This window comes from Duganella guangzhouensis (genome assembly GCF_009674535.1).
GTDB classification, from domain to species: Bacteria; Pseudomonadota; Gammaproteobacteria; order Burkholderiales; family Burkholderiaceae_D; genus Rugamonas; species Rugamonas guangzhouensis.
Window position 1 is genome coordinate 57,672 of record NZ_WKJK01000004.1, and the last position, 403,191, is coordinate 460,862.

The 403,191-nt window shown below is 61.9% G+C and carries 361 protein-coding genes, 4 tRNA genes, 4 pseudogenes and 1 riboswitch (1 of these 370 cut by a window edge); of the genes and pseudogenes, 191 read left to right on the forward strand and 178 right to left on the reverse strand.

Annotated features, from left to right (window positions below):
- The 6 genes in view from GJ699_RS08880 to GJ699_RS08905 are tightly spaced (at most 51 nt apart) and all read left to right on the forward strand, a layout consistent with a single transcriptional unit that may run on beyond the window.
- On the forward strand, positions 1-320 hold the final stretch of the coding sequence (locus GJ699_RS08880) for a branched-chain amino acid ABC transporter permease (protein ID WP_154375240.1). It extends 739 nt beyond the left edge of the window; 320 of the gene's 1,059 nt are visible here — the last part of the coding sequence; its start codon lies off the left edge, out of view; it ends in the stop codon at positions 318-320.
- Between the two features lie 15 nt (positions 321-335).
- Entirely contained in the window at positions 336-1,634 is a 1,299-nt protein-coding gene (locus GJ699_RS08885) for an ABC transporter substrate-binding protein (protein WP_154375241.1), read from the forward strand.
- Positions 1,631-2,431 carry an ABC transporter ATP-binding protein gene (locus GJ699_RS08890; protein ID WP_154375243.1) on the forward strand — a complete coding sequence of 267 codons (801 nt, stop codon included), beginning with the start codon at positions 1,631-1,633 and terminating at the stop codon, positions 2,429-2,431. Before GJ699_RS08885 ends, GJ699_RS08890 begins: the two co-directional genes overlap by 4 nt.
- 8 nt (positions 2,432-2,439) lie before the next feature.
- Positions 2,440-2,790 (forward strand): MmcQ/YjbR family DNA-binding protein, encoded by a 351-nt coding sequence (locus tag GJ699_RS08895; RefSeq protein ID WP_154375245.1) that lies wholly within the window; start codon positions 2,440-2,442, stop codon positions 2,788-2,790.
- Between the two features lie 2 nt (positions 2,791-2,792).
- On the forward strand, positions 2,793-4,058 hold the full coding sequence (locus GJ699_RS08900; protein WP_154375246.1) for a phenylacetate--CoA ligase family protein: 1,266 nt from the start codon (positions 2,793-2,795) through the stop codon (positions 4,056-4,058).
- A gap of 51 nt (positions 4,059-4,109) precedes the next feature.
- Positions 4,110-4,679, forward strand: a complete 570-nt coding sequence (locus GJ699_RS08905; protein WP_154375248.1) for a hypoxanthine-guanine phosphoribosyltransferase — start codon at positions 4,110-4,112, stop codon at positions 4,677-4,679.
- Here the strand turns inward: GJ699_RS08905 and GJ699_RS08910 are convergent.
- A complete protein-coding gene (locus GJ699_RS08910) occupies positions 4,676-5,869 on the reverse strand; it encodes a tetratricopeptide repeat protein (RefSeq protein ID WP_154375250.1) in 1,194 nt (397 codons plus the stop codon). The two genes, GJ699_RS08905 and GJ699_RS08910, sit on opposite strands and share 4 nt — an antisense overlap.
- Positions 5,870-5,943: 74 nt before the next feature.
- Here GJ699_RS08910 and GJ699_RS08915 point away from each other — a divergent pair, with 74 nt between their 5' ends.
- Together GJ699_RS08915 and GJ699_RS08920 are read left to right on the forward strand one after the other, a co-directional pair.
- On the forward strand, positions 5,944-7,047 hold the full coding sequence (locus GJ699_RS08915) for a helix-turn-helix transcriptional regulator (protein WP_229262026.1): 1,104 nt from the start codon (positions 5,944-5,946) through the stop codon (positions 7,045-7,047).
- 77 nt (positions 7,048-7,124) lie between these two features.
- The gene (locus GJ699_RS08920; RefSeq protein WP_154375252.1) at positions 7,125-8,588 is read left to right on the forward strand and encodes an amidohydrolase family protein; all 1,464 of its coding nucleotides are present in this window, start codon (positions 7,125-7,127) and stop codon (positions 8,586-8,588) included.
- A 6-nt stretch (positions 8,589-8,594) separates the two neighbouring features.
- Here the strand turns inward: GJ699_RS08920 and GJ699_RS08925 are convergent, their stop codons facing one another.
- The 3 genes from GJ699_RS08925 to GJ699_RS08935 form a co-directional block, all read right to left on the reverse strand.
- Positions 8,595-9,548: an NAD(P)H-dependent flavin oxidoreductase gene (locus GJ699_RS08925; RefSeq protein ID WP_154375254.1), complete on the reverse strand. Its 954-nt coding sequence runs from the start codon at positions 9,546-9,548 to the stop codon at positions 8,595-8,597.
- A gap of 91 nt (positions 9,549-9,639) precedes the next feature.
- Complete coding sequence (locus GJ699_RS08930) at positions 9,640-10,548, reverse strand: MBL fold metallo-hydrolase (protein WP_154375256.1); 909 nt, start codon at positions 10,546-10,548, stop codon at positions 9,640-9,642.
- Positions 10,545-10,757, reverse strand: a complete 213-nt coding sequence (locus tag GJ699_RS08935) for a DUF1289 domain-containing protein (RefSeq protein WP_154375258.1) — start codon at positions 10,755-10,757, stop codon at positions 10,545-10,547. The genes GJ699_RS08930 and GJ699_RS08935 overlap by 4 nt, the downstream gene beginning before the upstream one ends.
- A gap of 89 nt (positions 10,758-10,846) precedes the next feature.
- Between GJ699_RS08935 and GJ699_RS08940 the strand changes: the two genes are divergently transcribed.
- Entirely contained in the window at positions 10,847-11,236 is a 390-nt protein-coding gene (locus GJ699_RS08940) for a ribbon-helix-helix domain-containing protein (RefSeq protein ID WP_229262027.1), read from the forward strand.
- A gap of 11 nt (positions 11,237-11,247) precedes the next feature.
- On the forward strand, positions 11,248-12,387 hold the full coding sequence (locus tag GJ699_RS08945; RefSeq protein WP_154375262.1) for an extracellular catalytic domain type 1 short-chain-length polyhydroxyalkanoate depolymerase: 1,140 nt from the start codon (positions 11,248-11,250) through the stop codon (positions 12,385-12,387).
- Here the strand turns inward: GJ699_RS08945 and GJ699_RS08950 are convergent.
- A complete protein-coding gene (locus tag GJ699_RS08950) occupies positions 12,380-13,072 on the reverse strand; it encodes a hypothetical protein (RefSeq protein WP_154375264.1) in 693 nt (230 codons plus the stop codon). The two genes, GJ699_RS08945 and GJ699_RS08950, sit on opposite strands and share 8 nt — an antisense overlap.
- A 66-nt stretch (positions 13,073-13,138) precedes the next feature.
- The gene (locus tag GJ699_RS08955; RefSeq protein ID WP_154375266.1) at positions 13,139-13,339 is read right to left on the reverse strand and encodes a cysteine-rich CWC family protein; all 201 of its coding nucleotides are present in this window, start codon (positions 13,337-13,339) and stop codon (positions 13,139-13,141) included.
- Between the two features lie 174 nt (positions 13,340-13,513).
- Here GJ699_RS08955 and argB point away from each other — a divergent pair, with 174 nt between their 5' ends.
- Positions 13,514-14,407, forward strand: coding sequence for an acetylglutamate kinase (gene argB / locus GJ699_RS08960; protein WP_154358068.1), 894 nt, complete (start codon positions 13,514-13,516; stop codon positions 14,405-14,407).
- 52 nt (positions 14,408-14,459) lie between these two features.
- Positions 14,460-14,534, forward strand: a tRNA-Thr gene (locus GJ699_RS08965).
- A gap of 25 nt (positions 14,535-14,559) precedes the next feature.
- Here the strand turns inward: GJ699_RS08965 and GJ699_RS08970 are convergent.
- A complete protein-coding gene (locus tag GJ699_RS08970; RefSeq protein WP_229262028.1) occupies positions 14,560-15,420 on the reverse strand; it encodes a TraB/GumN family protein in 861 nt (286 codons plus the stop codon).
- A gap of 37 nt (positions 15,421-15,457) precedes the next feature.
- Between GJ699_RS08970 and GJ699_RS08975 the strand changes: the two genes are divergently transcribed.
- The 3 genes from GJ699_RS08975 to pabB are packed head-to-tail and all read left to right on the forward strand — an operon-like array spanning position 15,458 to position 18,658.
- Positions 15,458-16,210 carry an HAD-IA family hydrolase gene (locus tag GJ699_RS08975; protein ID WP_154375270.1) on the forward strand — a complete coding sequence of 251 codons (753 nt, stop codon included), beginning with the start codon at positions 15,458-15,460 and terminating at the stop codon, positions 16,208-16,210.
- 28 nt (positions 16,211-16,238) lie between these two features.
- A complete protein-coding gene (gene slmA / locus GJ699_RS08980) occupies positions 16,239-16,814 on the forward strand; it encodes a nucleoid occlusion factor SlmA (protein ID WP_154375272.1) in 576 nt (191 codons plus the stop codon).
- On the forward strand, positions 16,814-18,658 hold the full coding sequence (gene pabB / locus GJ699_RS08985) for an aminodeoxychorismate synthase component I (protein ID WP_154375274.1): 1,845 nt from the start codon (positions 16,814-16,816) through the stop codon (positions 18,656-18,658). The genes slmA and pabB overlap by 1 nt, the downstream gene beginning before the upstream one ends.
- On the opposite strand, the gene GJ699_RS08990 is transcribed toward pabB, so the two are convergent.
- Both GJ699_RS08990 and ftrA read right to left on the reverse strand, forming a co-directional pair.
- Positions 18,645-19,004, reverse strand: coding sequence for a DUF1428 domain-containing protein (locus GJ699_RS08990; protein WP_154375276.1), 360 nt, complete (start codon positions 19,002-19,004; stop codon positions 18,645-18,647). The genes pabB and GJ699_RS08990 overlap by 14 nt on opposite strands.
- 25 nt (positions 19,005-19,029) lie before the next feature.
- Positions 19,030-19,983: a transcriptional regulator FtrA gene (ftrA, locus tag GJ699_RS08995; RefSeq protein ID WP_154375278.1), complete on the reverse strand. Its 954-nt coding sequence runs from the start codon at positions 19,981-19,983 to the stop codon at positions 19,030-19,032.
- 96 nt (positions 19,984-20,079) lie between these two features.
- Between ftrA and GJ699_RS09000 the strand changes: the two genes are divergently transcribed.
- Positions 20,080-20,472, forward strand: a complete 393-nt coding sequence (locus tag GJ699_RS09000; protein WP_154375279.1) for a rhodanese-like domain-containing protein — start codon at positions 20,080-20,082, stop codon at positions 20,470-20,472.
- Here the strand turns inward: GJ699_RS09000 and GJ699_RS09005 are convergent.
- Entirely contained in the window at positions 20,469-21,071 is a 603-nt protein-coding gene (locus GJ699_RS09005; RefSeq protein ID WP_154375281.1) for a glutathione peroxidase, read from the reverse strand. The two genes, GJ699_RS09000 and GJ699_RS09005, sit on opposite strands and share 4 nt — an antisense overlap.
- Positions 21,072-21,203: 132 nt before the next feature.
- On the opposite strand from GJ699_RS09005, the gene GJ699_RS09010 reads away from it, so the two are divergent.
- Complete coding sequence (locus GJ699_RS09010) at positions 21,204-22,250, forward strand: extracellular catalytic domain type 2 short-chain-length polyhydroxyalkanoate depolymerase (RefSeq protein ID WP_229262029.1); 1,047 nt, start codon at positions 21,204-21,206, stop codon at positions 22,248-22,250.
- Here the strand turns inward: GJ699_RS09010 and gabD are convergent.
- Genes gabD through GJ699_RS09030 form a run of 4 tightly spaced genes read right to left on the reverse strand, consistent with a single transcriptional unit; the run spans position 22,222 to position 27,663 of the window.
- Positions 22,222-23,676, reverse strand: a complete 1,455-nt coding sequence (gene gabD, locus GJ699_RS09015; RefSeq protein ID WP_154375283.1) for an NADP-dependent succinate-semialdehyde dehydrogenase — start codon at positions 23,674-23,676, stop codon at positions 22,222-22,224. The genes GJ699_RS09010 and gabD overlap by 29 nt on opposite strands.
- A 10-nt stretch (positions 23,677-23,686) precedes the next feature.
- On the reverse strand, positions 23,687-24,529 hold the full coding sequence (locus tag GJ699_RS09020) for a PPK2 family polyphosphate kinase (protein WP_154375285.1): 843 nt from the start codon (positions 24,527-24,529) through the stop codon (positions 23,687-23,689).
- 12 nt (positions 24,530-24,541) lie between these two features.
- The gene (locus GJ699_RS09025) at positions 24,542-26,152 is read right to left on the reverse strand and encodes an NAD(P)-binding protein (RefSeq protein WP_154375288.1); all 1,611 of its coding nucleotides are present in this window, start codon (positions 26,150-26,152) and stop codon (positions 24,542-24,544) included.
- Positions 26,152-27,663, reverse strand: coding sequence for a polyamine aminopropyltransferase (locus GJ699_RS09030; protein ID WP_154375290.1), 1,512 nt, complete (start codon positions 27,661-27,663; stop codon positions 26,152-26,154). The genes GJ699_RS09025 and GJ699_RS09030 overlap by 1 nt, the downstream gene beginning before the upstream one ends.
- A gap of 51 nt (positions 27,664-27,714) precedes the next feature.
- Between GJ699_RS09030 and GJ699_RS09035 the strand changes: the two genes are divergently transcribed.
- From GJ699_RS09035 to GJ699_RS09060, 7 genes are all read left to right on the forward strand, one after another.
- A complete protein-coding gene (locus GJ699_RS09035; RefSeq protein WP_371867507.1) occupies positions 27,715-28,101 on the forward strand; it encodes a DUF350 domain-containing protein in 387 nt (128 codons plus the stop codon).
- An 18-nt stretch (positions 28,102-28,119) separates the two neighbouring features.
- Positions 28,120-29,145, forward strand: a complete 1,026-nt coding sequence (locus GJ699_RS09040; RefSeq protein WP_154375292.1) for an SPFH domain-containing protein — start codon at positions 28,120-28,122, stop codon at positions 29,143-29,145.
- Positions 29,146-29,149: 4 nt separating this feature from the next.
- A complete protein-coding gene (locus GJ699_RS09045; protein ID WP_371867508.1) occupies positions 29,150-30,619 on the forward strand; it encodes a DUF4178 domain-containing protein in 1,470 nt (489 codons plus the stop codon).
- Positions 30,616-30,792: a hypothetical protein gene (locus GJ699_RS34155; RefSeq protein WP_195763504.1), complete on the forward strand. Its 177-nt coding sequence runs from the start codon at positions 30,616-30,618 to the stop codon at positions 30,790-30,792. Before GJ699_RS09045 ends, GJ699_RS34155 begins: the two co-directional genes overlap by 4 nt.
- A 125-nt stretch (positions 30,793-30,917) precedes the next feature.
- Positions 30,918-31,256: an adenosylmethionine decarboxylase gene (gene speD / locus GJ699_RS09050; protein ID WP_371867524.1), complete on the forward strand. Its 339-nt coding sequence runs from the start codon at positions 30,918-30,920 to the stop codon at positions 31,254-31,256.
- Positions 31,253-31,999, forward strand: coding sequence for a molybdate ABC transporter substrate-binding protein (locus GJ699_RS09055; protein ID WP_154375293.1), 747 nt, complete (start codon positions 31,253-31,255; stop codon positions 31,997-31,999). The genes speD and GJ699_RS09055 overlap by 4 nt, the downstream gene beginning before the upstream one ends.
- Before the next feature lie 16 nt (positions 32,000-32,015).
- Positions 32,016-32,381, forward strand: a complete 366-nt coding sequence (locus GJ699_RS09060) for a VOC family protein (protein WP_154375295.1) — start codon at positions 32,016-32,018, stop codon at positions 32,379-32,381.
- 7 nt (positions 32,382-32,388) lie between these two features.
- On the opposite strand, the gene GJ699_RS09065 is transcribed toward GJ699_RS09060, so the two are convergent.
- Entirely contained in the window at positions 32,389-33,018 is a 630-nt protein-coding gene (locus GJ699_RS09065) for a glutathione S-transferase family protein (protein WP_154375298.1), read from the reverse strand.
- 144 nt (positions 33,019-33,162) lie between these two features.
- On the opposite strand from GJ699_RS09065, the gene GJ699_RS09070 reads away from it, so the two are divergent.
- The 5 genes from GJ699_RS09070 to GJ699_RS09090 all read left to right on the forward strand — a co-directional run bounded on the left by GJ699_RS09070 (position 33,163) and on the right by GJ699_RS09090 (position 36,150).
- Positions 33,163-33,912: an AraC family transcriptional regulator gene (locus GJ699_RS09070; RefSeq protein ID WP_308495509.1), complete on the forward strand. Its 750-nt coding sequence runs from the start codon at positions 33,163-33,165 to the stop codon at positions 33,910-33,912.
- Between the two features lie 46 nt (positions 33,913-33,958).
- A complete protein-coding gene (locus GJ699_RS09075) occupies positions 33,959-34,525 on the forward strand; it encodes a DUF433 domain-containing protein (protein ID WP_195763505.1) in 567 nt (188 codons plus the stop codon).
- A 63-nt stretch (positions 34,526-34,588) separates the two neighbouring features.
- Complete coding sequence (locus GJ699_RS09080) at positions 34,589-35,434, forward strand: nucleoside/nucleotide kinase family protein (RefSeq protein WP_154375303.1); 846 nt, start codon at positions 34,589-34,591, stop codon at positions 35,432-35,434.
- Complete coding sequence (locus GJ699_RS09085) at positions 35,407-35,919, forward strand: deaminase (RefSeq protein WP_154375305.1); 513 nt, start codon at positions 35,407-35,409, stop codon at positions 35,917-35,919. Before GJ699_RS09080 ends, GJ699_RS09085 begins: the two co-directional genes overlap by 28 nt.
- A gap of 36 nt (positions 35,920-35,955) precedes the next feature.
- Positions 35,956-36,150, forward strand: coding sequence for a hypothetical protein (locus tag GJ699_RS09090; protein ID WP_154375307.1), 195 nt, complete (start codon positions 35,956-35,958; stop codon positions 36,148-36,150).
- A 63-nt stretch (positions 36,151-36,213) separates the two neighbouring features.
- On the opposite strand, the gene GJ699_RS09095 is transcribed toward GJ699_RS09090, so the two are convergent.
- From GJ699_RS09095 to GJ699_RS09165, 15 genes are all read right to left on the reverse strand, one after another.
- Positions 36,214-36,636, reverse strand: a complete 423-nt coding sequence (locus tag GJ699_RS09095; protein ID WP_154375308.1) for a F0F1 ATP synthase subunit epsilon — start codon at positions 36,634-36,636, stop codon at positions 36,214-36,216.
- A gap of 58 nt (positions 36,637-36,694) precedes the next feature.
- The gene (atpD, locus tag GJ699_RS09100; protein ID WP_090188654.1) at positions 36,695-38,095 is read right to left on the reverse strand and encodes a F0F1 ATP synthase subunit beta; all 1,401 of its coding nucleotides are present in this window, start codon (positions 38,093-38,095) and stop codon (positions 36,695-36,697) included.
- Between the two features lie 30 nt (positions 38,096-38,125).
- Complete coding sequence (gene atpG, locus GJ699_RS09105; protein ID WP_154375310.1) at positions 38,126-39,001, reverse strand: F0F1 ATP synthase subunit gamma; 876 nt, start codon at positions 38,999-39,001, stop codon at positions 38,126-38,128.
- 61 nt (positions 39,002-39,062) lie between these two features.
- Positions 39,063-40,604, reverse strand: coding sequence for a F0F1 ATP synthase subunit alpha (gene atpA / locus GJ699_RS09110; RefSeq protein ID WP_154375312.1), 1,542 nt, complete (start codon positions 40,602-40,604; stop codon positions 39,063-39,065).
- A gap of 77 nt (positions 40,605-40,681) precedes the next feature.
- Positions 40,682-41,227, reverse strand: a complete 546-nt coding sequence (locus GJ699_RS09115; RefSeq protein ID WP_154375314.1) for a F0F1 ATP synthase subunit delta — start codon at positions 41,225-41,227, stop codon at positions 40,682-40,684.
- Positions 41,228-41,229: 2 nt separating this feature from the next.
- Positions 41,230-41,700, reverse strand: a complete 471-nt coding sequence (locus GJ699_RS09120; protein WP_154375316.1) for a F0F1 ATP synthase subunit B — start codon at positions 41,698-41,700, stop codon at positions 41,230-41,232.
- Positions 41,701-41,742: 42 nt separating this feature from the next.
- The gene (atpE, locus tag GJ699_RS09125) at positions 41,743-42,021 is read right to left on the reverse strand and encodes a F0F1 ATP synthase subunit C (RefSeq protein WP_154375318.1); all 279 of its coding nucleotides are present in this window, start codon (positions 42,019-42,021) and stop codon (positions 41,743-41,745) included.
- 59 nt (positions 42,022-42,080) lie between these two features.
- On the reverse strand, positions 42,081-42,875 hold the full coding sequence (gene atpB, locus GJ699_RS09130; protein WP_154375320.1) for a F0F1 ATP synthase subunit A: 795 nt from the start codon (positions 42,873-42,875) through the stop codon (positions 42,081-42,083).
- Between the two features lie 22 nt (positions 42,876-42,897).
- Entirely contained in the window at positions 42,898-43,263 is a 366-nt protein-coding gene (locus GJ699_RS09135) for an ATP synthase subunit I (protein WP_371867509.1), read from the reverse strand.
- A gap of 187 nt (positions 43,264-43,450) precedes the next feature.
- Positions 43,451-45,571, reverse strand: coding sequence for a cellulase family glycosylhydrolase (locus tag GJ699_RS09140; RefSeq protein WP_154375325.1), 2,121 nt, complete (start codon positions 45,569-45,571; stop codon positions 43,451-43,453).
- 79 nt (positions 45,572-45,650) lie between these two features.
- Positions 45,651-46,520, reverse strand: a complete 870-nt coding sequence (locus GJ699_RS09145) for a ParB/RepB/Spo0J family partition protein (protein WP_154375327.1) — start codon at positions 46,518-46,520, stop codon at positions 45,651-45,653.
- An 8-nt stretch (positions 46,521-46,528) separates the two neighbouring features.
- Complete coding sequence (locus GJ699_RS09150) at positions 46,529-47,299, reverse strand: ParA family protein (protein ID WP_154375329.1); 771 nt, start codon at positions 47,297-47,299, stop codon at positions 46,529-46,531.
- A 102-nt stretch (positions 47,300-47,401) separates the two neighbouring features.
- Positions 47,402-48,052: a 16S rRNA (guanine(527)-N(7))-methyltransferase RsmG gene (gene rsmG, locus GJ699_RS09155; RefSeq protein ID WP_154375331.1), complete on the reverse strand. Its 651-nt coding sequence runs from the start codon at positions 48,050-48,052 to the stop codon at positions 47,402-47,404.
- Complete coding sequence (gene mnmG, locus GJ699_RS09160) at positions 48,049-49,974, reverse strand: tRNA uridine-5-carboxymethylaminomethyl(34) synthesis enzyme MnmG (protein WP_154375333.1); 1,926 nt, start codon at positions 49,972-49,974, stop codon at positions 48,049-48,051. The genes rsmG and mnmG overlap by 4 nt, the downstream gene beginning before the upstream one ends.
- 157 nt (positions 49,975-50,131) lie before the next feature.
- Positions 50,132-50,896, reverse strand: a complete 765-nt coding sequence (locus GJ699_RS09165; protein WP_154375336.1) for a sulfite exporter TauE/SafE family protein — start codon at positions 50,894-50,896, stop codon at positions 50,132-50,134.
- Positions 50,897-51,019: 123 nt separating this feature from the next.
- On the opposite strand from GJ699_RS09165, the gene GJ699_RS09170 reads away from it, so the two are divergent.
- On the forward strand, positions 51,020-52,186 hold the full coding sequence (locus GJ699_RS09170; protein WP_154375338.1) for an iron-containing alcohol dehydrogenase: 1,167 nt from the start codon (positions 51,020-51,022) through the stop codon (positions 52,184-52,186).
- A gap of 2 nt (positions 52,187-52,188) precedes the next feature.
- Here the strand turns inward: GJ699_RS09170 and GJ699_RS09175 are convergent, their stop codons facing one another.
- From GJ699_RS09175 to GJ699_RS09210, 8 genes are all read right to left on the reverse strand, one after another.
- A complete protein-coding gene (locus GJ699_RS09175; protein ID WP_154375340.1) occupies positions 52,189-54,249 on the reverse strand; it encodes a 3-hydroxybutyrate oligomer hydrolase family protein in 2,061 nt (686 codons plus the stop codon).
- A 7-nt stretch (positions 54,250-54,256) separates the two neighbouring features.
- Positions 54,257-55,231, reverse strand: a complete 975-nt coding sequence (locus tag GJ699_RS09180) for a branched-chain amino acid ABC transporter permease (protein WP_154375342.1) — start codon at positions 55,229-55,231, stop codon at positions 54,257-54,259.
- The gene (locus tag GJ699_RS09185; protein ID WP_154375344.1) at positions 55,231-56,115 is read right to left on the reverse strand and encodes a branched-chain amino acid ABC transporter permease; all 885 of its coding nucleotides are present in this window, start codon (positions 56,113-56,115) and stop codon (positions 55,231-55,233) included. Before GJ699_RS09185 ends, GJ699_RS09180 begins: the two co-directional genes overlap by 1 nt.
- Before the next feature lie 59 nt (positions 56,116-56,174).
- Positions 56,175-57,371, reverse strand: a complete 1,197-nt coding sequence (locus GJ699_RS09190) for an ABC transporter substrate-binding protein (protein ID WP_154375346.1) — start codon at positions 57,369-57,371, stop codon at positions 56,175-56,177.
- Between the two features lie 21 nt (positions 57,372-57,392).
- Entirely contained in the window at positions 57,393-58,100 is a 708-nt protein-coding gene (locus GJ699_RS09195; protein WP_154375349.1) for an ABC transporter ATP-binding protein, read from the reverse strand.
- Positions 58,100-58,870 (reverse strand): ABC transporter ATP-binding protein, encoded by a 771-nt coding sequence (locus GJ699_RS09200; protein ID WP_154375351.1) that lies wholly within the window; start codon positions 58,868-58,870, stop codon positions 58,100-58,102. Before GJ699_RS09200 ends, GJ699_RS09195 begins: the two co-directional genes overlap by 1 nt.
- A gap of 106 nt (positions 58,871-58,976) precedes the next feature.
- A complete protein-coding gene (locus tag GJ699_RS09205; RefSeq protein ID WP_154375353.1) occupies positions 58,977-60,587 on the reverse strand; it encodes a GMC family oxidoreductase in 1,611 nt (536 codons plus the stop codon).
- 17 nt (positions 60,588-60,604) lie between these two features.
- Entirely contained in the window at positions 60,605-61,654 is a 1,050-nt protein-coding gene (locus GJ699_RS09210) for an NAD(P)H-dependent flavin oxidoreductase (protein ID WP_229262030.1), read from the reverse strand.
- Between the two features lie 365 nt (positions 61,655-62,019).
- Between GJ699_RS09210 and GJ699_RS09215 the strand changes: the two genes are divergently transcribed.
- Entirely contained in the window at positions 62,020-64,689 is a 2,670-nt protein-coding gene (locus GJ699_RS09215) for a bifunctional diguanylate cyclase/phosphodiesterase (RefSeq protein WP_229262031.1), read from the forward strand.
- Between the two features lie 376 nt (positions 64,690-65,065).
- Entirely contained in the window at positions 65,066-65,752 is a 687-nt protein-coding gene (locus GJ699_RS09220; protein WP_154375355.1) for a 5'-methylthioadenosine/adenosylhomocysteine nucleosidase, read from the forward strand.
- Positions 65,753-65,874: 122 nt separating this feature from the next.
- On the opposite strand, the gene putA is transcribed toward GJ699_RS09220, so the two are convergent.
- Positions 65,875-69,528 carry a trifunctional transcriptional regulator/proline dehydrogenase/L-glutamate gamma-semialdehyde dehydrogenase gene (gene putA / locus GJ699_RS09225; protein WP_154375356.1) on the reverse strand — a complete coding sequence of 1,218 codons (3,654 nt, stop codon included), beginning with the start codon at positions 69,526-69,528 and terminating at the stop codon, positions 65,875-65,877.
- 211 nt (positions 69,529-69,739) lie between these two features.
- On the opposite strand from putA, the gene GJ699_RS09230 reads away from it, so the two are divergent.
- Together GJ699_RS09230 and GJ699_RS09235 are read left to right on the forward strand one after the other, a co-directional pair.
- Positions 69,740-70,195 carry an Lrp/AsnC ligand binding domain-containing protein gene (locus GJ699_RS09230; protein WP_008443393.1) on the forward strand — a complete coding sequence of 152 codons (456 nt, stop codon included), beginning with the start codon at positions 69,740-69,742 and terminating at the stop codon, positions 70,193-70,195.
- Positions 70,196-70,256: 61 nt separating this feature from the next.
- On the forward strand, positions 70,257-71,810 hold the full coding sequence (locus tag GJ699_RS09235) for a methyl-accepting chemotaxis protein (protein ID WP_154375358.1): 1,554 nt from the start codon (positions 70,257-70,259) through the stop codon (positions 71,808-71,810).
- 15 nt (positions 71,811-71,825) lie between these two features.
- Here GJ699_RS09235 and GJ699_RS09240 read toward each other — a convergent pair whose 3' ends face one another.
- Positions 71,826-72,809: a LysR family transcriptional regulator gene (locus GJ699_RS09240; protein ID WP_154375360.1), complete on the reverse strand. Its 984-nt coding sequence runs from the start codon at positions 72,807-72,809 to the stop codon at positions 71,826-71,828.
- Positions 72,810-72,991: 182 nt separating this feature from the next.
- Here GJ699_RS09240 and GJ699_RS09245 point away from each other — a divergent pair, with 182 nt between their 5' ends.
- Positions 72,992-73,159, forward strand: a complete 168-nt coding sequence (locus GJ699_RS09245) for a hypothetical protein (protein ID WP_154375362.1) — start codon at positions 72,992-72,994, stop codon at positions 73,157-73,159.
- Positions 73,160-73,174: 15 nt separating this feature from the next.
- On the opposite strand, the gene GJ699_RS09250 is transcribed toward GJ699_RS09245, so the two are convergent.
- The 5 genes from GJ699_RS09250 to GJ699_RS09270 all read right to left on the reverse strand — a co-directional run bounded on the left by GJ699_RS09250 (position 73,175) and on the right by GJ699_RS09270 (position 76,313).
- A complete protein-coding gene (locus GJ699_RS09250) occupies positions 73,175-73,759 on the reverse strand; it encodes a chalcone isomerase family protein (RefSeq protein WP_154375364.1) in 585 nt (194 codons plus the stop codon).
- 90 nt (positions 73,760-73,849) lie between these two features.
- Positions 73,850-74,104, reverse strand: a complete 255-nt coding sequence (locus tag GJ699_RS09255) for a YfhL family 4Fe-4S dicluster ferredoxin (protein ID WP_154375366.1) — start codon at positions 74,102-74,104, stop codon at positions 73,850-73,852.
- Positions 74,105-74,116: 12 nt separating this feature from the next.
- A complete protein-coding gene (gene coaD, locus GJ699_RS09260; protein WP_154375368.1) occupies positions 74,117-74,608 on the reverse strand; it encodes a pantetheine-phosphate adenylyltransferase in 492 nt (163 codons plus the stop codon).
- A 108-nt stretch (positions 74,609-74,716) separates the two neighbouring features.
- Complete coding sequence (gene rsmD, locus GJ699_RS09265) at positions 74,717-75,364, reverse strand: 16S rRNA (guanine(966)-N(2))-methyltransferase RsmD (protein WP_154375370.1); 648 nt, start codon at positions 75,362-75,364, stop codon at positions 74,717-74,719.
- 52 nt (positions 75,365-75,416) lie between these two features.
- Positions 75,417-76,313: a DUF6279 family lipoprotein gene (locus GJ699_RS09270; protein ID WP_229262032.1), complete on the reverse strand. Its 897-nt coding sequence runs from the start codon at positions 76,311-76,313 to the stop codon at positions 75,417-75,419.
- 26 nt (positions 76,314-76,339) lie between these two features.
- Here GJ699_RS09270 and glmU point away from each other — a divergent pair, with 26 nt between their 5' ends.
- The 3 genes from glmU (at position 76,340) to GJ699_RS09285 (ending at position 80,850) form a co-directional block, all read left to right on the forward strand.
- Positions 76,340-77,704, forward strand: a complete 1,365-nt coding sequence (gene glmU, locus GJ699_RS09275; protein ID WP_154375372.1) for a bifunctional UDP-N-acetylglucosamine diphosphorylase/glucosamine-1-phosphate N-acetyltransferase GlmU — start codon at positions 76,340-76,342, stop codon at positions 77,702-77,704.
- Positions 77,705-78,096: 392 nt separating this feature from the next.
- Positions 78,097-78,609, forward strand: coding sequence for a sigma-70 family RNA polymerase sigma factor (locus tag GJ699_RS09280; RefSeq protein WP_154375902.1), 513 nt, complete (start codon positions 78,097-78,099; stop codon positions 78,607-78,609).
- Positions 78,610-78,675: 66 nt separating this feature from the next.
- Positions 78,676-80,850, forward strand: coding sequence for a TonB-dependent siderophore receptor (locus tag GJ699_RS09285; protein WP_154375374.1), 2,175 nt, complete (start codon positions 78,676-78,678; stop codon positions 80,848-80,850).
- A gap of 145 nt (positions 80,851-80,995) precedes the next feature.
- On the opposite strand, the gene GJ699_RS09290 is transcribed toward GJ699_RS09285, so the two are convergent.
- Positions 80,996-81,448 carry an Lrp/AsnC family transcriptional regulator gene (locus GJ699_RS09290; RefSeq protein WP_154375376.1) on the reverse strand — a complete coding sequence of 151 codons (453 nt, stop codon included), beginning with the start codon at positions 81,446-81,448 and terminating at the stop codon, positions 80,996-80,998.
- A 132-nt stretch (positions 81,449-81,580) separates the two neighbouring features.
- Between GJ699_RS09290 and glmS the strand changes: the two genes are divergently transcribed.
- The 4 genes and pseudogenes from glmS (at position 81,581) to GJ699_RS09305 (ending at position 90,126) form a co-directional block, all read left to right on the forward strand.
- Positions 81,581-83,410 (forward strand): glutamine--fructose-6-phosphate transaminase (isomerizing), encoded by a 1,830-nt coding sequence (gene glmS / locus GJ699_RS09295; RefSeq protein WP_154375378.1) that lies wholly within the window; start codon positions 81,581-81,583, stop codon positions 83,408-83,410.
- Positions 83,411-84,449: 1,039 nt separating this feature from the next.
- A pseudogene (locus GJ699_RS34500) lies at positions 84,450-84,779 on the forward strand (hypothetical protein); the annotation flags it as partial.
- An 843-nt stretch (positions 84,780-85,622) separates the two neighbouring features.
- Complete coding sequence (locus tag GJ699_RS09300) at positions 85,623-89,006, forward strand: ATP-binding protein (RefSeq protein ID WP_154375380.1); 3,384 nt, start codon at positions 85,623-85,625, stop codon at positions 89,004-89,006.
- A gap of 13 nt (positions 89,007-89,019) precedes the next feature.
- The gene (locus GJ699_RS09305) at positions 89,020-90,126 is read left to right on the forward strand and encodes a response regulator (protein ID WP_154375382.1); all 1,107 of its coding nucleotides are present in this window, start codon (positions 89,020-89,022) and stop codon (positions 90,124-90,126) included.
- A 166-nt stretch (positions 90,127-90,292) separates the two neighbouring features.
- On the opposite strand, the gene GJ699_RS35300 is transcribed toward GJ699_RS09305, so the two are convergent.
- The 5 genes from GJ699_RS35300 to istA all read right to left on the reverse strand — a co-directional run bounded on the left by GJ699_RS35300 (position 90,293) and on the right by istA (position 96,259).
- Positions 90,293-91,663, reverse strand: coding sequence for a type II restriction endonuclease (locus GJ699_RS35300; protein ID WP_371867510.1), 1,371 nt, complete (start codon positions 91,661-91,663; stop codon positions 90,293-90,295).
- A 259-nt stretch (positions 91,664-91,922) separates the two neighbouring features.
- A complete protein-coding gene (locus GJ699_RS09315) occupies positions 91,923-92,384 on the reverse strand; it encodes a very short patch repair endonuclease (protein ID WP_154375384.1) in 462 nt (153 codons plus the stop codon).
- A 3-nt stretch (positions 92,385-92,387) separates the two neighbouring features.
- On the reverse strand, positions 92,388-93,764 hold the full coding sequence (dcm, locus tag GJ699_RS09320) for a DNA (cytosine-5-)-methyltransferase (RefSeq protein WP_154375386.1): 1,377 nt from the start codon (positions 93,762-93,764) through the stop codon (positions 92,388-92,390).
- A gap of 211 nt (positions 93,765-93,975) precedes the next feature.
- Positions 93,976-94,740 (reverse strand): IS21-like element helper ATPase IstB, encoded by a 765-nt coding sequence (istB, locus tag GJ699_RS09325; protein WP_154375388.1) that lies wholly within the window; start codon positions 94,738-94,740, stop codon positions 93,976-93,978.
- Positions 94,730-96,259, reverse strand: coding sequence for an IS21 family transposase (gene istA / locus GJ699_RS09330; RefSeq protein WP_371867511.1), 1,530 nt, complete (start codon positions 96,257-96,259; stop codon positions 94,730-94,732). The genes istB and istA overlap by 11 nt, the downstream gene beginning before the upstream one ends.
- Before the next feature lie 882 nt (positions 96,260-97,141).
- On the opposite strand from istA, the gene GJ699_RS09335 reads away from it, so the two are divergent.
- Positions 97,142-97,495, forward strand: a complete 354-nt coding sequence (locus tag GJ699_RS09335; protein WP_195763506.1) for a helix-turn-helix domain-containing protein — start codon at positions 97,142-97,144, stop codon at positions 97,493-97,495.
- A gap of 26 nt (positions 97,496-97,521) precedes the next feature.
- Here the strand turns inward: GJ699_RS09335 and GJ699_RS09340 are convergent, their stop codons facing one another.
- The 6 genes from GJ699_RS09340 to GJ699_RS09365 form a co-directional block, all read right to left on the reverse strand.
- Positions 97,522-98,763, reverse strand: a complete 1,242-nt coding sequence (locus GJ699_RS09340; RefSeq protein ID WP_154375392.1) for a TniQ family protein — start codon at positions 98,761-98,763, stop codon at positions 97,522-97,524.
- 20 nt (positions 98,764-98,783) lie between these two features.
- Entirely contained in the window at positions 98,784-100,580 is a 1,797-nt protein-coding gene (locus GJ699_RS09345; RefSeq protein ID WP_195763507.1) for a TnsD family Tn7-like transposition protein, read from the reverse strand.
- Between the two features lie 80 nt (positions 100,581-100,660).
- The gene (locus GJ699_RS09350) at positions 100,661-101,770 is read right to left on the reverse strand and encodes an ATP-binding protein (protein WP_229262033.1); all 1,110 of its coding nucleotides are present in this window, start codon (positions 101,768-101,770) and stop codon (positions 100,661-100,663) included.
- Positions 101,771-101,931: 161 nt separating this feature from the next.
- Positions 101,932-104,154 carry a TnsB C-terminal domain-containing protein gene (locus tag GJ699_RS09355; protein ID WP_154375398.1) on the reverse strand — a complete coding sequence of 741 codons (2,223 nt, stop codon included), beginning with the start codon at positions 104,152-104,154 and terminating at the stop codon, positions 101,932-101,934.
- Complete coding sequence (locus tag GJ699_RS09360; protein WP_154375400.1) at positions 104,142-105,041, reverse strand: TnsA endonuclease N-terminal domain-containing protein; 900 nt, start codon at positions 105,039-105,041, stop codon at positions 104,142-104,144. Before GJ699_RS09360 ends, GJ699_RS09355 begins: the two co-directional genes overlap by 13 nt.
- A 305-nt stretch (positions 105,042-105,346) precedes the next feature.
- The gene (locus GJ699_RS09365; RefSeq protein ID WP_154375402.1) at positions 105,347-105,559 is read right to left on the reverse strand and encodes a DNA-binding protein; all 213 of its coding nucleotides are present in this window, start codon (positions 105,557-105,559) and stop codon (positions 105,347-105,349) included.
- 713 nt (positions 105,560-106,272) lie between these two features.
- On the opposite strand from GJ699_RS09365, the gene GJ699_RS09370 reads away from it, so the two are divergent.
- Complete coding sequence (locus GJ699_RS09370; RefSeq protein ID WP_154375404.1) at positions 106,273-107,028, forward strand: hypothetical protein; 756 nt, start codon at positions 106,273-106,275, stop codon at positions 107,026-107,028.
- Between the two features lie 196 nt (positions 107,029-107,224).
- Here GJ699_RS09370 and GJ699_RS09375 read toward each other — a convergent pair whose 3' ends face one another.
- The 3 genes from GJ699_RS09375 to GJ699_RS09385 all read right to left on the reverse strand — a co-directional run bounded on the left by GJ699_RS09375 (position 107,225) and on the right by GJ699_RS09385 (position 110,988).
- Positions 107,225-109,096 (reverse strand): pentapeptide repeat-containing protein, encoded by a 1,872-nt coding sequence (locus GJ699_RS09375; RefSeq protein WP_154375406.1) that lies wholly within the window; start codon positions 109,094-109,096, stop codon positions 107,225-107,227.
- Between the two features lie 502 nt (positions 109,097-109,598).
- Positions 109,599-110,279: a type 1 glutamine amidotransferase domain-containing protein gene (locus tag GJ699_RS09380; protein ID WP_154375409.1), complete on the reverse strand. Its 681-nt coding sequence runs from the start codon at positions 110,277-110,279 to the stop codon at positions 109,599-109,601.
- 100 nt (positions 110,280-110,379) lie between these two features.
- The gene (locus GJ699_RS09385) at positions 110,380-110,988 is read right to left on the reverse strand and encodes a TetR/AcrR family transcriptional regulator (protein ID WP_154375410.1); all 609 of its coding nucleotides are present in this window, start codon (positions 110,986-110,988) and stop codon (positions 110,380-110,382) included.
- Positions 110,989-111,145: 157 nt separating this feature from the next.
- Between GJ699_RS09385 and GJ699_RS09390 the strand changes: the two genes are divergently transcribed.
- From GJ699_RS09390 to GJ699_RS09400, 3 genes are all read left to right on the forward strand, one after another.
- Positions 111,146-113,575, forward strand: coding sequence for a TonB-dependent siderophore receptor (locus GJ699_RS09390; RefSeq protein WP_229262034.1), 2,430 nt, complete (start codon positions 111,146-111,148; stop codon positions 113,573-113,575).
- A gap of 91 nt (positions 113,576-113,666) precedes the next feature.
- Entirely contained in the window at positions 113,667-114,182 is a 516-nt protein-coding gene (locus GJ699_RS09395; RefSeq protein ID WP_443093237.1) for a sigma-70 family RNA polymerase sigma factor, read from the forward strand.
- Entirely contained in the window at positions 114,179-115,141 is a 963-nt protein-coding gene (locus GJ699_RS09400; RefSeq protein ID WP_154375414.1) for a FecR domain-containing protein, read from the forward strand. The genes GJ699_RS09395 and GJ699_RS09400 overlap by 4 nt, the downstream gene beginning before the upstream one ends.
- On the opposite strand, the gene GJ699_RS09405 is transcribed toward GJ699_RS09400, so the two are convergent.
- Positions 115,134-117,245 carry a TonB-dependent siderophore receptor gene (locus tag GJ699_RS09405; protein ID WP_154375416.1) on the reverse strand — a complete coding sequence of 704 codons (2,112 nt, stop codon included), beginning with the start codon at positions 117,243-117,245 and terminating at the stop codon, positions 115,134-115,136. The two genes, GJ699_RS09400 and GJ699_RS09405, sit on opposite strands and share 8 nt — an antisense overlap.
- Before the next feature lie 51 nt (positions 117,246-117,296).
- Complete coding sequence (locus tag GJ699_RS09410) at positions 117,297-118,013, reverse strand: hypothetical protein (protein WP_154375418.1); 717 nt, start codon at positions 118,011-118,013, stop codon at positions 117,297-117,299.
- A gap of 322 nt (positions 118,014-118,335) precedes the next feature.
- Between GJ699_RS09410 and infA the strand changes: the two genes are divergently transcribed.
- Entirely contained in the window at positions 118,336-118,602 is a 267-nt protein-coding gene (gene infA / locus GJ699_RS09415) for a translation initiation factor IF-1 (protein WP_154375420.1), read from the forward strand.
- A gap of 33 nt (positions 118,603-118,635) precedes the next feature.
- Here the strand turns inward: infA and GJ699_RS09420 are convergent, their stop codons facing one another.
- Positions 118,636-121,386, reverse strand: coding sequence for a M16 family metallopeptidase (locus GJ699_RS09420; protein ID WP_154375422.1), 2,751 nt, complete (start codon positions 121,384-121,386; stop codon positions 118,636-118,638).
- A gap of 221 nt (positions 121,387-121,607) precedes the next feature.
- On the opposite strand from GJ699_RS09420, the gene GJ699_RS09425 reads away from it, so the two are divergent.
- Both GJ699_RS09425 and GJ699_RS09430 read left to right on the forward strand, forming a co-directional pair.
- Positions 121,608-122,552, forward strand: a complete 945-nt coding sequence (locus GJ699_RS09425; RefSeq protein WP_154375424.1) for a dihydrodipicolinate synthase family protein — start codon at positions 121,608-121,610, stop codon at positions 122,550-122,552.
- A 64-nt stretch (positions 122,553-122,616) separates the two neighbouring features.
- The gene (locus GJ699_RS09430; RefSeq protein WP_154375426.1) at positions 122,617-123,303 is read left to right on the forward strand and encodes a GntR family transcriptional regulator; all 687 of its coding nucleotides are present in this window, start codon (positions 122,617-122,619) and stop codon (positions 123,301-123,303) included.
- A 4-nt stretch (positions 123,304-123,307) separates the two neighbouring features.
- Here the strand turns inward: GJ699_RS09430 and GJ699_RS09435 are convergent, their stop codons facing one another.
- Positions 123,308-123,946, reverse strand: a complete 639-nt coding sequence (locus tag GJ699_RS09435; protein WP_154375428.1) for a TIGR02466 family protein — start codon at positions 123,944-123,946, stop codon at positions 123,308-123,310.
- 161 nt (positions 123,947-124,107) lie between these two features.
- Between GJ699_RS09435 and GJ699_RS09440 the strand changes: the two genes are divergently transcribed.
- Together GJ699_RS09440 and GJ699_RS09445 are read left to right on the forward strand one after the other, a co-directional pair.
- Positions 124,108-124,884: a substrate-binding periplasmic protein gene (locus GJ699_RS09440; RefSeq protein ID WP_154375430.1), complete on the forward strand. Its 777-nt coding sequence runs from the start codon at positions 124,108-124,110 to the stop codon at positions 124,882-124,884.
- The gene (locus tag GJ699_RS09445; protein WP_154375432.1) at positions 124,881-125,972 is read left to right on the forward strand and encodes a calcium:cation antiporter; all 1,092 of its coding nucleotides are present in this window, start codon (positions 124,881-124,883) and stop codon (positions 125,970-125,972) included. The genes GJ699_RS09440 and GJ699_RS09445 overlap by 4 nt, the downstream gene beginning before the upstream one ends.
- A gap of 3 nt (positions 125,973-125,975) precedes the next feature.
- On the opposite strand, the gene GJ699_RS09450 is transcribed toward GJ699_RS09445, so the two are convergent.
- Positions 125,976-126,209, reverse strand: coding sequence for a hypothetical protein (locus GJ699_RS09450; RefSeq protein WP_154375434.1), 234 nt, complete (start codon positions 126,207-126,209; stop codon positions 125,976-125,978).
- Positions 126,206-126,523, reverse strand: coding sequence for a hypothetical protein (locus GJ699_RS09455; protein WP_154375436.1), 318 nt, complete (start codon positions 126,521-126,523; stop codon positions 126,206-126,208). The genes GJ699_RS09450 and GJ699_RS09455 overlap by 4 nt, the downstream gene beginning before the upstream one ends.
- Positions 126,524-126,708: 185 nt before the next feature.
- Between GJ699_RS09455 and GJ699_RS09460 the strand changes: the two genes are divergently transcribed.
- A complete protein-coding gene (locus tag GJ699_RS09460) occupies positions 126,709-127,752 on the forward strand; it encodes an SLAC1 anion channel family protein (RefSeq protein ID WP_229262035.1) in 1,044 nt (347 codons plus the stop codon).
- An 85-nt stretch (positions 127,753-127,837) separates the two neighbouring features.
- The gene (locus GJ699_RS09465) at positions 127,838-129,592 is read left to right on the forward strand and encodes a tannase/feruloyl esterase family alpha/beta hydrolase (RefSeq protein ID WP_154375438.1); all 1,755 of its coding nucleotides are present in this window, start codon (positions 127,838-127,840) and stop codon (positions 129,590-129,592) included.
- 6 nt (positions 129,593-129,598) lie between these two features.
- Here the strand turns inward: GJ699_RS09465 and GJ699_RS09470 are convergent, their stop codons facing one another.
- From GJ699_RS09470 to GJ699_RS09485, 4 genes are all read right to left on the reverse strand, one after another.
- Positions 129,599-130,279 carry a Fe2+-dependent dioxygenase gene (locus GJ699_RS09470; protein WP_154375440.1) on the reverse strand — a complete coding sequence of 227 codons (681 nt, stop codon included), beginning with the start codon at positions 130,277-130,279 and terminating at the stop codon, positions 129,599-129,601.
- An 85-nt stretch (positions 130,280-130,364) separates the two neighbouring features.
- Positions 130,365-132,647, reverse strand: a complete 2,283-nt coding sequence (locus tag GJ699_RS09475; RefSeq protein WP_154375442.1) for a catecholate siderophore receptor Fiu — start codon at positions 132,645-132,647, stop codon at positions 130,365-130,367.
- Between the two features lie 201 nt (positions 132,648-132,848).
- Positions 132,849-136,451: a response regulator gene (locus GJ699_RS09480; RefSeq protein WP_154375444.1), complete on the reverse strand. Its 3,603-nt coding sequence runs from the start codon at positions 136,449-136,451 to the stop codon at positions 132,849-132,851.
- Between the two features lie 91 nt (positions 136,452-136,542).
- On the reverse strand, positions 136,543-137,295 hold the full coding sequence (locus GJ699_RS09485) for an alpha/beta fold hydrolase (RefSeq protein WP_154375446.1): 753 nt from the start codon (positions 137,293-137,295) through the stop codon (positions 136,543-136,545).
- Between the two features lie 178 nt (positions 137,296-137,473).
- Between GJ699_RS09485 and fnr the strand changes: the two genes are divergently transcribed.
- Positions 137,474-138,232, forward strand: coding sequence for a fumarate/nitrate reduction transcriptional regulator Fnr (gene fnr, locus GJ699_RS09490; RefSeq protein WP_154375448.1), 759 nt, complete (start codon positions 137,474-137,476; stop codon positions 138,230-138,232).
- Here the strand turns inward: fnr and GJ699_RS09495 are convergent.
- From GJ699_RS09495 to GJ699_RS09550, 12 genes are all read right to left on the reverse strand, one after another.
- Positions 138,229-138,726, reverse strand: coding sequence for a FixH family protein (locus GJ699_RS09495; RefSeq protein ID WP_154375451.1), 498 nt, complete (start codon positions 138,724-138,726; stop codon positions 138,229-138,231). The two genes, fnr and GJ699_RS09495, sit on opposite strands and share 4 nt — an antisense overlap.
- A gap of 10 nt (positions 138,727-138,736) precedes the next feature.
- Positions 138,737-140,122, reverse strand: coding sequence for a cytochrome c oxidase accessory protein CcoG (gene ccoG, locus GJ699_RS09500; protein WP_154375453.1), 1,386 nt, complete (start codon positions 140,120-140,122; stop codon positions 138,737-138,739).
- Positions 140,119-141,072 carry a cytochrome-c oxidase, cbb3-type subunit III gene (gene ccoP, locus GJ699_RS09505; RefSeq protein ID WP_154375455.1) on the reverse strand — a complete coding sequence of 318 codons (954 nt, stop codon included), beginning with the start codon at positions 141,070-141,072 and terminating at the stop codon, positions 140,119-140,121. The genes ccoG and ccoP overlap by 4 nt, the downstream gene beginning before the upstream one ends.
- Positions 141,065-141,226, reverse strand: a complete 162-nt coding sequence (locus GJ699_RS09510) for a cbb3-type cytochrome oxidase subunit 3 (RefSeq protein ID WP_154375457.1) — start codon at positions 141,224-141,226, stop codon at positions 141,065-141,067. The genes ccoP and GJ699_RS09510 overlap by 8 nt, the downstream gene beginning before the upstream one ends.
- Before the next feature lies 1 nt (position 141,227).
- Complete coding sequence (ccoO, locus tag GJ699_RS09515; protein WP_154375459.1) at positions 141,228-141,842, reverse strand: cytochrome-c oxidase, cbb3-type subunit II; 615 nt, start codon at positions 141,840-141,842, stop codon at positions 141,228-141,230.
- A gap of 13 nt (positions 141,843-141,855) precedes the next feature.
- The gene (gene ccoN / locus GJ699_RS09520; protein ID WP_154375461.1) at positions 141,856-143,274 is read right to left on the reverse strand and encodes a cytochrome-c oxidase, cbb3-type subunit I; all 1,419 of its coding nucleotides are present in this window, start codon (positions 143,272-143,274) and stop codon (positions 141,856-141,858) included.
- Between the two features lie 76 nt (positions 143,275-143,350).
- Positions 143,351-143,527, reverse strand: a complete 177-nt coding sequence (gene ccoS, locus GJ699_RS09525) for a cbb3-type cytochrome oxidase assembly protein CcoS (protein ID WP_154375463.1) — start codon at positions 143,525-143,527, stop codon at positions 143,351-143,353.
- Positions 143,527-145,986 carry a heavy metal translocating P-type ATPase gene (locus GJ699_RS09530; RefSeq protein ID WP_154375465.1) on the reverse strand — a complete coding sequence of 820 codons (2,460 nt, stop codon included), beginning with the start codon at positions 145,984-145,986 and terminating at the stop codon, positions 143,527-143,529. Before GJ699_RS09530 ends, ccoS begins: the two co-directional genes overlap by 1 nt.
- Positions 145,965-146,741 carry a sulfite exporter TauE/SafE family protein gene (locus GJ699_RS09535; RefSeq protein ID WP_154375468.1) on the reverse strand — a complete coding sequence of 259 codons (777 nt, stop codon included), beginning with the start codon at positions 146,739-146,741 and terminating at the stop codon, positions 145,965-145,967. The genes GJ699_RS09530 and GJ699_RS09535 overlap by 22 nt, the downstream gene beginning before the upstream one ends.
- Positions 146,742-146,748: 7 nt before the next feature.
- Complete coding sequence (gene hemN, locus GJ699_RS09540) at positions 146,749-148,161, reverse strand: oxygen-independent coproporphyrinogen III oxidase (protein WP_154375470.1); 1,413 nt, start codon at positions 148,159-148,161, stop codon at positions 146,749-146,751.
- 2 nt (positions 148,162-148,163) lie between these two features.
- Entirely contained in the window at positions 148,164-149,798 is a 1,635-nt protein-coding gene (locus GJ699_RS09545) for a methyl-accepting chemotaxis protein (RefSeq protein WP_154375472.1), read from the reverse strand.
- Between the two features lie 226 nt (positions 149,799-150,024).
- A complete protein-coding gene (locus GJ699_RS09550) occupies positions 150,025-150,954 on the reverse strand; it encodes a DUF808 domain-containing protein (protein WP_154375473.1) in 930 nt (309 codons plus the stop codon).
- A 101-nt stretch (positions 150,955-151,055) separates the two neighbouring features.
- On the opposite strand from GJ699_RS09550, the gene GJ699_RS09555 reads away from it, so the two are divergent.
- Both GJ699_RS09555 and GJ699_RS09560 read left to right on the forward strand, forming a co-directional pair.
- Positions 151,056-151,694, forward strand: a complete 639-nt coding sequence (locus tag GJ699_RS09555) for a LysE family transporter (protein ID WP_154375475.1) — start codon at positions 151,056-151,058, stop codon at positions 151,692-151,694.
- Positions 151,695-151,775: 81 nt separating this feature from the next.
- On the forward strand, positions 151,776-153,650 hold the full coding sequence (locus tag GJ699_RS09560; RefSeq protein ID WP_154375477.1) for a FecR family protein: 1,875 nt from the start codon (positions 151,776-151,778) through the stop codon (positions 153,648-153,650).
- A 95-nt stretch (positions 153,651-153,745) separates the two neighbouring features.
- On the opposite strand, the gene GJ699_RS09565 is transcribed toward GJ699_RS09560, so the two are convergent.
- Positions 153,746-154,207 (reverse strand): phage regulatory CII family protein, encoded by a 462-nt coding sequence (locus tag GJ699_RS09565; RefSeq protein WP_229262036.1) that lies wholly within the window; start codon positions 154,205-154,207, stop codon positions 153,746-153,748.
- Here GJ699_RS09565 and GJ699_RS34510 point away from each other — a divergent pair.
- From GJ699_RS34510 to GJ699_RS09585, 5 genes are all read left to right on the forward strand, one after another.
- Positions 154,196-154,489 carry a hypothetical protein gene (locus GJ699_RS34510; RefSeq protein WP_229262037.1) on the forward strand — a complete coding sequence of 98 codons (294 nt, stop codon included), beginning with the start codon at positions 154,196-154,198 and terminating at the stop codon, positions 154,487-154,489. The two genes, GJ699_RS09565 and GJ699_RS34510, sit on opposite strands and share 12 nt — an antisense overlap.
- Positions 154,458-155,087, forward strand: coding sequence for a hypothetical protein (locus GJ699_RS09570; RefSeq protein ID WP_371867512.1), 630 nt, complete (start codon positions 154,458-154,460; stop codon positions 155,085-155,087). The genes GJ699_RS34510 and GJ699_RS09570 overlap by 32 nt, the downstream gene beginning before the upstream one ends.
- Before the next feature lies 1 nt (position 155,088).
- On the forward strand, positions 155,089-155,865 hold the full coding sequence (locus tag GJ699_RS09575) for a DUF2491 family protein (RefSeq protein ID WP_154375483.1): 777 nt from the start codon (positions 155,089-155,091) through the stop codon (positions 155,863-155,865).
- 28 nt (positions 155,866-155,893) lie between these two features.
- Positions 155,894-156,682 (forward strand): hypothetical protein, encoded by a 789-nt coding sequence (locus GJ699_RS09580; RefSeq protein ID WP_154375486.1) that lies wholly within the window; start codon positions 155,894-155,896, stop codon positions 156,680-156,682.
- A 67-nt stretch (positions 156,683-156,749) separates the two neighbouring features.
- Positions 156,750-157,025, forward strand: a complete 276-nt coding sequence (locus tag GJ699_RS09585) for a DUF493 family protein (RefSeq protein WP_154375487.1) — start codon at positions 156,750-156,752, stop codon at positions 157,023-157,025.
- Here the strand turns inward: GJ699_RS09585 and gcvA are convergent, their stop codons facing one another.
- Complete coding sequence (gcvA, locus tag GJ699_RS09590; RefSeq protein ID WP_154375496.1) at positions 157,026-157,919, reverse strand: transcriptional regulator GcvA; 894 nt, start codon at positions 157,917-157,919, stop codon at positions 157,026-157,028.
- 111 nt (positions 157,920-158,030) lie between these two features.
- Here gcvA and yfcF point away from each other — a divergent pair, with 111 nt between their 5' ends.
- The 10 genes from yfcF (at position 158,031) to GJ699_RS09640 (ending at position 164,368) form a co-directional block, all read left to right on the forward strand.
- Positions 158,031-158,657 (forward strand): glutathione transferase, encoded by a 627-nt coding sequence (yfcF, locus tag GJ699_RS09595; RefSeq protein ID WP_154375498.1) that lies wholly within the window; start codon positions 158,031-158,033, stop codon positions 158,655-158,657.
- A 28-nt stretch (positions 158,658-158,685) separates the two neighbouring features.
- Positions 158,686-159,345, forward strand: a complete 660-nt coding sequence (gene lipB, locus GJ699_RS09600; protein WP_154375500.1) for a lipoyl(octanoyl) transferase LipB — start codon at positions 158,686-158,688, stop codon at positions 159,343-159,345.
- An 8-nt stretch (positions 159,346-159,353) separates the two neighbouring features.
- Complete coding sequence (gene lipA / locus GJ699_RS09605) at positions 159,354-160,328, forward strand: lipoyl synthase (RefSeq protein WP_154375502.1); 975 nt, start codon at positions 159,354-159,356, stop codon at positions 160,326-160,328.
- 91 nt (positions 160,329-160,419) lie between these two features.
- Positions 160,420-160,653, forward strand: a complete 234-nt coding sequence (locus tag GJ699_RS09610; RefSeq protein WP_154375504.1) for a type II toxin-antitoxin system Phd/YefM family antitoxin — start codon at positions 160,420-160,422, stop codon at positions 160,651-160,653.
- Positions 160,653-161,030, forward strand: a complete 378-nt coding sequence (locus GJ699_RS09615) for a type II toxin-antitoxin system VapC family toxin (RefSeq protein ID WP_371867513.1) — start codon at positions 160,653-160,655, stop codon at positions 161,028-161,030. Before GJ699_RS09610 ends, GJ699_RS09615 begins: the two co-directional genes overlap by 1 nt.
- A 92-nt stretch (positions 161,031-161,122) precedes the next feature.
- Complete coding sequence (locus GJ699_RS09620) at positions 161,123-161,779, forward strand: peroxiredoxin (RefSeq protein WP_154375506.1); 657 nt, start codon at positions 161,123-161,125, stop codon at positions 161,777-161,779.
- Positions 161,780-161,847: 68 nt separating this feature from the next.
- Positions 161,848-162,510 (forward strand): uracil-DNA glycosylase, encoded by a 663-nt coding sequence (locus tag GJ699_RS09625; protein ID WP_154375508.1) that lies wholly within the window; start codon positions 161,848-161,850, stop codon positions 162,508-162,510.
- A gap of 3 nt (positions 162,511-162,513) precedes the next feature.
- On the forward strand, positions 162,514-162,936 hold the full coding sequence (locus GJ699_RS09630) for a PaaI family thioesterase (RefSeq protein WP_154375510.1): 423 nt from the start codon (positions 162,514-162,516) through the stop codon (positions 162,934-162,936).
- Positions 162,937-163,003: 67 nt separating this feature from the next.
- Positions 163,004-163,477: a group I truncated hemoglobin gene (locus GJ699_RS09635; protein WP_154375512.1), complete on the forward strand. Its 474-nt coding sequence runs from the start codon at positions 163,004-163,006 to the stop codon at positions 163,475-163,477.
- Between the two features lie 18 nt (positions 163,478-163,495).
- Positions 163,496-164,368, forward strand: coding sequence for a DUF3034 family protein (locus GJ699_RS09640; protein ID WP_154375514.1), 873 nt, complete (start codon positions 163,496-163,498; stop codon positions 164,366-164,368).
- Here GJ699_RS09640 and cynS read toward each other — a convergent pair.
- The 6 genes from cynS to GJ699_RS09670 form a co-directional block, all read right to left on the reverse strand.
- Positions 164,365-164,808: a cyanase gene (gene cynS, locus GJ699_RS09645; RefSeq protein WP_154375516.1), complete on the reverse strand. Its 444-nt coding sequence runs from the start codon at positions 164,806-164,808 to the stop codon at positions 164,365-164,367. The two genes, GJ699_RS09640 and cynS, sit on opposite strands and share 4 nt — an antisense overlap.
- 63 nt (positions 164,809-164,871) lie before the next feature.
- Positions 164,872-165,384, reverse strand: coding sequence for a peroxiredoxin family protein (locus GJ699_RS09650; RefSeq protein ID WP_154375518.1), 513 nt, complete (start codon positions 165,382-165,384; stop codon positions 164,872-164,874).
- The gene (locus GJ699_RS09655; protein WP_195763508.1) at positions 165,381-166,043 is read right to left on the reverse strand and encodes a BON domain-containing protein; all 663 of its coding nucleotides are present in this window, start codon (positions 166,041-166,043) and stop codon (positions 165,381-165,383) included. Before GJ699_RS09655 ends, GJ699_RS09650 begins: the two co-directional genes overlap by 4 nt.
- Positions 166,036-166,632 (reverse strand): phosphoheptose isomerase, encoded by a 597-nt coding sequence (locus GJ699_RS09660; RefSeq protein ID WP_092280884.1) that lies wholly within the window; start codon positions 166,630-166,632, stop codon positions 166,036-166,038. The genes GJ699_RS09655 and GJ699_RS09660 overlap by 8 nt, the downstream gene beginning before the upstream one ends.
- Positions 166,633-166,689: 57 nt before the next feature.
- Positions 166,690-167,040, reverse strand: coding sequence for a YraN family protein (locus tag GJ699_RS09665; protein ID WP_154375520.1), 351 nt, complete (start codon positions 167,038-167,040; stop codon positions 166,690-166,692).
- A 7-nt stretch (positions 167,041-167,047) separates the two neighbouring features.
- The gene (locus tag GJ699_RS09670) at positions 167,048-168,322 is read right to left on the reverse strand and encodes a penicillin-binding protein activator (RefSeq protein WP_371867514.1); all 1,275 of its coding nucleotides are present in this window, start codon (positions 168,320-168,322) and stop codon (positions 167,048-167,050) included.
- 142 nt (positions 168,323-168,464) lie between these two features.
- Here GJ699_RS09670 and rsmI point away from each other — a divergent pair, with 142 nt between their 5' ends.
- Positions 168,465-169,367, forward strand: coding sequence for a 16S rRNA (cytidine(1402)-2'-O)-methyltransferase (gene rsmI / locus GJ699_RS09675; protein ID WP_154375523.1), 903 nt, complete (start codon positions 168,465-168,467; stop codon positions 169,365-169,367).
- Here rsmI and GJ699_RS09680 read toward each other — a convergent pair.
- Complete coding sequence (locus GJ699_RS09680) at positions 169,364-169,963, reverse strand: hypothetical protein (RefSeq protein ID WP_154375525.1); 600 nt, start codon at positions 169,961-169,963, stop codon at positions 169,364-169,366. The genes rsmI and GJ699_RS09680 overlap by 4 nt on opposite strands.
- A 74-nt stretch (positions 169,964-170,037) precedes the next feature.
- Between GJ699_RS09680 and GJ699_RS09685 the strand changes: the two genes are divergently transcribed.
- Positions 170,038-170,114 (forward strand) — tRNA-Pro (locus GJ699_RS09685).
- A gap of 64 nt (positions 170,115-170,178) precedes the next feature.
- Here GJ699_RS09685 and GJ699_RS09690 read toward each other — a convergent pair.
- From GJ699_RS09690 to GJ699_RS09735, 10 genes are all read right to left on the reverse strand, one after another.
- The gene (locus GJ699_RS09690) at positions 170,179-171,087 is read right to left on the reverse strand and encodes a hydroxymethylglutaryl-CoA lyase (protein WP_154375527.1); all 909 of its coding nucleotides are present in this window, start codon (positions 171,085-171,087) and stop codon (positions 170,179-170,181) included.
- 1 nt (position 171,088) lies between these two features.
- Positions 171,089-172,021, reverse strand: a complete 933-nt coding sequence (locus GJ699_RS09695; protein ID WP_154375529.1) for a 2-hydroxyacid dehydrogenase — start codon at positions 172,019-172,021, stop codon at positions 171,089-171,091.
- A 10-nt stretch (positions 172,022-172,031) separates the two neighbouring features.
- A complete protein-coding gene (locus GJ699_RS09700) occupies positions 172,032-174,098 on the reverse strand; it encodes an acetyl-CoA carboxylase biotin carboxylase subunit (RefSeq protein ID WP_154375531.1) in 2,067 nt (688 codons plus the stop codon).
- Between the two features lie 68 nt (positions 174,099-174,166).
- Positions 174,167-175,213, reverse strand: coding sequence for a biotin synthase BioB (gene bioB / locus GJ699_RS09705; RefSeq protein ID WP_154375533.1), 1,047 nt, complete (start codon positions 175,211-175,213; stop codon positions 174,167-174,169).
- Positions 175,214-175,230: 17 nt separating this feature from the next.
- Positions 175,231-176,013: a dethiobiotin synthase gene (bioD, locus tag GJ699_RS09710; RefSeq protein WP_154375535.1), complete on the reverse strand. Its 783-nt coding sequence runs from the start codon at positions 176,011-176,013 to the stop codon at positions 175,231-175,233.
- A gap of 1 nt (position 176,014) precedes the next feature.
- Positions 176,015-177,199 (reverse strand): 8-amino-7-oxononanoate synthase, encoded by a 1,185-nt coding sequence (gene bioF, locus GJ699_RS09715; RefSeq protein WP_154375538.1) that lies wholly within the window; start codon positions 177,197-177,199, stop codon positions 176,015-176,017.
- Positions 177,200-177,201: 2 nt separating this feature from the next.
- Positions 177,202-178,530 (reverse strand): adenosylmethionine--8-amino-7-oxononanoate transaminase, encoded by a 1,329-nt coding sequence (gene bioA, locus GJ699_RS09720; RefSeq protein WP_154375540.1) that lies wholly within the window; start codon positions 178,528-178,530, stop codon positions 177,202-177,204.
- A 10-nt stretch (positions 178,531-178,540) separates the two neighbouring features.
- A complete protein-coding gene (locus tag GJ699_RS09725; RefSeq protein WP_154375541.1) occupies positions 178,541-179,326 on the reverse strand; it encodes an enoyl-CoA hydratase/isomerase family protein in 786 nt (261 codons plus the stop codon).
- 9 nt (positions 179,327-179,335) lie between these two features.
- Positions 179,336-180,943, reverse strand: a complete 1,608-nt coding sequence (locus GJ699_RS09730; RefSeq protein ID WP_154375543.1) for a carboxyl transferase domain-containing protein — start codon at positions 180,941-180,943, stop codon at positions 179,336-179,338.
- A 20-nt stretch (positions 180,944-180,963) separates the two neighbouring features.
- On the reverse strand, positions 180,964-181,401 hold the full coding sequence (locus GJ699_RS09735; RefSeq protein WP_154375545.1) for a YchJ family protein: 438 nt from the start codon (positions 181,399-181,401) through the stop codon (positions 180,964-180,966).
- A 169-nt stretch (positions 181,402-181,570) separates the two neighbouring features.
- Here GJ699_RS09735 and GJ699_RS09740 point away from each other — a divergent pair, with 169 nt between their 5' ends.
- From GJ699_RS09740 to GJ699_RS09770, 7 genes are all read left to right on the forward strand, one after another.
- On the forward strand, positions 181,571-182,311 hold the full coding sequence (locus tag GJ699_RS09740) for a GntR family transcriptional regulator (protein WP_154375547.1): 741 nt from the start codon (positions 181,571-181,573) through the stop codon (positions 182,309-182,311).
- Positions 182,312-182,316: 5 nt separating this feature from the next.
- Positions 182,317-183,195: an N-acetylmuramic acid 6-phosphate etherase gene (murQ, locus tag GJ699_RS09745; RefSeq protein WP_154375549.1), complete on the forward strand. Its 879-nt coding sequence runs from the start codon at positions 182,317-182,319 to the stop codon at positions 183,193-183,195.
- Positions 183,196-183,295: 100 nt separating this feature from the next.
- Positions 183,296-184,552: an MFS transporter gene (locus GJ699_RS09750; RefSeq protein ID WP_154375551.1), complete on the forward strand. Its 1,257-nt coding sequence runs from the start codon at positions 183,296-183,298 to the stop codon at positions 184,550-184,552.
- 33 nt (positions 184,553-184,585) lie between these two features.
- Positions 184,586-186,262, forward strand: a complete 1,677-nt coding sequence (locus tag GJ699_RS09755) for a glycoside hydrolase family 10-like protein (protein ID WP_371867515.1) — start codon at positions 184,586-184,588, stop codon at positions 186,260-186,262.
- 2 nt (positions 186,263-186,264) lie between these two features.
- A complete protein-coding gene (locus tag GJ699_RS09760; RefSeq protein WP_154375916.1) occupies positions 186,265-187,164 on the forward strand; it encodes an N-acetylglucosamine kinase in 900 nt (299 codons plus the stop codon).
- A gap of 18 nt (positions 187,165-187,182) precedes the next feature.
- A complete protein-coding gene (locus tag GJ699_RS09765) occupies positions 187,183-188,043 on the forward strand; it encodes an N-acetylmuramoyl-L-alanine amidase (protein WP_154375553.1) in 861 nt (286 codons plus the stop codon).
- Between the two features lie 4 nt (positions 188,044-188,047).
- A complete protein-coding gene (locus tag GJ699_RS09770; RefSeq protein WP_154375555.1) occupies positions 188,048-188,662 on the forward strand; it encodes a M15 family metallopeptidase in 615 nt (204 codons plus the stop codon).
- On the opposite strand, the gene ampC is transcribed toward GJ699_RS09770, so the two are convergent.
- The 4 genes and pseudogenes from ampC to GJ699_RS09785 form a co-directional block, all read right to left on the reverse strand.
- On the reverse strand, positions 188,659-189,801 hold the full coding sequence (gene ampC / locus GJ699_RS09775; protein WP_229262039.1) for a class C beta-lactamase: 1,143 nt from the start codon (positions 189,799-189,801) through the stop codon (positions 188,659-188,661). The genes GJ699_RS09770 and ampC overlap by 4 nt on opposite strands.
- Before the next feature lie 23 nt (positions 189,802-189,824).
- On the reverse strand, positions 189,825-190,622 hold the full coding sequence (gene blaOXA / locus GJ699_RS34515; RefSeq protein ID WP_229262053.1) for a class D beta-lactamase: 798 nt from the start codon (positions 190,620-190,622) through the stop codon (positions 189,825-189,827).
- A gap of 66 nt (positions 190,623-190,688) precedes the next feature.
- Positions 190,689-191,576: pseudogene (locus tag GJ699_RS34520) on the reverse strand (M56 family metallopeptidase); the annotation flags it as partial.
- Between the two features lie 69 nt (positions 191,577-191,645).
- The gene (locus GJ699_RS09785) at positions 191,646-192,623 is read right to left on the reverse strand and encodes an aldo/keto reductase (protein ID WP_154375559.1); all 978 of its coding nucleotides are present in this window, start codon (positions 192,621-192,623) and stop codon (positions 191,646-191,648) included.
- A gap of 104 nt (positions 192,624-192,727) precedes the next feature.
- On the opposite strand from GJ699_RS09785, the gene GJ699_RS09790 reads away from it, so the two are divergent.
- On the forward strand, positions 192,728-193,627 hold the full coding sequence (locus GJ699_RS09790) for a LysR family transcriptional regulator (protein WP_229262040.1): 900 nt from the start codon (positions 192,728-192,730) through the stop codon (positions 193,625-193,627).
- On the opposite strand, the gene dacB is transcribed toward GJ699_RS09790, so the two are convergent.
- Positions 193,587-195,161, reverse strand: coding sequence for a D-alanyl-D-alanine carboxypeptidase/D-alanyl-D-alanine endopeptidase (gene dacB / locus GJ699_RS09795; protein ID WP_154375561.1), 1,575 nt, complete (start codon positions 195,159-195,161; stop codon positions 193,587-193,589). The two genes, GJ699_RS09790 and dacB, sit on opposite strands and share 41 nt — an antisense overlap.
- Complete coding sequence (locus tag GJ699_RS09800; protein WP_154375563.1) at positions 195,145-196,383, reverse strand: spore maturation protein; 1,239 nt, start codon at positions 196,381-196,383, stop codon at positions 195,145-195,147. The genes dacB and GJ699_RS09800 overlap by 17 nt, the downstream gene beginning before the upstream one ends.
- 98 nt (positions 196,384-196,481) lie before the next feature.
- Here GJ699_RS09800 and GJ699_RS09805 point away from each other — a divergent pair, with 98 nt between their 5' ends.
- From GJ699_RS09805 to GJ699_RS09840, 8 genes are all read left to right on the forward strand, one after another.
- Entirely contained in the window at positions 196,482-198,179 is a 1,698-nt protein-coding gene (locus GJ699_RS09805; RefSeq protein WP_154375565.1) for an ABC transporter substrate-binding protein, read from the forward strand.
- 20 nt (positions 198,180-198,199) lie between these two features.
- On the forward strand, positions 198,200-199,117 hold the full coding sequence (locus tag GJ699_RS09810; RefSeq protein WP_154375567.1) for a YihY/virulence factor BrkB family protein: 918 nt from the start codon (positions 198,200-198,202) through the stop codon (positions 199,115-199,117).
- Between the two features lie 373 nt (positions 199,118-199,490).
- Positions 199,491-199,745 (forward strand): hypothetical protein, encoded by a 255-nt coding sequence (locus GJ699_RS09815; RefSeq protein WP_154375569.1) that lies wholly within the window; start codon positions 199,491-199,493, stop codon positions 199,743-199,745.
- A 60-nt stretch (positions 199,746-199,805) separates the two neighbouring features.
- Positions 199,806-200,105 (forward strand): ArsR/SmtB family transcription factor, encoded by a 300-nt coding sequence (locus tag GJ699_RS09820; protein ID WP_154375571.1) that lies wholly within the window; start codon positions 199,806-199,808, stop codon positions 200,103-200,105.
- Positions 200,102-200,563 carry an arsenate reductase ArsC gene (locus GJ699_RS09825; protein WP_154375573.1) on the forward strand — a complete coding sequence of 154 codons (462 nt, stop codon included), beginning with the start codon at positions 200,102-200,104 and terminating at the stop codon, positions 200,561-200,563. Before GJ699_RS09820 ends, GJ699_RS09825 begins: the two co-directional genes overlap by 4 nt.
- Complete coding sequence (locus GJ699_RS09830) at positions 200,557-201,843, forward strand: arsenic transporter (protein WP_154375575.1); 1,287 nt, start codon at positions 200,557-200,559, stop codon at positions 201,841-201,843. The genes GJ699_RS09825 and GJ699_RS09830 overlap by 7 nt, the downstream gene beginning before the upstream one ends.
- Positions 201,840-202,757: a signal peptidase I gene (gene lepB / locus GJ699_RS09835; protein ID WP_154375577.1), complete on the forward strand. Its 918-nt coding sequence runs from the start codon at positions 201,840-201,842 to the stop codon at positions 202,755-202,757. Before GJ699_RS09830 ends, lepB begins: the two co-directional genes overlap by 4 nt.
- A 10-nt stretch (positions 202,758-202,767) precedes the next feature.
- The gene (locus GJ699_RS09840) at positions 202,768-203,343 is read left to right on the forward strand and encodes a flavin reductase family protein (protein WP_154375579.1); all 576 of its coding nucleotides are present in this window, start codon (positions 202,768-202,770) and stop codon (positions 203,341-203,343) included.
- A gap of 5 nt (positions 203,344-203,348) precedes the next feature.
- On the opposite strand, the gene GJ699_RS09845 is transcribed toward GJ699_RS09840, so the two are convergent.
- The 6 genes from GJ699_RS09845 to GJ699_RS09870 form a co-directional block, all read right to left on the reverse strand.
- Positions 203,349-204,476 (reverse strand): acyl-CoA dehydrogenase family protein, encoded by a 1,128-nt coding sequence (locus tag GJ699_RS09845; protein WP_154375581.1) that lies wholly within the window; start codon positions 204,474-204,476, stop codon positions 203,349-203,351.
- 18 nt (positions 204,477-204,494) lie between these two features.
- On the reverse strand, positions 204,495-205,163 hold the full coding sequence (locus tag GJ699_RS09850) for an SDR family oxidoreductase (protein WP_154375583.1): 669 nt from the start codon (positions 205,161-205,163) through the stop codon (positions 204,495-204,497).
- On the reverse strand, positions 205,164-206,363 hold the full coding sequence (locus GJ699_RS09855) for an acetyl-CoA C-acyltransferase (RefSeq protein WP_154375585.1): 1,200 nt from the start codon (positions 206,361-206,363) through the stop codon (positions 205,164-205,166).
- Positions 206,356-208,176 (reverse strand): bifunctional isocitrate dehydrogenase kinase/phosphatase, encoded by a 1,821-nt coding sequence (gene aceK / locus GJ699_RS09860; protein ID WP_154375922.1) that lies wholly within the window; start codon positions 208,174-208,176, stop codon positions 206,356-206,358. The genes GJ699_RS09855 and aceK overlap by 8 nt, the downstream gene beginning before the upstream one ends.
- A 102-nt stretch (positions 208,177-208,278) precedes the next feature.
- Positions 208,279-209,463: an isovaleryl-CoA dehydrogenase gene (locus GJ699_RS09865; RefSeq protein WP_154375587.1), complete on the reverse strand. Its 1,185-nt coding sequence runs from the start codon at positions 209,461-209,463 to the stop codon at positions 208,279-208,281.
- A gap of 66 nt (positions 209,464-209,529) precedes the next feature.
- The gene (locus tag GJ699_RS09870; RefSeq protein ID WP_154375589.1) at positions 209,530-209,925 is read right to left on the reverse strand and encodes a MerR family transcriptional regulator; all 396 of its coding nucleotides are present in this window, start codon (positions 209,923-209,925) and stop codon (positions 209,530-209,532) included.
- Between the two features lie 303 nt (positions 209,926-210,228).
- Here GJ699_RS09870 and GJ699_RS09875 point away from each other — a divergent pair, with 303 nt between their 5' ends.
- Both GJ699_RS09875 and GJ699_RS34160 read left to right on the forward strand, forming a co-directional pair.
- Positions 210,229-210,636 (forward strand): hypothetical protein, encoded by a 408-nt coding sequence (locus tag GJ699_RS09875; RefSeq protein ID WP_195763509.1) that lies wholly within the window; start codon positions 210,229-210,231, stop codon positions 210,634-210,636.
- A 229-nt stretch (positions 210,637-210,865) separates the two neighbouring features.
- Positions 210,866-211,036 (forward strand): hypothetical protein, encoded by a 171-nt coding sequence (locus GJ699_RS34160; protein ID WP_195763510.1) that lies wholly within the window; start codon positions 210,866-210,868, stop codon positions 211,034-211,036.
- A gap of 4 nt (positions 211,037-211,040) precedes the next feature.
- Here GJ699_RS34160 and GJ699_RS09880 read toward each other — a convergent pair whose 3' ends face one another.
- Together GJ699_RS09880 and grxD are read right to left on the reverse strand one after the other, a co-directional pair.
- Positions 211,041-211,634 (reverse strand): UbiX family flavin prenyltransferase, encoded by a 594-nt coding sequence (locus GJ699_RS09880; RefSeq protein ID WP_154375591.1) that lies wholly within the window; start codon positions 211,632-211,634, stop codon positions 211,041-211,043.
- The gene (gene grxD, locus GJ699_RS09885; RefSeq protein ID WP_154375593.1) at positions 211,627-211,941 is read right to left on the reverse strand and encodes a Grx4 family monothiol glutaredoxin; all 315 of its coding nucleotides are present in this window, start codon (positions 211,939-211,941) and stop codon (positions 211,627-211,629) included. The genes GJ699_RS09880 and grxD overlap by 8 nt, the downstream gene beginning before the upstream one ends.
- Positions 211,942-212,068: 127 nt before the next feature.
- On the opposite strand from grxD, the gene GJ699_RS09890 reads away from it, so the two are divergent.
- The gene (locus GJ699_RS09890) at positions 212,069-212,401 is read left to right on the forward strand and encodes a PadR family transcriptional regulator (protein WP_154375595.1); all 333 of its coding nucleotides are present in this window, start codon (positions 212,069-212,071) and stop codon (positions 212,399-212,401) included.
- Positions 212,398-212,907, forward strand: a complete 510-nt coding sequence (locus GJ699_RS09895; protein WP_154375598.1) for a DUF2812 domain-containing protein — start codon at positions 212,398-212,400, stop codon at positions 212,905-212,907. Before GJ699_RS09890 ends, GJ699_RS09895 begins: the two co-directional genes overlap by 4 nt.
- 16 nt (positions 212,908-212,923) lie before the next feature.
- On the opposite strand, the gene GJ699_RS09900 is transcribed toward GJ699_RS09895, so the two are convergent.
- Positions 212,924-215,272 (reverse strand): Tex family protein, encoded by a 2,349-nt coding sequence (locus GJ699_RS09900; RefSeq protein WP_154375600.1) that lies wholly within the window; start codon positions 215,270-215,272, stop codon positions 212,924-212,926.
- Positions 215,273-215,478: 206 nt separating this feature from the next.
- Here GJ699_RS09900 and GJ699_RS09905 point away from each other — a divergent pair, with 206 nt between their 5' ends.
- From GJ699_RS09905 to GJ699_RS09930, 6 genes are all read left to right on the forward strand, one after another.
- On the forward strand, positions 215,479-218,607 hold the full coding sequence (locus tag GJ699_RS09905; protein ID WP_154375602.1) for a DEAD/DEAH box helicase: 3,129 nt from the start codon (positions 215,479-215,481) through the stop codon (positions 218,605-218,607).
- Positions 218,608-218,610: 3 nt separating this feature from the next.
- Positions 218,611-219,750, forward strand: a complete 1,140-nt coding sequence (locus GJ699_RS09910; protein ID WP_154375604.1) for a PAS domain-containing sensor histidine kinase — start codon at positions 218,611-218,613, stop codon at positions 219,748-219,750.
- Between the two features lie 50 nt (positions 219,751-219,800).
- Complete coding sequence (locus GJ699_RS09915; RefSeq protein ID WP_154375606.1) at positions 219,801-220,481, forward strand: response regulator transcription factor; 681 nt, start codon at positions 219,801-219,803, stop codon at positions 220,479-220,481.
- Positions 220,482-220,545: 64 nt separating this feature from the next.
- On the forward strand, positions 220,546-221,247 hold the full coding sequence (locus GJ699_RS09920; protein WP_154375608.1) for an REP-associated tyrosine transposase: 702 nt from the start codon (positions 220,546-220,548) through the stop codon (positions 221,245-221,247).
- A 137-nt stretch (positions 221,248-221,384) separates the two neighbouring features.
- Positions 221,385-226,109, forward strand: a complete 4,725-nt coding sequence (locus tag GJ699_RS09925; RefSeq protein WP_154375611.1) for a glutamate synthase-related protein — start codon at positions 221,385-221,387, stop codon at positions 226,107-226,109.
- Between the two features lie 33 nt (positions 226,110-226,142).
- The gene (locus GJ699_RS09930; RefSeq protein ID WP_371867516.1) at positions 226,143-227,606 is read left to right on the forward strand and encodes a glutamate synthase subunit beta; all 1,464 of its coding nucleotides are present in this window, start codon (positions 226,143-226,145) and stop codon (positions 227,604-227,606) included.
- An 18-nt stretch (positions 227,607-227,624) separates the two neighbouring features.
- Here GJ699_RS09930 and GJ699_RS09935 read toward each other — a convergent pair whose 3' ends face one another.
- Genes GJ699_RS09935 through GJ699_RS09945 form a run of 3 tightly spaced genes read right to left on the reverse strand, consistent with a single transcriptional unit; the run spans position 227,625 to position 231,785 of the window.
- A complete protein-coding gene (locus tag GJ699_RS09935) occupies positions 227,625-229,253 on the reverse strand; it encodes a DHA2 family efflux MFS transporter permease subunit (protein WP_154375613.1) in 1,629 nt (542 codons plus the stop codon).
- The gene (locus tag GJ699_RS09940; protein ID WP_229262041.1) at positions 229,250-230,341 is read right to left on the reverse strand and encodes an HlyD family secretion protein; all 1,092 of its coding nucleotides are present in this window, start codon (positions 230,339-230,341) and stop codon (positions 229,250-229,252) included. The genes GJ699_RS09935 and GJ699_RS09940 overlap by 4 nt, the downstream gene beginning before the upstream one ends.
- Positions 230,334-231,785, reverse strand: a complete 1,452-nt coding sequence (locus GJ699_RS09945) for an efflux transporter outer membrane subunit (RefSeq protein ID WP_154375617.1) — start codon at positions 231,783-231,785, stop codon at positions 230,334-230,336. The genes GJ699_RS09940 and GJ699_RS09945 overlap by 8 nt, the downstream gene beginning before the upstream one ends.
- 84 nt (positions 231,786-231,869) lie before the next feature.
- Between GJ699_RS09945 and GJ699_RS09950 the strand changes: the two genes are divergently transcribed.
- From GJ699_RS09950 to tatC, 25 genes are all read left to right on the forward strand, one after another.
- Positions 231,870-232,643: an AraC family transcriptional regulator gene (locus GJ699_RS09950; RefSeq protein ID WP_154375619.1), complete on the forward strand. Its 774-nt coding sequence runs from the start codon at positions 231,870-231,872 to the stop codon at positions 232,641-232,643.
- Between the two features lie 184 nt (positions 232,644-232,827).
- On the forward strand, positions 232,828-233,631 hold the full coding sequence (locus tag GJ699_RS09955) for an ABC transporter ATP-binding protein (protein ID WP_371867517.1): 804 nt from the start codon (positions 232,828-232,830) through the stop codon (positions 233,629-233,631).
- Positions 233,628-234,413, forward strand: coding sequence for a lipid asymmetry maintenance ABC transporter permease subunit MlaE (gene mlaE / locus GJ699_RS09960; RefSeq protein WP_154375622.1), 786 nt, complete (start codon positions 233,628-233,630; stop codon positions 234,411-234,413). The genes GJ699_RS09955 and mlaE overlap by 4 nt, the downstream gene beginning before the upstream one ends.
- Before the next feature lie 39 nt (positions 234,414-234,452).
- Positions 234,453-234,923: an outer membrane lipid asymmetry maintenance protein MlaD gene (gene mlaD, locus GJ699_RS09965; protein ID WP_154375623.1), complete on the forward strand. Its 471-nt coding sequence runs from the start codon at positions 234,453-234,455 to the stop codon at positions 234,921-234,923.
- Positions 234,920-235,720, forward strand: coding sequence for an MlaA family lipoprotein (locus GJ699_RS09970; RefSeq protein ID WP_154375624.1), 801 nt, complete (start codon positions 234,920-234,922; stop codon positions 235,718-235,720). Before mlaD ends, GJ699_RS09970 begins: the two co-directional genes overlap by 4 nt.
- Before the next feature lie 31 nt (positions 235,721-235,751).
- A complete protein-coding gene (locus tag GJ699_RS09975; RefSeq protein WP_154375625.1) occupies positions 235,752-236,393 on the forward strand; it encodes an MlaC/ttg2D family ABC transporter substrate-binding protein in 642 nt (213 codons plus the stop codon).
- Positions 236,394-236,402: 9 nt separating this feature from the next.
- Complete coding sequence (locus GJ699_RS09980) at positions 236,403-236,825, forward strand: STAS domain-containing protein (protein WP_154375626.1); 423 nt, start codon at positions 236,403-236,405, stop codon at positions 236,823-236,825.
- Between the two features lie 160 nt (positions 236,826-236,985).
- On the forward strand, positions 236,986-237,900 hold the full coding sequence (locus GJ699_RS09985) for an ABC transporter ATP-binding protein (protein ID WP_154375627.1): 915 nt from the start codon (positions 236,986-236,988) through the stop codon (positions 237,898-237,900).
- Positions 237,897-238,664, forward strand: coding sequence for an ABC transporter permease (locus GJ699_RS09990; RefSeq protein WP_154375628.1), 768 nt, complete (start codon positions 237,897-237,899; stop codon positions 238,662-238,664). Before GJ699_RS09985 ends, GJ699_RS09990 begins: the two co-directional genes overlap by 4 nt.
- 14 nt (positions 238,665-238,678) lie before the next feature.
- Positions 238,679-238,915: a BolA family protein gene (locus tag GJ699_RS09995; protein WP_154375630.1), complete on the forward strand. Its 237-nt coding sequence runs from the start codon at positions 238,679-238,681 to the stop codon at positions 238,913-238,915.
- 2 nt (positions 238,916-238,917) lie between these two features.
- Entirely contained in the window at positions 238,918-240,168 is a 1,251-nt protein-coding gene (murA, locus tag GJ699_RS10000) for a UDP-N-acetylglucosamine 1-carboxyvinyltransferase (RefSeq protein WP_154375632.1), read from the forward strand.
- 4 nt (positions 240,169-240,172) lie between these two features.
- Entirely contained in the window at positions 240,173-240,838 is a 666-nt protein-coding gene (gene hisG, locus GJ699_RS10005) for an ATP phosphoribosyltransferase (RefSeq protein ID WP_154375634.1), read from the forward strand.
- A 5-nt stretch (positions 240,839-240,843) separates the two neighbouring features.
- Positions 240,844-242,151 carry a histidinol dehydrogenase gene (gene hisD, locus GJ699_RS10010; RefSeq protein ID WP_154375636.1) on the forward strand — a complete coding sequence of 436 codons (1,308 nt, stop codon included), beginning with the start codon at positions 240,844-240,846 and terminating at the stop codon, positions 242,149-242,151.
- Complete coding sequence (locus tag GJ699_RS10015) at positions 242,148-242,969, forward strand: DNA-methyltransferase (RefSeq protein ID WP_154375639.1); 822 nt, start codon at positions 242,148-242,150, stop codon at positions 242,967-242,969. The genes hisD and GJ699_RS10015 overlap by 4 nt, the downstream gene beginning before the upstream one ends.
- A 12-nt stretch (positions 242,970-242,981) precedes the next feature.
- Positions 242,982-244,076 carry a histidinol-phosphate transaminase gene (hisC, locus tag GJ699_RS10020; protein WP_154375641.1) on the forward strand — a complete coding sequence of 365 codons (1,095 nt, stop codon included), beginning with the start codon at positions 242,982-242,984 and terminating at the stop codon, positions 244,074-244,076.
- Positions 244,077-244,094: 18 nt separating this feature from the next.
- Complete coding sequence (hisB, locus tag GJ699_RS10025) at positions 244,095-244,685, forward strand: imidazoleglycerol-phosphate dehydratase HisB (RefSeq protein WP_090190670.1); 591 nt, start codon at positions 244,095-244,097, stop codon at positions 244,683-244,685.
- 6 nt (positions 244,686-244,691) lie between these two features.
- Positions 244,692-245,330 carry an imidazole glycerol phosphate synthase subunit HisH gene (gene hisH, locus GJ699_RS10030; RefSeq protein ID WP_154375643.1) on the forward strand — a complete coding sequence of 213 codons (639 nt, stop codon included), beginning with the start codon at positions 244,692-244,694 and terminating at the stop codon, positions 245,328-245,330.
- Between the two features lie 29 nt (positions 245,331-245,359).
- Complete coding sequence (hisA, locus tag GJ699_RS10035; protein ID WP_154375645.1) at positions 245,360-246,148, forward strand: 1-(5-phosphoribosyl)-5-[(5-phosphoribosylamino)methylideneamino]imidazole-4-carboxamide isomerase; 789 nt, start codon at positions 245,360-245,362, stop codon at positions 246,146-246,148.
- Positions 246,149-246,152: 4 nt separating this feature from the next.
- A complete protein-coding gene (gene hisF / locus GJ699_RS10040; RefSeq protein ID WP_154375647.1) occupies positions 246,153-246,914 on the forward strand; it encodes an imidazole glycerol phosphate synthase subunit HisF in 762 nt (253 codons plus the stop codon).
- A gap of 12 nt (positions 246,915-246,926) precedes the next feature.
- Positions 246,927-247,355, forward strand: a complete 429-nt coding sequence (gene hisI, locus GJ699_RS10045; RefSeq protein ID WP_154375649.1) for a phosphoribosyl-AMP cyclohydrolase — start codon at positions 246,927-246,929, stop codon at positions 247,353-247,355.
- Positions 247,352-247,690, forward strand: coding sequence for a phosphoribosyl-ATP diphosphatase (locus GJ699_RS10050; RefSeq protein WP_154375651.1), 339 nt, complete (start codon positions 247,352-247,354; stop codon positions 247,688-247,690). Before hisI ends, GJ699_RS10050 begins: the two co-directional genes overlap by 4 nt.
- Before the next feature lie 11 nt (positions 247,691-247,701).
- Positions 247,702-248,070, forward strand: a complete 369-nt coding sequence (locus GJ699_RS10055) for a histidine triad nucleotide-binding protein (protein WP_371867518.1) — start codon at positions 247,702-247,704, stop codon at positions 248,068-248,070.
- A 105-nt stretch (positions 248,071-248,175) separates the two neighbouring features.
- Entirely contained in the window at positions 248,176-248,379 is a 204-nt protein-coding gene (gene tatA / locus GJ699_RS10060; RefSeq protein ID WP_154375928.1) for a Sec-independent protein translocase subunit TatA, read from the forward strand.
- A gap of 25 nt (positions 248,380-248,404) precedes the next feature.
- Positions 248,405-248,914, forward strand: a complete 510-nt coding sequence (tatB, locus tag GJ699_RS10065) for a Sec-independent protein translocase protein TatB (RefSeq protein ID WP_154375653.1) — start codon at positions 248,405-248,407, stop codon at positions 248,912-248,914.
- Positions 248,915-249,670 carry a twin-arginine translocase subunit TatC gene (gene tatC / locus GJ699_RS10070; RefSeq protein ID WP_154375655.1) on the forward strand — a complete coding sequence of 252 codons (756 nt, stop codon included), beginning with the start codon at positions 248,915-248,917 and terminating at the stop codon, positions 249,668-249,670.
- 12 nt (positions 249,671-249,682) lie between these two features.
- Here the strand turns inward: tatC and GJ699_RS10075 are convergent, their stop codons facing one another.
- From GJ699_RS10075 to GJ699_RS10090, 4 genes are all read right to left on the reverse strand, one after another.
- The gene (locus GJ699_RS10075) at positions 249,683-250,141 is read right to left on the reverse strand and encodes a CCDC90 family protein (RefSeq protein WP_154375657.1); all 459 of its coding nucleotides are present in this window, start codon (positions 250,139-250,141) and stop codon (positions 249,683-249,685) included.
- Positions 250,142-250,238: 97 nt separating this feature from the next.
- The gene (locus tag GJ699_RS10080; RefSeq protein ID WP_154375930.1) at positions 250,239-252,134 is read right to left on the reverse strand and encodes a DUF885 domain-containing protein; all 1,896 of its coding nucleotides are present in this window, start codon (positions 252,132-252,134) and stop codon (positions 250,239-250,241) included.
- 118 nt (positions 252,135-252,252) lie between these two features.
- Positions 252,253-256,410: a DEAD/DEAH box helicase gene (locus GJ699_RS10085; RefSeq protein ID WP_154375659.1), complete on the reverse strand. Its 4,158-nt coding sequence runs from the start codon at positions 256,408-256,410 to the stop codon at positions 252,253-252,255.
- On the reverse strand, positions 256,407-258,323 hold the full coding sequence (locus GJ699_RS10090; protein ID WP_154375661.1) for a S9 family peptidase: 1,917 nt from the start codon (positions 258,321-258,323) through the stop codon (positions 256,407-256,409). Before GJ699_RS10090 ends, GJ699_RS10085 begins: the two co-directional genes overlap by 4 nt.
- Positions 258,324-258,449: 126 nt before the next feature.
- On the opposite strand from GJ699_RS10090, the gene hemE reads away from it, so the two are divergent.
- Together hemE and GJ699_RS10100 are read left to right on the forward strand one after the other, a co-directional pair.
- Positions 258,450-259,535, forward strand: coding sequence for a uroporphyrinogen decarboxylase (gene hemE / locus GJ699_RS10095; protein WP_154375663.1), 1,086 nt, complete (start codon positions 258,450-258,452; stop codon positions 259,533-259,535).
- A gap of 737 nt (positions 259,536-260,272) precedes the next feature.
- On the forward strand, positions 260,273-262,279 hold the full coding sequence (locus GJ699_RS10100; RefSeq protein WP_154375665.1) for a primosomal protein N': 2,007 nt from the start codon (positions 260,273-260,275) through the stop codon (positions 262,277-262,279).
- On the opposite strand, the gene GJ699_RS10105 is transcribed toward GJ699_RS10100, so the two are convergent.
- A complete protein-coding gene (locus GJ699_RS10105; RefSeq protein ID WP_154375667.1) occupies positions 262,276-263,166 on the reverse strand; it encodes an ArgP/LysG family DNA-binding transcriptional regulator in 891 nt (296 codons plus the stop codon). The genes GJ699_RS10100 and GJ699_RS10105 overlap by 4 nt on opposite strands.
- A gap of 97 nt (positions 263,167-263,263) precedes the next feature.
- Here GJ699_RS10105 and GJ699_RS10110 point away from each other — a divergent pair, with 97 nt between their 5' ends.
- On the forward strand, positions 263,264-264,706 hold the full coding sequence (locus GJ699_RS10110) for a dihydrolipoyl dehydrogenase (RefSeq protein WP_154375669.1): 1,443 nt from the start codon (positions 263,264-263,266) through the stop codon (positions 264,704-264,706).
- A gap of 132 nt (positions 264,707-264,838) precedes the next feature.
- The gene (locus GJ699_RS10115; protein WP_154375932.1) at positions 264,839-265,930 is read left to right on the forward strand and encodes an HD-GYP domain-containing protein; all 1,092 of its coding nucleotides are present in this window, start codon (positions 264,839-264,841) and stop codon (positions 265,928-265,930) included.
- Positions 265,931-265,948: 18 nt separating this feature from the next.
- On the opposite strand, the gene GJ699_RS10120 is transcribed toward GJ699_RS10115, so the two are convergent.
- Positions 265,949-266,431, reverse strand: coding sequence for an SRPBCC family protein (locus GJ699_RS10120; protein ID WP_154375671.1), 483 nt, complete (start codon positions 266,429-266,431; stop codon positions 265,949-265,951).
- Positions 266,432-266,550: 119 nt separating this feature from the next.
- Here GJ699_RS10120 and GJ699_RS10125 point away from each other — a divergent pair, with 119 nt between their 5' ends.
- The 4 genes from GJ699_RS10125 to GJ699_RS10140 all read left to right on the forward strand — a co-directional run bounded on the left by GJ699_RS10125 (position 266,551) and on the right by GJ699_RS10140 (position 269,443).
- Positions 266,551-268,629 carry a UvrD-helicase domain-containing protein gene (locus GJ699_RS10125; protein ID WP_154375673.1) on the forward strand — a complete coding sequence of 693 codons (2,079 nt, stop codon included), beginning with the start codon at positions 266,551-266,553 and terminating at the stop codon, positions 268,627-268,629.
- Entirely contained in the window at positions 268,626-268,835 is a 210-nt protein-coding gene (locus tag GJ699_RS10130; protein WP_154375675.1) for a SlyX family protein, read from the forward strand. Before GJ699_RS10125 ends, GJ699_RS10130 begins: the two co-directional genes overlap by 4 nt.
- Before the next feature lie 72 nt (positions 268,836-268,907).
- On the forward strand, positions 268,908-269,186 hold the full coding sequence (locus GJ699_RS10135) for a type II toxin-antitoxin system RelE/ParE family toxin (RefSeq protein ID WP_371867519.1): 279 nt from the start codon (positions 268,908-268,910) through the stop codon (positions 269,184-269,186).
- Complete coding sequence (locus GJ699_RS10140; protein ID WP_154375677.1) at positions 269,186-269,443, forward strand: HigA family addiction module antitoxin; 258 nt, start codon at positions 269,186-269,188, stop codon at positions 269,441-269,443. The genes GJ699_RS10135 and GJ699_RS10140 overlap by 1 nt, the downstream gene beginning before the upstream one ends.
- Here the strand turns inward: GJ699_RS10140 and GJ699_RS10145 are convergent.
- Positions 269,440-269,907, reverse strand: a complete 468-nt coding sequence (locus tag GJ699_RS10145) for a heme-degrading domain-containing protein (RefSeq protein WP_154375679.1) — start codon at positions 269,905-269,907, stop codon at positions 269,440-269,442. The two genes, GJ699_RS10140 and GJ699_RS10145, sit on opposite strands and share 4 nt — an antisense overlap.
- A 91-nt stretch (positions 269,908-269,998) precedes the next feature.
- Here GJ699_RS10145 and GJ699_RS10150 point away from each other — a divergent pair, with 91 nt between their 5' ends.
- The 6 genes from GJ699_RS10150 to GJ699_RS10175 all read left to right on the forward strand — a co-directional run bounded on the left by GJ699_RS10150 (position 269,999) and on the right by GJ699_RS10175 (position 274,243).
- Complete coding sequence (locus GJ699_RS10150; protein ID WP_154375681.1) at positions 269,999-271,177, forward strand: GGDEF domain-containing protein; 1,179 nt, start codon at positions 269,999-270,001, stop codon at positions 271,175-271,177.
- 52 nt (positions 271,178-271,229) lie between these two features.
- Positions 271,230-271,679: an SRPBCC family protein gene (locus tag GJ699_RS10155; protein ID WP_154375683.1), complete on the forward strand. Its 450-nt coding sequence runs from the start codon at positions 271,230-271,232 to the stop codon at positions 271,677-271,679.
- A gap of 69 nt (positions 271,680-271,748) precedes the next feature.
- A complete protein-coding gene (locus GJ699_RS10160) occupies positions 271,749-271,982 on the forward strand; it encodes a type II toxin-antitoxin system Phd/YefM family antitoxin (RefSeq protein WP_154375685.1) in 234 nt (77 codons plus the stop codon).
- Positions 271,983-271,984: 2 nt separating this feature from the next.
- A complete protein-coding gene (locus tag GJ699_RS10165) occupies positions 271,985-272,404 on the forward strand; it encodes a type II toxin-antitoxin system VapC family toxin (RefSeq protein ID WP_154375687.1) in 420 nt (139 codons plus the stop codon).
- Positions 272,405-272,505: 101 nt separating this feature from the next.
- Positions 272,506-273,063, forward strand: a complete 558-nt coding sequence (locus GJ699_RS10170; RefSeq protein WP_154375689.1) for a TMEM175 family protein — start codon at positions 272,506-272,508, stop codon at positions 273,061-273,063.
- Between the two features lie 109 nt (positions 273,064-273,172).
- Complete coding sequence (locus GJ699_RS10175) at positions 273,173-274,243, forward strand: NF038122 family metalloprotease (RefSeq protein WP_154375691.1); 1,071 nt, start codon at positions 273,173-273,175, stop codon at positions 274,241-274,243.
- Here the strand turns inward: GJ699_RS10175 and GJ699_RS10180 are convergent.
- The 22 genes from GJ699_RS10180 to GJ699_RS10285 all read right to left on the reverse strand — a co-directional run bounded on the left by GJ699_RS10180 (position 274,220) and on the right by GJ699_RS10285 (position 291,914).
- Positions 274,220-274,939 (reverse strand): DUF6630 family protein, encoded by a 720-nt coding sequence (locus GJ699_RS10180; protein ID WP_154375693.1) that lies wholly within the window; start codon positions 274,937-274,939, stop codon positions 274,220-274,222. The two genes, GJ699_RS10175 and GJ699_RS10180, sit on opposite strands and share 24 nt — an antisense overlap.
- 9 nt (positions 274,940-274,948) lie before the next feature.
- A complete protein-coding gene (locus GJ699_RS34525; protein WP_154375694.1) occupies positions 274,949-275,095 on the reverse strand; it encodes a hypothetical protein in 147 nt (48 codons plus the stop codon).
- A gap of 7 nt (positions 275,096-275,102) precedes the next feature.
- Positions 275,103-275,525 (reverse strand): hypothetical protein, encoded by a 423-nt coding sequence (locus tag GJ699_RS10190; protein ID WP_154375695.1) that lies wholly within the window; start codon positions 275,523-275,525, stop codon positions 275,103-275,105.
- Positions 275,526-275,533: 8 nt separating this feature from the next.
- Complete coding sequence (locus GJ699_RS10195) at positions 275,534-276,001, reverse strand: hypothetical protein (RefSeq protein ID WP_154375696.1); 468 nt, start codon at positions 275,999-276,001, stop codon at positions 275,534-275,536.
- A gap of 11 nt (positions 276,002-276,012) precedes the next feature.
- Complete coding sequence (locus GJ699_RS10200; RefSeq protein WP_154375697.1) at positions 276,013-276,570, reverse strand: hypothetical protein; 558 nt, start codon at positions 276,568-276,570, stop codon at positions 276,013-276,015.
- Positions 276,567-276,773, reverse strand: coding sequence for a hypothetical protein (locus GJ699_RS10205; protein WP_154375698.1), 207 nt, complete (start codon positions 276,771-276,773; stop codon positions 276,567-276,569). The genes GJ699_RS10200 and GJ699_RS10205 overlap by 4 nt, the downstream gene beginning before the upstream one ends.
- Before the next feature lie 9 nt (positions 276,774-276,782).
- Entirely contained in the window at positions 276,783-277,370 is a 588-nt protein-coding gene (locus GJ699_RS10210; protein WP_154375699.1) for a DUF1444 domain-containing protein, read from the reverse strand.
- Between the two features lie 16 nt (positions 277,371-277,386).
- Positions 277,387-278,682, reverse strand: a complete 1,296-nt coding sequence (locus GJ699_RS35135; RefSeq protein WP_308495512.1) for a DUF6630 family protein — start codon at positions 278,680-278,682, stop codon at positions 277,387-277,389.
- Entirely contained in the window at positions 278,679-280,295 is a 1,617-nt protein-coding gene (locus GJ699_RS10220) for a polymorphic toxin-type HINT domain-containing protein (protein WP_154375702.1), read from the reverse strand. The genes GJ699_RS35135 and GJ699_RS10220 overlap by 4 nt, the downstream gene beginning before the upstream one ends.
- Positions 280,286-281,122 carry a TadE family protein gene (locus GJ699_RS10225; RefSeq protein ID WP_154375704.1) on the reverse strand — a complete coding sequence of 279 codons (837 nt, stop codon included), beginning with the start codon at positions 281,120-281,122 and terminating at the stop codon, positions 280,286-280,288. Before GJ699_RS10225 ends, GJ699_RS10220 begins: the two co-directional genes overlap by 10 nt.
- Positions 281,119-281,457: a DUF192 domain-containing protein gene (locus tag GJ699_RS10230; RefSeq protein ID WP_154375706.1), complete on the reverse strand. Its 339-nt coding sequence runs from the start codon at positions 281,455-281,457 to the stop codon at positions 281,119-281,121. The genes GJ699_RS10225 and GJ699_RS10230 overlap by 4 nt, the downstream gene beginning before the upstream one ends.
- Positions 281,458-281,466: 9 nt before the next feature.
- Positions 281,467-282,354, reverse strand: a complete 888-nt coding sequence (locus GJ699_RS10235; protein WP_154375710.1) for a type II secretion system F family protein — start codon at positions 282,352-282,354, stop codon at positions 281,467-281,469.
- Positions 282,355-282,358: 4 nt separating this feature from the next.
- Positions 282,359-283,210, reverse strand: a complete 852-nt coding sequence (locus GJ699_RS10240; protein ID WP_154375712.1) for a type II secretion system F family protein — start codon at positions 283,208-283,210, stop codon at positions 282,359-282,361.
- Positions 283,210-284,913: a TadA family conjugal transfer-associated ATPase gene (locus GJ699_RS10245; protein ID WP_154375714.1), complete on the reverse strand. Its 1,704-nt coding sequence runs from the start codon at positions 284,911-284,913 to the stop codon at positions 283,210-283,212. Before GJ699_RS10245 ends, GJ699_RS10240 begins: the two co-directional genes overlap by 1 nt.
- Positions 284,910-286,385, reverse strand: a complete 1,476-nt coding sequence (locus GJ699_RS10250) for a type II and III secretion system protein family protein (protein WP_154375716.1) — start codon at positions 286,383-286,385, stop codon at positions 284,910-284,912. The genes GJ699_RS10245 and GJ699_RS10250 overlap by 4 nt, the downstream gene beginning before the upstream one ends.
- 21 nt (positions 286,386-286,406) lie before the next feature.
- A complete protein-coding gene (cpaB, locus tag GJ699_RS10255; RefSeq protein ID WP_154375718.1) occupies positions 286,407-287,498 on the reverse strand; it encodes a Flp pilus assembly protein CpaB in 1,092 nt (363 codons plus the stop codon).
- 3 nt (positions 287,499-287,501) lie between these two features.
- On the reverse strand, positions 287,502-287,678 hold the full coding sequence (locus GJ699_RS10260) for a hypothetical protein (protein ID WP_154375720.1): 177 nt from the start codon (positions 287,676-287,678) through the stop codon (positions 287,502-287,504).
- The gene (locus tag GJ699_RS10265; RefSeq protein ID WP_154375722.1) at positions 287,675-288,373 is read right to left on the reverse strand and encodes a hypothetical protein; all 699 of its coding nucleotides are present in this window, start codon (positions 288,371-288,373) and stop codon (positions 287,675-287,677) included. Before GJ699_RS10265 ends, GJ699_RS10260 begins: the two co-directional genes overlap by 4 nt.
- Before the next feature lie 12 nt (positions 288,374-288,385).
- Complete coding sequence (locus GJ699_RS10270) at positions 288,386-289,180, reverse strand: hypothetical protein (protein ID WP_154375724.1); 795 nt, start codon at positions 289,178-289,180, stop codon at positions 288,386-288,388.
- 19 nt (positions 289,181-289,199) lie between these two features.
- The gene (locus GJ699_RS10275; protein ID WP_154375726.1) at positions 289,200-290,033 is read right to left on the reverse strand and encodes a TadE family protein; all 834 of its coding nucleotides are present in this window, start codon (positions 290,031-290,033) and stop codon (positions 289,200-289,202) included.
- Positions 290,030-291,538 (reverse strand): Tad domain-containing protein, encoded by a 1,509-nt coding sequence (locus GJ699_RS10280; protein ID WP_154375728.1) that lies wholly within the window; start codon positions 291,536-291,538, stop codon positions 290,030-290,032. The genes GJ699_RS10275 and GJ699_RS10280 overlap by 4 nt, the downstream gene beginning before the upstream one ends.
- A gap of 118 nt (positions 291,539-291,656) precedes the next feature.
- The gene (locus GJ699_RS10285; RefSeq protein WP_154375730.1) at positions 291,657-291,914 is read right to left on the reverse strand and encodes a Flp family type IVb pilin; all 258 of its coding nucleotides are present in this window, start codon (positions 291,912-291,914) and stop codon (positions 291,657-291,659) included.
- Positions 291,915-292,484: 570 nt separating this feature from the next.
- Between GJ699_RS10285 and GJ699_RS10290 the strand changes: the two genes are divergently transcribed.
- From GJ699_RS10290 to ahpF, 8 genes are all read left to right on the forward strand, one after another.
- Complete coding sequence (locus tag GJ699_RS10290) at positions 292,485-294,617, forward strand: M3 family metallopeptidase (protein ID WP_371867520.1); 2,133 nt, start codon at positions 292,485-292,487, stop codon at positions 294,615-294,617.
- 17 nt (positions 294,618-294,634) lie between these two features.
- Entirely contained in the window at positions 294,635-296,761 is a 2,127-nt protein-coding gene (locus GJ699_RS10295; RefSeq protein ID WP_154375732.1) for a M3 family metallopeptidase, read from the forward strand.
- Between the two features lie 167 nt (positions 296,762-296,928).
- Positions 296,929-297,204, forward strand: coding sequence for a DUF4404 family protein (locus tag GJ699_RS10300; protein WP_154375734.1), 276 nt, complete (start codon positions 296,929-296,931; stop codon positions 297,202-297,204).
- Positions 297,205-297,418: 214 nt separating this feature from the next.
- The gene (locus tag GJ699_RS10305) at positions 297,419-299,812 is read left to right on the forward strand and encodes a YgiQ family radical SAM protein (protein WP_154375736.1); all 2,394 of its coding nucleotides are present in this window, start codon (positions 297,419-297,421) and stop codon (positions 299,810-299,812) included.
- Between the two features lie 205 nt (positions 299,813-300,017).
- Positions 300,018-301,457 (forward strand): RCC1 domain-containing protein, encoded by a 1,440-nt coding sequence (locus GJ699_RS10310; RefSeq protein ID WP_154375738.1) that lies wholly within the window; start codon positions 300,018-300,020, stop codon positions 301,455-301,457.
- A 142-nt stretch (positions 301,458-301,599) separates the two neighbouring features.
- Positions 301,600-304,404, forward strand: a complete 2,805-nt coding sequence (locus tag GJ699_RS10315; protein WP_371867521.1) for an EAL domain-containing protein — start codon at positions 301,600-301,602, stop codon at positions 304,402-304,404.
- A gap of 86 nt (positions 304,405-304,490) precedes the next feature.
- Positions 304,491-305,054 (forward strand): alkyl hydroperoxide reductase subunit C, encoded by a 564-nt coding sequence (gene ahpC / locus GJ699_RS10320; RefSeq protein WP_154375740.1) that lies wholly within the window; start codon positions 304,491-304,493, stop codon positions 305,052-305,054.
- Positions 305,055-305,150: 96 nt separating this feature from the next.
- The gene (gene ahpF / locus GJ699_RS10325) at positions 305,151-306,749 is read left to right on the forward strand and encodes an alkyl hydroperoxide reductase subunit F (RefSeq protein WP_154375742.1); all 1,599 of its coding nucleotides are present in this window, start codon (positions 305,151-305,153) and stop codon (positions 306,747-306,749) included.
- Positions 306,750-306,945: 196 nt separating this feature from the next.
- Here ahpF and GJ699_RS10330 read toward each other — a convergent pair whose 3' ends face one another.
- The 5 genes from GJ699_RS10330 to GJ699_RS10350 form a co-directional block, all read right to left on the reverse strand.
- A complete protein-coding gene (locus tag GJ699_RS10330; protein ID WP_154375744.1) occupies positions 306,946-307,140 on the reverse strand; it encodes a hypothetical protein in 195 nt (64 codons plus the stop codon).
- 79 nt (positions 307,141-307,219) lie between these two features.
- Positions 307,220-308,347: an AI-2E family transporter gene (locus tag GJ699_RS10335; RefSeq protein ID WP_154375746.1), complete on the reverse strand. Its 1,128-nt coding sequence runs from the start codon at positions 308,345-308,347 to the stop codon at positions 307,220-307,222.
- Positions 308,344-308,826, reverse strand: a complete 483-nt coding sequence (locus GJ699_RS10340) for a cyclic nucleotide-binding domain-containing protein (protein WP_154375748.1) — start codon at positions 308,824-308,826, stop codon at positions 308,344-308,346. Before GJ699_RS10340 ends, GJ699_RS10335 begins: the two co-directional genes overlap by 4 nt.
- 80 nt (positions 308,827-308,906) lie before the next feature.
- Positions 308,907-309,509 carry an ABC transporter ATP-binding protein gene (locus tag GJ699_RS10345; RefSeq protein WP_154375750.1) on the reverse strand — a complete coding sequence of 201 codons (603 nt, stop codon included), beginning with the start codon at positions 309,507-309,509 and terminating at the stop codon, positions 308,907-308,909.
- Entirely contained in the window at positions 309,500-310,591 is a 1,092-nt protein-coding gene (locus GJ699_RS10350; RefSeq protein ID WP_154375752.1) for a hypothetical protein, read from the reverse strand. The genes GJ699_RS10345 and GJ699_RS10350 overlap by 10 nt, the downstream gene beginning before the upstream one ends.
- 67 nt (positions 310,592-310,658) lie before the next feature.
- Here GJ699_RS10350 and GJ699_RS10355 point away from each other — a divergent pair, with 67 nt between their 5' ends.
- On the forward strand, positions 310,659-311,708 hold the full coding sequence (locus GJ699_RS10355; protein ID WP_154375754.1) for a Fic family protein: 1,050 nt from the start codon (positions 310,659-310,661) through the stop codon (positions 311,706-311,708).
- Between the two features lie 48 nt (positions 311,709-311,756).
- On the opposite strand, the gene GJ699_RS10360 is transcribed toward GJ699_RS10355, so the two are convergent.
- Positions 311,757-311,833: transfer RNA gene (locus tag GJ699_RS10360), tRNA-Asp, on the reverse strand.
- 22 nt (positions 311,834-311,855) lie between these two features.
- A tRNA-Val gene (locus GJ699_RS10365) sits at positions 311,856-311,931 on the reverse strand.
- Between the two features lie 189 nt (positions 311,932-312,120).
- On the opposite strand from GJ699_RS10365, the pseudogene GJ699_RS10370 reads away from it, so the two are divergent.
- Positions 312,121-312,834 (forward strand): annotated as a pseudogene (locus GJ699_RS10370) (MFS transporter); the annotation flags it as partial.
- Here the strand turns inward: GJ699_RS10370 and GJ699_RS10375 are convergent.
- Positions 312,831-313,664, reverse strand: coding sequence for a substrate-binding periplasmic protein (locus GJ699_RS10375; RefSeq protein ID WP_154375755.1), 834 nt, complete (start codon positions 313,662-313,664; stop codon positions 312,831-312,833). The pseudogene GJ699_RS10370 and the gene GJ699_RS10375 sit on opposite strands and share 4 nt — an antisense overlap.
- A gap of 81 nt (positions 313,665-313,745) precedes the next feature.
- Here GJ699_RS10375 and dinB point away from each other — a divergent pair, with 81 nt between their 5' ends.
- From dinB to GJ699_RS10390, 3 genes are all read left to right on the forward strand, one after another.
- Positions 313,746-314,894: a DNA polymerase IV gene (dinB, locus tag GJ699_RS10380; RefSeq protein WP_154375757.1), complete on the forward strand. Its 1,149-nt coding sequence runs from the start codon at positions 313,746-313,748 to the stop codon at positions 314,892-314,894.
- A gap of 73 nt (positions 314,895-314,967) precedes the next feature.
- Positions 314,968-315,864 (forward strand): recombination-associated protein RdgC, encoded by an 897-nt coding sequence (locus GJ699_RS10385; RefSeq protein ID WP_154375759.1) that lies wholly within the window; start codon positions 314,968-314,970, stop codon positions 315,862-315,864.
- A gap of 151 nt (positions 315,865-316,015) precedes the next feature.
- Positions 316,016-322,765, forward strand: coding sequence for an SPM autocatalytic domain-containing protein (locus GJ699_RS10390; protein WP_154375762.1), 6,750 nt, complete (start codon positions 316,016-316,018; stop codon positions 322,763-322,765).
- Positions 322,766-322,863: 98 nt separating this feature from the next.
- On the opposite strand, the gene GJ699_RS10395 is transcribed toward GJ699_RS10390, so the two are convergent.
- Positions 322,864-323,349 carry an asparaginase domain-containing protein gene (locus GJ699_RS10395; RefSeq protein WP_154375764.1) on the reverse strand — a complete coding sequence of 162 codons (486 nt, stop codon included), beginning with the start codon at positions 323,347-323,349 and terminating at the stop codon, positions 322,864-322,866.
- A 120-nt stretch (positions 323,350-323,469) separates the two neighbouring features.
- Between GJ699_RS10395 and GJ699_RS10400 the strand changes: the two genes are divergently transcribed.
- Positions 323,470-324,237, forward strand: a complete 768-nt coding sequence (locus tag GJ699_RS10400) for an L-asparaginase (protein WP_154375766.1) — start codon at positions 323,470-323,472, stop codon at positions 324,235-324,237.
- On the opposite strand, the gene GJ699_RS10405 is transcribed toward GJ699_RS10400, so the two are convergent.
- Positions 324,234-325,229 carry a D-2-hydroxyacid dehydrogenase family protein gene (locus GJ699_RS10405; RefSeq protein ID WP_154375768.1) on the reverse strand — a complete coding sequence of 332 codons (996 nt, stop codon included), beginning with the start codon at positions 325,227-325,229 and terminating at the stop codon, positions 324,234-324,236. The genes GJ699_RS10400 and GJ699_RS10405 overlap by 4 nt on opposite strands.
- 282 nt (positions 325,230-325,511) lie before the next feature.
- Between GJ699_RS10405 and GJ699_RS10410 the strand changes: the two genes are divergently transcribed.
- The 3 genes from GJ699_RS10410 (at position 325,512) to GJ699_RS10420 (ending at position 329,189) form a co-directional block, all read left to right on the forward strand.
- Positions 325,512-327,377 carry a phosphoenolpyruvate carboxykinase (GTP) gene (locus GJ699_RS10410; RefSeq protein ID WP_154375770.1) on the forward strand — a complete coding sequence of 622 codons (1,866 nt, stop codon included), beginning with the start codon at positions 325,512-325,514 and terminating at the stop codon, positions 327,375-327,377.
- A 190-nt stretch (positions 327,378-327,567) separates the two neighbouring features.
- Entirely contained in the window at positions 327,568-328,461 is an 894-nt protein-coding gene (locus GJ699_RS10415; protein WP_195763511.1) for a hypothetical protein, read from the forward strand.
- Positions 328,462-328,571: 110 nt separating this feature from the next.
- Entirely contained in the window at positions 328,572-329,189 is a 618-nt protein-coding gene (locus GJ699_RS10420) for a TetR/AcrR family transcriptional regulator (protein WP_154375774.1), read from the forward strand.
- 160 nt (positions 329,190-329,349) lie between these two features.
- Here GJ699_RS10420 and GJ699_RS10425 read toward each other — a convergent pair whose 3' ends face one another.
- Positions 329,350-330,783: an aldehyde dehydrogenase family protein gene (locus tag GJ699_RS10425; protein WP_154375776.1), complete on the reverse strand. Its 1,434-nt coding sequence runs from the start codon at positions 330,781-330,783 to the stop codon at positions 329,350-329,352.
- 193 nt (positions 330,784-330,976) lie between these two features.
- Here GJ699_RS10425 and GJ699_RS10430 point away from each other — a divergent pair, with 193 nt between their 5' ends.
- The gene (locus GJ699_RS10430) at positions 330,977-332,761 is read left to right on the forward strand and encodes a DUF885 domain-containing protein (RefSeq protein ID WP_154375778.1); all 1,785 of its coding nucleotides are present in this window, start codon (positions 330,977-330,979) and stop codon (positions 332,759-332,761) included.
- A gap of 43 nt (positions 332,762-332,804) precedes the next feature.
- On the forward strand, positions 332,805-333,719 hold the full coding sequence (locus GJ699_RS10435; protein WP_229262044.1) for a DUF1028 domain-containing protein: 915 nt from the start codon (positions 332,805-332,807) through the stop codon (positions 333,717-333,719).
- Here the strand turns inward: GJ699_RS10435 and GJ699_RS10440 are convergent.
- From GJ699_RS10440 to uvrA, 3 genes are read right to left on the reverse strand one after another with little or no spacing between them, the layout of a single operon-like run.
- Positions 333,699-334,589, reverse strand: coding sequence for a hypothetical protein (locus GJ699_RS10440; protein WP_154375782.1), 891 nt, complete (start codon positions 334,587-334,589; stop codon positions 333,699-333,701). The genes GJ699_RS10435 and GJ699_RS10440 overlap by 21 nt on opposite strands.
- Entirely contained in the window at positions 334,586-335,488 is a 903-nt protein-coding gene (locus GJ699_RS10445; RefSeq protein WP_154375784.1) for an AraC family transcriptional regulator, read from the reverse strand. Before GJ699_RS10445 ends, GJ699_RS10440 begins: the two co-directional genes overlap by 4 nt.
- 3 nt (positions 335,489-335,491) lie before the next feature.
- The gene (gene uvrA / locus GJ699_RS10450; protein WP_154375786.1) at positions 335,492-338,341 is read right to left on the reverse strand and encodes an excinuclease ABC subunit UvrA; all 2,850 of its coding nucleotides are present in this window, start codon (positions 338,339-338,341) and stop codon (positions 335,492-335,494) included.
- Positions 338,342-338,498: 157 nt separating this feature from the next.
- Positions 338,499-338,707: riboswitch (cobalamin riboswitch) on the forward strand.
- A gap of 131 nt (positions 338,708-338,838) precedes the next feature.
- On the opposite strand from uvrA, the gene GJ699_RS10455 reads away from it, so the two are divergent.
- From GJ699_RS10455 to GJ699_RS10530, 16 genes are all read left to right on the forward strand, one after another.
- Positions 338,839-339,513 carry an energy-coupling factor ABC transporter permease gene (locus GJ699_RS10455; protein ID WP_154375788.1) on the forward strand — a complete coding sequence of 225 codons (675 nt, stop codon included), beginning with the start codon at positions 338,839-338,841 and terminating at the stop codon, positions 339,511-339,513.
- Positions 339,510-339,848, forward strand: a complete 339-nt coding sequence (locus GJ699_RS10460; protein ID WP_154375790.1) for an energy-coupling factor ABC transporter substrate-binding protein — start codon at positions 339,510-339,512, stop codon at positions 339,846-339,848. The genes GJ699_RS10455 and GJ699_RS10460 overlap by 4 nt, the downstream gene beginning before the upstream one ends.
- A complete protein-coding gene (cbiQ, locus tag GJ699_RS10465; protein WP_195763512.1) occupies positions 339,838-340,572 on the forward strand; it encodes a cobalt ECF transporter T component CbiQ in 735 nt (244 codons plus the stop codon). The genes GJ699_RS10460 and cbiQ overlap by 11 nt, the downstream gene beginning before the upstream one ends.
- Complete coding sequence (locus GJ699_RS10470) at positions 340,569-341,426, forward strand: energy-coupling factor ABC transporter ATP-binding protein (protein WP_154375794.1); 858 nt, start codon at positions 340,569-340,571, stop codon at positions 341,424-341,426. The genes cbiQ and GJ699_RS10470 overlap by 4 nt, the downstream gene beginning before the upstream one ends.
- Entirely contained in the window at positions 341,423-342,208 is a 786-nt protein-coding gene (cobM, locus tag GJ699_RS10475) for a precorrin-4 C(11)-methyltransferase (protein WP_154375795.1), read from the forward strand. Before GJ699_RS10470 ends, cobM begins: the two co-directional genes overlap by 4 nt.
- Positions 342,205-343,161: a sirohydrochlorin chelatase gene (locus tag GJ699_RS10480; RefSeq protein ID WP_154375797.1), complete on the forward strand. Its 957-nt coding sequence runs from the start codon at positions 342,205-342,207 to the stop codon at positions 343,159-343,161. The genes cobM and GJ699_RS10480 overlap by 4 nt, the downstream gene beginning before the upstream one ends.
- Positions 343,158-343,835, forward strand: coding sequence for a precorrin-8X methylmutase (locus tag GJ699_RS10485; RefSeq protein WP_154375799.1), 678 nt, complete (start codon positions 343,158-343,160; stop codon positions 343,833-343,835). The genes GJ699_RS10480 and GJ699_RS10485 overlap by 4 nt, the downstream gene beginning before the upstream one ends.
- Positions 343,832-345,022, forward strand: coding sequence for a cobalt-precorrin-5B (C(1))-methyltransferase (locus tag GJ699_RS10490; protein ID WP_154375801.1), 1,191 nt, complete (start codon positions 343,832-343,834; stop codon positions 345,020-345,022). Before GJ699_RS10485 ends, GJ699_RS10490 begins: the two co-directional genes overlap by 4 nt.
- Positions 345,023-345,024: 2 nt before the next feature.
- Positions 345,025-346,329, forward strand: a complete 1,305-nt coding sequence (cbiE, locus tag GJ699_RS10495) for a precorrin-6y C5,15-methyltransferase (decarboxylating) subunit CbiE (RefSeq protein ID WP_154375803.1) — start codon at positions 345,025-345,027, stop codon at positions 346,327-346,329.
- A complete protein-coding gene (gene cobI / locus GJ699_RS10500) occupies positions 346,322-347,119 on the forward strand; it encodes a precorrin-2 C(20)-methyltransferase (protein WP_154375805.1) in 798 nt (265 codons plus the stop codon). Before cbiE ends, cobI begins: the two co-directional genes overlap by 8 nt.
- A complete protein-coding gene (locus GJ699_RS10505; RefSeq protein WP_154375807.1) occupies positions 347,116-347,874 on the forward strand; it encodes a cobalamin biosynthesis central domain-containing protein in 759 nt (252 codons plus the stop codon). The genes cobI and GJ699_RS10505 overlap by 4 nt, the downstream gene beginning before the upstream one ends.
- A complete protein-coding gene (locus GJ699_RS10510) occupies positions 347,871-348,275 on the forward strand; it encodes a cobalamin biosynthesis protein (RefSeq protein WP_371867522.1) in 405 nt (134 codons plus the stop codon). The genes GJ699_RS10505 and GJ699_RS10510 overlap by 4 nt, the downstream gene beginning before the upstream one ends.
- Positions 348,272-349,249: a precorrin-3B C(17)-methyltransferase gene (cobJ, locus tag GJ699_RS10515; RefSeq protein ID WP_154375809.1), complete on the forward strand. Its 978-nt coding sequence runs from the start codon at positions 348,272-348,274 to the stop codon at positions 349,247-349,249. Before GJ699_RS10510 ends, cobJ begins: the two co-directional genes overlap by 4 nt.
- Positions 349,246-349,593 carry a (2Fe-2S) ferredoxin domain-containing protein gene (locus GJ699_RS10520; RefSeq protein WP_154375811.1) on the forward strand — a complete coding sequence of 116 codons (348 nt, stop codon included), beginning with the start codon at positions 349,246-349,248 and terminating at the stop codon, positions 349,591-349,593. The genes cobJ and GJ699_RS10520 overlap by 4 nt, the downstream gene beginning before the upstream one ends.
- Before the next feature lie 92 nt (positions 349,594-349,685).
- Complete coding sequence (gene ssb / locus GJ699_RS10525; protein WP_154375813.1) at positions 349,686-350,234, forward strand: single-stranded DNA-binding protein; 549 nt, start codon at positions 349,686-349,688, stop codon at positions 350,232-350,234.
- Positions 350,235-350,354: 120 nt separating this feature from the next.
- Positions 350,355-350,534 (forward strand): ATP-binding protein, encoded by a 180-nt coding sequence (locus GJ699_RS10530; RefSeq protein WP_371867527.1) that lies wholly within the window; start codon positions 350,355-350,357, stop codon positions 350,532-350,534.
- On the opposite strand, the gene GJ699_RS10535 is transcribed toward GJ699_RS10530, so the two are convergent.
- On the reverse strand, positions 350,514-350,912 hold the full coding sequence (locus GJ699_RS10535; protein WP_154375817.1) for a response regulator: 399 nt from the start codon (positions 350,910-350,912) through the stop codon (positions 350,514-350,516). The genes GJ699_RS10530 and GJ699_RS10535 overlap by 21 nt on opposite strands.
- A 390-nt stretch (positions 350,913-351,302) precedes the next feature.
- Between GJ699_RS10535 and GJ699_RS10540 the strand changes: the two genes are divergently transcribed.
- The 9 genes and pseudogenes from GJ699_RS10540 (at position 351,303) to GJ699_RS10580 (ending at position 362,391) form a co-directional block, all read left to right on the forward strand.
- Positions 351,303-353,447 (forward strand): S53 family peptidase, encoded by a 2,145-nt coding sequence (locus tag GJ699_RS10540; RefSeq protein ID WP_154375819.1) that lies wholly within the window; start codon positions 351,303-351,305, stop codon positions 353,445-353,447.
- A 286-nt stretch (positions 353,448-353,733) separates the two neighbouring features.
- On the forward strand, positions 353,734-354,408 hold the full coding sequence (locus GJ699_RS10545; RefSeq protein ID WP_229262045.1) for a gluconate 2-dehydrogenase subunit 3 family protein: 675 nt from the start codon (positions 353,734-353,736) through the stop codon (positions 354,406-354,408).
- Between the two features lie 13 nt (positions 354,409-354,421).
- Complete coding sequence (locus tag GJ699_RS10550) at positions 354,422-356,194, forward strand: GMC family oxidoreductase (RefSeq protein ID WP_154375823.1); 1,773 nt, start codon at positions 354,422-354,424, stop codon at positions 356,192-356,194.
- The gene (locus tag GJ699_RS10555) at positions 356,191-357,438 is read left to right on the forward strand and encodes a cytochrome c (RefSeq protein WP_229262046.1); all 1,248 of its coding nucleotides are present in this window, start codon (positions 356,191-356,193) and stop codon (positions 357,436-357,438) included. The genes GJ699_RS10550 and GJ699_RS10555 overlap by 4 nt, the downstream gene beginning before the upstream one ends.
- A gap of 197 nt (positions 357,439-357,635) precedes the next feature.
- Positions 357,636-358,100: a rhodanese-like domain-containing protein gene (locus GJ699_RS10560; RefSeq protein WP_154375825.1), complete on the forward strand. Its 465-nt coding sequence runs from the start codon at positions 357,636-357,638 to the stop codon at positions 358,098-358,100.
- Between the two features lie 4 nt (positions 358,101-358,104).
- Positions 358,105-359,028 carry a serine O-acetyltransferase EpsC gene (gene epsC / locus GJ699_RS10565; protein ID WP_154375827.1) on the forward strand — a complete coding sequence of 308 codons (924 nt, stop codon included), beginning with the start codon at positions 358,105-358,107 and terminating at the stop codon, positions 359,026-359,028.
- Positions 359,025-359,305: pseudogene (locus GJ699_RS10570) on the forward strand (helix-turn-helix domain-containing protein). The gene epsC and the pseudogene GJ699_RS10570 overlap by 4 nt, the downstream one beginning before the upstream one ends.
- Before the next feature lie 69 nt (positions 359,306-359,374).
- The gene (locus GJ699_RS10575; protein WP_154375831.1) at positions 359,375-360,307 is read left to right on the forward strand and encodes a family 2A encapsulin nanocompartment shell protein; all 933 of its coding nucleotides are present in this window, start codon (positions 359,375-359,377) and stop codon (positions 360,305-360,307) included.
- Positions 360,308-360,315: 8 nt separating this feature from the next.
- Complete coding sequence (locus GJ699_RS10580) at positions 360,316-362,391, forward strand: family 2A encapsulin nanocompartment cargo protein cysteine desulfurase (RefSeq protein ID WP_371867523.1); 2,076 nt, start codon at positions 360,316-360,318, stop codon at positions 362,389-362,391.
- A 91-nt stretch (positions 362,392-362,482) separates the two neighbouring features.
- Here GJ699_RS10580 and GJ699_RS10585 read toward each other — a convergent pair whose 3' ends face one another.
- The 6 genes from GJ699_RS10585 to acpA all read right to left on the reverse strand — a co-directional run bounded on the left by GJ699_RS10585 (position 362,483) and on the right by acpA (position 371,533).
- The gene (locus tag GJ699_RS10585) at positions 362,483-363,061 is read right to left on the reverse strand and encodes a hypothetical protein (RefSeq protein ID WP_154375833.1); all 579 of its coding nucleotides are present in this window, start codon (positions 363,059-363,061) and stop codon (positions 362,483-362,485) included.
- An 8-nt stretch (positions 363,062-363,069) separates the two neighbouring features.
- Positions 363,070-363,951, reverse strand: a complete 882-nt coding sequence (locus GJ699_RS10590; RefSeq protein ID WP_154375835.1) for a LysR family transcriptional regulator — start codon at positions 363,949-363,951, stop codon at positions 363,070-363,072.
- A 9-nt stretch (positions 363,952-363,960) separates the two neighbouring features.
- Positions 363,961-364,965: a YeiH family protein gene (locus tag GJ699_RS10595; protein ID WP_154375837.1), complete on the reverse strand. Its 1,005-nt coding sequence runs from the start codon at positions 364,963-364,965 to the stop codon at positions 363,961-363,963.
- Positions 364,966-365,121: 156 nt separating this feature from the next.
- Positions 365,122-367,068 (reverse strand): acid phosphatase, encoded by a 1,947-nt coding sequence (locus GJ699_RS10600; protein ID WP_154375840.1) that lies wholly within the window; start codon positions 367,066-367,068, stop codon positions 365,122-365,124.
- Between the two features lie 133 nt (positions 367,069-367,201).
- On the reverse strand, positions 367,202-369,250 hold the full coding sequence (locus GJ699_RS10605) for a glycoside hydrolase family 97 protein (protein WP_154375842.1): 2,049 nt from the start codon (positions 369,248-369,250) through the stop codon (positions 367,202-367,204).
- Positions 369,251-369,391: 141 nt separating this feature from the next.
- Positions 369,392-371,533 carry an acid phosphatase gene (gene acpA, locus GJ699_RS10610; RefSeq protein ID WP_154375844.1) on the reverse strand — a complete coding sequence of 714 codons (2,142 nt, stop codon included), beginning with the start codon at positions 371,531-371,533 and terminating at the stop codon, positions 369,392-369,394.
- Between the two features lie 149 nt (positions 371,534-371,682).
- Here acpA and GJ699_RS10615 point away from each other — a divergent pair, with 149 nt between their 5' ends.
- Both GJ699_RS10615 and GJ699_RS10620 read left to right on the forward strand, forming a co-directional pair.
- The gene (locus tag GJ699_RS10615) at positions 371,683-372,918 is read left to right on the forward strand and encodes a cytochrome-c peroxidase (RefSeq protein WP_154375846.1); all 1,236 of its coding nucleotides are present in this window, start codon (positions 371,683-371,685) and stop codon (positions 372,916-372,918) included.
- 46 nt (positions 372,919-372,964) lie between these two features.
- Positions 372,965-375,568, forward strand: coding sequence for a polysaccharide deacetylase family protein (locus GJ699_RS10620; RefSeq protein WP_154375848.1), 2,604 nt, complete (start codon positions 372,965-372,967; stop codon positions 375,566-375,568).
- A gap of 96 nt (positions 375,569-375,664) precedes the next feature.
- On the opposite strand, the gene GJ699_RS10625 is transcribed toward GJ699_RS10620, so the two are convergent.
- Complete coding sequence (locus GJ699_RS10625; protein WP_154375850.1) at positions 375,665-376,261, reverse strand: DJ-1/PfpI family protein; 597 nt, start codon at positions 376,259-376,261, stop codon at positions 375,665-375,667.
- 84 nt (positions 376,262-376,345) lie between these two features.
- Here GJ699_RS10625 and GJ699_RS10630 point away from each other — a divergent pair, with 84 nt between their 5' ends.
- The 6 genes from GJ699_RS10630 (at position 376,346) to GJ699_RS10655 (ending at position 395,741) form a co-directional block, all read left to right on the forward strand.
- Positions 376,346-377,323 carry a GlxA family transcriptional regulator gene (locus GJ699_RS10630; RefSeq protein WP_154375852.1) on the forward strand — a complete coding sequence of 326 codons (978 nt, stop codon included), beginning with the start codon at positions 376,346-376,348 and terminating at the stop codon, positions 377,321-377,323.
- Between the two features lie 8 nt (positions 377,324-377,331).
- On the forward strand, positions 377,332-377,721 hold the full coding sequence (locus GJ699_RS10635) for a hypothetical protein (protein WP_154375854.1): 390 nt from the start codon (positions 377,332-377,334) through the stop codon (positions 377,719-377,721).
- Between the two features lie 657 nt (positions 377,722-378,378).
- The gene (locus GJ699_RS10640) at positions 378,379-391,272 is read left to right on the forward strand and encodes an SPM autocatalytic domain-containing protein (protein WP_154375856.1); all 12,894 of its coding nucleotides are present in this window, start codon (positions 378,379-378,381) and stop codon (positions 391,270-391,272) included.
- A gap of 185 nt (positions 391,273-391,457) precedes the next feature.
- Positions 391,458-393,605: a peptidase domain-containing ABC transporter gene (locus GJ699_RS10645; protein ID WP_154375858.1), complete on the forward strand. Its 2,148-nt coding sequence runs from the start codon at positions 391,458-391,460 to the stop codon at positions 393,603-393,605.
- Positions 393,578-394,939 (forward strand): HlyD family type I secretion periplasmic adaptor subunit, encoded by a 1,362-nt coding sequence (locus GJ699_RS10650; RefSeq protein WP_154375860.1) that lies wholly within the window; start codon positions 393,578-393,580, stop codon positions 394,937-394,939. The genes GJ699_RS10645 and GJ699_RS10650 overlap by 28 nt, the downstream gene beginning before the upstream one ends.
- A 16-nt stretch (positions 394,940-394,955) precedes the next feature.
- On the forward strand, positions 394,956-395,741 hold the full coding sequence (locus GJ699_RS10655) for a glycosyltransferase family 2 protein (RefSeq protein ID WP_154375862.1): 786 nt from the start codon (positions 394,956-394,958) through the stop codon (positions 395,739-395,741).
- 61 nt (positions 395,742-395,802) lie between these two features.
- Here GJ699_RS10655 and GJ699_RS10660 read toward each other — a convergent pair whose 3' ends face one another.
- The 8 genes from GJ699_RS10660 to GJ699_RS10695 all read right to left on the reverse strand — a co-directional run.
- Positions 395,803-396,705: an NAD-dependent epimerase/dehydratase family protein gene (locus tag GJ699_RS10660; protein ID WP_154375864.1), complete on the reverse strand. Its 903-nt coding sequence runs from the start codon at positions 396,703-396,705 to the stop codon at positions 395,803-395,805.
- Positions 396,702-397,265: a dTDP-4-dehydrorhamnose 3,5-epimerase gene (gene rfbC / locus GJ699_RS10665; RefSeq protein ID WP_154375866.1), complete on the reverse strand. Its 564-nt coding sequence runs from the start codon at positions 397,263-397,265 to the stop codon at positions 396,702-396,704. Before rfbC ends, GJ699_RS10660 begins: the two co-directional genes overlap by 4 nt.
- A gap of 6 nt (positions 397,266-397,271) precedes the next feature.
- Positions 397,272-398,051: a hypothetical protein gene (locus tag GJ699_RS10670; protein ID WP_154375868.1), complete on the reverse strand. Its 780-nt coding sequence runs from the start codon at positions 398,049-398,051 to the stop codon at positions 397,272-397,274.
- Positions 398,051-398,650, reverse strand: a complete 600-nt coding sequence (locus tag GJ699_RS10675; RefSeq protein WP_154375870.1) for a hypothetical protein — start codon at positions 398,648-398,650, stop codon at positions 398,051-398,053. The genes GJ699_RS10670 and GJ699_RS10675 overlap by 1 nt, the downstream gene beginning before the upstream one ends.
- Positions 398,651-398,654: 4 nt before the next feature.
- The gene (gene rfbH / locus GJ699_RS10680) at positions 398,655-399,980 is read right to left on the reverse strand and encodes a lipopolysaccharide biosynthesis protein RfbH (RefSeq protein WP_154375872.1); all 1,326 of its coding nucleotides are present in this window, start codon (positions 399,978-399,980) and stop codon (positions 398,655-398,657) included.
- A 10-nt stretch (positions 399,981-399,990) separates the two neighbouring features.
- Positions 399,991-401,076: a CDP-glucose 4,6-dehydratase gene (gene rfbG, locus GJ699_RS10685; RefSeq protein ID WP_154375946.1), complete on the reverse strand. Its 1,086-nt coding sequence runs from the start codon at positions 401,074-401,076 to the stop codon at positions 399,991-399,993.
- The gene (gene rfbF, locus GJ699_RS10690; RefSeq protein ID WP_154375874.1) at positions 401,073-401,846 is read right to left on the reverse strand and encodes a glucose-1-phosphate cytidylyltransferase; all 774 of its coding nucleotides are present in this window, start codon (positions 401,844-401,846) and stop codon (positions 401,073-401,075) included. Before rfbF ends, rfbG begins: the two co-directional genes overlap by 4 nt.
- Positions 401,847-401,937: 91 nt before the next feature.
- The coding region (locus GJ699_RS10695; RefSeq protein WP_154375876.1) for an O-linked N-acetylglucosamine transferase family protein at positions 401,938-403,191 on the reverse strand (1,254 nt) is incomplete at its 5' end.

The window sequence follows — 403,191 nt, forward strand, 5'->3', positions numbered from 1 at the left end:
ATGCGTACGCTTATCTCGGCACGGTGGAGCCGGAGGCGTACAACCTCGATCTGTCGTTCCGCATCCTGTTCATGATTATCATCGGCGGCGTCGGCTCGGTGCTGGGTTCCTTCCTCGGCGCCGCCTTCATCGTTCTGCTGCCGGTGCTGCTGAACGTGATCGCGCACAGCCTGGCCTTGCCCACCAACGTCGCCTCGAATCTGGAGCTGATGGTGTTTGGCGCGCTGATTATATTTTTCCTGATCGTCGAGCCGCATGGCCTGGCGCGTCTGTGGCAGATAGGTAAAGAGAAGTTACGTCTGTGGCCCTTCCCTCATTAAAACAGGAGACACACCATGAAACGCCTTGCACTCCTCATCGCCTGCATCACACTGGTCGGCGCGGCCATCGCGCAACCTGCGGAACAGTATGTCGCCCTGCCCTCATATCGCGTCGGCCCTTATGCGGCGGGCGGTTCCGGCTTCTACGGCGGCATCATCGACTACTTCAATCTGGTCAACCTGTCGGGCGGCGTGAATGGTGTGAAGATCTCGTGGGAAGAATGCGAAACCGAATACAACCCCTCGCGCGGCGTGGAATGCTACGAGCGTCTGAAGACCCGCAACGGCGGCGCCACGCTGGTTGAACCGCTGTCCACCGGCGTCGCCTACGGCATTCTGGACCGGCTGGCGGTGGATAAAATTCCGATGACGATGATAGGCTACGGCCGCTCGGATGCCGCCAACGGCAAGGTCTTCCCCTACGTTTTCCCGCTGATTACCAGCTACTGGAATCAAGCCGCCGCCATGATCAAATACCTCGGCGACAAGGAAGGTGGCATGGACAAGCTGAAAGGCAAAAAGATCGTTCACCTGTACCACGACTCCGCGTTCGGCAAGGAGCCCTTGCCAGTGCTGGAGGCGCTGGCCAAACAATATGGCTTTGAGCTGATCAAGATCCCGGTCACGCCACCAGGCAGCGAGCAGCAATCGCAGTGGTTACAGATTCGCCAGGCGCGCCCCGATCATGTGATCCTGTGGGGCTGGGGCTCGATGAACGCGGTGGCCATCAAAACCGCGCAGCGCAACGGCTTCCCGCGCGAGAAAATTCTCGGCGTGTGGTGGGCCGGTTCGGAAGAAGATACCGTACCTACAGGCGATGCGGCCAAGGGCTACAGCGCGATGACCTTCAACACACCGGGCAATTATCCGGTGCTGGACGAAATCCGCAAGAAGCTCTACGACGCTGGCAAGGGCAATCTTGCCGATGCTTCGCGCGTCGGCAGCGTGTACCACATGCGCGGCGTCAGCGCGGCCGTCCTGTGGGTGGAGGCGATGCGCACCGCGCAGGAAAAGTACGGCAAGGGCAAGCGCGTCAGCGGCGAGCAGCTGCGCTGGGGTTTGGAGAATCTGAATGTGGACGAGGCGCGGCAGAAAGCCATCGGCGCCTTTGGCATGCTGCCGGTGGTGAAGACCAGCTGCGACGATCATGAAGGCTCTGGCGCGGTGAAAGTCCAGCAGTGGGACGGCAAGAAGTGGAATGCGGTCACGCCCAACTGGATCGTCGGCGACAAAGCGTTGACGCGCAAGCTGCTGGAGGAAAGCTCGGCGGCCTACGCGGCCGAGAAGAAAATCACGCCAGCGTGCCTGAAATGAGCTATCTGTCTGTGAATAACGTCGAAGTTATCTACGACCACGTGATCCTGGTGCTGAAAGGCGTGTCGCTGCAAGTCCCGCAAGGGAAAATCGTCGCTCTGCTGGGCGCCAATGGCGCCGGCAAGTCGACCACGCTGAAGACCATCTCCACACTGCTGCGCGGCGAACGGGGCGACGTCACCAAAGGCGAGGTCCAGTTCAAGGGCGAACGCATCGACCAGCTAACGCCGAATGAGCTGGTCAAACGCGGCCTGTCGCAAGTGATGGAAGGCCGCCACTGCTTCAGCCACCTGACCATCGAGGAAAACCTGCTGACCGGCGCCTACACCCGCAACGACTCGCGCGCGGAACTGAAGGCATCGCTGGAAAAGGTCTACCACTACTTCCCGCGCCTGAAGGAGCGGCGCGCCAGCCAGGCTGGCTACACCTCCGGTGGCGAACAACAGATGTGCGCCATCGGCCGCGCGCTGATGGCCAGGCCGTCGATGATACTGCTGGACGAGCCGTCGATGGGTATTGCGCCGCAAATCGTCGAAGAGATCTTCGGCATCGTCAAGGACTTGAACAGCAAGGAAAATGTGTCCTTTCTGCTGGCCGAGCAAAACACCAGCATCGCATTGCGCTACGCCGATTTCGGCTACATCCTTGAAAACGGCCGCGTGGTGATGGAAGGCGCGGCCGATGAACTATCCTGTAACGAAGACGTCAAAGAGTTCTACCTCGGCGTCTCCGCAGCGGGGCGCAAGAGCTTCCGCGACATGAAATTCTACCGGCGCCGCAAGCGCTGGCTGGCATAAGGAACCGAATGAACCTCAACAAAGCCAAGGCTTACTGCCGCACCCTGCCGGGCGCCACCGAAGACATCAAATGGGAGAGCAACCTGGTGTTCTCGGTCGGCGAAAAAATGTTCGCCGTCACCAGCGCCGATGGCAGCGAACGCGGTATCAGCTTCAAGGTCGACGACGACCGCTTCCTGGAACTGACCGACCGTCCCGGCATCATTCCCGCGCCGTATCTGGCACGCGCCAAATGGGTCTACATCGAAAATCCGAAAGCCGTCAGCGACGCCGAAGTGCAGCAGCTGCTGAAACGCTCGCACGAACTGGTATTCGCCAAACTGACCAAAAAGCTGCAACGCGAAATACAAGGATCATGACCATGTCCCACACCCTGGACAGCCTGGAAACACGACCGCCCGAACAACGCGAACGCGAACTGATGATGCGCCTGCCGCAGTTGGTGGCGCGCGCCAAGGCCGCTGCCGGCTGGTCGCGCATCCTCAAGGACGTCAACCCGGCCGATGTCAACAGCCGCGCCGCGCTGGCCACGCTGCCGGTGACGCGCAAGTCGGAGCTGCACGCGCTGCAATCGCAACAAACGCCGTTCGGCGGCTTGAATACCACGCCGGTGGGCCAACTGGCGCGGGTCTACATGTCGCCCGGTCCCATCTTCGATCCGGAGGGACGCGGCGCCGACTGGTGGCGTTTCGCGCGCCCGATGTACGCCGCCGGCGTGCGTGCCGGCGGCCTGCTGCAGAACTGCTTTTCCTACCACTTCACGCCGGCCGCCTTCATGGTGGAAGGTGGCGCCGCGCGCATCGGCTGCACGGTGATCCCGGCCGGCAGCGGCCAGACCGAGATGCAGGTGCAGGCCATCGCCACGCTGCGGCCGGACACCTACGTCGGCACACCATCCTTTTTGAAGATCATCATCGAGAAGGCACAGGAGCTGGGCGCGGATGTCAGCAGCATCCGGCGCGCGCTGGTCAGCGCCGAGGCGCTGCCGGAATCGCTGCGCGGCTGGTTTGCCGAGCATGGCGTGGCGCAGGTGCTGCAGGTGTATGCCTCCGCCGACATCGGCAGCATCGCCTACGAAACCCGTACTGGCGACACGCGCGATGCCGGCATGGTGCTGGATGAAGACCTGATCCTGGAAATCGTCCGCCCAGGCAGCGGCGACACGGTGGCGCCGGGAGAGGTGGGCGAGGTGGTGGTCACGCTGTTCAATCCCGACTATCCGCTGATCCGCTTTGCCACCGGCGACCTGTCGGCCATTCTGACCGATGCGCCGCCCTCGCCCTGCGGCCGCACCAACACCCGCATCAAAGGCTGGCTGGGACGCGCCGACCAAACCACCAAGGTGCGCGGCATGTTCGTGCATCCGTCGCAGGTGCATGACATCGCGCGCCGCCATCCGGAAATCCTCAAGGCGCGGCTGGTGGTGTCGGGCCAGATCGCGCAGGAGGCGATGACGCTGCATTGCGAGGTGGCCGATCCGGTCAAGGCGCAGGCCAGCGCCAGCGAAGCCGCCATCGTCGAATCGATCCGCAAGCTGACCAAGCTGCGTGGCGAGGTGTTGTTTGTAGCGCCAGGCAGCCTGCCCAACGACGGCAAGGTGATCGCGGACGTGCGCGACTACCAGTAATTGGGGGATAATAGCGGTCTTCCCGTTTGTTTTTAACAGAACTACAAGATCATGCAAGACTTCCACCACAACCGCGCCCGCGCGCTGATGAAAAGCGCCGAAGAACTCTACACCAAACAGGACGTCGACACTGCCGTCACCGCGATGGCCGATACGCTGAACGCCCGCTTCAACCACCCGGACAGCGAGGAATTCCCGCTGGTGCTGGGCGTGATGGGCGGCGCCGTGGTCTTCACCGGCAACCTGCTGCCGCAACTGAACTTCCCGCTCGAATTCGACTACATCCACGTCAGCCGTTATGGCGACGAGGACAAGGGCGGCGAGGTAGTGTGGAAAGTGGTGCCGCGTTCGAACGTCAGCGGCCGCACCGTAATCGTGTTGGACGATATCCTCGACGAAGGCGAAACCCTGGCCCACGTCAAACAACGCCTGCTGGACATGGGCGCCAAGGAAGTGGTCCTGGCAGTGTTCTGCGATAAGGCGATCGGCAAGACCAAGCCGGTGCAGGCGGACATCGTCGGCATCACCATTCCGAACCGCTTCGTGGTCGGTTTCGGCATGGATGCTTACGGCTACTGGCGCAACCTGCCGGGCCTGTGGGCGATCAACACCGAGAACTAAGGGCGCAACTGCCAGCGGTCGATGAACTGACGCACGCCGTCGGGATTGGCCGCCTTCCACGCCTCGAACTCGGGGCGCCAGGATTCCTTGTACTGCAATAGCAGCAGCGCCGGCTCCAGCTGATCGGCCTTGGCCAGCGTTTGTAGCGTTTTCAGTGCCGGGTCCTTCAACTCGCCACTGCCCTTGGCGATCGCATCATCCACCGCCTTGAAGGCCAGGCGCCACGCCGCCAATTCGGTGGCGAATGGACCGTCCTTCGGTTTGCCGTCGCTGGCCGGTTGCTGATTGAGCGCCTCGGCGGTCGCCAGCAGCATCCACAGCGTGCCATCCGCGCTCTTGCTCATATCCGGCGTATTCAGTGAAGGATCGACCGTGATGTTGATCTTTTTGCTTGCCGGGTCCAGCTCACCGCGCGACTTGCGCGTCAGATTCAGCGGCGTCAGAGGGAAACCACTCAGGGTGCGGATCTGATTCAGCTTGACCCAGTTGGGCAACTGGCTCGGTTGCGCGGCGATGCCGCCCATCAGCGCGCCGCTGGCGGGGCCGGGCTTGTCCTGTCCCATCAGCGCGTCGGCCAGGAAGCGCCAGCCCTGCGCATTCAATGGCTCCACTTCCACGCCCTTGCGGAAACGCTGCTCCGCCTCGGCATATTTTTTCTGCACGAAGTAGCAGTCGCCGGCATAGATCCAGGCGGTGGAAAACTGCGGGTCCAGCGCGGCGGCACGCTCGTACTGCACCAGCGCCTCGTCCAGCTTGCGCTGGTTGAACAGCAGCTCGCCCTCATGCAGGGCGGCGGCCGCTTCCGGCGTCGGCTGGTGCAGCAACAGCGGCTTGCTGTCGCCCAGCAGGCGCAGCACTTCCTGCGCCACCGGATCGTCGCCATGCTTTTGCAGCGCCTGCCGCGCCGCCGCTTCCGCCTGCTGACGCAGCTTGGCCGAAGTCTCGCCCTGCGTATGTTCGGCCCCCACCAGAAACGCCCGCGCCAGACCCGACAGCGGCAACGACGAGCCGGGATCGACCTTGGAGGCCGCGATAAACTGTTTGAACGCCTCGCTCAGCTTACCTTCCAGCACCAGCTGATTGGCTTGATTGAACAGCTTCAAACCTTCCGGACTCATGCTGTCCAGACCCTGCGCACTTCCATAGCTGCACACCAGGGCCAGCAACAGCGCGGCAATTTTCTTCATCATCGGTCCCGTGTTTTCAGAGACTTCATATTAACTTAAAAGCAATTGCCATGCGAGACGGGAGATGGCAGGATTGCATGATGGTTAACGCGATCTTTTCATGGCTGTTCCTGGCGGCGATTGCCCAGGCGATTTTGCTCAGTGTGGCGCTGTTGAATCCGCGCCAGCCGGAGATGCGCACCGCCAACCGATTGCTGTCGGCACTGCTGCTGATTTTTTCCGCCATCCTCGGCCATGCCTGGCTGGGACTGAACCATTTGTATCGCGACTATCCGCATAGCGCGCTGGCTATCGTCACGCTGGGGCTGGCCGTAGGGCCGCTGCTGTATCTGTACCTGCGCGCCATGTTGTCCGATCAAGCGCTGGGACGACGCGCCTGGCTGCATTTTCTGCCATTCGGACTCGCCACGCTGGCAATGACGCCGTTCTACCTGCAATCCGCAGCAGCCAAACTGGCCTGGATGCGCGCCTGGCACGGCTGGCCCTGGTATCTGGCGCTGGCGGCGGTGGCCAAACTGGTCATCCTGTTTTTCTACCTGCGCGCCAGCTACCGGCTGGTGCAGCGGGTGCCGGCCGACTCGGCTCTGGTACTGGACTTGCGCCGGCTGATGCGCATTTGGCTGTTCAGTGCCGCCGTCAGCGTGCTGGCGGTCGCCATGGCCGCGACCGATGCCGACTGGCCGCTGCCGGTGGAAGCCGTCGACGGCGGCGCCCTGATGCTGTTCGTGTTTGCCACCGCCTACACCGCCATGCGTCTGCCGCTGGGCTACCGGCCGCCTGCTCTGCCACCGCCCAAGCCGCGTTATGCCGACAAACCGCTGTCCACCAGCGACCGCGACGCCTTCCTGGCCCGCCTCATCACCTGCATGGAACAGGAGCAGCCCTACCGCAACGGCGAACTCAAGCTGGAAGACCTGGCGACACAGGTGGCCATGACGCCGCATGAACTGTCCCAGCTGATCAACCAGCACTGCGGCGGGAATTTCGCCGATTTTCTGAACCGCTACCGCGTCGAAGCGCTGAAAAGTGCCCTGCACGACCCGCAGCAATCCAGCGCCAGCATCCTCGATTTGGCATTAAACGCAGGATTTAACAGTAAAAGCGCGATGAACCGGACATTTAAAAAACACACCGGCGTGACGCCGGGTGAGTTTCGCGAACAGGCCAAAAGCGCCGCGTAGCGGGTGCCAAATCATCATTTGCGACGCCAAACCCGTTGGGCGCAGCAACACTGGGCCATCTCAACACGGAGCCCGACATGAAAATCACCACCCTGTTCATAAGTCTGTTGTTATGCACACCCGCCCTGAGCGCGCCCACCTGGATCACCAACGTCAAACTGGTTTCACCGGAAAAACTGGAACACATCGTCACCGGCAGCGTGCTGATTGATGGTGAACGCATCGTCCGCGTCGAGCGCGGCGGCAAGGCTAAGGCACCGGCCGGCGCGCACCGCGTGGACGGACACGGCTACTACCTGACGCCCGGCCTGATCGACTCCCACGTCCATCTGTACGCCGTGCCCGGCATGAGTTTCGAGCAATCCGAACACATGACGGCGATGGCAAACGCCTATTTCGCGCAAATGCCGCGTTCCTACCTCTACTACGGCTATACCACCGTGATCGACCTGGCCGCCGGCAGCCGCGAATTCATCGACCGGATCAAGGCCATGCCGCAGCATCCGGACATTTACGACTGCGGCTCGCCACTGGTGTACGCCAACGGTTACCCAATGTCCTTCATCGCGCCGGAGAAGCGCTTCAAGATGTTTTCCAACTTCATCTACGATCCGGCACAAAAGGATGCCATTCCAGCCGAGTTCAAGCCGGAAGACTATACGCCGGCCAAAGGGGTGGCGCGGGTCAAGGCCGACCACGCGATCTGCCTGAAAACCCACTACGAGCGCGGCTTTGGCAACCAGCGCAACCTGCCGGTGATGAGTCCGGAAACCTACCGCGAGGTGCGTCGCCTGGCCGGCGAGGCTGGACTGGTGATGGTCACCCACGGCAATTCGCTGGAATCGCAGACCTTTGCCGTGAACGGCGGCGTCAAAGTGCTGGCGCATGGCATGTGGCACTGGGGTGCATACAACAACGCCGCCGAACTCCCTGCGGAAATCCGTCAACTACTCGATAAAATCGTCGAACGTCGGATAGGCTACCAGCCGACCATGCAGGTGCTGTACGGTCTGCGGGCCTACGTCGATCCGGATTATCTGAACACGCCGGCGCTGGCCAAGCTGCTGCCGCCAGCGATGCTGGCATGGCTGAAGACGCCCGAAGGCAGCTGGTTCAAGGAAGAAGTGGCGGAAGCCGGCGAAACCGACGAAGCCGTGCGCCAGGGTATGGAAGCGCCGCTGCGCCGCCAGCGTCAGGTGGTGGCCTATTTGGCCAGCAAAAACGCCAACATCCTGTTCGGCACCGACACGCCATCATCTCCCACCTACGGCAACGTTCCCGGCCTGAACGGCTATCTGGAAATGCAACACCTGCACGATGCCGGCATGTCGCTGGCGCAGATTTTCCAAGCAGCCACCATCAACAATGCCCACGCCTTTCATCTGGACCGCGAGGTTGGCACCATCGAACCGGGCAAGCTGGCCAATCTGGTGCTGATGAAAGCATCGCCGCTGCAGGACGTGCACGCCTACGACAGCGTGCACACCGTGTGGGTGCGCGGCAAACCAGCACTGCGCGACAGTCTGGCGGTGGGCAACTGATCTGGATTACAAGGCCAGGCGGGCGCGGGCGGCGTCGTATTCGCGCTTCAGGCGCTCGACCATTTCGCCGGCCGATGGAATGTCGTCCATCAGACCCACGCCTTGGCCTGCGCCCCAGATGTCGCGCCAGGCTTTGGCGCTGCCGGAACCGAAGTTCATCGCGCTCTTGTCGGCCTGTGGCAGCGCGTCCGGGTCCAGGCCGGCGGCCACGATCGATTTTTTCAGGTAATTGCCATGAACGCCGGTGAACAGATTCGAATACACGATATCGGCCGCCGTCGATTCAACGATCGCTTCACGATAACCATCGCTGACGTTGGATTCCTTGGTCGCCAGCCAGCGCGAGCCGATGTAGGCGAAGTCGGCGCCCATGGCCTGTGCGGCCAGAATCGCATCGCCGGTCGCGATCGAACCGGACAGCGCGATCGGGCCTTTGAAGAACTTGCGCACCTCGCCCACCAGCGCAAACGGCGACAGCGTGCCGGCATGGCCGCCGGCGCCGCTGGCCACCAGGATCAGGCCGTCCACGCCGGCTTCCAGCGCTTTTTGCGCGTGACGGATGGACACCACATCATGCAGCACGATGCCGCCATAGCTGTGGATGGCGTCCAGCATTTCTTTCGGCGGCGCGCGCAGCGAGGAGATGATGATAGGAATCTGGTGCTTCACGCACACCTCGACGTCATGCGCGAGGCGGTCGTTGGATTGATGCACGATCTGATTGACCGCGATCGGGCCCACACGCTTGTCCGGATTGGCAGCCTGGAAATCGGCCAGTTCTTTCTGCAAATCGGTCAACCACACATCCAGCAGCTCGGCCGGACGCGCGTTCAGCGCCGGGAAGGAGCCGACGATGCCGGCCTTGCACTGCGCCGCCACCAACGCCGGTCCACTGGCGATAAACATCGGGGAAGCGATGACGGGAAGTGAGAGATTTTGCAGGACTGCAGGCAGGGTCATGGCGAGCTCGCTGACGGTAGTTGATCGGGTCGGACGATTATAGATCGAAAATAGTACGATCGTGCCTAAAACTAGGGCATATCCTCTACAATTACACGTTAAGTAGGTACTCACCCTCAACGCGTGCCGCAGCACTACGTACCAGCTGGCTGGCCGCCCACTGCCCCAGCGCCTCCGGCGTTTGCTTCAGATAATTGTGATTGGCGGCGGCAAACACCGGCATCGAGGTCAGCAGTGTCGGCACGTCGGCCAGCGGGATGCGCTGGCGCTCCAGCAACAGAAATTTGAGCAACACTTTCAACGCGTTTTGCGCGTTGCGTACCGGATCGGCGGCCAGGTAGTCCAACCGCGAGCGGGCACGCGCCAGGGCGCCGGCGATGTCGCTGAACGGCGCGCCGTGGCCGGGAATCACCATCCGCACCTCCAGACCGGCGATCAGGTCCAGTGTGGCGCGTTCTTCGGCAAAGCCGGACTTTCCATCCAGTTCGGGGAAGATGACGCCAAAGCCGTTTTCCCACAGCGCGTCGGCCGACACCAGCACCTTTTCCTGCGGACAGTAAAAAATCAGCGCATGCGGATCATGACCGGGCGCGGCCAATGCCTGCCATTCCATGTCGGCCAGCTTCAGCACGTCGCCCGGCGCGATGGTGGCGTCGAAGCTGAAGCGGTCGCAGCGCTGGCCGGTGGCCTTGAAACTGAGCGCTTCCACGTCCCAGTGCCGCACCTTGTCGGCCTCGGCCACCGGAATCGAGGTCTGGCAGCCAAAATGGGCCTGCAGGATGGCATTGCCGCCGCAGTGGTCGGAATGCAAATGGGTGTTGAGAATCTGGTCCAGATGACGGCCGTGCAGCACGTGCCGCACCAGATCCAGCGTCTGTGGCGCGTGACTGACATAGCCGGTATCGATAATCGCGGTATCGTGCCGGCCTAGCAGCATGATGTTGTTGGATGACAGCCAACCCCGTTCCAACACCCGTATCGAATCCGGCAGCGCGTTCATTCTTCCTCGTCGAAGTGGATAGTCTCGCGGCGGTGCGCCAGCTGCGACCAGACGATGCGCTTGAAATCATCGTCGGCCTTGCCCCAGGCCACGATTTCTTCCAGGGTGCGCAGGCAGCCCATGCAGTAACGCCGCTCCAGGTCCATTTTGCACAGGCTGACACAGGGCGACGGCACCGGCGAGGCGATTATGTTGGTTGCTTCACTCATGGCTACATTATATGCCCTTGCGTCGCTTGACTTGCAGCCATTCAGGCCTAAACTACCATCCAGGTAGATGGTGAATGGATGGAGAAATCATGGCAGCCGAATCGGAAAAAATCACCATCAATCTGGGGCCCATCGATTTAGGACAGGTTGACTTGCTGGTGCAAGAAGGGTTTTACTCAAACCGTACCGATCTGATACGCACAGCGATCCGGAATCAACTGAACCAGCACGCGGACGTGGTCAAGCAAACCGTTGCGCGCAAGAGCCTGGTATTCGGGATACAACATTATTCGCGCGCCGATCTGGAGACATTACAAGCTGCGGGACAGCGCTTGCAAATTCAGGTGCTGGGGTTGGCCAGCATTGCCAGCGATGTCTCGGTGGAGCTGGCGCTCGCCACCATCGAATCTATTTTTGTACTCGGTTCGCTGCACGCCAGCGCCGTCATCAAGACGGCACTGGCACCACGCATCCACTAAAGGAAGCCTCCATGAAACTCAATATCTTGCAGCAGATGCGCGACGCCGCGCAGCACTTTCTGAACAAAAACGTGCCTAAGCCGGTCATGCGCGATATCAATCCGCCGCCGGCAAACGTCGCGCCTCCAACCCCGGCCCCAACTCCAGCTCCGAGCCTGTCACCGAGTCATAATCCGGCGACCCATCCAACCGAGTTTGCGCAGGACATACTGAACCGGATGGGGATCAACGTCGATCTTCAGGCCAATCTGGAGCGCGCCATCGACATCGGCTCGGTACTGCATCCTGCTCCGGCACATCCGCTACCGGATGGCGCACAGTTCCTCAGCGGCAGTTATACCAATCAAGCCGGCGCGCGCAATTACAAGCTGTATATTCCGGCCAGCTATCACGGCCAGGCCATGCCGTTGCTGGTGATGCTGCACGGCTGTACGCAAAATCCCGATGATTTCGCGGCCGGCACGCAAATGAACCTGCTGGCGGAAGAAATGGCATGTTTTGTGGTGTATCCAGAGCAGAATATGCAGGCCAACCACTCCAAGTGCTGGAACTGGTTCAACGCGATCGATCAGCAGCGCGGCCAGGGCGAGCCGTCCATCATTGCCGGCATTGCGCGCCAGGTGATCGACGAGTATCCGGTCAATGAGCGCCAGGTGTATGTGGCGGGCTTGTCGGCTGGTGGGGCGATGGCGGTGATTGTCGGCACGCTGTATCCGGAATTGTTTGCGGCGGTGGGCGTGCATTCGGGCTTGCCGTTTGCGTCGGCGCAGGATTTGCCGTCGGCGCTGACGGCAATGAAGCGTGGCGTGCATCAGCCGCGCAAGGCGGGCGATGGTTCGCAACCGATTATTGTGTTTCATGGTGACAGCGATACCACCGTGAATCCGCTGAATGGCGAGCAGGTGATCGCGCAGCGCTTGCATCATCATCGCGCCGCTCGGCCACAGGTGCAATCGGGCGCGGTGCCGAATGGGTATCGCTATACGCAGACCACGCACACCAAGGCCGATGGTTCGCCGCTGGGCGAGCATTGGGTGGTGCATGGGGCGGGCCATGCCTGGTCGGGCGGCAGCGCGCTCGGCACTTACACCGACGCCAAAGGGCCGGACGCCAGCCGCGAAATGCTGCGCTTCTTCCGCACCGTCAGCTGAGAAATAGCCGGCCGGCGATGCCGAGGATGGCAATGGTATTCGTTACCAGCAGCCCGATCAGCCAGTTCATGTCGCGCCGATGCCGCTCGTCCATCCGGTCCATCCGGTCCAGAGAATACTGCTGCAGCTGATCCATTCTTTGGAGCGACATCCGTTGGCATTCGTCCATCCGGTCCATCGACGACTGCTGCAGCTGGTCTATCCTTTGCAGCGACGCCCGGTGGAATTCGTCTATGCTGTTCTGCGCCGTCTGCTGCCGGGCATCCATCCTGCCCAGCGCAATCTCGTGCAACTGGGCTGTGGTCTGCTGCTGCTTGTCCATCCTCTCCAACATGGTCTGCTGCTGCTTGTCCATCCGCTCCATCATGATCTGCTGCTGCTGGTCCATCCACTGCTGTTGCTTATCCATCCGCTCCATTGCTTTCTGGTGCAGAAGGTCCATTCGATCGATGGACTGTCGATGCAAATCATCGACGTGGTCACGTAGGCCATCTATGCGCTGGTCGACATGGTCGCGCAGGCCGTCTATGCGCGCCAGCGTGGATTGGTGGTGCTCTTCCTCCTTGCGCTGCATGGATGGAAGCAGGGTGGTGACATTATCCATGGTGGTCTCCAGCCGTACGATGCGTGCCAGATGACCATCTTGGGTAGCGCCATTTTGCTTGTCAAGCGAGGTGGGGTTCATGGTGCGCGCTCCGGTCCGTTATTTCAGCCATTGTCTGGCTGCGAACCGGCCCGCGTTTGAGGCAGCTCAATCGTGCGGCGGCGACGTAACGTTCTGGGTGATGTGCTGTTTCAGACAGTCAGGACACCAGCAGCCGACATCCGTCGCGGCAGGCACCGCCACCACCGGCGGCAAATAGGTACACCAGCACGGCGCCGCCGGCGTTGCCGGATCGGCATCCCGCATGGCGCAGGAAAATGGCGCCCCGCAGCGCGTACAGATGCTCATGGCCTCAGCCCGTTAATTCGAAGACAATCATAAGCCCAGCCTAATGGAGCTGCCGGGAAAATACAACCAGATGGCCCTATAATGCGTGCTTGACTGCCGCACAGGCGGTAAAATTGCGCCCAAAATCTCTTTACCGGACTCGCCATGACCCAACTGACCAACCTGAACTTAGGCATGAATGACGATTTGACCGCGGTGGCTCCGCAGATCAAGGCGCAGATTCTGGCTGAGGCCCTTCCCTACATCCGCAACTACCACGGCAAAACCATCGTCATCAAATACGGCGGCAACGCCATGACCGACGAACGCCTGAAACACGGCTTCGCGCGCGATGTCATTTTGCTCAAACTGGTTGGCATGAACCCGGTGGTGGTGCACGGCGGCGGTCCGCAAATCGACAACGCACTGAAAAAAATCGGCAAGCAAGGCACGTTCGTGCAGGGCATGCGCATCACCGACGAAGAAACCATGGAAGTGGTGGAATGGGTGCTGGGCGGCGAAGTCCAGCAAGATATCGTGATGTTGATTAATCACTACGGCGGCCAGGCAGTCGGCCTGACCGGCAAGGACGGCGGCCTGATCCGCGCCCGCAAAATGGCCATGCCGGACAAGGACAACCCAGGCCAGACGCTGGACATCGGCTTCGTCGGCGAAATCGAAGCGATCAACCCGGCCGTGGTCAAAGCGCTGCAGGACGACGCCTTCATTCCGATCATCTCGCCAATCGGCTTCGGCCAGGACGGCCAGGCGTACAACATCAACGCCGACGTGGTGGCCGGCAAGATCGCCGAAATCCTGAAAGCCGAAAAGCTGATCATGATGACCAACATCGCCGGCGTGCAGGACAAGCAGGGCAATCTGGTGACCGACCTGTCGGCGCGCGAGATCGACGAGATGTTCGCCGACGGTACGATTTCGGGCGGCATGCTGCCTAAAATTTCATCAGCGCTGGACGCCGCCAAGTCCGGCGTCAACACCGTGCACATCATCGATGGCCGAATTGAGCATTCTTTGTTGCTGGAAGTCTTGACCGAACAAGCTTTTGGCACTATGATCCGGTCTCACTGAAAAAACGGCGGTCTCGCCGAATATCGGTGAAACCGCCACATTTTCAGGCAATGCCCTTTTAGCTCAGTGGTAGAGCACTCCCTTGGTAAGGGAGAGGCCACGTGTTCAATCCACGTAAAGGGCACCACTCCTCAGCAGCACCCTCCCCCGTTTCAGTAAATTCGCTCGACACTGGCACCGCGCTTGCGCAGCTGTTCAGGCACGCTGTATTGGCCGACCAGATGCAGAATGCCGATCGCCGCCACACTGTTGTTTTCACGCGCCATCAACTTCAGCATGCTGTCCGCCAGCGCCGGATTGCGGCCCTCCAGCAGCACCTTTTGCACAAAGCGGCCGGAAAAACTATCGTCCTGCTCCGCCTTCAATGCCAGCGCCTCCAATGCGCTGCTGTCGGCATTGCGCCACGCCTCCGCGATTTCGCGCGCCTGATCGGCCTGTTCCTTGTCCTCGATGCTGGCGATAGCCTCCTGCAGGAAGGTCAGCTGCTCGGCCGGCGTCATCTTGTCGAACAGCGCCATCTGGCTGTCGGCCGATTCCAGTTCCACCACCTTGCGGCCGGCGTCGTGCGCCTGTTTGGCCAGATGCGCATCCACCGCCAGCGAAGCGTCATACCCCTGGGCCGCGAACTCGCTCACCGTCAGCAGGCTGGCCAGCAACCACGGCTTCATGGTCGCCACCGTCTCCGGTTCGATGTTGTACTGCCTGAGCAAGCGATCCAGCCGCTGACGCCAGGCCGGCGACAGCGCCGACGCCCCCTTGGCGCTGATGCCATGCTGCTGCACCGCGCGCGACAGCTTTTGCGGATCGCCCAACGGATCGATCTCCAGCGCCAGCACCGGCGCGGACTTCAGCAAACCGCCGATGCGCGGCTCCAGCGGATAAAACGCTTTCGAGCCGACGTGGATGGTGCCGAACAGGTACAGCGTATGCCCGCCCTGCTGCACCTTGAACAATGCGCCGCGATTCGGCGCCGCGCCCTGCTCGGCGGCGTGGCCGGAACCGAAGACAAACAAGAACAAACTGCAGAACAACACTATAATCTGGCGGCGCATGGTTTCCTTTGCTGATAGAGATGACGTGAATATTACCCGCTCCACACCCGTATGGCTGTTCGATCTCGATAACACGCTGCATAACGCGTCGCACGCCATCTTCCCCGCCATCATGGCCGGCATGAACCGCTACCTGGCGCGCCTGCTGGGCGACGGCGTCACGCCCGCCAGCGACGACGTGGTCAACGCCACCCGCACCATGTACTGGCAACGCTACGGCGCCACCACGCTGGGCGTGGTCAAGCACCACGGCGTCAGCGCCGCGCACTTTCTCGATGAGACCCATCGCTTCGACGATCTGCAAGCGATGATCCGCGCCGAGCGCGGGCTGCGCCAGCTGCTGCGCCGCCTGCCCGGCCGCAAAATCCTGCTGACCAACGCGCCGCACCGCTATTCGACCCAGGTGCTGCGCCATCTGGGTCTGCATCGTCACTTCAACCATCATGTGGCGGTGGAGGCGATGACGGTGCATCGGCAGATGCGTCCCAAGCCCTCCAAGCTGCTGCTGCGCCGGTTGATGCGGCGCCACCAGCTGGCGCCATCGCGCTGCATCCTGGTCGAAGACACGCTGGTCAATCTGCGCGCCGCGCGCGAGCTGGGCATGCGCACCGCCTGGATCACGCAATACCTGACCATCGGCGACAGCGCCGGCCTGGCGCATCCGCAAAAACGACTGATTCGCCCCGCTTACGTCGATGTCAAAGTAAAATCTGTCAGGAACCTGCCAGCGCGCCTGCATCATCTGCGCTGACCACACACTTTTTAACCCGCGAGATCATATGGCAAGCACACCGCCAGGCCAGCGCCGTTTGCAAATCCTGCAGGCGCTGGCGGAGATGCTGGAACAGCCCAAGGGCGACAAGATCACCACCGCTGCGCTGGCGCGCAAGCTGGAGTTTTCCGAGGCCGCGCTGTACCGGCATTTCGCCAGCAAGGCGCAGATGTTCGAAGGACTGATCGAGTTCATCGAATCGTCGGTGTTCGGCCTGATTAACCAGATCGCCGAGCGCCAGACCGACGGCCTGGCGCAAGCGCGCGACATCGCCGCCATGCTGCTCAACTTCGCGGTGCAGAATCCGGGCATGACGCGGGTGCTGATCGGCGATGCGCTGGTCAACGAGGACGATCGCCTGCAACAGCGCATGAACCAGTTCTATGATCGCGTCGAGCTGGCGCTGAAACAAGCACTGCGCCTCGCCGCCAGCGAAGGTCAGGCGCACGAAGCCGACAGCGCCGCGCGCGCCGCCATGCTGACCAGCTTTGTCATCGGCCGTTGGCACCGTTATGCCAAGAGCGGCTTCAAGCTTCATCCAACGCAGGACGGCGCGCTGCACATCACGCTATTGCTATCGTAATGACGACGGAAGTATTCGCGCTGCTGGACGACGCCAGCCCGGAAGGCCAACAGGCCGGCGGCCGTTCGCGCCTGTACACCGGCCACACCGGCACGCTGCGCTGCGACCACATCGCGCAATGGCCGCAATTGCTGGCGCAGATGCAGGCGGCGCTGGCGCGCGGCGAATACGCGGTCAGCGTGTGCAGCTATGAATTGGGGGAGGCACTGATGGCGCTGATGGCGCTGAGCGATGCGCCACCAAGCGCTCCCCTGGCGCAGATCCTGCTGTTCCGCGACTGCGCCCATCTCAGCGCGCAGGAAGTCGGCGACTGGCTGGCCGCCCGCTCGTTCCCGATCGAACGCCCGGCCGGCATCGCCAACGTCCACCCGAACATCACGCAGGAAGCGTTTAACGGGGCGCTGGCGCGCATTCACGACTACATCGCGGCTGGCGACACCTACCAGGTCAATTACACCTTCAGGCTGCGTTTTGACGCGTTTGGCGGCATCCACGCTTTGTACGCGCGCCTGCGCGGCCGCCAACCGGTGCCCTACGGCGCGCTGATCGCGTTGGACGACGGCAGCGCCGTGCTGTCGCTGTCGCCGGAGCTGTTCGTGCGCCACGCCAGCGGCGTGCTGACCGCGCGGCCGATGAAAGGCACCGCCCCCGCCGCGCCGGCGGCACAGCAAGCGGAAAACATCCAGCGCGCCACCAACCTGGCCAGCGATCCGAAAAACCGCGCCGAAAACCTGATGATCGTCGACCTGCTGCGCAACGACATCGCGCGCGTGGCCGCCACCGGCAGCGTCGAGGTGCCGGCGCTGTTCGAAGTGCAGCGCTACAGCAGCGTGCTGCAGATGACCTCCACCATCACCGCGCAGCTGCGCGACGACGCCACGCTGGCCGACATCTTCGCCGCGCTGTATCCGTGCGGCTCGATCACCGGCGCACCCAAGCGCCGCACCATGGAAATCATCCGCGAGCTGGAGCCGGACCCGCGCGGCATCTACACCGGCGCCATCGGCTGGTTCGATCCGGTCGTCAGCGGCGTCGGTGATTTCTGCCTGTCGGTACCGATCCGCACCCTGACCTTGCAGCCACCAGGTGACGACGGCGTGCGCCGTGGCGAAATGGGCGTCGGCGCCGGCATCGTGTTCGACAGCGACGCCGGCGAGGAATACGCCGAGTGCCAGCTGAAAGCGCGCTTCCTCACCGGCCTGCACCACGACTTCGACCTGTTCGAAACCATGTACGCCACCTCGGCCGGCGGCGTGCGCCATCGCGCGCGCCACCTGCAACGGCTGGCCGCATCGGCCGCCTACTTCGGCTTCCCCTGGGATGCGAAAGCGGCCGAGGCGTATCTCGACACCGCCTGCCACATGCTGGAGCCGCAGCACGCCGCCTACCGTTTGCGGCTGGCGCTCAGTGCCAGCGGCGCCTTCTCGGTGCAGCACGCGCCGCTGGCGCCGTTGAACGAACCGGTACGCGTGCTGCTGGCCGACGACGCCACCATCAGCGGCGACCTGTTCCTGCGCCACAAAACCAGCATCCGCGCCCGCTATGACGCCGCCTGGCGCGAGGCCGAAGCGCATGGTGCCTTCGATACCCTGTTCTTCAACGAACGCGGCGAATTGACCGAAGGTGGCCGCAGCAACGTGTTCGCGCGTATCGACGGCCGCTGGTTGACGCCACCGCTAAGCAGCGGCCTGCTGCCGGGCGTGATGCGCGGCGTGCTGCTGGACGATCCGGACTGGAACGCCAGCGAAGCCGTCATCACCCGCGCCATGCTGGAGCGCGCCGACGACATCGTCCTCTGCAACGCGCTGCGCGGCGCCATGCGCGCCACCATCACTGGTCGATAATCATCTCGAAGCCGCCGTAGATCATGCGCTTGGCGTCGAACGGCATGTTGGCGGGGTCCATGTAGGCGGCGACGCGCGGGTCGTGCATGACCTTGTCGTTGATCTCGTCGCGGCGGGCGCGCGATTCGAAGATGATCCAGGAGAAGATCACCACCTCGTCCTGCTGCAGCATCACCGCTTGCGGGAAGGAGGTCAGTTTGCCGGGCGGGACATCGTCGCCCACGTTCTCGCGGAACTCCAGCGCACCGTGCTCCTTCCATACCGCCGCGCATTCCAGCGCCATTTGCTTGTACGCGTCCAGCTTGTCCTTCGGGACTGCAATCACGAATCCGTCTACGTAGGGCATGATCGTCTCCTCGCTTGAGAGTCGCTCAGCGTAGCACGAAGCGCTTTCGGTAAGCGCCTGGTGTGGTGGCGGTCAGACGGCGAAAGTGATGGCGCAGCGATTCCTCAGAACCGAAGCCGGCCTGCTCGGCGATCTGCGCCAGCGGCACGTCCGGCTGTTCCAGCATCTCCTTGACGATGGCCACGCGCTCGCGGATCAGCCATTCGATGGGACCGAGGCCGGTGGCCTGCTGAAACTGGCGCTGCAGCGTGCGCGGACTCATGGCGGCGCGTTCGGCCATGCTGGCCACGCTGTGCGGCTGCGCCGGATGGCCTCGCAGCCAGTCCATCAATTTGGACAAGCGCCCCTGCTCGCCCTGTGCCATGGGACGCGGCAGAAACTGCGCCTGACCGCCTTCGCGATGCGGCGCCACCACCAGCCGCTGCGCCACCTGGTTGCCGATCTTGGCGCCATGATCGCGCCGCACCAGATGCAGCAGCATATCGAGTCCGGCAGCAGAACCGGCGGCGGTGATAACCTGGCCGTTATCCACATACAGATGATCCGGCTGCACTTCTATCAAAGGATAACGCCGCGCCAGCCGCTCGGCGTAGCGCCAGTGGGTGGTGGCGCGCTGGCCATCCAGCACACCGGCGGCGGCCAGCACGAACACGCCGGAACAGATCGAACACAGACGCGCGCCGCGCGCATGCGCCTCGCGTATCCACGCCAGCAATTGTGGCGGCGGCGTTTCGTCGGCATCGCGCCAGCCGGGAATGATGATGGTGTCGGCGCGCGCCAGCAGCTCCGGCGCATATGGCGCCTGCACGGTGATGCCGCCAGCGGCGCGGATCGGCCCCTGTTCCACCGCGCACACCGCAAATTCGTACCAATCGACGCCCAGTTCCGGACGCTCCAGCGCAAACAGCTCGACCGTGCAGCCGAATTCGAAAGTACACAGCCGGTCGTAGGCCAGCGCCACCACAAGATGTTTTTTCATGGCGCGATCTTACCGCAGAATGGCATATGCGCCACTTCTGGCCACGGCTTGGCGGCCGCACAATGACGTCATCGCCCATCAAAAAAGGAGAACACCATGTCCCTGGTTGCCGCCATCCCCGCCGCCGACAGCGCCGCCGCGCTGGCCCACTTTGAAGCCAGCTTCCGCTACGAAACCGACTGTTGGGACGTGCACGACGCCATCAGCAGCGACCAGCAGGACTTTGTGCTGCTGGACGTGCGCGGCACCGAAAAATACGCGGCCGGCCACGTGCCTGGCGCGCTGGATCTGGCGCACCGCAAGATCATCGGTTCGAAAATCGCCGAATTCCCGGCGCAGACGTTGTTCGTGGTGTATTGCGCCGGACCGCACTGCAATGGCGCGGCCCGTGCCGCCGTGCGGCTGGCGCAGTTGGGCCGACCGGTCAAGCTGATGACCGGCGGCGTAACGGGTTGGCTGGATGAGGGCTTTGAACTGGCGCGGGATTAAGAACCCAGCGCCTTTTCCACCGCCGTCACCAGCTGCTTGTCGGTCGGAGTGACCTTGCTGCCGAAGTTGTTCACCACATTGCCCTGGCGGTCGATCAGGTATTTGTGGAAGTTCCAGGCCGGCGCCTTGCCGGTGATTTTGATCAGGTTCACGTACAGCGGATTCGGCTCTTTGCCGGACACCACCGACTTGGCAAACATCGGGAACTTGACGCCGTAGGTGTTGTAGCAGAAATCAGCGATTTCCTTGCTGCTGCCCGGCTCCTGCTGACCGAAGTCGTTGGACGGGAAGCCCAGCACCACCAGGCCTTTGCTGGCGTACTTGGCGTACAAGGCTTCCAGCCCTTCGTACTGATTGGTGAAGCCGCAATAACTGGCGGTGTTCACCACCAGCACCACCTTGCCCGAATACTGGCACAGATCCTGAGGCGTATCGTCCTGCAGACGCTTGAAGGTCTGCTTGAGGATGGCCGGGCAGCTGCCCGGTGCGGCGGTTGCCGCTGCGGCAGGGGCGGCGGCGGGCGTCTGCGCCAGGGCCGGCGCACTGGCCAGCGCTGTCAGCGAAGTTGCGATGCACAGCTGAACAAAGGTCTTGATCATGATGGTCGGCCGGAAAGAATAGAAAAAAATCATTCTAGTCCAATTTAGTTCCCCCCGCACGATAGACCTGGATTAAGCAAAATCCACACTGCCGGCCTATCGTCATTTTCTAGTCGCGACGGGGAGGCCGCCATGCGTATTTTGATGATTCTGCTGCTGTGGATAAGCGCCGCGCAGGCGCAGGTGGTGTCCTTGCCGGAGATGCATGCCGGCCAGGTCAGCGTCTCCGGCCTGTCCTCCGGCGCCTATATGGCGGTGCAGTTTGAAGTGGCGTATTCGCGTTCGGTGGTCGGCGCCGGCGTGATCGCCGGCGGGCCGTACTTCTGCGCCCAGGGCAGCGTGTTCACCGCCACCACCAGTTGCAGCTGCACCAGCGATCTGTTCACCTGCCGCGTACGCAGCGGCGGCACGCGCGTGCCGGACCTGATCGCCATCACCGACTGGTTCGCCGCGCTGCAAACCATCGATCCCACCAGCGCGCTGGCCGGCCACCGCATCTGGATGTTGTCCGGCACGCTGGATACAGTGGTGCCGCAAGCGGTGATGAACGACCTGCAAACCTACTACCGCCACTACGTCGACGCCAACCGCATCGCCTACAAGCGCAACCTGGCGGCCGAACACGCGATGCCGACCGACAGCTACGGCAACAACTGCTCGGAATTGGGCTCGCCCTACATCAACAACTGCAATTACGACGCCGCCGGCGAGCTGCTGAACTGGATCTACGGCCCGCTGGCCGCGCGCAACAGCGGTACGCTGGGCGGCCGCTTCCTCGCCTTCGACCAGTCGGAATTCATCGCCGCTCCGTTCTGGCACGGCATGGCGGACTACGGCTATGTCTACATCCCGGCCGCCTGCGACAGCAGCGGCGGCGCGATGTGCAAACTACATGTGGTGTTTCATGGCTGCCTGCAGGCGCCGGCAAACATCGGCACCACCTTTGTGCGCCGCGCCGGCTACAACGCCTGGGCCGACAGCAACCGGCTGATTATCCTTTATCCACAGGCTGCCGCCACCTACACCAATCCCAACGCGTGCTGGGACTGGTTCGCCTACGACGACACCCGCTACGCCCAGAAAGCCGGGCGCCAGATGGTCGCCATCAAGCGCATGGTGGAGCGGTTGACCGGCACCACCAGCGTCGCCCTCATATGCCGCCGAGGCAGATGTACTTGATGACCAGGTAGTCCTCGATGCCATGATGCGAACCCTCGCGCCCCAGGCCGGACTGCTTGACGCCGCCGAACGGCGCCACTTCGTTGGAAATCAACCCGGTGTTGACACCCACCATGCCGCTCTCCAGTCCCTCGGCCACGCGCCAGATGCGGCCAACGTCACGCGAATAGAAGTAGCTGGCCAGGCCGAATTCGGTGCCGTTGGCCAGCGCCAGCGCTTCCTCGTCGGTCTTGAAGCGGAACAGTGGCGCCAGCGGGCCGAAGGTCTCTTCCTTCGCCACCAGCATGTCGGCACTGATATCGGCAATCACGGTCGGCTGGAAGAAGCTGTGGCCGAGCGCGTGGCGCTGTCCGCCCAGCAGCACGCGGCCGCCCTTGGCCACCGCATCGGCCACGTGCTGCTCAACCTTCTTCACCGCCTTCTCGTCGATCAGCGGCCCTTGCGTGACACCGGCTTCCACGCCGTTGCCAACTTTGAGTTTATCCACAGCCGCCACCAGCTTTTGCGCGAACGCGTCGTACACGCCGTCTTGCACGTAAATGCGGTTGGCGCAGACGCAGGTCTGGCCGGCGTTGCGGTACTTGGACGCGATGGCGCCCTCCACCGCCGCATCCAGATCGGCATCGTCAAACACGATGAAGGGCGCGTTGCCGCCCAGTTCCAGCGACAGCTTCTTGATGGTGGGCGCGCTCTGCTCCATCAGCAGCCGGCCCACCGCCGTCGAGCCGGTGAAGGTCAGCTTGCGCACGATGGGGTTGGAGGTCATCTCGCCGCCGATCTCCTTCGGCGTGCCGGTCACCACGCTGAACACGCCCGGCGGCACGCCGGCGCGCTCCGCCAATACCGCCAGCGCCAGCGCGCAGTACGGCGTGGCCTCGGCCGGCTTCAGCACCATCGGACAACCGGCCGCCAACGCGGGGCCGGCTTTGCGCGTGATCATGGCAATCGGGAAGTTCCATGGCGTGATGGCGGCACAGACGCCAATCGGCTCCTTGGTGACCAGAATGCGGCGGTCCGGCCATGGCGACGCCAGCGTCTCGCCGGCCACGCGCTTGGCTTCCTCCCCAAACCATTCGATGAACGAAGCTCCATACGCCACCTCGCCGCGCGACTCGGCCAGCGGCTTGCCCTGCTCCGCCGTCATCAACTGCGCCAGGTCTTCGGTGTTTTCCAGGATCAGGTCATTCCACTTGCGCAGGATGATGGCGCGCTCCCTGGCGGTCTTCTTGCGCCAGGCCGGCCAGGCGGCGTTGGCGGCATCGATGGCGCGCCGCGTTTCGGCGGCGCCCATCAGCGGCACGGTGCCCAGCTGTTCGCCAGTGGCCGGATTGGTCACGGCCAGCGTGGCGCCGTTATCGGCGTCGCTCCACTGGCCATTGAGGTACGCCTGCTGGCGCAGCAGGCTCGGGTCTTTCAGTTGCAGCATAAGGGTCTCCTTATTCCACGGTGAATGACGACAGATCCGGATGTGGTGGGGGATATTGCAGCTCCATGCCTTCCAGCGTCTCCAGCAGCAGGCTGGCGATCACCAGATTGCGATGGGTCTTGGAATTGGCCGGCACCACATACCATGGCGCGTGCGGCGCATCGGTCTCACGGATGGCTTTCTCGTAGGCGCGCTGGTAGTCGTCCCATTTTGCACGTTGCGTGATGTCTTCCGGGTTGAATTTCCACTGCTTGTCCGGATCGTCCAGCCGCTCCTGCAGGCGCTCGCGCTGCTCCTCCTTCGAGATGTGCAGGAACACCTTGATGATCACCGTGCCCGTCTCCGCCAGCATGCGTTCGAAGTCGCGGATTTGCGCGTAGCGGCGCTGGCACTCCTCGTCATCGATCATGCCCTGCACTTTGGTGATCAGCACATCCTCGTAATGACTACGGTTGAAGATCGCGATCTCGCCATTGATCGGCACATGCTGATGTACGCGCCACAGATAATCGTGCGCCAGCTCGGCATCGGTCGGCGCCTTGAAGCCCACCGCGCGCAAGCCCATCGGGCTGATGCCGCTGAACAGCGCGCGCACCGTGCCGTCCTTGCCGGCAGTGTCGGTGCCCTGCAGGATCAGCAGCACCTTCTGCTTGCGCTGCGCGTACAGCTTGTCCTGCAGCGCGGCGATGCGATCGATCAGCGCGGCGGTGCGCTCACGGTCCAGTGTCTTGGCGCGCGACTTGCCGAGTTTGGGGTTGGCGGCGCGGGTCGAGAACGTATCGTCGTCCGCGTCCTGGTCGCGCAACTTGAATTTTTTGGGGGCGCGGAAGCGCTGGCGGGCGTTGTGTGTCATGGAATCAGGATATCACTTCGCTGCCAGCTCTGCCGCCCGGTAGCCCCACCACGCCGCCTCCTCGAACACCGAAAAGCCGGACAAGTCAGCATGCGCAAACAGAATCGGGCCGTCCACCTGACGCAGCGCGCGCATGCCCGCATTGTTGCGGAAGCCCGGCCACGGCACCGCCATCGCATGGCCGCGCAGCGTGATATCGACCCGCTCGACGCAGGAGGCGAATTGCGCGCCATAAGCGGTGTGCATATCGGCGCCGGCCAGCGCCAGCAGCTCTTCGGGTTTGGCGCTGGCCATCCAGTGGCGCGCCGTGCTGGCCTTGCGGTCGGACAGCGCGACGTAGGCGCTGAATACGGTTTTTTCAGGCGGCCGCACGCGGATGTCCTGGTGGGTGGACACCACAAAGCCCAATCCCGGTTCGCTGTACACCACGTTATCCCACGACAGCGGCTGGCTAGGAAGTTCGTCCGGGAAGCGCTTGAGCAGGAAGTTCGCCACCATCCACGGCGCGTATTCGGGCGCATGGCGCGCCGGATCGAAGCCATAGTCCGCGATGTTTTCCACCACCCGCGCCGCCACGTAAGTCGGCATGGCGCAAATCGCTTTGCGCGCGCGCACCAGATAGCTGGTGGCTTTGCCGCCTTCCAGCTTGAAGCAAAGCGCCTCGACACCATCGGCGGTCTTTTTCAGCGACACCGCCGTACCGGCCACGCGCTTGACCGCCGCCGCCTGCTCCATGCCACGCGCCAGCGGTTGCAGGCCGCCGGGCCAGGTCAGCCAGGCGCCGTTGCCGGCGTTGGCGGCCTGGCCCCAACGGCTACAGTAGTAGTGCAGACCGGCCCACGCCGAGACTTTGTCATAGCGCGTGCCGTAATCGTCGCGGCAGCAGTAATTCAGATACCAGTGCAGCGTAGGCGACTTGTAGCCCTGCTGATCCATCCACTGCTTGAGCGAGATGCGGTCCAGCGCCTGCCATTCCGGATCTTCCGACGACAGCACGGTCGGGAACACGAACACGCGGCGGCCATCGGCGCCACGCGTCTGGCGCAAACGGTCCACTTCCGCGAAAAAGCGCTTGTGTTCCACCAGCTCCCACTGCGGCACGCCGTCGGTGGGAATGAAGCCATCCTGCCAGTGGCCGTTGAACAGCAGCCGTTCCTCCGGCGCGTGCAGGATGAAGCGCTCGTCGTAATACGGCTTCTCGGCAAAGGGGTCTTTCTGGATGATGCCAAGGTCCGCCAGGATCTCGCGCACATGCGTCGACTCGGGCGACGGCAGCGGCAGATAGTGGGCGCCGGTCGGATATTCGTACTCGCCAAACGCGCCGCCGGCGGCGTTACCGTGCGGCTGCGGACCGTCGATCATCAGCACCTCGGTCTTGCCCAGCTTTTTCAGCTTCCACGCGGCGGTGAGGCCGGCGATGCCGGAACCGAGGATGACGACATCGGTGTGGATAACTTGCGCTGGCGGCGGAATCGCGCGGCGGTCGCGCAGGAAGTGGCCCTCATCGCGGCCGACGTAGTTCACGGTCGGCGTGATTTCCTGCCAGCGCTGGAACGCCAGTCCGCTACCGGCGGCGGCCAGGCCGGAAGCGCCGGCCCACACCAGAAAGGATCGGCGCAGCATCAGCGTATCACCCGGCGCCAGTCCTGCTCGAATTCGTGCACGAGCGACTGGGTGTTGAGGCGATTCGGCTCCATCGCCATCGGCTTCATATCGGGCGGGAAGATGAACATCTCGCGCGTGGTATCGGCGTTCAGATAACGCATCGGCAGTCGGTAGCTGGAAGGCGGCGCGTACTGCGCCTGAGGCGTCGCCAGGATGAAGCCCCACTCACCAAACGATGGCACGTAGGCGTGATAGGGATAGGTCTTCAGGCCGACTTCGCGCAGCGTGGCGTCGATGGTCCAGTAAGCGTGCGGCGCGAAAAACGGCGACGTCGATTGCACCACCATCAGCCCATTCGCCGCCAGATGCTTGCGCACCATGCCGTAGAATGGCACCGAATACAGCTTGCCCAGCGCGAAGCTGGACGGATCGGGGAAGTCGACGATGACGGCGTCGAACATATCGTCGTTATGCTGCAGCCAGATCGCCGCGTCGGCGTTCACCACCTGCACCCGTTTGTCGCTGAACGAGCCGTGATTCAGCTTGACCAGCTCCTCGCGCCGCGTGAAGGCGCCGGTCATGGCCGGGTCCAGATCGACCAGCGTCACATGTTCGATATTCGGGTAGCGCAGGATCTCGCGCAACGCCAGGCCATCGCCGCCGCCCAGCACCAGCACCCGCTTCGCCCAGGGCAGCGGTTGCAGCACTGGATGCACCAGCGCTTCGTGATAGCGGTACTCGTCGCGCGACGAGAATTGCAGGTTGCCGTTGATGTACAGGCGCAGATCGTCCTTCCAGCGCGTGATCACCAGCCGCTGATACGGCGTGGTGGTGGCAAATACAATCTCGTCACCGAACAAGCCATGCTCGCCCCAGGAAGTCAGTTTGTCGGCAAAGGCAAAGCCGAACACCAGCGCGCACATCACGGTGCAGGCGCGCAGCAAACGGCCGCTGACGTTTTTCAGCTCTGTGGAAAACGCCTTGATTGTCCACAGGGCGACGCCGACATTCAGCATGCCGAACAAAAAGCCGGTGCGCACCAGTCCCAGATACGGCGCCAGCACCAGCGGGAACAGCAGCGACACCGCCAGCGCACCCAGGTAGTCGAAGGTCAGCACCTTGCTGACCAGTTCATTGAAGGCGGTCTGGCGTGCGTTCAGCGCGCGCATCACCAGCGGCACCTCCATGCCGACGAAGGCGCCGATCAAAAACACCATCACATACAACAGGGTGCGGAACGGCGCCGCCATCCACGAGAAAGTCATGAACAACACCGCCGCCGATACGCCGCCGACCAGCCCCACCGCGAGTTCGATGTCGACAAAGCGCGCCAGCACGTCTTCGTCCTTCACGTATTTGGAGAAGTGCGCGCCAACGCCCATGGCAAACAGGTAGCATCCGATAATCGTGGAGAACTGCAGCACCGAGTCGCCCAGCAGATAGCTGGACAGCGCGCCGGCGATCAGCTCATACGCCAGCCCGCATGACGCCACCACGAACACGGACAGGATCAGAATCTTTTTGGTCATTTCTACTCGTTTGCATTATTATCAAGTAAATACTTTACCCGAAGGTGCGCCGTGCCCGCCATCCTAAATTACCTGATCCACCTGCTGGTTGCCGCCGTGCTGCTGGCGGTGTTCTTCAAAGCCTACACCTGGATGACGCCCTTCGACGAGATCAAACTGATCCGGCTCGGTAACTACGCCGCATCGCTATCGCTGGGCGGGGCGCTGATAGGTTTTTCCATCACCATCGGTTCGGCGCTGATGCATACTGCCGATTACCGCGAGTTCGCGGCCTGGGCCTTCGGCGCGATGGTGGTGCAGATGCTGGCCTATGCCATCACCACCCGCGTGCTGAACATGTCCAAGGACCAGATCGAGGCCAACAACGCGGCGTTCGGCGGGCTGCTGGGTGCCATCTCCATTTCCATCGGCGTGATCAACGGCGCCTGCATTTCCTAATTTCGAGCGAGGACCATCATGGGTATCGGCAGCTTTATCAAGAAGCAGTTTATCGATGTACTGCAGTGGAACGAGGACACCGACGGCGTGCTGGCCTGGCGCTATCCGATGGCCGACCAGGAGATCCAGAACGGCGGCCAGCTGGTGGTGCGCGAATCGCAGGTGGCGCTGTTCGTCAACGAGGGCCAGATCGCCGACGTGTTCGGCCCCGGCACCCACACGCTGACCACGCAAACCCTGCCGGTGCTGACCAACCTGAAAAACTGGGACAAGCTGTTTGCCTCGCCGTTCAAGTCGGATGTGTACTTCTTCAGCACCCGCGTGCAGACCGGCCGCAAATGGGGCACGCCGCAGCCGATCACCATCCGCGACAAGGACTTCGACATGGTGCGGGTGCGCGCCTTCGGCATGTACTCCTACCGCATCACCAATCCGCGCTCCTTCTTCACCGAAATCAGCGGCACCCGCGAGACCTATACCCGCGATGAGGTGGAAGACCAGCTGCGCGGCATTCTGATGGCCAGCATGGCTAGCTCGCTGGGCGCGTCGCAAGTGCCCTTCCTCGACATGGCGGCCAATCAGGCGCTGATGGCGCAACAGGTCAAGGGCGACCTGACCACCGCGTTTGCGCGCTACGGCGTCGCGCTGGATGAATTCAACGTGGCCAGCGTCAGCCTGCCGGAAGAACTGCAGGCGGCGCTGGACGAGCGTATCTCGGCCGGCATGAAGGGCGGCATGAGCGCGGACAAGCTGGCCGGCTACACCAAATTCCAGGTCGCGAACGCGATCCCGCTGGCGGCACAGAATGAAGGCGGCCTGGCCGGCATCGGCGCGGGTCTGGGTGCAGGCATGACGGTGGGGCAGGCGATCGGCCAGGCCATGGGGTCGACCATGGCGCCGGCTACTGCTGCTCCGGCCGCACCGGCCGAGGACTCGATCGAAGCCCGCCTGGGAAAACTCAAGGGGCTGCTGGACAAGGGCTTGATCTCGGCCGCCGACTACGACAGCACCAAGGCCGAACTGCTGAAAAAACTGATCGGCTAAGCACGTGCAAATCGTTTCCTGTCCCAGCTGCGGCGCGGAAGTCAAATTCCGCTCGCACGCCTCGGTCATGGCTGTCTGCGAATACTGCAGCACGCGGGTGCTGAAGGAAGGCGACGCGGTCAAGGATCTGGGCAAGATCTCGTCGGTGCTGGAGGATTATTCACCGATCCAGATCGGCACTGCCGGAGTGCTGGGCGGGCGGCCGTTCACGGTGGTCGGCCGCATCCAGCTGCGTTATTCGGCCGGCATGTGGAACGAGTGGTATCTGCTGTTCGACGACGGTAAAACCTCTTGGCTGGGCGATTCGTCCGGCATGTACACCATCACCGCCGAATACGCTGGCGAGGCGCAGCTGCCAGCGTTTGAACAGCTGCTGCCGGGGCGGAATTACCCGATCAACGATTCGCCCTACACGGCGGCCGAAATCCGCGTTGCCGATTGTGTCGGTGGCCAAGGCGAGCTGCCGTTCAAGGTGGGCGACGGCTATCAGGCGCGGGTGGCGGACTTCCGCCGTGGCGTCGAATTTATCACGCTGGATTACTCGGACGGTCCGCAGCCAGTGATCTACACCGGTCTGTCGGTCACGCTTGAGAGCCTGCAATGCCAGCTGCTGCGCGACGATGACACCATCCAGCGCGCGGCCGGCCGCTATCGCGGCAAGCTGGATGCGCTGGATTGTCCATCGTGCGGCAGTCCGATCAAATACCTGCCCGGCATCACTGCCAACCTGGTGTGCCCGGCCTGCGCCACCCAGATCGACGCCGCCAGCCCGAAAGCGCAAGTGGTGGCCGTCGGCGAGCGCGTGGCCGCCGTGCCGCTGTCGCTGGAGCTGGGCGCGACCGCTAAAATCAACAACCAAGACTTCACCATCATCGGCATGATGCGGCGCGCCGACGACGAGGGCGCGCAGTGGAACGAATACCTGATGTACGGCCCGCGCGCCGGCTTTTCGTGGCTGGTGGAGACCGATGACGGCTGGTCCGGCGCCAACGTGCTGTCCGAGTGGCCGCAGTGGTACGCGCCCGGTTCCGCCAGCGTGACTGTGGATAAGGTGAAATTTGAGCGGCTTTACGACTACGGCGCGCAGGTGACCTACGCGGTGGGCGCCTTCAACTGGCGGGTGGCGGTGGGCGATCGCACGCGGGTGGAGGAATTCCAGGCCGGCCAGCTGCGGCTGGCGTCGGAAACCACGCGCGAGGAAATGACCTGGTCACGCTCGGCGCCGGTGTCGGCCGACCAGCTGAAGCTGTGGTTTGGCGAGGCGTTCAAAGGACGCGTCAAGGCGCCGTCGCGCGGTCAGCCGCTGGTCAACAACCGTTATCGCAGCACCGCCAAGTACATCATCTGGTTCATGCTGGCGCTGAATGCGATACCGCTGCTGACCAACTTCTCCGGCACCTGGTTCCTGAGCGCGATCGGCGCGCTGGCGCTGTATCTGCCGGCGACCTTCCTGGATAACCTCGACAAGTCATGAGCAGATTTTTCATCTACGCCATCATCGTGGTGCTGACCACCGTCAGCACCAGCTGGACGCGCATGCTGAGCGGCGGCGCGGGCCGCGGCTACACCGGCAGCAGCTGGAGCTCGCACACCGGTGGTGGTGGCGGCGCCTGGGGCAGCGGCTCCGGCGGCGGAGGCCACAAGTGAAGCGCGACATCGCCGCCCAGCTCCCGCCAGCGCCACCTGCGCCGACGACCGCGTCAGCACTCGCCGTCAGCGCGCCGCACCACGTCGTCGCCCAAGCTCAGGCCCACGCCCCCGCCGGCACCCACGTGCTGGCCGACCTGAACGGCATCGACGCGGCCCGCCTCAGCGACAGCGCTTTCCTGGAGACGCTTTTACGCGAAGCCGCCACCAGCGCCGGCGCGCAAATACTGTTCAGCCACTTCCACGGCTTCGGCGACGGCCAGGGCGTGACCGGCGTGGTGCTGCTGGCCGAATCCCACATCACCATCCACACCTGGCCCGAATGCGGCTTCGCCGCCGCCGACATCTTCATGTGCGGCAGTGCGCAGCCGGAGTTAGCGCTCGCTCTCATCGCAAAAGCCTTGCAGCCGAACGCCACCCGCATACAATCACTACATCGTTCATCCACTGGAGTGACTGCATGATCCTGCGCCATAGCGCCGCCGCCGTATTGATGCTGACCGCGCTGAGCGCGGCGCAAGCGGCCGACATCACCGTATTCGGCACCGTCGCCGCCAAGTCGGCGCTGGAGCAAATCGCCCCGGCGTTCGAAGCCGCCAGCGGCCACAAGGTCAAGCTGCGCATCGCCACCACCGGCGAACTTAAAGCCGAGATCGACAAGGGCGCCACCTTCGACGTCGCCTTCCTCACCGCCGCCGCGCTGGACGAGTTGATCCAGCAAGGCAAACTGGATGGCGCCGGCAAGGTGGTGGTGGCGCGCACCGGCGTCGGCGTGACTGTGGCCAAGGACGCGCCCAAACCCGCCATCGGCAACGCCGCCGAATTCCGCCGCACGGTGCTGGCGGCACGCTCGGTCACCTACTCGGCGCAGGGCGCGACCGGGCCGACCATCAAAAAGATCTTCGAACAGCTGGGCATTACCGATGCCATGAACGCCAAGACCGTCATCATCAGCAAAATCACCGCGCCGCAGGCGGTGGCGGCCGGCCAGGCGGAAATGGGCTTCACCCAGATCAGTGAAATCCTCGATACGCCGGAAGCGCAGCTGGCCGGGCCGCTGCCGCCGGAATTGCAGGTGTATTCAACCTTCTCCGCCGCGCCATCCGCCACCACGGCAGAGCGCGCGGCGGCGCAAGCTTTCGTCAACGCCCTGGCCCAGCCGGCCGCCAAAGCCATCCTCAAGGCGCGCGGGCTGGAGCCGCAATAACTGAAAGGACGCCGTCATGCCACTGTCTCAACTGGGCCAGATCGCCCTGCCCGTTACCAGCGCCGACCGCGCCGAGCAGTTCTACGGCGAAGCGCTGGGCTTGCCCAAGCTGTTCCGCTACGGCGAGCTGGTGTTCTTCAACTGCGGCGGCGTGCGCCTGATGCTGGAGGGCGGCAAGGAGCAGATCGATGCCGGCACCGGCGTCTGCCACTACTTCAAGGTCGACGCCATTGAAGCGGTGGCGGCCGAGCTGCAGGCCAAGGGGGTGACCTTCGAGCGCGAACCGCACCTGATCGCCAAAATGCCGGACCACGAACTGTGGATGGGCTTCTTCCGCGATCCGGACGGCCACCTGCTGGCGCTGATGGAAGAGAAGCGCTGACGCCGTTTCAAGCCGCCGCCTGCTCAACGGCCAGCGCCGCATCCTTGTCGGCGGCGGCGATCGCGGCCGGGCGGTTTTTGACCCGCGCCACGTAATCGTCAATCACCTGCAGCTTGGGCAGCAGGCCGAACATGCCCATCCAGCCGAACGACGTCGCCCACAGCACATCCAGCGCGCTGAACTGCTCACCCAACAGATACGGGCCTTTGGACAGCTGCTCGATCAGCGTATTGAACATGGTGTCGAAGTCGCCGTAGTGGCAGGCGGCTTTGTCGGCCGGCTTGTTCTTCATCCACTGGTCGACGATGGCCGGCTCGAAGCAACTGCCGTAAAACGCCATCCAGCGCAGATACGGGCCACGCAGCGGATCGCCCAGCGGCGGCGCCAGATGCGCTTGCGGGAACAGGTCAGCCAGATACAGGTAGATCGCCACCTGTTCGGTGACGATGGCTTCGCCATGGCGGATCGCCGGCACCTTGCCCATCGGGTTGACGGCCAGATAGGCGGCCTCGCGGTTCTCGCCCTTCTTCATATTCATCACATGCAGCTCGTAGGGCGCGTGCAACTCCTCCAGCAGGTGCAGCACGCCGCTGGAGCGGGAATACGGGCAGTGATACAAGGTCAGTTGCTGGTTCATGCGTTTCTCCTGTGTGGTGGTGAAAAACTCACGATAACGCTTGCTAGAATGAGGGTCTTGTAAAAACGCGAAGGCTTTATGACAACGCTGCACAGTGTACCGCGTCCGACCCGTGGGGTGGTCAATCCGGGCGCTGGCGAAAAGATGTTTCGACTCGAGCGCTATCTGCCCGAGGCGGACCTAGCGCCGTTTGTCGAACACTTCTGGCTGGTGGCGTGGTCGCTGCCGGACGGCGTCGTGCACGTGCAGCGCACCCTGCCCCGCCACGCCATCCACGTCGTGTTTGACGCCGGCCGCACAGCGGTGTTCGGCGTTATGACCGGTTCGTTTGAATACACGCTGCAGGGTGCCGGGCGGGTGCTGGGCATCAGCTTCCGACCAGGCGCGTTTCGCGCCTTCCTGCGGGCCGAGGTGCAGTCGATCACCGATCGCCAGCTGCCCTTGTCCGCCGTGTTTGACTGCGACGACGTCGAGGCCGAGCGCAGCGTGCTGAAGGCGGCCGACGACGCTGGCATGGTGGCCGCCGCCAGCGCCCTACTGCGCCGCGCGTTGCCGGCACCGGATCCAGTGGTGGAACACATCGCCGCCATACTGCAAGCAATCGAAAGCAACGCCGACATCACCCAAGTGCAGCAACTGGCCGATCAAGTCGGCATCAGCGTGCGCAAGCTGCAGATGCTATTCAAGGACTACATCGGCGCCAGCCCCAAGTGGATCATCCGCCGCAAGCGCCTGCTGGACGCCGCCGACCTGCTGGCCAAAGGCAGCGCCATCGACCTCGCCAGCCTGGCGCAACAACTGGGCTACTATGACCAATCCCACTTCACCACCGACTTCGAAAAACTGGTCGGCAAACCACCCGCCGACTACCGCCGCAGCTGCCAAGGGAACTAATCCAACACGGCACTGTCAAATGGGTTTGACTCTGCACGGGTTCGATATGTCGACCGACAAAGCCATGCCGCTGAGCGATGAAGAGCTCGCCGCTTTCGAAACCACTCGCGACATACACGCGGAATTACAGCAAACACTCGACGACCTCGCGGCAGACCGCAGCAGCGTCGTCTACTCCCCGTTGATCGCCGCACGTAAAGTTGCCGGGGTTACGCAGCAAGAATTTGCGGACTTCATAGGCGTCTCTGCCGAGACTCTGGAAGATTGGGAGCAGCGGCGTCAACAGCCGTCCAAAAGTGCACTAATGATGCTGGCGATCGCCATGAGCAAACCAGAGGTCGTTCAATCCGGCATTCCCTGTTTAGACAGGAAAATCATACAGGTGGATTACGAAATTATGGGCGGGAGTCCTGTATTTACCGGCACTCGTGTACCACTATCCTGTCTTTTCTCCTATCTGGGGTCAGGAGCATCCATTGATACGTTTCTGGACGAATATCCAAGCGTCCCAAGAGAATCTGCAGCATTGGTGATAGCGATGGCCGGACAAATTATCTGCGGCTATGCACAGCTCATTTCATCAACAGATAACAACAGGCAGGATGTTATCTAGATGACATTTTCCATTGAGAATTGTATGCTGACAAAATCGCAGGCTTCTGGGGAGCGCTGAGTTATGAACGTCGCAGCCAAGGTGGGTGGGAAGCAGTTCACGTTGCTGGAGGAAGCTCCGACAGATGCCGCCGAGGAGCTCCGCTCCTTACATACTCCCGAATTAGTGATTGCGCTATGCGGCCCCATCGGCTCTCCACTCCACGAGGTAGCGGCTAGTACGGAAGAGATGCTGACCTCAAAGTTTGGCTATACCAAAGTCGAAATTATCCGGCTGAGTGATTTCATTTCGACTTATGCCAGCAAGCGCCGCACTCCTATTGCTGGAAGTGGCGTCGACAGGTTCAAAGACCTCATAAAACTCGGCAACGACATGCGGGATGCTCACGGCAAAGAAATATTAGCCAAGCTCGCGATCAGCAGGATCGCCACAACTCGCGCAGCATTGGCTGAAGAGCAGACAAGCGACGCTAACGAGGGAAAGATTCCACAGCTTAAGGCTGTAACCCGGCCGCTCCGGGTTGCTCATATCATCGACTCCATCAAGAACCAAAGCGAGCTAGAAATTTTGCGACTTGTTTACGGCGAGTTGCTCTACACAGTCGGCGTATACACGCCCGTGTCATCACGAGAAGCGACACTCAAAAAACAAATGTCGGATGTAGACGTGTCCGAGCTGATTGATCGCGACTCCGGCGAAGAAAAAGAAAGCGGACAGACAGTGCGGCAGACCTTTCCCTTTTCTGATTATTTTTTACGTCTTGAAAGTCGCACTACCTCTGAAATTGAAGAACGGGTGGAGCGCTTTCTTACTTTGGTACTCGCAAGTAAGCCGCTAACACCCAGTGTGCATGAGATGGCAATGTATGCGGCAGCGGCCTGGTGGAAGCAAGCAAAGTTGAAAGCGTGACCAGGCATCTTCGACAGAGCACCGGTTTAAAAGATCTGATCGAATTTTCACGCGCGATCCATGCTGAAATGCACGCCATCTTAAGAGCACTCCCGCTTGGTGGCGAACAGATAAAAGGCGGGCGCATCTACGTTACGACTTATCCTTGCCACTCATGCGCGCGTCACATCATCGCGGCCGGCATCAAGGACGTCTACTTCATCGAACCTTATCGGAAATCGCTCGCTGTCAAATTGCACGATGATGCGATGACCGAAGATGAGACGGAGCAAGGAAAAGTAATTCTGCGTCAGTATGATGGCGTGGCACCGCGCCGATTCCTTGCGCTCTACAAGACCAACACGGACAGGAAGAAGAACGGCAAGCTGATTCGGGCCAATCCACAACTCACCAAACCCGCTGTCAAATTCTCACTGGAGGCGATTCCGCGCCTGGAAGCCATGGTGGTTGAACGATTGGATTTGGACCAGTTTTCAACACGCTAGGGCTTATAATCCTAATTCTGGAGCAGGAGATATCTCATGAAAACGTACGGTGAAAATTCAACGCAAATGGATCTCTTCCCGGATGCCGCTCTCAGCCTCAGTCAAGAATCCATTCCATCACAAAACAAGCCTGTCGCTCCTGTATTTGTCTTGCAGGAGCATCGCTTGAACAAGCAAGTCAGCGACGATAAACGACTTACGCGTAAAGTGCTGGCGCTACTTGAGCTGTAAATCCAACCGCAATAAAAAAAGGCAGCCGAAGCTGCCTTTTTTGCTGATGTTGCTGTGCGTTGCTTAGTGCTTGGCGCGCAGCTTGGCGATCGCTGCCAGCTGGCCGATGGCCGCTGCCAGTTCGGCTTGCGCTTTCGCGTAGTCGATGCCCGAGCTGTTGTTGGCCAGCGCTTCTTCGGCACGTTTCTTGGCCGCGGCCGCTTTGGCCTCGTCCAGATCCTTGCCGCGAATCGCGGTGTCGGCCAGCACCGTCACCGCGCCTGGCTGCACTTCCAGCAGGCCGCCGGCGACGAAGACGAACTCTTCTTCAGCTTGGCCTGGAACCTGGATGCGCACCGCGCCCGGACGAATGCGGGTAATCAGCGGCGTGTGCTTCGGGTAGATACCCAGCTCGCCCTGCTCACCCGGCAACGCGACGAATTCGGCGTCGCCAGAGTAGATCAACTCCTCTGCCGAAACCACGTCAACGTGAATAGTGTTTGCCATGTGTGTCCTATCGGGTGGAACGCCCCCACCTTGCGGCGGGGGCGAACAACGCAACTAATTAGTTGAGTTTTTTGGCTTTTTCGATGGCTTCTTCGATCGTGCCGACCATGTAGAACGCTTGCTCTGGCAGGTGATCCAGTTCGCCCGAGGCGATCATCTTGAAGCCCTTGATGGTGTCTTTCAGCGACACGTATTTACCAGGCGCGCCGGTGAACACTTCAGCCACGTGGAACGGCTGCGACAGGAAACGCTGCATCTTACGTGCGCGCGCCACCAGCAGTTTGTCTTCCGGTGCCAGCTCGTCCATACCCAGAATCGCGATGATGTCACGCAGTTCTTTGTAGCGCTGCAGGGTGCCTTGAACAGCACGCGCGGTGTCGTAGTGTTCTTGGCCAACCACCAGCGGGTCCAGCTGACGCGAGGTCGAATCCAGTGGGTCCACCGCAGGGTAGATACCCAGCGAGGCGATGTCACGCGACAGAACGACGGTCGAATCCAAGTGACCGAAGGTGGTCGCTGGCGACGGGTCGGTCAAGTCATCCGCTGGCACGTACACGGCCTGGATCGAGGTGATCGAACCGGTTTTGGTCGAGGTGATACGCTCTTGCAGACGGCCCATTTCTTCGGCCAGAGTCGGCTGGTAACCCACTGCGGAAGGCATACGGCCCAGCAGTGCGGACACTTCGGTACCGGCCAGGGTGAAGCGGTAGATGTTGTCGACGAAGAACAGAACGTCTTTGCCTTCATCACGGAACGCTTCCGCCATGGTCAGACCGGTCAGCGCCACGCGCAGACGGTTGCCTGGTGGTTCATTCATCTGACCGTAGACCATCGCCACTTTCGAGTTCTCTGGGTTTTCCAGATCAACCACTTTAGCGTCAGCCATTTCGTGGTAGAAGTCGTTACCTTCACGGGTACGCTCACCCACACCGGCGAACACGGACAGACCCGAGTGCGCTTTAGCGATGTTGTTGATCAGTTCCATCATGTTCACGGTCTTGCCGACGCCGGCGCCACCGAACAGACCGACTTTACCGCCTTTAGCGAACGGGCACACCAGGTCAATAACTTTAATACCGGTTTCCAGCAGATCCTGCGATGGCGACAGTTCGTCGTATGCAGGTGGAGCACGGTGGATCGAAGCGATCTGGTCGTGAGCGACCGGACCGCATTCGTCGATTGGGTTACCCAGCACGTCCATAATACGACCCAGGGTCGCTTTGCCCACTGGCACCATGATTGGTTTGCCGGTGTTCTGGATTTGCATGCCGCGACGCAGACCGTCGGACGAACCCAGAGCGATGGTACGGACGATGCCGTCACCCAGTTGTTGTTGCACTTCCAGCGTCAGCTCGGAGCCTTCCATCTTCAAGGCATCAAATACCTTGGGCATCGCGTTGCGTGGAAACTCAACGTCAACCACCGCGCCGATACACTGAACGATTTTGCCATCAGCCATGTTCGTTCCTTCAAATATAGTTAAATTCGTTTAAACCGCTGCCGCACCGGCGACGATTTCGGAGAGTTCTTTGGTAATCGCAGCTTGGCGGGTTTTGTTGTAGATCAGTTTCAATTCACCGATCACACTACCTGCGTTGTCGCTTGCCGCCTTCATCGCCACCATCCGCGCCGATTGCTCGGACGCCAGGTTTTCCGCTACCGACTGGTACACCAGCGCTTCTACATAGCGCTCCAGCAGTTCATCGATGACCGTTGCCGCGTCTGGCTCGTAGATGTAATCCCAGTTGTGATTACCTGCGTCAGCCTGTTTCTTCGCGGCAGGCAGTGGCAGCAATTGCTCAACCACTGGCTCTTGTTTCATCGTGTTGATGAACTTGGTGTAGCACAGGTAAACCGCATCCACCTCGCCGTTCTGGAACTTTTCCAGCATGACTTTGACGGGGCCAATCAGTTTTTCCAGGTGCGGGGTGTCGCCGATCTGGGTGACTTGCGCCACCACCGGAACGCCAACGCGATTCAGGAAACCCAAACCTTTATTACCAATCGCCACGGCGGCAATCTTGTTGCCGGCCGCTTCCAGCTCGCGCGATTTGTTCGTCACCAGACGCAGCACGTTGGTGTTCATGCCGCCGCACAGACCCTTGTCGGTCGTGACCACGATGAAACCAACCGCCTTCGCCGACTCCTTGGCTTCATCGGCCAGGAACGGGTGCGTGTACTCTGGATTCGCGTTCGCCAGATTTGCAGCGATGTTACGAACCTTCTCACTGTAGGGACGGGCGGCGCGCATGCGATCCTGCGCTTTGCGCATTTTCGATGCGGCGACCATTTCCATCGCCTTGGTGATCTTCTTCGTATTTTCTACGCTCTTGATCTTGCCACGTATCTCTTTGCCTACTGCCATGAGTCCTTACTCCTTCTGCGCTGAAGGCGCTCCAGGTTCAAAACCGGAGCGCCAAGCTAACTTAAAATGCGCCGGATTTCTTGAAGTCGGCGATGGCAGCGGACAGGGCGGCTTCGCCGTCTTTGTCCAGTTGCTTCGACGATTCAATTTTCGACAGCAGGTCAGCTTGTTTGGTCTTCAGGTACGCATGCAGGCCGGCTTCGAACGACAGTACTTTCTTCACTTCGACGTCGTCCAGGTAGCCCTTGTTCACTGCGAACAGCGAAGCGGCCATCAGCGAGATCGACAGAGGCGAGTACTGCTTCTGTTTCAGCAGTTCGGTCACGCGGGCACCGCGGTCCAGCTGCTTGCGGGTCGACTCGTCCAGGTCCGAAGCGAACTGCGCGAACGCAGCCAGTTCACGGTACTGTGCCAAGTCGGTACGGATACCGCCCGACAGGTTTTTGATGACCTTGGTCTGAGCGGCACCACCGACGCGCGACACCGAGATACCGGCGTTGATCGCAGGACGGATACCAGCGTTGAACAGCGAGGTTTCCAGGAAGATCTGGCCGTCGGTAATCGAAATCACGTTGGTTGGCACGAAGGCCGACACGTCACCCGCTTGGGTTTCGATGATCGGCAGCGCGGTCAGCGAACCGGTTTTACCTTTGACTTCACCTTTGGTGAAGGCTTCGACGTAGTCGGCGTTCACGCGCGCGGCGCGTTCCAGCAGACGGCTGTGCAGGTAGAACACGTCACCTGGGTAGGCTTCGCGGCCTGGTGGGCGGCGCAGCAGCAGCGAGATCTGACGGTAAGCAACCGCTTGTTTCGACAGGTCATCGTAGACGATCAGGGCGTCTTCACCGCGGTCGCGGAAGTATTCGCCCATGGTGCAACCCGAGTAGGCCGAAATGTACTGCATCGCAGCCGATTCCGATGCCGAGGCGGCCACAACGATGGTGTACTCCAGCGCGCCGTGCTCTTCCAGCGAGCGCACGATGTTCTTGATGGTCGAAGCTTTTTGGCCGATTGCAACGTAGATGCAAGTCATGCCCTGGCCTTTTTGGTTGATGATCGCATCAACCGCAACTGCCGATTTACCGGTTTGACGGTCGCCAATGATCAGCTCACGCTGGCCACGGCCAATTGGTACCATCGCGTCGATCGATTTCAGACCGGTCTGCATCGGCTGCGACACCGACTCACGGGCGATCACGCCTGGCGCGATCTTTTCGATCGGCGAGGTCAGCGCGGTGTTGACCGGGCCTTTGCCGTCGATCGGTTGACCCAGCGCGTTGACCACGCGGCCACGCAGTTCCGGGCCGACTGGCACTTCCAGAATACGACCGGTGGTTTTGACCGTGTCGCCTTCCGAGATGTGCTCGTAAGCACCCAGAATCACGGAACCGACCGAGTCACGCTCCAGATTCATGGCCAGGCCGAAGGTGTTGCCTGGGAATTCCAGCATCTCGCCTTGCATCACGTCCGACAGGCCGTGGATACGGACGATACCGTCGGCAACGGAAATAACCGTGCCTTGGTTACGTACTTCAGCGCCACCATCAAGGCCTTCGATACGGCTCTTGATCAGCTCGCTGATTTCAGATGGGTTGAGTTGCATACTAACTAACTCCTAAATAGGGTTTCTCTCAGCTTGCGCGAGATGAAGAATCTGTTCTAAGGTCGCCGAGGGTGAGCTCAGGCGACCAGTGCAACACGCATTTGCTGCAGCTTGGCGCGGACCGAAGTGTCCAGCACTTCATCGCCGACCACCACGCGCACGCCACCGATCAGCGCTGGATCCACGGTCACGACCGGGTTCAGCTTGCAGCTGAATTTCTTCTCCAGCGTCGCGACCAGTTCGCTGACCTGAGCGCTGCTCAGATCGAAGGCACTGGTGATGGCGGCGTCCGCGGCACCTTCCTGGGCGTTTTTCAACGCCTGGAATTGTGCGCCGATTTCCGGCAGCAGACTGATACGGCCATTCTCAACCAGCATGGACAGGAAGTTATCGGCTTCCTTGTTCAGCGGCGATTTCACCAGGGCCTTGAAGGCGGCGACGATATCGCTGGCCGACGCTTTCGGGTTGCGGGCAAATGCTTGTACCTCGGGGTGGGCGCCGATCTGGGCCAGTTCGGCCACCAGTTCGGACCACGCCGCGAGGTTGAACGATTCCTTACCTGCTTGGGCTACGCGGAACAGAGCTTCCGCGTAGGGACGGGCGACGGTTGCGTTTTCTGCCATGATTACAGCTCGACAGACAGGCGCGACAACAGATCGGCGTGGGCCGAGGCGTTGACTTCGCGCTTGAGGATTTGCTCGGCGCCCTTCACAGCCAGGTCAGCCACCTGAGCGCGCAGCGCTTCGCGCGCCGTGGCCAGTTGCTGCTCGGCTTCGGCCTTGGCTTGCGCAATGATGCGGTTCGCTTCGGCTTGTGCATTCGCTTTGATTTCCTCCGCTACCAGTTGCGCACGCTTTTCAGCGTCGGCAACGCGTTGCGAAGCTTCTTCGCGTGCACCCGACAGCGCTTCAGCGGCGCGCTTTTCAGCGGCTACCATAGCTTGCTGGCCTTGGTCGGCAGCGGCCAGACCATCGGCGATGCGCTTGGCACGCTCATCCAGCGCTGCGTTCAGCGATGGAAATACGAACTTCATCGACACCCAGACCAGCACCGCGAAGGTGATCATCTGGCCGATGAGAGACATATTGATGTCCATACCTTTGCTCCTAACTAAAAGTTTCTCCTAGGGTGGAGCAGATTACTGAGCAGCGGCCAGAACAGCGGCCAGGAATGGGTTGCTGAAGGTGTACAGCAGAGCAACACCAACGCCGATCATCGAGATCGCATCCAGCAGACCAGCGATAACGAACAGTTTGGTTTGCAGTTGTGGCATCAGTTCTGGTTGACGAGCCGAAGCTTCCAGGAATTTACCGCCCAGAATGGCGAAACCCAGAGCGGTACCGATAGCGGCCAGGCCGATGATGATAGCGGCTGCCAGAACGGTCATGCTTTGTACTTGTGCGATCAGAGCTTGCATTGAAATTTCTCCTAAGATTTAAAAAAGACTACAGATACTAAAAAATTAAAAACGAATTATTAGTGCTTCTCAACCGCAATGGCCAGATACACAACCGTCAGCGCCATGAAGACAAACGCTTGCAGGGTCACCACCAGAATGTGGAAGATCACCCACGGACCACCGAGCAGCCACTGTGCCCACCATGGCAGCAGAGCGATCAGAATGAACAGCAGTTCGCCGGCATACATATTGCCGAACAAACGCAGCGACAGCGACAGTGGCTTGGCCAGCAACTCGATCATCTGGAAGACGAAGTTGATCGGCGCCAGCACGATGGCCATGAAGCCATGCGCGTGGAACGGCGCGGTCAGCAGCTCTTTACCCCAGCCGCCGAGACCTTTGGCTTTGATCGAGAAACCAATAATGCACAGCATGACGCCGAAGGACATGCCGAAAGTGTGGTTGACGTCGGCGGTCGGCACGACGCGCAGTTTGTGGACGCCAGCGAAGGACAGCAGTTTAGGCAGCAGGTCGACTGGCAGGAAGTCCATGGCGTTCATCAGCCAGACCCAGCAGAAGATGGTGATGGCCAGCGGCGCGATCACTTTGCTCTTGGCGTGGAACGCCGAATTGACCACGTCGTTGACCAGTTCCATCACGGCTTCGACGAAGTTTTGCAGCTTGCCCGGCACGCCGGCGGTGGCGCGGCGCGAAGCCAGCCAGAACACGCCGAGGAAAACCGCGCCCAGAATGGCCGAAACCCAGAACGTGTCCAGGTTATACATGCCATCCGCCGATTTCAGGTGGCTCAAGTGGTGCTGAATGTACTCGATATTAGTGGGCGCTTCGTGCCCGACATGTTCAGTGGTCATAAAAAATATAAGATTTTGGTGATTAAATTGCGAGCAATGCCAACCAATACGCCAGGGTTGCCACCGCGAATCCTAAGATCAGCCATAACCATGAGGCCGACTGAAACAACGCTAGTGCCACCACAAACAGCACTACCGTGATAAAAATCTTTGTCACTTCCGCGCGGATATGCGCACGAAAAGCTTTTTTGGCGTCATTTGTTCCGCCCGCAACAATCATCGCGTACATCAGGCTCCCGATGACTGCGATTGCTCCGCCGTAGGCGGCCGACCAAGCTTTGAGTACTCCGCCGAGATTCCAGGCGAGCAAGGCGAATCCAGTGGCGATGGCGAACTGGAGGGCGACAATGCGGAACACCGGCTTCGAGATGCTCGTCGAATTACTCACTGCGAGCCTCCTTAAAAACCGATTAAACCCCAAAAGACGCGTGATTATATGTGTCTTTCATGTATCACGTCAAACATGCTGCACCGCAGCAGAGCATTTAGTGCACGAATGAGACGCTTTTAGAAACATTTCCGGGCGCTTTGCACCAACTTGTTGCGAGTTGGGAAATTGGCCAATGAGCAAAATTTCAGCGCCCGCACAGGGTATCGACGGCGCTGTCGAGACGGCCGCGCTGCAGACCGAGGTCGGTGCTGGCGTCGACCGGCGTCATCAGGGCGCGGCCGGTGGCGACCGCGAGGTTGCCGGCGTAGCAGTCGCGCCGTTCCGGGGTGTTCAGGCTGGCGCTGAAGGCCGAGGCCAGCGCCGCCTTCTTGCCGATGGCGGCGGCGTCCAGCCGGCCCTGGTCGCTGGAGCCGCTGAGACCACCGGCGAGAATGGCGGCAACCGCGCGGTCTTTGCCGACGCCGTAGTAACTGATGTTATCTGTCCAGTATCGGAGGCCATCGTCGTCCGGCGCGCGGTTAAACAGCTGGCGATAGATCTGCCGCACATAATCGGCCGGCTGATCCGGATTGTAGATTTCGTGGAACGAGCTGCTGGCGTACAAGCTGTCCAGCAGTGTGCGCAGCGATGGCTCGGTGGCATAGGCCGCGTCCAGCGCAGCCACACTCGGCTGCAGAATTTGACCGCGATAGCGCATGTCCTCGGCCAGCGTCGCCAGCTGCGCGGAAAAGTTTTCCAGCGCGCCGGGATCGGCCGGGTAGCCCAGATAGGCCAGATACAGTTGCTGCACCACCGGATACCAGACCCGGCGCTGCACCAGCAGCGCCGCCGGCTTCAGCTCACCGTCGGGACGCATCACCGAAAATCCCTGCTGGTTAACGCCGGATGACAGCGACCACAGGATGAAGCCGCGATCGGCCACGGTCAGCCCGTTGAGGAACAACTGATAATAAGCGGCGTTGAAATCATCGTCCGGGTCCGGACTGCCGAACTCACCGATGACCAGCGGCATGGCAGCACCCAGCTCGCGGCTCATCTCGCGCAACGAGGCCGCCTGCACATAGTTGATCTGGTTGCGGCTTTCCGGATCGCGGCTGTTGGTGGCCACGTACAGATGCGGGCTGGCGAAGGAAGAAATGTCTTTCCAGTATTTCAACAGCGGAATCTGGTGCTCGCCCACCGTGGTCGGATGCAGCGCATCCTGGCTGCGCACCAGGTTGTACATCGAATCGACCGCTTGCAGCACCGAGGCGTAATCTTCATTCCGATGCAGGCAATCGAAGGCCAGCGCGTTCCACATCGGCTCGTTCAAAATGTCCCAAGCCAGAAGCGCCTGGTGGGACTTGAACGCCTTGATGAAACTGTCGGCGCTGTCGCGCACGTCGAGGAAGCTCTTTTTCCAGTAACAGGGGGCGTCGTATTTGGTATAGCCGTCCAGCACCAGAATCACTTTCAGCTGGGCGGCGGCGGCCTTGTCCATGATTACCTGGACCTTGGCGATCACCTGCTGGTTCAGCAACGCGCGGTCGCCCTGCTCGCCCCACTCTGGTTTATCCGGATCGGCGCAGACGTGGCGGTATTCAGGGCTGTTGGGGATCCAATCGGCCGGGCGGCCGGGATTGCGCGGCGGCAGTATCACCGGCATGCGCAACACATTCAGCCCCATCGCCACCGCGTTGCCGATGATGGCGTCGGCCTGCTCAGCATCCGGCAGCCAGGCGGTGTGATCGCACAGGCGGTTGTCTTCGTAGGTTTGCATCAGCACGTTGGCGCCACGGAAGCTGGCGGCGTTGAACGCGGCGGCGTCGACCGCGACCGGCGGCGCGATCGGCGGCACGGCGGAACGCAGGTCCGGCGCGTCGAACAGCTCCACCTGGGTATTCACGCCCAGGCTCAGCCAGGCCACCGATTCCTGCAGCAAGCCCCATTGGAAGTCGCAGTTTTGCAGCTGCGGACGAGGACTCGGCCGGCAATACCTAGAGTCGGTTATCGCCACGTCAAAAGTGAAGGTATACAAACCGTTGGGTGGCACCGCCACGCCGGCAGGCAATTCAACCCGTCCCGTGCCCCAGCGACGGTTGTCAATCGGATTGACGGCGCCCAGCCGGTACTGGCTGGCGCCGGTCCAGGTGGTGTCGCCGGTATTTTTATAGGTGACGGAAACGCTATACGTTTTCCCCAACTGCATGGTGTTGGGGACGCTCTGCGAAATGAAGGTGGCACCGGGCGCGGCTAACGCCGCAGCGTGCAGGAACCACGCAGCGGCGCCTGCACATAGTGCTCTCGACAGTGAACTGATAGGCATTCATTTTTTCCGTATGAAAATCTTGCCAAATCAGTATACTATAAATTACAACTATTTCCCAGATGTAAGTAGCAAAAAATCAATCCCGCAGGCGGGCCAGCACGCCGTCGAGAATGTCGAGGTCGGCAAAGTCGATAATCATCTGGCCACGGCCCTTGGTGCCCATCTTGAACACCACCGGCGTCGCCAGACGGTCGGACAGTTCTTCCTCCAGGCGCAGGATGTCGCCCGACTTCTCCTTCAGGCGCGCTTCCTTCGGCGATGCCTTCAGCTCTTCCAGCGTTTTGTTCACCAGCTTTTCGGTTTCGCGCACCGACAGCCGTTTGGCCACCACGGTATTCGCCAGATTGATCTGGGTGGCGGCATCGACCGCCAGCAGCGCGCGCGCGTGGCCCATGTCGATATCGCCGGCCATCAGCATGGTCTGCACCGGTCCGGCCAGATTCATCAGGCGCAGCAGGTTGGACACCGCGCTGCGTGAACGGCCGACGGCAGTGGCCGCCTGTTCGTGGGTGAAGCTGAACTCGCTGATCAGGCGGTGGATGCCCTGCGCCTCTTCCAGCGGATTCAGATCTTCACGCTGCATGTTTTCGATCAGCGCCATCGCGGCGGCGGCCTGGTCGTCCACATCGCGCACCAAAACCGGGAGCACTTCCAGGCCAGCAATTTGCGCAGCGCGGAAACGGCGTTCGCCAGCGATGATCTCGTATTTGTCCTTGCCGACCGGACGCACCAGGATCGGTTGCATGATGCCCTGGCTCTTGATCGACGCCGCCAGCTCCTGCAGGCCGCCCTCGTCCATGCGGGTACGCGGCTGGTATTTGCCGGCCTGCATCTGCGTGACCTTCAGTTCGGACGGGGTATTGGCGTCCGGGGTGGTGATGTCGCTGTCGCCGCCAAGCAGCGCGTCCAGGCCGCGGCCCAGGCCTTTGAATTTTTTGGTTGCCATGTTCTGCCTTACATTTTCTTGATGCGCTTGACCATCTCGGCGCCGAAGGCGATGTACGCCTGCGCGCCCTTGGAGGTCGGATCGAAGGTGACGCCCGGCACGCCATACGACGGCGCCTCGGCCAGACGCACGTTGCGCGGGATGATGGTCTTGAACACCTTGTCGCCAAAGTGCTGCTCCAGCTGCGCCGACACCTGTTGCGACAGCGTCATGCGCGGATCGAACATCACGCGCAGCAGACCGATGATCTTCAGGTCCGGATTCAGATTGGCGTGCACCTTCTTGATGGTGTTGACCAGATCGGACAAGCCTTCCAGCGCGTAGTACTCACACTGCATCGGGATGATGACGCCGTGCGCGGCGCACAGGCCGTTCAGCGTCAGCATCGACAGCGCCGGCGGGCAATCGATCAGGATGAAGTCGTATTCCTTGTCCACGGCGGCCAGCGCTTCCTTCAGGCGGCGTTCGCGGTTGTCCAGCTCCACCATCTCCACTTCGGCGCCGGCCAGTTCGCGGTTGGACGGCAGCACGTCGAAGTGACCCGGCTCGGAACGCTGACGCGCGGTCGCCACGTCGGACGTGCCCAGCATCACCTCATAGGTCGATGCCGCCAGCCCTGCCTTGTTGATGCCCGCGCCCATGGTGGCGTTGCCTTGCGGGTCCAGGTCGACCAGCAGCACGCGCTGGTCCAGTTTTGCCAGACCGGCGGCGAGGTTCACGGTGGTGGTGGTTTTACCTACGCCGCCCTTTTGATTTGCTACGCAAAAAATTTTTGCCATGTATTTCTTATCTGTGTTGATGCTTTTGATTTATACGGTATAAACGATATAAACGATTTATACTGTTTATACGGTATAAAACATTTATATCGTATAAATCGTTTATACAGTTTCTGCTTTAATGAAAACCAGATGACGTTCCGCTTCCAGCCCCGGCACCGCCAAAGGCTGTAATTTCGTCTCTTGCCATGGGGCTGGCAGCCGCTCGCGCTCCTCTGCCGGCGCCGTGCCTTTCAGGGCGATGAATTGCCCGCCCTCCGCCAGCAGGTGTCCGGACCAGTTGACGAAGTCGGACAGGTCCGCGAAAGCGCGCGAGGTGATGACGTCGAATTTCGTCTTCACTTCCAGTTCCTGCACCTTCTTGGTGTACACCGTTACATTGGCCAGTTCCAGCTCCGCCTTCACCTGGTTGAGGAAGGCGGTTTTCTTGTGCACCGTGTCGATCATCGACACTTTCATGTCCGGACGGCTGATGGCCAGCACCATGCCCGGCAATCCGCCCCCTGCTCCCACGTCCAGCACGTTGTGCGCGTCCTTGAAGGCCGCCACCGCCGCCAGCGAATCCAGCAGGTGCAGCTTCACCATTTCCATCGGATCACGCACCGAGGTCAGGTTGTACACCGCATTCCATTTGTTCAGCAGGGCCAGGTAGTCCAGCAGTTTTTCTACCTGCGCCTCGCTCAGCTCCAGTTGCAGCTGGGTGATGCCATTCTTCAAAACATCCGCGACTGCGTTGCGGTTAAACACCTTCATGCTGCCTCATCTTTCTGAACGAAACCACCGAAACCGGCTTTCTTCAGATGCACCAGCAGCAGCGAAATCGCGGCCGGCGTCACACCCGAAATGCGCGATGCCTGGCCCAGCGTTTCCGGGCGCTGCGCGTGCAACTTCTGACGCACTTCCACCGACAGCGCGGTGATGTCCAGGTAGTTGTAGTTCTCCGGCAGCTTGAGGTTTTCGTAGTGTTCGTGGCGTTCCACTTCACGCGTCTGACGGTCGATATAGCCCGAATATTTGAGCTGGATTTCGATCTGTTCTTTCACCGCTTCATCGGTTTCGCCAGGACCGGCCAGCTCGCGGCCGTCCGCGCCTTTCAGCGTCATCAGCTTGTCGTAGACCACGCCTGGACGGCGCAGCAAATCGGCCAGCGAGTACTCGCGCTCGATGGCCTGGCCGATCACACGTTCCGATTCGGCCGCTTCCAGAATGCGCGGATTTACCCACGTGGAACGCAGGCGCTCCAGCTCTTTCGCCACCGCTTCACGCTTGCGGTCGAAGGATTCCCACTGCGCGTCGCCGACCACGCCCAGCTTGCGGCCGATCTCGGTCAGGCGCATGTCGGCGTTGTCTTCACGCAGGCTCAGGCGGTACTCGGCGCGGCTGGTGAACATGCGGTACGGCTCCATCACGCCTTGCGTGACGAGGTCATCCACCATCACGCCCAGATAGGCTTCCGAGCGGCCCGGAGTCCAGGCTTCGCGGCCCTGGGTTTGCAGCGCGGCGTTGACGCCGGCCAGCAAGCCCTGCGCGGCGGCTTCTTCGTAACCGGTGGTGCCGTTGATCTGGCCAGCAAAGAACAGGCCGTTGATGGTCTTGGTTTCCAGCGACGCTTTCAGGCCGCGCGGGTCGAAATAGTCATACTCGATGGCATAGCCAGGACGCAGGATGTGGGCGTTTTCCAGACCCTTCATCGAACGCACCAGCTCGATCTGCACATCGAATGGCAGGCTGGTGGAGATACCGTTTGGATAGAACTCGTGCGTGGTCAGGCCTTCCGGTTCGAGGAAAATCTGGTGCGATTCCTTGGACGAGAAACGGTGAATCTTGTCCTCGATCGACGGGCAGTAACGCGGGCCGACGCCTTCGATCACGCCGGTGTACATCGGGCTGCGGTCCAGGCCACCACGAATGATGTCGTGGGTTTTCTGGTTGGTGTGGGTAACCCAGCACGGCATTTGCTGCGGGTGCATGGCGGTGTTGCCCATCACCGAGAACACTGGCACCGGATCGAGGTCGCCCGGCTGCTCGGTCATCTGCGAGAAATCAATGCTGCGGCCGTCGATGCGCGGCGGCGTGCCGGTCTTCAGACGGCCTTGCGGCAGCTTCAGTTCTTTCAGGCGCGCCGACAGCGAGACGGCTGGCGGATCACCGGCACGGCCGCCCGAGTAGTTGTTCAGGCCAACGTGGATCTTCCCGTCGAGGAAAGTGCCTGCGGTCAGCACCACGGCCGGTGCCAGGAACTTCAGGCCGATCTGGGTGACGGCGCCGACCACGCGGTCGCCCTCCACCATCAGGTCGTCAACCGCCTGCTGGAACAGCCACAGGTTGGGCTGGTTTTCCAGGCGCGAGCGGATAGCGGCTTTGTACAGAATACGGTCGGCCTGGGCACGGGTGGCGCGCACGGCTGGGCCTTTGGAGGAATTCAGAATGCGGAACTGAATGCCGGATTCGTCGGTGGCGATCGCCATGGCGCCGCCAAGCGCATCGACTTCCTTGACCAGATGGCCTTTGCCGATACCGCCGATGGATGGGTTGCACGACATCTGGCCCAGCGTCTCAATGTTGTGGGTGAGCAGCAAAGTCTTCTGGCCCATACGGGCGGAAGCGAGGGCAGCCTCGGTACCGGCGTGACCACCGCCGACAACGATGACGTCGAATTTCGTAGGGAATAGCATGGTGGAAAATTTAAAGCGAAGGGGATCAAGTACAAATTATAGAGTTTTTTTGGTGCTGCGACTTTTTTAAGCAAAAATATAGTTATTCTGTTCCACGTGAAACAATGAAAAAAGGACACCTCAGTGCCCTTTTTTCATTGTTTCACGTGGAACAGTGTCACCACCGCAACCATGCATCGTAGCCAGTTTTGAGGATCAGCACCGAGACCACCACCAGGAACAGTTTGCGCACGAAGCCGCTACCGTGCTTCATCGCCATGCGGGAACCGATCAGCGAGCCGGCGATCTGGCACACCGCCATGGTCAGGCCCAGCTGCCAGATCAGGTGGCCGCTGTAGCCGAACCACAGCAGGCCGGCAAAGTTACACGCAACGTTGACGATCTTGGCCACGGCCGATGCGCCCAGGAAGTCGAAGCCGAAAACGCGCACAAACAGAAACACCAGGAAGCTGCCGGTGCCGGGACCGAAGAAGCCGTCGTAGAAACCGATGGCGGCGCCGACCACCAGCGCCAGCGACTGCTCCTTGGCACCGGAGTGGATGGGTGCGTGCACGCTGCCGAAGTCTTTCTTGGCGAAGGTGTAGATCGCCACCAGTAGCAACACGATCGGCAGCGCGAGGCGCATGAAGTCGGCCGATACGTGGGTGACAGTGTAGGCGCCGAGGAAGGCGAAAATCAGGGCCGCCATTGCCGCCGGCGTCGCCACCGACCAGGCGATCGCGACCCGGCGCGCGTAGCTGACCGCAGCCACGCTGGTGCCAAAGATGCTGGCCAGTTTGTTGGTGCCGATCAAGGTGGCCGGCGCCATGTTGGGAAATACCGTGAACATGGTCGGCAGCTGGATCAACCCTCCTCCGCCTACCACCGCATCCACCAGACCCGCGCCAAAGGCGGCGATACCCAACACCATAAAATCAACCATGACCGCGACTTCCCTAACGTGCAAAGGCTCCATTGTACGGAAGAAATCTGCACGTGCTTATGCGCATGCTGCATGGCTTGGGGTAAGCTAGTCGCAGAAATCCCCTACTGATCGGACGCCGTCATGACAGATTTCCCTGCCTTTGCTTTCAGCACCGTGGCCCATATCGTCGCCGAGTTGGGCGCGGCCGCACGGCTCGGCGAGCACATCGTCCAGCGCTTTCCCGAGGCCCGGCGCGCGCTACTGGTGACCGATCCCGGCTTCCTGAACACCGGCCTGGCGGGGGCGCCGGCAGCGAGTCTGCGCGCGACCGGACTGGCTGTGGAAACCTATTCACAGGTGGTGGCGGATCCGCCCGAGGCGGTAGTGTTGCAGGCGGTGGAGGCGGCACGGACGTTCGGGGCCGACATCGTGATCGGCCTCGGCGGCGGCAGTTCGATGGATGTGGCCAAGCTGATCGCCGTGCTGGCGGCCAGCGATCAGCCCCTGAGCGCGATCTACGGCATCGGCAATGTGAAGGGTGCGCGACTGCCGCTGGTGCAGATTCCGACCACCGCTGGCACCGGTTCAGAGGTCACCAACATCGCGATTGTCACCACCGGCGCTACCACAAAGATGGGCGTGGTGGCACCGCAACTCTATGCCGATCTGGCATTGCTGGACGCGGAACTGACGCTGGGCCTGCCGCCAGCGGTCACCGCCGCCACCGGCATCGACGCCATGGTGCACGCGATCGAAGCCTATACCAGCAAGCATAAAAAGAATCCGTTGTCGGACATGCTGGCGCGCAAAGCGCTGCAGTTGTTGTCGACCAATTTGATTACGGTGTGCGAGAACGGCAAGAATCTGGGAGCGCGCCAGGCCATGCTGCTGGGGGCGATGCTGGCCGGACAGGCGTTTGCCAATGCGCCGGTGGCGGCGGTGCATGCGCTGGCTTATCCGATTGGCGGAGTGTTTCACGTGCCACATGGGCTGTCGAATTCGTTGGTGCTGCCGCATGTGCTGCGCTTCAATGCACCGGCGGCGGCGGGCTTGTATGCCGAGCTGGCGGAGATTGTCGTGCCGGCGGCCAGCGGTTCGGTCGAGGCGCGGGCCGAGGCGCTTGCTGTTGCTATGCAGCAAATTGCGATCGTTACCGGGATTGAGCGCACGCTGCAGCAGGTCGGCATCACCGAGGCGGATCTGGATAGGCTGGCGGATGACGCCATGCTGCAGACCCGGCTGCTCGGCAACAATCCCCGCGTCGTCACCCGCGACGATGCGCGGGCGATCTACACAGCCGCCCTGTAGCGTCAGTCGGGCACCGCCACCGTGGTGCCACTGACGGTAATCGTGTCGGACGAGGCCGGGGACGTAACAAACGCCGGCACGTTAGCGGCCGTGATGGCGGTGGAGTTGTCCGCCCTCGTTACCGTCCGCACCACCTGCGACGGCGGCAGCGCCGCCGAACTGCGCAGATTGGCCAGCATCGCATCCAGCGCGCGGAACAGGTACACATGCAGCGGCACGATATTGGCTGGCAGTGCATTCGCGAAGGAATCGAAGTGGTTGGCGTTGGTCACCTCGATGTAGCGCAACTTGCTGGCACTGCCCTCCGCCGCCGCGTTCAACCCCACGTACGAGCGCGAAGCAAAGTTCACCGGGATCAGCGTATCGCTGCGGCCGTGGACGATGATGGCCGGCTTGCCGTGCAAATTGCCAGTCGCCGCCACCTCCGTCATGCCAGCTTTCACGCGCGCGCTTTGCGCCGCCAGCGTGCCGGTCAGTGCCGCGCCGGTGACCGGATCAACGCCGGTCGCCAGCGAGCGCAGGCACAGGAATGCATCCAGCGATTGGTCAGCCAGCCCAGTGCTGGGCGACACGCCGAGGTTGTAAGCCTTGGCCCCACCCACCGCATCCTCGTACACCACGCTGCCGATAATGCCGTTTTGCGTCGCAAAGCTGATCGCTTTCTGCGCGGCGCTGAAGGCCACCGGCGCGCCGCTGGCGTCGGTCGGCGCGAAGCTCAGGCCACAGATTTTGTCGGTCACGGCGAACTTGCCGTAAGCGTAGGCATAGGTAACCGCCACCAGCACATTGGTGCCCGCGTGCGCGGCCTGCAGCACATCGGAATCGGCCAGCCAGCCGTAGGCGTGCAGACGCGCCTTGGCGTCGGCCTGCTGCGCGGCCAGATCACCGCCGCTCAGCAATCCTTTGGCCACCAGCGCCGTGCAACGTCCCGGCGCGGCCGAGGTTGAAGCGATGCATGGCTGGTAGAGCGCGGCAAAGGTGGAGTAATCAAACAGCGGCTTGCCCTGCCCCGTCACCGCCGCCGCGCCCTGCCTGACCGTGTAGCCGCTGGCCGTTTTAGGCTGAATCTGCGGCTCGCTCGCCGCCACGCCGGAGATCAGACCTTCGCTGTCCTGCTCCGCCGCCAGCAAGGCCGAGCCGGCACCGTTGGAAATGCTGGAAGCGATCGTGATCGTATTCTTGGGCATGAACGTCACCAGGTGGCTCTTGTTATCGCGTGCCAGCGCGCCGTACTTTTCGTTCAGTACGTAGTAGGCAAACGCCACCGAGCGCAGCGTCATCTTGCCCCAGTCCTGTTCCGGATTCTGCTGCGAATGGGCGTGCTTGAACGCGACGCGGCCCGGATAGGCGGCAGCAAACGCGGCGCGCTCGGCATCGCTCAGCGCCGGCGCGAAGTTGGCGTTCTTGCCGGCCGCAGCGCGCGACGAACGCGCGCCGTTTTGCAGATTCACGCTGTCATCGTCAAAGGCATACAAGCCGGTGCCGCTGCCCTTGTCGTTGTAGGCCACGGCGCAATTGTTCTTCAGCCCCCACTCACCGGCGCTGCCGATGGCACCGTAAATGCCGCGCGAGCCACTGGAGGTGCCGGTGACGATGCAGGGATTTTTCACGTCAAACCCGGCCGGCACCTGCACCATCAACGTCACGTTCTGGCTGCCGCTGCCATCGTCGGCATAGGCAATGTATTCGGTGCCAGCGACCTTGCCTTCACCGGTGCCGGCCACGCCCTTGGCGTCCACATTCGGCCCGTACAGCGTGCCGTAGCCGCTGTTGGCGGCGATATCCAGCACGGCGCGGTAATTGGCGTAGATGGCGTTGCGGCGCAGCTCGGCGGCGGTGGGATTGCTGGCATCGGCATAGGCCGGGGCGGCGGCCGCCAATCCGGTCTTGCCCAGGCCGGCGGTCAGCAAATCGTCGCTGACGCCGTCGTAGGAGGTACTGCTGATGGTGCCGAGATAACTCGGCCGGATATTCAAGTTCTCTGCTTCGTCATGCCGGTGGTGCGAGCCACAGGCGGCGAATGCGCAGCTGGCCAGCACCAGCACAACGGTTTTGATTTGCATAGCGTCCTCACACTGGTTTCCTCTTTCCGGCCAGGGCAATGAACTCGCCGATGATTCCGCGCCGGAACAACAGCACACAAATAATGAAGATCAGGCCAACCACCATGTTGACCGCTTCGCCTATGGTGTTAAACCACTCGATGCCGGTGAGCTGGGCCAGCAGCGTGCCCCAGTCGCCCAGCTTGTTTTCAAGCGCGATGATGATGATCGCCCCCAGCATTGGCCCGGCCAGCGTGCCCATGCCGCCGACCAAAGTCATCAGGATAACCAGCCCGGACATGGTCCAATGGACATCGGTCAAGGTTTCAAAGCCCAGCACCAAAGTTTTGGTGGCGCCGGCCAGACCGGCAATCGCAGCCGACAACACGAAGGCCAGCAGCTTGTACTTGTCGACGTCGTAGCCCAGCGAAATGGCGCGCGGCTCGTTTTCCTTGATCGCCTTCAGCACCTGCCCGAACGGCGAATGGACGGTGCGCACGATCAGCGCGAACGCCAGCACGCAAATGCCCAGCACCACAAAGTACAAAGTGGTGTCGTTGGCCAAGTCGACCGTGCCCAGCAGCTTTCCACGTGGAACGCCCTGCAAGCCATCTTCACCACCGGTGAACTCCCCTGCACGCAACGCGCCGAAATACACCATCTGGGCCAGCGCCAGCGTGATCATCGAAAAGTAAATGCCCTGGCGGCGGATCGCCAGCGCGCCCATCACCAGCCCGACCAGCGCCGCGCCGGCCACGCCGGCCAGCAGTCCGAGTTCGGTCGGCAGTCCCCACACCTTGAGCGCGTTACCGGCCACGTAGCCAGCCACACCAAAAAACGCCGCATGGCCGAACGACAGCAGACCGGTAAACCCGATCAGCAAGTTGAAGGCACAGGCAAACAAGGCAAAGCACAGCAGCTTGGACAGGAACACCGGGTAGCCAACAAACGGTGCCGCTAAAGCGATCGCCAGCGCGATCAGATAGCCGATTTTCTTGTTCATTATTTTTCCTTGCCGAACAGACCAGCGGGCCGCAGCAACAGCACCACCACCATCACCAGAAACACCACGGTGGACGAAAACTCCGGGTAAAACACCTTGGTCAGCCCCTCGATGACGCCCAACCCCAGCCCGGTCAGGATCGAGCCCAGGATCGACCCCATGCCACCGATCACCACAACGGCGAATACGACGATAATCAGGTTCTGACCCATCAGGGGCTGCACCTGGATGATTGGGGCCGCCAAAACGCCTGCAAAGCCCGCCAAAGCGACGCCGAAGCCGTAGGTCAAGGTCACCATCAGCGGCACGTTGATGCCGAAGGCTTCCACCAGCTTTGGATTCTCGGTACCGGCGCGCAGATAAGCGCCGAGTTTGGTCTTCTCGATCACGAACCAGGTCGACAGGCACACCGCCAACGAAGCCAGCACCACCCAGGCGCGGTAATTCGGCATCACCATGAAGCCAAGGTCAGTGGCGCCGGCCAACGCTTCCGGCACCTGGAACGGCTGGCCGGAGACGCCGTAGAACGAGCGGAACACGCCTTCCACCAGCAGCGTGATGCCAAACGTCAGCAGCAGCCCGTACAGATGGTCCAACTTGTACAAATGGCGCAGCATGGTCTTTTCGATGATGATGCCGAACACCCCCACCACCAGCGGCGCCAGGATCAACACCAGCCAGTAGTTCAGCCCGAAGTATTCGATGCCCATCCACGCCAGGAAGGCGCCCATCATGTACAACGCGCCGTGGGAAAAGTTAATCACATTGAGCAGGCCAAAGATCACCGCCAGGCCGAGCGACAGCATCGCGTAGAACGAGCCGTTGACCAGACCCAGCAGCAGCTGACTCATAATCATGGGCAAGGGATAGCCGAAGATTTCCATGGGAATCCTCAAGTTAAAGCTCCCGACCGAGGGTGGGCGGGAGCGGTGGACAACTCAGATTATTTCCACAGGCTGCACTTGGTTTCCGCCTTGGTGGCGTAGGCCTGATCGCCCGGTATGGTGGCCACCACCTTGTAGTAGTCCCACGGGTATTTCGATTCCGACGGCTTCTTCACTTCCATCAGATACATATCGTGCACAAAGCGGCCGTCCGGACGAATCACGCCGTTCTTGGCGAACATATCGTTGATCTTGTTCGCTTTCAGATAGGCGATCACCTTGTCCGAATCGTCAGTACTGACCGCCTTCACCGCTTTCAGATAATTGCTGGCGGCCGAGTAATCGGCGGCCTGCAGCATCGATGGTTCCTTCTTCATTTTCTCGAAGTAACGCTTGGACCAGGCGCGGGTTTCCGGATTGGCGTCCCAGTACCAGCCGTCGGTGAGATACATGCCCTGAGTCAGGTTCAAGCCCAGCGAGTGCACGTCGTTGATGAAGATCAGTAGACCGGCCAGCTTCATCTTCTTGGCGATGCCAAACTCGTTGGCGGCCTTGATTGAATTGATCGCATCGCCGCCGGCATTCGCCAGGCCCAGGATCTGCGCGCCCGACGATTGCGCCTGCAACAGGAAAGACGAAAAGTCCGACGCCGACAGCGGATGCTTGACCGCGCCCAGCACCTTGCCGCCAGCCGCCTTCACCACCTCCGAAGTATCCTTTTCCAGCGACTGACCGAACGCATAATCGGCGGTCAGGAAATACCAGCTCTTGCCGCCCTGCTTGACAATGGCGCCGCCGGTGCCACGCGCCAGCGCGATGGTGTCGTAGGCGTAGTGCACGGTGTAGGGCGTGCACTCCTCGTTGGTCAAACGGGCCGAGCCGGCGCCGATCGAAATGAACACTTTTTTCTTTTCCGCAGCCACCTTGGCCATCGCCAGATTGGCGCCGGAATTGGTGCCGCCGATCAGAATGTCGACGCCCTGCTGGTCAAACCATTCGCGCGCCTTGGAGGCGGCGATGTCGGCCTTGTTCTGGTGATCGGCCGAGACGAATTCGATTTTCTTGCCGTCGATGTTGCCGCCAGCATCGGCAATCGCCATCTTGATGGCCTCGGCACCGCCGGCGCCATCGATATCGGTGTACAGGCCAGACATGTCGGTGATGAAACCAATCTTGACTGTGTTGCCGGAAATCTGAGCCTGCGCCGACAACGAGGCGCAAGCGGCTACTGCGAGGGTGATGGCTTTGATTTTCATTTTTCGTCTCCCTACCAAGGTTTAAACACCCAATAGCTCGGTCAACACCGGCATCTTGGCGCTCAACTCCGATGCAACAAAGGTCTCCACAATTTGCCCGTGTTCCATCACATAAAAACGGTCGGCCAGCGGCGCGGCAAACCGGAAATTCTGTTCCACCATGACGATGGTGTAGCCCTTGGATTTGAGCGTGGTAATCATGCGCGCCAGCCCCTGCACGATGACCGGCGCCAACCCCTCGGAGATTTCATCCAGCAGCAGCAGGCGCGCGCCGGTGCGCAGAATGCGCGCCACCGCCAGCATCTGCTGCTCGCCACCCGACAGCCGCGTGCCCTGGCTGTTGCGGCGCTCCTGCAGGTTGGGAAACATGGCATAGATTTCCGCCACCGACATGCCCTTGTCGACGCCGTTCAGATGCGGCGGCAGCATCAAGTTTTCCTCCGTCGACAGCGAGGAAAAAATGCCGCGCTCCTCGGGGCAATAGCCAATACCGAGGTGAGCGATTTTATGCGTCTGCAGCCCGATCGCCTCGGTGCCGTTGACCTTGATCGAGCCCTTGCGCGCGCCGGTCAGGCCCATGATGGCGCGCAGCGTGGTGGTGCGGCCGGCGCCGTTGCGGCCCAGCAGCGTCACCACCTCGCCCGGCCGCACCGTCATGTTGACGTTGTGCAGAATGTGCGATTCGCCGTACCAGGCTTGCAAATTGCTGATTTCCAGTGCGGCCGTCATCAGTGCGCTCCTTCCAGCACTTTGGCTTCCGTGCCCATGTACGCTTCCATCACTTGCGGATTGGTCGACACCTCGGCGTAGCTGCCCTCCGCCAACATGGCGCCACGCTGCAACACCGAGATTTTGTCGCAGATGCCGGACACCACTTTCATGTTGTGCTCGACCATCAATATGGTGCGGCCGGCCGAGACTTTTTTGATCAGCTCGGTTACACGGTGAACATCCTCGTGACCCATGCCCTGGGTCGGCTCATCCAGCAGCATCAGCTCCGGCTCCATCGCCAGCGTGGTGGCGATTTCCAGCGCGCGCTTGCGGCCGTAAGGCATATCGACAGTGATGGTGTCGGCAAATTCAGTCAGGTCGACCTCGGCTAACAGCTGCATCGCACGTTCGTTGAGACGGTCCAAAGCGCGCTCGCTCTGCCAGAAAAAAAAACTGGTGCCGAGCTGGCGCTGCAAGCCTATGCGCACATTTTGCAACACCGTCAGGTGCGGAAACACGGCGGAAATCTGGAAGGAACGGATCACGCCCATGCGGGCGATCTGAGCTGGCCTGGCGGCGGTGATGTCGTTACCGTTGAACAGGATCTGACCGGAGGTGGGTACCAGGAACTTGGTCAGCAAATTGAAACATGTGGTTTTACCCGCCCCGTTGGGACCGATCAGCGCATGGATATGGCCACGCTGTACTTTGAGATTCACATCATTGACCGCAGTGAAGCCTTTGAATTCCTTGGTCAAGTGCTTTGTTTCCAAGATAACGTCGGACATCCTGTCTCCCTGTTATTCTTTTCAAAGTACTAAAATTTTCTAGATCATACACAGTAACAAATTAGCTAACAATACAGTAGAAATACGACGATTTTTTGATCTACATTCAAGTGGCGCGGATTAGTTCAGCCGCCTTTTCCGCGATCATGATCGTAGGAGAATTGGTGTTGCCGGAAGTGATAAAGGGCATGACGGACGCATCCACCACCCGCAAACCAGCTATGCCGCGCACCCGCAACGTGCTATCCACCACCGCCGTCGGATCGTCGGCGCGTCCCATTTTGCAGGTGCCGACCGGATGGAAAATTGTGGTGCCGATCGCACTAGCGGCCTGCGCCAGTTCCTCTTCGGTTCGATAGTGACTGCCGGGTTTGTACTCCTCCGGCGCATACTTTTGCAGCGCCGGCGCGGCCACAATGTTGCGTGTCAGCGTCAGCGCTTCAGCCGCCACTTTGCGGTCTTCCGCCGTGCTCAGATACATCGGCGCGATTTGCGGCGGTGCATACGGATCGGCGCTGGCGATGCGCACCTGGCCGCGTGACGTCGGCCGCAAGTTGCAAACGCTGGCGGTGAACGCAGGGAAAGTGTGCAAAGGATCGCCGAATTTCTCCAGCGACAGCGGCTGCACATGGTATTGCAGATTCGGCGTGCGTTCGCTGGCGCTGGAACGCGCAAACAACCCCAGCTGCGACGGCGCCATCGACATCGGCCCGCTCTGAAATAACGCATACTCCAGGCCGATGCGCAGCTTGCCGAACCAATTGCCGGCCAGCGTGTTCAGCGTACGGGCGTTGCCGCGGACTTTGTACACCATGCGCAGCTGCAAATGATCCTGCAGATTTTCACCGACGCCGGGCAGGTCGACCAGCGGCTGTATGCCGAGCTCGCGCAATCGCGCCGCCGGACCGATACCCGAGCATTGCAAAATCTGCGGACTGCCAACGGCGCCTGCCGCCAGCAAGGTTTCCTTGTGCGCGTGCGCGCTGTAGCGAGTGCCGCCGCCGGTAAAAATCACGCCCTTGCACACGCCCGCTTCGATCAGCAAACGTTCCACGTGACACCCGGTCATGATGGTCAAATTCGGCCGGCGCGACACTGGCTTGAGAAAGGCTTTGGCCGTGTTCCAGCGGATGCCGCGTTTCTGATTCACCTCGAAATAACTGCTGCCGGCGTTGTCGCCGCGGTTGAAATCGTCGACCTTGGCGATGCCAACCTGCTCCGCCGCGTCACGAAACGCATCCAGTATCTGCCAGGACAAACGCTGTTTTTCCACCCGCCACAAACCGCCGGCGCCGTGGAATTCCGACGTACCGCCGTGATAATCCTCGCTCTTTTTAAACAGCGGCAACACAGACTCCCAGCGCCAGCTATCGTCACCGGTGAGGGCGGCCCAGCGATCGTAATCACCGGCCTGGCCGCGCATGTAAATCATGCCATTGATGGAAGAACTGCCACCCAGTACTTTGCCGCGCGGGTACAACAGACTGCGGCCGCCGAGGCCGGGATCGGCTTCGGTGCGGAATTTCCAGTCCGTGCGGGGATTATCGATGCAATGCAAATAGCCGACCGGGATATGTATCCACAGATAATCGTCGCGGCCGCCGGCTTCGATCAGCAGCACTTCCGCATTCGGGTCGGCACTGAGCCGGTTGGCCAATACGCAGCCTGCCGAGCCTGCGCCTATGATGATGTAATCGTAGCTGCCTGCTGATTCCAAACGGCCTCCTCCAAGTTCTACGTCGCGCTGATCTCCGTCAGCAAAGTCTCCACCAGTTTCGCCGCCGCCATCGGCCGCGCGCGGGCCACGCCAACGCCACACCATAAAGACATCAGTTCAGTCTCGTCACGCTTGGCGGCTTCGGAACGGATAAGCGAAGTTAATGCATTTTGAATAGGATATAGCGGCAATTGACGTTCGTTAGCAGCTAATGTCTGCATGAAGCGATTTTCTAGCCCGCGCGCATAACGGCCGGAAAAAGTGCGCGTCAGCCGGGTCGGATGGTCGCCGGCCGTCAACAAACGCTGTTTGTACGCCGGGTGAATGCCCGATTCATCATTGACCAGAAACGCCGTTCCCATCTGCACCGCCTGGGCGCCGGCCCGCAACGCGCGTTTGATGTCGGCGCCGTCCATGATGCCACCGGCGGCAATCACCGGAATATTCACCGCTGCCACCACCTGCGGCAACAGCTCAAAAGTCTTGAGTTGCGCATTTTCCTGGGCGCCAATGAACGTGCCGCGATGGCCGCCCGACTCGATGCCGGACGCAATCACCGCATCGGCGCCACGACTTTCCCAGGCCAGCGCTTCGTCCACATGGGTAATTGTGCCGATCACAAAAATGCCGGCCTCATGCAAACGGTCGATCTGCTCCACGCTGAGGATGCCGAAAGTAAAACTTGCCACCGCCGGCCGCAGCGCGACCAAGGTTTCAAACTGGGCGGAAAAATCTTCGCACCACTTGGCTGGCGTCGGCAATTCACTCCAGCCCAACTCGGACCAGACCGGTTTCAGCCATTCCTTGGCCTGCGCTACCTCTTCCGGCGAAGGATTCGGCGTCTGCTGAACAAAAAAATTCAGGCAAAAAGGCCGCTCGGTGAGGGCACGGATCTGCGCAGTCTGCTCGCGGATGGTCTCGGGCGACAACAAAGAACAAGCCAGCGAGCCCAGCGCGCCGGCATTCGACACCGCAGCCACCTGTGCCGGCGTGTTATTTCCTCCGGCCATAGGTCCCTGGATGATGGGATGCGGAAAAACAGACGCCAAAGTCATCAATTCCCCCATGTTTACACCTGTGGATAAGCATATGGATATCCACAGGTGCCAAATGTGAGTAAACAACCGCGTTTTGGGGACACGTTTTTTTATCCCAAAACAGTTCTTCGCTCATACAAGGTTTACGCGCCCGCTTATGCAGTCCGTAAACGCCTGATTCTAATCCAAATTGAACACTTATCCACAGAAAGGTGTCGGTGTTAACAACTATCACTATTTTTATATCTACATCTTTAGGGTAAACCATAAAACCACAGGCGGCTCATCGAAACCCGATATACTGAATTGCCAAACAAACAGCTCTAGCCGGAGTCCTTTTGTCCTCGACGTACAAAAAAACCCGGTCGCCTGCGTATTTGCGGTTTCGGCGACGTTTGCTGACCGGCCTTTTTCTGATGGCCTCGCTTGCCATTGCTGTCGTTGTCAGCCAATTTCATGCCTCCTACGTAGAACGCGAACTTGCCGTTCAAACCCAAACCGAGCATTACGTGAAAGCGATGGAAGCTCACGTGATTTACTCGATCCAGTCGGTCGACCTGTCGCTGATCGGCTTTGCCAACGCCATCAAAGTACTGCCCGCCAAACAGAGCCAGTCAGCCGGAACCATGGCCGACCTGTTGTCCTGGAAAGGTTCCAGCTTTAACAGCGATTACTGGATTACATTCGTTGACCCCAAAGGCAACGCGATCGCCACCTCCACTGGCGACAAAGTACTGGGTGCTTCCTATGCCGATCGTGACTATTTCAAGGTTCATGTTCGCAATACTTATCCCGGCAAACTCTTCATCGGCGAACCAGCAGTCGGAAAAGTCAGCAAAAAACGGCTGTTTTTTCTAAGCCGCCGTGTTGAAAGCGCCAAAGGCGAGTTCCTTGGCGTGGTGGTCGCGCCACTGAATGTCGATCGCTACATCAACGTGTTTCAAAATTCGCGTTTTGATTCAGATATTTCGATCTCGCTGGTACATGGAGGCGGCAAAGTCATCGCCCGTGTGCCCAATTCTGATCAAGCGTTTGCTCGCGACCTGAGTTCCACCGCCCTGTTCGACAATGTCCGGCGCACGTCCACCGGTACCTACAAAACCGTCAGCGTGATCGACAAGCTGAGCCGGGTTTTCAGCTATCGCGTAATCGATGGACTGCCGTTGATCATCGTGGTCGGCAGCAATGACGACGAAACGGCTCGCCTGCTGCAGCAAAATTACGTCACCGCTGGCTGCGGATTGACTGCATTGCTGTTGCTCATGTGGATCGCCGGCATATTTTCGCTGCGCACATACACCCGACAGGAAGAACGCGAAATCCGCTATCGCACGCTGTACAGCGCCAGCCGTGAAATGGAACGTCAGCTGCTGGACAACGAAGAACAGCGCAAAAAAAACGAAGAATCGATGAAACAGGCCGCGTTGCTGTTCCAGAACAGCGGCGAAGGCATGATGGTGACCGACGCCCGTGGCCAGATCCTCACCGTGAACCCGGCGTTTTCACTGCTCAGCGGCTACAAGGAAAAAGAACTGGTTGGCCACCGCGCATATGACCTGGCATCCAGCCGCAACGACAAGGAATTTTTCGACCGCATTTTCGAATGCGTCAGCAAAACCGGCTACTGGAAGGGTGAGATCTGGCAGAAAAGCAAGGATGGCGAGGAATATCTGGTCTCCATGCTGATCAACACCGTGCATGACGACGAAGGAAATCCCTTCCGCTACGTCGCTTTGCTGAGCGACATCACGCAAAAGAAAGCGTCCGAAGAACTAATCTGGCGCCAGGCTAACTTCGACGCCCTGACCGGACTGCCCAATCGGCGCATGTTCAACGAACATCTGCGGCTGGAAATGAAAAAAACCGACCGCTCGCACCTACCGATGGCGCTGATTTTTGTCGATCTGGACCACTTCAAGGAAGTCAACGATACGCTTGGCCACGATAAAGGCGATATGTTGCTTAAAGAAGTGGCAAGCCGGCTGTCCGCCAGCGTGCGCAGCACCGATATTGTCTCCCGTTTGGGTGGTGACGAATTCACCGTCATCCTCAGCGAGCTGCACAATGCCGCCGACGTGGTCCGCACCGCGCAAGACATCCTGCGCAAAATGAGCACGCCGTTCCACCTGGGCGAGCATATTGCCCATATTTCCAGCAGCATCGGCATCACGCTGTATCCGGAAGACGGCAGAGATGCTGAAACTTTAATCAAAAATGCCGATCAGGCGATGTACACGGCCAAGGAACAAGGCCGCAACCGCTTCAATTATTTCGCCCCGTTCATGCAGGAAGCCACGCACACGCGCATGACCCTGGTCAGCGAACTGCGCGAAGCCCTTCAGCGCGACCAATTGCGCGTTCTGTACCAGCCAATTATCGACCTCAGCAATGGCGCGATCGTCAAAGCGGAAGCGCTGGTGCGCTGGCAACATCCATCACGCGGATTGCTGGCCCCGGCCGAATTCATCGGCCTGGCGGAAAGCAGCGGCATGATCAAGGGCATAGGCGACTGGGTGTTCCAGCAAGCAGCGCGCGAAGTGCTGAAATTACAGGCAATCAGTTCGCCGAGTTTCCAGATCAGCGTCAATAAATCGGCCTGGCAGTTCCGCGACGATGGCAGCAACTACCAGCTGTGGCTGGATTTCCTGCGTCAGCTCAAACTCAGCCCCCGCAGCATCATCATCGAAGTGACCGAAAACCTGCTGCTGGAGTCCGACCGCATGCTGGCGCTGCAGCACGCTCACATGCAGATTGCGATTGACGATTTTGGCGCCGGCAATTGTCCGGTGTCGGTGCTGAAGCAGTTTGGAGTCGATTACCTCAAGATTGCGCCGGGTTTTGTAGCGGCCAAAGGCGATGGATTGCAAATTTCCGAAGCCATTATCGCCATGGCGCACAAACTGGGCATCCAAGTCGTCGCCGAAGGGATAGAAACTCAGCAGCAATTGGCGGCCATGACCGCCGCCGGATGCGATTTTGGGCAGGGATACCTGCTTTCCAAGCCCATTTCAGGCGAAGAATTGGAAAAACAACTACAAAAACAGTATGCCCCTGTGGGTAAGTGACTGGATATCCACAGGATGAGTTGTGATCAAGCACTACCTTTGACCACAGGCCGATATTTTATCCAGAATTTGTTCCCGAGCTGATACAGCGTTTATGCAGCACGTTGTTTACGCCGTAAACAAATGATTTGTAAACGTATACACGAGTTATCCACAGCAAATTACACGTTTACTACTACCACTATGTTTATATAAACCTTTTGTAAACTACTAAAACCGCGACTGCGTCGCTCGCGCCGGCGGAATAGGACGCCTATTCGTCATCAGAAAGCCATCTACACAGCAAAAAACGCCTTAAAATTCACTTTTTTTCGCTACGCGCTGTGGAAAAAGCTTCGGTTAACCACAGACTGCGAACCAAATTTGAAGGAAAAATATGCGTTTAGGCATCATCAGCGCGTTGGCTGAAGAACAGCAGGGGCTGATAGAAGCCCTTCAGAGCCCCGCCAGGCACTTTTACGGCATGCGTGAGTACACGAGCGGAAAACTGTGGGAAATCGACGCTGTGTGCGTTTTATCGCGTATAGGCAAGGTTGCCGCAGCAATGACAGCCGCCATCCTTGTGGAGAAGTTCGGAGTTACGCACATCGTCTTCACCGGCGTTGCCGGAAGCGGGGATAAAAACGTCCAGGTTGGGGATATTGTCGTGGCCGACAGCTTGATCCAGCACGACTTCGACGCCAGCCCGCTGTTTCCCAGATTTGAAATCCCGCTGACGGGGCTATCCAGCTTCGCCACCGACGTTGCATTGACAGAAAGACTGGCTGACGCTGCTGGGCAAATTACGCGCGTACATCGTGGTCTGATCGCCAGCGGCGACCAATTCATCGGCAAATTAACGCAAATTCAGGCGTTAAAAGCCGCGTTGCCCGAATTATTAGCAGTAGAAATGGAAGGCGCAGCGGTGGCGCAGGTGTGTTTCGAGTTGGGAATACCGTTTGCCGTCATCAGAACCATCTCAGACAACGCCAACGACGACGCGGCGGTGGATTTCATGCACTTCATCAAAACCGTCGCCTCGCGCTACGCTTTCGACGTGATCCGCAATTTCTGCAGACAATAAACACCCAGGGTCAATCCTCCCAATCCAACACGAGCTCGACAATTTTGTAGTTGAGTCCGTGTGTGATTGGGAGGATTGACCCCGGATACAAAAAAGCCGGGAACTGGTCCCGGCTTTGTTTTTTACGCTACTTGCAGCGTCATCAGGCTGGCGTTGCCGCCGGCGGCGGTCGTATTCACGCACAGGGCGCGTTCTGCGAGCAATCGCCACAGGGGGATGCTGTTGTCCTCGTTGGTGCTGATTAAGCCCACCAGGGCGCCGCTACGGGCCGCCAGCGTGCTGTGCAAGCTCTTGGCCATCATCGATTCCACCAGTGCGATCTGGAATTCGCAGCTTTCCAGGCCGGTGACGGTCTGGATGCGGTCTTTCACCGCCGCCGGCAAGTCGGCTGGCAACAATGCGGCGCTGGTGGCGTTCAGCAGTGCGATGTTGCCGGTGGCCAGGGTGGCGGCGATCTGGTTCAGCAGGCCTTCCAGGGTACCGGCCACGCAGGCGACGGCGCCACGGGCCACCAGCGCCAGCGTGTTGCGTTCGCCGGTCGGGCCTGGCAGCGTGGTCTGCGTCCCCAGCAGCGTCGAGCGGCTGTATTGCTCGGCCAGGCTGGCCGCGCGTTGCTGCCCGTTCTGCTTGGCCCAGACTATCAGCGCATCCAGGGCTGGCGTGGCCTGGCGTTCGTGCACCGGCTGGGTGATGGCGCCGCGTTGCAGGCGTTTCAGGTACAGCGGACCGCCGGCTTTGGGACCGGTGCCGGATTTGCCTTCGCCGCCAAACGGTTGTACGCCCACCACCGCGCCGACGATGTTGCGATTGATGTAGATGTTGCCGACGTGGGCGCTTTGCGCCACGTAGTCGATGGTTTCATCGATGCGCGAATGGACGCCCAAGGTCAGGCCGAAGCCGCTGGCGTTGATTTGTTCGATCACTTTCGGCAGCTCGGCGCGCTGGTAGCGGATGACGTGCATCACCGGGCCGAACACTTCCTGCGTCAGTTCGGCCAGCGAGCGGATTTCCAGCACGGTCGGCGGCACGAAGGTGCCGGCCTTGGCGACCTCCGCCGGCAGCTCCAGCGAGTAGTGGTCGACCGCCGTCGCTTTCATCTTGTTGATGTGGGCCAGCAGGTTTTGCTGCGCTTCGGCATCGATCACCGGGCCGATATCGGTCACCAGGCGGTCCGGCGAGCCGACTTTCAGCTCTTGCATTGCGCCTTTCAGCATTTTGATGGTCTTGTCGGCGATATCTTCCTGCAGGAACAGCACGCGCAGCGCCGAGCAGCGCTGGCCGGCGCTGTCGAAAGCCGACGAAATCGCATCCTGCACCACTTGCTCAGGCAGCGCCGACGAATCGACGATCATGGCGTTCTGGCCGCCGGTTTCGGCGATCAGCGGGATGTCGGCGTTTTCGGCCGCGGCGCGCTTGGCCAGCGTGCGGTTGATCAGCTGCGCCACTTCGGTCGAGCCGGTGAAGATCACGCCTTTGACGCGGCTGTCGGCGGTCAGTGCCGCGCCCACCACTTCGCCGCGACCCGGCAGGAATTGCAGCGCGGCGCGCGGGATGCCGGCTTCATGCAGCAGTTCAACCGCGCGGTGCGCGATCAGCGGCGTTTGCTCAGCCGGCTTGGCCAGCACCACGTTGCCGGCGGCCAGACTGGCGGCCACCTGGCCGGTGAAGATCGCCAGCGGGAAGTTCCACGGGCTGATGCAGGTTACCGGACCCAGCGCCAGCGTGTTGGCGTTGCCGCGTACTTCGCCGGCGTAGTAGCGCAGGAAGTCGACCGCTTCGCGCAGTTCGGCGATCGCGTTCGGCAGCGATTTACCGGCCTCGCGGATGGCCAGCGTCATCAGTTCCATCGCGTTGGCTTCGAACAGGTCGGCGGCGCGCAGCAGTGCGGCGGCGCGCACCGTCGGTTCGGCGGTTTGCCAGTCCATGGCGTAGCTGCTGGCGCTGGCCAGCGCGGTTTCGACGTCGATGGCGCTGGCTTCCACCAGTTGGCCGACCACGTCGCTGCGCTGCGCCGGATTGGTGATGTCCTGCACCGGTTGGCCGGCGCTCAGTTCGCCCGCCAGCAGCGGCGCGGCGTGCCAGTTACGCGGCGAGGCCAGCGCTTCAGCGATGTCGCGCAGGGTGTTTTCGTTGGCCAGGTCGAAGCCGGCCGAGTTTTTACGCTCGGCGCCAAACATGTCCAGCGGCAGTGCGATGCCGGGATGCGGCAGACCGCCCTGCTCGCGCGCGGCCGCCACCGGGTCGCGCAGCAGCGAGTCGATCGGGATCGCTTCGTCGACGATCTGGTTGACGAACGACGAGTTGGCGCCGTTTTCCAGCAGACGGCGCACCAGGTAGGCCAGCAGCGTTTCGTGGGTGCCGACCGGCGCGTAGATGCGGCACGGCTTGTCCAGGTTGTCCTCGCCGACCACCTGGTCGTACAGCGACTCACCCATGCCGTGCAGGCACTGGAATTCGTAGTCGGTGATGCCGTCGCGCTTGGCCCAGGTGTAGATGGTGGACAGCGTTTGCGCGTTGTGGGTGGCAAATTGCGGATAAATCAGCCCTTGCGCGGCCAGCAGTTTCTGCGCGCACAGCAGGTAGGAGACGTCGGTGTAGACCTTGCGGGTGTAGACCGGGTAGCCGCTCATGCCGTCCACTTGGGCACGCTTGATTTCGGCATCCCAATACGCGCCCTTGACCAGACGCACCATGAATTTGCGGCCGCTGCGCTTGGACAGGTCGACCAGGTAGTCGATCACGAACGGGCAGCGTTTCTGGTAAGCCTGCACCACAAAGCCGATGCCTTCGAAACCGGCCAGCGCCTCGTCGTGCGCCAGCGCTTCCATCAGGTCCAGCGACAGTTCCAGGCGATCGGCCTCTTCCGCATCGATGTTGAGGCCGATGTTGTAGTGCTTTGCCAGCAGCACCAGCGCACGTACGCGCGGCAGCAGCTCATCCATCACGCGGGCGCGCTGGGCACGGCTGTAGCGCGGGTGCAGCGCCGACAATTTGACCGAAATGCCGGGACCGTTGCGGATGCCGCGGCCGTTCGACGCTTTGCCGATCGCGTGGATGGCGTTTTCGTACGAGGCGTAGTAATTGCTGGCGTCGGCTTCCGTCAGCGCGGCCTCGCCCAGCATGTCGTAGGAATAACGGTAGCCGCGCGCCTCGTTGCTTTGGCCGTTCTTGAGGGCTTCCTCGATGGTCTGGCCGGTGACGAACTGGTTGCCCAGCATGCGCATCGCCAGGTCCACGCCCTTGCGGATCAGCGGTTTACCGCCTTTGGCGATCAGCTTGGTCAGCGCCGAGCCGAGGCCGGTTTCGCTGTTGGTGCCGACCAGCTTGCCGGTGATCAGCAGACCCCAGGTGGCGGCGTTGACGAACAGCGACGGCGATTCACCCAGGTGTTTGCGCCAGTCGCCTTTGCTGATTTTGTCGGCAATCAGGCGGTCGGCGGTGGCAGTGTCGGGAATACGCAACAGTGCTTCAGCCAGACACATCAGTGCCACACCCTCGTCCGAGGACAGCGAAAACTCGTGCATCAGCGCATCCACACCGGACGCGCGGGTGCGCTGCACGCGCACCTGGCTGACCAGTTTATGGGCCAATTGCTGAGCTTGCTGGAGGCTGGCGGCATCGTGGTTTTTCAGCTGCTCGAGCAGCCACTGAACGGCACTGATTTCATCCTTGCGATAGGCTGCCGTCACTGCGGCGCGCAGGGGAATCGGGTCGCGCAGGATTTCTGCCTGCAGGGCGGCGAACGGGGTGAAACCGGAAGAATTTACTGCTTGCATGAAGAACTCTCAGAATAGGAATTTTGGCCAGTTCAGTTACAAAAACACGCCCGGTCAGCGAGGCTGGCGAGCGTGATTTTCGGTGAACTGCTAATGATTCGATTGTAGAGGGTATTCTTCTGGATTAATTCTGGTAATGCAGGGGGCTAGCAATAGATTGTTTTTAGTGAGACAATTTAACCAAATAATATTTATTTGGGAGTTCCCGGAAATGTTAGACAAGATCAGCAAAAAAATCTTGATGGAATTGCAGAGCGATGGCCGTATCTCCAATGTGGAGTTGGCCGCGCGGGTAAATCTGTCACCCGCCGCTTGCCTGGAGCGCGTGCGCAAGTTGCACGAGTCCGGGTATATCATGGGCTACACCGCCCAACTGAACCCGCAGCTGCTCGATGTGTCCCTGCTGGTCTTCATCGAGGTGGTGCTGGACCGCACCACGCCTGAAGTGTTTGACGCCTTCAAGCACAGCGTTCAGGTGATCCCGGAAGTGCTGGAGTGCCACATGGTCGCCGGTGGCTTCGACTATCTGGTCAAAGCCCGCGTCAAGGACATGGCAGCCTACCGCGAATTCCTGGGTAAAACCCTGCTCCAGAAAGGTGTGCGCGAAACCCACACTTACGCTGTCATGGAAGAAGTTAAGAATACCACCAAGTTGCCCATAAAATAGCATCACAGAAATAAATTAGTGGAGCCGCCCGAGGCGCCTGTTGTGAGAAACGGGGAGACAGATGAAGCTTTTGCAGCATAAGTTGGTGCAACGTGGATTGTGGATTTTGGGAGCAACAGCAGGCGCTACATGCCTCGCTTACTTGTTTGACCTGATGGGTGCGCCACAAATAGTGGCGGCGGCGGTAGCTGGTTTCAGCGCTGCGGCGCTGACCTGGTGGGCCGCGCGGCAAGGCGGCGACGAAGGCGGCGTGCGGCATTTTGCCCACACTGTGGGAGAAGAAATCGACGCCATCATGATCGGCGCGGCGGAAACCTCGTATTTCGTCGACTCGGTCAAAAAGAAAATCGAGCTGGATGTCGGCACCGCCGGCACCATCGTCCACAGTTCCAGCCAGAACGCGGAAACCACCGAGCGCATCGCCGCCAATGCCGAGCGCGCCGCCAAGATCGCGGCCCAGGTGCGCGGCGAAACCATGGCAGGCCGCAGCGAGGCCGACAGCGGCCTGCAACGCATCCGCACCGCGCGCGAAGACGCGCAGACCGCCGCCGCCGTGATGACGGCGCTGCAAACCAATTCCCGCAAAATCTATGGCTTTACCGAGGCCATCAGCGAAATTTCAGCGCGCACCAACCTGCTGGCGCTGAATGCCGCCATCGAAGCCGCGCGCGCCGGTGAACAGGGGCGCGGTTTTGCCGTGGTCGCCAGCGAAGTGCGTCAGCTGGCGCTGCGCACCAAGGAAGCCACCGACGAGATCAGCACCATGGTGCGCGAGATTAACCAGCAAGCCGAAACCGCCGCCAGCGGCATGAACTCGCTGGCGGTCAAGGTCAGCGAAGCCGCCGGCAATGTGGAAACGGTTCACGGCCTATTGGGCAATATCGAGCGCTCGTCGGGCGTATCGGAAGATGAGATCGGCCAGATCGCGCGCGCCTCGCGCGAGCATGTCGCCACCACCGAGGAGATCGCGCACGCGATCGCCAGCATTCGCGATAGCCTGTTGTCCACTGAGAAGGAATTGCCGCGCGCGGCCGCCTCGGCCATGGCGCTGGCGGAACGGGCGGAAATCATCACCGGCGCGCTGGGCGCATCGGATATCGTCACCTCGCACGATGACATTCGCGAGGCGGCGCAGCGGGCGGCGGCGGAAGTCGGCCGCCTCTTCGAGCGTGCGCTGGCCAGCGGTCAGATTTCAGCGCAGGCGCTGTGGGATCGCACTTACACGCCGATTCCGAATACCGATCCGCCCAAGCACAAGACCAAGTTTGACGATTTCACCGACCGCGTGCTGCCGTCGCTGCAGGAAGGCTTGCTGCAGGCGATGCCGCAGCTGGCTTACGCCGGCGCTGTGGATAACAACGGCTATTTCCCCACCCATAACAAGAAATTTTCCCAGCCGCTGACCGGCAACTACGACATCGACATCGTCAATAACCGCACCAAGCGGATTTTCAGCGATCGCACCGGCAAGCGCTGCGGCTCGAACACGCGGCCTTTCCTGCTACAGACGTATAAACGGGATACCGGCGAGGTGATGCACGACTTGTCCGCGCCGATCTATGTGAATGGCAAGCACTGGGGCGGTTTCCGCATCGGCTACCGCTCCAGCCACTAGCACGTCATTCCGGCGTTAGCGCGCCGAGGCAGGCGCCTGGGTTGGCACTGGCGCATTGGGGATGGTGCGCTGTTGGGTCTGGGTATTCATTTTTTCCAGATGGCTGCGCAGCCACTTGTGGGCCGGGCTGCGCGCGTCACGCTCGTGCCACAGCATGTCCAGGTGGACCGCCGGCAGCTGGAACGGCAATTCCTTGTGCGCCAGCGCGTCGGTCATGCCGGTGGCGGCGATCAGGTGGCGTGGCAGCACCGTCACCAGGTCGGAGTTGGCCACCACCCGGCCGGCGGTGAAGAACTGATTCACCGTCAGCAGAATGCGGCGTTCGCGCTGCAGCTGCGCCAGCGCCTCGTCGACCAGGCCGTGGGCGCGGCCGGAGAAGCTCACCAGCAGGTGATTCGCTTCGCAATAGTTATCCAGCGTCAGCTCAACCTTGGCCAGCGGATGGTCGCGCCGCATCACGCACACGTATTTACCCGAATACAAACGTTCGTGGCGGATCGGCGAACCGGTTTCGTACGACAGCTGAGCCGCCACACCAGGGAAGAAGCCAACCGCCAAGTCGATATCGCCGCGCAACAGCATTGGCCGCGGTTCGCGCGTGGTCAGCGGCACCATGCGCACATTGATGCCCGGCGCCTCGCTCTCGATCGAACGCATCAGCGAAGGCAACCACATGGCGGCGGTGGCGTCGGCCATCGCCATCCGGAAAGTGGCGTGGGCGGCCGAGACGTCAAAGGTTTCCGGCGCCACCGCCGCTTCCAGGCTGGCCAGCGCGCTGCGCACCGACGGCCACAAGGATTCGGCGCGCGGGGTCGGCTTGACGCCGTAGGCGGTGCGGATCAGTAATTCATCGCCCAGACTCTCGCGCAGACGCTTGATGGCGTTGGAAACGGCCGGCTGTGTCATGGCCAGGTGGCCGGCGGCGCGGGTCAGATTTTGCTCTGTCATCACGGCGTCGAACACGCGCAGCAGGTTCAGGTCCAGCGTCAAAAAGCTCATGGCGGCTCAGGGGGAGTAAATGGTTGGGAGAAATAACGATAGCACAGTCCATTCACCAAACACATAATTGTTATCGGGAACCGAAATTGGATACTTATGTTGCGCCGCACTATAGTTACACTGATTCTAAAGCTACAGCTACACCTATGTCTATCTATCTTTCTTTAGTACAAGATTTTTCTTTGCTAGCCGCCATCAAGCTGGCGCTGCTGGTCGCGCTGGGTGCTGGTTTGTTAATGTTGTTCAAGCCGCTACTGCTGGGTTGCGCGCGCGCGGCGGTGCTGGTGGTCAAGCCCAAGCAGAGTCGCGAACAGCGCCTGCAGCGCCGCCAACTGGCGACGCATGCCTGATACCGCGTTGCAGCATCACTTTTCGCCAAGCAAAGCCGGCTTCAAGGAACTGTCGACCGGCTTATCACCCAGCCAGATGCGCAACACCGCGTTATAGAACGCCTGGTCCGGCATCAACTCCCCTAATTTCTTCCCATTCAGATAGCACTGGGTACCCTCGTTCGGGGTCCAGTCCAGCGACAGCTGGTCGCCTTTTTTCAGCGCCGGCGTCTGCGCGAACACTTCACCGAACTTCATGATTTGCGGCAGGATCTTGGTGCGCTCTTCCTTGGCGGTGTTGGCGTTCAAGCCGTCCATGAAGGCTTTGCCGAAATCGTCCGAGCTGACCTCGCGCAGCATGGTGATGGCGACGCGGCGCGGACCTGGCACCGCCAGCACGTCTGGCACCGTGGTTTTCTTGTCGCTCAGATAGAGGCCGGCCGCATAGACTTTGAAGATGACCTTGGTGCGCACGCCGGCGCCGTTCAGCTTGAGCTGCTGGCCGGCCAGGGTGATGGTGTCGTCGAATTTGACGCCGGCCACGTCGACCGCGGCAAAGGCGGGCAGCGCCGCCATCAGGGCGGCGGCGGCCAGGGTACGCAGGATGGTTCTACGATTCATGAATGTCTCCGGGGGTGAGGTGATCCGACTATACCACCCGGGAAAGACGCTGCGGCACATTTGGCCGCACGGTCATGCTTTTTTGGCCGCTCAGGTCTTGGCGGCCTGCAGCAGCTCGAACTTGGCGAACAGCTGGTCCTTGGTTTCGCGGTGTTCCGGATGGAAGGGAATGCAGCTGACCGGGCACACTTGCTGGCACTGCGGCTCGTCGAAGTGGCCGACGCACTCGGTGCATTTGTCCGGATTGATTTCGTAAATTTCCGCGCCCATGTAGATCGCGTCGTTCGGGCACTCGGGCTCGCAAACGTCGCAATTGATACAGTCGTCGGTAATCATTAAGGCCATGGCAAAACTCGCTTAGACGGTCCGGGTAGCGGCAATCTTTTTCTGCAGCCACCGGTCGACCGATGGGAACACAAACTTGGACACATCCCCGCCCAGCATGGCGATTTCGCGCACGATGGTGCCGGAGATGAATTGATACTGATCGGACGGCGTCAGGAACATGGTTTCGACGTCCGGCAACAGGTAGCGGTTCATGCCCGCCATCTGGAACTCGTATTCAAAGTCGGACACGGCGCGCAGGCCGCGGACGATGACGCGCGCGTCATGCGCGCGCACAAAATCTTTCAGCAGGCCGGAGAAGCTCTCCACCCGCACATTCGGATAATGGCCCAGCACTTCATTGGCAATTTCCAGCCGTTCATCCAGCGAGAAGAAGGGTTTCTTGTTCTGGCTGTCGGCCACGCCGACCACGAGAGTGTCGAACAGACCCGATGCGCGTCGCACCAGATCTTCGTGACCACGGGTCAACGGATCGAAAGTTCCTGGATAAACAGCTACTACCATTGCGGCTCTCCTGCAGTGCACCAATATAGAACGCGCATTATGCCTGAAAAACGCCGTTGCCTTAAAAATGCCTTAATTTGGGGCGGTTTTAGCGGCAAATACGGCCGTTTAAGCTTTGTATTTTAATAAATGATAGAACACCATGCCGGCTTTGTCAGCCCGGATAATTTCCCATGGCGCCAGCCATTCCGGCGCCTCGCCGTCGGCGAATTCCAGCGCCAGTCCGGACTCGGCATAGACCATGCCGCCCGCTTTCAGCAGCTTGGCGCACAGCGGCAGCGTGCGTTCCAAAAAGCTTTGCTGGTAAGGCGGATCGAGGAAGATCAGGTCGAACTGCTGGCCGCGCGTGACGGCCGATTGCGCGCTGGCGACGGCGTCGCCGCGCATGATCTGCACATTGTCGGCTTTCAGCTTGGTCTTGATTTCTTCCAGCTGGCGGATGACTTGGGTGTTGCTATCGATCAGCGTCACCGATTGCGCGCCACGGCTGGCGGCTTCGAAGCCCAGCGCGCCGCTGCCGGCAAACAGATCCAGCACCTGCAGCTTGGCCCAGTTGGCGTCGCACTGGTGGTTGATCCAGTTAAAGACGGTCTCGCGCACGCGATCCGGCGTCGGCCGCAGGCCCAGCGCGCTCAGTACTGGCAACGGCGTGCGCTTCCATTGGCCGCCGATGATGCGCACCTGGTTGGCGTGCTGCGGACCGTGGACCGGAACTTTGGCGGGTTTGGCTGGCTTGCTGGATGGCTTCTTCGGCATGTGGCGATGACCTAAGTCTTTGATTCAACTGGGCATCATACCACAGAGCCACCTAGCGCTGGTCGGCCGCCAGACTGCGGAAGTCGTCGATCCAGCCCTGCATGCGCTTCTGCGCGTGCGCTTTCTGGGCTGGCGTGGTGAGCTGGATCACGGTCAGCACCAGTTTGGTGTTGGCCTCCTCGTAGCTGTCGAAGAAGGCTTTGCGTTCGGAATTTTCCAGCCGGTTGAAACCGTCCTTGATCAGCCCCTGAATCAGCGTCACGGTCGCCTCTTTGCTCAGCTTTTCGCTTTGTACCTTGCGTGCGGCGGCCAGGATGTTTTTCTGACGGCGCATGCGCTCGTCCAGCCAGATCTCGTTGTTCAGCGGACGGGCGTCGGACGCCTTGCGGATCAGCGCTTCCTGCTCGGAGGTGAAATTGCCGAACCACAGCTCAAATTGCTCCATCGATTTCTTGAAGCGGAAACGCTGCTGCGTCTCGGCATCGCCGCGCATGTTTTTCTTGCGGAACTCAGCGTTATTGGCGGCAAACTTGCGCTCCAGCGCGGCGATCTGATCCGGCTGCAGTGAGCGCGCCAGCTCGGCCAGCTCCGGCGCCGCCTTCAGCAGCAGCGTCTCGGTACGCTTCTTGATTTCGTCGAAGTCGGCTTCCAGATCGGCCTGGCTCGGCCCGGCGGCCAGCTGGCGCTGGGCGGTTTGCAGGATTTGCGCGTAATCCTGCAGCTGGGTCTTGCGGTGCCATTGGAACAGCTTGTCGATATCGTCCTTGACCCAATCCTTTTGATCCGCGTTCAAGTCGATATAACCGTTGATCCACCAGTACAGCAAGGTGTCGCCGTTGTTATAAGCCAGGCGCAGCGAACTGCAGGCCGCCAGCAGGGTCATGAGAACGATCAGGAACAGGCCGTACAGCGTCCGGCGGCCCGTCAGGGGCATGTTAGACTTTTGCATTTACACACTCTCTCGATTTGGCACCTATGAACGTCGTTATCCTCGCCGCTGGCATGGGCAAGCGCATGCAGTCCGCGCTGCCGAAAGTTTTACATCCACTGGCGGGTAAGCCGCTGTTGCAACACGTGCTGGATACTGCGCGCAACCTATCCGCCGGCCGATTATGCGTAATTTACGGCCATGGCGGCGCAGCCGTCCAGGACTTGCTGGCCAAGCAGCCGGAGGCGGTCGCCACCGCCTTCCAGGAACAGCAACTGGGTACCGGCCACGCGGTGCAACAGGCGTTGCCGGCATTGGACGACAACGTCCCCACCCTGATTCTGTACGGCGACGTGCCGCTGACCAGCGCCAGCTCGCTGCAAGCGCTGATCGATGCCGCAGGCAATGACAAGCTGGGCATCCTGACCGTGGTACAGGATGATCCTACCGGACTGGGCCGAATTGTCCGTGAGAATGGCCACATAGTGCGCATCGTCGAGCAAAAAGACGCGAACGAGGCCGAACGTGCGATTAAAGAGATTAACAGCGGCATCATGGTCGCTCCTACCCTCAAGCTGAAGCAATGGCTGGGCGCGATTAAAAACGACAACGCGCAGGGCGAGTACTACCTGACCGACATCGTCGCGCTGGCCGTGGCCGATGGCGTGCCGGTGGTGTCGGCGCAGCCGGCGGCGGTGTGGGAAGTGGCTGGCGTCAACAGCAAGGTGCAGTTGGCCGAGCTGGAACGCATCCACCAGCGCAACATCGCCAACCGCCTGCTGGAACAGGGCGTGACGCTGCTGGACCCGGCCCGCATCGACGTCCGTGGCGAACTGATCTGCGGTCGCGATGTCACCATCGACGTCGGCTGCGTGTTTGAAGGCAAGGTCGAGCTGGGCGACGGCGTGCACATTGCCGCCCACAGCGTGCTGGTCAACGCCCGCATCCTGGCTGGCGCGCAGATCAAGCCGTTCTGCCACATCGAAGAAGCGGTGGTGGGCGAAGCGTCGCTGATCGGTCCGTATGCCCGCCTGCGTCCCGGCACCGTGCTAGCCGAGGATGTGCATGTGGGTAACTTCGTCGAAATCAAAAACGGCCAGGTGGCCGCGCACAGCAAGGCCAACCACCTGGCTTACATCGGCGACGCCACCATCGGCTCGCGCGTCAACGTCGGTGCCGGTGTTATCACCTGCAATTACGATGGCGCCAACAAATTCCGCACCGTGATCGAAGACGACGCCTTCATCGGCAGCGACAGCCAGCTGGTGGCGCCGGTTACCGTCGGCAAGGGCGCGACGATCGGCGCCGGCACCACGCTGACCAAGGATGCGCCGGCCGGCAAGCTGACGGTGTCGCGTCCGCGCCAGGTCACCATCGAAAACTGGACCCGTCCGGTCAAGATCAAAAAATAAGCGGAAACTTTGCGGTTTTCCACAACGGCGCCTGCGGGCGCCGTTTTCATTTGTGGATAAACTTGTGCGTAAAGCCTGAGTAAGGGCAGGAAAACAGGTGGGTAACCATGGCTACTTTTCCAAAGCGAGGTTTACAGTGCTGGCTTTCTTTCTGTTAGCCATCACGCAGCCCGCTTTTTCAGCAAATGTGCATAACTTTGTGGGTAAGCACTTGAGCAAGTGCTGGATAAGCGCCGGATAACCGCCTAATAACTTTTTTCACGGAAATATCGCTGTGTATAAACCTGTGGAAATTGGCTGGAAATCCAGCGGATAAGCATGGGATAAATTGGACGTGCGTCGCTGGAATTGTGATTATGCTAAAATGAGAATAATTCTCATTCCAATATTTGCTGCCTGTGCACTCCACCGCGCCCCGCTCCGATGTCGGCCATTTGTACGCAGAGCACCACAGCTGGCTGCTGGGCTGGTTGCGGCGCAAGGCCAATGGCGCCGACTATGCGGCCGATCTGGCGCAGGAAACCTTCATCCGCTTGCTGAGTCAGCCGGAGCAATGCTGCGCTGAGCTACGCGAGCCGCGCGCCTATCTGGCCACCGTGGCCCATCGTTTGCTGATCAACTACGCCGAGCGGCAGTCGCTGGAGCGCGCCTATCTGGAAGTGCTGGCCCAGCTGCCGCCCTGCCAGACGCCATCGCCGGAACAGCGGCTGCTGATCCTGGAATCGCTGCATGAAATTGACCGCATGCTGGACGGCCTGCCGCCCAAGGCGCGCGAAGCCTTTTTGCTGTCGCAGCTGGAAGGGCTGGGTTACAGCGATATCGGCCTGCGGCTGGGCGTGACCGTGCGCACCGTCAAACGCTATATGGCGGCGGCGTTCATGCAGTGTTTGCTGGCATTGGCATAAACCCTGTCCCCTTTTTGTGATTCGCCGGTCTTACTTGGTATTAATCACAACAAAAGGGAATGGAAGATGCATCACAAGCTGCACATCACCGCACTCGCGCTGGCGCTGAGCGCCGCCTATCCGGCCATGGCCGCCGATGCCAATGAAGACCCGGAAATCGCCAAAGTCGAAGTCAAAGGCCAGAACAACAGCGACGATTCTTACCTGGCGGGCTCCGCCCACACCTCGACCCGGATGGAAATGTCGATCCGCGACACGCCGCAATCGGTCAGCGTGGTGACCCGCGCTATGCTCGACGACCTCGGCCTGACCCGCCTGGACGAAGCGCTGGGCCTGACCACCGGCGTCATGATCGGCCAGCTGGACAGCGAACGCACCAGCTTCTATGCGCGCGGCTTTTCCATCACCAACATCCAGGTCGACGGCATGCCGCAGGGCTCCAACTCGCCGCTGTCCGACACCATCCTCTATGATCGGATTGAAATCGTGCGCGGTGCCACCGGCCTGATGGGCGGCACCGGCGACCCATCGGCCACCGTCAACATGGTGCGCAAGCGACCAGGCAAAACGCTGAAAGGCAGCGCCAGCGTCATCTTCAAGCGCTGGGACGACCGCCGCGCCGAAGCCGATCTGAGCTCGCCGCTGAACAGCGATGGCAGCATCCGTGGCCGCGTCGCCATCGCCCATGAAGACCGCGATTCCTACATGGACATGTACCACGAGCGCAAAACCGTGGGCATGGCCATCGTCGAAGCCGATCTGACGCCACGCACGCTGCTGAGCGCCGGCATCGACTTCCAGCGCAACAAGCCGACCGGCGCCACCTGGGGCGCCGTGCCCTACTGGAACGCCGACGGCACACTGGCCAATCTGCCGCGCAACTTCACCCTGACCACACCGTGGAGCACCTGGTCCAACAAGCAGCAGACCGCCTTCCTCTCGGTCGACCAGCGCTTCGGCGCCGGGTGGAAATTGCACGCCGCCTACGCCCGTACCGACAGCCGCAACAACACCACTGTCGCCAACGGCGGCGCCGGCCATCCAGACCCCGCCACCGGCACCGGCATGCGCTTGTGGACCGGCGTGTGGGGCGAAGGCAAATCGGTGGACGACAATTACGACGTCTACGTCACCGGCCCGTTCAGCTTGCTGGGCCGCCAGCACACGCTGATCGCCGGCTGGAACGGCGGCAAGTCGGTCAGCAGCAGCCAGAACGGCACTGCCACCATTCTGTACTCGTCGACGATACCGGATTACCGCAACTGGACCGGCGATATCCCGATGCCGACCTTCACGCCGGACGGCACCCACTCGGAGACCGAAGTCAAACTGGGCGGCGCCTACGTGGCCGGCCGCTTCAGCATCACCGAACCGCTGACGGTGATCGTCGGCGCGCGCCTGAGCAACTACCGCACCGAAAACTCCGAATACGACGCCAGCGGCAAATTCACCAGCAGCAGCGATTTGCAGGAAACCAAAAACGAAACCACGCCCTATGCCGGCGTGGTCTTCGACCTGAATCACCAGCTGTCGCTGTACGCCAGCTACACCACGCTGTTCTCGCCGCAGACCGCCAAGGACCGTAACAACAACCTGCTGAAACCGGAAACCGGCACCAATAGCGAGGCCGGCATCAAGGGCGAATTCCTGGACAAGAAGCTCAACGCCTCGGCCGCCGTGTTCCGCACCTTGAAGAAAAACCTGGCCCAGCTGGATCGCGGCGTGCCGGCCGGCTTCCTGCTGCCGGATGGCAGCATGGCTTACGTAGCGAATGGCGACGGCATCACCGCGCGCGGAATCGAGTTCGACGTCTCCGGCCAGATCGCGCCCGAGTGGAACGTCAGCGGCGGCTATACCTGGCTGCAGGTGAAGGAAGCCGATGGCTCGCGTGGCGAACCGGCCCAGCCGCGCAATCTGCTGCGTTTGTCGACTTCGTACAACCTGAACAGCGTGGTGCCGGGCCTCAAAGTTGGCGGCAGCATGCAGGCGCAGAGCTCGATCTACAGCATCTCCTGGTACGGCCGTCCGACCGCGCCCGCCAGCGAGGAATCGCGCATCACCCAGAGTGGCTACGCTTTGTTCAATGTGTTTGCCGGCTATGACATCAACCGTAACCTGCGTGCTCAATTGAACATCAGCAACCTGACCGACAAGAAGTACTACCGCAACATTGGCTTCTACGACGGCGTATTCTGGGGCGAACCACGCAATGTTAGCTTGACGCTGACCGCGAAGTTCTAAAAACGCTTGTGGATAAAGTTGTGATTAACCATGCGAATAAACTGAGGAAAAGACTTGTATAAAGCCTTAGTAAGCGCTGTATAAGCCATGTATAAGACTGGGAATAAGCTGTGGCTACCCTGGTGATATCCGTGTATAACTTTGTTCACAGCGCCACGCGCGTTTCGAACTTGCTGCGGAAAGTGGAGAAATATGCCTTCACATTCCGCACATTCGCATGGCTGGCAAACAGGCGGTGCGCCAGCGCGTGATACGCCGGCATATCCGCCACCTGCACCACCAGCACAAAATCCGGCCCCGGCGCCACGCGGTAGCATTGCAGCACCGCCGCCTCGTTGGCGACCAGCGCCTCAAACTCCGTCATGCGCTCGGCGGCCTGGATATCTAAGGAGATTTCCACAAGCGCCGTCAGGCTGGGGCCGACCTTCTCCGGCGCCACGATGGCCACCTGGCGCTGAATCACGCCCGACTCCCTCAGTTGCTTGACGCGCCGCAAACAAGTCGGCGGCGACACATGCACCGCAGCGGCGAGCTCGGCATTGGTTTGAGAAGCATCAATCTGCAGCGCATTCAGAATGCGACGATCTATTTCATCCATGGCTTTATATTGAAATAAAATTTCAAGTGGTCGGTATGGTGAAATTTTATTCCAAATTATCGATCAACTAGAAAGCATATTTCACGATGGCTGCTCTACGATGCATCCATCACTTAAATGAAGAGGTTCCCCATGTGCGGCATTGTCGGCGCGGTAGCGCAACGCAACATCACTCCCATCCTGCTGGAAGGCTTGAAGCGGCTGGAATATCGCGGCTACGACTCCTGCGGCGTCGCCCTGCATGTGGATGGTCAGCTGCAACGCTCGCGCAGCACCTCGCGCGTGGCCGACCTCGAACATCAGATCGAAGAAGCGCATCTGAAAGGCTTTACCGGCATCGCCCACACCCGCTGGGCCACGCACGGCGCGCCGGCCTCGCACAACGCCCACCCGCACTTTTCGCCATCGACCGACAACGCCCGCATCGCCCTGGTTCACAACGGCATCATTGAAAACCACGACGAACTGCGCGTCGAACTGACCGCGCTCGGCTACGTGTTCCAGAGCCAGACCGACACCGAAGTGATCGCCCACCTGGTCGACCACATGTACAACGGCGACCTGTTCGACACCGTGCAGCACGCCGTCAAACGCCTGACCGGCGCCTACGCCATCGCCGTGTTCAGCCGCGAAGAACCGCACCGCGTGGTGGCCGCGCGCCAGGGCTCGCCGCTGATCGTCGGCCTGGGCAACGGCGAAAACTTCGTCGCCTCCGACGCCATGGCGCTGGCCGGCACCACCGACCAGATCATCTACCTGGAAGAAGGCGACGTGGTTGACCTGCAACTGGGGCGCGTCTGGATCGTCGACAGCAACGGCAAACAAGTGCAGCGCGACGTCAAAACCGTGCAGGCGCACACCGGCGCCGCCGAGCTGGGCCCATACCGCCACTACATGCAGAAAGAAATCTTCGAACAGCCGCGCGTGATCGGCGACACGCTGGAAGGCGTCACCGGAATCATGCCCGAGCTGTTTGGCGACGGCGCCTACAACGTCTTCAAACAGATCGACCGCGTGCTGATTCTGGCCTGCGGCACCAGCTACTACTCCGGCCTGACCGCCAAGTACTGGATCGAATCGGTGGCCAAGATCCCGGTCAACGTCGAAATCGCCTCCGAATACCGCTACCGCGACAGCGTGCCGCACCCGAACACGCTGGTGGTTACCATCTCGCAGAGCGGCGAAACCGCCGACACCCTGGCCGGGCTGAAGCACGCGCGCAGCCTCGGCATGGAACACACGCTGACCATCTGCAACGTCGCCACCAGCGCCATGGTGCGCGAATGCAAACTGGCCTACATCACCCGCGCCGGCGTGGAAGTCGGCGTAGCCTCGACCAAAGCCTTCACCACCCAGCTGGCCGCGCTGTTCCTGCTGACGCTGTCGCTGGCACAGGTCAACGGCCGTCTGACCGACGCCGAAGAAGCCAATCACCTGAAAGCCATGCGCCATTTGCCGGTGGCGATTTCGGCCGTGCTGGCGCTGGAACCGCAGATCATCGCCTGGGCCGAAGACTTCGCGCGCAAGGAAAACGCACTGTTCCTCGGCCGCGGCATGCACTACCCGATCGCGCTGGAAGGCGCGCTGAAGCTGAAAGAGATTTCCTACATCCACGCCGAAGCCTATCCAGCGGGCGAACTGAAGCACGGCCCGCTGGCGTTGGTAACCGAAGAGATGCCGGTGGTGACGGTGGCGCCGAACGACACGCTGATCGAAAAGCTGAAATCCAATATGCAGGAAGTGCGCGCGCGCGGTGGCCAGCTGTACGTGTTTGCCGACGTCGACTCGCGCATCACCTCGGGCGAAGGCGTGCACGTGATCCGTCTGCCGGAACACTACGGCCTGCTGTCACCGATCCTGCACGTGGTCTCGCTGCAGCTGCTGGCCTACCACTCGGCCGTCGCGCGCGGCACCGACGTCGATAAGCCGCGCAATCTGGCCAAGTCGGTGACAGTGGAATAAATAAATCAGGCGATTTGCTTGATATTCCATGCAATTAAAGTCGTAAATTGCTCATTAGAGTCGTAAATTGCTCATTAAAGTCGTAAATTGCTGATTCTGATGATTTGAGAGAAAAAGTCTGTCTTAACAGAAAAAGTCTGTCACAAATCGTGATGATTGAGAAGTCTCGTAAAGGGACCCAAAGGGGGCGCTGGCGGCTTATAGGACGATTTAGTCTGATGACAGTTCTTCAGGCGCCTGACTGCTTTAGGTGTATCATTGGTTGGAATTAGGGGAGCTTGAGATCGTCGGACAATAGCGAGGGCAATATGGAAAATGAACGAGGTGTCGAAGGACAGAATCAATGTCCGACTATTGAACAAGATCCATCTGGCTCTTCGGATTCTGCGCCAACTGTGCATGTTATACAGGCTTGTCGCTCGGCGGAGGAACTTGAGGCGGAATTCCTCCGAGACATTGCTCGATTTGGATATTGTGAGAACATCACGGAATACGACATTTCTTGACGTTCGCGATCGGCAGTGAGCCCCCTGTTCGTTTGCTCGCGGAATTGCCCCATTCCAATTGACCCGCCTTCCACTGCCTGGCAAACGCTGCCACGCGGTCGTATGACTTTTCATATCCGAGTTCTTTCAGTTCCAGATGGAGCTGCTCCAAATTGCGCCGCTGCTTACGAGGCTTTGTAGTCTCGGCCTCTAGCCAGCCTGATAGCTGTACCGAGTATTTATCCAAGCCGCTAGACGATCGCCGCTCCGCATAGAAGGGCTCAGTTGTTTCCGATCGCAGATAGCGTCAAACGGTGTTGCGCGAGATGCCGAGTCGTCGGGCAATCTCTCGTATGAGGATCTGGTCACGAAGGTGCCAGCGTCGAATTATTCCTAGCAATGCCACGTCGATCACTCCGATCTCCTGCCGAAAGGACATGGGGAATTGTGCTACCAACGTGGGTCAGATTCCGTTGCAAATTCGTGGGCAAGGTGGGTCACCCATTAGCCGTCCACTGTCACACCATGATAGTTTGTCCCTGTGGTCGCTCTCCATGGGGGCGGCAACAGGTAACTTCGCAGACGGAGTCGTCGGATATCCGAGACCAGGTCCCCTGCGAGAGATAGCCAGACGCCTGCGCATCTCTAGAAACACTGTCCGACGCTATCTGCGCGCAGAAATCACCGAGCCGGCCTACGCCGTGCGGCACTCACGCAGCGCGATCGACAAATATGCGTTCCAACTTTCAGCCATGCTCAAGACCGAGGCAGCTCGCTCCAGGAAGCAGCGACGCACCTTAAAGCAGATCCACGAGGACCCAAAGGAATTGGGTTTTGAGGGGTCTTACGACCGGGTTGCGGCTTTCGCGAGGGTATGGAGGGAGGGGCAAACTGAGCGGGTCAATCCGTCAAGCAAACGAACACATCACCGTCAGCAAGCAGATTTGCCTCGACTGGTTCAGGATGTTCGTTTGCATTTAGACTTGACCCGGTGGGTCAGGTTTCAGTGCAACTTAACACGTGACGGACTTTACGCTGCAAAAAGCAGAAATAAAAGTGCAAAAGAATCAGAGAGTTAGGTCTGAATGCTTTGACGGACTTTATTCTCTTGAATCAGCGGGTGTTGACTGGAGCAAATAAAGTTGGTCGGGCTCGATTAGGTCGAAAGCGCAGATGTCTGCAGTCCTCTACACAAAATATTTCCGGAGTGAAATAGAGCTCTAGGATAGAGCATTAGTCGGACGCTAGATTTGTTCGACGCTGCTCGAAACTTGTGATAATTAGTGATTTTTTCTTTGTTGCAATCTGTTACTCTTAGAGCACCGTCTAGCTATTCGCATTTTGAGATTAATGTTGAGAGAAAACAGCATCCTTCCCCAAAAAAAAGTAAGCAGAGCAGCAGGGATACCTAGTGTTGCCAGTATCTCGTCTTGTAGAAAAGGACAAGAGCGTTGCTTGAAGATGCATCCAAAGCACTAGCAAAGGAGTTGGGTTTCAGCAATGAAGGGTGCAATTTTATTCTGCCGGTAGCTCAATTCCTTTGTTTGAGAACCGAGTGTCCTAGCCGCGCATTAGGCTTCTACTTTCAGTCCATGCGGTGGGAGGGCAAGCTAGTTGCACCAAAATTCAGAAATTCGCTGGAGTTTTGCAGGCCAACATGCAAACAATGGCGACATTTGATAAATCTTCCCACTTCTCTTCTCAACCGTACCCACTAAACTCATGCTATGGCTTTGAATTGTTTAGATAAATCCAATGAGTGGGATGCCCCATTCTTCAAGGTGTTGGCCAACAATGATACAGGAGCCGCGCCGGGCCACCAAGGCGGCGTTGTTATTCCTGAGGCGCTTCGGCAGTATTTCCCGCAACTTAAAGGGATGATTACACCCAGCCATCCGACAATAGACCAGCGGATGAATGCTGATCTTTTTGCAGAAAATGAATTTCTGGCGTCGGTTCTTACTCGCTATCAGTATCAGACTTGGGGAGGGGCTCGTAGCCCGGAGTCGCGCCTCACAGACCAACTGGGACCCTTGCGAAATCTCGCAAAGGGAGGCGATGTATTGATCATGCAGCGACACACTGATGACCCCTCGCGTGTGAAATTGACTCTCGTGAGAAAGTCGTCACAGTTCTACCTGTTACTTGCCGAGTTGATCGGAACTCGGCGGTGGGGGATACTTCGGCTCTCGAAGCCCCTCAGTGTAGAAAGCATCAGTAGCGAAGTTGCGCAATCGGTAGCGGATGAGGAAGTGCCCTCAGCCAAGGAGCTTGTCGCGAATGGCGTGCCTTACTGGGCTGCCATTGCATTTGTTGCGCGCTGTGCGAGGCGTTTCTTAGAGTGTTATGAAAATGATTCAGCAGAGCCAAGCGCTCAGCGGGCAACTGTTTCACAAGCAGTCGCGTTGGCAGAACTTAGAGCTGGGCTAGGTGGTGACCCTAGCGTAATGGATGCAATAGAGTTAGACGGACAGTATTTTGATATTTATGATATTTCCGCTATTGCGACCGCTTTAGGGGCCAACGAAAATGCGGCGGACAACACTTATGCCGATTTACACGAGGACCCTAATATTGAACGTCCTATTGCTCGTATTTTCACGGCCATTTGCTTAGCTCATTTAGCATTCCGTTGCGCGTTTGCTAATGAGCTTGAAGGGGAGCCTTACTCTGAACCTATTAGCTTCGCCGAGGGTATGCGCCTAGCAATTGAATGGTCGCTTTGGGGGGAACGTGAGGTTAATGACTCACTGGTTCGCGACTTTATGCAATTAAAGGAGCAAATTACCCGTCATATGATTGGAGACCAAAGCTCGTTTCCTCGAACTTTGTTTGGAAAACTTTGGCCTAACGGGCGACCAGCAGAATGGCCACCCATTGAGCTTTCCTTCCGGCCGCGGGCTCGCATTATTCGTACTATTGGCGATCGGCTGGTTAGCGGTCCTGAGGCGGCAGTCATAGAGCTTGTCAAGAATAGCTACGATGCTGACGCAAGCTTTGTACGAATTACCTTTTTCCCTGACCTAATTCCAAACCAAGGCGCTATTCTATTTGAGGATGATGGTCACGGGATGACGTTAGAGGACATTGAGCAGAAGTGGATGGAGCCTGCGACAAGTGATAAACGTGATCGAAAGCATACTGCTCGTGGGCGCCGTCTCTTAGGCTCTAAAGGCATAGGCCGTTTCGCTGCATCAAGGCTTGGTCGATTTTTGGAGTTAGTTTCCACCGCTAAGGTAATTGCAGGCGATACAGATTCTACGCAGCTAGCTTTATCTCCTAAACTTACTTCAACGCGGATACCTGAACTCGACTGGGATGCTTTCGAAGAAGCCAAATATCTTGATAGTGTTAGGTTTCCTGTGGAATCACTCGTGCCAAAGGAAGGAACCGGAACTCAGCTACGAATATCGTCATTACGAGATGAGTGGCCCGCACAAAGGGTTATTAAGTTGCACGACGAGCTACGAAAGCTTGTTTCGCCAGTAGCTCCTGTTGGGGCAAATGACTTTAGAATTTTTCTGGATCTGTCACAGTGCACCCTTGAAAATTCATCGTTCGACGGAGCAGCATTGCTTCGCACGGACAAAGGTACAAATCCGCCACTTAATGCCGCCAACGATCCTTACGAAGTAAAACCATATCCACTTCTCGATGCATGTGACTATGCCATAGACGGTGTTTTTGATGAGGGCGGATGTTTTGAGGGGGCGATTACGATATTACGGGGTGGGCTAGAGCCTGAGAAAGTCCGTTTAGTAGTACCTCTTCGAAGAGAGGACGGCGAAGAGCCTTGCGGTGTTGTACTTGTTCGTTTGCATGTATTCGACAGAGAGTCCTCTGCTATCCGAAGTACTGCAGCGAAAGCAGGGTTTGGCGAAATCGGGATTCGCGAAGCACGAAAGCTGCTGGACAATATTGCTGGTGTGGCGATCTATCGCGAAGGTTTTCGGATTCGCCCTTATGGAGATGGAGAAAATGATTGGTTGACGCTTGATGCGAAGCGAGTGCAAAACCCTACTATTAAAATTGGACGAAATCAAATAGCAGGAATTATTTCTCTAGACGACGAGAAAGAATCTCAACTAATTGAGCGCAGTAGCCGGGAAGGTTTAGAGGAAAACGGAAGTTTTCGTCGCTTGAGAACATTGGTTTCAGCTCTCCTGGCGGAAATTGTTGAACCAAAGCGACGGCAGTTTCGCATTAGTGCTGGCTTGGACGCCCGCCCAGAAAGTAGCTTTCGTGATATTTACGATCGCGTCCAAATGGGATGGTCCAAACTCCTAGTTGCGAAAATTCCGGAAGCTGATCGTGCGGCTGCTGAAGAATTGATTGCAAAGGAGTCCGATAGGCTCACTCAATATGTTAAGCGGCTCGAAGATCGTCAGGCACAGTTAGAGGCGCGGGTAACCCTTGGCCTAATCATTGGTGAGGTTATGCACCAAGGAAATACTCCATTATCGTTTCTAGAAAATGAGACGGCACGGCTTAGAAGGTGGTGGCCGACTTTACTCGACTCATCCACCAAATCTCATGAAAGACTCGCAGAAGTGCCGAGAATTCTAAATGGGATGGATGCAAGTGGTGAAAAGCTAAGGGTATTATTTAACGCTTTGAATCCCTTGTCAGGCGCCCGCCGAGGTGCTCCTAAGAAATATGATATACGGGATGTGATAGAAAAAACGCTATATCTCTTCAAAAGTAAAGTTGAGAAGGTAGGAATCCGAATCGTATTCGAAACTGATAATTTTGAGGATCTAGTAATTGGATATCATGATGATTTGTCAACCGCTATAACCAATCTTGTTGACAACGCGGTTTATTGGCTTGAATACCATAATATTCCTGATCCAACATTAAAAATTTCAGCTGAAATCTCCGAAGAGCGTTGCAATATAGTTGTTTCCGATAATGGCGCTGGCATTCCGGTAGAATTCGCAGATCAACTCTTTGACATCGGATTCACCCTAAAACCGAATGGAACTGGCTTAGGCCTAAGTATTGCGAAAGAAGCTATATTTCGCAGTAACGGAGAACTAGAACTACTCGCTACAAGTCAAGGTACTGCCTTTAAAATATCGTTGCCGTTGGCAAAAAAAAGTGATAGCTGATCATGGAGAGTGTATGAAAGAATGTTTGATTTTAATAGTTGAGGATGATCCCGAAGCTATTGATTCGTGGCGAAGAGACATAACAGAGTTTAATGATGAACAACCGGCGGATACTCTTCAATATGAAGCTATTTATGCTACCACTCGCCAAGAAGCACTAAAAGTTCTTAACCGAACTAGAATCAATTGCGCGGTCGTAGACCTTCGACTTCCCCCAGCACCTGGTGGTGATAACTCGACAGCGATTCCGCTTGGTAATGATATTTTAGAAAAAGTCCTAATCGAAACTGGCGTGCCCGCTGTCGTCTATAGTGCCCATGCAGCTGAGGCCAGCGAAGCAGTCAAAGCCTCCAATATCCAAATTCGTTCAAAAAAAGGCAATGGTGGGATCGAGATCCTGAAGTATCTGACTGGCCATGAAGGTCTTATGATAGCGATGGAAATCACTCGTAAGAAAATAGCCGTTGAAAGCGCCAAAATATTTAATGATTCTATATGGAAGAGATGGGAGACAACATGGAATTCCATGGGCGATCGGGCCATGTTGGGAGGCATGATAACGCGTCAGATTGCATCACATGTTGCTGATCGGTTAAGCCTACCACCGTCAAATCACCACCCAGACGAATTCTATATTATCCCTCCACTATTTTCTGAACGCCTAGATACTGGGGATTTGATTACTCAAGATGGACACGTGTATGTAGTTGTGACGCCGCGCTGCAATATGGCAAATGAGCCTCAGCCAAAACATCTTATGCTGGCATTATGCCATCCAATGACAGGGGAATGGGCAGAACTGAAAGAAGGATTTAATGCAGGTATCGACAGCAAACGAGGAAAGAGCGCGGCAGTAAAGTTACGTAATTTTGCAATTCAAAATCATTCTACAAGTACTCACTTTATTCCGCCGTGCGGTGAAAAAGGGCCTTGGCTTGTAGATTTTAAAGAAACTAAAGGAGTTTTGTCTGAAACCGCTCCTGAGTTGCTTAAAGATAGATTTGCATCTATTTCTACGCACTTTGTTCCTAATTTGGTTCAACGCTATGCATCCTATTTAGGGCGAATAGGCCAGCCGGATTTGGACTGGAATATTTTGCGCGAACATATTTGCAAATAATTTCCTCAAAAGGAACTGCTATTAATGTATGGCAGTTCCTGTGGAGTATTTTTTTTTAGGAATTAGCTAACGGCAACTTCGTAATTAGCCCGTCTAGAAAATCTGGTTGAGCTTTAGTACGTAGGTGTAAGCCGGGCACATTCCCTTGAATTCCGGAAAATTACATTTATTCACATTGCCATGCAACCATTCTTTTGCATAGGAGTTCTGTTTCGAAAAATGATTTAAATGAGATCACATTGCTCTGGGATTTATATACCGTCGTGTCTGACTTCTTGAGCGATTCTGGCACCACGAGAACAATTCCTTGCCGCTCCATATCCTTGATTGCATTTTCAGCAATTCCTTCATCAACCGTAGCAAGGAAGAGGTCACAGTTTCTTATTTCTCCTTGAACTTGCTTCCACCTCTCCCGCAGCGTTGTTTTTGCACTAAGTACAAGGGCACCAGTTCTGTCGCGCAGTGGGTCCATGTATGCGGTAAACGATGGTAAAACAAAATCTGGTCGCTTCTTCGCGTCTGCTATAACTTGAACTTCATGTGGGATACCGCCGTCTGTAAGCAGGCGTTCAATGTGTAATTCAAACGAAGCGCCCGCTCGGGATTTACGAGTTTGGGCCGCAGAAAGGAGAATTCCATCAATTTGGTAGAATTCGGTGACGATATTCATCAGTACTTGATTGATGCTAACTGCTTCTGGATCTGTTCCAAGAAGGAGTTTGACTAACTCCATCGATCGACGGCGTATTTCAAATGATTTGAAAATTTCGTATTCAAGCCCTCTGCTAATGTCGAGCACCGCGTCACCTGGAGCAGTCATCTTGAAAGGATTGAAATCGAAATTTCCATGAAGCGATTGGTATTCCTCTTGAGCGAGGCGTGCCATTTCCCGCGGCTTAGGTATAGAAAAGTGAGACTCCGCAAAGGCACTGATTTGACCGGCATGAAATGCAGAAAGGGCCTGTCCTATAAACTCAAACAGTTTTTCTTGCTGTGATAGCATTACGCGTTGAGGTTCGAAAATTCCAGAACAAAACTTTGGAGGGAGATCGAACAGATCCTCAAGGTATCGATATGCAGAGGATGATGAGTCTACAGTAGTGGCGGTGTATTCGGCATCGGCCGCGCGCCCCGTCTTCGCAATCAGAAGAAAAGACGCAGGATTTAGCCCTGTGAATGCTTCATGAGGAACTCTTGTTAGGTGAGTTTCTTCGCCTTTGCTGCGCCAGTTAACGAGTCTGGCTTCTTTTACAGTCGGGTAGCTGAGTGCCGGCCAGTGGATCTTAAAAAAAGCCTCGAAGATTGGCTTTTTACCCGGTTTAACTGGAGTGGAGGTCAGTGGCGGAAAAAATCCGCTGTCTCTTTCAGACTTGAAAATGTAAACACCATCCTGATGCTTGTCTGGATCTTCTGTCCATTGCCAATCGTTAAGAGCAAGTTTCTTGAGAAAAATGCTATCTGCACGCTTCGTCAATCTTATGACGAGCTCTGCAGCGTCATCAATGACATCATCTTGAAATAGGTTACCAGTAGTCACACATCACTTTCTATAGAATCTGCGCTGCGGGGCGCATAAATTTCTACTGCAGTTCTGACGATACAGGCTACTAAGCAATATTTCAACCACAAATGTGTGTTAACTAGGCAACTATTAGTCGAGGCGTTTTCGGAGATGGAATAGGCGCCTGAAATATATATGTCCTAGTCCGGGCTCGCTTACGCAAGCCGGATATTTGTCGCCTACCGAGTCGATAATGAAACGCGACACGGCCGAAGAATGTCGGCTCGGCCTGTCGCTAACGGTGTCGTATACATAAGCTGGCTGCGTCAGTGCTGTCTTGTGTGATCAATCCTGTCAAGTGGTTCAAAAGCGCTCCTTCATCCCACTTTAGTCGCCCCCTAAGAGCGCACTCCCATACGCAAATGACGCGCCAGCCTGCGCTTCGCAGCGCGAGAACATTACGTTGATCCCGCTGTTGGTTTGCGCGGATTTTTGTCAACCAGAATTCTCGCCGAGTCTGAGGAAGGGTGAAGAGATGGCAATCATGTCCATGCCAGAAGCAACCCTGCACGAAGATGACGGTGCGATGTTTCGGCAGCACTATATCGGGTTTGCCTGGCAGGCTACTGACGTGCAGGCGGTAGCGGAATCCCCGCGAAAACAGTAGCTTTCTGAGCAGTACTTCAGGGCGGGTGTTTTTGCCCCGGATCGCTTGCATATTTCTACTACGGCGTTCCGGGGTATGGACGTCGGTCATTGTTTAGGCCGCTAATTTTCTTCTTTGTTCCTGTAAGCGCTTCGCTTGGAGAATTCGGCTTTTCATCAGTTTTGCTACTGCTGCAAAAACCCCTACAACAACAGAATTGCCAAACTGCTTATAGGCTTGAGTATCTGACACAGGAATCTTGAAATTAGATTCGCCCGGGCGATCGTAGCCCATCAGTCGCGAACACTCAGATGGGGTCAGGCGGCGCGGCCGGTTCTTGATGTTCTTCTTGTGGTCGAAATCAAGATCCGATTTAAAGCCTCGATCGATCAGAATTTCAGAACCATCCTTGTGGTAGCGGGCGGATAGCGTGCGCGTCACCTCATTAGGATTGTCCGGCTTTACTAGGCCGTACCCAAAGCCATTTCCCTTGGCCTTGTGCTTGATAGAGTAGTTGAAAAGATAGCGCCAAAGATTTTCCGTAAGGATGTATTTCGGATCAATTTCTTGTTCATCTTCTAGAATATCCGTCAGCGTAGGCCTAGCAGGTGGGTAGTGGTGACTGACATCTTTCAATGTGAAGCCATCATGAATATTCAGGTCCTTCCGGAAACCAACTAGCACGATACGCTCACGGTGTTGGGGAACAAAGTGGCTGCCATCAATGATCTTGTAGTCGGTTGTACCGACTTGTTCCGAATCTGCTACCCAGTAGCCCAGTTCGTCGAGCGCCTTCATGATAGTGCGGAAGGTATTGCCTTTGTCGTGACTCTTGAGATTCTTTACGTTTTCCAGTACAAACGCAGCCGGCTGTTTGGCGGCAATAATGCGGGCTACGTCAAAGAAAAGTGTACCTTGGGTCTCATCTTCGAACCCGTGCTTCCGCCCCAATGAGTTTTTCTTCGAAACACCAGCGATGGAAAATGGCTGACATGGAAAACCGGCTAGCAGCACATCGTGATCTGGCACCCCCTGTTCGTTGATGTACTTATATGCTTCAGCTTCGCTTTTTTCCGGCCTGTTACTCCACGTTACTTTGCGAATGTCATCGTTGAACGCGTGATAGTTTGGGTCAGAATAGTGATTTGCCTTGTAAGTGCGTACCGCGAAAGGGTTCCATTCGCTCGTGAAAACACACCGTCCCCCGATTTCCTCAAAGCCACGTCGAATACCACCGATGCCCGCGAATAGGTCGATAAAATCAAAATCGTAATGCGGGTGCGACGCTGGTGGCTTTGGCAGCAGCGTTTGAAGATGCTCATATTCGTGATGACTAAGCCGAGGACTGGCCTTTCCACTCAGCCAGCGATTAATTTTTTCCCGGCTCCACGAGTCGGGCGACTCTATATTTAGGTACTCAGCGATATATTTTTGATCATAAATTTCGAGAACTTTTTTTAGAAGCTTCAGTCCGTCGTCGTCTGGTGCCATGGTTTGTTGCTTTCTGGGTCAAATGTGTGATGTATTATCACTCATTTGACCCAGAATCGCAAAGCTAGTTGATACGGAACTGTGGTTTTATACAGTATTTTTGTGAAGTCAGCAAAGGGGGTTGTTTGATTGCACTCGATCCTGACCCACGACTTGCATCCAAATCTGACCCCCTATCACTTTTTCAGTAGGTCAGTAGGTTAGTGGGTAGCTAGTTTTTGCCGTCCTCCTTTCCAGTAATTTGCGTTGAGCTATTTTTGAAGCGGTAACTCTCGTTACCGGTTTCTAAGATGTGGCAGTGATGAGTCAGTCTATCGAGAAGCGCTGTCGTCATCTTGGCGTCCCCAAACACTGCTCCCCATTCCGAGAAACCCAAGTTGGTGGTGATGATCAGGCTCGTCTTCTCGTAGAGCTTGCTGATGAGGTGAAAAAGCAAAGCTCCGCCAGTTTGGCTGAAGGGCAGATAGCCAAGCTCATCCAAGATCACCAAATCGGTGTGAAGCAGCCTTACCGCGAGCTGGCCGGTACGTCCCTGCTGCTTTTCCAGCTCCAGCGCATTGACCAGCTCAACCGTCGAGAAAAAACGTACCCTGCAATCGTGATGTTCGAGCGCTTGAGTTCCCAGCGCCGTTGCCAGATGGGTTTTCCCCGTGCCAGGACCTCCGACCAGAACGACATTGTGAGCCGAGCGCAGGAAGTCGCAGCGATGTAGTTGCTGAACCAGGTTAGCATCGACTTCGCTGCAAGCGAAGTCAAACCCGTTCAAATCACGATAGGCAGGAAATTTAGCAACTTTCATTTGATAAGCTAATGAGCGTACTTCGCGTTCGGCAGCTTCGGCCTTAAGCAGACCGGCGAGGACCGGCAGGGCCGCTTGGTAGGCCGGCGAGTCCTGAGCTGCCAAATCAGCGAGCGCCTGCGACATACCCCAAAGCTTCAGGGACTTGAATTGCTCTTGCATTGCGTCATGCTGCATCTTGTATGCTCCGATTTCTGAGTTGATCATAGCGGCCGACGTCGGCCTTCGGCTCGACTTTCAGGCTTAAGGCCTGAGGGGCATCGATCTTTGGTGGCGGAGCCGTGTCCAGCAGTCGGCTAAGCATATTGAGGATGATCTGCTTCGACGGTGCCCCTGCGTCTAGTGCCTGCTTTACCGCTGCCAGTACGACTTTCTCGTCATGGAACATGACCAAGGCTAGGATCTCCACCATTTCCCGATCGCCGCCTGGGCGCTTTAATAGCAGCGCCTGAAGACGTTTAAACTCATCGGGAAATTCCCGGAATGGAGCGCCGTTTCGTAATGCGCCCGGCTTGCGTTGGAGTACAGCCAGATAGTGGCGCCAGTTGAAGATAGTCCGGCCGGGTTGGCCATGGTCCCGAGTAATTTCGCGCGGGTGTTCTGCGATGGTTTTGCCTTCGGCTACGAACACAAGCCGATCGCAATAAACCCTGACGCTGACGGGCCGGTTTGCGAACGATGCCGGCACGCTGTAGCGATTGCGTTCGAACGTGACTAGGCAAGTTGGCGACACACGCTTTGTATGTTCTACGAAGCCGTCGAAGGGACGGCCATTACGCATCAGGTGCGGCCGTTCGACTTCCCATGCATCCCAAACGGTGATGTCGGCCTCTGGATGTTTGACCTGCTTCCAGAGGCTGAAGCATTCGTTCGTGAGCCAAGCATTTAATTCATCCAGAGATTTCATTGGTGGAACCTTTTGCCAGATACGGTGGCGGCTGTCCCGGACATTCTTCTCGATTTGGCCTTTCTCCCAGCCCGATGCAGGATTGCAAAACTCAGCATCAAAGAGGTAGTGGCCTACCATCGCCTCGAAGCGAGCATTGACGTCACGATCCTTGCCTGTGCGCACCTTATCCACAGCTGTTTTCATGTTGTCGTAGATACCGCGACGCGGGACCCCACCAAATGCGTTGAAGGCGTGTTCGTGCGCGTCAAACAACATCTCATGCGTCTGGATTAAATAGGCGCGGAGGTAGAAGGCCCGGCTGTGACTTAGCTTAAAGTGGGCTACTTGGAGTTTGGTTCGTTCGCCATTGATGACAGCCCAATCCTCGCTCCAATCGAACTGAAAAGCCTCACCTGGCGCGAAGGCCATAGGGATATATGTTCGTTTGCTTGACGGATTGACCCGCTCAGTTTGACCCTCCCTCCATACCCTCGCGAACGCCGCAACCCGGTCGTAAGACCCCTCAAAACCCAATTCCTTTAGGTCCTCGTGGATCTGCTTTAAGGTGCGTCGCTGCTTCCTGGAGCGAGCTGCCTCGGTCTTGAGCATGGCTGAAAGTTGGAACGCATATTTGTCGATCGCGCTGCGTGAGCGCCGCACGGCGTAGGCCGGCTCGGTGATTTCTGCGCGCAGATAGCGTCGGACAGTGTTTCTAGAGATGCGCAGGCGTCTGGCTATCTCTCGAAGGGGGACCTGGTCTCGGATATGCCAGCGTCGAATAATGCTTAGTAGTGCCACGTCGATCACTCCAATTCCCCACTCAACTTGTTGAGCAGGATTGTGTCTTAAACGTGGGTCAGATTCAGTTGCAAATTACTGGGTAAAGTGGGTCAGATTTCGCTGCAAATCAACACGGGTCAATTTGCATGCAAATGAACCCATCTAAATTCCGAATCTCGCTAGAAAACAAGAACTTGCGAAATACAGATTGCACCATCACCTGAAGAACAGGAAGGGCAAGCGAAGCGGTCAACTTGACCCACATGCAAACGCGATCCCAAAGACCACCTGGACGTACGCCATGGCTATTGCTGCTCAAGAGCTAGATGGACTGCGCTCGCGCTCTCGTGATCCGTCATTGCGACCTCGATCGGGAAAAGTCAGGTACTTCAAGCACAAATCCTCATGTCTTGATGTCAAAAACTCTAATGCTAAATTAAAAGGCACTAATTGCTCGGCCAGGAGCACGGCGGCGAAATAGACGCCATGCGACCGAACAAGGTCGCGAGCAGCAAAGCACTTTAGGATGTCGGGAGTTCGCATTAGCTCACTCTACGGGGTTGCATGATACGCGTTTTGATTTTTCTCAAGCGTCAGCAATTAGTGTTGAATACTCTTAGAGTCGTGAGCCTCCATAATGGGGCCCGAAGTTGAGCGAACCTTGCGTGGCGTCGCGATTAGGCGTCGCAACTACTTCCTCATGAGCGCCGATAGCGGTGGTAAACGTCTTGTCGACATCTATTCGCCAATCAGCAAGGCTTAACTAAACGGTGGCGACCCCGAAGCTGACGTATATCGCCACTCACATTCGTGAGACGCAAAAATGTGGTCAAACCACATAACGTGATGTTACGAAATTTGACCATTTGTTCCATCATCCATGTAATTCATCTAAGGATATGGACAATTATGGCTGCCTCTTTTCGACATGAAAAATATGCAAAACAAATTGGAAATGCGTTGACCGCGCAACGTATGAACAAAAATCTAACTCAAGGGCAGCTTGCTACGCAGCTAGGGGTAGAACAAGAAACTATTTCACGCTTTGAGCGAGGAGCTACGTTACCTCCTTTGAGCCGCCTCTTGGATTTAGTTGAAATTTTTGATATCTCGATGCATGAATTTATCTGCCAGTGCGCCGTGAGTCCAGCTGATCATACTGCGGCCTTAGCCTTAAAACTTAGTGCGCTAAGCGAAGACGACCGTTCTTGGGTATATGGTTGGGTTATAGATATTTGTGCAAGACTTGCTGTTCCTGATTAAAGTAGTGAAGACGAAATTAATGAATTTCATTGCCTAATTTCATTTAGCGCGAGATTAATATTAATTCCAGCCTGACGAATTAAATCTTCAACGGCATCTATTGGTACACGGCCAAGCTTAGCACTTTCTTTTAAAGATTTTCCATCACAAAAGAACGATCGCATTGCAATAAGAGTTGATGAACCATCTTCATCAATCAAATTAGGAAGACCAAGCGTTTTTAGGTGAGAAGACATCAAAGGAGGGGCTGCAAGACTATTGCTATACATTTCATGATGTTTTCCTTTTGCTTGAATATAACGTCGCTGAAGATCTGCACGAGTTCTATCTCTTCCTTGCCCTTTCATTTTTTTAAAACTTATATCCTTTGAGTTAATGCTTTTTAATGCATCTTCTGCTGAAAAAAATATAGCTGCTGCAATCAATAAATAGGATGCGACGGGACTAGGGGATTTGGTAAAACTTAAAATTCCGTCGATTCTGTAAAAAATAGAGCCTGGACTTTTTGTTGATAAATCAGGAATTATAGAGTTTAGCCAAACATGTGGATATGTCTTTACCAAATAGTCGCTGATTAAAGGCGAATTTGAGGGGCCGCAGTGGGTACGATATCCCATACATGATATTTTACTCCTCAAAGCGGTCATACTGCGAATATGTGAAATGGGCGCCGAATTAGACATCAATGCTCGACCAATTTTCAGAAAACGGCTTATAGCATCATTGTTCCTAGCAGAGGTTGCCAAATCTTCCGATATTCTTATCGCGGATTTTATGATTTGCAAGGGAGAAAATAAAAAATGACCATTATCATTGGTATAGAAAAGCGTTTCATTATGGATATCGCAAACCATTACGCCTGGTAGCTGGTGAGTTCGTCGCCAATAAGACATTCCTTCATTTAGTAAATCTTTTTCAATACATTTTTCACAAAGAAATACTCCATCACGCGCCAAGCGAATTCCGGATATAAATAGCATATCTTTGTTTTTCGGACATCCATGCTCAACCATCGGGAGGTAAGATGTAATTGATCGGCGATATGGTAATGTTGAGTGAGTTCGCACAAATTCTTGTAATTCCATTCCACTCGCTAAAGCGAGTAGTTCGATGGCGGGTAATTGTCTTCGTGTTTTATCAGGAAAACCCGCCCACCTTGCAATCAAATTTAGTAGCTCAACCTCATTTCGTTGGCCATTTATTCGCATTAACCGACCTAAATAAGATCGGTCCAGCTCATCGTCGAGGGGTATAAGTCGAATCAGCAACGCTAGTTCCTTTCATTGGATTAAGTAGGATCAAGATCTATCCTGAGTTGCTTGGCCTGACCATCGGATGCCTGATCATTCGACGGCTTTGCCTTGCCCCCCAAAGCCCTGTCTATCGCAACTGCAGTGCGAGGTAACCGATGAAGCGCCGACAGTTTTGCTCGTAGCTCAGGGATTTCCTGATACAAATGCCACAGTCTCAGTGACCTGTTTCCGAGCCTAGGAGCCAATTTAAGAATAGCGTTAGCGATTGCAGAACTGAGGGCTGTGTCCCGCTCATCCCATGGAGCACGCAGAACTCGGGATGATTCAGGGTGAGATCGTGGATTGGAGTTCTCGGAAAGCCAATGCCTATCATTTCGATAAAGCCAAGCGTACAAGGCAGGTTCAAGTTTGCGAATAAATTTCACGCCCAAGCCGGCATTCTCTGATATCAAATTTGCCCAGCGTTTTCGAGCCGAATTCAAAGCTGATTCCAAGCGGATTTTTTTCCAAGCGGCGTGGAGGCCAACCTCCGTCCGTAATACATGCGTGACCGTGCCTACTGAAATTTGATAGCGAGCTGCAGCTTCGGCTTTATCTATCCCCAGTTGCAGCTCTTCGATCAAAAATGCTCGACGTGTTGGCATGAGTTTTTTTGGGCGTCGGTCGCACTTAATGCCGAGCTTAGTGGCCCATGCCATGCCGGTGGCTACATCTATACCAACCTTTTTCGCCGCCCCGCTTACAGACAATTGATCTTGTTGAATTGCAGCTGAAAATTCTGCTTTTCGGCTATCCTCTTTCGTTTCTGATGCCGATGCCGTGTATTGCAGCGTGGTATTTGAGATGCTCGGCGACATGCCAGCGCGGCATGCTTCAAGAAATTTTTTGTAGTCACCAAACAGCCAGTCAATCATGATGAGGTGGCGCAAAGGATGAGTACCGGCGCGAGGATGGCGAAGATACCTTGATAGTTGCGAGTAAGCCTGATCAGGATTGCCCGGCAGAGCTGCGAATTCATGCACCATTCGAAATGGTCTGACGTGCGCTTCGAATTCTGCGGCTATTTTTGATAGAGGTAAGCGCTCATTCGAGAGCAACAAGTTACGTCGGCGTAGCTCTGCCTGGTAGAGGATATGCAGGTAAGACAGATCCATTCGTACAATCTCTTTAGATCCCATGACATCGCTAGTGAGAAGAGCTAGACGAGTAAGATTTTTCATCAATTCGTTTATTGCCACTGGCGCCAGCTGCGGCGCTGGCAACAAATTGTCTGCTTTGGGCAGATGCCAGAGGAAGCGCTCGACGCCATTTGATTTTACTTTTGACTCCAAAAGAAATTGCCCGTGTTTTGCACAGACCCAGATACCAGGAAACTGGTGCTCGATGTGCCAATATGACCACCCTGTTGTGGCGAGATCTTCAGCCATGCATCGTCGGCATGCTTTCAACGGATGATGTGCACGAAACCTGCTAGTCAGAATTCCTAGGCGGTACTTCAGTCCCGTGACTGTTGTGCTGCGCATTGCTGATACAGCTGCTAGCTCATCTTCGGAATTTATAAATTTCGAGTAGTAGCACAGCAGCGTACGCTGTGTGCAAATTTCAGATGCAGTGCCAAATAGTCCTTCAGTACGATGGCAGAATTCGTCGATCCCTGCCGGCAGGTCATGCTGATAGCCTCTACGGGAGTGGCCGAATAGTGCCATACTGGTTGCATCATTGGATCTGCTGCCACTGAAATAATGGTACCGGCTGACTAGGCTAAATAAAGTCTCATCCCCTATCCATGTAAGCAGCGGGCTCTCGGAAAATAGATGTGGTGTGCTGGCCATGTCCACTCCAGAAAAATTCGACGAATTGAGGCTCTTATTTAAATGACGATGCTGTTGTTCTCTGTTACTGATAGCGTGCATCAGGTGCGTCTCACGTCGTTCCAAAACGTCGACCAGAATCCATCTTCTCGAGGCATTAAGTCTTCGAAGTTTCGCATTATTTTCGGGTCTTGAGAGCGCAACGACGCGATGGCGGGCATTAATGGAGATAAATATGTGTGCGCCGCTTTTTTGAAATCCTCTGGGCTGAGATCGTCGTTCTTCCTCCGCTCAAAGGCAACCCGGTGTGCGGCAATCCATAGTGCAATGACGACTCGTGGAATTCCTGCAGTCAGCTCAATGATCAGGTTCCCAAAGTTTTCGGAATGGGGAATCGTTTTCTTCGCATACTGGTATCGGCATAAAGCCGGAAAGAAGATTTTGTGGAATTCCCGATCATTACCTCCAGAAAATTGAGCGAATGGGTGATACCCCTGTGCTACGAATCGCTGGGTCGTGGCAATACGCTTAGTCATGGCGCCGACTCCATCGGGAGTGCCGGAAAGCAGCAAAGCGATTTGCGAGGTGTTTGTAAAGTTCAGGATCGACTTCAACAGAGAATCTTCCACGATACTGAGTTCTAATCCCTGCTCAGATTTTTTTGCAGCACGACGCCGCTCAAGTGTAGGGATCTTAAAAAAATTTTGAATTTCATCAAGATGAAGGATGCCCAAGAAATGAGACGAAGCGACCTGCCTCCATTCATCCAGCATCTTCATTCCGTCATTTCGCTTTCTTTGTAACGTTGCGCTAAATCGGGAGCTGTTCATGGCCTGATCAAAACTCATCATCAGGTTTGCTGCGAGGTCACCGGATTTCCCGCTTGCTGGGACGTCGGTCGATAAGTACACTAGTTGATGCAGCCCTGCCGCCATATGGCGAAAGCGCTCGTGATAGATAACTTGACTTGGATAGGTTGCAAAACTGCGCAGCACGGCTTGCGTTTTTCCCGTGCCAGAAAATCCTGTCACCATGGCCGCACCCGCAGGCGCTGGGAGCAGCTTACTCGCCTTGGTTTCGCCGCCTATTGACTTCCAGGTTTCCGCTGATTCTGGATTCCGGTAGCGATAGCTTTGGCGTATCATGAGATCGATTGTCTGGTGCAACCGCGCACCTTCCTGTGAGGGAATGTGCAGGTCGCGAAGTGCCATTAAATGGTGCAGACGAATATGTACTGGTATGTCAGCTACGTTCTCTGGCGGGAGCGGCAAATATGTTAAGGCCGCTAATGTGTCCGGGCCCGACAGTATCGGTCCGAGTCCCGGAATTAGTACATTGCCTGCGTATGGATCGTTTGAGTAAAGTGGATTCATCAAGTTGCCCCTCTAGTAGCCTTGGCAATAACGTCTCGCATCATTCGGACGTAAGCCTCGTCGGATTCGTCTGACGAAGTGTCTGGAGTTTTCGGTTGAGCGGTAGTATCGCTGTGCTGCTGTTGCTCCATTGTGCGTGACTCAGCGATAGGCGGACTTTCACCGTCGTATTTATCAACTGCGTTTTGCGTTTGCTCCTTCGCGCCAGCGACAAGTTTGGCGACCCGTTGAGCCGCCGCGAGCTTCAATAAAGTGGTCGCATGTTCGATGTCAGCTTTGCTTGCATTGCGATACATGAAGGCGTCCAATACTTCGTCCAGAGTCTGCTCCTTTGATGCTCTTGCCTGTTCGGATAAACGTAGGTCCAGCAATCCACTTTTACCCATATTGGGCGTCCAGATGCGTGACACAGAGCCGGGAAAATGGTGGGCCTCGATATTCCAGCCGCCGAAGTTTCTTGCATAAGCGGTCCATTGTGCTTCACTGACTGCGTCGGATTCATACGTTAGGCCACAGAAGTTAACTCCTGAGCGAGTTACGCGTGCTGTGTTTTGCGGAAGAAGTGTTGTGATAAGATCTGATTGACTGAAAGCTCTACGCGTACCGATTCCGACCTCGTGTCCCCACCGCCAAAGACCAGCTGGTGTCGGCGTTACGCCGGCAGCGATCATATGTGGATCGAGCCGTTGAGAACGATCAGCTGTCAGGTTGTATTCTGCAAAAATGATCTGGAGGTATTCGACGTATTCTCGGATTGTGAATACCGCCTCGTGCGGGTTAAAGCGTCGCAGTTCGAATTCTTTTTTTCGGGCATCTATTGCACCTGGAACCCAGTGATATTGCTTGTCTTTTTTGATGCGATGAAGGACCTCCACTAACCCTTTAAGATCGGGGCGGTAAGGTGGGGTGTAACTCATTAAAAGTTTCAACTGGAAGCTCGTCAGCTTTGCCGCAAGCGACAGATATTCACCACGATCGGTCAACACAACCACAGGTAGTGTCGGGGTTGGGAAGAGGCTTTGCATTGGCTCGTACTGCCAGAGATCAGCTACGAGTAGTGGATCTGCTGCGGCGGAAAATAAGCCCAGCTTCGCCATGTCCCAGCTGGGGCCGGCTAGGCAGACATAGAAGCCAACGACCGCCGTGGACCAGTAATCGACGATTACGTAAACGATTGGCCGGCCGATAATCCATGCCCTATTGATACTGGATCTCAGATAAACATCACCGATTGTCGAATCCATCCCCCAAGTGTGGCCAGGCCCTGGAACCCTCTTCCAATTCTTAAACAGCAAGCCCCTGAGGCTACGTGCAAAATGTCCTGCAGTCGTGCTTTCAAATAGGCTCTTTAAACGTGGCACATCCGTCATTAGAACCCGCCGTACCTGATCGAGGTTCGGATACTCGCCTTGAGTTGGTTCACCTGGAACAAGAACCCCATTTTCATCTTTAAAGCGCGTTACGAAATGCGAGTTGATGATTTGGGTATACCGATCTGGAAACTTCGGCTTCGGACATGCGATTTTCTTGTCAGCCATCATAATTCGCGCGCGCCAGTCCGTACTCATACCCGGTTGAGATGGCGGGAGATTTTGACCAGTGGCTCTGGCGGTGCGTTGCCTATCTGTTTTCCTACCAGCTTTTTGACGGCCATTCACATCACATGGCCTATGCTTCCCTGGGGCGCCGCAACGATTTATGCGAGGCATCAGACTCTCTGCAGTAAAGCCATACCTGCACATTAAAGACCATAGTTTGTAGACTGTTGGGGCAGCGAGGGCGCCGACGTTTACAACTGCCTTAACGAGCGAGCCAATATTTCCAGAGATCAGGATGCTGCTTCGCAGTTGATCGAAATCGAGGAATGGAGCCATGGCGCTCACTCGCTCTTCGTAAAGTTTCTTACTGGCTTCAGAGATGTTGAACTGATCTCGCTCAAGCTCGATGGGCACAAGCAACTTTGCGCTTTCAAGAGAAAGTAAATCCTCGCGATTCGCCCAAAGCAATGTCCCCACTAACGGTAGCGGTGGTGGTTTCTTAGAGCGCGTAGACGTAGACGTAGACTTAGCGCGGCCGCGGCGTTCTGGCTGGTCAGGAGGTGGAGGCGATAATCTCACCAGGGATGTCTTGCCAATGGATGGAAAGTCAAATACCACTCTGAAGACCCCGACCAACTCAGAACTGGTAATTTGAATTAATTGATTGTGTATTAGAACGCCCATGCTGACCTCCTCGACTCGACGGGGTTCAATGCACGAAACAGCGACGGTTCCAACAAATGTAATGGCAGATGGGGCCTCCAGCCTCGCCGCAAGTCCACTGGCATCAACCCCGACCAAACGGTCTGCCAGAAGGCACGTTGCGCCACGTCCATGTCCTGAAACTCCTGGACGAGGATACTGAGTGCGGTAGTGAGTGACTTTCCGGAGAGCTTGTGGATATTCGCCGTTACGAATTGGATTTGCATGTCATCGCATTTTTCGCCCAACGCCCATCCGAAAGTATTCATCAGCGTGTCTGCTGCGAGCTCCACATACAAATCAGGGGTGATGAGGATCCACTCGGCGCCTCGTGCCATCCAATATGCACGTTCAATCGACAGCAACTGCTTTGTGCGTTCGTCGATAATTGCATCTTTTGTCTTAACAGCAACGGCAAGTAGTTGCTTCCCTGCGGGCCTATCCAGGGTTACCAAGAAATCAGTCGTCATCACCCAAAGAGCAGAGCGCCCTTCCCCGCGCACTAGCGGATGGGCTATCGCAAGTTCGTTGGCGATATCGACAGTTCCCGCATAGAGCTCAGTCGTGCGGCGGCCGGCTTCATACGCGCATAGCTCATGTGAAGACTGGTCTGTGCAGAGCGGAAATTGGTCACGTATATCAATGACGTCGCTGACCATTGTGCAGAAGTAGAAAACTATGTGCTCTATTGTGCTTAGCAATTCCACATGACGCCCGCCCCACACTGGGCAGTGGGAAGTCCCCTTGCTTGACGGATCACTTCTACTGACCTGATGCCATGGTACGTAGTCACCATAGACGCCTTTACCTCGTCCCAGCCGTTTAAAGCGCTCCAGCAGACCTGGCGTAAATCGTTTTTGTGTTCGCATGTTGGCGCTCCTTCAGCACAACGGCAAAACACATGAGCTTTTGTTGCTCAATGAAGCGGATGCATCTGGTTTGTGGCAGACAGTTGACTGACACTTGGATGAGGACATCTGATACATGATTTCTTCCCTTATTTCGATCGAATAGGCGTGCCGGTGCCTTGCTGGTGAGAGCACTAGACAAAAACGAACAAAAAGGGGATTGACGCGCCAGGAACCGACGCGTAAATTTCTGCTGTGGGCAGAAGTAAGCAATCCCCAAGCGCTGCCGGTCTGCAAACCGGTGGCGCTTTTTTACTTACAGAGGGTCAGTCCATTTTTTTCTCCTCCAAGTGTTCAGCCTCTTGAATCTTGGCCTGTAGCGCCATTGCAATCTCATATGACTTGCCGCGTACGCATTTACGACGACCGCTCAGCACTGCATAGACCAGAGCCGGGCTAAACCCGTTGTTCACCGCCCAATCAACGATGGTCACACCGGCAAGGCGGAAGTAATTTTTGGCAGATTGGTCAAGTGTCATTGGGGGGCGGTGAAGTGGTCGTGGTGTGGCGCGCCGCAGCCATTTTCGGCACGCCGGTCAAATTTTGATCCAAACTTTAGACAAACGCAAGAACATTGTTTTCTACAATAACTGCAACGCTAAATTAAATTTAGTGTTGCAGTTATTGTAGATCTCAACTTCAGCACCTGTTAGGAGGCTCCTTTGGCTCGGACTAACCTAGTACGAAGGGCGAGGTCTACAGAGCTCTCTTATGTGGAGTGGCGACCATTCAGAGGCTTGGATAAGTACTCGGTGCAGCTATCGGGCTGGCACAAGCCGAGACTACATGCCACTAAGCAGCGGCGCAACTTGAAGCAGCTCCATCTGAACCTGAAAGAACTCGGCTACGAAGGGTCATACAACCGCGCGGTGGCGCTCGCAAGGAAGTGGAAGGCGGGTCAATTGGAATTGGCCAATTCTGCGAGTAAACGAACAGAGTTGCAAATACCATAACCTAGCTCGCGAGTTGAGCTCAAAGATGACATTCCCGCTGCAAAATGAGTTCATCAGTATTCGTCGTAACATTCTTCATCCATCTATTTCTGCGCTCCTTATCTGTGGGATACGCATCAAGTGCACACCAACTGGTGCTTGCGCCGCAGTAGACAAGATTTGATCGCGCAACCTTTCTTTTGGGAAATTCGCCCATAACTTGTGTTATGCCAATTTTGGCAAATTACTAAGGGCCACTTATGCTTCCAAATGACTTGCAAGGCGTCGATATTAACAACGCAACCGATCTAATTCTGCAATCAGAGATCAATAAGGTTATGTTGATTGTTGAAAAGGCCACCTCGACGCCCGTTCCTCGTTCAGCGCTAAATGATGAGCACTCTGGGAAATGGAAAAAGGTCGTTGACTTCGTAGAGACACATAAAAAAAAGATGATATGGGCGGGCATCGCATTTTGTCTCTTGTTGGGAGTCATGATGTTGCTCAAGGACTATCTACCGCGATCGACCCTGTTTCCCATGGCTCTGGCCTTAGGAATACTGGCAGAGATATGTGGCGTTACGATCTTACTATCCGAAGTTTTGATCTCCATACCAACTTTTTACCAACTCACGAAGGCTCCTTTCGGATTTTTCTTTATACAGCTTCGCGCGTCAACTACCTTCGATTTGCAAATGGTCTCGGATCTCGCGCAGTGTGATCCAGCTGCGGTTCGCTATGTCGCTAAACATTACCAATATCATCGTATGGGATTAGAAAAGCGGGGAGGAACTCTTTCGGGAAGTATCGATAAACTCGGTCTGTTTCCAGCATTGGGCGCGGTACTTCTGCTCTGGAACCAGCTGTCGATCTCACCGACGGGGAGTTGGGCGGTTATGCTTGTGCCGATGATCATCCTCTTCCATTTCATGAATCTATACTCCTTCAGCCTACAACAACGAATGGATCGCGTTATTGCCGGCCTTGAGTTTAGTGTGGCATCGACGAAGGCATAGACCTCATAATTGGAGCGAACAAGAATGACCTGTTGATTTGTACCTAATTTCCATCCACTTCAAGGGCATGATTTGCATTCTGCATTAACGCATGTCTTTGCGCGAACGGCCGTATCCGAGGCGACACGATGTGCAATCTAAGGGTTAAACGTAACGGGTCAATTTAGGTCGCAATTCAACAGCAACGGTACAGGTCTTACTGCTGAGGTTTGGAATGCTGCAGCGCCCTCGCGTCGCGTACCAGTGCCGTGTCGGCGATTTCAAACGAGCCGTCGGGAAGTGACTTCAGTACGCCGAGTTGCTGCAACCGTTCCAGAGTGTTGGCGCAGGCAAAATCCTGCTGCGCTTGCGTGCGGTATGACGCTTTGGCAGCCGAGGGGTGCCAAAGTCTGAGGCTGCCGCGTTCGCACAGGCGCTCACGGCTCAGGGCACCGTGCTCCGGTACGGACTGCAGCAAGGCCGCGACGAACTCTTCGTGCGAGTCGAAGCGCATCAGCGCATCGGAGAACAGCAGCGCGGGCTTTGCTGAGATAACCTTGCGTTCAATTGCTTCGCTCATGTAGGAGTAACTCAACTTCCCGGCTGCCAGTACCTGGGCTGCCGTCAGATCGTGGCTCTCATTCAGGGAAACTCCGACCAGGCTGGCGCCGTCGAATCGGGCATTTTTCAGATACACATAGCGTAAATCCAGATCGGAGACCGTCGCGCCATCGAGGCGGGCGTTCTCGAACCGGGCATGCTCGATAGGGGCCGGACCGTTCAATGTGACCCCGCGCATGCTTGCATCGTTGAACGTCGCGCCGCTCAGGTCCGCGCCACTCAGGTCCGCGCCGTCCAGGCGCGCCTTGCTGAAATCGGCATTGCGCAGAAATGCTTTGTTAAGAAGTGCATCGGTGAGGACGGCCGATGAAAACTTAGCGCCCTCCAGGTGCGCCCATTGCAGGTCGATGGGCGTAACGGGCGTTTTCGCCCCATCGGCTGCGCGTTCGCCGACCAGGTTCTGGTGGCTCAGGTCCAGCGACAGTCCCTCGCCTTTATTGGACAGCCAGACCAGATGGAAAATGCAGCTACTGGCCACCAACACGATTCCGACGAGCATGGGAGCCACGGGTAAGCGCCGCTGCGACGCTAGTAATACCGCAACGTAGCTGCCGTACAGATGGAGCGCGATTACCAACCCGATCAAGGCCGTGGTGGCGCCACTGTGGTCGTGCACAAGCGCGCTGACGAAGATGCAGACGATGGTGTGGAACAACAGCCCGGAAGCGGCGAGGAGCGAGCGTGCCGCGCGGTGCGGTGGCGTCCACCCCCATCGCCGCTCCAGCATGGCGGCGATCGGCGCCGCGAGCAGCAAGGCAAGCGATAGAGGCAAAACGAACGGAATCAGGTATATCACGACGACGGCCAGCTCCCACGCCGGGGTTAGCGCGCCGACGAGGGCGAGCGCGGCCAACACTAGGGATAGCGGCCGCGTCGCGAGCTTGCGTCGCAAATCGCGCAACGACAGGTCGAGCACCTGGATAAAAAATCCCAGCGCTACAGCGCAGCCGAGCGGTGGCAGCAATGCCAGCAGGTAGGTCAGCACGGGCGCATGAGTGCGGGCGTAGCTGATGGCAAAGATCGCCAACATCAACGGCAGGGACAGATAGGCACTGGTCACGGTCAGCGCTATCCCCAGGCGGTCGCCGAAACGCTTGGGTATCTTCCGGTTCAGCAATAAGAGCGCGCGCACCAGGAGCCATGGGTAAACTCGCTGTTCGAGTGTGGTGGGATCGGCGACCTGCATCAGCAGATGCTTCAGTTCGATGATATGCAATTGCAGATGCGTGAACGACAGCATCACCAGCGCGGGGCACAGAAAATAGAACAGGCTCAGTTGGATGTTGGCATCGACGATCGGCAGCCGTACCGTGCCGTTCAGCACCAACTCCCGATCCGATGCACCGATTACTGTGATCGCGGCATAGGAAATCAAGCCGAGGTAAACATACAGCATCTGGCGCGTGTTTTTCGCGCTTTCGTCGATAGTGGCGAACAGGCATTCATCCGTGAGTCCAGCGGTCGCCATCGTTCTTCCTTAGTGGCTGCAGGTGAGCAGCAGGCATCGTAGCACCGAGCGTCCGCGCCAAGAGTAGTGTGTGGCGCCCCCGCAACAGCGGTTGAAGGAGCTCTAAAATGTTCTCAAATACACCGCGTTGCCGCCACCGATACGCAACGTCGCCTCCTGGACCTCGTCGCTGACGGCGGTGGCGATGCTGCGCCGGCTGAAGCTGGCGCCAGTCGTGAGCCGGCCGGCAAACTCCAGTTCATGCCGGCCGGGGCTAGACGTAGCTCGACGCTGCTGTTACCTTCGTAGCGCCGCAGCGTGCCATCGACTGTGATTTCCAGCAAACGCTCCGAAAGCTGATTAATGCCCAAGATTCGTTCTTGCAGCTATGCGATCGAATTTACGACTTTATTAAGCAAATCCTGCAAAAATTGCAGCTTGCAGTAGTACTAATTTACGACTTTAGCCAGTCCTCGTGCCACGGCAAGATCAATTTTTGCCCCTGACTAATTTACGACTATATTCAGAAGGAATACTTGAGCAGCAGCGCTGCGGCGGCCGACGACGAGGCCGGGTTCTGGCCGGTGATCAGCAAACCGTCGCTGACCACGTACGAGGCCCAGTCTGCACCTTGCGAATACACGCCGCCGTTGGCTTTCAGTACGTCCTCGACCAGGAACGGCACCACATTGGTCAGTCCGACCGCTTCCTCTTCGGTATTGGTGAAGCCGGTGACTTGCTTGCCCTCGACCAGCGGCCGGCCAGCCGGCGTCTTGACGTGACGCAGCACACCAGGTGCGTGGCAGACCAACGCCACTGGCTTGTTGGCGGCGAGGAAGGACTCGATCAGCGTGATGGAGTTTTTATCTTCAGCCAAATCCCACAGCGGGCCGTGGCCGCCTGGGTAAAACACGGTGTCGAAGTCGGCCTGGTTGATGGCATCCAGGCGCACGGTGGTGGCCAGTTGCGCGGTGGCTGCGGCGTCGTTTTCGAAGCGGCGCGTCAGGTCGGTCTGGAACGACGGCTCATTGCTTTTCGGATCCAGCGGTGGTTGACCGCCCAGTGGCGAGGCCAGCACGACTTCCACGCCGGCATCCTTGAAGGTGTAATACGGCGCTGCCAGCTCTTCCAGCCAGAAGCCGGTTTTGCGGCCGGTGTTGCCCAATTTGTCGTGCGAGGTCAGAACCATCAAAACTTTTTTCATGATATTTCTCCAAAGGTAAGTACTACATTAATATATTAGACTGGTCGTCTAGTAAGTGAGTCAAAAAAGCACTTCAACGGAAATGCTTGTCCACCCTTCCTTAAACAGCAGAAAGATGCAGAATCTGGCGCGTGGTCCTCATCGCCGTATCGAACGGCTCGATGTTGCGCTCTATCTTGACCATCACACTGGTGCCCAGCCATAACTGATACAGGCTTTGCGCGGTGCTGGCGGCGTCGGAATCGATGCTCAGCGAACCCTCGGCCACGCCGGTTTCTAGCGCTGCCGCCAGGCGGCTGACGATGCCTGACGTGCCGCGCTTGATCGACAGCCGCATGGCTTCCGACAAGTCCGCCACCTCGGCCGCCATCTTGACCGCCAGGCATTTGCCCTGGCAATCGAAGAACGACTGGGTTTGCTGCCAGACCTCGAAGTAAGCGATCACACGCTGCGCCATGGTCATGTCTGGTTGCGCCAACGCGGCATCCAGTTCCGCCAGATAGTCATCGAAATAACTGTCGAGCAACGCTTCGCCGAACGCATCCTTTGAACCGAAATAATGGTAGAACGATCCCTTGGGCACCCCGGCGCCGCTCAGGATTTCATTCAGCCCGACAGCCGAGAAGCCCTTTCCGGCCATCAGGCGTTGGCCCGTGGCGAGAATATTCGCTCGTACGTCGCTGGTTTCGGAGGTGTGTGTCGTGTTCATGGACTTCAATATAAACGCAATTAGACTAGTCGTCTAGTAAAATCGTAAAAATATTTCAGCTGTTGATTTCGCCATCGCGAGCAGCCTAGAGTTCCCTTTTTGAGCGCTGGCGTGTCAGAGGCTGGTAATCATCAACTGGCACGAAATGGATCTCAGCATGTCCGCATCAGGTTTTCCTGCTTTACGTCCTTTAGCGCTCACGCTTGGCTTGCTGCTGGCAGGTGCCGCTGCGGCGCAAACGCCGACGCAGCGCTTCGATATTGCGCCCGGCCCACTTGGATCTGTATTACGCCAGTTTGCGGATCAGGCCAATATTCTGCTGTCGTCGGATGCCCGGCTGGTCCAGGATAAAACCAGCGCGGGCTTGCATCTGGTGGCCACCCCATCGCAAGGCCTGGCGCAGCTATTGAGCGGCAGCGGTTTAACCGCAGTGGCTCAGGCCGACGGCAGCTTTGTACTCCGTCCGGCAGCACCTGCAAAGGTCGACGCGCCCCCCAAGACCGTGACCGCCATCGAGTCGCTGCCGATGGCGGAAGTGGTGGTACTAGGCGAACGTTCGACCCAGCCAGACGGTAGCTACCGGCCAGTGCCCAGTAAATCCGCGTTGCATTCCGACATGAGCACGCTGGATGCGCCCCAGGTGCTGAACGTGGTTGCGGCCCAGGTGATTAGCGATCAGCGGCCGCGTAATCTGGATGATGCGCTTGCTAACGTTAGCGGCATTACTCAAGGTAATACCTTGGCCAGCACCCAGGACACCATCATGAAGCGAGGTTTTGGCGGTAATCGCGATGGATCGATCATGCACAACGGCATGCCGCTGGTGCAGGGGCGTGGCATGAATGCGGCGGCCGAGAGTGTCGAGGTGTTGAAGGGGCCGGCCTCGCTGTTGTACGGCATCATGGACCCTGGCGGCGTGATCAATGTCGTGAGTAAAAAGCCGCTGCAGGAACAGATCACCAGCTTGTCGCTGCTGGGCTCAACTTATGGTCGAGGCAAGAATGGCGGCGGCATAACGCTCGACAGCACCGGTCCGCTCGCCGAGACCGGCCTGAACTATCGTGTCATCGTCGATCATCTCAACGAAGACTATTGGCGCAACTTCGGCCGCCATCGAGAGACCTTGTTCGCGCCGTCGCTGGCCTGGTACGGCAAGGATACCCAGCTGCTGCTGTCCTATGAGCATCGGCAGTTCCTTTACCCTTTCGACCGTGGCACCGCACTGGATCCACGTACCAACGCCCCGCTGGACATCCCGATCACGCGTCGCCTGGACGAACCCTTTAATGAAATGGACGGCCGCTCCGACCTTGCCCAACTCACGCTGGACCGGCAGTTGAACCAGTATTGGAAGGCCCATCTTGGCGTCAGCTACAATCGTGAGACCTACGATGCCAATCAGTTGCGCGTCAACGGCATCAACGTTGCCACCAGCACGCTGGTGCGCAGCAACGATGCCACGCATGGTGCGATCTCGACCGACAGCTACGGCTTGTTCTACCTGCAAGGCGCGCTGGACCTGGCGGGCTTGCACCACGAGATGCAAATCGGCAGTGATATCGAATACCGCCGCATCTTTCGCGCTGACTTGTTGCGACAGGCCACCACCAGCATTTTCTCTTACCTGAATCCGGTGTACGGCACCGAGTCGCCATCGGCAACTGTTTCCGCAAGCGATAGCGACCAAAGCGACCAGCTGCATGATCGCTCGATATTCGCGCAAGACAGTATTTACCTGACCGAGCGCTGGATTGTCTCGGTCGGCGGGCGTTATCAGGAGTATCGCCAGATCGCCGGGAGAGGCCGCCCATTCTCAGCCAACACCAATACCGACAGTTCGAAATGGCTACCTAAAGTGGGCCTGGTGCACAAGGTGACGCCGATCTGGTCCTTATACGCCAGCTACACCGAGTCACTCAAGCCAGCCTCCACCATCGCACCGCTGAGCACCGGCGTGGTGATCGATTCCGCCGTGCTGCCGGAGCAGGCTAGAACCTGGGAGGCCGGCGCCAAATTTGCCGATCCCGCCGGCTTTTCGGGCAGCGTGGCGCTATTCAATATCGACAAGCAGAACGTGCTGGTCTCGCAATTCAACGATGTTACGAAGCTGACGGATTGGCGCGCCGCTGGCGCAGCGCGTTCGCGTGGACTGGAGGCCGATATTTCCGGCCGCCTCAGTCAGAACTGGAATCTCATCGGTGGCGTTGCCTACACCGATGCCGTCACCACCCGCGATCCGCTCTATCGGGGCTTCCGCTTATGGAACGTCGCACGCCAGACCGCTGCGCTGTCGGTGGCGTATGACGCCGGCAAGGTGTTTGGAGGCGACAAACTGCGCGGCGGCCTCGGCGCCCACTATGTTGGCAAGCGTGCCGGCGATTCGGCCAACAGCTTCATCCTGCCGGCCTATACCGTGGCCGATGCGTTTGCCACTTACGACACGCGCATCGGCGGCCGCAACGTGCGCTTCCAGCTGAATGTGAAGAACCTGTTCGACCGGCATTACTATCCATCCAGCGTGAATAAGTACTTCGTGTCGGTCGGCGACAGCCGACAGGTTTCCTTATTGACCACGCTGGACTTTTAAGCGTGCGTACTTTTTAGGCAAACGGGTTATTTACAGGTGCGGTGGTTTTGTGTGAGAATGATTATCATTTCCTTCCAGTCTCCGAGTCGCTGTGTTGATCGCCCGCCACCCTGTCCACAAGGATGCCTTTTCTGAAGTCTATCGGGAGCACCACGGCTGGCTGTTTCATTGGCTGTGGCGCAAGCTTGGCTGCCGCAGCGGCGCCGCCGACTTAACCCAGGATACTTTCGTTCGCGTCTTGTCGGCCGATACCGCAGCGGACTTACGCGAACCACGCGCCTATTTGAGCAGGGTGGCCAGCAACTTGCTGGCCAATCACTGGCGTCACGTGGCGCTGGAACGCGAATATCTGGCCGCGTTAGCGGCGCAGCCCGAGTTGCTGGCACCATCGCCGGAAGAGCAGGCCACCATGATGGACACTTTGCGCCGGCTCGACGATATGTTGCGCGGCCTGTCCGATAAAGCGCGCCAGGTGTTTCTGCTGTCGCAGCTGGAAGGAATGCCGTACGCGGCGATCGCATCCCAAATGAGTATTTCCGAGCGTATGGTCAAAAAATATATGGCACAGGCCATGTTCCAGTGTGCCTTGATGGCCGACGCGCCATGACCCAGTCGCGCCAACAGCATGCCGCGCTACGGCAGGCCGCTGAATGGTTTGCCAAGTTGCAGGCAGAGGATGTGGCGGCATTCGAACGCGCGCAATGGCAGCAGTGGATCAACGCCGCGCCGGAGCACAGGCTGGCCTGGGAGAAGATCCAGGCGGTGAGCCGTGAATTCGCCATCCTTCCTGCCAAGCCCGCATTGGCCGCACTCAATCAACCACAAGCTCGCCGCTCGGCGGTAAAGAAACTGTTAGTGCTGGCGTCGACCGTAGCGCTGGGTACTGCCGTGATGCGGCGCGAAAGCCGCGACTACCTGCTGGCGATGACGGCGGGCGAACGCACCGCAGTTGGCGAGATGCGGCAACTCGCGCTGGCGGATGGTTCGGTGTTGTGGATGAATACCGACAGCGCGCTCGACATTGATTTCGCGCCAGGCCTGCGCCGCGTCGTACTGCAGCGGGGCGAAATCCTCATGCGCAGCGGCCATCGTCCTGTGCCAGAGTCCGGACCGCTGGTGGTTGATTTACCAGGTAGTCGTCTGACCGCTTTGGGGACGCGCTTTCGCGTGCATCGCGATAACTCCAGCTCGCTTTTAGCGGTGTACGAAGGAAAGGTCAGCATCGACCAGGTGAATGGCGGATCTCGAATAGTGGAGGCCGGCACGCAACTGCAATTTAACCCCGACTGGATCGGTGACGCCAAACCAACGGATGAGCAGCAAAGCGCCTGGATCCGCAAGCGCCTTAGTGTGGACCGCATGCGGCTGGACGATTTCATCGCCACTTTGGCCCGCTATCGCAAGGGCCATCTTGGCTGCAATCCCGACATTGGCGATTTGCTGCTCACTGGCAGCTATCCGTTGGATGATACTGATCGCATTCTGGCCGCACTGGAGAAATCTCTACCAGTGCGGGTAGACCGATTGATGCCTTGGTGGGTGACCTTGGAACCAGTCTCTACATAGCCAGCTTTGCGGTCAGGAGAAACGTCCGCGGGCTGCCGAAAGTGATCAGTGTCGCGGCCGGCGTCGTGCCCTGGATGTATTCCTTGTCGAACAGGTTCTTGATACTAAAGTTCACACTCCAGGCACCTGCCTCATATCCGGCATTCGCGTCGAACACGGTGTGTTCGGCCAGAGCGACATAGTTGACACCCCGTTGTGCCGTGCGAGCACTCTGGAAGCGCGCATTCGCGCCCGCGTTCCAACCCATTTTGTTGGGGCTGAAATAGTATCGGGTGAATAATCCAACCGAATTCTTAGGAACAAGATTGATCCGCTTGCCGATATCGCTCGTGGTCAGGCTCTCGGTCGTCTTCGCGAACGGAATGTAACTATAGGACGCGGACATATTCCATTGCTTGGTCAGCGAGGCCGCGACTTCAGCTTCGAAACCTTTGGTGACCTGTTCGCCAGTCTGCACCGAGTAACCCAGGGTGGCATCGCTTTCCGTGACGTTTTGGCGCGTCAGATCATAGGCTGAGACATAGCCCTGCAAGCGTTGCTCATACCCTTGGAACTTCATGCCGACTTCGGTCTGTTTGCCGGTTTCGGGCTTTAACAAGGTGCCATTGGCGCCCAGATCGGTTCCCGGCATGAACGACGTCGCATAGCTGGCATACGGCGCGAAGGCATCGTTGATGCGGTACATCAGCGAGGCATTGCCGGTGAAGGCCGTATTCGAGTTGATCGCATCGGCGCCGCCCAGCAGATGCTGCACCTTCACCCGCGCCCAGTCCTGGCGGCCGGACAAGCCAACGATCCAGCGATTGTCGATCTTGATCGTATTGCGCAGGTACAGGCCGATATCTTGCGTGTAGGTCACGTCGCGAGATGGCGTTCCCAGCTTGATCGACGTGATGCCATACACCAGCGTGTCGGCGTTGAGTGCATTCACACTGTCAACGCGCTGATAGTAATCGCTGCGTTCCCGCATCGTGTCGAGACCGGTGACGATGTCGTACTTGACCCGGCCGAAATCGAAACTGCGTTGGAAGTAATTGTCCATCGCTACATTCAGATCCTGCTTGTCCTGGTTGTTGATTTGTCGCGCGACGAGGGGGAACTTGGCCGCGCCGGCGGCAAACACCGAGTTGGTCCAGCTGCTGCCGCTGGTAACGGTCAGGTTTTGTTTAAAGGTCCAGCCGTCGCTGAAATAGTGCGTGTAGTTGCTGCCCAAGCGGTAGACGTCAACCTTGTATGGCCGATCCGGCTCACCGACAAAGATGCTGCGCCCATATTTCTCCGACCAGTTCAGCGGAACCCCCTGGTTGCGGATGTACTCGCGGTGCTGGTAGCTGGCAATCACCGACAGCTCATTGCTGGCATTCAGATCGAAGTTGTATGACCCTGCCACGTACTGGCTCTTGAAGTACACATGGTCGGTTGGGTCATTCTGATCGGACACATGCGCCACCAGGCGATACGCGCCTTTGCTACTGCCCTTGGGGGCAACGTTCAGATCGATGGTGGCGTCTTTCTGATCATAGCTACCGTAGCTCAGACCAGCGTTGAAGAAGCTGTCCGCTTGCGGGCGCTTGGTGGTCAGATTGACCAGACCGCCAGGCAGCGCCATGCCAAAGCCGACCGAGGTCGGGCCTTTGACGACCTCGATGGAACTCAGGCCAAAGATATCCTCGGCGCGCAGCACGTTGGTGGAATTTTGCGTCCGCAGTCCATCGACATACGTCTGTGCCGAGGAAATCTGCCCGCGAATCATAAAGTCATCCCAGCCGCGTCGGCCATAGGCGCCGCTGGTGACGCCGGCCACGCCATCCAGCGCCTCCGCGACCGATTTGGCCTGCCGTTCCTCGATCTGCTGCCCGGTGACCACGGTGACCGACTGCGCTGTCTCGAATAAAGAGGCATCCGATCGCAACACGCTCGGGGCGGTGCGTGCCGTGTAGTCGTGTTCGTTGTCCTGTTTTTTCTCCCCCAGGACCTGGATGCGAGGGAGTACCGAGTCTGCCTGATCGTTGCTTTGCGCCCGTGCTGACATCGGCAAGGCGGCCGACATCAACGAGATGCCAAGAAGCACGTGCGTCCGGCGTTGGGATAATTTGTTAGTCATTGCGAGTTCCATCTGTTGTTACCGAGAATAGTGAATAAGAATGTGGTGGAGTTAGTGCGATCCCATCGCCCAATCAACGGCGGCGTCGAACAGCTTGAGTCCGGAAGGGGAAAGATTGGTGAAGGTTTCGTTATCGAGGAAAAACATGACCCGACGCGCGGGGGCCAGCGACTCGTAGTCCATGGTGGCGCCCTTTTCATAGCCGAAAATGACGGCTTTATCCGGCTGGCCATATACCGTAGCGATGGTGGCGGCACCTAGACCGGGTTTGCCCCAGTTCATTGCAGCAGGCTTTTCGTAGACATTGAGCACGCCGGCCGGCAGCCCCGCTGCCAATGGATGCGGCGCATTGACCAGCCATACGTAGCGTTCTTTTTCCACCTTGCCGAAATCGGTGTCGGCACGCTTGGCGGTCATGCCCAGGTCGTCGAGCAGGTCGCTTTCCCAGGTGAGCATGGGCGCGGTCACGTTACGATATGCGCCCAGCAGATCGCGCGATCGAACCGTGGAGGAGAGGATGACCAGGTCGGTGTCCAGCGCGGCATCGATCGGATCGTATTGGCTGTGCACGGTGACGGCATAGCCGCGTGATGCCAGGTGTTGCTGTATCTTTTGATCGATAGGCAGGCTCTTGCCTTCCATGCGCACGACCAGCAGCACTTTCTTGAGGCCGGCAGAAGGGACGGTTTGGCTCTCGCCGGCAAACGCATTGCTCAGCAGGATCAGGGGAATGAGTAGCAGGGAGGAGAGGAACTTGAGTGGTTTCATGTGTTTTTCGCAATCTGAATGACGCAAGGAAGAAAATCTTCCTCGATGGTCCCTTTGACACATCAGAATTAAAAAAGGGAACCTGTCAGACCGACAACGAGATTAGGCGATTCGTGCAATTTCCTATACACTGCCGCTTCCACTTCAGTACTTTGTCACCGTCCTGTTTCTTTCCTGTCCCGGCCGCCTGGCCGCTTCTGTCCGATCCTCGACCACTGGCTCTCTACTTGAGAACTGGGTTTGTTCGTCTACAAAAAAGGATTAGCACATGAATACACGCACTGGAACGCTCCAATTTTTACTGGCACGGGAGGCGTAAGCGATGGCTAAAGAAGATCTGATTGAAATGTCTGGCGTGGTTCAGGAAGTACTGCCGGACAGCCGCTACCGCGTCGAACTGGAAAATGGCCATCTGCTGATCGCGTACGCGGCCGGCCGGATGAAAAAGAATTTCATCCGCATCCTGGCCGGCGATCGCGTCACGCTGGAATTGTCGGCGTATGACCTGAGCAAGGGCCGCATCACCTTCCGCCACCTCGATACGCCCAAACAGGCGAAGCCACGCCGGACCTTCCGGCCCAGCCGCTGATAGCCAGCGCGGCACGGCTCGCGCCGCGCCTCGTTATGGCAGCAAGTTGCCGTCGCTGTCGATCTTGCGCACCTCGCCCAGATTGAGCTCGCGCACGCCGGCTTCGATCTTGCTCAGGTCGCCCACCACCAGCCACGTCAGCTGGCCGGGGGCGATCACCTTGGCGGCCAGTGCGTTGGCCTGTTCAGGCGTCAGCGCCATCACGCTGTCGGTGAAGGTGTTGTAGTAGTTTTCCGGCAGCTTGTATTGCAGGATGTTGCTGTAGGCGCCAGACAACTGGCCGGCCGTTTCAAACGAGCCCGGCAGTGCAAGCGTTTCGTTGGTTTGCGCATTCTTCAGTTCCGCCGCAGAGATCGGCTTGGCGCCGGCGATGGCGGCATATTCCTTGACCAGTTCCTGCAGCGATTCGCGCGTCTTGTCGGTCTGCACCGGCGAGCTGCTCAGATACAAACGCTGACCAATCGCCGGCAGCAGCCGCGCGTTGACACCATACGACCAGTGCTTGTCTTCCCGCAGATTCATATTGATGCGCGAGCTGAAGGTGCCACCAAAGATGTTGTTCACCACTTGCAGCGGCAAGGACTCCGGCGAGTTGCGCGGCGGCGCCAGTTGCGCGCCGTAGATCACGCTTTGCAGCGCGCCCGGCTTGTCCATCAGGTAGACCACTGGCTTTTCCGGTGGCCGCACGACGGCGATGGTTTTCTTCGGCACCTCGCCGGCCTTCCAGCCGCCCAGCGCTTTTTCCAGCAGCGGCGTGATTTCCGCCAGCGTGGTGTCGCCCACCACCAGCAGGGTGGCGTTGTTGGGCTTGAACCAGGTTTGGTGATATTTGACCAGGTCGTCGCGCGTCAGGCCGGCGACGGCCGTTTCGGTGCCCGCGTTGGGTAGCGCATAGGCGTGGTCCTTGCCATACACCAGGGAAGGGATGACGCGGTAGCCCATGGTGCTCGGATTGGTCTTTTCGCGCTGGATCAGCGCCAGCTGATCTTGCTTCATCCGGTCCAGCTCATGTTGCGCGAACGCCGGGTGCAGCAGCACGTCGGCGTAGACGTCCAGCGCTTTCGGCAAGGTCGCCTTGAGCGCGTTGACCTGGATGAACGCGCCATCGATGTTGCTGCTGGCGGCGTAGTCGGCGCCCAGTGATTCAAACTCCTCGGCAATCCGGGGCGCGGTGCGGGTGGTGGTGCCCTCTTCCAGCATGCGCAGCACCACGCCGGCCAGGCCGGCCTTGTCCGGCGTATCGGACGAATAACCGGCATCGACCAGCATCGACACATTGACCACCGGCGCGGCGTGACGCTCGGCCAGCACGACTTTCAAGCCGTTCGACAAGGTGGCTTGCTGCATCGCCGGCAGCTTCAGCGATTCCGGATGGCCCAGCGCCGGTTCCTTGCTGCGGTCCAGCTTGGCCGTGGCGGACAGATCGGTCGGGTACGGCTGTACTTCCAGCACGTAGTCGCCGTCGGACAGCCACTGCTGCATGATTTGTTTGATCTGCGCCGGCGTCGCCGCTTTGACCGTTTTCAGATAATCCTTGTAGCAATCGGGATTGCCGGTAAAGGTCTGGCACGCGGCCAGCACATCGCTCTTGCCGCCAAAGCCGCCCACGCGTTCGACGATGCGGGTATAGCTGGCCAGGATGGCGGTCTTGGCGTTCTCCAGTTCGGCGGTGGTCGGGCCCGATTTCATCAGCGCGCGCATTTCCTCATCGGCGCCCTGCTCCAGCTTGCGCATGTCGACGCCGGGACGCGCGGTCAGCTCGACATAGAACTGGCTGCCGATTTCCGCCGTGGCCTGCGCGGCCTCGGCGCCTGTGGCCAGCTGATCCTTGTAGACCAGGCGTTTATAGAAGCGCGAGGTCTTGCCGCCGCCGAGAATCTTGGCGGTCAGGTCCAGCAAGGCGTCGGCTTGCGTTTGTCCGCGCGGCGTATTCCACACCCGGTACAGGCGCGCTTGCGGCACGCGGTCCTGCACGGTCTGGCGATGGGTGCCAGTGCGCTTGGCGATCCATTCCGCTTGCTTGGCCAGCGGCGGGCCGGCCGGGATCTCGCCATAATATTGTTCGACCTTTTGCCGCGCCTGCTCCGGCGTGATGTCGCCGGCCAGCACCAGCGTGACGTTGTTAGGGCCGTAATTGGTCTTGAACCATTCCTGCACGTCGCTCATCGAAGCGGCATCCAGATCTTTCATCGAACCGATCACCGTCCACGAATAGGGATGGCCGGCCGGATAGGTGTTCTCGGTGATCAGCTGATACGCCACGCCGTACGGCCGATTCTCACCCTGACGCTTTTCGTTCTGCACCACGCCGCGCTGCAGATCGAGTTTTTTCTGGTCCAGCACGCCAAGCAGATGGCCCATGCGGTCGCTCTCGGCAAACAGCAGATAGTCCAGCATCGAGGTCGGCACGTTTTGGAAATAGTTGGTGCGGTCGGTGTTGGTGGTGCCGTTCAGACCGGTCGCACCGATGCGCTCCATCGCTTGCAGATAGGTGTGATTGAAATTGTCGCTGCCGCTGAACATCAGGTGTTCGAACAGATGGGCGAAGCCGGTCTTGCCGGGCTTTTCATTTTTCGAGCCGACGTGATACCAGGTGTTGACCGCCACCACCGGTGTCTTGTGGTCTTCGTGCACCAGCACCGTCAAGCCGTTCTTCAGCACGAACTTGGTGTATGGAATGTCCGGAATGGCGATTTCCGATTTTGCGGCGGCGTGCACCGAAACGTTGAAGGACAACAGGGCAATCGAAGCCGCGAGCGCGGTGCGGCGGAAGAACATGGTCATGCGGTATCTCCTCTGTGTGCGATGGCGATCATGCATTCTATTGTTTATTAAGCAAAGTTGGGGATTTTCGTTGCTTATTATTTTTCGGACGTCAGATTCATCAAGGTGACAGAGTTGATTTCTTTTAAATCATGTACTTAGCATCGATTGGAATTTTATATTGTATAAAATATGCAGTCGAAGTATGATGCTCGCATCTCCCCACCACACAAGGAAACACCATGAGCGACAACATTTTCACCGGCACTATTCCGGCCCTGATGACGCCTTGCAAGGCAGACCGCACCCCTGACTTCGACGCGCTGGTCAAAAAAGGCCGTGAGCTGATCGACGCCGGTATGAGCGCCGTGGTGTACTGCGGTTCGATGGGCGACTGGCCGCTGCTGACCGAAGCGCAACGCCAGGAAGGCGTGGCCCGTCTGGTCGCCGCAGGCATCCCGACCATCGTCGGCACCGGCGCCGTCAATTCGAAGGAAGCGGTGTCGCACGCCGCCCACGCCGCCAAGGTTGGCGCGCATGGCCTGATGGTGATTCCACGCGTGCTGTCGCGCGGTTCGTCGGCCACGGCGCAGAAGGCGCACTTCTCGGCCATCCTGGAAGCCGCGCCGAAGCTGCCGGCGGTGATTTACAACAGCCCGTACTACGGCTTCGCCACCCGCGCCGACCTGTTCTTCGCGCTGCGCGCCAAGCACCCTAACCTGATCGGCTTCAAGGAATTCGGCGGCGGCGCCGACTTGCGCTACGCGGCGGAAAACATCACCAGCCAGGACAGCGACGTCACGCTGATGGTGGGCGTGGATACCCAGGTGTTCCACGGCTTCGTCAACTGCGGCGCCACCGGCGCCATCACCGGCATCGGCAATGCGCTGCCGCGTGAAGTGCTGCAACTGGTGGCGCTGTGCCGCAAGGCCGCCGCTGGCGATGTCACCGCGCGCCGTCAGGCCCGCGAACTGGAAGCCGCGCTGGCTGTGCTGTCGTCGTTCGACGAAGGCACCGACCTGGTGCTGTTCTACAAACACTTGATGGTGCTGAACGGCGACCTGGAATACACGCTGCACTTCAATGAAACCGATGCGCTGAGCGACGCCCAGCGCAACTACGCGGAAACCCAGTACTCGCTGTTCCGCAACTGGTACGCCCAGTGGTCGAAGGAAGTGGCGGCCTAAGCGTCAACCCAGCCGCCCCCAGGCGGGGCGGTATAATCTGCGCTCTTCATTTTTATCGCTCGCAATGAATTCTCCGAAAGCGCCTGGTTTTGCAGTAAGGACGGTGGCCGAGCAGGCTGCGGATGCCTTGCGTCACAAGATCATGTCCGGCGAGCTGGCGGAAGGTTCATCGCTGCGTCAGGATGCGCTGGCGGCCGAGTTCGGCATTAGCCGGATTCCGCTGCGCGAGGCGCTGGTGCAGCTGGAGGGCGAGGGACTGGTGAGGATCATCCCGCACAAGGGTGCGGTGGTGTCCGAGCTGTCGATCGATGAAATCAGCGAGCTGTTCATGTTGCGCGGCTTGCTGGAGCCGCTGTTGTTGAAGAAGTCGGCGCCGCGCCTGACGGCCGCCGATTTCGCCGAACTGGATACCATTCTGGCCGAGTACAAGCAGGAGCTGCATGCCCAGCACAGCACGCGCTGGGGCGAGCTCAACACGCGCCTGCACGATGTGCTGCTGTCGCGCGCCGATCAGCCGCGCACCATGGCCATCGTGGCCACGTTGCTGCAGCAGACTGATCGCTACACGCGTTTGCAATTATCCCTGAGTGCTGAAAGCTGCCGTCAGGCCGAGGAAGAGCACGAGGAGCTGGTGCGCCTGTGCCGCAGCGGCGAAGTGAAGGCCGCCGCCGCCCTGCTCAAGCGTCATATCGAGCACGCTTGCACCGACCTGGAACGATTCATTCTGGCGCGTCGCCGCGCCAAATCCTGATCCTTTAACCCGGCGTACCGAAGTTAAACGCGACCGATACCCGTGGCCGTGGGCCGTGGAAGGGATCGACCGCGTGCAACAGCCACGACGGAAACACCACCAGCATGCCCGGCGAGGGCCGGATCGATTCGATATAACCAGCCGTCAAACAGCCTTCGATGCGGAAGCGCAGCAGCGGGTCGTGCATGGCCGGCAGCACGCCGCGCGGGTCCTGGAAGAACAGTTCGCCGCCATCGTCCGGGCCGGCATCGCCATCGTCCACGTAGTACACCGCCGACCAGTACGCACCCGGATGGCCGTGCAGCGCATTGCTGGTGCCGGGCGGATTGACGTTGACCCAGGAATTGACCCGCCAGTTGAGATTGGCTTCGGCCAGGCCGTTCGGGGTTTGCAGCGCGGTGGCGGAATTGACCACCTGCGTCACCTCGCGCAGCAGCGTCTGCACGGCCGGCAGCTCCAGGGTGTGGAAATTGTCGGCCGATTGCCAACCGCCCAGATTGCTGTGGCGGCGTCCCTGCTCTTCCTGCGCGAGCGGCAGGAAATGCGCCAGCAGCTCGGCGTTGATGGCGTCGGCGTCTTCCAGCCGGGTGAGCAGCACCGGGGTGCTGAACAGTTTGCGGACCTGTATTTCCGTGGTTGCCATCGCGCTGCCTTATTCTGTGGTTCAGATCTGTGAAGATTGTTTGCTTGGTGTCAACTAAGTGTCAAGCGAGTTGACACATTGTACGCGGTAAAAAATTGTAAAGGCGGCCGCGATGGGGGCGTAAAATCGGCAGGGTATTCGGTGCTCGACTGGGAGGCTGCTTGAAAACGGCGGTGCGCGTCTTGATGCTGGTGGTGTCGCTGTGGCTGTCCGGTGGGATGCCGGCCTGGTCGCAGACGGTGCAACTGGCCAGCTATGATTATCCACCTTACATGCTGGGCGGCACTTTGCCCGGCAGTCCGGGGCCGGTGGTGCAGGTGGTGCGCGAGGCGTTTCGCCGTGCCGGCATTCCGATTGAGATCACGTTTTATCCGTTTCAGCGCGCCAAGCGGCTGGTCGAGGTCGGTGAAGTGGGCGGCATCTTCACGCTCAAGGTCACGCCGGAGCGCGAGCGGCAATTCATGTTTTCGCATGAACCCTTGCTGCAGCAGGAATACGTGTTCTATGCGCAGGCCGACAGCCCGCTGGTGTTCAGCGGCGATCTGCACAAATTGCCGAATGTGGTGATGGGGCTGGTCACCGCCACTTCCTACGGCAACCGCTTCGACGAGTTCAGCAAGACTTTGCCGGCGACGCAAAAGGATTATTCCAACAGCCACGAAGCCAATTTCCGCAAGCTGATCGCCGGCCGCATTCCCTTGATTATCTGCAGCCGCCAGGTGGGTGATGCCATTCTGCGGCGGCTGGAGGCGACGCACAAGATCAAGGTGATCGGCCCGCCGGTCGAGGTCGCCAACAGCTACCTGATGTTCAATCCCTCGGTGGTGGCGCCGGCCACCATCATCGAGTTCGACAATCAGCTGCATGCGATGCGCAAGGATGGTACGTTCCAGCGTATATTTGACAACTATTTCTACTCCATGAGGAAGCCGCCTTGAAAATTCCGCCATCGCTGCCGGTCTGGTCCATTGTCGCCCCCGTGATTGCCTGGCTGCTGATTGCCGGCGATGCCTACGGGCCGATTGCCCACCTGGCGGCCGGCTGGCGCGCCGCATTGCTGGCCGCAGGATTGATGGGCGGTGTGCTGGCGGCGGTGTTTCATGCGGAAGTGGTGGCGCATCGCATCGGCGAGCCCTATGGCACGCTGGTGCTGGCGCTGGCCGTCACGGCGATCGAGGTGGCGCTGATCGTGTCGTTGATGATTGCCGGCGGCGAGGCCACCAGTGGTCTGGCGCGCGATACCGTGTTTGCGGCGGTGATGATCATCCTCAACGGCATGCTGGGCATCTGCCTGCTGGCCGGCGCCGGACGGCATGGCGAGCAGAGTTTTCAATTGCAGGGCGTGTCCACCGCGCTGGCGACGCTGGCGGCGATTTCGGTGCTGACCATGGTGCTGCCGAATTACACCACCACTGCGGCGGGCGCGGCTTACAGTCCGAGCCAGCTGTCCTTCATCGCGCTGGTGTCGCTGGTGCTGTACGGGACGTTTGTGCTGGTGCAGACGGTGCGGCATCGCGATTACTTCCTGCCCGAGCAGGGGGGCGACGATGAGCACGCACCGCCACCGCCGTTGCGCATGACGCTGTTCAGCGGCGGGCTGCTTCTGGTGTGCCTGGGTGGCGTGGTGCTGCTGGCCAAGCTGTTGTCGCCACCGCTGGAGGCGGCGGTGCTGGCGCTGGGTTTGCCGCATGCGCTGGTCGGCATCATCATCGCGGCGGTGGTGCTGTTGCCGGAAGGACTGGCGGCGTTTCACGCGGCGCGCGCGAATCGCTTGCAGACCAGCCTCAACCTGGCGCTCGGTTCGGCGCTGGCCAGCATCGGTCTGACGATACCGGCGGTGGCCTGCGTCACGCTGTTCAGCGGCGGCACGCTGGCGCTGGGGATCGACATCAAATCGACGGTGCTGTTGTTGCTGTCGCTGCTGGTGGCCACGCTGTCGCTGGGCACTGGACGCACCACCATCATGCAGGGTATGGTGCACCTGGTGATTTTCGCCGTCTACCTGTTCACCGCCATCGTGCCGTGAGAATCAGATGGTTGGATGCTGGAGGATTTCTCGGATTTTTTCGTTCAAAATTTTCTCGCGTTCTTCGCGCGTGGCCTGCCGGTTGAGCAGGATTTTTACCAGGTTGCCCTGGCTGTCCGATAGCGTAAAAACGTCGGTGTCGTCAGGTGCTTTGGTGCGGCGATCAATCAGCCAATGGAAAGCCGCCATCACGGCACCCATGCCGAGCAAAATAAAAAGCTGATCCAGATCTTTCATATCCGCTCCTTCCATTCGTTCAGCAAAAACACGGTGACGTACAGTGTAACGCTGATCCAAAATTTCTGATCCACGTTACCGCCTATCCACCCAACTGGCCACTGGCCGCCGATGCTGAGATACACCGTCGCGAGCCACAAAAAAGTGCCGAGAAACAGCATGACCACACCTATCTGCCTTATCGTTTCGTCCGAATGCAGCGCGGCGCCATTAAACATGGGCCTGCGCTTTGGCGAGATCACAGGAAGAAGCATGCCCAAGGCAGTTCCCGCCAAGCTGGACGGGAAGAAGTCATTCGCCTCGGGATTGTGCATAACAGTTCGCATGAAGTATTCAGCCACCCACATGGGGGCTGGTAATAGGTAAATGCACATGCGGTACCAAGTTTTCATACTGAGCATTGTGCGCGGGCGGAAGGAACACGGCCGGACGATTTGCAGTTCGTTTGGTCTAGCTCAAATCATTGATCTGTGTTGGGTTGAGACGCTGGAGCAAGAGAATGCTCCTTTGGGGGATGTTGTCGCTGCGCGTGGCGCTGGAGAATGGCTCATCCTTCTTTTATGGGCTGGGCATCATGGAAACCAACAACACCACGCTTTCTTATCTGCCGGTGGGTATCTTCGGCGCTGTCATGGGGCTGACCGGGCTGGCGGTGGCCTGGCGGCTGGCGCATCTGCATTTCGGCGTGCCGCTGTGGATCAGTCAGGCGATCGGCGTGGCTGCCATCGCCGTGTTTGTGGCGCTGATGCTGGCCTATGGCGTCAAGGCATACGCCGGCTGGGACGCGGTGCGCGCGGAGTTCCAGCATCCGATCGCCTCCAATCTGTTCGGCACGCCGATGATCAGCCTGCTGTTGCTGCCGCTGGTGCTGGCCGATTACAGCCTGGCGCTGGCACGCCTGTCGTGGCTGCTCGGCGCGGTCGGCATGACCACGCTGGCCTGGGTGATCGTGCTGCGCTGGTTGACGCTGCGTCAGACCGCCACCCACATCGCGCCGGCGTGGATCGTGCCGGTGGTCGGCATGCTGGATGTGCCGCTGGCCGTGCCCGCGCTGCAATGGCAGGGCTTGCACGAGGTGATGGTGTTCGGGCTCGCGGTCGGCCTGTTCTTTGCCGTGCCGCTGTTCACGCTGATCTTCCAGCGGCTGGCGCTGGAAGAAGCGCTGCCGGCACCGCTGCAACCATCGCTGCTGATCCTGGTGGCGCCATTCGCGGTCGGCTTCAGCGCTTACGTCACCACCACCGGCCACATCGACCTGTTCGCGCAAGCGCTATACATGCTGATGCTGTTCGTGCTGGCTGTGCTGCTGGGCCGGCTGCGTCATCTGCCGCAGTGCTCGCCATTCCGGGTGTCGTGGTGGGCTGCCAGCTTCCCGCTGGCAGCCTCGGCCGGCGCCGCGATCCGTTATGCCGGCCAAGCCGCCAATCCGGTCGCGGACGCCATCGCGCTGCTGCTCTTGGCCATCGCCAGCGTGACAATCGTTGCATTTTTGGCACAAACTTTGGGCGGCGTGGCGCGTGGCCGGTTGAAGGCGCTGGCTTAGTGTAAAGCAGGGTTAAGGCCGCGTCGGTGGCGCTATCTGCCGTGCTAGCATGGCCCGGTCATTTTTCAGGGCTATCTCCTATCTCATGCGAACTATCAAGCAACTATTGGCTCTGCTGAGCCTGGTATTCATGCTGGACGCCAGTGCCGCCAGCACCGACGTGGTCAAGGCCGTCGCCAGCTGCGGCGACCTGGCTAGCGTCGACATCAGCGATGTCGGCGGCCAGGGCAGCAAGATCACCAAGGCCGACACCATCACCCGCAACGGCAGGCAAGTGTGCAGCGTGGAAGGCACGATGGCGCCAACCATCGGCTTCAAGATCACGCTGCCGCTCGACAGCTGGACCCAGCGCTACCTGCAAGTCGGCTGCGGCGGCCTGTGCGGCCGGGTCTCCACCGAGGCCGGCGCGGCCGAGGGCTGCAAGCCGCTCAAGGATGAGGGCTTCGTGGTGGCCGGCACCGATATGGGTCACTCCGGCATGTCCAGCGAGTTCGGCAACGATCCGCAGAAACGCGAGGACTTCGCCTACCGCGCCGAGCACCTGACCGCCGTGCTGAGCAAGAAGCTGATCAAGGTGTTTTACGGTCGTCCGCAATCGTACGCCTACTTCACCGGCTGCTCCGACGGCGGCCGCGAGGCGCTGATGGAAGCGCAGCGCTATCCGGACGATTTCGACGGCATCATCGCCGGCGCCGCCGCGCTCAACTTCCTGACCCAGAACGCGGTCTACCACGCCTGGCAGGCGGTATCGAACACCGGCGCCGACGGCAAGCCGGTGCTGATCGCCTCGCGCCTGTCTATCCTGCACAACGCGGTGCTGAAGCAGTGCGGCGCGGTGGATGGCGTGATTGCCGATCCGCGCAGCTGCAAGGTCGATGTCGCCGCGCTGCAATGCAAAGCCGACGACACCAGCAATTGCCTGACCGCCGCCGAAGTCAGCACCGTGCGCCGCCTGTACGACGGCCCGCGCGATCCGGTCAGCGGCAAGCGCCTGACCATCGGCGGTCCGCTGCCGGGTTCGGAACTGGCGTGGCAAGGCGTGTTTGTCCCCAACAGCAAGGAGGCCGGCATTTTCAGCTCGATGGTGTCGCTGCAGGTGCTGCAGAACCTGGCTTATCCGACCAATCCGCCGGCCGGCTTCAAACTGTCGCAGGTGGAATTCACCGAAGCCAGCTTCAATAAACTGCGCGCCATGCATCCGCTGTATGACGCCACCAATCCTGACCTGAGCGCGTTTGCCAAGGCCGGCCGCAAGCTGATCCTGTGGCATGGCCTGAGCGATCAGCACATCTCGCCGCTGAACACGATTGCCTACCATCACGCGCTGGAGCAGTTCATGGGCCAGCAGCAGACCGCCGCGTTTGAGCGCATGTTCCTGTTCCCCGGTATGGAGCACTGCGGTGGTGGCGTGGGCGTGACCGCGATCGATCTGCTGACGCCGATGCTGGAGTGGGTTGAGCACGGCAAAGCGCCGGAAGAAATCATCGCCCACACCGCCGCGCCGCGCAAAGGACCAGGCTCGTTTGGCGCGCCGACCGACCGGCCGCAAGCCGGCGCGGGTAGCCCACCAGGTGGCCCGCAAGGTGGTCCGCCACCGGGGGGCATGCCGCCAGGCGGAATGCCATCGGGCGGTATGCCACCAGGCGGGCCGATGGGCGAGGCGCCGGGCGCGCCAGCCGTGGCCAAGGTGCAGCAATCGCGTCCGGTGTACGCTTACCCTTATCTGGCGGTGTACAACGGTAGCGGCGACAAGAACGCCGCCGCCAGCTACAGCCGCAGCCAGCAGCCGGCGCGCTACGAGATTCCGGACTGGATCGGCGCCGACTTCTTCAAGCCCTGAGTGGCGTCAGACCTCACTCCACTGCCGCAGCAGGTTGTGGTAGTGGCCGGTGAGGCCGACCAGTTCCGGGCAGTCGCCCAGCCGCGCGCGCAGGCTCTGGATGTTCTGGTCCAGTTCCAGCAGCAGGCTGCGGCGCATGTCGTCGCGCACCATGCTCTGGCTCCAGAAGAATGAGCAGACACGGGCGCCGCGCGTCACCGGCTCCACGCGGTGGATGCTGGTCGATGGATACAAAATCAAATCCCCTGCCGGCAGTTTGACTTCATGCTCGCCATACTGGTCGGTGACGATCAGCTCGCCGCCGTCATACTCGTCCGGCTCGCTCAGGAACAGCGTGCTGGAAACGTCGGTGCGGACCCAGTCGCTGCCGCCGGGCTGACGCCGCAGCGCGCCGTCGACGTGTGCGCCGTAGTGCTCGCCGCCGGCATAGCTGTTGAACAGCGGCGGCACGATGCGCAGCGGCAGCGCGGCCGAGAAGAACAGCGGGTTGTTACCCAGCGCGCGCAGCACGATCTGGCCCAGCTCCACCGCCAGCGGCGAGCCTTCCGGCAGCTGACGGTTTTGCTTGACCTTGGCGCCCTGGTCGCCCACGGTGGCGCGGCCGTCAATCCATTGCGATTCGTCCAGCCGGCGTCGCATCTCGGCCACTTGTTCCTGGCTCAGTACGCCAGGTATGTGCAACATCATGGTGTAACTCCTTACAACGAAAAAACCCCGCCGTTACAGGAACGGCGGGGTCAGCAACACGGAATCGGGTACCGGTGCTAAGAACTTAGAACTTGAAGTTGGCGGTCACGCTACCCCAACGCGGCGCGCCTGGCGTGTAACGATAACCCGATTTGTTGATCGCTTGCACGTATTCTTTGTCGAACAGATTGTAAACGTTGATGCGCAGGTCGACGTGCTTGTTGATCGGGTACGACGCCATGCCGTCGAATACCCAGTACGAATCGGCGTAGGCCGGGGTGCCGATAGCGCCGTCGGTGCCGCGTGCCAGCTTGTCGCTGAAGCGGGCGCCGCCGCCCACTTGCAGGCCGAACGGCAGGGTGTACGACGACCACAGCGTGAACGCTTGCTTAGGCGTGTAGGTCAGTTGGTTGTCGCCGCCGGCGGTCACCACTTTGCCCGATTCGACGCTGGTCGACTGATGGGTGTAGCCGGCGCTGACCAGCCACTTCGGCAGGATCTCGCCGGTTACGCCCAGCTCGATACCTTGCACGCGTTTTTTGCCGGTCTGGTAGTACAGCAGGTCCACTGGATCTTGCTCGACTTCGTTCTTGACTTCGGTGCGGAACAGGGCGCCGGTGACCGACAGTTTCTGGTCCAGCAGATCCCACTTGGTGCCCACTTCGTAGTTGGTGGTCACTTGTGGATCAAACTTCGGATTGGCGGCGCTGCTGGCGGTGGTGCTCAGGGTGAAGTTGGTGCCGCCAGGAGGCGCTTTCGAGTTGGCCACCAGCGCGTACACGCTGCTGTTGGTGGTTGGCTTGTACAGCGCCGACAGTTTGCCGGTCCACAGATTGTCGCTGTTGGTCAGGTTGGTGGCGACGGCCGTGGTGGCGGCGATCGAGGTCCAATCCAGGTTGTAGTGATCCAGGCGCACGCCGCCGTTGAAGATCCACTTGTCGCCCACCTTGACGGTGTCGAACACGTAGGCGCTGATGGTGTCCAGCTGGCCCTGGGTGCGGGCGCCGCTGCGGGCATAGGTGAAGCTGGTGGCGTCGTTGACGTTCGGGTAGTACAGGCTGGCGGTTGGCAGCGTGGTGCTGTTGGTCAGCGCCACGGTGTAGTTGGTCTGCTTCTCGCTGGTCAGCTCAACGCCGCCCACCACGGTTTGCTTGACGGCGCCGGTGACGAAGTCCTTGGTCAGCGTGGTCTGGTTGGTCAGGATCTGGTTTTCCTGGTCCTTGAAGTTCGGGTTGCTGCGCTTGGTGGTCCAGGTGGTGACGTCGGCGTTGCTGGTGTTACCCAGGTTGGCGGCCGTGATCATGAACGAGGTCAGCAGGTAGTTTTCCTTGGTCTTGCCGTAGCGGCTGATGTTGCTCAGCTTGGCGCCGCCGGCGAAGTCGTGCTCGACCTTGACGGTGGCCATGTCGGCGGTCACGCTGTCATGGTCTTGCGAGGTGCCGTAGAAGTTGCTGGAGCTGACGCGTGGCGCGCTGCCCAGTGCCGACACGTTGACGGTGGCGGTGCTGGCTGGCGCGGTGTAGCCCGGCAGGCCGATGGTCGGCACGCCGCCATCCGGAATATTGTCTTGCTTGACGTGCAGGTAGCTCAGTACCACGCGGGTCGGGCTGTTCAGGCCGAAGGCCAGCGATGGCGCCACGCCCCAGCGTTTGTTCTTGACCACGTCACGGCCAGGCACGCCGCTGTCCTGATCCAGCAGGTTCAGGCGGAAGGCGGTGCCGCTGTCGGCGTCGATCACTTGGTTCAGGTCGGCGGTGGCGCGCTTCTGGTCGCTGCTGCCGTAGGTGATCGAGCCCAGGTAGGCGTTTTCCAGCGACGGCTGTTTCGACACCAGGTTGATCGAGCCGGTCGGCGACGAACGGCCGTTGTCGGAACCGGCCGGGCCTTTCAGCACTTCCACCTGTTCGATGTTGAACACGTCACGCGAGATCGAGCCGACATCGCGCACGCCGTCGACGAAGATGCTGCCGGAGGCATCGAAGCCGCGCATGTAGATGGCGTCGCCGGTGCTGGTCGAGCCGTTCTCGCCCAGGAAGAAGGCGCCCACGCCCGGGGTGTTGCGCAGCGCTTCGGCCAGGGTGGTGGCGCCTTGCTGTTCGATCAGCTCTTTCTTGACCACGGTCAGGGTCTGGGCGGTGTCCACCAGTTTTTCGGTGTACTTGGCCGACGATGCGCGTTCAGCCTTGAAATCATTTTCGCGCGAGCCGTTGACTTGTACTTCCTGCAGGGTTTGCGGCTTGGCCTGGTCGGCGGCGTCCGGCGCGGCGGCGTCGACGGCATGCGCGGCTACCGGCAGCAGCATCGCGGCCAGCGCGGCACTCATGTGTTGGTTAAAGCGCGTCTGCGCATGTTTGCGACTCTTGATCATAGTGCGTCTTTCCGTGGGTGAGAGCCGGCTGGCTGCGCTGAAACATGCTCATGTCGCGTCTGGCTTGCCGTGATGAGGTGTAAAAATGAGTGAGATTGTAGCAACAGAACGTGAGAACGTAAATGCGAATCGTTATCAATATTGTTTCGATGTTGATACAATAATGAAATTGTTGCGAAAATGCCGAAGGGGGAGAAAGGCTCAGGCGGTGCTGCGGTCGAGCCAGGCGCGGGCGTGTTGCAGGGTTTGTTCCAGCTCGGCGCTGACGCGCTGGTAGTGGCTCTCCAGCTCATCCTCGCGCTGGTCATGGATGGCTTCCTCGGCCTCCAGCGTGGCCTGGATCAGGCGCCGCGCGCCCAGCACGCCGACCGCGCCGCGCAGGCTGTGGAAGTTGCGCGCGGCGTCGCGCCAGCGGCCTTCGCGCAGCGCGGCGCCGGCCTGCTCCAGCGGCTCGCGGCCGCTGTCGATGGCGCTGCGCACCATCTTGGCCATGGCGGCGCGGCCCTTGGCATCCTTGCCCATTACCCGCGTCAGGCCGTCCATATTGAAAATGGCGGCCTCGCCGGTGGGCATCGGTGACGGCACCAGCTTGGGCGTCGGCGCCGGCGCCGGCGGCGCTTCGGCCAGCGCCACCGCCAGCAGTGGCGCGATTACCGGAGCTGATGCAGGCGCCGACACCGGAGCCGATGCGGCGGCGGCCATCGCGGCCAACAAATCGTCCTCGGCCGAGGGCGGCGGCGGCGGCGCAAGCGGGATGTGGCGCGGCAGATGGCGCCGCAGCACCGCCAGCATCTCGTCGACCTCGATCGGCTTGGGGATGAAATCGGTGATGCCGGCTTCGACGCTGCGGTCGCGTTCGGACTCCAGCACGCCGGCCGTCATGGCGATGATCGGCAGCGTCAACTTCAGATCCTGGCGCAGCAGGCGGGTGGCGGTAAAGCCATCCATCACCGGCATTTGCATGTCCATCAGCACCATGTCGTAGTCGCCGCCATGCTGGCGCAGCTGCTCCACCGCCTGGCGGCCATCGGCGACGATGTCCAGCGTGGCGCCGGCGTGTTCCAGGATGCCACGCGCCACCGCCTGGTTCAGCAGATTGTCTTCCACCAGCAGGAAATGGATGTCGGTCAGGCTGCCGACGATGCCCTGCTCGGCCGCCGCCTGCGGATCGCCCTCGCCCTGGCTGACCAGCGCCTGGTGCAGCGCGTCGAACAGGCTGGAGCTGGTGATCGGCTTGACCAGCACCACATCGGCCTCCGGCGCATGCGAGATTTCCTCGATGCGGTCGCGCGCGAACGCGTTCAGCATCACCACGATCGGCTGTGGCTGGCCCTGGGCCGCGCTGCGGATTTCCTTGGCCGTGGCCAGCCCGTCCATGCCCGGCATGTGCCAGTCGGCCAGCACCACATCGTATGGCTGCTGGTGGTCGATGCTCTGGCGGTAGCGCCGCAGCGCGGCCTCGCCCGAATCGACCTCGTCCGCCTGCCAGCCCCAGGCGCGGATCAGCCGCGCCACCAGTTCGCGGCTGGTGCGGTTATCGTCCGCCACCAGCAGCCGCAGCTGGCCCAGCGCCGGCTTGCGCCGCTCGTCGCTCTGGTCGGCCTGAATTTCAAACGGCAGGCTGAACCAGAAGGTGGCGCCCTGCCCCGGCCGGCTGTTGACGGCGATTTGCCCGCCCATCAGCTCGATCAGGCGCTTGGTGATGGCCAACCCCAGGCCGGTGCCGCCAAAGCGCCGTGTGATGCTCTGGTCGCCCTGCGAGAAGGCATGGAACAGCTGGTTCATCTGGCTTTCGGTCATGCCGATGCCGGTGTCGCGCACCTCGAAGCGCAGCAGCGCGCCGCCGGCGTCGCGCGCGCTCAGCTGTACGCTGACCACCACCTCGCCCTGCTCGGTAAATTTGATGGCGTTGCCGGCCAGGTTGACCAGGATTTGCTGCAGCCGCATCGAGTCGCCGCGCAGCCGGTTCGGAATGGCGGCGTCGACGCTGATGGCCAGCTCCAGTTCCTTGTCGCCGGCGTTCATGGTCATCATCGTGGCCAGCGCGTCCATCACATCGTTCAGTGCGAAGTCGACCGGCGCCAGGTCCAGCTTGCGCGCCTCGATCTTGGAAAAATCCAGCACATCGTTGAGGATGCCCAGCAGCGACTGGCCGGACACCCGCACCATGTTCAGATACTTGCGTTGCTGCGCGCTCAGCTGCGTGTTGCCGAGCAGGTAGACCATGCCCAGCACCGCGTTCATCGGGGTGCGGATTTCGTGGCTCATATTGGCGACGAAATCGCTTTTCGCGCGGTTGGCGGCCTCGGCGCGGTCGCGCTCGCGTTCCAGCTCCAGCGCGCGCGCTTCCAGCTCCTGGCGCAGCCGGTTGCGCTCGGTGATGTCGGAAATCACCGCCAGCACCTTGGTGCCCTGGTCGGTGCGCACCGCGCTCAGGTTGATCTCGACCGGGAATTCGCTGCCGTCGCGGCGCCGGCCATAGGTCGGGCTGCCATTGCCCATGCGCACCGGCTCGGCGCTGAGGCGATCGGCAAAGAAGCGGTTGCGGTGTGCCGCGTGCGGCGTCCGCAAGCGTTCCGGCATCAGGGTTTCCAGCGGCGCGCCCAACACCTCGTCGCGCTCGTAGCCGAAGCAGCGCTCGGCCTCGCGGTTAAAGGTTTCGATGCGGCCATCCACGCTCACCACCACGATGGCGTTGGGGGCGAATTCGATCAGGCTTTGCAGGCGGGCGTCGGCCGCCAGACGGTCATGCATCAGTTCGTTGAAGGCGGCGGTCAGCTGGCCAACCTCGTCGCGCGCGTGCACCGGCAGCGGCGTGAAGCGGCCGGGATCGGCGCGCAGCGCGACGATTGCCTTGCGCAGCTTGTTCAGCGGCGACATTAGCCGCACTGTGAGCATGCTGGTCAACAAGGCCGTCAGCAGTGCCGCCACGCCGCTCCAGATCAGCAGGCGCCGCACCACGCCATTGAACGGTTCGAACGCTTCGTCAAACGGCAGCGAGGTGGCCAGCAGCCAGTCGACCGATTTCAGCTGCTTGTAGCTGTTCAGCGTGGGCCGGCCGTCACCCATGCCCAGCAGCGAGCCCTCAAAGCCTTCTTCCAGCGCGCGCGTGGTGGCCGGGTTGGCGTTGGACTGGCGTGGCTGCAGCAGCCGGCTGATGTCCGGGTGCAGCACGTAGACCGGGTTGTCGTTGCGCGTCAGCGCGAAGTAATAGCCGCTCTGGCCGACCTTGGCGGTGCGCAGATGGCCCAGCAGATTGTCCTTGTAAAGCCGCAGCACGCCGATCAGCACGCATGCCACTTCGCCTTTGTCGTCCAGCACCGGCGCCACCATCTGCACCACCGGCTGCTTGTTGCCGCGACCAATGATGGGTTCGCTGATCAGCGGTTTGCGGGTCCGCATCACGTTCTTGAAATAGGCGCGGTCGGCGGCCTGAATGCCGACCCGGCCCGGCACCACCGGCAAATCGGCAATCACCTGGCCCTGCGGGTTGAGCACCAGCAGATCGTCGAACAGCGACAGCACGGCGCGGTTCTGGTAATAGTCGCGCAGCTGGTCGGTGGAGGAAGCCAGCCCGGGTGGCTGGTTGCGCGCGGATAGCGCGATGATATCCAGCAGCATGGTCAGCTTGTCGTCCAGCTCCTGCGCGGTGCGGTTGATCAGCGCGGTCTGCTGGGTGAACAGCACGCGCGTGTAATCGTCCTGCATGCGGCGGGTTTGCACCAGCGTCACCAGCCCTATCATCAGGACCGAGGTGATGCTGGTGGCGAGCGCGACTTTAGCCTTGATGCTCAGTGGCTTCATATCATCCTTGGACGTAGCACTTTGACAGGATTCTCCTATCAAAGTGCTACGTTGGCAAGAAACATGAAGCCGCCTGTGTGCGGCGTGTCGCTCAGTTGCGCGCCGCCGCCAGAATCACCGCCGCCACTTTGGCCGGTTGCGACACCATCGGCACGTGGCTGGTTGGCAGCGTGGTGGTGGTGGCGTTGATTTTCTTGGCGAAGGCCTGTTCCAGTTCCGGCGCGATCATGCGGTCTTTGCTGGAGACGATGTAGTAGTTGGCCTTGGTTTTCCAGGCCGCCACCGTGGTTGCTTCGCCGAAGGCCTTGGCGGCGATCGGTCCCTGGGTGGCGGCGATCAGTGCGCTGGTGGCGGGATCGACGTCCTGGGCGAAGTTTTTCGCCACCGAGTCGGCTGGCAGCCACAGGTAGCCGCTGGCGTCGGCCTGCAGCGTGGCGATGCCTGGCGGCACCGCGTAATCCTTGCCGAGGTTGGCGGTGACCTCGCCTTCCGACGGCGCGAACGCCGCCACATAGACCAGCGCCTTGACCTTGTCGCCGGCGCCGGCCTGGGTGATCACGGTGCCGCCCCAGGAGTGGCCGACCAGCACCACCTTGCCGCTTTGCGCGTCGATCACGCGCTGGGTGGCGGCGACGTCGTCGGCCAGCGAGGTCAGCGGGTTTTGCACCGCCACCACTTTGTAGCCCTGCTTTTGCAGGATGGGGATCACTTTGTCCCAGCTGGAACCGTCGGCGAAGGCGCCGTGCACCAGCACGATGGTGGTGTCCTTGGCCGGGGTGGCGGCGTGGGCGAAGCCGGTGACGGTAGAGGCCAGCAGGGCGGCGGCGATGAGTGTGCGTTTCATGGTGATTCTCCTTTGATAGTTGGCGATTTGATCGCATTCGATGTGTCGATGGAGTGATAGTAGTACGCAATTCAATCGTATGCAACAGATTTTTGAAAAAATTTTCGCGGGCTCGAATACTTGATCGGCTGACTGCGATATAGCAGCGCGCTGGCGTGCGATGGGCTACACTAGCCGCATGATACGAGAACTTCCCGCGCTGGTGATTCCCGGCGCCACGATCGACATCCTCAAGGCCAGCTGTGCTTCGTGCAGCATGCACCAGCTGTGTTTGCCTATGGGGCTGGATAACAACGACATGGAGCGGCTGGATCAGATCATTGGCCGTCGCCGCAAGGTGGCGCGTGGCGCCACCTTGTTTCGCATCGGCGATACCTTCCAGAATCTGTACGCGATCCGGCTCGGCCATTTCAAGACTTACCAGGTCAACCGCGAAGGCGCGGAGCAGATCACCGGTTTCCAGATGGCCGGCGAGTTGCTGGGCATGGATGCCATCAGCGCCGACCAGCACCATTGCACCGCGGTCGCGCTGGAAGACAGCGAGGTTTGCGAGATTCCATTTGCCACGCTGCAGACGCTGCTGGCGGAAATGCCGACGCTGTTGCGCCATTTCCATCGCATGATGAGTCAGGAAATCACGCGCGAGCAAAGCGTGATGCTGTTGCTGGGGAATATGCAGGCGACCCAGCGTTTTGCTGCCTTCCTGGTCAACCTGTCGTCGCGCTACGAGGCGCGCGGCTATTCGCCCAACACCTTCCAGCTGCGCATGTCGCGCGAAGAGATCGGCAATTACCTGGGCTTGACCATCGAGAGCATCTCGCGGTTGCTGTCCAAGTTCAAGAAAGAAGGTCTGCTGCGCGTCAGCAACCGCGAGATCGAATTGCTTGATCCGCGTTTGCTGAAAGCGATTACCGCCGGTACCGAAACCTGCGGTTAATCCGGTAGCAGCGCCACCTCGCGCTGCTTCGGCCAGACCCAGGCGCCGGCCAGGCGCCAATCGCGTTTCTGCCCCTCCACCAGCACCACCCAGCGGCTACGCTCCAGCATCGGCAGGCGCGCGCTGAAGCTGCCATCGGCGGCCGGCACCACGATCAGCTTGAGATCTTTTTCCGGCAGCGTCGCGTGCGACAGGCTCAGCATCAGCGGCCCGATGTCGGCGCGGTTGATGCGGCCGGTCAGCAGGCCGCTGGCGGCGTCATAGCCCAGCGTTACCGACAAGCCCATCTGCGCCGCCACGCGGTCGCGCCGCAAATCCTGGTTGATGGCTTTGCCCTGCTTGTAGTAATCGCCCACCACCACCGCGTCCGGGGTTTGCACCGCCAGCCAGGCGGCGTAGCCGGTGGCGACCATGATGGTGGCCGGGCCGGCCATCAGCAGCCATGGCCAGCGGTGTTTCCACCAGGGGGCGACAGGCATCGTCAGTGTGTTCATGTTTGCTCCTTTAGCGCGGCACGATGAATACCGCGGATTCCTTCACATGCAGCGACGCGTCGTCGACTGCGGTCAGCGTCACGGCGATCTTGTTGGATCCGGCATGGCCGGCGCCGTGCGCCACGCGCAGGCGGATCGGATGGGCGCGGGTTTCGGTGGCATCCATCTGCACCTCAGCCGGGCCGACCACGGCCAGCGTGTCGATGCCGCTGACCTCGATGCGGTAGCGGTGCGCTTGCTCGGAGGTGTTCATGATTTGCAGCCGGTAGACGTTTTCGATCATGCCATCTTCCACTTCGCGGCCCATAGAGCCACGGTCGCGGATCACGTCCAGCTTGAGCGGCGTGCGCAGGTATAGCGCGGTACAGGCCGCCACCACGATCAAGCCCAGCACGGCGCTGTAGATCTTCACCCGTGGCCGCATGGCGCGGCGGCGGATTTCGGTTGGCGTCAGATGATCTTCCATCGCGCGCTCGGTGCTGTAGCGGATCAGGCCGCGTGGTTGCGCGGTCTTGTCCATCACCGTGTTGCAGGCGTCGACGCAGGCGGCGCAGCCGATGCATTCGTATTGCAGACCGTTGCGGATGTCGATCCCGGTCGGACACACCTGCACGCACAGCGAGCAGTCGATGCACGAGCCGCCATTGCCGTTTTTGTTTTTCGACAGCGGACCGCGTGGCTCGCCGCGCGCGGCGTCGTAGGTGATGATCAGGGTGTCGCGATCAAACATCGAACTCTGGAAGCGGGCGTAGGGGCACATGTACTTGCACACCTGCTCGCGCATCCAGCCGGCGTTGCCGTAAGTGGCGAAGCCGTAGAACAGCACCCAGAACCATTCCCACGGACCAAAGCTGAGATGCACCACCTCGCCCATCAGCTGGGTGATCGGGGTGAAGTAGCCGACAAAGGTAAAGCCGGTCCACAGTGCCAGCAAGCCCCAGGTCAGATGCTTGCCGCCCTTGCGGGCGAATTTGCGCAGCGACATTGGCTGACGGTCGAGCGCGATGCGGGCGCTGCGCCGGCCCTCAAACTGGCGTTCTATCCACAGGAAAATTTCGGTGTACACCGTTTGCGGACAGGCGAAGCCGCACCACACCCGTCCCGCGATCGCCGTCGCCAGGAATAGCAAATAAGCGGAGATGATCAGCAGCACCGCCAGGTAAATGAAGTCTTGCGGCCACAGGACCAGGCCAAAGATGTAGAACTTGCGCGTGCCCAGATCGAACAGCAGCGCCTGGCGGCCGTTCCACTGCAGCCACGGCGTGCAGTAGAACGCCAGCTGGGTCAGCCAGACAAAGATCCAGCGCAGGCGCGCGTATTTGCCTTCGATCTCGCGCGGATAAATTTCCTCGCGCGCCGCATACATCTTGATGACTTGTTCCTGTGGGGCGTTCATTTTTCAGCTACCGGTGGGTCGGCTGCGGGCGCGGGTTGATTGACATCGTTCGACAAGCTCCACACATAGGCCGCCAGCACATGCACCTTGGCGTCGCCGAGGAAGTCGGCAAACGCCGGCATGGTCGCGGTACGGCCCTTGTTGATGGTTTCCTTGATGGTGTCGACGCTGCCGCCGAACAGCCAGATCTTGTCGGTCAGATTGGGCGCGCCCAGCACCTGGTTGCCCTTGGCGTCGGCGCCGTGACAGGCCATGCAGGCGGCGAACTTCTCTTTGCCGAACACGGCCTTGATCGGGTCGTGGGTCGAGTCGGACAGGCTCAGCACGTAGTGGGCGACGTTTTCCACATCCTTGTCGCCACCGACTGCCGCACCCATCGGCGGCATGGCGCCGGTGCGGCCGTGCAGGATGGTTTCCTTGATGGTTTCCGGCGCGCCGCCGAACAGCCAGTCCTTGTCGGTCAGATTGGGGAAACCCTTGTTGCCGCGCGCGTCGGAGCCATGGCACTGCGCGCAATAGGTCAGGAACAGCCGTTCACCGATTGCGTGTGCTTTCGGATCGGCCGCCACCGCGCGCAGATCCTGTTTCTGGAACTGGGCGAACAGCGGGCCATACTCGGCCTCGGCCTGCTTCAGCTCTTGCTGATACTGGCCGCTGGATTTCCAGCCGAATTTGCCGGCGTAGCTGCCCAGGCCGGGATACAGGAACAGATAGGCCAGGCCGAACACGATGGTCAGGTAGAACAGCCACATCCACCAGCGCGGCATCGGCGTGTTCAGCTCGGTTAAATCTTCATCCCAGACGTGGCCGGTGGTGTCGGTCTTGCCGTCGGCGGTCTTGGCCAGCTTGACTCTCGATTGCGAGTACAGCAGCACGCCGCAGCCGACGATGCCCAGCAGCGTCAGGACCACGATGTACCAGTCCCAGAAGCCATTGGTGAAATCAGCCATGGTGGGTCTCCTCGTCATCGGCAAACGGCAAAGCGGCCGCGCTGGCGAAATCGGCGTCCTTGTGGTGCACATAAGCCCACCACAGGATGCCGCCGAAGGTGATGAACGAAACCACCGTCATCACACTGCTGGCGTTGTTCAACAGGATATCCATGCTAGTTCCTCGTCTTGATCAGGGTGCCCAAGCCTTGCAGATAGGCGATCAGGGCGTCTTCTTCGGTCTTGTCCTTGAGCTCTTCCGGCGCGGCGGCGATTTCGGCGTCGCTGTACGGCACGCCGATGCGGCGTAGCGCGCGCATCTTCGGCTGCACTTCGGCCGGCACCAGCGCGGTCTTCGCCAGCCATGGGTAGTTCGGCATATTCGATTCCGGCACCACGTCGCGCGGATTGTTCAAGTGGGTGCGGTGCCATTCGTCGGAATAGCGGCCGCCCACGCGCGCCAGGTCGGGACCAGTGCGCTTGGAACCCCACTGGAACGGGTGGTCGTAGACGAACTCGCCGGCCACCGAGTAGTGGCCATAGCGCTCGGTCTCGGCGCGCAGCGGACGGATCATCTGCGAGTGGCAGTTGTAGCAGCCTTCGCGCACATAGATGTCGCGGCCGGTCAGGCGCAGCGGCGAATACGGTTTCAGGCCCGCCACCGGCTCGGTGGTGGATTTCTGGAAGAACAGCGGCACGATCTCGACGGCGCCGCCGACGCTGACCACCAGCGTCACCAGCGCAATCAGCAGCCAGGGATTTTTCTCTATCCATTCATGTGTAAATTTCATCTGCAGCTCCGTATCAGGCGTGCGCGGCGTTGACGGCCGGGATCACGGCCACCGCGGTCTTGGTGTTACGCAGGGTCATCCAGGTGTTGTAAGCCATCACGCACATGCCGCTCAGGTAGAGCAGGCCGCCCATCACCCGCACCACGTAGTACGGATAGGTGGCTTTGACGCTCTCGGCAAAGGTGAAGGTCAGCGTGCCGTCCGGATTGACCGCGCGCCACATCAGACCCTGCATCACACCGGCGATCCACATGGCGGCGATGTACAGCACCACGCCGATGGTGGCGACCCAGAAGTGCAGGTCGATCAGCTTGGTCGAATACATTTTCTGTTCACCGGCCAGGCGCGGGATGATGTAGTAGATCGAACCCATGGTGATGAAGCCAACCCAGCCCAGGGCGCCGCCGTGCACGTGGGCGATGGTCCAGTCGGTGTAGTGCGACAGCGAGTTGATGGTCTTGATCGACATCATCGGACCTTCGAAGGTGGCGATGCCGTAGAACGACAGCGAAACGATCATGAATTTCAGGATCGGGTCGGTGCGCAGCTTGTGCCAGGCGCCCGACAGCGTCATCATGCCGTTGATCATGCCGCCCCAGCTAGGCGCCAGCAGCACCAGCGAGAACACCATGCCGACCGACTGAGTCCAGTCCGGCAGCGCGGTGTAGTGCAGGTGGTGCGGACCGGCCCACATATAGGTGAAGATCAGCGCCCAGAAGTGCACGATCGACAGGCGATACGAATACACCGGGCGCTCGGCCTGTTTCGGAATGAAGTAGTACACCATGCCCAGGTAGCCGGCGGTCAGGATGAAGCCCACCGCGTTGTGGCCGTACCACCACTGGATCATGGCGTCCTGCACGCCGGCGTACACCGAGTAGGACTTGAACAGCGAGGCCGGCATCGACATGCCGTTCACCACGTGCAGAATCGTCACGGCGATGATGTAGGCGGCGAAGAACCAGTTGGCGACGTAGATGTGTTTGACGCGGCGCTTGATGATGGTGCCGAAGAACACCACCGCGTACGACACCCATACCAGCGCGATCAGGATGGTGATCGGCCATTCGAGTTCGGCGTATTCCTTGCCACGGGTGAAGCCCATCGGCAGCGTCACCACCGCGCTCAGAATCACCGCTTGCCAGCCCCAGAAGGTGAAAGCGGCCAGCTTGTCCGAGAATAAGCGTACCTGGCAGGTACGTTGCACCACGTAGTACGAAGTGGCAAACAGTCCGCAGATGCCGAACGCAAAAATAACCGCGTTAGTGTGCAGCGGACGCAAGCGGCCGTAAGTCAGCCATGGTATGTCCAGATTCAGCGCCGGCCAGGCCAGCTGGGCGGCGATGATGACGCCGACCAGCATGCCGATGACGCCCCAGACTACAGTAGCGATCGCAAATTGCTTCACGACCTTGTAGTTGTATTGTTCCAATTGAGTTCTCCCCAGAACACTTTGATGATGTAGGTCAAAGGTTACTTAGGAGAAGCTTAAAAAACCTTGATGTGGATCAAAATTCGCCGGATGACTTCTGATCCGTAGGCGGCTTGTCATCGTCCTGCAAAATACGCAGCGCCGGGCCGACCAGGTCGTCGAACTGGCCGTCGTCGGAGGCGCGGAAGAAAATCCACAGCGCGATGAACACCAGCGCCACGCTGAGCGGTATCAGCAGATACAAGGCTTCCATTACGCGCACCTGCGCAGCCGCAGCGCGTTCAGCACCACCACCGCCGACGACACCGCCATGCCGACCCCGGACAACCACGGATTAAGCAGACCGAAAGCGGCGGCTGGAATCGCCACCAGGTTGTACAGCGTGGCCCAGCCCAGGTTTTGGCGGATGATGCGCATGGTGCGGTCGGCCGCGCGCGCGCTGTCCGCCACCGCCCCCAGGCGGCCATTGAGCAGCACCGCGTCGGCATGCGCCTGCGCCAGCGCGGCGCCGCCGCCCATCGCAAACGAGACATCGGCCGCGCCCAGGACGGCGGCGTCATTGATACCGTCACCGATCATCGCCACCACGCAGCCACGTCGTTGCAGCTGCTGCACGAAGTTCAGCTTGTCGGCTGGCAGATAACCGCCGACCGTGGTTTCGATGCCCAACTGGTCACCCACGCGGCGCGCCAGCGTGGCATCGTCGCCGCTGAGCAGCACCACCGTCTTGCCGGCATGGCGGAAGTAGTTGACGGTTTCCTGCGCATCGGGACGCAGGCCGTCGTACAACAGGAAGCAAGCCAGCCACTGGCCGTCGGCACCGAGGTAGACCGGCGTGACGCCATCGGCCGGCGCGCGCTCGGGCGGCAGGCCGCTGATGCCGGCCACGAACTGCGCGCTGCCCAGACGGTAGCGACGGTTGTGCACCATGCCTTCCAGACCGCAGCCGGCGGTTTCGGCCAGCGCGGTGGCGTGCCAGTTCTCGCGTCCCGCCTCGGCGGCGGCGTTGAGGATGGCGCGCGCCAGCGGGTGAGCGCTGCCGGCTTCCAGCGCGGCCGCCACTTGCAGGCAGAAGTCCGGCTGCATCGCGCCCAGTTGCTGGATCTGTTGTAGCACCGGGCGGCCCCAGGTCAGCGTGCCAGTCTTGTCCAGCACGATGTGGGTGGCGCGGTGCAAGGTCTCCAGTGTTTGCGGACCGGTCACCAGCACGCCCTGGCGCAGCAGCGCGTCGGTGGCGGCGGCCAGCGCGGTTGGCGTGGCCAGCGACAGTGCGCATGGACAGGACACCACCAGTACCGCGATCGCGATCGGCCAGGCGCGCAGCGCGCTACCGTCCAGCCAGTACCAGCAGCCGAAGGCCGTCAGCGCGAACAGCAGCAGCCCGGCCACGAACCATGCGGCCACGCGGTCGGCCCACTGCGCGATGTGCGGCTTGTCGCCACCAGCGCGGTGGATCAGTTTGATGAGATCGGATAGCGTGCTGTCTTGCGCCCGTTTGGTCACGCGTGCCAGGATCATGCTGCCGGCGTTGATGGCGCCGCCGGGAATCGCGTCGCCGGCGATTTTCGGCACCGGCGCGCTTTCGCCGCTCAGCAGCGACAGATCGAGCGAAGTGCGACCTTCGATGATGACGCAGTCGGCCGCCGCCGCCTCGCCCGGCTTGATAACAATGATGTTATCCACAACCAGCGCCGCCGCGCGCACGATGGTGGCGGCGCGGTTGGCCGGATAATGCTCCAGCAGTGACGCCGAGGCCGGCAGTGCATGTTGCAAGCGCTCCAGCGCGGCACCAGCCTTGCGGCGCGCGCGCAATTCCAGGAAGCGGCTGCACAGCAACAGGAAGATGAACATGGTGACCGAATCGAACCACACCTCACCGCTGCCGCGTATCGTGGCCAACACGCTGGCGCCGAAAGCGGCGGCGATGCCCAGCGCCACCGGCACGTCCATGCCCAGCGAGCGCGCGCGCAGACTGGCGAACGCGCCGCGCCAGAACGGCTGCGCCGAGTAGACGATGGCTGGCAGTGTCAGCAGCAGACTGGCCCAGCGCATCAGCGTCGCCATGCTGTCGTCCAGCGTACCGTCACCGGCGGCCAGATAGGAAGGGGCGACGTACATCATCACCTGCATCATCGACAAACCGGCGACGAATAGCTGGCGGCCCAAGGTCTTGGCGGCACGGCGCTGCTGATCGGCATGGCGCTCGACATCGTAAGGATAGGCGGCGTAGCCGATGCCGTGCAGCGCGGCCAGAATATCGCCGGGATTGCACTCGACACTGCGCCAGCGCACGTACAGCTTTTCAGTGGCGACATTGAGCTGTGCACTATCGACGCCGGGCAGACGCGCCAGTCGCTGCTCGATCAACCACACGCAGGCGGCGCAGCGGATGCCCTCCACCGTAAAAGTGGATTCGCGACTGTCCTCATCGAGCGCGAAGCGCGGGTCGGCGTTGTCGTACAGCTGCAATTCCGGCGGCAGCTGCTGCGCGCCCTCGGCGCTGGCGGCGTAGGCGGTGCGGTCGCGGTAATAGCTTTCCTGTCCGAGATCGACGATGGTCTGCGCCACGGCGGCGCAGCCCGGGCAGCACATGGTGTGCGCCGCACCGGCGATCTGCACCGTCCACGCGGCGTGATCGAGCACGGCCGGCAGCGGCTGACCGCAGTGATAGCACAGCGCCGGTTCATCTTTCAATTGAGTGGTGTGAGACATAGCATTTCCATCCATTCGGGCGTGATACCGCCGGCGGCGCGGGCCAGACCGATCACGCCAAACGCCAGCACCAGCAAACCGCAGGTGATGCGCACCGGGCGCCGTTGCATGGTCTGCGTCAAACGCGCGCCCAGCAGGCCCAGGCCAGTCAGCATCGGCAGCGTGCCCAGGCCGAAGGCCAACATCATGGCGGCACCGTTGGCGGCCGAACCGCTCAGCAGCGCCGTGGTCAGAGCGCTATAGACCATGCCACAAGGCAGCCAGCCCCACAACGCGCCGAGCGCGAACGACTTGGGCGCGGTATCGGCCGGCATCAGATTTTTCATCGCGGGGCCAATGACAGGTTGAGCGCGCTGCCACAGCACACGGCCACCCTGCTCCAGCACCGCCAAGCCGCGCCACGCGTTCATCAAATACAGGCCGAGCGCGACCAGCATCGCATTGGCCAGCCAATAAAAGCCCAACTGCACGCCAGCCAGCGCCGCCATACCGCGCGCCCCCTGCGCCAAGCCGCCAGCCAGCGCCCCGGCCGTCATATAGCTGGCGATACGGCCCGCATTATAAGCAAGCACATGTCCCCAATTCGGGGTCAGTTCCCAAAATCGGACATTGGATCGTGCGCGATGCAATGTCCGATTTTGGGAACTGACCCCGAAGGTGGACATTGCGGTGACGATGCCGCCGCACATGCCCGCGCAGTGGATGCTGCCGGCCAGGCCGACCACAAACACGGGCAGTAGCTGGGCGCCGTTCATGTCATCCTCAGATGGTCTTCGAGTAGCGCAGCGGCTGCGGGGCGATGTCGTTTGCGATGCCCAGATAACGGTCGAATACCATGCAGATGTTGCGGATCAGCAGACGGCCTTTCGGCGTCACTGAAATCCATTCGGCGTCGATGGTCAGCAGGCCGTCGTCGGCGAATGCTTGCAGTTTCTCCAGCTCTTTCTCGAAGTACTGGCGGAATTTGATTGGGAAGCCTTGCTCGATCGACGATAGCGATAGTTCGAAATTGCACATCAGTTTCTGGATCACGATCCGCCGTAACAAATCGTCGTTATCCAGCTTGATGCCGCGCGTGACTGGCAGCACGCCGCTTTCGAGTTTTTCGTAATACGCTTCCAGCGTTTTTTCGTTCTGGCTGTAGGTGGCGCCGACCGCGCTGATGGCGGACACACCACACGAAATCAGCTCGGCTTCGGCGCGCGTCGAATAGCCCTGGAAGTTGCGCTGCAATCGGCCCTGGCGTTGTGCCACCGCCAGCTCGTCTTCCGGCTTGGCGAAATGGTCCATGCCGATGTAGATGTAGCCGGCGTCGCACAGGCGCTGGATGCACATCGCCAGCAGTTCCAGCTTGACGGCTGGTGCAGGCAGGTCGGCGTCAGCAATCCGTCGCTGCGGTTTGAAGATGTGCGGCAGGTGCGCGTAGTTGTACAGCGCGATGCGGTCCGGATTGGCGGCGATGACCTTGTCCAGCGTTTGTGCCATGCTGACCATGGTCTGTTTGGGCAGGCCGTAAATCAGGTCGATGCTGATCGAGCGGAAACCGGCGGCGCGCGCGGCGTCCATCACGGCGCGGGTTTCGGCTTCCGGTTGGATGCGGTTGACCGCTTTCTGCACTTCCGGATCGAAGTCTTGCACGCCCAGGCTGATGCGGTTGAAGCCTTGCTTGCGCAAGCTGTGCACGCGCTCCACGCTGACCGTGCGCGGGTCGATTTCGATCGAGTATTCGCCGTGCGCATCGTCGGCGAAGTCGAAGTTGGCGCGCAGGTGGGTCATCAGATCGCCCATCTGTTTGTCGCTCAGATAGGTCGGCGTGCCGCCGCCGAAGTGCAGCTGTTCGATCTGGCCCATGCCGTCGAACAAACGGCCCTGCATGTCCAGCTCCTGTTTCAGGTAGCCGAGGTAGGTGGCGGCTTTGCTGTGATCCTTGGTGACGATCTTGTTGCAGCCGCAGTAGTAGCAGATCGTGTCGCAGAACGGGATATGGATGTACAGCGACAGCGGCCGGCGACTGCGCCGCATGCGCAGGCCGGCCACCGCTTCCAGGAACTGGCCGTAGCCAAAGTCGTTCTGGAAGCGATCCGCAGTCGGGTAAGAGGTGTAGCGCGGTCCCGACTGACTCAGTTTGCCGATGATGGCGGCATCGAATTCAACGGGAGGGAAAGGCGTAATCATGATTATGCTGCCAGTCGTTTCACGGAGGTTGGGCGCGGATGGGTGGCGCGGGTGGCACGCGCGCCGCGTACCGGGCCGAATTTGAACAGGCTGACGGCCTGTGTCAGGCCGCCCGCTTCCAGCGCCAGGCTGGCGGTGGCGGCGGCCGCTTCTTCGACCAACTGGGCGTTCTGCTGCGTGACCTGGTCCATGTGGGCGATGGCCGAGTTGACCTGGTCGACGCCGATGCTTTGCTCGTGCGAGGCGACCGAGATTTCTTTCATGATGGCGGTGACCTGCTGCACCGAGGCCACCACTTCCTTCATGGTGGCGCCGGCGCGGTCGACCTGCGCCATGCCTGCGCTGACTTTGCCGACCGAGACGTCGATCAGGTTCTTGATGTCCTTGGCGGCGGTGGCGCTGCGTTGCGCCAGGTTGCGTACTTCGCCGGCCACCACGGCGAAGCCGCGGCCCTGTTCACCGGCGCGCGCCGCTTCGACGGCGGCGTTCAGCGCCAGGATGTTGGTCTGGAAGGCGATGCCTTCGATCAGGCCGATGATGTCGACGATTTTGCGCGAGGAGTTGTTGATCTCGTCCATGGTGGCGATGACGTCGGCCACGATTTCGCCGCCTTGCAGCGCGACGTTGGAAGCGTTCTGCGCCAGCTTGTTGGCCTGCGCCGAGTTGTCGGCGTTTTGTTTGACGGTGGATGAGAACTGTTCGACGCTGGACGCGGTTTCCTCCAGGCTGGCGGCCTGCGCTTCGGTGCGGCCGGACAGGTCGGCATTGCCGGCGGCGATCTGGCGCGTGGCGACGGCCATGGTCTCGACGTTGACGCGGACGTCGCGGATGGTGGCGATCAGGTTGCTGTTCATCTGCTGCAGCGCGCGCAGCAGCTGGCCTACTTCATCGGTGGCTTCGGTGTCGAAGGAGCTGGACAGGTCGCCGGCGGCGATGGCGCGCGCGCCATGCAGTGCGCGCTCCAGCGGCTGCAGCACCGACACCCGCAGCGTGTACCACAGGAAGACGTTGATCAGCAGGCCGAGGAAGGTGGCGGCAAAGATGCCGTAGTTGTGGGCGTTGGTGCCGTTCAGCAGTGCGGCGCCGCAGACGATCACCTGCAGCACGTTGACCAGGCTGGTGGCGGCCCAGATGCGGAAGCCGAGCGAGGTATGGCTCAGGCGCGACAGCAGCGTGCCGACGCCAGGCTGGATCACCTGGCCGTTCTTGATGCGGATGCCGTGGTTGGCCTCGGTACGGATGGTGCGGTAGGCTTGTTCGGCGCGGGTGATCTGTTGACGGTCGGCCTTGACCCGTACCGACATATAGCCGATGGTGCGGCCGTTTTCGCGGATCGGGGTGATGTTGGCGCGCACCCAGTAGTGGTCGCCGTTTTTGCAGCGGTTTTTGACGATGCCGGTCCACGGCGTGCCGGCTTTGATCGAGGCCCACAGGTCGGCAAAGGCTTCGGATGGCATGTCGGGATGGCGCACGAGGTTTTGCGGAGCGCCAATCAGCTCATCTTCGCTGAAACCGCTGACCTGGGTGAAATACGGATTCACGTAGGTGATGTTGCCATCCAAATCAGTTTTCGACACGATGGCCTGATCTTCCAGGACTTCCACTTCGCGGTTGGTGACAGGTTGATTGTTGCGCATAGTTGGCTCTCCAGCATGTTTTTATTGCTTTGTCGCAATAGATATGGTGAGTTTACGTAGTCCCCCTGTCGAATTTATTGATTTAGATCAAATTTCCCCGGATTGGTGGATGTAGGCGGGACGCCAGCGGGAACTTCAACTGGCTGATAAATGATAGCAAAATGACTGCAACGGGAGACTGCCGGCGCACGCGAAGGCGCGTCGCCGGCATGGGAGGGAAACAGATTCAGGCGGGCTTTTTGACCAGGCGCAGCAGCTTGCCGCCGAGGGTGACGACGGCCAGTGTCAGCGCGCCGGCGATCACGCCGGCGACCGCGTCCAGCAGCGATGGCACCACCGCGTGCAGCAGCGGGCCGATGGCCGGCACGGTGGCGACCGCCTCGGCGGCGTGTTCAATCAGGTGGTGCGCGAACGGCAGGCCGTGGGTCAGGATGCCGCCGCCGACCATGAACATGGCCACCGTGCCGACCACGCCCAGCAGCTTCATCAGCTTGGGCGCGGCGCTCAGCAGCACCCGGCCCAGCGCGCGCACGGCGGCGTTGCTGTCCGGGCGCTGGCTCAGGTACAGACCGGCATCGTCCATCTTGACGATGGCAGCCACCAGGCCGTACACGCCCACCGTCATCACCACCGCGATGCCGACCACCACCGTCACCTGCTGGATGAACGGCGCTGCCGCCACCGTGCCCAGTGCAATCACGATGATTTCGGCCGACAGAATGAAGTCGGTGCGCACCGCGCCCTTGATTTTGTCCTTTTCCAGCGCCACCAGGTCAACCGCCGGATCGGCCAGCGCCGCGTGCAATTCCTGCTTGTGCTCGTCATCGCCGCCATGGGCGATTTTCTCGAAACCCTCGAAGCACAGGTACAGGCCGCCGATCATCAGCAGCGGCGTGATGGCCCACGGCGCAAACGCGCTGATCGCCAACGCCGCCGGCACCAGAATCGCCTTGTTCTTCAGCGAGCCGACGCCCACCGCCCACACCACCGGCAGCTCGCGCTCGGCGCGCACGCCGGCCACCTGTTGCGCGTTCAGCGCCAGGTCGTCGCCCAGCACGCCGGCGGTTTTCTTGGCCGCCATCTTGCTCATCAACGCAACGTCGTCGAGGATGGTGGCGATGTCGTCGATCAGTGCCAACAGGCTGGAACCGGCCATTTGTGCTACTCCTGGTGTGGTGAGATAAGCAATATTAACCCAAGCGGAGTGGCCCACGATACCGCTACAATGGAGATTGCCTGAAATCAAATGGAATTGTCATGACCTTCGCCACCTGGCTCGCCTTCTTCGTTGCTGCTTGGATTATCGCGATCTCGCCCGGCTCCGGCGCCGTGTTGTCGATGTCGCATGGATTGTCGTACGGCGTGAAGCGCGCCAGCGCCACCATTTTCGGCCTGCAGAGCGGCTTGCTGCTGGTGTTTTTCATCGCCGGCGCCGGCGTCGGCTCGCTGCTGATGGCGTCCGAAGTGGCATTCAGCATCGTCAAGACGGTGGGCGCGCTGTACCTGATTTACCTCGGCCTGAGCCAGTGGCGCGCCAAGGTCAACATCAGCGAACAGCAACAGGCGGCCGTAGTGGTGCCGACCGCGCGCAAGCGCTTTGTCACCGGCTTCCTGACCAACGCCACCAACCCCAAGGGCATCATCTTCATGGTGGCGGTGCTGCCGCAGTTCATTACCCATGACAAGCCGCTGCTGCCGCAGCTGCTGATCCTGGCCGTGACCATGTGCTGCATCGACCTGATCGTCATGCACAGCTATGCGTTTTTGGCCTCGTCGATGCAGCGCTTCTTCCGCGACGCGCGCGCGGTCAAGAAGCAGAACCGGGTGTTTGGCGGCCTGCTGATGGCGGTCGGCGCGGCGCTGTTTTTCGTCAAGCGCGGCGGCGCCACTGCCTAATTTGCAATTATTTGTAACCCGTGTAGTCGAACTCGAAGGTGCGGCGTTAAATCGGGAATAAACCACAGGGGAGACGCAGCCATGGGCCGCAAACTGATCCAAACCGTCGTGCTGGCCGCTCTGGCCGGCTGGAGTGCGTTGGCGCTGGCCGACGACCCGCCGTCCATGGTCGGCCGCATGTCCAGCGTGCAGGGTCAGGTGACCCTGGTGGGCGACGGCGACCCAGTTAACGTTGGCCTCAACTGGCCGGTGACCACCGCCAACCATGTCAACACCGCCAGCGGCGCGCGCGCCGAATTCCGCATCGGCTCGACCGCAGTGCGGCTGGATGGCGATTCCGACCTCGAAATCACCGCCATGGATGACGATTTGCTGCGGCTGCGCCTGAACTACGGCAGCGTCAGCATCCGCGTGCGCAGCCCCGAGCTGCTGCGCGATTTCGAGCTGACGACGCCACAGGCACGCATCACGCTGCTGGAGCCGGGCGTGCTGCGGGTTGACGTTGATCGCACGCCGGACACCAGCCAGGTCAGCGTGCTGGCCGGCAGCGCGCGGGTTGAGGGCGCCGGCTCGTCGGTGGTGGTCAACAACGGCCGCCACATCGACATCACGCCGGAAGACGTGCGCACCAGCGTGGCGCGGCGCGACGGCTTCGACGTCTGGGCCGAAGACCGCGACCGGCTGGACTCCACCACTACCACCACCCGTTACGTCTCCAGCGGCATCACCGGCTACGAAGAACTGGACCGCAACGGCACCTGGATCGACAACCCCGAATACGGCCCGCTGTGGACGCCGCGCAACGTCGCGCTGGACTGGGCGCCGTACCGCGACGGCCAGTGGATCTGGCTGGCGCCGTGGGGCTGGACCTGGGTCGACAATGCGCCCTGGGGTTATGCGCCGTCGCACTACGGGCGCTGGGTGATGGTCAACCGCCGCTGGTGCTGGGCGCCAGGGCGGCCGGTGGGACGGCCGGTGTGGGCGCCGGCGCTGGTTGGCTGGGTGGGCGGCAATGGCGGCCCGCAGCATCCGGGGCCGGGACTGGGCTGGTATCCGCTGTCGCCGCGCGATCGCTACGTGCCGAACTACCGCGTCTCGTCCGACTACGAACGGCGCGTCACCTGGACCCACAACGGCAAGCCGTTCCCGGTGCGCAACGACTGGAACGGCCCGCGTGACGGCCTGACCGTGCTGCCGCGCGAGCAATTCGAAGGCCGGCGCAACATCAACGTTGGACGTGGACCGCAGGTAATCCCGTCGACCAATTTCGCCCGCAGCGTGGCGCCGGCGGCGCCGCCGCAACCAGCGGTCCGCACGCTGACGCCAGCCAATGGCATGGGCGACCGTGACCATGACGGCGTTCCCGACCGCTACGACCGCAACGATGGCCGTTACGACCGCAATACCCGTTCCGGACCGGGCCGCTTGATTACCACCGCGCCATCGCAACCGGTGCAGGTGCCGGCGCAGCAGCCACCGGGTCGCATCAGCACCTTGGCGCCCAACCAGTACGGCCATCCCGACACGCCGGCGCAGACCATCAATCCAAACGACGTGCGGATCGAACTGCGGCCGCGCGGCAATGGCAATAACAGCACGCCGGCGCAACAGGGCCAATCGCGCCCGACCACGGCCATGCCGTTACCGTCGCCAGTGGTGACGGTCGCGCCGCAACAGCTGACGCGCGAGCGCGACGACAACGAGCGCCGCAACCGTCCGGACCAGCGCGATCAGCGCGAGCAGCGTGAACAGATCCGTCCGCAGAGCGCGATGCCGTTGCCATCGCCGGCCCCGGCGCAGGCCGCGCGCCAGTTCACCCCGGCGCCAGCACCGACGCCCGCGCCAGTTCAGGCGACGCCACGCGAGCAGCGCGACAACGGCCGTGGCGAACAGCGTCGCGACGACAAAGCGCGCGACGACGGCCGCAGCGAAAAACGCCGCACCAACCAGCAGTAAAACTCCGGGGTCAATCCTCCCAAAGCTACACGAGCTCTGCTGTAGGCGTCACCTACAGCAGAGCTCGTGTAGCTTTGGGAGGATTGACCCCGGGTTTATTGTTGGGCTTTGAGGCGCAGGCGGGCGCGCCATTCACCCAGGGCGGATAAGGCGCCCTGGAATTCTCGTTCGATCAGGTCGGCTTCGGCCGGCGTCACTTTGCCGTCCAGCAGCGCGCTGGAGACGGCTTCCGCTACCGCTCCCACCTGGCTCATCACTTTGCAGACTGTCTGCGATAAATCGTCGTCGCCGATGTTGTCCGGCGTCGGTACCACGAACGCGGCCATGCCGTGCCGTACCAACAGCGCGTGCAGCGGCAGGTGGGCGTCGGCCACGCCGGCTCGGTGGCACAGGTCGACCACGGTCGACACTTCTTCAAATGACGGGTAGTGCGAGGCGATGGTCGGCGCCAGTTTGTTGCGCAGGACGTTGACCGAGATGCCCATCGTCTGCGCCAGCGCGTCGATGCCGCCGGGATAGGCGCGCGCCACTTTGTAGAGCGCGTCGTGCTGATTCATGTCTTGGTATTTGCGTGTCATGGTGATGCGGGCCTTTTATTACCGATGCAGCCGCCGATGCGCGGCGTTATGCTGTTTTTCATTCAATTCTTTGTGAAAAAACATCATGAAGTCATTTCAATCTGCGCTGGTGTTGATACTGAGTCTTGCCCTCGTGGGCAATGTGCCGGCGGCAACCCGGCCGGCCTCCTATTCTGGCACATCGAAGTCGATGAAAAGTGGATTTTCTTCACAAAAGAACAACTCCAATGTGCACAGCAAGCCGGCGCCGCCGGCAGCTAACCGTCAGAGCGGCCCCGGCGCGTTCGGTCAGGCCGCCGGTTCGCCAGCCCAGCCGCAGCGTGGTACGTCGGCGCTGTCGCGCGATGCCGATCGCAGCGCCGCCGAGGCCAATGCGCTGAAGACGCTGGACCAGCGCCGTGCCGCCGCCAACGCACCGACCCCGTTGCCGCCGCTGAACGACACGTTGCGCTCGCCGCAGGCGCCGCCACAGCAGCGGCCCGCTTATCAACCGCCTTATCCGGTGCCGGCGCCGGTTTATCAGCAACCGGCGTCGTCCGGTAACGGTCTGATGGCGGGTGTGATCGGTTTCATGCTGGGCCATGCGATGAGCCAGAGCCATCAGCCGGTGGCTTATCCGACCGGTAGTCAGCCGCAGCAACAGCAGCAACCGGCCGCCGACGGCGGCACGGTGAGCGGCATGCCGGGCCTGGGTGCGCCGGCGCCGCATCAACCGCCGCAGCCCTCTTTCTTCGGCAGCGTGCTGCGCTGGTTTGCCTGGCTGTCGGTGCTGAGCCTGTTTGTGTGGTTGGGGGTGTATTTCGTGCGCAAGCTGCGTCGCCTGCGCGCTGGTCCGAATTATTCGTTTGAAAGGAATTGAGATGGCCTGGTCGGATGCTTACAACTATCTGCGCAGCGGCGCCGCCCGCGTGATGGGCAATCAGGCGCCGCGCACCGATACCGGTTTGCCGCTGGGCGCCCGCATCGGCAGCGTGGTTGGCATACAGCAGTCGCCGCTGCTGCGGGCGGTGGGTGCCGGTTCGCTGATCGCGCTGCCGGATGCGGATGACACCCGCATTGTGGCGGTGTCGCAGATCCAGCTCAAGCAGTCGGGCGGCTTGTACCGCTATTACCTGGAAACTGGCGACCAGGACGACAAGGAAAAGTTCTTGCAGGTGTATCAGAGCGCCAGCGGCGAGGTCAGCGAGATCATGTATTGCAGCCAGCTGGCGCGCGTGATTCCGCAAACCGCCGAGGATCAGGATGCTTACACCGGCCAGTCCGGCTTCGGGCTCGGTGACCGCAGCTACACGCTGTGGCGCCAGCAGCTGGACGATGCCGGCCTCGATCTGGAACTGGTGTTCGGCGCCAGCGAGGGGCTCGATTACTGGCGCGACGCCGGTGACCCGGAGGCCGGCTTTATGCCGCCGTTCACCGGCACCGAGGTTCGGCTGGACGATAGCAGCGGCCAAACCGGTCTGCGCCAGGACATGTTTTTCATGCCGTACGTGCGCGAACTGCGCGGCGGCGGCCACGAATATTTGCTGATCACGACGGAAATCATCCACAGCGTGAACGGCGATCGCAGCAAACGCGGGATCCATGTCGACTTTGTGATTGGCATCCCGGTGGAGCAGCAACGCATCGTTATCCAATGATGCGCAACTTTGATTGAGGAAGACTGACATGAGCAACTTGAATGGCTGGGGTTTGACCGCGCGACTGATTTCCAAGCATTTCGGCGCACTGGGCAATCGGGTGTCGGAGGCGATCGCCAACTTCGATCCGGAAACCGCCACCGAGGCCGACCGCGACCGCCTGGCCGACAATCTGCGCAGCGCGGCCCAGAAGCTGGCCGCCGCCCGCGCCGCCTTCGACAAGGAGGCGTCCGACGTGAGCCAGCTGCGCCAGCTGATCGCCACCGACGAGCAGGCCGCCGGCACGCTGGCCGAGCGTCTGGCCAGCGGCAAGATTTCGGAATCCACCATCACGCTGTTCTGCGACGAGCTGGAAGCCAACAAGGCGCGTCTGCCGCAGGAATTGCAGGAGGAGGCCGACGCCCGCCAGTACATGGACGAGCTGCAGACCATCGTCAACGCGCTGTCGCAGCAGTTGTCCGAGTTCGACGCGCAGGCCAAGAAGGCGATGCAGGCGCTGGCCTCGGCGCGCGCCCAGCAGGATCTGCAGCAGTTGCGCGCCGATCGTCAGGCGCAGCTGGCCGGTCTGCAGGGCATGCGTGGGCAGTCGAGCGCGCTGGCGGCGCTGACCCGCCGCGCCGACACCATCCGCAACGATGCCGAGGGCTTGCGCATTGTTACCGACATCGGCCAGAAGCCGCTGGATCAGGCGGCCGAGCTGGAGGCGATCCGCAAATCGGTGAGCCAGCCGGCGCTGGGTGGCGAGTCGGCGCTGGCGCGCTTGCAGCGTCTGTCGGGACAGCCGGCGGCTGAGCCGCTGGCGCTTGCAAAGTCCTGATCCGGCTACAATATAGGCTAGCGGCGTCACCGTGACGTCACTAGTCTTTATTGAAATGGAACAGCATATGAAACCGATCCCACCGTCCGAGTCCCTCATCGAGTACCCGAGCGACTTCCCGATCAAGGTCATGGGGCCGACTCATACCGAATTCGCTCCGACCATCGTGCTGGTGGTGCAGAAGCACGACCAGGATTTCCACGAGGGCAAAATGGAAGTCCGCCCATCGGCCAAGGGCAATTACACCGGCCTGACCTGCGTGGTGCGCGCGATTAGCCGCGAGCAGCTGGATGCGCTGTACAGCGAACTGTCCGCACACCCAATGGTTAAGATTGTCATGTAATTAAGCCAGCTGGCGCTGGAAGGTTTCTATCTCTTCCAGCAGCCAGCTGCGGAACGCCAGCACCTGCGGCTTGCTTGCCGCGCCGGGCGGCGAGACGAAGTAGTACTCATCCGGGCTGGGCGTTTCGATATTGAACAGCCGCAGCAGCTGCCCGGAACGGATCTCCTGCATCGCGATCACATGGCGCACCAGCGCCACGCCGTTGCCGTCGGCAGCGGAGCGGATCAGCATCGATAAATCCTCGAACAACAGCCCGCCGGACGGTTCCGGCAGGTCGACGCCGGCCGCGTGCAGCCATGGCGTCCAGCGCTCCACCGAGCGCAGCAATGTGTGCCGTGTCAGATCTTGCGGTACCACCGGCAGTTGCCCATCGCGATAGTGGGGACTCACTACCGGATAATACACATCCCCCATCAGCCGCAACACCACCATGCCCGGATAATGGCCGCGGCCGAAGCGGATGCCGACGTCAATGCCGTCGCGCGCCAGATCCTGCAATTGCCCGCTCGATTGCAGCACCACCTCGATATCCGGATGCAGTTCGATGAAACGCCCCAGCCGTGGCGCCAGCCAGCGCGCGGCAAACGAGGGAATCGAACTGATCGTCAGCCGCTGGTTGATGCTGGCGGCGCGCATGGCGTCAGTGGCGGCGGCGATGTCGGCAAAGGCTTTGCCGAGGAACTGGGCGAACTTCAGCCCGTCGTTAGTTATTTTCACCTGTCGGCCGTGGCGTACGAACAGCGGCCGTCCCAACTCTTCTTCCAGCGCCCGCACCTGATGGCTGATGGCGCCATGCGTTAGATGCAATTCCTCCGCCGCGCGCGAGAAATTCTCGTGGCGGGCCGCCGCCTCGAAGGCGCGCAAGGCGGAAAAATTGGGCAGGCGACGCGCCATCCTGTGGATAACTATGTGAGTAAAACTAACAAGAATTGCGAAAATATACCGTTATACAGGCACTTAGACAAGGTTTACCATGTGAATAAATTTACCTAAGCCGGAGCCACCATGTCGTTAGAACTGTATGTCGATAGCCTGTACACCAGTCCCTATGCGCTTTCCGCCTTCGTGGCGCTGACCGAGAAGGGCTTGGCGTTCACCGTCAAGACGGTGGACCTCGGCAGCGGCGAAAACAAGCTGCCGGCCTATGCCGACCGCGCCTTGACCGCCCGCGTGCCGGCGCTGGTCGATGGCGATTTTGTGCTGACCGAGTCCAGCGCCATCACCGAGTACCTGGAAGAGTCGTTCCCGGCGCCGGAATATGTGGCGCTGTATCCAGCCGAGCGCCGCCAGCGCGCGCAGGCGCGGCAGATTCAGGCGTGGGTGCGCAGCGATCTGCTGCCGGTGCGCGCCGAGCGCGACACCGAGACCGTGTTCTTCGGCAAAGCCTGCGCGCCGCTGAGCGAGACTGCGCAGCAAGCCGCCGCCAAGCTGGTGCACGTGGCCGAGCGCCTGGTGCAGGGACCGCAGCATCTGTTCGGTGCCTGGTCGCTGGCCGATACCGATCTGGCCATCCTGCTGAGCCGGCTGGTGCGGAATGGCGATGCGGTGCCGGCCAAGCTGCGCGATTACGTCGAATTCCAGTGGCAGCGGCCGTCGCTGCAGGCATGGCTGGCCCGCCACCAGCCGGGCTGAAAGCGGCGCTCGGGGGTATAATGGCGGGATGACGTCCCCAACCTTCCCTGAGATCAAGCATCTCGGCAAAGCCGACTACGACAGCACTTTCGCCGCCATGCGGGCCTTTACCGACGCCCGCACGCCGGACACGCGCGACCAACTGTGGATCGTCGAGCATCCGCCGGTCTACACGCTGGGCCTGGGCGCCGATCGTGGCCATTTGCTGGCCGGGGCGTCGGAGATTCCGGTGGTGCAGACCGACCGCGGCGGCGAAGTCACTTATCACGGCCCCGGCCAGGTGGTGATTTATCTGCTGATGGACCTGCGTCGCAACAAGCCGGGCGGCAAGCTGTATGCGCGTCAGTTCGTGCATAAAATCGAGCAGGCGATCATCAACGTGTTGCAGGCGTATAATCTTGTTGGTGAGCGCGTCGAAGGCGCGCCGGGCATTTACATGGCCGGCGGCGACCATCAAGGCGCCAAGATCGCCGCGCTGGGCTTGAAAGTGCGCGGCAACGGTTGCACCTACCACGGCCTGTCGCTGAATGTGGCGATGGATCTGGCCCCGTTTTCCTGGATTAATCCTTGCGGCTATGCCGGACTGGAAACAGTCGACATGCGTACTGTTGGCGCGCAGGCAATGCTGTCCGATGTACAACAGCAACTGGCCGAGGAGCTGATCCGCGTCCTGGCGACAAACGAGTAAAACTGATTATGACCACTGAAACCCCTATCGCGTACAACCCCAGCGAAAAGCAAAAAGGCGCCAGCAAGACTTCGCGCATTCCGATCAAGATCGTGCCGGTCGAGCAGGTCGAGCGCCTGAAGAAGCCGGACTGGATCCGCGTCAAAGCCGGTTCGCCGAATACCCGTTTCTACGAAATCAAGGAAACGCTGCGCGAGAACAAGCTGGTGACGGTGTGCGAAGAAGCCAGCTGCCCGAACATCGGCGAATGCTTCGGCAAGGGCACGGCCACCTTCATGATCATGGGCGACAAGTGCACCCGCCGCTGCCCGTTCTGCGACGTCGGCCACGGCCGTCCGGATCCGCTGGACAAGGATGAGCCGACCAATCTGTCGCACACCATCGCCAAGCTGCGTCTGAGCTATGTGGTGATCACCTCGGTGGACCGCGATGACTTGCGCGATGGTGGCGCGCAGCACTTCGTCGAGTGCATTTCGAATACCCGTGCGCTGTCGCCGAAAACCCAGATCGAAGTGCTGGTGCCGGACTTCCGCGGTCGTCTGGAAAAAGCGCTGGCGATCTTTGCCGATGGTCTGCCGGACGTGATGAACCACAATCTGGAAACCGTGCCGCGCCTGTACAAGGAAGCGCGTCCGGGTTCGGACTATATGCACTCGCTGAAGCTGCTGAAGGACTTCAAGGCCATGTACCCGAACGTCAAGACCAAGTCGGGCATCATGGTCGGCCTGGGCGAGACTGACGAAGAGATTCTGCAAGTGATGCGCGACATGCGCGAGCACGACATCGACATGCTGACCATCGGCCAATACCTGGCGCCGTCGAACAGCCACCTGCCGGTGCGCCGCTACGTGCATCCGGACGTGTTCAAGATGTTTGAAGAAGAAGCCTACAAAATGGGCTTCAAACACGCCGCCGTCGGCGCCATGGTGCGCAGCTCGTACCACGCGGACGAGCAAGCACACAACGTGCTAGCCGCAGGCTGATCGACTAAGGGCTCCTTCGGGAGCCCTTTTCATTTGATCCGCATCAGCCGGCCTTGCTTGCGCCGGCGACGACGAGGGCTAGACTGTCTGTATGCCTACCGTTGACATCACCCTCGCCCAAACCCAACTCGCCAGCCTGCTGGAAGCAGCCAGCCGTGGTGAAGAGGTCGTCATCACCCTAGATGGCCGCACGGCCGTCAAGCTAGTGCCGGTGCAAGTTCGCCGCGTGCTCAAATTTGGCACCATGAAAGGCAAAATCCGAATTCCCGAAGATTTCGACGCGCCACTGCAGGAAGACATACAAGCTGCATTTGAGGGGAAATAGTGCAGTTGCTACTGGACACCCATGTCATGCTTTGGTGTCTGCAGGGCAGTCGCAGATTGTCAAAGCCAACGCGCGCAAGAATTCTGACGGCGCGGGAGGTGTACGTGAGCAGCGTTTCGATCTGGGAATTATCTATTAAGGTCAGCGCAGGTAAACTTGATCTTGATGTAGATGAGCTCGTCGCTGAATTACCCAATGTTGGCCTTCATGAGTTGCATGTCTCGCATCGTCATGCCCTCAGCGTAGGGCATCTGCCATTAATCCACCGCGACCCGTTCGATCGTATGCTGATTGCGCAGGCAAACTGTGAATCAATGACATTGCTGACTGCCGACCGGATACTAGCCAGCTATTCCAGTCTGGTAGAGCTGATTTGACGGCAGTTAATTTTGACTGTATCCAGCATGGCTAAAAATTAGTATTATTTTCACTTTGCTGGTCTTTCCATCCACGTTATAGGATTACTACCATGTCGCTACGCATCAATGACATCGCCCCCGACTTCACCGCCAACACCACCCACGGCAAGATCGATTTCCACAGCTGGATCGGCGACCAGTGGGCGATCCTGTTCTCGCATCCGAAAGACTTCACCCCAGTCTGCACCACCGAGCTGGGCTACATGGCCAAGATCGAGCCGGAATTCACCAAGCGCAATGCCAAGCTGATCGGCCTGTCGGTCGACGCCGTCGAGAACCACGAGAAATGGGCCGCCGACATCGAAGAAACCCAGGGCGCCGCCGTCAAATACCCAATGATCGGTGACACCGACCTGGCCGTGGCCAAGCTGTACAACATGCTGCCAGCCGACGAAGCCGGCACCGCGGAAGGCCGCACCGCCGCCACCAACGCCACCGTGCGTTCGGTGTTCATCATCGGCCCGGACAAGAAGATCAAGCTGATGCTGACCTACCCGATGACCACCGGCCGCAACTTCGACGAAATCCTGCGCGTGCTGGATTCGATGCAGCTGACCGCCAAGCACAAGGTCGCCACGCCGGTGAACTGGAAGCAAGGCGATGACGTCATCATCACCGCCGCCGTCAGCAACGAAGAAGCCGCCACCAGCTTCCCAGGCTTCCGCACCATCAAGCCTTACCTGCGCGTGACCAAGCAGCCAAGCTAAGAAACTATTGACCGCCGATGGCGTTTTGTCGGACTATTCCCAGCTGTTGAATAGTCCGGGAAAAGCAAATGAGTGTACGCATCGAGGAGTCGTGGAAGCAGCGGCTGCATGGGGAGTTTGAGCAGCCTTACTGGGAATCCCTGACTTCCTTTGTGCGTGCCGAGTATGCCGCTACGCAGTGCTGCCCGGCCGGCAAGAATATCTTCCGCGCGTTCGATCTGACGCCGTTTGAGGACGTTAAAGTCGTCATCCTCGGCCAGGATCCGTACCACACGCCCGGCGCCGCCATGGGCTTCTGCTTCTCGGTCCCGGATGGCAATCGTCCGCAGCCCAGCCTGCAAAACATCTTCCAGGAATTGCACGACGATCTCGGCATCGACCGCCATCAGACTGATCTCAGCGATTGGGCGCAGCAAGGCGTGTTCCTGCTGAACAGCGTGCTGACGGTGCGTGCACGCGAAGCTGGTTCGCACGCCAACAAGGGCTGGGAGACTTTCACCGACAGCGCCATCAAGCTGCTGTCTCAGCAGCGTGAAAACATCGTGTTCATTTTGTGGGGCAGCTATGCGATCGCCAAGCGAGCATTGATCGACAGCCGCAAGCATATGGTGATTACCTCGCCTCACCCTTCTCCGTTCTCCGCACACAAGGGCTTCTTTGGCAGCAAGCCGTTCTCGCGCGCGAACGCTTACTTAACCTCGAACGGCCACGCGCCGATACAGTGGGCTTAACACATGGACGCCAGCAAATTCAATCCCGATTATTTCAACAGCTTCGGCAAGGGCACGCTGCCGGACCATCTGGGCATCGTCATCACTTCCGTCAAGGAAGGCGAGATCGTGGCCGAGTTCGATGTCACCGGCAATCACCTGGCACCCAACGGTTTTCTGCACGCCGGTAGCGTGGTCACGCTGGCCGACACCGCCTGTGGCTACGCTTGCTTCTCGCATCTGCCCGATGGCGCGCAGAACTTCACCACCATCGAATTGAAATCCAATCACCTCGGCACCGCGCGCGAAGGCACGGTGCAGGCCACCGCATCGCTGGTGCACGCCGGCCGCACCACGCAGGTGTGGGACGCCACCGTCATCAACAAAGCCACTGGCAAAACAATAGCGTTGTTCAGATGCACGCAGATGATCCTTTACCCCAAGTAATCTGATAAATTCGCAGTAACGCCGAGCCCCCGCTGAATTCTCTTTATCGTTTTTCACAAGGACGTATATGAAAAAATTCATCAAGCTGGTTGGCTGTGGCCTGCTGCTGGTTTCCTCGCTGGCGCTGGCCCAAACTCCGTACACCGAGGACTCCACTTATCGCGGCCTGGGCGGTAAGGAAGGTATCAAGAAGATCGTCGATACCTTCATCGTGCTGATCACCACCGATCCGCGCATCAAGGATAGCTTCACCGATTTCGACATGGAGCAGCTCAATGCGCGACTGCAGGAGCAGTTCTGCGAGTTCGCTGGCGGCCCCTGCAAGTACACCGGCAAATATCACGACAAGGCGATGGAAGGCGTTGGCCCGGTGCGCGACATGAAGACCGTGCACCAGGATCTGAAGATCACCAACGCCATGTTCAACGCGCTGACCGAAGACTTGCAGATCGCGCTGGAACGGCATGATGTGCCGAGCAGCATATCCAACAAGCTGGTCGCCAAGCTGGCGCCCATGCAGCGCGACATCGTCACCAAATAAATCCGCCAGGAGCACAGCATGAAGAAGATCATCCCGGCCGTGATGGCCGTATTGGCGTGCGCCGGCGTGTGCGCACAGGACATGGGCAAGCTGCTGGCCACCGGCGGTGTGTCGCAGGTGGAAGGCGCGGGTGGCGGCGGCATCACGCCGTGGGCGCTGATTACCAGCTATGGCTCGCGCGACAGTTGGGGCGCGAATGCGCACTACACCTATGTCGGCACTCAGGATTACAAGCTCAATGCCTACGGCGTCGCGGTCGGCATCCAGGACCGGCTGGAGTTGTCGCTGGCGCGGCAGCAGTTCGAAGGCAGCCTGGCGCCGCTGGACAAGCTGGACATCAAGCAGGACATCCTCGGCCTCAAATACAAAGTGCTGGGCGATGCGGTGTATGAACAGGATTCGTGGGTACCGCAGGTGGCGGTCGGCATTCTGTACAAGCGCAACAAGGGCATTCGCGGGCTGGAGGCGCTGGGCGTCACCAACGTCAAGCAACTGGGTGCCAAGGATGATCATGGCTATGACTACTACGTGTCGGCCACCAAGATTTATCTCGAATACAGCCTGCTGCTGAACGCGACGCTGCGCGCCACCCGCGCCAACCAGATGGGTATTCTCGGCTTTGGCGGCGACAAGAACGACAGTACGCGGCTGATGCCGGAAGTGTCGGCGGCCTACCTGATCAACCGCAAGCTGGCGATCGGGGCCGAGTACCGCCGCAAGCCGCACAACCTCAGCGTGGATGAGGAGAAGGCGTATTACGACGCCTTCCTCGCCTGGTTCCCGACCCGTAATTTCTCGGTGACTGCGGCCTATGCCAACCTGGGCGACATCACCATCTTCAATCCGAAGAAGCAGAAGGGCTTGTACCTGTCGCTGCAGGCTGGCTTCTAGTAGGTTTTGTAGGGCAGGAATTTGCCGCTGAGGACCACCTGTACGCGGTCGCCCTTGGGATCGGCTTCACGCTGGATATCCATCGAGAAGTCGATCGCGCTCATGATGCCGTCGCCGAATTCCTCGTGGATCAGTTCCTTGATGGTGCTGCCGTAGACGCTGACGATTTCGTACCAGCGATAGATCAGCGGATCGGTCGGCACGGCGGTTGGCAGCGAGCCTTTGTAGGGCACGATCTGCAGCCAGGCGGTTTCTTCATCGGTGAGACCGAACAGTTCGCGTGCCTTGTCGGCCTGTTCGCGGTTGAAGGTCATCTGGCCGAGCAGCGCGGCGGTCGTCCATTCCTTGCTCTGGCCGAATTCCGTGGCCAGATCGGTCCAGCGCAGACCCTTGGCGACTTTGACCGAGATGATTTTTTGCGTGACTTGATTGCGATCCATGGTGGCTTCCCTGTGAGTTGAAGGAAGCCAGAGTCATGCAAGTGGCGTGCCAATCGGCTTTGATCAGCCTTTCAGCGAATCGGCCAGCAGCTGGTGCAGCGCCGGGAAGTCGGGCTCGCCCAGGTAGCGTTTGAGGATTTTGCCGTCCTTGCCGATGACAAAGGTGGTCGGCGTCATCGCCACGTTGCCGTAGGCTTTGGCGGCCGAGCCGTCGACGTCCAGCGCCACCTTGAATGGCAGCTGGCGGGTTTCGGCGTAGTTGACCACGTAGTTGGGCGGATCGTAATTCATCGCCACGGCGACGAATTCCAGGCCCTGGTCCTTGAACTTGTTGTAGGTCTCGACCATCTTCGGCATCTCGCCTACGCAAGTGGTGCACGAGGTGGCCCAGAAGTTGACCATCACCACCTTGCCCTTCAGGCTCTCGGGCGTGATCTTGTCGCCCTTGATGCTGAGGAAGGTCAGCTGCGGCGCCACCTCGCGCTTGGCGACGGCGGCGTAGGCGCCAAAGCCGACGGCGGCAATCACCACAGCGGCGATCACCGGTTTGATCCAGGCGCGAGATGAGGTGCTCATGAGTTGCTCGGTGCAGGGGCGTGGGCGGGTTTCGGCTGGTAGCTCTTCCACTCTTCTTCAGAGATGTACTCGAACACCTTGACCACTTTCATCACGCCGCTGACGCCACGGGCGATGTCGGCACCGATCTGGCCTTCGCGCTGGGTCACGCGACCCTGCAGGTAGACCACGCCACGCTCGGTGGTGACCTGGTAGGAGTTGGCCGAGATATCCTTGGCGTCGACCAGGCTGGCCTTGACCTTGGTGGTGATGATGGTGTCGCTGGAGCGCGAGGTGTAGCTCGACGGGCCGGCGATTTCCAGTTCGTTGATGACGTCCACCACGCCTTCGATGCTGCGCAGCTCGCGCTCGACGGCGGCCTTCATGGCCTCGTCGCGCACTTCGCCGGTGACCAGCGCGCGGCGGTTGAAGCTGTTGATGTTGGTGTGGCCGGCATCGCCAGTCACGTTGTTGGCCTTGATCTGGCCCTTGACCTCGATCGCACGGTCTTCGGTCTGGGCGCCGAAGGTGCGACGGTCGGTGGCCGCCAGCGTTCCGGAAACCGCACCGCCCGCAACGAATGCGACGCAGCCGGACAGCGACGCCAGCATGGCACCGCACAGCACGCTCATCGCCAGCGGACGTTGTACCTTGTTCCAGATTACGCTGGATTTACTCATTCACATCTCCTCCGAACAGGGCGACGTCGATACCGTCGCAAATGCAATGGATGGTGACCAGGTGAACTTCCTGGATACGCGCGGTGCGGTCGTGCGGCACGCAAATATGGACATCGGCGTCGGTCAGCATCTTGCCGATGGCGCCGCCGCCCTTGCCGGTCAGTGCCACCACACGCATCTCGCGCTCCAGCGCCGCTTCAATCGCCGCCATCACGTTGCCGGAATTGCCCGAGGTCGAGAACGCCAGCAGGATGTCGCCGGCCTGGCCGAACGCTTGCACCTGCTTGGAGAAGATCTCGCGGTAGCTGTAATCGTTGGCCACCGCAGTCAGGATCGAGGTGTCGGTGGTCAGCGCGATCGCCGGCAGCGGGAAACGCTCGCGCTCGAAGCGGCCGACCAGCTCGGCAGCGAAGTGCTGGGCGTCGGCAGCCGAACCGCCATTCCCGCACACCAGGATTTTATTGCCGTTGGACAACGCCGAGAACATCATCTCGATCGCCTGCGCAATGTGCGGGGCGAGGACGGTGGCGGATTGAATTTTGAGTTCGGCACTTTCGTGGAAGTGCGAGAGGATGCGTTGATTAGTCATAGTGTGCTGATTATAGTGCAGTCGTCCGGTAGACTGGACAAGCGCTGTTAAAAATGCTTACATCTCCAGTACATTTTGTATCCACGACAACTTTTCTTCGTCGATGGCAACCAGATCAAAACGGCACGGTGGCGGCAGCGGATGGCGTAGCAGGTAATATTGCGCGGCCCGCAACAGCCGTTGTTGCTTGGCCGGCGTCACGCTGTAGACCGCGCCGCCGAACCTGCGGCTGGCGCGCCGCCGCACTTCCACAAACACCAGCGTCGGCCCTTCCAGCATGATGAGATCGATCTCGCCGGCCTTGCACAGAAAGTTGCGCGTCACCAGCGTCAGGCCGTAGGCTTCGAGATGGGCTAGCGCCCGGTCCTCGCCCAGTCTGCCCTGCCGCTGCTGTGGCGTGCGCGGCATGGCTGCCTCATGGGTTCAGCGGCTGCGGCGCGCCGTTCTGATAGACCGCCGATTGTTCGACGCGTTCAAAGCGCGCCGGACCCTGGCCGAAATCGACGCTCAGCTTGCCGGTCACGCCGTCCAGCTGGAAGCGGCCGACCGGATGACGGCCGATTTCGCGCGCCACGCGGAAGGCGTCGATGCCCAGCGCGTACAGGCGCGCCATGTCGGCGCTGCCGGGGCCGTTGACGGTGGAACGCGGATAAACCATCACCGCCGGATGATCGCGCTGCACCTGCCATGGCAGATCCAGCAGCCGCACGCCGCTCAGATCCTGGGTTGGGAAACCGCTGTCGCGGCCGGGATTCAGTGCCGAGGTGCCGTAGATCGGCAGATTACTGAATTGCTCGGTCGGTGCTGGCGCTTGTTGTGGCAGCGCGTCGGCGGTGCTGAAGATAGGATTGGTCGGCTCGCTGGTCAGCACGCTGCCGAGCGCGATGCGCAGCTGGCGGGTCTGGTCGGCGCCCATGGCCGAGAACAGCAGCGCCGGCAACTGCTGGCGCAGCTGGGCGCGCAGCTGCACCAGTTCCGGATCGCTCAGATAGCCGTCCGGCGCGCTCAGCTCGATGGTGCGCACGGCGCGGCCGGTGCGCTGCCACTGGCCGGCGAACGCGGCCGCGACGCGGCGCTGCCAGGCCGAGCTGGTGGTCAGCACCAGCGCCCCGCCCTCGGGCTGCTCACTGGCGGCCCAGTTGGCGGCCTGGCGTGCTTCCTCCTCGATCGACAGGCCGATCGCCAGCAGTTGCGGCGGCAGCGGCGCGGCGCCCGGCTGGCCGTAGCCCTCCGGATAATTCAGCGCAATGGTGGGCTTGCTGACCAGCGCGCTGGCGGCGATGGTCGCCACCGCCGGGCGCGACAGCGGGCCGACCACGATATCCTCGCTTTGCAGCGCGCGCGCGTAGGCCGCCAGGATATCCTGCGGCACATCGCCGGTTTCCAGCACGGTGACGGTGATATTGTCGCGGTCGCGCTCCCAGCCTGCCATGAAACCGGCGCGCACCGCGTCGGCGGCGCTGCCCAGCGTGGTCGAGCGCAGCGGCAGCAGCAGGCCGATGCGGATCGGGCTGGTGGATGGCTGTGCGGCTTCGTCGACGGCGCGGGTGACTGGCGGCGGTTCGGCGCGCGGCGGCAGCTGGCTGCGGTCCTCGTCGGTGGTGGCGCCGGACAAGGTAACGGCAAAAGTCTCGGCCGGTGGCAGCGCCGGTTCGGGTGGCGGCTTCGGCAGCGGCTTGGGCTGAACCACCGGGACGGGCGGCGGGCTTGTTTTTGCGGGCTGGGGCGAGCACAATCCACCCGGCGCGTCGCAAAACGGCGTGCTGCATGCACTCAGCACTGCGGCAGCCATGCACAGCAGCGTCAACCTCACACTTTTCATCCTACCCCCAATGAGCGACCTCGTATCCAGTTCCATCGCCAGCCTGCCCGTCCTGGGCGAAACGGCGCACCAGACCTATCCTAGCGCAACCTTGTACGTCGTGGCGACCCCCATAGGCAATGTGACGGATATTAGCCTGCGGGCGTTGCACGTTTTGAGCTTGGTCAATGCTGTGGCATGCGAGGACACGCGCAACACCGCCACCTTGATGAATCGTTTCGGCCTGCACAAGCCGTTGATTGCCGCGCATCAGCACAATGAGCGTGAGGCGGCGGAAACCTTGATTGCCCGTTTGCAGGCCGGCGAGCGCATCGCGCTGGTGTCGGATGCCGGCACGCCGGCGGTGTCCGATCCGGGCGCGCGGATCGTCGACGCGGTGCGGGCGGCGGGCTTGCGGGTGCTGCCGCTGCCGGGCGCGTCGGCGGTGGTGACGGCGCTGTCGGCCAGCGGGCTGGTCAACGATCAGTTCTACTTTGTCGGCTTCCTGCCGGCCAAGGCCAAGCAGCGCGAGAATTTCCTCGCCACGCTGGGCGCGGTCACCGCCACCATGGTGTTTTACGAAGCGCCGCACCGCATTCTGGACTGCGCCAGCGCGCTGGCCGCCGCTTTCGAGCCGACCCGGCAAGTGGTGTTTGCGCGCGAGCTGACCAAGATGTTCGAGGAAATCCACCGTTGCCCGCTGTCCGAGGCGGCGGAGTGGATCAAGGCCGATGGCCACCGTGAGAAAGGCGAATTCGTGGTGCTGCTGGAAGGCGCCGCCCCGGCCGATGACGATAACGACGCCGAGACCGACCGCATTCTGCGCGTGTTGCTGGCCGAGTTGCCAGTCAAGCAAGCCGCCGGACTGGCGGCGCAGATCACCGGCCGCAAGAAAAACGCGCTGTACGACCGCGCCTTGCAGCTCAAGGATTAAAACTTGCAGTGCTTGTCGAGCGCCCAGATCAGCGGCGCCAGCAGGCCGGCGCCCGCCCCGGCTTGCAGACAATCGTATTTCTTGGCGCTGGCCACGCCCTTCTGCAACTGGGTCTGATGATCTTCCGGATACAGTGGATGCGCATCCAGCTGCGCCGCCAGCGTGCCCGGCGCCGCCTTGTCCTTGGCCACTGAGCGCGCGATTTTCAGCGCCTCATCCATATTGAATTTTTTCGGCTGCTGGTCGGGATACAGCGGATCTGGCGCCGGCGTGGCCGCCAGCGTTTCCGCCGGCTGGGCCGGTTGCGGCTGCACTGCGGCCGTGACTGCGGCCGGCGCTGGCTTGCTACGCGTTGGCGTGGCGGTTTTGGCGGGCGGCGGCGGCTCGGCCTTGGCCAGCTGTGGTGGCAGTTTGACCGGCTTGGGTGGCTGCAGCCACACCGTCATGCTGCGCTGTGCGGGCACCTGCGCGGGCGGACTGGACAGTCGATAGCCAAACAACAATACCGCGTGCAACAGCAGCGACACGCCGATGCCTGCCACGATGCCTGGACGACGCGTCCGGGACGGCGGATTGAATGTAATTAAGGCACTCATAGGTTTTAGATAATACACCGAAACGATATCGGCACTTGACGACCTGCCGGGCAGGCTGTATTATCTTGCTTCTTCGGAGTGTAGCGCAGCCCGGTAGCGCATCTGGTTTGGGACCAGAGGGTCCAAGGTTCGAATCCTTGTACTCCGACCAAAATCTAAAACCCTGTTTGACGGCAACGTCAAACAGGGTTTTTTCATTTCTAAAACTCCCCGTATTAGGCGCGTTTGGCGGCGATGGCGTTGCCGGCGCGGCTGGCGCTCTTGCGGCCGAGGAATTGCGAGATGTATTGGCCGGCGTCGACGACGATGTCGAGGTCGATGCCGGTCTCGATGCCGAGCCCTTGCATCAGGTACAGCACGTCTTCGGTGGCGATGTTGCCGGTGGCGCCTTTGGCGTACGGGCAGCCGCCCAGCCCCGCCACCGACGAGTGGTAAATCGAAATCCCCAACTCCAGGCTGGCGTAGATGTTGGCCAGCGCCTGGCCGTAGGTGTCGTGGAAGTGGCCGGACAGGCCATCGACGCGGAACTGGCCGATGGCGCGTTCCATCACCGCCTGCGTCTTGCGCGGCGTGGCGACGCCGATGGTGTCGGCGATGTCGATTTCGTCGCAGCCCAGGTCGCGCATGCGCGCCACCACGTCGGCCACGGCGTCCAGCGGCACCTCGCCCTGATACGGGCAGCCGAAGGCGCAGCTGATGCTGCCGCGCAGGCGGATGCCCTTCTCTTTCGCCGCCCGCGCCACGCCTTCAAAGCGCGCGATCGATTCGGCGATCGAGCAGTTGATGTTCTTTTGCGAGAAGGCTTCCGAGGCGGAGCCGAAGATCACCACTTCATCGGCGCGCGCGGCCAGCGCCGCTTCGAAGCCTTGCATATTCGGCGTCAGCGCGGAATAGATCACGCCCGGCTTGCGCGTGATGGCGGCCATGACGTCGGCGCTGGTGGCCATCTGCGGCACCCATTTCGGCGACACGAAGGCGGCCGCTTCGATGTTCTGGAAGCCGGCGCTGGTGAGGCGATTCACCAGTTCAGTCTTCACTTCAGCCGGGACGTTTTCCTTTTCATTCTGCAGGCCGTCGCGCGGGCCGACTTCAACGATTTTGACTTGTTTCGGTAAGCTGTTCATTTCAATATCCCAGTGTGCGGTCGACCGTGCCGGCAACCTGTTCGCCGGCTTCGGTCTTGCGGATGTTGGCGGCGATCTGCTGCACGCTTTCGCGGCGCAGCGTCAGCGCGGAGATGTGCGGTGTGATGGTGATACGCGGCTCTTGCCAGAACGGGTGCTGCGCCGGCAGCGGTTCGTTGCGGAACACGTCCAGCGTGGCGGCGGCGATGTGGCCGGACTTAATTAGCGTGAGCAGGTCCGGCTCCGCGATGTGCGAACCGCGCGCGACGTTGATGATGTAGGAGCCTTGCGGCAGCTTGCACATATTGGTGCGGTCCATGATGTTGCTGGTCTCCGGCGTCAGCGGCAGCAGGCAAACCAGCACGCGCGAGCCGCGCAGGAAGGTGTCCAGGCCATCGGCACCGGTGAAGGTCTGCACGCCGGGCAGGCTTTTTTCAGTGCGGCTCCAGCCACGCAGCGGGAAGCCGAATGGCGCCAGCGTCTCCAGCACGCGCGTGCCCAGCACACCCAGGCCCAACACGCCGATCGAGAAGTCTTCCTTGTGATGCTGCGGCAGCGGCGTCCACTGGCCGGCGCGCGCCTGCGCTTCGTATTCGTCGAAACGGCGGAAGTAGCGCAGCACGGAATGGGCGACATATTCGGCCATCTGCACCGCCATGCCGGCATCTTCGAGGCGAATGATGGGGATGTGGTGCGGTAGCGCGTCACCGAACTTGAGCAGCGCGTCGACGCCGGCGCCGGTGACGAAGATGGCTTTAACGGTGCCCAGCTCCGGCAGCATGGCTTCGGGCGGCGACCACACCACGGCGTAGTCGCAGGCCTGGCATTGTTCGCCGGCGTGCCAGATTTCGATTTCGGCCTCGGGCAGGTATTTGGCGAAGTCCTTGATCCACGGTTCGGTTTTGCCGTCGGCCCGGTGTAGCAGTATGCGCATGGGGTTCTCCTTACGCTGCCTTGAAGGCCAGCAGTGGTGCGCCGTCGCTAACCTGGTCGCCTACGCTGTACAGGATGTCGTCGACGATGCCGTCGTGCGGGGCGGCGATGGTGTGCTCCATTTTCATCGCTTCCATGATGACCAGGGCGGCGCCTTTTTTCACTTCCTGTCCTTTGGCGGCGAGGACGGCGACCACTTTGCCTGGCATCGGCGCGGTGAGGCGGCCACCTTCGGCTTCGGTTTCGCCGGCGTGTGCCATCGGGTCGTTCCAGGTCAGCTGGTAGTGGGCGCCGTTGCTGAAGATGTGGAAGGTGTCGCCGTCGCGCAGTACGGTGCCGTGGGCGCTCTGGTCGCCGAGCTGGATGTGGTAGCTGTCGCCGTCGTGCGCGCGCAGCGTCAGGGTTTGCGGCGCGGCGCTGCTGGCGCTGAACAGCCAGTCTTCAGGGCGATACGTTACGTGCGTGTCGTAGGCGGTGTGTTCGTCGCTGAAGGCGAGCTTGCGGGCGTAGGACTGGTTCAGACGCCAGCCGCGTGTTTGATGCCACGGGTCGGAGACGGGTGATGATTCGGCGCTCAGCAGCGCGGCGGCGGCCAGGGCGAGCGCGCCGGTGGGCGCTGGCTGCGCGGGTGGGAACAGGCTGTCGTGGTTACGTTCGATCAGACCAGTATCCAGATCGGCGCTGGCGAAAGCCTGGCCTTCGATCAGCCGTTTCAGGAAGGCGACGTTGGTGCTCAGGCCGACGATCTGATACTGCGCCAGCGCTTGCGCCATGCGGGCCAATGCCTGCTTGCGATCCGCGCCCCAGACGATCAGTTTGGCGATCATCGGATCGTAGAACGGCGAGATGGCATCGCCGGCGCGTACGCCGGAGTCGATGCGAACCGGCGCCGGCGCGGCTGCGGCGTGTCCGGCCTCGCGGTGGCCGGTATCGGCCGCAGTGCGTGCGCCGACGAGGGCTGCGGCCATGCCGCCCAACTCAAACGCCACCGCATCCGGCGTGCCGAGATGGCGCAGCGTGCCGATCGACGGCAGGAAGCCCTTTTCCGGATTCTCGGCGTAGATACGCGCCTCGATAGCGTGGCCGTGGGTGGCCAGTTCATGCTGCTGCTTCGGCAGCGGCTCGCCAGCCGCCACGCGTAGCTGCCATTCCACCAGATCGGTCCCGGTAATCATTTCGGTGACCGGATGTTCAACTTGTAGGCGGGTGTTCATCTCCATGAAATAGAACGTGCCGTCCTGATTGGCGATGAACTCCACCGTGCCGGCGCCGACATAACCAACGGCGCGCGCGGCGGCCACCGCCGCCTCGCCCATCGCCGCGCGGCGTTCGGCCGGCATGCCCGGTGCCGGTGCTTCTTCCAGCACTTTCTGGTGACGTCGCTGCACCGAGCAATCGCGCTCGAACAGATAGATGCAATTGCCGAGCGTATCGGCAAACACCTGAATTTCAATGTGACGCGGACGCTGGAGGTATTTCTCCGCCAGCACCTTGTCGTCCCCAAAAGAACTGATCGCCTCGCGCTTGCAGGACGCCAGCGCGTCCTTGAACTGCGTCGAGTTCTCCACCACACGCATGCCCTTGCCGCCGCCACCGGCCGATGCTTTCAGCAACACCGGATAGCCGATGCGGTCGGCCTGCGTGTGCAGAAAGTCCGCGTCCTGCTGGTCGCCGTGATAGCCCGGTACCAGTGGTACATTGGCCTTTTCCATCAATTGCTTGGCGGCCGACTTGGAACCCATGGCGCGCATGGCCGATGCCGGCGGCCCAATGAATACAAGCCCCGCTTCCGCGCAGGCGTCCGCAAACTCCGCGTTCTCCGACAGGAAGCCGTAGCCGGGATGGATCGCTTGCGCGCCAGTGGCCTTGGCGGCGGCAATGATCTTGTCGCCGCACAGGTAGCTCTCCTTGGCGGCGGCGGGGCCGATCAGCACCGCTTCATCGCATACCGCGACATGCTTTGCGCCCGCGTCGGCCTCGGAGTAAACGGCCACGGTTTTGATGCCCATGCGGCGCGCGGTAGCGGCCACACGGCAGGCGATTTCACCACGATTGGCGATCAGAATTTTGGTAAACATCTGTCTCTCTCTTTGCAGCTTATGGCTGGAAGTTTTTTTATGGTGATGCTTGAAGCGAGGCTGTCAGATTAGCAGCCGCACTTTTCCTTCTGTACCGATTCCAGCACGGCGCCGCGCGTGCGCAGGCCCAGCTTTTCCAGCAGCGCGCGGTCGTCGTTGGCTTCCGGATTATCGGTGGTCAGCAGTTTGTCGCCGTAGAAGATCGAATTGGCGCCGGCCATGAAGCACATCGCCTGAATCGCTTCACCCAGCTCGCGGCGGCCAGCCGACAGACGCACGCGCGCCTTCGGCATGGTGATGCGCGCCACCGCGATGGTACGCACGAATTCAAACGGGTCCAGTGGATCGAGGCCATGCAGCGGCGTGCCTTCCACCTGCACCAGGTGGTTGATCGGCACCGATTCCGGATACGGATTCAGATTCGCCAGCTGCGCGATCAGGCCAGCGCGCTGGTCACGCGTCTCGCCCATGCCGACGATGCCGCCGCAGCAGATTTTCAAACCGGCTTCGCGCACGTGGCCCAGCGTATCCAGACGATCCTGATACTGACGGGTCGAAATCACGTTGTCGTAGAACTCGGGCGCGGTATCCAGATTGTGGTTGTAATAGTCCAGGCCCGCATCCTTCAGGCGCTGCGCCTGGTGCTCTTCCAGCATGCCCAGCGTGGCGCAGGTTTCCAGGCCCAGTGCTTTCACCGAGCGCACCATCTCTTCGACCTTGTCCATGTCGCGGTCTTTCGGGCTACGCCAGGCGGCGCCCATGCAGAAGCGGGTGGCGCCGTTGTCCTTGGCCTGCTTGGCCGCGTCCAGCACGGTGTCGATGTCGAGGATCTTCTTGGCTTCGACGCCGGTGTCGTAGCGCGCGGCCTGCGGGCAGTAGCCGCAATCCTCTTCGCAGCCGCCGGTTTTAATCGACAGCAGCGTGGCCAGTTCGACGTCGCCATCCGGGAAGTTGGCGCGATTGATTTGCTGGGCCTTGAACATCAGGTCATTGAACGGCAGCTCAAACAGCGCCAGCACTTCTTCGCGCGGCCAGGTGGCGGCGGCAGGCTGGATCGGCGCCGTTGGGCGGTGCAGGGAAACGACTTTCGGTTCCTGGAGGGTAGTTTCAGACATCGGTTTTCCTTCTTCGTTCAAATAGTGTTTTGCAGCGGCCAGTTGGGCAGCTGCGTAAAATCGATATAGTCGGCGGCCGCTTCGGCGGTCGGCTGTTCCAAGCGCGGCACGCGGCCCAGATACGGCGCGGGAATGCGCTGCTCCAGCGCGATCACGTTTTCATCGGCGAACGCCATGTCGTCCTGCGTCTCATTGGCGACCCAGCCGGCCAGCGTGAGGCCGCGCGCGAGGATAGCTTCCACCGTCAGCAGCGCGTGGCTGATGCAGCCGAGCCGCAGGCCGACCACCAGCACCACCGGCAACGCCAGTTGTTCGGCCAGGTCGGCGGTATCGAAGTCGTCGTTCAGCGGCACGCGGAAACCGCCCACGCCTTCCACCACCACCGCGTCCGAGGCGGCGTTGATTTCAACATAGGCCGCGAGGATAGGCACCGGCGAAATGGTGATGCCTTCCAGCTCGGCGGCGATGTGCGGCGCGGCCGGTTCCTTCAGCAGGAACGGCGTGGTGATCGACTGCAGCAGGTTCACATTGCCGGCGGCGGCCAGACGGTCGCAGTCGTCATTGTGCCACTGACCGTCGGCACCCAGTTCGGTGCCGGCCGCCACCGGCTTCATGCCGCAGGCGCGCACGCCGCTTTGCACCAGCGCGTACAGTATGGCGGAGGAAATCAGCGTTTTGCCGATTTCGGTATCGGTGCCGGTGACGAAGCAGTTGAAGCGCGGCGGCATGCCCGCGCCTTCCGTTGCCGTCGCCGGCTCGATTTGTGGAGCGACTGCCATCACAGGATCGTCCAAACTCATCTCAATTCCTTTCCAATGCATTGAGCGCCGCTATCAAGCTGGCGACTTCCTGGCTGGTGTGGCCGGCCGACAGCGTGACGCGCAAGCGCGCAGTCCCCGCCGCAACCGTCGGCGGGCGGATCGCGCCCACCCACAGTCCCTGCTCGTACAGGGCGGCGCCGGCGCGCATGGTTTCAGCATTATCGCCGATCACGATCGGCTGGATCGCGGTTCTGGAGGGCAGGCGCTGCCAGCGCTCCAGGCGCAGGCCATCGTCTAATTGTGCCACCAAAGCCTGCAAGTGGGCGCGCCGGCTGGCGCCTTCCTCGCCTTCCAGCAGATCCAGGCTGGCCAGCAGGGCGTGCGCCAGCGCCGGCGGCGTGGCGGTGGTGAAAATGTACGGGCGTGCTTTCTGGATCAGGGTTTCGATCACGGCTTCGTGCGCGGCGACGAATGCACCGCCGACGCCGGCCGCTTTGCCCAGGGTGCCCATGTAGACCAGATACGGTGAACGCAGCTGGAAGTGTTCCAGCGCGCCGTGACCACGCTCGCCCAGCGCGCCGAAGCCGTGGGCGTCGTCCACCACCAGCCAGGCGTTGTGCTGTTCGCACAGTGCCAGCAGCTGCGGCAGCGGCGCCAGGTTGCCGTCCATGCTGAATACGCTGTCGGTGACAACCACTTTGGTAGCGGCCTTGCTGGCCTTGAGCAGGGTTTCCAGCGCCGCCAGGTCGGCATGCGGGTAGACGTGGGCCTTGACCCGCGCCAGTCGCACGCCGTCGATCAGCGAGGCGTGGTTGAGTTCTTCCGAGAAGATCTCGGCTTCTTTGTCGCCGGCGGTGAGGCCGGTGATGACGGCCAGGTTGGCCATGTAGCCGGTGCAGAAGCTGATCGCGCGCGGCGCTTCCAGATGGTCACCGACGAATTGCACCAGCCGTTCTTCCAGCATGGCGTGGGCGCGGCCATGGCCGCTGATCAGATGCGAGGCGCCGCTGCCGACGCCGTACATTGCCGCGCCTTCCTGCAGCGCGAGCTTGATCTTGCGGTGGTTGGCCAGGCCGAGGTAGTCGTTGCTGCAGAAGGCCAGCAGTTCGCGGCCGTCGACGCTGACGCGCGGGCCGCACGGCGAGTCGACGGTGCGGCGCTTGCGAATCAGCTGCTGGTCTTCCAGCGCATGCAGCTGCTGTTGCAGTCGGTTGAGCAGTTCCATCGTCAGCCCGCCATGACTTTGTTGAACACGGCCAGCGTGTTGGCGGCCAGGCCGTCGATTTCCTCGTCGCTGAGGATATACGGCGGCATCATGTAGACGGTGGAGCCGATGGGGCGCATCAGCAGTTCGTGTTCGGTGGCGGTGGCGAAGAAGCGGCGCGAGAAGTCCTTGGGCGCGTCGATGGCGTCGAAGGCCCAGATCATGCCGCGCTGGCGGAAGTTGCGCACTTGCTGGTGCTGCGCCAGCGGTTGCAGCGCCTGCGTCAGGCGCGCGGCTTTGACGCGGTTGGCGTTGAGGATGTCGTCCTCTTCGAAGATCTGCAGCGTGGCCAGCGCGGCGCGGCAGGCCAGCGGGTTGCCGGTGTACGAATGCGAGTGCAGGAAGCCGCGCGTGACATCGTTGCTGTAGAACGCCTGATAGATTTCGTCGCGCGTCATCACCAGCGACAGTGGCAGGTAGCCGCCGCTGATGCCTTTCGACAGGCACAGGAAGTCCGGCCATACGCCGGCCTGTTCGCAGGCGAAGAAGGTACCGGTGCGGCCGCAGCCGACCGCGATTTCGTCCAGGATCAGGTGGACGTTATGCTGGTCGCACAGCGCGCGTACCAGTTGCAGGTAAAGCGGATCGTGCATCGCCATGCCGGTGGCGCATTGCACCAGCGGTTCGATGATGATGGCGGCGATCTTGTCGCCACGTTCGATGAACAGGCGCTCGACATCGGCGGCGGCGCGGCGGGCCACGTCTTGCGCGGTTTCGCCTTCAGCGGCGGCGCGCGCGTCCGGCGACATCACGGTTTGCGAGGCGCGCAGCAGCGGGCCGTAGGCGTCCTTGAACAGCGCGACGTCGGTGACGGCCAGCGCGCCGATGGTCTCGCCGTGGTAGCTGCCTTTGAGGCAGACGAATTCCTGCTTGTCGGCGTGGCCGTTGTTGCGCCACGAGTGGAAGCTCATCTTGAGCGCGATTTCTACGGCGGAGGCGCCGTCACTGGCGTAGAAGCTGTGACCCAGCACATGGCCGGTCAGCGCCGACAGTTTTTCCGACAGCTCGATCACCGGTTCGTGCGTGAAGCCGGCCAGCATCGCGTGTTCCAGCGTATCCAGCTGGTCTTTCAACGCGGCGTTGATGCGCGGGTTGGCGTGGCCGAACAGATTCACCCACCAGGAGCTGATCGCGTCCAGGTAGCGGCGGCCTTCATGGTCGTACAGCCATGCGCCCTTGCCCCGGCTGACCGGGATCAGCGGGATGGTTTCGTGATGCTGCATCTGGGTGCACGGATGCCATACGCTGCGCAGACTACGCGCGACCCAGTCGCTTTGTTTATTCAGTTCCAAAACTGCTCCATTAATTCAACCAGGCGGGCTTCCTCTTTTCAAGGAAGGAAGCCACGCCTTCGCGCCCCTGGTCGGAGGCGCGGATTTGCGCGATGCGTTCGGCCGTATCGGCCAGCAGCGCATCGCTCACTGCTTGCCCGCTCACTTCGCGCACCAGCGTTTTGGCTTGCTGCACGGCGTGCGGGCTGTTGTTGACCAGTGTTTTCACTATCTCCGCCACCTTCGCATCCAGCGCGTCGGCGGCAACCACTTCGTGGGCGAAGCCGATGCGCAGCGCTTCCCGCGCGCCGAAACGTTCGGCGGTGAGGAAGTAGCGGCGCGCGGCATTTTCGCCCATGGCCTTGATGACGTACGGCGAGATCGTCGCCGGGATCAGGCCGAGCTTCACTTCGCTCAGGCAGAACTGCGCCTCGTCCACCGCGACGATGATGTCGCACGCGGCCACCAGGCCCATGCCGCCGGCATAGCAATCGCCCTGCACCTTGGCCACCACCGGCTTGGGACACAGGTAGATCGCGCGCAGCATCTCCGCCAGTTGCAGCGCGTCGGCATGGTTTTCGGCGTGCGTGTAGCCCGCCATTTTTTTCATCCAGTTTAAATCGGCGCCGGCGCAAAAGGCCGGACCGTTCGCCGCCAGCACAATCGCGCGCAGCGCGGCATCTTCGCCCAGTTCACTGAAGGCTTGCTTAATCTCGCTGATGCTGGTTTCGTTGAAGGCGTTGCGCACGTCCGGGCGGTTCAGCGTGACGGTGGCGACATGATCTTCGTGCGTGATGGTCAAAGTCGTATAGCTCATCATCGCCCCTTACATGCGGAACACGCCGAAGCGTGTGTCTTCGATTTCCGCATTCAGCGCGGCGGACAGGCCGAGGCCCAGCACCATGCGCGTATCGGCCGGATCGATAATGCCATCGTCCCACAGTCGCGCACTGGCGTAGTAGGGGTGGCCCTGATGTTCGTACTGCTCCTTGATCGGCTGCTTGAACGCCGCCTCCTCTTCCGCAGACCATGCGCCACCCTTGGCTTCGATGCCATCGCGCTTGACGGTGGCCAGCACGCTCGCGGCCTGGTCGCCGCCCATCACCGAGATGCGCGCGTTAGGCCACATCCACAGGAAGCGTGGCGAGAAGGCGCGGCCGCACATGCCGTAGTTACCGGCGCCGAAGCTGCCGCCGATGATAACGGTGAACTTGGGCACCGCCGCCGTGGCAACCGCCGTCACCATCTTGGCGCCGTTGCGGGCGATGCCTTCATTTTCGTATTTGCGGCCGACCATGAAGCCGGTGATATTTTGCAGGAACACCAGCGGGATCTTGCGCTGCGCGCACAGCTCGATGAAGTGCGTGCCCTTCAGCGCCGATTCGGAGAACAGGATGCCGTTGTTGGCGATGATACCGACCTTCATACCGAAGATATGCGCAAAGCCGCACACCAGCGTGGTGCCGTAACGCGCCTTGAATTCATCGAACTCGCTGCCGTCGACGATGCGGGCGATCACTTCGCGCACGTCGAAAGGCTTGCGGGTATCGACCGGGATCACGCCATACAGTTCCGAGGCATCGTACTTGGGCGCGGTGGCCTCGCGCAACGCGCCCTGCTGCGGCTTGGTGCGGTTCAAATTGGAGACGATGGTGCGCGCCAGCGACAGCGCGTGCAGATCGTTCTGCGCCAGATGATCGGCCACGCCGGACAGGCGTGTGTGGACATCGCCGCCGCCCAGGTCTTCCGCCGTCACCACCTCGCCGGTGGCGGCCTTCACCAGCGGCGGGCCGCCGAGAAAAATCGTGCCCTGTTCCTTGACGATGATGGATTCGTCGCTCATCGCCGGTACATAGGCGCCGCCGGCGGTGCAAGACCCCATCACCACCGCGATCTGCGGGATGCCCTTGGCCGACAGGTTGGCCTGGTTGAAGAAGATGCGGCCGAAGTGATCGCGATCAGGGAATACATCGTCCTGATTCGGCAGATTGGCGCCGCCGGAATCCACCAGGTAGATGCAGGGCAGATTATTCTGATCGGCGATTTCCTGCGCGCGCAGGTGCTTCTTCACGGTGATCGGATAGTAGGTGCCGCCCTTGACGGTGGCGTCGTTACAGACGATCACACACTCCTGCCCGGCCACGCGGCCGATGCCGGTGATGATGCCGGCGGCCGGCGCCGCATCGTCGTACATGCCATAGGCGGCCAACTGCGACAGTTCGAGGAAAGGCGTGCCGGGATCGAGCAGCATCTGCACGCGGTCGCGCGGCAGCAGTTTGCCGCGCGCCACGTGCTTGGCCGAGGCCGCTTCGCCGCCACCCTGGGCGAGCTGCGCCACCGTGGCGCGCAGGTCGTCGACAATGGTTTGCATGGCGGCGGCGTTGGCCTTGAAATCCTCGCTACGAGGGTTGAGCTTGCTTTCGATCTGCGGCATGGTGTTTCCTTTTTTAGGCTCTATTCTGGAAAACTACCGTCAACGTAAAACCAGCGCAGGTCTCCTCCTTCTGCCGGTTCGCGTACAAAGTTGCTAATCTCGTGCAGGCGCTGCGCCCGGCCATTGATCTTGAACCGGGCGACAAACTCCACCGTGTCCTGGGTCAGGTCGGCTTCATCTGCTTTACGTTGACGTAAACGTAAAGCAGATTTTACCTCAAGTCCCAGCCATTGCACCTTTTCCTCGTCGCTCATGATGGGCTCGGTTGGACGGGTGCTGGCGTGCCAGGTGGCCAGCAGATAGGGCTCGTTGCGCTGGCCGTAGGCCGTATAGCGCGAGCGCATCAGTGCCTCGGCGCTCTGCGGGATGGCGTCGCCGGCGATGTAGGGGCCGCAGCAAGTGGCAAGCGCGGGGCCGCCGCAAGGGCAGCCAGTGGGCGCGGTGGACTTCTTGGACATGGTTGAAAACAGTCTGATCTGTTGGTGCGAACCCCGCATTATCCGCCAAATATGCGCGCTCCGCCGGGTGTGGAGTTATGCTACATGTATAAATATTGTTAGTCCGCATCGCGTACAGCGCACACGTTTACCTCAGCGCTATTACACTACGGGGTGTGAGGAGAAATGAATGAGCCAGACCAGTGTTGAATTCAAAGCGGATGACAACGACAGTTCGCCGCTGTACATGCAAATTGCCCGCAAATTGAGCGATGATGTGCTCAATGGCCGCTATCAAGTGGATCAGGCGCTGCCGTCCGAACGGACCTTGTCGGAACTGTTAAACGTTTCGCGGGTTACCGCACGCAAGGCGATCGACCAGCTGGTGGACCAGGGATTGGTGGTGCGGCGTCGCGGTTCGGGCAATTACATCGCGCCGCGCATCGAACAGCCGCTGTCCAACCTCACCAGTTTTTCCGAGCAATTGCAGCAGCGCGGCCACATTCCGGGCTCGCGCTGGCTCAAGCGGGCGATTGTGACGCCAACCCCCGAGGAACAGCTGAGCCTGGGCCTGTCGCCGTATTCCAAGGTGGCGCGGCTGGAGCGGCTGCGGCTGGCCGATGACGTGGTGATGGCGTATGAAGTATCGGTGCTGCCGCAGACGGTGCTGAACGATCCGAACGCGGTGGGCAACTCGCTGTACCAGTATCTGGAAGGCATCAACAAAGCGCCGGCGCGCGCGCTGCAACACATTCGCGCCATGAACGCCTCGGCCGAGCTGGCCAAGCAGCTGGGCGTGCCGGAGGGGCAGGCGCTGCTGTACATCACCCGCGTCGCCTATCTGGAATCGGGCGAAGCGATGGAACTGACCCATTCGTATTGCCATAGCGACCATTACGACTTCGTTGCGGAGATGCGCCGCGCCACCTAACGCCTATGCTCAAGACCGAGACGCCGAGTACGCAGCATACCCAGCTGGACCTCTACCCGGTGGAGGACTTGGTCCGGGCTTTGGTCGACGACCAGGCATTGGCGGCGCAGGCAGTGAAAGCGGCCTCGGCCGAGATCACTGCGGCGGTGGTGGCGATGGCGCCGCGCATCGCGGCTGGCGGACGGCTGATCTACGTCGGCGCCGGCACCTCCGGGCGGCTAGGCATCCTCGACAGCGTCGAACTCTATCCCACCTTTTCCTGGCCCGCCGAGCGGGCGCTGGCCTTGCTGGCAGGCGGACTGGGCGCGATGTTCCAGGCGGTGGAAGGCGCCGAAGACAAGCGCGAGCAAGGCGCGGCCGAGCTGACGGCACTGGCGCCGACGGCCAACGACGTGGCGCTGCTGGTAGCCGCGTCCGGCACCACACCCTACGTGCTGGGCGCTCTAGAGGCGGCACGCGTGGCAGGCGCCCTGACGGTCGGCATCGCCAACAACCCGCGCACGCCGCTGGTGAACGAAGCCGAGATCGGCATCTGCCTGGACACCGGGCCGGAAGTCATCTCCGGCAGCACGCGGCTAAAAGCCGGCACCGCCCAAAAAATCGTCCTGAACACCTTGTCGAGCGCGTTAATGGTGCGGCTACACAAAGTCTACGGCAACCTGATGGTCGACCTGCACGCCACCAACGCCAAGCTGACCGAACGGGCCTTACGCCTGACCATGCACGCCACCGGTGTTGAAGCCGACACCGCGCGCCAGGCGCTGGAGCAATGCCAGTACCAAGTCAAAACCGCCATCGTCATGCTGCTGAAACAACAAACCGCCCCCCAAGCCCAAGCCCTGCTGGACCGCCACACCGGCAACGTCCGCGCCGCCCTCCAATAAAACTCCGGGGTCAGGTCCATCATTTCTACACGACCTGAGCCGTTTGACGCTGTTACAGTTGAGCTTGTGTAGAAATGACGGACCTGACCCCGGAGTTGGTATGCGAGAAGGTAGTGCCTGGGCCTGGGTGCCTAGTGTGTCGTTTAGTGCCGGTGTGCCGTATGTGGCGGTGATGATGTTGTCGACGGTGATGTATAAGAACCTCGGCATCTCGAATGCCGATCTGGCGTTTTATACGGCCTGGCTGTATCTGCCTTGGGTGGTGAAGCCGTTGTGGTCGCCTATCGTGGAGCTGGTCGGTACCAAGCGGCGCTGGATTGTGTTGTTGCAGCTGGTCTGCGGCGCCGGCCTGGCGGCGGTGGCGCTGACGCTGCACGCGTCGGATTTCTTCCGCTGGACCTTGCTTATTTTCTGGCTGATGGCGTTTGCTTCGGCCACTCAGGATATCGCTACCGATGGCTTTTATATGCTCGGTCTGCCCACCCAGCATCAGCAGGCGGCGTTTGTCGGTGTGCGCAGTACGTTTTATAAGCTGGCGATGATTGCCGGTCAGGGCGGGCTGGTGTATCTCGCCGGTGAGCTGATCAAGTCGACCGGCGATCCGGTTCACGCCTGGTCGATGGTGTTTGCGTTGATGGCTGTGGTGTTTTTGCTGCTGTGTGGCTGGCATCAGTTCATTTTGCCGCGGCCGGACTCGGACCGTACCCACAACGCGGGCGGTGCGCTGTGGCGCGATTTTGTCTATACCTTCGTCAGCTTTTTCCAGAAGAAGGATATCGTGGTCACGCTCGGCTTTTTGCTGCTGTACCGGCTCGGCGAGGCGCAGCTGCTGAAGATGGCGGCGCCGTTTCTGCTCGATCCGCGCGACAAGGGTGGCCTTGGTCTCACGACTTCGGATTTCGGCCTGGTCTACGGCACCATCGGTGTCTGTGCGTTGCTGGCCGGCGGATTAGTGGGTGGTGTGGTGGTGTCGCGCTTCGGCCTGAAGCGGGCGCTGATGCCGATGGTGTTCATCATGCACGTGCCGGATCTGGTGTTTGTCTATCTGGCCACGGCGCTGCCGGAGCATTTGACGACCATCGCGCTGTGCTTGGCGGTGGAACAGTTCGGTTATGGTTTCGGCTTTGCCGCTTTCCTGCTGTACATGGTGCTGGTGGCCGATGGTCCGCACAAGACCGCGCACTATGCGATGTGTACTGGTTTCATGGCCCTCGGCATGATGTTGCCGGGCATGGTCAGCGGCTGGATTCAGCAGCAGCTCGGCTATCAACACTTTTTCGTCTGGGCCTGCATCTCGACGCTGCCGGCGTTTGCGATGGCGGCGCGGGTGCGGATTCCGGCGGATTTCGGCCGCTGAGCCATTACAATACGTGCTCTACTGATTCGGAGAGTGGTTGTGGTGTTTAATGCGAAGAAGCGGCTGACCCTGTCGGCCGGTTTGGCGGCTGGTGTGGCGGCGCTGCTGGAAGGTTGTTCGAGTACGCCGATCCCGACCACGCCGGAATCTGGCACGTCGCCCGCGCGACCGCCGGAGCCATCGGCGCGGCCGCAGCCTGGCGCGCCCGTGGTGGCGGCCGATCCGCAGACACCGCCGCCGGCACCGCGTGAGTTCCGCGCCGCCTGGGTGTCCACCGTGGCCAATATCGATTGGCCCAGCCGCAGCAATCTGAGTACGGCCAAGCAGCAGGCCGAAGCCCTCGCCATTCTCGACCGCGCCCGCGCGCTGAATCTGAATGCCATCGTGCTGCAGGTCCGCCCCAGCGCCGATGCGATTTATCCGTCCGAGCTGGAGCCGTGGTCGGAATTCCTCACTGGCCAGCAGGGACGCGCGCCGGCGCAGCCGTGGGACCCGCTGCAGTTCTGGATCGAGCAGGCGCACGCGCGCGGACTGGAGCTGCATGCCTGGTTCAATCCCTATCGCGCGCGTCATGCCACCGCCAAGACGCCGCTGGCCGTCAGCCATATCGGCCGCAAGTTGCCGGAGGTGGTCAAGCCTTACGGCCGCTATCTGTGGATGGACCCTGGCGAAGCCGCCGCCTCGCAGCACACGCTGGACGTGGTGCTGGATGTGGTACGCCGCTATGACATCGATGGCGTGCATATCGACGATTACTTCTATCCCTATCCGATCGATACGCCGAATGCGGCCGGGCCGGAAGGCGTGGCGCTGGATGCCAGCAGCAGCGGCGGTCCACGCCAGGAGCTGGAGTTCCCGGACCAGCCATCGTGGCAGCGCTATCTGCTGGAAGGCGGCACGCTGGATCGCGCCCACTGGCGGCGTCAGAACGTCAATTCGCTGATCGAGGCGATGTATCTCGGCATCCGCAAGGAGAAGTCGTGGGTGCGCTTCGGTATCAGCCCGTTCGGCATCGGCCGTCCGGACCGCCGCCCGGCCGGCATCGTCGGCTTCAGCCAGTACGATAAGCTGTATGCGGACGCGGAGCTGTGGCTGGCCAATGGCTGGCTGGATTATCTGGCTCCGCAGTTGTATTGGCCGGTGGCGCAGGCGCCGCAAGCTTTCGATGTGCTGCTCGATTACTGGCTGGCGCAGAACACGCGCGCGCGCCATGTGTGGCCTGGCTTGTACACCAGCCGCATCGACAACAGCATCAAGGCGTTCGCGCCGGAGGAAATCGTCAAGCAGATCGGTGTCACGCGCAGCCGCAATGGCGTGCGTGGCCACCTGCACTTCTCCATCGCGGCACTGATGGAGAACCGCAAGGGCATTACCGATCAGCTGAAGACGCAGGCTTACCAGACCGCCGCGCTGACGCCGTCCACGCCCTGGCTGGGTGCCGAAGCACCGGCCGCTCCGCAAGCGTCGGCACGACGCGAGAGCAATGGCGTGGCGCTGAAGCTGTCGGCCAGCGCCGGCAAGCCGGTGGCGCATTATGCGATCTGGTCGCGCTACGGCGCCGAGTGGCGCTTCGCGGTGGCGCCGGCTTCGCGTCCGGTGCTGCTGCTGGCCGACGACGCGGCGGGCGGCGCGGCGCAGCTGGTGGTGGTCAGCGCGGTGGACCGTTTGGGCAATGAGAGTGAGCGTATCAACGTTTATACACGGAGCTGATGATGAGCGGTCTCGGTCTGGGCATCGATGCAGGTGGCACGCAAACCCGTTGGGCGCTGGCCGATGCGGTGGGGGTGATTGTGGCCGAGGGCAGTGTGGCTGGCATGTCGGCCACGCAGCTGCTGAGCACCGCCGGACGCGATGCGGTGCGCGGCATTTTCGCCATGTTGGCGACGCAGGTGTGGGCGGCCGGTCAGCCGCAGCGCGTGTGCGCGGGCCTGACCGGTTCCGATGGTGCCGGGCCACAGGCCGCGCAGCTATTGGCGGAGGTGCTGAAGCTGCCGTCAACGGCGGTCGATCTGCGCAATGACGTGGCGATCGCTTATCTGGACAGCTTCAAGCCGGGCGAGGGCTATCTGGTGTACGCCGGTACCGGCTCGATCGCGGCGTGGATCGACGCCGATGGTCAGTTCCATCGCGCTGGCGGCCGTGGCGTGACGCTGGATGATGGCGGCGGCGGCTTCTGGATCGCGCGCGAAGCGATGCGCCACATCTGGCGCGCCGAGGATGAGCAACCGGGCGTGTGGCAGCAGTCGGCCATGGCGCGCGCGGTGTTTGCGCAGATCGGCGGCAGCGACTGGCCGTTGTCGCGCCAGTTCATTTATGGACAGGACCGTGGCGCCATCGGCCAGCTGGCCCTGGCGGTCGCCGCCAGTGCTGATACCGATCCGGTGGCGCGCTCCATTCTGGAGCAGGCTGGCCAAGAGCTGGCGCGTATCGGCATGGCGCTGGTGCGGCGCTATGGCGCGCGGCCGCTGGCGCTGGGCGGACGGGCGGCGCAGCTGCATCCCTTGATCGCGCAGAGCATGCGGACGGCGCTGCCGGCGGAATTGTCGCTGACGCAGCGTCACACGCTGGCGCACCACGCGGCGGCGCGGATTGCTCTACACTCTCATCATTGATCTTTACCGAGGCTGCTTATGAAGATTGTTCCCCTGCTCGCCGTGGCTGCCCTGATGGCAGGTTGTGCGTCGGTGTCGCCCGAAGGGCCGCGTCTTGATCATACGCTGACGGCGACGGCGCAGAGTGAGCGTATCAAGTACGTGATCGTGCATTACACGGTGAGTGATCTGCCGCGCTCCATCAAAACGCTGGCGCATGGCACGGAGGTCAGTTCGCACTATCTGCTGACCGATACCAATCCGCCGTTCTTCTACACGCTGGTGGATGAGAATCGTCAGTCGAATCACGCCGGCTACAGCAGCTGGAAGATTTACAACCAGCTCAATTCCGCGTCGATCGGCATCGAGATCGTCAATCCCGGCTTTACCGAGACACCTGCTGGCCGGGTGTATGCGCCGTTTCAGCAGGCGCAGATCGATCAGCTGATTGTGCTGTTGAAGGATATCGTCAAACGCCGCAATATCCCGTTCGGGAATATCCTCGGCCACAATGACATCGCGCCGCAGCGCAAGCAGGATCCGGGGCCGATGTTCCCTTGGAAGCAGCTGGCCGATGCGGGACTGATTCCGTGGCCGGAAGCGAGCCGCGTGGCGGCGCGTCTGCCGGGCTTCCAGCAGCAACTGCCGGAGGTGGCTTGGTTCCAGCGCAAGCTGGCGGAGGTGGGCTACGCGGTGCCACAGAACGGTGAGTTGGATCAGGCCACGCGCAATGTGATTTCGGTGTTCCAGACTAAGTATCGGCCGTCGCTGTACGATGGCACGCCGGACGCGGAAACGGCGGCGCAGCTGGATGTGCTGACCAGCCCCGTGCCGGTGCTGCCGGCCGCACCCGCTGCCCCCGCCACTCCGCCGCCAGCCGAGCCAGTAGACTCCAACTGACACCATGCGCGCGCCGGCCATCCATTGTGAAGCGATCCCCGGCCATCCCGACTTCCGCCGGCTGGGCAGCATTGCCGGCATCGCGGTCGACCTGCGCTACGCCACGGCGGACAATTTCGTCGGCCGCGACCTGTACTCGCCGCTGGACTGCGGCTGGCTGCACCAGGACGCCGCCGCCGCACTGGAACGCGCCGTCGCCTGGCTGGCCGCACGCAAACCGGAATACCGCTTGCTGGTGCTGGACGCGCTGCGTCCCCAACGCGTGCAGGAACAGCTGTGGGACGCGCTGCAAGGCACCGATCTGCTGGACTACATCGCCGAACCCACGCGCGGCTCGATCCACTCCTTCGGCATGGCGCTGGACCTGACGCTGCTGGACGCCCACGGCCGTGAACTCGACATGGGCACCGGCTTCGACGATCTGAGCGAACTATCCCATCCCGCGCTGGAAGCGACGCTGCTGGCCAGCGGCGAACTGACACCGCAACACATCGAAAACCGCCGCTGGCTGCGCGAGGCCATGCTGCACAACGGCTGGCAAGGCATCCGCACCGAGTGGTGGCACTTCGACTGCGGCGACCGTATCGACGTGCGCCAACGCTATGCGCGCGTGCTTTAGTTTTCCAGCGCTTGCATGATCGCGTAGGCGGCCTTGAGGCGCTCCGGAATCGGGTAGTTGTGATTGGCCAGAATGACGATGCCGATTTTCTTCTCCGGCACAAACGCCACATATGAACTGAAGCCCCTGGTGGCACCGGTCTTGTTGTACCAGGTGTTGGCCGACGCCGGCAAGGCTGGCGACAGGCGCACGGTGGGATTGAGGCCTCGGCTCATGTTGTTGGAGTTCCCTTGCTGTAGCGTCTCCAGCGCGACCGGATAGGCGTATCGCTCCCAACCCAGACCCTGCGTATTCGCGCCGGTCTTGAAGTAACCGACATGCGTGGCCTCGACCGCGCGGCGCAGCGTATCGTCCAGATGACTCGGATCGATCTGCGTCTGCAGGTAGCGGATCAGGTCTGCGCTGCTGGAGCGCACGCCGTAGGTCTCGGTCGAAAACAGGTCATCGCTCATGCGCACCGGTTGAAGCTTGTCGTTGTAGCCCCAGGCGTAATCCGTCATCGCGTTGGCCGGCACGCGGACGTAGGTATGGCGCAGGCCCAGCTTGGGCAGGATCTGCTGTTCCATCACGTCGGCCGCATTGGCTTGCAGCGACAGCGCGGCCAGATGGCCGAACATGCCCAGGCTGGGATTGGAATACAAGCGCACCTTGCCCGGCGCCGCCACCGGTTTGAAGTGACGGAAGTAGGCCAGCATGTCTTGCTCGGTGTTTTTCACTTCGTCCGGGATCTGCTGCGGCAGACCGCCGGCGGTGTAGGTGCCGAAGTTGAGCACCGTCGCCTTGTCGATGGCGCTGCCCTTCAACTGCGGCAGGAAGCTGCTGGGATGATCGTCCAGCGACAGCTTGCCCTGCACCAGCGCATACGCTGCCATGGTGGCGGTGAAGGTCTTGCTGACCGAGCCCAGTTCGAACAGCGTGTTTTCATTGACCGGCGCGCCGCTCTCCTTCGACGCCACGCCGTAGCTGAAGTAGGAAGGCTTGCCGTTGACCGTGACGGCGACCGCGATGCCCGGCACGTCGTACTCTTTCATGATCGGTTTGATGGCCTGGTCGACCACCGTTTGCAGGTCGGCGGCGTAGACGATAGATGTGCAGCAGCATGCTGCGATGGCGTATGCCATGCGGCTCAGAGTAGACAAGTTGACTCCTTGGGGTTGGGGGATTAAAGCTTATCCAGCTGGGAAGCGACGTCGCGCAGGAAGCTTTGCTTGGCGCGTGGCCCGGCGTAGGTCTGCTGTCGATGGTCCAGCGTCATGCGGGCGAAGACGATGGTGCGTGTGCCTTTGGTGGCCCAGCCGACGTACCAGCCGTACTGGCGGTTTTCGTCGTCGCGGCCATTCACCTGCGCCGGCGCGGCGGTGCCGGTTTTGCCGTAGATGGTCCAGCCGTTGGCCAGCGTTTGCGGATGCAGGATGCGAGTGGTCATGGCGTAGGCTTGGTCCGAGATCGGCAGCTGGCGGGTGACGATCTTGCGCAGGAAGGCCAGTTGTTCGGCCGGCGAGATTTGCAGCGAAGAGCCGATCCACGACTGGGTCAGGCCATTGTGTTCGCCGGCGTCGCCGGAGACGTCGCGGTTGCCGTAGCCGAAGCTGTCGATGTAGCGCTGGAAGCGTTGCTGGCCCAGCTGCGTGGTGACCTGCTGCGCGTACCACACGGTGGAGTTGATGATCCAGCTGGATGGATCGGTATCGGTCTGCCATTCCTTGTTCCAGCTGGCGTAGCTGGCTTTGTAGGGCAGCAGCGGCGTGTGTTCGTCGACCAGGATGCCGCTGTCGTAGCCCATCAGCGCGACCACGATGTTGAAGGTGGACGCCGGCGTGGCGCGTTCCTCGCATTGGCCGTCGTAACGCAGGCGCTGGCCGGTGGCGGCATCCATCAGCGCGGTGCAGGACAGCTGCATATTGTCTTGCGATGCCAGCGACGGTTGCAGCGTCAGGCTGGCGGCCAGCACTGCGGCCAGGCCGGCCACGGTGGCGATGCGGGTCCAGCGGCTGGTACGCGATGGCGCGCGGATCAGCGCGATGCGGCCAGCCACGCTGTCTGGCGTGACGTTGCCGAAGGCGAGTGCGGTCGGCATGCAGGTCTGCTGCAGCTTGAGTTGGGCGATCAGCGCGGCGGCGTAGGCTTTGCGTTGTGCCGGCGGACGGCCGTGCAGCACGTCGCGGTCGCAGCCCAGTTCCTGCGCCCACGACAGCTGCCGGCGCAGCAGGCGCATAAAGGGATTGAACCAGAACAGCGTTTGCAGCACGATGCCGGCGTTGGCCCAGTGCAGGTCGCGGCGGCGCCAGTGAGTCAGCTCGTGTTCGACGATCAGCTGGCGCTGGTCGTCGGCAAAGTTGTGCAGATGGCGCGGCAGCAGCAGACGTGGACGCAGCAGGCCGAATAGCATCGGTGAGATGGGCGCGTCGATTTCGATGGTGTCGACCGGCTGAGTGGCGGTGCGGTCGCCGGCGCTGGCCAGCGCTTGCAGTGCGCGGCGGCTGTGCAGCAGTTGCAGCAGCGCGTGGCCCAGTCCCGCAGCGTAGATCAGCAGCCAGGCTTGAGCGGCCCAGGTCAGGTAGTTGCGCGGTGCGCGATCTTCGTCCGCTGCGCCAGCGGTCTGGCTGGTGCCGGCCGTGCTGACCTGCGCGGCGTGATCGATGGCGGCTGATTCAGCGCTGAAGGTTTCGATATCGATCGGCGGCAGCAGATGCAGGCGCTCACCCTGCGGCATCAGCACCAGCACAAAGGCGGCAACGATGGTGCACTGAGCCAGCAGCCACACCGAGCGCTGCGCGGCGATGCCGGGCAGCCAGCGGCGGCACAGCGCGGTCACGGCCCACACGCTCAGCCCGGCGGCCACGCAGCCGAGGCTGGCCAGCAGAAACTGGAATGCCAGCAAATCGATGCCGGTGAAGGTGGTGGAAATAGCCATGAAACGCTCCGCTTGCGACTGTTGCCACTATTGTGCGACAACTGTCGCAAGCAAGTCAAGCGTTCCAGCTTAGCGGTCGACCGACGCCATGCGTTCCTTGCTGTAGCGCGGGCCGGCGACTTGTTGCAGCGCGCGCTCCAGCGTCGCCATCTCGGTGGCGCTGAGCACGATGTCGGCGGCGGCGGCGTTCTGTTCCAGATTGGCGCGGCGGCGGGTGCCGGGGATGGGGACGATGTCCTCGCCCTGCTGCATCACCCAGGCCAGCGCCACTTGCCCCGGCGCCAGTCCGCGCAAGGCGGCCAGATCGCGTACCGTCTGCGCGGCCTGCATGTTGGCATCGAAATTCGCGCCCTGCATGCGTGGGTCTTGATGGCGGAAGTCATCTGGTGGGTATTCTTCGGCGCGCTTGGCGGTGCCGGCCAGGAAGCCGCGTCCCAGCGGGCTGAATGGCACCAGCCCGATGCCCAGCTCGCGCAGCACGGGAATGATGTCGGCCTCCAGATTGCGTTCCCACAGCGAGTACTCGCTTTGCAGCGCGCTGATCGGATGCACCGCATGCGCGCGGCGGATATTCGCTACGCCAGCCTCGGACAGGCCCAAGTAGCGCACCTTGCCTTCGCGCACCAGGTCGCTCATGACGCCCACCACGTCCTCGATCGGCACCTTGGGATCGATCCGATGCTGGTATAGCAGATCGATGTAGTCAGTCCCCAGTCGGCGCAGCGAGCCTTCGACATGCACGCGTATCTGCGCCGGGTCACTGGTGACGCCGACGGTGGCGCCGTCGCGGATATCGAAACCGAATTTGGTGGCGATGATCGCCTCGCTGCGGCGGCCGGCAAAAGCGTTGCCCAGCAGTTCCTCATTGTTGTAGGGACCGTAGACCTCGGCCGTGTCGAAGAAATTGACGCCCAGCTCCAGTGCGCGATGCAGGGTGGCGATGGCTTCCTTCTGATCGGACGGTCCGTAGGCATGCGTCATGCCCATGCAACCCAAACCCTGTGCGGAAACGACCAAGCCCTGGCTGCCCAATGTGCGTTGCTTCATGATGCCTCCTTGCGATGTGATGGATTGAGTATGGAGCATGCCTAAAAAATTCACAATTACCTTAAAATGCAAAGCATTGTTGAGGCTAGTGCAATGGTGAAATCATGGAAATGCTGAAGGAAATGGCAGTGTTTGCCCAAGTGGTCGATAGCGGTGGCTTTTCGGCGGCGGCACGGATGCTGGGGTTGACCACGTCCGCCGTCAGTCGCCATGTATCGCGTCTGGAAGCGCATATGGGCGGTCGCCTGTTGCACCGGACCACCCGTTCGCTGTCGTTGACGGAATTGGGCCAGCAAGTCCATGCCGGCTGCGTGCGGATGCTGAGCACCGCGCGCGAGATCCACGCGTTGGCCGGCAGTTATAGTGCCCGTCCGAACGGCGTGATCGCGGTGACGGCGCCGGTCGCGCTGGGGCAGATCTGGCTGGCGCCGCGCCTTCCCGCTTTTCTGGAGCGTTATCCCGAGGTGCAGGTGCGGTTGATTCTGGTGGACCGCAATGTGGATCTGGTCGAGGAAGGCGTGGATCTGGCGATCCGGATCGCTAACGAGTCGGCGCCGGGCTTGGCCACCCGTCCGCTGGGGAGGGTGCGCTACGTGCTGGTGGCGTCGCCCAGGTATCTGGCTGCGCATGGGGCGCCGGCCACGCCGCACGATCTGCCTCAGCATGCTTGCAGCTATCTGGGTTATGCCCGCTTTGGCGAGGAATGGACTTTTCGCCGCAACGGCACGGCAAGCAGTTTGCGCGTGCCGTCGCGGCTGACGATCAATAACAGCGTGGCCTTGCTGGCGGCGGTAGAAGCTGGCAGCGGGATCGGCTTGCTGCCCAACTTTACGGCGCGCGCGGCGCTGGAACAGGGGCGTGTCCAGCAGGTGCTGGCGGACTGGGAACTGGATGAGCCTTATGCCGGCAACGTGTATGCGGTGTATCCGCCCGGACCGCATTTGGCGCTGAAGGTGCGCGCCTTTATCGATTATCTGGTGGCGGAAGCGGCGCCTGCGCTGTAGCCCCACCTTGCCGTGCCACCCAGTCGACCAGCGCATCCAGCACGGCGCGGCCGGCACCGTTGGCGACGTGTTCGTCGTTGAGGATGGCGACCACGATGCAGGGTTGGTTGTTGGCGTCCGGGACGTAGCCGGCGATGGCGATCACGCCTTTCAGGCTACCCGTTTTCAGTCGCGCGCGCTGTGCGGCCGGGCTGTCTTTCAGGCGGCGGCGCATGGTGCCATCGGTGGCGGCGATCGGCAGGCTGGACAGGAATTCGGGCATCCACAGGCTTTTCAGGCCGGCTTGCAGCACGCCGGCCAGTTGGGCTGGTGTGGCGCGTTCGGTGCGCGACAGGCCGGAGCCGTTGTCGAGGATCAGGCCGTTGCCGTCGATGCCGTGTTGTTGCAGCCAGCCGCGAATGGCGGTTTCGGCGCGCATCGGGGTGCTGGCGCCGCTGGCGTCGGGCGGCAGCGGTTTGCTGCCCAGCATGGGATCGGCTTCCAGGCTGCCCAGGCTGAGGAAGATGGTGCGCGCCAGCGTGTTGTCGGATTGCTTGTTGGTGTCGCGCATAATTTCCGGCAGGCTGCGTGAGACGTGTTCGGCCAGCAGGCGCGTGGCGGGCTGCGGTGCCACGGGACTGGCCAGCCGCGCAGTCGCGGACGCCAAGGCTGGCGCGGCGCCGTCATCGGCAGCGGGTTGCGGTGCCTGGGCTTCGCGCACTTCGCCACTCAGGCTGCCGCCGAGCTGGCGCCATTCGCTGAGCAGCAGGCGCGCCAGATAGTCCTGGCTGTCCAGCACGTTGATGCTGGTGGATTTGGTGCAGTCTTTCGGGAAAGTGCCGTGCAGGACCACTTCGATCCGTTCGCCCTTGCGCGTGTAGTCCGGCGTGCGCCAGCCGTTTTCCCATGATGCGCAGGCGGTGTTGGTCAGCTTCATGTCCGAGCGGATGCTGACGTTGTCCAGCGCCGGCAGCATCGTCAGCGACAGCTTGTCGCCATCGGAGCGCATCTCCACTTTCAGCAGGTTGGTGTTGACCAGCGCCGCATTCGGAATCACGTTGTAGTAGGCCCACGGATATTCATCAAACGGCGGCTGTCCCGCATCCGGCCGAGTCGGCTGGAACAGCTGACGGTCGATCACGATGTCGCCCTTGATCTTGCGGATGCCCTGGCTGCGCAGCGCTTGCAGCATATGGGTCAGCGCATCTTCGTTGAAGTCGGCGTCGGCGCCGCCGCGCAGGATCAGATCGCCCTGCAGCACGCCGTTGACCACCTCGGCACCGCTGCGCAATTCGGTGCGCCCGCGGAACACCGGCCCCAGCTGTTCCAGCGCGGTCATGGTGGTGAACAGCTTCATGGTGGACGCCGGCTGCATGCTTTGCGCGGCGTTGTGCGATACCAGCACGCTATCGCCGCGCAGCACCAGCACGCCGGCCGCCTCGGGTGGAATCTGCGACGACTGCATCAATGCCGCCACCGGCTCCGGCAGTGTGGCGTGGGCGGAACCGGCTGTCAGCAGCGCGGCGAGAATGAAAGATTTAATGGAAGAAGACATAGGCAACCGCAATCGCAGCAAGCACGCCGGCAAAGTCGGCGATGAGGCCGCACGAGATCGCGTAGCGCGTCTTGCGGATGCCCACCGAGCCGAAGTACAGCGCGACGATGTAGAAGGTGGTATCGGCCGAGCCCTGGAATACGCAGGCGAGGCGGCCGACAAAGGAATCGACGCCGTAGGTACGCATGGTGTCGATCATCATGGCCTTGGCGGCGCTGCCGCTGAGCGGCTTCATCAGCGCGGTCGGCAGGGCCGGTACGAAATCGGTGTTGATGCCGAGCTGGCTGAACAGCCAGCTGAAGCCCTGCACCACAAAGCCCAGCAAGCCGGCGTTGCGGATCACGCTGATCGCCACCAGCATGCCGACCAGATAGGGAATCACGGTGATCGAGGTCTGGATGCCGCCCTTGGCGCCTTCGATAAACGCCTCGTAGACGTTGACCTTCTTGCGCAGCGCGCCGATGATGAAGCCGCCGATCACCAGCATCAGCACCAGGTTGCTGAACACGGTGGAGACGGTGGCGATCTGGTCCTTGGTGAGGAAGTTGGTGAAGTACCAGATCACGCCGATGATGAAGGCGGTGATGCCACCCAGCCAGCCGACCACCACGCGGTTGAACAGGTTGATGCGCTGGCGGATCGCCACGGCGATGATGCCGGTCATGGTGGCGACATAAGTCGCCACCATGCAGGGAATGAAGATGTCGGACGGATCGGCCGCGCCGAGGATGGAGCGCTGTGCCATGATGGCCAGCGGGATCAAGGTCAGGCCCGAGGTGTGCAGCACCAGGAACATGATCTGGGCGTCGGTCGGCTCGTCCTTGTTGGGGTTGAGGGTTTGCAGGCTTTCCATGGCCTTCAGGCCGAATGGCGTGGCGGCGTTGTCCAGGCCCAGCAGGTTGGCCGAGAAGTTCATCACCATGTGGCCGGTGGCCGGGTGGTTGGACGGCACGCCGGGGAAGATGCGCGAGAAGAAGGGCGCGATCAGCTTGGCCAGCAGGTCGATGGCGCCGGCTTTTTCGCCGACGTTCATGATGCCCAGCCACAGCGTCATCACGCCGGCCAGCGGCAGGGCGATGTCCATCACGCCGCTGCGGGCCGAGTCGAAGGTGCCGTCGATGATGCGCTTGAATATTTCCGTATCGCCCAGGAACAGGAATTGCGCCAGCGCGGCCGCGAATCCCACCAGGAAGAAGCCAGACCAGATGTAATTGAGCGACATTTTTCTTGTTTGCAGTGAGCGATCTGCAAAGTATAGCGGGTAAGCAAGGCAAAAAAGTTATAAGCTGCCGCTTTAGCGTGCGAGGTGCGATGAGGTGGATGCTTAAAACTTGTGCTGCAATATTGATCGCTGCCGTTACGGCCGTCGCCGTTTTCTCCGCGCACGCGGCGGCCCATGCCGAGCCGGCGCCATCGCCAGCGTCGTCAGCCGCACCGAAAGTACTGCACGCCTTCCTCAGCACCGGCGAAACCGGCCTCGACCCGGCGGTGGCTTCCGACGTCGCTAGTCTCAGTCTGCTGGAAAACCTGTTCGACCCGCTGCTGCGCTACGACTACCTTGCGCGCCCGGTCAAGCTGATTCCCAACACCGTGTCCGCCATGCCAGCCATCACGGACGACGGCAAAACTTACACCTTCCAGCTGCGCCAGGACGTCTACTTCACCCCGGACCCCGCCTTCCAGAGCGCGAAAAGGCAGGTGACGGCCGACGATTACGTCTACAGCTTCCAGCGCCTGCGCGATCCGGCACTGAAGTCGCCGTGGCTCTATCTGTTCGACGTCGTGGCCGCCACCGAGGCGGTGGACAAGTTCACCCTGCGCATCCGCCTGAAAGCGCCCGATCCCAACTTCCTGTTCTACCTCGCCATGCCGGCCACTGCCGTGGTGGCGCGCGAAGTGGTGCAGGCGTATGGCGCACAAGTCGGCAACCACCCAATCGGCACCGGCCCCTTCAAGATTGGCAGCTGGAAGCACAGCGACCAGATCGTACTGCTGGCCAACCGCGAGTTCCGTCCCACCGAATTCCAGGGCAAGCGCCTGCCGATACTGGACCGCATCGACATCAAAATCGTCGAGGAATACCAATCCCGCGTGCTGGGCTTTCTGAACGGCGAATTCGACTTTCTCGAACAACTGCCGGAATCGATGAAGGAAATGGTGCTTACCGCAGACGGACAACTGCGGCCCGAACTGGCAAGCAAGGGCATCGTGCTGGCGCCCTTCCCCGTGCTGCAGACCTACTACATGTGGATGAATATGGATGATCCGCTGATCGGTGGCTACAGCAAGGCAAAGGTCGCGTTGCGGCGCGCCATCGCGCTCAGCTACAACAGCGCCGAAGACATCGCCACCATGAAAAAGGGCTTGGCGGTGCCGGCCGTAACGCCGCTGCCACCGAACGTGCTGGGCTACGACGCGCGCTACCGCAGCCCGGTCGGCTACGACCCCGCGCTGGCCAACGCCCTGCTGGACCGCTACGGCTATCGCAAAGGCAAGGACGGTTTCCGCACCCAACCGGACGGCACGCCGCTGCGGCTGGTGATGCACAGCGAAGCGTCCACCGTCGGCCGCCTGCGCGACGAGCTGTGGCGCAAGAACCTCAACGCCATCGGCCTGCAGGTCAGCTTCAAGAGCGACAAGAAAACCGAAATCATCAAAGCCTCGCGCCTGGGCGCGGTGATGATGTTCGAAACCAACTGGGTGGCCGATTTTCCCGATGGTGACAACTTCTACCAACTGCTGTACGGCCCCAACGCCGGCCGCGCCAATTACGCGCGCTTCAACCTGCCTGCCTACAATCAGCGCTACGAGCAAGCCCGCTTGATGGGAGAATCGCCGCAGCGCACGCTGCTGTATGATGAGCTGGCAAATATCATCCACGCCTACACGCCGTGGGTCCTGCTGACGCATCCGATTTCCGCCGATTTGCAACAACCTTGGCTGAAAAATTACCGGCGCCATCCGGTGGAATTCACCAACTGGCGCTATCTGGACGTAGACGCACATACCGCACACTGAGCTGTGCATAGAATGCCGTTATGAATCTACTCAACCGCAGGGCGCTGGCCTATGTGGCCGGCCATCCCATGGATTTCACGGTGCAATGCCTGAAGGGCTTTCGCGCCAACCAAGGTCTGCTGCTGGCGGGCGCGGTGGCGTATTACTCGCTGCTGTCGATCCTGCCGCTGCTGATGCTGGTGGTGGTGGCGTTGTCGCACGTGATCGACCCGCAGGAATTGCTGCGGACGGTGGGTCGTTACCTGAACTGGCTGGTGCCGGGACAGTCGCGCCCCATCGTGGATGAGGTCGCCCATTTTCTCGAACACCGCGATCTGGTCGGCGGCGTGCTGGTGGTCAGCATGCTGTTCTTCAGTTCGCTCGCGTTCACGGTGCTGGAGAACGCGATGAGCGTGATCTTCAAGCACCGCGTGGCGATACGGCGGCGGCATTTCCTGATTTCCGCCATCATGCCCTACTGCTACATCCTGTCGCTGGGCGCCGGCATGCTGATCGTCACGCTGGTGGCCGGCAGCCTGCAGGTGCTGGGGGATGAAAGCGTGTGGCTGTTCGGTTATCACTGGTCGCTGAATGGTGTGTCCGGGGTGCTGCTGTACCTGCTGGGGCTGGCGGGCGAGGTGCTGGTGCTGTCGTCGATTTATCTGGTGATGCCGGTCGGACGGCTGTCGCTGTCGCACGCGCTGATCGGCGGCGTGACGGCGGCGTTGCTGTGGGAAGTGGCGCGGCGCATTCTGGTGTGGTACTTCTCCACGCTGTCGCAGGTGAGCGTGGTGTATGGCTCGATGACCACCGCCATCATCGTCATGTTCAGCCTGGAAATCGGCGCCACCTTGGTGCTGTTTGGCGCCCAGGTGATTTCCGAGTTCGAGCGAGTGGGCCGCGAGCGGCCGCAGCGCGCGCCGAAGCCGATGACCACCCAAACTACATCAATAAAATAATTTGTGCGTCGCACAAAAACTGTGATACACTACGTTCGTGGTTGAGGTTTGCCCTGCAAACAGTCCCACGTCCGGCCGATGCGCCGCGCCCAGAGTTGTGTAAGTTCGATGGCGCAGTTGACGCAGAATCCGGAGTTGTAGCCCCGAAGACATTAGTCGATTTACACGTTGGGGGCACCACGCAGATAGCATGGGCGCCCGAGACGCCGCCTCACCTGGCAGATAGCCTTGGAGACCGGTACGATTGAAGCATAGGTAATACATTGGAACGAAGCCTGCAGAGATGTGGGCTTTTTTTTCGTCCGTACTTTGCGTTGGCCCAAATGGCGCGAACTCTTCCGGCCTATTCTGGAAAGCTCACCGGGGATCAACCATGGACTTCGCTTTTGTGCTCCGATACCGTCTGGACAAGCGGGACAGCAATTACGATGAGCTGGCCGAACGCTTGCTGGCATCCGGCTGCACCGATGCGCTGGTCAGCATCAACCGGGCGGGCAATATGGTGCTGGAGTTCCTGCGCGAAGACGCCAGCGCTTCCGCCGCCCTCACCAGCGCCATCGCCGACGTGCAGCGCGCCATCCCCTCCGCCGAGCTGATCGATATTCGTTCGGACTTCATGTCGAGCTGATTTTACGCTTCATTTCAATATTATTTGAAATATCGAATTGGTTGCGGTAGCATGGTCGGCATGGATACCAAACAAACCTTGGCCGCGCTGGCGGCATTGGCGCAAGAGAGCCGGCTGGCCGTGTTCCGGCTGCTGGTTCAGAATGGGACTGGCGGTCTTGCCGCCAGCAAGATCGGCGAGCAACTCGATATTGCGCCGTCCTCGCTGTCCTTCCATTTGAAAGAATTGGCGCATGCGGGCCTGGTCACGTCGCGTCAGGAAGGGCGCTACGTCATCTATTCGGCCGATATCGCCGCGATGAATGGCCTGATAAGCTTTTTAACTGAAAACTGTTGCGGTGGCGTCTCGTGCAAACCATGAATATTCTTTTTCTGTGTACCGGTAACTCCTGTCGTTCGCTGTTGAGCGAGGCGATTTTCAATCATCTGGCGCCGCCCGGCTGGCGGGCGATCAGCGCCGGCAGTCAGCCGACCGGCCGGCTCAATCCGCGCGCGCTGGCGCTGTTGCAGCACAAGGGCATTTCAACCGAGGGCTATTACAGCAAATCGTGGGATGCGCTGCCGGTCACGCCGGAGTTGGTGATTACCGTTTGCGGCAGCGCCGCCGGCGAGACTTGCCCGGCTTATCTGGGCCCGGTGCTGCGCGCGCATTGGGGCGTGGAAGATCCCAGCCATGTGGTGGGCAGCGAGGAGGAAATCGAGGCCGCGTTCGAGCAGGCTTACCGCATCCTGCGCACCCGTATCGAAGCTTTCGTGGCCAAGCCCACGTTGGACCAGGCGGAACTGGACCGCATCGGCACGCTGGGTGAAGGATGCTGAGCGCGCTGCTGATCTTCGTCGCCACGTTGGTGCTGGTGATCTGGCAGCCGCGCGGCTTGGGCATCGGCTGGAGCGCGTCGCTGGGCGCGGTGGCCGCGCTGCTGGCGGGCGTGATTCATGTCAGCGATATTCCGGTGGTGTGGCACATCATCTGGAATGCGACGGCGACTTTTGTGGCCATCATCATCACCAGCCTGTTGCTGGACAAGGCGGGCTTTTTCGAATGGGCGGCGCTGCATATGGCGCGCTGGGGCGGGGGCAGCGGCAAGCGGCTGTTCGTCATGCTGGTGCTGCTGGGCGCCGCTGTCTCGGCGCTGTTTGCCAATGATGGCGCGGCGCTGATTCTGACGCCGATCGTGATCGCCATGCTGCGCGAGCTGCGCTTCTCGGCGCGCGCCACGCTGGCGTTTGTGATGGCGGCCGGCTTCATCGCCGATACGGCCAGCCTGCCGCTGGTGGTGTCGAATCTGGTGAACATCGTCTCGGCCGATTACTTCGGTGTCAGCTTCGCGCGCTATGCGGCGGTGATGGTGCCGGTGAATCTGGTGGCGGTGGCGGCTACGCTGGCGGTGCTGATGTGGTTCTTCCGCGCCGATATCCCGGCCGATTACGACGTCCATCAAATCAAGGACCCTGCCACGGCGATCCATGATCGCGCCACCTTCGTGGCCGGCTGGTGGGTGCTGGGCGTGCTGTTGATTGGCTTCTTCGTGATCGAGCCAATGGGTGTGCCGATCAGCGTGGTGGCCGCTGTCGGCTCGTTGGTGCTGCTGGTGGTGGCGGCGCGCGGACACCGCATTTCCACGCGCGAGGTGCTGCTGCATGCGCCGTGGCAGATTGTGGTCTTCTCGCTGGGGATGTATCTGGTGGTGTACGGCTTGCGTAATGCCGGCCTGACGGCTTATCTGACCGAGGCGCTGGCGTGGTGCGCGCAGCATGGCGTATGGGCGGCGGCGATGGGCACTGGCTTCATCACGGCGCTGCTGTCGTCCATCATGAACAATCTGCCGACGGTGCTGATCGGCGCGCTGTCGATCGACGCTACGCCGACCCAGGGCGTGGTGCGCGAGGCGATGGTGTACGCGAACGTGATCGGCAGCGATCTTGGTCCGAAGATCACGCCGATCGGCAGTCTGGCTACGCTGCTTTGGCTGCACGTGTTGGCCAACAAGGGCATGCGCATCTCGTGGGGCTACTACTTCCGGGTCGGCATCTGCTTGACGCTGCCGGTTTTGTTTGTCACATTGGCAGCATTAGCAGCTCGCCTGGGGATAGAGTGAAACCGAAGAAGTGGATTGCCGTTGTACTGAGTATCTTTGCCGCGCCGCTGGCGTTTTTGTATGTGGGGGCGCCGCGTTGGGCGGCGATCAGCTTTGCCGTGCCGCTGGCGATCGGAATCGCCGCCTTCATGCTGCCGGGCGGGTTGGTGGAGAGTATGGCCGGTTTGGCCTCGCTGGCGTTGATGGTGTTGTGGGTCTGGCGTGCTTACCGACTGGCCGCCGCCGCGCCGGATGAGGCGGTTCGGCCGTGGTATTCGCGCTGGTACGGCATGCTCGGGCTGGTGGCGGGCGTCGGTGCGTTCGTTGTGCTGCTGCGCGTGTTTGCGTATGAGCCGTTCAAGGTGCCGTCGTCGTCGATGGTACCCACCTTGCCTGTGCGATCGCATGTGATGGTACAGAAGTGGGGCTACGGACATTACAGTACCATGGGCTACACCTTCGGCCATGGTGCCGCCTCGCAGACGGTGCTGCGCGGGGACATTATCGTCTTCGACTGGCCACGCGATCCGCGCCAGAGCTACTTGATGCGCGTGGTTGGTCTGCCGGGTGACAGGATCGAGTACCGCGACGACAAGCGCCTGTTGATCAATGGCGTGGACGTGCGCGGCAAAGAGCTGCCCGAGTACCTGGATTCCGAGCGGCTGATTTATATGAAGCGCTATCGCCAGCGCCTGGATCAGACCGAGCATGACTTCGTGATCAAGGACGCGGCATCGTGGTGGTTGCCGCAAGGGGCCGATCTGCCGCCGCAATGCACGGCCAGCGCCACAGCCCTCAGCTGCACGGTGCCGGCGGCCAGCTACTTCGTCATGGGCGACAATCGCGACAACAGTCTGGATAGCCGCTATTGGGGCTTTGTGCCGGCGCAGGCGGTGATCGGCAAGGTGGTGTATATTATTCCGCCTCGTACTTGAGGAGTCAGGATTGGATCAGCATATCAAACCAGTAGCGCTGGAAAAGGCATATCGCCTGTTGAATCATGGGCCGACCGTGTTGGTATCGGCCAGCCATGATGGCGTGGATAACGTGATGTCGGCGGCGTGGTCATGCGCGCTGGATTTCTCGCCGCCCAAGGTGACGCTGGTGCTGGACAAGGCCACCGCCACCCGTCCGCTGGTGGAGCGCAGCGGCTACTTCGCGCTGCAAGTGCCGAACCTGTCGCAGCTGCAGCTGACCTATGACGTCGGCCACACCAGCGCCAATGACACGCCGGACAAGCTGGGCAAGGCCGGTGTGCAGCTGTTCCGTGTCGAAGGCCACGACGTGCCGCTGGTGGCCGGCTCCTCCGCGTGGCTGATCTGCAAAGTGCTGCCGGAGCCGCGCAATGAACAGGTCTACGATTTGTTCATCGGCGAAGTGGTGGCCGCGTATGCCGACGACCGCGTATTCAGCGACGGCCACTGGCACTTCGAAACCGCCGACCCAAGCTTGCGCAGCCTGCACTACATCGCCGGCGGCACCTTCTACGCCATCGGCGATGCGGTGGTCGCGAAAACCTAAAGCGCCTAAAGGGCGCGGGCGATCAGGATTTTCTGGATGTCGCTGGTGCCTTCGTAGATCTGGCACACGCGGGCGTCGCGGTAGATGCGTTCTACCGGGAAGTCGCTGACGTAGCCGTAGCCGCCGTGGATCTGGATCGCGTCCGAACACACCTTTTCCGCCATCTCGGAGGCGAACAGCTTGGCCATCGCTGCCTCCTTCAGACAGGGCAGGCCGGCGTCCTTCATGGATGCCGCGTGCAGGATCAGTTGGCGCGCGGCTTCGATCTGCATCGCCATTTCGGCCAGTTTGAATTGCACCGACTGATGTTCGAAAATCGGCTTGCCAAAGCTTTCGCGCTCGCGGGCGTAGTGCAGCGCCGCTTCGTACGCGGAGCGCGCCATGCCCACCGATTGCGAGGCGATGCCGATGCGGCCACCCTCCAGTCCTGACAGGGCGATTTTGTAACCTTGCCCTTCCTCGCCGATCAGATTCGCCGCCGGGATACGACAGTTTTCAAACACGATCTGCGCGGTGTCGGACGAATGCTGTCCCATCTTCTGTTCAATGCCGGCGACGATGTAGCCCGGCGTGGACGTCGGCACCCAGAACGCGCTAATGCCTTTCTTGCCGGCCGCCTTGTCAGTAACCGCCATGACGATCGCCACGTCAGCGTGCTTGCCGCTGGTGATGAACTGCTTCACGCCGTTCAGCACATAGTGATCGCCATCGCGCGTGGCGGTGGTGCGCAGCGCGGCGGCATCACTGCCGGTGTGCGGTTCGGTGAGGCAGAACGCGCCCAGCATCGCGCCTTGCGCCAGTGGCCGCAGCCACTGTTCCTTCTGCTGCGGATTCGCATACATCATGCCGATGCTGCACACCGGGCAGTTGTTGACCGAGATGATGGTGGAAGTGCCGCCATCACCCGCCGCAATCTCTTCCAATACCAAAGCCAGGGACACGTAATCCATGCCCGCGCCGCCCAGTTCCTCGGGCACGGCGACACCGAAAGCACCCAGCGCGGCAAGCTCCTTCAACTCCTCACGCGGGAAGTGATGCTCCTTGTCCCAGCGGGCCGCGTTGGGGGCTAGACGTTCCTGCGCAAAGCTGCGCAGGGCGTCGCGTATCATTTCGTGTTCCTGGCTCAGTATCATGGTGAGATTCCGTTTTGTTTACCAACCGATGGTTGTGCCATCGTAGTTGCGGTACACCGCTTGTTCCGACGCGGGTAGCGTCGCAAGCGTTGCGCGGATGCCGCTCGCGCTTTGTTCCACCGAGATGTCGGCGCCGGAGCCGCCCATGTCGGTTTTCACCCAACCCGGGTGGAAGGCCACGCAAGTGGCGCCCTGCTTGCCGTGCACCAGCGCGGTATCGATCAGCACCGAATTCAGCGCCGCCTTGCTGGCGCGGTACAGCGAGCCGCCGGACACAGTGCGCTCGCTCAGCGATCCCATTCGCGACGACAGCACCGCCAGCTTGCCCTTCGCCGCAGATACCAGTGGCGCCAGAATCGGCAGCAGCCGCATCGCCGCCAGCACGTTGGTGTGCATGACGGTGTCGAAGTCGGTCTGCATCGGGAAACCGTCGTGACGCGGACCGTAGACGCCGGCGTTGAGGATGGCGACGTCCAGCTCTTCGCCATCCAGCTTCCAGCCCATGCCGGCCACCGCTTCGACGTTGTTCACATCCAGCTTGTGCGGTTCGGCGCCCAGCGCCGCCAGCGCGTCGCAGTCTTCCTGCTTGCGCGCGGTGGCGATCACGCGCCAGCCGTCAGCGCGGTATTGTTTGACCAGTTCCAGGCCGATGCCGCGCGATGCGCCGATAATCAATGCAGTCGCCATTTACACCATCTCCACTGCGAGTGCGGTGGCTTCGCCGCCGCCGATGCACAGCGCCGCCACACCTTTCTTGCCGCCGGTGCGCTTCAAGGCACCCAGCAGGGTGACGATGATGCGCGCGCCCGAGGCGCCGATCGGATGGCCCAGCGCGCAGGCGCCGCCGTGAATATTGACCTTGTCGTGCGGGATATCGAGGTCGCGCATGGCGGCCATCGGCACGGCGGCGAAGGCTTCGTTAATTTCGAACAGGTCGACGTCCTTGGTGCCCCAGCCGATTTTCTTGTACAGCTTTTCGATGGCGCCGATCGGTGCGGTGGTGAACCAGTTCGGCTCCTGCGCGAAGGTGGCGTGGCCGTGAATGCGGGCGATCACCGTCAGACCGAGTTCCTTGGCTTTCGATTCGCGCATCATCACCAGCGCGGCGGCGCCGTCGTTGATCGACGAGGAGGAGGCGGCGGTGATGGTGCCGTCTTTCTTGAAGGCGGCGCGCAGCGTCGGGATTTTTTCTACCTTGGCTTTCAGCGGACCTTCGTCCTTGTCGATCACAGTATCACCGGCGCGCGAAGTCACGGTGACGGGCGCGATTTCCCATTTGAAGTAGCCTTCATTGGTGGCGGTCTGCGCGCGCTTCACCGATGTGATGGCGAAGTTGTCCTGCGCCTCGCGGGTGAATTCGTACTTGGCAGAGCACTCTTCGGCAAAGGTGCCCATCGAACGGCCCTCGCCGGTTTTCTCGTTGCGCGAGTAGGCGTCTTCCAGACCGTCGTACATCATGTGGTCGAACATCATGCCGTGGCCGATGCGGTAACCGCCGCGCGCTTTCGGGATCAGGTAGGGCGCGTTGGTCATGGACTCCATGCCGCCGGCGATCACCACCTCGGCGCTGCCGGCTACCAGTTGGTCGTGTGCGAAGATCGCGGCCTGCATGGCCGAGCCGCACATTTTGGACAGCGTGACCGCGCCGGTGGACGTGGGCAGGCCGGCCTTCAGCAGCGCCTGACGCGCCGGCGCCTGGCCCTGGCCCGCCATCAGGCAATTGCCGAAGTAAACGTGTTCGACCAGCTTGGCGTCGATGCCGGCGCGTTCCACTGCGGCTTGAATCGCCACCGCGCCCAGGTCGTGCGCAGACTTGGTCGAGAAGTCGCCCTGGAAGGCGCCCATGGGCGTGCGTGCGGCGCCGACGATTACGATAGGATCATTCATTTTCAAAGGTCTCCATGAAAGGCGGTGGTGTCACCGCCGGGGTGTTCGATGTTTGCTTGTGCGAGAAGCGCATGTGTTGTGGATAAGGGTAGACGTCTTCCACCTCGCCGGCCTGAATGCGCTGTTTGCGCGCTTGCCAGTACTCGGGCGTCAGCAGATCGGCGTGGTGTTTGAGGAAGTACTGGCGGATCTTCGGATTCCCCAGCAGGAAGCTGCCGAACTGCTCGGGGAAGACATCGTGTTTGCCGATTGGGTACCACGGCTCCGACGCCATCTCTTCTTCCTCGGTGCGTGCTTCGGGGATGGCGCGGAACTGGCAGTCGGTGATGTATTCGATTTCGTCGTAATCGTAGAACACCACGCGCTGGTGACGCGTGACGCCGAAATTCTTGTACAGCATATCGCCGGGGAAGATGTTGGCCGCCACCAGTTCCTTGATGGCGTTGCCGTATTCGAGTACGCCATGTTCCAGCTGGGCGTCGTCGTTTTCTTTTTCGCTCAGCCAGAGATTCAGCGGCACCATGCGGCGTTCGATGTACAGGTGCTTGATGATGATCTGGTCGCCCTCTTCCTCGATCAGCGAGGGTGCGAACTGCTTCAGCTCCGCCAGCAGTTCGTCCTTGAAGCGGCTGCGCGGGAAGGCGACGTTGGAGTATTCCAGCGTGTCGGCCATGCGGCCGACGCGGTCGTGGTGCTTGACCAGCAGGTACTTCTCTTTGACCAGCGCGCGCGTGGTTTCCTTCGGCGGCGGGTAGAAGTCCTTGATCACCTTGAACACGTAGGGGAAGGACGGCAGCGCGAACACCAGCATCACCAGGCCGCGTATGCCGGGCGCGATGTCGAACAAATCCGACGAGTGTTTCAGGTGCTGCAGGAAGTCGCGGTAGAACAGCGCCTTGCCCTGCTTCTGCAGGCCGAGGATGGTGTAGATCTCGCTGCGTGGTTTGCGCGGCATCAGCGTGCGCAGGAACTGCACGTAGGCCGATGGCACTTCCATGTCGACCAAAAAGTAGGCGCGGGTGAAGGAGAACAGCACCGCGATCTGCTCGGGATCGAACAGCACCGTGTCGAGTATCAGCTGGCCGCTGCGGTTATGCAGAATCGGCACCACGAATGGATAGACGCGGTTGCCGTTGATGATCTTGCCGACGATGTAGGCGCCCTTGTTGCGGAAGAACAGGCTGGATAGCACGTGGATCTGGTGATTCGGTTCGATGCGGGCATCGCCATACAGCGCTTGCAGGCGCGCTTCCACTTGTTCGACATCGCGCGTCAGGTTGGCGAAGCTGGCCTCCAGCTGGAAGTTGGTGATGATGCGCTTGAGCGTGAAATGCAGGCCGTCCGCCGCCGGGTAGTAGACGCGGTAGGTGGGCCTGGGTTCGGCGGTTTCGATGTATTCGGTGGAGACTACCGGCCGCACGAAAATGAATTCGTTGTGGAAGTAGCGGCGGTGCAGGATGTTGCAGCACACGGAGTTGAAGAAGGTCTCGGCCAATTCCGGTTGCTTGTGGTCGGACAGCATGCCGATGTAGTGCAGTTTGAGTTCGCGCCAGACTTCGTCGGTGAGGTCGGCGGGTTCGTATTCGTCTTCCAGCTGCTGCACGCATTCCTGCACGCGCTGGTCGTAGAAGTCGATGCGGGCGCGCGCCGCCGCCTGCGCCTCGGCCCAGGCGCCGCGCTCGAAGAACTGCCTGGCCTGCTGGCTGGTGGCGCGGAACAGGCGGTAGTGCTTGTCGAAGCCGTCGCGGATGGTGCGCGCGATGTCGAACGCGATCTGCGAGCGTAGCAGCTTGGGGAAGGCGGCTTGGGTCATGAGTGTCATCGTTTCCGTCGTACCGGCGAAAGCCGGTACCCATGCTGAGCTGGCTATGCCGGCGTTCTATGGGCACCGGCCTCCGCCGGTGCGACGTTCATTTTACGTGGTCTCCGCGAACAGCTCGCGGCCGATCAGCATGCGGCGGATTTCGCTGGTGCCGGCGCCAATCTCATACAGCTTGGCGTCGCGCCACAGGCGACCGACCGGATACTCGTTGATGTAGCCGTTACCGCCCAGCGTCTGGATCGCCTCGCCGGCCATCCAGGTCGCCTTCTCGGCGCTGTACAGGATGGCGCCGGCGGCATCCTTGCGCAGCTGGCGCACCTGGTCCGGCGAGACCGCGCGATCGCACGCCTGGCCCACCGCGTAGACATAGGCTTTGCACGCCATCATGGTCGAGTACATATCGGCCAGCTTGCCCTGCATCAGCTGGAATTCGCCGATGGCCTGGCCGAACTGCTTGCGGTCGTGGATGTAGGGCACCACCGCGTCCATGCACGCTTGCATGATGCCGAGCGGGCCGCCGGACAGCACGGTGCGCTCGAAGTCCAGGCCGGACATCAGCACATTGACGCCCTTGCCGACGCCGCCCAGCACATTCTCGGCCGGCACTTCGCAATCCTCGAACACCAGCTCGCCGGTGTGGGAGCCACGCATGCCCAGCTTGTCCAGCTTTTGCGCGATCGAGAAGCCTTTGTAGCCCTTTTCGATCAGGAAGGCGGTCATGCCGCGCGGACCGGCTTCAAGGTCGGTCTTGGCATAGACCACCAGGGTATCGGCGTCCGGTCCGTTGGTGATCCACATCTTGGTGCCGTTGAGGACGTAGCGGTCGCCCTTGAGATCGGCGCGCAGCTTCATGCTGACCACGTCGGAACCGGCGTTCGGCTCGGACATCGCCAGCGCGCCGATGTGCTCGCCCGAGATCAGCTTGGGCAGGTATTTCTGCTTTTGTTCGGCGTTGCCGTTGCGCTTGATCTGGTTGACGCACAGATTCGAGTGCGCGCCATAGGACAGGCCGACCGAGGCCGAGGCGCGCGAGATTTCTTCCATCGCCACGATGTGGGCCAGGTAGCCCATGTTGGCGCCGCCATATTCCTCCGGCGCGGTGATGCCGAGCACGCCCAGCTCGCCCAGCTTGCGCCACAAGTCCATCGGGAACTCGTCGCTGCGGTCGATCTCGGCCGCGCGCGGGGCGATCTCGGCGGCGGCGAACTGCTGCACGGCTTCGCGCAGCGCGGCGATGTCCTCGCCATGGTCAAAGGTCAGGCCTGGGAGATGGAGCATGTCATCCTCGATTCTTCTGGTGTTTTGAAGCGGCTATGATACGCGTGAGTGACGTTAACGTAAACGTCAAGTCGCCTCGGCGCCCTGTTCCGCCAGCAGCCGCTTGCAGTCGTCCTCGTGGGCCTGGATTTCGGCCAGCGACATTTCGATGTCTTCGCGCTGCTGTTCCAGCGTTTCGCGGTGCTGCGCCAGCACCGTCAGGAAGCGGTGCATCTGCGCCACCGAGTCCTTCGGCGTTTCGTACATGTCGACCAGGCTTTTGATTTCGGCCAGCGACAGCCCCAGCCGCTTGCCGCGCAGGGTCAGCTTGAGGCGGGTGCGGTCGCGCCCGGTGTACACGCGGTTGCGGCCGCCGGCGCCTTCGCGCGACGGGCTCAGCAGCCCCTGGTCTTCATAAAAGCGGATCGCGCGCGCGGTCACATCGAATTCGCGCGCCAGTTCGGTAATGGTGTAGGTAGACATCGGGACAGGGGATGATTCCGTTTACGTTAACGTCAATTGTAGCGCGAAAAACACCTTCCAACGTAGAGTTGGTGGCTTTTCGTGACCAGGGGGCATGCACAGTGGTATCGTGCGACGTGAAACGTGACGCGGCAGCATGATATCCATCCCCACGCGCTCCGGCCGAATAAAATTTGCTGCAGGATTCTGCTCTCAGGCGTCTCGGTAGAGGATAGAATGTCAACTATGAAATCCTGCGATATCACATTTGCAGCTCCCTACGCATAGACTGACTTTCATGACGCAACGTGAAATAGTGCAAATATGAATTCCTCTAATGAACGCGAAAGCTTTAGCCAGCGACTCCAACAGGCTCTCAAGAACGCCCATTATTCGCCCGACAGCCCGACCCGGCTGGCGCGTGAATTCAACATCCGTTTCGATGGTCGGCCGATCACCGTGCACGCAGCCCGCAAATGGCTGGTAGGCGAGGCGATCCCGACTCAGGAGAAGTTGCGCATGATTGCCCAATGGTTGGGTGTGCCGGCGGAATGGCTGCGCTTCGGTGGTCCGGAAGAAGGCGCGCCGAACAGTGAAAATGGTAGCGCGCTGTCGCGCTTCGAGTCGGCCGACGTCAAGCTGATCGCGGATTTGCAGCGTCTGGACGAGCACCACCGCCAGATTGCCCGGGAATTTATCCGCATGCTGGTGCGCGTGAACTACCAAAAGTAGATATTTTTAAGTAGTACTACCGAGAGATGGCGGCTATGGATAGCGTCGCGGTGGGATTAATTATATGAAACTGGTTTCACATTCAGCCGGTTTTTGTTCGGACTTGAGCGCTGCCAGGACAGCGCTCTTTTTATTTTCGCTATCTTTGCGAAATGTCATAGTTGAGCCATGTTTTTGAGGCACAATAGGGCTTGATTTACTTTTCGGGAGTCACGCTTTGAGCCGTCTTATGAAAAGCAATTACAGCAATGTCGCGCAGCTGAAAGATCTGATGACCGCCCCGCCGATGACCGCCGAACAACATGCTGAAGTGATGCGCAAACGCATCGCCCACCGCCGCATGGTGGAGGAAGCGCGTGAACTGAAACGCGCCAGCACTTCCTGGTACGACAAGCGCTAAGCGTTTAAACGTCTTTTGCCGTTTTCAGGCCCGCCCAGCGCGGCGCCAATGCATGTTCAATCCCAAACAAGTCGATGACACGGGCCACCGTGTGGTCGACCATTTCCTCTATGCTTTGCGGATTGTGATAGAAGCTGGGCAAGGGTGGGAAAATGATGCCGCCCATTTCCGTTACCGCCGTCATATTGCGCAGGTGCGCCAGATTGAACGGTGTTTCCCTTACCATCAACACCAGCCGGCGGCGCTCCTTGAGCACCACGTCGGCCGCGCGCGCGATCAGATTATCCGATAAGCCGTGCGCCACCGAGGCCAGGGTTTTCATCGAGCACGGTGCGATCACCATGCCGTCGCTCTGGAACGATCCGCTGGCGATCGAGGCGCCGACGTCGCGCACCTTGTGCACCACGTGGGCCAGGGCGTCGACTTCGCGCCGCTGCAGTCCGGTTTCCTGGTGCAGCGTGAGGACCGCGGCGTCGGAGACGATCAGATGCGTCTCGATGCCGGGAAGATGTTGCAAATGTTGCAGCAGACGCACGCCATACACCGCGCCGGTGGCGCCGGTGATGGCGATGACAATCCGCCGCAAGCGATCAGACATTCTGCAGCAGGGTTTTCAGCTCGCCGGACTCAAACATTTCGCCCATGATGTCCGAGCCGCCGATGAACTCGCCCTTCACGTACAGCTGAGGAATGGTCGGCCAGTTCGAGTAGTCCTTGATGCCTTGACGCACTTCCGGATCTTCCAGCACGTTGACGGTGGCAATGTTTTCAACGCCGCAGGCTTTCAGGATCTGGATGGCACGGCCGGAGAAGCCGCATTGTGGGAACTGGGCGGTGCCCTTCATGAACAGCACCACCGGGGCGTTGGTCACGGTTTCTTTGATCCAGGTTTGTACGTCGCTCATAGCTGCCTCTAGGGTGTAAAGATGTGGAATACCGGCATTTTATAAGAAATGCGCCCGCCCCGGTTGACAGCCCCGAAAATGCGCGTATGCTGACTATATCGATACTCGATATAGCGAATTCCGATACATGTCCGCCGTTACTCCCGATCCCATCCGCTTTCTGCCCCTGTCCGAAGCCACGTTTTACGTGATGCTGGCGCTCAGCCAGCAGCCGCTGCACGGCTACGCCATCATGCAGCAGACCGAGGCGCTGAGTGCCGGCAGCGTCACACTGGGGCCGGGCACGCTGTACGGCATTTTCGGCACGCTGGAAAAGCAGGCGCTGATCGTCAAGGTGGCGGAGGAGGAGCGGCGCAAGATCTACGCGCTGACCGAACTGGGCAAGGCCGTGCTGGCCGAGCAGGTGCGGCGGCTGGAAATCATGGTGAACAGTGCGGCACGTCTCAAGGAGGCAGGATGAAGAAATTCAGACCGTGGTGGGCTTGGCAGGACGAACAACATGGCGCCTGGCTGCAGCGCATGGCGGCGCAGGGCTGGTATCTGCGCGCGGCGAATTGGCTGGAAATCTACACCTTCGAGCGCGGCGCGCCGGCCGAGGTGGCGTATCGCTGGGATTTGCACCTCAATAATTTCGAGCCCGACTATCGCCAATTGCTGGAGGACGCCGGCTGGGAATATGTCGCCGCGCACGGCGGCTGGCATTGCTGGCGCAAGCCGATCGTGGCCGGACAGGTGCCGGAAATCTTCAGCGATCCGGCCGACCGGCTGCGCCGCTACCGCCGTCTGCTGGCGCCCTGCGTGGCGATGGTGGTGGCGCAGCTGCTGCTGGTCAGCCAGTGGGCCGACTGGGGCCGCGCGCCGCTGGCGTTGAACGCGCTGAACTGGCTTTCGCTGGGCATAGGTGCCATCGCCGCCTACAGCGCGGTGCAGCTGGGGCGGCGCATGGCCGCCCTCAAGGCCGCTTAGGACCGCTTAGGGCCGCTTAGCCGCGCAGCTTGGCGAAGGCGGCGGCCATGCTGCCGGCCACCGCCGGTTCGCGGGTCTGCTGCTTTTGCTGCTGGCCCATGGCGCGGCGGTCGTTGCGGTCGCCACGCTGTTGCGGCTGCGAACCGGCCTGCGGCGCGCTGTCGGTCAGGCGCATGGTCAGGGCGATGCGCTTGCGCTTCTCGTCCACTTCCAGCACTTTCACCTTGACCACCTGGCCGGCTTTCACCACCGTGTGCGGATCTTTGACGAAGGTGTTGGACAGCGCCGAGATGTGCACCAGGCCATCCTGATGCACGCCGATATCGACAAAAGCGCCAAACGCGGCCACGTTGGTCACCACGCCTTCCAGAATCATGTCCGGACGCAAGTCTTTGATTTCCTCCACGCCTTCCTTGAAGGTGGCGGTGGTGAATTCCGGACGCGGGTCGCGGCCCGGCTTCTCCAGCTCTTTCAGAATGTCGGTCACGGTCGGCACACCGAACTTGTCGTCGGCGTACTTGGCAGGCTGCAAACGCTTGATCAGCGCGCCGTCACCAATTACGCCTTTGATGTCCTTCTGGATATCGGCCAGGATTTTTTCCACCACCGGATAGGATTCCGGGTGCACCGCCGAGGCGTCCAGCGGATTGTCGCCGCCCATCACGCGCAGGAAGCCGGCCGCCTGTTCAAAGGTCTTGTCGCCCAGACGCGGCACAGATTTCAGGGCTGCGCGCGAAGTGAACGCTCCCTTCAGGTCGCGGTAAGTGACAATCGCCTGCGCCACCGAGGACGACAGGCCGGACACCCGCGCCAGCAGCGGCGCCGAGGCGGTGTTGACGTCGACGCCCACCGCGTTCACGCAATCCTCCACCACCGCATCCAGCGTGCGCGCCAGCTGGGTCTGCGACACGTCGTGCTGGTACTGGCCGACGCCGATCGATTTCGGATCGATCTTCACTAGCTCGGCCAGCGGATCTTGCAGGCGGCGCGCGATCGACACCGCGCCGCGCAGCGACACGTCCATGTCCGGCAACTCCTTGGAGGCGAACTCGGACGCCGAATACACCGATGCGCCCGCCTCGGACACCACGATCTTGCTCATTTTTTGCTCAGGGAAACGCTTGAGCAGATCCTGCGCCAGCTTGTCGGTTTCGCGCGAGGCGGTGCCGTTGCCGATCGAAATCAGCGACACATTGTGCTTCATCGCCAGTTTGCCCAGCGTGTGCAGCGAACCTTCCCAGTCGTTCTTCGGCTGGTGTGGATAAATCACCGCGGTATCCATCACCTTGCCGGTGGCATCCACCACCGCCACTTTGACGCCGGTGCGCAGACCAGGGTCCAGACCCATGGTGGCGCGCTGGCCGGCCGGCGCCGCCAGCAACAAGGCTTTCAAATTGGTAGCGAATACATTGATGGCTTCGAGCTCGGATTTCTCGCGCAGTGCGCCCATCAGTTCGGTATCCAGATGCATGAAGCTCTTCACGCGCCAGGTCCAGCGCGCGGTGTCGGACAGCCATTTGTCGGCCGCGCGGCCAGCGCTCTTGATGCCGAAACGGGCGGCGATGCGGCTTTCGCACGGATTGTGCGGCGCGTCCCATTTTGGCTTTTCCGGCTCGCTATCGAGACGCAGCGCCACGTCCAGCACGCCTTCGCGGCGGCCGCGCATCAACGCCAGCGCGCGGTGCGACGGCACGTTGGCCAGCGGCTCGGAATAATCGAAATAGTCGGCGAATTTTTCGCCTTCTTCTTGCTTACCTTCAATAACTTTCGATTCGACAATGCCATGCTCTTGCACATATTCGCGCAGCGATTGCAGCAGCGTGGCGTCTTCGGCAAAACGTTCCATCAGAATCTGGCGCGCGCCGTCCAGTGCCGCCTTGGTGTCGGCCACGCCCGGATTGTTGCCGTCGGCGCTGGTGAACGCTTCCTTCAGGTACTTGGCGGCTTCGGTTTCCGGGTTCAGGTCCGGATTGCCCAGCAGATCATCGGCCAGCGGCGCCAAGCCGGCTTCAATGGCGATCTGGGCCTTGGTACGGCGTTTTTGCTTGTACGGAAGATATAAGTCTTCCAGACGGGTCTTGTCTTCTGCGTGCATGACAGCATCTAACAGTACTGGTGTCATCTTGTTTTGCTCGGTGATCGAGGCGATGATGCTGGCGCGGCGGTCTTCCAGCTCGCGCAGGTAGCGCAGGCGCTCTTCGAGCAGACGCAGCTGGACGTCATCCAGGCCGCCGGTGACTTCCTTGCGGTAACGGGCGATGAAGGGAACGGTGGCGCCTTCGTCCAACAGGGCGATGGCGGCGGCGACCTGGACCGGTTTGGCGGATAGTTCCAGGGCAAGACGTTGTTCGATGGAAGGCAACATGGTGGTAATTCCTCAGCAGTCAAGCCCGGAATCATACGACATCGCGGCAAAGTTGCCAGTCTTGACAGCCCAAAAGGACTGTGAACGTTGGCAACCCCACTTTTGTAGTCGGGTTTTATACAGATTTACATGAACACGAACGCCGCTATGGCGGATAATATTGCCTGTTGCCGTTTTTGAACCATCTTTGAACAACAATGCGACCCATGGATTTTACCCGCGACGACGCCCCTGCCGCCCCAGCAGCACCAGCACCGGCACCAACACGCCTTACGCCGCCCGCGAATCAATTGTCGTACGCTGTCGCCACCTGGCTGCAGCGTGTGGATGCCGCAGCGCACCCTAAAGCAAAGCTGACCCCGCCGCCGGTCGAAAACGACCCCAAGCAAACGCAATACAAACTGATTTACGTGCTGGCGCCGACCAGCGGCGGCCGCCACGTGGCGCTGTGCCTGTACAAGGCGCGCCTGCGGCCGAACGGCGATGTGGCCGCCGCCAGCCCGGTCAGCGAAGTGTTTTCGCTGCTGTCGACGCCACCAACTTTCATGACGCAAGTCGATGAAGACCTGATCCGCTTCTTCGTCGCCATGCGCAGCGGCCAGAATTCGCAGACCGGTTCGGCCACCGAGCCGCGCGGCAAGATCGGCGCGGCACTGCTGAACATGCTGGCCGAGCAAGACAAATTGTTGTGGGCAAATTCCTGGTCCGATGTCGGCAACGGCCTGGTGTATCCGCTCAAAGGCGGCGTGCTGCGCGAAGCCAACCTGGCCTGGCGCGAGGAAGGCAAGGGATTGCGGCTGGGCTGGCAGGTGGCGCCGCCGCCGGGCGCCAAGCATGTCGGCGCCGACCAGGTCGATTACATGCTGCCGACCGATCCGCCGTGGTACATCGATAACCTGTCGTGCGGCGTGCTGCAGTTGAACCAGGGCGGCACCAGCATTCCGCTGGCGGATTTGCAGGCGCTGGTGGCCCAGGCGCCGCTGTTGACCAATAACGACAAGCTGCGGGTGTCGCAGCTGTTGCTGGCGCACGGCTTGCAGGGCTTGATGCCGCTGCCGCAGGCCTTGCCGCAGCGCATGCGCGACGACGTCAAGCCGCGTCCGGTGCTGACGCTGGACGCCGCCATGCTGGCCGATGGCTCGCTGCAGCGCTGGCACGACTTTGCCGTGCTGTCCTACGATTACGATGGCGAACGGGTGTCGTTCGATCCATCGCAGCGCGTGGTGCGCCAGAAGGGCGACGTCACTGAGATCATCCAGCGTGACAGCGCCGCCGAGGAAGAGGCGCTGGCGCTGCTGAGCGAGCGTCATTTCGCGGCCCCGAGCACGCAGCCGCTGAGCAGCGTCAAGGGCGGCCTGTTGCTGCCATCGCAGGCCGAGTGGCTGCGTTTCGCCCGCGACGGCATTGCCGCGCTGAAGCAAGCCGGCTGGAAAATCGAAAAAACCGTCAAATACCGCTACGACACGGTGGATGTCGGCGACTGGTACGCCGACGTGGTGGAAGACGAGGCGGATGGCGGCCGCGCCTGGTTCGATCTGGAACTGGGCATCATGGTCAATCAGGAGCGGGTGCCGCTGCTGCCAGTGCTGGTACAGCTGATCCGCAATGCACCCAACGATTTCAATCCGAAAGTCATCGCCCAGCACGGCGACGAAGACCAGATGCTGGCCACGCTGGCCGACGGCAGCAAGGTCGCGCTGCCGTGGGGCCGGGTGCGTCCGATCCTGAATACGCTGGGAGAGTTGTATTTCAGCGACAAAATCAAGAACTCGCTGCACATGGCGACGCTGGACGCCGCCCGCCTCGACGAACTGGCCCGCAATGTCGAGATGGAATGGACCGGTGGCGCCGAATTGCGCGACATGGGCGCCCGCCTGAACCAGTTTGGCGCCGTGAAACGGATTGCCACCCCGGCCGGCCTGCAAGCCACGCTGCGTGACTATCAAACCGATGGTCTGTCGTGGATGCAATTCCTGCGCGAATACGGCTTCGCCGGCATCCTGGCCGACGATATGGGCCTGGGCAAGACGGTGCAGACGCTGGCCCACATCCTGGTCGAAAAAGAAGCCGGCCGCCTGACCGCGCCGGCGCTGGTCATCGCCCCCACCAGCCTGATGGGCAACTGGCAGGAAGAGGCGGCGCGTTTCGCCCCCGGCCTGAAAGTGCTGCTGCTGCAAGGCAAGGACCGCATGGCCCAGTTCGACCAGATCGCGGAAGCCGATTTGGTGCTGACCACTTATGCGCTGCTGCCGCGCGATGAGGAAAAACTGCGTGAGCACGATTTCCACCTGGTCATCCTGGACGAATCGCACTACATCAAGAACACCCGCTCCAAGGCCGCGCAGAGCGCCGGCCTGCTGCGCGCGCGCCATCGGCTGTGCCTGTCCGGCACGCCGCTGGAAAACCATCTGGGCGAGCTGTGGTCGCAATTCCACTTCCTGCTGCCTGGCCTGCTGGGCGACGAGAAGGGCTTCAACAGCGTGTTCCGCCATCCGATCGAGCGTCAGGACGATCCGCTGCGGCGCGCGCTGCTGAATCGCCGCATCAAGCCCTTCCTGCTGCGCCGGACCAAGGACAGCGTGGCCAAGGAACTACCGCCGAAGACCGAGATGGTGCGCAAGGTCGAACTGACCGGCGCCCAGCGCGATCTGTACGAAACCGTGCGGCTGGCGATGGATCAGAAAGTGCGCGAGGAAATCGACCGCAAGGGCGTGGCGCGCAGCCAGATCGTGATTCTGGAAGCGCTGCTGAAGCTGCGCCAGGTGTGTTGCGATCCGCGGCTGGTGAAATCCACCACCAAAAAACAACAAGCCGCCGGTTCCGCCAAGCTGATCGACCTGATGCAGATGATCGAGGACTTGCTGGAGGAAAAGCGCAAAATCCTGGTGTTCTCGCAATTCACCAGCATGCTGGAGCTGATCGAGGAAGAGCTGGAAGCGCGCGACATCCCGTACGCCCTGCTGACCGGCGACACCAAGGACCGCAGCGCCCAGGTGGCAGCCTTCCAGCAGGGGGCGGTGCCGATCTTCCTGATTTCGCTGAAAGCCGGTGGTGTGGGCCTCAACCTGACCGCCGCCGACACCGTGATCCACTACGATCCATGGTGGAATCCGGCCGCCGAAAACCAGGCCACCGACCGCGCCTGGCGTATCGGACAGGACAAACCGGTGTTTGTGTATAAACTGATCGCCAAGGGCACGCTGGAAGAGAAGATTCAAGTCTTGCAGCAGAAGAAGTCCGATCTGGCGCAGTCCATCCTGGCCGAAGGCGAGTCGCAGAAAATGGCGCTCACTCAGGAAGATCTGCAACAAATCTTCGCACCTTTGGTGGAGTAGGCAATGGGTCAGACGATAGCGGAACTCCAGGCAGCCTTACAACAATCGCAAGCCAACGAAGCCCGCTACCGGCTGCTACTGGAGCACAGCAGCGAGGTCAGCTGGATGGCCGATTGCGCCAGCCTGCAGCTGACCTGGCTCAGCCCGGCCGCCGAACGCCAGTTCGGCTACACGCTGGAAACCGCGCAAACGCTGGCCGCCGGCCTGCTGAAGGACTTGCCGACGCGGCTGGCGCGCCATGCCGAGGGCGACCTCAGCCGTCGCCGGCTGCTGCGCGAAACCGAGCTGGCGCATGCCGATGGCCAGGTGGTGCCGGTGGAAATCGAGTCGACGCTGATCGTCGACGCCGCCGGCCGGGCGCTGAGCGTGATCGGCGTGGTGCGCGACCTCAGCGCGCAGCGCGAGCTGGCGGCGCAGCAGAAAAAGTTCGCTTCCATGCTGTCGCATGAATTCCGCACCCCGCTGTCGACCATCGATGGCGCCGTGCAGCGGCTGGAAATGACCGGCAGCCACCATGACGAAGCCACACGCAAGCGCTACCGCAAGATCCAGACTGCGGTCGACCGCATGCTGGCGATGATCGAGGAATACCTGTCGCCGGAGCGCATGGCCAGCGTTGGCCGCGAGCGCCAGGCCAATGAGGCCAACCCGGCTCAGTTGTTGCAAGCCGCCGCAGAGCAGGCCCGGCAGCGCCGCCCGCAGGTCAGCGTGCGCAGCGTAGGCTTGCCCTCCGCCATGCGTTGCGATCCGGCCGGCATGCGTCTGTGTCTGGACATTTTGCTGGATAATGCAATAAAGTACACACAGGATAATATTCCGATAGAATTGATCGGAAGAATTGCATCGGAAGGTGGCATCGAATTGCTGGTGCGCGATCACGGCGCCGGCATCGCGGCGGCGGAGTTGCCGCAAGTGTTCGACAAAGCCTTCCGGGGGAGTAATGCGGCTGGCGTGCCCGGTTCGGGCCTGGGCTTGTATATGGCGCGCTCCATCGTGGATGTTCACGGCGGAACGGTTACTGCTCGAAATGTTTCTGAAAGCGGCACGGAATTTCGGATTTGGCTGCCGGTAGCAGCCAATCCCGGGAAAAGCCTTGCGCGAGAGGAAAGCAGCAGTGATAATTCCTCGGACGCAAGCTCATAGCAGGGCGGGCCTGAGCACGCTTGCGTACTAACCGATCGAATGGCGCATCAATGACGCAAATACTCATCGTGGAAGACAATCTGGACTACGCCGAGGAGATGGCGGAGTTCCTGACTGAGCTCGAACACGAAGTGCACATCACCAACAACGCCAGCGATATGTGGTCGGCCCTGAGCCAGGGCAACGTCGGCGTGGTGGTCCTGGACCTCGGCCTGCCGGACGAAGATGGCTTCAATGTCATCCCGCGCATGCGCCAGTTGTATCCGCAAATTGGACTACTGGTACTCACCGGCCGCGTGGCGTTCGACAACCGCATCCTCGGCTTGCGCCTGGGCGCGGACCACTATTTGACCAAGCCTATCAAATTCCCGGAATTGGCGGCGCACATTGAGGCGCTGGACCGCCGCGTCGGCCCGCAGGAAACGGTACCTGTGCCCAGCAAGTGGACGCTGAAGGTCAGCGCCCGCCAGCTGGAGTTGCAGGGCATGGCGATCACGCTGACCGAGAAAGAGTGCAATTTCCTGCACCTGCTGACCATCAACACCCGGCCAGTGCCGCGCCAGGTGATCGTGGCCGGCATCGGCGGCGACGATCCGGATGCCGGCCGCCGGGTCGACATGCTGGTCTACCGCCTGCGCAAAAAGGCGCGCACCGGCCTGGGCCAGGATCTGCCGCTGCGCAGCGCCTACGGCGAGGGCTACAGCCTGTCGGCCAGCTTCAATCTTTCCTAAATAGGGACAGAGTCGGGCGGCAAGGGGTAGAATCGGGTTTCCGATCTACCCTTTTATTATTTGTATGGCCCGCCTGCCCCGCTTAATCGTTCCCAACCAGCCGCACCACGTCATTCAGACCGGCGCCAATAATCAGGACGTGTTCCTGCACGCCGACGACTACAAGGCTTTCCTCGACTGGCTGCGCACCGCCGCCAGAACCTACAAGGTGGCGATCCATGCCTATTGCCTGATGCCCAACCACCTGCACCTGCTGGTCACGCCGTCCGACGACGTCGGCCTGGGCCAGATGATGCAATGGGTAGGCCGCTATTACGTGCCCTATTTCAATCAAAAGTATTCCCGCACGGGAACTTTGTGGAACGGACGCTACAAAACCTCGCTGATCGATGCGGACGAATATTTCATGCTATGCAGCCGATATATCGAATTTAATCCGGTTCGCAACGGTCTGGTGGCACGGGCGGAAGATTATCCATGGTCCAGCTATTGCCACCATGCCGGCATCCGCCCGGACGGCCTGGTGACCGACCACGCCAAAGTCTGGGAGCTGGGTAACACGCCATTCCAGCGCGAGGCGGCCTATACGGCGATCTCCGAGCCAGCCCTGAGTGCAGAGCAGCTGGACGTGGTCAGCAAGGCGCTGCTCAAGGGCTGGCCGTTGGGTTCGGACAAGTTCAAAACCGCGCTGCAAAACAAGGTCAAGCGCCAGGTATTGCCGGCCAAGCGCGGCCGGCCATTCAAAACCAAGCCCGAAACAACTTAGTTTTAACTCTGTCCCCAATTAAAAAAATAAGCTTCTGAGGAAATTTTAATTCGACTCCGACCCTAATTGTTATGCTTGAGGTTTACGCTGCGTTGCACTAACCTTAGCCTTCGAGCCAATAAGTCTGGAGTTTAGCCATGAAAGCGCAAGGTCTTTACGATCCGTCCAATGAACACGATGCCTGCGGCGTCGGTTTCGTCGCCCACATCAAGGGCAACAAGAGCCATTCGATTGTGGAACAGGGTCTGCTGATCTTGAAGAATCTGGACCACCGGGGTGCGGTGGGTGCCGATCCGCTGATGGGCGACGGCGCCGGTATCCTGATCCAGATCCCGGACCAGTACTACCGCGATGAAATGGCTAAACAAGGCGTGGAACTGCCGCCGCCAGGCGAATACGGCGTCGGCATGGTGTTCTTGCCGAAAGAAAACGCGTCGCGCATCGCTTGCGAACAGGAAATCGAGCGCGCCGTGCGCGCCGAAGGCCAGATCGTGCTGGGCTGGCGCAATGTGCCGGTCGACCTCGACATGCCGATGTCGCCGACCGTGCGCGCCAAAGAGCCGGTGATCCGCCAGATCTTCATCGGCCGTGGCGCCGACATCATGGTGACCGACGCGCTGGAACGCAAACTGTACGTGATCCGCAAATCGTCCGGCCACGCCATCCAGGCGCTGAAACTGATCCACGGCAAAGAATTCTTCGTGGCCTCGCTGTCGGCCCGTACCATCGTCTACAAGGGTCTGCTGCTGGCCGACCAGGTCGGTGTGTACTATAAAGACCTGCAAGACGCGCGCTGCATCTCGGCGCTGGCGCTGGTGCACCAACGTTTCTCGACCAACACCTTCCCGGAATGGCCGCTGGCTCACCCGTACCGCCTGCTGGCGCACAACGGCGAGATCAACACCGTGCGCGGCAACTTCAACTGGATGCGCGCCCGTGAAGGCGTGATGAAATCGGCTGTGCTGGGTGAAGACCTGCAAAAGCTGTTCCCGCTGATCTATGAAGGCCAGTCGGACACCGCCTGCTTCGACAACGCGCTGGAACTGCTGCTGATGGCAGGCTATCCGATCGCCCAGGCGATGATGATGATGGTGCCGGAAGCGTGGGAAAACCATGGCACCATGGACGACAACCGCCGCGCCTTCTACGAATACCACGCCGCCATGATGGAGCCATGGGATGGCCCGGCCGCGCTGGCCTTCACCGACGGCCGCTACATCGGCGGCACGCTGGACCGTAACGGCCTGCGTCCAGCCCGTTACATCGTGACCGACGACGACCTGGTGGTGATGGCCTCGGAATCCGGCGTGCTGCCGATTCCCGAGTCGAAAATCATCCAGAAATGGCGTCTGCAGCCAGGCAAGATGTTCCTGATCGACCTCGAAGCCGGCCGCATCATCGACGACAAAGAGCTGAAAGACACCTACGCCAACGCCAAGCCGTACAAGGCATGGATTAACGCCGTCCGTATCAAGCTGAATGAAATCAAGCTGAGCGAAAGCCAGCTGGCGCACAACCGCGCCAAGGACAAGGCCGCCCCTGGCGAGAAAGCCGTACCTTCGCTGCTGGACCGCCAGCAAGCCTTCGGCTACACCCAGGAAGACCTGAAATTCCTGATGGCGCCGATGGCCGCCGCCGGCGAAGAAGCCACCGGCTCGATGGGCAATGACTCGCCGCTGGCCGTCATGTCCAACAAGCTGAAGCCGCTGTACTCGTACTTCAAACAGCTGTTCGCCCAGGTGACCAACCCACCGATCGACCCGATCCGCGAAGCGATGGTGATGTCGCTGGTGTCGTTCATCGGTCCTAAGCCTAACCTGCTGGACACCAACAACGTCAACCCGCCGATGCGCCTTGAAGTGTCGCAGCCTATCCTGGGCTTCGACGACATGGAGCGTCTGCGCAACATCGGCCAGCACACCGGCGGCAAGTTCAAGTCGTACGAACTGAACATCTGCTACCCGCTGGCCTGGGGCAAGGAAGGCGTCGAAGCCTGCCTGGCGTCGCTGTGCGCGGAAGCGGTGGACGCGGTCAAATCCGGCCACAACATCCTGATCGTGTCGGACCGCTCGGTTGGTCCTGAGCGCGTTGCGATCCCGGCTCTGCTGGCGACCTCGACCATCCACCAGCACCTGGTCAGCAAAGGCCTGCGCGCCTCGACCGGTCTGGTGGTCGAAACCGGCTCGGCCCGCGAAACCCACCACTTCGCGCTGCTGGCTGGCTACGGCGCGGAAGCGATCCACCCCTACCTGGCGATGGAAACCCTGGCCGAAATGGCGCAAGGCATGCCGGGCGACCTGTCGGCTGAAAAAGCGATCTACAACTTCACCAAGGCCATCGGCAAGGGCCTGATGAAGGTGATGTCGAAGATGGGCATCTCGACCTATATGTCGTACTGCGGCGCGCAGATCTTTGAAGCGGTCGGCCTGAACAAGTCGCTGGTCAACAAATACTTCCGTGGCACCGCGTCCAATGTAGAAGGCATCGGTGTGTTTGAAGTGGCGGAAGAAGCGCTGCGCCTGCACAACCTGGCTTTCGGCAACGATCCGGTCCTGGCCAACCACCTGGACGCCGGCGGCGAATACGCCTTCCGTGTCCGTGGCGAAGACCACCTGTGGACCCCGGACGCGATCGCCAAGCTGCAACACTCGACCCGCGCCAACAATTTCTCCAGCTATAAAGAGTACGCGCAGATCATCAACGACCAGAGCAAGCGTCACCTGACGCTGCGCGGCCTGTTCGAGTTCAAGATCGATCCGACCAAGGCGATTCCGCTGGAAGAAGTGGAACCGGCGAAAGAGATCGTCAAGCGTTTCGCGACCGGCGCGATGTCCATGGGTTCGATCTCGACCGAAGCCCACGCCACGCTGGCGGTGGCCATGAACCGTATCGGCGGCAAGTCGAACACCGGTGAAGGTGGCGAAGATCCATCGCGCTACACCATGGAGCTGAAAGGCATCAAGATCAAGCAGGGCCAGACCATGGCTTCGGTCATGGGCAAAGAGCAAATGGTGGTCGACATTCCGCTGCAGGAAGGCGACTCGCTGCGCTCGCGCATCAAGCAGGTGGCGTCCGGCCGTTTCGGCGTGACCGCTGCTTACCTGAACTCGGCTGACCAGATCCAGATCAAGATGGCCCAGGGTGCAAAACCTGGCGAAGGCGGTCAGCTGCCTGGCCACAAAGTGTCGGAATACATCGCCACGCTGCGCTTCTCGGTGCCGGGCGTGGGCCTGATTTCGCCGCCGCCGCACCACGATATCTACTCGATTGAAGATCTGGCGCAGCTGATCCACGATCTGAAAAACGCTAACCCGCGCGCTTCGATCTCGGTCAAGCTGGTGTCGGAAGTCGGTATCGGCACCGTGGCCGCTGGCGTCACCAAGGCCAAGGCCGACCACGTGGTGGTCGCAGGCCATGACGGCGGCACCGGCGCTTCGCCGCTGTCCTCGGTCAAGCACGCCGGCACCCCTTGGGAGCTGGGCCTGGCTGAAACCCAGCAAACGCTGGTGCTGAACGGTCTGCGTAGCCGTATCCGCGTCCAGGCCGACGGCCAGATGCGTACCGGCCGCGACGTGGTGATCGCCGCCATGCTGGGCGCCGACGAAATCGGCTTCGCCACCGCACCGCTGGTGGTCGAGGGCTGCATCATGATGCGCAAATGCCACCTGAACACCTGCCCGGTTGGCGTTGCCACCCAGGATCCGGTGCTGCGTGCCAAGTTCTCGGGCAAGCCTGAGTATGTCGTGAACTACTTCTTCTTCGTTGCCGAAGAAGCGCGTCAACTGATGGCGCAGCTGGGCATCCGCACCTATGACGAACTGATCGGCCGGGTCGACCTGCTGGACAAATCCAAGGCGATCTCGCACTGGAAAGCGCAAGGTCTGGACTTCAGCAACATCTTCTACCAGCCGGAAGTGCCGAATGGCGATGACATCTATCACACCATGGAGCAGGACCACGGCCTGGACAAGGCGCTCGATCACAAGCTGATCGCGCAAGCCAAAGCCGCGCTGGAAAAAGGCGAGCGCGTCTCGTTCATCTCGCCGGTGAAGAACTTGAACCGTACCGTCGGCACCATGCTGTCGGGCGAAGTGGCCAAGCGTTACGGTCACGCCGGTCTGCCGGACGACACCATTCACATCCAGCTGCAAGGCACGGCTGGCCAGTCGGCCTGCGCCTTCCTGGCGCACGGCATCACCATCGACCTGGTCGGTGAGGGTAACGACTATGTCGGCAAGGGCTTGTCGGGCGGCCGCATCATCGTGCGTCCGAACACCGAGTTCCGTGGCTGGGCGGTGAACAACATCATCATCGGTAACACCGTGCTGTACGGCGCGATTTCTGGTGAAGCCTTCTTCAACGGCGTGGCCGGCGAGCGTTTCGCGGTGCGTAACTCGGGCGCCACCACCATCGTTGAAGGCACCGGCGACCACGGTTGCGAATACATGACCGGCGGCACCGTGGTGGTGCTGGGCCACACCGGCCGTAACTTCGCGGCCGGTATGTCGGGTGGTATCGCTTACGTCTACGATCCGGACGGCGATTTCGAATCGCGCTGCAACACCGCCATGGTGGCGCTGGAGCCGGTGCTGACCGCCAAGGAACAGGCCGCACAAAGCGAAACCTGGCACATCCAGCACAAAGATATCGGCCGCGAGGCCGACGAAGTGATCCTGAAGCGTCTGATTGAGCGTCACTTCAAGCACACCGGCAGCACGCGCGCGCGCCTGTTGCTGGACAACTGGGCCGACAGCCGCGCCAAGTTCGTCAAAGTATTCCCAAGCGAATACAAACGCGCCCTGGCCGAAATGGCCGAAGACGTGGCGAACGAAGCCGCATCCGCTCAACCAGTTGCTGCTTAAGTCAGCGTTACAAGATTACGAAGGAAAAATATCGTGGGTAAAATCACCGGTTTCATGGAATTCCAGCGTCAGGAAGAAGGCTATCTGCCGCCAGCGACGCGCCTGAAAAACTACGCCGAATTCGTCATTCCACTGACCAACGAGCAAGCCAAAATCCAGGGCGCGCGCTGCATGGATTGCGGCATCCCGTTCTGCAACAACGGCTGCCCGGTCAACAACATCATCCCGGACTGGAACGACCTGGTGTTCCGTGGTAACTACCGCGAAGCGCTGGACACCCTGCACTCGACCAACAACTTCCCGGAATTCACCGGCCGCATCTGCCCGGCGCCGTGCGAAGCCGCCTGTACCCTGGGCATCAGCGAAGATCCGGTCGGCATCAAGTCGATCGAACACAAGATCATCGACGAAGGCTGGGAACACGGCTGGGTGGTGCCGCAACCGGCGGCCAAACAGACCGGCAAGAAAGTCGCCGTGGTCGGTTCCGGTCCTGCCGGCCTGGCAGCGGCCCAGCAGCTGGCGCGCGCCGGCCACGCCGTGACCGTGTTTGAAAAATCCGACCGCGTCGGCGGCCTGCTGCGCTACGGCATTCCAGACTTCAAGATGGAAAAGTCGCACATCGACCGTCGCGTCAAGCAGATGGAAGCCGAAGGCGTGACCTTCCGCACCTCGGTGCTGATCGGCAAGGACTTCCCGGCCAACGTCAACAACTGGGCCAAGGAAACCATCTTCCCTGAAGATCTGCAGAAAGACTTCGATGCAGTCGTTCTGGCCGGCGGCGCGGAAGCTCCGCGCGACCTGCCGGTGCCAGGCCGCGAGCTGAAAGGCGTGCACTTCGCCATGGACTTCCTGCCACAGCAAAACAAGATCAACGCCGGCGACAAGGTGAAAGATCAGATCAAAGCCAGCGGCAAGCACGTGGTGGTGATCGGCGGCGGCGACACCGGTTCCGACTGCGTCGGTACCTCGAACCGTCAGGGCGCGGCTTCGGTGACCCAGTTCGAACTGATGCCTATGCCACCGGAGCAAGAGAACAAGCCGCTGGTGTGGCCATACTGGCCGACCAAGCTGCGTACCTCGTCGTCGCACGAAGAAGGTTGCGAGCGCGACTGGGCGGTCGCCACCAAGCGTCTGGAAGGCAAGGGCGGCAAGGTTGAGAAACTGATCGCCTGCCGCGTCGAGTGGAAAGACGGCAAGATGGCCGAAGTGCCGAACTCGGAATTCGAAATGAAGGCCGACCTGGTGTTCCTGGCCATGGGCTTCGTGTCGCCGGTCGCCAACATCCTGGACGCGTTCTCGGTTGACAAAGATGCACGCGGCAACGCCAAGGCCACGACCGATGGCGAAGGCTGCTACAAAACTTCCATCCCTAAAGTATTTGCCGCCGGCGACATGCGCCGCGGCCAGTCGCTGGTGGTATGGGCGATCCGCGAAGGCCGCCAGTGCGCCCGCGCGGTCGATGAGTTCCTGATGGGTAGTTCCGAGCTGCCACGCTAAGCGGCGCGCCGGTTCACCTTACCTCCCGCCGGGAGCAGATGGGCGATCCCCAACTGCCCCGGTTTTTTTGCTTTTGGCGCCGCGCAGCAGCAGGCTGCCGGCGGCGCAGCCCAGCATCGCCACGCCGGCCACCAGGAAGGCATCGCTGTAGGACAGCAGCAGCGCTTCGCGCTGGATCACCTGATTCATCAATGCCAGCGCCTGCTGGCGTAACGGCGCCAGGCTGACGTCGTACAGCGCGGCCGTGCGCTCGACCGGGAACCGCGCCAGCAGCCGCACCAGTTCCACCATGCGTTCGCGGGTGGCTTCGGCCAGCGGCGTGACCGCTTCGCCGATGTGGAAGGCGTGCAGCTTTTCACGCTCCACAATGAACTGGCTGGCAACCGCGATGCCGATCGCGCCGCCGACATTGCGCACCATCGAAAACACGCCGGACGCCGAGCCGAGCTCGCTCTTCTCCAGGCCCTGCACCGCCATCACGCCCAGCGCCACCACGATCAGCGACTGGCCGATGCCGCGCACCACCAGCGACGGCACGATCACGTTGCTGGCCGCGTTCGCATCCAGATGGATGTTCATCAGGCAGCCGGCCGCCATGATGATGAAGCCGAGGACGATCACGGTGCGCACGCTGGTGCGCTTCATCAGCGGCGGCGTCGCGAACGACATTACGAACTGCACCAGACCGTAGGGAATCATGGTCAGGCCGATCTGGCGCGCGTTGTAGCTGTGCACGTCGGCAAAATAATTCGGCACCAGGAACACCACGCCAAACACCACCGCGCCAAAAGTGAACTGCATCAAGCTGGCGAGGCCGAAGTTGTAGCGCCCCAGCAGGCGCAGGTTGAGGAAGGGCTGCTTGCGGGTCAGCTCGATGGCGATGAAGGCAGTCAGGCCGATCGCCGCCACCACGGCGCTGGCCAGGATCTCGGGCGAGGCGAACCAGTCCTTGCGGCCGCCCTCTTCCAGCATGATCTGCAGCGCCGACAGGCCGCACGCCATGGCGACGATGCCGCCCCAGTCGCCCTGGCGCAGCTTTTCCAGCGCCATCGGCTGCGGCTTGATCGACCAGCCGATGGCGGCCAGCAGCAGCAGGCCGGGTGGCACTTGCAGGTAGAAAATCCAGCGCCACGAGTAGACATCGGTCAGCCAGCCGCCCAGCGACGGCCCGGCCGCCTGCGCCACGTTGTTGGCGATCGCGAACAGCGCCATGCCGAATGGATGTTTGGACGGCGGCAGCTCGGTGACGATCAGCTGGAACGACAGCGGGATCAGCACGCCGCCAAACGCACCCTGCAAGGTGCGCGCCGCGATCATGGTGCCGATGTTGGGCGCCACCGAGCAAGCCATCGAGAACAGGATGAAGCCGCCGGTGCCGACCATCAGCACGCGGCGGATCGAGAACACGCTGGCCAGCCAGGCGGTGAGCGGGATCACGATGATCTCGGCCACCAGATAGGCGGTGGTGATCCACGAGCCTTCTTCAAAGCTGGCGCCCAGCGAGCCGCGCACGTCCGGCAGCGAGGCGTTGGTGACGTGCACGTTCATGCCGGCCATGAAGCAGCCGATCACGCCGCCGATGACGGCGACCCAGGCGCGCAGCGAGACCGCGTCGTCGGCGCGGGCGGGGACGGTGGCGGCGCTCATGGCTTGCTGGCGCGGCGCAGATCGACCGCGGTCACCACCGACATGCCGGGCCGCAGCTCGGCCAGCAGCGGCTGGCCGGCGTCGAGGCTGATGCGCACCGGTATCCGCTGCACGATCTTGGTGAAGTTGCCGCTGGCGTTATCCGGCGGCAGCACGGCGAATTGCGCACCGGAGGCCGGCGCCAGGCTGTCGACGTGTCCCTTCAGCGCGCGCCCGCCCAAGGCGTCGACTTCGATCTCGACCTGCTGGCCGGCGGCCACGCCGTCCAGTTGCACTTCCTTGTAATTGGCCACCACATAGATTTGCTGCGGCACCAGCGCCATCAGCGGCGTGCCGGCCGCGACGTAGGCGCCGACCCGCAGGCTGCGCTGGCCGACCAGCCCGGCCACCGGGGCGCGGATCACGGTGTGGTCGAGATCGAGCTGGGCCAGCGCGCGCGTGGCCTCGGCCTGCTGTTGCGCGCCTTCGGCCTCGTGCAGCGCGGCCTCGGCCTGCTGGCCTTGGGTGGCCAGCACCGCCAGCCGGGCCTTGCTGGCGGCGCCGTTGGCGCGTGCCGCCTCCAGGGCCGCCGCGCCACGGCTGGCGCTGGCCTCGGCCGCTTCCAGATGCTGGGCGTCGGTGACCTGCTGGCGGGTCAGCAGTTGCTGGCGCTGGTATGCCAGTTCGGCCTGACGCAGATCGGCCTGGCGCGCCTGCGTTTCCGCCGTGGCCGCCGCGATCAGGCTGTGCTGCTGGCCGGCTTGCGCGCGCAGATTGGCGATCGCCGCTTGTTGCGCCAACACCCTGGCCTTGGCCGCCGTCAGCGCGCCGTCGGCCTGCGCCAGCCGGGCGCGGTAGATGGCGTCATCGATCTGCGCCAGCACCTCGCCGGCCGCCACCGCTTGGTTGTCGCGCACCGCGACCCGGCTGATATAGCCGGCCACGCGCGGGCTGATGGTGGCGATGTCGGCGCGCACATAGGCATCGTCGGTGCTGATCAGGAAGCGGCCGAGCTGCCACCAGTGGAGACCGGCTGCGCCAGCGGCGAGCAGCGCCAGGGCGCCGACGCCCAACAACGCGGTTTTGCGGGAGATTTTTTGATTAGTCATCGTATTGGTCCGAAGTGAAGGAAGCGGTTTGCAGGGCAGGCGGCGCTTGCCAGCCGCCGCCAAGCGCCTTGAACAGCAGCACCTGGCCGCTGGCGACGTCGGCATTGGCGGCGGCCAGCCGGGCGGCGGCCTCGACGGCGCTGCGTTCGGCGTCCACCAGTTCCAGCGCGCTGACGGCGCCGGCGTCGCGGCTGAGCTGGGCCAGGCGCAGCGCCTCGCTGCTCTGGCGGGCGGCGGCCTGCAAGTCCTGACGCTGTTGCAGCGTGGCCTGGTAGCTGGCCAGCGCCTGTTTGACCTCTTTCAGCGCGGCCAGGATGGTGGCGTCGAAGCGCGCCAGCGCGGCCGCTTCACCGGCTTGCGCCGCCGTGATCCGGGCGCGCGCCGCGCTGCTGTTGGGAAAACGCCACGACAGCACCGGGCCGATGCTCCAGGCGATGGCGTTTTTCTGGTTCATATTGCCAATGCCCGGCGCCGAGCTGGCGACCGAGCCCATGATCGAGACCTCCGGATACAGCTCGGCGCTGGCGACGCCGATACGGGCGCTGCTGGCGCGCAGCCGCCGTTCGGCTTCGCGGATGTCGGGCCGGCGCTGCAGCAGTGCGGTTACGTCGCCGAGCGGGATGGCGGCGTCCAGTTGCGGCAAATTGTCGCAAGCGCTGGCGGCGGTCGGCAGCGTGTCCGGCGGACGGCCGGTCAGCACCGCCAGTTCATACAGCGCGTTCTGGCGGCCGGCGTCCAGCGGCGCGATGGCGGCGCTGGCCTGCTGCGCCAGCGCGGCGGCTCGCGCCACATCGAGCGGCGTCGCGCTGCCGGCTTCGTGCAGCCGGGTCTGTAATTGGTGGCTACGGCTCAGCAAGGCCAGCGATTGCCGCGCCACGGCGGCGCGGGCGGCGTAGGCGCAGCTGTCGACATAGGCGCGGGTGGTTTCGGCCGCGACCGCCACCCGCACGCCGTCGCGCGCGGCCTGATTGGCTTCGGCGTCGGCCTCGGCGGCCTGGATGGCGTGGCCGATGCGGCCGGACAGGTCGAGTTCCCAGCTGGTGTCGAAGCCGGCGTCGTAGCGCTGGCCGGTGCGGATCTCGGTCTGATCCAGCGCCGCCGCCAGCTGGTCGTTGACGGTGCTGCCGTAGCCGGCGCCGGCCGTCAGCGCGGTCTGCGGCAGGCGCGCGCTGCGGCGCTGGCCCAGCGCGGCGTTTGCCTGCGCCAGATTGGCGGCCGCCACCCGCAGCTCGCGGTTGTTGGCCAGCGCTTCGGCCACCAGCGTGTCCAGCGTGGCGTCGTTATACAGGCGCCACCATTGATCGAGCGCCGGGGCGGTGGCCACGGCCGCGCTGGCCGGCGCCAGTACGTCCGGCGGGCTAATGGTGGAGGGCGGCGAGCTGACCGGGCTGACGGCGCAACCGCTGACGGCAAGCAGTAATACAACAGCGTGGGGTGTCTTCATGGCGGGCTAGTGATAGGTTGGGTTGCTATTAAGCCACGTCGCGATCTTTCTTTCTCCCGCTAATTGGACTACTATCGTCGAGATATGGACATCCGCACCTTTGATGATTGCGACGCCAGCCGCCGCCCGGTGGCGGCGCTGGTCAGCCGCCATCCGCACGCCGAGCACATCCCCGCCCACAGTCACGCCCGGGCCCAGCTGATTCATACCCTGACCGGGGTGATGACGGTGCTGAGCGTCAGCGGCAGCTGGGTGGTGCCGCCCGGCCGCGCGCTGTGGATGCCGGCCGAAACCGAGCACCAGATCCGCATCGCCGGCGATGTCGACATGCGCACCCTGTTTATCGCGCCGCATGCGCGCGACACGCTGCCGCGCGGCTGCGAGGTGATCGAGGTATCGCCGCTGCTGCGCGAAGCCATCGTGGCCGCCACCGCGATCGCGCTGGATTACCGCGACGGCGGCCGCGACCAACGGGTAATGGAGCTGATCCTGGACGAGATCGAACTGGCGCCGCGTTTGCAGCTGCATGTGCCGCTGCCGCGCCATCCGGCGCTGCTGCGCCAGTGCGAATACATGATCGCCCATCCGGCCGAGCCGGTGACGCTGGACAGTCTGGCGCTGGCGCTGCGGGTCAGCGGCCGCACCGTGGCGCGGCTGTTCGAGCGCGAGGTCGGCATGGGGTTCGGCGACTGGCGCCGCCGCCTGTGCCTGCTGCTGAGCATGCCCAGGCTGGCGGCCGGCGCGTCGATACTGGAGGTTGCTTTAGAGCATGGCTATGACAGCCCGAGCGCGTTTTCCGCCATGTTCCGGCGCGCGCTGGGCGTGTCGCCAACGGAATATCTTGCTAGTAAGTACTAACTTTCGAGGCTTTCACGCTGCGCAAATGTAACAATTCGTTCCCGGTGTAAATTGCTGACTTTGAGTTCAGTAGTGTTGTATTATCTGCTAAATTATTCTGGCTCCGCCCTAGGCGGGAGCCGGGCTCCTGCAGAGATTGCCCTTTCTGCACTACAATACGGCATCCCAAAAAATGAGTTCAGTCGTGGCTAATTTAGTCGAAATCCGTGATTTACACTTTACCTATGGCAAGCGCGCGATCCTGACCGGCTTGAACATGGACTTCCCACGCGGGAAGGTGGTTGCGGTCATGGGCGGCTCTGGCAGCGGCAAAACCACGGTGTTGCGCCTGATCGGCGGCCAGCTGCGGCCGCAAAAAGGCCAGGTCAAAGTGCAGGGCCAGGTGGTGCACAAGCTGAACACCGCCGGCCTGTATTTGTTACGCCGCAAGATGGGCATGCTGTTCCAGCACGGCGCCCTGTTCACCGATTTGACGGTGTTTGAAAACGTCGCCTTCCCGCTGCGCGAGCATACCGACTTGCCGGAAGAGCTGATCCGCAATCTGGTATTGATGAAACTGCAAGCCGTGGGCTTGCGCAACGCCGCCAAGCTGAAGCCCGGAGAAATCTCCGGCGGCATGGCGCGCCGGGTGGCGCTGGCGCGTTCGATCGCGCTGGACCCGGAACTGATTATGTATGACGAGCCGTTCGCCGGCCTGGATCCGATCTCGATGGGCGTCACCGCCAACCTGATCCGCAACCTGAACACGGCGCTGGGCTCGACCACGATTCTGGTGTCGCACGACGTGAAGGAAAGCTTCGCCATCGCCGACTATGTTTATTTCCTGTCGCAAGGCAAGATCGTTGCGCACGGCACGCCGGCCGACATGCTGGTGTCGACCGACCCGTATGTGAAGCAGTTTGTGCACGCGGAAGCGGATGGCCCGGTGCCGTTCCACTATCCAGGCAAGTCCCTGGCCGACGATCTGGGCCTGGGAGTGCAAGTATGAGTGTTAAAAACTGGTTGTCCCGCCTGGGCGCGCCGCTGCGCGACTACGTTGAAAGCATCGGCTATGGCGCCCGCACCTTCGGCAGCCTGCTGAAAGTGTCGCCCGGCCTGCTGCGCCGTCCAAGCCTGGTGATCGAGCAGCTGCATTTCATCGGCAATTATTCGATGCTGATCATCACCCTGTCCGGCCTGTTCGTCGGCATGGTGCTGGGCCTGCAGGGCTATACCACGCTGAACAAATACGGCGCCGAGCAATCGCTGGGCGTGCTGGTGGCACTGGGCCTGACCCGCGAACTGGGGCCGGTCATCACCGCGCTGCTGTTCGCCGGCCGCGCCGGTACCTCGCTGACCGCCGAAATCGGCCTGATGAAGGCTGGCGAGCAGTTGTCGGCGATGGAGATGATGGCGGTGAATCCGCTGCAACGCGTGCTGGCGCCGCGCTTCTGGGCCGGCGCGCTGTCGGTGCCGCTGCTGGCGTCGGTGTTCAGCGCGGTTGGCGTGCTGGGCGGCTGGCTGGTCGGCGTGCAGCTGATCGGCGTTGACGATGGCGCCTTCTGGTCGCAAATGCAGGCCAGCGTCGACATCTGGAAAGACATTGCCAACGGCTTCATCAAGAGCGTGGTGTTCGGCATCGCCATCACCTTCATCGCCTTGTACCAGGGTTACGAGGCGCAGCCGACACCGGAAGACGTGGCGCGCGCCACCACCCGTACCGTCGTGATTTCATCGCTGACGATCTGGTGGCTGGATTTCATGATGACGGCGCTGATGTTCAGCAAGTAACGTTTAGCAAGCAATAAAAGCAAACAAGGAAGAATACAAATGCAACGCAAATCTCTGGATGTCTGGGTCGGCCTGTTTATCGTCATCGGCGTCGCTGCGCTGATGTTCCTGGCGCTGAAAGTGGGCAGCATGAATACGCTGTCCTTCGGCAAGACCTATTCAATCACCGCCAAGTTCGACAATATCGGCAGCCTGCGCCCACAAGCGCCGGTCAAGGCGTCCGGCGTGGTGGTAGGCCGTGTGGGAGAGATCAAGTTTGATGACAAGAGCTACCAGGCACTGGTAACCTTGAATATGGAAGAAAGTTATAAATTCCCTAAAGACAGCTCGGCCAAGATTCTGACCGCCGGCCTGCTGGGTGAACAATACGTCGGCATTGAAGCCGGCGGCGATACCAACAACCTGGCTGCCGGCGACAAGATCGCCCGTACCCAGTCGGCCGCAGTGCTGGAAGACCTGATCAATCAGTTCATCTATAGCAAAGCGGCAGAAGGAAAGGACGATAAATGATCGCTAAACCACTGAGTCGCGCCGCGCTGGCGCTGGGCGTTACCGCTGTGCTGGCCGGCTGCGCCGGCCCCAACCCGCGTGACCCGTACGAGGGCTACAACCGGGCCATGTTCAACTTCAACGACACGGTCGATACCTATGCGTTGAAACCGGTGGCCACCGGCTATAAAAACGTCACGCCTGGCTTTGTGCAGACCGGCGTCAGCAATTTCTTCGGCAATCTGGGCGACGCCTGGACCGCCGTCAACCAATTCCTGCAGGGCAAGGGTTCGGACGGTATGTCCGATCTGAGCCGTTTTGCCTTGAACTCGACCCTGGGTATCCTCGGCCTGTTCGACATCGCCTCGGAAGCCGGCCTGCAGAAGCACAACGAAGACTTCGGTCAGACGCTGGGCGTGTGGGGCGTGCAGTCCGGTCCTTACCTGGTGCTGCCGCTGCTGGGACCGTCGACCGTGCGTGACACCGCCGGCCTGCCGCTGGACATCTACGGTAACATCTGGAGCTACAAGGATCCGACCAACGTGCGCAACATGGGCACCGCGCTGCGCATCGTCGATACCCGCGCCAGCCTGCTGGACGCCTCCTCGCTGCTGGAAGACGCCGCGCTGGACCGCTATGAATTCCTGCGCGACGGTTATCTGCAGCGCCGCGAGAGCCAGGTTCATCCGGACGGCGACGAGCCGGCACCTAAGGGTAAAAAGGATGATACCGGCGAAACTTCTGCAACCGTGTCATCCGAATCGGCCCCAAAAGAGTTAAACTCCGGCACACCGGCTGCGAAACCCGACAGCCAGTGACCCGAAGAACTACTGAGAAGGCATAGCTACGATGAACTTTATTAAACAATTTATTGCTCTGGCAACTGTTTCCCTGGCCTTCACCGGCGTGGCGTCGGCGCAGGAAGCGCCGGACGTGCTGGTCAAGCGCATCAGCCAGGACGTGCTCAACACCGCCAAGAACGACAAATCGATCCAGGCCGGCGACACCAAGAAGGTGATCGATCTGGTGGAAGAGAAGATTCTGCCGTATGTGGATTTCCAGCGCATGACCGCGCTGGCCGCCGGCCGCTTCTGGCGCGACGCCACTCCGGATCAGCAGAAACAGCTGACCGAGCAGTTCCGCCAGCTGCTGGTGTTCACCTATTCCGGCGCGCTGTCGCAGGTGAAGGACCAGACCGTCGAGTTCAAGCCGCTGCGTGCTGATCCGTCCGACACCGAAGTCGAAGTGCGCTCGATGGTCAACCAGGCCCGTGGCGAACCGATTCCGCTGAACTACCGCGTCGCCAAGGGTCCGCAAGGCTGGAAGATCTACGACATCAACGTGCTGGGCGCGTGGCTGGTCGAGACCTACAAAGGTACTTTCGCCTCGGAAATTTCGAAAGGCGGCATGGATGGCCTGATCAAGGCGCTGACCGAGAAAAACAAAAAACTCGCCAGCAAACCGTTGAACACCACCGCACCGAAGAAGTAAACTGACGCCATGAACGCCGTTACCGAAGCCACCGACAATCTGCAGTCGCTCACGTCCCTGACCGTGCTCAACGCCACTGCGGCGCTGGAGCGCGGCTATGCCGCCCTCAAGGCCGGCCAGAGCGTGTTCGACCTGCGCCATGTGTTGACGGTGGATTCGGTGGCGGTGTCGGTCATGCTGTCGTGGCAGCGCGCAGCGCAGGAAGCCGGCATCCAGCTGGAACTGAAAAATCTGCCGCCGGCGCTGCAAAGCCTGACCAAGTTGTATGGCGTGTGCTCGCTGCTGTTCCCGACCGACGTCAAGCTGGAACAGGATGGCGCCGCGCCGCGCAACCCCTCGCACGACGAATTCTCACCGGTGAAAGCACCGGAATCGGTCTTCAGCAAGAAGACTGCCGTGGAAGGCGCAGCCGCCTCCCACCACCATCATTGATCCCCGCCCCACCCCGCCGCCCGCAGTAAATCAGGGTCCGGCTCAGCCGGATCATAAAATTCCAATATAATTGAACGTTGCCGCAGCCGCAGTGCCGTGGCGCCCGCAGCATCTTCCCATGCGTCGGCCCGGCCGTCGCGACCTTATAGATAAGTCAATAATGACAGCAATCCAAATTAGCAATGTCGAGAAGCGCTACAAGTCGCTCCAGGCGCTGGGCGGTGTGTCGCTCTCGATCGAAGAAGGCGAGTTTTTCGGCCTGCTGGGCCCGAATGGCGCCGGCAAGACCACGCTGATTTCCATCATCGCCGGCTTGAACCGGCCGGACGCGGGCACGGTCAAGATCCACGGCCATGACGTGGTCAGCGATTTCCGCGCCGCGCGCCGCAACCTCGGCGTGGTGCCGCAGGAGCTGGTGTTCGATCCGTTCTTCACCGTGCGCGAAACCCTGCGCTTGCAATCCGGTTACTTTGGCCTGAAAAACAACGATGCCTGGATCGACGAGGTGATGCATAACCTCGACCTGACCAACAAGGCCGATACCAATATGCGCGCGCTGTCGGGCGGCATGAAGCGCCGCGTGCTGGTGGCGCAGGCGCTGGTGCACAAGCCGCCGGTGATCGTGCTGGACGAGCCAACCGCCGGCGTCGACGTCGAGCTGCGCCAGACGCTGTGGAAGTTCATCTCGCGCCTCAACCGCGAAGGCCACACCGTGGTGCTGACCACCCACTATCTGGAAGAAGCCCAGGCCATGTGCAAGCGCGTGGCCATGCTCAAGCTGGGCAAGGTGGTCGCGCTGGATACGATGGCATCGCTGATCCGCCGCATCTCCGGTTCGCAGTTGATCGTCAACATGAGCCACGGCGACCTGCCGGACGATCTGCGTACGCTGATCACGCATCCGGAAAGCTCGGAGCACGGCAAGAAGTACAGCCTGCGCATCAACGAGTACGCCGAAGTCGAACAGATTCTGAAGCGCCTGCGCGAGTCAGGTGTCATCATCGACGAAATGCAATTGCAACAAGCCGATCTGGAAGATATCTTCTTGCAGATCATGGATAAGGGCACCGTATGAATTTCCTCTCCGCTGGATTCCGCACCCTGGTCTACAAGGAGACCCTGCGCTTCTGGAAAGTAGCGACGCAGACCATCGGCGCGCCTATCCTGACCGCCATGCTGTACCTGCTGATCTTCGGCCATGTGCTGGAAGGCCGCGTCAACGTCTACGAGGGCGTCAACTACACCTCGTTCCTGATTCCAGGCCTGGTGATGATGAGCGTGCTGCAGAACTCCTTCGCCAACTCGTCGTCGTCGCTGATTCAATCGAAGATCACCGGTAACCTGGTGTTCGTGCTGCTGACGCCTTTGTCGCACTGGGAGATTTTCTCCGCCTACGTGATCGCCGCCATGGTGCGCGGCATCGTGGTTGGTCTGGGCGTGTTCATGGTGACCGCGTGGTTCGCGCACCTGTCGTTTGCGGCGCCGCTGTGGATCCTGGTGTTCGCGCTGCTGGGCGCCGCCATCCTCGGCACCATGGGCCTGATCGCCGGCATCTGGGCCGAGAAGTTCGACCAGCTGGCCGCGTTCCAGAACTTCCTGATCGTGCCGCTGACCTTCCTGGCCGGCGTGTTCTACTCGATTCATTCGCTGCCGCCGGTATGGCAGGCGGTATCGCATCTGAATCCGTTTTTCTACATGATCGACGGCTTCCGTTACGGCTTCTTCGGCCAGTCCGACGTCAATCCGCTGGTGAGCGTGGCCATAGTTGCGGCCTTCCTGGTGGTGCTGGCGTTCCTGGCGATTCGTTTGCTGCGCAGCGGTTATCGCCTGCGCCACTAATTGGGAATTTAAAAATGGCTACTACTCCAGAACTGATCTACGGCTACATCAAGGCCGGTCTCGAATGCACGCACCTCGAAGTGGACGGCGACGGCCAGCATTTCCAGGCCGTGATCGTGTCGCCGGCGTTTGCCGGCAAGCGTCCGATCCAGCGCCACCAGCTGGTGTACGCCGCGCTGGGCGACCGCATGCGTGAAGAGATTCACGCGCTGTCGATGAAAACCCTCACCCCTGAAGAATATCAAGGATAAGCATGGACAAGCTTCTGATCCAAGGCGGCAACCGCCTGCAAGGCGACATCACCATCTCCGGCGCCAAGAACGCGGCGTTGCCTATCCTGTGCGCCGGCCTGCTGACCTCCGGTGACGTCGAACTGTCCAACGTGCCGCATCTGCACGATGTGTCGACCATCCTGAAGCTGCTGGGCGAGACCGGCCTCAAAGTCACTCAGGACAACGACAAGGTCACGCTGAACGGCAGCGCCATCACCAAGCTGGAAGCGCCGTACGATCTGGTGAAAACCATGCGCGCCTCGATCCTGGTACTGGGCCCGCTGTTGGCGCGCTTTGGTGAAGCCAAGGTGTCGCTGCCGGGCGGCTGCGCGATCGGTTCGCGTCCGGTCGATCAGCACATCAAGGGTCTGCAGGCGCTGGGCGCCGACATCACCGTCGAAGGCGGCTATATCTACGCCAAGTGCGCCAAGCTGAAAGGCGCGCGCATCGTCACCGACATGATCACCGTGACCGGCACCGAGAATCTGCTGATGGCGGCGACGCTGGCCGAGGGCGAGACCGTGCTGGAAAACGCCGCCTGCGAACCGGAAGTGACCGACCTGGCGCACCTGCTGGTGGCGATGGGCGCCAAGATCGAGGGCATCGGCACCAACCGCCTGGTGATTCAGGGCGTCAGCGAACTGCATGGCGCCAAGCACGCCGTGATTTCGGACCGCATCGAAGCGGCGACTTTCCTGTGCGCGGTGGCCGCCACCGGTGGCGACATCACCATCCGCAACACCCGAGTCGACATCATGGACGCCGCGCTGGACAAGCTGCGCGAGATCGGCCTGCAGCTGACCATCGGCGACAATTGGATCCGCGCGCAGATGGACAAGCGTCCGACCGCCGTGACCTTCCGCACCACCGAATACCCCGGCTTCCCGACCGACATGCAGGCGCAGTTCATGGCGGTGAACACCATCGCCGAAGGCGCCAGCCGCGTGACGGAAACCATTTTTGAAAACCGCTTCATGCACGTCCAGGAGATGAACCGCCTGGGCGCGCAAATTGAAACCGATGGCAACACCGCCTTTATCAAAGGCGTGGAACAGCTGGTTGGCGCGCCTGTGATGGCGACCGACTTGCGTGCATCCGCTTCGCTGGTGATCGCCGGCCTGGCTGCGCGCGGTGAAACCCTGATCGACCGCATCTATCACCTGGACCGTGGCTACGATCAGATGGAAGTCAAACTCTCCGCCGTAGGCGCCAACATTAAACGCATCAAGTAAAGCCATGAGCACCTTTCAAGCCGACTCTCAACAGCTGATTCTTGCGCTGTCCAAGGGCCGCATTTTCGAAGACACGCTGCCGCTGCTGGAAGCAGCCGGCATCACCGTCACCGAAAATCCGGAAACCTCGCGCAAGCTGATCCTGCCAACCAACGACCCTGATGTGCGCGTGCTGATCGTGCGCGCCACCGACGTGCCGACCTATGTGCAGCATGGCGCGGCGGACTTCGGCGTGGCCGGCAAGGATGTGCTGCTGGAGCATGGCGGCGAAGGCCTGTATCAACCGATCGACCTGCACATCGCCGAGTGCCGCATGTCGGTCGCGGTGCGCAACGGTTTCGATTACGAGACCGCAGTGCGCCAGGGCGCGCGTCTGCGCGTGGCCACCAAGTTCGTGGAGACCGCGCGCGCCCACTTCGCCAAGAAGGGTGTGCACGTCGATCTGATCAAGCTGTATGGTTCGATGGAGCTGGCGCCGCTGGTCGGCCTGTCGGATGCCATCGTCGACGTGGTCAGCACCGGCGGCACGCTGCGTGCCAACGACCTGAAAGAGGTCGAGGCCATCATGGATATTTCGTCGCGCCTGATCGTCAATCAGGCCGCGCTGAAGATGAAGCGCGAGCGTCTGCAGCCGATTATCGAAGCCTTTGAACGCGCCTCCAAAAAGTGAACGCCATGATTACCAAGCTCGATTCCAGCCAGGCCGATTTCAAACAGCGTCTGGATACCCTGCTGGCGTTTGAAGCCAGCACCGATGACGCCATCGAATCCGCTGTCGGCAACATCCTCGCCGACGTCAAAGCGCGCGGCGATGCCGCCGTACTCGAATACACCAACCGCTTCGACCGCATTCCAAACGGCGGCGCCACCAGCATGGCGGCGCTGGAAGTCTCGCAACAGGAATTACAGGCCGCGCTGGCCGCGATTCCGGAAGCCCAACGCAAGGCGCTGGAAGTCGCCGCACAGCGCGTGCGCGCTTTCCACGAACGCCAGAAGCAGGAACTGAACGGCTTTACCTACACCGAGCTGGATGGCACGGTGCTGGGCCAGCGCGTAACGCCGCTGGACCGGGTCGGCATTTACGTCCCGGGCGGCAAGGCAGCCTATCCATCATCGGTGCTGATGAACGCGATTCCGGCGCACGTCGCCGGCGTTGAAGAAATCATCATGGTGGTACCAACCCCGGACGGCGTGAAGAACCAGATGGTGCTGGCCGCCGCCGCGATTGCCGGCGTCACCCGCGTCATCACCATCGGCGGCGCGCAGGCGGTGGGCGCGCTGGCCTATGGCACTGAAACGATACAGCCGGTCGACAAGATCGTCGGCCCTGGCAATGCTTATGTCGCTTCGGCCAAGCGCCGCGTGTTCGGCGTGGTCGGCATCGACATGATCGCCGGCCCGTCGGAAATCCTGATCGTTGCCGACGGCACCACCGATCCGGACTGGATCGCCATGGACCTGTTCTCGCAAGCGGAGCACGACGAGCTGGCGCAAGCCATCCTGCTGTGCCCTGACGCCGACTACATCGCGCAAGTGGAAGCCAGTATCGCCAAGCTGCTGCCGACCATGCCGCGCCAGGAAGTGATCAAGACCTCGCTGGGCGACCGTGGCGCGCTGGTCAAAGTGCGCGACATGGATGAAGCCTGCGCCATCGCCAACAGCATCGCCGCCGAGCACCTGGAAATCTCCGCCGTCGAGCCGCAGCAGTGGGCTGACAAGATCCGTCACGCCGGCGCCATGTTCCTCGGTCGCTTCTCGTCCGAGTCGCTGGGGGACTACTGCTGCGGTCCGAACCACGTGCTGCCGACTTCGCGCACCGCGCGCTTCTCGTCGCCGCTGGGCGTGTACGATTTCCAGAAACGTTCGTCGGTCATCATGGTCAGCGAAGCCGGCGCGCAAACGCTGGGCAAGGTCGCGGCCGAACTGGCGTATGGCGAAGGTCTGCAGGCACACGCCCGCAGCGCGGAGCTGCGTCTGAAATGACGGCATGGATCAATCAGGTCTTTTGTGAGGATGCGCTGACCGGCCTGGCGCGCATCCCGGATGCTTCCATCGATCTGATTCTGACCGACCCGCCGTACAACCTGGGCAAGGACTACGGCAATGCCTCGGACCAGCAAACGGTGGACGAATACCTGCGCTGGACCGAGCAATGGATCGAGGCAGCGCTGCCCAAGCTGAAGCCGAACGGCAGCCTGTATATTTTCCTGACCTGGCGCTTTTCGCCGGAGATTTTCGTCATGCTGAAAAAGCGCATGACGATGATGAACGAGATTATCTGGGACCGCCGCGTGCCGTCAATGGGCGGCAGCGTGCGCAGCTTCTCGTCGGTGCACGACACCATCGGCTTCTTCGTGCGCCGCAAGGATTATTATTTCGATCTCGACGCGGTGCGCATTCCGTACGATGCCGAGACCAAGAAAGCCCGCTCGCGCTCCATCTTCATCGGCGCGAAATGGCTGGAAGTGGGTTACAACCCGAAGGATTTGTGGAGCGTGTCGCGCCTGCACCGCGAACATCCGGAGCGCGCCGACCACCCGACCCAAAAGCCGCTGGAAATCATCGAGCGCATGGTCAAGGCATCGTGCCCGCCGGACGGCGTGGTGCTGGATCTGTTCATGGGCAGCGGCACCACGGCGATTGCCGCCAAGCGCAATGGCCGCAACTACGTCGGTTTCGAATTGAATCCGGAGTATTGCGCCATCATCGCCGAACGGCTGGCGACGGCGGATGCGCCGCAGCCGCCACCCAAGAAAAAGCCCACGCCACGGGCCAAGCGCAGTTCAACCGTCAACTCATAGGAGCTTAGTAAGATGTCCCCCATCGACACGCTGGTTAACAGCGCCATCCGTCCCGACGTGAGAGCCGTAGCCAGCTATCACGTCGCCGACGCGAGCGGTTACCTTAAATTGGATGCGATGGAGAACCCTTACCACCTGCCGCAGCATCTGCGCACCGATCTGGCGCAGCGCCTGGCCGACGTGGCGCTGAACCGTTATCCGGCCGCGTCCTATGCCAGCATCAAGCAGCGCATCCAGCAGACGCTGGGTGTGCCAGCCGGCTATGACGTCATCCTAGGCAACGGCTCGGATGAACTGATTTCCATGCTGTGCATGGCCTGCGCCCAGCAGGACCGCCGCGCCGTGGTGGTGGCGCCAACGCCGTCGTTCGTGATGTACCAGCGCTCGGCGCAATTCGCCGGCATGGATTACGTCGGCGTGCCGCTGAAGGCCGACCTGACGCTGGACCTGCCGGCCATGCTGGCCGCGATCGAACAGCACAAGCCGGCGCTGGTGTTCCTGTCCTACCCGAACAACCCGACCGGCAACCTGTTTGCCGAGGACGATATCGTCGCCATCATCCGCGCGCTGGACGGCTTCGGCCTGGCGGTGGTGGATGAGGCCTACGAGCCGTTCGCCCAGCAGAGCTTCATGCATCGTTTGCCTGAATTCAATAATCTGGTGCTGATGCGTACCGTGTCCAAGCTGGGCCTGGCCGGAATCCGCCTCGGCTATTTGTCGGCGGCGCCGCAATTGCTGGTCGAACTGGACAAAGTGCGGCCTCCATACAACATCAACGTGTTGACCCAGGTAGCGGCCGAGTTCGCGCTGGACCATGTGGACGTGCTGAACCGTCAGGCCGCCAATTTGCGCGCCGCACGCGCCGATCTGATGGCTGCGTTGGCCGCTTTACCGGGTGTCGAGGTGTTTCCGTCGGCGGCGAATTTTATCTTGATTCGTGTGCCTGATTCCGACGATGCCCACTTGAAACTGCTGTCTCACAAGGTATTAATTAAAAATGTGAGTAAAATGCACGATGTGCTGACCAATTGTTTACGTATCACGGTCAGTACCCCGGAAGAAAATTCCGCCTTCCTCGATGCTTTCGCCGCATCGCTGGCAGCCTGAGAACCTCGCGAGCCCTTCATGAACCGCACCGCAGAAATCATCCGTAACACCAACGAGACGCAAGTCCGCGTATCCATCAACCTGGACGGCACCGGCAAGCAAAAGCTGAACACCGGCGTGCCCTTCCTCGACCATATGCTGGACCAGATCGCCCGCCACGGCCTGTTCGACCTGGAAGTCGAGGCCACCGGCGATATCCATATCGACAACCACCACACGGTGGAAGACGTCGGCATCACGCTGGGCATGGCGGTAGCCAAGGCCATCGGCGACCGCAAGGGCATCGTCCGCTACGGCCATTCGTATGTGCCGCTGGACGAGGCGCTGTCGCGCGTCGTGCTGGATTATTCCGGCCGGCCAGGCATCGAATATCACATCCCGTTCACCCGGGCCATGATCGGCACCTTCGACGTTGATCTGACGCTGGAATTCTTCCGCGGCTTCGTCAACCACGCGCTGGTGACGCTGCACATCGATAATCTGCGTGGCACCAACGCCCACCACCAGTGCGAAACCGTGTTCAAGGCATTTGGCCGCGCGCTGCGCATGGCTTCCGAGCTGGACCCGCGCGCCGCCGGCACTATTCCGTCGACCAAAGGCACTCTGTAAACCACCATGAAAAAAATCGTAGTTGTTGATTACGGCATGGGTAATCTGCGCTCGGTCGCGCAGGCGCTGCGCGCCGTGGCGCCGGAAGCCAATGTGCTGATCTCGGGTGAAGTGGCCGATATCGAATCCGCCGACCGCATCGTGCTGCCCGGCCAGGGCGCGATGCCGGACTGCATGCGCAGCCTGCGCGAGTCCGGCGTGCAGGACGCGCTGTTGGCGGCGTCGAAAAACAAACCGCTGATGGGCGTGTGCATCGGCGAGCAAATGTTGTTTGATGTCAGCGAGGAAGGCAATGCCGCCGGCCTGGGCCTGTTGCCCGGCAAAGTAGTGCGCTTCCAGCTGGACGGTCAGCTGCAAGATGACGGCTCGCGCTTCAAGGTGCCGCAAATGGGCTGGAACCAAGTGCAGCAAACGGCGTCTCATCCGATGTGGCAGGATATTCCGGACAACGCCTACTTCTACTTCGTGCACAGCTATTTCGCGCAGCCGGAGCAGGCCGCACACACTGTCGGGCAAACCGTTTACGGTGCGCCGTTCAGTTGTGCCGTCGCCCGTGATAATATTTTTGCGACTCAGTTCCACCCGGAGAAAAGCGCCGCGGCCGGACTGCAGCTGTACAAAAACTTCGTCCACTGGAACCCTTGATTCTTTTTTCTAATTTAACTTAAACCATCATGCTGCTCATTCCTGCTATCGACCTCAAAGACGGTCACTGCGTTCGCCTGAAACAGGGCGATATGGAACTCGCCACCGTTTTCTCCGAAGATCCGGCCGAGATGGCCCTGCATTGGCTGAAACAGGGCGCGCGTCGCCTGCACCTGGTCGACTTGAACGGCGCGTTCGCCGGCAAGCCGAAGAACGAGGCGGCCATCAAATCGATTCTGAAAGCGGTGCAGGACTACGCTGAAGAAAACGACCTGGACGAGATCCCGGTGCAGCTGGGCGGCGGTATCCGCGACCTGGACACCATCGAGCGCTATCTGGACGCCGGCATCAGCTACGTCATCATCGGCACCGCCGCGGTGAAAGAGCCGGGCTTCCTGCACGATGCGTGCGGCGCCTTCCCCGGCCACATCATCGTCGGCCTGGATGCCAAGGACGGCAAGGTGGCGACCGATGGCTGGAGCAAAATGTCCGGCCACGAAGTGATCGACCTGGCCAAGAAATTCGAAGCCTATGGCGTGGAATCGATCATCTACACCGACATCGGCCGTGATGGCATGATGGGCGGCGTCAATATCGAAGCCACCGTCAAGCTGGCGCAAGCGGTCAAGATCCCGGTGATCGCTTCCGGCGGCCTGCACAATCTGGCCGACGTCGAAGCGCTGTGCGCGGTACAGGACGAAGGCATCGAAGGCGTGATCTGCGGCCGTTCGATTTACGAAGGCACCATCGATCTGGCGTCGGCGCAGGAACGCGCTGACGAGCTCAGCGGCGACCTGATCGAAGAAGAAGACGAATAACACTATGCTGGCTAAACGCATCATCCCCTGCCTGGACGTGACCGATGGCCGCGTCGTCAAAGGCGTCAATTTCACCGAGCTGCGCGATGCCGGCGACCCGGTCGAAATCGCCCGCCGCTACGACGAGCAGGGCGCCGACGAGCTGACCTTCCTCGATATCACCGCCACCAGCGACAACCGTGGCCTGATCCTGGACATCATCGAAGCCGTGGCCTCGCAGGTGTTCATTCCGCTGACCGTCGGTGGCGGCGTGCGCGAGGTGGCCGACGTGCGCCGCTTGCTGAACGCCGGTGCGGACAAGGTCAGCATGAACTCGTCGGCGGTGTCGAATCCGCAACTGGTGTACGAAGCCTCGCAGAAGCACGGTTCGCAGTGCATCGTGGTGGCGATCGACGCCAAGCAGACCTCGCCCGGCAAGTGGGAAGTGTTTACCCACGGCGGCCGCAAGGCCACCGGCATCGACGCCATCGAATGGGCCAAAAAAATGGAACAGCTGGGCGCGGGCGAAATCCTGCTGACCAGCATGGACAAGGACGGCACCAAGTCCGGCTTCGATCTCGGCCTGACCCGTGGCGTGTCGGATGCGATCAGCATTCCGGTGATCGCCTCCGGTGGCGTCGGCGGCCTGCAGGATCTGGCCGATGGCGTCAAGCTGGGCAAGGCGGACGCGGTGCTGGCGGCCAGCATCTTCCACTTCGGCCAGTATTCGGTACAGGAAGCCAAGCGCTTCATGGCGCAGCAGGGCATTCCGATGCGCCTGGTTTAAGAGAACAGAATCATGAGTACTCCTAGCATCCAGCCGAAAGCGGCCTGGCTGAAGAAAATCAAATGGGACGAGCACGGCCTGGTGCCGGTGATCGCCCAGGAAGCGGGCAGCAACGATGTGCTGATGTTCGCCTGGATGAACCGCGAGGCGCTGGCCAAGACGGTGGAACTGGGCGAGGCGGTGTACTGGAGCCGTTCGCGCAAGAAGCTGTGGCACAAGGGCGAAGAGTCCGGCCACACCCAGAAAGTGCTGGAAATCCGCCTCGACTGCGATGAAGACGTGGTGCTGCTGAAAATCGAGCAGGCCGGCGGCATCGCCTGCCATACCGGCCGCCATTCGTGCTTCTTCCAGAAGTTTGAGGGCGACCAGCACGAAGGCGACTGGCAGAACACCGAGCCGGTGCTGAAAGACCCCAACGACATTTACAAGGCAGGCAAATGAGCACCATTCTCGACCGTCTGGCGGACGTGATCGAATCGCGCAAGCCGGCTAACGGCGGCGATCCCGCCAGTTCCTACACCTCCAAGCTGTTTTCCAAGGGCGACGACGCCATTCTGAAAAAGATCGGCGAGGAAGCCACCGAAACCGTGATGGCCGCCAAGGATGCGCGCGCCGGCGGCGACAGCGGCAAGGTGCTGTACGAAGTGGCCGACTTGTGGTTCCATACGCTGGTGCTGCTGGCCCAGTTCGACCTGAAGCCGCAGCAGGTACTCGATGAACTGGCGCGCCGCGAGGGCGTGTCCGGCATCGAGGAAAAAGCATCCCGCAAAGAATAATCGGAGCCCGTGTGGAAAACTGCATCTTTTGCAAAATAGCCGAAAAGAAAATTCCATCGACCGCCGTCTACGAAGACGATGAGCTGCTGGCCTTCAAGGACATCAACCCGGCCGCGCCGGTGCACCTGCTGGTGATCCCGAAACAGCACTTCGCCACGCTGCAGGATGCCGCCGGCGAGCCTGAATTGCTGGGCAAGATGCTGGCGCTGGCACCCCGTCTGGCAGAGGAAGCCGGCTGCGCGGTCGGCTATGATGCGGACGGTAAACCGGTGCGCGGCTACAAGACGCTGATTAACAGTGGGCCGGATGGCGGGCAAGAGGTGTACCATCTACACCTGCACGTGATCGGCGGCGCCCATCCATGGCGCGGCCAGCGGTAAACGGCCGCATTTACCTCAGAGCCCTGCGCTTCGCGTATACTGTAGCCGCAGTTCTGGGAATCAACAGATAAATCTGGAGCGCATGCGCTCCGCAAGGGGAATATGATGGGTTCGTTTAGTATTTGGCACTGGCTGATCGTTCTGGTAATCGTCATGCTGGTGTTCGGCACCAAGAAACTGGGCAATATGGGTTCCGATATCGGCAAGGCCGTCAAAGGCTTCAAGGATGGCGTCAAGGGCACGGACGAAGACAAGCCAGCCGCCCCGGCTCCTGGCACCATCGACGTCGATACGAAAGAGAAGAAGTAAGCAATCGCTTACGTAAATACTTCTTATGATCGATCTCGGTCTTACCAAACTTGCTGTCATCGGCGTGGTCGCGCTGATCGTCATCGGTCCTGAAAAGCTGCCCAAGGTGGCGCGCATGGCCGGGACGCTGTACGGCCGCGCCCAGCGTTATCTGAACGACGTCAAGTCCGAGGTCACGCGCGAAATCGAGCTGGAAGAATTGCGCAACCTGCAAAAGGAAGTGCAGGATGCGGCCCAGAGCATCAAGTCCGATGTGGAAAACTCGATCTCGCAAAACATGGCCGAGGTGGAAAACGCCTTCAGCGACAGCTCGGCCAGCGACACGCCGTCGTACGACAGCGCGCCGTTCAGCAGCGTGACCAGCGAGGATGTGGCGCGCAAGGCGCGCGAGTTCCGCCGCAAGAAGCTGGTGCGCAACTCGGCCATCCCCAACTGGTACAAGCAGCGTACCGGCGGCAAACTGCATGTGACTTCCGGCGCGGCGCGGGTGGCCCGCTTCCGTCCGCGCGGTCCTACCAATAGCTCCTTCTTTTAGATGACCACTCCTAACCAGGGCGAAGAGACCTTTATCTCTCACCTGATCGAGCTGCGCGACCGCCTGGTCAAGGCTTCGATCGGCATCGCGATCATGTGCATCGGCCTGATGATCTGGCCGGGGCCGGCGCATATCTACGACATCATCGCCGAGCCGATGATCAAGGCGCTGCCGGTTGGCTCCAAGATGATCGCCACCGGGGTGGTGGCGCCGTTCCTGGTGCCGATGAAGGTGACGCTGGTGATCGCCATCATCCTGGCCTTGCCGTGGGTGCTGTATCAGCTGTGGGCGTTTGTGGCGCCTGGCCTGTACGCGCACGAGAAGCGGCTGATTGCGCCGCTGGTGATTTCGTCGTCGGTGCTGTTTATGTCGGGCGTGGCGTTCTGCTATTTCCTGGTGTTTGGCCGGGTGTTCCAGTTCATTGCCGAGTTCTCGCCGACCTCGATCGCGGTGACGCCGGATATCGAAAACTATCTGGATTTCGTGATGTCGATGTGCCTGGCGTTTGGCGCGACGTTTGAGGTGCCGGTGGTGGTGGTGATTCTGGTGCGCATGGGCCTGGTAAGTGTGGCCAAGCTGAAGGAGATTCGTCCGTATGCGGTGGTCGGCGCGTTTGTGATCGCGGCGATTGTGACGCCGCCGGATGCGGTCAGCATGTTCTCGCTGGCGATTCCGATGTGCTTGCTGTTCGAGCTGGGTTTGTTGGTGGCGCCGATGTTCGTGCGCATCTCCACCGCGCCGGAAGAAAAAGCCTGATGCGTAGGCCGGCTATGGCAGCCGGCTGACCACATACACCAGCAAGCCGATCTGCACGGCGCTCAGCACAAACAAAATCGTGAATTTCGCGTTGGTGCGCGCCTTGAACACTTCCAAATCGAATCTCAGCGCATCTATCTTAGCGTTGAGTCCAGTTTCCACAGCATCTATCTTGCCAATGAGCTCGGTTCTTACCGATTCAATGCGTTCAATGAACTCTGTCCGTACGGATTCAATTCGGCCGATGAACTCTGTCCGTACCGATTCAATGCGGCCGATGAGCTCAGTTCTGAGCTCATCCATTCGGGCCAGCAGGTCGGCTTTGAGTATCGCTATTGCGCCAGGGGTGACTGTTCCCTCGGCAAGAATTTCAAACAAGGCTTGCGCCTGAGCCTCCGCTTGCTCGCGCGGCATGCCGGCGCCGGTTAATTTGTTGACGTAGCTGAGAGTGTCAAAGATAGGCATGGTCATGATACCTCCCCGATTTGATCGTAGCAGAAAACGGCTGCGTGACAGCCGTTCTCCATCGTATCGAATCAAGTGCCTATCTGTTTGAGCGAGCGCAGGACTACTGCGTCATCAAGCCTTTGATCACGCGCACCGGCGCGCTGCCGTAGCTGAGGAATTGCTCGTGGAATTCTTTCAGGTTGAACTTGGCGCCCAACTGCTGCTTGCGCTGCTCGCGCAATTCCATGATCTCGCTGTAGCCGCTGAAATAGCTGGTCAGCTGCACCGACGACACCTGCACGCGATGCCACTTCTCCACCGCCTCGCTGCGCGTCTGGAACGCCTGGCGCGTCAGCAGATCGATGGCCTGCTCTTCCGTCATGCCCAGCACGTGCACGCTGTAATCGAGGATGGTGTTGGTGACGCTGCGCAGATTCCACTTCGAATACATCAGCCACATCTCCGGCGCATTGTCGCCGTAGCCGGACTCCAGCATCATGCGCTCGCCATACACCGCCCAGCCTTCGACCATCGCGCCATTGCCGAAGATCGACTTGACGATCGATGGCGAACGGTTGGCATACACCAGCTGCGCATAGTGACCCGGAATCGCCTCGTGGATATTCAGAATCTGCAAGATCCAGTAGTTGTACTCGCGCAGGCTGCTCTCGGCCGCTTCCGGCGTCGCCTTATCCAGCGGCGTCACGTTGTAGTAGGTGCGGTCCTGCGGACGATACGGTCCCGGCGCATCGATGCTGGCGCCAGCCACGCCCGCCGCATAGGCCGGCGTCGCGCGCACTTCCAGCGGCTTGTTCGGATCCAGCGTCAGCAGATTGTGGCTGATCACCCAATCCTGCAGCACCGGAATCTGGCGCTTGATGTCGTTGACGAAATCCTCGCGCGCCACATGGCGCTCCGACAGCTTGTCGATCACCATGCCGATCTTGGCAAAGCGGTCGGCCGGCTTGGCGGTGCTGCCCATGGTTTTGTCCCACAGCTCGTCGGACAGCTTGTCCATATTTGTCAGCAGCTCTTCGCGCGCCGCCAGCGCTTTCTGATAAGTCTGCTCGGCGGTGCTGGCCGACTGGATATCGTAGGCAAACTTCTGCTCATACAGCTCCTTGCCGAGGCGGAACGAGCGACGGCCCTTGGTGTCCATCTGCTTGTCCATCTCGGTCAGGAAGGCCACATAGCCATCCACCGCCGTCAGCGCCGCGTTGATGCGCTGCGTGAACAGCTGCTTTTCCACCGGCGTCAGAATCGAGGCTTGCGCCACCTTGTCTACTTCGGTCAGCAGCGTCTGCACGCCGGGTGCCTGCGCGATCGCCAGGCGGGTGTGCTCGCGGGTCGGATTGACGATGTTGTGACGCGCCGCGTCGTAATAGGCCGGAATGCTGGCGATGCGCTTCAGCAGCGTGCGCAGGCGCTGCGGCTGGGCCGCGTATTCGGTGTTCAGGATCAGATCGATCGGACCGGCGACGTTGTAGCTGGCCGGATTCCATTCCCATTCGCGCAGCGTGGTCAGGCGCCAGCGGTCGCCATCCAGCTTGTTCATCAGCAGGCCCAGATCGGTGCGCTGCTTGGACGACAGCCTGTCGGCGTTGATCGCGCCCAGGCGCTGCTTCCAGTCATCGATGAAGGCCAGCTCCTTGTCCTGCTCGGCCTTGTCGAACACGGTCAGGGTGGCGGCGGTGTCGTACTTGCCGGCGTAGATCGCGCTTTCCGAATCGATGCGCCACAGCGCGTTCAGGAACTGATTGGCGGTGTTGTCAAACTGGCGATCTTGCCAGCGTTCGGTGGCGACCTTCAGCGCCGGCACGGCGGCCGCAGCAGCGACTTTCTTTCCGCTGGCCTTGGCGGCTTTGCCCTTGCTCTTGACCGACGATTTGGTGGATTTGGTACTTTTGGCGCTGCCTTTTTTGGTCGGCGTTGCCTTGTGGTGGTGGGTAGCGGCACCGGCTGGTGCTGCGGCCAAGGCCGCCATCAGTGCAGCCAATGCAAATTTAGTCTTGATCATCATGTGCAGCCTTAACTCTGAAGCGGAGGAGATTATCACTAATCTGCCCACTTGAGAGCGCCCGATACAAGACAAAATAATTATTCTGAGGGAACTTTGATTTCTTGATAAAGCCCTCTTACTTCTTCAAGCCCTCGTGCAGCATGGACAGCATTTCCGAGGCCGACATGCGGCCGCTGACATCGCTGCCCTCCAGCAGACTGTCGGCCAGGTCGCGCTTGTGCTGGTGCAGATCGACGATGCCTTCCTCGATGGTGTGGCGCGCCACCAGCCGGTAAATGGTCACCGGCCGCAGCTGGCCCATGCGGTGGGCGCGGTCCGACGCCTGATCTTCCACCGCCGGATTCCACCACGGGTCCATGTGGATCACGTAGTCGGCTGCAGTCAGATTGATGCCGACGCCGCCCGCCTTCAGCGAGATCAGGAACACATCGCCATCGCCGGCCTGGAAGGCGTCGACGCGCTTCTTGCGGTCGGCCATCGAAGTCGAGCCGTCCAGGTACTGATAGCTGACGCCCTGCGTGTCCAGGTGCGCGCGGATCAGCGCCAGGTGATCGACGAACTGGCTGAACACCAGTACTTTGTGCTTGTTGTCCAGCAGGTTCTCCAGCAGATGCGCGAACGCGGCCAGTTTGCTGCTGGTTAGCTGCAGGTCTGGTGCGATCAGGTTCGGATTGCAGCAGGCGCGGCGCAGCTTCATGATCTCGGCCAGGATCTGGATCGATTTCTTCTCGGCCGGCCCTTCGACCTTTTCCAGGTTTTCCAGCGCGGCGCGGCGCAGCGATTCGTACAGCGCCGTTTCGTCCGGCGACAGATCGACTTCCAGCGTGATCTCGGTACGCGACGGCAGTTCGGTCAGCACCTGCGACTTGGTGCGGCGCAGAATGAAGGGCTGGATCAGACGCCGCAAACGCTGGCGCGCGCCCAGTTCGGCGCGGTGGTTCTGCGCTTTCTCGATCGGCCCGGCGAAGCGCAGGTTGAACTGCTCGATGCTGCCCAACAGGCCCGGATTGATGAAGCGGAACAGGTTCCACAATTCGCCGAGGTGGTTTTCCAGCGGCGTGCCGGTGACGGCGATGCGGAAATCGCCCTTCAGCGCCATCACCGCCGCCGAGCGCTTGGTGGCGGCGTTCTTGATCGCCTGCGCCTCATCCAGCACGATGGTGTTCCAGTGGACTTTGGCGAACAGCGCGGACTCCAGCTGCAGCAGACCATACGACGTCACCACCACATCGTAAGCATGCAGATTGCCCAGCATCTCGGCGCGGTCGCCGGGGCCGAACAGCTGCATGTTCAAGGTCGGCGCAAAGCGCGCCGCCTCGCTCATCCAGTTCATGCAGACCGAGGTCGGCGCGATCACCAGCGTCGGGCCTTGCGGCGCACGTGACAGCATCAACGCCAGTGCCTGCAGCGTTTTACCCAGGCCCATGTCATCGGCCAAACAGGCGCCCACGCCCCAGTGCGCGAGGCGCGCCAGCCAGTTGTAGCCTTCCACCTGATAGTCGCGCAGCTCCGCTTGCAGCGTGGATGGCAGCTGCGGCTCGAATTCCTCGCGCGCCTGCATGCGCGACAGATGCTCTTTCCACAGCTTGTCGGATTTGAGGCCGCCGACATCGTCCGCCAGTTCTTCCAGCGCGAACGAAGCCAGTGGATGCACGCGCACGCCATCGGCGGTCAGCTCGCCGTAGGCCTGCACTTCCTGCAGACGGCGGTACAGTTCCTCGGTCAGCGCCATGTAGCGGTTCTCGCCCAGTTCGACGAAGCGGCCGTGGCTCTTCTCCATCATCTCCAGCAGCGTGCGCAGGTCGATCACTTTGCCCTCGTCGACCTGCAGTTCGCCGCTGGCGGCAAACCAGTCCTTATTGCTCTTGATGGCCACGCGCAGTTGCTTGGTCTCGACCTTGTTGATGACGCGGAAGCTCTCGCCCTCCGGCCAGGCGATGACGATGCTGGCCGGGTCCAGCGCCTGCAGTTCGACCAGCAGTTGCAGGCACAGCGCCGGTTGGCCCAGCAGCCATTCGCCGTGATCCTGCTCGGCCGATTCCAGTATCGGGCATTTTTCGACCAGAGCGCGCTCGGCGTCGCGTTCGTCGATGAGCTTGCGCCGTGTCTGCACCGGCTTGCCGCCGATATCGGCAATCACGCTGTCGGCGCCGTCGCCCGGCTTGTAGTAGGCGCCGTTCACCAGCGGCCGCACCAGGATCTGCATCTTCAGGCCGTGCTGGTAGGGCAGCAGGTGCAGATGCAAACGCATGTCGGCTTCCATCTGCTCCATGTCCGGCGCGGCGCCGCCGAGGTCCGACTGCACCGTCACCAGCGACGAGATGGCGCTGATGGCCGACAGCACCTGCTCTTCGGCGTGGGCCGGCACGTTGAGCGCATCGCCGACGATGGCGGCGATCTTGCGGTGTTCTTCCAGGATGTTCACCACGCGCAGGCGGGTCGGGGTCTCCTTGGTGATGACCACCGAGGAGCTATCGTCAGGAATCGGCGGCTGCAAACGCAGCTCCAGATTGCCGGGGCTGCGTTTGACCAGCAGTTCCGGCTCGCCGGCCAGCATCTCGACCCGCATGTCCGGCAGATCGGACCAGAACAGCAGCGGATGGCCGACCAGCGATGGCGCGGCGCGCTGCGGATCGATCTCGTAGGTCAGACCGGTGGACTGATAGCCGCGATGCGCCACCGTAATGGCTTCGGCCGCGCGGATATCCTGCGGCGTCAGGAAGTTGAACTGTTCCGATTCAAAGCGCAGCCGCTTCAGGCCCACCGCGCGGCCCTTGCTCCACAGGCCGCGCGCGTCACGCTTCTGCTCCACCGGCGAGATGTCGGTCAGGCCGTGACGGTTATCGTAGGTCAGCAGCCATACCAGGCGCGCACTACCCGCCGTGTCGGCGCTCGCCGGCTGCTGCAGGTTTATCAGCGCGGTGAGCTGGCGCTGCCAGCCTTCCTGGCGCTCGAACCAGGTGGTGAGGTCGGGGAAGCCGAGGCGCGAACGCAGCGCCTGGGCGTGGGTTTGCATCTCGCTGTCGCCCATTTGGCCTAGCAGCCCTGCGGCCTGGGCGGCGATGAACAGATAACCGGCGCGTTCGGCGTTCTTCACCAGCTCCTGCAACTGTTCCTTGCGCTCCTGCAGCTGCGGCATCGACAGCCAGAAGTACAGCAGGAACTGGAACACCTGCGTTTGCATCGCCGGTTCCCACGCGAGGGCCGCCACGGCGTCGACCTGCATCACGCCGGCGCGGATCTGGCGCAGCAGGTCGATCTGCTGGTGCACCGCGCTGTCATGGTTCTTCGGCAGCTTGACCGCGATTTCCAGGTAAGCCTCGGCCGCCTTCAGATGGCGCGCATCGCCGCTGCGCAGCGCCGACAGCAGATACAGATAGCTGCCCATGCCGTTGAACAGCTGCTTGCGCTTGCCGGTGTCTCGGCGCAGGGTTTTCAGCGCGGCGTCAAAGCCGATGATGGCGGCGCTGGCGGCGCCGCGCAGTAGCACCACAATGCTGGCCAAGTACTGGCTCTGTGCGCCGGTGGTGCGTTCCAGATAGCGCTTGGCGTCGTCCAGGCGGCCGCACAGCAGCGCGTCTTCCGCCAGCGCCAGGCGCAGTTCGGTGCCGACGTCGCCGTGGCGGCGCTGCAGGTGCATGTCGCAGTATTCGCGGATCACCGGCGCGGTCAGCGGCTCGTGCTGCGCGTTCTGCATCAGCACCGCCAGCACATCGTCCTGCAGCAGCGGGTGGACCAGCGCGATCATGCCGGCCTCGAACGGCCGGCCGAAGATATCGACGATAGGATGCAGCTGCGCCGCTTCATAGCTGCCCAGGCAGAACGCCAGCACCTGCTGGATCTGCTGCGGATTATGGCCGCGCAAAAGGCCCATGCGCAGGCGCGCCATGCCGGCGCGGTAGCTGCGCGGCTCCATGCTGTTCCAGGTCTGGCGCATCGGCACCAGCTCGGCGTAGGCGGCGCACAGGTCTTCCATCGCATGGGTGCCGATGGCGGAACGGATCGCCGGCCAGCGCAGCTTGGGATTGCAGACGAAGCCACGCCCCGTCACCACGCTGATGAAGGCCAGCCGCTCCAGCCGCAGCATGGAGTCGTCCAGCGTGGCCACCTTGTACAGGGTGCCGTCGTCATCGACCTCGATGCGCGCGTGTTTCAGGTGATCGAGAATGGCGGTGCGGCCGATCGGCTCGCCCACCAGCGCGAGCAGGGCGAGAATGGCTTTTTCGTTAAACGGCAGCGCGTCGAACTCGGCGAGCAGCTTGGGATCGGTCATGCGTGGTTCAGCTTAAAGATGTTTTGGTAGAAGTTCAGTTCCGCTTCCAGCGTGCGGATGATGTTCTCGGCCTTGCGGAAGCCGTGGCCCTCGCCTTCCAGTTCGACGTATTCGACCGGGATGCCGCGCTTTTTCAGCGCGTCGACCATCATTTGCGATTGCTGCGGCGGCACCACCTTGTCGTCCAGACCCTGGAAGAAGATCATGGGGCGCGACAGCTTGTCGGTGTGGTTGATCGGCGAGCGTTGGGCGTAGACCGCGTCGGCCTGCGCTTTCGGCGCGATCAGGTATTCGTTGTAGTGCGATTCGAATTTGTGGGAATCCTGGTCCAGCCCTTTGAGGTCGGACACGCCGTAGTAGCTGGCGCCGGCTTTGAACACGTTGTGGAAGGTCAGTGCGCACAGCGTGGTGAGGCCGCCCGCGCTGCTGCCACGGATGATCAGGCGTTCGCCGTCGGCCAGGCCGCGCTCCACCAGCGCCTGCGCGCCGTACACGCAGTCTTCGACGTCGACGATGCCCCACTGGCCCTTGAGCAGGTCGCGGTAGGCGCGGCCGAAGCCGGTGCTGCCGCCGTAGTTCACATCCAGCACGCCGAAGCCGCGACTGGTCCAGTATTGGGTTTTCAGGTTCAGCGTGTTGACCGTCATGCCGGTCGGGCCGCCGTGGCCGATGACGATCACCGGTGGCTTGCTGCCTTCCGGCGCCGCATAGTCGCGGTTGCGCGGCGGGTAGTAGAAGGCGTGGGCGGTGCGGCCATTGGCGCTGGCGTAGCTGATGCTGGTCGGGATCGACAGATTGGCTTCGTCCGGCAGGTCTTCAATCGACTGCGCCAGGATTTCGACGCCTTCTTCGGTGAAGTCGATGCGGGCCAGTTCCAGCGGGATGGTCGGGCCGCCGGCCAGCATGGCGATGTAGCCGGGACCGACGCGCAGTTCGCGGATTTCCTCGTATGGGTTGGCGATGGCTTCCAGCTTGCCGCTGCCCGGCAGCAGCCGCGCCAGGCGGCTGAGGCCCTTGTCGATGTAGGTGCAGATGATTTCGCTGGCGGAGCGGAAGCCGTACATGCTGTTACCGAAGGTCCAGTGCGGGGCGCCGAATTCGGCTTCCATCGGGCACAGGCCCTCGGTGCGCTGGCGGTCGCGGCATAGGCGGTACAGATTCCACCAGCCGCTGCGGTCGGAGACGAAGTGCAGCAGGTTATCGGGCGACCATTCGGGCTGGCAGATGGATTCTTCGGCGCCGCCGGCGATGCGAACCGGGGCCGACAGCGTGCCGTCTTCCAGAACGTCCGCCAGCCAGAGCGTAGTGCCTTGCCACGGCATGCGCGGGTGGTCCCAGCTCAGCCAGGCCAGCGAGCGGCCATCCGGCGACAGGCGCGGCGACGAATAGAAATCCGCCCCCTGCGCCAGCACCGTCTCGGTGCCGCCAGCAGTGAGGCTGATGGCGCAGATGGTATTGGTTGGTTGCGCATGCTCGTCATCGCCATGCAGCTCGCGCACCGCGATCAGACGGTTGCGGGCGTGGTCGATGGCGAAATCGGCAAAGCGCTGTTTGCCGGCTTGGGAGATCGGCACCGGCTCGGCGCCAGGCACCAGGCTGTAGACGACGTTGTCCTTGAAATTCGTGAAATACACCGTCTCGCCATCCACCGCATAGGCGCCGCCGCCGTATTCATGCACGCGCGAGCGCAGATTGAACGGCGCCGGCGTCAGCTCGCCGGTGGTCACGCCATGGTGGCGCAGCAGCGTGTTGCGGCCCGCCTCCGCCGCGCGTCCGGCCAGCCAGAAGATATCGCTGCCATCCGCTCCGCCCAGCATCAGCGACGACATGGGCACCGCCCCCGCCGCCACGCGCTCGGCGCTGATGGTCGACGGCCAGGCGCCAAACGGCGCAATGCGAGGGGAAGAAGTCATACGGCGGCTCCAGTAAGGGGTATGCGCAATATTGTAACGGCGCGCCGCCCGGCCGACAGCGCTTAACAGCGGAAAAATGGCATGGGATGCGATAATAGCTTCTTTGAATGTCTTTGATTGCCTTCCATGCCACAATTTGCTCCGCTCAAGAACGATACCTTCCTGCGCGCGTTGCTGCGCCAGCCCACCGACTACACTCCCGTGTGGCTGATGCGCCAGGCTGGAAGGTATCTGCCTGAATACCGCGCCACCCGCGCCAAGGCCGGTTCGTTCATGGGCCTGGCCACCAATCCGGATTACGCCACCGAGGTGACGATCCAGCCGCTGGACCGCTTCCCGCTGGACGCCGCCATCCTGTTCTCCGACATCCTGACGGTGCCGGACGCGATGGGCCTGGGGCTGCACTTTGTCGAAGGCGAAGGCCCGAAATTCGAGCGTCCACTGAGGACCGAGGCCGATGTGCAGGCGCTGCGCCTGCCGCCGGCCGGCTCGCTGGACTATGTGTTTAAGGCCGTGACCCAGATCCGCACCGAGCTGAATGGCCGCGTGCCGCTGATCGGTTTCTCCGGCAGCCCGTGGACGCTGGCCTGCTATATGGTGGAAGGCGAAGGCTCGCGCGAGTTCCACACCATCAAAAAGATGCTGTACAACCGTCCGGACCTGATGCACCACATCCTCGACATCAACGCGCAAGCGGTGGCCGAGTACCTGAACGCGCAGATCGACGCTGGCGCCCAGGCGGTGATGATTTTCGACTCGTGGGGCGGCGCGCTGGCCGATGGCGCCTATCAGCAGTTCTCGCTGAAGTACATGCAGCAGGTGGTGTCGCTGCTGAAGCGCGAGAAGGATGGCGTGAAGATCCCGGCCATCGTGTTCACCAAGGGAGGCGGTCACTGGATCGAGCAGATCGCCGATATCGGCGCCGACGCGCTGGGCCTGGACTGGACCGCCAATCTGTCGCTGGCGCGCAAGCTGGTCGGCCACAAGGTGGCGCTGCAGGGCAATCTGGACCCGGCCATCCTGTTCGCCAGCCCGGAGCAGATCACGGCTGAAGTGCATAAGGTGCTGGACGCCTTCGGCAAGCCGGACGCCAACGGCAGCGGCCACGTGTTCAATCTGGGCCACGGCATTTCCCAGTTCACGCCGCCGGAGAGCGTGGCGGCCATGGTGGAAGCGGTCCACAGCTACAGCAAGGCGATCCGCGCCAAGTAAGCCGATTCAGTGAGCTCAGGGGCACGTTTCGGAACCGGACGTGCCCTTTTTCATTGGTGCTAACGGACTATTCATTAGCGACTTATGCACAATTTTTTTTGCTGCGGAAATAATAGGCAGCACATTTTTCGTCTCTAGGGAGAGTGCCGTAAGTCCATGATTTTTATAGTTAAATTTTGTGGTTCGTCAGGCAATGTTTAGCAAGCCGTAAACTCTGGGGTAAACGCTTGCTGAGTTAATCTGACCATTTTCCACAAAGTTATCCACAAAAACTGTGGATAAAAAATAAAATGCTTAGTAAACCGCGACTTAGCCATAATATTGCTGTTTTGCCTTAGATCTATGTTGCGTTGCACGATTTTTAGGCAAAAATAGCAGCTTGATCAGGATCATTATCAAGTCGCAAAGCTTGGTATGGGCATAAGTATAAAATTTGGTACGCTTGTGCTGTGCAATACGGTGGATAAGCTTCAAAAAACTGCTTGATTTCGCCTAAAAAAGCATCCTAAATACTTCACTTATGCACAGCTGAGAGCGAGCGATGGCATTTTTGAGCTCCCTAGGAAGCGTTTTCCAAGTATCTGATTTTAAAGAGAAAAAATTTTGATTTTTTACCCGGTTTTGGATGATACCAACTTGGATGTCAGTGCTTTCCGGGGATTAAGATTCCATTGTCCACAAAGTTATCCACAGAAACTGTGGATACATACAGCATCGGATTTTTCGCAAGCTGCTCCATGAATAATCCACGCCCTTGCTACCTGCAAATCGCGATTGATACGCCGCTGAATGCGGTTTTCGATTACCGCTGGCAACATGAACCACCGCAAATTGGCCAGCTGGCGCTGGTTTCTTTTGCGCACCGCGAGGTAGTCGGTTTGATCGTCGGCATTACCGAGACCACCGAGGTGCCGGTGGATAAGTTGAAAGATGCGCTGGCGGTGCGCAGCCAGCTGTCGCCGCTGTCCGATAAATGGCTGGCGCTGGCCGGCTTTGCCGCCGACTACTATCAGCGCCCGCTGGGTGAGGTGGCGCTGCCCGGTCTGCCCAAGAACCTGCGCGTGTCGACCACGGTGGCGCTGGACCGCGCGATCAAGAAGCTGGCCAAGCTGGATGCGCCGCACGATCCGGCGCCGGCCAATATGCCGCAGCTGAACGCGTCGCAGCAGGTGGCGGCGGATGCCATCGGCGGTGCCCAGGGCTTCAAGCCGACACTGTTGTACGGCGTGACCGGCAGCGGCAAGACCGAGGTCTATCTGCAAGCCTGCGCCCAGGTACTGGCGCGTGAGCCGGAGGGGCAGATCCTGATCCTGGTGCCGGAGATTAACCTGACGCCCCAGCTGGAGGGTAATATCCGCGCGCGCTTCCCCGGCGTGATGCTGGCGACCTTGCACAGCAGCCTGTCCGAGGGCGAGCGCATGCTGCACTGGCTGGCGGCGCACCAGGGCCAGGCGCGCATCGTACTTGGCACGCGGCTGGCGATTCTGTCGTCGCTGCCGCATCTGAAGCTGATCGTCATCGACGAGGAACACGATCCGTCGTACAAGCAGCAGGAAGGCTTGCGCTATTCGGCGCGCGATCTGGCGGTATGGCGCGCCTGGCAGCTGCAGATTCCGATCGTGCTGGGTTCGGCCACGCCGTCGCTGGAAAGCTGGCACCACGCGCAGACCGGCCGCTATCGCCGGCTGGAGTTGCGCGAGCGCGCGGTGCAGAACGCCGTGCTGCCGACCGTGAAGCTGATCGACATGGAGCGCGACAAGCCGAGCGATGGCCTGACCTCGCAGCTGATTACCGCGATTCGCCAGCGCATGGAGCGCGGCGAGCAGTCGCTATTGTTCCTGAACCGGCGCGGCTATGCGCCGGTGATCTGCTGCGAGTCCTGCGGCTGGATCAGCGAATGCACGCGCTGCACTTCGTTCATGGTGCTGCATCGTCCGGAGCATCGGCTGCGCTGTCACCACTGCAGCCTGGAGATGCGGATTCCGCGTCATTGTCCGACCTGCGGCAATGTCGACCTGCAGCCGCTGGGACGCGGCACGCAGCGCGTGGAGGAAGGCTTGCAGGCGCTGTTCCCGGAGGCGCGGGTGCTGCGCATCGACGCCGACTCGACCCGCAAGAAGGGTAGCGCGCAGGAGGCGTTCGATACCGTGCATCGCGGCGAGGTGGATATCCTGATCGGTACGCAGATGGTGGCCAAGGGTCACGATTTCAAAAACCTGACGCTGGTTGGCATTCTGAATCCGGATACGGCGCTGTTCTCGCAGGATTACCGCGCTAGCGAGCGGCTGTTCGCGCAGCTGATGCAGGTGGCGGGCCGCGCCGGCCGCGCCGGCATTCCGAGCGAGGTGCTGATTCAGACGCGTTATCCGCAGCATCCGCTGTACGGCGCGGTGGTGCATCACGATTACGATCACTTTGCGTCGGCGCTGCTGGAAGAGCGCGAGCAGGCGGCGCTGCCGCCGTATCTGTTCCAGGCGCTGCTGCGCGCCGAGGCGCGCGAGCTGGCCACGGCGCTGGAGTTCCTGGCCATGGCGCGAGATTGCATGCAGCATCCGGGCATCACCATCAATGATCCGATTCCGATGACGATGACGCGCGTGCATAACGTCGATCGCGCGCAGCTGTTGGTGGAGTCGCCGTCACGTCCGGCGTTGCAAGCCTTCCTGCGCGAGTGGCTGCAGGCGCTGCGCGACATGAAGAGCCGTGTGAAGTGGTCGCTGGAAGTCGACCCGCTGGATATCTAAGCCGGCAGCAGGTAGCGCTTGGCGGTGGCGATGATCTGCTCCGACAGCGCGCGCGTGAACGGTGTGTCCAGATTCCACGCGTGCCAGTGCAGCTCCACGTCGACGTAATGGCCAGGCGCCAGGTCGATCAGGCGTTCATCCGATAGCGCCGCCGACACCTGCTGCCACGGCAGCAACCCATATGCCAGGCCGCCGAACACGCATTCGCCGCTGGCCGCCGACAGTGGCAGTGAGTGATGCGGATAAGCGCCGTGCATCGCCAGCGATTGCTGCAGGAAGCCGCTCATCATGTCGCGGTCGCACACCACGGCCGGCGCCAGCCGTGCCGCTTCCTCGGAAAAACCATCGCCAAACCAGTGACCGGCAAACGCCTTGGTCGCCACGCACACGTAGCGCATGCGGCCCAGCGCCGTCACTTGCGGACCGTTGGCCTGCGGCTCGGCGGCACCGGCCGCGACGCAGCCAAACACGCTGCCTTCGCGCACCAGATGCAGCGCCAGCTGGGCGTCGGCCTGCTGCACGTTCAATTGGCAGCGTGGCGGCGACAGCAGCGGTTGCAGGCTGAACGGGAACCAGGTGGCCAGGCTGGCCGCGTCCACCGCCAGTGCCACTTCCGGCATGCTGACCTGGTTGCCCAGGTCGATGTCCAGCGACGCTTCCATCAGCTTGACGTTGCGGTAGTGGGACACCAGCCGCTGGCCCAGCCCGGTCGGCACGGCAGGCTGGCCGCGCACGATCAGCAGCCGGCCGGCCGCGTCCTCCAGCGCCTTGATGCGCTGGGACACGGCGGACTGGCTGATGCCGAGCGCCATGGCTGCCTTCTCGAAGCTGCCCTGGCTGACCACGGCATCCAGCACGGCCAACGCGCGGTAGTCCAAGTTGTCCATAAGTCAAACTTATAAAATTTAAAAATAATAAGTCATACTAATACGCTTTTGCTGCGAAGTAAAACACGATAGACAATCAGGAGTAGACTAGTTCCCCATGAAAACGCTACGTACCGAAGTCGCCGTCATCGGCGCAGGCACGGCCGGCATGACCGGCTATCGCGCCGCCAAGGCCGGCGGCAAGCAAACCTTGCTGATAGAGGGCAATGTCTACGGCACCACCTGCGCGCGGGTCGGCTGCATGCCCAGCAAGCTGCTGATTTCGGCGGCGGACGCGGCGCACATGCTGCATGCGGCGTCCGCTTTCGGCGTGCACGCGGGCGAGGTGCGCATCGACGGCAAGGCGGTGATGGCGCGCGTGCGCAGTGAACGCGACCGCTTTGTCGGCTTCGTGGTCGAGAGCGTGGATGGCTATCCGGCCGAAGACAAGCTGCACGGCCACGCCCGCTTCCTCAGCCCGACCCAGTTGCAGGTCGACGAGCACACGCTGGTGGAGGCCGAGCGCTTTGTGATCGCCACCGGCTCCACCCCCATCGTCCCGGACGAGTGGCGCGCCGCCGGGCCGCGCGTCATCACCAGCGACGCGGTGTTTGACTGGGATGATCTGCCGGAATCGGTGGCGGTGGCCGGCACCGGTGTGATCGGGCTGGAGCTGGGGCAGGCGCTGCACCGGTTGGGCGTGCGTGTGACCATCTTCGGCCGTGGCGGCAGCGTGGCGCAGCTGAGCGATCCGGAAGTGCTGGAAGTGGCGCGCCACACGCTGGCCGGCGAGCTGGACGTGCGCTTCAAGACCAAGGTGATCAAGGTCGAGCAGGATGGCGACGGCCTGGCCGTCACCAGCGAGAATGCCAACGGCGAGCAGCGCACCGAGCGCTTCGCCTACCTGCTGTCGGCGATTGGCCGGCGGCCCAATGTGCACAAGCTGGGGTTGGAAAACACCGGCCTGCAGCGCGACCATCACGGCATTCCTGTCTATGACAAGCAGACGATGCAATGCGGCGACAGCGCCATCTTCATCGCCGGCGATGCCAACGACGAGCGCCCGCAATTGCCGGAGGCGGCCGACCATGGCCGCATCGCCGGCGACAACGCGGCGCGCTATCCGGACGTGCGGCCAGGCCTGCGCCGCACGCCGCTGGCCATCACCTTCACCGAACCGCAGATCGCCACGCTGGGCCTCAGTTATAACGAGCTGTGCGCGGCGCACGCCGGCCGCTTCGCGGTCGGCAAGGTGTCGTTCCATAATCAGGGCCGCAGCCGCGTGATGCTGCAGAACCAGGGCATGCTGCGCGTGTACGCCGAATATGCCACCGGCCGTTTTCTCGGCGCCGAGATGCTCGGCCCGCGCGCGGAAAACATTGGCCATTTGTTGTCCTGGGCAGTGCAGGCCGGGCTGACGGTGGAAGCCATGCTGGACATGCCGTTCTACCATCCGGTGGTGGAGGAAGGTGTGCGCACCGCGCTGCGCGATCTGGCGCATCACCTGCAGCATGAGCCGGCACATGATTGTCCTTGCGTCGATTGCACGCCCGCGCCCTGATTCTTATTGTTAAATCAAAGATAGAAAAAAGTCACACAGACGGGTGCGAAACCCCGTATGCTGCTGGATCGACAGATACTTTGTAGCGCAATGAACATACGCAAAGTGACGCCAGCCGACTTGAAGCTAGGCATGTTGCTCCCATGGGATGTGTACGGGGAGAATGGCGCTTTGCTGGTGCGCAAAGGGCATATGATCGCCAGCGCCAACCAGATCGCCTATCTGGTCGAGCGTGGCGTGTTTGAGGATGGCGAGCCACCGCAACCAACGCAAGAACCGCCGTCGGTGCTGCGCAAGCTGAACGCCGCTTATCTGGAGTTGGACACGCTGCTGCAGGCGGTGGCGCAAGGCGCCGCGCCGCCGGACTTCTGCCGCCGTCTGGATGACATCGCGCAGCTGGTGCACACGGCGGTCGACCTCAACGTCGACATTGCCACCGCCAGCATTCTGCACAATCAGCGGCAGGCCCATTATGTGGCGCGCCACAGCGTCAACACGGCGCTGGTGGCGGTGCTGCTGGCGCGCGCGCGCCAGCGTTCGCGCAACGACGTCATGACCATCACGCTGGCGGCGCTGACCATGAACACCGGCATGCTGGAACACCACCGCCGCTGGCACGACAGCAGCACGCCGCTGGACCCGGCCGATGAAGCGCACAAGCGGGCGCACCCGCAACGCAGCGTGCAGCTGCTGCGCGCCGCCGGCGTCAACGACGAGGCGTGGCTCGACTGCGTGCTGCATCATCACGAAAACGAGGATGGCACCGGCTACCCGTTGGGCAAGGTGGGGGCGCAGATTCCGCTGCCGGCCAAGCTGGTGGCGCTGGCCGACCGCTATTGCGCGCGCGTGTCCGAGCGCGGCTACCGGCCGACGCTGACCGCCAACGCGGCGCTGCGCGACATGCTGCTGGAAGCGCGCACCACGCTGGACACCAATCTGGTATCGCTGGTGATCCGCGAACTGGGCATCTATCCGATCGGCAGCTGGGTGCGCATGATTAACGGCGAGGTGGGCGTGGTGGCGCGGCGCGGTCTGCAATCGACCACGCCGCATGTGGAATCGGTGATCGGCCCGCGCGGCGCGCCGCTGGAAGTATTCCTGCAGCGCGATACCCGCCACGAACTGCACGCCATCCGCGACGTGCTGAGCAACGCCCAGGTGGCGGCGTTGCAGGCGTCGCCGCTGCGCATGGCGCAGGTGTGGGGCCGCGCCGCCGTGGCGTAGTTGTGGCTTAGTTGCGGCTTAGTTCAGCAGCGCGTCCAGCCGGCCTTCGCGCGCCAGCTCGCGCAGCATGCCGATGGTGTCGATGTCCGACTCGACGTAGGCCGAGCGGCGGAATTCATCGTACATGGCGTTGGCTTCGTCGGTGGCGGCGTCGTGGCTGTCCTCGTACTGGAAGCGCACGAACAGCGTGTCCTCGGTCGGCTGCTCGATGGTCATGGTCAGGCTGGATTCGGCGATGTCCTGCTGCGCCGCCACCTTGTAGCGCACGCTGCGCATCGGTTCCAGCTCGACCCGGTCTTCCACCACCAGCTCGCCGTAGCGCAGACGGCGGCGGAAGCCGCTGGCGCTGCGTTCATCGATCTGGCTTTCGTCCAGGTGCGGCACGAACAGCTTGGGCGATTCGGCGCGCAGCACCAGGCCGCGCCATACTTGCTCGACGCTGAGGGCGTCGATCAGCGGGTTGAGTGGGTCGTTGACTTCGATTAAATGTTCAAATTTCATGATTGCAACCAAGATAGGGTTAGGCGTGGCGCCTGTGTCCCCGCATGGTAACGCAAATGTCACCAACGCTTCATGCGGCAGGTCAGTCGCGGCCACGGCGACTGATACAATGTGGGGCTATGTCCACCAAAGTTCCAGTCTTCGGCCTTAACTTGCCTCAGAGCCAGGCAGTTACCTATCTCGATGGTCCATGCCTCGTGCTGGCCGGCGCCGGCTCGGGCAAAACGCGCGTGATTACGCAGAAAATCGCCCACCTGATCGAGGACCGCGGCTACGAGCCGCGCACCATCGCCGCGCTGACCTTCACCAACAAAGCGGCGCTGGAGATGCAGGAGCGGATCGCCAAGCTGCTGAAACAGCCGAAACAGGCCAAACAACTGACGGTGTCGACCTTCCACTCGCTGGGAGTGAAGATTTTGCGCCAGGAGTGCAAGGAGCTGGGCCTGAAAGACCGCTTTTCCATCATGGACAGCGACGATTGCGGCTCGCTGATCCAGGACATGGCGATCACCACCGACAAGCAGGTGGTGCGCCGCATCCAGACCGACATCTCGCTGTGGAAGAATGGCCTGGTGGACCCGGTCAAGGCGCTGAATCTGGCCAAGGACGAGGACGAGGCACAATCGGCGCGCGTTTACGCCAGCTATGTGGCCACGCTGTCGGCCTACCAGGCAGTGGATTTCGACGACCTGATCCGCTTGCCGGTGGAACTGTTCCGCAACCACGAGCACGTGCGCGACAAGTGGCAGCGCCGGCTGCGCTATCTGCTGATGGACGAGTACCAGGACACCAACACTTGCCAGTACGAGCTGGTCAAGCTGATGGTGACCGGCGTCGGCAAAAAGCCGATGTTCACCGCCGTGGGCGACGACGACCAGGCGATCTACGCCTGGCGCGGCGCCTCGGTGGAAAACCTGAAGACGCTGCAGACCGACTTCCCCGATCTGGAAGTGATCAAGCTGGAGCAGAACTACCGCTCTACCACCCGCATCCTGCAGGCGGCCAACGCGGTGATCGGCAACAATCCCAAGCTGTTCGAGAAATCGCTGTGGTCGGAGCACGGGCTGGGCGAGCCGATTCAGGTGCTGTCGATGCCGACCGACGATGCCGAGGCCGACCAGATAGCGATCATGATTTCGTCCGAGCACTTCCAGCGCAAGAACAAGTGGTCGGACTTTGCGATTCTGTATCGCGGCAACCACCAGGCACGGGTGATCGAGCAGGCGCTGCGCAAGGAGCGCATCCCGTACACGATTTCCGGCGGCCAGTCGTTCTTCGACAAGGCGGAGATCAAGGACATCATCAGCTATCTGCGGCTGCTGGCGAATACCGACGACGATCCGGCCTTCATCCGTGCCGTGACCACGCCGCGGCGTGGTGTCGGCCAGTCGACGCTGGAAACGCTGGGCACTTTCTCGGCGCAGTGGAATTGCTCGCTGTTCGAGGCGGTGTTCAAGGGTGGCATCGAAGCGCTGCTGCCGGACCGTCAGCTGAATCCGCTGCGCGACTTCTGCAACTTCATCAACAACCTGGAATCGCGCGCCAGCCGTCCTGGCCCGTCGGGCAGCGGCGACAACGCGGCGCAGGTGCTGGATGACATGCTGGAAGCGATCAATTATGAAAACTTTTTATACGATATGTTCGACGAGCGCGCGGCCCAGAGCAAGTGGCAGAACGTGCTGGAATTCGTCAACTGGCTGAAGGATCGCGGCCGTGGCGGCAAGGACCGCGATGGCGAAGAGAAGAACGTGCTGGAGCTGACCCAGATGGTGGCGCTGATGTCGATGCTGGAAGGCCAGGACGAAGACCCGGACGCGGTGCGCATGTCGACCCTGCACGCGTCGAAAGGGCTGGAATATCCGCACGTCTACCTGGTGGGCTGCGAGGAAGGCATCCTGCCGCACAAGGGCGATGCCGACGCGCCGGCCGAATCGATCGCGGCGCGGGTGCAGGAAGAACGGCGCCTGATGTATGTCGGCATCACACGTGCGCAGCGCACGCTGCACATCACCTGGTGCAAGAAACGCAAGCGCGCGGGCGAGCAGGTGCACTGCGATCCGTCGCGCTTTATCAAGGAAATGAAGCTGGACGAGGGCACGGCGGTGCCGATGGAATCCGAAAAGCTGACGCCCAAGGAACGCCTGGCGCGCATGAAGGAATTGCTGACCACGCCCAAGCCCGACAAGGAACAACCATGAACACCGAAGACCGTTTTATCAACATTGAAATCAAGCTGGCGTATGCCGAAGACATGGTCGATTCGTTGAACCAGCGCATCCACGAGCAGCAGCAACAGATCGACAAGCTGGAGCAACTGTGCGCGTCACTGGCCCAGCACGTGCGCAATCTGGCGCAAAACAACGGCGGCGGCCAGCTCCCCCACGAACGGCCGCCGCATTATTGATCTCCTGATTCAGCGCAAGCGAGTGGTGATTGCGATCCGGTAGGTTGAGGTTTAACCTACCGAGACTGTGTTGTGATTACCTCATTCAAGCACAAAGGGCTATACCGGTTTTACGCATTGGGCGATCAGAGCGGCATACCCGCTGCGTTCGCCGCACGAATCACGCGCATGCTGGATCGGTTGAATAGTTGCGTTCAGCCAGATGATATGGACCTGCCGGGCTATAAGTTCCATCAGTTAAAGGGGAATCGCCAGGGAGTTTACAGTGTTCAGGTCTCAGGAAATTGGCGTCTCACCTTTAGCTTTTCCAACGGCGATGCGCATAATGTCAGGTTGGAGGATTATCATTGATGAACGCATTGCGTAACCCTGAAAGTCGCCCAACACATCCTGGCGCCATTCTGCGTGAGGATGTGTTGCCTGCCCTGAAAATATCGCTTGCGGAGTTCGCTCAGCGGCTCGGTATCAGCCAGCGGAGCCTGCACGAGCTGCTGCAGGAGCAGCGTCCGCTTTCAGCCGAGATGGCGACCCATCTCGCCTCTTTTCTCAAGACTTCTCCTGAAAGTTGGCTGCGGATGCAGCGGGATTTCGACAACTGGATCGCTTAAACCAGCACGGCGCGCAGGGCTTCGACGGCCAGCGCGTGGTCCTCTGCCTGGCGCAGGCCGGAGACGGTGACGGTGCCGACGATGCCGGTGCCCTTCAGCGTGATCGGAAAGGCGCCGCCGTGGGCCGCATGGTCTTTCGGCTCCAGATACTTGATGTCCTCGAACACCACGCCACGGTGCTTGTGGTCGATGCCGACGTAGAACGAGCTGCGGCCAAAGCGCGCCACCACATTGTTCTTGCGCCGTATCCAGTCGGCCTGGTCGGCCGAGGTGCCCTGCATCGCGTGGTGGAACAATACCTTGCCGTTGATGGTGATGTTGACGGTGATGCTTTTGTCCCTGCCCTTGGCCAGCTCGATAATCTTCAAACCCAGCGCCAGCGCGGTGTCGCTGCTGAAGGCGGTGAATTGTAATTCGTGTTCCTGTTGCGTCAGCGTGTCCAGCAATTCCGCGTAATTTTCCATGCTCTTTCCTGTGGTTGGTCGGGATATATCCAGAGTGTAGCCTAGCGCGGCTTGTTATACTGCTCCTCTTGTCCGCCAGGAATTCCACCTCATGCATCTCGATGTTGCCTCTTTGCTCATAGCCGTCACGCTGACCCTGCTGACCGCAGCCGCCACGCTGCTGGCCGTGATGGGCAAGGTGGACCTGCCGGCGCGGCGGGCCCAGACCGGCATCGTGCTGCAGGCGCTGGGCTGGGTACTGCTGATGACGTCGGGACTGGTGGTGCCCGGCGCGCTGGCCGACCGCGTGCTGTCGACGCTGTCGATGGCCAGCATCGCCGCCGGTCTGGGCTGCAGCGCGGTCGCCTTCGACCTGTGGTGCGGGCGGCCGCCGGCGGCGCGCATGCCAGCGTTGCTGGCGGTGGTGATGACGCTGGGCTACAGCATCGGCTTTGGCGATTATGCGTTCCGCGTCGGCTGGGCCAACGGCCTGCTGAGCGTGCAGCTGGCGCTGGTGGTCATCGCGCTGTGCCGGCCGATGCCGCACCCGGTCGGCCGCTGGCGCTGGCTGCTGGTGACCTCGCTGCTGGTGCAGACGGCTGTGACCGCGTCGCGCGGCGTGCTGGGCGCCTTCTTTACCGAGCTGTTCCCCAATTTCTTCGCGCCGCATCCGGCCAATGAACTGTTTGCGCTGGCCACCATCGTGACGGTGGTGATGGGGCTGGTCGGCATCCTGCTGGCGCACCGCGAGGAAGTGGCGCGCGAGCTGGAGCGGCTGGCCCACACCGACGGCATCACCGGCGTGCTGAACCGCCGCGCCTGGATGACCCATGCCGAGCTGCTGGCCGCCGACGCCCATCGCCAGGACAAGCCGCTGTGCCTGCTGTTGCTGGATCTGGACCACTTCAAGCAAATCAACGACACCTACGGCCACGAGACCGGCGACCGCGCACTCAAGCTGTTTGCCGACGGCATGCAGGCGGTGGGGCTGGAACACAATCTGGTGTGCCGCTACGGCGGCGAGGAATTCTGCGTGCTCAAACACGATGTCGGGCTGGCGGCGATGCGCGCCTACGATCAGCGCCTGCGCGCCTGGCTGGCCGAGGCCGGGCCGCGCCAGCTCGGCGTCTCGCTGGGCTACAGCGGCGGCATCGCGCTGCTGCTGGACGGCGCCGACACCGTGGACGCCATGCTGCGCCGCGCCGACGCGTTGCTGTACAGCGCCAAGATGCTGGGGCGGAATCGCACGCTGGATGAGGAAACGCTGGCTGTGGGTGTCGAAATCAAGTAAGGTCATTCGTCGTGGGAATGAGGGCTGTCCTCTACTATCTGGAGAATCGATCATGACGACCAATACCGTACAGTTGCACCGTGTGTTGAAATCCAAGGCGGAGCGGGTGTACCGTGCCTTCCTCGATCCGGACGCGATGGCCAAATGGTTGCCGCCGTTCGGCTTTACCGCCAAGGTGTACGAGCTGGATGCGCGGGTGGGCGGCAAGTACCGCATGTCCTTCACCAACTTTACTACCGGCGGTTCGCACTCGTTTGGCGGCGAATACCTGGAGCTGGTGCCGGGTGAGAAACTGCGCTACACCGCCCAGTTCGACGATCCCAATCTGCCGGGCCAGATGCAAACCACTGTCACCCTGCGCGACGTGTTCTGCGGCGTCGAGCTGCAGGTGGTACAGGAAGGCATCCCCGCCGTGATTCCGGCCGAAGCCTGCTATCTGGGCTGGCAGGAATCGCTGGTCCTGCTGGCCCAACTGGTCGAGCCGGAGATCCGCGAGGAGTGACGTAAGTCATAGCAAATCCACCTTTCGGCGTTATAGTCGCAAGACCGACCGGAAGGAATGGAGGGCACCATGAAAACCGTTACCCTGGCAGAAGCCCAGGCCCAACTGAGCAGTTTGATCGAACAAGTGGAGGCGGGGGAAGAGATTGTCATTATTAAAGACGGTCTGCCAATCGCGCGCATCGTCTTGAACCCGGCTTCGTCTCAACAACTCCCCAGTCTTGTCGAGTTCCGGGCAAAGCAGCCGTGGCAGAGCGAGTCTGCGGGCGATTTTATACGTCGTTTGCGCGATATGGATCGCTAGTGATGCGATACCTCGACACGAGCGTCTTGGTTGCGTATCTGACGCACGAAGCAAATAGTCTGGCGGCTGAGGCGTTCATGTTGAGCGCCGGAGCGCCGTTGGCGATTAGCACGTGGACAGAAGTTGAATTTTTTTCCGCCTTAGGTCGTAAATTGCGGTCCGGGCAATTGACCAAATTCGTGGCTAACGGCATTGTTGATAAATACAGAAATTCAATCTGTGCCAACTTGCGCCTGATCGCAGTTACTGATGCCGACCATGTCTATGCCAAGACGTTGTTAGATGGTTGGAAATCAGGCTTGTGTGCGGGAGATTCCCTGCATTTGGCTATTTCTAGCGCCTATGGCGCTACTACCTATACGTTTGATCGCGGCATGGCGATAGCCGGAGCAATTCTAGGCATCTCAGTCATTCTGTTGTGAGCGTGCGGTTTAAGGATGCTGCCGAAATTGCGTCGGAGTACAGATTAGATGCATGGGTAAAGTAACATAGCGGCAGTATCTTCATAACGGACAGGTGAACAATGGGCAAGGGCAGGTTGGAAGCATTCAGCGATGGCGTCATCGCGATCATTATTACGATTATGGTGCTGGAGTTGAAGGTGCCGCATGGCGAGGGTCTGGAGGCGCTGCGGCCGCTGATACCGGTGTTCCTCAGCTATGTGCTCAGCTTTATCTACGTCGGGATTTATTGGAATAACCATCATCACCTGGTCCACGTCGTCACCAAAATCAGTGGCGGTGTGTTGTGGGGCAATCTGCATCTGCTGTTCTGGCTGTCGCTGATTCCGTTCGTCACCGGCTGGATGGGTGAGAACAATTACTCGTCGATCCCGGTCGCCTGCTACGGCTTCGTGCTGTTCATGTGCAGCTTCGCGTTCCTGATTCTGGCGCGTTGCCTGGAGGCCGACAACGAGGTGCTCCGGACCGCCATCGGTTCCGACCGCAAGGGCAAGCTGTCGATGCTGCTGTATGCGATCGGCATCGCCGTCTCGTGCGCGCACCCGGGGCTGGGCTTCGCGGTCTACGCGCTGGTGGCCGCCGTATGGTTCATCCCCGACCGCCGCATCGAGCGCCGTTAAGACTGACTCTATTGTTGCAAGTCAGCCTCATAGGAATAATCAGTTAGACGCGTCTCGCTCCTGCTTCCACAATGGAATGACAATAATTCCAATACAGGGGATCGAGATCATGGAGCAGACCTTACGTCGGCCGCTACGCGCGGCCGCGCTGGCTTTGTGCGCGCTGGCGCCGGCCGCGAACGCAGTCAACTTTGTGTTGCACGATGTTTCCAACGGCGGCATGAGCGTGCAGCAGATGGCGGCCTTCCAGAGCGCCGCCAATTTCTGGTCCGGCCACCTGACCGACAACGTCACGGTATATCTGGATATCGGCTTCAACAACCTCGGCCAGAATATTCTGGGCAGCACCAGTTCCAGCTATGTCTCCACCAGTTACAGCAGCGTGCACAGCGCGCTGATCGGTGATGCCACCTCGGCACTGGACAACACCGCGCTGGCGCACATGCAGTCCGGCCCGGCGCTGAGCTTTATGGCGACCCAGGGCGACGGCAGTTCGCGCTTCGATAATGACGGCTCGGCCAATAACCTGTATCTGGGCCTGACCAGCGCCAACGCCAAGGCGATGGGCTTCATTGTTCCCACCAGCACCGCGCAGCCCGATGCCAGCATTGTGTTCGCCAATGCCTATGCCGGCAATTTCTCATACAGTCGCACTGGCGGCACACCACCCAACAAGATCGATTTCATCACCGTGGCCGAGCATGAAATTGGTCATGCGTTGGGCTTTACCTCGGGTGTGGACGATATCGATTTCTGCATGGCGCCGCGCAATGGATCGGTCTGCGGCATCAGCAACAGCGCCAGCCGGTTTGAAAACGATTGGTGGTATCAGCCGCTGGATCTGTTCCGTTACTCGGCACCCGGCGTGGCCGATGTGCGGGTCGGCGGCGCGCCGTATTTTTCGGTCGATGGCGGCGTTACCAACATCGCCGATTTCTCCACTGGCACCGAGCATGGCGACGGCTGGCAGGCCAGCCACTTCACGCCGGACCAGCTGAACCTGATGCGCCCCTATGTCGACTTTGGCGAGAACTACGATGCCAGCAACCGCGATCTGGCGGCGATGGATGCGATCGGCTGGGATCTGGCCGCGCCGGTGCCGGAGCCGCGGACCTGGGGCATGTTATTTGCCGGTATGGTGCTGTTGGGCTGGCAGTCACGCCGCCTGCACCGGGCTTAGTAGCTTGATCGCCAGCGTGTCGGACAGCGTCAGCAATTCGTCGTGGTAGGCGCTGCGTACCAGCACCGCGTGCCAAGCGTCGTCCTGCAGGTCGATCATGACCAGGCGGTAGCCACGCGCTGCGCTCCATTGAGCGAAGGATTGCAGCAGCGCGCTGCAACGTGCCGGGCCTTGCGGTGGTGGCGGCGGTCCTTCAAATGTTCCGATACCACGTGCTTCACTCAGGCTGCTGGCCTGGCTTTCCAGCGCTGCGTCGTCCTTGATGTCGGCGTGGATGGCGATGTCGTTGTCGAACAGGGCGTTCAGCAGCGCGTCGCCGTCCTTCACCTTGCGTGGCTTGCCGGTGATTGCCAGCACGCTGTCGGTGGTGTCGATATCTCCGTCGACCGCCAGTTCGATCCAGCGCGCCAGTCCATTGCGCTTGCTCTTGGCCAGGTCGGCCTTGGCCGGCAATGGCGGGGGAGTAACGTCGATGTCGGCGCCGACGTATTCGGCGCGCCAGCCGTCGCGTTTGCTGCGGATTTGCGCGCGGTGGTAGTCGACCAGGTCGCGCGGATAATAAGGATGGCTGCAGAAGCTGCTGTCGTCTATGTCATAAGCAGCTACGGCGAGCGCCACTTCAAAGGCGAACTGTGTGAATAAAGCGTCTTTTCCGGGCGCCGTGTCGAGGTCGGGTTTCCAGCCCTTGGGTTTCATCAGCCGTGGTCAGTTCTGCATGTGTCTGGCCATGGCGACGGCGCGTTGCGGCGGCGGCAGTGCCAGCACGCGCACCACCGGTTCCAGCGAGACTTTCTGGAACTTGTCGACCACGTATTTCTTTGCAATCGGGTGCTGCGCAACGAAGGCGTGCACCAGCAGGTCAAACAGATAGCTTTGCGCTTTGGTTACGGGCGAAACCAGTTCTTTTACCCTGGCCCAGGATCTCTATCTCCGGGATCAACAACAGCGCCAAGGCCAGGTAGCTGATGCTGTTCCTGCGGATGCCGGACAAGGGATACGCCTGCCGGTAGTACTCTTCGCCGCCATGGGTTCGCACGTAGGCGGCATCCGTCAGCATGCGCTGCGTGCGTTGGCGCAACGTCGCCGCGATCTCGTCCAGGCTGACGCCAGCGCAATACTGGTGCAGCAGGTAATCCTGGTCGTGGTCGCAGCGGCGGTACAGCACATTGACCTGGCCTTCCGGCTTCAGGCCGGCAAAGCGTTCAGGCAAGGCCCCCTCCTTGCTGGCTGCCGATTGAAAGTATTCGTCGTAGCGCTCGACATTGCCGACAGGATCGCGCATGGTATCTCTCAGTTCTTGCTGGTGTCGCGCAGGGCGCGGCTGATTTCGTTGTTCAGGTCGCGGATGTTTTGTTCGTGGGCGTGAGTGATGTCGCGCACGCGTTGCAGCTGTTCTTCGCTCAGGCTGGCCTGCAAGCTGGGACTGTGCAGGATTTTGTTCTTGGCCTGGTAGTTCTCTATTTCCGTCTGCAGTTCCTGACGCAGGATGACCAGGCGGTCGCGGTCGCGTTCGTTCTGTTCCCTGGACGAGATCTGGAAGCGGGCGTCGTGGACGGCGGCCGGGCGTTCGGCTGTCGCACGCGGCGCGGCGGCTTCGGTAATGGCGGGCTTGCTGGCGCTGGCAGGAGGCGTTTCCGTCACGCGGTTCTGGATGATTTCCACGCCCTGGCGGTTGACGTAGCGCGCCGCTTCGCTGGATTGGGCCTGGGCCAGCAACGGCATCAGCATGGCGGCGACATAGATCAGATGTGCTTTCATCGTGCTTCCATTCATAGATACTTGAGCTTGCCCCAGCTGCGCCGGCGGTTTTCAGTCAGCGTTCCTGATTTGCCGCGTAGCGTGTAGACCGTCAGCGCCACTGGGAAGCGTCCCGGCGCCTGGCCGATAAACACGGTCACGTCCATCGGCGTGCCTTCGACCATGCCGTCGAAAGTGGCTTCGTAGCCGCGCAGCACGCCATATTCGGCGCCCAGCGGATTGATGCCGCGCGCCTGTCCCTGATTGAGACCGAAATTCAGGCTGGCGGTGCGGATCGCGGTGACGGCCATATTGTGCAGATTGTTGTCCGGACTCTTGCGGTCGGGCCAGCTGGCGTAGGTCATCACCGTCGGCGGGTGGTAGCTGTCCGGGCTTTGCGCGACAAAGGTCGGGTGGCCGGTCAGCATCGACAGCTCGGTGGTCCACGGCGGCTGGTTCTCGACCCAGACTTCCAGCTTCAGGTCGTTCAGTTTGTAGACCTGCATTTCGCGCAGGGCCGGCGCAGCGCGGACGCCGCCGGCCATCATCGCCAGCGCGCCCAGCATGCCCAGATGCTGACGGCGCTTCATTGCACCGCTCCGGTATGCAGCATGGCCGAACCCATGCCCAGCACGGTCAGGCCGGCCACCGCGAGCAGGCTGTACCAGCGGCCGCTGCGGCTGAGCGCCTGGCGCCAGTTGAGGCGGCTGGCCAGCAGACAGACGATCCACACCAGCACGAAGCTGACGATGGCGCGGCCGATCAGATTGCCCAGGATGTAGCTGAGTGGCATGGCGGCTCCTTATTGCGCGTCGTACAGCACCCAGCCGCCGTCGCGGCGCACCATCAACTGCGTGGACAGACGGTGCGGGTCGTCGATTTCGTTGAAGAAGCCCTGGCTTTGCACGCGCAGGGCGGCCACGGCGCTGACGTCGGCGCTGTCGCACATCAGGATGCGGTCGCGGCGTGGCGCGGTGGCGATGATGTCGCCACGGAAGTTGGGTTGCATTTCGTCCCAGACTTTATCGACCAGCAGCAGTGTGGCTTCCATGCCTTCACCGGTGTAGGCCAGGCCGCAACCGTCCTTGGCGAAGAACTGCGGTTGAGGCAGCAGGCGTTGCAGATTGGTGCGCGCCAGCGGCGGCAGGTCGTTGAAGCTGACTCCAGTCTGTTTCAGCAAGCCGGTGGTGGCCATGATCAGGCTGTCCGGCAGGTCGAAGGCGTAGGTGACCAGCAGTTCGCCGCACAGCGGCGTGTGATACGGCACTTCGTCTTCCGGCACGCCGGCCTCGCGCACGGCGCGCAGGAAGTTCAGGTGCTTGATGCGCGGCACCAGCTGGCTGGCGTTCAGGGCTGGCGCGTCGGGCTTCTTCTTGAGGAATCCAAACATGGTGATCTCCGGTGGGTCAGGGCAGCAGCGGAATGGCGAGTTCGGTGGACAGTTGTTGCAGTTCTTGCTGGTAGTCGTGGCGCACCAGGATGGCGTGCCAGGCATCGTCCTGCAGGTCGATGCCGTACACGGCGTAGCCGCGTGCGGCGGCCCATGGCTTCCAGGCGTCAAGCAGCGCGCTGCAGCGGGCTGGGCCTTGCGGTGGTTGGGGCGGCGCGTCGAATGGACCGAGGCCACGCGCTTCGCCCAGGCTGCTGATTTGTGCTTCCAGCGTGCTGTCGTCCTTGATGTCGGCGTGGACGGCGATGTCTTGTTCCGACAATGCGGCCAGCAGCGCGTCCAGATCTTTGATTTTCTTTGGTTTGCCGATCACGTCCAGCGCGGCGTCGGTGGCCTCGTCGTCACCATCGGCGGCCAGTTCGATCCAGCGCGCCAGACCTTTGCGCTTGCTCTTGGCCAGGTCGGCTTTTGGTGGCGCGGCCGGCGCGAGCACTGCAATGCTAGCACCGACACCTTCGCCGCGCCAGCTGTCACGGCTACCGCGGATGTGGGCGCGGTAGTAGTCGACCAGGTCACGTGGGTAGTAGGGATGATCGCGGAAGCTGCTGTCGTCGATGTCGTAGGCGGCCACCGCCAGCGCCACCTCAAACGCAAAATCAGCGAACAGATTGTCCTTGCCCGGCGCGGTGTCGAGGTTCGGCTTCCAGCCCTTGGGTTTCATCAGGCGAGTCCAGTTCCGCATATGCTTGGCCATGGCCGCCGCACGCTGTTGTGGCGCCAGCGCCAGCGTCCGCACTACTGGATCGAGCCAGTCCTTCTGGAATTTGTCGACCTGGTATTTTTTCGCCACCGGATGCGCAGGGCTGAACGCTCGCAGCAGCAAGTCGAATAAATAGCTTTGCTCGCTGTTGACGATGGCCGCCATGTCGTTGGCGTGGATCACGATTTCCGGCTCCGGTATCAACAGCATGGCCAGCGCCAGATAGGCAAAGCTTCTGCGGTCGGTGCCGGATAGTGGTCGCGCGTCGCCGATACCGTTGGCGCGCAGGAAGGCAGCGTCTTCCTGCATGCGTGCGGTGCGCTGCCGTAGCGTGGCGGCGATCTCGTCAAAGCCGACGCCGCAGCAGTACTGATAACGCACGAATTCCTGATCGTCGCGGTAGCGATGCCCCAGGCGGTGCAGCTTGCCAGATAGCTCCAGACCGGGAAAGTTTTCCTTGAATTTTCCTTCCAGGATGGTCTCGATCAAAAAATATTCGTCATAGCTTGCCGCGTTGCCAGCCGGATCGCGCATATGGGGATAAGCCGTCATGGTGTCCACGAACCTCCTATAGTCACTTCTTTCGAATTGTTGGCGACGTTATCGATGACATGGTAACTGGTGCCGGCACCATCGGTTTGTGCATAAACCTTGGTCACTTTTCCGTTCTTCAAATCATCTAGAATCTGCGCCCGCTCGACCGGGTCCGGCACAATCTTTTGCAGTCGTGCCTTGATCCAGTCGTCACTCATTTGTCGCCCATCGTCGGTCTGGCACAGCTTGGCGACACAGCCTGCCGGATCGGCATTCTTGGTGCCGCCTGTGGCTTTGGATTCGACAATCACGTATTTCCCGTCTTTTTTGTAGATTCCATCGATACCGGTCTGACCATCCCATGCCGCATAGGCTTCGGACGGCGTCTTGCCCTCGATGTCAAACGAGTTGCCAACCGGCTTATAGTTTTCCTTCTTCAATTGGTCGAGGACTTCGTACTCGCCGCGGAAGCCGCGCTGCTTGGCATCCGTGATGCTCTCGAATTTCTTCGAGTAGATATCGATGCTGCAAGTGCCGGCGTTGTGGACCCACAAGCCGCTGTCGCCGACAAAATAATTGGGTGTTCTGGCAACACTGAAATTATATACACGCAGCGGCTGCGCCACCGCCTGATTGGACAGCACCTGGCTGTCGCCCTCTTCGCCGGCGATGACGTCGCCGGCCACCACCTCGGATACCTCGGTCCAGCCCTTGCCCTGGACCCAGACCGGATGCTCGTCAGTCAGGCGGAAGCTGCCATGGTCGGTGGTCAGAACACGGTGCGTGGGCGCGATCCGCCCCACCAGCCGCGTTACTTCCTGCTCATGGTCGGCATAGTTGTTCTCGTTGCGCGACAACACCTCCTGGCCGACCGCGATCTGCTCGATCGGCAGCAGGCCGCGCGGCGTCATCACCAGCGTGCCGGCGCCGAAGCTGGCGCAGCCGAAGTCGTGCTTCAGCGCCTTGACCGCATCGGCCAGCTTGCCGGAATACTTGGTCAGCTTGCTGGCCAGCTTGAGCGCGAACGCCGGACTGACATAGGTGCCGATCACCTTGCCCAGGTCATAGGCGCCGCACTGGGTGGCTTTGGTGATGGTGTCCACCGCCTCCTGCCCCAACAGCTCGGCCAGTTGCAGCAGCGTGCCTTTCGGATCGTTGAAGAACGCCTTGCCCAGATCGATCAAACCACTGACCACGTCACCGGCATTAGTGATCAGGTGCACCACATCCATGACCTGGCTTTTCAGGCCGGCATACAAGCCTTTGACGAACTCGTAGCCATAGGTCAGCCCACCCTTGACGCTATCCCACAGGCTGCCCCAGAAACTCTGGTCTTCCGGCTTGGCGCCGGCGCTGTCCTTATCTGGCGTGGTGCCTTCGCACACCTCCTCGATAAAGCGGCAATGGTTTTGCGCGGCCCAGGCATCCTTGTCGGCCTGGGACTTGAAGCACATCGGTGGTGGATCGCAGATCTTCCACACCACCCCGCCGCCGCCCGGCGCCGGGGTGCTGGGCGTGGTGCTGTCCGCCGCCCAGGCGGCAACCGTGGAGCCATAGCCGATCGACAGCATTAACCAGATTAGCAGCAGGCGTACCCAGCCCGCGCGAGGCGATAAAGCCGCTAAATGCATACAGGATCTCCAGGATTGGGATTGGTGGGATCGCCGGGGTCGCTGGGGTCGACGGGACCGCCCGGACTGTCATCGTCACCCGGCGTCGATGGTCCCGGCGTGCCGGGCGCGTTGGCGCCGGCCAGGTTGGCTTCAAAGAAGGACGACTGCATGCGCACGATGGCCTCGCTTTGTATGTAGATGCGGCGCCCGCCCAGCGCCGGGTTGTTGCACACCAGCCCGGCCGGCGCGACGCCGAGGCCGAACGGATCGCTCATACCTTTGCCCTCGCTGGACGGCGCGCCGCTGTTGAAGGCGGTCTGGATGATGCGGTCGATCACCGGCACGATCAGGCGGAAGCAATAGGTCACGCGCACATGCAGCAGGTTGGCGTCCTGCACCGATTGTTTGGAGTTGGTGCCGGCGCTGCTGGTGCGGTAGGCCAGCGTGTCGTTCGGCAGCTCCTTGCCGCTGGTGGCGTCCAGCCGGTCGCGGCCGAAGTCCTTGAAGGCGGCGCTGGTGGGATTGAGGATTTCGATGCTGGTCAGCGCAGCCGGGCCGGCGGTTTCGGCGGTGGCCTTGGCCATCGCGTCGGCAAAGCCGGTGGCCGAGGCTTCGCTGGCAAACAGCGGCGCCAGTCCTCGGCTCAGCGCCCGGCGCATTTCGCCAACGTCGCCGTTGTGCATGGCGCCGGCGCGCGCCGCCAGCAACGCGGCGTAGTTCAGCGTGGCGCGGCCCTGGTACATAAAGGCCATCTGGATGATGCCGAACACCAGCATCACCAGCGCCGGGAAAATCACCAGGAATTCGGTGGCGGACTGGCCGCGCTGACGCTGCGCGCGGCTCATGCCAGCGCTCCGATCGGCAGCGTGATGCCGGGTACGATGGCGCAGCGTGCCGCTTCGCCGGCCGCCAGTTCCAGCACGCAGTGGGCGCGCCAGTGGCCTCTGAAGCGCAGCGGCGGCACGGCGGACGCCACTTTCAGCACCAGGCCGTCGCGACGCAGGAACACCACGTCGATGGCGTACGCCATGCCGATGGTGTGGATCAGGTTGCAGGGGCGGATCAGCATGCCCTGCCCGGCTTGTAGTGGCGGCCGCGCCAGCAGGCCGCGCATGCGCGCCGGCGCGCTGGCGGCCACCATGACGTCGATGGCGTGGGTATCGAAACGGAGTGCGTGCATGGCGGCGGCCTAGAATTTGACGCCCGACTGCATGAACTTCATCGCAATCGGGAACATCAGTACCAGAAAGGTGACCGGGAAGATGAAGGCCACCAACGGGAAGATCAGCTTGACCGGCGCTTCCATCGCCAGCTTTTCGGCGGTCTGGAAGCGTTCGACGCGGCGCTGTTCGGCCTGGGCGCGGAAGGTCGGGCCCAGGCTGGCGCCCATGCGCTCGGCCTGGATCACCGCGCTGACAAAGCTGGACACTTGCGGGATGCGCAGCCGTTCCTCCATGCGACGCAGCGCCTCGGCGCGGGTCAGGCCGGCGCGCAGGTCGCGCAGCACAAAGGCGAATTCATTCTTCAGCGGTCCGGCCGGCCCCTTGGCCACGGCCTGGGTGATCGCGCCCGCCATGTTCAGCCCGGCCTCGACCGACATGGTGAGGAAGTCCAGATAGGTTGGCAGCGCTTTGACGATCAGCTTCTGTCGCTTCTTCAGCGCTTCTTTCAGCCACATGCGCGGATACAGATAGCCCAGCGCCGCCACGCCGAACAGCACGCTCCAGCTGAACAGCTTGGCGGCCGACAGCACCACCGCCGTCATCAGCGCGAAGCCGAGCAGGCTGACCACGCACAGCGCGATGAACTGGGTCGCGCTCATCAGATACAGCAGGCCGGACAGGCGTAGCGCCTCGGCCGGACCGGACAGCAGCGCGCGCGGGATGTAGCGGCACAGGTGGTAGTCGAGCAGCCGGATCAGCGGCCAGATCAGCCGCAGCACGCGCGGCAGCGGGTCGAGGTATTCGCGGTCCTCGTCCGGTACCTCGTTTTTCAGGCGCACCGCGCCGTAGACCACGGCGGCGGCAAACAGCACGAAGGCCAGGCCAACCAACAGGGCGATCAGGATCAGTTCCATGGCGTCACACGTCGATTGAAGTGATTTTGCGGATGAAGTGGTAGCCGACCCCCACCGTACAGACGATCACGCCCATGGTGGCCCAGCCGTACCAGGCATGGAACAGCGGCGCCATCGCCTCCGGTTCCATCATGTTGAGAACGACGATCAGCAGCAGCGGCAGCGCGCTCATCACCAGGCCCTGCATCTTGCCCTGCGCGGTCAGGCTGCGGATCTTGCCTTCCATTTGCAGCTTGGCGCGGATGGTTTTGGCTAGCGATTCCAACGTTTCGGCCAGGTTGGCGCCGACTTCGCGCGACAGCGCCATGCCGGCTGTCACCAGGCATAAGTCCTGCAGCGGCACGCGCTGTTCCAGCGCTTCCAGCGCCACCTGGAAATCGACGCCGAGGCGCAGCTCGCGCTGCAGCAGTTCAAATTCCTGCGAGATCGGCGGTTTGGCCTCGGTGGCGACCGCGTCCAGCGCCATGGTCAGGCTGGCGCCGGCGCGCAGCGAACCGCCCATCATCATCAGTGCGTCCGGCAGCTGTTGCTCGAACTGGCGCAGGCGGCGCTGGGCGATGTGGCGCACCACGTAGCGCGGCGCCACGAAGGCCGCCACCACGCACAGCGCCACCAGCACCAGATTGCCGGTGGCGAGCCAGGCCAGCACCGGCAGCGCGATCAGCACCGCGACATTGATCGCCAGCAGGCGGTTGGCGTCGGTGAAGATGAACATGCCTTCGAGGTCGCTCATGGCGGCGGCGGCGGTTTGCTGCTGGCGACGCGAGAACCAGCGGCTGCCGACGTACAGCACCAGCCACAGCACCAACAGCACGGCGGCGAACACCGCCCCAACCAGAATCAGCGGATTATTCATCACTGCACCCGTTTGATTTGCGCCGTGCGCGAGAAGATCGACACATCGACCGGCATGCCGCGCTGAATCAGTTGCTGGTAGAAGTCCGGAATATGGCCGGTCGGCAGGAAGTGGCCACGCACCTTGCCGTTGTTGTCGAAGCCGTCCTGCTCGAAGCGGAAAATGTCCTGCAGCTGGATCAGGCTGCCTTCGATGCCGGTCAGCTCGCTGATGTAGGTGACTTTGCGGGTGCCGCAGGAAAAGCGGGTCTGCTGCACGATCAGGTTGACCGCCGAAGCCACTTGTTCGCGAATCGCCTGCATTGGAATTTCCAGTCCGCTCATCAGCGTCATCACCTCCAGCCGCGACAGGCAGTCGCGCGGGCTGTTGGCGTGGGCGGTGGTCAGCGAACCATCGTGGCCGGTATTCATGGCTTGTAGCATGTCCAGCGCCTCGCCGCCACGGCACTCGCCGACGATGATGCGGTCTGGCCGCATCCGCAAGCAGTTCTTGACCAGGTCGCGGATGGTGACGGCGCCACGGCCCTCGATATTCGGCGGCCGCGCTTCCAACGACACCAGGTTGGGCTGGTTCAGCTGCAGCTCGGCCGCATCCTCGACGGTGACGATGCGCTCGTTGTCGGGGATGAAGTTGGACAGCACGTTGAGCAAGGTGGTCTTGCCCGAGCCGGTGCCGCCGGACACCACGATGTTGGCGCGCAACCGCACCGCCACCCGCAGGAATTCCACCATCTCCTTGTTGATGGCACCAAAGCCCATCAAGTCGACCTCGGTCAGCTTTTTGCGCGAGAATTTACGGATGGTGATGCTCGGCCCCTTGATCGCCAGCGGCGGGATGATGGCGTTGACGCGCGAACCATCCTTGAGGCGGGCGTCGACCATCGGCGAGCTTTCATCGATGCGGCGACCCAGCGGCGAGACGATGCGCTCGATCGCCGCCAGCACCGCCGCGTCATTGGAAAACGAAATGTCCGAGCGCGCCAGCATGCCCTGGCGTTCGATGAAGATGTCGTTGTGGCGGTTGACCATGATTTCGCTGACCTGCTCGTCCGCCAGCAGCGATTCCAGCGGGCCGAGGCCGACCACCTCGTTCAGCACCACGTCGCGCAGCTGCTCGCGCATGGGCCGCATGGCGGCGAAGCTGCCGTCGGTGTCGATCAGCTCGTCGATCAGCTTGTGCACCGACGAGCGCAGTTCGGCGTCGGCCATGCGCGAGACGTTGACGCGGCGCAGGTCCATGGCGGCGATCAGCTTGCGGTGCAGCGCGGCGCGGATCGCCATGCCCTCCTCGCCTTCAAGCGGATTGTTGCTGCCGCGCGGCGCCTCGGCGGCCGCTTGGGCCGCCACCGGCATCGCTGCCGTGGCCGCGCCGGCGGCCGATTTACGTTCGCGCTCCAGCAGGTCCCAGGCTTCCTGAGTCGGATGGGCGCGCACCCAGTAGTCGCCTAGCTCGATGCTGTCGTTGCTGGCCAGCGGGCCGTATTCGTTGACGTCCTTGCCATTGACGCGCACCGGCGCCATGCCGCCGCCGTCCTTGATGAACAGCCCCTCTTCGCGGAACGAGAATTCCAGCTGGCGGCGGCCGATGCGCCAGCCGGTCAGCTGCACCAGACTGCCCTCGTCCTTGCCGACGTAGCAGTGCGGCTCGGTGCTGGTGGCTTCGCCAAACAGCTGGTGTCGGCGGAATACCTGGATTCGTATCATGGCTGCTCCCGTTCATGGACCGGCGGCGCTGGCTGGTCCGGGGTCGGGAACGGCAGCGTGTTACGTTGCCGTTCCTCGACCTTGTCTTCGAAGATGCGCTTGTTTTCCACGCCGCGCTGGCGCAGCTGCTCGGCCAGACCGTCGCCGGGTTTGATGATTTCCGGTTCCAGCAGCACGATCAGCTCGGTGCGGTTGTTGCGGAAATCATCGGAGCGGAACAAGCGGCCGAGAATCGGAATCCGGCTCAGCGCCGGCACGCGGTCGATCGCGGTCGACATCTCGCTGTTGACCAAGCCGGACAGCGCGATCATCTCGCCCTGCTTGAGGCTGATTTCGGTGGCGGTGCTACGGGTCAGGAAGCCGGGGATGCCGGACACGGTGACGGCCGGGTCGATCTGCGACATTTCGGTGGAGATCTTGGCGGTCACCACGTTGTTGGCGTCGATTACCGGTTCGATCGACAGAATCACGCCATACGGCTTGAACTCCACGGTGGTGGTGCCGAAGCCGTTGGCGAGCGGAATCGGCACCTCGCCGCCCACTTGCAGCCGCGCCTTGCCGCCGCTCTTGGCGGTCAGCTCGGGCGAGGACAGCAGCCGCACGTCGCCATCGGAAATGCCGAGGTTGAGGCGCGAGGTGATGGTGGTGGCCAGGCCGAAGAACAGGCCGCTGCGGGTGGTGCCGCGCTGCACGAAGATCGGGTTGGTGGCATCAAGCAGGTTGTCGCCGCTCTGGATCTGGCGTGTGCCGTCATATATGCCCTTGGCGCTGGCGACGCCGGTATAGCCGAAGGTGGGGCCGTTGGCGGTCTTGTCCCAGTTGATGCCGATCTGCTCCAGCAGCGAGCGTTTGACCTCGACAAAATGCAGGCGGAACAGCACCGACTGGGTGTAGGCGCTGCCGGGGTCTTCGCGCACGTTGAGGATCAGGTTGGGCGTGCCCTGCAGCGCCGCCGCCAGCCGCTTCAGCGCATCCTTGTGGGCGACGCCGCCCAACACCAGCTCCGGCCCCAGTTGCTCGACGGTGACGCCGTCCATGCCCTGGGTCAGCTTGGCCACCTTGGCTTTCAGTTCTTCCATGCCTTTCGGCACCACCTGCACGCGGTAGGAATACACGGTGGTCGGCGTCCACACCAGCAAGCTGGTGGCGCCGACCTGCTCCGCGATCAGCAGCAGGTTCTGGTCGACCGTGGTGGTGCTGAGCAGGTTGCCGGCACCCAGTGCCAGACGCACGATCTTGCCTTCGATCGGCAGCATCTGGATTTCACCGACGGTGATGGTCAGTGGCTGGGTCGGCAGGTATTGCAGGCCGGGTTTGGATTTGAGCGCGGCTGGCACCAGCGCCGGCCGCGCGGCGGTGCCGGCCACCGAGGCCAGCGCGCGCTGGCGGGTGTCTTCCGGAATGCCGTCGGCGTGGGCGGCGGCGTGCAGGGCGGCCAGCAGGATCAGCAAAATAGTGCGATGAGCAAGCAACGTGTACTCCGTGCGGTCAGGTTAAGGGGAGCCCTTGGCGCTGGCACGCAGCGCCGGGATGGGCAGGTTGGCCGGGCTTGCTGCGGCCGGATCGGTTGGCGCGGCGGACGGCGCCGGTGCGCCGGGCATGGCCGGCAGCGGCGACAGTGCTTGTTGCGCCGCCGCCATCAGCGCCTGCTGCGATGGCGGCACCGTCAGTTGCGTCACCATGTTGCCGCGACTGCCGCCGACGATGAATTCAATGCTGCCGTCGCGGCCGCGCTCGGCGGCCGGCATCAGGTCGCCGGCGCGCAACGGCCGCAGCGCCAGTGGCGTGTGGTCCTGTTTGCCGCGCAGGACCACGCGGAAGCTGCCCATGCGCTGGCCCACCATCAGCTTGGCCGCCTCGGCCGGTTTGACCAGCAGCGTGATCGAATCGAAGTTCTTTTCGCTGGCGCCCTCCACCTCACCCGGCCGCACCATCTTGTTTGCCTGGTCTTCCGGCGTGTGCGCCACGTCCTGGAATTCCTTGCCGGTGGCCAGCACCACCATGTCCTGCATGAACAGCGTGGCTTGTTCCAGCGCCTTGTCGTCGGTGGGCGCGCCGTTCAGGCGCTGCGGTTTGGGCGCGCGCGAAATCAGGAAGATGTCGACGTGGTGATTTGGCCGCAGCGTTTGCGCGATCGAGTTCAGGTTGTCTATGTCGATGGTCATGGCGCGGCTGCCGGGCGGCACCACGGTGGCGACGTCGGCCACGTCCGGCTGTTGCAGGTCGGTCAGCCGTACCGGGCGGCCGCGCAGTACCGGCCGCGCCAGCTTCATGCCTTCCATCGAGGGAAAGTCGTCGGCCAGGATGCTGTCTGGATACACCAGGTCGGCTTCCACCGGGCGAGCGACGAAGTTGTTGGTGTTGAAGATGGTGTTGACCTTGGCGTCGGTCTTGGGCACCACCACCCGCACCATCGGGGTTTCCTTGCGCTGCGAGCGCGCGGCCAGTTCATCCTTGATGCTGGCTTCGCGCTTTTGCAGGTAGATGTAGGCCAGCGCGGCCACACCGGCTGCCAGCGCGGTGGCGATCAGCAGCAAGGTCAGCGGGTTGGTGATGCGGGACAGGATTTTTGAAGGGTTAGCCATGGCTCAGACACTGTAAGAAATCACGTAGGAAAAAGCGGTCCAGGCGCTTTTCAGCGCGTCGACCAGCGCCTGTACCGGCGACGGGTCCATGCTGCTCAGGATCAGGCCGACCACCACGAACAGCAGCACCACGGTGTACTCGGTCATGGCCTGGCCGCGAGGGAGGCGACTGCGTTTCATAACGCCTCCGCCACAGTCATGACGATCTGCGTGCCGCGCTCCGGCCAGGCGACGATTTCGACTTGCTGGCGGTCGCGCTGGGCGGTGACGAACAGCGTGCTGATGCCGTTTCTGCGGTCGGTGACCTGATGCGAGCGGGTGGCGCTCCAGTTGGCCTGGGCCAGCTGTTCCATGAAGTACTGCGACAGCTGCGCCAGCGACAGGCTGGAGTGCGCCGCCACCACCACGCCCTGGCGGCCATCATCGTTGCTGGCCACGCTGGAATCGACCTTGGTGCCGGGCGGCAGCGCCACGCCCATCGACGCGGCGGTCGGTGCCGATGGCGCCGGCTTGCTGCGCGCCAGATAGCCGAAGCTGCCATCGCGCTTGGTCAGCTGCAGCGTCAGCAGACAGTTGTTGCCCTGCACCGCCAGCACTTGCCAGCCGACCGTGCTGCTGCGGCGCGGCTCCAGGCCGGCGGCTTTCCATGCCTGTTCGGTGCGGCCGAGGATGGTTTCAACGTCTTCCTTGCCGCTGACCTGGCTGATGTCCATCGCCAGTCCGCTGGTGACCACGCCGTTGCTGACCGGCGTGGCGGCCAGACCGGCCGGGACGCTGGTGGGACAGGCCGACGCGGCCAGCGCCGCTTGCATGGCGCAGCCGCAGCACAGGGCGGCCAGCAGGCGTAACGGGCGTAGCAAGGTGGCGATGGGCATGGCGGTCTCCATTCAGCGTGGTTTGCTGGCGGCGCTGCCGCAGCTGTTGCCGATGCGGGTCCAGCGCGAAACGCCGACGTCCTTGAACTGCGGCGGCAGGCTGGCCTGGTTTTCCATCATCTGCGCGGTCTTGCGCATGGCGGCCGCCTCTTCCGGCGTCTTGGCATTGCGTTCCGCCTGGCGTGCGGCGGCGACGGCGGCGGCGATTTTCTGGTCCGCCTCGGCCTGTTGTTGCGGTAGCTTGGCCAACGCTTCGCGGGCCTTCTTGCGGTCGGCTTCGTTGGGCGCGCTGCGCGCCATCTGTTCCAGCATCGGCCGCAGCGACGTCAGATTGTTTTTGGCGCTGCCACCAGCGCCCCATTCCCCTTCATGGCGGTATTCCCATTGCTGATCGTCCAGCCGCGTGATGGTCAGCGTCATGCGGCCGGTCTGGCATTGCGCGGTATGGATCAGCTGGTTGCCGTTGACGCTGGTCGACAGCGTCTTGCAGGTGGCTGAGCCGAACGCCGGCGGCATCACCGGCGCGTTCAGATTGCGCACCGGCACGCAGGCGGTTTCCTGCCGGTCGGCGTATTGCTGGCGCACACTGGTGCCGTCGCCCGCGTTGCTGGTGACAGTGCGGATGTCGTTGCGATGCTCCTCGTGCGCGCCCATGCCGGAGGCGATATGGGTGGTGCTGCCATCCTTGTCGATGCGATACAGGCCGGGCGGCGGCAGGATGCGCAGCAGGTCGGCCTGCGACACCGATTCGGCGGCGCCGGCGCTGGCGCCCAGGCCCAGCGTGAAGATAAGGTAAAAATGACGCACTTGATTTCCTTTTCTGAGTCTATTTGAGACGGTCATCCGGCAGCACATCGACCGCGATCTTGCCGACCTCGATGCGCGAAGGCTGGGTCGGGTCCCACGGCGCCAGCCCGGCGCGGGCGGTTTGCACCACCGCGCCCAGTCCCTGCGCGGTCGGCACCATGCGCTTGACCATGTCGTTGGTGCCGCCGCGCGCGTTGGCGCCCCAGGTGTTGGACAGGATGGCGCCGGTGGCGTTGAAGCTCATGCCTTGCCAGCCGTTATCGCCTGGCCACAGGCGGCGGTAGGCGTCGCTGTTCTTGCCGACGTCGTTGAGCGTGTATTGCGCCACCGCCAGCGTGTCGGTCGGCAGCGGTGGCACAAAGCCGACCAGGCCTTTGACGCTGACGTTTTTCAGCGTGTTGATGACGGCGCCGGCAACATCGGTGGCCGGCGCTTCGTTGCCGAGATTGCTGGCCAACTGGTTGTAGTTGTCGAGATATGCCTTGCCTTCGTTGTCGCGCCACAGTGGGTCGGTGCCGTTTTCCAGCGTGGTGGCGTTTTTGTCGGTGTCCTTGATTTGCAGGCCGCTGCGGTCGTTCAGCAGCCGTACCGCGATCTCCTTGCCGATGGCGTCGGCAGATTTCTGATTGGGTGCGTTGATGCTGTCGAAGTCGCCGCCGCCTGGATACCACACGGTGCGTTCCCATGCCGCGTAGCGCGCCGCCATGGTGGCGGTGCTTTGCACGTCGCTCAGCTTGCCCAGCGCGACGATGGCCAGGAACAGAGGGATCAGCACGAACATCGCGCCGACCAGGAATTCGACCATGGCTTGGCCGCGCGGCGGGTGCCCGCGTTGTATGAGCCGCGCCTTCATTGCGCCGCCCATGATGCCGCGCGGTCGGCGTTGCTGCGGTCGCTGAGGCGCGCCTGCCAGTACGGGCTGAACAGGTTCATCATCTCGGTCTTGCCATCGCTGCGATGCCAGCCGCTGCGGGTGAACATGCTGCCGTCGTCCTTGGCGCGGTAGAAATACGATTGGGCGCCGGCCAGCGCGCGCAGGGTGTCGCCCTGCATGCCGTCGGTCAGATGGATGCGGGTGGCGTCCGGCAGGATCTTGGCGGCGGTGCGGATCTTGTCGCCGGTGTGCTCGGCTTCCAGCGTGACCGACCAGGCGGCGCCGTTCAGTTCCGGGGTCTGGTCCTTGGGTTTGTTGCCGCTGGCGTTGGACACATCGCGGTAGTAGTCTTGCAGGCCGCCGGCGCTGTCCAGCGTCGTGCCAGGCCCCTCGATATAGCGTATCCAGCCAGACGGCAGCGCGATGGCGCCGCCGTAAAGTTTGCTGATGGTCGGATTATTCTTGTAGCCGGTGGAGGTGTTGTAGCCGCCATCTTCGCCGGCCACCGCGCCACCCGAGCCGCCGATAAAGTTATTGTCGAACAGCGGTGAAGTCTCGGTGGTATAGCAGATGCCGGTCCAGCATGGATACCAGAAGGTACAGCTCTGCGAGCCTGCGCCGACGGTGGCGTCCATCGACAGCCAGCGTTTCTTGTTGGTGCTGAGCAGGCTGCTGCCGGCGTGGGTGAACATAAACCAAGTGTTGGAGCTCACATAGTTGGGCAGCAGCCGGCATAGGGTGACTTCGGTATTGCGCCATTGCGGCGTGGGCACCGAGCCGCGGAAGCGGGTGAACAGGTCGGTCGACTTATCGCTGACCACGGCGTCGCCAAAGCGGTCGGACTCGGCCGACGTGCCATTGGCGCGCAGGCGCTGGGTCGAGTCGTTCCAGGCTTTGACTTGCACCGTGGTACGGCCGACGAAGAACGCCGCTTTGGTCAGCTGCGCGTCCGGATCATTGCGCTTGATGGTTTCATCGGCCACCTGCGCCATGTTGAGCGCGGTGGCGACGTGATGTGCCTCCTGCGCCGTTTCATAGCCTTTGATCAGCAGATCCAGCCCCTTGACAGCGGGGCCGGCAACGGCGGAAAAGGCCGCATTCACCGATTCGATCGGCAGCGATTTGCCGGTGTCCCATAGCGGCTTGTCGACCGGGAGCAGGGCCTCCACCGTCAGCAGCGCTCCGCCCATGCGGTCATGGGTATCGGCGGCGTCTTCGAGGTAGGACTTGAGGCTGGCGAGTTGAACGACAGCAACCTGATTCGCGATCATGGCGCGGTTGGTGTAGGCCGAGAAATTGTGATCGCGCGCCTGCAGCACGCCGGCGCTGTAGGCGCCGGCGTCTGCCGCGTTTTGCAAGCGGGTCTTGGTGTTGGCCAGCATGCCGCTATTGAATAGCAGCAATGCCACCAGGCCGGTGGCCACACCGAATGCCAGCGTGAATACCATGGCCTGGCCGCGCTGTCTGGATAAGGTCGCTCGCATGACGTGTTTTAGACGCAGAGAATGACGGTGGATTATTCACACCAGTCAGAATTAATAAACGGATTAATTAATTAAAGCCGGGAAAAATATATTCCCGGCAATAAGAGATAGGGCGCATTTATTTAGCGTCGTTGTCCTTGTTATATTCGGACATACCCTTCTGGGTGTTGGCACGGCTGGCGGCGGTGGTGGCGGTGTCGCCAGCCGCGCTGATCTGTGCGGCGGATTGCTTACCTGCTACCTCATTGGCCAGGCCCGAGGTCTGGTTACGGATGGTTTGGCCAAAGACCGAGTACACGCCGATGGCGGCGACGGCAATCATGGCCACGATGATGACGTATTCCATCATCCCTTGGCCGCGTTTTAATTTACGCATGGATAATCCCCCTTATGTGGTGGTGAATAAACGAAAAGATATTAATAAAGCATGCAAATAATATAATTTCGATTTTGGGGGTGTCAACCGTGCGTTCGCTCACCGCTATCGTGCGCCGAAGGCGAGAATATTTATGGTATTGGGAAATTTTCTAATAGGATAATGTTTTATATTATAAGAAATGGTATTTGGAAATTATTGCAGGTGATAATTGGTGACTTTTTAACAATCTTCCTAGTGTGAACTTGGATTCAGATTGCAAGTAGGAAATTTGATCGAGGGTGCGTCAGCGCGCTTTTCGCCAGCGTTTTCAAGCTTTGGAAACGCCATGAAATCACTGCTTTTTATTGGTTGTTTTTGTACGTCACATGTTGCGCATTTACGTCATTTTTGATGGAAATTTCCAATAGGACAGATCTTTGTTCGGAAAACATCGGTATTTTCCAAGCAAATGCAGTGCAGCATTTTTTGCCAGTGACGCTCCCCGGACCCGCTGCTATGATTTGCCGCTTATCTGCTGCAATTTTGTCTTGTCAGCATTTTTCCCCGCTCTTCTTTTGAAAGATGACTATGTCCCGTCCACAAATGCTTCTTGTCGCGGCCGCGCTTGGCCTGGCGTTCTCGCAAACCGTGCTGGCCGCAGCTCCGGCTGCGTCGCTGGCCGGCAATCCGCTGGCCACCGCCAGCACGCTGCCGTTCCACTATCCGGCGTTCGACAAGATCAAGGACGAGCATTTCATCCCGGCCTTCAACGCAGGCATGCGCATCCAGCTGAAGGAAGTCAGCGCGATCGCCAACAACAAAGCGGCGCCGAGCTTCGACAACACCATCGTGGCGATGGAAAAATCCGGTGAGCTGCTGACCCGCGTGCAAACCATCTTCGGCAATCTGCAAGGCGCCAACACCAACGACAAGCTGGACGCCATCGACAGCGAAATGTCGCCCAAGCTGGCCGCGCACGCCGATGCCATCTACCTGAATCCAAAGCTGTGGGCGCGCGTCAAAGCGCTGTACGAAAAGCGCGATGCGTTGAAACTCGACGCCGAATCCAAGCACCTGCTGGAGCGCTACCACACCGACTTCGTGCGCGCCGGCGCCAATCTGTCGGCGGCCGACAAGGACAAGCTGAAAGCCATCAACGCCAACATCGCCAAGCTGCAAACCCTGTTTACCCAGAACGTGCTGAAGGAAACCAACGCCTCCGGCCTGGTGGTGGATACGCGTGAAGAACTGGCCGGCATGAGCGCCGCCGCCATCGACGCCGCTGCCACCGCAGCCAAGGCCAAGGGCCTGGACGGCAAATTCTTCGTCGCCGTGGTCAACACCTCGGGCCAGCCGCCGCTGGCCGAACTGACCAACCGCACCACCCGCGAAAAGCTGATGGCGCTGTCGCTGGCGCGCGGCAGCCATGGCGGTGAATTCGACAACCGCGAGGTGGTGCTGAAGATCGCCAAGGCGCGCGCCGAGAAAGCCACGCTGCTGGGCTACGCCAACTTCGCCGCCTACTCGCTGGAAGACCAGACCGCGCACGACACCGCGTCGGTCAACAAGCTGCTGGGCGAACTGGCCAAGCCGGCCGTCAACAACGCCAAGAAGGAAGCGGCCGACCTGCAAGCGGTGGTCGATGCTGAAAAAGGCGGCTTCAAGATCGACGCGTCGGACTGGGCCTATTACACCGACAAGGTGCGCGCGCAGCGCTTCGCCTTCGACGAGAACCAGTTGAAGCCATACTTTGAGCTGGACAATGTGCTGATCAACGGCGTGTTCTTCGCCGCTAACAAGGAATACGGCCTGACCTTCAAGGAGCGCAAGGATCTGCCGGTGTACAACCCGGACGTGCGCGTGTTCGATGTGTTCGACGCCGACGGCTCGCAGCTGGCGATCTTCATCGCCGACATGTATGCCCGCCCGAACAAGCAAGGCGGCGCGTGGATGAACGAGTACATCTCGCAATCGTCGCTGCTGGGCACCCACTCGGTGGTGGCGAATCACCTCAACATTCCGAAGCCGCCGGCCGGCGAGCCGACGCTGCTGACCTACGATGAAGTGAAGACCGCCTTCCACGAATTCGGTCACGCGCTGCATGGCATGTTCTCCAACGTGAAGTATCCGCGCTTCTCCGGCACCAGCGTGCCGCGCGACTTCGTCGAGTATCCATCGCAGGTCAACGAGATGTGGGCGGTGTGGCCGGAAGTGCTGGCCAACTACGCCAAGCATTACAAGACCGGCGCGCCGATGCCGAAGGAATTGCTGGACAAGGTGATCGCATCGAAAAAATTCAACCAGGGCTTCCTGACCACCGAGTATCTGTCGGCATCGCTGCTGGATCAGCGCTGGCACCAACTGACCCCGGCGCAGATTCCAACCGACGTGCTGGCGTTTGAGGCGCAGTCGCTGAAAGACATGGGCGTGGACTTCGCGCCGGTGCCGCCGCGCTACCGCACCACCTACTTCTCGCACAGCTTCTCGGGCGGTTATTCGGCCGGCTACTACGCCTATCTGTGGTCGGAGAAGCTGGATGCCGACACTGTCGAATGGTTCAAGGAAAACGGCGGTCTGCTGCGCAAGAACGGCGACTGGTTCCGCGCCAAGCTGCTGTCGCGCGGCGGCACCGACGATGCAATGAATTTGTTCCGCAACTTCCGTGGCCGCGATCCGGTGATCGAGCCGCTGCTGGAGCGTCGTGGTCTGACTGGTAAATAATCGAAAAGGGATATTGAATGAATCGCACCAACGTCATCATCGCCGCCAGCGTGGCGGCTGTTTTCAGCATCGCCCATGCGGAACCGGCATCGCTGCTGCCGGCCTCGAATCCGTTCGCCAAGCCGAGCACCCTGCCGTTCAACTATCCGGCCTTCGACAAGATCAAGAACGAAGACTATGCGCCGGCGTTCGATGAAGGCATGCGCCAGCAGGCCGTCGAGATCGAGGCCATCGCCAACAATAAGGCCGCGCCGACCTTCGACAACACCATCGTCGCGATGGAGAAGTCGGGCCAGCTGCTGTCGCGCGTGTCCAGCGTGTTCGGCAATCTGTCGGGCGCCAACACCAACGACACCTTCAAGGCGCTGGAGCGCGAGCTGTCGCCGAAACAGGCGGCGCACAACGATGCGATTCGCCTGAACAGCAAGCTGTATGCGCGCATCAAGGCGCTGTACGACAAGCGTGACAAGCTGCATCTGGATACGGAGTCCAAATACCTGCTGGAGCGCTATCACACCGACTTCGTGCGCGCTGGCGCGCAGCTGTCGGACGCCGACAAGCAAAAGCTGAAAGCCATGAACGCCGAACTGGCCAAGCTGCAAACCACCTTCGCGCAGAACGTGCTGGAAGAAGCCAACGCTTCGGCGCTGGTGGTGGACACGCGTGAAGAACTGGCCGGCCTGTCGGACAAGGCGATCGCCGTTGCGGCAGCCGCCGCTAAGGCCAAGGGCATGGATGGCAAATTCCTGATCCCGGTGGTGAACACCACCGGCCAGGCCAGCCTGTCCGATCTGACCAACCGCGCGGTGCGCGAGAAGCTGATGGCGCTGTCGCTGGCGCGCGGCAGCCATGGCGGCAAGTTCGATAACACGCAAGTGGTGCTGCAGCTGGCCAAGCTGCGCGCCGAGAAGGCCGCGCTGCTGGGCTATCCTAATTTCGCCGCCTATTCGCTGGAAGACCAGACCGCGCATGATCCGGAAGCCGTCAACAAGATGCTGTCCGAATTCGCCCGTCCTGCCGTCGCCAACGCGAAGAAGGAAGGCGCTGAAATCCAGGCCGTGATCGACAAGGAAAACGGCGGCTTCCAGCTGGCCGCGCAGGACTGGTCGTTCTACAGCGACAAGGTGCGCGCCGAGCGCTTCAACTTCGACCAGAACCAGCTGCGTCCTTACTTCGAGCTGAATAACGTGCTGACCAACGGCGTGTTCTACGCGGCGAACAAGGTGTACGGCCTGTCGTTCAAGGAGCGCAAGGATCTGCCGGTGTACAACCCGGACGTGCGCGTGTTCGACGTGTTCGATGAAAACGGCAAGCAACTGGCCATCTTCATCGCCGACTTCTACGCCCGCTCCAACAAGCGTGGCGGCGCGTGGATGAATGCCTATGTGTCGCAATCGTCGCTGATGGGCACCCATCCGGTGGTGGCGAATCACCTCAACATTCCGAAGCCGAACGATGGCGAGCCGACGCTGCTGACCTACGACGAACTGCGCACCATGTTCCACGAATTCGGTCACGCGCTGCACGGCATGTTCTCCAACGTGAAGTACCCACGCTTCTCCGGCACCCGCGTGCCGCGCGATTTCGTCGAATTCCCGTCGCAGGTCAACGAAATGTGGTCGGTGTGGCCTGAGGTGTTGTCGAACTACGCCAAGCACTATCAGACCGGCGCGCCGATGCCGAAGGAACTGCTGGACAAGGTGATCGCGTCGAAGAAATTCAACGAAGGCTTCCGTACCACCGAGTATCTGGCGGCGTCGATCCTGGACCAGAAATGGCACCAGTTGGGCGTATCGCAGATGCCATCGGATGTGCTGAGCTTTGAAGCGGCGTCGCTGAAGGCGGCCGGTGTTGACTATGCGCCGGTGCCACCGCGCTACCGCACCACCTACTTCTCGCACGTGTTCGCGGGCGGCTACTCGGCCGGCTACTACGGCTACCTGTGGTCGGAGAAGCTGGATGCCGACACCGTGGAATGGTTCACCGAAAACGGCGGCATGCTGCGCAAGAACGGCGACTACTTCCGCAAGATGCTGCTGTCCAAAGGCGGCACCATGGACGCGATGCAAATGTACCGCAACTTCCGTGGCCGCGACGCCAAGATCGAACCGCTGCTGGAACGCCGTGGTTTGACCGAGAAGTAATCAAGCAAGCGGGGCCAGCTGGCCCCGCATTTGCGTTTAGTCATCGTTATGCCGGTTCCTTACGTGGGCGAGTTCACGCTGGTGTTGATCTGGCGCAGATGGCTGAATCGCGTTTCAAGCGCTTTGCGAGTAAGATAAGTCTGCACCCGCAAACATTGAGGACGATCATGGACAGTAACCTGAAAGCATCACTCAAAACGCTGCACGAACGTCTGGCTCAGGCCGGGCCGGTGGATGAGGAGTTGCTGGAGCTGCTGCAACAGTTGAACGGCGATATCACCACGCTGCTGGAACGTGGCGCGGCGCCGGAGCCGGGCGACACCAGCACCTACGGCCTGGCCGAGCGTACCCAGGAATTGTCGGCCAAGTTCGCCGTCAAGCATCCGCAACTGGAGCCGGCGCTGCGCGAACTGGGTACGATATTGTCGAATATCGGGGTCTGAAAATAAGAAACCCGGGGAAGCCAGGTCCCCGGGCGGCCAGCGTTACTCAAACACCGGCATTTGCAGCGCAATGTGCCGCCGCTCCTACGTTATAGCAAAGTCCTGGCCCATTTCAATGTGAGACTGACATCATTTCTCACAAGTGATTGAAAAGTAAAAGAATTTTCCGCACACGATGAGCGGAGCGCCAGCATTTCCGGTACAATACCGCCCCATGAATCCCCCTACCAATTTATTTGCGGCCGTCCCGAAGCGGTCTGCCCGCGCTCCTACTGCGCCCTTCTTGCCGATGTCCCGCGCAGAGATGGATGCGCTCGGCTGGAGCGAGTGCGACGTCATCCTGGTGACCGGCGACGCCTATATCGACCATCCGAGCTTCGGCATGGCGCTGGTCGGCCGTCTGCTGGAGGCGCAAGGCTACCGCGTCGGCATCATCGCCCAGCCGGACTGGCAGTCGGCCGACGCCTTCCGTGCGCTCGGCAAGCCACGTCTGTATTACGGCGTCACCGCCGGCAATATGGATTCGATGGTGAACCGCTACACCGCCGACCGCAAGCCGCGCTCGGACGATGCTTACACCCCCAACGGTGAACCCAACAAGCGCCCGGATCGCGCGGTATCGGTCTACGCCCAGCGCTGCCGCGAAGCCTTCCCCGGCACGCCGGTGGTGATCGGTTCGATCGAAGCGTCGCTGCGCCGCATTGCCCACTACGATTACTGGTCGGACAAGGTGCGCCGCTCGGTGCTGTTCGAGTCCAAGGCCGACATGCTGATCTTCGGTAACGCCGAGCGCGCGCTGGTCGACCTCACCAAGCGCATGGCCGATGGCGAGAACATCAAGACCATCCGCGACCTGCGCGGCACCTCCTTCCTGGTGCCGGCCGGCTGGATGCCGGGCGAGGAATGGGGCGTGCACAACAGCACCCGCGTCGATATGCCGGGCAAGATCGACAAGCACGTCGATCCTTACCTGATGGTGACGCCGAATTCGCCGACCTGCGCGACCGATAACAAACCGGCCGAGGAAGTGAATCCGGCCATGGTGGAGCCGACCAAGGCCGCCATCAACGCCGAGCCGCCAGCGCCGCCGGCGCCGACGGAGGTGGTCAAGCCGATCCGCATCATGAGCCGCGAAGAGCGCCGCGCGATGGAACTGGAAAAGCACCACAAGACCGTGGTGCGGCTGCCGTCCTACGAAACCGTGGTGGAAGATCCGGTGATGTACGCGCACGCCTCGCGCGTGTTCCACCTGGAATCCAACCCGGGCAACGCGCGCGCGATGGTGCAGGCGCACGGCGACCGCGATGTGTGGATGAATCCGCCGCCACTGCCGCTGCAGATGGATGAGATGGACAACGTCTACGACATGGCCTACGCGCGCGCCCCGCACCCGAGCTATGGCGATGCCAATATTCCGGCGTGGGAAATGATCCGCTTCTCGGTCAACATCATGCGCGGCTGCTTCGGCGGTTGCACCTTCTGCTCGATCACCGAGCACGAGGGCCGCATCATTCAGAGCCGCTCGGAACCGTCGATTCTGCGCGAGATCGAGCACATCCGCGACAAGACCAAGGGCTTCACCGGCATCATTTCCGACCTCGGCGGCCCGACCGCCAATATGTACCGTCTGAACTGCAAGGACAAGGAAATCGAATCGACCTGCCGCCGCCTGTCGTGCGTGTATCCGTCGATTTGCGTTAACCTCGGCACCAACCACAACCCGCTGATCAAGCTGTACCGCAAGGCGCGCGCGATCCCGGGCGTGAAGAAGATTCTGATCCAGTCCGGCCTGCGCTACGACCTGGCGGTGCGTTCGCCCGAGTACGTCAAGGAACTGGTGACCCACCACGTCGGCGGCCTGCTGAAGATCGCGCCCGAGCACACCGAAAGCAATGTGCTGAGCAAGATGATGAAGCCGGGCATCGGCGCCTACGACGAGTTCAAGGCGCTGTTCGAGAAGTATTCGCTGGAAGCCGGCAAGAAGCAGTACCTGATTCCGTACTTCATCGCCGCCCACCCGGGCGCCACCGATGAGGACATGCTGAATCTGGCGCTGTGGCTGAAGAAGAACAACTTCCGCCTCGACCAGGTGCAGACGTTCATGCCAACGCCGATGGCGATGGCCAGCGCCATGTACCACTCGCGCCGCAATCCGCTGCACAAGGTGACCGACGATTCGGAGGAAGTGTTCACGCCGCGCACGCTGAAGCAGCGCCGCGCGCACAAGGCCTTCCTGCGTTACTACGATCCGAAGAACTGGCAGATCCTGCGCGAGGCACTGCGAGGCATGGGCCGGGGCGATCTGATCGGCACCGGCGAGCGCCACCTGATCCCGCCGTACGTGGTGGGCGAGGAAAACTTCAAAGCCTCGCAGGGCAAGCGGGCGATGCCGATGCTGGCGCCGGGCGCGGACAAGCGCGGCGGCAAGGCGATTCCGGGCGCCGGCGCGCGCGGCCGGCCGAACGCGCTGACCGGTTCGCTGACCGCACGCCAGACGGTGGAAACCAAGGCCAAGCCGTCGATCCTGGACACCATCAAGGTCCGCAAGCCGGCTGCTGCGGCGCCGGTGGCCAAGGGCGCCAAACCGGCGCGCGGCGGCCGCAAATAAGCACCAAGTAAGCATCACACATGCAACACAACAAGGCAGATACCACGGTATCTGCCTTTTTTTTATCTGTGCCATGGAGAAATGTTGTTAAATTGGAGTATCCGCTTAATAACGTGGATAATGCAGTCCTGCTCGTCCCATCTAGGACTGTCACGGCGGGCTACACTGCCGGACACCGCAGAACCACTCTGTGAACTGGAAGATCATGAAAAACTTTAAATTCTCCTCGCTATTGCTGGTCCCTCTGTTTGCCATTCTGGCCGCCTGTGGTGGTGGCGGCGGTGGCGGCAGCAGTAGCAGCAGTTCGTCCGGCACCGTCACGCTGACCAGCATCGCCATCACCTCGGCGGCGTCGACCTCGATGGTGGTCGGCACCACCGCCCAGCTGACCGCCACCGGCACTTATTCCGACGGCTCGACCAAGCAGATCAGTGGCGCCACCTGGGCCACCAAGTCTGGCGCCACCACCGTGGTGTCGGCGGCCACCAGCGGCGTGGTCACGGCCAAGGCGGTCGGCAGCGAAACCGTCACCGCCACCTCCGGCACCGTGGTTGGCTCGATCAACCTGACCGTGATCGCGCCGTGGACCCAGTTCTCGGCCGGCGGCAACCAGACCATCGCGCTCAAGGCCGATGGCCGCCTGTACAGCTGGGGCTCGAACATCCGCGGCCAGCTGGGCGACGGCACCAGCACCGACCGCAACGCGCCGGTGCAAGTGTCCGGCAACTCCACGCTGTGGAAACAGGTGGCGGTGGGCGACCGCTTCGCGGTGGCGATCCGCACCGACGGCACGCTGTGGGCCTGGGGCTACAACCTGAACGGTCAGCTGGGAGACGGCACCCAGACCGACCGCCTGACCCCGGTGCAGATCGGCAGCGCCAAGACCTGGACCTATGTGTCGGCCGGCCGCGCCCACGTGGCGGCACTGCAGACCACCACCTCCAGCAGCACCACCACTTCCTCGCTGTACACCTGGGGCAGCAATGTCAACGGCCAGCTGGGCGACGGCACCACGGTCGACAAGCTGGTGCCAACCAAGATCGGCACCGCCAGCTGGTTGTCGGTGGCGGCCGGCGATTCGCATACGGTCGGCATCCAGAGCACCGGCACGCTGTGGGGCTGGGGCAGCGCCACCTACGGTCAGGTCGGCACTGGCACCAGCAGCGGCAACGTGACGGCGCCAACGCAGATCGGCACCGCGACCTGGCTGTCGGTGGCGGTCGGCAGCTTCCACTCGCTGGCGATCAAGGCCGACAGTTCGCTGTACGCCTGGGGCAAGGGCGATTCCGGCCAGCTGGGCAACAACGGCAGCAGTCTGCAATCGGCACCGGTGCAAGTTGGCACCGCCACCAACTGGGCGCGCATTGCCGGTGGCGCTGCGCACAGCATGGGCGTGCAGAATGACGGCACGTTGTGGGGCTGGGGTTTGAACGATCAGGGCCAGTTGGGCGACGGCGGCACGGACAGCCTGTACCCGGTACAGATCGGCACGCTGAAAACCTGGAAAGCGGTCTCGGCCGGCGCCAATCACACGGCGGCGATGCAGGCTGACAGCACGCTGTGGACCTGGGGCCGCAACACCGAGGGCCAGCTGGGCAACGCCAGCAACACCACTTCGTCGACGCCGGTGAATATCGCTTACTAACTCAGTTACTAAGCTAATAAGCGCCGGCTTGGCGGCGCAACAACGGACGGCGGGCGGCAGCCCGGCCGTCCGTTGCTTTTTGTACGGCCGGCACGGGGAAGCGGCTACACTAGAGCCAGTACCGTTTGCTTCCGGGGTGCCCGTGCCAGTCCGTTTCCATGCCCTAGCCCTAGCTCAGCTGTGTGTCGCCGCCCTGTTGCTGGTGGCCGCCCCGGTCTTGGCGGTGGAAAAAGTCACGCTGCAGCTCAAGCATGTGCACCAGTTTCAGTTCGCCGGCTATTACGCCGCCCAGGAGCTCGGTTATTACCGGGATGCCGGGCTGGAGGTGCGCATCCTCGAGGGCACGGATGGCAACGCGCCCGAGCGCGCAGTGATTACCGGCCGCGCCGAGTACGGCACCGGCAGCAGTGGTCTGCTGCTGGCGCGCATGGCCGGCAAGCCGGTGGTGGTGCTGGGCGTGATCTTCCAGCATTCGCCGTACGCGCTGGCGATGCGCCAGACCAGCAGCGAGCCCGACATCCGCCGCCTGATCGGCAAGCGGGTCATGATCGACGCCCTCACCGACGACCTCGGCAACGCCGACGAGCTGCTGGCCTATCTGGCCAAGGAGGGCGTGCCACCGGCCAGCTTCCAGCGGGTGGCGCACAGCTTCAATCCGGACGATCTGATCAGCGGCCGCGTCGATGGCATGGCGGTTTACACCACCAACGAGCCGGACACTTTCGACCGCCTCGGATTCGCCTATGATATTTACAGCCCGCGCTCGGTCGGCATCGATTTTTACGGCGACAACCTGTTTACCAGCGAGGCCGAGCTGGCCAACCATCCGGCCCGGGTCAAGGCATTCCGCGCCGCCAGCATGCGCGGCTGGCAGTGGGCCATGAGCCACCAGGAGGAGATGGCCGACCTCATCCTCAACAAGTATTCGCGTCGCAGCGACCGCCAGCACCTGCTGTACGAAGCGCGTCAGATGGTGCCGCTGGTGCAGCCGGTGCTGGTGGAAATCGGTTACATGAATCCGGACCGCTGGCAGCATATTGCCGAGGTCTACGCCGGCCTCGGCATGATGCAGAAGAACGCCGGCTTTGAGGGCTTTCTATACCGCATCGACACCAGCCGCACCAGCCTGACCTGGCTGTATCGTGCGCTGGCGGTGGCGGCGCTGGTACTGGTGTTGGGCGCGGCCATCCACTTCAGTTTGCTGGCGCGCGAGCGCAAGAAGGCGCTGGAAGCGATCCGCAAGGGCGAGCTGCGCTTCCGCACCATGTTTGAGGCGTCGCCGCTGGGCATCGCGCTGATCGATTCGATCAGTTATGAATACCGCGACATCAATCTGCGTTACCAGGAAATTCTCGGCCGCTCGCAGCAGGAGTTGCGCGCCATGCATTGGCTGGATGTGGCCCATCCGGATGACATCGTGCAGGTCAAGGCGCAGATGGCGCTGCTGACCGCGCAGCAGATCGGCAGCTTCAAGGCGGTCAGCCGGCTGTTCAAGCCGGACGGCAGCGTGGCCTGGATCGAGGTGTCGGTGAACGCCATCGACACCGAGGCCGGCAGCCATCCGCATCACCTGTGCATGATCGAGGATGTGACCGCCAAGAAGCAGAGCGAACAGCTGATCTGGCAGCAGGCCAACTTCGATACCCTGACCCAGCTGCCCAACCGCCGCATGTTCCTCGACCGGCTGGGCCACGACTTGCTGAAGGCGCAGCGCGACAAGTCGCGGCTGGCGATTCTGTTCATCGATCTCGACCACTTCAAGGAAGTCAACGACACGCTTGGCCACCAGCAGGGCGATGTGTTGCTGGTCGACGCCGCGCGCCGCATCAGCGCCTGCGTGCGCAAGTCGGACACGGTGGCGCGGCTGGGCGGCGACGAATTCACCGTCATCCTGTGCGAGCTGGAGGCGCCGGACCATGTGGAACGCATCGCTCAGGCCATTTTGAATCGCTTGCTGCTGCCGTTCGAGCTGGACGCGGAGCAGGCGTTTGTGTCGGCCAGCATCGGCATCACGCTGTATCCCGACGACGCACTGGAGATCGACGATCTGCTCAAGCACGCCGACCAGGCGATGTATGCGGCCAAGGGAGCCGGCCGCAATCGCTATAGCTATTTCACGCCGGCGCTGCAGGTGGCGGCGCTGAGCCGCATGCGTCTGACCAATGATTTGCGCGGCGCGCTCAAGAGCAATCAGTTCGAACTGTATTTCCAGCCGATCGTGCATCTGGACAGCGGCACCATCCACAAGGCCGAGGCGCTGATACGCTGGAATCATCCGCAGCGCGGGCTGGTGAGTCCGCTGGAATTCATTCCGCTGGCCGAGTCGAGCGGGCTGATTATCGAGATCGGCGAGTGGGTGTTCCGCGAATCGGCCAACTGGGCGCTGCGCTGGCGCCAGCAGGTGGACCCGGCATTCCAGGTCAGCCTGAACCAGTCGCCGCTGGAATTCCAGCGCGAGGGCAGTTCTTATCAGAGCTGGCTGCAGCATCTGCAAACGCTGGCGCTGCCCGGCCAGGCGCTGGTGGTGGAAATCACCGAAGGCTTGCTGCTGGACGCCAGCCACGCCGTCAGCCGCCGTCTGCTGCAGCTGCGCGACGCCGGCATCCAGGTCGCGCTGGACGACTTCGGCACCGGCTACTCGTCGCTGTCCTATCTGAAGAAGTTCGACATCGATTACCTGAAGATCGACCGCTCCTTCACCCGCAACCTGGCGCCCGAGTCGAGCGACATGGCGCTGTCGGAAGCGATCATCGTCATGGCCCACAAGCTGGGCCTGAAAGTGATCGCGGAAGGGGTGGAAACGCCGGAGCAGCGCGCCCTGCTGGCGGCCGCCGGCTGCGACTACGGCCAGGGCTATCTGTTCGCCAAACCGATGCCGGCCGACCAGTTCGACGCTTTTTTGCACAAAGCTATCTCGACAGCTGCTTCCATAGTTAAATCCAATTGAAACTATTGGAACAATCAATTTTGCAAATAGGGTAAAAACCCTTAAACTGGCGTCTCATTGATTCACAACCCAACGAGGAAACCACAATGTCCCTGATCAATACCCAAATCAAACCATTCAAGGCTACCGCATACCACGCCGGCAAATTCATCGACGTGAGCGACGAGTCCCTGAAAGGCAAGTGGTCCGTTCTGATGTTCTACCCAGCCGACTTCACCTTCGTGTGCCCAACCGAACTGGAAGACCTGGCCGAGCAACAGCCTGAATTCGCCAAACTGGGCGTGGAAGTCTACGGCGTGTCGACCGACACCCACTTCGCGCACAAAGCATGGCACGACACCTCGGACGCGATCAAGAAAGTGAACTACCCACTGATCGGCGACCCAACCGGCACCCTGTCGCGTAACTTCGAAGTGATGATCGAAGAAGAAGGCCTGGCGCTGCGCGGCACCTTCGTGATCAATCCAGAAGGCCAGATCAAAGTGCTGGAAGTGCACGACAACGGCATCGGCCGCGACGCTTCGGAACTGCTGCGCAAAGTCAAAGCAGCGAAATACGTTGCCGAGCACCCAGGCCAAGTGTGCCCAGCTAAATGGACCGAGGGTGCAGCTACCCTGACCCCATCGCTGGACCTGGTCGGCAAGATCTAAATCTTGACTGACAAAGCAGCAAACAAGTAGTTACCGCGATGCCGGACCGGGCGTCCGGCCCGGCATACGCCTAAATATTTGTAAAGGAAGAAAATCATGTTGGATGCTACCCTCAAAACCCAGTTGAAAGCCTACCTGGAAAAAGTGGTTTATCCACTGGAGCTGGTCGCCTCTCTCGATGACAGCGCCAAAGCCCGTGAGATGAAAGAACTGCTCCTCGAAATCAGCGAGTTGAGCGACAAGATCTCGCTGGTCGAGCGCACCGAAGCTGGCGTACGCGCACCGTCGTTCAGCATCAACCGTACCGGCACCGATATCAGCGTGCGTTTCGCCGCGATTCCGATGGGCCACGAATTCACCTCGCTGGTGCTGGCGCTGCTGCAAGTCGGCGGCCACACCATCAAATTTGACGAAGCCGTGATCGAGCAAATCCGCAACCTGGATGGCGATTACGAATTCGAAACCTTCATGTCGCTGACCTGCCATAACTGCCCGGACGTGGTGCAGGCGCTGAACGCCATGTCGGTGATTAACCCACGCATCAAAGTCACCACCATCGACGGCGGCCTGTTCGCCAAGGAAGTCGAGGAGCGCCAAATCATGGCGGTGCCGATGATGTTCCTGAACGGCCAGCATTTCGGCCAGGGCCGTACCTCGGTCGAGGAAATCCTCGCCAAGCTGGATACCAATGCCAGCGTGCGCCAGGCGGCTGAGCTGAGCAAGAAAGACGTGTTCGACGTGCTGATCGTCGGCGGTGGCCCCGCCGGCGCCGCGGCGGCCATCTACGCCGCCCGCAAAGGCATCCGTACCGGTGTGCTGGCCGAGCGTTTCGGCGGCCAGGTGCTGGACACCTTGGCGATCGAGAACTTCATTTCGGTGAAAGAGACCGAAGGGCCGAAGTTTGCCGTCGCGCTGGAACAGCACGTCAAGGAATACGAAGTCGACATCATGAACACCCAGCGCGCCAGCAAGCTGGTGTCGGTGGGCAAGCGCATCGAAGTGCAGACCGCTTCCGGCGCGGTGCTGAAAGCCAAGTCGGTGATTCTGGCGACTGGCGCTCGCTGGCGTGAAATCAACGTGCCGGGCGAGAAGGAATACCGTAACCACGGCGTGGCTTACTGCCCGCACTGCGACGGTCCGCTGTTCAAGGGCAAGCGGGTGGCGGTGATTGGCGGCGGCAACTCCGGCGTGGAAGCGGCGATCGACCTGGCCGGCATCGTCAAGCATGTGACGCTGATCGAGTTCGGCGCTGAACTGCGCGCCGACGCGGTGCTGCAACGCAAGCTGCGCAGCCTGCCTAACGTGGACGTGATCGTTTCGGCGCAAACCACCGAGATCCACGGCGACGGCAAGATCGTCAACGCGCTGAGCTACAAGGATCGGGTGTCGGGCGAAGCCAAGAAGGTTGAGCTGGAAGGTGTGTTTGTGCAGATCGGCCTGGTGCCGAACACCGAGTGGCTGAAGGACACGGTGGCGTTGTCGCGTCACGGCGAGATCGAAGTCGATGCGCGTGGTCAGACCTCGCTGCCGGGCGTGTTTGCCGCCGGCGACGTTACCACCGTGCCGTACAAGCAGATCATCATCGCCACCGGCGAGGGTGCGAAAGCGGCACTGTCGGCCTTCGACCACCTGATCCGCTCGGACGACGACGAAGCCGTCACCGAATCGGCAGAAAAGCACGCGCTGACCGCCTAAGTTTCGCCAACATTGCATTGCAACGGGAGCCTTGGCTCCCGTTTTTATTTACGCAGCACCCCAGAGTCACGACCGAATTCGCTGAGCATGGTATCCAATCCCCGGAAACCAAATAAACGGTGTAGGCAAAGATAGCGAGGACTTCGCTGCTGCATTCCTGCGCCAGCAATTGATACATGGCGGGCATGATGATGGCTCATTTAATTTTGAACGTCTCTTTCCACGCTGCGTCTAATGCGGCCCGAATCTCTTCGCTAGTGAACTGTGCGCTGGGCCAGTCGTCGAAGAACCTCTTTGGTCTAGGCTTACCGGCACGTTCGTTGCGCATGTCTTCATCCACGGCACGGCAAATTTCGCGGATTTCTGCCGAGGTAAGATTGTCGAATCTCATAATGTGGCCTCCGGTAGGGGTCTTTGGCCAGTGTACGCCGCATGAAGCGGCGCACGGTTGATGCGAGTTTGACGCAGGTCTAGACGCTCAGGTCGTAGCTGGCCTGTTTGGCGCGCAGGTCCATGGCGTTGCGGTGGCGGGCGCGCAGGCGTGGGTCGGTGATCAGGCGGCCCAGGGTTTCTCCAACTACCATCACCACGCCCAGCAAAGGCAGCACCAGCATCAGCCCGGCCACGCCGGCCACCGAGCCGCCGATGAAGATCATCAGCACGGTGATCAGTGGATGGATGTGCAGGCTGCGCCCCAAGGTCAGCGGCATGAACACGAAGTCGTCCAGCAGGCGCACCAGGATGAAGACGCAGATCGCCAGGTAGGCCACCGATGGGTTGGATGGCGCATCGGTCGAGGCCACCATCACCACCAGCATGCAGCCGACGATGGAGCCGACGTACGGCACCCAGGCCAGCACCGCCGCGATCAGGCCCAGCACCAGCGGCGAGGAAACGCCAATCACCCACAGGCCCAGCGCCAGCACCACCGTGTCCAGCATGGTCAGGCGCAGCAAGCCCTGGAAGTAGCGGTGCGCGGTCTGGTCGACTTCGTGCAGCAGGCACAGCGTGCGTTCGAAGAAGGCGTTCGGCACCGCGCGCGCGAGGAATTTTTTGAAGCGCAGGCCATCGCGCAAAAAGAAGAAGGTCAGGAACGGCGCCAGCAGCATCGACGGCAGCCAGCCCACCACCGTCACCAGGATGTCGGTCAGGTGCGACTGGATGAAGGCGCCGGTGAATTCGCTCATGCGCTGGTTGACGGTGTCGGCCAGTTGCGCCTGGCGCAGGATGGGGAACTGTTCTTCCAGCGCCACCATGGTATGACGCACGAACTCCAGCCCACCGGCCAGGTAGATGCCGAGTATCTCTTGCGACGATGGTCCCGGCGCGGATTTCCAGTACACCGCTGCCAGCACCGCCAGCGTCACCAGCAGCACGAACACGGCGCCGACCAGCAGGGTGGCGGCGCTCTGGCTGAAGCCGGTGCGGATCAGGCGCTGCACCGGCGGTTGCAGGATGTAGTACAGCACGATGCCAAGCAGGAAGGGGATGGCCAGGAACAGCATCTGCTGCAGCAGGAACAGCAGCACGCAGGTGGCGGCGATGATGCCGCTCCACACCACCGGTCCGCCGCGCTGTTGAGACGGCAGCAGATTCATAGCGCTTCCAGTTGCGGCTTGCCGGTCATCCAGTCGCGCAGGCGCTGGCCGATGTGGCGCGCCAGGGCCAGCGAGATTTTATAGCCGATCACGGGATCGGTATCCATCAGGCCCATGAAGTCGGCACGGAAGAACACCGCCAGTTCGCAATTGTCGAGCGCGCGCGTTTGTGCGTTGCGTGGCGAGTTGTCCAGCAGCGCCAGGTCGCCAAAGAAGGAGCCGGGCAACAGTTCGGCCACCACCTCGCGCGTCTCCGCCAACTGGCGGCTGATGATGACGCGGCCCGACATCACCAGATACAGCGCCTGGCCTTCCTCGCCCTCGTCGAAGATGATTTCATCGGCCAGATAGCGGCGCTCGTGCATCAGGCCGTCGACGATTTTCAGTTCGAGCGGCGTCAGTGTCGAGAACAGGGCCGAATCTCTCAGTCGCAGCAGGCGCGGCGACAGCTCGGGCGATTTGAGGAAACCGAAAATCAAGGGAACTCCAGGCAGGGGAAGGGGGGGCAACACCATTGTCGCCGGTTTTGCTTGTTTACTGGGCACTTGTTGCTGAAAAATCACAGTTGCAGAGTTCCTACCAAGGGCAGAATCGGTTCCAGATGGCTGGTCAGCAGGATGACTTGGCGCGCCAGTCGCTCCGGCGTTGAAAGTTGCTGGCGCAGGTAGGCCATGGCGTCGGCGTCGAGACCGTTGAAGGGCTCGTCGATCAGCAGCAGGCGCACCGGCAGCGACAGGGCCAGCGCCAGTTGCATCTTCTTGTGCTGGCCTAGCGACAGCGTGGTGACCGGCTGATCCAGTGTCGGCAGCAGGTGGAAGGCGGCCAGTTCGGTGTTGAGATGCTCGGCATCGGCGCTGTATAGCGCGACGTGCATGTCCAGTACCTCGCGAACGGTCAGCCACGGCAGTTGCGGCGTGTCGCCGCCGCAGTAGTAGCAATGGCGGCGGTACACCAGCGGCTGGGCGTGGATTTCGATGTCGGCCAGCCAGATGGCGCCGGCGTGCGGCGTCAGCGCGCCGCCGGCCAGTTTCAGCAGCGTGGTCTTGCCGGCGCCGTTCTCGCCGCGCAGCCAGGTGATGCCGGGAGTTAGCGTCAGATTGAATTCGCGGAACAGCGGGTGGCTGGCATATTCAAAGTTGAGCTGTTCGATTCTTAATTCCATAGTTCGCTTCCAATGGCGGTCAGGAGGAGGATGGCGCCCAGCACCAGGCCGACGCGGCCGCGCGTGCTGAGGCGGCGCAGCGCGACGATGGCCAGTTGCGCCAGCGCGGCGGCGCACAGCCAGACCACGGCCACGGTGCGGCTGTAACCGCTGCTGGGGCGGCCCAGCGTCAGCAACGCAAAGCCGGCCAGCACAGTGGCGGCCGGCAGCAGCGTGAACAGCGTGGCGGCGCGGTACAGGCGCTCGGGGTTGAGCGGCCACGCCGCCGCGACCGGGCGCAGCAGGGTGATTTGTTCGGCTACGGCTTTATCGCCACGATCGGTCAGCAGCATGGTCAGCAGCGCGGTGCAGGCACCCCACAGCGCTGGCGGCACCAGCGGCGGATGCCAGATCCAGGCGCCGACGCTGAGCAGCGCGCCGGCCAGCAGCAGTGTCTGCTGGAAGCCGACCACGTTTTCGGCGCGCCAGAACGGCAGCCAGAACAGTTGGCGCCAGTAGTAGGGCAAGGCGTGCGCGTGGCGCGTGGGCAGATAGACGGTGGCGGGCGGATTGCTGCGGGGTGGTTTGCGGGCGGCTGGCATGCGCGCGCGGCGCGCCAGCGTCAGTGTCGACAGCAGCCAGGCCAGCAGCAAGGAGGCCAGCGTCAGCAGCAGTGCCGGTGTCACCACTGGTCGCAGCCAGTCCGGCCATTGATACAGCCAGATCGCGGTGGACGCCGCATAGGCCAGGCTGAGTGGCCCAACCAGCATGCCGGCCACCAGCGCATCGGCGCTCCATTTGCTGCGCGGCGCGATGGGCAGCGGCAGGCTCCACGTCAGCACGGCGGCCGGATGCAGGCGTTTGCGCAGCAAATACACCGGTGCGCTGGCCAGCAGCGTCTGCGCGGCGAACAGGCCCAGCGCCTGCGGCCACGGCAGCGTCGCCGCAAACAGGCCGGGTAAGGCGATGCAGGCGAACAAGCCCAGCATCACCGGCGCAAACGCCAGCAAGATGTATTCAAGCGAACTCTGGAGACTGGCCACGAACTGCAGCAGCGCATGCCGCGCCAGGTGGAGGCGGAAGCGGAGGTAAGAATCTAACATTCTGCAAGAATATCATCTGCTGTCGAGGCTGGATTAATTGGGTGTTAATGGGTGTATTATTGGTCGCATGCTGCACACAGAGACTCTGCACATCACGCCAGAGATCCTGACGCTTATCGCCCGGATCGATGAATTCAAAGGTGCTTGGCGCGCCTTGGGAAGACTCGCACCAGACCGTTTGTCGGCGCTGCGGCATGTCGCAACCATCGAAAGTATCGGATCTTCGACGCGAATTGAAGGTAGCAAGCTTTCTGATCGTCAGATTGAGCGCTTGCTCTCTAGTCTTGAGATACGATCTTTCTCCACGCGCGACGAGCAGGAGGTGGTTGGTTATGCCAACGTCATGGAACTCGTTTTTCATTCGTGGCAGAACATTCCTGTCACTGAGAACCATATCAAACAGCTGCATCAGGTTCTGCTGCGCCATAGCGAAAAAGATGAGCGCCATCGCGGAGCATACAAAACCAGTGCCAATAGTGTCGCTGCATTTAATGCGGAAGGTAAGCAGTTAGGAGTGATATTCGAAACCGCCTCACCTTTTGATACCCCACGTTTGATGAGCGAACTGGTCGACTGGACCGTTCAGGAATTACGCCACGCGCATTTACACCCCTTGTTGGTTATTGCGATTTTTGACGTTGTGTTCCTTGAAATACATCCTTTCCAGGATGGGAACGGTCGATTGAGCCGAGTGCTCACCACCTTGCTTCTTCTGCGTTCCGGTTATACGTACGTGCCGTACAGTTCTCTTGAGAGCGTGATTGAAGCGAGTAAGGAAGCTTATTACCTGGCATTGCGGCAGACGCAAGCGTCTATCCGGAGTGACAGTCCCAATTGGCAGCCTTGGCTGCTCTTTTTCCTGCGGTCGTTGACGGAGCAAGTACGGCGACTGGAGCAGAAGATCGAGCGCGAGAATATTGTGTTGGCTGCTTTGCCTGAGCTGTCACTCCACATCGTGGAGTTTGTTCGAGAACATGGGCGCATCACCATGGCGGAGGCGATCCGACTCACTGCGAGTAGCCGCAACACCTTGAAACAGCATTTCCGCAATCTCGTCGAGCAGGGGCATCTGAATCAGCGGGGTAGCGGTCGCGGAGTCTGGTACGAGTTACGTTAATGCTGAAAAAGAAAAAGGCCAGATGCAAGCATCTGGCCTTTAGAATATTGGCGGAGCGGACGGGGCTCGAACCCGCGACCCCCGGCGTGACAGGCCGGTATTCTAACCAACTGAACTACCGCTCCAATTCGTCTTCAAAAGTTTTACTGGTGGGTGCTGAGAGGGTCGAACTCCCGACCTACGCCTTGTAAGGGCGCCGCTCTACCAACTGAGCTAAGCACCCAGTAAAACTTCCTGCAGTTACTTCATTTGTTTGTCACAACTGCTGAACGAGGCCGTATTCTACAGGGGGCGAATTCAGTTTCGCAAGGGTTTTTGAAAATTATTTAGAAAATTGTTTTTACCTATCGATGAATGACAATCTTGATACGTTGTACAGTCGCGTCAGCTGGCGGTTGATCTGCGGATGACGCGCACCGGCGCGCGCATCTGGATCGCCCGCATCATGATCAGCTGGGGTGTGATCTCGTCGGCGCTGATGTTCACCAACAGCGTGGTCACGTTCTTCCCCGGCATCATCCTGTACCTGACCTACTGGTATCCGGCGCGCCGCCGCGCGCGCATGGTGGCGCTGTTCATGAGCGGGGGGGCGGTGGCCGGCGTGGTTGGCGGTCCGCTATCGGGCTGGATCATGAAAAGCTTCGACGGCGTGCATGGCTGGAGCGGCTGGCAGTGGCTGTTCCTGCTGGAGGGCTTGCCGTCGGTGCTGCTCGGCGTCTGGACTTTGTTTTACCTGGACGATGGCATTCACGCCGCACGCTGGCTCAGCACCGGGGACAAGCAAACGCTGGCGCGCGAGCTGGCCGGCGCGGTTGGGCTGATCATCGCCACGGTCTACAGCGACAGCACGCCGGTCGCGCTGGCGGCGCTAAGCGTGGCCACGGCCGGCATTCTCAGCACCTTCCCGATTTTCTGGAGTTTGCCGACCGCGCTGCTGGGCGGGACGGCGGCGGCGGCCGGGATCGCGTTGATTAATTCGGTCGGCAACCTGGCCGGCTTTGTGGCGCCGTATCTGGTGGGCGCGATCCGCGACGCCACCAGCAGTACCGCCAGCGGCATGGTGTTGATTGCCGTTAGTCTGCTGTTCGGCGCGTTGCTGGTGGTGACGGCGGTGCGGCGCGGTTAGTGATCGGACGGCGGCAGGGCGTCGAGCAACGCCTGGGTGCCATCGTCAAACAGGCGATGGATGGTGTCCGCGTCCAGATAGCGCGCGTAGATTTTCTGCATGGTGCCATCGGCCACGATCGAGCGCAGCGCGTCCGCATAGCGTTGCCGCACCTGCGGCGGCACCTTGAGCGAAACGTACAAGCCGACCATGGTGCGCGGCGATTCGCTGATGGTGCCGGCGCTCATCTTGCCCAGCAGGCCGAACTGCTTCTGGTTCAGCAGGTGGATGGTGGCCGGCGCCAGCGTGCCCTCGGCGCGGCCGGCGCGGATCTTGTGGAACACCACGTTGTAATCGTTGACGTATTCCAGCCGCCCTTGCTGTTGCAAGCGGTCCAGCTGCGCCTGGGCTTGCGGACTGTAGAACACGCCGCGCGCCACATTCAGGCGCGCCGTGCTGTGGTCGACAAACTCGGCCAGACTGCGAAAATGCCCCACTTTCTTGGTCAGCACCAGTTCGAAATGGGTGTAGGTGTAAGGCAGCCAGACGCCATGACGATCGCGTTCGACCGAGCGCAGCGCGGCGCCGGTCAGCTCCAGGTCGTTGTTGGAAAACATCGCGTACAGCCGGCCGCGCGGATACCACTGCAGGGTCAGCACGCAGCCGCTGCGCTTTTGCACCTCGGCCAGCACGTCGACATTGCTGCCCCGGACCGCCTTGCCATCCCAGTAGGACGAGTAGCCGAGATCGCTGACGCCGACCCGCGCCGGGGCACAGGCGAGCGGCGCCGCCTGAGCGCCGGCAAGCGGCAACCAGCATGCCAGCAGAACGGTGAACAAGCGGGAGGTCATGCAAGCAGTTTAACGCGCTCTCTTGCATCTTGGATAGTTTCCGGGGATACTGTGTTTATTTACAGTGATTCTCCCCGCATCATGGCTGAAGCCGAGCGCCGCATTGCCCATCTCGACATGGATGCGTTTTTCGCATCGGTCGAGCTGTTGCGCTATCCGCAGCTGCGCGGCCAGCCGGTGGTGATCGGCGGCCGTGGCCATGCGCCCGAGCAGCGCGCCGATGGTTCGTACGCGTTCGCCCGGCTGCGCGACTACGTCGGCCGGGGCGTGATCACCACTGCCACCTACGAGGCGCGCGCGTTTGGCGTCGGTTCGGCGATGGGCATGATGAAGGCGGCCAAGCTGGCGCCGGACGCGATCCTGCTGCCGGCCACCTTCGACGCCTATCGCCATTACTCGCGGCTGTTCAAGGAAGCGGTGGCCGCCATCGCGCCCGACATCGAGGATCGCGGCATCGATGAAATTTTCATCGACCTGACCGAGGTCGAAGGCGAAACCCGCGAGCTGGCGACGCGCATCAAGCAGGCGGTGTTCGACGCCACCGGCCTGACGTGCTCGATCGGCGTCACGCCCAACAAGCTGCTGTCGAAAATCTGCTCCGACCTGGAAAAGCCGAACGGCCTGACCCTGCTGGGCTTTGACGACATCCCGGCCCGCATCTGGCCGCTCAGCGTGCGCAAGGTCAACGGCATCGGCCCCAAGGCCACCGCCAAGCTGGCCGGGCTCGGCATCGAAACCGTGGGCCAGCTGGCGCAGGCCGACCAGGGACTGCTGCAGGATTATTTCGGCGCGCATTACGCGGCCTGGCTGGCGCGGGTGGCGCAGGGCATCGACGAGCGCGCCATCTCCACCAGCCGCGAGAGCAAGTCGATGTCGCGCGAAACCACCTTCGAGCGTGACTTGCACGCGCGCCAGGACCGCGAGGCGCTGTCGGCCATCCTGGTCAAGCTGTGCGAGCGGCTGGAGGAGGATTTGAAGCGCAAGGGCTATGTCAGCCGCACCATCAGCATCAAGCTGCGCTATGACGATTTCCAGATCGTCAGCCGCAATGTGACGCTGCCGCAACCGGTGGCCGATGCCGGCGCCATCCTGCAGGCCGCGCGCGAATGCCTGAAGCGGGTGCCGCTGCAGCGCAAGCTGCGCCTGCTCGGGGTGCGCGCCAGCACGCTGGAACCACCCGGCGCCATGGCGCGCGCGCCACAACCGGTGCAGGGCGACTTGTTCGCCTGAGCCCGCGCCCGGCGGCAGCGTGTAAAATGTCGCTCTTTTTTGCTCACTTTCTGAAACAAGGCCAGTCAACTTTATGTGGTTCAAGAATCTACAGATTTACCGTCTGCCGGCCCCTTGGGCCTACACCCCCGAACAACTGGAAGAGGCGCTGTCGTCGCAATCCTTCTCGCCCGCCAGCAGCAATGAGTTGCTGCGCCAGGGCTGGGACAAGCCGCGTCCGAACGGCGGCCTGGTGCACGTGGTCAACAAGCAAATGCTGATGGTGCTGGGCACCGAGAAAAAGCTGCTGCCGAACTCGGTCATCAACCAGGTGGCCAAGGCCCGCGCCGCCGAGATGGAAGAAGCGCAAGGTTTCGCTCCCGGCAAGAAAGCCATGAAGGAATTGAAGGAACGCGTGGCCGACGAGCTGCTGCCGCGCGCCTTCTCGATCCGCAGCAACGTCTGGACCTGGATCGACCCGGTCAACGGCTGGCTGGTGGTGGACGCGGCCTCGCCGGCCAAGGCCGATGAAGTCATCAAGCTGCTGCTGAAGGCGGTTGACCGCATGCCGCTGGAAAGCCTGCGCGTGCAGCGCTCGCCGGTGGGCGTGATGACCGAATGGCTGCAAACCGACGAAGCGCCGGCCGGCTTCACGGTTGATATGGATACCGAACTGCGCGCCACCGGCGAGAGCAAGGCGGCGGTACGTTACGTCAAGCACTCGCTGGACCCGGAAGAAGTGCGTCGCCACATCGCCAACGGCAAGCAGTGCACCCGCCTGGCCATGACCTGGGACAGCAAGATTTCCTTCGTGCTGACCGAATCGCTGGCGATCAAGGGCGTCAAGCCGCTGGACGTGCTGAACGAGAAGGACGCCGGCGTGCGCAACGACGACGAACGCTTCGACGGCGACTTCATGCTGATGACCGGCGAACTGGCCAAGCTGATGGCCGACGTGGTGGAAGCGCTGGGCGGCGAAGCCAAGGCCTGATCCGCTTCTTGCCGTACCGCTAAAAATGCCGCGAAGTCATTGATTTCGCGGCATTTTTCATTGTGGCGCCGATGCAAAAATTTGCTATTGCCCTGTGGAAATTTAAGCAATTTCTGCTATAGTGAATGTCTTAGCAAATAAGGAACTTCCTATGAGCGGGCCGATCGGTTTAAGCACTCAGCAAATCGCGAATCTGACTGTGGCGCAGATCACCGCCTGGACCACGGATGACATCGTGGACCTGACTTCGACGCAGGTGCCGGCGCTGCGCACCGACCAGGTCGCCGCGCTCAGCAGCAAGCAGTTGGCTGCGCTGAGCCCGCTCAACATGTCGGTGATGAGCACCCAGGACGTGGCCGCGCTGAAGGCCACCGTGCTGAACGCCGCCGGCGCCGCCGCCGACGCGCTGCTGAGCTTGATGACCGACAACCAGATTGCCGCCTTCAACACCGCCCAGGCGGCCGCGCTGGGCACGCTGGCCTTCAGCAAATTGCCGGTCGGCGCGATTGCCGCGTTTGAAGCGGCCGACCTGGCGGTGTTGAACACCGCCATCATCGCCCAGCTGGACCCCAGCGATGTGGCGCAGATGTCCAGCAAGCAGTTTGCCGCGCTGACCAGCCGCCAGTCGATGGCGCTGACCACCGATGAAATCCAGGCCATCAGCGACGCCGGCATTGCCGCGCTCAGCGCCTCGGCGATCGCGGTGCTCAGCACCAAACAGATCGCGGCGCTGACCGCCAGCCAGACGGTGGCGCTGACCACGCGCCAGACAGTGGCGCTGAGCTCGGCCCAGGTGGGTGCCTTGTCCAGCGACGATATCCAGGTGCTGGAATCGCAGGATCTGGGCGCGCTGCGGCTGACCGCCATCCCCGGCCTCAGCACCGCCCAGCTGGCGCTACTGAGCTCGGCTCAGGTGGGCGGCTTCACCAGCGCCCAGTTTGCCACGCTGAGCACCAAGCAAGTGGCCGCGCTCAGCACCGACGCACTGACCGGCATCCCGACCGCCGACGTGGCCGCTTTAAGCCTGGCCAATATCGCCGGCCTTGGCACCACGCTGTTGGCGGCGCTCAGCACCGACCAGACGCGCGCTTTCACCACCGCGCAGCTGGTGGCGATGAGCAGCGCCCAGTTCGCCGGCCTCACGGTCGACCAGGTCGCCAATCTGCGCGCCACTCAGCTGGGCGTGCTGGGCACGCGCCAGACCGCCGGCCTGTCCAGCGACGATATCCTGGCGCTGGACAGCACGGATCTGCCCTATCTGAGCACCACCGCACTGAATGCGCTCAGCACGCTGCAACTGAGCGCGCTGGGCGGCGCCGATTACAGCGCGCTGGCCTCGCTGACCACGCTGCAGATCGCCGCGCTGAGCACCAGGCAGGTCGCGGCGCTCAACACCGATCAGATCGCGCTGTTGAGCACGCGTCAGGCCGGTGCGCTGGGCAGCAGCCAGATTGTGGCGCTGTCGACCGACGCGGTGCAGGCGCTGGAAACGGCCGACATCGCCGCGCTGAAGACCTATGCCATCGCCGCGCTCACCACCAAACAGATCGCGGTGTTGAGCAGCGACCAGTTGGCCGCCTTCAGCACCACCCAATTCTCCGCGTTGAGCAGCCGCCAGGTGGCCGCCATCAACAGCGACACCATCGCCGGCCTGTCCAGCGCCGATTTGGCCGCGCTGACCACCAGCGCGGTGCCGCTGCTGAATCCATCGCTGCTGTTCTCGCTCAGCACGGCGCAACTGGCCGGCCTGCGCTCCAGCCATTTCGCCGTCATGAGCACGAACCAGATCGCGGCGTTGACCACCACCCAGATCGCCTCGCTGAGCTCGAAGCAGATTTTCGGTCTCGGCACCTTGCAGGTCGGTGCGTTGGGCAGTGACGATATCGCCGTGCTGGGCAGTGCCGCCATGCGCGCGCTCAGCACCACCGCCATCGCCGCGCTGAATTCGCGCCAGTTGCCGGAACTGGGCGACGCCGTCAGCGGCAGCCTGTTCGGCGTGCTGACCACGGCGCAGATCGTCGCGCTGGCGACGCGCGCGTTGACCGCCATCAGCAGCGACCAGATCGTCGCGCTGACCACCACCCAGGCTGCCGTGCTGAGCAGCGCCCAGGCCAGCGCCATCGGCACCAATCTGGTGTCGGTGCTGCAAACCGCCGACCTGGCCGCGCTCAACACCAGCGTTATCGCCAGCCTGAACAGCGCCCAGCTGGCGCTGTTGAGCGCCGACCAGGTCAGCGCTTTCAGTACCTTGCAGGCTAGCGTGCTGAGCAGCCGGCAGTTTGCCGCCATCGACTATGTCGGCTTGCTGGGTCTGGAAAGCGCCGATTTTGGCGCGCTGGCCACCGCCACCATTGCCGGCATCGCCACCGATACGCTGATCGTGCTGACCACCGACCAACTGAGCGGCTTGTCGTCGCGCCAGATTAGCGCGCTCAGCACCGGTCAACTGAATTCGCTGACCACCGACCAGATCGCCAGCCTGCGGTCGGCCACCATCGGCGCGCTGAGTTCGCGTCAGATCACTGGCCTCAGCAGTGATACCGTGGCCGCCATTAACAGCGCCGGCGTCGCCGCGCTGAGCACGATGGCGATCGCCGCCCTGAGTTCCGCGCAGCTGAGCGCGCTGGACAGCGATGTGCAAGTGCTGAGCACGCAGCAAATCGTCGCGTTGCGCACCGCCACGCTGCAGGGCTTGACCACCGATGAAGTGGTGGCGCTGTCGACCCGCCAGGCCGCCGCCCTCAGCAGCGACCAGGTGCGCAGCCTGGTCCCGGACGATATCGCCGCCTTGGAAACCGCCGACCTGGTGGCCTTGAAAACCGCCGCCATCGCGGCCCTGACCACGCAGCAAATCGTGGCGCTGACCAGCGACCAGCTGGCAGCGATGACGGTGGCGCAATTCCAGGCGCTGAGCACGCGCCAGCTCAGCGTGCTGCCGAGCGGTGTGGTCGATGGTTATTCCAGCGCAAGCCTGGCCGGGCTGGGCCTGACCTTTATCGCCGCGCTGTCGCCGGACATGATCGCCGGGCTGAGCTCGGACCAGCTGGACAGCCTGAGCTCGCAGCAGTTTGCCGTCCTCACCAGCCAGCAGTTGGCGGCGCTGAGTCCGGAGCAGGTGAGTACGCTGGAAACCACTCAGATTCTTGGCCTCAATACCCGCAACCTGCCCGGCCTGAGCGCCGACGATGTGTCGGTGCTCGGCAGCGACGCCATGCGCGCGCTGAGTACTTCCAATCTGCTGGCGCTGAGCAGCGCGCAGCTGGCGGCGCTGGGTGCCGATCCATCCGGCAGCAATCTGTTCGGCACACTGACCACGGCGCAGTTCAGCGCGCTGGGCACGCGCGCCATCGCCGGCCTGACGGTCGACCAGATCGTCGCGTTGAGCACCGCACAGGCCGCTGTGCTGAGCACGCTGCAGCTGAGCGCGTTGAGCACCGCCGATATCGTCGCGCTGGGCACTGACGATCTGGCCGCAATCCGCGTCGCCACACTGGCGGCGCTGGCCACGCGCCAGGCCGCCGTGCTGGGCAGCGATCAGGTGGCGGCGTTGACCAGCGCCCAGATCGCCGGCCTGAGCTCGGCACAATTCTCGGCGCTCAGCTCGGACGGCTTGCAGGGACTGGAATTGAACGATATCCCGGTGCTGAACACCGCCGTGATCGCCGGACTGACCACGCGCGCGCTGGCCTCGTTGAGCACCGACCAGGTGGCGGCGCTGAGCACACGTCAGATCGCAGCACTGACCACCGTGCAGCTGAACGGGCTGACCTCGGATCAGATGGTGAATCTTGCATCGGCCCAGGTTGCCGCGCTGAGTTCGGCGCAAGTGGCCGGCCTGTCGCTGAAGGAAATCGCCGCTATCAGCAGCGACAACCTGGCGGCGCTGAAGCCGGCCGCGATTGCCGCGCTCAGCTCATCGCAGTTGAGCGTGCTGGGCAACGATCCCTATGGCAGTGGCGATACCGCCATCGCTGCCCTGACCACGGCGCAGATCGCCGCGCTGCGTACCGCCACGCTGGTCGGCCTGCGCACCCAGCAAGCACAGGCGTTGAGCTCGGATCAGGTGGCGGCGCTGAGCAGCGTCCAGCTGGCCGCGCTGACCAATGCCGATCTGCGCGTGCTGGATCTGGAAGACATCGCCGCACTGAAAACCAGCACCATCCGCGGCCTGACTTCGACCCAGATGGCGAGCCTGACCTCCGACCAGTTTGCCGAACTGAGCACCAGCCAGTTCGCATCGCTGAGCACGGCCGCGCTGAGCGGGCTGACCGCCGCCCAAGCGGTGGCCATCAGCACCGACGATGCGGCGGTGATCAGTAGCAGCCAGTTGGCGGCGCTGTCGCTGAGCGCGGTGGCCAGCCTGGAAGACGAAGACCTGGCGGCGTTGCGCACCAGTGCCATCGTCGGCCTCGGCACCGCGCAGATGGCGACGCTGAGCATCAGCCAGCTGGCCGCGTTCGGCACCGACCAGATCGCCGTGCTGAGCAGCGCCCAGGTCGGCGCGCTGTCGGATACCAAAGTGGCCAGCCTGTCGGACGACGACGTGGCGGCGCTGAACACCCAGGCGGTGGCTGGCCTGACCACCAGCGCGCTGGTGAAACTGAGCGCCGACCAGCTGCAAAGCCTGACCTCACGCCAGATCGTCAGCCTGACCTCGACCCAGGTGATGGCGCTGCGCACGGTCCAGATCAACGCGCTCGGCACCGACCAGGTGGGCGCGTTGACCACGCGTCAGGTGGCGGTGTTGTCGCTGGCCAGCCTGCGCGCGCTGGACGCTGACGTCGGCGCCCTCAGCACGCAAGCGGTTTCGGTACTGAACGGCACCCAAATCGTGGCACTGGGCGTCAACAACGCCGGCCAGGCCGCCAATGTCGACGAATTGAGCACGGCGCAGATCGCCGCCATCAACACCAGCGCGCTGCAATTCCTCACCAGCGCCCAGATTCTCGCGCTGAGCAGCGACCAGGTTGGCGCGCTCAGCGTCAAACAGGTCAACGCGCTGTCGCCGACCTTCCTGCACACGCTGAGCACGGCGCAGCTTATCGGCCTCGGTACCGCCCAGGTGGCGGCGCTGAGCACGCTGCAGTTGACCGGCCTGACCTCGACCCAGTTCAGCGTGCTGAGCTCGGACCAGGTGCACGCGCTGTCGGCCACCCAGTTCACCAGCCTGACACCGTCCGAAATCGCCACCCTCAGTACCGCTACGCTGGCGGCGATCAGCGTCACCGCGATTGCCGGGCTGACCTCGCAACAACTGGCGGCGCTGGGCGGCAAGGGACTCGGCATTGCCGCCCTCAGCACGGCCCAGGTGGCCGCAATCAGCACCCAGGCGTTTGCCGGTGTCAGCAGCGCGCAAGTGGTGGCGCTGACCAGCGACCAGGCGGCCGCGCTGAGCGCCGCGCAAGTCGCGGTGCTGCCGCTGAGCGTGGTGGCGGCGATGGAGTCGCAAGACATCGCCGCGCTCAAGCAATCGGCGGTGGTGGCGCTCAAGACCCAGCAATTGCTGGCGCTGAAGAGCAGCCAGATCGCCGCGCTCAGCGCCGAACAGGTGTCGGTGCTGACCAGCGCCCAGCTGGCCACGCTGGGCGCCTCGCAAGTGGTGTATCTGGACCCGGCCGACGTCGCCGCCATCACGCCGACCTTGCTGAACGCCGCCGCCAAGGATGGCAACCTGCTGGCCGCGATGACCACCGCGCAACTGCAGGCGCTGACCGAAGCCCAGTATGCGGCGCTGAACTCGTCCGCCATTGCGCGTTTGAAGCCGGCCTCGCTGGCGGCGCTGGAAGTGGTCGACGTGGCCGCGCTCAGCACCAGCGTGATCCGCTCGCTGAGCAACGAACAATTGCTGGCGCTGACCACGCAGCAAATCGCCGCGCTGACGCTGTCGCAAGTGGCCGCCATCACCGCGCACGACAATAACGACCAGTTCACCTCGGCGCAAATGGTGGCCCTGTCCGGCGCCCAGTTGGCGGCCATGAGCACCGGCCTGATTGCCGACCTCAGCCCGTCGAACCTGAAAGCGATCGAAGTGGCCGACATCGCCAGCCTCGGCACGCAGCAGATCAAGGCGCTGACACCGTTCCAGCTGTCCGCGCTCAGCACCGCCCAACTGGCGCAGCTGACCACCACCCAGGCCCATGTGATGAGCTCGGCGCAATTCCATGCGCTCAGCACGACGCAGCAAGCCGCCTTCAGCGCCGACCAGAAAGCCGCGATGACCTTCGTCACACCGCTGGTGCTGGATCTGGATGGCAACGGCATCAGCACGCTGGGGCTGGAGGCAGGCGTCCAATTCGACCTGGCCGCGACCGGCGCACAGCGCAACACCGGCTGGGTAGGCCAAGGCGACGGCTTGCTGGCCCTGGACCGCAATGGTGACGGCATCATCAACGACGGCAGCGAACTGTTCGGCTCCGCCACCAAGCTGGCCGACGGCAGCACCGCCAGCAATGGCTACGAAGCGCTGGCCGCGCTGGACAGCAATGGCGATGGGGTAGTGGATGCGCAGGACGCCCAGTTCAGCGCGTTGCGGGTATGGATCGACGCGGATGCCGACGGTATCAGCCAGGCGAGCGAATTGAAAACCCTGGCCGAACTGCACATCAGCAGCCTCAGCCTGGCGGCCAAGCTCAGCGACGCCATCGACAATGGCAACCTGATCGGCCTGACCTCCAGCTACACCACCGATGATGGCACCAGCCACACCGCAGCCGACGTCTGGTTCGCACAAGGGACAACGAGCAGCGACTCGTTAAGCGCCAACACCGCACGCCTGAGCTCGGCGCTACAGCAATACAGCGCCGCCGGCCTCAGCAGCGGCAACAGCGCCCACAGCGACGACGAAAGCCTGCGCCTGAAAGCGCTGCAGACCAGCCAAGGGCTGCTGGCCGCGCCGCGCTAAAGCATAAACCCGGGGTCAATCCTCCCAAAGCTACACGGGCTCTACCGTAGCGTTCCGCTACGGTAGAGCCCGTGTAGCTTTGGGAGGATAGCCCCCGGTTACAATGGCTGGAATACGCCGGCGGCTTTGTTTTTTTGGACGTTGTCCCAGGCGAAGATTTTGCCGTTCATGGCGACGTAGACGCCGGCCGGCAGCGTCTGCGCTACGCCGGCCGCGAAGCCCAAATTGAACAGGGCGTCGGAATTGGCGATTTCATACGGAATCATGGCGCCGGTCAGGACGATGGTCTTGCCCAGCGCCGCCGGGCCCAGCACCGCCGCCGTCTGCGGCATGGTGTCGGTGCCGTGGATGATGACGATGGCCTGCTCCGGCGCCGCCTGGCACGAGGCCAGGATGCGGGCGCGGTCGGCGTCCACCATGTCCAGCGAGTCCATCAGCGGCAGCTGTTCCAGCGCCACGTCGATGGTCAGGCGGCAGCGCTTCAGCAGGTCCGGCACGTGGCTGTCGGCAAAGCCGAGCGTGCCGTTCAGTTCGTTGTAGTGTTTGTCGAAGGTGCCGCCGGTGGCGAGGATGCGCAGGGTCATGGTAAAAGCTCAAGCGAAGTCAAAATGATGTGCATCATAACCTAAACCCGGACTGCAAATTGCGCTGGAAAAGCCGGCGCCTAGCGTCTATATTGGTTTCTTTGTGTGTTTCGATCCCCTATGAAAGCGCTCGCACCCGGCACCGTTATCTTCCACCGCCACCGTGGCTATGGCGTCATCACGACGGTCAATCTGTTGACCGGCTGGATTTCCGCCCGCTTCGGCAATGAGTCGCGTACGCTTGATCTCAACCTGTCCACCGACGAGGTGCAGTTTGCCGATGGCGAGGCGATCCTGTTCCGCCGCGCCCCGCCCGACCGCATGCCGCACGCGCGCCTGATGGCGATGGTGCGCGCACTGCATCAGGCCGGCTATCAAAAACTCTACCTGTATTCCTGGCCCAAGCCGTCCGGCCTGCACTGGCGCTGGCATTTGTTCACCGGTCCGCGCGACTGGATGCAGCGTTCGTGGCGCGAGGGCTGGTATGGCTCCGGCGCCGACTACAACTCGAATCCGGTGATGGGCTGGGGCGATAGTCCGGGCGCCACTACCGACGAGCTGATCCACGCGCTGGCGAAGTTCGATCCGCAGGGGCTGGCGCAGGCGCTGGGGCGCGACGAGGATCACACCGCCTGGTTCGCCAGCGTGTGCGACGCGCTGCTGCCCGGCTATATGTACAGTCTGGACATGCAACGCCCCGATGGCGGCCCGTTGACCGAGATGCCGCCGGTGCCGGTGATTCCGGTGCGCGCCACGTTGCCGCCTTACGCCGGCCCGGACATCACTTGGCCGCCCGGCTGGGCCGGCCTATGGAGCAAGGTGCATGTGATGCCGGCGCCGCGCATCAATCTGACCGGCTTGCCGGAAGTACCGGAGCAGACCGACTAGCGCGCCCGCGCCGCGTAATCCGGATTGTGGATATTGGCCGGCGCGCCGTTGGCGAAGTCGACCACGTTCTGGAATGCATGCCGGAAATACAACTCATAGCTGTCACGCTCGACGTAGCCCAGGTGTGGCGTCGCCAGCACGGTGGGCATGCGCAGCAGCGGGCTGTCGGCCGCCAGCGGTTCGGATGGATACACATCCAGCGCCGCATAGCCGGGATGGCCTTTCGACAGTGCCTGTTCCAGCGCGTCCGGCTGCACCAGCTCGGCCCGGCTGGTGTTGACGAATAGCGCGTCCGAGCGCATGCGCGCCAGATCGGCGGCGGTGACGATGCCGCGAGTGGCGTCGTTTAGCCGCAGATGCAGGCTCAGCACGTCAGCCTGCTCAAAAAACGCCTCGCGCGACGGCGCCGCCGTGTGGCCATCGGCCACCGCTTTATCGCGGCTGGCCTGGCTGCCCCACACCATCACCCGCATGCCGAACGCGCGCGCATAGCCGGCCACCAGCTGGCCGATCTTGCCATAGCCCCAGATGCCCAGCGTGCGTCCCTTGAGCACAAAGCCCAGCCCGTTCAACTGCGGGTTGATCGAGGCGGTCTGCCAGAGACCATCCCTGAAATTGTTGGCATACGGCACGATCTTGCGCGCCGCCGCCATGATCAGCGCCCAGGTCAGTTCGGCCGGCGCAGTCGGCGAACCGACGCCCTCGGCAATCGCGATGCCCAGCTCGGTGGCGGCGGCCACGTCGACATGGCCGGCCAGCTTGCCGGTCTGCGAAATCAGTTTCAGATTCGGCAATTTTGCCAGCAGCGCGCGGTTGAAGGCGGTGCGTTCACGGATCAGCACCAGCGCGTCGTACGGCGCTAGCCGGATCGCCAGCTGACCCAGTCCGCGCGTGGTGCTGTTGAACACTTTTACTTCGTGGTTTGCCAACAACTCAAAGCAATTCAAGCTTGGGGTTGCATTCTGGTAATCATCAAGAATTGCGATTTTCATGGAAGATGAACGATCTTTTAAGAAATTTCGTAGGGAAATAACAGGCTGGAAGATAAGCCGAATAGCCTACTACGTTGGTCAACTAATTCTCCTACATTTTTGTATGTAACCCGGTTTGAGGGGTGTACAATCGGCCGAAAACCAAGGCCCGACGACCAGATCCGGGCCGCGCCACGACCGCCGTAACGACCGCCGACCCATTGCGAATGGAGCTCTGAGCGCTCAGCCAAAAGCTGACGACGATCTGCCGCCACCGAATTCTTAATTAGCATTGGAGGTACCATGAATCAGCCCTTGATGGGTGGCGTCGCACCATTGAACGCCCCAGCTTACATCAAACAGCAAAAGCTCATCAATTGGGTGGCAGAGATCGCCGCCTTGACCAAGCCGGACCGGATTTACTGGTGCGATGGCTCGCAAGAAGAGTATGACCGTCTGTGCGCCGAAATGGTTGCAGCCGGCACCATGAAAAAGCTGAACCAGGAAAAGCGTCCGAATTCCTACCTGGCATGCTCGGACCCGACCGACGTTGCCCGTGTGGAAGACCGCACCTTCATCTGCTCCAAGACCAAGGAAGAAGCCGGCCCGACCAACAACTGGATGGACCCGGCCGAAATGCGCGCCACCCTGCATCCGCTGTTCGACGGCTGCATGGCTGGCCGCACCATGTACGTGGTGCCATTCTCGATGGGCCCGTTGGGTTCGCCAATCGCCCACATCGGCGTGGAACTGTCGGACTCGCCATACGTGGCGGTCAATATGCGCACCATGACCCGCATGGGCAAGGCCGTGTATGACGTGCTGGGCACCGACGGCGAGTTCGTGCCATGCGTGCACACCGTGGGCGCGCCGCTGGCGGCCGGTCAGCAAGACGTGGCCTGGCCATGCAACGCCACCAAATACATCGTGCACTATCCGGAAACCCGCGAAATCTGGTCGTTCGGTTCCGGCTACGGCGGCAACGCGCTGCTGGGCAAGAAATGCTTCGCGCTGCGCATCGCCTCCAACATGGGCCATCAGGACGCCCAGGCCGGCGGCGCTGGCTGGCTGGCCGAACACATGCTGATCCTCGGCGTCGAATCGCCGGAAGGCAAAAAGCACTACGTGGCGGCCGCCTTCCCATCGGCTTGCGGCAAAACCAACTTCGCGATGCTGATCCCGCCTGAGAGCTTCAAGGGCTGGAAAATCACCACCATCGGCGACGACATCGCCTGGATCAAACCGGGCGCCGACGGCCGCCTGTACGCGATCAACCCGGAAGCCGGCTACTTCGGCGTGGCACCGGGCACCAACGAAAAAACCAACTACAACTGCATGGCCTCGCTGCGCGAGAACACCATCTTCACCAACGTCGCGCTGACCGACGATGGCGACGTCTGGTGGGAAGGCCTGAGCAAACCGGCCCCAAGCCACCTGATCGACTGGCAAGGCAAGGACTGGACGCCTGAGTCGACCGGCAAAGCCGCGCACCCGAACGCCCGCTTCACCGTGCCCGCCACGCAGAATCCAGTGATCGATCCAGCCTGGGACGACCCGGCCGGCGTGCCGATCTCGGCCTTCATCTTCGGCGGCCGCCGTTCGACCACCGTGCCGCTGGTGACCGAAGCCCGCAACTGGGTGGAAGGCGTGTACATGGCCGCCACCATGGGTTCGGAAACCACCGCCGCCGCCGCTGGCCAGATGGGCATCGTCCGTCGCGACCCGTTCGCCATGCTGCCGTTCATCGGCTACAACATGAGCGACTACTTCCAGCACTGGCTGAACCTGGGCGAGAAAGTCGGCCAGATCGACGGCGCCGTGCTGCCGAAAATCTACTGCGTCAACTGGTTCCGCACCGACGAGCAGGGCCACTTCGTCTGGCCTGGCTTCGGCGACAATATGCGCGTGCTGAAGTGGATGCTGGAACGCATCGAAGGCACCGCTGGTGGCGTCGAAAACATCTTCGGCACCACCCCGCGCTTTGGCGACTTGAAGTGGGACGGCATCCCGTTCTCGCCGGAAGAATTCGAGACCATCACCTCGGTCGACAAAGACGCATGGCGCGAAGAACTGAAGCTGCACGAAGAACTGTTCACCAAGCTGGCCTACCACCTGCCGCAAGAACTGACGGCGGTAAAAGCCGAGCTGGAGAAGCGCCTGGCCAAGTAAGCCCGGCGTAGAGGAGACAAAAACGGCGCGTAGCGATACGCGCCGTTTTTTTTTGCCCCAAGTCGGGGGCAGTTAGATTACACTCGCAGGCATGGAAAACCATAACGAGCCCCCTAGCTTGTTGGCGCGTATCGCCGCCACCACTCGACCGGATTTGGTCGTCACCATCGGCTATGGTGATGAGTTGCCAGTGTTTCGGCACGCTCGCGCGCTGTGGCAGTTTTATTTGTGCCATTTCCCGCATATCGAGGTGATTTTCGTGCGCTGGTCGGATAAGCTGAAACGCGGCGAGGTGATGTCCGATGGCCGCGATTTGCTGGTCGGCATGGCCGGCGCCTTCGAGGGCGAAACTGGCTACAACAGCAGCGGTGTGTGGTCGCAGTCGGAAAACGCGCGCTGGATTTATCGCCAGGTGCTGGTGCAGGATTATCTGCTGCGCACGCGTGACGGTCCGTTCTTCCTGTACCAGACCACCATCACCTCGGTGGTCGATTTTCGCGGCCTGTGCACGGTGCTGGATCGCCTCACGCCCGAGAACTGCTTCGCCGGTCCGCTTGGCCGTCTGAGCGCGCCGGAGACTTTCGCCGGCCTGACCTTCGTCAGCGGCGCCAGCGCGCTGATGTCGCGTGATCTGCTGCTGCGCATGCGCGAGCGCTACGATCCGGCTCACGCTTACACCTCGGTGCCCAACGATATTTGGCAGGCCGCCGTGCTGGATGATGTGCCGCGCCAGGCGCTGCCGACGTTTAACTTCATCAAGCCGCGCGCGTCTCGTGCCGACGCGCCCTATATCTATGCGTTGACGCGGCGCTTGCTGCAGCAGGGCTATTACCATTTCCGCATCAAGACGGTGGCGCCGGAAAACGCCGCCGGCCGGCGCGAGGATATCGATCCATGGATCATGTTGCGCATCATGGAGGCGATCTTCGATAGTGAGCATGATCCGGAGGCGACGCTCAATCTGACCGACAGGGTGCAGCGTCTGGCCGACGGCGGCGCCGGACTGCCGGTAGCGCCGCGCCGCGCCGAACCGCTGCATAGCGGCATGCGCGACTTCGCCACCAATGACGAGGAAATCAGTTAGCGATACTGCGCGCGTTCGCACGGCCATCAGTTGGTCCGCCACCCGGTTGGCGCGGGACCTGACCCCGGAGTTTTGCTTGTTGTTTCGCATGGGTGTGCTAAAGTGTGGGAATGGATACTTTGACTGCGAAAAGCGAGGCGACTTACGCCGCCATCATCGAGGCCGCGCTGGAGATGGCGGCGGCGGAGGGCATCGGTAAGCTGTCGCTCGGTGAGCTGGCCAAGCGTACCGGTATCAGCAAGAGCGGGGTGTTTTCACGTGTTGGTTCGCTGGAGGCGCTGCAGGCGGCGGTGCTGGATGAGTATGACCGCCGCTTTGGCGAGGAGATTTTCCGCCCTTCGCTGCAACAGCCCAAGGGTTTGCCGCGCTTGATCGCGCAGGTGAATGCCTGGGCGCACCGTGCTTCGGATGAGGGCTTGCGCAATTCCTGTCTGTACAGCGCCGGCGCCTTCGAGTTCGACGATCAGCAAGGCCCGCTGCGCGATCGTCTGCAGCAGGGTGCCGAAGCCTGGCGCGCGTCGCTGCGCAAGACGATTCTGCAGGCGATGGAGCTGGGCCAGCTGCGGCCGGATACCGATCCCGGCCAGCTGGTCTACGAGATCTACAGTCTGATCGTCGGCCTGATTCACGATACCCGCTTCCTGCACGACCAGCAGGCACTGCGCCACATGCAACGCGCCTTCAGCCGCTTGATTTCGACCTACAAGAGTTTTAACGATCTGGAGTAAGGCCGCATTTTTTTAACTTAATTTCGCACATGTGTGCGAAAACGGAGCCTGCCATGAAAACCGCCCTGCTGCTATTGCCTCTGCTGTTGTACCTGGTGTGCCGCCCTTTCAGCCGCACACTCAGGTCGCTGCCTGACAAGAATGACGATTTCGTGCTGTTTTAGCGATATTGCGCGTGTTCGCCCAGGATCGCCTTCGGCTCCAGATACGCTTCCAGTCCATACGGCCCGAACTCGCGCCCGATGCCGGATTGTTTGAAGCCGCCAAACGGTGCGATCAAGTCGTCGTGGATGCCGTTGATGTGCACCCGCCCCGCCACCAGCCGGTCGGCCACGCGGTTGGCGCGCGCCAGGTCGGTGGAGCTGACGTAGGCTTGCAGCCCATACGGCGTGTCGTTGGCGATGGCGATCGCTTCCTCTTCGGTTTCATAGGTGATGATCGACAGCACCGGGCCGAAGATTTCTTCCTTGGCGATGGTCATGGCAGGCGTCACGCCGGCAAACACGGTCGGCCGCACGAAGTAGCCGGCTTCCAGTCCTTGCGGCTTGCCGAGGCCACCGGTCACCAGTTCCGCGCCTTCGTCGATGCCGATGCCGATGTAGCGCTGCACCCGCTCATACTGCTTCTGCGTGACGATCGGCCCCAGCGCGACCGCCGCACTATCCGGATCGCCCACCACCACCGCTTCCGCCGCCGCTTTGGCCAGCGCCTTCACTTCTTCCAGGCGATGCGCTGGCACCAGCAGCCGTGAGCCGGCGATGCATGCCTGGCCGTTGTTCATGTAGCAGGCCGCCACCGCGTTTGGAATAGCCTTGGCGAAATCGGCGTCGTCGAGGATCACGTTGGCGCTCTTGCCGCCCAGTTCCAGCGTCACCCGCTTCATGCTGTCGACGCCCAGGCGGGCGATTTGTTTGCCGACCGGCGTCGAGCCGGTGAACGAGATTTTGTTCACTTCCGGATGCGTGCTCAGTTCCGCCCCCACCACGTCGCCGCGGCCGTTGACGATGTTGACCACGCCCGGCGGCAGTTCGGCGGCGTGGAAGCATTCGGTCAGAATCTGGTTCTGACGCGCGCTCAATTCGCTGGGCTTGACCACCACCGTGCAGCCGGCCGCGATCGCGGTCGCTACTTTATTGGCGATGAACCAGGCGCTGGAATTCCACGGCGTGATGATGCCAACCACGCCCACCGGCTCCAGCACCACCTTGGATTTGTTGACGGTCTTGACGAATTCGTGGTCGTCCATGACCCGCTTCACGTCCAAAAACATCTGCGCGGTGTAGCGCGCGCGGCCAACGCTGGTGTTGCGCGGGCCGCCGTATTCTTCGATCTGGGCGGCGGCGGCATCTTCGGCGCGCGCCAATACGGCAGCGTGCAGACGTTCCAACATGGCGCCGCGTTCGGCCTTGGTCGTGCGCGAGAAGGCCGGGAAGGCGGCGCGGGCGGCGGCGATGGCGTCGCGCGCATCCTCGGCGTCACCCAGCCGCACCTGGCCGGCCAGCTGGCCGGTGCTGGGGTTAATCAGGTCGAACATTTCGCTGCCGTGCGGTGTGACGAACTGGCCGTTGATGTAGATTTTGTCGATGGTGTACATGGTGGACTCCTGGTTGGTGGATCGATGGAGCCATTCTAGAAATCCGGCCGCCCGCGCATCAGTGGGATTCCTGCCGCATGGTTGCCTGATTCTGCAATCCAGCCGGGATTTTTGGCATTTCGTCACAATTGCCGTGCTTGTTGTCGCCGCGACGGCTACAGTTTAGGCTCGACACTTTTTTTGATAGGCCAACATGACAACGACCACCCGCATCGGCGCCGCCAGCGCCCTGTTGTTCTCCCTGATCCTGGGCGTGGCCCATGCCGACACCGCCGCTCCCGACCTGGAGGCACGCCGTGCGACCTTGAACAATCTGATTAAAGAGCAGTGGGAATACACGCTGCGTTCCAGCCCGGAATGGGCTTCGCTGCTGGGCGACAAGCGCTATAACGACAAATGGTCGGATGCCTCGCAGGCCGGCATCGACGCCGATCTCAAGGTGAACGCCGACTTCCTCAAGCGCTTCGAGGCGGTGGACATCAGCGGCTTCCCGCTGCAGGAACAGCTGAATCACGATCTGATGGTGCGTCAACTGCGCCAGAATCTGGAAGGCGCCCGCTTCAAGGAATGGGAGATGCCATTGGCGCAGAACTCCGGCGTGCATATCGATCTGCCGATGATCGTCTCGGCGCTGAATTTTGAAACCGTCAAGGATTACGAGGATTACATCCAGCGCCTGCACGCGCTGCCCAAGCTGTTCGATCAGACCCGCGCGCAGATGGCAAACGGCGTCAAGGATCACCTGATGCCGCCGAAGTTCCTGATACCGCAAATCGTCAAGCAGTGCGAGGACGTGGCGGCCATGAAGCCGGCCGATTCGCCGTATGCCGAGCCGTTGAAGAAAATGCCGAAGGACTTTTCGGCCGCCGACAAGGTGCGCCTGAGCAAGGAGATTCTGGCGGCGGTGAAGAACGATGTGGCGCCGGCCTATAAAAAACTGGCGGTGTACACCAAGACCCAGTATCTGCCGTATGGCCGCAAGGACGTGGGTCTGTGGTCGCTGCCGGATGGCGTGGCGCGTTACAGCTTCAAGGCCAAATCCTCCACCACCACCGACATGACGCCGGAGCAGATCCACCAACTGGGCCTGTCCGAAGTAGCGCGCATCGAAGGCCAGATGCTGGTCACCGCACAAAAGCTCGGCTACAGCGATCTGAAATCCTTCAACAAGGCGGTGGCCGCGAACCCGGCGCTGCATCCGAAATCGCGCCAGGAGATCATCGACCTGTATCAGAAATATACGGACCAGATGTACACCCAGCTGTCCAACCAGTTCGGCGTGCTGCCGAAGGGGAAAGTGGAGATCAAGCCGGTGGAGGAATTCCGCGAGAAGGGTGCGGCCGGCGCGTCCTATATGTCCGGTTCACCGGATGGCAAGCGTCCTGGCCGCGTGATGGTTAACACCGGCGACTTCGAACACCGTTCCACCATCTCGATCGAAACCACGGCGCTGCACGAAGGCGTGCCGGGTCACCACATGCAGCTGACTATCGCGCAGGAGATCCAGGGACTGCCGGACTTCCGTCAGCAAGCCGGCTACACCGCCTATACCGAAGGCTGGGCCTTGTACTCGGAGCGTCTGGGCGAGGAGCTGGGCTTCTATAAAGATCCATACAGCTACTACGGCCATTTGCAGGACGAGATGCTGCGCGCGATTCGTCTGGTGGTGGACACCGGCCTGCATTACAAGAAGTGGAACCGCCAGCAAGTGGTGGACTTCTTCCATGACCATTCCGGCATCGAGGAAGTGGAAGTGCAGAGCGAGACCGATCGTTACATCGTCTGGCCGGGCCAGGCGCTGGGCTACAAGATCGGCCAGCTGAAGATCCTCGAACTGCGCGACTACGCTCGCAAGGAGCTGGGTGACCGCTTCGACATCCGCGCCTTCCACGATCAGGTGCTGGGCGCAGGCGCGCTGCCGATGGATGTGCTGGAGACCCACATCAAGCAGTGGGTGGCCAGCGAGAAGAAGGCTTGATGCCATGTTGTCGTCGCTACGTGCTCCCATTGCCGCTGTGTTGATGCTCAGCGCCGGACCGGCGGCGGCAACGTTTTCCATCGTGGCCTGCGATCGGAATGGCAACTGCGGTGTCGCGGTTGCCACCAACAACCTGGCGGTCGGCGCCAGCGTGCCTTATGCGCAGGCGCGCGTAGGAGCGCTGGTGTCGCAGTTCGAAACCAATCCATCGTACGGGCCAACCGGGCTGGCGCTGCTGGCTTCAGGGACAACTCCCGAGGCCACGCTTAACACCTTGCTGGACCGTGACGGGGATTTTGACGGCCAGACCATCGCCGCGCGGCAGGTTGGCATCGTTGCCGCCAACGGCCGCACCGCCTCGTTTACCGGGGCGGAAGCGCAGGCCTCGGCATGGGCCGGGGCGCTTGGTGGCGACGGTTATTCGGTTCAGGGCAACGGTCTGGCAGGTGCGCAAGTGCTGGCTGCGATGCAGCGCGTGTTCGCCTCAACCAGCGGCACGCTGGCCGAGCGCTTGATGGCCGCATTGGAGGCCGGCGAGCGCGCCGGTGGACAAAGCACGGGCAAACTGTCGGCCGCGTTGCTGGTGCGTACTGTGGACGGTGACTGGCAGGACATCGATCTGCGCGTCGATGCCGCTGCGGAACCGGTCAAGGATTTGCGTCGCTTGATGGAGCGGCACTATGCGCTGCAAGCCATGCTGGGCGCAGAGCGACAGATGCGCAAAGGACTTAAGGCGGAAGCGCGCATGTCGGTTTCCGAGGCGTTGCGCAGAAGCCAGGGGTGGGACCGGATCTGGCGCCGTGCCGCCCGGTTGGCAATGGCGATGGACGATCACGCGGCCGCGCTGGACTATCTCGGTGTGCTGCTGTCGCTGAACCCTGTATGGGGACGCATCGAAATAGAGGAAGGCCTGTACGCGCCACTCCACGACAACCCTTTATTCATGTCGTGGCGCTAGCATCTGCGGCAAGCGGCGCAGGTCGATCTTGGTCACCCACCAGGCGCGGTTCTGGAACGTGAAGTCGAGGCCACCGATGGCAACCACCTTGCCGTCGGTGGCCTCGACGTCGCCGCTCTTCGGCAGCAAGGGCAAATTCGGACTGCTGTCGCCCAGCGCGTCCAGCGCCTGCATCAGGCGCGGATCGTCGCGCTTCATGGCGGCGCAAGCGCCGTAAGGGTCGCATACCTGCACCGGGAAGGCGATGAAGCGCGCCGCGCGGTCCATCATATCCTCGCTGCCCAGATAGTTGAACACCCAGCCGGCGGTGTCGCCCAGGTCGCGCGCGCGTGCCAGGATGGCGTCGTTCTCCTGCTGGATCTCGGCGCGCATCGAGCGGCCTTGCGGGAGCAGCATGTCGTCGACGCGCCAGCCGTCGTCCTCGCGCACCAGTACGTAGCGGATCTGGCGGTCGTATGCGGTGCCCATGTCGGGGTAGACGTTGAAGCTGGCTTCCACCACGTTGTCGCCAACCCGGCTGACGCGGAAGCTGGAACGGTCGAAGTCCAGCGTGGGCGAGGCTTCCTGGGTTTGCAGGAACACGTCCTGGTCGGCGCCGTAGCCGCAGATGTCGTCACCGCGCGAAAGGCTGAAGCACAACTGGCTGTTGGCATCGACCAGCGCTTCCAGTTCCTTCGAGTAGAAGGAGCCGGACGGCAGTTGGCTGGCCTGGCGCGCTTCCGGCCGCGCCAGATGGTCTTTGTAGAAATCGGTGATCAGGTCCAGCTGCTGCTGTTTCTCCGACCATGCCTTGTCCGCCAGCAGCGCGGCAATGGCAAACACGAACAGGCCCAGGCCCAACGGCAGCAGGCGTTTCTTCTCGATCTTCATGGCGTGGTCCGGAGTTTTTTGATGTCCTGCATCGGCGGCGCGCCGAACAGGCGGCGGTATTCGCGGCTGAACTGCGAGGCGCTTTCATAGCCCACTTTGTAAGCGGCGGTGGTGGCGTCGACTTCACCGCCGATCAGCAGCGCGCGCGCGGCCTGCAGGCGCAGCTGCTTCTGGTACTGCATCGGTCCCATCGTGGTCACCGCCTTGAAGCGGTGGTGCAGGCTGGAGACGCTCATGTTGATGGCTTGCGCCAGGTCTTCCACTCGCACCGTTTGATCGAAGCGCTCCTTGAGCCAGGCGATGGCTTTGCTGATGCCGCGATCCTGCTGGTCCAGCACGATGTTTTGATAAAGCTTGCGGCCATCCGCACCGTTCAGCAGGCGGTAGAGGATTTCTCGTTTCAGTCCCACCGCCAGGAAGGCCGCTTCAGCAGCTGGCGCGTCCAGCAGGCGCACCAGCTGGTACAGGCTGTCCAGCAGGGTGTCGTCGGTCTTGCCGATGAAGGCGCCGCGCACCGGCTGCTGCGAGTCGATGGCGATCTGCGCTTCCAGCACGATGGCCGCCAGCTCTTGCGGATCGAGTTCGAGGTTCAGCAGCAGGTAGGGCTTGTCCGGCGTGGCGTTGACGATGTGGCCGGAGGCCGGCATGTCGACTGACACCGCCAGGTATTCGCCGGGGCCGTAGTCCAGCACCTCATCGCTCAGGTGCACCCGCTTGTGACCCTGCAGGATCACGCAGCACGAGGGTTTCAGCACGCCCTTGGTGATGGGCGTGGGATGGGCGGAACGCAGCAGCGACAGGAACGGGATCGCCGTCGCCGCCCGCTGCCCGTCCAGCACATGGCGCTGGACGATGTCGATCATGTGATCGATGCGGGTGAGGGCGAAATCCCGTTTCATGGCTTACTTCTTCAGCAGCGGCACCAGGTATTTGCCGGTGACGCTGGCCGGGTTGGCTGCCACATCCTCCGGCGAGCCGCTGGCGATGATCTTGCCGCCGCCAGCGCCGCCTTCCGGACCCAGGTCGACGATCCAGTCGGCGGTCTTGATCACATCCAGATTGTGCTCGATGATGACCAGCGTGTTGCCCTGGTCGCGCAGGCGGTGGATCACTTTCAGCAGCAGGTCGATATCGTGGAAGTGCAGGCCGGTGGTCGGCTCGTCCAGGATGTACAGTGTGCGGCCGGTATCGCGCTTGGACAGTTCCAGCGACAGCTTGACGCGCTGCGCCTCGCCGCCCGACAGCGTGGTGGCGCTCTGACCGAGCTTGATGTAGCCCAGGCCGACGTCCAGCAGTGTGTGCAGCTTGCGCGCGATCAGCGGCACCGGCTTGAAGAACTCGTGCGCGTCTTCGACCGTCATGTCGAGGATCTCGGTGATGTTCTTGCCCTTGTACTGCACTTCCAGCGTTTCGCGGTTATAGCGCTTGCCGTGGCAGACGTCGCACGGCACGTAGACGTCCGGCAGGAAGTGCATTTCGACCTTGATCACGCCATCGCCCTGGCAGGCTTCGCAGCGGCCGCCCTTGACGTTGAACGAGAATCGGCCGGCGCTGTAGCCGCGCTCTTTCGCGGTCGGCACGGTGGCGAACAAATCGCGGATCGGCGTGAACAAGCCGGTGTAGGTGGCCGGATTCGAACGCGGCGTGCGGCCGATCGGCGCCTGGTCGACCGAGATCACTTTGTCGAAGTGTTCCAGGCCGCTGATGGTGTCGTGCGGCGCCGGCTCGGTTTGCGATCCGTACAGGTGGCGCGACAGCGCCGGGAACAGGGTGTCGTTGATCAGCGTCGATTTGCCGGAACCGGAGACGCCGGTCACGCAGGTCATCAAACCAACCGGCAGCTTGAGGTTGACCTTTTTCAGGTTGTTGCCGGTGGCGCCGGTGATCACCAACTGCTTGTCCGGATCGGCCACGTGGCGCTTGGCCGGCACTTCGATCTTGCGGGTGCCGTTCAGGTATTGCGCGGTCAGCGACTGTTTGTTTTTCAGGATGTCCTTCAGCGAACCGGCGGCGATCACGTCGCCGCCATGCACGCCGGCGCCCTGGCCCATGTCGACGATGTAGTCGGCGGTGCGGATCGCGTCTTCGTCGTGCTCCACCACCAGCACGCTGTTGCCGATGTCGCGCAGGTGTTTCAGCGTGTCGATCAGGCGGTCATTGTCGCGCTGGTGCAGGCCGATCGACGGTTCATCCAGCACGTACATCACGCCAGTCAGGCCGGAGCCGATTTGCGAAGCCAGGCGGATACGCTGCGCTTCGCCGCCCGACAGCGTGTCGGCGCTGCGGTCCAGCGACAGGTAGTCCAGGCCGACGTTGTTCAGGAACTGCAGGCGCGAGATGATTTCCTTGACCACGCGGTCGGCGATTTCCTTCTTCGCGCCTTTCAGTTTGAGCTGCTCGAAGAACGACAGCGTTTCGCGCAGCGGCTTCTCGGCGATCTCGTAGATTGCGCGTTCCTGTTTGCCGCTACCGACTTTGACGTAACGCGCTTCAACACGCAGACGCGCGCCATCGCACGACGGGCATTGCTTCTCGTTGATGAATTTGGCCAGTTCCTCTTTCACCGCCATCGAATCGGTTTCGCGATAGCGGCGCGCCAGATTATTCACCACGCCTTCAAAAGTGTGTTCCTTGACCACTGTGCGGCCGCGCTCATTGATGTAGGTGAACGGGATGGTGGTTTTGCCGGAACCGTTCAGCACCACTTCCTGCGCCGTCTTCGGCAGTTTTTCAAATGGTAGATCCAGATCGAATTCGTAGAACGCCGCCAGGTTGGACAGCATCGAGAAGTAGAACTGGTTGCGGCGATCCCACCCTTTGACCGCGCCGGAAGCCAGCGACAGATTCGGGAAAGCGACAATGCGCTTCGGATCGAAGAATTCGATGTGACCCAGGCCATCGCACTCCGGACAGGCGCCCATCGGATTATTGAAGGAGAACAGGCGCGGCTCCAGCTCCTGCAGCGAATAGCCGCAGGTGTTGCAGGCGAACTTGTTGGAATAGACGTGTTCCGTGCCGCTGTCCATTTCCAGCGCGACGGCGCGGCCATCGGCCAGACGCAGCGCGGTCTCGAAGCTTTCGGCCAGGCGCTGTTTGATTTCGGCGTTGACCTTGACGCGGTCGATCACCACGTCGATGGTGTGCTTCTCGGTTTTCTTCAGCTTCGGCAGATCGTCCACTTCGTAGATCTTGGCGTCGTGGGTGCCGCTCTGGATGCGGAAGCGCACAAAGCCCTGCGCCTGCATCTGTTCGAACAGATCCGAATGCTCGCCCTTGCGGTTGGCCACCACCGGCGCCAGGATCATCAGCTTGGTCTCTTGCGGCAGCGCCAGCACCGCGTCCACCATTTGCGATACGGTTTGCGCGGCCAGCGCCTGGTCCGGGTGATTGATGCAGTAGGGCGTGCCGACGCGCGCGTACAGCAGACGCAGATAGTCGTGAATCTCGGTCACGGTGCCGACCGTCGAACGCGGATTGTGCGAGGTGGCTTTCTGCTCGATCGAGATGGCCGGCGACAGACCTTCGATCAGGTCGACGTCCGGTTTTTCCATCAGTTGCAGGAACTGGCGGGCATAGGCCGACAGCGATTCCACATAGCGGCGCTGGCCTTCGGCATACAGCGTGTCAAACGCCAGCGAGGATTTGCCGGAGCCGGACAAGCCGGTAATCACGATCAGCTTATTGCGTGGCAGGTCGAGATTGATGTTCTTGAGGTTGTGCGTGCGTGCGCCGCGAATGCGGATCTGTTCCATGGGTTTTTGGCCTTTAGAGTCAACCCGTAACTATAGCCGGGTTTGATAACTTGCGCCGACCGTGCGGTGGATTGTGCTGACGGCGCGATACACTGTATATAATACCAGTATTTTCTTGCGCTGTTTCAACTCGTGTCTGGCGGGGCGGAGAACGTTGAGGTAAGATCTAGCCTTGGGTGCAATCTTTCCATTTTTGGATGATTGTTAAACGGGAAACCGGTGAAGCGACCTTGCGTTGCCATTCCGGTGCAGCCCCCGCTGCTGTAAGCCAGACGACTCCGTCATCACGTCACTGCGATAAATCGCGGGAAGACACGGAGAAGGATGAAGGCCAGCCAGAATACCGGCCCAAAAAGTCAGCACCATCCCCGGGGTGACGGGAAGCCGCTGTCGATCTTGGCCGGCCCACGTCTCAGCTTCCACGTCCCGCGTCCCCGTTCGACCCGTCTCTCTTCTCCCGCTGGTGTCCGTATAGACCATTCGACGGGAGGATTCGAATGCATATCATGGAAGGCTTTTTGCCGCCGATGCACGCGCTCGGCTGGACGGCCGCTTCATTACCTTTTCTGGCCTGGGGCTTGCGCGCCATTGGCCGTGACCTGCGGGCGCATCCCGAGCGGCGCATGCTGCTCGGTGTGGCGGCGGCGTTTGCGTTTTTGCTGTCGGCCTTGAAGCTGCCGTCGGTGACGGGCAGTTGTTCGCATCCGACTGGCGTGGGCCTCGGCGCGGCGCTGTTCGGGCCTGCGGCCATGGTGCCGGTGGGCTTTGTGGTGCTGCTGTTCCAGGCGCTGTTGATGGCGCACGGCGGCTTGACCACGTTGGGCGCGAATGTGTTTTCGATGGCGATCGTCGGGCCGCTGGTGTCGTACGGCGTGCTGCGCGCGGTCGCGGCGCTGGGCTTTTCGCGTTCGGTGGCGGTGTTCCTGGCCGCGTGTCTGGGCGATCTGGCGACTTATGTCACCACCTCGGCGCAACTGGCGCTGGCGTTTCCGGCGGCGGTGGGCGGCTTTGAGGTGTCGTTCCTCAAGTTCGCCGGCATCTTCGCGTTGACGCAGGTGCCGATCGCCATCAGCGAAGGGCTGCTGACGGTGCTGGTGGTGAACGCCATGGTGCGCTTCAACGCGCACGAACTGCGCGCGCTGCCGGTGATGGCGCTGAAGGAGCGCGCATGAAGAAGCTTACGACCCTGATGCTGTGGGCCGCGATTGTGCTGCTGACGGTGCTGCCATTGTGGCTGGTGCATGCGCCGGCCGAGCAGGCAGTTTTCGGTGGCGCCGACACGCGCGCGCAGGAAGCGATCGGCGTCATCGCACCGTCGTACAAGCCGTGGTTTTCGCCAGTGTTCGAGCCGGCCAGCGACGAAATCGCCTCGCTGCTGTTCGCGCTGCAAGCCGCCATCGGCGCTGGCGTAATCGGCTACTGGCTCGGCCTCTCCGTCGCCCGCGACCGCGCGCGCCGCGCCGCCGCTGAGTCGCCATCTTCCCCACAGGCCAACCGTGCTGATTGAGTCCTCGGCCTACGCCAGCCGTTGGCGCGATGTGGCGCCATCGGCCAAGGCGCTGTTTGCGCTGGCTGGCATCATCGCATCCTGGATCGCCCAAGGCCCGGCCGCACTGGCCGCGCTGACCGCCATCCTGATGCTGACCGCCTTCCTCGCCGCCCGTGTGCCGCTGCATGCCTACATTGCCGCCGCGCTGCCGCCGCTCGGCTTCCTGCTGCTCTCCTACCTGACCATGCTGGTCGGCCCGGACCACAATGGCCACTGGCACATCACCACCGCCATGCTGCCCACGATTGAACATACCGCCCTGCGTTCGACCGCCATGCTGGCTGCATTGCTGGGCCTCGTGCTCACCACGCCGATGCCCGATCTGCTGGCATTGCTGCGCAAACTGCGCACGCCGGAACTGCTGCTTGACCTGATGGTTCTCTGCTACCGTATGCTGTTCGTCATGCGCCAGGCCTGGGACGAAAGCATCACCGCGCAAACCGCGCGTCTCGGCTACCGCAACTGGCGCCAGGCATGGCGCTCCACCGGGCTGCTGGCCGGCCAGATGGCAGTCCAGGTGTGGCAACGCGCCGCAGCATTGCAAACCGCCGCCGACGCCCGCGTCTACCAAGGCACGCTGCGCTTCCTGCCCACCGCCTACCCGCAAGCCAAACGCCAGATCACAGCAGCCGCTGTCGCTGGCGCGGTGATGCTGGCCATCGCTCTGGGAGACCGTTTATGAGCACGCCGCTACTCGAACTGCAAGCCGTCAGTCACGTCTACCCGGACGGCAGCAAAGGCCTGAACGACTGCACGCTGACGTTGCAGCGCGGCCGCCGCTACGCCCTGCTGGGTGCCAACGGCGCCGGCAAGACCACTGTGCTGCAACACTTGAATGGCTTGCTGCGCCCTACCAGCGGCACGCTGCGTTACGACGGCCTGCAGTTCGACTACAGCCGCCAAGGGCTCACCAACCTGCGCACCCGTGTCGGCCTGGTGTTCCAGAACCCGGATCGTCAGCTTTTCTCCGCGCTGGTGGAAGAAGACGTCTCCTTCGGTCCCCTCAACCTCGGCCTGCACGATGACGAGGTACGCCATCGCGTCGCCACCGCGCTGGATGCGGTCGGCTTGGGCGGCCACGCGCGCCGTGCCGTGCACCAGCTGAGTTTTGGCCAGAAGAAGCGCGTCTGCATCGCCGGCGTGCTCGCCATGGAACCGGATGTGCTGCTGCTGGATGAACCCATGGCCGGCCTGGACGCCCCCATGCAGACCGAATTGACAGCCCTGCTGGACCGCCTCGCCGAGCGTGGCGTCACCATACTGCTGTCCACCCACGACATCGACTTCGCATTGCGCTGGGCCGACGACATCCATGTCATGGCGGCCGGCCGTTGCATCGCCTCTGGTCCCGCGCAGCAGTTGGCCGCGCAAACCGAGGTGCTGCATGCGGCCGGCCAGCGTCCACCCGCCGCCTTGGCGCTGCACGGGGAATTGGTCGCCCTCGGCGTGCTGCCGCAAGGCCCGGCCCCACGTAGCGTCGACGCCCTGCTCGACACGCTGCGCGCACTCAAACAATCAGGAGTAATCACTGCATGACCACCTTCGGAAAAATCTGGTTCGTTGGCGCCGGACCTGGCGACCCGGAACTCATCACCGTCAAAGGCCAGAAGCTGCTGTCGCAGGCCGGCGCGGTGCTGTTTGCCGGTTCGCTAGTCGACCGCGCCGTCACCCTGTACGCGCCAGCCGATTGCGCCATCCGCGACTCCAAGGACATGACGCTGGAAGACATGACCGCATGGCTGATCGACCAGGCCAGCCGCCACGCCACCGTGGTGCGCTTGCAAACCGGCGACCCCGCCCTGTATGGGGCGCTGATTGAACTGGCGCGTCCGCTGAGCGACGCTGGCATCGAATGGTCGGTGGTGCCGGGTGTGTCGTCGGCGATGGCGTCGATGGCCGCCGCCGGCGAGTCCATGACGCTGCCGGAAGTGACGCAAACCGTCATCCTCACGCGCGTGGAAGGCCGCACGCCGATGCCGGACGGTGAAGACCTGGCCAGCCTGGCCGCGCACCGCACCACCATCTGCATCTTCCTGTCGATCACCTTGATGCACAAGGTGGAAACCGCATTGCGCGCCGCCGGCTGGGCTGAAGACTCGCCGATGCTGGTGGTGCACAAGGCCAGTTGGCCGGGCGAACAGAAAATCGTTCGTGGCACGCTGGCCGATATCAAGCAGAAGTGCCGGGAGGCCGGCATTGCAAGCCAGGCGATGATCGTCGCCAGCCCCACGCTGGGCGCGCTGCACTGGGAAACCCTGGCGCGCTCCAAGTTGTATGACCCTACATTTACCCACCGCTTCAGAAAGGCCACCGCATGAACCCAGCTAACCTCGACACTATCCTGATTGTCGGCCACGGTTCCCGCGAGGACTCCGGCAACCAGGAGATCCGCGAATTTACGGAGCAATGGCGCGCGCGTCAGCCAGGCTGGCGCATTGAGTTGTGCTTCATCGAATTCGCGCCGCCGGAATTGAATGCCGCGCTGCTGTCGGCAGGCCGCAGCTCGCGCCGCGTGCTGGTGGTGCCGCTGATCCTCAACGCTGCCGGTCACGTTAAGATGGAGATTCCGGAGGCGATTGAGCATGCTCGCATCGCCTGCCCGCAGACGGAGTATCTGCTGGCGCCACACCTGACGGCCTGCGATCCGGTGCTGGCCATCCTCAAGCGCCGCTTGCGCAAGGCGATGAATGTGCTGGATATGCCCGATCCCACCACCACCGGCGTGGTGCTGCTGGGCCGTGGCTCGTCCGACCGTGGCGCCAATGGCGAGATGGCCAAGATGGCGCGCTGGCTGCTGGAGGAGGGCGACCATGAGCTGGTCGATCTGGCGTTTACCGGCATTACCTGGCCGCGTCTGGAGAAGGTCGTGCAGCGCCATGTGCTGCTGGGCATGCGTCAGATCGTGGTGCTGCCGTATTATCTGTACACCGGCACGCTGATGCAGCGCATACACCGGCAGGTTGAGCACCTGCGCGTGCAGTATCCGCAGATTCGCTTTGCATGCAGCGAGCATTTCGGCTTCGAGAACGAAATCTTCGAGCTGATGGACCAGCGCGTGCAAGACCTGCGCGCCGGCGTGCCAGACAGCCGCCTGCCATGCGACGGTTGCAGCTATCGCGAAATCGCCCACGACCTGGGGCACGGCCATTCGCACGCTCACACGCATGACCATGCGCCACACGATCACGCGCACGACGACGGCCACGCCCATGCGCATGACGGTCATGACCACGCGCATCCGCACGCCCACTCTGAAAGCCATCCAGCATGAGCACCGTGAACACCGTCACCGAGCAGCTAACGCGCGCCGGCCAGGTCATTGAGCACGACAGCTTCGCCATCATCGACGCCGAAGTCGGTGCGCATGACTATACGCCAGGCCAATGGCCGATCGTGCGCCGCATGATCCACGCCAACGCCGACTTCGACTTCAACGGCCTGACAGACTTCCATGCAGACGCCGTGGAAGCCGGCATCACCGCCATGCTCAAAGGCGGCACGCCAGTCGTAGCCGACGTCGAAATGATCTGCTCCGGCCTGTCGCAACCGCGCCTGGGCCACTTCGGCATGAAGACCCACCAATTCATCAGCGACGCCGACGTCATCGAAACCGCCAAGGCCGAAGACACCACCCGCGCCGTGCAAGCGATGCGCAAGGCCCATCGCAAAGGCCTGCTGGATGGCGCCATCGTCGGCATCGGCAACGCTCCCACCGCATTGATCGAACTGGTACGCCTGATTCGCGAAGAAGGCGTCAAGCCCGCGCTGGTGGTCGGCATGCCAGTGGGCTTCGTCTCCGCCGCCGAATCCAAAGACCTGATGGCCGAAGTGAACGACGTGCCATGGATCGTGATCCGTGGCCGCAAAGGTGGCTCCACACTGGTGGTAGCGACGCTGCACGCGTTGCTGTCACTGGCCGAAGCCCGTCAAAAGGCTCTGCCATGAAAGAAAAAACGGCTGCCGAAAAAGGCACCCGTACCGGTTTCACCACCGGCGCCTGCACCGCCGCCGCCGCGCGCGCGGCCGTGCTGGGCCTCGTCCATGGACGCGTACCGGAAGAAATCGAAAGCCTGCTGCCCAACGGCAGCCGGATCACGTTTGCCATCCACGACGGCAGCTGCGATAACGGCCGCGCGCACGCCATGGTCATCAAGTTCGCTGGCGACGACCCCGATTGCACCGACGGCGCCCACATGACCGTCGACCTGCGGCTGCTGTCTGGCCAGGCCGGTGTGGTCTCGTATGTGGCAGGCGACGGCGTCGGCACCGTCACCATGAAAGGCCTCGGCCTGGAGGTGGGTGGCCCAGCTATCAACCCGGTCCCACGCAAGAACATCGCCGACAACCTGCACGAAGCCGCTCCCGAACTGATGGCGCGACACGGTATCGAAGTCACCGTCAGCGTGCCCGATGGCCAAGTGATGGCCAAGAAAACCACCAATGCCCGTCTCGGTATTTTGGGTGGTATCAGCATCCTCGGCACCACTGGCATCGTCAAACCGTATTCCACCGCCGCGTGGCGCGCCAGCGTGGTGCAGGGCGTGCAGGTTGCCGCCACCGCAGGCCACAACCTGGTGGCGCTGACCACTGGCGGCCGCACCGAAACCTTCGCCATGAGCGCGCTGCGCGCGGAACGTCCCGAACTGCCGGCCGCCTGCTTCGTGCAGATGGGCGACTTCCTGCGTTACGCGCTGGATGAAGTGGTGGCGCAGGGCATAGAACTGGTGGTGATGGCCGTCATGGTCGGCAAACTGACCAAGATCGCGCAGGGCGAAACCATTACCCACGCCAACCGCAGCGAAGTCGATACCGACCTGGTGGCGGAAATCGGCCGCCGCATTGGCGCCACTGAAGAAGATTGCGCCGCCATGGCCGCCGCCGAAACCGCGCGCTTCGGCGCTGAACTGATGGTGGAGCGCGGTCTCGGCGACGCCTTCCACCACGCGCTGGCACAAGCCGCCATCGACACGTTGAGGGCACCGGACCGCTACGGCCACAAGTTCCAGTTGCGCGTGCTGGTGTGCGATTTCAGCGGCGTGCAAGTCGCCGACGTGTGGTCTGGTCCAGCCGACCTGCAACAACGCCCCGCCAGCGCCGGCCGCATCGGCATCGATCATTTACCGGAAGCTTAATCATGGAAATCAAAGATCCCAATCCCTGCCGCGTTATTGGCGTGCTGGATGACGGCGTCTCCAGCCTGAACGCCACCGCGCTGGCGTTGCTGCGCAGCGCGGACGTCATCATTGGCGGCGCGCGCACGCTGGCGTTGCTGGAACGCGAATTCAAATCCGGCGCCGTGCGCCATGACCTCACCGGCAAGCTGAAACAAGTGCCGGAATGGGTACGCGCCGCGCGCGCCGACAATCTGGCCTGCGTGGTGCTGGCCACCGGCGACCCGCTGTGTCACGGCATCGCCCCCTATCTGGCGCAGCATCTGTGCGTGGAAGCGCTGGACATCCTGCCCAACCTGTCGACGTTGCAGCTGGCCTGCGCCCGCATCGGCCTCGCATGGCAGGATGCGCGCATCGTCTCTGTGCATGCGAAAGATGCCGGTGAGTGGCAGCGCGGCGCCACGCCAGGCCACGGCCTGTACGCGCTGGCACAAGCCACGCGCCAGCATGCGCGCCTGCTGATCCTGACCAGCCCTGACAACTCGCCCGATCGCATCGCGCGCCTGTTGCTGGCAGAAGGCCTGGGCGACGATTTCCTGATGGCGGTGGCGGAGAATCTGCTGCAGCCGGAAGAACGTGTGCTGGCCGAACTCACGCCGCAGCAAGCGGCTGAGATGAAGTTTGCCGCGCTGAACGTGGTGCTGCTCTGGCGCGTCACGCCGGCCACACGTCCGGTGCGTTTCGGCCTTGCCGACACTGAATTCGTGCAACGCCAGCCGGAGAAAGGCCTGATCACCAAACAGGAAGTGCGCGCCGTCAGCCTGGCGCGCATGCAGCTACGCGCGGACAGCGTGGTGTGGGACATTGGTGCCGGTTCTGGCTCGGTGGGGCTGGAGGCGGCGCGTCTTTGCCCGCAAGGCCATGTCTACGCGACCGAAAAGAACGATGGCGACTTCGCCATCGCCGGTCAGAATCACGCCGCCTTCGGCGTCAGCAACTACAGTCTGTACCTCGGCAAAGCGCCGGAGGGATTGGACGCCTGGCCAGATCCGGACGCGGTCTTCATCGGCGGCTCCGGCGGCGAACTGGCGGGCCTGATCCAAACCATCATCACGCGCCTGCGTCCTGACGGCACGCTGGTGATGAACTTCGTCACGCTGGAAAACCTGGCCACCGCTACCGCGACACTGCAGGCAATCGAAGGCATCAGCTGGGACGTGCTGCAACTGCAGGCCGCGCGCAGCAAACCTATCCTGCACATGCACCGCATGGCTGCCGAGAATCCGGTGTGGATCGTCTGCGCGCGCCGGGAGGTAGGTGATGTCTAAGCCCGGCACCCTGTGGGGCATCTCGCTCGGCCCCGGCGACCCTGGCCTGATCACGCGCGCGGCGTGGGAAGCGCTGCAACGCCGCGATACCATCTGGGTCTATCCCGCGCGCAGCGGCAAGACGCCAAGCTACGCTTTCGATATCGTGCAGCGCGCCGGCCTTACGCCGTCGGAGCATCACACGCAACTGCTGTTCCCGATGACGCACGATGGCGAGAAACTCGGCCGCGCATGGCTCAAGGCCGCGGAAACTGTGCTGCCATGGCTGAACCAAGGCCTTGACGTACTGTTTCTCGTTGAAGGCGATGCCAGCACCTACGCTACCTTTGGCCATCTCGCCCGCACCGTCAACGCCATCGATGCACAAGTGCCGGTGCAGATCATCGCCGGCGTCAACTCGTTCACTGCCGCCTGCGCGCAAGTGCCGGTGCCGTTCTCCGAGCAGGATGACACGGTTGCCATCGTGCCCGCCGCCTATGGCGTCAGCGCGGTCGACCGCCTGCTGCCGGACTTCGACACGCTGGTGCTGATGAAGGTGAAACCCATCCTGGATGACCTGATCAACTGGATGGAGCGCCGCGACCTGCTGGCCGGCGCCCACTTCATCGAGCGTGTCGGCGCGCCGGACGAACGCCGCTACAGCGGTAATGACATCCTCGAACTGCGCGGCACCAAGGTGAGCTATCTGTCACTGCTGATTATTAAACACGCGCACCGCATTCGCGGTGAACGCATCAAGGGCTGCCTGCGCAAGGACGGCCCACAACCTCTATCCCTGGAGACCGCATGAGCACCATCACCAATCAGCCGGCACCGCGCGTGTGCCTGGTCGCCATCACCAAGCATGGCGCCGCGCAGGCCGCGCGCCTGGCGGTTGATCTGCCGGAAGCGGATATCTGCACCTCCGCCAAATTCGCCGCCACCTTTGCGGACGTCAGCAACACCGTGCGGGCCTACGATGGCGCGCTGCGTGACGAAATCGGCCCGCTGTTTGAAGGCTACGACCAGATCATCTTCTTTGTCTCGCTGGGCGCCGTGGTGCGGCTGATCGCGCCGCACCTGCGCAGCAAGGACGAAGACCCGGGCATCATCGTGGTGGACGATGCTGGCCAATATGTGATTCCGGTGTTGTCCGGCCACGTTGGCGGCGCCAACGAGTGGAGCGAGCGCGTGGCCGATCTGCTAGGTGCCGCGCCGGTGCTGACCACCGCTTCCGATGTCGGCCGCACGATACCGGTCGATATTCTGGGACGTCACCTCGGTTGGCGGGTAGAGGCGCCGAAGATCAACATCACGCGGGTGTCGGCGCACGTGGTCAACGGCGAAGCGATCGCCTTCGTGCAGGAAGCCGGCAGCGCCGATTGGTGGACCCGTCCGACGCCACTGCCCGACAACATCCACCGCTACGCGCGCTTCGACGAGGTGCCGCTGGACCGCTACGCGGCGCTGCTGTGGGTCACGCACGCCGAAGTACCGGCCGAGCGCTGGGACGCGCTGCACGAACGGTTGGTGGTCTATCGTCCGCCGCAGGAGCAGCCGGCGTGACGCAGTACACCGTGGGCCTGGGCTGCGATCGCGGCGTCGCGCTGGCGACGGTGCGCGAAGCGGTGCAGGCTGCGCTGGCCACCGCCGGCGCCATGCCGGAACAGGTGACTGCTGCCGCCACCATCATCATCAAACAGGATGAGGAAGCGCTGCTGGCACTGGCGCTGGAATACGGTTGGCCGTTGCACTTCTACGAAGCGCATCAGCTGGCGGCGGTGCCGGTGCCGCATCCGTCAGAGACCGTGCGGCGCTACACCGGCACGCCGTCGGTGAGCGAAGCGGCGGCATTGCTGGCCGCCGGACCGAATACGCCGATGACCTCGCTGGTCGTCGAAAAACATAAACACAGGGGTGCGGATGGGCGTAATGCCACCGTCTCCATCGCAAGGAAAACACCATGAGCGAAGCAGGAAAAATCATGCTGGTCGGGATCGGTCCCGGCGCGGTTGAACACATGACGCAGCGCGCGCGCGACGCCATCGCCGAATCGGATGTCGTCATTGGCTACGTCACCTACATCAAGCTGGTGGCCGATCTGATCGAGGGCAAGGAGATCATCCGCAAATCGATGACCGAGGAGTTGGACCGCGCGGTCAGTGCGCTGGAAGCGGCGCGCGCCGGCAAGAAGGTGGCGCTGATCTCGTCGGGCGACGCCGGCGTGTACGGCATGGCCGGGCCGACCTACGAGGTGCTGTTCCAGGCCGGCTGGACGCCGGACGATGCGGTGCAGGTCGAAATCATCCCCGGCGCCTCGGCGCTGAACAGCTGCGCCGCGCTGGTCGGCGCGCCGCTGACGCATGACTTCTGCGCGATCTCGCTGTCCGACCTGCTGACGCCATGGCCGACCATCGCGCGCCGGCTGGACGCGGTGGCGATGGCCGATTTCGTGGTCGCTCTGTACAATCCGAAAAGCGGACGGCGCACGCGCCAGATCGTCGAGGCGCAACGGCTGTTCCTGCGTCACCGCCGGCCGGATACACCGGTGGCGATTGTGAAGAGTGGCTATCGGCGGCGCCAGAACATCGTCTTCACCACGCTGGACAGCATGGCCGATGCCGACATCGGCATGCTCAGCACGGTCCTGATCGGCAACAGCAATACCTTCGTGCGCCACGGCCTGATGGTGACGCCGCGCGGCTACGCCAACAAGTACGACATGGAGGAGGGCGGCGCCACCCGCGACGGCGAGAAGGCCGGCCGTTCGCTGTCGACCGGCTTGCTGGGATGGCTGGAGACGCTGCAGGCCGAACATGCGGCCGGCGACAGCATCGAAGTACTGGCGGCACGTCACCGTCTGCCGGCCGACTACATCCACGCCACGCTGAATGAACCCTGGGAGGCCGAAGCCCCCGCCACTGAAGAAAGCGAAGCATGAGCGACGACATCGTCAAGCCGAAGATCGGCAATTATCACCGCCACCTGCTGGTGTGCACCGGCCCGCGCTGCAGCGCCGATGGCGAATCGCAGGCGCTGTTCGACAGCCTGGGCGCCAAGTTCAAGGCGGCCGGGCTGGACGCGGGCGAATTGCGCGTCAAGCGCAGCCGGGTCAGCTGCTTTGCCGCCTGCAAGGGCGGGCCGATTGTCTGCGTGCAGCCGGACGGCACCTGGTACTACAACGTCACCTCCGAGAATATGGACCGCATCGTCGAACAGCACCTGTGCAAGGGCGAGCGGGTGGAGGAACTGGTGTTCCATCAGTCCGACAACGGCGTATTTTGAGACGCCGCAAGACGGCGTGTCGAGAATCTGGAGTGTCAGGCCAAAAGTGAGCTAAACTTCTACTTTCGCCGAACACATGGAGTTTTATTAAAATGGCATCAGTCAACAAAGTCATCATCGTCGGCAATCTGGGTCGCGATCCGGAAATTCGCTACATGCCTAGCGGTGATGCGATCGCCAACATCGCCGTGGCGACCTCGTACAAGTCGAAAGACCGCAACACCGGTGAGCAGAAAGAGCTGACCGAGTGGCACCGTATTTCCTTCTTCGGCCGTCTGGCCGAGATCGTTGGTCAATACCTGAAAAAAGGTTCGTCAGTTTACGTCGAAGGCCGTCTGCAGACCCGCAAGTACACCGATAAGGATGGCGTAGAGAAATACGCTACCGACATCATCGCTGAAAACATGCAAATGCTGGGCGGCCGTCAAGGCATGGGCGGCGACGCCGGCATGGACGAAGGCGGCTACGGTGGTGGCAACAGCGGCGGCGGTTATGGCGGCGGCGGTGGCGGCTACGATGCCCCACCACAGCGTCAGGCCCCGGCCCCGCGCCCACAAATGGCTGCGCCAGCCCCGGCCCCACGCCCGGCACCGCGCCCAGCGCCGAACTTCTCGGATATGGATGACGATATTCCGTTCTAAGTTATATATTGCAACAGTCGGTCAGGAAAAGCCCCGTAACTCATTGAAGTTACGGGGCTTTTTTGTCATATAACGCCCCAAAATCTCCGATCCGCTGGTGCAGCTGTCGGTGGTCGCCAAATCGGAGGGGGGCCGGCGTCCACCAGTCTGGGATTGGGCTTGTTCATTGCGCGCGAGATCACGCTGGCGCATGGCGGCGCCATCACGGTGGCGTCCGATACCCGCAGCGGCACGGTGTTCACCGTATGGCTGCCGGAGGCGATCAGCGCGCCAGCGCCGCTAGCCGGCTGTCCCGTTTGACGGATAGCGCAAGGCCAAGGCCTCCAGCAAGGCATCGGTATCGACCGGCTTGGCGATATGCAGATCGAAGCCGGCATTGCGCGCTCGCAGCTTGGTGGCATCATCGCACCAGGCGGTGAAGGCGATCAGCAACGGTTGCGGTATCCCTGCCATGGTGCGGATCTGCTCCGCCACCTGAAATCCGTCCAGCTCCGGCATGCTGATATCGAGCAGCACGATGTCCGGCACAAATTCCCGCACCGCCAGCAGTGCCTGCCACCCGCTGTAGACGACCTGGGTGGCATAGCCGCTGAATAACAGGATGTGGGACAGGATATCCGCCGCATCGCGATTATCGTCGACGATCAACACCCGCAGCAGTGACGGTGGCGCGTTCATGTCACGGCTCCGCTGCGGACAATATGCCGCGACCTCTGGCTATGCGAAAACATCATCTTTCCCCGGTGCGATCGATACACGGAGCGTATCCAATCACTACCAGCTTGCGCGTCTATGCGTGCGACACGCGTAGGACGCGAACGGCCACCCGCGTAGGACCGCATCGCCGCGCGATGACCTTGCTGGGGCGTCAATGATGTCTGTCATGAAAGGGGGGCTGCGGAGTGTGAGAATGTGTGAGAAAGCGACGGAACATTTTCTTTGAGGTAACGTTTAAGGTGAATTTACACAGATTTACCGTACCGGTTTGAGCAACTTGCATATTTCCGTGTGGGAATTTGTTAGTATTTATCCGTCCCCTACCACCAATTCTTTCGTTGCGAGATTGCTATGCAATATTTCTCACGTTCCACGCGCCTGTTGGCGCTACCGCTGACCTGCATCGTCGCGCTGTTGAGCGCCTGTGGCGGCAGCAGCACCGATACTTCCACTACTGATACCACCCAGGCCAGCGCCACCGCGCTGGTTGCCACCGGCGCCACCGTGCTGACGCTGGATCCGGATACCGTCGCCGAACAGGATGCGACCCAGTACGCGTTGCCGTCCTATCATATGGCGCCGGTGCTGCTGGAGACCCCGGCCGACGCCGCCGCCGGCGATGCCGCGCCCGCCACCGTGCACAAGCAAACCGTGCCGTCGGCGTTCCGCAACCTGAGCTCGCGCTTGCTGACGGTGGAGTCGCTGCGCGCCGCCCAGGCTAACCGCACCGTCAGCACCGTCAGCGCCGACGCCAGCGACAGCGGCGCCACCGCCATGGCCACCACCAGCACCGTGGTGACCTACACCCCGGCCCAGATCCGCGCCGCCTACGGCCTGCCGACCTTGCCGAGCAGCTACACCAGCCTGACCACCGCCCAGGCGGCCCAGCTGGGCGCCGGCCAGACGATTTACATCGTCGACGCCATGCACAACCCGAACATCGCGGCCGAACTGTCGGCCTTCAACACCAAGTTCGGCCTGCCGACCTGCACCACCAAGACCGTCGCCACCAGCGCCAGCCTGCCGCTGGCCACCGCTTCCAGCAGCGCCTGCGAACTGTCGATCGTGTACAGCACCTCGGCGGGTGCCATGACCAGCTCGGCACCGACCTATGACTCCGGCTGGGCCACTGAAATTGCGCTGGACGTGCAATGGGCCCACGCCACCGCGCCGCTGGCGCGCATCGTCGTGATCGAGGCGGCCAGCTCCAGCTACAGCGATCTGCTGGGCGCGGTCAAACTGGCCAACAACATGGGCACCGGCATCGTCTCGATGAGCTTTGGCGGTTCCGAAACCAGCACCACCGCCAACTACGACAGCTACTTCTCCGGCACCAACATGAGCTACGTGGCGGCCACCGGCGACTCCGGCGCGGCGGTCAACTGGCCGTCGGTCTCGCCTAAAGTACTGGGCGTCGGCGGCACCACGCTGACCTGGAGCGGTTCCGGTAGCCGTAGCGAAACCGTCTGGTCCAGCACCGGCGGCGGCGTGTCCAGCTATGTGGCCACCCCGAGCTACCAGAGCACCTCGGTGCCGGGCATGGGCACCGCGACCCGCCGTACCGTGGCCGACGTCGCCTTCAACGCCGACCCGAACAGCGGCCAATACGTGGCGGTGATCGCCTCCGGCAGCAGCACCGTCAAATGGACCAGCGTCGGCGGCACCAGCCTGGCGACGCCGCAATGGGCCGGCCTGATCGCCGTCGCCAATGCGCTGCGCGTGCAGAACAGCAAAACCGTGCTGGGCCAGCCGCACGTCGCGCTGTACACCAATATCTCGACCGTGGCCGGCACTTACGCCAGCAGCTTCCTGGACATCACCTCCGGCAGCCATGGCACCTGCTCGGCCTGCTCCGCTGAAACCGGCTACGACCAGGCGACCGGCCTGGGCACCCCGAACGCCTCGTCGCTGCTGTCGACGCTGTCTGGCCTGACCGTGCAGACCGCACCAGTGGTAACCGCCGCCACCATCAGCGGCAAGGCCGGCACCGCGCTGACCTTCACCGCCTCGGTGAGCGCCGCCAACGCCGTCACCTACTCGCTGAGCGGCGCGCCGTCCGCGATGACCATCAGCAGCGCCGGCGTGGTCAGCTGGGCGTCGCCGGTGGCCGGTACTTATAGTGTCACCATCACCGCCAAGGACAGCGTCAACGGTCTGAGCGGCAGCGCGGTGTACAGCATTGTGATCGCCTCGGCCAGCACCACCACCACCACCACCACCAGCAGCACCGGTCCGGTGATCACCGCCAGCGCCATGACCGGCGTGGTTGGCAAAGCGCTGAGCGGCACCATCAGCATTACCGACAGCAGCAGCAAGTCGATCTCGGTCAGCATTTCCGGCGCGCCGCTGGGCATGACCTTCGGCGTCAGCGGCAGCAAGATCACGGTCAGCTGGGCGTCACCGAAAACCGGCAGCTACACCCTGAAAGTGGTGGCGACCAACGGTAACAACGCCAGCAGCTCGGTCAGCATTCCGGTGACCATCACCGCCCGCTAAGCCACAGTTTCCGGCTTTAGCCTGAGGCCCGGCCTGCCCCGCAAGGGGGAGGCCGGGCCTTTTTGCATTCTGGTATCATACGCAAATTGGTCAGACCAATTGTAAAAATGGTCGACCATAAATACACAAATGAATAGTTTGACTGTGTATAAAAACTGCATTAAACTCTCTTAAGTTTTTGCTCAAAATCAAGTTTTACCGCCCCGGCCGACGGGGTTTCTTCCCCCTCACACACACGCTACCTATGTCCAAAGACAAATTCAGTCCGTCGCGACGGACTATTCTCATGGCGACTGCTGCCGCAGTGCCGCTGGCGTCCGTTCCGGTCTACCGTGCTGCCCGCGCGGACGGACTTGAAGGCGTCGAGCTGCAGCAGTACCAGCCAGTCTTCTTCTCGGCAGCCGAATGGACCTTTATCCTGGCCGCCTGCGATCGCTTGATCCCGGCCGAAGGCAAGGGCCCGGGCGCGCTGGAAACCAATGTCCCGGTGTTTATCGACCAGCAATTGCACAACGGCCTGGGCGATGACATCTACATGGCCGGCCCGCACCAGCCGGACGCGCCGAAGACGCTGGGCTTCCAGGGCACGCAGTCGCCGCAACAAGCCTACCGCGCCGGCATCAAGCTGACTCAGCAATACGTGCAGCAGAAATACGGCAAGACCTTCGAACAGTTGGGCATGGTCGACAAGGACGCGGTGCTGACCGCGCTGCAAAAGAACGACATCAGCTTTGCCGACCTGGGCGAAGCGGCGCTGCACGCCTCGGCCTTCTTCGGCCAGTTGCTGGGCGATGCCAAGAACGGTTACCTGGCCGACCCTATGTATGGCGGCAACAAGGACATGAAGGCATGGGTGGCGATCGGCTTCCCGGGCGCCCGCGCGGCGTACACGGAATGGGTTGACGTGCACAACGTGAAGTATCCGTTGGGGCCGGTCAGCGTCAGCGGCAAACGCGCATAACAGGAATAAGAACATGCCAAACATCACTAACGACGACGTCGATGTCGTCATCGTCGGCCTTGGTTGGGCCGGCTCCATCATGGCCATCGAACTGGCCCAGGCCGGTCTGAAAGTGCGCGCGCTGGAGCGCGGCCCGGACCGTCCGCCGGAAGATTTCGCCTACCCGAAACCAGCCGACCAGTACGCCTACGCGATTCGCAACAAAGTGTTCGCCACCCCGCGCGACGCCGCGCTGACGGTGCGCTACAACGATAGCGAAACCGCGCTGCCGACCCGCAAATGGGGCGCGTTCGCGCCCGGCACCGGCGTCGGCGGCTCCGGCCTGCACTGGACCGGCGTGCTGATCCGCCCGACTACCACCGACATCAAGCTCAAGACCTACGCCGACCAGGCCTACAAGCGCGGCTCGCTGGACCCGGACATGCGCGTCAAGGACTTCCCGTTCACCTGGGATGAGATCGAACCGTTCTACGACAAGTTCGACCAGATTTGCGGCCTGTCCGGCAACACCGGCAACCTGAAAGGTGTGATCCAGCCGGGCGGCGATCCGTTTGAAGGCCCGCGCTCGAATCCGTATCCGCTGCCGGCGCTGCACGACACCTACAACAGCTCGCTGTTCGCGGCGACCGCCAAAAAAATGGGCTACCACCCGTTCCCGAATCCATCGGCCAACGTGTCGCAGGCGTGGACCAATCCGTATGGCGCGCAGCTGGCGCCGTGCAACTACTGCGGCTATTGCTCCAAGTACCCGTGCCTGAACTATTCCAAGGCATCGCCGCAGACCACGATTCTGGACGTGGTCAAGCGCATGCCGAATTTCAGCATGCGCGTCAACGCCAACGTCATCCGCGTCGACCTGCACGCCGACAAGAAGACCGCCAAGGGCGTCACCTACATCGACGAGAACAACAAGGAAGTGTTCCAGCCGGCCAAGATCGTCATCCTGTCCAGCTTCCAGTTCGCCAACGTGCGCCTGATGATGTTGTCGGGCATCGGCCAGATCTACAACCCGCTGACCGAGACCGGCACCATCGGCCGCAACTACGCCTTCCTCAGCAATGGCGACGCCACGCTGTTCTTCAAGGACAAGCACTTCAACCCGTTCGCCACCGCCGGCGCGACGGGTGAAATGTTCAACGACATCTCGCCGGGCAACTTCGAAGACGGCATCAAAATGGGCTTCATCGGCGGCGCCAAGATTCACAGCTCGCAAGCGACCGGCGCGCCGATCGGCACCGCGCTGCCGAAAGGCACGCCGGGCTGGGGCAAGGGCTGGAAGGAAGGCATGGTCGACTGGTATGGCCGCTCGATGAAAATCGGCATCACCACCACCTGCATGTCCTATCGCGGCCACCATCTGGACCTGGACCCGAACTACAAAGATCCATGGGGCCAGCCGCTGCTGCGCATGACCTTCGACTGGCGCCAGAACGAGCTCAAGCTGCAGCGCTACCTGCGCGACATCGTGCTCGGCATCGCCAAGGAACTGGGACCGGATTCGATCAGCGAAAACTTCCTGGCGCTGGATTCGCACTGGGACATCACCAAGTACGTGTCGACCCACAACGTGGGCGGCGCCATCATGGGCGACTCGCCGCGCGACTCGGCGCTGAACCGCTACCTGCAATCGTGGGACGTGCACAACGTGTTCGTACCGGGCGGCAACGCGTTCCCGCAGAACTTCCAGGCCAATCCGACCGCCACCATCGGCGCCATCACACTGATGGCCGCCGAAGCGATCAAAAACCAATACCTGAAAAACCCTGGCCCGCTGGTGCACGTATGATGAACAAACTGACGCAATTCCTCACCACCGCAGTGCTGGCGCTGGCTGGCGCGGCCGTCCACGCCGCCCCGGATCAGGCACAGATCCAGCGCGGCGAATACCTGGCGCGCGCCGGCGACTGCATCGCCTGCCACAGCGCGCCGGGCAAGCCGGCGTTTGCCGGCGGCCTGGCGATCGACAGCGGCCACGGCATCATCTACTCGACCAACATCACGCCGGACAAAAAGAACGGCATCGGCGGCTACAGCGAGCAGCAGTTCGCCGACGCCGTGCGCAAGGGCGTGCGCGCCGATGGCACCCACCTGTATCCGGCCATGCCGTACACCAGCTACGCCAAGGTATCGGATGCCGACATCAAGGCGCTGTACGCCTTCTTCCAGTCGGGCGTGAAGCCATCGACCTACGTGCCGCCGGCCACCAGCATGAGCTTCCCGTTCAATATGCGCTGGGGTATGGGCGTCTGGAACTACTTCTTTGCCGACAGCAAGCCATTCGTGGCGCAAGCCGGCTGGAGCGACCAGATCAAACAGGGCGCCTATCTGGTGGAAGGTCTGGGCCACTGCTCCAGCTGCCACACACCGCGTGGTTTCGCCATGAACGAAAAAGCCAGCAACAGCGGGCAATCGAACTTCCTGGCCGGTGGCGAGCTGAACGACTGGCCAGTGCCATCGCTGCGCGGCTTGCCGCGCTGGAGTGAAACGCAGATCGTCGACTACCTGCAGACCGGCCGCAACAACGGCGCCGCCGTCGCCGGCGAGATGACCTCGGTGGTCGAGCACAGCACCGCGCATCTGCAGGATGCCGACCTGCACGCGATCGCCGCCTACCTGAAAGCGCTGCCGCCGGTACCGGCGCGCGGACCGGCGGTCAAGCCGCAGGGCAAGGAAGAGACCGTGCGCAAGCTGAGCGCGGCTGTCAACCTGACCTTGGGTGAACGTCTCTACCTCGACAACTGCGCCGCCTGCCACTTCGTCACCGGCAAAGGCGCCAGCCGCGTCTTCCCCGAACTGGATGGCGCCACCGTCATCAACGCCGACAATCCGACGGCATTGGTCAACGTCATCCTGCACGGCGCCCGCACGCCATCGACCGACAAAGCACCGTCGATCCTGGTAATGCCAGGCTTCTCGCGCCGCCTGAGCGACAGCGAAGCCGCCGCCCTGGCGACCTTCCTGCGTCAAGGCTGGAGCAACAGCGCCGCCGCCGTGACCGAGCGCGACGTCGCCAAAGTCCGCGCCAAGTAATGTAACCGGGGTCAATCCTCCCAAAGCTACACGGGCTCTACCGTAAGCGACGCTTACGGTAGAGCCCGTGTAGCTTTGGGAGGATTGACCCCGTCTTTATGCGTTTTCCGCCTTTGTGAAGTTGTTTTTATTCGTTTTGTTTAAGTTTGACGAAACGTATGCTGGCGTCTATCGCCATCAACTCTCAAAGGTTCTTCATGTCGGACGCAGTTCTCGATCTGCCACAGCAGTTGGCAGAGGTTCAAGCCCACGCTGAGGCGGCGGGTCTGTCGTATGCGGGTGGCGTGCCGCCTGCTCTTGCCTGGGAGCTGGTCTCCAGCGGTCAGGCGCTGCTGGTGGATGTGCGCACCGCCGAGGAGCGCAAGTTCGTCGGCCATGTGCCGGAGTCGCTGCATGTGCCTTGGGCCACCGGTACCGCGCTGACCCGTAATCCGCGTTTCGCCCGCGAGCTGGAGGCGAAGATCGGCGGCAAGGAGGCGGTGGCGCTGTTGCTGTGCCGTAGCGGCAAGCGCTCGGTGCTGGCGGCGGAGGCGGCGGCCAAGGCTGGCCTGTTGCATGTCTTCAATGTGCTGGAAGGTTTCGAGGGCGAACTCGACGCCCATCAGCAGCGCGGCCACGCCGATGGCTGGCGCTTCCATGGTCTGCCCTGGCTTCAGGACTGACACCATGACGGCTACCTTCGATATCGGCGGTATCACCGCCGCGCTGCATGACGCCCGTCACCAGTGGCGCCAGGCGCAAAGCCGCAACAGCGAGGCCGGCAACCGTGAGTTTCCTTCGCGCGATGCGCTCTCTTCCATTATCGATTGCCTGAAGGGCGTGCTGTTCCCGATGCGCTTGGGGCCGCCCGATCTGCGCCAGGAAAGCGAGGATTTCCACGTCGCCCATGCGCTCGACGCGGCGCTGCACGCGTTGCTGCATCAGGTGCGTCGCGAGCTGCGCTACAACGCCAATCTGCGCAGCGAAAGCCTGCCGGTTGATGAGGCGGCGCTGAGCGCAGTGCGCGCGTTCGCCGCCGCGCTGCCGCAGATCCGCACCCTGCTCGACAGCGATGTGCTGGCGGCCTATCAGGGCGATCCGGCCGCGCGCAGTGTCGATGAGGTGCTGCTGTGCTATCCGGGCGTGCTGGCGATGATTCATTACCGCCTGGCACACCAGTTGTACACGCTGGATCTGCCGCTGTTGGCGCGCATTGTGTCCGAGCTGGCGCACAGTGCCACCGGCATCGACATTCATCCTGGCGCGCGTATCGGCGCCGGTTTCTTCATCGACCATGGCACCGGCGTGGTGATCGGCGAGACCGCCGTCATCGGCGCCCGCGTGCGCGTCTATCAGGCGGTCACGCTGGGCGCCAAGCGCTTCCCGACCGATGCCGAGGGCAATCTGCAGAAGGGTTTGCCGCGCCATCCGGTGGTGGAGGACGATGTGGTGATCTACGCCGGTGCCACTATTCTCGGTCGCATTACTCTTGGAAAAGGTGCCGTGATTGGCGGCAATGTCTGGCTGACTCACGACGTGCCCGCCGGCGGTCGCGTGGCGCAAGCCGAGTCGCGCGAGGGCGCGTTCGCTAACGGTATAGGTGGCTCATGAATGCACCAGCAAGTCTCAGCAGCGCACTGGTGCAGGGCTTCGGTCTGGGCGTGCGCCAACTGCGCGAGGCGCAGGGCTGGTCGCAGGAACGACTGGCGGAAAACTCCAATCTGAACCGCTCCTACATCGGTGAGATTGAGCGTGGTGTGGTAATTGCTTCGCTGGTGACGGTGGAGAAGTTGGCGTCGGCGCTGAAGCTGACGCCATCTGCTCTGCTCACTTACGGCGAGCGTTTGCGCGCGCCAGATGAGTCCGCCTGATGGCTATAGCCTGTTGAGTAAACGTTATGCATTCTTCAAACTAGCTTATGCATTTTTCTTCTTAACCAATCTTGATCGGAGTCACAATGTCGGCAACTGTAGGTGGGACCACCGCGCTGGGCGATAACGCCGCACGGCAATTAGCAAACGCAACCAAGACAGCGCCGCAGCTGTCGACCATCAGCCCGCGCTGGCTGACGCACTTGCTGCAGTGGGTGCCGGTGGAAGCCGGTATCTATCGCCTCAACCAGGTGAAAAATCCGGAAGCGATCAAGGTCACCTGCACCGCGCGCGAAGAAGAGAACCAGCTGCCGCGCACCTATGTCGATTACGAAGAAAATCCACGCGAGTATTTCCTTAACGCGGTGTCGACCATTCTGGACGTGCACACCCGCGTGTCCGATCTGTACAGCAGCCCGCATGACCAGATCAAAGAACAGCTGCGCCTGACCATCGAAACGATCAAGGAAAACCAGGAATCCGAACTGATCAACAACCCGGATTACGGCCTGCTGGCGCAAGTAACCGATGAGCAACGCATCTTCCCGCTGACCGGCGCGCCGACCCCGGACGATCTGGACGAGCTGCTGACCAAGGTGTGGAAAGAGCCGGCCTTCTTCCTGACCCACCCGCTGGCGATTGCCGCCTTCGGCCGCGAAGCCACCCGTCGCGGCACGCCGCCGCCGACCATCAGCCTGTTCGGCTCGCAGTTCATCACCTGGCGCGGCATTCCGCTGATTCCGTCGGACAAAGTGCCTGTGGCCGATGGCAAGTCGAAAATCATCCTGCTGCGCGTGGGCGACAAGCGTCAGGGCGTGGTTGGTTTGTTCCAGCCGGGCCTGCCTGGCGAACAAAGCCCGGGTCTGTCGGTGCGCTTCATGGGCATCAACAACCATGCGATTTCGTCGTATCTGATTTCGCTGTACTGCTCGCTGGCGGTGTTGACCCCGGACGCGCTGGCGGTGTTGGACGATGTCGAGATCGGCAAATACCACGACTATCCTGACACCTACAAATAAGGTCCGCCGTGAGCCATCCATCTCCTACTCTGCCGGTGGCGGAGCCGGCCGGCGCGCCATTTGATCCGGCGGCGTTGGCGCGGTTGGCCAACGAGCTGTTCCAGGCATCGCCTGGCGCGGCCGGCGTGCCGCAAGCGCCGTTCAACACGCCGGTTGGCGTGCACGGCGTGCAGGCGCCGGGCAATATCGCGCCGCCGGGTTCGCCGCTGGTCAGCCCGGCCGGCTTCGGCCCCGGCGTGCCGGGCACGCCGATCCCGCAAGGGCAACTGCCAGGCACCAATCTGATTCCAGCGTCGCCGACCCAAGTGCTGTCGCTGGGCAACCGCGCACCGGCATTGGCGCCGGCCGCGCAGGCTGGCAACGGCGTGCCGGACAAGGTCTACAGCAGCCTGCCGGCGTACGAACCGCGCAGCGGCAGCAGCGTGCTGGGCGTGCCGGAGGCTGTGGGCGCGGATGCGCCGTCGGCTGGCGCGTCGCCGTTCTACTTCCTCAACGAGCGCTACGGCCAGCCTGGCACCGGTGCCAGTCAGGGTAGCGCCGCGTCGTCCACCGCGCTGCCGCCGGGCGCCGCCTATCCGGAAGCCAGCCTGTATCCAGCGCCGCCGTTGGGTCTGCGCGAACTGAGTTCGCCACCGGCCACCGGCCTGCCGGGCACGCAAGCGTTGGCGCCAGCCTCCGCCGCAGCCAGCGCGCCTGGCGGCTCGGGCATCCCCGGCGCCAGCGCCGCCACCTCGCACGCCACGCCATCGGCCACCGACCGTCCACAATACTACTTTGTAGACGCCGTGGTGCTGCCGAGCGGCTACGTGACGCCACCCAAGCCGCAACCGCACGCCACCGTGCCGCTGGCTGGCGGCGATCGTCATCCGCCGTTCGACGTGCACGCCGTGCGGCGCGATTTCCCGGTGCTGCAGGAGCGCGTCAACGGCCGTCAGCTGGTTTGGTTCGACAACGCCGCCACCACCCACAAGCCGCAGTCGGTGATCGACCGCATCGCCTACTTCTACCAGCACGAGAACTCCAACATCCACCGTGCCGCGCATGAACTGGCGGCGCGCGCCACCGATGCCTACGAAGGCGCGCGCGAACGCGTCAAGCGCTTCATCAACGCACCGGATGTCAACGAAGTCATCTTCGTGCGCGGTACCACCGAGGCGATCAACCTGGTGGCCAAGAGCTGGGGCGCGCAGCACATCGGCGAGGGCGACGAAATCATCGTCTCCAATCTGGAGCACCATGCCAACATCGTACCGTGGCAACAGCTGGCCGCCGCCAAGGGCGCCAAGCTGCGCGTGATACCAGTCGACGACAGCGGCCAGATTCTGCTGGACGAATACCGCAAGCTGCTCAACGACCGCACCAAGCTGGTGTCGATCACCCAGGTGTCGAACGCGCTGGGCACGGTCACGCCGGTCAAGGAGATCGTCGAACTGGCGCACCGCGCCGGCGCCAAGGCGCTGGTCGATGGCGCGCAATCGGTATCGCACATGCGGGTCGACGTGCAGGATCTGGGGGCCGACTTCTTCGTCTTCTCCGGCCACAAAGTGTTCGGTCCGACCGGCATCGGCGTGGTGTGGGGCAAGCGAGAAGTGCTGGAAGACATGCCGCCATGGCAGGGCGGCGGCAACATGATCGCCGACGTCACGTTTGAAAGAACCGTGTTCCAGCCGATCCCCAACAAGTTCGAAGCCGGCACCGGCAACATCGCCGATGCGGTGGGCTTGGGCGCGGCGATCGACTACGTCAACCGTGTCGGCATCGAAAACATCGCCCGTTACGAGCATGACCTGCTGGTGTACGGCACCGCGCAACTGCAGGACATCAAAGGCGTGCGCCTGGTTGGTACCGCAGCCAACAAAGCCAGCGTGCTGTCGTTCGTGTTGGCCGGCTACAGCACCGAAGAAGTCGGCAAAGCGCTGAACGAAGAAGGCATCGCCGTGCGCACGGGTCACCACTGCGCACAGCCGATCCTGCGTCGCTTCGGGCTCGAAACCACGGTACGGCCGTCGCTGGCGTTCTACAACACCTTCGACGAAATCGACCGCCTGGCGACCGTAGTCCGCCGCCTGGCCGGCCAGCGTTAAACCCCGGGGTCAATCCTCCCAAAGCTACACGGGCTCTACCGTAGCGGAACGCTACGGTAGAGCCCGTGTAGCTTTGGGAGGATTGCCCCCCTTATTTTTTGCGGGTGCGGATGGCGTTGATTTGTTTGAGCTCTTTGTCGTTGGCGTTGGCCAGTAGTGCTTCGTGGGCTTTGCCCAGCTCGATGTAGTGGGCTTGTTCGGGTGTCAGCGCTTGGCCGCGTAGTGCCCAGCTGGTCAACCATCCGGTCAGCAGGCAGCACAGTAGTACCAGCACGGTGTAGACGGCGATCCAGGCGCCGGTTTTGAATTGCAGCAGGTTGAGGGCGGCGCCGGTCTTGCGCGCGGCCTCGGTGGCGCTGCTCAGTTGTGTCACCATGTCGGCCACTGCGGCTTGGGTGGCGATGGTGGCGGCCTGGCTGGCTTGCTGCGCGGCGGTGTTGGCGATTTGCTGCGCTTCGGCGTTTAGCGCGACGGCGTCGGCGATTTTGCTGTCGATCTGGCTCAGGCCGGCATTGGCCAGCCGGACCAGCTTGTCGCAGTTGGCGATCTGCCGCGTGACGTTGGCCACTTCGCCATGAAACCGTTCCACTTCTTTGGCGTGGGCGTCGAGCTTGTCTTGGAAGAGGTCGGCTTGGTTCATGGCGCGGGCGGCAAGTGGCGATGCCGCCATGATACCGCTTACGCGGCCTGAACGATATGCGCCAGCGCCTGTGCCGCCCGGCTCTGGTGGCGCTGGCGATGATGCAGCAGCGAAAATGGTCTTGGCGGCAAATCAAGGTTGGCCCGGCACAGCAGTCCGGCCTGCAGATGCGGCGCCACCACCAGTTCGGACGCCACCGCCGCATACGGCCCGGCCAGCACCGCGCTGCGTACCGCTTCGTTGGACGGCAGCGCCAGCGCTACCTTCAGCTGCGATGGCGTGATGTCCAGCGCCGCCAGCCGCGCTTCAAACGCCGAGCGCGTGCCCGAGCCTTGTTCGCGCATGATCCATTCGGCGTCCAGCAGCGCGGCGCGGTCCAGCGCGCGGCCATCGGCCCACGCGTGGTCGGGCGCCACCACGATCGTGATGTGGTCGTCGCCCAGTGGCGTCACTACCAGTTCCGGCTCGTCGACACCGTCTTCCACCAGTCCCAGATCGGCGGTGCCGTCGCGCACCGCTTGCGCCACGCTGCTGGTGTTGCCGATGGTGAGGCTGAGCGCGATCAGCGGATATTGCCGGTGAAACGCCAGCAGCAGCGGCGGCAGCCAGTAGCTGGCGATGGTCTGACTGGCGTGTACCGCCAGCGTGCCGCGCTGCAGCCCGGCCAGTTCGGCCAGCGCCATTTCGGCGTTGCGGGCGGCGGCCAACGTGGCGCGCGCCTTGGTCAGAAACTGACGGCCGGCGTCGTTGAGCTGGATGCCGCGACCCATGCGGTGAAACAGCGGGGTGTCGTAGCGCTCTTCCAGCGCGCGGATCGAGGCGCTGACCGCCGACGGCGTCAACGCCAGCGCGTCGGCCGCCTGCGTCAGGTGTTCGCGCTCGGCGACGGCGATGAAAATGCGCAGTTGTTCCAGCGTCATGCGAATTCCTTAAGCGATAGACAGAAAATGGATCAGGCCGAGGCTGATCGCACACAGCACCAGTAGCGACAGCACCACCACCATGGTAACCCGGCCACCGGCGCGCAGCACGCTGCGGGCGTCGACGCCCAGACCGAGCGCGGCCATCGACATCACGGTCAGCGCATCGGCCGCGTGCTGGGTGGGTGCCAGCACGGCGTGCGGGATCAGGTCGAAAGTGCGCAGCGCCATCAGCGCCAGGAAGCCGAGAATGAACCACGGCACCAGCTGCGACAACTGCGGCCGCTGGCGTTCGGCGCGCGGGCCGAACAGTGACAGCAGCAACACCACCGGTCCCAGCATCATCACCCGTACCAGCTTGACCAGCGTGCCGACGTGGGCGCTGCTCAGCGACACCGCGCTGGTGGCGGCCAGCACCTGCGGCACGGCGTACACTGTGAGGCCGGCAAACACGCCGTACTGCATGGCCGACAGCGACAGCAGCGGCATCGCCAGCGGCAGAGCCAGCACCACCAGCACGCCCAGCACGGCGGTGAAGGAAATTGAGGCGGCCACGTCTTGGCCATCGGCGTCAATGACGGGCGCGACGGCGGCGATGGCCGAGTTGCCGCAGATGGAGTTACCGCAGGCGATCAGAATCGCCAGCTTGGCCGGCAGACCGCTGAGGCGGCCGATGGCGTAGCTGCTGACTATCGCCAGCACCACCACACCGGCGATGCCGGCTAGCAGCATCCAGCCCTTGGCCAGTAGCGATCCCGCGCTGACCGATGCGCCCAGCAGCAGCACCGCCAGTTCCAGCAACGTCTTGGCGCTGAACTGGATGCCGGCCGCGCCGCGCGTCCAAAGCGCCGAGGCCGGCGTCAGCGTGCGCAGGCTGGTGCCAAGCACGATCGCCAGCACCAGGCTTTCCAGCCAGGCGCGGCCAAACAATGCGCTTTCCAGGTGTTCAAGGCCGACGGCGGCGGCGGTGACCGCCGCGCACAGCAGCAGTCCGGGCAGGATGTTGGCACGCATTTCGCGCTCTCTTATTCAAATTCCGAATAAGCAAAGTATGAAAGCGTATGGCTATGCAGTCCATTGATATGTTCTGCACAAATTGTTCGATTTAATAAAACAATCGCCCGGCGCGACCAAGTGGCCGGCGCCGGGCGAGAGCTGAGACGCGGAGGATTAGCCCAGCGTCAAGGTCAGCGTGGTGGCGCCGTAGGTCGCGGTCACGCTGCTGAAGCCGTCCACCGAGACGGTGGTGAAGCGGCCTTTCAGGCTACCTGCGGTCAGCACGGTCAGCACAGTGCCGGCTTTCGGCGCATAGCCGCTGGCGAACTTGATGCGCAGCGTGCCGCCGGCGATGGTGGCGGTGCCGGCCACGGTCAGCGTGCCCTGGCTACCGGCGGCGGCGCCACCGACATCCAGTTCCAGCACGGTGCTGCCGCTCAGCTGGGTGTACTTGCCGGCCAGCTTGACCGCGCTGCTGGCGTTGGAGACCAGCGTGCCGCCGCTGTTGTAGACGTCGCCGGCGCCGAAGGCGGCCGTCGACTCACCGGTCAAGGTGCCGGCGGTCAGCTCGGTGCCGCCGGTCCAGGTGTTGGCGCCGGCCAGTTTCAGCGTGCCCGTACCTTGCTTGATCAGCTTGCCGCTACCGCTGATGTTGTTGCGCCAGCGGTCGGCCGCGTTGAAGCCGCCCTTGCTGGCGTCCATGGCGATGGTGACGTTGCCGCTGAACGCGCCGTAGCCGTCGGCCGCCGCGAACAGGTTCAGACGGCCCCAGCCTTCGGAATCATCCGACACCGGATAGCCGGATGCCAGCGCGGTGGTTTTCAGCACCACGCGGCGCTGGGCGTCGCTCAGGTAAGGTTGACGGGTTTCCAGCAGCACCTCGGCGCCTTTCGGTACCACGGCAGTCGCGGTGGTGCTGGCGATCTGCGCGAAGCCGAAGGTCAGGCGGCGGCTGTAGTTGGTCTTGTTGGTGGCGTAGTCGGCGAAGCGGTCGGTGGCGGTGGTGCCCGATTGCGCGTAAGCCGCGAAGGTGTCGGCGGTGGTGCCGGTGGCGGCGATCAGCGCGGTGTGTGCCTGGGTCACGGCGGCCGCTTTCTTGGCGGCGTTGGTGCTGTCGTACAGGTTGGCGGCGGCGGTGGCGGTGCCGAGGATACGGCCGCCGATCACGTCGGTTGGCGAGTGCATGCCGGCGATGATGCGCATCTCGCCCAGCTCCAGGCCGCGGCTCAGAATTTCCTGATAGCGTTCCGGCAGCGCGTAGGCCATGGCGATGGTGTCGCGCACCGCTTCGGCGGTGTGGCCGCTCGGGAAGCCGCCGTCGGTGGCCGGGGTGGTGCTCTTGGCCGGCACCAGCGTCGGCAGCAGTACCACGCTGCTGCTCCAGCGGTACGGACGTGCATATTTGTAGAAGCGCTTGGCCGGTTCGGTCGAAGCGTTGTTGCCGACCAGGTTGACCAGGTCGACCACATTGCCGAAGGTGGTGTTGGTGGTGCTGCCGACGCCGGTGTTGTTGCCGCTGTCGTTGTACAGCACGGTGGTGGCGTCCGAGGCCACCGAGGTGATGCTGGTGGTCTGCTGGGCGGCGGTGCGCCAGGCGTTGGTCAGCGGGCCCAGGCCGTCGGTCACGCTGTAGCCCTTGCCACGGCGGTCATCCAGATAGGCTTGCACGGCCTGGTCGGCGGTGCGGTTGGTGGTGGCGTTGATCACATAGTTGATGTTGGCCTGGTGCACGGTGCTGTTGGCAATGGTGCCGTCCGGCGTGCCATCGCCCGGCACGCCGGTCCAGGTCGATGCGACCACGGCCGGGAAGCTGTCAACCGCTGGCGCGGTGACGCCGGCGTCGACGATTTGGGTCAGCGGTTTCCAGATGTCGAGGAAGCCGCCCAGCACGCGCACGCCGGCGTTGGTGGCCAGGGTCGCATAGCGGGCGTCGCCGCGCTGGTTGGTGGCGACGGTGTCGACAAACGCGGTGGCGCTTGGCACGGCGACGGTTTCCGCCGCGCCCTGGTCGGCGGGCGCGGCCGGGATGACCAGTGGCTCGTCTTCAATATTGGAGCCGCAGGCGGTCAACGCCAGGGCGATGCTCAGGGCCAGCAGGTGAGGGCGGGTAGGCAGTTGCATGTCAAATCCGTTGTCAGATGTAAAAAGGCAACAGACTAATGAGCGGATATGACATGCCGATTACGCACCACGAGTGGTATCGCTTCCAGCGCAAAAAATTATTGCTGGCGCTGGAAACGTTATAGCTCGCGGTTCAGCGTAGCGGTGTGAGGCGGATTGCCTGGCCGCCGCCGGGTGCCAATTTCAGTGTCAACACGCTGGCGGCGGTCACCGTTTTTTTCTCGATGACGAGGTCGTAGCGGTGCTTGTTGCGGTAATCGGCCTGTGGGCCGTCGCGGTAGATTTCGGCCGTGTAGCGCTTGCCTGCATCGAGGAAGCTCAGCGGCAGCGACAGCGTGCGCGCCTTGCCGTCGGTAATCGAGCCGACATACCAGTCGTCCGAGCGGCGGTCCTTGCGGGCGATGGTCGCGTACTCGCCCAGTTGGCCGTGCAGCACGCGGGTATCGGACCAATCGGTCGGCACGTCCTTGATGAACTGGAAGGGACCGGGATATTTCTCGTAGTTTTCGATCAGATCGGCCGCCATCACCACCGGCGAATAAATCACCACAAAGCTGGCCAGCTGCTTGGCCTGAGTCGAATTGATCGGGCGGCCTTTGACGCCCTCCAGGCTGAGGATGCCCGGCGTGTAATCCATCGGCCCGCTCAGCATGCGCGTGAACACCAGATTGACCTCATGGTCGACGCTGTTGATCGGGTTGCCCCAGGCGTTGTACTCCATGCCGCGCGCGCCCTCGCGCGAAATCCAGTTCGGGTAGGTGCGGCGCAGGCCGGTGTCCTTGATCGGCTCGTGGGTATCGATCGCCAGTTTGTAGCGCGCGGCTTCGGTCACCGCCTTCAGGTAATGGCGCGCGCCTTCCTGCGAATCGGTGTAGCCGAAGTGGGTGCTGCCGTTGGGGCCGGGGAACAGCGCGGTGCCGGCATCGGTCACATAGCCGGACTTGATGCTATCCACGCCCAGCTTCGCGTATAGCTGATAGCCGGCGTCCATCTGCTGCTCGTAGCGGGCGATGTTGCCGCCGGTTTCATGATGGCCGATCAGGCGCACACCCTTGGCGCGCGCGTAGTCGGTGACGGCCGGCAGATCGAAATCCGGATACGGCTGGGTGAAGCTGAAAGATGAACCGCTACCGGACCAGTTGCCATCCCATCCCAGATTCCAGCCCTCGACCAGCACGCCACGGAAACCGTTGCGGGCGGCGAAGTCGATATAGCGTTTGGTGTTGGCGGTGGTGGCGCCGTGTTTCGGCCCCGCGCCCCAGGTGCTCTGCTCCAGATGCATCTCCCACCACACGCCGACAAACTTGCCTGGCTGAACCCAGGACACATCGCCCAGCTTGTTGGGCTCGTTCAGATTCAGCACCAGATCGGACATGTAGAGGCCGGCGGCATCATCGGCAATCTGCATGGTGCGCCAAGGCGTGGTGAAGGCGCCGTGGCGCTCGACCGGCGGGCCGAAGGCGGACGGCGTCAGCTGCGCGCGCAGTGTCTGACCGGCCACCTTGCGCAGCCACATCGACGCGTAATCGACCAGCGCCGCCTCGTGGAAGGCGATATGGGTGCCATCGGCGGTGCGGATCGTTATTGGCGTATTGGCGGTGCCGACTTCGGCCAGCGGAGTGCGGCGTATTGGATACTCCAGCGCCGCCTTTTCGCCGGCCTCCTGCCACCAGGCGGTGGCGACGGGCGCGACCACGAACTCGGTCAACTCATCGCTGATCTGCGTCAGCGGCAACTGCGGCTGCTCGGGGAATTCGTAACGGAAGCCGACGCCATCGTCGAACACACGGAACACCACAGCCATTTTGCGGCCGTCCTGATCCTTCTGCACCAAGTCGAGACGCAGTTCCTGATAATGATTGCGGACGAAGCGACGTTCGCCCCAAGGCTGTTCCCAGGTATCGTCATGCGCACTGACGGCGCTTGCGGCCAACGCAAAGCCCTGATCCATCTGCGGCGCGTTCGCCAGCAAAAAGCCCAGCCGCGACGGCGCGATCAGCAGCTTACCCTTGCGCAACACCTGATACGTCAAGCGGCCGCCATCCTCCAGCTGCACCTTAACGCTCAGCGCATGCGAAGGCGAATCAACGCTACCCAGCACCTCCGCATGAAGCGGCGCCCAAGCCGTCAACAACAGGCCACAAAAAAGCGCCCTCAAGGCGCGCAAAGAAAGATAGCTCATAGGTCTCCAAGAAATTGTTTTCCCAGATTCTATGGCAAAAACTCCGGGGTCAGGTCCATCATTTCTACACGAGCCCAGCTGTAGCCGTACGGCTACAGCTGGGCTCGTGTAGAAATGATGGACCTGACCCCGGAGTGGGGGTTACTCCTGTGGCGTCAGGGCGAGGGCGCCGCTGAAGTCGCCCATCGGTTTGGCGCCGCTGGCGGCCAGCGCTTTGTCGCGGGTCGTCAGGCCGGCCAGCACCGGCAGGTTGAAGCGGTGGGTGATGGCGCGCAGGATCGAGGCGGAGTCATACTGGGTGTGGTCGACCGTGCCTTTTTTGACGAACGGCGAGACGATGATCGCCGGTACGCGCGTGCCCGGACCCCAACGGTCACCCTTCGGTGGCGCGGCGTGGTCGTAGAAGCCGCCGTTTTCGTCGTAGGTGACGATCACCAGCATGTTCTTCCACTGCGGGCTGGCTTTCAGCTTGGCGATGACGTCGGCGATGTGGGCGTCGCCATCCGATACCGAGGCGTAGCCGGCGTGCTGGTTCAGGTTGCCCTGTGGTTTGTAGAACGCCACCGCCGGCAGCGTGCCGTTGGCCACGTCGGACACGAACTGGCTGTCGTAATCCTTCAGGTGGGCGGCGCGGTAGGCCGGGTACTTCACCGGGTCCATATTGGCGAAGTAGTTGAACGGCTGATGGTGGAACTGGAAGTTAGGCGGATTGGCAAACGTGGTGCGCGAGGCCGAGGAGGCGTTGGCCAGCGAGCTGCTCCAGGCGCCGGCGTACCAGGCCCAGTCGATGCTCTTGGCCGTCAGCAGGTCGCCGATGTTGGTCTGGGTCTGCGGTGGCAGCGTGGTCGATTTGCTGGTGTCGGCGTACAGGCGGGTGCTGTCGGCCGATGCCGGCGCGTTCGAGCTCGGCTGGTACGGCGGCTGCATGGTGTTGACCGCGTAGAACATGCCGGTCGAGTCGGCCGGGGTGATGGCGCCGTCATTGGCGTACGATGGCGCGCCGTTCAGGGCGCTGCTCGGCGCGGTGGTCGATGGCGTCAGGCGCACGAAGTTGCCGTTGGCGTCGGTGTCGATCTTGGCGATCGAGCCGGAGGCCACCGAGGTGTCGGCGTTCGGGTATTGCGGCGCGCAGGCGCAGATCAGGTACTGGTGGGTCAGGAACGAGCCGCCGAAGGCGCCGATGAACAGGTTGTCGGCCAGCGCGTATTGCTTGGCGATGTCCCACATCTTCATCTTGCTGCCGTCGTAGTAGCCCATGGTCAGGCCGCCAGCGTCGGAGTAGGCCGCGAACTTGTCGTTCAGGCCGCCGTTGATTTGCATCTGGTTGTTGTAGAAGCGGTGCACCAGGTCGCGCGTGATCACCGATTGCGGAATCGCGATGGCGCTGTTGGCGTCGTCGATCTGGAATGGCTTGTTGGCCAGGCCGGTCGATTGCGCCTGGGTGATCACCAGGCTTTGGCCGGCGGCGGTCATGCCGCCCCAGGTCGGTGGCAGTACCGACAGCGTGCTGCCGTCGACGTCTTTCTGCGCCACGTAGCTGCTGGACGAGGTCGGGTTCACGCCGGGTACGCCGTTGGCGCCGGGGAACAGGCCGTACAGGTTGTCGAAGCCGCGGTTTTCAGCGTAGATGACGACGATGTTTTTGATGTTGCCGAGCGCGGCGCCGGCGCTGACGGCGGCGGTGGTGTCGGCGGTGGTGCTGAGGCCGGCCGCAGTGGCGATCACGGCGGTGAAGATGTCGTTTTCGGCTTTCAGCTTGGTCTGGTCGTCGCCGCTGACTTTGTTGATGTCGGCCAGCAGATTGGATTCGGACACGCCGATGCGGGCCGCCAGCTGGGTGCGCGCGGTGGCGAAGTTGCCGCCGTTGGCGTCCATGATGGCAGTCAGCTCGGTGCTGATGGCGTCGATGAAGCCGGTGTGGCCGTTCGGGGCGCGGAACACCAGTTTCTGCGTGACCTTGGTGCCGGCGTCGCCCAGCGCGTCGTGGCGGATGGCGTCGGTGCCGACCGTGACCAGCAGCGCGCCGCTGTTGGTGCCGGTGACCTTGAAGCTGCCGTCGGCGCCGGTGCGCACGGTGCCGGTGCTGGAATCGCAGGTGAATTTGGTGCTGCTGCTTTCCAGGCAGACCACGGCGTTTTCATAATAGCTGCCGACCACCTGGCCGGTCAGGGTGGGGACGCTGTCGTCGTGCGAGCTGCCGCAGGCGATCAGGCCGGCGCCGATGCCGGCTGCCGCCAATACCAGCGGCAGCGGACGCAATACCGTTTTCAGAGTATTTTTCATTGTTCTGCCTAGAAGTGGGTGGGGTGAAAGCGGCTCATGCTAGGTAGTAAATATTTCAAGATGATGAAATGGAATGATTGCGAAAGTATCGTTTTGTATCAGCCTATGGCTGTCATGTAGCTGTCATGTCGGTTTGCTAGGCTGCGCGCATGAAAATTATTTATACAGTTGTCGCCGCAACGCTGCTGGCCGCTTGCCAGCCATCCACGCCGCCCGCCGCCAGTGCTAGCGCCAAGGCCGCCGACCCGGTCCGCGCCGCCTACGCGCCACGTGCCGGCCGCCAGCCCACTGTGCCTGAGCTGACCGCGCTGGGCCGCGCCATGTTCAACGAGGTGTCGCTGTCGGCATCCGGCAAGCTGGCCTGCGCCAGTTGCCACAGCCCGGACAATGCCTACAGCCCCAACAACAAGCTGGCGGTGCAGCTGGGCGGCGCCGATGGCAAGACCGAGGGCACGCGCGCTGCGCCGTCGCTGCGCTATATCCAGAACGTGCCGGCCTTCACCGAGCACTATCACGATGACGATGGCGACGACAGTGTCGATGCCGGCCCGACCGGCGGCCACAACTGGGACGGCCGCACCCAGTCGGCGCATGAGCAGGCGCTGGGGCCGCTGTTGTCGGCGCGCGAGATGGGTAATCAGGACGAGGCGGCGGTGTTGGCGCGGCTGCAGGCCGGTCCGCTGGCGCCGCAGTTCCGCCAGGTGTTTGGCGCCGATATCTTCAGCCAGCCCAAGGCCGCGCTACAGGGCGCGCTGATGGCGCTGGAAGTATTCCAGGAAAGCCCGTCCGACTTCTATCCGTACAGCAGCAAGTATGACGCCTTCCTGCGCAAGCAGACCACGCTGTCGGCGCAGGAGCTGCGCGGCATGAACCTGTTCAATGACGAAACCAAGGGCAATTGCGCGTCCTGCCACATCAGCCGCATTTCGCCGGGCGGGGTGTTCCCGCAGTTCACCGACTACGGCCTGATTAATATCGGCGTACCGCGCAACCGCAAGCTGGCGGTCAACGCCGATCCGGCGTATTACGATCTCGGCCTGTGCGGCCCGGACCGCACCGATCTCAAGGATCACAAGGAATATTGCGGCGCCTTCAAGACGCCATCGCTGCGCAACGTGGCGCTGCGCAAGGCCTATTTCCACAATGGCAGTTTCAGCAGCCTGGAGGAAGTGGTGCGCTTTTACGCCACCCGCGACACCGCGCCCAAGCAGTGGTATCAGGGCCGCAAGTTCGACGACCAGCCGGCCGGGCTGGATGGCAACGTCAATATGGAAGCGCCCTTCGGCGGCAAACCGGGCAGCAAGCCGCTGCTGAATGCGCGCGAAATCGCCGACATCGTGGTCTTCCTGCACACGCTGACTGACGGCTATCAAGTGAAAAATTAGCAAAAATGTCATAGAATGCGGATTCCGTTGCTTTGAAGAATTGCCAATGAAATCCAAGTTGATGATCGCCGCCGCAGTGGCGGCGCTGGCCGGCGCGGCGCTGACCTTGTACCGTCACCAGCCACCCACCGCGCCGCTTGCCACGACGGCCGCCGCCGTGCCTGCCGTGCAACCCGAGTTGCAGGCGTTGCTGGCCAACTACCGCAAGATCATCGTGCTGCTGGCCGATGAGAAAACGCTGAGCGATAGCGAGCGCAAGGCCGCCAATCAGGTTGGCCAGTCACTGTTCCATGAAAATCTGGAACGCCTGGCGCGCCTGCAGCCGCTGCTGGCGCAGACCCAGGCGCTGCCGCCGGCCCAGCGCGACGCCGCCGATGATGCGCTGCTGTCATATATCGAGTCCGCGCCCGGCCTGTACGACGCCGACCGGCTGGCCTTCCGCGAAGTGCTGCTGGCGCTGCAAAAGCTGGCAGCCGCCGACCAGACGCTGCCGGCCATCAAGCTGCACAAGCGCGTCAGCGAAGACCTGGCGGCGCTGGAGGATATCGAGAAGCAGTACGACAAGGAGATCAGCGACATCTTCGCGCGCTTCGAGGCGCGCGCCATCACGCCCAAGCGCGAAAAATGGGATGACTACATCGCCCATCTGCGCAAGCTGTACAGCCTCGAGCAGATTATGAAGGACTACGGCGTGATCATGCCGTATCCGCAGCCGCAGGCCGCCGCCGCGCCGGCCAACAAGGAAATCTTCGGCAACGCGCTGCCGCCGAAAACCGTGGTGCTGACCTTTGACGACGGTCCGCATGGCACTTATACCGAAGAAATCGCCGCCATCCTCAAGCAATACAATGTGCCGGGCGTGTTCTTTGAAGTCGGCCAGAACGTCGGCCGCTACAAGGACGAGAGCAAGCGCCTGATTGACGCCGGCCATGCGGTGGGCAATCACAGCTACAGCCACGCGTTGCTGTCGAAACAGAGCGGCGACAAGCTGTACGGCGAAATCGCCAATGCCGATAGCGCGCTGAAGGCGGCCGATGCGCGCCGTTCGCCGCTGTTCCGCTTCCCGTATGGCGCACACAACGCCGAAGGGCTGGCCATCCTGAGCCAGCTGGGGCTGCGCTCGGTGATGTGGAATGTTGATTCGATGGACTGGGCCGATCCGGTGCCGAGTTCGATCGCCAACCGCGTGCTGAGCACGCTGGACAAGGAAAAGCGCGGCATCATCCTGTTCCATGACATCCACGACCGCAGCGTCAAGGCGCTGCCGATGGTGCTGGACAAGCTGATCGCCGACGGCTACAGCTTCGCCGGCTGGGATGGCCAGGACTTCAAGGTGATGCGCGGCGCACAGCCCGAGCCGGAAAAAATCGCCGTCAGCACCGGCTATGCCAACAGCTACGCGGTGGTGATCGGCATCAACGATTATCAGAAGTGGCCCAAACTGCAGTACGCGGTGCAGGACGCCAAGGCGATCCGCGAAACGTTGGTCAACCGCTTCGGCTTCGACAGCGAGCGCGTGTTCACGCTGAGCAATGGCGAAGCGACCCGCAACAACATCCTGGCGGTGTTCCACGATAAGCTGGCCGATGCCAGGCTGAAGAAGGATGACCGCATCTTCGTGTTCTTCGCCGGTCATGGCGCGACGCGGCAACTGTCATCCGGCCGCAACCTCGGCTACATCATCCCGGCCGACTCCGATCCGCAGCAAGTCAGCGTCGACGCGATCCCGATGACCGATTTACAGAACATTGCCGAAAGTCTGAACGCCAAGCACGTGCTGTTCGTCATGGACGCCTGCTACAGCGGCCTGGGCCTGACGCGCGGCGGCGGCAGCAACGCCTTCCTGCGCGACAACGCCCGTCGCATCGGCCGCCAGATGCTGACCGCCGGCGGCGCCGACCAGATGGTGGCTGATGGCGGACCGGGCGGGCATTCCGTGTTCACCTGGACCCTGCTGCAGGCGCTGAACGGCAAGGCCGACCTCAATGGCGACGGCCTGATCACCGCCACCGAACTGGCGGCGTATGTGGCGCCGGCGGTGTCCAGCGTGTCGCAGCAGACGCCGGCGTTTGGCAGCCTGCCGGGCTCCGAGGGCGGCGAATTCGTGTTCCAGCTGCCGGCCGAGGCCGAGTTCCTCAACGCCCAGTCAACGCAGCTGGGCGCCGACGCGATCGCCCTCAACAGCAAGCTCGACAGCGGCCGCAGCCAGCAAACCGACGGCAACACCGTCGTCATCAAAAACCTGCAGGGTGGCGAGCAGAAGATCGCCGCGCCGCAGCCGGTGGACGCCTCGGCGCGCCAGTTGGCGCAGCGCGCCAACGACAAGGGGCTACAGCTGTACAAGGAGAAGCAATACGCGGCGGCCGAAGCGGCGTTCACCGAAGCGCTGAAATACCGGCCCGATTTCGGGCTGGCGGCCAACAACCTCGGCTTCGTGTACTACAAACAAGAAAAATATGCCGAAGCGGCGCGGTGGTTCGAAAACACCATCCAGATCGACGCCTCGCGCGCGATCGCCTACCTGAACCTGGCCGACGCGCGGCAAAAGCTGAACGACAGCGACAAAGCCAAAAAAGCCTACGCCAGCTTCCTCGAACTGGCGCCCAACCACCCCAGCGCCGGCTACGCCCGCGAACAGCTGAAAAAATAACTCCGGGGTCAGGTCCATCATTTCTACACGAGCACAGCCGTTGCGGCAACGCCGCAACGGCTGTGCTCGTGTAGAAATGATGGACCTGACCCCGTCTTAGGGGTATTCCATTTGGCGGGCGGTGGCGCTGGCCAGGGCGGGGCTGGCCAGACGGGATACCAGGTGCAGGCTCATGTCGATGCCGGCGGCGATGCCGCCGCTGGTGACGATGCGGCCGTTGTCGATCCAGCGGCGGTCGCCGCGTACCCGTACTTGCGGCCAGCCGGCTTGCAGCTCGGCCTGGTCTTCCCAGTGGGTGGTGGCTTCCTGCCCGTCCAGCAGGCCGGCTTCGGCCAGCAGCAGGGCGCCGGTGCAGACCGAGGCCACCAGTTCGCAGTCGCGCGCCATGCCGGCGATCCAGCTGATGACCTCGGGCCGCGCCAGCTCGGCGCCGACCACGCCGCCGGGGATGATCAGGACGTCGATCGGGCCGGCGTCGGCAAACACGGCTTCCGGACGCAATTCCAGCCCGGCACGGGCGCGCAGCGGGCCGCGCGCCGGGCCGGCGCCGATGGTGCGCACGCGGAATGGCGCGGCGGCGTCCGGCGTCAGTTTGGCCGCCACCCGGGTGGCGCAGGTGAAGACCTCGTACGGTCCGGCGAAGTCCAGTACTTCGACGTTGTCAAATACGTAAATGCCTACGGTGCGCGTCATGCCGGCCTCCTGATGTGGTGATGCTTGCATGCTGCCAGCGCTGTCGTTGACATAAATGACATTGATGGTGGAATATCTGCCATCATGACGCCCATTTCTATCTGGCTGCTGGTCTATCCCGGCTTTCTGCTGCTGGACGCCACCGGTCCCGCCCAGGTGTTTTCCACCGCCAACGACGAGGCGCGCGACGCCGGCTTGCCCGAGCCCTATCAAATCCGCATGACTTCGGCCGATGGCGGCCTGGTGATGTCGACCGCCGGCGTGGCGCTGCAGACCGAGTCGCTGCCGCCGCCCTCCGCGCTGGACGGCGCGACGCTGATCGTGGCCGGCGGCCGCGGCCTGGAGCGCGACGCCAGCCCGGCGCTGGCGGCGCCGTTGCTGGAGTGGGTGGTCACTAGCGCCGCATGCGTTGCGCGCTGCTGCTCGGTATGTACCGGTGCCTTCGTGCTGGCGCGCGCCGGTCTGCTGGATGGCCGCCGCGCCGTCACCCACTGGCAGGATGTGGCGGCGCTGCGGGCCCAGCATCCGGCGGTGACGGTGCAGGAGGATGCGATCTATATCAAGGACGGTCATATATATAGTTCGGCCGGGATCGCGGCCGGCATGGATCTGGCGCTCAGCCTGGTCGAGGAGGATGGCGGCCGCGCCGCCGCGCTGGCGGTGGCCAAGCGGCTGGTGGTGTTTTTCAAGCGTCCCGGTGGTCAGCGCCAGTTCAGCTCGGAGCTGCTGGCGCAGGCCGATCCGCAGGGCTTGCACGGCCAGCTGACGGCCTGGCTGCGCGCCCGCCTGACCCGGCAACTGGATGTGGAGCAGATGGCGGCCGCGTTCGCGCTGTCGGTGCGCACCCTGCACCGTCGCCTGCGCCAGGAGGCCGGGGTGACGCCGGCGCAGCTGTTGCTGCGGCTGCGCATGGAGGCGGCTTGCGCGCTGCTGGAGCGGCCCGGCATGACGGTCAAGCGCGCCGCCCAGCAGAGCGGCTTCGGCAGCGAGTACAATCTGCGGCGCGCGCTGGTCGCGCAGCTGGGTGTGGCGCCCAGCGACTATCAATCGCGTTTTGGATGAGCACAGCTATGCAGGCAGTCGAAAAATGGTGGGCCCAAGTGTTGTTGCTGAACAGCGGGTTGGCGCTGGCCGTCAGCCTGGGCCTGCTGGGCGCGCCGTTGGCCGAGGGCGACGCCGGGCTGGTGTTTGGCGCCGCCATGCTGGGTTTTCTGGCGGCGGTGCTGGCGCTGGCGCTGCGCCGCCATCCGGCCGGGCTGTGGGGCGGCCTGGCGTATTACGCGGTGCAGGTGATCGCCTATACCCCGATCGGCGGTGGCGCCGGCTGGAGCGTCAGCGCCGGTCTCAGCATCGGATTGGTATTGCATTTCTCGCAAGCGATCGTGGTCGTCAACCTGCTGGCGCTGGTTTTCCTGGTTGGCACGATTGCCTTATTGATCAGACGCCGGCGCCACACCTGATCCCTTCAAGTTTCCTTCCGTCATCATCCTGTCACACCGCCGGCGCACAGTAGCGTTGGAATCGTTTACGCCGCCCACCAAAATTTCCACAAATAAAGCTGAATCAAGATTCATGTTTGATGCTTCACAACCATGCTCAAAAAGCAGGTTGCAAGCATGAGACAGCGCTTGAAATAAGTTCTTATCGGAAATTACCTGAGCTATACTGGAAAGCCGTACTGCGGTTATTCGTTGCTTACGGGCATGTTAAATTAAGTAAAAATTAAAGAAAATCAGCCACTTAGAGCTAATCAGGGTATCTCAAAAAAAGGTTTATCCACGGGAACAAGTTTACTTAGTGGAAGATTCGGTTTGGTCGCCTTGTACTAAAACAGGTCCCGCCCACGCGCAGTTGTGACGTGGAAAATGCTTGGTGAATTGCAACTTTATTGCGTTGATGCGAGGCAATATTTATAGGCGCGGTTTACTAAAGTCAGCGTGTTTGTTGACGATAAGCATTGTATGCAGGGGGCCGTGGTACGGGTTTCAGGCAGCACTCAGGTTAATTACGGCAATTCAGCCACAGCGTGAAAATGCGGAGACGACGGATACAGGGCCGTCGTCCCCGCGTTTTTTGTACAGCAATCGATAGCAGAGCCCCTTTCAGGAGAAATACAAATGACCGTCCCAGCAGATTACACAACGGACCAGATCGCCAGTCTGACGACGCAACAAATTAGTGTGCTGACGACGGCAGACATGGCCTCGCTTAGTTCCGACCAGATTGGGGCGCTCACCACGATCCAGGCTCCTGTGCTCAGCTCGACCCAACTGGGCGCGATTACCACCGCGTCGCTGCAGGGCTTGACCACCGCCGACGTGGCGGTGCTGTCGACCGCCGCCGTCAATGGCTTCAGCACCAACCAGATCAAGACCCTGAGCACCGACCAGATCGTTGCGCTGACCAGCAATCAGGCAGGCGCGCTAGCGACCCAGCAAGTGGCCGCGCTGACCACCGATGGCCTGGTGGCGCTGGAAACCGCTGACCTTGCAGCCCTGAAAACCGCCGCTATCGCCGTCCTCAGCTCGAACCAGATCAAAGCCCTGACCACCGCGCAAGTGGTGGCCCTGACCACGGCCGAAGCCAACGCGCTGACCACCTCTCAGGTCAGCAACCTGGGCACCGACCAGGTGGTGGCGCTGGAAACCGTCGACCTGAACGCCCTGAAAACCGCCGCCATCGCCAGCCTCAGCACGAGCCAGGTGGCGGCCCTGACCACCGCCCAGATCAACGCCCTGGCCACCGCCCAACTGGTGGCACTGAGCACCGCCAACGTCGCCAGCGGCCTGACCACCGAACAGATCGTCGCGCTGACCTCGTCGCAACTGGCGTCGCTGGGCACCGCCCAGGTGGCCGCGCTGTCGACCAACAACGTGGCCGCGATCGAGACCGCCGACATCGTGGGCCTGACCACCGCCGGCATCGCCGCACTGAAATCGGCCCAGGTGGCCGCGCTGACCACCGACCAGGTCGCCACGCTGTCGACCAACCAGATCATTTCCCTGAGCACCGCCAGCCTGAGCGGCCTGAGCACCGACCAGATCGTTGCCCTGACCACCAACCAGGCGGGCGCGCTGACCACCCAGCAAGTGGCCGCGCTGTCGACCAACAACATCGCCGCGCTGGAAACCGTCGACTTCGCCGCGCTGAAGACGGCCTCGATCGCCGCGCTGTCGACCAACCAGATCAAGGCTCTGACCACCGACCTGATCGTCGCGCTGACCACCGCCGAAGCCGCCACCCTGAGCAGCACCCAGATCGCCGCCTTCAGCACCGACAACATTGTGGCGCTGGAAACCATCGACCTGGCCGCGCTGAAAACCTCGGCCATCGCCGCCCTCAGCAGCGCCCAGGTGTTGGTGCTGACCACCAACCAGATCAAATCGCTGTCGACCAGCGCACTGGTGGCACTGACCACCGCCAACATCGCCAGCGGCCTGACCACCGACCAGATCGTCGCGCTGGGCTCGTCGCAAGTGGCGGCCCTGACCACCGCGCAAGTGAGCGCGCTGTCGACCAACAACGTGGCCGCGATTGAAACCGCCGATCTCGTCGGTCTGACCACCGCCGGCGTCGCCGCGCTGAAATCGGCCCAGGTCGCCGCGCTGACCACCGACCAGATCGCCACGCTGTCGACCAACCAGATCATTGCCCTGACCACCGCCGGTTTGAGCGGCTTGAGCACCGACCAGATCGTTGCGCTGACCACCAACCAGGCTGCCGCGCTGACCACGCAACAAGTGGCGTCGCTGTCGACCAACAACATCGCCGCGCTGGAAACCGCCGACCTGGCCGCACTGAAGACCGCTTCGATCGCCGCGCTGTCGACCGGCCAGATCAAAGCGCTGACCACCAACCAGATCGTTGGCCTGAACACCGCAGAAGCCGCCACGCTGAGCAGCGCCCAAGTGGCCGCGCTGGGCACCGACAGCGTCGCCGCACTGGAAACCGTCGACATCGCCGCCATCAAGACCGCCTCGTTCGCGGCCTTGAGCTCGGCCCAAGTCGCCGCCCTGACCACCGCGCAGGTGAACACCCTGCCGACCGCCCAATTGGCCGCGCTGAGCACCAACGCCATCGCCAACGGCCTGACCACCGACCAGGTGGTGGCGCTGACCTCGGGCCAACTGGCCGCGCTGACCACCGCCCAAGTGGGCGCGCTGTCGACCAACAGCGTCGGCGCGATCGAAACCGCCGACATCGTGGGCCTGACCACCGCCGGCATCACCGCGCTGAAATCGGCGCAAATCGCCGCGCTCGGCACCGGCCAGGTGGCCGCGCTGTCGACCAACCAGGTGATCGCACTGACCACCGCCTCGGTGTCCGGTCTGAGCACCGACCAGGTGGTGGCGCTGACCACCGCCCAGGCTGCCGCGCTGACCACCCAGCAAGTGGCCGCGCTGTCGACCAACGCGATTGCCGCGCTGGAAACCGCCGACTTCGCCGCGCTGAAAACTGCCGGTATCGCCGCGCTGTCGACCAATCAGATCAAAGCCCTGACCACCGACCTGACCGTCGCCCTGAGCACCGCCGAAGCGGCCGCCCTGAGCAGCGCCCAGATCGCGGCGCTGAGCACCGACAATGTCGCCGCGCTGGAAACCGTCGACCTGGCCGCCATCAAGACCGCCTCGTTCGCGGCCCTGAACAGCGCGCAAGTCGCCGCCCTGACCACCGCCCAAGTGAATGGCCTGGCCACCGCCCAGCTGGTATCGCTGAGCACCAACGCCATCGCCAACGGCCTGACCACCGACCAGGTAGTGGCACTGACCTCGACCCAATTGTCGGTCATGACCACCGCGCAAATCGGCGCGTTGTCGACCAATAGTGTCGGCGCGATTGAAACCGCCGACATCGCGGGCATCACCACCGCCGGCATCGCCGCGTTGAAATCGGCGCAGATCGCCGCGCTCGGCACCGGCCAGGTGGCCGCGCTGTCGACCAATCAAGTGATCGCACTGACCACCGCCTCGGTGTCCGGTCTGAGCACCGACCAGGTGGTGGCGCTGACCACCGCCCAAGCTGCCGCGCTGACCACGCAGCAAGTGGCCGCGCTGTCGACCAACGCGATCGCCGCGCTGGAAACCGCTGACTTCGCCGCGCTGAAAACCGCCGCCATCGCCGGCCTGTCGACCAACCAGATCAAAGCCCTGACCACCGACCTGACCGTCGCCCTGAGCACCGCCGAAGCGGCCGCCCTGAGCAGCGCCCAGATCGCCGCGCTGGGTACCGACAACGTGGCCGCGCTGGAAACCGTCGACATCGCCGCCATCAAGACCGCGTCGTTCGCGGCCCTGAACTCGGCCCAAGTCGCCGCGCTGACCACCGCCCAAGTCAATGGCCTGGCCACCGCCCAGCTGGTATCGCTGAGCACCAACGCCATCGCCAACGGCCTGACCACCGACCAGGTGGTGGCGCTGACCTCGAACCAACTGGCCGCCATGACCACCGCGCAAATCGGCGCGCTGTCGACCAACAGTGTCGGTGCGATTGAAACCGCCGACATCGTGGGCATCACCACCGCCGGCATCGCCGCGCTGAAATCGGCGCAAATCGCCGCGCTGGGCACCGGCCAGGTGGCCGCGCTGTCGACCAACCAGGTGATCGCACTGACCACCGCCGCCGTGTCTGGCTTGAGCACCGACCAGGTGGTGGCGCTGACCACCGCCCAGGCCTCGGTGCTGACCACGCAGCAAGTGGTGGCGCTGGCGACCAACGCCATCGCCGCGCTGGAAACCGCTGACTTCGCCGCGCTGAAAACCGCCGGTATCGCCGCGCTGTCGACCAATCAGATCAAAGCCCTGACCACCGACCTGACCGTCGCCCTGAGCACCGCCGAAGCGGCCGCCCTGAGCAGCGCCCAGATCGCCGCGCTGGGTACCGACAACGTCGCCGCGCTGGAAACCGTCGACCTGGCCGCCATCAAGACCGCCTCGTTCGCGGCCCTGAGCAGCGCGCAAGTCGCCGCGCTGACCACCGCCCAAGTCAATGGCCTGGCCACCGCTCAGCTGGTATCGCTGAGCACCAACGCCATCGCCAACGGCCTGACCACTGACCAGGTGGTGGCACTGACCTCGAACCAACTGTCGGCCATGACCACCGCGCAGATCAGCGCGCTGTCGACTGACAACGTGGGCGCGATTGAAACCGCCGACATCGTGGGCATCACCACCGCCGGCATCGCCGCGCTGAAATCGGCCCAGGTGGCCGCGCTCGGCACCGGCCAGGTGGCCGCGCTGTCGACCAACCAGGTGATCGCGCTGACCACGACCGCCGTGTCGGGCCTGACCACCGACCAGGTGGTGGCCCTGACCACCACCCAGGCTTCGGTACTGACCACGCAGCAAGTGGCCGCGCTGTCGACCAACGCGATTGCCGCGCTGGAAACCGCTGACTTTGCCGCGCTGAAAACCGCCGCCGTGGCCGCGCTGTCGACCAACCAGATCAAAGCGCTGACCACCGACCTGACCGTCGCTCTGAGCACCGCCGAAGCGGCCGCCCTGAGCAGCGCCCAGATCGCCGCGCTGGGTACCGACAACGTCGCCGCGCTGGAAACCGTCGACATCGCCGCCATCAAGACCGCCTCGTTCGCGGCCCTGAGCAGCGCGCAAGTCGCCGCCCTGACCACCGCGCAAGTCAATGGCCTGGCCACCGCCCAGCTGGTATCGCTGAGCACCAACGCCATCGCCAACGGCCTGACCACCGACCAGGTGGTGGCGCTGACCTCGAACCAACTGGCCGCCATGACCACCGGTCAGATCGGCGCGCTGTCGACCAACAGCGTCGGCGCGATTGAAACCGCCGACATCGTGGGTATCACCACGGCTGGCATCGCCGCGCTGAAATCGTCGCAAATCGCCGCGCTGGGCACCGGCCAGGTGGCCGCGCTGTCGACCAATCAAGTGATCGCACTGACCACCGCCTCGGTGTCCGGTCTGAGCACCGACCAGGTGGTGGCGCTGACCACCGCCCAAGCTGCCGCGCTGACCACCCAGCAAGTGGCCGCGCTGTCGACCAACGCGATCGCCGCGCTGGAAACCGCTGACTTCGCCGCGCTGAAAACCGCCGCCATCGCCGGCCTGTCGACCAACCAGATCAAAGCGCTGACCACCGACCTGACCGTTGCCCTGAGCACCGCCGAAGCGGCCGCCCTGAGCAGCGCCCAGATCGCCGCGCTGGGCACCGACAACGTGGCCGCGCTGGAAACCGTTGATCTGGCCGCCATCAAGACCGCCTCGTTCGCGGCCCTGAGCAGCGCCCAAGTCGCCGCCCTGACCACCGCCCAAGTGAATGGCCTGGCCACCGCCCAGCTGGTATCGCTGAGCACCAACGCCATCGCCAATGGCCTGACCACCGACCAGGTAGTGGCGCTGACCTCGACCCAACTGTCGGCCATGACCACCGGTCAGATCGGCGCGCTGTCGACCAACAGCGTCGGCGCGATTGAAACCGCCGACATCGTGGGCATCACCACCGCCGGCATCGCCGCGCTGAAATCGTCGCAGATCGCCGCGCTCGGCACCGGCCAGGTGGCCGCGCTGTCGACCAACCAGATCGTCGCCTTCACCACGGCTGGCATCTCCGGTCTGAGCACCGACCAGGTAGTGGCGCTGACCACCAGCCAGGCCGCCGCGCTGACCACGCAGCAAGTGGCCGCACTGTCGACCAACGCCATCGCCGCGCTGGAGACTGCTGACTTCGCCGCGCTGAAAACCGCCGCCGTGGCCGCGCTGTCGACCAACCAGATCAAAGCCCTGACCACCGACCTGACCGTCGCCCTGAGCACCGCCGAAGCGGCCGCCCTGAGCAGCGCCCAGATCGCCGCGCTGAGCACCGACAATGTCGCCGCGCTGGAAACCGCCGACATCGCCGCCATCAAGACCGCCTCGTTCGCGGCCCTGAACTCGGCTCAAGTCGCCGCGCTGACCACCGCCCAAGTGAATGGCCTGGCCACCGCCCAGCTGGTATCGCTGAGCACCAACGCCATCGCCAACGGCCTGACCACCGACCAGGTGGTGGCGCTGACCTCGACTCAACTGTCGGCCATGACCACCGCGCAAATCAGCGCGCTGTCGACCGACGGCGTGGGCGCGATCGAGACCGCCGACATCGTGGGCATCACCACCGCCGGCATCGCCGCGCTGAAATCGGCGCAGATCGCCGCGCTCGGCACCGGCCAGGTGGCCGCGCTGTCGACCAACCAGGTCATTGCGCTGACCACCGCCGCCGTGTCTGGCCTGAGCACCGACCAGGTGGTGGCGCTGACCACCGCACAGGCTTCGGTACTGAGCACCCAGCAAGTGGCCGCGCTGTCGACCAATGCGATCGCCGCGCTGGAAACCGTGGACTTCGCCGCGCTGAAAACCGCCGCCGTGGCCGCGCTGTCGACCAACCAGATCAAAGCGCTGACCACCGACCTGACCGTCGCTCTGAGCACCGCTGAAGCGGCCGCCCTGAGCAGCGCCCAGATCGCCGCGCTGGGTACCGACAACGTCGCCGCGCTGGAAACCGTCGACATCGCCGCCATCAAGACCGCTTCGTTCGCGGCCCTGAGCAGCGCGCAAGTCGCCGCCCTGACCACCGCCCAAGTCAATGGCCTGGCCACCGCCCAGCTGGTATCGCTGAGCACCAACGCCATCGCCAACGGCCTGACCACCGACCAGGTGGTGGCGCTGACCTCGAACCAACTGGCCGCCATGACCACCGGTCAGATTGGCGCGCTGTCGACCAACAGCGTGGGTGCGATCGAGACCGCCGACATCGCGGGCATCACCACCGCCGGCATCGCCGCGCTGAAATCGTCGCAGATCGCCGCGCTCGGCACCGGCCAGGTGGCCGCGCTGTCGACCAACCAGATCGTCGCCTTCACCACGGCTGGCATCTCCGGTCTGAGCACCGACCAGGTAGTGGCGCTGACCACCAGCCAGGCCGCCGCGCTGACCACGCAGCAAGTGGCCGCGCTGTCGACCAACGCCATCGCCGCGCTGGAAACCGCTGACTTCGCCGCGCTGAAAACCGCCGCCGTGGCCGCGCTGTCGACCAACCAGATCAAAGCGCTGACCACCGACCTGACCGTCGCCCTGAGCACCGCCGAAGCGGCCGCCCTGAGCAGCGCCCAGATCGCCGCGCTGGGTACCGACAACGTCGCCGCGCTGGAAACCGTCGACATCGCCGCCATCAAGACCGCGTCGTTCGCGGCCCTGAACTCGGCCCAAGTCGCCGCGCTGACCACCGCGCAAGTCAATGGCCTGGCCACCGCCCAGCTGGTATCGCTGAGCACCAACGCCATCGCCAACGGCCTGACCACCGACCAGGTGGTGGCGCTGACCTCGAACCAACTGGCCGCCATGACCACCGCGCAAATCGGTGCATTGTCGACCAACAGCGTGGGCGCGATTGAAACCGCCGACATCGTGGGCATCACCACCGCCGGCATCGCCGCGCTGAAATCGGCACAGATCGCCGCGCTGGGCACCGGCCAGGTGGCCGCGCTGTCGACCAATCAAGTGATCGCGCTGACCACGACCGCCGTGTCGGGCCTGACCACCGACCAGGTGGTGGCGCTGACCACTACCCAGGCGTCGGTACTGACCACGCAGCAAGTGGTGGCGCTGTCGACCAACGCCATCGCCGCGCTGGAAACCGCTGACTTCGCCGCGCTGAAAACCGCCGCCGTGGCCGCGCTGTCGACCAACCAGATCAAAGCGCTGACCACCGACCTGACTGTCGCTCTGAGCACCGCCGAAGCGGCCGCCCTGAGCAGCGCTCAGATCGCCGCGCTGGGTACCGACAATGTCGCCGCGCTGGAAACCGTCGACATCGCCGCCATCAAGACCGCCTCGTTCGCGGCCCTGAACTCGGCCCAAGTCGCCGCGCTGACCACCGCCCAAGTCAATGGCCTGGCCACCGCCCAGCTGGTATCGCTGAGCACCAACGCCATCGCCAACGGCCTGACCACCGACCAGGTGGTGGCGCTGACTTCGACCCAACTGTCGGCCATGACCACCGCGCAGATCAGCGCGCTGTCGACCAACAGCGTGGGCGCGATTGAAACCGCCGACATCGTGGGCATCACCACCGCCGGTATCGCCGCGCTGAAATCGTCGCAAATCGCCGCGCTCGGCACCGGCCAGGTGGCCGCGCTGTCGACCAACCAGGTGATCGCGCTGACCACCGCCGCGGTGTCCGGCCTGACCACCGACCAGGTGGTGGCGCTGACCACCGCCCAGGCCTCGGTGCTGACCACGCAGCAAGTGGTGGCGCTGTCGACCAACGCCATCGCCGCGCTGGAAACCGCCGACTTCGCCGCGCTGAAAACCGCCGCCGTGGCCGCGCTGTCGACCAACCAGATCAAAGCGCTGACCACCGACCTGGTCGTGGCCCTCAGCACCGCCGAAGCGAATGCCCTGAGCAGCGCGCAAGTGGTTGCTCTGAGCACCGACAACATCGCCGCGCTGGAAACCGTCGACCTGGCCGCGCTGAAAACCGCGTCGTTCGCCGCGCTGACCTCGGCGCAAGTGGCCGCCATGACCACCGCCCAGATCAACAACCTGGCAACCGCCCAGTTTGCTGTGATGAGCACCGCCGACGTCGCCAACGGCCTGACCACCGACCAGGTGGTCGCGATGACCTCGCAGCAGTTCGCCGCGCTGACCACCGCACAGATCGGTGCGCTGTCGACCAACAGCGTGGGTGCGATCGAGACCGCCGACATCGTGGGCATCACCACCGCCGGTATCGCCGCGCTGAAATCGGCCCAGGTGGCCGCGCTCGGCACCGGCCAGGTGGCCGCGCTGTCGACCAACCAGGTGATCGCGCTGACCACCGCCGCCGTGTCCGGCCTGACCACCGACCAGGTGGTGGCGCTGACCACCGCCCAGGCGTCGGTGCTGACCACGCAGCAAGTGGCCGCGCTGTCGACCAACGCCATCGCCGCACTGGAAACCGCCGACTTCGCCGCACTGAAAACCGCTGCGGTGGCCGGTCTGTCGACCAACCAGATCAAAGCGCTGACCACCGATCTGATCGTGGCCCTGAGCACCGCCGAAGCGAATGCCCTGAGCAGCGCGCAAGTGGTTGCCCTGAGCACCGACAACATCGCCGCGCTGGAAACCATCGACCTGGCCGCGCTGAAAACCGCGTCGTTCGCCGCGCTGACCTCGGCGCAAGTGGCCGCCATGACCACCGCTCAGATCAACAACCTGGCAACCGCCCAGTTTGCTGTGATGAGCACCGCCGACGTCGCCAACGGTCTGACCACCGACCAGGTGGTCGCGATGACCTCGCAGCAGTTCGCCGCGCTGACCACCGCCCAAGTTGGCGCGCTGTCCAGCAACAACATCGCTGCGATCGAAACCGCTGACATCGTGGGTATCAGCACCGCCGGCGTCGCCGCGCTGAAATCGACCCAGGTGACCGGCCTGACCACCGCCCAGGTGGCCGCGCTGACGGTGACCCAGATCGCGGCGGTGAGCACCGCTGCCTTCCGTGCCCTGACCACCGACCAGGTGGTGGCGCTGACCACCGCCCAGGCGGCAACGCTGAGCACCGCCCAAGTGGCAGCGCTGAGTACCGACGCCGTGGCCGCGCTGGAAACCGCTGACTTCGCCGCACTGAAAACCGCGGCTGTGGCCGGCCTGTCGACCGCCCAGATCAAGGCGCTGACCACCGACCAGGTAGTGGCGCTGACCACCGCCGAAGCGAATGCGCTGAGCAGCGCGCAGGTGGCGGCCCTCCGCACCGACGAAGTCGCCGCGCTGGAAACCGTCGACCTGGCCGCGCTGAAAACCGCGTCGTTCGCCGCGCTGACCTCGGCGCAAGTGGCCGCCATGACCACCGCTCAGATCAACAACCTGGCAACCGCCCAGTTTGCTGTGATGAGCACCGCCGATGTCGCCAACGGTCTGACCACCGACCAGGTGGTCGCGATGACCTCGCAGCAGTTCGCCGCGCTGACCACCGCCCAAATTGGCGCGCTGTCCAGCAACAACATCGCTGCGATCGAAACCGCTGACATCGTGGGCATCAGCAGCGCCGGCATCGCCGCGCTGAAATCGACCCAGGTGACCGGCCTGACCACCGACCAGGTGGCCGCGCTGACGGTGACCCAGATCGCGGCGGTGACCACCGCCGCCTTCCGCGCGCTGAGCACCGATCAGGTGGTGGCGCTGACCACCGCCCAGGCGGCAGCGCTGAGCACCGCCCAAGTGGTGGCGCTGAGCACCGACGCCGTGGCCGCGCTGGAAACCGCTGACTTCGCCGCACTGAAAACCGCTGCCGTGGCCGGCCTGTCGACCAACCAGATCAAGGCGCTGACCACCAACCAGGTGGTGGCGCTGACCACCGCCGAGGCCAATGCGCTGAGCAGCGCGCAAGTGGCTGCCCTGAGCACCGACGCCGTGGCGGCGCTGGAAACCGTCGACATCGCCGCGCTGAAAACCTCGTCGTTCGTGGCGCTGAGCACCGCGCAAGTGGCGGCGCTGACCACCGCCCAGGTGCAAAACCTGGCGACCGCGCAGTTCGCTGTGATGAGCACCAACGATGTGGCCAACGGCCTGACCACCGACCAGATCGTGGCGATGACCTCGCAGCAGTTCGCTGCGCTGACCACCGCCCAGGCTGGCGCGCTGTCGACCAACAACGTGGCCGCGATTGAAACCGCGGACATCGCCGGTCTGACCACCGCTGGTGTCGCCGCGCTGAAATCGAGCCAGGTGGCTGCCCTGACCACCGGTCAGATCGCCGCGCTGTCGACCAACCAGGCACTGGCCATCACCACCAGCGCGATCAAGGCGCTGAGCACCGACCAGGCGGTGGCACTGACCACCGCCCAGGCTTCGGTCCTGAACACCCAGCAAGTGGTGGCGCTGAGCACCGACGCCATCGCCGCGCTGGAAACCGCTGACCTGGCCGCGCTGAAAACCGCTGCCATCGCCGCGCTGACCACGGCCCAGGTCAAGGCCCTGACCACCGACCAGGTCAAAGCCCTGACCACCGGCCAGGCCAACGCCCTGAGCAGCGCGCAAGTGACCGCGCTGACCACCGACAACGTGGCCGCGCTGGAAACCGTCGATCTGGTGGCGCTGAAAACCGGTTCGTTCGCTGCGCTGAGCACTGCGCAAGTGGCGGCGCTGACCACCGCGCAAATCAACAGCCTGGCGACCGCGCAACTGGCGGTGATGAGCACCAACGATGTGGCCAACGGTCTGACCACTGCGCAGATCGTCGCGCTGACCTCGCAGCAAGTGGCGGCGCTGACCACCGCCCAGGTGGGCGCGCTGTCGACCGACAACGTCGCCGCGATTGAAACCGCCGACATCGTTGGCCTGACCACCGCCGGCGTGGCCGCGCTGAAATCGGCGCAGATCACCGCGCTCAGCACGGCCCAGGTGTCGACCCTGTCGGCTACCCAGACTGTGGCGCTGACCACGGCGGCCTTCTCGGCGCTGAACAGCGACCAGATCGCGTCCATCACCACCGCCCAGGCTGCCGCGCTGAGCTCGCAGCAAGTGGTGTCGCTGTCGACCACCGCCATCGCCGCGATTGAAACGGCCGACTTGAACGTGCTGAAAACCGCCGCCGTGGCTGCGCTGACCAGCAACCAGTTCAAGGCGCTGACCACCGACCAGATCAACAATCTGTCGACCAGCAGCGTGGCGGTCCTGACCACCTCGCAGCTGAGCAACGCCCTGACCACCGACCAGGTGGTGGCGCTGACCTCGAACCAGGTGAGCGTGCTGAGCACGGCCCAGGTGCTGGCCTTCTCGACCAACAATATCGCGGCCATCGAGACCGCCGATATCGTGGCGCTGAAGACCACCGCCCTGGCCAGCCTGCGCACCGCCCAGGTTCAGGCGCTGAGCACCGACCAGGTGAGCGCGCTGACCACCGCCCAGGTGGCCGCGCTGAGCACCGCCGCGGTGTCGGCCGGTCTGACCACCGCCCAGGTGGCGGCGCTGTCGAGCAACCAGTTGAACGCACTGAGCACCAACCAGCTGCGCGCACTGTCGACCGCCAACATCCAGGCGCTGGAAACCAACGACCTGCAAGCGCTGGCCACGGCCTCGTTCAAGGCGCTGAGCACCACGCAGCTGGTCAAGCTGACCACCGACCAGATCGTGGCGCTGACCACCGGCCAGATCAAAAACCTGAGCTCGTCGCAAGCCAATGCGCTGACCTCGACCCAGGTGGCGGCGATGAGCACGGCGCAAGCGTCGGCCCTGTTCAACGCCACCCACGGCATCTCGCCGATCGTGCTGGATCTGAAGGGTGACGGCATCACCACCCTGGCGGCCAGCAACGGCGTCAGCTTCGACCTGAATGCCGATGGCACCAAGGAACAAGCCGGCTGGGTTGGCGGTGGCGACGGTCTGCTGGTTCTGGACCGCAACGGTGACGGCATCATCAACGATGGTAGCGAGCTGTTCGGTACTGGCACCACGCTGGCCGACGGCAGCAAAGCCGCCAACGGTTACGATGCCCTGGCCGAGCTGGACAGCAACGGCGACGGCGTGATCGACAGCAAAGACAGCGCCTACAGCAGCCTGCAGGTCTGGGTTGACAGCAACGCCGACGGCATCAGCAGCGCCGACGAGCTGAAATCGCTGAAAGACCTGGGCATCACGCAGCTGAGCCTGACGGCAACGGTGGATGGCAGCAGCAGCAACGGCAACACGGTGGGTCTGAGCTCGACCTACACCACCGCCGATGGCGCCACCCATGCCGCCGCCGACGTCTGGTTCGCGGTCAGCAGCACCAGCGACCTGAGTGGTTCGGTCAGCAGCGTGTCGGCAGCACTGTCGAGCTTCAACGCCACCAGCAGCACGGCCGAGAACGCGACCAAGCTGGAGATGCCAACCGCGAACACCACGGCTGTCGCAGCCCTGGCCGCCGCGATCGGCAGCTACGACAACAAGCTGACCGCCGCGTCGAACCAAGCCTCGACGGAAGAAACCCAGCGTCTGAAATCGCTGCTGGGCGGCAACCATACGCAAGGCTACCTGGCTGCCAAGTAAGCCACACGCTTAGCGTCAAGAACGGCAAGGCCTGCGGGCCTTGCCGTTTTTTTTTTACGCGTCGAACAGCGCGGGAAACGGGCTTGTTTTTCTACAACAGAAAAGGCGCCGAGAAACGTTGCACTGGGTTAGAATCCAGAGCTGGCACATAGTGCGCCAGTGCAAGCTTTTATCCTTACGGGCCTATGCAAGATAAATTTCCCCATACCGCGATTCAGTGTCTGACTGCCATCGCGCAGCATCATGGTCTGCAAATCAATCCTGAACGCCTGATTGACGAGAATGCCTTGCGTGCCGAGGAGCCCAATACCGGCGCGCTGCTGCGCATCGCCGCCGATATCGGCTTGAAAGCCAAGGCCGACAAGCTGACCTGGTCGCGCCTGATGGCGCAGGGCGGCGTGTTCCCGCTGATGGCGCGCCTGGTCGACGGCAATATGATCATCGTGGTGGGCGTCAAGCCGGGCGACAATGGCGAAGACCAGGTCGCGGTGCTGAACCCGGCCGCCGCCAACGCGCAAGTGGTGCTGGTGGCGCGCAGCGACTTCGAGCAGCGTTGGCTGGGCGACGTCATCTTCATCAAACGCCAGCACAAGCTGACCGATCCCAACCAGCCGTTCGGCCTGCGCTGGTTCATCCCCGAAATCCTGAAACAGAAGTCGGCCTTCCGCGACATCTTCATCGCCGCGATCGCGATGCAGCTGCTGGCGCTGGCCTCGCCGATCTTCTTCCAACTGGTGATCGACAAGGTGCTGACCCACCAGAGCGTGACCACGCTGCAGGTGCTGGGTGTCGGCATCGTGGCGGCGCTGGTGTTCGACTCCACCTTCGGCTTCCTGCGCCAGACCCTGACCCTGGCCGCTTCCAACAAGATCGACATGCGGCTGACGCGACGCGTGTTCGCCCACCTGCTGTCGCTGCCGATCGACTTCTTTGAAACCACCAGCGCCGGCGTCATCACGCGCCACATGCAGCAGCTGGAAAAAATCCGCAGCTTCCTGACCGGCCGCCTGTTCGTCACCGCGCTGGATTTGATCGCGCTGGTGGTGTTCGTGCCGATTCTGTTCAGCTACTCGCTGAAGCTGACCCTGATCGTGTTGCTGTTTGCCGGCATGATCGGCGGCATCGTGCTGGCCATGGTGCCGACCTTCCAGCGCCGCCTCAACGCGCTGTACGCGGCCGAGGGCCAGCGTCAGGGCATGCTGGTGGAAACCATCCACGGCATGCGCACCGTCAAGGCGCTGGCGATCGAACCGTCGCAGCGCAAGGTGTGGGATCAACGTTCGGCCGAAGCGATCACCATGCACTTCCGGGTCGGCCAGATTTCGATCGCCGGCAATTCGCTGACCGACTTCCTCGGCAAGCTGATGCCGGTGACCCTGATCATCGTCGGCGCCGCCGACGTGTTCGACAGCACGCTGACGGTGGGCGCACTGATCGCGTTCCAGATGTTGTCCGGCCGCGTCACCCAGCCGCTGATTTCGATCGTCGGCCTGGTCAACGAATACCAGGAAACCGCGCTGTCGGTGAAGATGCTGGGCGAGGTGATGAACCGCTCGCCGGAAGGCCGCGCCGGCGCGGTCGGCCTGCGCCCGATCCTGAAGGGCGAGATCAAGTTCGACAACGTGGTGTTCCGTTATCCGGGTTCGCAAAACCTGGCGCTGAACAAGGCCTCGTTCACGATTGAAGAAGGCACGGTGGTGGGGATCGTCGGCCGCTCCGGTTCCGGCAAGACCACCGTGACCAAGCTGATTCAGGGGCTGTATCCACTGCAGGAAGGCATCATCCGCTTTGACGGCATCGATGCGCGCGAGATCGAGCTGTCGCATCTGCGGCGCCAGATCGGCGTGGTGTTGCAGGAGAATTTCCTGTTCCGCGGCACGGTGCGCGACAACCTGTCGGTCACCAAGCCGGACGCGACGTTTGAAGAGCTGGTGGCCGCCGCGCAGGCGGCCGGCGCCGACGAATTCATTGAACGCTTGCCGCAGGGTTACGACACTGTACTGGAAGAAAACGCGACCAATCTGTCCGGTGGCCAGAAGCAGCGGCTGTCTATCGCGCGCACGCTGGTGGCGCGGCCGCGTATCCTGATTCTGGATGAGGCGGCGTCGGCGCTGGACCCGGAATCGGAAGCGATCTTCATCAACAACCTGTCCAAGATCGCGGTCGGCCGCACGGTGGTGATGATTTCGCACCGCCTGTCGACCCTGGTCAACGCCGACCGCATCATGGTCATGCAACAAGGCTCGCTGATGGACGCCGGCCGTCACGAAGAACTGCTTACCCGTAGCGAAACTTACCAGCATTTATGGAACCAGCAAACAAGCCACCTGTAAACGTCAAGCGCGGCAAGAAGGACGAAACTGAAATCGACTTTCTGCCGGATGCCGACGCCATCGAGCGCAATCCGCTGCCGAGGTTCGTGCGGCTGACGCTGCACGTGCTGTTGGGCGCGTTTGCCTTCTTCATCATCTGGGCTTGCGTGTCGCCGGTGGAGAAGATCGTCATCGCCCACGGCAAGCTGGTCAATCCACTACCCAATATTGTGGTGCAGCCGCTGGACACCTCGATCATTCAAAGCCTGAATGTGCGGGTCGGCCAGGTGGTCAAGAAGGGCCAGGTGCTGGCGACGCTGGACCCGACCTTCACCGCCGCCGATGAAAGCCAACTGCGCACCCGCTTTGAGTCGCTGCAGAACCAGACCAGCAGCCTGCGCGCCGAACTGGCCGGCAAGCCGGGCGCGACGGTGACGACCAAGAGCAGCGACGATGCCCAGCTACAGGCGCAGCTGTCGGTCGAGCGCAAGGCCAATTACGAGGCGCAAAAGTCCAAGATGGACGAGAACATCGCGCGCCTCAAAGCCGGCCTGGATACCAATCTGCACGACCAAGGCATTCTGGCGCAACGCGTCAAGTCGCTGCGCGAAGTGGAAGCCATGCAGGAGCAGCTGATGGCCGAGCAGTTCGGCGCCAAGATGCACTTGCTGGAAGCGCGCGACCGCCGCCTCGAAGTCGAGCGCGACATGGACCTGCAGCGCAACAAGGCCACCGAGATGAAGCGTGAGCTGGCATCGGCGCAGGCCGAGCGTGCCGCGTTTGAAAAGAACTGGCGCCAGAAATCGATGGAAGACTTGCTGAGCGCCAGCCGCGAGCGCGACAGCATCGCCGAGCAGCTGGCCAAGGCAGACAAGCGCAACAAGATGATCCAGATGGTGGCGCCGGCGGACGCGGTGGTGCTGGAAATCGCCAAGCTGTCGGTCGGCTCCATCGTGCGCGAGGCCGAGCCGCTGTTCACGCTGGTGCCGCTGGGGAATGACCTGGAAGCGGAAGTGCAGATCGATTCGCAGGACGTCGGCTTCATCAAGGTGGGCGCGCTGGCGCACTTGAAGGTGGATGCGTTCTCGTTCCAGGAGCACGGCATGCTGGATGGTAAAGTGCGCTTCATCAGCCAGGATTCGTTCAAGCGCGAGACGCCGGAAAAGAATGGCTCGGAAGCTTATTTCCTGAGCCGCATCCCGTTCAGCGGCCAGCTGCGCAAGCTGCCGGGCGACGGCCGGCTGTTGCCGGGCATGACGGTGACGGCGGAAATCGTGGTCGGTCACCGCACGGTGATGTCCTACCTGATGTTCCCGCTGACGCGCGCGCTGGATGAATCGATACGCGAACCATAACTTGCCGGAGTATTCCTTGTTCACCATCATCATCCCCACCCACGAGCGTCCAATACTGCTGATGCGCACGCTGGAATCGCTGATCGCGCAGACCTGCCAGGACTTCAAGGTGGTCATCGTGTCGGACTCGGCTGGCTATCTGCCGCCGTACCAGCATCTGAACCAGCTGGCCGGGCGTTTCGACTATGTGCTGCGCTGCTCGGGCACGCCAGGGCCGGCGGCCAGCCGCAACCTGGGGTTGGCGATCGCCGATGGCGAGTACATCCTGTTCCTCGACGATGACGACACCTATCGCCCGGATCACCTGGCCAAGCTGAAGGCGCGGCTGTCGCAGGACCAGCCGGAGCTGCTGTTCCACGATTTCCAGGTGCAGAACGAGGACCGCACCGTCAATCCGCCCAAGCTGCTGCCGGGCGGGCAGAAGATTTCGATTGCCGATGTGACGTTTGACAGCGTGTATGTGCGCAACCGCATCCCGAACAGCTGCGTGGCCTATCGCCGCGATGTGCTGCAAGGGGTGCGCAACGAGACCGATCTGATCATCTACGAAGACTGGGATTTTCTGCTGGCCGCGATGCACGGCCGCCAGCTGGTGCACTTCGACACCGATGGCGTGGTGATCCACAAGAGCGCGGCCACCGCGCCGGAGAATATGCGGCGCGGCAATTCACGCGATGACAAGATCGTTGAGGTGATGCTACAGCTGTACCGCAAGCATCCGGGGCCGAATATGGAGACGCGCCTGACCCGTCAGGCGCTGATGGCCAGCGCCGGCGTGGCGCTCGACTTGTCGCACTTCTAAACAGCCGAGCTCGTGTCCGATTTTTAGAACTGACCCCGAAGGGGGGACATCAAGGGGGACATCAGGCGTGGTGGAACAGGGCCAGGCCTTGCGCCAGGCCGACTTTCGGCCGCCAGCCCGGCACGCTGCGGTAGCTGTGCCAAGGCACCATCACTTCGCGCTCGCGGTAGGGGCGGCCGCCCCATTCGATGTTCAACGGTTTGCCGCTGACCTCGGCATACAGCGCGGCGAGCGCTTTCAGCGGCAGCGGCTGGCCGCTGGAGACGCCGTATTCTTCCATCGCCCCCGCTTGCGTGCTCAGCTGTTCGGCGGCCAGCAGGAAGGCGTCCAGCACGTCGTCGATGTAGACCAGGTCCATCAGCTGTTCGCCGGGTGACATGCCGAGCGTGCTGCCGTCGTTGGCGAGGCGCTTGAGCAGGTTCAGTATCTTGGGCCGGGTGTCGCCGGCGCCGTAGGTGTCGAACAGCTTGAGCGTGACTACGCGCAAGCCGTGCACTTCGATGTAGTAGCGCAGCAGGGCGTTAAAGGCTTGCTTGGTGGCCGCGTACAGGCAGACCGGGTTGTAGGCTTGGTCCTGGTAGTGCTCCCACGAGGTGCCGGTGTTGACCAGCTGCCGCGCGCCGCAGGCGGCCATGGCTTCCACCAACTGGGTGGAGAACAGCAGGTTGGCGTTGATCAGGCGGTCGATGTCTTCCGCTTTGTGGGTGGCCAAGAACAGCGAGGCCAGGTGGAACACGATGTCCGGCGCGGCGCTGCGCAGGATGGTGATCAGTTGCAGCGTGCTGCCGTCGTGGCGGTGCAGGTGCAGCCGGCCGCCGGCGTCCGGCAGGCCGGCGGTGGACGAGCTGGCGCGCAGCACCAGGTGGACTTCCCAGCCATCGGCCAGCAGCCGACGCGTCAGCGCGGCGCCGATGAAGCCGGAGGCGCCGGTCACCAGCGCCCGGCGCGGGGCGGCGGCGCTCATGGCGCGCTCCCGGCGGCGTGGTAGACGAACGGGCTGTCGAATTCGGCCAGCGCGGGGAAGCTGTGGTCGCGCGGCGACATGATGGGGGCTGGCGCCGGCCAGGCGATGCCGGCCGAATTCCACAGCACGCCGCCGTCGTTGTTGGGCGCGTAGGTGGTGGTGACTTTGTAGACCATCAGCGATTGCTCGCTCAGCGAGCAGAAGCCATGCGCCAGCCCGGCCGGCAGGTACAGCATGTGGCCGTTCTCGGCGCTCAGTTCCAGCGTGATGTGCTGGCCGTAGGCCGGCGAGCCGCGGCGCAGATCGAGCGCCACGTCCAGCACCGCGCCTTGGGTGCAGTAGACCAGCTTGGCGTGGTCGTGAGGCGGGGTCTGGAAGTGCAGGCCGCGGATCACGCCGCGCTGCGAGGTCGAATAGTATTCCTCGGCGAAATCGGTGGCCAGGCCGTGGTCGCGGAAGATGTCTTCATGGAAGACTTTGACGAAGCTGCCGCGCTCGTCACGACGGATGTCGGTGATGATCTGGAAGCAGCCGGGAATGGCGGTGGCGACAATCTTCATGATGGCTTATGTGCGGGGATAGTTTTCGTCCAGGCGCACCAGCGCGCGCGCGATGACCTTGTCCGGCCCCCATTCGGCGATGCGCTTGGACAGCAGGAAGGCTTGCAGCCGCTCGCAGCAGAAGGCCATGCTGCGGTCGGTGTAGCCGGGACGGTGGATGTAGTGATGGCGGAAGTAGCGCGACATCACCAGTTCGAGGTCATGCACGATGTCGACAAACCACTGCACCGGGATGTAGGCCACCGTCGGCGCCGTGATGAACGAGGGATTGCTGAGGAAGTTGGCGGCTTCCAGGTTGGTGATGACGCCGCAATCGACGGCGTCGCCGAAGAACATCAGCATGTCGCGGGTGGTGCCGTTGGCGTCGTACTGTTGCAGGATGCTGCCGGCGAAGGTGACCGAGATCGGCACGATCGGCGTCTGCATGTCGCCGTAGAAGTGCTCCGGCCTGACTTGCGCCAGCAGGTCGGGATGGGCGTGGTAGTTGAAGCCGGTCAGCACGCCGATCGGCTCGGTCAGGGCGAAACGGCGGTAGTGGCAAAAGCCGACGAAGCCTGTCGATTTGTTGGCGATCAGCTGGCGGCGCACTTCGAACAGCGCCAGGTATTCGCCCAGGTAGCGGTTGCGCCGCGCCTCTTCCGGCGACAGCAGCTTGCTCATGGCCAGGCCGTTTTCCGGCACGTAATCGCCCGAGCCCAGCATGGTCATGAAGTCCGGCATCTGCCAGCTGAAGGGCGCGTGGGCGATGCAGTAAAAAAGTGGCCTGTCGTTTATTTTATCGTTCATCACGCGGGCACGGCTTTAATCAGGTAGTGGGACGGCTGGGCCGCATCCAGCAGCGTCTGCGCTTCCAGCCCCTGTTCGGCGGCGCGCTGGCGCAGCGCCGCTTCGATTTCGGGCGGCAGCGGGGCCGGATTCAGCAGCACCCCGCTGACGACGCGGAAGCCGCTCTGCTGGAACAGGTTGAGAATGTCGGTGATGGTCCAGGCATGGCGCGGCGGCGTCGCCGGCGCATCCCAGTAGACGCCGTTGGTAATGCGGGCGACGACGCAGGCGTCCACCGGCAGTACCTTGCGTACCCGTTGCAGCACCCGCGCCGGGTTGGCCAGCTGCTCCAGCGAGGCGTCGAAATACCAGCCGTCGGCCCATTCCAGCTGCTTGTAGAGGGCGTCGCTGGCGCTGTGGAGGTCGGCCTGGTAGACGCGCTCGGCGTAGTCACGCGCATGTTGTGCGCGCGCCGGTTCGGCCTCCACCACCAGCAGCGACGAGGCCGGATACAAGGCGCGGTAGTCGCGCGCCAGTTCGCCGTCGTTGGCGCCGGCCTGCACCAGCAGGCGGGCGTTCGGCGGCAGCATGGAGCGGAACGGTTCTACATACGAATGCATCGCGTTAGAAGTTGACGCCGAAGAAGGCTTCCAGCTTGTCGACCACGAAGTCCAGCATTTCGCGGCTCAGGCCGGGGTAGACGCCGACCCAGAAGGTGTCGTTCATCACGCGGTCGGTGTTGGTCAGCTCGCCGGAGATGCGGTAGGTGCGGCCCTGCATGTAGGGCTGGCGCACCAGGTTGCCGGCGAACAGCAAACGGGTGCCGATCTTGTGCTGGTCCAGATAGGTCAGCAGGTCGACCCGGGCCACATTGGCTTCCGGCTTCAAGGTCATCGGGAAGCCGAACCACGACGGGTCGGAATTCTCGGTGGCTTCCGGCAGGATCAGGAATTCCTCGCAGGATTTCAGGCGATCCTTCAGATACGCGAAGTTGTCCTTGCGGGCCTGGATGAAGCCGTGCGCGCGGTCGATCTGCGCCAGGCCGCAGGCGGCTTGCATGTCGGTGATCTTGAGGTTGTAGCCGAGGTGGCTGTAGGTGTACTTGTGGTCGTAACCGGCCGGCAGCGTGCCGAAGCACTGGCAGAAGCGCTTGCCGCAGGTGTTGTCCTTGCCCGGCGGGCAGTAGCAGTCGCGGCCCCAGTCGCGGAACGATTCGGCGATCATCTTCAGTTCCGGATTGTTGGTGAACACGGCGCCGCCTTCGCCCATGGTGATGTGGTGCGCCGGGTAGAACGACATGGTGCCGATGTCGCCGAAGGTGCCGACCATCTTGCCGTTGTAGGTCGAGCCGAGGGCGTCGCAGCAATCCTCGATCAGCCACAGATTGTATTTCTTGCAGATCGCGGTGATGACGTCCAGGTTGTACGGGTTGCCCAGCGTGTGGGCCAGCATGATGGCCTTGGTCTTGGGCGAGATCGCCGCTTCCAGCTTGGTGACGTCGATGTTGTAGGTGCCGAGCTCGACGTCGACAAACACCGGCACTGCGCCGAATTGAATGATGGGGTTGACGGTGGTCGGGAAGCCGGCCGCCACGCCGATCACCTCGTCGCCCTGCTGGATCGCGCGCGCGCCCAGCTTGGGCGAGGTCAGCGCGCTGAAGGCGACCAGGTTGGCGGACGAGCCGGAGTTCACGGTGATCAGGAAGTCCACGCCGATCAGCTTGGCCAGCTTGGCTTCGAACTGGTCGTTGAAGCGGCCGGTGGTCAGCCAGGCGTCCAGCGAGGCGTGCACCATCAGTTCCATTTCCGGCGCGCCGACCACTTTGCCGGCCGGCGGGATGACGGTCACGCCCGGCTCGAAGGCCTTGGGCTGGCTGGCCAGCGCGCCGTATTCGGCCACCAGCTGGATGATCTGTGCGCGGAGTTGTTCCTTGTTTTGTGCTTCACTCATGATTGCTGCCTTAAAGAGGTGCGAGGGGTGCGGTATTTTGATAGGTGTCGATTTGAGTCAGCGTCAGCGCGCGCATGTCGGCGCCCGTCACGTGGGCCTGATGCCACTCAACGATCTTGTCGATAGTGTGGGCCAGATGCCAGCGCGGCTGCCATTGCAGGCGGGCGCGGGCCTTGGAGCAGTCCAGCTTGAGATAGTGTGCCTCATGTGGCTGCGGCGCGGCGTCCAGTTCCCAGGCGGCGCCGTCGCCCCAGCTTTGGCACAGGTGTTCGATGATCCACTCGACCGGGCGGGCGTCGGTGTCGTGCGGGCCGAAGTTGAAGCCCTCGGCGTACGCCGCGCCATGCTCATACAGGTGTTCGGCCAGCGTCAGATAGCCGGACAGCGGCTCCAGCACGTGCTGCCACGGGCGGATCGCGTGCGGGCTGCGGATGCGCACCGGCTGGCCGGCGGCGATGGCGCGTACCATGTCGGGGATCAGGCGGTCCTCGGCCCAGTCGCCGCCGCCGATGACGTTGCCGGCGCGGCCGGACGCCAGCGCCACGCCGTGCTCGGCATATTTTTCTGGATTGAAGAAGGACGAGCGGTAGCCGGCCGTGACCAGCTCGGCGCAGGCCTTGCTGTTGCTGTACGGGTCGTAGCCGCCGAAGGCTTCGTTCTCGCGATAGCCCCAGGCCCATTCCTTGTTCTCGTAGCACTTGTCGCTGGTGACGTTGACCACCGCCTTGATGCCGGGCGTGTTGCGCACCGCTTCAAAGAAGTTGACCAGGCCCATGACGTTGGTGGCGTAGGTCTCGACCGGGTTGGCGTAGGAGTAGCGCACCAGCGCCTGCGCCGCCATGTGGATGACGATTTCCGGCTGCGCCTGTTGCATGGCGGCCTGCAGGGCGGCGGCATCGCGGATGTCGCCGATAATGGAGGTCATGCCGCCGCCGACCTGGGCCACGTCGAACAGATTTGGATTGCTGGGCGCCGGCAGCGCGTAGCCGGTGACGTGCGCGCCGAGCTGTTGCAGCCACAGGCTGAGCCAGCTGCCCTTGAAGCCGGTGTGGCCGGTCAGGAACACCCGCTTGCCTTGCCAGAACGACGGCTTCATGGCCACTTCTTCCACGGCGCCGTGCCGCTTTGCCACAGGTCTTCCAGGTGGAATTTGTCGCGCAGCGTGTCCATCGGCTGCCAGAAGCCGTGGTGGAAGTAGGCGTCCATCTGGTTGTCCAGGGCCAGCGTTTCCATCGGCTCTTTTTCCCAGATGGTGGCGTCATTTTCGATGTAGTCGATGACTTTGGGCGACAGCACGAAGTAGCCGCCGTTGATCCAGGCGCCGTCGCCGCGCGGTTTTTCCTTGAAGCTGACGATGCGCTGGCCGTCGATGTCAATGGCGCCGAAGCGGCCCGGCGGCAGCACGGCCGACATGGTGGCCAGCTTGCCGTGCGCCTTATGGAAGGCGATCGAGGCGGTGATGTCGATGTCGGCCACGCCGTCGCCGTAGGTGAAGCAGAAGGCTTCCTCGTTTTTCAGGTGTTCGCGCACGCGCTTCAGGCGGCCGCCGGTCATGCTGTCGGCGCCGGTGTCGATCAGCGTCACGCGCCATGGTTCGGCGTGGCGCTCGTGCACTTCCATGCTATTGGCTTGCAGGTCGAACGTGACGTCCGAGGTGTGCAGGAAGTAGTTGGCGAAGAATTCCTTGATGATGTAGCCGCGGTAGCCGCAACAGATGACGAAGTCGTTGATGCCGTGAGCGGAATAGCTCTTCATGATGTGCCACAGGATGGGCTTGCCGCCGATCTCGACCATCGGTTTCGGCTTGACGGTGGTTTCTTCGCTGAGACGTGTGCCCAGACCGCCTGCCAAAATCACTGCTTTCATGCTGTCTCCGGTTGATGATGAGTGTTCGCAGACTGCATTGTCAGCCATTGCGGTCGTATTTTAAACGAAAAGCAACAGGGCGTTTGCCCCCTCAGCACTGCCCCAGCAGCAAATGGTAGCCCTGGCGCAGCGCCTGTTGCACGGTTTCATTTTGCTGCGGATCGCCGTCCGCCAATTGGCTGTAGTGCTGTAGCACCAGCGCGTTCAGCGCGCCCAGGCGGGCCGACAGCAGCGCCTTGAACTGGCGGCCATCGGTCAGGAAATGCTGGCGGGTGTGGGCCTCATACAACAGATACAGACGTTCCAGCGCCGCGCTCAGCAGGTCGCTCAGTTGTGCCGCCGGGGTGGCTGGCGGCGGCGCCGCTTCAAACGCCGACAGCGGCGCCGCCAGGTAGGCGCACTCGCGCCCGGCCAGCGCCGCCAGCGTGGTGGCCACGCCGGCCAGCGCGCGGTAGCGCCGGCCCTGGTAATGGCCGAAGCTGGCGCCCAACTGGTCGCGCCGCAGCAGCAGGGCCGGTGGGCACAGCAGGTCGCCGGCGCCGCCGTCATGGGTCAGCAGCATGCGCGCCAGCGATTCGCCGCTGACCGCGGTGTCGCTTGCCAGCAGCGGCGCGCCCGGCAGCGGCTGGCCGGCGGCGTCGACCGGCTGGCGCCAGCAGGCCACCAGGCCGATGCCGGGATACGCCTGGTAGTACTGCATCATGCGGCTGATTTTGTCGGGCCGCATCAGCTCGCCCGGCGGGGCGACCGCGATATAGCTGCCCAGGGCCAGCGTCAGGCTATGGTCGAGATTGGCTTCGTCGGCCAGCGCCGGCGCGCGGTTGTAGCGCAGTTGCGGATGGGCGGCCAGCAGTTTGCCGAGCCGGCGGCGGCGGGTTTCGCCGCTGCCGCTGTCGCTGACGATGATTTCGCAGCGGCCATATTGCTGCGCCAGCGCGGCGCGCACGGTGCGCTCCAGCTGCTCCGGACTGTGCTGGTCGCCGCAGGGAATCAGGATGCTGACCAGCGCCAGGCTGAGTTCCGGCGGCGCGCTGGCCTGGCCGTCGTCCGGCCGCAGGCTGCCGCGCGCCACTTGCAGGTACAGCTGTTCCAGCTGACGCACCAGGCGCGGGGTGTCGAACAGCGGTGCGCGGTCGCGGTTTTTGGCCAGGCGGCGGCGCAGCCGCGCCAGTTCCGGCGCCCGCCCGGCCAGGCGCACCGCCTTGTCTTCGTAGCTTTTGGCGCTGTGCGTCACCAGCTCCGGCAGGCCGATGGCGTGCAGCAGGCTGCCGCCGAGGCGGGCGGCGTAGCTGGCGCCGGCCCGGCTCAGCATCGGCACCCCGGCCCACAGCGCGTCGGCGGCCGC

What these genes read in the sequence shown, in the direction of transcription:
- GJ699_RS08885 (WP_154375241.1), top strand. Translation starts at nt 336, where the DNA reads ATGAAACGCCTTGCACTCCTCATCGCCTGCATCACACTGGTCGGCGCG.
- GJ699_RS08890 (WP_154375243.1), top strand. Translation starts at nt 1,631, where the DNA reads ATGAGCTATCTGTCTGTGAATAACGTCGAAGTTATCTACGACCACGTG.
- GJ699_RS08895 (WP_154375245.1), top strand. Translation starts at nt 2,440, where the DNA reads ATGAACCTCAACAAAGCCAAGGCTTACTGCCGCACCCTGCCGGGCGCC.
- GJ699_RS08900 (WP_154375246.1), top strand. Translation starts at nt 2,793, where the DNA reads ATGTCCCACACCCTGGACAGCCTGGAAACACGACCGCCCGAACAACGC.
- GJ699_RS08905 (WP_154375248.1), top strand. Translation starts at nt 4,110, where the DNA reads ATGCAAGACTTCCACCACAACCGCGCCCGCGCGCTGATGAAAAGCGCC.
- GJ699_RS08910 (WP_154375250.1), bottom strand. Translation starts at nt 5,869, where the DNA reads ATGATGAAGAAAATTGCCGCGCTGTTGCTGGCCCTGGTGTGCAGCTAT.
- GJ699_RS08915 (WP_229262026.1), top strand. Translation starts at nt 5,944, where the DNA reads ATGATGGTTAACGCGATCTTTTCATGGCTGTTCCTGGCGGCGATTGCC.
- GJ699_RS08920 (WP_154375252.1), top strand. Translation starts at nt 7,125, where the DNA reads ATGAAAATCACCACCCTGTTCATAAGTCTGTTGTTATGCACACCCGCC.
- GJ699_RS08925 (WP_154375254.1), bottom strand. Translation starts at nt 9,548, where the DNA reads ATGACCCTGCCTGCAGTCCTGCAAAATCTCTCACTTCCCGTCATCGCT.
- GJ699_RS08930 (WP_154375256.1), bottom strand. Translation starts at nt 10,548, where the DNA reads ATGAACGCGCTGCCGGATTCGATACGGGTGTTGGAACGGGGTTGGCTG.
- GJ699_RS08935 (WP_154375258.1), bottom strand. Translation starts at nt 10,757, where the DNA reads ATGAGTGAAGCAACCAACATAATCGCCTCGCCGGTGCCGTCGCCCTGT.
- GJ699_RS08940 (WP_229262027.1), top strand. Translation starts at nt 10,847, where the DNA reads ATGGCAGCCGAATCGGAAAAAATCACCATCAATCTGGGGCCCATCGAT.
- GJ699_RS08945 (WP_154375262.1), top strand. Translation starts at nt 11,248, where the DNA reads ATGAAACTCAATATCTTGCAGCAGATGCGCGACGCCGCGCAGCACTTT.
- GJ699_RS08950 (WP_154375264.1), bottom strand. Translation starts at nt 13,072, where the DNA reads ATGAACCCCACCTCGCTTGACAAGCAAAATGGCGCTACCCAAGATGGT.
- GJ699_RS08955 (WP_154375266.1), bottom strand. Translation starts at nt 13,339, where the DNA reads ATGAGCATCTGTACGCGCTGCGGGGCGCCATTTTCCTGCGCCATGCGG.
- argB (WP_154358068.1), top strand. Translation starts at nt 13,514, where the DNA reads ATGAATGACGATTTGACCGCGGTGGCTCCGCAGATCAAGGCGCAGATT.
- GJ699_RS08975 (WP_154375270.1), top strand. Translation starts at nt 15,458, where the DNA reads ATGGTTTCCTTTGCTGATAGAGATGACGTGAATATTACCCGCTCCACA.
- slmA (WP_154375272.1), top strand. Translation starts at nt 16,239, where the DNA reads ATGGCAAGCACACCGCCAGGCCAGCGCCGTTTGCAAATCCTGCAGGCG.
- pabB (WP_154375274.1), top strand. Translation starts at nt 16,814, where the DNA reads ATGACGACGGAAGTATTCGCGCTGCTGGACGACGCCAGCCCGGAAGGC.
- GJ699_RS08990 (WP_154375276.1), bottom strand. Translation starts at nt 19,004, where the DNA reads ATGCCCTACGTAGACGGATTCGTGATTGCAGTCCCGAAGGACAAGCTG.
- ftrA (WP_154375278.1), bottom strand. Translation starts at nt 19,983, where the DNA reads ATGAAAAAACATCTTGTGGTGGCGCTGGCCTACGACCGGCTGTGTACT.
- GJ699_RS09000 (WP_154375279.1), top strand. Translation starts at nt 20,080, where the DNA reads ATGTCCCTGGTTGCCGCCATCCCCGCCGCCGACAGCGCCGCCGCGCTG.
- GJ699_RS09005 (WP_154375281.1), bottom strand. Translation starts at nt 21,071, where the DNA reads ATGATCAAGACCTTTGTTCAGCTGTGCATCGCAACTTCGCTGACAGCG.
- GJ699_RS09010 (WP_229262029.1), top strand. Translation starts at nt 21,204, where the DNA reads ATGCGTATTTTGATGATTCTGCTGCTGTGGATAAGCGCCGCGCAGGCG.
- gabD (WP_154375283.1), bottom strand. Translation starts at nt 23,676, where the DNA reads ATGCTGCAACTGAAAGACCCGAGCCTGCTGCGCCAGCAGGCGTACCTC.
- GJ699_RS09020 (WP_154375285.1), bottom strand. Translation starts at nt 24,529, where the DNA reads ATGACACACAACGCCCGCCAGCGCTTCCGCGCCCCCAAAAAATTCAAG.
- GJ699_RS09025 (WP_154375288.1), bottom strand. Translation starts at nt 26,152, where the DNA reads ATGCTGCGCCGATCCTTTCTGGTGTGGGCCGGCGCTTCCGGCCTGGCC.
- GJ699_RS09030 (WP_154375290.1), bottom strand. Translation starts at nt 27,663, where the DNA reads ATGACCAAAAAGATTCTGATCCTGTCCGTGTTCGTGGTGGCGTCATGC.
- GJ699_RS09040 (WP_154375292.1), top strand. Translation starts at nt 28,120, where the DNA reads ATGGGTATCGGCAGCTTTATCAAGAAGCAGTTTATCGATGTACTGCAG.
- GJ699_RS34155 (WP_195763504.1), top strand. Translation starts at nt 30,616, where the DNA reads ATGAGCAGATTTTTCATCTACGCCATCATCGTGGTGCTGACCACCGTC.
- GJ699_RS09055 (WP_154375293.1), top strand. Translation starts at nt 31,253, where the DNA reads ATGATCCTGCGCCATAGCGCCGCCGCCGTATTGATGCTGACCGCGCTG.
- GJ699_RS09060 (WP_154375295.1), top strand. Translation starts at nt 32,016, where the DNA reads ATGCCACTGTCTCAACTGGGCCAGATCGCCCTGCCCGTTACCAGCGCC.
- GJ699_RS09065 (WP_154375298.1), bottom strand. Translation starts at nt 33,018, where the DNA reads ATGAACCAGCAACTGACCTTGTATCACTGCCCGTATTCCCGCTCCAGC.
- GJ699_RS09070 (WP_308495509.1), top strand. Translation starts at nt 33,163, where the DNA reads ATGTTTCGACTCGAGCGCTATCTGCCCGAGGCGGACCTAGCGCCGTTT.
- GJ699_RS09075 (WP_195763505.1), top strand. Translation starts at nt 33,959, where the DNA reads ATGTCGACCGACAAAGCCATGCCGCTGAGCGATGAAGAGCTCGCCGCT.
- GJ699_RS09080 (WP_154375303.1), top strand. Translation starts at nt 34,589, where the DNA reads ATGAACGTCGCAGCCAAGGTGGGTGGGAAGCAGTTCACGTTGCTGGAG.
- GJ699_RS09090 (WP_154375307.1), top strand. Translation starts at nt 35,956, where the DNA reads ATGAAAACGTACGGTGAAAATTCAACGCAAATGGATCTCTTCCCGGAT.
- GJ699_RS09095 (WP_154375308.1), bottom strand. Translation starts at nt 36,636, where the DNA reads ATGGCAAACACTATTCACGTTGACGTGGTTTCGGCAGAGGAGTTGATC.
- atpD (WP_090188654.1), bottom strand. Translation starts at nt 38,095, where the DNA reads ATGGCTGATGGCAAAATCGTTCAGTGTATCGGCGCGGTGGTTGACGTT.
- atpG (WP_154375310.1), bottom strand. Translation starts at nt 39,001, where the DNA reads ATGGCAGTAGGCAAAGAGATACGTGGCAAGATCAAGAGCGTAGAAAAT.
- atpA (WP_154375312.1), bottom strand. Translation starts at nt 40,604, where the DNA reads ATGCAACTCAACCCATCTGAAATCAGCGAGCTGATCAAGAGCCGTATC.
- GJ699_RS09115 (WP_154375314.1), bottom strand. Translation starts at nt 41,227, where the DNA reads ATGGCAGAAAACGCAACCGTCGCCCGTCCCTACGCGGAAGCTCTGTTC.
- GJ699_RS09120 (WP_154375316.1), bottom strand. Translation starts at nt 41,700, where the DNA reads ATGGACATCAATATGTCTCTCATCGGCCAGATGATCACCTTCGCGGTG.
- atpE (WP_154375318.1), bottom strand. Translation starts at nt 42,021, where the DNA reads ATGCAAGCTCTGATCGCACAAGTACAAAGCATGACCGTTCTGGCAGCC.
- atpB (WP_154375320.1), bottom strand. Translation starts at nt 42,875, where the DNA reads ATGACCACTGAACATGTCGGGCACGAAGCGCCCACTAATATCGAGTAC.
- GJ699_RS09140 (WP_154375325.1), bottom strand. Translation starts at nt 45,571, where the DNA reads ATGCCTATCAGTTCACTGTCGAGAGCACTATGTGCAGGCGCCGCTGCG.
- GJ699_RS09145 (WP_154375327.1), bottom strand. Translation starts at nt 46,520, where the DNA reads ATGGCAACCAAAAAATTCAAAGGCCTGGGCCGCGGCCTGGACGCGCTG.
- GJ699_RS09150 (WP_154375329.1), bottom strand. Translation starts at nt 47,299, where the DNA reads ATGGCAAAAATTTTTTGCGTAGCAAATCAAAAGGGCGGCGTAGGTAAA.
- rsmG (WP_154375331.1), bottom strand. Translation starts at nt 48,052, where the DNA reads ATGAAGGTGTTTAACCGCAACGCAGTCGCGGATGTTTTGAAGAATGGC.
- mnmG (WP_154375333.1), bottom strand. Translation starts at nt 49,974, where the DNA reads ATGCTATTCCCTACGAAATTCGACGTCATCGTTGTCGGCGGTGGTCAC.
- GJ699_RS09165 (WP_154375336.1), bottom strand. Translation starts at nt 50,896, where the DNA reads ATGGTTGATTTTATGGTGTTGGGTATCGCCGCCTTTGGCGCGGGTCTG.
- GJ699_RS09170 (WP_154375338.1), top strand. Translation starts at nt 51,020, where the DNA reads ATGACAGATTTCCCTGCCTTTGCTTTCAGCACCGTGGCCCATATCGTC.
- GJ699_RS09175 (WP_154375340.1), bottom strand. Translation starts at nt 54,249, where the DNA reads ATGCAAATCAAAACCGTTGTGCTGGTGCTGGCCAGCTGCGCATTCGCC.
- GJ699_RS09180 (WP_154375342.1), bottom strand. Translation starts at nt 55,231, where the DNA reads ATGAACAAGAAAATCGGCTATCTGATCGCGCTGGCGATCGCTTTAGCG.
- GJ699_RS09185 (WP_154375344.1), bottom strand. Translation starts at nt 56,115, where the DNA reads ATGGAAATCTTCGGCTATCCCTTGCCCATGATTATGAGTCAGCTGCTG.
- GJ699_RS09190 (WP_154375346.1), bottom strand. Translation starts at nt 57,371, where the DNA reads ATGAAAATCAAAGCCATCACCCTCGCAGTAGCCGCTTGCGCCTCGTTG.
- GJ699_RS09195 (WP_154375349.1), bottom strand. Translation starts at nt 58,100, where the DNA reads ATGACGGCCGCACTGGAAATCAGCAATTTGCAAGCCTGGTACGGCGAA.
- GJ699_RS09200 (WP_154375351.1), bottom strand. Translation starts at nt 58,870, where the DNA reads ATGTCCGACGTTATCTTGGAAACAAAGCACTTGACCAAGGAATTCAAA.
- GJ699_RS09210 (WP_229262030.1), bottom strand. Translation starts at nt 61,654, where the DNA reads ATGGGGGAATTGATGACTTTGGCGTCTGTTTTTCCGCATCCCATCATC.
- GJ699_RS09220 (WP_154375355.1), top strand. Translation starts at nt 65,066, where the DNA reads ATGCGTTTAGGCATCATCAGCGCGTTGGCTGAAGAACAGCAGGGGCTG.
- putA (WP_154375356.1), bottom strand. Translation starts at nt 69,528, where the DNA reads ATGCAAGCAGTAAATTCTTCCGGTTTCACCCCGTTCGCCGCCCTGCAG.
- GJ699_RS09230 (WP_008443393.1), top strand. Translation starts at nt 69,740, where the DNA reads ATGTTAGACAAGATCAGCAAAAAAATCTTGATGGAATTGCAGAGCGAT.
- GJ699_RS09235 (WP_154375358.1), top strand. Translation starts at nt 70,257, where the DNA reads ATGAAGCTTTTGCAGCATAAGTTGGTGCAACGTGGATTGTGGATTTTG.
- GJ699_RS09240 (WP_154375360.1), bottom strand. Translation starts at nt 72,809, where the DNA reads ATGAGCTTTTTGACGCTGGACCTGAACCTGCTGCGCGTGTTCGACGCC.
- GJ699_RS09250 (WP_154375364.1), bottom strand. Translation starts at nt 73,759, where the DNA reads ATGAATCGTAGAACCATCCTGCGTACCCTGGCCGCCGCCGCCCTGATG.
- GJ699_RS09255 (WP_154375366.1), bottom strand. Translation starts at nt 74,104, where the DNA reads ATGGCCTTAATGATTACCGACGACTGTATCAATTGCGACGTTTGCGAG.
- coaD (WP_154375368.1), bottom strand. Translation starts at nt 74,608, where the DNA reads ATGGTAGTAGCTGTTTATCCAGGAACTTTCGATCCGTTGACCCGTGGT.
- rsmD (WP_154375370.1), bottom strand. Translation starts at nt 75,364, where the DNA reads ATGCCGAAGAAGCCATCCAGCAAGCCAGCCAAACCCGCCAAAGTTCCG.
- GJ699_RS09270 (WP_229262032.1), bottom strand. Translation starts at nt 76,313, where the DNA reads ATGCAAAAGTCTAACATGCCCCTGACGGGCCGCCGGACGCTGTACGGC.
- glmU (WP_154375372.1), top strand. Translation starts at nt 76,340, where the DNA reads ATGAACGTCGTTATCCTCGCCGCTGGCATGGGCAAGCGCATGCAGTCC.
- GJ699_RS09285 (WP_154375374.1), top strand. Translation starts at nt 78,676, where the DNA reads ATGCATCACAAGCTGCACATCACCGCACTCGCGCTGGCGCTGAGCGCC.
- GJ699_RS09290 (WP_154375376.1), bottom strand. Translation starts at nt 81,448, where the DNA reads ATGGATGAAATAGATCGTCGCATTCTGAATGCGCTGCAGATTGATGCT.
- glmS (WP_154375378.1), top strand. Translation starts at nt 81,581, where the DNA reads ATGTGCGGCATTGTCGGCGCGGTAGCGCAACGCAACATCACTCCCATC.
- GJ699_RS09300 (WP_154375380.1), top strand. Translation starts at nt 85,623, where the DNA reads ATGGCTTTGAATTGTTTAGATAAATCCAATGAGTGGGATGCCCCATTC.
- GJ699_RS09305 (WP_154375382.1), top strand. Translation starts at nt 89,020, where the DNA reads ATGAAAGAATGTTTGATTTTAATAGTTGAGGATGATCCCGAAGCTATT.
- GJ699_RS09315 (WP_154375384.1), bottom strand. Translation starts at nt 92,384, where the DNA reads ATGACCGACGTCCATACCCCGGAACGCCGTAGTAGAAATATGCAAGCG.
- dcm (WP_154375386.1), bottom strand. Translation starts at nt 93,764, where the DNA reads ATGGCACCAGACGACGACGGACTGAAGCTTCTAAAAAAAGTTCTCGAA.
- istB (WP_154375388.1), bottom strand. Translation starts at nt 94,740, where the DNA reads ATGCAGCATGACGCAATGCAAGAGCAATTCAAGTCCCTGAAGCTTTGG.
- GJ699_RS09335 (WP_195763506.1), top strand. Translation starts at nt 97,142, where the DNA reads ATGGCTGCCTCTTTTCGACATGAAAAATATGCAAAACAAATTGGAAAT.
- GJ699_RS09345 (WP_195763507.1), bottom strand. Translation starts at nt 100,580, where the DNA reads ATGGCCAGCACACCACATCTATTTTCCGAGAGCCCGCTGCTTACATGG.
- GJ699_RS09350 (WP_229262033.1), bottom strand. Translation starts at nt 101,770, where the DNA reads ATGGCACTTCGCGACCTGCACATTCCCTCACAGGAAGGTGCGCGGTTG.
- GJ699_RS09355 (WP_154375398.1), bottom strand. Translation starts at nt 104,154, where the DNA reads ATGGGCGTTCTAATACACAATCAATTAATTCAAATTACCAGTTCTGAG.
- GJ699_RS09360 (WP_154375400.1), bottom strand. Translation starts at nt 105,041, where the DNA reads ATGCGAACACAAAAACGATTTACGCCAGGTCTGCTGGAGCGCTTTAAA.
- GJ699_RS09365 (WP_154375402.1), bottom strand. Translation starts at nt 105,559, where the DNA reads ATGACACTTGACCAATCTGCCAAAAATTACTTCCGCCTTGCCGGTGTG.
- GJ699_RS09370 (WP_154375404.1), top strand. Translation starts at nt 106,273, where the DNA reads ATGCTTCCAAATGACTTGCAAGGCGTCGATATTAACAACGCAACCGAT.
- GJ699_RS09375 (WP_154375406.1), bottom strand. Translation starts at nt 109,096, where the DNA reads ATGGCGACCGCTGGACTCACGGATGAATGCCTGTTCGCCACTATCGAC.
- GJ699_RS09380 (WP_154375409.1), bottom strand. Translation starts at nt 110,279, where the DNA reads ATGAAAAAAGTTTTGATGGTTCTGACCTCGCACGACAAATTGGGCAAC.
- GJ699_RS09385 (WP_154375410.1), bottom strand. Translation starts at nt 110,988, where the DNA reads ATGAACACGACACACACCTCCGAAACCAGCGACGTACGAGCGAATATT.
- GJ699_RS09390 (WP_229262034.1), top strand. Translation starts at nt 111,146, where the DNA reads ATGTCCGCATCAGGTTTTCCTGCTTTACGTCCTTTAGCGCTCACGCTT.
- GJ699_RS09400 (WP_154375414.1), top strand. Translation starts at nt 114,179, where the DNA reads ATGACCCAGTCGCGCCAACAGCATGCCGCGCTACGGCAGGCCGCTGAA.
- GJ699_RS09405 (WP_154375416.1), bottom strand. Translation starts at nt 117,245, where the DNA reads ATGACTAACAAATTATCCCAACGCCGGACGCACGTGCTTCTTGGCATC.
- GJ699_RS09410 (WP_154375418.1), bottom strand. Translation starts at nt 118,013, where the DNA reads ATGAAACCACTCAAGTTCCTCTCCTCCCTGCTACTCATTCCCCTGATC.
- infA (WP_154375420.1), top strand. Translation starts at nt 118,336, where the DNA reads ATGGCTAAAGAAGATCTGATTGAAATGTCTGGCGTGGTTCAGGAAGTA.
- GJ699_RS09420 (WP_154375422.1), bottom strand. Translation starts at nt 121,386, where the DNA reads ATGACCATGTTCTTCCGCCGCACCGCGCTCGCGGCTTCGATTGCCCTG.
- GJ699_RS09425 (WP_154375424.1), top strand. Translation starts at nt 121,608, where the DNA reads ATGAGCGACAACATTTTCACCGGCACTATTCCGGCCCTGATGACGCCT.
- GJ699_RS09430 (WP_154375426.1), top strand. Translation starts at nt 122,617, where the DNA reads ATGAATTCTCCGAAAGCGCCTGGTTTTGCAGTAAGGACGGTGGCCGAG.
- GJ699_RS09435 (WP_154375428.1), bottom strand. Translation starts at nt 123,946, where the DNA reads ATGGCAACCACGGAAATACAGGTCCGCAAACTGTTCAGCACCCCGGTG.
- GJ699_RS09450 (WP_154375434.1), bottom strand. Translation starts at nt 126,209, where the DNA reads ATGAAAGATCTGGATCAGCTTTTTATTTTGCTCGGCATGGGTGCCGTG.
- GJ699_RS09455 (WP_154375436.1), bottom strand. Translation starts at nt 126,523, where the DNA reads ATGCACAATCCCGAGGCGAATGACTTCTTCCCGTCCAGCTTGGCGGGA.
- GJ699_RS09460 (WP_229262035.1), top strand. Translation starts at nt 126,709, where the DNA reads ATGCTCCTTTGGGGGATGTTGTCGCTGCGCGTGGCGCTGGAGAATGGC.
- GJ699_RS09465 (WP_154375438.1), top strand. Translation starts at nt 127,838, where the DNA reads ATGCGAACTATCAAGCAACTATTGGCTCTGCTGAGCCTGGTATTCATG.
- GJ699_RS09470 (WP_154375440.1), bottom strand. Translation starts at nt 130,279, where the DNA reads ATGATGTTGCACATACCTGGCGTACTGAGCCAGGAACAAGTGGCCGAG.
- GJ699_RS09475 (WP_154375442.1), bottom strand. Translation starts at nt 132,647, where the DNA reads ATGATCAAGAGTCGCAAACATGCGCAGACGCGCTTTAACCAACACATG.
- GJ699_RS09480 (WP_154375444.1), bottom strand. Translation starts at nt 136,451, where the DNA reads ATGAAGCCACTGAGCATCAAGGCTAAAGTCGCGCTCGCCACCAGCATC.
- GJ699_RS09485 (WP_154375446.1), bottom strand. Translation starts at nt 137,295, where the DNA reads ATGAAACGCACACTCATCGCCGCCGCCCTGCTGGCCTCTACCGTCACC.
- fnr (WP_154375448.1), top strand. Translation starts at nt 137,474, where the DNA reads ATGATACGAGAACTTCCCGCGCTGGTGATTCCCGGCGCCACGATCGAC.
- GJ699_RS09495 (WP_154375451.1), bottom strand. Translation starts at nt 138,726, where the DNA reads ATGAACACACTGACGATGCCTGTCGCCCCCTGGTGGAAACACCGCTGG.
- ccoG (WP_154375453.1), bottom strand. Translation starts at nt 140,122, where the DNA reads ATGAACGCCCCACAGGAACAAGTCATCAAGATGTATGCGGCGCGCGAG.
- ccoP (WP_154375455.1), bottom strand. Translation starts at nt 141,072, where the DNA reads ATGGCTGATTTCACCAATGGCTTCTGGGACTGGTACATCGTGGTCCTG.
- GJ699_RS09510 (WP_154375457.1), bottom strand. Translation starts at nt 141,226, where the DNA reads ATGGATATCCTGTTGAACAACGCCAGCAGTGTGATGACGGTGGTTTCG.
- ccoO (WP_154375459.1), bottom strand. Translation starts at nt 141,842, where the DNA reads ATGAAATTTACACATGAATGGATAGAGAAAAATCCCTGGCTGCTGATT.
- ccoS (WP_154375463.1), bottom strand. Translation starts at nt 143,527, where the DNA reads ATGGAAGCCTTGTATCTGCTGATACCGCTCAGCGTGGCGCTGGTGTTC.
- GJ699_RS09530 (WP_154375465.1), bottom strand. Translation starts at nt 145,986, where the DNA reads ATGTCTCACACCACTCAATTGAAAGATGAACCGGCGCTGTGCTATCAC.
- GJ699_RS09535 (WP_154375468.1), bottom strand. Translation starts at nt 146,741, where the DNA reads ATGAACGGCGCCCAGCTACTGCCCGTGTTTGTGGTCGGCCTGGCCGGC.
- hemN (WP_154375470.1), bottom strand. Translation starts at nt 148,161, where the DNA reads ATGATTACGCCTTTCCCTCCCGTTGAATTCGATGCCGCCATCATCGGC.
- GJ699_RS09545 (WP_154375472.1), bottom strand. Translation starts at nt 149,798, where the DNA reads ATGCGCAACAATCAACCTGTCACCAACCGCGAAGTGGAAGTCCTGGAA.
- GJ699_RS09550 (WP_154375473.1), bottom strand. Translation starts at nt 150,954, where the DNA reads ATGGCCGGTTCCAGCCTGTTGGCACTGATCGACGACATCGCCACCATC.
- GJ699_RS09555 (WP_154375475.1), top strand. Translation starts at nt 151,056, where the DNA reads ATGACCTTCGCCACCTGGCTCGCCTTCTTCGTTGCTGCTTGGATTATC.
- GJ699_RS09560 (WP_154375477.1), top strand. Translation starts at nt 151,776, where the DNA reads ATGGGCCGCAAACTGATCCAAACCGTCGTGCTGGCCGCTCTGGCCGGC.
- GJ699_RS09565 (WP_229262036.1), bottom strand. Translation starts at nt 154,207, where the DNA reads ATGAATCAGCACGACGCGCTCTACAAAGTGGCGCGCGCCTATCCCGGC.
- GJ699_RS09575 (WP_154375483.1), top strand. Translation starts at nt 155,089, where the DNA reads ATGGCCTGGTCGGATGCTTACAACTATCTGCGCAGCGGCGCCGCCCGC.
- GJ699_RS09580 (WP_154375486.1), top strand. Translation starts at nt 155,894, where the DNA reads ATGAGCAACTTGAATGGCTGGGGTTTGACCGCGCGACTGATTTCCAAG.
- GJ699_RS09585 (WP_154375487.1), top strand. Translation starts at nt 156,750, where the DNA reads ATGAAACCGATCCCACCGTCCGAGTCCCTCATCGAGTACCCGAGCGAC.
- gcvA (WP_154375496.1), bottom strand. Translation starts at nt 157,919, where the DNA reads ATGGCGCGTCGCCTGCCCAATTTTTCCGCCTTGCGCGCCTTCGAGGCG.
- yfcF (WP_154375498.1), top strand. Translation starts at nt 158,031, where the DNA reads ATGTCGTTAGAACTGTATGTCGATAGCCTGTACACCAGTCCCTATGCG.
- lipB (WP_154375500.1), top strand. Translation starts at nt 158,686, where the DNA reads ATGACGTCCCCAACCTTCCCTGAGATCAAGCATCTCGGCAAAGCCGAC.
- lipA (WP_154375502.1), top strand. Translation starts at nt 159,354, where the DNA reads ATGACCACTGAAACCCCTATCGCGTACAACCCCAGCGAAAAGCAAAAA.
- GJ699_RS09610 (WP_154375504.1), top strand. Translation starts at nt 160,420, where the DNA reads ATGCCTACCGTTGACATCACCCTCGCCCAAACCCAACTCGCCAGCCTG.
- GJ699_RS09620 (WP_154375506.1), top strand. Translation starts at nt 161,123, where the DNA reads ATGTCGCTACGCATCAATGACATCGCCCCCGACTTCACCGCCAACACC.
- GJ699_RS09625 (WP_154375508.1), top strand. Translation starts at nt 161,848, where the DNA reads ATGAGTGTACGCATCGAGGAGTCGTGGAAGCAGCGGCTGCATGGGGAG.
- GJ699_RS09630 (WP_154375510.1), top strand. Translation starts at nt 162,514, where the DNA reads ATGGACGCCAGCAAATTCAATCCCGATTATTTCAACAGCTTCGGCAAG.
- GJ699_RS09635 (WP_154375512.1), top strand. Translation starts at nt 163,004, where the DNA reads ATGAAAAAATTCATCAAGCTGGTTGGCTGTGGCCTGCTGCTGGTTTCC.
- GJ699_RS09640 (WP_154375514.1), top strand. Translation starts at nt 163,496, where the DNA reads ATGAAGAAGATCATCCCGGCCGTGATGGCCGTATTGGCGTGCGCCGGC.
- cynS (WP_154375516.1), bottom strand. Translation starts at nt 164,808, where the DNA reads ATGGATCGCAATCAAGTCACGCAAAAAATCATCTCGGTCAAAGTCGCC.
- GJ699_RS09650 (WP_154375518.1), bottom strand. Translation starts at nt 165,384, where the DNA reads ATGAGCACCTCATCTCGCGCCTGGATCAAACCGGTGATCGCCGCTGTG.
- GJ699_RS09655 (WP_195763508.1), bottom strand. Translation starts at nt 166,043, where the DNA reads ATGAGTAAATCCAGCGTAATCTGGAACAAGGTACAACGTCCGCTGGCG.
- GJ699_RS09660 (WP_092280884.1), bottom strand. Translation starts at nt 166,632, where the DNA reads ATGACTAATCAACGCATCCTCTCGCACTTCCACGAAAGTGCCGAACTC.
- GJ699_RS09665 (WP_154375520.1), bottom strand. Translation starts at nt 167,040, where the DNA reads ATGCCGCGCACGCCACAGCAGCGGCAGGGCAGACTGGGCGAGGACCGG.
- rsmI (WP_154375523.1), top strand. Translation starts at nt 168,465, where the DNA reads ATGAGCGACCTCGTATCCAGTTCCATCGCCAGCCTGCCCGTCCTGGGC.
- GJ699_RS09680 (WP_154375525.1), bottom strand. Translation starts at nt 169,963, where the DNA reads ATGAGTGCCTTAATTACATTCAATCCGCCGTCCCGGACGCGTCGTCCA.
- GJ699_RS09690 (WP_154375527.1), bottom strand. Translation starts at nt 171,087, where the DNA reads ATGAACAGCTTACCGAAACAAGTCAAAATCGTTGAAGTCGGCCCGCGC.
- GJ699_RS09695 (WP_154375529.1), bottom strand. Translation starts at nt 172,021, where the DNA reads ATGCGCATACTGCTACACCGGGCCGACGGCAAAACCGAACCGTGGATC.
- GJ699_RS09700 (WP_154375531.1), bottom strand. Translation starts at nt 174,098, where the DNA reads ATGTTTACCAAAATTCTGATCGCCAATCGTGGTGAAATCGCCTGCCGT.
- bioB (WP_154375533.1), bottom strand. Translation starts at nt 175,213, where the DNA reads ATGTCTGAAACTACCCTCCAGGAACCGAAAGTCGTTTCCCTGCACCGC.
- bioD (WP_154375535.1), bottom strand. Translation starts at nt 176,013, where the DNA reads ATGAGTTTGGACGATCCTGTGATGGCAGTCGCTCCACAAATCGAGCCG.
- bioF (WP_154375538.1), bottom strand. Translation starts at nt 177,199, where the DNA reads ATGGAACTGCTCAACCGACTGCAACAGCAGCTGCATGCGCTGGAAGAC.
- GJ699_RS09725 (WP_154375541.1), bottom strand. Translation starts at nt 179,326, where the DNA reads ATGAGCTATACGACTTTGACCATCACGCACGAAGATCATGTCGCCACC.
- GJ699_RS09730 (WP_154375543.1), bottom strand. Translation starts at nt 180,943, where the DNA reads ATGCCGCAGATCGAAAGCAAGCTCAACCCTCGTAGCGAGGATTTCAAG.
- GJ699_RS09735 (WP_154375545.1), bottom strand. Translation starts at nt 181,401, where the DNA reads ATGTCCAAGAAGTCCACCGCGCCCACTGGCTGCCCTTGCGGCGGCCCC.
- GJ699_RS09740 (WP_154375547.1), top strand. Translation starts at nt 181,571, where the DNA reads ATGAGCCAGACCAGTGTTGAATTCAAAGCGGATGACAACGACAGTTCG.
- murQ (WP_154375549.1), top strand. Translation starts at nt 182,317, where the DNA reads ATGCTCAAGACCGAGACGCCGAGTACGCAGCATACCCAGCTGGACCTC.
- GJ699_RS09750 (WP_154375551.1), top strand. Translation starts at nt 183,296, where the DNA reads ATGCGAGAAGGTAGTGCCTGGGCCTGGGTGCCTAGTGTGTCGTTTAGT.
- GJ699_RS09760 (WP_154375916.1), top strand. Translation starts at nt 186,265, where the DNA reads ATGAGCGGTCTCGGTCTGGGCATCGATGCAGGTGGCACGCAAACCCGT.
- GJ699_RS09765 (WP_154375553.1), top strand. Translation starts at nt 187,183, where the DNA reads ATGAAGATTGTTCCCCTGCTCGCCGTGGCTGCCCTGATGGCAGGTTGT.
- GJ699_RS09770 (WP_154375555.1), top strand. Translation starts at nt 188,048, where the DNA reads ATGCGCGCGCCGGCCATCCATTGTGAAGCGATCCCCGGCCATCCCGAC.
- GJ699_RS09785 (WP_154375559.1), bottom strand. Translation starts at nt 192,623, where the DNA reads ATGAAGCAACGCACATTGGGCAGCCAGGGCTTGGTCGTTTCCGCACAG.
- GJ699_RS09790 (WP_229262040.1), top strand. Translation starts at nt 192,728, where the DNA reads ATGGAAATGCTGAAGGAAATGGCAGTGTTTGCCCAAGTGGTCGATAGC.
- dacB (WP_154375561.1), bottom strand. Translation starts at nt 195,161, where the DNA reads ATGTCTTCTTCCATTAAATCTTTCATTCTCGCCGCGCTGCTGACAGCC.
- GJ699_RS09800 (WP_154375563.1), bottom strand. Translation starts at nt 196,383, where the DNA reads ATGTCGCTCAATTACATCTGGTCTGGCTTCTTCCTGGTGGGATTCGCG.
- GJ699_RS09805 (WP_154375565.1), top strand. Translation starts at nt 196,482, where the DNA reads ATGCTTAAAACTTGTGCTGCAATATTGATCGCTGCCGTTACGGCCGTC.
- GJ699_RS09810 (WP_154375567.1), top strand. Translation starts at nt 198,200, where the DNA reads ATGAATCTACTCAACCGCAGGGCGCTGGCCTATGTGGCCGGCCATCCC.
- GJ699_RS09815 (WP_154375569.1), top strand. Translation starts at nt 199,491, where the DNA reads ATGGACTTCGCTTTTGTGCTCCGATACCGTCTGGACAAGCGGGACAGC.
- GJ699_RS09820 (WP_154375571.1), top strand. Translation starts at nt 199,806, where the DNA reads ATGGATACCAAACAAACCTTGGCCGCGCTGGCGGCATTGGCGCAAGAG.
- GJ699_RS09825 (WP_154375573.1), top strand. Translation starts at nt 200,102, where the DNA reads ATGAATATTCTTTTTCTGTGTACCGGTAACTCCTGTCGTTCGCTGTTG.
- GJ699_RS09830 (WP_154375575.1), top strand. Translation starts at nt 200,557, where the DNA reads ATGCTGAGCGCGCTGCTGATCTTCGTCGCCACGTTGGTGCTGGTGATC.
- GJ699_RS09845 (WP_154375581.1), bottom strand. Translation starts at nt 204,476, where the DNA reads ATGATACTGAGCCAGGAACACGAAATGATACGCGACGCCCTGCGCAGC.
- GJ699_RS09850 (WP_154375583.1), bottom strand. Translation starts at nt 205,163, where the DNA reads ATGGCGACTGCATTGATTATCGGCGCATCGCGCGGCATCGGCCTGGAA.
- GJ699_RS09855 (WP_154375585.1), bottom strand. Translation starts at nt 206,363, where the DNA reads ATGAATGATCCTATCGTAATCGTCGGCGCCGCACGCACGCCCATGGGC.
- aceK (WP_154375922.1), bottom strand. Translation starts at nt 208,176, where the DNA reads ATGACCCAAGCCGCCTTCCCCAAGCTGCTACGCTCGCAGATCGCGTTC.
- GJ699_RS09865 (WP_154375587.1), bottom strand. Translation starts at nt 209,463, where the DNA reads ATGCTCCATCTCCCAGGCCTGACCTTTGACCATGGCGAGGACATCGCC.
- GJ699_RS09870 (WP_154375589.1), bottom strand. Translation starts at nt 209,925, where the DNA reads ATGTCTACCTACACCATTACCGAACTGGCGCGCGAATTCGATGTGACC.
- GJ699_RS09875 (WP_195763509.1), top strand. Translation starts at nt 210,229, where the DNA reads ATGAATTCCTCTAATGAACGCGAAAGCTTTAGCCAGCGACTCCAACAG.
- GJ699_RS34160 (WP_195763510.1), top strand. Translation starts at nt 210,866, where the DNA reads ATGAAAAGCAATTACAGCAATGTCGCGCAGCTGAAAGATCTGATGACC.
- GJ699_RS09880 (WP_154375591.1), bottom strand. Translation starts at nt 211,634, where the DNA reads ATGTCTGATCGCTTGCGGCGGATTGTCATCGCCATCACCGGCGCCACC.
- grxD (WP_154375593.1), bottom strand. Translation starts at nt 211,941, where the DNA reads ATGAGCGACGTACAAACCTGGATCAAAGAAACCGTGACCAACGCCCCG.
- GJ699_RS09890 (WP_154375595.1), top strand. Translation starts at nt 212,069, where the DNA reads ATGTCCGCCGTTACTCCCGATCCCATCCGCTTTCTGCCCCTGTCCGAA.
- GJ699_RS09895 (WP_154375598.1), top strand. Translation starts at nt 212,398, where the DNA reads ATGAAGAAATTCAGACCGTGGTGGGCTTGGCAGGACGAACAACATGGC.
- GJ699_RS09900 (WP_154375600.1), bottom strand. Translation starts at nt 215,272, where the DNA reads ATGTTGCCTTCCATCGAACAACGTCTTGCCCTGGAACTATCCGCCAAA.
- GJ699_RS09905 (WP_154375602.1), top strand. Translation starts at nt 215,479, where the DNA reads ATGGATTTTACCCGCGACGACGCCCCTGCCGCCCCAGCAGCACCAGCA.
- GJ699_RS09910 (WP_154375604.1), top strand. Translation starts at nt 218,611, where the DNA reads ATGGGTCAGACGATAGCGGAACTCCAGGCAGCCTTACAACAATCGCAA.
- GJ699_RS09915 (WP_154375606.1), top strand. Translation starts at nt 219,801, where the DNA reads ATGACGCAAATACTCATCGTGGAAGACAATCTGGACTACGCCGAGGAG.
- GJ699_RS09920 (WP_154375608.1), top strand. Translation starts at nt 220,546, where the DNA reads ATGGCCCGCCTGCCCCGCTTAATCGTTCCCAACCAGCCGCACCACGTC.
- GJ699_RS09925 (WP_154375611.1), top strand. Translation starts at nt 221,385, where the DNA reads ATGAAAGCGCAAGGTCTTTACGATCCGTCCAATGAACACGATGCCTGC.
- GJ699_RS09935 (WP_154375613.1), bottom strand. Translation starts at nt 229,253, where the DNA reads ATGAGCGCCGCCACCGTCCCCGCCCGCGCCGACGACGCGGTCTCGCTG.
- GJ699_RS09940 (WP_229262041.1), bottom strand. Translation starts at nt 230,341, where the DNA reads ATGACTAATCAAAAAATCTCCCGCAAAACCGCGTTGTTGGGCGTCGGC.
- GJ699_RS09945 (WP_154375617.1), bottom strand. Translation starts at nt 231,785, where the DNA reads ATGAAGACACCCCACGCTGTTGTATTACTGCTTGCCGTCAGCGGTTGC.
- GJ699_RS09950 (WP_154375619.1), top strand. Translation starts at nt 231,870, where the DNA reads ATGGACATCCGCACCTTTGATGATTGCGACGCCAGCCGCCGCCCGGTG.
- mlaE (WP_154375622.1), top strand. Translation starts at nt 233,628, where the DNA reads ATGAGTGTTAAAAACTGGTTGTCCCGCCTGGGCGCGCCGCTGCGCGAC.
- mlaD (WP_154375623.1), top strand. Translation starts at nt 234,453, where the DNA reads ATGCAACGCAAATCTCTGGATGTCTGGGTCGGCCTGTTTATCGTCATC.
- GJ699_RS09970 (WP_154375624.1), top strand. Translation starts at nt 234,920, where the DNA reads ATGATCGCTAAACCACTGAGTCGCGCCGCGCTGGCGCTGGGCGTTACC.
- GJ699_RS09975 (WP_154375625.1), top strand. Translation starts at nt 235,752, where the DNA reads ATGAACTTTATTAAACAATTTATTGCTCTGGCAACTGTTTCCCTGGCC.
- GJ699_RS09980 (WP_154375626.1), top strand. Translation starts at nt 236,403, where the DNA reads ATGAACGCCGTTACCGAAGCCACCGACAATCTGCAGTCGCTCACGTCC.
- GJ699_RS09985 (WP_154375627.1), top strand. Translation starts at nt 236,986, where the DNA reads ATGACAGCAATCCAAATTAGCAATGTCGAGAAGCGCTACAAGTCGCTC.
- GJ699_RS09990 (WP_154375628.1), top strand. Translation starts at nt 237,897, where the DNA reads ATGAATTTCCTCTCCGCTGGATTCCGCACCCTGGTCTACAAGGAGACC.
- GJ699_RS09995 (WP_154375630.1), top strand. Translation starts at nt 238,679, where the DNA reads ATGGCTACTACTCCAGAACTGATCTACGGCTACATCAAGGCCGGTCTC.
- murA (WP_154375632.1), top strand. Translation starts at nt 238,918, where the DNA reads ATGGACAAGCTTCTGATCCAAGGCGGCAACCGCCTGCAAGGCGACATC.
- hisG (WP_154375634.1), top strand. Translation starts at nt 240,173, where the DNA reads ATGAGCACCTTTCAAGCCGACTCTCAACAGCTGATTCTTGCGCTGTCC.
- hisD (WP_154375636.1), top strand. Translation starts at nt 240,844, where the DNA reads ATGATTACCAAGCTCGATTCCAGCCAGGCCGATTTCAAACAGCGTCTG.
- GJ699_RS10015 (WP_154375639.1), top strand. Translation starts at nt 242,148, where the DNA reads ATGACGGCATGGATCAATCAGGTCTTTTGTGAGGATGCGCTGACCGGC.
- hisC (WP_154375641.1), top strand. Translation starts at nt 242,982, where the DNA reads ATGTCCCCCATCGACACGCTGGTTAACAGCGCCATCCGTCCCGACGTG.
- hisB (WP_090190670.1), top strand. Translation starts at nt 244,095, where the DNA reads ATGAACCGCACCGCAGAAATCATCCGTAACACCAACGAGACGCAAGTC.
- hisH (WP_154375643.1), top strand. Translation starts at nt 244,692, where the DNA reads ATGAAAAAAATCGTAGTTGTTGATTACGGCATGGGTAATCTGCGCTCG.
- hisA (WP_154375645.1), top strand. Translation starts at nt 245,360, where the DNA reads ATGCTGCTCATTCCTGCTATCGACCTCAAAGACGGTCACTGCGTTCGC.
- hisF (WP_154375647.1), top strand. Translation starts at nt 246,153, where the DNA reads ATGCTGGCTAAACGCATCATCCCCTGCCTGGACGTGACCGATGGCCGC.
- hisI (WP_154375649.1), top strand. Translation starts at nt 246,927, where the DNA reads ATGAGTACTCCTAGCATCCAGCCGAAAGCGGCCTGGCTGAAGAAAATC.
- GJ699_RS10050 (WP_154375651.1), top strand. Translation starts at nt 247,352, where the DNA reads ATGAGCACCATTCTCGACCGTCTGGCGGACGTGATCGAATCGCGCAAG.
- tatA (WP_154375928.1), top strand. Translation starts at nt 248,176, where the DNA reads ATGGGTTCGTTTAGTATTTGGCACTGGCTGATCGTTCTGGTAATCGTC.
- tatB (WP_154375653.1), top strand. Translation starts at nt 248,405, where the DNA reads ATGATCGATCTCGGTCTTACCAAACTTGCTGTCATCGGCGTGGTCGCG.
- tatC (WP_154375655.1), top strand. Translation starts at nt 248,915, where the DNA reads ATGACCACTCCTAACCAGGGCGAAGAGACCTTTATCTCTCACCTGATC.
- GJ699_RS10075 (WP_154375657.1), bottom strand. Translation starts at nt 250,141, where the DNA reads ATGACCATGCCTATCTTTGACACTCTCAGCTACGTCAACAAATTAACC.
- GJ699_RS10080 (WP_154375930.1), bottom strand. Translation starts at nt 252,134, where the DNA reads ATGATCAAGACTAAATTTGCATTGGCTGCACTGATGGCGGCCTTGGCC.
- GJ699_RS10085 (WP_154375659.1), bottom strand. Translation starts at nt 256,410, where the DNA reads ATGACCGATCCCAAGCTGCTCGCCGAGTTCGACGCGCTGCCGTTTAAC.
- GJ699_RS10090 (WP_154375661.1), bottom strand. Translation starts at nt 258,323, where the DNA reads ATGACTTCTTCCCCTCGCATTGCGCCGTTTGGCGCCTGGCCGTCGACC.
- hemE (WP_154375663.1), top strand. Translation starts at nt 258,450, where the DNA reads ATGCCACAATTTGCTCCGCTCAAGAACGATACCTTCCTGCGCGCGTTG.
- GJ699_RS10100 (WP_154375665.1), top strand. Translation starts at nt 260,273, where the DNA reads ATGAATAATCCACGCCCTTGCTACCTGCAAATCGCGATTGATACGCCG.
- GJ699_RS10105 (WP_154375667.1), bottom strand. Translation starts at nt 263,166, where the DNA reads ATGGACAACTTGGACTACCGCGCGTTGGCCGTGCTGGATGCCGTGGTC.
- GJ699_RS10110 (WP_154375669.1), top strand. Translation starts at nt 263,264, where the DNA reads ATGAAAACGCTACGTACCGAAGTCGCCGTCATCGGCGCAGGCACGGCC.
- GJ699_RS10115 (WP_154375932.1), top strand. Translation starts at nt 264,839, where the DNA reads ATGTTGCTCCCATGGGATGTGTACGGGGAGAATGGCGCTTTGCTGGTG.
- GJ699_RS10120 (WP_154375671.1), bottom strand. Translation starts at nt 266,431, where the DNA reads ATGAAATTTGAACATTTAATCGAAGTCAACGACCCACTCAACCCGCTG.
- GJ699_RS10125 (WP_154375673.1), top strand. Translation starts at nt 266,551, where the DNA reads ATGTCCACCAAAGTTCCAGTCTTCGGCCTTAACTTGCCTCAGAGCCAG.
- GJ699_RS10130 (WP_154375675.1), top strand. Translation starts at nt 268,626, where the DNA reads ATGAACACCGAAGACCGTTTTATCAACATTGAAATCAAGCTGGCGTAT.
- GJ699_RS10140 (WP_154375677.1), top strand. Translation starts at nt 269,186, where the DNA reads ATGAACGCATTGCGTAACCCTGAAAGTCGCCCAACACATCCTGGCGCC.
- GJ699_RS10145 (WP_154375679.1), bottom strand. Translation starts at nt 269,907, where the DNA reads ATGGAAAATTACGCGGAATTGCTGGACACGCTGACGCAACAGGAACAC.
- GJ699_RS10150 (WP_154375681.1), top strand. Translation starts at nt 269,999, where the DNA reads ATGCATCTCGATGTTGCCTCTTTGCTCATAGCCGTCACGCTGACCCTG.
- GJ699_RS10155 (WP_154375683.1), top strand. Translation starts at nt 271,230, where the DNA reads ATGACGACCAATACCGTACAGTTGCACCGTGTGTTGAAATCCAAGGCG.
- GJ699_RS10160 (WP_154375685.1), top strand. Translation starts at nt 271,749, where the DNA reads ATGAAAACCGTTACCCTGGCAGAAGCCCAGGCCCAACTGAGCAGTTTG.
- GJ699_RS10165 (WP_154375687.1), top strand. Translation starts at nt 271,985, where the DNA reads ATGCGATACCTCGACACGAGCGTCTTGGTTGCGTATCTGACGCACGAA.
- GJ699_RS10170 (WP_154375689.1), top strand. Translation starts at nt 272,506, where the DNA reads ATGGGCAAGGGCAGGTTGGAAGCATTCAGCGATGGCGTCATCGCGATC.
- GJ699_RS10175 (WP_154375691.1), top strand. Translation starts at nt 273,173, where the DNA reads ATGGAGCAGACCTTACGTCGGCCGCTACGCGCGGCCGCGCTGGCTTTG.
- GJ699_RS10180 (WP_154375693.1), bottom strand. Translation starts at nt 274,939, where the DNA reads ATGAAACCCAAGGGCTGGAAACCCGACCTCGACACGGCGCCCGGAAAA.
- GJ699_RS10190 (WP_154375695.1), bottom strand. Translation starts at nt 275,525, where the DNA reads ATGCGCGATCCTGTCGGCAATGTCGAGCGCTACGACGAATACTTTCAA.
- GJ699_RS10195 (WP_154375696.1), bottom strand. Translation starts at nt 276,001, where the DNA reads ATGAAAGCACATCTGATCTATGTCGCCGCCATGCTGATGCCGTTGCTG.
- GJ699_RS10200 (WP_154375697.1), bottom strand. Translation starts at nt 276,570, where the DNA reads ATGAAGCGCCGTCAGCATCTGGGCATGCTGGGCGCGCTGGCGATGATG.
- GJ699_RS10205 (WP_154375698.1), bottom strand. Translation starts at nt 276,773, where the DNA reads ATGCCACTCAGCTACATCCTGGGCAATCTGATCGGCCGCGCCATCGTC.
- GJ699_RS10210 (WP_154375699.1), bottom strand. Translation starts at nt 277,370, where the DNA reads ATGTTTGGATTCCTCAAGAAGAAGCCCGACGCGCCAGCCCTGAACGCC.
- GJ699_RS35135 (WP_308495512.1), bottom strand. Translation starts at nt 278,682, where the DNA reads ATGACGGCTTATCCCCATATGCGCGATCCGGCTGGCAACGCGGCAAGC.
- GJ699_RS10220 (WP_154375702.1), bottom strand. Translation starts at nt 280,295, where the DNA reads ATGCATTTAGCGGCTTTATCGCCTCGCGCGGGCTGGGTACGCCTGCTG.
- GJ699_RS10225 (WP_154375704.1), bottom strand. Translation starts at nt 281,122, where the DNA reads ATGAGCCGCGCGCAGCGTCAGCGCGGCCAGTCCGCCACCGAATTCCTG.
- GJ699_RS10230 (WP_154375706.1), bottom strand. Translation starts at nt 281,457, where the DNA reads ATGCACGCACTCCGTTTCGATACCCACGCCATCGACGTCATGGTGGCC.
- GJ699_RS10235 (WP_154375710.1), bottom strand. Translation starts at nt 282,354, where the DNA reads ATGGAACTGATCCTGATCGCCCTGTTGGTTGGCCTGGCCTTCGTGCTG.
- GJ699_RS10240 (WP_154375712.1), bottom strand. Translation starts at nt 283,210, where the DNA reads ATGAATAATCCGCTGATTCTGGTTGGGGCGGTGTTCGCCGCCGTGCTG.
- GJ699_RS10245 (WP_154375714.1), bottom strand. Translation starts at nt 284,913, where the DNA reads ATGATACGAATCCAGGTATTCCGCCGACACCAGCTGTTTGGCGAAGCC.
- cpaB (WP_154375718.1), bottom strand. Translation starts at nt 287,498, where the DNA reads ATGGCTAACCCTTCAAAAATCCTGTCCCGCATCACCAACCCGCTGACC.
- GJ699_RS10260 (WP_154375720.1), bottom strand. Translation starts at nt 287,678, where the DNA reads ATGAAACGCAGTCGCCTCCCTCGCGGCCAGGCCATGACCGAGTACACC.
- GJ699_RS10265 (WP_154375722.1), bottom strand. Translation starts at nt 288,373, where the DNA reads ATGCCCATCGCCACCTTGCTACGCCCGTTACGCCTGCTGGCCGCCCTG.
- GJ699_RS10275 (WP_154375726.1), bottom strand. Translation starts at nt 290,033, where the DNA reads ATGAAGGCGCGGCTCATACAACGCGGGCACCCGCCGCGCGGCCAAGCC.
- GJ699_RS10280 (WP_154375728.1), bottom strand. Translation starts at nt 291,538, where the DNA reads ATGCGAGCGACCTTATCCAGACAGCGCGGCCAGGCCATGGTATTCACG.
- GJ699_RS10285 (WP_154375730.1), bottom strand. Translation starts at nt 291,914, where the DNA reads ATGCGTAAATTAAAACGCGGCCAAGGGATGATGGAATACGTCATCATC.
- GJ699_RS10290 (WP_371867520.1), top strand. Translation starts at nt 292,485, where the DNA reads ATGTCCCGTCCACAAATGCTTCTTGTCGCGGCCGCGCTTGGCCTGGCG.
- GJ699_RS10295 (WP_154375732.1), top strand. Translation starts at nt 294,635, where the DNA reads ATGAATCGCACCAACGTCATCATCGCCGCCAGCGTGGCGGCTGTTTTC.
- GJ699_RS10300 (WP_154375734.1), top strand. Translation starts at nt 296,929, where the DNA reads ATGGACAGTAACCTGAAAGCATCACTCAAAACGCTGCACGAACGTCTG.
- GJ699_RS10305 (WP_154375736.1), top strand. Translation starts at nt 297,419, where the DNA reads ATGAATCCCCCTACCAATTTATTTGCGGCCGTCCCGAAGCGGTCTGCC.
- GJ699_RS10310 (WP_154375738.1), top strand. Translation starts at nt 300,018, where the DNA reads ATGAAAAACTTTAAATTCTCCTCGCTATTGCTGGTCCCTCTGTTTGCC.
- ahpC (WP_154375740.1), top strand. Translation starts at nt 304,491, where the DNA reads ATGTCCCTGATCAATACCCAAATCAAACCATTCAAGGCTACCGCATAC.
- ahpF (WP_154375742.1), top strand. Translation starts at nt 305,151, where the DNA reads ATGTTGGATGCTACCCTCAAAACCCAGTTGAAAGCCTACCTGGAAAAA.
- GJ699_RS10330 (WP_154375744.1), bottom strand. Translation starts at nt 307,140, where the DNA reads ATGAGATTCGACAATCTTACCTCGGCAGAAATCCGCGAAATTTGCCGT.
- GJ699_RS10335 (WP_154375746.1), bottom strand. Translation starts at nt 308,347, where the DNA reads ATGAATCTGCTGCCGTCTCAACAGCGCGGCGGACCGGTGGTGTGGAGC.
- GJ699_RS10345 (WP_154375750.1), bottom strand. Translation starts at nt 309,509, where the DNA reads ATGGAATTAAGAATCGAACAGCTCAACTTTGAATATGCCAGCCACCCG.
- GJ699_RS10350 (WP_154375752.1), bottom strand. Translation starts at nt 310,591, where the DNA reads ATGTTAGATTCTTACCTCCGCTTCCGCCTCCACCTGGCGCGGCATGCG.
- GJ699_RS10355 (WP_154375754.1), top strand. Translation starts at nt 310,659, where the DNA reads ATGCTGCACACAGAGACTCTGCACATCACGCCAGAGATCCTGACGCTT.
- GJ699_RS10375 (WP_154375755.1), bottom strand. Translation starts at nt 313,664, where the DNA reads ATGACCTCCCGCTTGTTCACCGTTCTGCTGGCATGCTGGTTGCCGCTT.
- dinB (WP_154375757.1), top strand. Translation starts at nt 313,746, where the DNA reads ATGGCTGAAGCCGAGCGCCGCATTGCCCATCTCGACATGGATGCGTTT.
- GJ699_RS10385 (WP_154375759.1), top strand. Translation starts at nt 314,968, where the DNA reads ATGTGGTTCAAGAATCTACAGATTTACCGTCTGCCGGCCCCTTGGGCC.
- GJ699_RS10390 (WP_154375762.1), top strand. Translation starts at nt 316,016, where the DNA reads ATGAGCGGGCCGATCGGTTTAAGCACTCAGCAAATCGCGAATCTGACT.
- GJ699_RS10395 (WP_154375764.1), bottom strand. Translation starts at nt 323,349, where the DNA reads ATGACCCTGCGCATCCTCGCCACCGGCGGCACCTTCGACAAACACTAC.
- GJ699_RS10400 (WP_154375766.1), top strand. Translation starts at nt 323,470, where the DNA reads ATGAAAGCGCTCGCACCCGGCACCGTTATCTTCCACCGCCACCGTGGC.
- GJ699_RS10405 (WP_154375768.1), bottom strand. Translation starts at nt 325,229, where the DNA reads ATGAAAATCGCAATTCTTGATGATTACCAGAATGCAACCCCAAGCTTG.
- GJ699_RS10410 (WP_154375770.1), top strand. Translation starts at nt 325,512, where the DNA reads ATGAATCAGCCCTTGATGGGTGGCGTCGCACCATTGAACGCCCCAGCT.
- GJ699_RS10420 (WP_154375774.1), top strand. Translation starts at nt 328,572, where the DNA reads ATGGATACTTTGACTGCGAAAAGCGAGGCGACTTACGCCGCCATCATC.
- GJ699_RS10425 (WP_154375776.1), bottom strand. Translation starts at nt 330,783, where the DNA reads ATGTACACCATCGACAAAATCTACATCAACGGCCAGTTCGTCACACCG.
- GJ699_RS10430 (WP_154375778.1), top strand. Translation starts at nt 330,977, where the DNA reads ATGACAACGACCACCCGCATCGGCGCCGCCAGCGCCCTGTTGTTCTCC.
- GJ699_RS10435 (WP_229262044.1), top strand. Translation starts at nt 332,805, where the DNA reads ATGCTCAGCGCCGGACCGGCGGCGGCAACGTTTTCCATCGTGGCCTGC.
- GJ699_RS10440 (WP_154375782.1), bottom strand. Translation starts at nt 334,589, where the DNA reads ATGAAGATCGAGAAGAAACGCCTGCTGCCGTTGGGCCTGGGCCTGTTC.
- GJ699_RS10445 (WP_154375784.1), bottom strand. Translation starts at nt 335,488, where the DNA reads ATGAAACGGGATTTCGCCCTCACCCGCATCGATCACATGATCGACATC.
- uvrA (WP_154375786.1), bottom strand. Translation starts at nt 338,341, where the DNA reads ATGGAACAGATCCGCATTCGCGGCGCACGCACGCACAACCTCAAGAAC.
- GJ699_RS10455 (WP_154375788.1), top strand. Translation starts at nt 338,839, where the DNA reads ATGCATATCATGGAAGGCTTTTTGCCGCCGATGCACGCGCTCGGCTGG.
- GJ699_RS10460 (WP_154375790.1), top strand. Translation starts at nt 339,510, where the DNA reads ATGAAGAAGCTTACGACCCTGATGCTGTGGGCCGCGATTGTGCTGCTG.
- GJ699_RS10470 (WP_154375794.1), top strand. Translation starts at nt 340,569, where the DNA reads ATGAGCACGCCGCTACTCGAACTGCAAGCCGTCAGTCACGTCTACCCG.
- cobM (WP_154375795.1), top strand. Translation starts at nt 341,423, where the DNA reads ATGACCACCTTCGGAAAAATCTGGTTCGTTGGCGCCGGACCTGGCGAC.
- GJ699_RS10480 (WP_154375797.1), top strand. Translation starts at nt 342,205, where the DNA reads ATGAACCCAGCTAACCTCGACACTATCCTGATTGTCGGCCACGGTTCC.
- GJ699_RS10485 (WP_154375799.1), top strand. Translation starts at nt 343,158, where the DNA reads ATGAGCACCGTGAACACCGTCACCGAGCAGCTAACGCGCGCCGGCCAG.
- GJ699_RS10490 (WP_154375801.1), top strand. Translation starts at nt 343,832, where the DNA reads ATGAAAGAAAAAACGGCTGCCGAAAAAGGCACCCGTACCGGTTTCACC.
- cbiE (WP_154375803.1), top strand. Translation starts at nt 345,025, where the DNA reads ATGGAAATCAAAGATCCCAATCCCTGCCGCGTTATTGGCGTGCTGGAT.
- cobI (WP_154375805.1), top strand. Translation starts at nt 346,322, where the DNA reads ATGTCTAAGCCCGGCACCCTGTGGGGCATCTCGCTCGGCCCCGGCGAC.
- GJ699_RS10505 (WP_154375807.1), top strand. Translation starts at nt 347,116, where the DNA reads ATGAGCACCATCACCAATCAGCCGGCACCGCGCGTGTGCCTGGTCGCC.
- cobJ (WP_154375809.1), top strand. Translation starts at nt 348,272, where the DNA reads ATGAGCGAAGCAGGAAAAATCATGCTGGTCGGGATCGGTCCCGGCGCG.
- GJ699_RS10520 (WP_154375811.1), top strand. Translation starts at nt 349,246, where the DNA reads ATGAGCGACGACATCGTCAAGCCGAAGATCGGCAATTATCACCGCCAC.
- ssb (WP_154375813.1), top strand. Translation starts at nt 349,686, where the DNA reads ATGGCATCAGTCAACAAAGTCATCATCGTCGGCAATCTGGGTCGCGAT.
- GJ699_RS10535 (WP_154375817.1), bottom strand. Translation starts at nt 350,912, where the DNA reads ATGAACGCGCCACCGTCACTGCTGCGGGTGTTGATCGTCGACGATAAT.
- GJ699_RS10540 (WP_154375819.1), top strand. Translation starts at nt 351,303, where the DNA reads ATGCAATATTTCTCACGTTCCACGCGCCTGTTGGCGCTACCGCTGACC.
- GJ699_RS10545 (WP_229262045.1), top strand. Translation starts at nt 353,734, where the DNA reads ATGGCGACTGCTGCCGCAGTGCCGCTGGCGTCCGTTCCGGTCTACCGT.
- GJ699_RS10550 (WP_154375823.1), top strand. Translation starts at nt 354,422, where the DNA reads ATGCCAAACATCACTAACGACGACGTCGATGTCGTCATCGTCGGCCTT.
- GJ699_RS10555 (WP_229262046.1), top strand. Translation starts at nt 356,191, where the DNA reads ATGATGAACAAACTGACGCAATTCCTCACCACCGCAGTGCTGGCGCTG.
- GJ699_RS10560 (WP_154375825.1), top strand. Translation starts at nt 357,636, where the DNA reads ATGTCGGACGCAGTTCTCGATCTGCCACAGCAGTTGGCAGAGGTTCAA.
- epsC (WP_154375827.1), top strand. Translation starts at nt 358,105, where the DNA reads ATGACGGCTACCTTCGATATCGGCGGTATCACCGCCGCGCTGCATGAC.
- GJ699_RS10575 (WP_154375831.1), top strand. Translation starts at nt 359,375, where the DNA reads ATGTCGGCAACTGTAGGTGGGACCACCGCGCTGGGCGATAACGCCGCA.
- GJ699_RS10585 (WP_154375833.1), bottom strand. Translation starts at nt 363,061, where the DNA reads ATGGCGGCATCGCCACTTGCCGCCCGCGCCATGAACCAAGCCGACCTC.
- GJ699_RS10590 (WP_154375835.1), bottom strand. Translation starts at nt 363,951, where the DNA reads ATGACGCTGGAACAACTGCGCATTTTCATCGCCGTCGCCGAGCGCGAA.
- GJ699_RS10595 (WP_154375837.1), bottom strand. Translation starts at nt 364,965, where the DNA reads ATGCGTGCCAACATCCTGCCCGGACTGCTGCTGTGCGCGGCGGTCACC.
- GJ699_RS10600 (WP_154375840.1), bottom strand. Translation starts at nt 367,068, where the DNA reads ATGCAACTGCCTACCCGCCCTCACCTGCTGGCCCTGAGCATCGCCCTG.
- GJ699_RS10605 (WP_154375842.1), bottom strand. Translation starts at nt 369,250, where the DNA reads ATGAGCTATCTTTCTTTGCGCGCCTTGAGGGCGCTTTTTTGTGGCCTG.
- acpA (WP_154375844.1), bottom strand. Translation starts at nt 371,533, where the DNA reads ATGAAAAATACTCTGAAAACGGTATTGCGTCCGCTGCCGCTGGTATTG.
- GJ699_RS10615 (WP_154375846.1), top strand. Translation starts at nt 371,683, where the DNA reads ATGAAAATTATTTATACAGTTGTCGCCGCAACGCTGCTGGCCGCTTGC.
- GJ699_RS10620 (WP_154375848.1), top strand. Translation starts at nt 372,965, where the DNA reads ATGAAATCCAAGTTGATGATCGCCGCCGCAGTGGCGGCGCTGGCCGGC.
- GJ699_RS10625 (WP_154375850.1), bottom strand. Translation starts at nt 376,261, where the DNA reads ATGACGCGCACCGTAGGCATTTACGTATTTGACAACGTCGAAGTACTG.
- GJ699_RS10630 (WP_154375852.1), top strand. Translation starts at nt 376,346, where the DNA reads ATGACGCCCATTTCTATCTGGCTGCTGGTCTATCCCGGCTTTCTGCTG.
- GJ699_RS10635 (WP_154375854.1), top strand. Translation starts at nt 377,332, where the DNA reads ATGCAGGCAGTCGAAAAATGGTGGGCCCAAGTGTTGTTGCTGAACAGC.
- GJ699_RS10640 (WP_154375856.1), top strand. Translation starts at nt 378,379, where the DNA reads ATGACCGTCCCAGCAGATTACACAACGGACCAGATCGCCAGTCTGACG.
- GJ699_RS10645 (WP_154375858.1), top strand. Translation starts at nt 391,458, where the DNA reads ATGCAAGATAAATTTCCCCATACCGCGATTCAGTGTCTGACTGCCATC.
- GJ699_RS10650 (WP_154375860.1), top strand. Translation starts at nt 393,578, where the DNA reads ATGGAACCAGCAAACAAGCCACCTGTAAACGTCAAGCGCGGCAAGAAG.
- GJ699_RS10660 (WP_154375864.1), bottom strand. Translation starts at nt 396,705, where the DNA reads ATGAGCGCCGCCGCCCCGCGCCGGGCGCTGGTGACCGGCGCCTCCGGC.
- rfbC (WP_154375866.1), bottom strand. Translation starts at nt 397,265, where the DNA reads ATGAAGATTGTCGCCACCGCCATTCCCGGCTGCTTCCAGATCATCACC.
- GJ699_RS10670 (WP_154375868.1), bottom strand. Translation starts at nt 398,051, where the DNA reads ATGAACGATAAAATAAACGACAGGCCACTTTTTTACTGCATCGCCCAC.
- GJ699_RS10675 (WP_154375870.1), bottom strand. Translation starts at nt 398,650, where the DNA reads ATGCATTCGTATGTAGAACCGTTCCGCTCCATGCTGCCGCCGAACGCC.
- rfbH (WP_154375872.1), bottom strand. Translation starts at nt 399,980, where the DNA reads ATGAGTGAAGCACAAAACAAGGAACAACTCCGCGCACAGATCATCCAG.
- rfbG (WP_154375946.1), bottom strand. Translation starts at nt 401,076, where the DNA reads ATGAAGCCGTCGTTCTGGCAAGGCAAGCGGGTGTTCCTGACCGGCCAC.
- rfbF (WP_154375874.1), bottom strand. Translation starts at nt 401,846, where the DNA reads ATGAAAGCAGTGATTTTGGCAGGCGGTCTGGGCACACGTCTCAGCGAA.